Source organism: Wolbachia endosymbiont (group A) of Cydia strobilella, from assembly GCF_964026745.1.
Lineage (GTDB): Bacteria > Pseudomonadota > Alphaproteobacteria > Rickettsiales > Anaplasmataceae > Wolbachia > Wolbachia pipientis.
On sequence record NZ_OZ034694.1, the window covers coordinates 346,029 to 807,401 of the forward strand.

Genomic DNA, 461,373 nt, shown 5'->3' on the forward strand with positions numbered 1-461,373 from the left:
ACTGCCCCTCTTATTGCTATTTACATAAGCTAAGTCTGCAGAAGTGCCATTAGAGCTCATCCCTAGTCAGCTCCCCAACCGCTTCTACAGTGCAGTCATGGACAAACGTCTTTTCACAATAAGGGCAGGCTATTTCCTCTTCTTCTCCCATATCTAAATATATTAATGGATGGCCGGAACCCTCATCATTCTCATCACCATGACAACAAACTTTTCTATTATTAACCCTCACTTTTGACATGCTGCTCCTTTAGCTTATAACATTTTATATATTGAATATACCCATTCAGAAATAAAAAACAACAAGCACTATTCTCCATTTTTTATCCTATTCAGGTTAATCAATTCGTTTTGAACACCTTTTGATACAAATTTGCTAACATCTTCTCCTAATCTTGCTATTTCCTTTACAAAGCTTGATGAGATAAATTGAGTATCTTCAGAAGCAGGAAGAAATATGGTTTCGATTTCAGGAAGAAGTTTATAATTTACCCAGCTCATTTGAAACTCGTAATCAAAATCCGATACTGCTCTTAATCCCCTAATAATAACAGAAGCATTCTGCTCTTTGGCAAACTTCACTAGCAACCCATTAAAAGATATAACATCTGCATCAATTCCTAGCCCTTTGATTTCATTTTCAGCCATGCTTGTGCGTAGCTTTGTGTCAAAGGCAGTATGCTTATTAACGTTTTCTGCAACTCCTATTATTAATTTATCGACTAGTTTACACGCTCTTTTGATTATGTCAAGATGCCCAAAAGTTATAGGGTCAAATGTGCCAGGGTAGATTCCTATTTTGTCATTAATGTTCATCCTTTATTTTTATAAACTACTTTAAAAACTTTTGATAGACATAATAACATTTTTTATCTAAAAATAAAAGTATACAGTTGGCCTGATAGCTCAGTTGGTAGAGCAAAGGACTGAAAATCCTTGTGTCGCTGGTTCGATTCCTGCTCAGGCCACCTTCTCTTTCTTGGCAAACTTGCCTTTTTGTTATAAAATACTCTATATCGTAATATAAATATTAGGGAGGCAAGTCATAGTATATAAATATTATAATAAACTATTTAATATCTTATTAATTATAGTTCTATTATTAAGCAATATTACTTATGCTGGCGTTAGTGAAAAGCCGGCATCTCAACATGTAACCAGAAAAGAAGAACCAGCGTCAACTGTCTTGACGGCAGAAAATACAGTAAATAATGACATAGTTGTTGGTTTGTTGAAAACGGAAGAAGCACATGAGCTTGGGCTATCTCAAAATATCTACGAGATGTTTAATAACTTTGGAGTTAAAACCGTACTCATTGACTACAATAAAATAATTAACTTAAAAGAAATCCAAGAAAAGTCGCTTATCTTTGCAAAACAAGATGAAACATTGGCAAAGAAGCTAACATTAGACCGAATAAAAGTTGAAGTTGCAAAGTTTGTTAAAGAGCACAAAATAAATAGAATATTTATTCCGGATAATTTACACTCAGCACCCACTCCTTGTCGCCAGCTTGTTACTGAAGCAATTGTAAAAATAGTGGATGATAACCCTGCAATTCATTTACTTGGCATATGTGAAGGCATAATGAATGCAAAGGGAATTGAAGTAGTGAGTGTTGTGAGTGATGAAGAGAAACGAAGATCTCATTTAAAATCAGCACCTAATCCACAGAAAGAGGATGTACCTCTCCAGCAGATAAAGATCGTTCCAAATAGTCGTTTAGCAGAAGTAGTAGCCAAATTCCTAATACCTAATGAAAATGGCTGGTTTTCAACATATTTTCCAGATGCTCATTCAGGAGCAGTAAGTAATACACCAGAAAATAGAAGAAAATTGGAGTCACTTGGATATAAAGTTGCAGCATTTTCCAGTGAGGGGGTAATAGAGGCTATTGAAGATAAGCATGGTAATGTTCACTTTCAAAGTCATCCAGAAGCCCTTGTTGTGAAGTCAGATAAAAACCTCTATTTATCAAATCACAAGGAACGTCAAGTGTCTACACTAGTTGCTATAGCGATTATGAATGATTTTCTTTATCGTGCTTAATGGCTATAGCTTTAGGCTTACCGACGATTTGATAAACGATAGATTTGTCATGTATCCGTTCAGGCAATGGCGTCAACTTAAGGAAAAATATCAGCGATAGTGTATAAAATTTCTCTCCAAATTTTTTATCATTAAATTATCCAAAGAGTGCAAGGGACAGCACTTTTGTTTCTATTTTATTGCAACAAAAAAGTTTAAAATGTGTCTTTTTTAGGTGAGGCATGCAAAAAGGAAAAGATCTTATCTTACAAATTAAAAATGCAATATACTCGAAAACTTTTCAGAAAATCCATTGTGTTGAGTTTTACACGAACAAGAAAACTTCCTTTTTCGACAGTATTTTCTATGATTTTAAAGTTAGTTAAAAAAAGTTTGGGAATAGAATGTGAACTTATGGAGCCATTGACATGTACCCTCAAAGCAAGCTTTTTCTAAAGCAAGGTATAAGATTTGCCATACAGGCTTTCAAGAATTTAAGCATCCAAACAGCCTATCAGGATGAACCTGAGTTGGAGAGGCTATAGACTTATTGCAGCAGATGGTTCTGGTATGAGATTACCCAGCTCTGGGGAAATTGTATCCGAGTTTGAACCAAATGGAAACTGACCTTACCCAGAAAAAGTGGAGAGAAAGTTTGGAATGTTTTTCACAAAGAGAATGATGAATCAAAATGCTCAGGAATGCAATAGTTAATAGTGACGTTGTTTGTTATAAAAAATTTCTATGTATTCAAATATTGCAGTTCTAGTTTGTTGAGCAGAGTGTTGTGAAGTATCAATAAGTATTTCTCTTTTCAATGAGCTAAAGAAGCTTTCCACAACAGAATTGTCGTAACAACAACCTTTATGACTCATCTATGTTTTTTATGGATAAGAGATATTGATAACCTTGCGAAGTATATTGTGAACCTTGATCACTATGTAATAGTAGATTTTTGGCAGGTTTACGCTTGTTAACGGCCATTAATAAAGAGTCCATAACCAATTGTTTATTTATTGAACTGCTCATTAACTACCATGCGTGAATATAGATCGATTATTGTTGCCAAATATAGCCATCCTTCTTTGGTTTTTATATAAGTAATCCCATACTTTATTTGGTTGATCGACAATAAAGTTTTGGTCTAATATATTGGGAGCTACTGTCCGTTTGTTGTTTCTTAATTTTAAATTTTCTTCTCAATATAGCCTGAATACCATTTTTCTGCATAATACTTTGCACTGTTTTTAAGTTGCAACTTTTACCCAAAGCCTTTAATTCAGCATGAATTTTAGGAGCTCCATATCTACATTTAGAAGCTTGATATATTTTTTGAATATCTGCTAATAACTCTTTATTTGCTGATTCTCTACTGCTTATTTTCCTTGTAGTCCACTTATAGTAGCCACTAGCAGAAAACCCTACATAATTCCTGCACTTTATAGTGTTTACTATGCTCTTTTATGAAAAAATATTTTACTCTTTTTGACTGGCCAGGGCTTTTTTTAAAATGTCTCTTTCTCTTGTTACTTTTGCTAACTCTTTCTGTAAATCAAATCTCTCTTTGTCATAAGGTGCTACATCTGGAAATGCATTTGCCGCTGACTTTTTTCGTTATATTTCTTCATCCATTTTCCTAATACACTATCCCTTATTCCTAGATCTCTTGCTACTTTTGCAACTGGTTGACCTACCTTTCTTTGTTCATTTGTCAGCTTAACAGCTTCCAATTTGAATTCTGCCGTATATTCTCTTGCCATTTCTAATCCTCCAAAATTTTATTTTACCCGAAAAAACTCCTTTCTTTCTCTCCACTTTTTCTGGGTAAGGTCAGTATGGGAAAAGGTGAAAGATGTACTAAAAAACCCAGAGATGATAAAAAAGGAATACCAACGTAGAGTATTAGAAAATAAAAATGATGAATCATCAGAGAAAAAGTTTGCAAGAAGAGAAAATCAAATAAAAGAAGGTATCGAAAAATTAATGGAAGATTATTATAGTCAAGAAAATGCAGGAGAGAAAGGATATATAAGCGAGGAAGAATTTAAACAGACAATGAGAAAAATGAAAGAACGCTTACAAGGGATAGAAGAAGAGAAAAAAAAGGTAGTTGATCAGAAGGCAGTAGAAAAAGGAATAAGTCTTATTATAAATAGCATAAAGAATTTTTATTCTAGTGTAAAATCGAACCTGGAACAGCTAGATTGGCAAACTAAGCGCGGCATTATTAAAGCATTAATAGGACAAATTAACATTGGTTGTGATCAGGTAGAAGTAGGATTTCAGATCGAAGAACCAGCACAGGATGGGGGAATTCTTAATTTGTATCATTGTACTACACATCATAATAAGGGGGTTGGCAAAATGTGTCAAGCAAGTTTTTTCGTTTCTATAAATCTGGATTTCAGCGTTATGCGCTGGAATGACAACGTGAGGTAAATTTTTCAACATCCCAAAATTACAGAATTCAGTCTGTTTAATTAAGTGTGAACTGTTACACGAAAATTTTGTAAACAGATTAATATACCCTGTTTTTGCTATTCATCTAAAAATGGAACCATAGAGTACGTTGAGGAGCGTAAGCAAATTTTAATGCAAAAATTACTATCAAAAAATAGATTATGCAAGAGGTCTAATTATTCTGCCGCAATTTTGCTCTATCACACTTGCCACATTTAATATTCCAGCTTCATCATAATAATTTCCAATCACTTGCAAGGCAAGTGGTAAACCCTCATTGGAGAGCCCAACAGGAACAGAAATAGCAGGCAATCCTGCCAGACTTGCCGGCACAGTAAACACATCATTGATGCACATAATTAGCGGATCTGGCTTTTCATTTAAGCCAAAAGCTTCTGTTGGAGCAGATGGCACAAGTATGTAATCTATTTTTTCAAACGCTTTTATAAAATCATTTCTGATTAATGCCCTGATACACTGTGCTTTTTCGTAATATTCATTGTAATGACCTGAGGAAAGCGCATAAGCGCCAATTAAAATTCTTCTTTTCACCTCTTTACCGAAACCTTCTGCTCTTGTTAGTGAATACATTTCTTCAAGGGTATCAGCATCAACCCTGAACCCATAACGCACACCGTCATAACGAGCAAGATTGGATGAAGTTTCAGCAGAACAAATTAAATAATAGACTGGTATTGCATATTTAGTATGTGGCAGAGTAACGTCAACAACTTCAGCGCCATTTTCTTTTAAATAGGAAGCAACTTTCTCCCAATTATGGACTATTTCCTCTGAAATTCCATCCATCCTATATTCTTTTGGTATACCAATACGCTTACCCTTGACATCACCATTTATAAAGCTAGAAAATTTAGGCACTGGCTTTTCGCTTGATATTGAATCTTTTGTATCATAGCCACAGATTGCTTCCAGCATTAATGCTGAATCAGAGACAGAACGAGTAATGACTCCTGCTTGATCTAGAGAACTCGCAAATGCAATCATACCAAAACGCGAGCATCTTCCATAAGTTGGCTTTATTCCAACCACTCCACAATAAGCTGCTGGTTGGCGCACAGATCCACCGGTGTCACTCCCTAGTGCTCCAGCGCATAAAAATCCAGCCACCGATGCTGCAGATCCACCAGATGATCCACCAGGAACAACTTTTTCCCCATCGCTTTTTCTAATCCACACATTTTCAACAGGGCCAAAATAGCTATTTGTGTTCGCAGAACCCATAGCAAATTCATCCATATTAAGCTTACCGAGCATGGCTGCTCCACTTTTTAAAAGCAAGTCAGACACCGTAGATTCGTAAGTCGGAACGAAATTTTCCAGCATTTTTGAGCATGCTGTTGTTTTTATTCCTTTTGTACAGAATAGATCTTTGATGCCAACTGGTACACCCATGAGCGGCGAGATTAAATCATCCTTTTGCCTAGAGAAATGTTCATCTGCAGCTTTAGCAGCTTTCATTGCTATCTCTGGGGTTTTTGTTATAAATGCATTTAATTTCTCATTTTCAACCGCACTGATGTGCGCCTCTACGAGTTCAACGGCAGAAAAACTCTTTTTTTTGAGCCCGTCATGCATTTGTGTAATACTTAACTTTCTTAGTTCATTCATCAATATTTAATTTTTAGCAAGACGTTAATTATAACATGGCACGATAAAAAATCCATACATTTATAGTTACAGCTAGAAATGTAGCTAAGGTAACTTAGATTCACCGACAATCGTCATCCCGCTACTTGTTAGCGGCTAAGAGATACCACAGCGGTATGACGTAGAAGCTATACTTTTATACTCACCAACTCAGTATCCAATCCGGATTGTATCTTAAAAAGGTCAAAAGACTATAATAAGCAAAGGAGTGATACTGTGTCTGAGTGAAAATCGTTGAGATCCCAGTGTCTGCTGCTTGCATAGCATTTATTTACAAAAAAATAGTCATGCAAGAGACTTTGCTTGGATATTTGATATAATTTAGGTCTATTAAAGCAAAAAATACTAACATGAATGAAGTGATAACATTTGGTTGTCGTCTAAATTTTTACGAGAGCGAGTTAATCAAAGAAGCATTAAAAAAAGCAAAGAGAGAAAATGTTGTTGTGGTGCATAGCTGTGCAGTGACAAACGAAGCAGAACGTCAGGTAAAGCAAAAGATACGTAAGATTTACAAAAATGATCCAAATAAAGAAATTATCGTAGTTGGTTGTGCTGTTCAGTTGGATCCAGAAGTTTACAGTAGCATTCCTGGTGTAAGTAAAGTGCTCGGTAATCAAGATAAGCTAAAAGCTGAAAATTACTTACTAAATGACGATAAAATCTTGGTCAGTGATAACCAAGTAGAACCTGTTCTAATTAATGGATTTGAAGATAAGTCAAGGGCATTTATTGAAATTCAAAATGGTTGTAATCATAGCTGCACATTTTGTTCAATTACTGAGGCAAGAGGGAATAATCGATCTGTGCCAATAAACAGTATTATAGAGCAAATCAGGATCTTTGTAGAAAATGGATATCAAGAAGTAGTGTTTACAGGGGTTGATATTACTGACTTTGGTACAGATTTGTTGGGTAAGCCATCACTTGGTTCAATGATTAGGAGAGTTTTAAAGGATATACCAGAGTTGAAGAGGCTAAGACTTTCCTCTATCGATGTTGCTGAAGTTGACGACGAATTAATGGATTTAATAGCTAATGAGTCAAGACTTATGCCTCATTTACATTTGAGTCTACAATCTGGTAATAATTTAATACTAAAGAGAATGAAGCGTCGTCACAACAGAGAACAAGTGATAGAATTTTGTCATAAAATGAAGAGCTTGAGGCCTAATATAGCATTTGGCGCTGATATTATTGCTGGATTTCCAACAGAAACTGATGAAATGTTTCAGGATACAGTTGATTTACTGAAAAAAACAAATATAGTTTACCTACATGCTTTTCCATATTCAGAGCGGAAAAATACACCTGCTGCACGAATGCCACAAGTACCAGAGAATGTGCGTAAAGAACGAGTAAAAAATTTAAGAGAAGTAAATAAAGAAATTATGAGCAGTTTTTGTCAATCCTTGATCAACACTAAGCAAAGTGTTCTGGTTGAGCAAAATAATGTCGGTAGAGCAGAAAATTTTGCATTAATAAAGCTTGAATCAAAAGCTCAAGCCAAGAGTATTGTGGAAGTTAATGTTAAAGGAGTGGAAAATAATTATCTAATTGGAAATATTTTTTCTTAATTTTTGTACATTGAAGAAATATACGATATAGTAATTATACTGTAAATGATAATTGTGAATTCATTTATGATAACTAGAATATCTATTACTTTATTTTTGATTTTCATTTCATGTGTCTATTTTTTTATTACTTATATTAGTAATGATACACACATTGAGCAAGTACAACCCTTAAAATTAGAAACAGACAATAATAAAAGTGTGATACGTTCTGAGGAGGTTACTGCAAAAGAAATACCAATAAAATATCAAGAACTTGAAAGTAGTCCACCTTCTGTTTTCCAAGTAGCTGATCAGAAAAATATGTGGTCACGTATTGCAGATCAAGCTGAGCCTACAAAAGAAAAATCAAAAAAACTTGATTTTTATGTTAGCGCTAACGGTGGTAAGGTATACCATGATAATTCAGAAATATTTGTAAAGGGTATAAAGGCAATAGGGGAGAGAGTCCTAACTTTAGTTGAAAGTCATTATGGTTTTATAATAAAAAATATAGTGGCAGATGAAATTAAAAGTATACAGCAATTTGATGGTAAAATTGATTTCCAGTGGTTTAGCAGCATGTCTTTAGGTTACTATGCTGGAGAAAATGGTAAAATTGATTTTGAAGCCGCGTATTCTATAGCCAATATTGAAGATAGTAATTCTCCTCCGGTATTTGATAAATCAGCAAGTATATTTGCGTTTTTGTTAAACTTCTATTATAATCCCAGCGTTCAGGATACACAATTTGCTCCGTACATCGGTCTTGGTATAGGACCAACAGTTTTTAGATTAAAAAGGATTAATGGGTCACCCCAAAATTCAATGCCACTGAATGTTCCTTGGTTTGCTTATCAAATAAAACTTGGTGTTGATTATTCAATAATCCCAGAAATCAAAACCTTTCTCGGCTATCGTTACTTTAGCGTTCCGGTACCTGTTGCAGATGACATATCTACTCACAATATTGAAGTTGGTTTGATATTTAATTTTTAGTGATAATTTAATATATATATAAATTCTTATCTTTTCTATCTAACAAACCAAATGTTGGTACGATTGTTGCTTTTAAAAAAATGACAGTTTCTACTGTTCTAATATTATTCGCTAGCCTTTTTGATTTCTGATGCAATAAGCTTTGCTTATCTTCTCTATGTTCTATAAGCCCGCCGATTACCATAATTTCACCGCTCTTAATTTTTAACATAGAGTTCATTTCTCTGATTTCAACAATTGGAATGTCGCTATTTAATTTCATTTTACTCTGCTGTGCGACGTACTCTATATCTGGATCTTTAGTGTAGCCGTTAATTCTTGATAAAGTTGGATGTATATCCATGAATATTTCACTAGTATCAATGTTAATGCTTGGGTGGATTATTAGCACAACACCTATTGGGACGCTATTCATCTTGGTAATTAAGGTCTGATTAGAGTTTCTAGTATCTTTTTGTATATCGGAGGTAAAATAAATATGGTTTTTAGTAAATGAAATCATCGCTTGCTGATTATTTATAGCATGTACTCTGGGGCTTGAAATTACAGTTGAAGTGCCAAATTTGTCTAAATTTTTTACTAAATCTCCTAGATCATTTGCACCAAAATTCATTGCTAGGTTAATAATGGAGTTATCTTGATTTATTATAGACTTAGTTCCATCTTGTAAGTCATTTAAGTTCATACCAGAAAGGTATTTGTCATCTAGCACAACTTCAACTATTTTTGCCTCTATCATTACTTGAGAAGACGCTAACTTCTTAACCTTATTAATATATTCTTCAACAGCTTTGTGGATATCTTTTCTAGCATTCAAAATAATAACACCAGCTTCTCTGTTGGATGAAAGGAATTCGCCATCATCCACCCCGTTAACATCCATTATTGCATTCAAGCCTTTTTCTAATGAATTCCATAAGTCACTACTGTATTGAGACTTCATAACATTGTTATAGTCCCTATCAACGTTACTTCCATCACTGTTAGTAATATTGTTATTAATGACGAAACTGCTTTGAGCAGAATGTTGAATATTGATGAAGTCTACGTAATAATTTTGTGCGTATGGCAAGTCCTGCTCAATTCTAATTACACCATTACTTGTTGAGTAACGCAGTTTAGCGCTATTTGCTATACTCTGAATTACTTCGTTTATATCCTTATCTTTTAGCTTTAAAATAATATTACCTGATATTTTTGGGTCCATATCCAAGTTAACGTCAGAAAGTTTTCCTATCTCAATCAGCACATCCTTTACTGATACTTCTTCACTAACATTAATAGAAATAAGCTGATTACTGATTGTGAGATCGGGAAACTCTATTGGTAAAGGCATAATTTCTGGTATTGCCGGTTCATTAATCTCCAAAGAGGTGTTATATTGTTGCAACGGATAATCGTGCTTATAATTGTCTATGTTAATAGGATATTGCTTGGTAGGTAGATGTGTGCAAGAAATAATGAAGAGGAGTATTAAGCATTTAAAAATAGCCATTAGAACAGCATACAAAATCTATACTAATAGATTTCTATAAAAATATTAAAAATGTATTTAATCTCATTTTCATCGAGCAGATAATTGTCGTGTATTAGCTTTGGCTATGTATTTTTTGTATACTCTTCTTGTACTTAAATGTAGACCAGCATAGCCCTAATTTTTTTATATATTGTACTTCTTTCTCTGTATTTAATAATAGGCTTGAAAATAAATGGTAAGCCTATAATTGTTAAGCTTAGAGCTAGGGTTGAAAGTATACAACAGGCTTTGTGTTTACTATGTAGCTCTTTCAGATAAAGCATCAAAAATCTACAAAATTTTTTGTAATTTTCTTCGATGTTTTTTTTGCTATGAGCCTTGCTAATGAACATATCTATTGCGGTATGACCGTTATTGCACTTAATGTTAAGGTCTGCACCTTTTTCTGTTAACAACTGAGCTATATCAAAATAATCCTTTTGAACAGCAAGATGTAGAGGTGCAAAACCTTGTTGCTCACAAATGTTCATATTGGCTCTAACTTCCAATAACATTTTCACAATTTGTGTATGGCCTTTTTTAACTGCGAGTAGCAAGGGAGTTCTGTTACATTTAGTAACAGCATTAACGTTTACCTTAAGCTTCAATAAGAGCTTAACTGTTTTAGTGTTACCATTATGGCTAGCTTTATGCAGCCTAGCGTTACCATTAAAATCTTGATCGTTTGCTTCTATTCCCTTTGAAACAAGAAATGTTACCATTTTTCTATTATTATGCTCAATAGCGCAATCTAACGCATCAAAACCATGGTTGTTTTTTGTGCAAAAAAACTCTTTAAGTTTAATTTTATCGTTACTTGCTTGCTGTTTTTTTGCAATAAGTTTTACTATTTGCATTTTGTTGTTATACGCTGCTAGGAAAAGCGTAGTGTTATTTTCTGCATCTTTGGCTTCTATATTTGCACCTTTCTTTATCAGATATTCTATAATTTCTGCTCTGCTGTCATAATGTGCGGTGCATTGATAAATGGTTAAAAACAAAGGAGTACGAAAATTGTTATCTTCACATTCGAGATTTGCTCCGCTATCAATTAAAATTTGGACGCTTTTTTTAGAACCGTATAGTGAAGCTATATGAAGAGGAGTATAGCCCTCTTTGGCATCTTTTTCATTAATTTTTGCGCCTTTTGTTATCAAAAAATCTATTAATTCCGTGTCATCTTGTAGTGCAGCAAGGTGCAGTGGAGTGAATCCATTTTTATCCTTGGAATTAATTGTCAGTTGGTTAACAAAAAGTTTAGCAACTTTCTTGTGTCCATGCATAATGGCGTAATGCAGAGGGTTTCTATTTTCGTTGTCTACGACATTGAAATCAGCTTCGTGCTCTAGTAATGACTTTACTCCAACTAAATCGCCTTCTTTTGTGAACTTATGCAAGAGAGTGATTCCACTTGCATCTTTTGAGTTAATATCAAATCCATTTTCTACTAATTGGTTTATATCTTCCTCACGCGCCATATCACTTAAATCTCTAATTAAACTCTTTTCGCGTTAATAATACTCCTACTTGATTAAGTTTAAATGAATCTGTGAGAAATGGCTAGTGCATTCTTGCATAACAAACTTTTGGCAGCGCATTGGATGAAACGAAAAACTTACTTGACAAACTCCGCCAGCCCTCCTATCATGAAACTGAAGCTATTTATTTATCTTCGCAATCTCTGCAGTGGATTAATGACAAAAAACTTAATGTATTTGGCGTAAATCATGCTTAATTTTTTGCACTATGTGCACCTCATGTCTTTATAAAACTTTTAGGTTTCTACCTATACAAGCCGAAACGCGCTTATAAAGTGTTTAAGACAGTAAAAGACGTCAAATAGACAAGGGAGAATTTGAATACTAGCTACCCTAGGGTTTCTTTGCCTTTTTTTTTATTTGGTAAATTTCTTAACATTTATAGCTAAACGACAACTGTCATTCCTGTAAAGGTCAAGTATCCCGCTACTTGTTAGCGGGATCTAGAGATACCGTGACGGTATGACGTAGGATTGCTGTCATTCTGCTACTTGTTAGCGGCTGAGATACCGCGAATGAATCGCGGTATGACGGTTCGCGGTGGCATGACGATAAGCTCGTCATCCCGCTACTTGTTAGCGGCTGAGATACCGCGAATAAATCGCGGTATGACGGTTAGCGGTGGCGTGACGATAAGCTCGTCATTCCGCTACGTGTTAGCGGCTAAGAGATATCGCGGTGGTATAGCTATAAATTGTTGATATCTTTTTTATATCACATTTTTAACTTACAATAGTTAGCCAGCGTTCCTTACATTAACCAAATCTTTCAAATTCTGCACTCACCACTACCTATAACTCACTTTCACGCAATATTGATCGTTCTTAAAAAGCAATCTAACATTTTTTATTCCTTGATTGCGAAGCTTTGATGCAGCTGATTTAGCAGCCTGAGCACTTTTAAAAAATGCAACATATCCCTTACTTTCTGCACTGTCTTGTTTCGGGTGACGTTTCTGCATTTCTTTTTCATATTGCTTTCTGTAATGAGGAGTATTTTGTATCAATTGTTCTGACATCTTTCTTAGGTATTGAACTTTTACTTTTGCAAGCCCAGATTTATGAAATCCTAAGACTTGAGCTGCTTTTTCTGATAAGTCTATTATTCTGCCTTCAATAAAAGGCCCTCTATCGTTAACCCTTGTAACAAGCTTTCTTCCATTTTCTAAATTAGTGACAAGAACAAAGCAGGGTAAGGGCAAAGTCTTATGCGCTGCAGAGATCAAGTGACGGTTAAACGCTTCACCATTTGCTGTAAGTGTGCCATGATCTTCTATTCCATACCACGATGCTATCCCTATCTCTTCATAGTGTTTACAGTTTTTTGGGTGATAAGTTATACCATTTATTGTGTAGCTGCTGCCAATTTTATAATGACCTGCAGTGCAGTTAAACCTGTTGCTAAAACTGCAGCTACTTATCAAAACAAATATTAGACATAGAAAGGTTAGGTTTTTTATCATTGTATTCGGTAAGAGGGTTCGATACTATGAGGATTTTAAATTATACTATAATAAATTTAGTAATGAGTAAACATCTACTGCTAAATATTAACAAAACTCAAAAAGGAATAATACATATTATTGGTATAGGTGGAATCGGAATGAGTGCCATTGCTGAAATTCTTCACAATTCCAATTGCAAAGTTCAAGGCAGTGATGCACAATCAAACGACAATATAAATAAGTTACAAAAGCTAGGTATAGAGGTTTTTATTGGTCACAATGCTAATAATATAAGCCAAGCTCAAATAGTTGTACATTCTTCTGCAATAGAATCTGATAATGTGGAGTTAATTGCGGCAAAAAATAACAATAAAACCGTTTTGCATAGATCAGACATACTTGCTGAAATTATGAAAGGTAAATATGTGATAGCGGTTTCAGGTTCAAGCGGAAAGACAACAACAACCGCTATGATTGCTTCCATTTTTGATCATTCTGGCATTGATGCGACTGTAACTGTAGGAGGGATATTAAATTCCTATAAGAGCAACTTCAAACTTGGAGGGAGTGACACTTTTCTGATCGAGGCTGATGAGTCTGATGGAACTATGCTAAAAATCCCTGCAAAGATTGCTGTCATAACAAGTATCAACAATGACCACATAGATTATTACGGCACATTTGATAATATCAAAAATGCATTTTCCCAATTCGTGAATAATGCAGGTTCTGCAGTTTTACCTGATTCTGTAGACATCGATTATGATGCGGGTAATTCTATAACGTTTGGGTTTGAGAATGGTAGCATAAGAGCCAGCAACATTAAACAGCATGCTAACAGCATAGAATTTGATGTGTTGAACAACTGGATTCCAGCATTACGTGCTGGAATGACAAAAGGAAAGTGTACAGAGATGTCATCCCAGTGCGTGACACTGGGATCCAGCCCTTTAAAAAACATAGTACTATCAAATGCAATTGGAATTCACAAAGTAAGCAACGCCCTAGCTGCAATATCAGTTGCGATAAAGCTCGGAATTAGCGATGCAGATATTAAAAAAGGCCTTTTGGAATTTCAAGGAGTAGCAAGAAGATTCTCTTTGATTGCCGATATTAAAGGTGTTAAGTTAATTGAGGATTATGCCCATCATCCAAATGAAATATATGCAACTTTAACGGCTGCACGTTCGATTACTAAAGGAAAAGTAATAGGAATTATCGAACCACTTCGTTTTGCCCGCATTCGTAATTTTTTTGATGAATTCATACGAATTTTCATGATGTTTGATTATGTCATCCTCACTCCTGTTCATCCCCCAGAAGACAAGCCTATTCCTGGTTGTGGGATTGATGATATACAAAAAGCTTTAATCAGTAATGGATTTAATAACACAAAAATTATGAATGATGCTTTGCTCATTTCACATTTTATTAGTGATTCGACAAGTCCAAGTGATATAGTATTATTTATTGGTGCTGGTAGTAATATAGCTAAATTGGCAAAGGAAACTGCAGCACTTATTGCGGAAGTTAAGGTTTAATGTAATGAATAAGATAATCAATAACGTATTTGCAAGAGAAATTTTAGATAGCAGGGGTTACCCCACTATTGAGGTAGAAATTGAGCTCTGTGATGGTGCAATAGGCAGGGCATCTGTACCTTCTGGAGCTTCAACCGGTAAATTAGAAGCCTTGGAACTCAGGGACCAAGATGAGAAAAGGTATTGTGGTAAGGGAGTGCTGAAAGCTGTTCAAGCTGTAAATGGGATAATAGCAGATGAAATCATTGGAATGAATGCAGCGGACCAAAATGCAATTGATAAAGCATTAATTGAACTGGATGGAACAAAAAACAAATCAAAACTTGGAGCAAATGCAACTTTGGGTGTGTCTCTTGCAGTTGCAAAAGCAGCAGCAAACAGTTTCAAAATGCCGCTATATAGATATTTGGGAGGAAAGCAGACGAGTGTTATGCCGGTTCCACTCATTAACATAATTAATGGTGGAGTACATGCAGACAATAAGCTCGATTTCCAAGAATTCATGATTCTTCCGGTCGGTGCTGAGACTTTCAGCGAAGCGATTAGAATATCTGCGGAGGTATTCCACAACTTACGTAGCATTCTTAAGAAAAAAGGTTATAGCACAAATGTAGGGGATGAAGGTGGTTTTGCACCAAATATTGAAAGTACTGAAGAAGCACTTGATTTGATCATATACGCTATAGAATCAGCAGGTTATTCAGCGCAAAGTGATTTTGCACTAGGCCTTGATGTTGCTTCATCTACTTTTTATGAAGATGGAATTTACAAATTTGAACACAGAGATCTTACTTCAGAAGAGTTGACTGAATATTATTGTAATCTTGTGGAAAGATATCCAATAATTTCTATAGAAGATGCAATGAGTGAAGACGACTATGAAGGTTGGAAATTACTTACTGCAAAATTGGGGAGTAAAATTCAATTGGTTGGGGATGATTTGTTTGTTACAAATTGTGAACTGATATGCAAAGGAATAGAGGAAAAAATGGCAAATGCTGTACTGATCAAGCCAAATCAAATAGGGACGTTAACAGAAACTTTTGCTGCTATTGAAATGGCAAAATCAAATGGCTATAAAGCTGTTGTTTCTCATCGCTCAGGTGAAACAGAAGACACAACAATATCTCATATAGCAGTTGCGTCAAATTGCGGGCAAATAAAAACCGGGTCGCTATCGCGTTCTGATAGACTCGCGAAGTATAACGAGCTAATCAGAATAGAAAGCGCATTAGGAAAGGATGCTAAATATTATCGTGGGTTAGCATGGGTTTTATAGACGAAGTAAAATTGTGTTTAAAAGCTGGTGACGGTGGTGATGGCTGTGCAAGTTTTCGTCGAGAAAAGTTCGTTGAATTTGGTGGTCCAAATGGTGGTAATGGAGGAAAGGGTGGAAACATAGTTTTCATCAGCGACGCTAATCTCAACACTTTGCTTCATTTTCGTTATAGAAGACACATTAAAGCAGATAGTGGAAAAAATGGTGCAGGCAGGGATAGATCTGGCACAGCAGGGAAAGACGTTATACTTAAAGTTCCAGTCGGTGCACAAATAATTGATGAAGAAAGTGAAGAGATAATAGTAGACCTTGACAAGCCTGGTATGGAATTTCAAGTAGCACAGGGTGGAAAAGGTGGACTTGGAAATACTAATTTTAAATCTTCTACTAATAAGGCACCAAGACATTTTACTTACGGTCAGCCTGGCGAAGAAAAACATGTATTATTAAAACTAAAAGTTTTATCAGATGTTGGAATTATTGGCATGCCAAACGCAGGTAAATCAAAATTTTTGACTCGCTGCTCAAATTCCGATACAAAAGTAGGCGATTATCCATTTACCACCGTAAGACCTCATTTAGGCATGGTAAAAGTGGATGATAGCGAAGTTGTAATAGCAGATATTCCTGGAATAATTACTGATGCTCACCTTGGAGTTGGGCTCGGGCATAAATTTTTAAAGCACATAGAAAGGTGTCAAATTTTACTTCATTTAATCGATGTAACTCACGATGACGTTGTTTCGGCTTATAGTTGTATCCATAATGAATTGGAACTTTACAATAGTGATCTTGTTGAAAAAGAAGAGATTGTAGTATTAAACAAATGCGACTTATTGAGGGAAGCAGAAATTCTGGAAAAGAAGAATCACCTAGCTAATTATCTCAATAAAGAAGTGCTGTGCTTATCAATTAATGGTGATTTACAGCCTATTTTAAGATTATTAAGTGAAAAATTGAAAAAGAGTAATTCTAAGGAAATCGATGTATATGATCCTTTTAAAGCGTAAATTTTCTATTTATGGATGTACAAGAATGGTAGCGTGCAACCAGAACTAAGCGTACAGCTGTGCAAACATCGTGATTTGAGTCCACCAGAAGGGTGTCATCCCAGTGCCCAGACACTGGGATCCAGGAATTTTATTAAGTTGGTAAGCATAAAAGTAGCCGTTTTATGTTAAAATACAACGTTTTGATGATTATGAAAAGGCTGGATTCCAGACTGGAATGACACCATCATAAAGTGAATCAGTGTCAGCTACTTGCATCTACCATGCAAGTTAACTGAAAATTGCAATGTTCGTACACTTGACTACTTGGATCTAGTATGATTTAATTAACCAAGAAGTAGGCATGAAAAAATTATGTAGTGAACCAGTTTGCATAACACCAGGAGGAAAATATGGATAGAAAGACGAGAATAGAATCAGACAGCTTAGGGGAAGTAAAAGTACCAAGTGAACATTACTGGGGAGCACAGACTCAGCGTTCTTTAGAAAATTTTAAGATTGGCACAGAAAAAATGCCAGAGCCTCTGATTAAAGCATTAGCAATAGTAAAACTTGCAGCAGCGCGTGTTAATATGAAACATGGTGTTATAGATGATAGGGTAGGGGACGCAATTTGCACAGCCGCGAGGGAAGTAATAGATGGCAAATTTAATAATGAATTTCCGCTTGTTGTTTGGCAAACCGGATCCGGAACGCAGACTAATATGAATATGAATGAAGTGATCAGCAATCGTGCAATAGAGATTTTAGGTGGTAATTTGGGTAGTAAATCTCCAATACATCCAAATGATCATGTGAATTATGGTCAGTCGTCAAATGACACCTTTCCAACAGCAATGCATATAGCAGCAGCAGAGCAAATAAACTGCTTGCTTATTCCAAATCTTGAAAAATTGCATAAGGTGCTGGATAATAAGGTTCAGGAATTTAAAGATATAATAAAAGTAGGACGTACTCATCTGCAAGATGCAACGCCCCTAACACTAGGACAGGAGTTCTCTGGCTATGCAGTCCAGATTAAAAAGGGGATAGAGAGAGTAAAATCAACTTTAAGTGGTATATACGAGCTTGCACAAGGTGGCACTGCGGTTGGCACGGGACTCAATACTAAAAAGGGTTTTGCTGAAGATTTTGCAAAGCAAGTTGCAGGAATTACTAACCTTCCATTTACTTCAGCAGGCAATAAATTTGAAGCGCTAGCAGCAAATGATGCTTTAGTTGAGCTCAGTGGAACACTCAATACAGTAGCAGTCAGTTTAATGAAAATTGCAAATGATATAAGGTTGCTTGGTTCTGGTCCAAGATGCGGAATTGGGGAAATAATGTTACCGGAAAATGAGCCTGGTTCTTCAATTATGCCAGGTAAAGTGAATCCAACTCAGTGTGAAGCGGTGACTATGGTATGCACTCAAGTTATGGGAAATCATGTTGCTGTAACCATTAGTGGTTCAAACGGTCATTTTGAATTGAATGTGTTTAAGCCAGTGATAATTTACAATGTTTTGCAGTCTATAAGACTTTTAGCTGATGCAAGTTTAAATTTTACAGAAAAATGTGTAATTGGTATTAAAGCAAATGAAGAGAGGATAAAAGATTTACTGAATCAGTCGTTGATGTTGGTCACTATATTAAATACGCATATAGGGTACGACAATGCAGCAAAAATAGCGAAGCTTGCTTATAAAGAAAATATCACTCTAAAAGAAGCAGCAGCAAAACTTCAACTGCTCACTGAGGAAGAGTTTGAAAGGATAGTGAAACCAGAAGAAATGGTAAATTATTTGTAAACGCTCACACTTAATTCTTCAATCTCACTAATAGAAAGGCCAGTAAACTTGACAATAGTGTTAACATCAACATTATTATCTTGCTTTGTCTACCTTATTTTGCCGCTCCCCTGAACGGATACGGTTTAAGACATAAGATCCTTTTTCATAGCTATACTACGTTATCCAGCGTCTGGGCACTGGTTTCTTGGTACTTATTCCGCAATAATTTTTTTTTCCTTCAATAAACTTTGCAGTTCGCCTTTTTCGTACATCTCGCGAGTGATGTCGCAACCACCAATAAACTCTTCCTTTATATATAATTGTGGAATTGTTGGCCAATCAGAAAACTTTTTTATAGATTCACGTATTTCATCATTCTCCAACACGTTAATATACTTAAACTTCACGTTCAATTTTTTTAGGATTGACACGACGAGTCCAGAGAATCCGCATTGAGGAAAATCAGAAGTGCCTTTCATATACAATACCACATCATTTTCTGTTATATCTTTTTTTATTTGTTCAAAATTGCTCATAAATTCACCTTATTTTTAAGTATTAGTTTCCAGTTGCAAGGCGTGTATAGACTGACCTTCCAGAGCTTTATATACCATTTTATGCTGTTCTATTTTTGTCTTTCCAAGAAAACACTTGGAGTTTATTTTTAAATGATAATGGTCATCATCTCCAGCAAGATCATGAATCTTTATATCAGCGTCGGGGAACGATTGTTTGATGATCCTCTCTAATTCGTGAATTGCAATAGTCATTGATTTGCTTTAAATTACAATACTTTCATTATAAATCTAAAACGATTGAGCGCAATAAAAAGTTGCTATCATAAAAAATAGAAGCATACTATAATAATGGAATGACAAATTATGCAGGGAGGCTTTGTGGTGGGCGAAAGATTTAAATTCACATATCTATTGGTTTTGCTAACTTTTTCATTTAGGTGCTTATCTTACGATGATAAAATAAATAACTTAGAGAATGTTTACATCAAAGCTAACTATTTTGGAGCATTCTTCAATGCAATAGGTTCTCTAGAAGGAAAAGAAGATGCAGGTGACAATATAACAGAGGGGGTTTTTAGTTTTAATAAGAAGGAGCGAATTGAAGCTGGATACAGTCCTAAATATGTTCCAGGGTTTGCCGGTAGTGCTGCAATAGGGTATTTATTCAAAAATATGAGAGTTGAGTTTGAAGGCTTATATTCTCAGACTAACTTATATGATGAAGATTATTCAGATAAGAAAAAAGCAAGATATATTGAACTTCGTCGTCACAATGATGCGTCTACTGGAGCGGAATGCAATTCACCTTGGAGAAGTGGAAAGGTTGATATTCACATTCAAGAAAATTGTAGTGTTGAAGCAGAGTTCAGAGCTGCATTTAAGATGAAAAATGAAGGTTTTAATAACTTAGCTGGAATGGTCAATGTATATCGTGATTTTAATATAGCAAAAATGCCATTCACCCCATATGTTGGTATTGGTGCAGGTGTAACTAGGGTTAAATTTCTAGGAAAAACCAGATATGCCTTGGCTTACCAAGCAAAACTTGGTATCAATCACCAACTTACAGCACAAACTCAAGCATTTGCTGGTTTACGCTATTTTGGTATCCTTGATAACCAATTTAAAGATATTGTACCAGGAATAAAGATACTAGCTGGTGAAGGATATATTCCTGCCGGTGGAGGAAGTAAAGTTGATGAAACTGCACGTGTTGAATCAACAACTGCAACCATTACCAATAGGTTTGGCATATATGGCTTAGAGTTTGGGTTGGTTTATCACTTTTAACTTTATCCAATAAATTACATATGTGAAGATAGTAAATTCAGCGTGCTGAGAACATTAGAAAGACGAGATTTTAATTGATTTTCATATTTACTCCAATCTTGTATTGCCTTTCTTGCAACACCTGAATCAACTGCGGCTTTTGCAACAGCAGGAGCTACTATAGAAATTAATCTTGGGTCAAATGGAGTAGGTATTATATATTCACGTCCATAGCCCATTTTACGACCGCCATAGACTGCAGATATCTCACCTGGTACTGGCTCACGGGCAAGCTTTGCTATTGCATCTGCAGCTGCAATTTTCATTTCATCATTTATTGTTGTTGCATGTACATCAAGTGCCCCTCTAAATATATAAGGAAAACCCATTACGTTGTTGACTTGGTTGTTGTAATCTGACCTACCAGTTGCAATTATTGCATCTGGCCTCACAGATTTTGCAAACTCAGGCCTTACTTCTGGATCGGGATTGGCAAGAGCAAAAATAATCGGGTCTTTGCCCATACTCTTTAACATCTCTTCATTTAACACATCTTTTGCAGATAGTCCGATGAATACATCAGCGCCTTTTATTGTATCAAGTAGAGAACGTTCGGAAGTATCAATTGCATACTTTTCCTTCCACTCATTCATATCCTCGTTTCTACCTTTGTATATTACTCCTTGCTTATCACACAGCACTATATTTTTAGCGCCCATGGACTTTAGTATTTCTAAACATGCAATACCGGCTGCTCCAGCACCATTCATAATGATCTTAACGTCCTCTAATTTCTTTTCAACAATATCAAGAGCATTTTCTATGCCAGCTGCAACAACCACCGCAGTTCCATGCTGGTCATCATGGAACACTGGAATATCCATCAGTTCATTCAGGCGTTTCTCTATTATAAAACAATCGGGAGATCTTATATCTTCTAAATTTATCCCCCCCCAACTTGGCCCAAGATACCTTACTGCATTGATGAAATCTTCTATATTTTCTGTACCAACTTCTATATCAACTGCATCAATATCAGCAAAACGCTTAAATAAAACAGCTTTGCCTTCCATGACAGGTTTTGCAGCAAGAGGACCGATATTACCAAGTCCAAGCACTGCAGTGCCATTTGAAATGACAGCAACACAGTTGCTTTTTGCTGTATAATCATAAACAACCTCAGGATTTTTAGCTATTTCAAGGCACGGAGCTGCAACACCAGGGGAATAAGCAAGTGACAAATCATACTGGGTAGATAAAGGTTTTGTTGGCATGATTGAAATTTTACCAGGGTTACCACCTCTGCTGTGATACTTAAGCGCTTCTTGTTTTGTGGTACTATCTAAATCATCGTTCATCATTACATCCTTATATTTTAAGCTTGTATTTTTTAAGTATATGGAGTTTTTATAAATGTTCAATTGTAAATTATTAACTTGTGAACTCTGTTGTACTTCTGTATAAGTTTACCTATTACGTAAGATGATATTACATGCTTAAAAAAAACGTGCCTAATTTGCTTACAATTTCTCGTGCACTTGCAATACCAGCAATAATATTAAGTTTTTATATAGAAAATAAATATGCAGGCCTGATAACAATATCAATCTTTGTGTTTGCGTGCATTACGGATTTTTTTGATGGTTACCTGGCGCGTGCGTGGAAAGTCCAATCAAAGTTTGGCAAGCTATTTGATCCAATTGCTGACAAATTAATAGTGGTTTCAACGATAATTATGCTAGTTTATAAGCATAAGATAAATGATTTTACAATAGTACCATCGATTATCATCATCTGTCGGGAGATATTAGTCTCGGGTTTACGGGAGTTTCTGATAGCTACAAATGTTAGTCTACCTGTAAGCAAAGCTGGAAAAATTAAAACATTTTTGCAGATGGTTGCTGTAGTAGCGCTAATAATGAACGATTATTATATGATTCAATATACAGGTGCGATTTGTTTATGGGTTGCAGCTATTATAACTATGTGGTCAGGCTATAATTATATCCTAGCCGGCATCAAATAGATTGATTAAATCTCCTAGGAAATAGTTAATAGACAAGAGTAGTTAATATCTTAGTGATATTGACTCAGAAAGCAAAAAGGTGTATAATTATATTAACTTACAACTAATTAGGTTAATATTATGAAAATACCTAGTGGCAAATTTTCTTCTACTAAAAAGGTTCCAGGAAAGAATAAGAAAAAAAGAGATTTTGAACCATTAGAAGAGTTTTTTTGGGATTTTTGGCCAACAGTTGATAAAGAAGTCAAAAGAGAAAGGCTAGAACAAGAACTATTAGCACTAAAAAAAAGAGAGCTATATAGAAAATGTGCATCATTGGCAACAATGGTCCCATTTACATTGCTGATGGCGATTGAACTGGAAAAAACATATAGCGATCAGGTATTACTTGGCGTGATAAGTGGCGCGCTAAGCCACACTATATTACCTTTTACAGTCTTATCTCTTATTTGTACGCTATATTTAATTTACAATAATAGGAAGATAGCACAAAAAGAACGAGAGTTGGAGATTATTGAAAATGGAGAGGAAGTAAAGGAAAAAGAGCACAATATTTCTGATATAGGTCAGTGTTTGATCTATATTGAGGCTATAACAACTGCACTGGTTATTGTAGGTATGATAATGGGTGAAACATCTTCACTTGAAGCAGCAGAGGATGCAATTTTATTTCTTGCCAATGCAATTGCTTTTCTTGCAACTCTTGTTTCTTATATTGATAAGCATGAAAAAAATAAGAAAAAGGAAACAGAAAAGTCTGATCTTGATGAGAAATCTAGCAAGAAAACTAGCAATATATCTGTAGCCGGATTGGCGCTTGCTGGTTCTTCTGTATTTTTAATAAGAAGGATAATGTTAATAGCATTAGCATCGTCCTTAAATCCTGCTGTTGGACCTACTTTAGGCTTGGTAGGTATTGCAATTTTTATGGCTGTACAGGTCTTAACTATACATTCCTACAGTAAGACGCTGAAAGATCCAAAAGTGGAAGGACGAGGTGAATCAAGAAATGCAGGTAGTTCTGACCGTAGTTATAAAGAAGAAGGACCGGCTGTTGCCTAAGAAATTTATTTATTTAAGTAATATTTAGGTCTATACTTTATTTTGATCGAAAAAAATCTTATGTATAAGACTTTAATCACGTGCTTTATTTTCCTAATTTGCTCCTTTACACAATCGTATGCGGATGATCTTGAAAAAACTGAAACTGAACTATATGAAGAAGCAGTTGAACTTTTTGACCAGAAAAAATATAAACAAGCTATTAGGGCATTTCATAAGATAGAGGATTTGTATCCTTTTTCTTATTGGGCAATGAAAGCAAAATTATTATCTGGGGTCTCTCACTATAATATGGGTAACTATAGCAGTGCTGCAAGTGATATGGATGATTATATATATGTTTATTCAAATGGTGAAGATTTACCATATGTATACTACTTAAGAGTATTATCTTATTACATGCAAATTAATAAAGTGCAACTTGGACAGCAAACTGCATATAAAACTTTAGAGCTAGCCACTGAGTACATTAATCTCTTTCCAGGCAGCGAATATGTAGACGAGATAAAGGAAAGAGCAAAATTAATCACAGAACATATATCAACAAAAGAGTATTCTATCGGTAAATTTTACCTGAGGCGTGGTGAATATTTAGCAGCAATTAAGCGTTTCCAGAATATGGCAAGCTATAAGGATTCTAAATATTTTTCTAAGTCTATTAACCATTTAATAGCAGCCCATTCAGCTCTTGGCCTTGACTTAGAAGCTGAGCAGTATGAAAGTATGTTATTAGCAGAAAACCTGCAAGATGCCAAGCCAGAGGCTTGAAAATTTGCTTTAGCTTTTTCTATGCTTTGATATATAATTAGGTTTTTAACTATTTGAATATGGCTGGTCATTCACAATTTTCAAATATAAAACATCGGAAAGGCGCTCAGGATGCAAAGCGCTCTCAAAAATTTACGAAGATGATTAGAGAAATAACAGTTGCTGCAAAGCAAGGGCTGCCCGAACTCAACCCGCGCCTTCGCTCTGCTATATTTGCTGCACGCAAGGAAAATCTACCAAAAGATAAAATAGAAACAGCAATAAAAAATGCAACTGGTAACATTGCTGGAGAAAATTACGAGGAAATACAATATGAAGGTCATGGGCCTTCTGGTACTGCACTCATTGTCCATGCCTTGACTAATAACCGCAACCGTACTGCTTCTGAGGTACGTTATATATTTTCTCGCAAGGGTGGAAACTTGGGAGAAACAGGAAGTGTTAGTTACCTTTTTGATCATGTAGGTTTAATTGTCTATAAAGCAGAGGGTGTGAATTTTGATGATTTATTCAGTCATGGAATCGAATTAGAAGTATTGAATATTGAGGAAAATGACAAAGAAGGATTACACGTTATAACTTGTGAAATAAAAGATTTTGGTAAAGTACGCGATGCCTTTTATGCAAAATTCGGAGAACCAGAACTTGCTCGTCTTTCATGGCAGCCAAAAGATCTGATTGAAATTAGCGATAAAGAGTTGATTGATAAATTATCTGCATTGGTTGAAGAATTAGAAGATAATGATGATGTACAGTATGTGGAAGGTAATTTTACTTTTGTTGATGCTGTTTAAATGATGAAGCTGATTGTATTTATGCTGCTCTTTATCTTACCGTTATATACCGCTGAAACATCAACAGATCTTGCACAGCCATTCCAGCATGGAATCAGAAAAAAAAAAGCTACTTTGACGACAGAAAGTGATAGAAAGTTGTTATTCATATCCAGTACCATAAAATCTTCCTTTTTTGCCACGGAAGGGTTGGCGCCAAATACAGTGGTGAAATTGATCAACATATATAAAGATTTCGGTGTTGATTTTAAAAAAGACATTGTGCCGAAGAGTAAATTGGAGGTTCTTTTTGAGAGATTGCCTAATAATCAGAAGACTGAAGAAAAAATTTTATATGCTTCACTGACAATAAACAAGAAAGCTATTAGTTTATATCATTATAAATCGCAAGACGGCAAAGAAAGGTATTTTAATAAAGAAGGAATAAGCTTAAAAAATGGCGAAATTTTTGCAAATCCTTTAAATGGAGATTATCGCATATCCTCAAAATTTGGCAATAGAAAGCATCCTGTTCGCGGTAAAATTGCTTTTCACAAAGGAGTGGATTATGCAGCTAAACTTGGCACTCCCATATACGCTGCTGCAGAGGGTGTGATAGAATATATAGGAAAGAATGGTGGCTATGGAAATTACATCAAAATAAAACACAAAAATGAATATTCAACCTGTTACGCGCATATAAGTAGATTTAGTGGCGATATAAAGTTAGGCTCTAAAGTAAAGCAGGGGCAGGTCATCGCCTATGTTGGTAGCACTGGTGTTGCAACAGGCCCTCATTTACATTACGAAGTTATATATAACGGCAAACACATCGATCCGCTTACGATAGCGCATAAAACTGAAGTAAAATTGCCTGATCATGAATTAAGAGAGTTTAAACTATTTGTAAATAAGATAAATAAAACGATCAACAGAGAGAGTTCAAGTGAAAAAGAAGTTTAAAGACAATATGGATAAGAATACGATAAACGATAGAAATTTGAGTCAAATTCGGGCTTTTCCTGTACTAATAGCGCTAGGATTAATTTTATCGCTGCTTTTTTTGGCATATGACAGCACAATTGCACTTGGAGTTGCTGCCGTTTCAATTTTGACTTTTCTTCAAGGATTTTTTATTAATGACCCTAATGAAGCAAGAGTGATAGAATTTTTTGGTCATTATATTGGAACTTATTTTAAGTCTGGAATATGTGTAACGCTTCCCTTTTCAAGCAAATATATAGTTTCCCTAAAATTTCAGAATATTAACACAGAAAAAATAAAAGTTAATGATGCAAATGGAAGTCCAATAGAGATTTCTGCAGTAATTGTTTGGAGAGTGAGCAGTCCTGCAAAGGCGTATTATAATGTTAACAACTATCACGAATTTGTTTTTGTACAAAGTGACTCGGTAATTAGAGAATTGGCGAGCAATTATCCGTATGACAGCGAGAGCAATGAGGAATCTTTACGTAAAAATTCTGATAAAATTTCAGATGAATTGCGGTCAATGTTACAACAAAGATTAGATATTGCAGGAATTGAGATTACAGAAGCAAGAATATCGCATTTGGCGTATTCGTCCGAGATTGCACAAGCAATGTTAAGGCGTCAACAAGCACATGCTATCACTTCGGCAAGAAGGCATATAGTGCAAAATGCAATAGGAATTGTCGAGGAAGTAATAGCTCATTTTGAAAAAAACAAAAGCTTACAATTAGATGGCAAGCAAAAGGTTCAATTGATAAATAATTTGTTGGTTGCCCTAATCTCTGAGCAAGATGCACAACCGACGATTAGTTTAGATAATAATTAGCATAGAAGCCGATTGGGTTTCATAAATGCAAGTCACTATTAATTTCTTGATTAATAGACTAAATGATGTTATAAATTACACGCATTAGGGGTGCTCTAGAAAAGCTGAGAGTACATAAAGTACAACCCTTTGAACCTGATATTGTTAAAGCAAGCGTAGGAAAATGTATGTATATAAATATTGAAGAATGCTTCGGCTTCATTGCGTTAATTGCATCTCTAATTGGATTATCACCTCAAGTATATAAAGCATATATCACTAAAGTTACTCGTGATGTATCGATGTTAATGTTAGTAAACTATCTTATTTGTTCATTGTCTTGGATTGGCTATGGTCTTTACCAGAGCTCAATTTTTGTGGTGCTTAGCAATATTGCTGGATTAGTGATTAGCATAATATCAATTATTCAAAAATGTTACTACGATGCAAAACCTGCACCATGATCATGTGCTGCACTGCAGTACACAACAACAATATCGTTCTATTGTAGTGCTAAATGGAAAAATACCGAGCTCATCGTTTTTTAAACGAGATATACCTATTATTGCTGTAGATGGAGGAGCAAACAAGCTTCTATCAATTGGCGTAAAACCTGATCTTGTAGTAGGAGATTTGGATAGCGTAAATCTGGATTTACGTGCTAATTTGAATACGATATATCTACCTGATCAAGATTATTGCGACTTTTCTAAAGCAATGGCTCACTTAAAAACAGTAAAGTTATTGCCATCAATAGTAACGGGTATTACTGGAGGAGCAATTGATCACATACTACAGAATATTAACATTTTTCTAAGTATGGGCAGTATCTTTTACACACCTTCACCTCCCATGGTAGGTTACACTTTACAAAAAGGTATTACCCATTTTTTTTCTTTGCCAAAAAATACTAAAATATCTTTACTTGGTATACCGAGAGCTCAAATATCAACTAAAGGATTAAAATGGGAACTGCACCTTAGTAATCTTGCTTTTCCGGGAAAAAATTCTTGCTTTAATCGAAGTTTAGGCAATAAGGTATCCGTAGAAGTACACAGTGGTATATGTCTAGCAATGATTTATTTAGAGACAGTAGATGATGCTGCAAGACATCATGTGCGTCAAGTTAAGAAGTAAATAGACTTCTTGCATAACCCAAACTAAGTAGAAAAAAGGTATCATCCAAGTAGCTGACACTGGTTCCTTTATGACGTGTCATTCCAGTTTCAGCTACTTGAATGACAGCAGTCCTACGTCATACCGCCGCGGTATCTCTTAGCCGCTAACAAGCAGCGGGATGACGAATTGCTTAACCGTCATACCGCCACGAACCGTCATACCGCCGCAGACCGTCATACCGCGATTCATTCGCGGTATCTCTTAGCTGCTAACACGTAGTGGGATACTTGATCTTTACAGGGATGACGGTTGTCAGGCTAGCCTGTCATCCCAGTGCCCAGACACTGGGATCCAGGAATTTTATTAAGTTGGTAAGCATAAAAGTGTTATGTAAAATACAACGTTCTTGATGGGATTGCGTGAAAGGCTGGATCCCAGTGTCAAGCACTGGAATGACATCATAGGAGCACTGGGATGACACCCTACTTAACCGTCATACCGCGATTTATTCGCGGTATCTCAAAGCATAGATCCCGCTAACACGTAGCGGGATGACGATTGTCGTTTAGCTATAAACATTAAGAAATTTACTAAATGAAAAAAAAGGCAAAAGAAGCCCTGAGGTTATTATCCGCTTTAAAATATTGGCGTTTTTTATGTTTTAAACGCTTGACAAGCGAGATTCAGCCGCTTTTAATTGCAACTAACCTACGCTGCAAATGTTTAAGAAATTTACTAAGCAGAAAAAAAGACAAAGAATCCCCGAGTTAGCTAGTCTTTTACTATCTCTGTCGAGTATTGGCATTTTTTGATGTCTTGTAACGCTTTATAAGCGCGTTCAGCTTATTTAGATAAAAATCTAGATGTAGATGAAGTTTTGTAAAGACATACAGTATCTATATACTGCAAAAAATTGAACATAAGACGCCGATACATTAAGTAATCCTTACCTTTTAATCTGCAGATTGGCGAAAGCAAATACAATAGCTTCAGTTTCATGATAAGTGGGCTGGCGGAGTTTGTCAAGCAAGTTTTTTCGTTTCTACTGAATGACAGTTGTGGCTTGGGAGGTAGTGCAAGAAGTCTATTGTATTACTGAATTATTAATAATTCAGTAATAGTGCCTGCTATGTAGCTAAAAATTTCCTTTAACTTAAGCTATATGTAGCTAAAATAACTTGGGTTTACCGACAACCGTCATCCCGCTGCTTGTTAGCGGGATAACGCGGCGGTATGACCCTGACTTGCATTAGCTATGTATAATAAAGGGAATCTATGACAAAAGAATCATTGGTAAAAACTGATATAGTGAAAGTTGAAGACAAAAAGGCGGTAAGAAGCTTTTTTAAAATACTAGGTGGAGTGGCAGATGCTGTAAGATCGTGGATTGGTAACATCAGTCCTGATTTAAGCAACAGTCGCGATATCGATAGTTTAGTCTTGAAGATGAACGAGTGCTTAAATCCAAAGGGAGGGGAGGTTTCAGCACGTAAAAACGCTGTATCTCTTGGTAACTTGTACTTAAGCTTATCAGAGAAAGGTAAAATAAAATTTCTACAAACCCTGGCAGAAAAATTTAATCCGAATAAAGCGGAAATAGATGAGAAAATTAGAGAGTATAAGAAAAACCAAGATCCCGAGTTAAACTATAAATTTGAACAGGATTTAATAAAAATTCTTGAATCACCGCGTTCTAAAATATTGAAGCAATTTATTTCTTTACCAGAAGGCCTTAAGTTTATTGTTGATATGCGTTCTGACGTGCTTAAGCTAAAGAACCAATATAGAAGCTTGAATCCACTAGAAAGCGAATTAAAAAATATACTCTATACTTGGGTTGATGTTGATCTACTTGATCTTCGTCAAATCACCTGGGATTCACCTGCATCATTGCTAGAAAAACTTATAAAATATGAAGCTGTGCATAAAATTTCCTCTTGGGATGACTTAAAAAACAGGCTGGGTCTCTGTTTTGCTTTTTTTCATTACAAGATACCAAACGAACCTCTAATTTTTGTAGAGGTTGCATTGGTGGATAAGATTGCAGATAGCATTCAACACCTTTTAGATGAGTCAGTACCTTCAAATGATCCGAGTAATGCAAGCACTGCTATATTCTATTCAATATCAAACACTCAAGCAGGGTTATCTGGAATCAGCCTTGGTAATTTTTTGATCAAAAGGGTTGTAGAAAAGCTATCACAGGAGTTTAAAAGTATAAAAACATATGCAACTCTTTCTCCAATACCTGGCTTTACGAAATGGCTAAAAAACAATCTAAACCAAGATGTCACTTTATTGGGCAAACTAAATATAAAACAATCTAGTGCAGAAATTTTAGAAAGTGCAGAGCAATTAAAAACTAATGTTGAATGTATAAATGAAACTAAACAATGCATGCTTAAACTATGTGCATATTATTTACTAAAAGTGAATAATAGTAATGGAAATGCTTATGATCCGGTGGCGCATTTTCATTTAAGCAATGGTGCATCGATAAAACAATTAAACTGGATGGCGGATACTTCTGAAAAAGGTATTAGTCAGTCGGCTGGAATGATGGTAAATTATCTGTATGAGTTGCCTAAAATAGATAATAATCATGAAAACTATATGGTTAATAAAGTGATTTCCTGCTCGAAAAAAGTGTCGTCTATGTTGAAGGAGTAAATAGTCTCTTAATAAAGGATTGCCCTCACAACACTTAAAATGTAAAATGGTTCTACTTAAGTAAAATAGCCATAAATGAACAACATAAGAAATTTTGCAATAATAGCGCATATAGACCACGGTAAGTCAACGCTTGCTGACCGTTTAATAGAGGAATGTAACGGCCTTGAAGCAAGAGAAATGATCAATCAAATACTCGATTCAATGGATATAGAGCGTGAACGTGGCATTACAATTAAAGCACAGACGGTAAAACTTAATTATACGGCAAACGACGGTAATCAATATTGCCTAAATCTCATGGACACCCCAGGTCACGTTGACTTTTCTTACGAGGTAAGCCGAAGCTTAGCCGCATGTGAAGGTTCACTTTTAGTGGTAGATAGTAGCCAGGGCGTTGAAGCACAAACCCTTGCAAATGTATATAAAGCTATTGACAACAACCATGAAATAATAGTTGTGCTCAATAAAGTTGATCTTCCTGCTGCAGATCCAGAAAAGGTAAAACTCCAGGTTGAGGAAGTAATTGGCATTGACGCAAGTGAGTCAGTTTTAATATCAGCAAAAACTGGACTTGGAATAAAAGATGTACTGGAAGCAATAGTAGCAAAACTTCCAGCTCCTCAAGGTGATGTAAATGCTCCACTGCAAGCAATTTTGGTTGATAGTTGGTATGACACTTACTTAGGAGTAGTAATTTTAGTGCGAGTTAAAAATGGAGTGCTAAAAAAAGGCATGAGAATTGTTATGATGTCTAATAATGCTACATACCAGATAGATAATATCGGTATTTTCACCCCTAAAAAAGTGATGACGGGTGAACTTTCAGCGGGTGAAGTTGGTTTTATAACTGCTTCAATGAAGGAAGTAGCAGACTGCAAGGTAGGGGACACTATCACTGAGGAAAAGAGACCTTGTAGTGAAGCACTTCCTGGATTTAAAGAAGTGCATCCTGTGGTATTTTGTAGCATTTTTCCTCATAAAACGGATGATTTTAAATATTTAAGGGAAGCTCTAGAAAAGTTACATTTAAATGATGCAAGTTTTACCTTCGAGGCTGAAACTTCAAATGCACTAGGCTATGGATTTCGTTGTGGTTTTTTGGGAATGTTGCATCTTGAAGTTATTCAAGAAAGACTCGAGAGAGAGTTTGATTTAGACCTAACAGCAACTGCACCGAGTGTTATATATAGGGTTACAACACGAAGTGGTGAAATTTTGAATATTCATAACCCAAGTGATATGCCAGATCCAACGAAAATTGAAATTGTGGAAGAACCATGGATTACTGCAACCATAATGGTCCCTGACCAATACTTGGGAGAGATTCTATCTCTATGTGAAGAAAGGAGGGGAGAACAGGAGGATTTATCTTACATTGGTAACACAACAACAGCATTGTTAAGATATAAATTACCACTGTCTGAAGTTGTTTTTGACTTTTATGATCGATTAAAATCAATTTCCAAAGGATATGCAAGCTTAGATTGGGAAATTTCCAGCTATCTGGTAAGCCAAATAGATAAATTAAGCTTTTTAATTAATGGAGAGCCCGTAGATGCATTAGCCTGTATTGTTCACAAAAGTAGGGCAGAAAAAAGGGGGCGTGAAATATGTGCACGCTTGAAGGATTTAATACCACGTCAGCAATATAAAATCGCGATTCAAGCGGCAGTGGGCGGAAAAATTATTGCCAGAGAAACGATTAACCCATACAGAAAAGATGTAACAGCTAAACTCTATGGTGGAGATGTAACGCGAAGAATGAAACTACTTGAAAAGCAAAAGAAAGGTAAAAAAAGGTTGCATTCTATAGGGAACGTAAATATTCCACAGAATGCTTTTATTCAAGCTTTGAAGATAAGTGATTGATCTTAAAAGACTTCTTGTATAGTTTTTGGCAACAACCGTTAGAAACGAAAAAACTTACTTGACAAACTCCGCCAACCCCCTTATCATGAAACTGAAGCTATTTATTTATCTTCTCTGTACAGATTAAATGACAAAAAAACTCACGTATCTGGCGTCTCATGTTTAATTTTTTGCACTATGTGCACCTTATGTCTTTATCAAACTTCTACCTACATAAGCTGAAACGCGCTTATAAAGCGTTTAAAACATAAAAAAACGCCAACTTAAAAAATGGATAGTGAATAACTAGCTACCCTAGGGTTTCTTTTGCCTTTTTTTCTGTTTAGTAAATTTCTTAATGTTTCTAATTTAGATTAGTTGCGGTTTAAAAGCAACTGAATCGCGGTTATTAAGCATTTAGAATAAAAAAACGCCATACTTGAAAGTATAATGTAAGTAATTAGCCAACCACGGGGCTTCTTTTGCCTTTTTTTTCATTTGGTAAATTTCTTAATGTTTATGGCTAAACGACAACCGTCATCCCGCTACTTGTTAGCGGCTGAGATACCGCGGCGGTATGACGTAGGACTGCTGTCATCCCAGTGCTTGACACTGGGATCCAGTTGAGCTATTTCAACAAAAATACTGCATTTGAGATGAACGTTCCAGACTTATTTATAAATATAACAATTAAAGTCTGGATTCCAGCGTCAAGCACTGGAATAATATCGTTTACTATGTCTATATTACAATATTTGTGCAGTTGTGTGTCAACTACTTTTGTGGCACCGTTTGTTATTCAATCTTTATGCTAGTTTTACTAAAAATTATAGTATTTTAGGTATAATTGCAATATCTAAATTTAAGGTATAGAGATGAACCCTAGGAAAGTTTTTAATATTCTTTTTATAGTATTATTTATTTCTTTTTCTCATGTTGGGAGTGCTGCCGCTGACACTAATACTGATACAACTGCTCAAGTAATATGTAACATTATTGGCTACGTTTGGGGAATAGGCGGACCGCTTATGACCGTAGTGATAATAGGTGCAGCTTTGCTTGCGATATTTGGTAGAATGCCATGGCCAGCTCTTTTTGCACTCGGTATATTTTGTGCTGTATTTTTCGGTGCTAAAACTATCGTCATAAAAGTAATGGGTGGTATAGGCGGCACTGGAAATACTTCTTTGATGGACCAATGCGGAACAGGAAACACAAAAAAGAACTATTTTTTTCTAAAACAGACCTGATGCACGGCTTCAACTATATCTTCCACTTGCGGTAATGCTTTTTTTTCTAGATTTGCAGCGTAAGGTAAGGGGATGTCCTTGCCAGTTACACGTACAACTGGAGCATCAAGGTAGTCAAATCCTTGTTCCATAACAACGGCTGACAGCTCTGCTCCTATTCCTGCAAATGGCCATCCTTCTTCTACACTAACTAACCTATTAGTCTTCTGAATAGAGTTAATAACAGTTTGAGTGTCAAGTGGTCTTAAGGTTCTGAGGTCAATAACTTCAGCTTCTATACCTTTACTCGAAAGTAAATCTGCTGCATTTAAGGCATCCATTAATTTTAATGAAAAAGCAGTGATAGTTACATCCTTTCCTTCCCGTATAACAGCAGCTTTGCCTATCTCAAGTAGATAATCTTTGTTTGATAGCTCAGAGTCAGAAACTTCATGCTCATGTCCATAAGCTATTTCGTTTTCTAGAAATATTACCGGATTAGGGTCACGAATTGCAGCTTTAAGCAGACCTCTGCAATCTGAGGCAAAATAGGGTGCTATTACTTTTAACCCCGGTATATGCGAATACCAAGCTGCAAAGCATTGAGAATGTTGTGCAGCAACTCTTGCTGCAGCGCCATTTGGTCCACGAAATACTATAGGGCATCCAAGTTGTCCGCCTGACATATAATTTGTTTTTGCTGCGGAATTCACAATTTGGTCAATAGCTTGCATAGAAAAATTAAAAGTCATAAACTCGACTATTGGCTTTAATCCAGCAAATGCCGCTCCAACAGCAAGGCCAGCAAATCCATGTTCGGTAATAGGCGTATCAACTACTCTGTTTTCTCCAAACTCTTTCAGTAATCCTTTCGTTACTTTATAAGCACCATCATACTCTGCAACTTCTTCACCCATGATAAGCACATCAGAGTCGTTTTGCATTTCTTCTCTAATTGCTGTGCATAAAGCTTCTCTTACACTTAAGGTTGCCATTTATAAACTTTTATAGACTTTAACTAAAGTAACTATATCGGAATTACTGGGGGTAAGTAAAGTGTACAAATTAAGTTTTACAAACATCATGACCAACTCATTCCAAAAAAAAAATCTTCTCACGCTTGCTGGTTTTGGTTGCTAAAAATGATTGTATTGCTTGTGTTTTTAATAATATATACTGCTAAGTTAATAATAATTCACTTGGGAATAACAGAAAAATTCATGATAATTTTATATTTCAAATAGAATAAAATCCTTTTTATTGATACTGTCTTTTTTTGTAAAAAACATTCCTAACTTTTCCACCACTTTTTCTGGCTAAGGTCAGTATGACTTTTGCTTGAAATAACTGTTTATATGGTGCAATTTACAGCTTTTAGTTGCTAAAATTATAACTCTTAATTTAATAATTTTAATCCAGTAAGCTTTCAGGTTAATAAAATTAAATTATTTGAGTAAATGCAATACCATGTCTTTATTTGTGGGTAATAATAAGAATAACGAAGGTTGGCTCAACTACACTTCTATAATTTCAATTTTTATGTTAATGCTGTATAAAAGAAGTTTCTTTTGTCTGTGTCCACTTGTTTGAACCCAACCTTCTTTCTTGTTCGGGACTTAACACGTGAAGCGCGTAACTGAAATCTTCCTCACTCACTATAAGCCGTCTTTGCGCACCAGCGCTAATTTTTGCTTCATTCACTAATTGCTCTAACTCAGCCCCAGAATAGCCTTCAGTCTTGTCTGCAATGTCTTGGAGGCTTAGCTTTTCATCAGTTTTTGTACCTCGCATATAAAGTGCCAATATCTTTTGTCTCACCTCTATGTTTGGATTAGGGACATAAACCTTCTGACCTAAACGTCCAGGTCTAATAAGTGCTGGATCTATACCACCGATAAGGTTAGTTGCACCAATTACTATTATATCTTTTCTGCTCTTAAATCCATCTATTTCAGTTAACAACTGTGTTAAACTCTCTCGACAATGGTAAGCTGAGTTATTAGCGGTACTTCTTTTTTGTGCAACTGCATCTATTTCATCTATAAAGACTATACAAGGAGAATATTTTTTTGCTATTTTAAAAAGCTCGCGTACAGCATGTGCACCATGACCAATATATACTCCAATAAGTTCAGGACCTGAGATGCTTATGAAATTCATATTTGATTCACCTGCAATTGCACGAGCGATAAGTGTTTTACCATTTCCAGGAGGGCCATATAATATGTAACCTCTTAGTGAATTAATACTTTTATTTCCAAACAGCTTGCGCATTTCTTCTGTCATTTGGTCACAGCAAATCATCTGCAACCGTTGTTTTAAGGAGTCATCAATTATAGCATCAGCAAATGTTATTCTTTTATCATCTGAATTAGCTAATTCTATCGATATAGGCAGCTCTACTTCCTTTAGTTTGCTGAATACTTGATCATATACAAACCAAACAATAAAAAGGAGAACGACAAGTAACACACAAGGCATAGCTTCACTAACATAATGTGCAGCTAACTCATACCCTTTACTAAGCAACATTGTATGCATATAGGCAAACAAAAAAGCGATAGAGACAATAGTTGCCACGCATAGTAAACAGATTGAAATTCTTTTTAGTAATTCTGAAATTTCAATTTTTTTCATCTTAATACCTTATACCAATTTTAAACTAAGAATAATTTTATCTAGCTTACCTATTTTAGCTTGATTAGAGCGTTCAGAAAAATTATCAAGTACGTACTTTATTAAATACTAAAAACAATATATCACCATATTGTCACATACATCTTTAAAGTTTACCAAATTCATTTTCAAAAAACAAGATTTTATTATTAACCCGAATTCTGGATTAGATTTTAGGTAAATTATTGAAAGTCTTGAATTTTACTAAATTAGTAACTAGTCTTAAAATGCTTACTGCTTTATCGTAAATGCTAAAACAATAAGCTATTGATATTCTTGTTTTTTTTAATCTCCAATCCAGAATTCGGGTTAAAAACGCTAACTTGTATCTTCAAGAAGTAAGACATAATAGCTCTAAAATGTCTTGCAAGGAAAGGTAAAGCTGAACGCTAACTTATGCCAGAAAAATACCGTCTTGTTTGCCTTTTTGAGTAGTATCATCTTATTTTTCCTGTAAATTTTGTTTATAACGCCTAAGATTTACGATATTTTAATCCCGGTAGAATATCTTATAAAATCAGATTATATGTTATACCTATGGAAATAGATAACTTTCAGCAATATTACAACCAAGAAGAAATGAAGACAGTAACATTAGCTCAAATTTATAAAGACTTGGTAATAAAGATATTCGATATAGCCACAAGCAAAATGTAAGCTACTATTAATGGTATTATGGAAATAGCACCAACGATACCACCTACTATACCTACTACCAGAGGTGACGGAGTAGTAAGGCTTAATATAATAAGTGGGAGAGATATAACTGATAGTATTATAGAAATTACACCTACTGTTTTCAGAAGAGATAGAAATCCTTTTGAATCTAAGTGTTCTTTTTCCCTTAAATAATATAAAGAAAATGCTTATACACATTATAGCACAAAGTATTACTGCTGCTATTTTTATTATAGCTGCTGCTATAAGTGCTGCTAAATAAGCTATATTCATTGCAATTATCACACACCATAATAAAAAAGTCAACTCCATATGTTTAGGTTGTAAAATCCCAAAAAGCAGCCAGAATAGAATAAGCAAACATTTACGAATTGAATTTAGTGCAAACAAGGGTGTTGATATCAACCATACTCTGCAGAATCGCAATATGGTATGACTACATGCTTTTTATTGATTTGATTAACATAATCAGCAGAGAGTTTTGTTTTGCAAAAGATGTCTACAGTAACATACTGCAATTATTTGGAATTGTAGGGCTAGGTGCAATTGTAAGGCCACTTGGTGCATTCATATTTGGTCACGTTGGTGACAGGTATGGAAGGAGGATAGCATTAATAATTACTATCTTGCTAATATCGATACCATCAAGTCTCATTGCATTTATTCCAAGTCACAATCAAGTAGGTATAATTTCTACTATATTGCTTCTTGCAATCCATATAACACAAGGAATTGCACTTGGTGGTGAACAAGGAAGTTCTGTTTATCTTATAGAGCATTTATCCAGTAGGAAAGAGAACTTAGGGATGTATTTTGGAATGATGGGTTTTGGTCGCTCCATTGGCGTCTTGCTTTCTGCGGTGATAGTGATTATCTGCAAAAAAACTACTGATTTTTGTACCTGGGGTTGGAGATTGCCATTTATTTTCTCAGCTATTTTAGGATTAATTAGCGCGTATAGCATATACACATTGGGAGAAACTCCAGCATATGAAAAAAATCGAAAACAAAGAAATTTACCTGATTTGCCAATAATAGAGCTTATAAAACGCCACAAGAGAGCTCTTATACTTGCTATTTTAATATCTGTACCTGTTAATGTTGCTGTTGGATTTACCATATTTCTTCGAACTCTCGCAAAGGAAATAGCATCAGTGGATGTTTATGTAACAACATATATCAACGAAATTGTATTGATTATAACCAGTGTATTAATGCCGATATCTTCAATAGCGTTTGGAATGTTGGCTGATAAAGTTGGAAAAGAGCGCACTGCAATCTTATTTATAGCAATTACAATGGCACTGTGTTGTCCTGCGTTATCTATTGCATATTACTATAAAAATTATCTTGTGATTGCGTTGAGCGTAATGGTTCTCTCTATAATAGAAAGGGGTATAGTTCCCATAGGAATAGTTGCATCTGAACTCTTTCCTACCAATGTTAGATTTAGTGGTGTGAGCTTATCACGCAATATCTCTTATGCGTTACATGGAGGATTTACTCCTATGGTTTGTATTTGGTTGACTGTAACATTTCCTCAAACAAACCTTGCTGCTGGGCTTTATATAGTCTTCTGCTTGTTGATCAGTGTGGTAGCAATATTGCAAATAAAACCGCAAGATAAGAAATTTGATTGGTCTTAGTTTTCTCTTAAGTGTGTATTCTCCTAAGTTGAAAAAAGGTGTGAAAAATGCGCTAATCTCGCTAAATGAGAAAATTTTATTGCGGAAAAATTAGAACGATCAAAAACACATGCCATGATAAACTTTTTTATGCGTAACACTAATTTCTTATTCTATTCGTCTAAAAAAACAGTATTTCCAACTGTAAATTTAAGTCTTTACAAGCGTCACAAATATAGTATGATATAAGTTAGGCTTTATAGAAGGTATATGGCAACAAATACAGAAAATAATAATAGAATTAATATAGTACGTGAACAAGCAGGAAATGCTGTTCATTCAGATATTGCTTACTCAGAAAGAATACAAAAATCAGTAGAAAATGAAGCATTGTGTGATGCGTGGTCTGATTTTGAGTACTTTGAAGATGTGTTGAGAATAAAAAACAGCACCGATAGGGAAAACAGAATTAAGCAGCTTATCAAGGAAGATTTAGATATAAATGCTACAAAAAATGGCAAAACTATTCTAGACGTTGCTATAGAAAAAAAATGCTCATCAAAAGTTATAAGTTCATTAATAAGCAATGGCAGTAGGATTGATACTATAGATGCTAGCGATCGTACTGTACTGCATAGATCTGTTAGGAATGAAAATAGAAAAGTTGTTGAGTTGTTTTTAGAAGCTAATGAAAAAGAAGTGTCTCAGTACCTGGTAGCAAGGTTTTTGCCATTGTCTATGTTATGTCAAAAAATAGAAGTAAATGCTAAGGATAATGATGGTTGTACTGCTTTGGATTATGCTCAATATGGCAGTGAAATGTATAGCTTGCTGCAAAAATATGGAGCACAACATAGTGAAAAGTTTTTATACTCACGCAACCTTAATATAGGGGAATTAGATTTAAATAAACTTGTTTCTGACCATAACTACTGCTTTGATGTGCTTACAAAAGCATTAGAGATTGAGGACAGATGCGAAAAGGAAGAGGTTATAGATTGGTTGCTAAAAAATGGTGCTAACATTAATGTTAATAAAGGTGATCAAGCCCTACTGAGTGTTGCAGCTGAAAAAGGTGATGTTGAAAATGCTGTGCTATTGCTTGAAAGGGGAGCACATGAAGGAGTAAATTCTCAAGATGCTGAAGGAAGAACGTTATTACTAAATGCAATTATTCAAGATAAGTTGGGCCATGCAAAATATCTCATAAAACAAAGAGTTAACGTTAATATACCAGATAATAATGGAAATAGCTCACTACACTACGCTGTTGTCAATTTTATTAAGCAGCGCTTAATTGAATGTGATGAAACCTATACAGCTGACGCTACTTTTTATGATTTTCTTAAGAATGGTGCAGATCTCTATATCAAAAATCATGATAACCTTACAGCATTTGAATATGCTTTTCACGCAAGAATAGCTCCTAGGGAAGCTGTTTATTTATTCAAGCTATATATAGAAAGAGGTGATCAGAGTGAAAACATGCAGTTAGTAAAAAATTTCAAATTGCCTTCTGGTGAAACACTATTGGAGTATTTTTTCAACAATAAATTATTTGATAGTGCTCAATCTTGTATAGATCTAGGAGCAAATGTTTCGCATAATGGGTCATCTTTACTGATACAAGCTCTTCAGAATCGAGATATAAAAGGTATCGGGTTTCTTTTACGAAACAGAGCAGACATTCCAAATAACGCAAACATTTCAAATAATAAGAAAAACTGTAAGTTGTATTTCCAAGTAGCGGTTGGATGTGTAGCGATGTTTTCGCTTGGTATGGGAGCTGCAGCCACGTTTACTCTAATTAAAATGTCTCCGCTAGTGTTAGTAATAGTAGCTGTGACCTTCTTTTTGACTGCAATAGCATCTATGTCTCTGTTTGTATTATATAAAAAAGTAAAAGGGGAACGCAAACACGAGGTAATTGTTAATAATGCTGTATTTAACATAAGTCTAGAAGAAGCAGCTAATGATTTGTTTAGCGGGTTATCAACTATAGCAGAAAGAGGAGCAGAAGCAGGTGCACTATACCTGGAAGTAAAGGAAAAGACTGAAAGTGTAGCTAAAAAAATGACATCCAAAAAGGAATTAATTGAAGCAAGATTTCAAAATATACAAGAAAATTTCATTAATAAGTTAAGTAATTTTGAAGAACTTCAAGGTGCTAGAGATTCTAGTACTTTAAAGAAATTCTATGCTGCTGTTAAAGATGTTCTAAAGATACGCTCCAGCATTCCTATTTCCAATTTACATCTATTATCGCTTGTTTACCATTTATCATTGGAAGTATCATATGCTATTTTTCAGGCAATAACTGATCCAACTCTTGGAAGTACAATTTTAACTGCCATAAGTGAAAGAAAATTGCCTGAAGGTAAGCAGTGGGCTAAGGTATTAAAAAATACAGTACCAAACTTAATAAGAAATCAAGAAGTTGTGCGGAATGTTATAGTACCAACTCTTACTGATATTTTAAAGAGCCTATCAGAATCAAGAGAAGAAAGAAAATTTATAATCTATACTCTGGTCTGCCTGAAAGAAGTGATTGATGAAGTTTATACGACATCGGTACAAGAGTCATTGTATAGGATATTAGGAGTAGAACTTGCAAATAGTCTAAATGGTATGGTACAGGCAATAAGTAACCTATTAGGCTGCTATGGACACGAAGAAGTAGAACGTGCAAGAACCGCAAATGAGTTAGATTACAGAGTAGGTAAACTTACACCTGAAGAAACGCAGCAATTCGTTATAAACTTAGGAGAGAGAGTAGGATCTCTCAGGGAGTTTGAGGGTCGAGTTACAAATAAACAGTCAATTAGTAAATTGATAGATTATTGTTTGGACCCAAAACTGAATGATAGGGAAGCAGCCGCAACACTATTAAATTATATACTCACATGTACTGAAGATGGTCGTTATTTGGCCGCTGAAGCTGGTACTAATAATAATTTATCTAGCAACTCTAATGTTGTACTTATTACGCACGTGTCAGCAAATCGATCTGCACAGTTAGACTAGAGGCGGCTATATGGAAAAAAGTGAAGATAGTTTCAGAGATAAGCAAGCAAATGACAATTGATAGACTTAAACTATGTTCTCAATTTCTCAAAAAAATCCTTTAACAAAAAAGAGCATTCTGTTTCTAATATTCCACCATAAACTTCAGGTATATGGCTGCAAAATTGAAATATCTTAGCACCATTTTCAATTCCTCCACCTTTTGGATTATAAGCTCCAAAGTACAATCGTTTAATTCTGGCAAAGGAAATAGCTTGAGCACACATCGGACATGGTTCTAATGTTACGTACATATCAGCATCACAAAGCGTGGAAGTTGAAAATGCTTGTCTGATCGCTAACATCTCTGCATGCGCAGTTGGATCGCTGGATATATTGTGTGCAGAAGAAATGATATTGTCTCCACTCACTATTACAGCACCTATGGGCACCTCATCATTTTTTTGAGCGAGTTTGGCTTGCTCTATGGCAAGCTCCATATATTGATACTTAAACACTAGGCACTTATTTCTTATCAATTGCTGCTTTAACGAACGACACGAAAAGAGAATGAGGAGAAAACGGCTTTGATTGAAATTCTGGATGAAACTGCACACCAATAAACCACGGATGACTCTCTAACTCCACTGCCTCTATGCACGTTCCATCTTCTGATATGCCACTGCATAGCAGCCCATTTTTTTCCAAATCATCTTTATAATCTGAATTGATTATGTATCTATGCCTGTGTCTTTCTGAAATAGTAGTGTTACTATATGCATCCATCATTTTAGAGTTTGCATTTATATTACATTTGTATGCCCCAAGTCTCATGGTTCCACCAAGATCGTCATCTTGATCGCCAGCTAACTTAACGATTGGATGTTTACAGTTACGAAATTCTTCAGAGTGTGCATCTTCAAGCTTAACAACATTACGAGCAAATTCAATAATTGCAAGCTGCATACCAAGGCAAATTCCGAAAAATGGGATATTATTTGTACGGGCATAATTTATTGCTAATATTTTACCCTCTACTCCGTCATCACCAAACCCCCCTGGAACAAGGATTGCATGAGAATTCTGTAATTTCTCTCCTATAAGTTTTTCATTTATAGGTTTTTCTTCCTTCTCTCTTGAGTTAACCCAATTTATCTTTACTTTGACTTTATTACTAATCGCACCATGATTTAATGCTTCAACTAGTGATTTATATGCATCAGGGAATTCGGTATATTTTCCCACTATAGATACAGTAACTTCTTGTGTTGGGTGCCTTATAGAATGCACTATTTGATCCCATTCAATCAAGCTTGGTTTTGGCTTACTTAAATGAAAGTGCTCCAAAATTTGCGTATCAAGCCCACATTGGCTATACAACACCGGTAACTCATATATATGACTCACATCAGGAGCAGGTATCACATTGGATAAAGAAACATTGCAAAGCTTAGCTATTTTCTCTCTTTGATTATCGAAAATTTCTTTCTCACTGCGGCATAATATAATATCTGGTTGTAACCCCGCGGAATTTAACTCTCGAACTGAATGCTGCGTTGGTTTTGTCTTTAATTCTTGCGCTGCAGTAAGATATGGTATTAAAGTTAAGTGAATAAGGATAACTCTTTGTTTTCCTAATGTGTAGTTAACTTGACGTATAGCCTCCAAAAATGGTTGGCTTTCAATGTCACCTACAGTTCCGCCTATTTCACATATTACAAAATCTAAACCTTCCGTACCATTAAAAATGAACGATTTGATCAAATCTGTCACATGAGGAATGACTTGCACAGTTTTGCCCAGATAATCACCACGCCTCTCTTTCTTCAATAACTCATGATATATCTTACCAGTTGTTATATTGTCATCTTTTGTTGCTTTAATTCCAGTAAAACGCTCATAATGCCCAAGATCCAAATCAGTTTCAGCACCATCCTCGGTCACAAATACCTCTCCGTGCTGAGTTGGGTTCATTGTCCCAGGATCAATGTTGAGATACGGGTCAAGTTTTCTGATACGGATCTTAAAACCGTGAGCTTGAAGAAGCGCACCAACGCTTGAAGCAACTAAGCCTTTACCAAGCGACGATACAACTCCACCTGTAACAAAGATAAATTTAGCTTCCTTCATTAATTTTCAAATGGAACAGAAGTAGGTTCACTTTCTTGCTTTTTTTCTAATATAATTTTCTCTGCGATCGATTTTTTATGTACGTCTTTTGAACATAATCCTGACAATAGCAATGTATTTATAATAAACAATCCAGCAACAATAGCCGTTACTCTGCTGAGCGGGTTTTCAGAAGATTTCACTGGAATCATCGAGTTGACCCCCTGTTGTGTATTACTAAAACCACTTAACGAACTACTCCCAGGTGGCTGCAAGAGCACTAAAATTACTAACACAACAACCAATATTATTTGAAATATACTTAATACCGCTACTGACATTATAGATAGGGCTGAAAATAAAAATCTTAGCAGTACAAAGCACGTAAGTCAAGAACATCTGTCATCCAAGTAGTTTGAAATCTAAGTATGTATTTACTGCTTACCTTATTTTGATTAACATATGCATAAGACTTTGGGCTTAATATGTATCACATTTTAAAATACAAAGATTATGAACCAAAAATAGACGAAAGTGCTTTCATCGCAGGTGGTTCGCATATCATAGGCAAGGTTGAAATAGGAAGAGATGCAAGCATCTGGTTTAATTGTGTAATCAGAGGGGACGTTGGATCAATAAAAATAGGTAATGGAACAAATATTCAAGATGGAACGGTAATTCATGTGGATAGAAACCCAGGTGGTGACACAATTATTGGCAGTATGGTAACAGTGGGACATTTTTGTATGTTGCATGCATGCACGGTGCATGATAAAGCGTTTATTGGTATGGGCTCTACCGTGATGGACCATGCAGTTGTGGAGCCTGAAGCTATGGTAGCTGCTGGCTCACTGGTAACACACGGAAAAGTGATAAAAAGTGGGGAAATATGGGCTGGCAGGCCAGCAAAGTTCTTCAAAAAGATGTCGAATGAAGAAATTAAACATATTACACAATCAGCACAAAATTATATTATGCTAATGAAGGAATATAAAAACTGAAGTTCGCGTCAAGTGTTTTACTTGACACGTACATTTCGGCTTAACCCTTGTTACTTCTTTTTCCCATTCTCATTTACTTCTTGTGCTTTTGCCCCATCTACTTGAGTACTAGGTAATACTGCATATGTAATACCACCGGCTACGAGTGCAGATGCTACTGCTATACCAATCATTACTAACATCTCTAACTTAACTGTACGTTCAAGTGCAGTAAATGCTATCAGTCCAGCAGCAAGACCCATACCAACAGTAGCAGTGTACCGTGCTCCATTGCCTTGTTTTGGTTGCTCAGTTGTTTTGCTTTTATCTTCTAGTTTTCTATTTTTCTCCTCAGCTTCAGTCAATCGATTTTGTAAGTCTTTTGTTTCATCCTTTTTGGCTTTTAACTGAGCAGCAGTATCATTTGGTGCTGCTTGCAACTGCTGAACTTGATCTTTTAATGCTATTATTTCATTCTCTTTGGCTTTTAACTGAGCAGCATTTGGTTGGTTGTTTAACTGTGCTTCTAAATCTTTTATTTTATTTGTTAGTGTTGTTTTTTCACCCTCTAACTTCGTAACAGCAGCATCTGGTTGAGCTTTTAATGCTGTCATTTCATTCTCTTTCTCTGTTAACTTTTGCTGTAACGCCACAGCATCTAATGCTTCCAATTCTGTTATTTTAGCATTTTTCTCTTCTAACTGCTGCTGCAACGCTGTAGAATCTATTGCCTTTAGTTTTTCCACTTCAGCTTCTAAGTCTTGTTTTTCCTGCTGAGCTGTGTCCAATTGATCTTGTAATTCTTGTGTTTTAATTCTCAATTCCTCCTCAGCTTTCTTCTTTGCAGCTTCTAATTCTTCATTTTTCCCCTTTAACTGCTCTTCTGCAGCTTCCAATTCTGTTGTTTTAACATTTTTCTCTTCTAACAATTGTACTGTGGGATGGCAAGATAGGGCTTTTACCATAATCTCCTCTTTCCCATCGTTAAAGCCTAACAGATTTTTCATTTCTTTTAGGCGACTAAAATATTTGCCACCCTTTTTCCCAACGGATTTTACATTCATGATTGTATTATCTCCTAGTTCTTCTTGAGGATAAGAACCAGTAATATATAGTTGTTGATCATTTAGCGTACAGCCCACATAAAACTTGTCATCAATTATAGCACCACTCTTATCTACGTTTTTATACTTTTTAAATTCTTCATAATCATCTTTTTTTATAACAAGCACTATTTTATCATCGGCAACCTGTATTGTACCATTCTTTAAGCTTAGCATAACGAACCTCAATTATAATTTAACATTACATAATACCCTTAGAACCTAAGGTCAAGTAATATTTTTATCATAGCATAGAAAATTTATGTTCGTAAACAAAAAATTTTGGCGTAAAATTGCCGTATTTACTTAATTGTGCTATAGCTAAAGTAATTTAGGTTTACCGACCATCGTCATTCCGCTGCTTGTTAGCGGGATCTAGAGATACCGCGGCGGTATGACGTTGCTAGCTTAAGGTTTAAAATTGAGAAATATTTATGTTAAAAGAAAAATACGGCTTTAAAGAAGTTGAAGACAAATGCAACATATTATGGGAAGGTAGTAAAGTTTACAGGTGGAATGGTGAAAAGGATAACACTTTCACTATAGACACACCTCCACCGACAATATCGGGTAAATTGCATATTGGCCATATATTTAGCTATTGCCACACGGACTTTATTGCAAGGTTTCAGCGCATGCTGGGAAAAGATGTGTTTTACCCAATTGGGTTTGATGATAATGGGCTTCCCACTGAAAGATTGGTTGAGCAAACCTATAAAACCCGCGCAAAAGAAGTTGGCAGGGAAAAATTTATAGAGATGTGCCATGAGGTTATTGAAAAATCAAAGCAAGAATTCAAGGAACTATTTAAATCGGTCGGCATTAGTTATGACTGGGATTTGGAATATCACACGATCAGCAAGGAAACTGTGACGCTTTCACAGATGTCGTTTATTGATCTATATAATAAAGGGTATGCATATAGAAAAATGCAGCCCATCCTTTGGGACCCGGTTGATAAAACAGCAATTGCGCAAGCAGAAATAGAAGATAAAGTTTTTGAGTCATCCTTAAACACGATAGTTTTCTCTACTCAAGAAAATGAGCAAATCAATATTGCAACTACGCGACCTGAACTACTTCCAGCATGCGTTGCAGTTTTTTGTCATCCAGAGGATACGCGCTACACTCATCTGATCGGAAAAACAGCGGTAGTGCCAATAACAAAGGAAAAAGTACTAATCATTGCTGACGATAAGGTCAAAATAGATAAAGGCACTGGGCTTGTTATGTGCTGTACGTTTGGTGATGAGCTCGACATATATTGGCAGCAAAAGCATAATCTACCGATGAAAATTATCATCGATCAGGATGGAAGGATGGACCTAGATGATGTCATTCCAGTGCTTGACACTGGAATCCAGGAAAAAGAGCCAATGCCAGCGATGACAGAGGAAGATATCATGTCAGCGTATGGTCAGAAAAAAGAAGAATGGATCCCAGTGTCAGCTACTCGGATGACAGACGATATACTAAATGAAATAAATGGATTGAAAGTTACAGCAGCAAGAAAGAGGATGATCGAAATCCTAACTAAAAAAGGACTTTTGGTAGAAAGCACTAACATTTCTCATTCTGTTAAGTGTGCAGAAAGATCTGGTGCACCACTTGAGATATTGCCTACTTATCAATGGTTTATCAAGACTTTAGAGCAAAAAGCTCAAGTATTAGATAAAGTAAAAGAATGCAATTGGTATCCAAGCAATATGCGTAAACGCATGGAAGTGTGGATAGAAGGGCTAAATTGGGACTGGTGCATCTCAAGGCAGCGCTATTTTGGTGTGCCATTTCCAGCGTGGTATTCCAAGCGTAAAGGAGAAGAGGGCAAAATCATCCTAGCTGAAATAAAGGCCCTACCTATAGATCCATCGAAAGATTTACCAAAAGGGTATAGCAAAGAAGAGATTATCCCAGATCAAGATGTAATGGATACTTGGGCCACAAGTTCAATTACTCCTCAACTAAGTGCACTGGCAGTAAACAGTGAGTTTAGCTTACCAAATCATCGCTATGATACGATATTTCCTGCAGATCTGCGCAGTCAGAGCCATGAGATAATAAGAACTTGGGCTTTTTATACTATTTTAAAGGCACATTATCATGCAAATTCTTTACCTTGGAAAAACATTATGATCAGCGGTTGGTGTTTAGCAGATGATAAGAAAAAGATGAGTAAATCAAAGGGTAACATCATCACTCCTCATGTAATACTTGAAACTTATGGAGCTGATGTAGTGCGCTATTGGGCAGCGAACTCAAGGCTTGGAGTTGATACAGTCTACTCTGAAAATACATTCAAAATTGGCAAGCGCCTCGTTACAAAACTTTGGAACGCTAGCAAGTTCGTTTCCATGTTCATGGAAAAGCATCAAGTGATGAGCATAAATTCTGCTCACGAGACAATGGATAAGTGGATATTGTCTAAGTTATACAAAGTTATAGAAAGAGCAACAAATAACCTATTACAGTTTGAATACTGCGAAGCTTTGGGCGTAATAGAGGAATTTTTTTGGAAGGATTTTTGTGATAACTACTTGGAACTAGCAAAAAAGCGCGCATATGGAGATAAAGTAGACAGCGAAACAAACTTAAGTGCAAAACAAAGCTTGGCGTATGTACTGAATATTATTTTGCGGTTATTTGCACCTTTCTTGCCTTACATTACAGAAGAGATATACCACCAGTTGTATAGTTATAATTCTGTACACAATCAAAGTAATTGGCCGAGCAAAGAAGAACTTATCTACGATAAATATTCAGAGGAAATGGGAGATAATGTTATTCAGATATTAAATATTATCAGAAAGATAAAGGCAGATAATAATGTATCAGTTAAGCATCTGATAAAAAAGTTGATGATAAAAGCAGATCTACGAGAGGATAAGTTGGATCAATCCGCACAGGATGATTTGCAGGCAGTGTGCAATGCGGAAACGATAGAGTGGATGCAGTCTGAGCTTGAAACTGAAGACGGGAAATACATAGTGAATATAGACTTATACTGATTTTTATAGCTTCACTTCCTTTGATATCTATGCTATCATAGTCATTATTGATTGTGAGAGAATAATAATAGGGGATTTATATAATAAAGCCAATGCACCATATCTTATAGCTGGTGCTCTTGCTACTTTGGTATTGCTTGCGTCTGGGACACTTGCTGTTGCCCCTTATGTTAAGTTCTTGTCTTCAGTTGCAGCCTTTAATGTAGCTCTTCCTGTTGCTTTGAGTTTGTCTATACTTTCTATTTTGGTGCTTGCACTTTCATGTAAAATAATTAGTAATAATGAGAACAAAGATTTACGTGATAAAAATGTAGAATTGGAAGCAAAAGTAAAAGGTCAGTTAGAACATAAGGAGGAGATGCTTTCTCTTGAACACCAAGAGTTACGTGATGAAAATGTAAGATTGAATGAAAGAGTGGATTCTTTAATGGAGGAATTATCTCAACCTCAAAAAGAAATAGATTCCTTAAAAAGGCAGTTAGATGAATTAAAATATGAAGAAATTTTAGCTCTTTTATTAAAAGAAAGAATAACAGAATTGGAAACATGTTTAGAGGAGAAAAGGAAAAAAGTAGGAAAATTAGTAGTGCAGTTAAGAAAAAAAGGCGAAACTTCTTCTCTACAACCTGAATTAAAGAGTGCAAAGGAAAAGGAAGAAGAAATACTACTGATAAAAGAATTAAGTGAACTAACAAGAAAAATGCACCAACTAACTGCATATTTAGAACAAAAAGAAAAACGATGCAAGGAATTAGAAGAGGAAGAAACTAAAAATCTTGATAGGATAGGAGAGTTAAAAAAACTTAATGAAAAGTTGCGCAATAATAACAGTCAGTTGAAAAGTAGCAAAAAAGAGTTGGGTGACGAATACAATGAATTAAGAATATATAATTCTGATTTGGAAAGAAAAGTTAAACGTCTGCAAGCAGTAATTGGGCAGGAAGACAAGCAAAGTCATTCCATTTCTTCAGATATAAGCAGTGAACATTTATCAGAACTTGAAGGAATAGGTGAAAATGAGTCTGTTAATAAACAGTTCCCGAAACCAAAACCACCTTATATATCCACTCCAATAAGACCGCCATATAAAAAGCTGAATGATGCTTCATGTGATTCTGGATATACCAGTAGATGTTCTACCCCGATCAATAGCTAACTAGACATTATAAGTACAATGGTACACTCGATACACAAGGTCTAAGTCATTTTTTAGCTAGCAGGCTGAAAAAGGAAAGTTTGTTGTAGGTGCAGCACTATAATTCCTCCACAGATAAGAGAATTTTAATAAATATATACAAGACTGCTGAACGTGGGGGGGAGGGGAGTAATGAGCAATTTGCTTAGTGAGGCTAATGCATTTTATTTTGTAGCTAGTTCCTTAGCTACTCTTACGTTACTTACATCTTTAGCGCTTATTGTAACTTCTAATGTGCCTCTTCCTCTAATTCTTGCTTTAGCTACATTATCTATTTTGGTGCTTGCACTTTCATGTAAAATAATTAGTAATAATGAGAACAAAGATTTACGTGATAAAAATGTAGAATTGGAAGCAAAAGTAAAAGGTCAGTTAGAACATAAGGAGGAGATGCTTTCTCTTGAACACCAAGAGTTACGTGATGAAAATACAAGATTGAATGAAAGAGTAGATTCTTTAATGGAGGAATTGTGTCAATGCAAATTAGAAAGTGAAAAGAATAAGTTATGTTTAAAGTCAGAATATGAAGATGAGTTACGCTTAAGATTGGAATATGAAGATGAATTAAACTTGGAATTAGAACATAAAAGTAGGGAAGCTTCTTCTCTGCGTACTCAATTAACTATGTTAAGAAAAAAAGTAGAAGTAGAAGAAGTAAAACAATTAAAAACTTTAGAATCGGAAGAACAACATGAGAGCTCAGAAAGCGACATAGAAGAATTAGAGAAGAAGTTATGCCAGTCGGAAAAGGAAAAGAAAGAATTAGAAGGTAAAGTTAGTGATGAACGTCAAAAGCGCACTGATCTTGAAAGTAAAGTTGATAAATTGTGTACAAAGGAGAAAGAGTACTTATCTAAAATTAAGGAGCTGGAAAAGGAGTCATTATCTTTACAAAAAGAAGAGAAAGAATCTGATAACACATTAACAACAGTGAATGATGATCGCGATAATAAGGTGAAAGAATTAAACAGTTCACTTTTGAAGCAATCCTCTCAAATAGAACAACTTCAAAAAGCTTTATTGGAAAAGAAAAAAGAAGAAGTGCTTTTTTTGCAACGGATGATAGAATATGTAACAGATGAGGTAGAAAAATTAGTAAGGGAAAATGAAGTGATCAGAGATGATGATAAAAAAGTAATATTACAAGTGATTCAAGCAACAAAGTCTGTGTTAGTAGAAGAAGCTGCACAATATTTGCCAGGCGAAACGTCTGTTCCTTCATTTGTGGAAGATCCTGGATATACCAGTGGATGTTCTACCCCGACCAACAGCTGCCACACATTTTGAGTACAGTTGTACACTGGATACATAAAACCTTAGCTATTTTTAGCTAGCAGGCTGAAAAAGGAAAGTTTGTTGTAGGTGCAGCACTATAATTCCTCCACAGATAAGAGAATTTTAATAAATATATACAAGACTGCTGAACGTGGGGGGAGGAGGGGAGTAATGAGCAATTTGCTTAGTGAGGCTAACACATTTTATTTTATAGCTAGTTCCTTAGCTACTCTTACGTTACTTACATCTTTAGCGCTTATTGTAACTTCTAATGTGCCTCTTCCTCTAATTCTTGCTTTAGCTACATTATCTGTTTTGGTGCTTGCACTTTCGTATAAAATAATTCGTAATAATAAGAAAATAGAGATTGAGAGAAATAAATTCGCTCAGAAAGAGCAAGAGTTGGAAAATAAAATAACTCTAGGAAAGGAAGCTGAAGAAGCTGCAAACAAAGAAGTGAAGAATCAATTACATGAATTAACTAGAGAGAAGCAAAATTTAGACAAGAGAGCAAAAAGATTGGATCAGAAAGTAAATGAGTCAGAAGTTGAGAGAGAATCTCTTCTTGAAGAAAAAAAATCTTTAGAGAAAAAATTAGAAACAGCAAAGAATCGTACGTTTGAAATAGACAATGAATTGGACAAAACAAGAAAGGAAATAGGTAAGCTTAATGAGCAGGAAGAGAAATTAAAACTTGAAATCTCATGTTTAAAGAAACAGTTGGAAGAAAGAAGTAGATTTATTGCAAAGCTGAAGATGGAAGTGGATGATAATAAACATTTAGAGCTAGAGAATAAGGGGTTAAATGATAGAATAGAAACGTTACGTGAAGTACAAAAGGCACTACGTGAGAAAAAACATGAACTTAGTGAAAAAGTAGAGGCATTGAATAAGGAAGAAAATAAACTTTCTAAAGAAGTAGAGGAATTACGTGAAGAACAAGAAAGGCTGCATGCAAACTTAGATAAGCTACAATGTAAAATTAAAGAGGTCAACAAAGAAAAGAAAAATTTATCTAAAGAATTAAAAGAGAAATTTGAAGAGTTAGATGAAGCAAATGGTTTAATTAAAAATCAATCTTTTGAGTTAGATGGGATAAGAAAAGATTGTAATAATGAAGTAAAAAGTTTAAGAAATTCACTTTTAGAACGAGACAGTCAAATAGAAGATTTTTTGAAAGAGAAAGAAAAACAAGTGAATTTTGCGCAACTGTTGATAAGATGCGTAACAGACAATATAGAAGAACCAATAAGAAATAATGATGGAAAAGCAATATTAGATACGATTCAAATATTAAAGTCTGCGTTACAAGGAGAAATTGCACGGCTTTTGCCAGACGAAACGCCTTCTTCTTCGCTGGAAGATCTTGGATATGAATCATTATTTGTCAGTCGCTCATCCACCCAGACCAAGTTGCCAAATTCACTATTGACAGAATCTTATGAACGCAGTCAGTTCAATCAGAGTGAAAGTATTTGCAAAACACAACAATGAGTCTTATTATAAGATAAATCATGCAAGATAATGAACCCAATAATATGCGCACTGGATACACAAGACTTAAATAAGGCTATTTCTCTAGCTAATGCTCTGCGTGGTAAAGTTGGCATGGTAAAGCTGGGATTAGAATTTTTTGCTGCTCAAGGTCTTTCTGGAGTGCAAGAAGTTGCAAAATGCAATGTACCAATTTTTTTAGATCTGAAATTGCATGACATTCCAAACACTGTAGCCAAAACAGTTGAAGTAATAAAAGTTCTGAACATTGAAATGTTAACTCTGCACATCAGCGGTGGAACAAAAATGCTTGAAGAAGTGCTAAGTGTAGTGCAAGGCACAAAAATAAAGCTGATTGGAGTGACAGTGCTAACTAGTATGAGCAATGAGGATTTAAACGAGCTTGGAGTAGCAAGAGAGGCAAAATCACAGGTAATTTTGCTTGCAAAGCTTGCAAAAAAGATTGGACTCCATGGAGTAGTCTGTTCTGCACTAGAAGCTCAAGAAGTGCGCCGAGAGTGCGGTGAAGACTTTAAAATTATTACTCCAGGAATTCGTATAGATCCAGGTCATGACGACCAAAAAAGAACAGCAACACCAAAAGAAGCAATAAATTCAGGAGCTGATTATATCGTCATTGGCAGACCCATTACAAAAACTACAAGTAGTGCGGAGCTAATATTGAAATCCATGAAAGAATTTTAATATAATAACTTAATTTATAAAAATACTAACATATTAATTAGGAATAAGCATGAGTAATATCAATAGAATAATACGCGAAGTAATCAAGGAATTCCGCTCAAAATTACCAGATAAGAAAATAGAGGAATATTCTGGCAAATTGAATAAGCTACATATCTACCAGTGCAATAAGCATATAATAGAAAATAAGAAGCTATATCATTATACAATAAATGGGAAAACCCATGCTATGGGTCAGCATGGGCATAATTTTGTCAAGAGTTTAGAAGTTATCTTGAGGAATAAGCCACAAATTTCCTTAGAAGAGGTAATTGATTTTATGGAAAAAATAATTAATTTTGGTATTGATAGTTGTTATGGAGCATTTGAGATGATATTTGAATCTCGCTCTGGTGTTACAATAGATGATGCAGTTAATTTTGTAAAAGATAGCTTATCTAGTAAATTTTATGGATTCCATGGCAGTGGGATTTTCAAAGTAATATTAGAACTTAATCCAGAGAGCTCTCTTGAAGAGATAGAGAAACAATTTAGCAAAGTAGTAGATCCTTACTTTCTTAATGCTTGGAGTCGAGAAAGTGAAAGGGCTTTTGCTAAGATATGTAGGTTATGTAGAGAAGGACATGTGGAGAATATGCAGAAATTTGATTTTAGCAATTTTAATTTAGATCAAGATAGTGCTGGAGCATTAAGAGCACTGTTACAGTATTGTGTTGACGTTTCTAATCAAAAAGCTTTAGGTGATTCACATGAATTGCATAGAGAAGAGATGGAGGGGATATATAAATTTGATGATAATTACGATTTAAATTTAGATAGTGATCATAATGATAGTATCTGGCATTGAAATTATACTACAATAATAAAATAACTGGATAAAAATTATCACCAAAAAAATTCAAAAAAGTGCTTGACATAAAAGAACGAACATTATATAGTGTCATTATCTTTTATTTTACCTCGCTTAATTTAATTACTGGATTAAGCTTACAGTACTAAGCGTGGCACAAAGTGCCACGCTATTTTTCGGTTTACATTTTCAACAGATAAAAAATGATGCCATTTCAGTGCCAAGCACATAACTGTACGAACATTCATTTTTAAAGGTAAATTGCACAACAGATGATGTCATTCCAGTGCTTGACACTGGAATCCAGAAATTTTGCTTATAACTGAGCTGATGAGCTAAAGGTAGTTGTCTTACGCTAAAACAAACGTTTTTAATTAAGTTGCATAGAAGCTGGATCCCAGTGTCAAGCACTGGGATGACAAGAAAGGGAGCACTGGAATGACATCGTTTACTATGTACCATATTGCAATATTCGTACAACTGTGGGAAACATCTATGGATGCCATTCCTATTACCTTATTTCCATTTTTATTTCATTTTCAAAGGAGGCTATTATGTCACTTACCGATATCGCTCACCGTATCAATGAACTCGCTTCATCATGGGAGCAATTTAAATTAATAAATGATCGCAAACTAAAAGAAATTGAAAGCAAAGGGCGTGCTGATTCTGCAACAATTGAGCAGCTATGCAAGGTAAATAATGCCATTGATAGTTGCAAAGAGCGTTTAGACTTGATCGAAACTGCAGCTCAACGCCCAGAAGTAAATACAAATTTTAGCACAAGCGATAAATATTTTTCTGATTATATCCGCAAGGGAATGGAAAGCGGTTTATCACACAAAACCCTCAGTGGAGATGACAGTGATATCGTGGGGTATCTAGTTACTCCGCATATTGTAAAACGCATAAACAAGCGCGTAACTGATTCGTCCCCAATGCGACAAATATGCTCCAGTCAAAGAATCTCTACTGAAACATTGGATTACATTATAGAAGATTTTGACCGCGCCGGTGCAGGTTGGAGCAGTGAAACAGTAGATGATGAGGACGGTGGCAATAAGTCTAAGTATGATTTTGCAAAAGATACGGACACGCCCAAAATCCAAAAGATTTCCGTCACAACTTACGAGTTATATGCTCAACCACAAATATCACAAAAGTTACTCGATGATGCGTTTGTCGATGTTGAGAGTTGGCTGGTGGAAAAGATTGCCGAGACTTTTAGTAAGGAAGAAAGCGAAGCCTTCATTAAGGGTGAGGGCACTTTTCAACCAAAAGGAATTTTAGCTTATGAAAATGGAAACAGTTATAATAAAATAGAGCAAGTTAAAACTGAAAAATTAGATAGTGATTCAATAATGATGTTGTATTACTCTCTGGACGAATATTATTCCAAAAATGCGTCATTTTTGATGAACAGGAGTACGTTGCAGGATATCAGGCTGCTAAAATCTCAAACAGGTCAGTATCTCTGGCAGCCAAGTCTGTCGCTTGAAGCTCCAGATACTTTAATGGGAATACCAGTATATCAATCTGCCGATATGCCACCAGCGCCAAACAATCAGCTACCAGTAATTGCGATGGCAGATTTCAAACAAGCTTATAAGATTGTAGATAACAGAGGAATGAGAATATTAAGAGACCCTTATACGAATAAACCTTATGTGAGGTTTTTTGTCACTAAGCGTGTCGGCGGAGAGGTTGTAAACACCAGTGCTATTAAATTGTTGAAAGTTGCGAGCAAGTACTAAAAACTTCCGCAGCATCATCTTTATAGCTGATCAAGGCAACACGTCATACCGCGATTCATTCCATAACTGTACGAACATTGTGATTTTGGCCCATCAGGAGGGTGTCATCCCAGTGCTTGACACATATAGCTAAACTGACTTAGATTTACCGACAGTTTGAAAAACAAAAATTCGTCATTCCGCTACTTGTTAGCGGAATCTATGCTGAGATATCGCGGCGGTATGACGTAGGAAAACCTTTCTTGGGTTAGCTATAGTTTGCTATATTATGTGATTTTATTTTTAGCATTGCTTCTTACATTATGTAATTTTGTTTTCCATAATGTATATTATGTAATTTTCGATGCTAAAATCTGTTATAGCTCTCAGTATGATATGAGTGATTCTCTTTTAATAATTATTTTTTAAATAGTTTGTTGGTTCATCAATTTCTTTAGGATTGATATCTACAATTATTTTTCCGTTTTTTAACAGAATAATCCGATCTGATATTTTTGTTAAAAAATCCAAATTGTGAGAAGCGATAATCATAGTAATACCCATATCTCTAACTGATTGTAATAGTTCCACAACGTCGACTATTGTTGCTACGTCTAAACCAGACGTTGGCTCATCGCATAATAGAATCCTTGGATTCATCATTAAGCTTCTGGCAAGCGCAACCCGCTGTTTTTGCCCACCGGATAGATTACTAGGGTAATCATTTTTTTTAGAGGCAATACCCAAAGACTCAAGTAGTGAATCACTTTGATCCTGAGTTTTGTTTTTAAGTTTGGGAGCATATGTAAGATTTTCCCAGACAGTCATATGTGAGAAAAGTTGAAAATCCTGAAATACAAAACCAGTACTATCATTGCATTCAATGCTACCAGAATCTAAAACTTCGAGTTTTTGTATACAACGTAACAATGTTGATTTACCACTACCAGAAGGACCAGCAAGACCAACTATAGATTGTTCTATAATCAGGTTAATATTATTAAGTACTGGAACATTATTAAATAATTTACAAACATTATGCATTTTTATCATATATACCTTTCTGTTCAATCTTTTTGCCTATATATTCAATTAGTAATACAAGAGCGTAATAATAAGCCCCAGCAAGACAAAGTGGTATAAAATAAGTAAATTGTTCTGCTGCAAGCATTTGCGCAGAGCGCATAATATCAACACCACCAATAGTAGAGATTAATGCCGTTTCTTTAAGGAGTGCAATGATCTCATTTATCATTGCAGGAAGAATATTTTTAATAACTTGTGGTAATATAATATCTCTCCACATATAGAAACTAGGTATTTGTAAAGTTTTAGCTGCTTCAAACTGGTTTTTTGATATAGTTTCAATACCAGCTCGTAAAATCTCAGCAATATAAGCACAGCTATTTAGACCAAATGCTATAATGCCAGCACTAAATATGTTTAATTTAATTCCTGCAATGGTTGGAGTCATAAAATAAACAACACTTAACTGTAATATAAGGGGGGTGCCACGTATTACAGATATAATTCCATTAATTAATGGAATACAGATCTTATTATATCTGAGTACTGAAAATAACCCTCCTAGACTCATACCTAAAAGCAGTCCTCCAATCAATAATTTTAAAGTAAAGGCAAGGCCTGTTCCAACAAACAAGAAATTAGAAATTAATTCTTGCATCAGTTATCTCCTAGCCATTTTTCTGCTATCTTTTGTATTACACCTTTACTTTCTAAACTTTTTAACGCCTCGTTTATTTTATCCTTTAAATCAGATCCTTTATTCACAGCAATAGAATAACCATTATCTGACTTAGCGATGGCTGACCATGATAGACCAGGATTTTTTTTGCTAAATACTTTACCTTGGAATTCATCAATTAGGACGCTATCAACATGACCAGACTTTAATGTTTCTACAGCTTGATTATTATTGTCTATAGCAATAATTTGAGCTGTTGTAGGAACATGCTCTTTTAGCCAAATTTCCATGACAGTTCCTAGTTGAACGGCTATCTTCTTGTGAGTTAAGTTGTTTATACCGGCTATGGGTTTATTTTTGTGATATAGAATACCAAATTCCCCTGTATAATAACTATTTGAAAAATCAAAATTTTTTTCACGCTCTTCTGTGCTACCAATAGTAGATATAGCAGCATCTACAGAATTACTTTGCAATGCTGCAAATATAGTACTAAACTGCATATCTTTAAATATCGCTTCTTTACCTAACTCTTTTGCTACTAATTGAGCAAGCTCAATGTCAAAGCCAGTAAATTTACCATTTTCATAATATTCAAAAGGTGGATAATCTGCAGAAATTGCAAATCTAATGATATTATCGTGTTTATCTTCCTTGCATCCTGTTAATAGAATACTTATCGCTATAATAGCATTTAAAATGTATTTTTTCATATTACTAATTTATATTCATATTTTATTCATCTTGTGAATATAGACATTAAAAATTGAATAGTCAAGAAATAATGAATATAATTTCAAATATACTTATTACATATTCAATATGAGGAAAATGCATAATGCATGACAACACACTAGGTGAACATATTTTAAATATTATTCAAAATCATGAAATTTTAGAACAGAGCGATTTACAGACCTTACTCAAAAAAAGAGGGTATAACATTTCTCAGGCTACTTTATCAAGAAAATTGAAAGAACTTAAAATTGCCAAAGTTGCTGGTATGTATAAAGTAATTGACATCAACCAATATCGATTACCATTAATACTTAATATGCAAATTTCGGATTTTGGTTTAATAGTACTACACACTCAACCAGGACAAGCTAGCAGCCTAGCTTACTTTCTAGATCAGAAGTATGTTATTTATTCATTAAATAATAGCAAAAACATAGGAATTATAGGAACTATAGCAGGTGATGATACAGTATTATTGATCATCAAAAGTAAGGCTGAACTTAACAAAGTATTACAATCAATTTATGAAACATTTCCATATTTAAGTCCTGAATAAGAATGTTGTAAGTTAAAAATGTGATATAAAGGAGATGAGAGGGATTCCTGTGTTTAAATCTTTGTCTTCTTTTTTTCAATATACCTACATATCAGAATGGACAATTCATATAGAATCAGCATAGGTATTGCAAGCCCTACTTGGCTTAATACATCAGGTGGAGTTAAGATTGCAGCAATAATAAAAATTACCACTATTGCGATTCTACGTTTATTTGACAAACTTTGTGTAGTCAGTAGCCCAACTCTCACCATTAATGTGAGTATTACTGGAATTTGAAATGCAGTGCCAAAAGCAAACATAAATTGGAGAACGAGGTCTAAATATTCGCTAACTGATGGCATAAACTCTATTGGTATACCGAAAGATTTCCCACTATGTTCAAAAGTGATGAAAAACTTCCAGGCTAAAGGAAATATATAGTAATAGACTACAGTAGCTCCCGTTACAAATAAAACCGGTGTTGCAATTAAGTATGGCAACAACACTGCCCTTTCACTTTTATATAACCCAGGTGCTAAGAACATATAGAATTGCCATGCAAACACAGGAAAAGAGAGCAAAAGTGCACTCATCATTGCAACTCTAAGATACACAAAAAATGCCTCCGTTAAGTCTGTGTAAATTAAAGAAAAACCTTTGCTATCTTTTGTTGCTTCTATTAAAGGTGCGAGTAAAAAACGGTATATATTTTCCTTAAAGTAATAACAAAAACCAAAAGCAACGCAAAAAAATAGAAAGCAAAAGATAACTCTTTTTCTGAGTTCCGCAAAGTGCTCATAAAATGAGGCGTATTTGCTTGAGTTCCAGTTCATACTTTACTATAGCTCAATAATGCTATGTCTAACATTCTCAGCGAAAAAGCCCACTCATTGTCATACCACGCTGCAACCCTGCATATATCACCTGTAACATATGTACCAGTTAAATCCACAATTGCACTATAAGGGTTATGCACAAAATCTATTGAGACTAAAGGTTCCTCGCATATAGAAAGTACATTTGACATTGGATAACCCTCTGTCATCCTAGTACCCTCTGATGTCATCCGAGTAGCTGACACTGGGATCCAGAAATTAGATTCCAGCGTCACGCGCTGGAATGACGTAGAGGAGAGAGCTGCATCCTTAAACATTTCATTGATTTCTTTAACGGTCGCTTTCTTATCAGTCGTAAATGTAAAATCAACCATAGAAACATTGCTAACCGGAACTCTGACGGCAGTGCCATCTAGCTTGCCCTTTAATTCAGGAATTATAGAACCAATTGTTTTTGCTGCCCCGGTTGTAGTTGGCACCATAGATAATCCGCAAGCCCTTGCTCTACGCAAATCTTTATGATTACCATCAAGAACATTTTGATCATTCGTGTAGGCATGTATAGTAGTCATAAAACCGCTTTTTATACCTAAACTGGAGTGTAGGACTTTCACAATCGGAGCAAGGCAATTTGTAGTGCAAGAACCTGCTGATATCACTTTATGCTCTTTTTCGAGCATATCGTCATTCACACCATAAACTATAGTGACATCAGCATCCGGAACTGGAGCAGAGACAATTACTTTCTCTGCATTGTGCCTTATTGCTTCTTCACGTTTATTGAATGCACCAGTACATTCAAGTATTACATCAACATTCCAAGGAATATTTTCAGGATTCCGTTCTCTATATAAAGAAAACTTTTTGCCATTTATAGAAATCCAATTTTGAGACTCATTAAAATCAATATCACCACTGAATTTGCCATGAACAGAATCATATTTAATCAAATGTGCATGCTGCTTTGCACTGAGCGATCCATTGACAGCTACAACTTCTATTTGTTTGCTATATTCTTCTATTTCGAAAATAGCACGCAATACGCCTCTGCCTATTCTACCCAGACCATTAATTCCTACACGAATCGTCATCTCTTCATTCAAAAAATTTAATTATAGAGGATATCACTTGATATTTCATTTTATTCTTTTGCTTTTCTATCGATATGAACATTATAGCAAGGAGACAGGGTTAAAAACTTGCTTGACAAACTCCGCCAGCCCCCTTATCATGGAACTGAAGCTATTGTATTTGCTTTCGCCAATCTGCAGATTAAAAGGTAAGGATTACTTAATGTATCGGCGTCTTATGTTTAATTTTTTGCAGTATATAGATACTGTATGTCTTTACAAAACTTCATCTACATCTAGATTTTTATCTAAATAAGCTGAACGCGCTTATAAAGCGTTACAAGACATCAAAAAATGCCAATACTTGACAGAGATAGTAAAAGACTAGCTAACTCGGGGATTCTTTGTCTTTTTTTCTGCTTGGTAAATTTCTTAAACATTTGCAGCGTAGGTTAGTTGCAATTAAAAGCAGCTAAATCTTGCTTGTCAAACGTTTAAAACATAAAAAACGCCAATATTTTAAAGCAGATAATAACCCCAGGGCTTCTTTTGCCTTTTTTTTCATTTGGTAAATTTCTTAATGTTTATAGCTAAAAGAGCCCAAGAGAGGTCAATGCCCCTGTGATGTCATTCCAGTGCTTGACACTGGAATCCAGCCTTTATTATGCAGCCACTTGGTTGAAATTAAGTCTTCTGGATCCCAGTGTCAAGCACTGGGATGACAAAAAAAGGAGGCTACTCGGATGACAGGAGAAGGTACTGCCGTCATAAAGGAACCAGTTTCAGCTACTTTCATGACATCGTTGTAACATTGTACCATATTACAATTTAGCGTTTTTAGTAACTAAGAAAAGTGCTTCCCCCTTTTAGAGCACTGCATATAATAGAATTATATCGCAGTGCATTGCGAAACAAAATTCCCAATACTACAGGAGGCTTTATGAATAAGAAATTTCTCTATTCACCATTGTCAATAAAAAGCATAGGAGAAAACGGTGTATTTTCTGGTTATGCTAGCGTTTTTAATATAGTTGATAAACAAAATGATCTGATATTGCCTGGAGCATTTAAGGAAAATTTAAACAGAAATAAAATAAAACTCCTTTGGCAGCATAATCCTGACGAACCTATAGGTAGTATCATAGATATTTACGAAAATGATGTTGGTCTATATATAATTGCACATTTACTTTTGGGTATTCAGAAAGCAGAAGAAGTGTATTTGATGCTCAAAACTGGGGCAATTAACGGACTTTCCATCGGCTATATACCTATAGAGTATGATGTTGATCATAAAAGTGGAGCTAGAGTGTTAAAACAAGTGGAATTATGGGAAGTCAGTTTGGTCACTTTTCCTGCAAACTTGGCTGCTCAGGTAATCAATGTGAAAAATCAGAACAATGAACAGGAAGTGTTAGCAAGAGCGATAGAAAAAGCAAATGCTGTACTTGCAGACATGTACATTTCTGCTTAAAGTGTATTAGGCGGGCAAAGACTTTACCATAATTTGACACCTGTGTTAGTATTTGTTTAACATTTATACTAATATATATAATTTTATTACTATTAAAATTTTCTGTAAATTAAAGTTAAAAAATAAGGTAATTTTATGCTAAATATTAATAATAAGGTTAATTATGAAATTAATATTAAGCGAAAGGAAAAAAAATACAGCTGGTCTACTGTATTTGCTTGGTTATATCTAAAAACGATTGGACGAATATTGCCCAAGAGATGGAATAGATGGGCAGAAAATATTTTGTACTACGATAAAACTACTGCAAACAATGAAGTTCAAACTGATGCTTTTAAGACAATAGATGGAAGTGTTCAAGTTGACTTAAAACCTGAAGTTGTAGAGAAAGAGAGCCAAAGTGTAGTGATAAACAAAGATGGAGGGGTTCAGACTGATGGAGTAGCATTGATAACAGAGGAAGATGATGAAGCATTAGAAGAACAGCTGGAGGGCATAAATCAGGAATTAGAACTTGAACGTTTACAAAATGCTTCCTTAAAAGAAGAAAATAGAGAATTACGATCTGCAATTGAAGGACTTGAAAAGAATTATAAGGGACTTACAGAAGATGCAGGCGAACGAGAAGAGGAACTAACCAAACATGATAATAAGAGAGCAAGGAGAAGAAATTGAAGCTACTAGGAAAGATAATGAAAGTCTGCAAGCACAAATAATAGAACTTAAGAGTAGGTTAAAGGACAAGGAGGATAAATTAATTGAATTGAATCAACAATGGCAAGCTAGCAAATTAGTGGCTTTACTTAAATCACAGACTGATAAATTGTGTCAGGCTAAAGACAAAAATACTGAATTAGAAAATAAAGTCAGTGACTTAGGTCATGAAAACAAAGCTCTACGATTAAGTGTGAATACATTGACTGCTCAATTGGGTGAAATGGAGAACTTGGGAAAGCAATTACAAAGTGTTCAAGAATCTAAACAACAATTGGAGATTGATTTAGAAGGTCAATTGAAAGCTGACACTAAGAAACTACAGGAAGCAAAAGAAGGTCAATTGGCTAAAAAGGCAGGTGCAGTGAGTACAGTATCTACTGCAAAATCAACTCTTTCAAAATTACGAAACTTGCCCAATAAGCTTTCTAGGGATAAGGGTCTCAATAACTTTTTATCTGGGAAAAACGAGGAGTTAAAAAAAGGTTTTCCTGAATTTAAAGAGAAACATTTTTGCCATAACGTGCTTAATGAAACTATAAAGTCTCTATCAAATCAAGATGATGGCAAATTTGAAAGCAGTAAGCTGCTTGAATTATTAGAAAGTAATTTGAAACAATCCGCAAGGGAGATCATAGAAGCTAAGGTTAAAGAAGTTGTCAACGAACATTGTAACATTGGAAAAAATATGGGTAAAGAACTACGAGATGACACGTTAAAAGCCAAGTTGTCACCTTCTGTTAGAAAATGCGTAAAAAAATTAGAATTTAACAAACAAGAAGGGGTAAATAAGATTGTAGACTCTATCTTGCACAGCTTTAATAGCAAGAATAATAATAATAACGACTCAGGAGAATTGCTTAAAGAAATTGTTACAGGAAAATTAACAGAGGCTAAAATGAAATGTTTTTCAAATAAGATTCAAGAGTTACAACTGGCATTAAGCATAAGAGATAAATTTTTATCTCCAGATCAGGGAATGTGTAATCAAACTCAAGGAGGAGTAAACGAATATCAATTAACAGAAAAAGCTAAAAAAGAACATATACCTAATTCCTCTATGAGTTCCCCTAATATTGCAAGCATACATTCATTGAACAGTCAGAAAGCAGTTAGAATAGGTTCTTAGCATAAAGCACCAGCTCCTCTTTTGTTAAAGTGTAGGAGCTATCTTCCCAATGTTGTTTTAGCAATTCCAAGTTTCTACCTAAACTTTTTCCTGGCTGGTGACCTATACTTATTAAATCATCGCCAGATAAAGGAAATTTTGGAATATTGAATGTGTTAGCAAATGAAATGTATTCATCAACATTTTCTCCAGACTCAACACCACAAATTTTCACTAAATCACAATATAATTCTCTACCAAATAAAGATATGTATTTTTTTTGCTCTTTTTCTGAGAGTTCTGTTTTGATATCGTTGGATAGTAAAAATAGCAGCTTTTTCTTTTGCTTGTTCGAAAGACGTAAAAATTTGCTTACATATTCTCCAAGACTTAACCTGTCATTTTTTTTAGTAGCCCTAAGGAGTAACGCTAATTTTACTAGTGCATCAGTGCCCAAAAGAAGTGGCGAAGACAGAATTTCGCATTTTACTTCTTTTGGGATAATCTTTTGCAAAACATCAGATTCTTGCATGCTCTTAAGTGTTGGAAAAGGATCATTGCACTCCAGCAATTTAAGTATTTCATCTCTTATTCTCTCTCCAGAGAGGTTTTGGATCATATGCGAATGCTTTTTGCATACGCTTAGTATTTCATCACTCAAATCTCCGACACATATTTTTGCATGAAAACGAAAAGCTCTTAGAATACGTAGATAGTCTTCTTTAATTCTATCTTCAGCGTTGCCTATAAAGTTTAACCTTCGCGCTTTTAAGTCCTCTATACCACCAAAGTAGTCATATATATGGCCATGCTTATCTGCATACAGAGCATTAAATGTAAAGTCGCGCCTTGAAGCATCCGCTTGCCAATTATTGGTAAATTCTACTTTTGCATGCCTACCATCACATTTCACATCATGCCTTAGTGTTGTGATCTCAAAAGATCTTTGATTTAGAACTGCAGTGATAGTTCCATGTTTTAAGCCAGTTGGAATAGTTTTTATATTACGGAGTTTTAGCGCTTTAATCGTTTGATTGGGAAGCAAATTAGTAGCTAAATCGATGTCGTGAACATCACGCTGCAAAATTGAGTCTCTCACACATCCGCCGACAAGCCTAGCCTCACCACCAAATTCCTCTATGGCATCAATAATTAAACTAGTCTCATGGTCAACTTGCATTTAGGTTAGTACGTACTGCAAGTTCATATTATATGAAATGCTTGCAAAAGCCCTATATAAAAATATACAGAGCTATGAAGATTTATTTTACACTTCCAATTGTGATATTTGTTGTTGATGAAATGTTTTTTCTGTTCTTGATTCCTCCATACTACATCTTGGTGAGCTTGAAGGGTTTTGCTTCTCAGAGCGCTCTATGCGCTGCTTTATATCACTAACGCACTGCCCTACAACATCACCAATTTTTCCATCAGCATTTTCTGCCAATAACTTATCAAATCCCTTTTCAACCTCTGCTCTCTCAGAGATATCCTTTGAAAGGTTACAATATTCTAAGATCTCGTCTAGCTGCAGTTTTTTTGCTAATAGGAAATCTTCTTGTTCTTGCTCTTGTTTAAGTTTGGTTTCCTCTTGCAGTTGTTTTGCTAAACTTTTATTTCTATCAAGCAATGGTTCGAAATGCAATCCGCCTTTGTTTATTATATGCACAATACTACTATCATCATAATCAACTTTATTGTATTCACCTGCACTTTTTGAACCTGAATTGTCTATTAATTCATGCAAAGACAGATCTTGGTTATCAACAGTCTGGTTCTCTATAACATGTAGCTTTACCTTATACTTTTCACAAAGTATTCTGCCTTCAACGTCAGGATCACCCCACCTATCGTTACGCATAATGTTTGCTGTATAATCATCTACAGTTTCACTACGGTGCTGGCCATTGTTATCATGACTATTGACAATTGCATTTGTAAACCACTTTGGTGGATTCTTTTGCGCAAATTCCCTACAATCATTTCTTAATTTTTCGGCAGTAACTTGCTCTCCTGTCTGTTGTTCTAGACTTTGCCTGAACGAGTCAAAAAAACAGCTTCCATTACCAATTGCTTGTCCTACATAGAAATTGTCAGGGTAAGGGTTACTATTTAAAAGAGTTATTTCTTGCCCTGAGATCCTGGGCCTTTTTATTCCAACCTCAACATCATGAAAGTCACTTGGTAGTTTCCGTTTCTTAGCTGTAGTCATAGTTTTACCTTAATTTAAGCTATATATTACTATACTAACAAAATTGTCAATAAGCGACTAATTACGTATAGCAGAAATTTTTAAATTATGCAATAGTTATAATTTTACATAGCAAATATGAGTTTTAACTGCGGTATAGTTGGGTTACCAAACATAGGAAAATCAACCTTATTTAATGCGCTTACAGAGTCAAGTGCAGCCGAAGCTGCAAATTATCCTTTTTGCACAATCGAGCCAAATATAGGCAAGATTTCGATAAAAGATCAACGTTTGAAACAAATCGCAGCAATTGCAGGCTCAGAGAAGGTAATCTACAACCAATTAGAAGTTGTAGATATTGCAGGTCTGGTAAAGGGTGCGAGCAAAGGCGAAGGGCTTGGCAATAAATTTTTAAGCCATATCAGAGAAGTTGATGCCATCGTTCATCTGCTCAGGTGCTTTACGGATGACGATATCAGCCATATACACAGTAAAATAGATCCAATATCAGATGCTGAAGTGGTAGAAATGGAATTAATCCTAGCTGATATTGATAGCATAGAAAAAAGGCTTCCTCAATTGGAAAAGAAAGCAAAGCAAGGTGATAAAGAGCTAAAGAGACAACTTGAATTAATGCAAGAGGTTTTAGCTACTTTAAAATCAGGTAAACCTGCAAGAAGTTTGGAGAATATCGATGGAGATGAGATGAAGTCGCTTCAATTGCTGACAACAAAGCCCGTTATGTACGTTTGCAATGTTGAAGATACAAATGTTATAACTGGCAATGAATTATCTAAAAAGGTAGAGAGAATGGCAGAGGAAAATAAAAACAAATTTTATTGCATTTCAGCAAAACTCGAAGCAGATATTGCAAATCTTGATAGTGAAGAGGAAAAACAGAGTTTTTTATCAGAATTTGGCTTACAAGAATCAGGCCTTGATGGAGTAGCGCGTATTATGTATGAAGTGCTGAGTATGATAACTTTCTTTACTGTGGGCCCCAAAGAAGCACGGGCATGGCCAGTAAAAATAGGGTCAACAGCCGATAAAGCAGCAGGTGTAATCCACACTGATTTTGAGAAAGGCTTTATAAAAGCAGAGACAATAAGCTTTGCAGACTACATAAAGTATGGAAGTGAATCAGCTTGCAAAGACGCAGGAAAAATTCGCTTTGAAGGCAGAGATTACATCGTGCAAGATGGTGATATAATGCACTTTAGGTTTAATGTGTAGTTTATTATGCAGCCACTTATTTAAAGTTAAGTTTTCTGGATCCCAGTGTCTGGGCACTGGGATGACATCCTCCCTAGCGGAGATTGCTCTCAAATCACAATGTTCGTACAGTAAGCACTGACCACTTTGCTTCAATATTTGCGATGCCCCTGAACAGATACAAAAAATCTATTGTTTTTTTATAAATTAAATCCTAAGGCATTTTTTACTGTAGATTAATCATTTGATTATAGTATCATTTTAATTAAGCTTATGCTTGGGATATTTATGAAGAATATTTTATATTTTATATTATTAGCTGTCGTATTCGGATCACCCATCCTGTTTGCCGTAGAGCAGCTTGAAGAAAAGAAAATTGAATCAGTTCATAAAAACGAAAATGTAGGTGTAAGGAAGCAAGATAGCACAAATCAAAAAGATGAGTTAAAAAGCAACGTCGATGCTAAACAAACACAAGAGGCTGAGAGCAAAAGATTAGACGGCACTACCGATAAAGAGAAACTGCAACACAACGAGAACAAAGCTTTCGTGGTTGAAAAAACTATAAGTGAAGGTGAAAGGATTGATAAAGATTTGCCAAATGACCAGCTAGAAGGAAGCACAGACAAATTTGCTCAAAATTTACCAAATGTGGCCAATAAAGAAGTGAATAAAGATTTGAAACCAGAGCCTTTGCCTTTAAGTGCTGATTTAAATGAGAATACAGCTAACCCGCAAAAAAATCTACAAGCTGATCAGAGGATTGATATAAAAGATAATGAACTTTCAAAAAGTGATGCGAGTCAATTATTAGAGGGAAAAAAAGAAAAAGTAGAGAATCAGTCTGAAGAAAAAAAAGTGAAAGAAACAAACAGTAATTCCAAGGACCGCAATAGAGTAAAACCTATAACTAAAAAAGATGAAGAAGAGCAAAGTGAAAAGAAAAGTTTACAAAAATGGACAAAGCTAAACAGAGAACCAATAAAAGAATGGGGTCATAAAGACATACAAAGCAAGTCAATATATAAACGACAATATGATAGCCTTAATGAGCATCTTCCTACAACTGTGTTTATTGATGATTACAGTAAGCAATTTTTTTACTGCATTAAGAAGAACAACTTAACTTGCTTAAGAGGAGTAATAAGTAAGCTAGAAAAAATTGGATTAACAATTCAAGAGATACTAAGGTTTAGAAATAAATTGGGTGATACTCCTCTCATTTATTCAGTTAAACAAGGTGAGGTAGACATAGTGCGCTTTCTCTTATTACAAGGTGCTGATCTTAGAGTAGTTAACAATAATTTTCAATCCCCAATTGATATAGCAATCGAAAAAAAGCAGATCAATATAATAAATGCGATTGCCGAAATGATGCCACATCTTTTGGAGGATAGAAAAATAGACAATAAAGAAAGCTCAGCAATGTACGATTGGGCTGTGAAAACGAAAGAAATACAGTGCGATAAGCAAGATGATTAGATTTTTGATATTAATTTTAGTTGGTCATTTATGTTATGGAAACGAAACAAATGATGAAAAAAATCAGATTAGTGATTTTTTAAACGCTTTGCGTGATGCAAAATACGTATCTTACAGTAAAAAAGACTTTGCTGAATTTTTGGTGCAGTGCCACAAAGAGGGCGTGCCAGAAGATTTTAAGAAAGGTTTTGGTTCTAACTTAAATGGAGCTAATTTTAACCAACTGTACCTAAGTAAATCTGTTTTTGATGGAGTAAGTCTGATTGGTGCCGATTTTTCTAACACCGATTTATCCGATGTGTCTTTCATTGATGTTGATTTACGTGGTGCTAATTTTTCCAATGCTAATTTACATGGCATTAAAATAAAAGGTACAAATTTGAGTTTTACAAAATTTGTTTCTGCAAACTTAACAGATATCGTATTTGATCAGTCTAATGTTAGTTATGCTGATTTTATCAGTTCCGATCTCAAAAAAGTAAGTATGCACAACGTAATTGGTTTGCATACTAATTTCTCGAATGTGAAAATGAATTTCTCCAACTTATCAAACTCGAATGTTAGCCACGTAAATTTTAGTGATAGTGAAATAAACGATACTGTTATGCAGAAAAACAACCTTGATAATGCAAGTTTCTTTGGAGTGGATGCATATAAATTAAAGATACAATTTTCTTCATTAAAAAATGCTAACATATATGGTGCAGAGTTAAAAGAATCAGACTTTACAGGTAGCAATCTTTCCGATGCTTGCCTTAATTCTTCTATCATAATTAACAGTAACTTCGACGAAACTGATTTAAGCAACACACAAATTTCCTATGTGAATGACGATAATTCAAGTTTTGTTCAATCTATACTAAATGGTTCCAAGATAAAACATGCATATGTTTCTGAAGCAAATCTTCATGATGCTGATTTATCCAATATTGATTTTAGTTTTAGTGAACTGCATCAAGTTAATGTCTCTAATGCTGACATTCGTCACGGAAAGTTTCATAATACTAAAGTTGCAAATTCTAACATGAATGGCTCATTTTTTGACCATTCACTATTCACCTATGTGAAGATAGAAGATTCAGACCTTTCTACAACTTCAATGTATAAGATAAAAATCCAAGACTCTCAAGTTTATAACAGTACACTTTCTCGCCATAATATTGATTCTAGTGAAATAGAAAATTCAACATTCTTTAATTTATTAGCTGATAATTCGAGTTGGTCCAATTTAAAAGTAACTAATTCAAATTTTATTGAAAGCGATTTCAGATCTTCTTTGCTTCACGCTAATGCCTTTAGGAAAACTAGTTTTTTTCTTAGCAATTTGAGTAATTCAACAATTAGTGATATGTCTTTTCACTCTTCAAGCATATATAAAAGTTCAGTTGCTGATGTTCATTTAACAGATTGCAAGTTTGATAATTCGATTTTGATTGACAATCAAGGACAGAAAAAACTTGCAGGGTTAGAAAATGCTATAACTTCAATTGGAGATTTGCAAGAGAAAATATCACAGGGTGAAAAATTTAATGTAAATTATTCTTACTTTGAATTTAAGAATATGAATTTAGAAAATGCCGATTTTTCTAATTCAACATTGAGTAGAGCAAAGTTTGTAAACGTTAATTTGAATAAGGCAAATTTTGAAAAGACCGATTTGCGCTATACTGTCTTTGATAACTCTTCTCTCATTGGCACCAACTTATCAAATTCTAATTTAGAAGGTTCTAGCTTTTTAAACTCTGATCCAAAAAGCACCATGTTAAAAAATGCAAAGAAAAATGACCGTAAAAAGTGAGGGCGTATTATTGGTTCTATCCTCCCCTTCTGGAGCTGGAAAAACTACTATATCAGCAAAATTACTTGAGCAATCAACTAATTTAGTTAGGTCTGTTTCTATGACTACACGCAAGCCTCGCCCCGGCGAAATAAATGGAAAAGACTATTTTTTCGTTACCGAAGAAAAATTTCACGAGTTATGCAAAGCTGGCCAAATGCTTGAATACGCCAAAGTTTTTGAGAATTTTTATGGTATACCAAGAAATTTTATAGCGCAAAACCTGAGCAGTGGAATAAGCGTTTTACTCAGCATAGACTGGCAAGGAGCATTTCACTTATTCAAGCTCATGAGAAAAAAAGTTGTGAGTGTTTTTATACTTCCCCCTTCAATGGAAGAGCTTAGGTTGCGTTTGCAAAAGCGTAATAGTGATGATGCAAGCGAAATAGAGCGCAGATTAGCCGAAGCTCAAAAAGAGATAAGCAAACGTGATAAATATGATTATGTAATAATCAATGATGATATTGATAAAAGTGTAGAAGAGATAAGCTCCATACTAAATAAAGAAAGACTTAAAAAACTAAAAGAAAAACCAAGTCTGGAAGACTGATAAAAACATCAATTTGGATATTTGCAGCTATAGTTTCTTATCCTATTTTAGCCAATAGCACATTTCACAGTTTAGCTATATTTATTATTTTTTAAGATTAAATGGTTAAAATAGTAGCAACTGTTCAAGTGAGGTTTAACTATGACGGCAAATTTTCTCACAGAAATTAATTTTCTGCCTTTCCACCTATATTTTGATCACATATACAACGTTTAGCTCAATTTAAAAGTCAAACTTCTTGGTTGTTAGTTTAGTGCTGACAACTTAAATAGCTTTTAATATTGAGGTTTTAGTATGGGTATAGATATAACTGCACTAACTACTAATGCAGATAAATTAGGTGAATGCATAGATAAAAATAAAAAGCAAGAGCAGGATAGAAAAGACGAGCAATTGTATGGCATTATAGAGAGAAAGGTAAAAAAAGAAGAACACAAGCATGAAAAACCAAGAGGTCAAGATGGAACCCTCAAGAAGTGTAAAAGGTTATTTGAAAAAGATGCTAGTCCTGAAGTATTAACTAAATTAGAAGAATCACTTAGAGAACAAGAAAAATATTATAGGTATTATGTCCAATGCTTCCTTCCAGTGCTAGATAAAGCAATAGAACGATCGAAAAAAATATCAAATGAAACAAAAGAGCGAGTAAAGCAAGCAATTTCAGAAATTACTTATAATAGCAGATATTGTTTTACCCACAACCGTAGGGACAGCGAAACAGAAAGTGGCTACGGCAGTGATGTTGAAGATGATCATGAAGTAGAAATAAGCAACGAAATAACAAATAACAATGCTCTACTACTAAAAGCGATCAAAAATGGAAATAACAGGGAATTTAGAAAATATCTAAAAGATTGTACGGATATTAGCAGCATAAAAGATGAGAAAGGAAATAATATTTTACACCTAATAGTTACACAATTAGAGAAAAAACAAAAGTTTGATTTTTTAAATACAGTACTAAATGTGAGTAAGAAGGAAGAACTTAAAGCACAACTTGAAAAAGCTGTAAACGATAAAAATGGCAACGGTCAAACACCACTGCAAGCATTGTTACTTAGTAAAGTAACAAAAGAAAAACATAGTTTTGAGACTACACCTAGAAAAATTTTAACACCTTTAAAAAAACTTATACCACACTACGATAATACAATAGTATCTGCTATACAATTGCTCAAATTAGGAGCAAATATTGATGATTTGCAGTTGTCTAAAGAAGAATTACAAGACTTAAAAGAAGAGCAAAAGACATACTATCGTAATTTCTTAGAAAAATTAGCAGAGTCAGTAAAGAAGTCTAAGTTAGACCAAAAGACAGAAAACTCGGTAGTAATTAAAATCGCGAAAATTACCGACGGTGGTTACCCATTACATAAAGCAGTTTCAGATAAAAATATAGATAGATTTAATGATTTGCTACAGAGAGGTGATGATATGACTACTAAAAATGCAGATGGTGATACGGTCTTACACTGTGCTGTGACATTAAAGAAAGAAGCAAAGTGTAACTTTACTCAGCTTATACTAGAAAAAAACAAAGAACTGGTAAATACTCGAAACAAACAGCAAACACCTCTTCACCGATTACTTCAGTATATAGAAAAAAAGAGCGGGAAACAATCATGTACAGGTAAAAATTTTGAAAAAACTAAAAGGTATGAAACCCTAGAACTATTGCTAAAAAATGGTGCAGATATTACTGTGCAAGATAAAGATGAAAAAAATGCTCTGCACTATATTGCTTCATTCAAAGGAGAACAAAAAGTTGCATGTTTGAAGTTGACTTTAGGTAAGGATGAATTTAGTAAGGCTATAAATGCTGTTAACGGGAAAGAGCAAACACCTCTTCATCAGTTGCTTCAGCATATAAAAGAAAAGAATGAGGATCGATCATGTACAGATAGAAAATTTGAAAAAACAAATAGATATAAAGCCTTAGAGTTATTTTTACAAAACGGTGCAGATATTACTGTGCAAGATAAAGATGGAAAAAATGCTCTGCACTATATTGCTTCATTCAAAGGAGAACAAAAAGTTACATGTTTGGAATTGATTTTAGGTTTAGTAAAAAATGGAACAATATCTAAAGATAAATTAGGTAAAGCTATAAATGCTAAGAATGGAGAAGGGAACACACCCCTAGAATTGGCATTAAAGAAAAAAGCAGAAAAAAGAAGTATCGAACACCTATCGCAAGAAACAATTTTTGATTTAGCAACTAATTATGATAATACAACAAAGTTTTGTGCAGCATTATTACAAAACGGTGATTCTGGTTCTTTGTGGTTAAAAGATCCAGAATTCCATACTAAAAAGTACTATTTAACTTTACGAGATCTAAAAGATTATTCAGGGACTCCACAGAAAGCACAGGAGAAAGCTAAAGAACTAAAAGAGAAGCTTGAAGAAAAATACCACTGTAAAACTGCTTCAAAAAAATGCAAGTCTGGCATTAAAGAAGCAGGTTCTGGTATAAAAAAAGGAGTATCTGCTGTAGCAGGATTCATAGATCCAGCAAAAAGGACCCGCGAACTGTTAGCAATCACGATAACGATTACTGTTATTGCAATGGTAACATTTGCTTTCTTTCAGGGTCAAATGGCAATTGGAGCAGCCATTCCTATCATAGCTACTGCTGGAGTTATATGTCTTACTTTAACTTTAGGATTTAGTGGTATTAAGAAACTTTTTGAAAAATCAACCAACAAAGCACAGGACACATTTAACGACAAAAACCGCTCTAATTCAACAACAGAGCAGAATCAAGCTTCGAAGAACCTTGTTAATAATGATCAACAGAATTTAAGGAATGAGACTAAAAATCAAGCAGTACAAGAGTCACCAAATCAATCAGAGCATACTGAGAGTCCTCCAGACACTAAAATGAGTGCCATATCAATATATGAACTCGTTGAAAAATTGTGTAGGGATAGTGTAACTAGTAAACCCTCTTCTCTGGCGCTATGAAATCAATCTCACCGCTCAGAGTTTTTTCAGCCACTTTTTTATAATCAATTTTTACGTTAATTTGCCCTTTCTTTTCTTCAAGCCACGCTATAGTGTGCTTCATCCAGTTTTTGTCATCACGTTCAGGAAAGTCTTCACGAGCATGGGCACCTCTGCTTTCCTCGCGATTAGCTGCGCATTCCATGGTAATAACCGCTTGTGGGATCATGTTAGCAAGCTCCAGTGCTTCAACTAAATCACTATTCCACATCATACTGCGATCCTCAAGTGAAATATCAGGCATCATTTTTGCTACCTTTTTTATAGCTTTTTTGCCTTCTTCTAAAACTTCAGCAACACGGAACACTGATGCGTACTTTTGCATAGTGTTCTGCATTTCACTGCGTATTTTTGCTACTTTTAGCCCACCGGAGGCAAATCGCGTTTTATTAAATCTATCTACTATCCAGTCTGTGCAGTCTGAATGCAATTTTTTATGTGGTGTACCGGATTTTAGTTTCTCTCTTGCTCTGAGCGCTGCAGCTCTACCAAAAACCACAAGATCAAGAAGCGAGTTAGAACCAAGTCGATTTGCACCGTGCACAGAAACACATGCAGCTTCTCCAATTGCAAATAGTCCATCTACCACTTCTTCCTTACCTTGCTTCAGCGTGATCACTTCTCCATAATAATTGGTTGGAATGCCACCCATGTTATAGTGAACAGTCGGAATGACCGGTATTGGATCTTTAGTGACATCAACTCCAGCAAAAGTTCTTGCGGTTTCGCTGATGCCCGGCAATCTGAGTTTTATTACTTCCGGATCAAGATGCGCTATAGTTAAATACATATGATCTTTTTTTGGTCCAACCCCCCTTCCCTCTCTAATTTCAATTGTTATTGCGCGACTTACCACATCACGGGAAGCTAAATCTCTTGCTTTTGGTGCGTAACGTTCCATAAACTTCTCGCCCTGAGAATTAACGAGGTACCCCCCTTCACCACGGCATCCTTCTGTCATCAGGCACCCTGAGCCATATATTCCTGTTGGATGAAATTGTACAAATTCCATATCTTCAAGTGGTAATCCAGCCCTTACTACCATGCCATTACCATCACCTGTGCAGGTATGCGCACTTGTTGCAGAGAAATAAACACGTCCATATCCACCTGTTGCTAACACCACTCTATGCGCACGAAATCTATGTAATGTGCCGTCGCATAGCGACCAAGCAAGAACTCCGCAGCATGTTTCGCTATCCATAATTAAATCAATCACAAAGTATTCAACAAAAAATTCAGCGTTGAATTTAAGACACTGCTGATATAGAGTGTGAAGGATTGCGTGCCCAGTCTTATCTGCTGCCGCACAAGTGCGCTGCGCTGATTTTCCTTTACCAAAGTGAGTTGTCATTCCACCAAAGGAACGCTGGTATATTTTGCCATCTTCTGTACGAGAAAAAGGTACGCCAAAATTTTCAAGTTCAATAACAGCTTTAGCAGCGTTTTTACACATATATTCTATTGCATCTTGATCACCAAGCCAGTCTGAACCTTTTATTGTGTCATATGCATGCCAGCGCCAATCGTCTTCACCGATATTACCTAAAGCTGCACTAATTCCGCCTTGTGCTGCAACTGTATGACTTCGTGTAGGGAAAATTTTAGAAATGCAGGCAACTGAAAAATTAGTTGCAGCCATCCCAAGCGTTGCTCTGAGCCCTGCTCCACCTGCACCTACTACTACCACGTCATACTCATGTTCTATGATCTCATACGCTGACTTATCCATATTTACTTATTTTATCATTACAGGCTTATGATATCACAGAAGTAGAAAAAATCTATACAAGTTTTCTATAGTTAAGACGTCATGCCGCCGCGGCGCTAACAAGTAGCGGGATGACAGCAATCCTACGTCATACCGCCGCAGTATCTCAGCCACTAACACGTAGCGGGATGACGAGCTTATTGTCATGCCGCCGCGAACCGTCATACCGCCACGAACCGTCATACCGCGATTCATTCGCGGTATCTCTAGATCCCGCTAACAAGCAGCGGGATGACGATTGTCGTTTAGCTATAAATATTAAGAAATTTACCAAACGAAAAAAAAGGCAAAAGAAGCCCCGTGGTTATTATCCGCTTTAAAATATTGGCGTTTTTTATGTTTTAAACGCTTGACAAGCGAAATTCAGCTGCTTTTAATTGCAACTAACCTACGCTGCAAATGTTTAAGAAATTTACCAAGCAGAAAAAAAGACAAAGAATCCCCGAGTTAGCTAGTCTTTTACTATCTCTGTCGAGTATTGGCATTTTTTGATGTCTTGTAACGCTTTATAAGCGCGTTCAGCTTATTTAGATAAAAATCTAGATGTAGATGAAGTTTTGTAAAGACATACAGTATCTATATACTGCAAAAAATTGAACATAAGACGCCGATACATTAAGTAATCCTTACCTTTTAATCTGCAGATTGGCGAAAGCAAATACAATAGCTTCAGTTTCATGATAAGGGGGCTGGCGAAGGATGTCAAGTAATTTTCTTATTTCATTTAAATTGCTTGTAACCTTCTTATACACTCATCTTTACCAAGAATCACCATGATATCAATGATTCCAGGTGCATCCATTACTCCAGTTATAGGGGCGCGTAATGAGTGGTATACATCGCTTATTTTCATATCGTGCAATTTTGCACATTCCTTGATCTGAGAAGATAAAAAACCCTTATTCCAATTTTCATCACCGATCTTTGACAGAAATGACGCGAGTAACTTGATTATATCGAGGTTAGATTTGACAATTTGCTCAGCCTCTTCACTTAAATCAAGTGGCGGATCTTGAATATAAAATTTTGCTAAATCCAATAATTCGGTCAGGTAGTTTGCTCTTTTTTTTAGCTCTGTCAGTCCCTGCAGTAAATAGCCCTTTTTTTTGTCAGTTAGAGTATTTTCTCTAAGCATTAGAGTCAGAATATCTTCATTGCTCATATTACTAATATAGTGGTTATTCAAATGCTCCAGTTTTTTGAAATCGAGCCGTGCAGGTGAACGACCAATACTTTCTAAATTAAACCACTCTATTGCTTGCTCATCGCTAATAATCTCATCGTTGCCGTGACTCCAGCCAAGTCTCAGCAAGTAATTACGCATCGCTTTTGGCAATATTCCCATCTTTTCATAATCGCAAACGCTTGTGGCACCATGCCTTTTGGATAGCTTATTCCCATCTTCCCCATGGATAAGCGGCACATGTGCAAAGCGTGGAATGTCAAAATCAAGAGCCTGGTATATTAGCAGATGTTTAAAGGTATTAGTGAGATGGTCAGAACCGCGTATTATATCAGTTATTCCAGCATCATGATCGTCAATTACGACAGCAAAAATATATGTTGGAGTGTTGTCAGAGCGTAAGATCACTATATCATCAAGCTGGTTGCTATTTACTTTGATTTGGCCGTATATTTTATCATCAATAACGATCTCTTGTGAGTCTGGCACTTTGAAACGGATAACTGACCTCACACCGGATGTCATTCCAGCGCGTGACCACATATTTTCTTCTGGATCCCAGTGTCGGCTACTTGGATGACAAGAAGGAGGTTTTGTAGTACATTTATGCTTGTATATCTTGCCCTCTTCTCTTGCTTTTATTTTCTTTTCTGCAACTTCATCTTCAGGGCAATAACAGTGATACGCCCTACCCCTCTCAACTAAAAGGTTTGCTACTTCAATGTGCCGCTCTATTCTTTTTGACTGATATACTATTTCCCCATCATAGCTCATACCGAGCCATCTTAGCCCTTCTATAATTGCATCAATTGCTTCTTGTGTTGAACGTTTTCTGTCGGTGTCCTCAATTCTTAGCAAAAACCTGCCACCATGATGCTTTGCATAGAGCCAATTAAATAACGCAGTACGAGCTCCTCCAATGTGCAAAAATCCTGTTGGTGATGGAGCAAATCTCGTGACTATACCTGGCATATTTGTCTGTTACAGTAATGTAAATGATGATAGCTAAAATTTATGTTTGTAACAATTTAGAATTTATTTGTTCTGAGAGATAAAATTTACTTGTTTTTCATAAATTGTGTTGTATAACTTAGTATTGGTTGAGTATAGCGAGGTGAGTTATGGATGGACTTGTAGATATAGCAAAATTGCTTTCAGATAATGAAGCTAATATCAATTGGCGTTACACCGGCCCTTTTGATAAAACAAAACAAAGAGTACAGGCAGGTAATCTCCTGCATTTAGCTGCAAGAATACAAAACAAAGGTAAATTTGTAGACATTTGTAAGAAGAACATTGCTTCTGTAACTGCGCATAATGAATATGGAGATAATCCATTTCATGAAGCAGCAAGAAGTGGAATTTTGCTGCCTGCAGTACAAGAGATTGTGAATGACTTAGAGAAGGAAGCTAATAACAAAATTACGAAAGCAGAAGAAGCTGGAGATCGGAAAGAAGTAAGCAGATTGAAAGAGGAACTCAAATGTAATAAAAAATATATTAAAGATGCGCTCTGCAGTAAAGGCTATGCTTTTAATAAGAAGAGGGAAACTCCTCTTTATTACTTAAATGCTGCACAACAGAAAGAAATTAAGCAAATCGCAGGCATAAAAGACAGCTTTATATGTAACCAGAAGTTTCACCTGTGCTTATATATAATAGGAGCGATAGCATGTATCGCTGCTTTATGTTTGTCTTTATACTTTTTATTTTTAGTTTCTCAATCTTTTGCACTAAGCTCGATGGTTGCAATAGCTTCTGGCGGAGTCACATACCTGTCAGTTAAAGCATGTAGCAAGATACATGCCTTGCATAACGAAAGCACTTTAGTGGAAAATGCTAATGTACAACTTGCAGGAGAAAGTTTAGGTGTTTGATGAAGCTAGAAATTACTTGCAGGCAATGATATAGAAATTTACTTTCTTAACTTCAGAAAGTATACTCATACGATGATAGAAAAGAAGTACAGTAAGATTTTAATAGCAAACAGAGGAGAGATTGCCTGCAGGATTATCAGAACTGCCCATAAGATGGGTATATCTTGTGTGTGCATATACTCGGATGCAGATGTAAATTCTGTGCATGTAAGACAAGCAGATGAGTCAAGATATATCGGCCCTTCGCCATCTTGCCTCAGTTATTTAAACATTGAAAAAATATGTGAAGTAGCAGTTGAAACAGGTGCGCAGGCAGTTCATCCTGGCTATGGTTTTTTAGCAGAGAATCCAGATTTTCCACGTGCTCTTCAAAAACATAATATAGACTTCATCGGCCCCAGTGCAGAAACAATAGAAGTTACAGCCAACAAAATAACAGCAAAAGAAGCGGCAAGAAAAGCTGGAGTGAATGTAGTGCCAGGATATATGGGTAAGATCAGCGATGCTGCCCACGCAGCTCAAGTTGCTAAAGAGGTCGGTTTTCCCGTTATGCTCAAAGCTGCATCAGGCGGTGGTGGCAAAGGAATGCGAATTGTAAACTCCAAAAAAGAAATTGAACTAGCATTTACATCAGCCACAAATGAAGCAGAGAAAAGTTTTAAGGATGGCAGTATCTTTATAGAGAAATATATAGAGTTGCCAAGACATATTGAAATACAAATCATAGCAGATAAATATGGCAATATAGTTTGTCTTGGAGAAAGAGAATGCTCGATACAAAGGAATAATCAGAAAATAATAGAAGAAACGCCAAGTCCATTCATTAGTGAAGAAGTAAGACAAAAAATGTATGTTCAATGTGTTTCTCTGGCAAAGCAAGTTGGCTATTTTTCAGCAGGCACTGTTGAGTTTGTTGTAGATAAAGACCAAAACTTCTATTTTCTTGAGGTAAATACGAGATTGCAAGTTGAGCATCCAGTAACAGAATTTATAACTGGAATAGACATAGTAGAAGAAATGATTAGAACTTCCTGTGGAGAGAAATTGAGATTCAATCAGGATGATATTAAACTTACTGGTTCTGCAATAGAAAGTAGAATTTGCGCTGAAGACCCATCGAAGAAATTTTTCCCTTCCAGCGGAAGAATAAAATATTACGATAAACCGGGTGAAAATGATTATGTAAGAATAGATGATGGAGTTGCTGCAGGTTCAGAAATTAGCATGTTCTATGATTCGATGATTGCCAAAGTGATAACATATGGAAAAGATAGAGTAGAAGCGATCAGCAGAATGCAAAAAGCATTGTCTGAATGCTATATAGAAGGAGTAACAAATAATATAGAATTTCTAGAATCCATCTTCCATCACCCAAATTTTATCGCAGCAAAGCTCCATACGAGATTCATTCCAGATCATTACCCTAGTGGGTTTCACGGCGATTTTGTTACAGAAGAGTATATTAAAATATTTATTTTCACTGCGTTATGTATTCATTTAGAAAATGAAGAAAGGTATTATCATAAGGCAGTGAATGAAACGCTTGTAGTTGTAATAAATGACAATGAGTACTCTGTAAACGTAAAGTACCAAGATAATATATTAACAACAGTATATAACCACAATACATATTCTGTAGTAGGCAAGTGGAAATCAAGTCATAAATTACTATATATTACAATTAATGATGATGCTGATATAACATTTAAAGTAGAAAAACAAGGCAGTAAATACTTCATAAGACATGCAGGCATGAAAGCTGAGTGTTGTATATTTAAGCCTCATGTAGCTGAATTAAGTAGGTTAATGCTAAATAATGAAACAGAAGGGATTTCAGCAGATGCTGTAAAATCCCCAATATCTGGCTTATTAGTTAAATTACACGTAAATGTAGGAGATCAGGTAGAAATAGGACAACCTTTATTTGTTGTGGAAGCGATGAAAATGGAAAATATTATATGTGCTGAAGCAGCAATGGTGATAAAAAATATTCCCGTTCAAGAAGGAAAAAATGTGCAGATTGGTGATGTAGTCTGCTTTCTTAAATAACACAAGAAGTATAAACTTGACCCAAACAAGATAAATGAAAACACTTGATGAGCTATGGCAATGGCTATTGGTATGTGCAATAATAGAGTAATTACACCTAAAATGATCTGAATGATAACGGAGAGCAGCATAATATATACCGGTTTTAAACTGGCATTTTTTATTGTGAGTATTGCTGTCAGAACTAATATTAGCAATGCCAGTGCTCGATGTATAAATTGCACTGTTGCTCTGTTCTCAAAGATATTTAACCATGTAGGCTGTAAGAAAAATAAATCTTCTGGAACGATTTGTCCGTCCATTAGTGGAAAGGTATTGTAAATTAGACCAGCATTTAATCCTGCAACAAATGCGCCGAAAATTATTTGTATCATGATCAGAACTAAAATAATTCCTACGTAGTACTTGGTGTTACAACTAATCTTAAGTTTAGTTTGCTTTGGCCTGATTTGGTAATCAAAAAATTGATATGAAAATAATGCAAAGATAATTAATGCTAATAATAAGTGAAGTGCGAGCCTATAGTGGCTAACATGAGGCTTGGCTACCAAGCCGCTTTTTACCATATACCAACCAGCAAAAGCTTGTAAAGCTCCAAATAATAATGCCACAAATAGCTTTATTACTACCTTTTTAGATATTTTTCTTCTTAATGTAAAATATATAAATGGCAGGACAAAAACTAAACCTGTTAGTCTTGCAACCAATCTGTGTACATATTCTATTAAGTATATAGCGCGAAACTCCTCCATACTCATACCATAGTTAAGTGCTTTATATTCAGGTGTAGCTTCGTATTTTAATTTTTCTTGTAGCCAGTCTTGTTCACTCAGTGGTGGTAATGTTCCAGTAATGGGTTTCCACTCCGTGATTGACAATCCTGCTTTTGAAAGTCTGGTAAATCCACCAATCCCCACCATGAGAATTACCATAATACAGCAAAGAAAAAGCCAAATAGCTACAGGTTTTGCTTCCATAAACCATGTTTAGTTTTGTTCCATCGCTCAGGGTAAAAAATAAATTCCCACAAGGCAAGAAAAGCTGCAATGCTATGTAGCAGACTATAGATCGGAAAAAATATCGATACTATATAAAAATAAAAAGGCATCTTTTGCTGTTTGACAGCTATTACCAAAAGAATCAGGTTAGTAATGTATACCACTACAAAGTAGTACAAAAATAATTCATTTAAAACTTTAGTTAATATCAATGAAAGCAGTAAAAATGGAGTAGTAAAAAATATAAAAGCTGCAGAGCCAACAAAAAGATTCAATAGCAAAATTCCCTTAAATCCAGTGTGTTTATAAAGTGACTTTATATTTTTTAAATGAACAATATAAGTTTGCATATAGCCTTTGATCCAGCGCGCTCTTTGCTTAATCCAAGCAAATACAGCAATTGGTGACTCTTCCAATGTTTCTGAGTCAATCATCCTGGTTTTATATCCCATTTGCGCAAGTCTCAAACCGAGGTCAGCATCTTCGGTAACACTGTAAGCATCCCAGAAAAACACTTTTTTTAGAATTTTTACTGAAAAATGATTACTGCTACCACCCAAAGGCATTGGCATGTTCATTTTTTGGAATCCAGGCAATAAGTATTGAAACCAGTTCATATACTCCAGAGAAAAGGATTTTGTGAGAAAATTATAATCACAATTATAGTAATTTAATTTTGCCTGTACACAGGCTAACTTATCGTCGCCCTTATTAAATTCAATCAGTGCTTTTTTTAACTGCAATGGGTCTGGTTTATCGTCCGCATCATATATTACTGCATACTTTCCTCTAGCAAAGCTCATAGCATAATTGCATGACTTGGCTTTTGTTCTAGGCAAAGAATGAGGCACTTTTATTACTTCAAAATACTGCGGTAAAGTGTACTTTTCTATAGCTGCTAGCGTTTCTTGGTCATCACTTTCTACCTGAAGCTTCACATCTAATTTTGATTTTGGATAATCCAAACTTTCAATGCTTTCGATCAATTGCTCTATCACTGCACTTTCTTTAAAAGCAGACAATAAAATAGTATATATAGGAAAATCTTCTTCACTCAGCTTACTATAATCCACTTTTTGGTTGGAGGTTTCACATAAGTTAAAAATTGTAGCTATAAACTTGAATAAATAGCTAGAACATCCGATTATAAATATCAACATCAAAGCAAAATATGTATATTTCTCTGTTAGTGTTAAAATTGAAGTTACAATAAAGAAAGAAGCAAAAAATATTGAGCTTAGTTTAATGCTTTTGGCTGAAAAATTAGGATTCTTGTAATATAAGTAGTTGCTTGCAAATTCTGAAATACCAAAGTGCGAGTTAAGAAGATTTAAAATCTGTTCGCTATCCACTTTTATTAATACATAGTCAATACCGTAATGAGCTTCGACCCAACGGTTGATATCTCGGCTTGTGTCTTCAACCATAAAAAAAGTAGTATTATTTAATTTTTGCCAAGGAATTATATTAAATTTATAGTAAAAAAGTTTCTCTGGCTCTTTGCACAAACTAGAATCAAACTTAATTTTTTCTACATTATCAGCTTGAAGTATAGGCAATTGTTGCATTGAACCTAATGCAATTTTTTATTTAAGTCACGTGAAAATGAAGATATGACCTCGCTACTACGCTTATCATCTTTACGTTCATGCATTATTTTTTTTACAGCATCAGCAGCTATATTCGCTGTGTTAGCCTGTAAATCTCCAAGAGCTTTTTCAACTTGGTCAGTGACTTTCTTCAAGTTAGAATGGGCATTGTCATCTAATGTCTGATCTAGCTGCTGTCTATTGTGCTTAATGATACTATTAGCTTTATCAAGTGCTTCATTCATCATTTTATTAACTTCTGCATCTAATTCTTTGTATTTTTTAGAAGATTTTTTGTAATACTCCAACATATCTTTCCTGAATTTTTCAGTTTCTTCACTTGAAAATTTGCTTTTGTTACGCTTATTGTTAAGCGCATTTTTTATCACTTTCTTTAGCAATTTATACGAAAGGACAAAACTTACCAAGAAGGCAAGACCGATAATCAGTGATGTAGACATAAAAACCCCTAAAATTCTTTGGACACCAAGTCAGCAATAAATTCCTCTTCAATTTCAGAATTAGTCAATTTAGTATAATAAATTAAAGCAATACTAGTAGCCATTTGTTTTAACTGATCAGTATATTCAGATTTAAATTCTGCCACTTTTTTTTCAATAAGCTTGCTCTTTTTTTTATCTTCCTCTTCTAATATATTCTTAACATTAGCTCTCATTTCTTCTACCTGAGCAAGTGCATCATCTATGATTTTTTTTGCCTGTATTCTAGCTTGGGTTAAAGCTGCGTTATACTTGGTAATCTGATCTTCCGTAAGTCTTAAAAGATGAACAGAACTATTAAAAGAACCCAATACTTCTTTACTTCTAGTGCTTATTATTTCATCTAACTTTGGCAAAAATAAACAACTTACTACGAAAAAAAGTGAAGAGAAAAAAATTAAAAACCAAAAAACTTGAGAAAAGAAGGTTGAAACATCAAGCTGTGGCATCTGTTAAGCAGCAAATATTAATAACATTGCAAGTACAAACGCAAGCAATCCCATGATTTCAACCATGGCAGCACCAATATAAACATAACTTTTCATTTTACCTTCTGATTCAGGGTTTCTCGCAATCCCATTTAACACAGCAGAGAAGATATTAGCTATACCTAAACCAGCGCCGAGCATTCCAAACACAGCTAAACCAATTGCTATAAATTTTAAAGCTACTAAATCCATATATTACCTTTAATTATTTCTTTATAATATAATCGTAAAATATTCTACAAGGAAGTCAATTACTTTACTGCATCTGACAAATATACACATGTTAATATAGTAAATATATAAGCTTGTAAAATTGCAACAAATACTTCAAATCCTATCAATGCAATTATGAACAAAAACGGCGCAGGAGTGAAAAATATGTTCATATTTACAATAAACCCTGCTATCACTTTGATGATTGTATGACCAGCAATCATATTTGCTGCAAGCCTTATTGATAGGCTAACCGGCCTTACTAAATAAGCAAACAACTTAATAATAATTATTATAAGTGCAAGCCACGAAGGAGTTCCTTTTGGTAGCAATATGCGTAAAAATTCTACTCCCCTTTCTTTAAATCCAACAATCGTTATATAAATAAAAACCACCATCGATAAAGCGAAGGTGACTATCACATGACTTGTGACCGTGAAACTATAAGGAAGAACACCAACTAAATTACACGATAAAATGAAAATAAACACTGTAAATATCAATGGAATGTGCTGCAAGCCTTTGCTTCCAGTGTTATTTTCTATTATTGAAATAACAAAATCATATACATACTCAACTGCAGCTTGCAAATATCCTGGTATTACTGCCCCCTTCTTTATTCCAAAAAGTAAAAAGAGTATCACCAATATCACCGAAATCATCGTGAAAAGAGATGAATTGGTAAAGCTTACGTCATACCCAAATAACCTAGGTAACTCTATTACCGTATATACTTTAAACTGTTCCAGCGGATTTAATGCCATTTTAATCTGAATTATAAACAGTAAATAAAGTATGAATTTTATAGGACAAAGTCAAGAATTAAGATAAGGCTCTGTATTATTATAACATTAACATATTAACAAAATATGTAATTAGAATGTTAATTACAGTCAGCTCTGTATTTTAAAATTTACTAATCTTGTTAAATTATTCAATATCTTGACTTAATATCTTATTTTGATTATAATTTAATTTTTAGTGAGGTATATAATGAACGAAATAGATTTTATTAACACTAATCATCCTTTAAATTTGGAGCAGGAATTTGGTAACGGATACATCGAATCAGTAGATTGTTTCCTTGACGAAGATACTCGCGATTATTACATAGGACTCAACAATGCAATAATACACTTCTTTTTTGATGGTAACATTGATGAGGATGCCTGGGATTATGAAAGTCTTAAATTCTTTCTGGAGATAGATTTAAAAGGTGATATAGAAAAAATTCTTTCTCTTCGCAAGAAGATATAAAGTTACAAAAGCTTCTACATCATAAACAATGATGTAGAAGTATTCCACTACAACAAGCTTTAAAAGCACTACATTTTATATTACAATAACTTTTTTGTTTCTTGTTAGATCGATGAAATTCACGTTATCTTGGTTACTGGAGTATTTAGAAACCAATGCTAGTTTAGAAGAAATTACCGATAAATTAACTCACATAGGGTTAGAAGTAGAAGATGTGATCGACAATACCAAATTAGCTGGTTTTATTGTTGCAGAAGTATTAGAGGTGATACAGCATCCAAATGCTGATAAATTAAAATTATGTAAAGTAGATGACGGAAGTAAAATTCTACAAATAGTTTGCGGAGCAAACAATGTTAGAGAAGGTATGAAAACTGTGCTTGCATCTCTTGGTAGCACATTGCCAGAAAGTGATTTCACAATCAAGCCTACAAAAATACGAGGAGTGCTAAGTGAAGGGATGCTCTGCTCTGCTTCTGAACTTGCGTTGGTTCAAGAGGAAAGTGAAGGAATAATCGAGCTTTCCGATGATTATAAAGTAGGGGATAAATTTTTCAATTGTGACCCTGTAATTGATATAAATGTTACTCCAAACCGTGGAGATTGCTTAGGCATTTATGGAATAGCTCGCGACCTTGCTGCAACTGGAATTGGAACATTAAAGACTTTAAGCATTCCACAACTTACCAGCTCCATAAATTCACCAATCGATGTTGAAGTTACTGACGGAGAAAGTTTTATTAGTGGAATATACATCGCCAATGTAAAAAATCAAGAAAGCCCAAAGTGGCTAAAAGATAAATTGGAATCGATAGGAATGCGCTCCATTTCTACAATAGTTGATATCACGAACTATATTATGATATCTTTCAGCCGCCCAATGCACGCGTATGATGCAAAAAAAATAGAAGGAGAGCTCACAGTACGCAAAGCAAACGACGGAGAAAAATTTGCTGGTTTAAATGGTAAAGAATACTTATTAAACAAAGACATGAGCGTTATTGCAGGTGATAAAAATATTCATGGAGTTGCTGGAATTATAGGTGGAAAGTGCAGTGGATGTACACTTGAAACTACTGATATCTTTTTAGAGTCTGCTTGGTTTGACCCTATATCTATCGCTAAATCTGCAAGGCAAATAAACATCTCCACAGACGCTAGTTACAGATTTGCACGTTCTGTTGATCCCGAATTTACTTTTGATGGACTCAACCTTGCAGCTAAAATGATTCTGGATTTATGTGGTGGAGAAGCCTCAAGCGTAGTGTCTGCTGGCAGCTTAGATAGGGCTGACACCAAGGTGAGCTTTGATTACCAAGATGTAAACAAGTTTGGAAGTGTATCTGTATTGCCTGATGAAGTGTTCGATATCTTGACGAAACTAGGGTTTAATATTGATAAAAAAACCGAAGGCAATTGGAATGTACAAGTACCAAGCTGGAGACCGGACGTGACAATACCGGTTGACCTAATTGAAGAAGTAACAAGGATATACGGCTATGACAAAATAAAAGAAGAACCACTACCAAATAATGTTGAAGAAGTAGATAGTACATACGACAATTTGCGTATTTTGATGACAAACAGAGGGTTTCATGAAGTGCTAACCTGGTCGTTTATGAGTGAATCAACAGCTGAAAAATTTGGTTACTCGAATAAGTTATTTATCATCGATAATCCGTTTAACAATAACTTTAATATAATGAGACCAAGTATTATGCCAAATTTATTGCAAGTTACTGCTGATAATATTGCCCATGGAATATCTGATCTTGCAATCTTCGAAATCGGGCCGATTTACGATGGTGAAGCTCAGTCTAAACATGTTTTAAGTGGAATAAGAACAGGAAATAATTTACCGCGAAACCATTATAATACTAATAGGAAAGTAGATGTTTTTGACGCAAAGGCTGATTGCATAGCAGCTTTGGAGTTTTTTAACGTCAATTGCGATAATTTAACGATAGAGAGAGCAGAAAAAGAACATTACCACCCAGGAAAGTCAGGCACTCTCTCTTTTAAGAATAAAGTAGCAGGTTATTTTGGAGAGTTGCATCCTAATATATTAGATCTTTTTGACATCAAGCAAAAAGTTGTAGGTTTTGAGGTGATATTAGAAAATATTGAAAATTTACCTGTAAGTAGAAAGAAATTTATCGATTATAAATACCAAAGTGTAAAACGTGATTTTGCATTTATTGTAAATAAGGATGTGAAAGTAGGTAACATAATCAATGTGGTAAAAAAAAGCTCAGAGCTCATCACAGAAGTTTTAGTATTTGACGTATACCATGGAAATAATATAGAATCGAATAAGATGTCTATAGCATTGTCAGTTACTTTCTGCTCTCCAACTCACACTTTAACTGAAAAAGAGATCCAAAAAGAATCAAGTGCTATAGTTAATTTAGTATGTGAAAATACCGGAGGAACTTTGAGAACTTATCGTTGAGTCACAATCATAGTTTCCTGCCGTTGCTGTGTCACACTTACTTCATCCAATTTATTTCCAATATTGAATTCAATATCCTTGAAAAATCTATCCCACATTCCATGCAAATGCTCTTCTATTTTAGGCCACACATCATTTTTAAATGTTACCCCATCATCAGAAAATAAATTACCTAAAAAGGCTCCAACACCTTCATAATTTGACTGAAAACATTGAAGAAATGTCTCTCCTTCTTTATAAGTATTATGTGCCACATTTAACGCTTTTCTCTCTGTAGTCTCTTTATAAGCATTTGATGCTCCAATCTTTATTGCACCAAACATAACTTTACTCCAGTTCTTAACTTTCTGTATACAACCTTCACTATTTCCTGGTATATTATTTATTATATCTTTTGTCAAATTATCTATCAAAGGAGACAATAAACCTTGATAAAAGTGCTTGATATTATTTTTTGTTTTTATCACAGGACTTTTTATGCATTTTTCTGCCAAATAGTATTCAAGTTCCGCTTCCTCTAACAACTTCTTAACTGCTTCTTCGTTAAAAGTTTCACGCTCGAACTCCTTCAGTAAATCATCCTCTATTATTGCAAACTTTATTTTTTCGCGAGATTCTAGTTCTTCTATATAATCATTTTTTGTTTCTTCATTTATCAACAATCCTTTTTCTTCTAATTCTAACTGTTTTAATGCTTTGAGAATTTCTTGGTTATTTTTCAAATGCTTCTCTATTAATTTTGTACTTGGATGCTGTTCTCCTTTCCTATTTCGCTCACCTTCTAAATATTTGTTTAAATCCTCATTTTCTTCTATTACTTTCCTTAACGATATAGGTTGCTCTAAGCATTCTGCAATTTCCGCTCGGTGCGCATTAATCCTCTGTACTAAATCCGGCTCCTTTTCCTCTAACAGCTTACATGAATCCTCTATACCCTTTGCTTGGCCTTTGAGTACATTTTGTATTTTGCATTTCGTTATTTCTAAATATATCTTTGCTACAAAAGCATTTACTTTATCTGAAGCTTCTTTTAAATTCTCACTCAAAGAACCTTTTATCTCCTTTTCTAAATCCCGAAACTGGTCTATTAAGCTGAGCATGCCTAATAGGCCTAACTCACCCTTGGCTTTTTTCATTACTGATTTTACTAGCCTTTGCTCAACTTCTTGATCATCATACTCGAACTTAAAAAGACCTTCTAACCTTCTTCTTAAAACATCACCTGCTAAATTATTCTTTTTTACATCTCCATATATTTCTTTCAATTTTTCATGTATCCTAATATATCTTTTTTGTCCTTCTTTTTTTAAAAGATTAATCTCTTCTTTAGCATTACCTAGAGCTGTCTCTGTTTCTCTACTATGTATATATTTATAAACATCAATAATTGTTCTCTTAGCTATCTTCCCTTCTTCTTTAAGCCGCTTCCATTCTGCTTTAAATATAGGAAGCTCACTATCATCTAAAACATCCGGTACTTTTGCTCCTGCTTTTTTCAGATCTCTTATTATCACTTCTTTCTCACCTGGTAATTCCTTACCTTGACTCTCTAATTCCTGTCTCACTAAAGAATTTTTTATCTCATCTTCCAGTGAAAAACCTTCTTTCCGTCTATCCAGCTGAAACCTAACTGCTTGTATAAAGGCAACTTGATAGGCGTTGTATATTAAGTGAGTTGTCAACTTAAAATCTATGCTACTTACCACTTTTAACCTGAATTCGTCCAACAATTCCTTCAATTTATCATATGTAATCTCTTTCTTTTCTAGCTTTATCAGTTCTTCCATAGTCTTCGCAAATTCTTGAATAGAAGTTGCAAGCACATTCTTGATCTCATTACGTAAAGGCTTAAGACCATTTTTTAAGTGGATATTAGCTGATAATTTCAGTATGGTATTATGTTCTGAATCACGTGCAACATTAAACCAACTACCATCTTTATCTTCGTATAAATCTCTAAGTAGTTGTTTAAATTGCGGTGGAAACTTAACTTCCATATTCCACTTAATGTCTGCTTCAATAGCCTCTATCTCATGAAAAGACACCTCAATATTTTGGTGTTCATTTTGACATAACCCATTACTTATTTTAATAGCAGCAATCAAAAAATGAGATAATTTTTTATTTAAAAGATAAAAAGTAGCCAAAGCGAGTGTTGCAGGAATAAGTAATGCTGCAAGCACAGCGATATTAACAAGAATCACTATTGCAGCAAGAACACCATATGCCAATCTTTTTGCTGTACTTTCACTTACTTCACTTTTTTTTGTTTTATTCTCCTCTGAACTGATTTGTGTCTTATCATTTGTTTTTAATTTATTATATACGGCTAATCCTAACGCAGTGAAAACTATATAAGGAAACATTAAAACTGATAGAGCTAAATTTAATACTTTCTTCTCCGGGCAAGCTCGATTTACCTCTTTAAATATTCTACTTGATATATTATACCAAGAAGTAAAAAAATCAGAGTTATAATCTTTATAATGAAATATACTGAGTGGAACGTTAAAATTAGCTAACGGCTCTTGTTCTTCCACAGCATCAAAAAATTCTTCTTCCTCTTCTGAAGTAGCAAGACCTAAATCATTCCCTTCTTCTACATTAGAAACAGCTTCCATAGCATCAAAAGACTCTTCCTCTTCCAAAGTAACATTGGAAATAGATTCTACTTTACCTAAATCATCACTATTGTTATTTAAGTCAACAACTTTCTTACAATCTACAACAGCATGCATACCATAACCTTACCTCAAGTAACCTAAGTATAGCATAAACAATGACAACTTTCAACTACTAATAATTTAACCTAATACCAACTATCAAATTTTGGTACTCCTTAAAATAAAAGTTAGTTCCAATTTCTGTATTAATGTCCAAAGATAAGGTAAGGGTCTGCTCTTTTATATATTCAATCCACGTATTTATTGCTTCCTTAATTTTCTCATCTTCTGTTTTGATTATTACTCTGATTCTATCGGACATATGAAAATCAGCTTGTTTCCTGGTTTCCTGAATGAGCCTCACGACATCTCTTGCAAGCCCTTCTAGAATTAATTCATCATTTAGTTCAGTATTTAGAATGACAATCCCTTTATTGTTATCAAATACAGAGGAATATTCACTGTTTGCTTTTAACAATAGTTCATATTCGCCTTTTTCTATGATGCAATTTTCTGACTCATTACCTAAAAAAACTTGCTCATTTTCAACTTGCTTCCATTTTCCCTCTTTGACATATTGAACTAGTTTCTTAATTTTATCTGGTATTCTCTTTCCAAGCAGGGGAAAACTTAGCTTTAACTCTAGTGATGCAATATCTTCAAGTCTGTTTACTAACTCCAGTTTTTTTACATTTACCTCATCTTTTATCATCTCTTGATATTCATTCATGCTTGGTGTCATTCCAGCACTTTTTTCTTTCTGGATCCCAGTGTCAGCTACTCGGATGACAGGAGAGAACTCTGGGATGACGGGAGAGAGCTCTGGGATGACAGAAAACGGCTCACCTTCAAGAAAACTACAGGAAGACTGATGATAAATGATCATACTGCCAAGTGGCTGTCTGATACGTATGTTAAAAGTGTTTCTAATAGAGAGTGCAGAGTTGCATATCTCTCTCACCAAATCCATCTTGGCAATGAGCTGACTATCAAACTTCTCTAATTGTGGAAAATTAGCCAAATGAACAGATGTTTCTTCATACTTAAGCCCTTGCCATATATTCTCTGTTATAAGTGGCAACAAAGGAGCTGCAGCTCTTAGTATGTAATAAAAAACCGTATATAGAACATTATAAGCATCAGTTTTATCCTGATCCAAATCACTTTTCCAAAAACGCTCGCGACTGCGACGAATATACCAATTATTTAGCACTTCAAAAAAGTTCATTAAAATTTTGCAAGCCTCTTGGGAGTTATAGTTGTTCATAGAAGCTTGGATACCTTCTACAGCTTCAAAACACTTGGAAATTATGTAACGATCAATAGTGCTTTGATAATCCTTACAAACTTCAGCTTTAATTCCATCTGCATTTGCATACATAGTAAAAAAGTGATAACTGTTCCAAATAGGTTTTATTACGTTTTTCAGAACATCTCGTATTGAGTTTCCTTCTTTATCGAGTAGCAAATTACCACCACAAACAATAGATCCAGAAAGCATAAGAAAACGCAGTGCATCAGAACCGTATCTATCAAAAACCTCCATTGGATCTGCATAGTTATTCAAACGTTTGGACAATTTTTGCCCTTTTACATCCAAAACAACACCGTGGCATATGCAGTTCTTAAATGGTTCCCTATTAAACAAAGCAGTGGACAATACAAAGAGCGTATAAAACCACCCCCTGGTTTGCGCTATGTATTCAGTGATAAAATCCGCAGATTCAAACCACTCCTTATTTTCAAACGGATAGTGGATTTGCGCAAATGGCATCGAGCCAGATTCAAACCAGCAGTCAAACACGTCAGGTACACGGCGCATAACTGATTTTCCTGTTGGATCATCAGGATTTAGTCTTGTTAAAGTATCGATAAATGGTCTGTGCAAGTCGTCTATTTTAACATTAAAATCTCTCTCCAGTTCTTCTATTGAACCATATACATCTACTCTTGGATATCTCGCATCATCTGATTTCCATACAGGGATTGGCGTACCCCAGAATCGATTGCGTGAAATTGACCAGTCGTGTGCCCCTTCAAGCCATTTTCCAAATTGACCATCTCTAATGTGGTTTGGTATCCAATTAACTCTCTTATTTAGCTCTACCATTCTGCTTTTGAATTTTGTAACAGCAACATACCAAGAAGGCATAGTTCGATAGATCAAAGGAGTGTCAGTTCTCCAGCAGTGTGGATAATTGTGAATATATTGCTCAGTCTTAAACCAACTTCCCTGCCCTTTCAATTTTTTTATTACTGTATCATTGGCATCAAAAACATGAACCCCTGCCAAATCTGAAACTTCAGCAGTAAATTTTCCACTGTTATCAATTGGACAAATAACTGGAATATCATGGCTTTGGCAAAGGTAAAAATCTTCCTCACCAAATCCAGGAGCAGTATGCACAACGCCAGTACCGTCTTCTTCCGTCACATAATCAGCAATAAAAACGCGAAATGCATTTTTTGTGTCTTTAAAATAGTCAAACAGTGGTTTGTAAGAAAGACCTGCAAGATCATTCGCTTTAAGTTTTATATTGCAGTTTTCATATGGAATATTGTTTTGTTCAGAGTGGCTGATAAATTTCTCTAAGTAGCTTTCAGCAAAAATGTATATTTCACCATTCATTGAACTTCCTTCACTACTCCCTGTCATCCCAGTGCCCAGACACTGGGATCCAGAAATAGATTCCAGCGTCACGCGCTGGAATGACATCAAAGGGTGGACTGACACTGCACAATACTTAATATCTTTTCCTATTGCTAAAGCCAAGTTGCTCGGCAACGTCCAAGGAGTTGTAGTCCAAGCAAGTAATTTACACTTTCGTTTAACACTTTTAAATTGCTGTGGGTTTTCTAAAAGCTCAAATGCAACAGTTACAGCTTTGCTAACTTTTTCTCTATACGCGTTATCAAGCCTTGTTTCGAAATTAGATAATGGAGTTTCGCATGCCCAGCTATATGGTACAACGCGCACTGATTCATACACCAGACCCTTATCATAAAGCTGCTTGAATGCCCACATGACCGACTCCATGAATGATTTATCCATAGTCTTATAGTCATTGTGAAAGTCTACCCACCTTGCTTGCCTATTTACATACTTCTCCCACTCTGATGAAAATTTCATCACAGAAGTACGGCAATGATCGTTAAATTTATCTATACCAAACTTCTCTATCTCAGTTCTACCAGATATTCCAAGTTCTTTTTCTGCACCCATCTCAGCCGGCAATCCATGGCAATCCCAGCCAAATCTACGTTCAACCCTTTTTTGAAGCATAGTTTGATATCTTGCAAATGCGTCTTTGATGAAACCAGTGAGTAAATGTCCATAATGCGGAAGTCCATTTGCAAACGGAGGCCCATCGTAAAAGACAAAACAATTATCCTTGGAACGTTCTTCAACTGACCGCTCAAAAACTTTGTTTTCCTGCCAAAATTTTATGATTTCCTTTTCTAACGATAAAAAATCAGGACTACTTACTGTATCAGGATAATGCTTTGACTTCATGTTCGCTATGTAAAACTAAAGAATATAGGGCTTTCTGAAAAATTACAAATTCAAAAATATTTCCGTAGCTCACACCCCAACAAACTATTCTGCCGAGCTTCCAATACCTTTTTTTAAGTTTTACTTGCAGTTTTTATTGTTTTACTTAACATTAACCCAAGCTTTAGGGGTATTTTATGGATCAGAAGACAGATAAGTTTCCACAATTTTTAAAAATGTTGTGCTTTGTTGAAATGTGGGAACGTTTCTCTTACTATGGAATGAGGGCACTTTTGGTCCTATTTTTGACTTCTCACTTAGGTTTCACTGATGAGAGGGCCCTTACTATTTACTCATTATTTGCTGCAACAGGTTATGCTATACCAATACTTGGAGGTTTTTTAGCTGATAAGTTGATGGGATTCCGCAACATGGTGTTGCTTGGAGGGATAGTGATGATAGCAGGTCATGCTTGCATGTCATTGGTTAAGTTTGAACCAGGTTTATTATATTTAGGTTTATCTCTAATAGCCATAGGTACTGGTATGTTTAAAGGGAACGTAACTAACTTACTTAGTTCATGCTATGGCAAAGACGATCCTGAACGTAGCAGAGGCTTTACTTTATTTTACGTAGGTGTGAATATTGGAGCAATATTGGCTTCTATTTCATGTGGTTATGTAGCCCACTTGTTTGGCTGGCACTACGGCTTTGGTTTAGCTGGTATTGGGATGTCTATAGGGCTAATCTTTTTTCTCAAATTTCAGAATCTTTTAGGAGATAGCGGCCTTTCTCCTTATCCAGAGCTTATGAATAAGCGCATATTAGGGATTAAAATTTTTGGTATAGTATTGATAGGAAGCTTTCTGTCATCATCAATAATTGCTAAAATGCTTATACATAGTGAATTTTTTACTAATATGCTCATATTTATTGGAATAACAGCTCTGGGCATATTTATTTATATAATATCTAAATTATCAGCAGAACAAAGACGAAAATTAGTGGCATTATCTATTCTTGTGGTATTTTTCTTGTGTTTTTTTGCTTTAGAAATGCAGCTTGGCTCTTTGGTTAACTTATTCACCGAAAGAAACGTTATTAACAATGTATTAGGTATAACAATCCCAGCTTCAGTTTCTCAAGCCATAAATCCTTTGTCAATTATAATATTTGGCTTTCTTTTTGGAACATACATGAAGTTTAAGCAAAAATATGCAACTTCCATGTTTACCCTTGGCCTTCTGACAATGGCTATGTGTTTTTTCACACTGTACATAGGATGTTTAAACTCTAACATTGAAGGTAAAGTAGAATACTTATATTTAATAATTGCTATCTCCTTTATGGGACTGGGAGAATTATGTATTGCTCCATTAGTCCAAGAACAAGCAACTACACTAGCCCCCAAAAACCTTAGAGGAGTAGTGATGGGTATAGTAATGCTGTCATTAGCGTTTTCTAACCTAGCCGGAGTTGCAATATCAAAATTTATGTCAGTTCCTTCAGTAAATGGTAAAATAAATTATTTAGAATCTTTAGAAATATATAAAGAGGGTTTTTTAAAGGTGGGAATATTTAATTTAATGCTCGTTATTGTATTTTTATTCTTCTTCAATTTTATACATAAAGTTGTTACTAACTCATCTTGTACAAAAAATTGATATAGGTAAGCTCAAATTTGTAGGTTTAAGGTACCCGTTCAGCAGAGGTAGCAATTAAACTTTGTAACTTTTGAAAAAGATTATGATTGCATTTTTTCAATACTCTTTGCTTAAGATTTATATTTAACGCTGCTTAAAATCAGTGAAATGCACACCCCAGCAAACTACTCTGCCGAGCTTCCAACACTTTCACATTTACTATTTTGTCCCTGTATTTATCTTCAGAATCATCAATGCACACTGATTGCATATATGGGCTTTTACCAATAATTTGGTTTTGGTGTTTACCTTTTTTATCGCTAAATAGAACAGGTATAGTTTTACCTACCATACTCTGGTTAAACTCAAGTTGTTGCTTACTAATTAATTTCTGTAAACGAAGAAGGCGCTCTGTTTTAACCTCTTCTGGTACTTGATCTTTTCTTTCCGCTCCCGGTGTGCCTGGTCTTGGGCTGTATTTAAAACTATAAGCCTGAGCATATCTAACTTTTTCTACTAATTTCATAGTTTCTTCAAAATCTTTTTCGGTTTCTCCAGGAAAACCAACAATAAAATCAGAAGAAAATTCGATTTCAGGTTTCAATTTGCGAAATCTGTCTATTATTTCCAAATACTCCTCTGCAGTGTGTTTCCTGTTCATCGCGTGCAATATTTTATTCGAACCAGACTGCACAGGCAGGTGAACAAACGGCATGAGCTTTGGCTCTTCCGCATGTGCCAAGTAGAGAGATTCATGCATATCTCTTGGATGAGAAGTTGTATAACGAATCCTCTCTAGCTTTTCAATTTTAGCAATATGACTAATTAATTTTCCTAAATCCCACACTTCCCCTTCGCACTCCCCATGGTAAGCATTGACGTTCTGACCAAGCAAATTGATCTCATTTGCCCCATTTGCAACTAATTTCAATGCTTCACGAAATATTTCATTCACTGGCCGTGAATACTCAGCTCCACGAGTATAGGGCACTACACAAAACGTACAAAATTTATCACAACCCTCTTGTATGGCAAGAAACGCAGAAGACCCCTGGCTATTGCCATAGCATTCATCTGGCAATTTATCAAACTTTGCAACTTCAGGAAAATCAGTGTTTATTACATGACCTTTACTTCTGCTTGCTTTGACTATCAGCTCCGGTAAGGTAGCGATACTCTGCGGACCAACAACAATATCAACAAAAGGAGCCCTTCTGAACACTTCTTCTCCCTCTGCTTGCGCTACACACCCAGCCACCACTATAGTCATTTCTTTTCGTAACGAATGAATCTTCCCAAGCTCTGAGTAAAGTTTTTCTGCTGCCTTCTCTCTAATGTGACAAGTATTCAGTATCACTAAATCGGCTTTCCCTGCATCACTAACAACGTTGAACCCCAAAGGTTTAATTACATTTTCCATTAAAACGGAGTCATAAACGTTCATCTGACAGCCGTAAGTTTTAATATATAGGCCTTTCATATTTGGTATGTCTTTTTCAAAATTTCTTCACCCTACACGTAAATGTCTAACAGACCAGCGCGTGACGCTAGTGAACTTGCTAGCACAATAGATTTTGACAAAATTATACGAAAAACTGGATCCCAGTGTCAAGCACTGGGATGACAAGTTCTCGGCAACCCCTACGTCATACCATCACGGTATCTCTAGATCCCGCTAACAAGTAGCGGGATGACGGTTGTCAGGGTGTCATGAAAGTAGCTAACACTGGCTTCCATCCAAGAGGGCAGTGCCCTCTTCTTGTCATCCCAGTGCTTGACACTGGGATGGCTTTGTTGCATCGCTACTTATGAAAGGCTAACTATAGTTAGGATTATAAGCAACCTATTGAAAATCTTGTTTTTTTGCAATCAATCTGATCAAATTTAAGAATAGTAATTTATTATTTATATTAATAAATTTAATTCTATTGAAAATAGCTAAAGCATTGAAATTCTTGAATTTTAGCCGGATTAGTGAGTGGTAGTGAAATTTCTTTTACTCAAATTTAGGTATTCACTGACCGTTCTTGTTATAAATACCAGAATAATAAGCTACTGATATTCTCTACCTTTTTTATCTTTATCCATCATAGCTAGCGATGCAACAAAGCCCACTGGGATCCAGGAAAAAGAATGGTGTCATCCGAGTAGCTTGACACTGGCATCCAGGAAACTTAATTGCAAGTAATGCATTGAGTTTGGTGAGTATGGGTTTTGCGTTATAGAATGAAGCACTTTTGGTGAATTTGTAAAGAAAGCTGGATCCCAGTGGGCTTTGTTGCATAGCAACTGAAAAAATCTGGTGGCTACTGACAAAATTCATTATAAAATAGCCATTTAACCTTGAAAGAAAAAATATGCCACAAAAAATGAGGGTCAGTAACCATAGCGAATATAACAAATTTCTAGAAAAAAGAGGAAATATTTTTCATTATATCAACGAAGCCATAGAAAAGTGGTACGAGAATGGTCCAAAAATACCAGGTGGCAACAATATTTATAGCGATAAAGTTGTAATTTTGGTGCACATAATAACTTGTTTATTTAGAATAGGCCTGAGGCAAACAGTTGGGTTTATAGCAGGATACCTTGAGCAAATTGGGAAAAATTTGCAAGTTATCAGCTATTCACAATCATCAAGAAGGTTTAAGAAACTCAATATTAAGATCAATGATTGCAGAATTGATAAAAATAATATGGAAGATATCGAAATTGCTATAGACAGTACAGGAATTAGTATATACAACAACACTCCTGGTCATAGCAAAGAAAATAGCGAAGATAGAAAGTATCGCAGCTATGAACAGACAAGAAAATTGCATGTAATGTTGAATACAAACAGCAAAAAAGCCATAGCTGTAAAATACAGTAACGGTGTCTACTCTGATCACTATGGAGCTTGTGATTTGCTAAAAGAAGTCGATTTTCAGTATGTCATAAAAGTACTATATGCAGATAGGGCATATGACAGAGAAAAGCTCTATAAGCTGTGTAATCAATATGGTATAAAAACGAAAATTCCTCCGAAAAACAACGCAGCAGAGCATCCAAAGTTAGACTATATGGCTGAGAGAAATTCTGCAGTCAAGCTCATAAAGTCATATGATGAAGATAGTATAAAGAAGTGGAAAAAAGAGATGAGTTATGGAAAAAGATCTTATATAGAAAGTTTTTTCTCGCGACTGAAACAAACATTCGGGTTTAGTTTTAGGAATAAATCTGAGACAAATAGAGAGAAGGAACTACTTGTTAAATGCTATTTGCTCAATAAGTTCACTGATATTGGTATGGCTAAATTTGAGATAGCTTCATAAATTTATTGTGCGTTACCTACTATCCGAAGAGCGATGCAACAAAGCCATCCCAGTGTCAAGCACTGGGATGACAAGAAAGGGAGCACTGGAATTTTTATTTCAGTATTGTACATTAGCCATGCATCTGAACAGATACGAGCTTTCTGCTTTTTTTGGGTAAGGTCAGTCAAAAAGGTTTTACAACAACCATAATAACTATAACTATTATCAATACTGTAACTGCTTCATTTAAAACGCGAAAATAAATATGTGACTTCTTATTCGAACCCATTGCAAAATTTTTCCTATATTTTGCAAGTAGCATATGAATAATTAACATCAAAAGTATTGCAAATGCTTTTACATGAAACCATCCTTCACGATATGCTTCCCTAATAACCATTAGTGTAATTCCAAGACCAAGTGAGAAAAGCATTGCAGGGTTTATGATATATCTAAGTAGCCTCTTTTCCATTGTTTGAAGCAAGCTATCATTTTCCGATCCCGGTTTTACAGTTGCATGGTAGACATAAAGCCTGGGTAAATAAAGCATACCTGCCATCCACATGATAACAGAGATAACGTGAAAAGCCTCAAGCCAGTGGTAATAGTTCATTAGCAAAAATTTAAAATTCCTGGTATTGTGTTAGTTTAATGAAAAAGAAATCGATATGAAAGCAGAAAATTTCACTAAAGAACAGATAATTGGATTCTACAGGAAAATGCTACTCATACGCAGATTTGAGGAAAAAGCAGGACAATTATATGGGATGGGATTAATAGGCGGGTTCTGTCACCTATCAATAGGACAAGAAGCAGTTGCAGTTGGAACTCAAGCTGCATCAAAATTAGGTGACGCTTTTATCACAAGTTATAGAGACCATGGCTTAATGCTCGCATGTGATTCTGATCCAAATGTTGTAATGGCAGAGCTTACCGGCAAAGAAACAGGATGCTCGAAAGGTAAAGGTGGTTCGATGCACGTATTTGACGTTGAAAAAAAATTCTTCGGCGGGCATGGAATAGTGGGAGCACAAGTTCCAATTGGCACAGGAATAGCATTTGCTAATAAATATAAGAAAAAAGATAATGTGGTATTTACATATTTTGGCGACGGTGCTGCAAATCAAGGACAAGTATATGAATCGTTTAATATGGCATCTTTGTGGGAGTTGCCTGTGGTTTACATCATAGAAAATAATGAATACGCAATGGGAACCTCCGTGCAAAGGTCAACTTTAGTAACAGAGTTATATAAAAGAGGAGAAAGTTTTGGTATTCCTGGAAAACAAGTTGATGGAATGGATTTTTTCTCTGTTTATGAGGCTACAAGCGAAGCAGCGGAACACACACGCAGCGGAAAAGGGCCTATCCTGCTTGAAATGAAGACATATCGATATCGCGGTCACTCAATGTCAGATCCTGCTACTTATCGCTTAAAAGAAGAAGTTGAAGATATGAAGCAAAATCATGACCCTATAAGCACTTTAAAGAAATACATGACAGATAATAAAATGGCTTCAGAAGAAGAGTGCAAAGTAATTGATAAGGAAATACGTGATTTAGTAAAAAAGTCGGAAGATTTTGCCAAAAATAGTAAAGAACCAAGCGTTGATGAGCTGTATACTGATGTTTATAAATTTGTTAGCTAATTTTTTTATCCAGAACTGTACAAACATTGTATAGTAAACGATGTCATCCAAATAGCTCCTTCTCCCGTCATCCAAGTGCCCTCCTTTTTTTGTTATCCCAGTGCTCTGACTACTTGGATCCAGCTGAGTTGGTGAGTATAAAAGTATAGCTAACGCAAGCTCTACGTCATGCCGCCGCGAACCTTCATACCGCGATTCATTCGCGGTATCTCTAGATCCCGCTAACAAGCAGCGGGATGACGGTTGTCAGGCTAGCTGTCATCTCAGTAGTCTCCTTCTCCTGTCATCCGAGTAGCTGACACTGGTTCCTTTATGACGGCAGTAGCCCCTTCGGTGTCATTCCAGTGCTTGACACTGGAATGACACCAATAATTGACATTTCACTAGATATTCATTATAAATAATGGAATGCTACAAAGTATAAAAACCATATTAATAGAAGACGATAACGTTAGGCTGGATAGGTACATCAGAAGAATCTTTCCTGATCTAAAGCAATCTGTAATTGAAAAATCTTTAAGGAAAGGATTAATCAAAGTTGATGATTGCAAAGCAAAGTCCAGTGATAGAGTAAATTCTGGGCAAACTATAACGCTGAAGCACTTGAATTATATTGAAAACGCTAATTCTGATCGCAAATATAATGAAAAGTTAGTGAATCTACTAAGAGAGAACATATTATATGAAGACGAATATATACTAGCTATAAACAAACCCGCAGGGGTCATCGTTCAAGGTGGCGTAAAAGTAAAGATTAGCATGAGTGATTTGCTTGACCAAATAAGAGAGGGAGAAACATTTAAAATTGTCCATAGGCTAGATAGAGATACGAGTGGAGTGATAATATTCGCACGCAACGCTAATGTTGCCAGATACCTTATGGAAGAATTTAAAGGACGAAGAGTAAAAAAAACTTATTTAGCATTAACTTCTGGCATACCGAGCAAGGATAGTGGAACAATAGACTATCCATTGGTGAAAAAATATGTTTCAGGTCAAGAAAAAGTGGTCGTTGATGAAAATTCACCTCAGAATGCCACTACGCATTTTTCAATTATAGCAAAATCCAAACACAATGTTGCTTATTTAAAATTACAACCAATTACCGGCAGAACCCATCAGTTACGTGCACATTTAGCTCATATAAATTGCCCTATTCTTGGTGACGGTAAATATGGTGGTAAAAAAGCTTTTATTGATGGGATAGCAAATAAAATTCACCTTCATTCGCATTCTTTATCTTTAAAACTGCCAAACAATAAAGAAATCACTATCACCGCTCCTATCACTAAACACATCGAAAAATCCATTGAAGCGCTATTTTTCGACTGAAACGATTTCACCAATCAACTTTTCTGTCTTTGGCTTTAATTTGAAGCACAGATATTAGGCTAATTAATGCGCAGGCAGTAAGATAAATGCCTGCTGCAAGTTTTGTTTCGGTTTTTTCTATAAGCCACATGCATATGTATGGAGAAAGGCCACCAAAAATTCCTGCAGATATATTATTTGCTAAGCTTACGCCAGTGCATCTTACTTTTGTTGGAAACAGTTCACAAATAACAGAACCATATATTCCAAAAGATGCACCTACTGGTATAGTAATCAATAAGTAAGTTATTATTACGACATAGTGGTTAACGGAAGATAATAATGGTAATACACATGTACCAATCAGAGATAGCATAATCAGTACAGGAATCATTACGCGTTTTCTTCCAACTTTATCAGATAAAATTGCAAAAAGTACCGCAGATGCTGCAAATACAACCTGTATTACTATCCTCATTAAATCTTTAACACTAATAGATAAAATAACTAGCTCTTTTATTGATATATTATAAAACATTATTGCTGCGTAGACAATTGCATTCTGAGCAATTCCCAGATTGATTGAAATAATAAGCGGTCTTTTATAGTTTCTTACTAGTTCTAACAATGGTGAATGTGCTAAATTATTAGCGTACTTATTAGTTTTATATGCTAAGCTTTCTTTTAATATGTACCTAGTTAAAAAACCTATTGTCCCCCAAAAAAAGCAAAAATAAAAAAGCAACTTCCATCCCCATATTTCATAGTTCTCACCTGTAACTCTTTTGCAGATAAATATCATTGTTATGCATAAGAGCGTTCCAAGGGCTCCGCTAAAGGGCTTCATACTTCCTAAGAAACCTAGATTTTTTTTATCTTTTGAATGCTCTATCGTAAATGCTGTATTAATGCTTGTTTCACCTCCTGCAGTTATTCCTTGCACTATTCTACAAAACACAAGCAATACAGGTGAAAGCAACCCTATTTCTTTATACCCAGGTATAATTCCCATAATTGTGGATGATATTGAAATTAATATTACTGAAGTAAGTAAAGTCTTTCTTCTGCCATACTTATCTCCCATATAACCAAAAATTACTGCACCAATTGGTCTAAACGCAAAACCAATTGCAAAAACACCAAGGAATTTGAGTGTACTCAAATAATGATCTTCTGATGGGAAAAAAACGTTGATGATTGTATCTGTTAATACTCCAAAAAGAGTGAGTTCATACCACACAATCATGTTACAGATCATGCCCGATAGTATTGCTTTTTGGATATTATTCATGGTCTTTCAATTTAACATAACCTAATATATCATTAACCGGTGCTCCTTGCTATAAAATTTTTCATTCAATAACCTTCAAGGATAATTCACGTAAATGCTTATCCTCCACCTTGGAAGGAGCACCCATTAGAACATCTTCACCTTGCTGGTTCATAGGAAAACAGATTACTTCACGAATATTTGGCTCATCAGCAAGCAGCATAACTATTCTATCAACTCCTGGTGCTATTCCACCATGAGGAGGAACACCAAATCTGAATGCACGTACAAGTGCACCGAATCTTGTATCAACTTCTCCCCGGCTATAACCTGCAATGGCAAAAGCTTTATACATGATATCCAGTTTGTTATTACGAATCGCCCCACTTGACAGTTCTATTCCATTGCAAACAAGATCATATTGGTAAGCAAGGATATCCAGTGGATTTTTGTCCTCTAAATCTTTCAGACCACCGTGTGGCATGGAGAATGGGTTATGAAAGAAATCTATTTTTTTACTTTTATCGTCATATACAAAATATGGAAAATCAATGATCCAACAAAACTTGAAGATATTATCATCTATAAGACTGAGTTCTGACCCTAAAAGAGTGCGTACTTTTCCTGCAATGTTTGCCGCCTCATTCTCTTTGTCAGAAGCAAAAAATACACTATCTCCTGGCTCTATGTTTGTTGCTTCTCTTATGTGGTTTAGCCTATTTTCATCAAGAAATTTAGCAATTGGGCCTTTCGCAGTTCCATCTTTATCAAACGTTATATATCCGAGACCCTTAGCACCGAATTCTTTTTGCGCATGTTCTATCTTTTTATCAAAGAAGCTGCGTGGTTCCTCTGCTGTTTTAGGTGCAGGGATGGCTCTCACTACCATACCACGCTCAATATTGCTTTTGAAAATATTGAACCCTGAATCACGAAAAATTTCTGTAACATCGCTGATTAATAGTGGATTACGCAAATCTGGCTTGTCAGAACCATACTTAAGCATTGCCTCTTTGTATGTAATGCGTGGAAAATCTTTATCGACAGACTTGCGAGAAAATTTAGCAAACACTCTATATAAGGTAGACTCAATAATCTGAAAGATGTCTTCTTGAGTTACAAAAGACATTTCAAGATCTAGCTGATAAAACTCTCCCGGAGAACGGTCAGCCCTTGCGTCTTCATCACGAAAACACGGTGCAATTTGGAAATATTTATCAAACCCTGAAACCATGAGCAACTGTTTGAAAATCTGCGGAGCTTGTGGCAATGCATAGAACTTGCCAGGATTTAGCCTGCTTGGCACTAGGTAGTCGCGTGCTCCTTCAGGAGAGGAAGCAGTGAGTATTGGAGTTTGAATCTCTAAAAATCCTCGCTCTATCATGAGCTTGCGGAGCTCTGCAATAATTTGTGAGCGCAAAATAATATTGTTGCGGACTTTTTCACGTCTTAAGTCAAGAAATCGATATTTAAATCTCATGTTTTCTGGGTATTCTTGCTCGCCGGTAATGCTTGCCAATATACTTCTTTCTTCTTTTGCTATTTCTTCATCAAAGTGGAACTCAACTTCCGACTCAACGCGCAAATTGTTAACTATCACCTCGATTTCTCCGGTAGAAATAGAGCTGTTTACCGTATCTTCAGTTCTAGCTTCAACTATTCCTGTAACAGTAATTACACTCTCCAATTTTAAATTTGATATCTCATCAAAAAAGTCTTTGTCATTATTAAATACTAGCTGAGTGATTCCGTAGAAGTCTCTTAAATCAACAAAAATTAGGTTACCATGGTCGCGCTTACGATATAACCATCCAGAAAGGGTAACTTCCTTTTCTACGTCGTTCTTCCTCAGTTCATTGCACGTATGAGTTTTATAGCAGTTCATATTTGTTTTACTTCTAAATTCTTTAAGAAGTATAGAAATAAACCTTATTACATACAAGCCCGTTCGTCAGATATTTGCGCAATTTTCGAAATAGAGCAGTACTGCTTTTATATTGTCTTTACCCGCAAAAAAATTGCACAATTTCTATAATTATGGTATAATAGTAGGGGTATTTTTAATGAATTAGATACAGGAAATGCCACTTACACAGATCATATTATATAGCGTAACATTACTTGCTGTAGCTGCAGTATTTCTCTTTTTGAGAAAAATATACAAAAATCGCATTAGAAAAATCATATTTCCTAGAAAAGTTTTTAAAGAAGAGTGGGAAGAAGACAGAAAATTCAATGAATTATATCAAAAAAATAAGCAAAAAGAGTTGATGAAACAACAAGAAACGCTACGCGAGAAACAAAAAGATGTGCAAGTTTATAAAGAAGATCCAGAAATAGTTGACATAGCAAAACCGGTAGGTAAATGGACAAAGATGGTTATGATGGGTAATGGTTTAATGCAGCGTTTTGCACAATTGATACATAGAGAAGGCGGACAGAAAGGATTTTGGGAGCTGTTTGTAAAAGCTCAGGCTTCAACTCAAGGTAAACATAAGGGAAAGGGCAGATAATCCATGCTTGAATGTGAAAATTTATCCTGCACTCGTAATAATAAGGTACTATTTAAGAATCTCAGTTTTAAAGCTGAGCTAAAATCAAAGATTCTAATCACTGGTCCAAATGGTAGTGGTAAAACCAGCTTAATTAGAAGTTTATCTGGACTTTTACCGCCGGTATCAGGCAATATAAGGCACTGCGGAAAAGATATATATGATGATCCAAAATCCTATATATCTTCTATGGTCTATATAGGCCATAAGAATGCCTGTAAAGATAGCTTAACTGTTGCTCAAAACGTAGAATTCTGGGCAGGAATACGAAATACTAGAGAATTGATTGTGGCAGCTATTTGTTGCTTGCAGTTGCAACCTGTACTTAATATTAGATATGGCGAACTTTCTGCAGGCTGGAAAAGGAGAGTTGCGCTTGCTCGCCTCTTGATTTCTAATGCAAACGTTTGGCTGATAGATGAACCATTTTGTAATCTTGATAGTGCAACGTGTGAATTAGTGCTGAACCTAATCTCAATACGCTCTGAGCAAAATGGTATAGTAATTATTACAGGGCATAGCTCTACAGAGCAATTGTGTGATTTTACAACGATTGATATACGTAATTTCAATAGACTTCTTGTATAGTTTTTGGCAACAACCGCTAGAAATAAAAAACTTGCTTGACAAACTCCGCCAGCCCCCTTATCATAAACACTGAAGCTATTTATTTATCTTCTCTGTACAGATTAAATGACAAAAAAACTCACGTATCTGGCGTCTCATGTTTAATTTTTTGCACTATGTGCACCTTATGTCTTTATCAAACTTCTACCTACATAAGCTGAAACGCGCTTATAAAGCGTTTAAAACATAAAAAAACGCCATACTTGAAAGTATAATGTAAGTAATTAGCCAACTATGGGGCTTCTTTTGCCTTTTTTTCTGTTTAGTAAATTTCTTAAATATTTATAGCTAAACGACAACCGTCATCCCGCTGCTTGTTAGCGGGATCTAGAGATACCGCGAATGAATCGCGGTATGACGGTTAATTATTCTGCGGCGGTATGACGTAGAGCTCGCGTTAGCTATACTTTTATACTCACCAACTCAGTATCCAATCTGGATCCAAGTAGTCAGCTACTTGGATGACAACCTGTTGAGGCTGCGCTTACACATTCCACTTTCTATGCTCACCAAACAAATTTGCTTACTCGCAGCAAAATTTTCTGGATCCAAGTAGTCAGCTACTCGGATGACATCTTTGTGTTTGAGGCAAAACCAGCTATAACATTTCTTCGCAAACAAATGTTCGTACAGTTGTGCGCGTGATGCTGGAATCTAGACAACAATTAGATCCTATTGTCAAGCAATAAGCTACATGTGCTATTTATTTAGTAGATTAAATATGAAGTTTAAAACTCTGCTATTGACTTCCTGTAGAACTAGTGAAAACCAAACTTGCTTAAAACCACTTAATTAGTTATAGTTATAAGTTTAGGTACAGTAAAATGACAGCTTTTGTCCCCTTGATTATTTTTTTAATCTTGTATCTTGGAAGTGGTGCTTATTTTTCTTTTATCGGAACTGATAATCCACTTCATCAGGTTTCACCAGTAATCTGCTTATTACCAGCACTATTTTTTGCTGTCTCACGTGGTACAAATAAAATTCAGCATAACATCGATACTGTTATCAAGGGCATGGGTGACAAAAACACCCTTACTATGTGTTTAATTTTTTTATTTTCTGGAGCATTTTCTGCGGTGACTCAATCAATCGGTAGCGCAGACACTGTTGCTAATTTAATTCTTAATTTCCTTCCAGCAAGATTACTGCTGCCTGGAGTATTTTTGGCTTCTGCTTTTATTTCAACTGCAATTGGCACATCTATGGGAGTTGTTGCGCTGATGGTACCTATAGCTGTTAATCTGGCAAAAAGTGGAGCTTTTGGTCTCGAAATAGGAACTGCAACTGTAGTAGGTGGTGCCGTGTTTGGCGATAACCTTTCGATGATATCTGATACCACCATTGCATCTGTTTCTTCACAGGAAGCTTCAGCAAAAGATAAACTTAAAATGAACTCTAAAGTTGCACTTATTGCCAGCATTATAACACTCATCTACCTAGCAGTTGCCTCAAATAGTACAAAAATTATTTCTATATCAAATTTAGATTATTATTCTATAATAAAAATTATTCCTTACATTTCTTTAATAATCATGGGGCTGCTTGAAGTCGCCACTTTAGTAACAATAACTATAAACATAATTATTGCTGGTGTGCTAGGAATAACTTTTTTTGACTATGCTATCATTCAATTTCCTCATGACGTGTATAACGGTTTCAAAAAAGTAAACGAAATAGTGATATTTGCTCTATTTATCGGTGGATTGAGCCATATAATGTACAAGCAAGGTCAAAAAGCGTTGCATAAACTCATCGATGAAAGCAATATCACAAAAACTAAAGCTGAATTTGTGATAGCAGGAATTGCGTCTATGTTTACTACCTTAGTTGCCAATAATACCATTGCTATTTTACTAAGTGGTGGCATTGCAAAAAGGCTTGCACAAAAACACAGTATTGCGCCACATCGCAGCGCATACTTATTAGATGTTTTTGCTTGTGCTACAAAAGGTATCTTACCTTATGGTTCCCAACTATTGCTAGCAGGTAGCATCGCCTCTGTATCACCTATTTCTTTATTAACACAGGTATATTATTGCTTTATTCTAGCGGCAGTTACAATAGGCGAAATAATCATCAACAGCAGAAAAGAGAAACATTGTGCGGCTGCAACTTAGAGTTTCTCTTTTTTTACCCATAAGGAACGGAATTACTTGACACCCTTCGCCAACCCCCTTATCATGAAACTGAAGCTATTTATTTATCTTCGCAATCTGTGCAGGTTAATGACAAAAAACTTAGGGTATTTGGCGTCTCATGTTTAATTTTTCGCACTACGTGCATCGCATGTCTTTAAAAATTTCTGGGTTTTTACCTATATAAGCCGAAACGCGCTTACAAAGCGTTTAAGACAGCAAAAAACGTCAAATTGACAAGGGAGAATTTGAATGCTAGCTACTACGGGGTTTCTTTGCCTTTTTTCCTGCTTAGTAAATTTCTTAAACACTTGCGGTGTAGGTTAGTTGCAAGTTAAAAGCAGCTAAATCGCTCTTAATCAAGCGTTTTAGAATAAAAAAAACGCCGATATTTTAGTACATAGTAAATAGCCAACCACCATGGGGCTTTTTTTGCCTTTTTTTTCATTTGGTAAATTTCTTAAACATTTATAGTTGCAATTTAAGAGCCCGTAAAGGGTGTCATTCCAGTGCCCCTGTGATGTATTCCAGTGCTTGACACTGGAATACAGTTTTCCATATAATCTCATCGAAAATGTTGTAACCACTTTCCATGCTAGTTTGCTTGTTCACAAGCAAACTTTTCTGGATCCCAGTGTCTGGGCACTGGGATGACAAGAGAAGGTACTAGCCTGACACCCTGACAACCGTCATCCCGCTGCTTGTTAGCGGGATCTATGCTAATGCCCTTTTATTCTTTCAATTATGTTATTTCCATTTAAATCTGTCTGTTCCGCAACTTCAGTGAATACAGTTGAATACTCCCTAAAACTGATCGTCATAACTTTACCCTACTTTGAATAATATTTTGATCATTACATATTGTAACAAAAAAAATCAACTCATTTCTTCTAACGGCTCTATATTAAAGATAGAAAGTCCAGAAGCAATGACGTGTGCTAAGGCTTGGACAAGTTGCAGCGGTGAGATCTTTCTTATATTTTTAATTGTGTAATCTTCTGTGTTTGTAAATGTTTTTTCTATACCCCACTGCAGTAATAAGTACTTTACGTTCTGAATGATTTATGATGTAAATTATACGGTAGTTGCTAACCCTTATCCTATATTGCCCTCTAAAGCTATGACATAAAGGCTTTCCTAGATTAAAAGGATCAACTGTAAGGCGTTTCTTTATGGCCTCCTGAACCATTAATTTAATCTTTGCCGGAAGAGCTGGAATTTCTTTTTCAATAACATTTTTTAAGAATTTTATAGTGTAAGTTTTATTTCCAGATGTTTTCATCATCCTCTACTTCTTCTTCACCTTCAGAGAGGCGATCGTCAGCTATTTTGGATAGCTCTACATCTTCTTCGAACTCTTCTTCCACTAAATCTACTAAAACTTCAGGAATAGTTTTATTTTGAGTCTCTGCCATTTCTGTAAGATACTGAGCCAATTTACTGTCAAAACTTACATTAACATTGAGCTTTTTTTGACTGTGAGCCATATATTAACCAGAAAATACTACTATAAACTATAACATTTTTACTTAATTTTGTCAACTTCTCTATTCGTTGAAAAAACAATCTTGCATAAAAAAATCAACTCATCTCTTCCAAAGGCTCTATATTGAAGATAGAAAGTCCAGAAGCGATGACGTGTGCTAAGGCCTGCACGAGAAACATTCTTGCAGCGGTGAGGTTTAAGTTGTCTTCCAGTATGAAACGCATGTTTAAATCACTCTTGCCATACCCCCATAAAACGTGAAACGCTTCTGCAACTTCAAGTAAGTAGAAAGTAATTCTGTGTGGCTCACAAAGCCTTGCTGCAATTTCTACCACATCTGGCCACTTTGCTAAGGTTTTTATGAGGAAGAGCTCTCCACCTGTCCTTAAAAGTGAAGGATCTGCTGTTGGGAGCTCTTTTGGAGCATTACGCATTAACGAATGAGCACGAGCATGCGCATATTGCACGTAAAAAATAGGGTTGTCTTTTGACTGTTCTTTAACTTTAGCAAAATCAAAGTCCAAGACCATATCATTCTTGCGTGTTAGCATTATAAAACGAGTTATGTCCCTGCCAACTTCTTCCACTACATCTCTTGCTGTTAGGAAGTTTCCTGATCTTTTGGACATCTTAACAGGTTTGCCGTTCTCGAAAAAATTCACAATATTATGCAGTTTTACCTCTATTTTTGCTTGATCATCACTGAGCGCAGAGACGACTGCTTTGAGTCTTTTGACATAACCGCCGTGGTCACTACCAAGCTCTACGATCATATTGTTAAAACCACGCGATATCTTATCAAAATGGTAAGCGATATCCGAGGCAAAATAAGTCCAACTGCCGTCCTCTTTCTTCAATGCACGGTCAACGTCATCACCAAATTTTGTAGAGCGAAATAGCATCTCTTTTCTGGAAGTCCAATTTTCGCTTTCTTTGCCTTTTGGTTTCTCCAGGTACCCTTCATACACTAGACCCTTGTCAGACAATATCTTTATACTCTCTTCAATTTTGCCACTTTTTTGTAGCTCATACTCTGAAGTAAAAACATCATGATTTACTCCAAGTAAGTTCATGTCTTCCTTTATGATTTCTAAGATAGAACTTAAAGTATAGTCTCTAATCACTTGATTATCTTGCTTTTCTAGAAGCTCTGCGCCATATTTTTTGGCCAGCCCAGTCCCTATTGGTTTTAAATATTCACCTGGGTATAAACCTTTTTCGATGCTGATTTTTTCTCCCAGAGCTTCCTTATACCGCAAATATACTGACCGAATTAGCGTATCTATCTGCGCTCCAGCATCATTAATATAGTATTCCTTAGTAACTTTATAACCAACTTTTTTCAATAAATTTGCCAGAACGTCACCAAATACTGCCCCTCTTGCATGACCAATATGCAGTGGACCAGTTGGATTTGCAGATACAAATTCAACATTAATGGCCTGATTGTTCCCTATATCTAGGGTGCCAAACTCTGTTTTTAGCTCATTTATTTGTTTTAAAATTCCATGCCACACTTCTATTTTTAAGTGCATGTTGATGAAACCAGAGCCTGCTATTTCCACTTTTGCAACTTCATCAAAAAGTTCAAATTCTTTGGCTAAAACCTCTGCAATTTCAATGGGATTCTTCTTTTCATGCTTTGCAAGCACCATAGCAACATTTGTGTAAATGTCTCCATGGACTCTATTGCTTGGAGGCTCTATGATAAAGTTTGCTGCACTTGTGCTTATAACACCCCTTTGTTTCAACTCATTCAATTTACTAAAGATTAGAGAAGAAATCTGCTTAAAAATGTTCATTCACTATATTGCTATAAAATCTATAGCAGTATAGTGAATAAGTGGAACTAGTTGAAGGTTTATCTTAACTATTTTATCTTCCTGGATCAGAGTTTATATTAAGTCGTTGCCGTAACCATGGTAAGAGAAAGCCATACCTTCGCTGTAACCATCATTACCAGCATCAGGCTCTTCAACATCATCAGTTACTACCTGATCTTCAGTTGTGATTTTATCCTTGATCGTCTCGTCTACACCCTCATCACTATAAGAAAATTTGTTAGTATATGAATAGCGATTATTGATTTTATCACTATAGTTATGTTTTAACATAGAGACCTCCTATACAGTCAAAATTGGAATTACATTAAGATAGAACAAGCTATGAATATAACGTGAATGAAAGAAACTACAGATCACGAAATTTCCGGATAACTATGGAACCATTATAAAATAATAAAATTAAAAATTTAATAATTTTAATTATAAATCTAGCATATCAACTAACGGTATGATTTAAATTTTCTTTCAATTCCACTGTATCTTCGCCAGTTTTGCATACAGCCCGTCTTTACTCATTAGAAAGTCATGAGTTCCTACTTCTTCTACTTTTCCATGATTAATTACTATAATCTTGTCAGTCTTGAGTGCGGTTGATAGTCTGTGTGTAATTACGATTGTTGTTCTGTTTTGCATTAACTTGCTCAATGCTTTTTGCACGAGGTTCTCACTTTTGTAATCAAGGGCAGAGGTTGCTTCATCCAGTATTAAAACCTGAGGATTGTTGAGTATGGCCCTTGCTATTACAATACGTTGTTTTTGTCCTTCAGAAAGTTTTAATCCTCTTTTTCCTACAAATGTATCAAATTTATCAGGCAGCTTATCAATAAATTCCATCGCATAAGCGCTGATGGCTGCTTGCTTCACTTCCTCATATTCGGCACCTGGTTTGCCATATAGTATATTTTCCATTATTGAGCAAGAAAATATCATGTGATCTTGTGGCACTAAGCCAAACAACGATCTGAGGTCATTTAGCGCAATTGACTTAATATTGTGCCCATCGATAGTAATGCTACCTTTGTTTGGATCATGAAAACGGAGCAGAAGCTTTAAAATGGTGCTTTTACCACTGCCAGATGGTCCAACAATTGATACTGCTTGACCTGCCTCTATAGAAAACGATACATTGTTTAACGCTGGCTTATCAAGCTGAGATTCATAAAAAAATGTTACACCATTAAATGAAATTCCTTTTTGAACACTATAAATTTTTATAGGATCATCGGCATCTACTATAGAGCTTTTCATATTTTTAAATTCAAATAAACGCTCTACTATTCCAAGACCTCGTTGTAAATCACTGATATTATCGCTCAAATTATTTATAGCTCCTGCCGCAAGCGCTGAATAAAACACAAATGAGGAGAGTTCTCCAATAGTTATATTATTGCTTAAGACTTCTTTAATACCAAAAAAGAGCAAAACAACTAGTGAACCTATCACACACGTGATAACTAGAGTTACTAGAATAGCACGCAAGAGTACTAATTTTACGTATGATTTTGATACTGAGTTTAAATGTTCCTTAAAACGGATTTTTTCGTTTTCCTCGAGTACAAACGATTTGATAGTCACTATAGATCTAAAATTTTCCTCACTAAATGACGCAAGCTCACTTAATTTATCCTGGGCAAAGCGTGCATAGCTACGCACTTTTTTTCCAAGTGAGGTCATGATAATGAGTAGTATAGGTATTATTGCGGCTGCATACGCAGTTAGTTGTATATTTGTATATAATAACATAGCAACACTGCCAATCAGAATCACAAAATTTCGTAATATGGTTAGTAAGCTGCTGTTTATTATTGATTGCAGCACAGAGGTATCAGTAATTAACGCTGAGATAACATCTTGTACGCCTGTGTTCTCAAAGAAACTTGGTTGCAAGTTAGTGATACTGCTATATAAGTCATATCTGATTCTTGCGATAACTTTCTCGCTGCCAATGCCAATGAAATATAACCGAGTAAATGCAGTGAGAGAAATGGCTAAAACTATAAGTATTGCAACTAATAGTTTGGTAGTAAAATCGTGCTCTGTGCCAGAATCAATTATATTGCTTAAGCCTCTGCCAAAGAGGAGGATCGTTAAGGCTGAAAATAAAACTGCAATAAAAGCTATGACAAAATAGGATAGATTAGGCTTTATATAGTAAAATAACTGCCTAATATTAGATCGCATCTTATTTTAAAGTTTCTAAAGTTAAGTATATAGATTTTAGTTTCAGGGGAAAGGGGAAAGGTGTAGTATGAAGCAATTTAGGTTCTGCAGCTGTTGTGATTTTAGTCCACCAAGAAAGGGTAGTAGCTCGCAGAAACAAAAAACTTACTTGACAAACTCCGCCAGCCCCCTTATCATGAAACTGAAGCTATTGTATTTGCTTTCGCCAATCTGCAGATTAAAAGGTAAGGATTACTTAATGTATCGGCGTCTTATGTTCAATTTTTTGCAGTATATAGATACTGTATGTCTTTACAAAACTTCATCTACATCTAGATTTTTATCTAAATAAGCTGAACGCGCTTATAAAGCGTTACAAGACATCAAAAAATGCCAATACTCGACAGAGATAGTAAAAGACTAGCTAACTCGGGGATTCTTTGTCTTTTTTTCTGCTTAGTAAATTTCTTAAACATTTGCAGCGTAGGTTAGTTGCAATTAAAAGCAGCTAAATCTTGCTTGTCAAGCGTTTAAAACATAAAAAACGCCAATATTTTAAAGCAGATAATAACCCTAGGGCTTCTTTTGCCTTTTTTTTCGTTTGGTAAATTTCTTAATATTTATGGCTAAACGACAACCGTCATCCCGCTACGTGTTAGCGGGATCTATGTTAAGGTATGACGGTTAAGTAAGGGATCTATGTTAAGAGATACCGCGGCGGTATGACGGTTCGTGGCGGCGTGACGATAAGCTCGTCATCCCGCTACGTGTTAGCGGGATCTCTTGTTAGCGCCGCGGCGGTATGACGGTTCGTGGCGGCGTGACGATAAGCTCGTCACGCCGCTACGTGTTAGCGCCGCGGCGGTATAGCTATACTTAAAAATATGGTTGAATAGTTGTTAATAATAGTGTATAATTATTAATCTTTTCTCAGTATTTTTACTATGGCTCTTTCTAAATTTCTCGATCCAAAGTTAGATTTAACATTTAAGAAAATCTTTGGCACTGAAAAAAATAAGAATATTCTTATCCATTTTTTAAACGATATTTTAGGATGTACTGAAGTCAACACTATACAAGAAGTAGAATTCTTAAGCACCATTATGGACCCTGAAATTGCTTCTGATAAACAAAGCATTGTTGATGTTCTTTGCAGGGATTCTAGTGGGAACAGGTATATAATTGAGATGCAGCTCACTCGTGATAAAGGCTTTGAAAAACGCGCACAACTTTATGCTGCTAAGGCTTACTCAAGACAAGCTGATAAATCTGGTAAATACGTTGATTTAAAGAAGATTTTCTTTATCGCGATTTCAAATTGTACCTTATTCCCTGATAAGCTTGACTATATATCTAGCCATACCATAAGAGATGAAAAAACCAATGAGCATGACTTAAAAGATTTTCAATTTATCTTCATAGAGCTGCCAAAATTTCCTAAGAGTAGAGAAGAACAACTAGAAAGTGTAGTAGACCGTTGGCTATTTTTTTTCAAATATGCAGATGAAACAACGGACGAAGATCTCAGAAAAATTGCGGAAAAATCACCAATAATAAAGCTAGCATATGATGAATTAGATAAGTTTCACTGGAATGAAAAAGATCTAGTAGCTTATGAAGAAAGAATAATGGATCTGCGCAAAGAAGAAGCCATTCTTGAATACAGACTTGATCTTGCTAAAGAGGAAGGTAGAAAAGAGAGGGAAATTGAAGTCGCAAAGAATCTACTTAAAGCAGGTGTTTCTTTTAATATTATAGCTCAAACTACTGGTCTTTCTATGAGTGAGATCAAAGAATTGCAGAATTAAGTGTGAATGGTTACGAAAAATATAAGTTTTTGCGATAAACGACATAGTGATGTATTTGTTGTTCAGCATGTCAGTGGAATATTTTCTGGTATCTGTTCAGATGCATGGCTAATGCTGAAACAAAAATTCCAGTGCTCCTTTTTTTGTCATCCCAGTCTGGGATCCAGATTGGGCACTAAGTTGGTAAACACGAAAGCGCTTTACAACGTTTTTGATGGAACTGTGCAAAAGGACTGGATACCAGTGTCAGCTACTTGCATGACACCCATTTGTTCCTATAGTTGCTTTTCTCGTCTACCTTATTTTGCCACTCATCTGAACAGATACCCATTTTGGAGGGATACCAATAATAGTTGTGAGCGGTACAAGTTTAGTCCATATACCTTCCAAGCATAACACGCTCACGAAACTTTAATGCGATAGCTTGGTTTCTACTGAAAGACAGCATTATGCCAAGTGCGATGCTCGAAGATAAAAGAGAAGAACCACCATAGCTAAGTAACGGCAGGGTTATGCCGGTGGTAGGAAAAACACTCAATGTTACCCCTATGTTTATTATGAATTGTGTGATGAATTGCATTGAGATACCGAGAATCACTAACAGATTAAATAATTCATTTTCCCTATATGCAACGTAAAGCAAGCGGGCGGAAATGATACCAAATAACATCAATGTGGCTAAGCACGCAATCAAACCAAATTCTTCTGCTAAAACAGAAAACACAAAATCTGTATGACAATCAGGAAGAGAGGCTTTTACGCTACCTTCACCAGGTCCAACTCCAGTTAATTGACCTCTTTTGAATGCTTCTAATGATTTTGTGACTTGAAAGTTATCGCGTTGCGTAAAAAAGACAAAATTGTAAATCCTTTGCTTTATATGTGGGAGGCATAAGTAAGCTATTGTAGTTCCAGTTGTGGCCATTCCTATTATGCATAGAAAGTATAAAAGTGGTATACATGCAATAAACATTTGACCAATAAAAGAATATGTTAAAAGCATAGACATACTGAAATCAGGTTGCAAAAGTAACAACACAAAAACTAACAGAAATATTATGATTGATATGTGTATTTTAAACTTCATTTCGCTGGCCAAGATACTAGCTATAACAACAGAAAAAAATGGCCTTACGAACTCAGATGGTTGAACTGAAATTTTGACAATATGTAACCATCGTTTCGCACCTTTTACCTCTATACCAAGTATTATCGCAGTTGCTACTAGAATAGTAAATAAAGCGAAACCTGCGAATGAGAGGTTAAGTATAGTTCTTGTGTTGAGAAAAGAAAATGTTACCAAGGTAATTAGTGACAGGACTATATAAATTGTGTGACGCCGTATAAAATAATCTTGTGGTAAAGAAAGACGCTGCGCAATTACAGGGCTTGCTGAATAAACAAGAATGAAGCTTATAGTGAGCAAAAAAAACACTGGAAGGATGAGATAATAATCCAGCGTTCTATACCAGAGTTTAATATTCATTTTGTTCCAATGTGTAATGCCACTATTCCATAGCTCATATTATGAAACTCAACATTCTTAAAGCCTACCTCTTCAATTTCCATTTTAAAATCAGCCTGAGTTGGAAATTCTCTGATGCTCTTCACTAAATATTCATAAGAACTCTTGTCTTTAGCAACTATGCTGCCAATTTTAGGAATTACTTTAAATGAATATAAGTCATAAAGTTTGGTAAATATCTCATTTTGATAGTGCATAGGGGCAAATTCTAAGCAGATAAATTTCCCATGTGGTTTTAATACCCTGTGCGCCTCATTTAAAGCCTTCTTGCGGTCAGAAACATTTCGAATGCCAAAAGCTATTGTGCAATAATCAAATTCGGAGTCTTCAAATGGTAAACTTTCTGCACTTGCACATACCCAATCAAAATTAATTTGGTTTGAATTTATAGCTTTATCACGTCCTCTGTTTAGCATGTTTTGATTTATATCGCATACTGTAACCTTAGCACTTGGCTCTTTTCTTACTACTCTTATTGCTATATCTCCAGTTCCTCCAGCAACATCTAAAACCTTAGAGTTTTTTGTAAAATGCACACTATTTACCATCTTATCCTTCCATAATCTGTGCATTCCGAGGCTCATTATATCATTCATGGTGTCGTAGCGACTTGCCACGGAATCGAATACCTCTTTAACTAATTGCGATTTCTTCTTGATTTTTATAGTAGACATTACGTAAAGTCGCTCAACTCCTTTATAATTAGTAAAAATTAATTTGAATTAACGCAAATGTCAACGACAAGCCTTGAGCCTGTTAAAATCTTCTTCAGCGTGGTATGATGACCGAGTTAGTGGGCTTGATGCAACCACTAGGAACCCTTTGGAGTAAGCGATATATTTATAATGCTCAAATTCCTCTGGGGTAACATACCTATCAAGTTTTGCATGTTTTGGAGTTGGTTGTAGATATTGACCAATTGTAATAAAATCAACCTCAGCACTGCGCAAATCGTCCATAACCTGCAGTATTTCCTCTTTTGTTTCTCCAAGACCAACCATAAGCCCTGACTTTGTGAAAACTTTAGGATTAATCTGCTTTACCATCTTCAGTAAATATAGTGAATGAAAATAGCGAGCTCGTGGTCTTATTTTTGCATACAATCTCGGCACTGTTTCAATATTGTGGTTATAGACATCAGGTGATGCAACAGCGATTGCTTCAAATGCTCCTTTCTTATTTAAAAAATCAGGAGTTAAAATCTCTATTGTTGTTTCTGAAGTTATCTTTCTAATTTCTTCTATGCACTGTATAAACTGATTTGCGCCACCATCTGGTAAATCATCACGATCAACAGAAGTAATGACAACATGTTTTAAGTTTAACTTTTTTATTGCTTTTGCTAAATTTTCTGGTTCATGAGGGTCTAGTTTATCAGGAATGCCAGTTGCAACGTTGCAAAATGCACAAGCACGAGTGCAAACAGAACCGAGAATCATCACAGTAGCATGACGTTTATTCCAACATTCGCCAATATTTGGACATGCAGCCTCTTCGCACACTGTATGCAAGTTATGCAGTTTAACGATGTTTAAGGTTTCATTGAATACTTCACCGGTCGGAGCTTTTGCTCTGAGCCATTGAGGTTTGCTATGCATCTGAAACTGCTAACTCTACCTCTTGCTTTACTAAAACTTTTTTCAACCTTCTTTTTATCTTCTGCGCTTTCTCACTTAGTTTAATCGTTCTTGTGTTGAGCAAAAAAGCATCTAAATCACCTTTGTAATCTATAGTTCTCAAAGTTCTTGTTGCCACACGAAATCTAAACTTTTTATTCAATATATCACTTGTCAACGTAACCTTATGTAAATTTAAAAGAAAGGTACGCTTTGTTTTACGATTTGAATGTGATACCTTATTACCAAAAGATTTTTTTCTATTTGTTAATTCACAAACTCTACTCACTTCAATATACCAAATTATTCTATGTACTTAGATTACCTTATATAGTCAAATAGTCAATACTCTCTTGCTTAATTTTTATACCATATACTGCTTTATAGCCAAAAAATATCGTAATTTTTTCTATTATAAGAGAAATCATATGCTGAATTTCCAATGCTTTGCTGCCATTTGTTACTACCAGATGCAACACACCCGAATTTATATTCTGTGCATATGAGATCTTTTTCGGTTTTGTACACTCTGCTATTTCTTTCCCTACTATATTTCGCCAGTTTAAAATAAGACGTATTTCATTTTTGCTAATTTTATTTTTCATGCATTTTAATGCATAGTTTTCAATTATAGACTTTAATTTTTTTGGACCGCTACGTTTGAGCATTTTTCTGTTTTTTTAGTAGGTAGATAATATAAAAGTATACATATAACTTGAGATTTTGTCATTACTGCTACATGTTTGTGAGATACCGTGACGGTATGACCATAATCGTCACTCCGGAACGCATATTGCATAGTCGTCATTCCGCGGCGTGTTCGCGGAATCTAGCTCTGGTCACGCTACTTAGATGACAACCTTCTAACTGCTTTACAAAGGCTCTACCCTCTGGCCTCACACCGTAAAAGCAGTATTTTTATGCAAAACTTATCTCAACGTAGCACTTGTCAAGATCGTTCCATTCAAAAATTTTTGTTTTGCCTCATAATTAACCTTATAGCTGTTTTAATTGCAATTGGTTAAATTATTATTAACTTGCCAGGCTAGATCCAAAAAATAGCATAATCAATATGCAAATTGTAATAGAAATCACGTTTGCGTATGGTTTATTGCTATGCGGTTAATCTTTCCTCAATCCAAGCTGCTTGAATAGCTTCGAGTATTTTTTCGTTACAGCGTTTTTCATCATCATCAAATTCCTCTAAACTCAAGACCTTTTTTTTAAGCTCAGTGAATCTGATACTAATTATATTCTCATTTGGAAATTTTTCCTCCAGAGCTTCCACAATATCTTCTATATCAAGCCATTTCATACTTTTTTGTATTTATCTGCTAAGTTAAATTGGTGCCCATGGGGAGACTTGAACTCCCAAGGTCGCAAAACCCACGGATTTTAAGTCCGCTGCGTCTACCGATTCCGCCACACGGGCTTTTTTTATCTATCTAGAGTAAAACTCTACTACTAAATTGACTTCCATGTCTGCTGAATAAGGAACCTCAGAATATTGAGGTGACCTCAAATACTTCACTGAATGCTCTTTATTATCTGCTTCTAAATAATCCGGAGCCTTGCGCTCTTGTTTTTGTTCAGCCTCTACTACTACAGGGATTTTTGCTGCCCTTTCTCTTATTTTTATTATATCACCTGGCTTCACTCGATAACTCGATATGTTAACCACCTTATCATTAACTGTAACGTGCTTGTGAGATATGAGCTGCTTTGCTGAGTAAATTGTTGGAACAAGACCAGAGTGGTATAAAACAGAACTTAATCTCGATTCTAAGATACCGATAAAATTATCAGCCGTATAACCCTTTCTGTTATAAGCATCTAAAAATGTACGTCTGAGCTGCTTACTTGAAATCGCGTAGTAAAACTTAAATTTCTTATGCGCAGCAAACTGCTTACCAAAGTCGGATAACTTCTTGAATCCAAGAATACCATGTTGACCTGGAGGGTATTTCCTTTTGTTTACTGGGTCTTTAGCTCTACCCCATAAATTTACACCAAGTCTACGGCTAATCCTATACTTTCTAGTGATAACAGTTGTCATATAAAAACTCTCACGATTCAACTCTAGATTATTAAGGATTTTAGCACTCAGTGTCAACTTGTTTTTGCTGGTATAATCTTTTATACTTTATTTTTAAGTTTTTCTATGAATCATCTACCTTTGGAATCTATGGCAAACGCCATCCGTTTTTTATCAATTAATGCAGTACAAAAAGCAAACTCTGGACACCCAGGTATGCCACTTGGCATGGCAGATGTTGCAACTGTTTTGTTTGCTAAATATCTGAATCATAATCCTGATGATTCTAAATGGTTCAATAGAGATCGCTTTGTTTTATCAAACGGTCATGGGTCAATGTTACTATACTCAATATTATATTTGACAGGTTATATTAGCATAGATGAGCTAAAAAACTTCAGACAAATGGGATCCAAGACCCCAGGTCATCCAGAGTTCGGCTTGACTTCCGGGGTAGAGGCAACAACAGGCCCGCTCGGTCAGGGGTTTGCCGCTGCTGTTGGCATGGCACTTGCTGAATCGATACTTGAAAAGCAGTTTAGAATCAATCACTACACTTATGTGATGCTAGGGGATGGCTGTCTTATGGAAGGAATAAGCCATGAAGCAGCATCACTTGCTGGGCATCTTAAATTGAATAAGCTTATAGCTCTTTTTGATGATAATGATATTTCTATAGATGGCGCTACTTGCCTTTCCTGTTCTGACGATGTAGAGAAACGCTTCTTAGCGTATGGATGGAATGTTGACAAAATTGATGGCCATGATTTTGATGCCATATCCCTTGCAATAGAGCAAGCAAAAAAGTCTGATAAACCTACAATGATCTGCTGCAAAACTATTATCGGAAAATTTTCAAGCCGTGCTGGCACATCCTCTGCTCACAGTGGTGCTTTTTCGGAGGAAGACATAAAACAGATGAGAGAGAAATTAAACTGGAATTATGAACCATTCCATGTACCAGAAGATGTGAAAAATGCCTGGAAGAAAACTGTTGAGAGAGCAAAACAAAACTACACGATGTCATTCCAGCGCGTGACCAGGAAAGAAGAAAAAGAATGGATCCCAGTGTCAAGCACTGGGATGACAAGAGAGAGTACTGGGATGACAAAAGAGAATGCTGGGATGACAGGGTATCATGCAGAACTTCAAAGACGGTTAGATAAACATCTACCAGATAATATCGCTGGTGTTTTAGCTGACCTGAAGAAACAAATATGTGAGCTAATGCCAAACGAAGCTACTCGATCTTCTTTCGGCAGAGTAATGGAACTTTTAACTGAGTCTATGCCGGAATTAATCGGCGGTTCTGCTGATCTTACCGGGTCAAATTGCACTAAATATGAGCACATGCAGGTAATAAATAGCAATAATTATAGTGGCTCTTATGTCCACTATGGAGTGAGAGAGCACGCTATGGCAGCATGTATGAATGGTATGGCACTTCACGGCGCGATTCTTCCTTATGGCGGCACTTTTTTGGTATTTTCCGACTATTGTCGTCCTGCTATACGTCTTTCAGCTCTGATGAAGCAGCAGGTTATGTATGTCATGACTCACGACTCAATTGGAGTGGGAGAAGATGGCCCAACTCATCAGCCAATAGAGCATTTAGCCTCTTTGCGTGCTATACCAAATCTATATGTTTTTAGGCCAGCCGATGCAGTTGAAACTCTGGAGTGTGTTAGCATTGCACTCGAAAAGAAAGAATCTCCAGCACTGTTTGCGCTCTCAAGGCAAAACGTAAGTTACATGCGCAAGTTCTACTCTGATATCGATCAATCTGCTAATTTATCGAAGTTTGGTGCATATATTTTGTGTGAATGTTCAAAAGAATTAAAAGTGACGATATTTGCTACGGGGTCCGAGGTTGAAATTGCAGTTGAAGCAAGGGAGAAATTGCAGGAAAAGGGTATAGGTACAAGGATTGTTTCTATGCCATGCTGGAGGCTTTTTGACGAGCAAAGCGATGAATATAAAGCGGCAATATTAAATAATGACAGCATTAAAGTTGCAATTGAAGCCGGAAGTGAAATGGGTTGGCATAAATACATAGGTTCAAACGGTATATTTATTGGCATGAAAAGCTTCGGAGAATCAGCACCTTATAAAACACTTTATGAGCATTTTAATATCAACGCTGATCATGTGGTAAAATGTGTGTGTGAGAAGTTAGGTTGCATTTAGTAAACCTCTTGCATAACCATATGAAAGCCCACTCTTCTTTGTCATTCCAGCGCGTGACGTTATTTCCATCCAAGATGGTGTCATTCCAGTGCTCCTTTTTTTGTCATCCCAGTGCGTGACACTGGGATCTAGCCTTTATTATTTGGTTGAAATTAAGTCTTCTGGATCCCAATGTCAGCTACTTTCATGACATCATCATAAAGTAAAATGAGATCCCAGTGTCACGCACTGGGATAACAGGAGAAGGAGGCTACTTAGAGAGGATGTCATTCCAGCACTTGACACTGGAATCCAGTTTTCCATCCAAGACGGTGTCATCCCAGTGCTTGACACTGGGATGGCTTTGTTGCATCGCTCTTCGGATAGTAGGTAACGCACAATAAATTTATGAAGCTATCTCAAATTTAGCCATACCAATATCAGTGAACTTATTGAGCAAATAGCATTTAACAAGTAGTTCCTTCTCTCTATTTGTCTCAGATTTATTCCTAAAACTAAACCCGAATGTTTGTTTCAGTCGCGAGAAAAAACTTTCTATATAAGATCTTTTTCCATAACTCATCTCTTTTTTCCACTTCTTTATACTATCTTCATCATATGACTTTATGAGCTTGACTGCAGAATTTCTCTCAGCCATATAGTCTAACTTTGGATGCTCTGCTGCGTTGTTTTTCGGAGGAATTTTCGTTTTTATACCATATTGATTACACAGCTTATAGAGCTTTTCTCTGTCATATGCCCTATCTGCATATAGTACTTTTATGACATACTGAAAATCGACTTCTTTTAGCAAATCACAAGCTCCATAGTGATCAGAGTAGACACCGTTACTGTATTTTACAGCTATGGCTTTTTTGCTGTTTGTATTCAACATTACATGCAATTTTCTTGTCTGTTCATAGCTGCGATACTTTCTATCTTCGCTATTTTCTTTGCTATGACCAGGAGTGTTGTTGTATATACTAATTCCTGTACTGTCTATAGCAATTTCGATATCTTCCATATTATTTTTATCAATTCTGCAATCATTGATCTTAATATTGAGTTTCTTAAACCTTCTTGATGATTGTGAATAGCTGATAACTTGCAAATTTTTCCCAATTTGCTCAAGGTATCCTGCTATAAACCCAACTGTTTGCCTCAGGCCTATTCTAAATAAACAAGTTATTATGTGCACCAAAATTACAACTTTATCGCTATAAATATTGTTGCCACCTGGTATTTTTGGACCATTCTCGTACCACTTTTCTATGGCTTCGTTGATATAATGAAAAATATTTCCTCTTTTTTCTAGAAATTTGTTATATTCGCTATGGTTACTGACCCTCATTTTTTGTGGCATATTTTTTCTTTCAAGGTTAAATGGCTATTTTATAATGAATTTTGTCAGTAGCCACCAGATTTTTTCAGTTGCTATGCAACAAAGCCCACTGGAATCCAGGAAACTTAACTTTACACCAGGTAATAAGAACTGGATCCCAGTGGGCTTTGTTGCATCGCTACTTATGAAAGGCTAACTATAGTTAGGATTATAAGCAACCTATTGAAAATCTTGTTTTTTTGCAATCAATCTGATCAAATTTAAGAATAGTAATTTGTTATTTATATTAATAAATTTAATTCTATTGAAAATAGCTAAAGCATTGAAATTCTTGAATTTTAGCCGGATTGGTAAATGGTAGTGAAATTTCTTTTACTCAAATTTAGGTATTCATTGACCGTTCTTGTTATAAATACCAGAATAATAAGCTACTGATATTCCCTATCTTTTTTATCTTTAATCCATCATAGCTAGCGATGCAACAAAGCCATCCCAGTGTCAAGCACTGGGATGACACCTTTTCCGGTAGAAGATCACTATCAAATCACATTGCTCTGGTCATTATGATCACCATTATTTTGTTCAACTGATTGATCGACCCCAGGTGAAGAAGAATCATCATAAGGTTGTGTGTCAGACTTTTCTTCGTCAGACCCAAACAACCATGAAAAAAAACCACCAAAAAATGATGCAATTAATGAAAAAGGCTTCAGAGGTTGTCCGGAAACTAGTAAATTCAAGCATATTCCCTCTTTAACATAACCCTACTCATAGCTAGGTATATGAAATTCTCAGTGGATGTTGTGAGTAAATCATACTCCTTCGATAGCCTTCTATTCCTATTAACCCAAGCAAAAGTCCTTTCTACAACCCATCTTCTTGGCTGTACTTTAAACCCTTGTTCTCTTGTTGGTAGTAGCTCAGGTGGCGTATCTTTGTGCACCCAAAATCTACATGGAGGCCTTTTAACAATTTCAATATCTATGTCATATTCTTCCTTTATGTGATTCTTTAAATTTCTTCCTTGGTATCCCATGTCAGCCCACATTTTTTTAACTTTAGTATATTTTGTTCTCATATTGTTTAACGCTATTTTAATACCATCTCTATCATTTTCGTTAGCAGCACCTACGTAACAACCTAGTATAAAACCCTGAGTGTCTGTAATTATATGCCTTTTTCTACTCTTTACTTTTTTACTTCCATCATAGCCTTTGATCCCCCCTTTTCTGTAGTCTTTACAGATTGACTATCTACTATACAGGCACTCGGCTGCTCATTCCTTCCTATTTTTCTTCTACTATATTTTGTAATTTCATAATTCATTTTCTCAAAAATTCCCTGCTTCTTCCATTGCCTGAACTGCTCATACACAGTCTTCCATAGCGGAAAATCATTTGGTAAATACCGCCATTGACACCCTGTACGCAATACATAGAAAATTGCTTCTAATATTTCTCTTTTGCTATACTTTGGCGGCCTTCCTCCTTTCTTGTATGATACTCTGAAGTGTTTTTCTATTCTTGCCCATTCCCTTTCGCTTAGATCTGTTGGATACTTTTTTCTCATCTTTACCCCGTACTAAAATTTCAGATATTATAGCCTTTTACTTGTTTCCGGACAACCTCTAATAGATAAAAAGGGGTTGACGCCATTATTTCTTGCTGCCGAAAATGGTCATAAAGAAGCAGTATGTGCTTTAATGGAAAAGGGAGTAGATTTTTTATTGGGAAATAAAAATAGAATCCTAAAGTACTTAGAAAAACTAACCAAAAGTGATAATTTAAAACAGTTTCGAAAAGAGCAAAGGGATGATGAATATGAATCACTTAAATACTCATTGCTATGTCGTGATGATCATTCTTTAGTTGATATTGTTGGAGGAGATATATTCAATAGCTTAATGCATATACGGCTTGCTGGCATATCTGGTCTAACACCAAGTCAAAGAGAATTAAATAAAGAATTATTCAGTATCCTCCAAGCATACCTTTCTTTTAGTGATGAAGGTGATTATAATGAACATGGTTATATTGTGAGACTTAGAAATTTTTTACAAGACAATGGAGATAATCAAGATCTAGAAAAAGTCCTTAATCTTAGAAGAGGAGAATCTAAATTAACAGTATTACACATAATATCAAGTATAGCTGGGGTAGAAAAAGAATATGACGATTCTGTAGCTTTACTTTTGAAGGCAGGAGCTAACCCTAATGTAAAGGATGATAGAGGAAAGACACCCTTGCATTATGCTACTGGACCTAATAGTATAGCTTCTCTTATGGAAAAAGGAACTAATCTTAATGAGCAGGATAATGAAGGAAAAACACCCTTACATTGTATTGCAAGCACTGATTACAATGATCTCATCTCTTCACTTCTGGATAGTGGAGCTAGATCTGATATATGTGATAAACAAGGAAAGACCCCACTAGACATAGCAATTGATAATTGTAACTACTATGCTGAAGGTTATCTTTTAACTGAGGATCACAAAAGGTTGCAGCAAGAATTAGACTGTATTCTTGGTGGTGTTGACAAAGATAACCCTTCTTCTCTAAGTAAAGGTCTTACTGTATTAGAAAAGTTTTTGAATGAACGCAAGGGTACTCAAGACTTAAAGAGAGTTTTAAGCCTTCATAACAATAAAGGGAAGTTACGAATCTTTCAATATATCAGAGATGTTTTTCATAATGATGAAACTTGTTGTAAAGAAGCAGAAAGATTGTTGCTGGCAGCAGGAATAAAAGATTTCAAAGGGTTAGATAGTGAAAAGCATCTGCTTAAATCTAGGACTCTATGGGATAATTTAATACTAGACCAGCAGGCAAAGTTAGAAGTGTTTTTAGATGAAGTAGGTAAAGCGCAAGACATGAATCAATTAGAACAAGTTGTAAACGAAGCTATAAAGTCTGGAATAAGGTTTAATTTTCCTCATCAAGGAAAGATGTATGAAGATAAGTATAACTTTATGGATTGTGTGATGAAAAGAATAAAAGAGATTAGTGAATTAGAAAAGAACTCCAAGGTTGCTAGTGATATAATATGTAAATTAGTATCAAAAGGAGCGGTGTGGTATGTTGTAGATAGTATGTATGTGCTCAATACACTGGAATTAGAATTTGAAGATCATGAAACTAATATGATAAAAGCTCATGGAAGTTGTGCAAATCTTACTCTCAAGTTTATGGAAGTTGTTAGAGGTGCAACTAATGGTAAGTTAAAAGATGCAAAAATGGACAACTCTACTTTCTACTTAGAGTATTCAGAGGATAGCATAATAGATGTCGCAAAGATAACAGATGGGGCAAGGAGCTTAGGGTTAACTCAAGGAAAAATAGAATACGGAAGAGATATAGTAAAGATCGGTAAAAGTGAGGTAGAAATTATAACGGAAAATGGCATAAGGCATTACACTAATCTTGCAGACAATAGTAATATAGTGTTAACTTTCTCTACTAGTTTAGGAGAATTAGAAGTTAATTTGTACCCTGACAAGCAAGATAAAATAATAGTAGAAGTTAGTAACAAAAAGGAAATACTGGAAAAGTTCAAAAATTGTAAAGAAGAAATAGGAAAGAATTGTTTGCTTGGTGGGCGCTTAGTTTACGATGCTATTAAACAGGGATATTTTGAAAGGTCTGGAAAACTTTGTCAATCCCTTGAAACAATTAGTCTATCTAAAAAAGTTTCAGAAGGAGTCAAAGCAGCGGTAAAAGGTTTAAAGTGTGGTGATATAGTGAGCTCTCCATCCAGTAATATATTTCCTCCAAAAGCGGTTACGCAGGAAGGTAAAACAAGAGCATGAACTCAAAGTTGCTTGGGGTCAAGTTTTGAGTATTTTACTAAAATAGCTTTAACATTTTTTTTGGGAATGTTTTAAATCCTATGGTGATGTTAAGTTAACAGCTTAAGGAGTTTTCTAAGTCAATTATCTTATTAAAAAAAATTACTTGACACTTATGGTTTTTTGGACATAGTCTTTTATATTAGATTCAAAGAAGACTGAATAGGTTGCTCCACACTTTCTACTTTCTCGAGCTTGGTGTTGGGCTTAAAGGTATTGACCTTACCCAGAAAAAGTGGAGAGAAAGTTTGGAATGTTTTTCACAAAGAGAATGATGAATCAAAATGCTCAGGAATGCAATAGTTAATAGTGACGTTGTTTGTTATAAAAAATTTCTATGTATTCAAATATTGCAGTTCTAGTTTGTTGAGCAGAGTGTTGTGAAGTATCAATAAGTATTTCTCTTTTCAATGAGCTAAAGAAGCTTTCCACAACAGAATTGTCGTAACAACAACCTTTATGACTCATCTATGTTTTTTATGGATAAGAGATATTGATAACCTTGCGAAGTATATTGTGAACCTTGATCACTATGTAATAGTAGATTTTTGGCAGGTTTACGCTTGTTAACGGCCATTAATAAAGAGTCCATAACCAATTGTTTATTTATTGAACTGCTCATTAACTACCATGCGTGAATATAGATCGATTATTGTTGCCAAATATAGCCATCCTTCTTTGGTTTTTATATAAGTAATCCCATACTTTATTTGGTTGATCGACAATAAAGTTTTGGTCTAATATATTGGGAGCTACTGTCCGTTTGTTGTTTCTTAATTTTAAATTTTCTTCTCAATATAGCCTGAATACCATTTTTCTGCATAATACTTTGCACTGTTTTTAAGTTGCAACTTTTACCCAAAGCCTTCAATTCAGCATGAATTTTAGGAGCTCCATATCTACATTTAGAAACTTGATATATTTTTTGAATAGCTGCGAGTAGCTCTTTATTTGCTGATTCTCTACTGCTTATTTTTCTTGTGGTCCACTTATAGTAGCCACTAGCAGAAAATCCTACATAATTCCTGTACTTTATAGCAGTTACTATATAAAAAAATATTTTACTCTTTTTGACTGGCCAGGGCTTTTTTTTAAATGTCTCTTTCCCTTGTTACTCTTGCTAACTCTCTTTGTAAATCAAACCTCTCTTTGTCGTAAGGAGCCATGTTACCTCTACCTGGAAATGCATCTGCTGCCGACTTTTTTTCGTTGTGTTTCTTTATCCATTTTCCTAATAAACCACCCTTTATTCCTAAATCCTTTGCTATTTTTGTAATTGTTTGACCTGCCTTTCTTTGTTCATTTGCCAGCTTAACAGCTTCCAATTTGAATTCTGCCGTATATTCTCTTGCCATTTCTAATCCTCCAAAATTTTATTTTACCCGAAAAAACTCCTTTCTTTCTCTCCACTTTTTCTGGGTAAGGTCAAGAAGCCTATTGTCTAATTATGTACCTAAATTTTATTACGGCACTTTCACTACTACTTTAACGAGTGAGCTACCTTTCTATAAAAGACCTATCGACTGTTGCAATTATAGGCGTAAACAAGAATGATAAAAGAGTACGAGATTGAGTAACTATGTACACTTCTGCTGGCATACCAGGGTATAGGTATACGTTTTTAAACTGAGCAAGCTCTGGTTTTGGTATCACTACACGTACTGAATAATAACGCCCTAGCCTTGGATCATCAAGGGCATCGGGAGAAATATTGCTTACTATACCATTAATTAAACTTAAACGACGTGCACTGTAAGCACTTAAACGAACTTTAACCTTTAGCCCTTCTAGCCCATCAATAGAGACTATGTTGCTATCTTTCTTTTGTGCTGACAGTATCTCTTCTATGTTTCTGGTCTGAATTTTAGCATCTATTATTAGGTCATCATCCGATGGCACTACGCTCATGATCGGAACTCCAGATTGTATAACACCACCTTCAGTATGGTATCTTATATCTGTGACTATCCCATCTTGAGGCGATTTAATTATTGTACGTGCTAATGAATCTTCAGCAACCATCAGTCTCTCTTTCAAGTCTGCAATAGACGTACTAACTTCCTTAAGTTCAGCGTTTGCTCTTTCTTGAGAATCATTTCTCACGTTTATAATTTCTAATTCGTTCTCTCCAATTTTTTGCTGCACTTGAGATATTGCAGAACGGTAATGTCCAACTCTGCCTTCAATTTCAGCAAACTGCTTTTCTAAAGCTAAAATGTGTGGTTTGCTTATATGGCCACTATCAAGTAATTGTCTTTTTGTTTCCAACTCCTCAGTTATCAAGTCATATTGCTTATGAGCTGCATTTAGTTGAAAGTTTAGCCCCGCTAATTCATCATTTAACTGCTTTATACGTTGTTGCAGTATGTCTGTTTTTCCCAATATGCTCTTTCTCTGAGAGTTGAACAACTTTACTTGATTCTTTATCGCTTTATTTACAAGTTCATCGTGAGATAATTTTTTAACCTCATCAGGAAACTCGAGCGTGTCCAAATCTACTCTGATTGCAAGAAGCCTTGCTTCTGTTGCTAAAAATGATAAGAGCTTCTCTTTGATGATACTTAAATTCGCCTTCTCGTTAACATCACTCAACAAAACTAGAGGCTCATCTTTTTTAACTGCTTGACCCTCTTTTACTAAAATTTTGCTTATTATTCCTCCGCCCAAGTGTTGAACTATTTTTCTATTTGAAGATACAATAACTTCTCCACTTGCATGCACCGCACCGTCAATTGGAGCTATAGCCGACCAAATACCACCTATCCCAAAAAAGATGAGTATTACTACCAGACCAAAAAATAGTGGTCCCCATGTTACTTTCAGGACTTCATTTACGTTATTACTTTCGCGTTTTAAAATAAAATTTATCACTGCATCAATCAATGCAAACGTCTTATCCAAAAATTTTGGGTACTTCTTCTTTTTATTTTTTGCTCCTTGCATATTTATATTATCACCATGGCCAATCAAGCCTGTCAAAGAAAATCCAGCGCTAAGCTTTTTTAACTTACTTATCATAATACTACTGTGAATTTGTGTTAACTCAAGATAACACACAAAAACAAAGAATCTATAATTTAAGCATTCCATTTAGACTGTAGAGCACCAGAATAAACTATTTAGTAACAATTCCTGCATCAACTATGTTTTTAAAATTTTTTGACGTTTAACTTTATTATAACTTTTTCTTTATTTTGTGAATATCTGAGTTACTTATATTATGTAAGAAATCTATTGCCAACTAGTCAATATTCTGTTAGGAATTAAGATAATATAAAGTTATTATGCTTAAATTGGAAAGCAGAAAGTTCCTGATTACTGGCGCATCAGGCGGAATAGGGCAAGCAATTGTAAAAATTATGCACAAAGCCGGAGCAACTTTATGTATTTCTGGCACAAAAAAAGAAGTGCTCGAAGAAGTTGCTAAACAATATGAAAAAAACATGCATGTACTCCCTTGTGATTTATCAAATGCTGAGGAAGTAAATCAACTAATAAATAGAGCAAGTGAGCTGATGGAAGGCTTTGACGGGCTCGTATGCAATGCGGGTATTACGCGAGACAGTTTATTATTGAGAATGACAGATGAAGCATGGCAAAAAGTAATTGATATTAACTTGAGCTCTACATTTAAGCTGAGTAGAGAAGCATGCAGAAAACTAATTAAGAATAATTGGGGAAGAATTATAAATATTTCCTCAATAATAGGGCTGACAGGAAACGCCGGGCAAGCAAATTATGCGGCGTCTAAAGCTGGAATAATAGCTATGAGCAAATCCATAGCAAAAGAAGTTGCAAGTCGTAATATAACAGTAAATTGTATTGCTCCTGGGTTTATAGATACTAAAATGACTGAAGTTTTAAATGAAGGACAAAAGGGAAAAATATTAGATAATATTCCAATGAAAAGAATGGGAACAGGGGAAGAAATAGCAGCAGGGGTCTTGTTTTTAGCAAGTGATGAAGCAAAATATATAACAGGGCATGTGCTCAATATTAATGGTGGGTTATTTATGTAGCAACACTTATGTATGGACAAATTATAATTTTTACTTTAAAATAAAAAATGTGTAGGTTTAGGTTTAGGTTAATTTATTACTTAGAGGCAAAAAAATGAGCTCTATAATGGAATTTTTTAGTGTTTTTTGCGTAGTATTGCTTTTCTCTTTCTCAGGTTATGCAGCTGACCCTGATATGGATGACACAACTAAAGTAATATGCAATATTATTGGTTATGTTTGGGGGATAGGCGGTCCACTTATGACGGTAGTAATAATTGGTGCAGCTTTGCTTGCAATATTTGGCAGGATGCCGTGGCCAGCCCTCTTTGCTCTTGGCATGTTCTGTGGTGTATTTTTTGGCGCTAAAACTATCATAACGAAAATTATGCCCAACGTAAGCGATGAAGCAAAAACTATGTTGGAAAAGTGTGGACAAAAATAATCCAAAAAGTGCAGAAATGCTTTTTTGTTATCCATTAAACCGCTTCATATCTTCAACTTGCAACAAATAAGGGCTATCTTTTGGTAAAGTTTTAACAGCTAGCTCAGCATATTTTGTAAATTGCTTTAAATCACCTTCAATACAAGCCTTTTTTGTCAAGGCAAAATAATGCATTGCCGTATCAGCTTCACATTTATATGCAATGCTTAAATACTTCCAGACAAAAGCGTTATCTGGTTCTACATTCAAAATCTGCTCCAGGTAAAAAATCGCCTTTTTTGCATCACCGTGTAATAATAAAGTATGAGATAATGCAAGTTTCACTAAATAACTGTTTTTCTCAGATAAATACCTAAGCGATTCCTCATACATTTTTATTGCTTCACTTAAATTTCCGGCCTTGTATAGCATTTCTGCTTTTAATTCATATAGGTATGGGTCATTGCGTGACTCTTGAATCAATGAATTAACTTTAGCAATAGCCTCTTCTATCTTTCCTTGCCTATAGCAAACTATAGCATTTACATACTCAGAATTATTTTCATATTTATTAGATAACACATGAATAGGAGCAAAGAAAGAGTCTAGCTTGGCAACCACACGCTCAAACTTTAGTAACTTATCCGCAAAAATTGGTTTTACGTTGTTTTTAACCTTATAATTTTGTACAGCAAATATACGTTTCTCACTAAGCGGGTGAGTGCGGAAATATTCCTCGGTGTTCTCATGCTCAATACTTTTAAAATAATCAAAAATCTCTTTCATACCTGAATTATCATAGCCAGATTCATCAAGATACCTTAAAGCATAGCTATCTGCTACACTTTCTTGCTCTTGAGAATAGTTAAAAAATAGCCTTGAACTAAACGCTACACCACTAAGCAAAATTGCACCAGCAACCTGAGGGTTAATGATAATACTAGAAACTAATCCTACCATATAACTAATCATTGCTATCGATTGAAAATAACCCATAGCACTACTCATTTGCAATATATGACCAGCAGATATGTGAGCAATCTCATGTGCTAATATACCAAGCAGGACATAAGGTTTAGCCGAATATTGTAAAAGTCCTAAATGAATGAAAATACTGTTATTGTTAATTACAAAAGCATTAATCGAATTGTCATTAATTATAAAAACTTTTATTTGCTCATGATCAATATCCGCAGCAGAAAATAAAGGTTGCGCTAGCTCTTTCACTATTGCTTCCACTTCACTATCTCTAATAATGTTAATAGAGTAAGCATTATTACAATATGCAAAAAAGAACAATAAGGTCAAAAACTTAGCAACTCTAAACATGAAAATTCTGTGCTTGTATAATTTATAGAAATTCTATATTTTAACACTTAAATTATACAAATTTATAAACGCTAGTTTAAATTTTTAACGTAACTGATAAGTTTGTCGATGGTAGTTAACTTAATTTTATGTTGTTCAGCAAATTTAAGTAACTGAGGTAAGCGCATCATAGAGCCATCATCATTCACTAATTCACAAATAACTGCTGAATGATCAAACCCTACTAACTTCGCCATTTCAACACTCGCTTCAGTATGACCAGCACGTTGTGCCACCCCACCTTTATGTGCAATTACAGGAAAAACATGACCTGGAGTTATGATGTCATCCTGAGTACCATCCTTGTTGATAGCAGCATGTATAGTTTTCGTTCTATCCTCTGCTGAAACACCGGTTGTAATGCCATAACGTGCATCAATTGATGTAGTAAATGCGGTATGATTTTCACCAATATTTTTCTTTTCCATGAAATTAAGGCCCAACCTTTTCATGTGAAATTTAGTCATTGCTAAGCAAACAACCCCTGTACCGTACCTAACCATAAAAGCCATATGTTCCGGCTTTATTTTCTCAGCTAAGACAATCAAATCGCCTTCATTTTCTCTATTTTCATCATCAACTAAAATGAATAATTTACCGGAACGAGCATCCTCTAATACATCTTCCACAGAAGAAATACCTGGTAGACTCATTGAAGCATAAGTGGCCTGTACCATAATAATTTACTTAAATTCAATCTTAACTATTTTATACAATTTCTCTCCATTTGGCACTGTCACTTCCACATATTCACCGACTTTTTTGCCGATTAAGGCACTCCCAAGTGGTGAACTAGTAGATATTAACTGCTTTGAAACATCAGCTTCATATTCGCCTACAACCTTATAAACATATTCCACTTCACCGTTATTATCACTTAACATGCTTAATGTCACAGTTGCACCAAACATTACTGAATCACCAGACAAATTTTTTACTTCTATTACTTCCGCATGTGAGAGCTTACTTTCTATCTCCATTATACGGCCTTCAATAAAACCTAACCTTTCCCGTGCTGCATGATACTCTGCGTTTTCAGACAAATCACCTTGATCACGAGCATCAGAAATAGCCTGTATCACAGAAGGTTTTTCTTCCTTTAATTTTTCAAGTTCGGCTTGCATATTCTCAAAACCTTCCCTCGTCATAGGAAATTTATTAATAATGGATGAAGCCATAATCACCACCTAAACGCAATTAAATTGAGTAACGAAATTACTCACAATGTTAAAAATATCACCTTTTATATCATCACTCATGTCATTTGACAACTTTTTTAAAACCCCAGGGTGTACAGTATGAAAATAATTAATAAGATCATGTTCAAATTTATTAATGTAACTTATTTGTATTTTACTTAACTGATTATATAGGTTAGAAAAAATATACATCAGCACTACTTGCTCTTCTATTGACATAGGTAAATGTTGTTTTTGCTTTAATAACTCGACAAGATATTTACCCTTATTCAAGGATAATTGAACACTAGCATCAAGATCAGAACCAAATTTTGCGAAATCTTCTAATTCTCTATACTGAGCTAAGCTTAGCTTTATAGAACCAGCAACTTTCTTCACAGACTTTAGTTGTGCAGCAGAACCAACCCGTGAAACTGACAAACCTATATTTACTGCAGGTCGAAATCCTTTATAAAATAATTCAGACTCAAGAAAGATCTGCCCATCGGTAATTGAAATAACATTTGTTGGCACATATGCAGATACATCACCAGCTTGAGTTTCGACAATTGGCAAAGCAGTTAAAGAACCCTGCCCTTTTTTATCAGACATTTTAGCAGCTCTTTCAAGCAAGCGAGAATGTACATAGAATATATCTCCAGGGTAAGCTTCACGACCAGGAGGACGTCTGAGCAATAAAGACATCTGCCTATATGCCACAGCATGCTTAGATAAATCATCATATATAATCAAACAATGCATTCCATTGTCACGGAAAAATTCCCCAATAGTGCAACCAGCATAAGGTGCTAAAAATTGCATAGGCGCGCAGTCAGATGCACTAGCCACAACTACAGTTGTATACTCTAATGCTCCGCTTTCTTTCAGCTTATTTACCACTTTTGCTACTGTTGAAATTTTTTGCCCAATAGCAACATAAACACAGTAAACTTTTTGATTTTCGTTTACCTCATCGTTAATCTTCTTCTGATTGATAATAGTATCAAGCGCAATAGTAGTTTTACCAATTTGTCTATCACCAATAATTAATTCACGCTGCCCTCTACCTATTGGAATTAGCAAATCTATAATTTTAATTCCTGTTTGCAGTGGCTCATGCACAGACTTACGATCAATAATGCCTGGCGCTTTAGATTCTATATCCATTCTGTTTTTGGCTCTAATTTCCCCACCGTCGTCCATAGGATGGCCCAACGCATTTACAACTCTCCCTAATAATTCATGCCCTACAGGCACCTGCACAACATCACCACTACATTTTACAACGTCCCCTTCTTTCACATCACGGTCATTACCAAGCACAACTATTCCAGCCGTATTATGATCTAAATCGAGAACTATTCCTTCTACACCACTTGCAAAAAATACCTTTTCACCGAATTTTGCTTTTTCCAGCCCATAAACCAATGCGATACCATCTGTTACTGAAATTACTTCACCTATATTTTCCCGCTTTATAGGATTATCAAACGTCTCAACCTTTTCTCTTATTATACTTGCTATCTCAGAAACATTCATACTGTTCTTCATACAAAATTCCTTACTTTTAATATTTCCATTTTACTTAAGTCAACTAACCTATCCAAGTAACTTTTTAGCGAAGCATCGATCAAATTAAAACCATACCTAACTACGAAGCCACCTAGTATAGAAGGGTCAACCACATTGCTTACTTTTATTATTTTACCAAGAAAGCTCAAAGATTCAGTAATTATTTTTATATCAGATTCCTTTAAAGTTTCTGCTGACTTTATAGTAATTTCGAATTCATTTTCATTTTCTCTTGCAAGACTTAAGAATTTTTCTAATATAAGGATCAATAAACTAGAGCGTTTATTTGCAAATATAACCATAATAAATTTTACTAAATTCTCACTCAAGTGCTCATTTATAGAAAGCATCACTTCTTTTTTGTGTGCAAAAGAAATCATAGGATGAGATAGGTACACAAAAACATCACGTTGATCCTTAAAAAAAGCCAACAAAAATTCTACTTCTTTCCTTATAATACCTAACCTGCTTCCTGAGACATGAAATAGCACTCTAGCGTAAGATGAAACTAAATTATTGTATTGGGTCTTTTTCATATTAAATCCAGTAAATCTAAATTAATTCAGCTACAAATCTTTCATTCTTCAATCCAAGCATTTTTTATATAAACAGGTCTTCTCTTTAAGGAAAGAAAATATAAATCATATCTGACTGAATAATCTAAAAAACTAAGGTTTTTACTTAAGAAATACTTAGAAGAATTTATAATAGACTGACATTGAAGATGAGATATCGGTATTTCTTTTCCAAGTAAACTTGTTTTAACTTCTATAAAAATCAGCTCCTTTTTTTTAGATACAATTAAGTCAATTTCACCGAACTTACAACGGTAACGGCGTTTTATAACATTATACCATTTCAGTTTTAAATATACTAAAACTAATAACTCGCCAAAGTAACCTACAAAGTAGCGTAACCTACTTACCACAAGAAGAACAATTATGATAACAATTAACTTTGTGTAACTACTTTGCCTCCTTCTTTATTTTTACTATAAACCTTACCTCTTGCTGCAATATCCCTATCAACCAGTTCTATCACTGCCATTGAAGCGCAATCACCCTTTCGAGTGCTAAATTTTATTATTCTAGAATACCCACCTTTACGATCTTGATAACGGCTGGCTAAGACGTTTAATAACTTATCAACTGCTAACTTACTATTATGAAGGCGTGAAAGCAAAAGTCTTCTACCATGTAAAGTATTCTTATTCTTAGCAATTGTAATAAACTTTTCGACATATGGACGAAGTTCCTTAGCTTTTGGTAAAGTAGTTACAATCTGCTCATGGTTAATTAATGAGATAGATAGATTCTTTAACGTCGATAATCTATGTTCAGTACAACGAGATAGTTTACGTTTTTTTATTCCATGTTTCATATATCACCTAATCTTCATCAGTATGTTGTTTAGCCAACTCATCTATATCCTTAGGTGGCCAGTTTAGCACATTCATACCCAAAGACAAGCCAAAATTAGTCAAAACTGCCTTAATCTCATTCAAAGACTTTCTGCCAAAATTAGCAGTTCTTAACATTTCACCTTCTGTCTTTTGTACAAGATCACCTATATAAGTGATGTTTTCGTTTTTCAGACAGTTATGAGACCTGACAGATAATTCCATTTCATCTACCTTACGCAATAAGACAGGGTCATAACCCAAATCTTTAGCACCACTAGACGAAGAAACCTGCGATTTTTTATAACTTACATCAGAACTAATAAAGGGCTGAAGTTGCTCCTGTAATATTCTTGCAGCAGAGTCAACAGCTTGACTCGGAGAAATTGTACCATCAGTTTCAATTGACAATATCAGCTTATCCTTATCAGTCACTTGGCCAACACGACTGTTCTCTACCCTGTACGAAACCCTGTTGACAGGGCTATACAAAGCATTAACTGGAATAAAACCAATTAAATCCTGTTCACTCATAAGCTTCAAAAGTTCATTTTCTTTATATTTAGTTACAGGAAGATAACCTTTTCCGCTAGCCACATATATGGTCATGTTAAGCTCCACATTTTGCCCCAGCGTACATATTAACAAATCTTTATTAACAATAGAGCATTGATCATCAGTTTCTATCATCCCAGCTAATACCTGGCAAGGCCCTTTAGCGTTTAAATTTAAGCATTTATTAGAAGCACCATTTAATTTACACCTCAACATACCCATATTTAATACTATATCAGTTACGTCTTCTCTCACCCCTTGAATTGAAGTGAACTCATGAGTTACACCTTCAATTTTTATTCCATAAACAGCACTACCTTTAAGAGAAGATAACATTACACGTCTTAATGCATTGCCTAATGTTAAAGCAAAACCACTTTCCAACGGTTCTAGCACTATATCACTTTTTTCACTTGAATCATCTGATATTACCTTAACTGAACTAGGTTTAATCAATTTATCTAAATTGCTACAGAGAGAAACATCATTATTATAATACATAAAACAACCTTTTCAAATATCCTATACTCTTCTTTTTTTTCTTAACCTGCACCCATTATGAGGAATTGCGGTTTTATCTGCAATTGAAGTCACAGTCAACCCACAGCTCTGAAGTGCTTTAACCGCAGCTTCGGTACCAAAGCCAGGGCCGCGAATTATTACAGAGACAACCTTCATACCAAATCTCTCCATTGCGTTCTTCGCAGCAGACTCCGCAGCCTTACCTGCAGCATAAGGTGTGGATTTTCTCGAACCTGAAAAACCACATGCACCCACAGAAGTTTGACATAGCGTATTACCATGAACATCAGTTACATTTACAAAAGTATTATTAAAAGTTGCACGAATATGGACAACACCAGTAATAAACTCCTTCTTACTCTTACTAACCGTTTTGACTTTTTTCATTAAAACTCACAATAATAATAAATTTTATTTTTTCCCAGCAATAGGCAACCGAGATCTACCTTTACGAGTCTTAGCATTAGTATGAGTCCTTTGCCCTCTCACAGGTAAACCTTTTCTATGTCTCACCCCTCTATAGCATCCCATTTCCACTAAAGATTTTATGTTCATAGCCACTTCTTTTCTGAGCTCACCTTCTATAACATAATTTTGTCTAATGAAACCGCTGATCTTTTCTATATCTTCATCTCGTAATTCTGAAACACGTTTGCGCTTATCAACTTCGCAAGCGTGACAAATTACATTCGCAGTAGCAATACCTATACCATATATATAAGTTAATGCAAAAGGAACACATTTCCTCACTGGAATATTTATGCCTGCAATACGTGCCACTGGTACCTCGATACTTTATTAATAACAACTCTTAATTTATACCATAAAACAACTCAGAGTCAAACCAAATTACAAGAAATTTTACTTTCAATCTCTTGCGTTACCTCATCAACACTCAAATTAGCGTCAATTGTTAATAATTTGCCTTTATAATACTCGCGTAAACCTTTCATTTGAAGGTGATATTCACTTATTCTCTTATTAATTGCAGACATATCAGCATCATCAATTCTTTTCTCTAACCTCGTACTTTTACATTTAGCACAAGTAGTACTCTTAAAAGAAGATACACTATATATGCTTTTACAGTCCAAACACGCGAGACGATTTTTTAACCTATCGATTGCAATATTATCGTCAAGCTGCAGCTCAATCACAATATCAACATCCCTATTATATTTTTCTTGCAAAACTTGAGTCAAAAAATGAGCTTGGTTTAAATTTCTCGGAAACCCGTCTAACAAGCAATTACCATCCATTGATGCAAGCTGGTCACGTAATAATCCACATATAATTTCATCTTGAATTAAATTACCAGATTCCACGGTACCCTTTATTTTTTTACCTAACTCACTACTGCTAGATATAATATTCCTTAATAAATCCCCTACTGAAATTAATTTTAAATTATATTTTGCTATTAACAAGCTTGACTGAGTACCTTTACCAGAACCTGGAGGACCAAAAATCGTAATGATCATCTTACTTTCCTCGTTTTAGACTCATATTTCTTTATCCAGTTGTCGTACCTATTTGAAAAAATATAAGATTGTATTTGCATAATAGTATCAGTAATAACGTTCACTATAATCAGTAAGCTCGTCCCACCAAAAATAAATGGTATATCATAATAATATCTCATAACTTCAGGTACAGTACATATGACTACCAAATACGCAGAGCCAATGAATGTCAACTTAAAAACTATATCTTGAAGGTAATCAGAAGTATGTTTCCCAGGCCTTCTACCAGGTATAAAACCACCATTTTTTTTAAGAAAATCTGCGTTTTCCTCTGGATTAAATATAAAATTGGTATAGAAAAAATTAAAAAATACTATCAGCACCAAATAGGCTACAATATATACTACTTTATTTGCCATAAAGTAATTCAAAATAAAATCAGAAAAAGCGTGCCCCTTATAGAAATTTGCAATTGAAATAGGTGTCAATAAAATTGCATTAGCAAAAATGGTTGGTACTACACCAGATAAATTAATCTTCAATGGAATATAAGTAAAATCGTCATTATGCAATCTTTTAAATTGCTTTTTAGGATGTTGAACAATAACCTTTCTATAAGAAGACTCTACAAAAATGACTAAGAGTAGCAGCAAAAAAAACAATACCAAAACAAAAAGGATAATAAATAACGATACGCTACCGTTTTTATTTAACGTTAACAAAGATGACAAAGCGCTGTGTAACTCTGATATTATACCCGTGAAAATGATTAATGAGATACCATTGCCTATACCGCTAGCGCTGATTCGTTCACCAAGCCATATTAAAAGCATAGTTCCACCTAAAAGGCTGAAAACACCTATTGTACGAAACATAACACCAGGTTCGATTACAACCAATACCCCTTCCCTATTCATCCCTTCCAATCCAACCAAAATTGGAATTGATTGAAATACACAAATTACTATGGTCAGATAGCGTATATAAGAATTCATCTTTCTACGGCCTGACTCTCCATCATTCTTAACTTCCTTCATTCCTTTAATCGCAGAAGAAAGTAACTGAATAATGATAGAAGCCATTATATATGGCATAACGTTCAATGCTAGAATTGTCATTCTAGCCAATGCACCACCAGAAAATAAATTAAATACTCCAAAAACGCCTGAGCCATCTTTGGGAAATATATCATTAATTACATCAAGATTAATTCCAGGAATAGGCACATAAGTACCCAAGCGATAGCAAATTAAAGCTATTAGCGTAAAAAATATACGCTTTAATAAATCGCCTTTATATAACAACGTAGGATCCGAGCTATTAAATGCTGATTTATTGCCCATGACTTACGATAGTATTTCCACACTACCACCAACTGAAGCTACAGATTTTTTTGCAGCTTCTGACGCAAAATCAACATGAAACACAAATTTTTCGCTCAACTTACCTTTATTAAGAAGTTTAATTTTATCCTTAATAGACTTTATAAAACCTAATTTATACAGCCTCTCCTTATCTATAACAGAGTCTTTCACTATTTTTTTAGCTTCCATTAAGCGCTGTATATCGCCAACATTAATTATAGAGTATATGCTCCTACGTATAGGCTTAAAACCTCTTTTAGGCAAACGAGTATATATAGACTGTTGTCCACCCTCAAAACCATTTATAGAAACTCCACTTCTAGCCTTCTGCCCTTTATGCCCTCTACCGGATGTTTTACCTTTACCACAACCGATACCTCTACCCAGCAACTTAGGCTTCTTTTTCTTAGATAATTTAGTAAATATAGAGTTTAATTTTACAGCATTATTCATACTTTACCTGTTTCCAACTATCTCGCTAATCTTTTTGCCTCTTTTGCTTGCTACCTGACGAGGAGATAACATACTATCAAAAGCCTTAAACACCGCACATATAACGTTATGAGGATTATTTGATCTAGTGGATTTAGCTACCACATCCTTTATACCTAACACCTCAAAAACTGATCTAATCGCTCCACCAGCAATAATACCTGTTCCGGCTCTTGCGGTTCTTAAAACTATCTCACCAGAACAAAATTTAGCTTTAATATCATGATGCAAAGTTCTACCTTCACGCAAGTACACTCTAATCATTGATTTCTTTGCAGCATTTACAGCTTTGACTCTTGCTTCAGCAACTTCTGCGTGCTTACCTATTCCACACCCTACCCTACCCTTCTCATCGCCAACAACAACCAAAATTGAAAATGAAAATCTTCTACCACCTTTGGTAACCGTTGTCACTCTTCGTACCGAAACTAAAAGCTCTGATAAATCATTATTATTTTGTAAATTCTTTATAGCCATATTCAAAACCTTCTAAAATTCAAATCCAGAACTTCTTAAAGCCTCAGCAAATTGAGAAACTAATCCTGTGTATTTATACGCTCCACGATCAAACGTAAGCTGCTGCTCTAATTTCATGCCAGACAGACGCTCAACCATTAAAGAAGAAACCTGTTTTATAGTTTCAGCGTTGACTTTCCCTTTACATACATCCTTAATTTTAGCATCCAAAGTAGAAGCTGAAGTGAGAGTTATTCCTTTTACATCATTAATTAACTGGACATAAAAATGCCTATTAGATTTAAATATGGATATACGTAAACGTTCAGCGCTCTTGTCAAGCTTCGCTCTATTACGTAACTTCCTTTTTTCAGAATTACTTAAAAAATTATACGATCTTTTCATTTTTATTACTTCTTTTTACTTACAACCTTACGCAGCATAAATTTGCCTTTTATTACAACACCCTTACCTTTATAAGGATCATATTTTCTAATTTTGCATATATCAGACGCCACCATATAGACCTTCTGCTTATCCATACCACTAACTACTAAGTGAGTTGGCTTTATGCACTTAATCTCAACATCTTTAGGCACTTTATATTTAACATTATGGCTATAACCAAGATATAAAGTCAAATACTTACCATCACACTCTGCCTTATATCCCACACCGTTAATCTCAAGATTAACAGAAAAACCATCAACCATGCCGTTAATGATATTATTAATATTACTCCTATAAGTGCCCCACATAGGCTTTATTTTATCATAATTATCTTTATCTTGATCAACAGAAAGCAATAGCTGATTATCAATAATCTGACACACAACATCCCTGATCAAGCTAACTTCCTTTTCAGCCTTAGCACTCTTTATTAACATACTACCATTATTATATTCAACTGAAACACCAGCAGGAATATTGATAGGAGCAGCACCTATACGAGACATGAATTTCTCCTATTATTTAAAACACACGACACAAAACTTCTCCACCAACCTTTAACTTATGTGCATTATAATCAGTCATCACTCCTTTGGGTGTCGATATAATAAAAATACCAAGACCATTATATGCTTTAGAAATGTCCTTATACTTATAATAACGACGACAACCAGGCTTTGACACCCTAACTATGTCACTAATTACAGGTGACTTCTCATAATACTTCAATTTTACAATGAAAGAAGGTAAATTATCTACAACTTGCTTTTCATAATCAAGGATATACCCTTCCTCTTTTAAAATCTCCAATATAGAAGAATTCATCTTAGAAAATAGTACCCTTGTTGCCCTATGCATTGCCAATTGAGCATTACGTATCCTTGTTAAAAAATCACCAATACTATCAGATAACGCCACAATATACTCCTTATATTATATTTACCAACTAGACTTTGTAACTCCTGGAATTTGCCCAAAAGAACATAAATCACGCAAAACAATTCTACATAAACCAAATTTTCTATATACTCCTCTTGGTCTCCCAGTTAAAGCACACCTATTTCTAATTTTGGTTTTAGAAGAATTTCTAGGCAATTTTTTAATTAATTTATTTTGAGCTGTAAACCTTTCTACAATAGACAAATTCTTATTATTTATTATAGATTTCAATTTTTCTCTTTTTTCTTTATATTGATCGCACAACTTTATTCTGCGAAGATTTCTTTCTATCATAGATTTTTTTGCCATATATTTCTCCTCTCAATTAATCAAAAAAAGGAAATTTAAGAGCCAGTAATAATTCCTTTGCTTCCTTATCACTAACTGCACTTGTTATAATATTAATATCCATACCTCTAATTTTACTTATTTTATCATAGTCTATTTCTAAAAACGAGATATGTTCCTTTATACCAAAGGAAAAATTACCATTACCGTCAAATTGCTTCACACTAAATCCTCTAAAATCTTTTTCCCTTGGCAAAGCAATATATATCAATCTTTCTAAAAACTCATACATTTTATCTCTACGCAAAGTTACTTTGCAACCTACTGTAGCACCTTTTCTGATCTTGAAGCCAGAAATAGATTTTTTTGCAAAAGTTGATAAAGGCTTCTGCCCAGCAATCAAATATAGGCTATCAAGTGGTTCATTTATTGCTTTACTATCTGTAGCAGCATCTCCAACGCCCATATTGATACACACCTTGACAAGTTTAGGCACTTGCATTATATTGCCGTAATTAAACTTATCCTTCAAGGACTTTACTATGCTATCTTTATACAATTCTTTAAACATATCAACCTAATCTATCACTTCTCCAGAAACTTTTGCAAAACGCACTTTTCTACCGTCTATAACCTTAAACCCCACTCTAGTTGGAGTTTTATATTTAGGGTCCAATGTTGCAACGTTGGATATATCAATAGCTAACTCTTTATTTAATATACCACCACTACTACCAGCTTTTGGTTTAGTATGTCTCTTATGCACATTCACTCCAGAAACAATTACTTTCTTTTTAGCATCACGTGCTATAACTTTGATTACCTTACCAATTTTTCCCTTATCTTTACCAGTTAAAACTATAACGTCGTCACCACTTTTTATTTTAGCACTCATTATAAAACCTCAACAGCTAATGACATTATCTTCATAAAAGAACCAGATGATAACTTTTTTACCGGACCAAACACCCGAGTGCCAAGTGGTTCACCTTGATCGTTAATCAAAACTACAGCATTGCTAGAAAAACGAATTACAGAACCATCAGATTTCCTAATAGGGCTTTTCACCCTCACCACAACTGCTCTATATACTTTTCCCTTCTCAACTTTCCCTCTTGGAGTAATAGATTTAGTAGATACAATAACTGTGTCACCTATAGATGCAGACTTTCTACCACCCAATAAACCAATACAAAGCACTGCACGCGCGCCAGAATTATCAGCTACTTCCAACAATGTATTTTTTTGAATCATATAAATATCCTATTCAATGTGAGCTATTAACAATAACCCATTTTTTAGTAGTAGAAATAGGCTTGTGCTCTTGTATTAAAACCTTGTCCCCTTCTTTACAACTATTATTCTCATCATGTGCTGTATACTTCTTGTATTTTTTTATAACCTTTTTATACAGCTCATCCTTATACACTTGTAATACCGAAACCTTTACAGTCTTATCACACTTAGCCTTAGTTACAGTACCACAAAAAACCTTTTTAGGCATTCTTTTCCTCTCTTCTTCTTTTATTTAATGTAGTTAAAATACGAGCTATGCTCTTTCTTATTAAGCTAAAACGCGAAATATTGTTGCACTGGCCCAGCTTCTTTTGAAAAACCAAATTAACAAACTCTTTTCTCAAATTCACAAGAATTTCATGCAATTCTTGCGAGGACCTCGATTCAATGTCAGCTATATCCATTGCAACTCCATTTAATTATGATTAGATACAAATTTACACTTCATAGGAAGCTTAGCAGTTGCCTTTTCAAGCGCCAATCTTGCTAAATGCATGGGAACATCACTGCTAATTTCAAACAACATTCTACCGGGCTTAGCTTTAAATACCCAAAACTCAACACTACCTTTCCCTTTACCCATACGCACATCCGCCGGCTTTTTACTAACAGGGGTATCAGGAAAAATTCTTATCCACACTTTACCAGAGCGTTTTAATGTTCTAGATATTACACGCCTTGCAGTTTCAATATGCTTAGATTGAATCCTACCTGCTTCCATAGCCTTTAGACCATAATCTCCAAAAGATAATGTGCTACCACCTTTCGTGTTACCCTTAATTCGTCCTTTAAATACTTTTTTATATTTACTTTTTTTAGGAATAAACATTTCAATATACCTAATTAGTTACCAATATAAACCCAGACCTTAACTCCTATGATGCCATATATAGTTTTTGCTTCAGCAAAAGCATAATCTATATTAGCACGTAAAGTATGCAAAGGCAAACGGCCTTCTTTATACCACTCAGTACGAGCTATCTCAGCTCCGCCAAGGCGCCCAGAACAACTTACTTTAATACCTCTAGCACCCATCCTCAAACAACTTTGAATAGCTTTTTTCATCGCTCTTCTAAATGAAACCCTTTTTTCTAACTGCTGTGCAATGCTGTTTGATATTAAAACTGCATCTATTTCAGACCTTTTAACCCCTACTACATTCACTTCCACATTATTTTTTACTTTTTCAGCTATCTTTTGCTTTATCTTCTCAATATCCGAGCCTTTCTTACCTATTATCACTCCAGGTCTAGAAGAATGTATTATTACAGATACCAAATCGATCGTACGCTCTATAATTACTTTAGAAACACCAGCATGCTTAAAAGATTCATTTATATAACTGCGAATAGATAAATCTTGATGCAACCCTTGTTTATAACCCTTCTCAGCATACCAAATAGATGACCAAGTATTAATTATTTTTAACCTAAATCCTTTAGGATTAACGTTTCCCATATTTTTGCACTTTCCTTATTAATTTTCTATTTTTATGAATCATATAATTTCCCCCAATTTTACAGTTATATTACTATAACGTTTACTAACTCTATTAGCTCTACCCATAGCTTTTGGACATACCCTACGCAAAGTAAGAGACTTACCTATTAAAATTTCTTTTATATATAAATTATCGATATCCAATCCATAATTTTGAGCATTAGCAATCGCAGAATTTAATACCTTCCTTATAAGACCTGCAGCTTTCTTTTCACAAAATCTTAATTGCACAGTGGCAAAAGAAACTTTTTTATTACGTACTAAACCAGCAACCAAATTCAATTTACGAGGAGTTGATTTTAAAACCCTAGAACCAGCTTTAACTATTACATCTCTGTTTTTCATATCAATTACCTTCTTGTCGCCTTTTTATCACCACTATGCCCAGTAAATTTACGAGTGGGTGAAAACTCACCAAACTTATGACCTATCATATTCTGATCATTAACATTCACAGGAATGTAATCCTTACCATTATAAACAGCAAACTTTAAACCTAAACAATTAGGAAGAATTACAGAAGCCCTGGAATGAACTTTTATAGCCATGTTAACAAACCCCTTGTTTAAAGCATTATTCACCGACTTTAATATAGAAGGATGACAAAAAGGAGGCTTCCATGCAGATCTACTCATAAACTAACCTTTCAATTGTTTTATATACTTATCACTAGATTTATTTCTCCTTCGAGTTTTCTTTCCTTTTGTTGCAACACCCCAAGGAGTAACAGGATGACGACCACCAGAGGTTTTTCCTTCCCCGCCTCCATGAGGATGGTCAACTGGATTCATTGCAACTCCACGTACAGTAGGTCTAATCCCAAGCCACCTACTTCTCCCAGCTTTACCCAACTTTCTATTCTTATGGTCAGGGTTAGATACTACACCAATAGTAGCCTTGCAAGAAGATAAAATCAACCTAATTTGACCAGACCTGAGTCGTAATAAAACATATTGGCCATCACGACCAACGATTTGTGCATAACAACCAGCAGCTCTAGCAATCGCAGCACCATTACCTGGCTTCAGCTCAACATTATGAACGAAAGAACCAACAGGTATATGCTTGAGTAGTAAACAATTCCCTGGCAAAATATCAGCATCATTCCCAGCTGTAACAACATCACCTGGCTTCATACCTTGAGGAGCTAATATATAAGACTTAATATCATCTTCCTTATATGATATTAACGCCAAAAACCCACTTCTATTTGGGTCATACTCTATTTTTTCAACTATACCTTGACCACTTCTATTACGCTTAAAATCTATCACTCTATACTTCTTTTTGTGACCACCACCCCTATGACGAGTTGTAATTCTACCATGATTATTTCTTCCACCACTGGACTTTTTACCGGATGTAAGAGACTTTTCTGGCTCATCTTTTGATAAACCAACTTTACTTACTAACACAGTCCCACGAGAAGACGGAGTAACAGGATTAAAAAATTTCATACCCATACTAAACGCTCATTATATCTAATTTTTGACCATCCATCAAAGAAAAATAAACTTTCTTTTTCTGTTTTTCACAACCAACCACACCCCTAAAACGCCTATATTTAGGCTTAATTCTAACAACATTTATAGAAGAAATTTTAACATCAAATAGAGACTCTATTGCCAACTTTATTTGACGCTTATTTACATTTACAAAAACATACAAAGAATATTTATTAAACTTCTCCCTCAAAAAAGAGGCCTTTTCTGTAATTATAGGAGATTTTATTATATTATTATATTTGATCATAACAATCTACCTTCAAGATGCTTTAAAGTATCCTTTGTCAACATCACGCATTCGTGATTCAATATATCAAAAACATTTAACCCAATAGGTTTGATTAAGTCTACATAGTGCAAGTTTTTAGCCGCACGCAACAAATCATCTCCATAATCACCAACTATCAAAAAGGAAGAAAATTTAAAATTTTTAATACATTTACACATTTCAGACGTTTTCTTCACATCAATATTTAAATTATCCAGAATAATTACTTGATTATTTAAATACTTTAGAGATAAAGCAATTTTTAAACCAAATTTGCGTACCTTCTTATTAAGAGAATAAGTATGACTCCTCACAACAGGGCCGAAAATAATCCCACCACCTCTAAATTGAGGAGATCGCAAGCTCCCTTGTCTTGCCCTACCGGTACGTTTTTGACCATAAGGTTTAGCTGTTGTACCAGAGACATCACTAATACCTTTTGTTTTATGAGTACCAGCTCTTCTCTTCGCTAATTGCCATCTCACTATATCATGCAAAATACTCAATTTTTGCTTAGCAGAAAATATCAAAGGATTGAGCTGAGCAGTACCTACATTATCATTAGATAGATTAACTAAATTACATTCCATAACTAACTTACCAAATTACTAGCATCATCATTTACATCTAACAGTAAACCTACCGGAAAAGGAACATCTTTATGTAAAGATTTTTTAACTGCATCTCTTACAAAAACATAGGAATTTTTAAACCCAGGAACATTATTACCCTTCACAGCAATTATACTATTTTCATGATCAATGGATAATATCTTCATATTTTGTGCAGTTATCCTGCTGTTACCTAAATGACCAGCCATTTTCTTTCCTTTGAATACTCTACCAGGATCCTGACATTGGCCAGTGGAACCTTGTGATCTGTGAGCAATAGAAACACCATGAGATGCCCTAAGCCCACTGAAATTATGCCGCTTCATCACACCAGCAAATCCTTTACCTATAGAATAACCCGTAATATCAAGATATTGACCAACCACAAAATGATTGATTCCCACTTTTTTACCACATTCTATTCCCGACAGGTCATTTAATCTACTTTCGTATAACTTACATTTATTATTTATACCCTTTTTCTTTAAATATTCCAACTGAGGTTTTGCTATATTTTTAAAATCTCCTGTGCCTAAAATGACTGAATTATAGCCACATTTATCTTGTCCTTTTATATCAATAATATGAGTTTCGCTGAGATGCAATAAAGTTACAGCCATGCGACTATTGTCAGAATACATAGCAGTATGACCAATATTCATCATTAGTAAACCAATTCTCCTCAGCGAATTTATTCTCTTCATTTCCTTCTCCTAAACCTTAACTTCCTTGACTTTTAAATCCACTTCTACGCCAGCAGAAAAAGATAAACCTGTAAGCATCTGCATCATAGTAGGAGTAAGATCATGTAAAACAATCAAACGCCTAGAAGTTCTCATTTCAAACTGTTCACGAGATTTTTTATCAACGTGAGGAGATCTATTAACAATAAATTTAGAATCTTTCCTTGGCAACGCAATCGGACCAGATAATTTTGCACTGGACCGCTTTAATTCATCAACAAATTTTCGAACACACTCCTCCAATAAAGAACAATCGAAAGCCTTAATGTTAATATATATATCTTGCTTCATCTTAGTTACTACACTCACTCCAAAATTTCAGAAACAACACCAGAACCAACAGTTCTACCGCCTTCTCTTATCGCAAAACGCAATCCCTTATCCATTGCTATCGGTACTTGCAATTCTACTTCTACACTCACATTATCTCCTGGCATTACCATCTCCTTCCCATCTAGCAATTTTATGCTCCCAGTTACATCCGTTGTCCTTAAATAAAACTGTGGCTGGTAATTCGCAAAAAATGGTGTATGCCTTCCTCCTTCCTCTTTCTTTAATATATAAACCTCCGCCTTAAACTTTCTATGCGGTGTTATCGTCCCCGGTTTCGCTAATACTTGCCCTCTCTCCACTTCTTCTCTTTTTGTTCCTCTTAACAATATTCCTACATTGAGTCCTGCACTTCCCTTATCCAGCAACTTCTTAAACATCTCAACACCTGTGCATATCGTCTTTTGCGTCGCTTTCAGACCTATTATCTCTATCTCTTCTCCCGTCTTTATCTCTCCCTTCTCTATTCTTCCTGTTACCACTGTTCCTCGCCCCGATATCGAAAATACATCTTCGATTGGCAATAAAAATGGTAAATCCACAGGCCTTGGTGGAACCGCTACATATTCATCTAACTTTTCCATCAATTTGTCTATTGATTTCTTTCCATATTCGCTGCTGTCATCCTCCAGCGCCTTGAGCGCTGAACCAACCACCACAGGCACTTCATCCCCTGGAAATCCGTATTTACTCAGTAATTCCCTCACTTCCATTTCTACTAAATCTATCATATCAGCATCAGCAACATCAGCTTTATTTATATACACCACGATATATCCAACACCTACCTGCTTCGCCAGCAATATATGCTCTCTCGTTTGTGGCATTGGCCCATCAACCCCCGACACTACCAATATCGCCGCATCCATCTGTGCTGCACCTACTATCATGTTCTTTACATAGTCAGCGTGTCCAGGACAATCAACGTGTGCATAATGCCTTTTTTCCGTCTGATACTCAACATGCGCTGTTGCTATCGTTATCCCCCTCTTCCTTTCTTCTGGCGCTTTATCTATCTGATCGTACGCTACAAAATTTCCATAATGCTTCGTTATCGCCGCTGTTAACGTCGTCTTCCCATGATCCACATGTCCTATTGTTCCCACATTTACATGCGGCTTTCCAAATGCTTCCACTATTGCTGTCATAATTTAAACTTTTCTACCTAAAATACAAATACATCAATAAATAATATGTTGATTTTATAAAAATACAACAAAAAAAAGAGCGGATAGTGGGAATCGAACCCACGTCACTAGCTTGGAAGGCTAGAGCTCTACCATTGAGCTATACCCGCACAATGGAGGAGGTAGGATTCGAACCTACGTACGCTCACGCGGACAGATTTACAGTCTGTTACCTTTAACCACTCGGTCACTCCTCCGCAAAAATTTGTTAAGAGAATACTATTTTAGCATCTTAACTTAAGCTCTTATTGTATTTAATACTAAACGCCTAAAATTAAAAAATCAAGCAATAAAACCTACCCTGATTAAAATCATGCAGATTTCATTTTATATAACACAATATTGCCAATAAAACGCCTAAACAAATAATGCGAATCATGCGTACCTGGCGCTTCTTCTGGATGATATTGCACAGAAAAGACTAGGTAATCCTTCATCATTATTCCCTCTACACTATTATCAAATAGAGAAATGTGAGTAATTTCAACATTACTTGGAAGAGAAGCTGAATCAACAACAAAACCATGATTTTGGCTAGTGATCTCAACTTTTCCACTAATTACATCATAAACTGGATGGTTACTCCCTCGGTGACCTATATCCATCTTGATGGTCTTTGCCCCCAAAGTAATCGCAAGTAATTGATGGCCCATGCATATGCCAAAAATTGGTATTTTAGATTTTATAATAATGTCTATTTCTGAAACTACACTTTCTCCTATTTCTTGCGGATCACCAGGACCATTTGAAAGCACTATACCATCTGGATTCATACTCAACACTTTTTGAGCAAAACCTGTGCTTGGTCTGATTAATTCAACTGTACAACCAAGTTCTATTAAGCGTGAAACTATACTGATTTTTACGCCAAAATCAACGATTACAATCCTATATTTTGCATTAAGGTCAATAGCTCTATCTGATGTCATTCCAGTGCGTGACACTGGAATCCATATATTTTTTGCTGGATCCGAGTAGTCAGCTACTTGGATGACAAAGTGCTCCGCTAGTCTATTATTTTCAAAACTGTTATTTAAACTAACCTTATTAGTTATTTCTATCCCATTTACAGGTTTGTATTCCTTCAATTTGTCTAATGCATGCGCCTTACTCGATGAGCATATCATTCCATTTTGAGATCCATGTTCTCTCAAATGTCTCGTTAAAGCTCTAGTATCAACTCCTGATATCCCAATCACGTTATTTTTCTCTAACCAATCATTTAAACTGATATATGAAGAAGGGTGGGACATAGAAGAAAGTTCACGCATAACCACACCACTTGCAAAAATTTTCTTTCCTTCATTATCCTTATGGTTTATTCCAACGTTACCAATATGAGGAAAAGTGAACGTTATAATTTGATCGGCAAAAGAAGGATCAGTTATAGTATGCTGATAACCGGTCATACCAGTGGTAAAACAGACCTCACCTATGCATTTGCCTTTTTTACCTACTGATTTTCCCCAAAAGCACTTGCCATCTTGTAAAATTAAAACTGCGTCCTGCACTTCATTATCTATTTAACTGATTCAAAACAGTATACAAGAATTTCAAATAATACGTAACTCTTTCTAAAATTCCAAATTTAACCACGAAGCAGCAAAAAATAACATGAAAAACTTTTAATACAATCTTTCATATAAAATATATAGTTGACTACCTTCATATTTCGTATTAGATATAGGTAAATCATAAGTAAAGTGGAGGGTAATAATGAACACTGGTACAAATCAATCAAAAAAAATAAATGAGAAGTGGTTAGCTGGAGGAATTGGCGCGCTATTATTTGTAATGATGCTACCGTCGATTCTTCTTTTAGCAAAAATAGCTATAGGGCTAATTATGGTTTCAGTTGCAGCAATAGCGATAAAAGTTGCCTTAAAAACAATATCGAATGCTTTAGAGGATAAACAGGCAGATCAAAGCCAAGCGACGCAACAAACAACACAAAGTAAAATTATAAACCTGGCTATTGGATTAACATCTATATTCGTAGGAGGATTATCACTATTCATTATAGCACAAACTGGCTTAATTGCAGCATGTGCAGCTATAACTGCTTTAGCTCTACACGAATATGTTAAAAATCAAGAAATAGGAAAAGAGATAAATGATAAATTCGATAAGGCAGCTGACGATACAATCAATTTTATTGTTAGCAGTGTTGAAAAACTTATTCCAACAAAGCCGCCAGGCATAACAGCCTAAACTGTCTCCGTTCAGGGCATAAGTGTTACAAGTAGCATTATATAAAGCGATTAATGGCATCCTCCTGATAATAGAATAATTGTATCTGTTCAGGGGCATCGCAAATATTGAAGCAAAAGTGGTCAGTGCTTACTATACGAATATTGTGATTTGAATCCACTAGGGAGGATGTCATCCCAGTGCCCAGACACTGGGACCCAGGAATTTTGATTAGAGATTAAATTGGTGAGTATAAAAGTAGCTAATCCTACGTTAAAATACAACGTTTTTAATGGGACTGCGTAAAAGGGCTGGATTCCAGTGTCAAGCACTGGAATGACACCTTTGTGTTTGAGGCAAAACCTGCTATAACATTTCTTCGCAAACAAACGTTCGTACAGTTATGTATCAGCTACTTTCATGGCACCATTTGTTGTAAACTCACATTTCTCTATGATTATCTTTATTTGCCGCTTTCCCGAACGGATGCTCTACAGTTATTTCCTCATTAATAGAGCGAGGTGCACCGGAACCAGGTACAACGATATTCTCGTGCGATTGCATATCCTTCTTTTCCTCACATGGTGTTTGCTTAATGAAATGTGCTGCTAAAACTTCATGTAAAGCTTTACCTTTTATAAGCACAGCCTCGTTTTGCTTAGCTAACTCTAAAATTTTCTTTGGTTCAACATCTTTACCGTCAATAGTTGATTTTTTAATACTAACTTGACCTAAATTTATATTTAGAACAACAGTACAGTTAAGGTCTTTTCCAGATTCATCTTTTGCACCCCAACTAATTTCGATGTCACATATTGCAAATTCTGTAAAGGAGTAGTTCCTCTGTTGTTTCTCATTCTTCTCAATTGTTACTATTCTTTCACCATTGCTGTATATTTTTGCTCTTTTTACCTCGCTTTTCTCTTCTTCCATTCTTTTAGTTTTTTCAGTGAAAAGACGACTGGTTTCTAAACTTTGTTCAGGTTTAGTAATGTTGATATTAAGATGGTCATAATGATTAAGAAGACGGTTTGCATATGGACATGGCACATAACACCCATCAAAGAAAGCAATTGCACTACCAGTTTTTAGAAATTCTTGTCCATCGCTCATTCCTTCACCAATTCGAATAAGATATCTACCCAACCTCTTTTTAAAATTTTCTTTTAACTCCTCCTGATCTTTAGAAGTAAGCTTCTTATCCAATATACCCATTATTTCTTTTCGCTTACTCAATACCACATAATTGAAAAGGGAAATATCATCCTCTCGATAATAATTTGCTATCTTGTCAAATGGATCTGCCGGCCAACCGTTATTATAATTTACGGAATCAGAAGAATCTTCACACTTATTATCCTTAAAATCAAAATTCAATCTTTCAAAATCTGATAATACTTTTTCTGCCCTATCTTCAAAAGACCGAAGTCCATCTTGAAGTTCTTTTCCATAACTCATTCCTTTGTCAATTTGAAGAACATATTGACCATATTTCTTTCTAAACTCCTCCTGTTCTTCGAGGAGAGGAAGATTCCTATCTAATATATCGATTATTTCTTTCCGCTTATTCAATATTACATAGTTAAAAAGGTCACTCTCCCCCTTCTTTTCATAATCGTCTGCTATTTTGTCAAAACACTTATTATCCTTAAACTCCAATTCCTCAAAATCTGAGAGCACACTTTGTACCTGAGTCTCATCGAATTGAAGATTTGCTTGAGGAGATAGAAGAGTCAACTTTTCTTCACTTCCCTTGGTACTCGAATTTTTGTACAAACCATTAAATAGATTTATAATACTAGAAAACATTTCACACCTCTATTGTTATAAGTAAACTTGATTATATCTTAATGCTAAATGTTGTAAAGCTAAAATTAGAAACTAAAAAAGCTAACATAAGTTCTGCATTGTTTGCAGCTTTATCAGCCTATTAGGCAGAATTATTAAAGAATTAGTTGAATAGGTATTATGATTCAATTTAACTCCATCCACAAGTTCTCCGCTTGTTACTCCAGTTGCAATGAACACTGATTCACCTCTTGCCATATCTTTTACGGCGTAGACTTTTTCTGGGTCATCAATATTTAAATTTTTTGCTCTTTCTCTTAACTGATCCGTATCAAGTACTAATCTTCCCTCCATCTGTCCGTCGATAGAGCTTAGCGCTGCAGCCGCAAGCACTCCCTCTGGTGCTCCTCCTATACCGATATACATATCATGATTGCCATTTACTAGTGAAACTATGGCCGCAACATCACCATCATCTATTAGTTTAATTTTTGATCCTAATTTCCTGATTTTCTCTATTAATTCACCATGCCTTTCACGTTTAAGTACAGTTACCACGAGATCATTCACTTTGCATTTTTTTGCCTTGGCTAAATTGTCTAGATTCTTTTCAATGCTATTTTTTAGTGAGACTACACCCTCTGGAAGATTTTTTCCCACTGCTATTTTTTCCATATAAACATCAGGTGCGTGTAAAAAATTACCTTTTTTCGTTGCAGCAAGAACAGACATTGCCCCTGATTTGTAATGAGCACAAATCGTAGTGCCCTCAAGTGGGTCAACAGCGATGTCGATTTCAGGACCATTTCCAGTGCCAACCTGCTCGCCAATATATAGCATCGGCGCTTCATCTCTCTCACCTTCACCAATTACGATAGTACCATTTATTTCCATTGAATTTAATACTGTACGCATTGCATCAACTGCAACCTGATCAGCCTTTTTTTCATCGCCGAAGCCTGCTAGTTTATATGCAGCAAGCGCCGCAGCTTCGGTCACTTTAACTAATTTATAGGCTAAATCTTCCATCATTTGCTTTAAGAACTATATTCAATATGTATCATGATATATCATGCTGCTTGAAACTGCAATATGTCTTGACTGATTATTAGGGAGTTGATATAATATAAGCATTATAGTAGTGGGATTATAGTGATGATGATGTTAGAAATTTCTATCTAGATATAGATAGAATTACAGGACGTGATAACACAGTTACTAGTTTGGAAGAACTAAAAAAGAGGTTAAGGAAAGAAGTTAATTTTCAAGATGAATGTGAAGGAGGCAATTCATTAGGGAACCTACTTCTAAAACATGCAACCGAAAATAACAACCCACGCGTTAAGGATTTTCTCCTCCAAAATGGGTGTGAACCCCTTCAACAAGAGCAAATAACCGCAGCAATAAACAAGGAAGAAGAGGCACCTAATGTGGAAGAGAATAGAGCAGACAGTAATGAAGTAGATTCTAGTAACTTCATAAACCCTGGTATGACTGCTGAAGTACTTTACGAGCAACTAATACAAGGGAAAGAAACAAATCTGGCAATTTTTGACTCGTTTGCAAATGCTGTAAGAGAGTCCAATATTACCGGCGATCGTGGCATATTTCTAGATGTTGTAAAATTGTTTACAGATTTAGATGCTGTAATCCATCTTACAGATACTGCTTCCAGAACTATATTGGGCATAGCTACAATAACAAAACAAGCTGACGTTGTTAAGGTACTTTTGGATAGTGGCAAATTTTATGAAGAAGAAAAATTTAACGCTCTATGTCTTGCTATTACTCAGGATAATGCCCAAGAAGCTGAGCTAATTTTAGGTTACGTGAGTCCTGCAAACAGGAAAGAGGCTTTACAAGTGGCCATACAGGTAGGTAAAACTGAAATTGTTAATGCGTTCTTGAATAGAGGTAAGCTTAATGAAGAAAATAGAGCAGAACCCAGCAGCAGTAATGGAAACATTGGTAGTAGACCTGTAGCAACAGTGCCTCCAGTTAGTACTAATGGTGATAATCGCAATCACGACAATGAAATACCTGTAGTAACAGAGACTAACCAAACTACCACGCCAAATAGTGATAATGTTAATGGCCAATCAAATCATAATAACAAAAATAAAACGCCTGTAATACCAGAGGCTAAGCAAACTGCCACACCAAATAATGATAATAAAGCTAACGGCTTTGTAGATGCTCAATTTTCTGTGCCAAATGAAAAAGAAGCTAAATATAAAAAAAGCAAGGAAAATTTTTACACCTCATTAACAAAAGATGTTGTTGGAGTTGTTATTACAGGATTATTCATTACTGCTGCTGTGATGGTTCCATTTGTAACTGGTGCAGTGATTTGTGGTGTTATAGCTGCTTTGGTTGCAATAGCTACCGGGTTGCATGTAAAAAATTCTACATTACCAAGTTATAGGGAGATGAGAGAGAATGAAGTTGAACGTGTAACAGGATGTCATCCCAGTGCCCAGACACTGGGATCCAGAAGGTCATAATAAAAACTAGATTCCAGCGTCACGCGCTGGAATGACACCCTCTGGTGGGCTCAAACCATATGAGTAGCCAACACTGCCACTATACTTACCTAGCAAATTTAGATCTAACACTAAACTGTGCTGCCACTAACTTTGCAATCGGTACTCTATAGGGTGAGCATGAAACATAATCTACCCCTGATTCGATGAGAAACTCTATAGATTTTGGATCTGCTCCATGCTCTCCACATATACCCAGTTTTATTTCTTTTCGGGTTTTTTTGCCTCTTTCAATGGCTATCTTGATTAACTCCCCTACCCCTTCGATGTCCAGCACTTCAAATGGGTCGTTTTCGAATATGTTGCTTTCCTTATAAGAATCAAGGAAATTAACTGAATCATCTCTTGAAAGTCCCATGGTTGTTTGCGTTAAATCATTAGTGCCAAAACTAAAAAACTCTGCATGTTTTGCTAATTTATCAGCAATCAGTGCTGCTCTTGGTAGTTCTATCATCGTTCCAATTGAATAAGCCTTGTCTGATGTCATTCCAGCGCGTGACGCTGGAATCTGCGTCTGGATCCCAGCTGAGATAACAGAGGATTCTTTCTTTGCTAGCTCGCATATCAGAATAAATTCTTTCTCGCTCATGATAAAAGGAATCATGATTTCAGGCTCCACTTCTATCTTCTTTTCTTTCTTTAATTCACTTGCAGCACTAAGTATTGCCCTAATCTGCATGCTATATATTTCAGGATGAGAAATAGCAAGTCTACAACCTCGATGGCCAAGCATTGGGTTCTTTTCTGATAACTGTGCTATTTTATTTTTTACTGACTCAACTGACTTACTAAGTGATTTGGCAATTTTTTCTATAGTAGACTGATCATTGGGTAAAAATTCATGCAAAGGTGGATCAAGCAACCGTATAGTGACTTCCCTGCCCTCCATAATAGAAAATATTTCTTTGAAATCAGACTTTTGCATTTCTTCTAGTTTAATGAGCGCATTTGCCCTTTCATTTTCATCGTCAGCTATTATCAACTTTTGAATGAATTCGATTCTATCACTAGCGAAAAACATATGTTCTGTGCGACATAAGCCTATACCTTCTGCACCGAATTCTTTTGCAATTTTTGCGTCTTTTGGAGTATCAGCGTTCGCTCTCACTTTGACCGTTTTGATTTCATCTATCCAGTTGATTACCGTTTTGAATTCTTGCGATAATTCAGGTGAAATTGTAGGGAGAATGCCAAGCATAACCTCCCCTGTTCCTCCGTTGATGGTAATTGGTTCACCTTTATTTACTTTTGTATCCCCTACAGAAAAGAAAGTTCCATCTTTATCGATATAAAGTCCACTCACACTGCAAATGCATGGCTTACCCATTCCACGGGTTACAACAGCAGCATGCGAGGTCATCCCTCCCCGTGCTGTTACTATGCCACTTGCAGCATTCATTCCATTAATATCTTCAGGACTCGTTTCTGACCTTACTAAAATCACTTTTTTGCCCTGCTCTGCAGCTTTTTCAGCATCACTTGCACTAAACACTACATATCCAGAAGCAACCCCTGGAGAAGCCGGCAGCCCCTTCCCTATTACTTTTTGGTCACTCTTAACGTCAAGAACTGGATGCAATAAATTGTCAAAGGTTTTTGGATCAATTCTCAATATTCCTTCTTCTTTTGTAATCGTTCCTTCGTTTACCATATCAACTATTATGCGAATAGCAGCTTCAGCCGTGCGCTTGCCAGACCTAGTCTGCAAAATCCATAATTTACCGTCCTGTACAGTAAATTCGATATCCTGCATGTCTTTATAATGCCTTTCAAGTTTTTCACATACCACACATAATTCTCGGTAGACACTTGGCAGCAACTTCTCCATGGTGTTTTTTTGCTCTCCGTCAATTGGCATAGGAGTATAAACACCAGAAACCACATCCTCACCCTGAGCATTAATCAGAAATTCACCAAAGTATTTTTTTTCTCCAGTTGAAGGATTTCGTGTAAATATCACACCAGTTGCAGAATTATCATTTAAATTACCAAAAACCATTGCTTGCACGTTGACCGCTGTTCCAAGGTTTTCAGGAATATTATGTATTCTTCTATAGGAAACAGCCCTATCATTTTTCCAAGAGGCAAATACTGCATTAACTGAGTTTAACAATTGCTCTTCAACGTTCTGCGGAAAATGTTTTCCTGTTTTTTCATGTACTATCCTTTTGAAATTGTTAACAATTTCTTTTAAAACATCAACATCAAGATCAGCTAAGCTTTTTGCTCCACTCTTTTGCTGCTTATTATCAACAACATCTTGAAATAGGTGATGATCAAGCTGTAGTACAACATTGGAGTACATCATGATGAAACGGCAGTAGCTATCGTAAGCAAAACGTTCGCCACTTTTTTTTGCAAGCCCAACAACGGTTTCATCATTTAGACCAACATTTAAAATAGTATCAAGCATGCCCGGCATTGAACTAACACTACCAGAGCGTATGGAAACTAATAAGGGATTATTTAAATCCCCAAATTTACAACCGATGTCATTTTCGAGCATCGCCATGTAGTTTTTGATTCCACTACATATGTCATTCCAGTGCGTGACCACATTTTTTTCTGGATCCGAGTAGTCAGCTACTTGGATAACAGAAGATCTATTGTCTTGATAATAGACTTTGCAAGCAGAGGTGGAAATTGTGAAACCAGGTGGAACAGGAATGCCAACATTGCACATTTCTGCTAAATTTGCCCCCTTTCCTCCCAGCAGATTTTTCATTTCTGCATTGCCTTCGCATTTACCCTGGCTAAAGTAATGTATTAACTTTTCCCCCATCATTTTCTCCGGATTTTCACTGATAAACACATTGTACATATAGCTCCAATAAACCTGTGAGAACTTGAAACCTTAGGATAATAAATTTTACAAAATTTTGCAACAACGTTCCTTACAACAACATCAGTAAAGTTAACAAAAAAGACGACAAATTATTGAATTATTATTAATAAGAATATATAATATAAAGATACATTTAAAAATTTTTTTATGGCTCTTTCTAAATTTCTCGACCCCAAGAATGATGTTGCGTTCCGGCGTATTTTTGGTACTGAAAAAAATAAAGACATCCTCATTCACTTTCTCAATGATATTTTGGGGTTCACTGGCAAAGATGAAATAAAAGAAATAGAATTCCTCAGCACTATTCAAGATGCTGAAATTGCCTCTAAAAAACAAAGTATCGTTGATGTTCTTTGCAGGGATGAAAATGGGGTGCAAGTAATAGTCGAAATGCAAGTTGCCAAAACTAAAGGCTTTGAAAAACGCGCTCAATATTACGCTGCTAAAGCTTATTCAAGGCAAGCTGATAAAGGTGATCAATATCAGGGTCTTAAAGAAATCATTTTTATAGCTATTGCTGATTGTATTCTCTTTCCTAATAAATCTGAGTATAAGTCAGATCATGTAATGTTAGATAAAGATAGCTATGAACATGATTTAAAAGATTTTTATTTTACATTTATTGAGTTACCAAAATTTCCTAAAACTAAAGAAGACCAATTGGAGAGTATAGTTGAAAAATGGATCTATTATTTTAAATATGCAGATGAAACTAGCGAAGAAGAATTGGAAAAGATAATAGGTAGTGATGTAATAATTAAAAAGGCATATGAAGAACTAAATAGATTCAACTGGTCAGAGAAAGAATTTATTGCCTACGAACAGGAAATAAAACGTATTCGTGATGAACGGGCTGTTCTTGAACAAAAACTTGATGATGCTAAAAAGGAAGGAAAAATTGAAGTTGCAAAAACAATGCTGGCTAATAATGTTGATGTCACCACTATTGTTAAGTTTACTGGCCTCTCCATGAGTGAGATCAAAGAATTGCAGAATTAAGTGGACCCGCAAACGGTTACACGAAATAATGCTGCAGCCTGACCAGGTGATAAGTACATTTAGCCTATTTATCTTTATACTTTCATGTCAATTTTATAAATCAAATTTATTTCTGTGAGTAGCTACAATTTAAAGACCTTGCTTCATCAATGTAATGGAACAAAACCTTTTTAGTAAGTTCAAAACCCTCTAAAGTCTCTCCTTCGCATCTTGCTGTAATGCAGTTTTGCGTATTTGATACCCTAAGAAGCCACCAACCTTTATTATCGGTTACCTTAACACCATCAAGATCTGAAAATACAATATTTTGCTGCTCCAGTGTTTTCTTTATTGACTCAATTATTTGAAACTTTTTCTCATCTTTCACTACAATCTTCACTTCATGAGTGATATATAACTTCGGTAAATCCTCAATCACCTGAGATAGGCTTTGGTTTTTCTTAAGCAAAATGTCAACTGCTTTAACAGCAGAATATAGCCCATCATCAAAACTTAGCTCAGAAAAGAAGAAGTGCCCGCTTAATTCACCAGCAAACTTTGCCTCTTCCTCTACCATCTTCTTCTTAACTAGTGAATGTCCAGTAGCACAGGTGATAACTTGCCCTCCTAACTTGCTAACAAAATCATGCACTTTCATACTCATTTTTACGTTAGCAATAACTTTGCTTTCTGGATATTCCTCCAACACTTCACGTGCAAAAATTATAAATAAATGGTCATTGGAAACAACGTTGCCTTTATTATCAATTAAGCGCACCCTATCGCTATCGCCATCTAGCGCAATGCCAAGATCACATCCATATTCCTTCACAATGTCAATTAATTGAGCAAGATTTTTTTCCTCTATGGGATCTGGATCATGCAGTGGAAATGCCCCATCTATAGAGTTATTGGTTACGATGTGCGTATGACCAGGCAAGATCTTTTCAATATACCTTATAATTCCACTTGCTGGACTATTTCCACAATCCCAGGCTATTTTTAATTTCTGTGTAGTATTATTCTTCACTGCACTTTTCAATATGCTAATGTACTCACTATATATATTTATGTTAATTAAGCTTCCAATTCTTGTGCTGTTTTTAATTGGACTGCTTATAATTTCCTTCATTTCTTGATCTGAGAAGACTTTTTTATTACTAAAAAATTTAAAGCCATTATATTCGCTGGGGTTATGAGAGGCAGTTATTATGATACCAAGATCCGCCTGTGTGATTTGTGTTGCAGCGTAAAGCATAGGTGAAGAGCATAGTCCAACGCGTATAACATTTGCACCGGATAAAGTTAAGCCCCTAATTAATTCTCTTTCTATACCTGGTGAATCTATTCTGCTGTCGTAGCCGACACAAACACTAGCTACGGTTTGGCCAAACTTTCTACCTATCTCGTACCCATCATTAATCTGCAAATCTTTGCCTACTATACCTCTAATATCGTATTTTCTTATAATGGTATTGTCCATACTGTACTTCTTGAAGTGACTACTATATAACATTTTGGCCAAATGCTCAAGTTTATTTATCCAACAATTAGTTGATTTTTTAAAGAAATCTGTTAATATTATAGTATATTTTTTAAAATGTAAAATTATGCCACAGGAAAACGAAAATGTATTTATAGCTGAAAGTCAAAGTTTAGATGTAGATGAACAAAAGAAAAATGATACTTTAAATGTCATTGAATCTTGCAACGATCTTCAGGATTTTATCAAAAGACTGGAGGAAGAAAATTTAATCTGGTACTTCATTGGTCCTTTACGCAAAGATGAGAACATTACAGGACAGATAAATTTAAAGTGGGAAAAGGAGTTCCAAAAATTTGAGCAATCAATAGACGCAACGCATAAAGAACTTAAGTCGTCTCTGCCTGGTCAAAATTTCTTAGTGTATCCAACAAAGGATAATGACTTCAAAATTAGATTTGAAAATGAAGAAAAATCAATAGAAATTAGCAATATTTTAAGAGCTAGCAGTGAAGGTAAGGTTTATAACATATCTTTAGGGAAAGATAGTCAAATAACTGCAACCAAAAAAGGCAGCGAAAGGCACTATGATTTTACTGGTTCAAGCTCATGTGAAATGACCATTAATTGGCAGGCTAAGGATTCTGAAGGTAACAGCATAGACTGTAGCATGACCGTAAAATTGGATTCTGGTGGTATACAGAGTGTTATTGGTGAGCCAAAATTTGGAGGAATAACGAGTTCAGAAGAAGTATTAAAGTTAGTTGGACAAAATAAAGAAGTTTTTATCAACAGAAAAACTCTGTATCAAGCTTTTACTGATATAGGTCAAGATATGGACAGTCTCGAGCCCACACAAGATCTATCATCGCAATTGCCTACACCAAGCAGCAGTGGGTATTCCTCTCCTAGCACACCTTCTTCACGTAGAAGTTCTATATCCACCAGCAGTGAATTTAGTGATGAAGATGAAATATTTGAGGATGATATGTCTGGTGATGAAGAAGAGTATGAGCAAGAAGGATTAAAAGATAAAGTAGATGAAATTATAAACGAAATTGAGGAATTAAAGGAAGGAAAAGAAACATTTGCTCAACATTTTGCAGCGCAGGCAAAGCAGCTTGAGGATCTAAGATTAGAACGTGACTCCTTGAGAGATAAAGTCAATGAACAACAGCGAGCGATATTTGAAAGAGGTCAAAGAATAAAGGAACAAGAGGAAGAACTACAGGATAAAAATGATGTAATAAAGAACTTAAATGATCAGTTGAAAGATAAGGAAGGTGAAACAAATGAGGCAAATAAAGAATTACAGAGAAAATTGAAGCAAAGTGAAACTAATTTAACTGTACTAAAGGAAAAGAATGCAAATTTGGAGAATGACCTGAAGAAAATAGTGGAAGGTTTAAACGATGATCATAAAAAGCAGTTGGCAGAACAGTTAATGGAAACAAAAAAGGAAAACAATACATTGGCTGAAACGGCGAACCAATTGTCTAAAGAATTAAATGGATTACAGAGAGAAAAGGAAGACTTAGAGAGGAAAATTCGACAACTTGAACCTGGAAGATCACTTGCAGATGAGCTAAGCGAAGAAAATACGAAGAGGGAAATAGAAAAACTTCAATATCAACTTAAGGAAAAGGAAGGGATGTTAACGTGTACACAGGAAGAGCTGGCATCTGTCAAAGAGAGTCTAGAGCAACTGCAGAACATATTACAGCAGGAAAAAGGTCAGGCAGCTACATCAACTCAAACTGAAGTTGAATATGAAAGTAGAGGAACAAGCATGCAGCAGCAAGACCAAGGTATACAAGCTGTAAACAACAACTCAAGCAGAACAGCTAGTGGGTTAAGACAAGAAAACAAAAAATTGACTAGAGACAAACTAACTATATCTGAACAATTAAAACAAAAAATAAGAGAGATTGACGAGTTAAAGAAAAATTTAAAGCAACTGCAAGAAGAAAATAAACAACTAAAACAAGAAGTTACCAAAAATGCAGGAGTTGATGCATCATCTTCAACAGGTCAAAAAGAAGCTAAAGAAGCAGAAGTTATACCGCAAAACATTATGGATTGGCCTGTTCCAATTCCAGATGATAAACCGGAAGAGCAGAAAACTCCATTAGAGCCAATCAAGGTAAATACAGAATTATCAGATCCAAAATCAATCTCCGCTGAGGGTCCGGAAAAATCTCCTCCTCTTTCAAAATGATGAGTTTTGCTTCTATAGCTGACCCAAGCAACACGTCATCCCGCGATTTATTCGCGTTATCTCAGCCGCTAACACGTAGCGGGATACTTAACCGTCATACCGTGATTTATTCACAGTATCTCTTAGCCACTAACAAGCAGCGGGATGACAGCAATCCTACGTCATGCCGCCGCGGTACCTCTAGATCCCGCTAACTAGTAGCGGAATGACGAATTTTTGTTTTTCAAATTATAGCTAAACATACTGTAATTGCTATTGAATGATGGAGAGACATACTCCATTATTTTAGCACGAAGTAACAAATTCAATGAATTGGTTCTTCAAAAATAATTTAAACTTTTACAGTAGGTCATGAAATATTATAGCGATCTCATTAAAAGAAACTTTTATAAGTATCGTTGATGAGAAAGGAAAAGTTGTTAAGGAAGAAGTTGTTGCAAGCGAAAGTAAGGCAATAGCAGATTAGCCAAGGCAAAAAATACGAACCCATAGGAATAGAAAGTGGATAGTTGTCAATATCAATGTGCAAAGAGTTAAGGAGTTTTGGATTACCAGTAATTTGTGTAGATGCAAGGCATATGGCAGCAGCGTTGTCTGCAAGAATCAATAAGAATGATAAAAACGATGCGAGGGGTATAGCGCAGATGATGAGAAGTGTTAGTAAAATCAGTTGTCAAATTAAAATAGCGCTTGGAAGCAGAAGACAGCTAATGTGTAGCAAACAGCAGGTTATTGGAACAATAAGAGGGTTGTTGAAGATACATGGTCGGTAAAGGATCAAAATTTGAAACTTTCGCTTTAAGAATACAAGAGGCAATAAATAATTTGGATGAAATCAGTAGGAGTGCAATTGAAGCGTTAGTTTGTAGTTTGGAAGCAATAGAAAAGTCATTAAGAAAGCTTGACAAAATGCTTTCAGAACAAGGTGAAAAAGACGATGATTGTAAATTGTTAACTACTGTTCCAGGAGTGGGGATTATAGTAGCAATGACGTATAAAGCTGCAATTGATAACCCACATAGGTTTGAGAAATCTGATACAGTTGGAGCATATATAGGGTTGACACCAAGGCAATATTCTTCTGGAGAAGTTGATCGGCATGGCAGCATATCAAAGATGGGACCAGCGGAATGTAGAAGTATGTTATATGAAGCTGCACAAACAATGCTTACAGTTACCAAGAGGACATTTAAATTAAAAAACTGTGGTTGCGAAGAAAAAAGGAATGAAAAAAGCAATTGTAGCAGTAGCAAGAAAATTAGCTGTAATTATGCATAGGATGTTGGTTGATAAAACAGAATTTTATTATCAATAAACATCAAAAGAGCATAGGACAATAATTTTATTGAAAATAAAGATAGCAATGCCGATGGAAGGGACAAGCAAGAACTTAGTTAGACTTCGTGGTAAATATGTTGCCGTCCACTTCCGCCTAACAAGTATAATGCGGCTTGACAAATTTATTGTCATCTCAGACCGCGGAGAGAACCATATGCTACTTTTAACTTATGTAAAATTACCAAGGATTATGGAGAAGATATGCTGTTTTGATTTGTGTGAAAATTATTGTTGACTTATGTGCAATTAGAGAACCTAAGTCACTTTAGCTATAATTCAGAATTGAGAGCTTTTAATAACTCTCTAACTCCCACTTAGGTCTTGGTGCAAAATTGAGAGAATCTATATAGCTTTTCTGTAACATTTCAATTCCTGCCCATCCAACCATTATTGCATTATCTGTACATAGGTTGTTGGGAGGAAAAAATATGTTTAAGTTTATGTGTTGCTTTAATTTTTCTCTCAAGAAATTATTTGCTGCAACTCCGCCGGTAATCACAAAGTCATTGATTTTGATATTTAAAGATTCGGCTATAATAATCGCATTACTAACCCTGTCCAGCAGTATGTCACTAATACACTCTTGAAACGAAGCACATACATCACACACATCTTGCTCGCTCATTTTCAGTTCTTGCACTAAGTTTTTTACTGCTGTTTTAATTCCAGAAAACGAAAAGTTACATCCAGAACGTTTTATCATTGCCCTTGGCAGTTTGAATCTTGTGCCATTGCCTTTTTTAGCCAACTTTTCAATTAATGGGCCTCCTGGGTAGCTTAAACCCAGCATCTTAGCAACTTTATCGAACGCTTCACCCAGCGAGTCATCAAGCGTTTCTCCAAGTTTAACGTATTTGCCTACATCCTGTGCAATTAAAAATTGACAGTGACCACCTGATATTAATAGGACTAAAAATGGAAATTTTACCTCATGCAGTAACCTAATAACCAATGCATGCGCTTCTAAGTGATTCACTGCAATGAACGGTTTTTGTGCTACATGCGCAATTGCTTTAGCCATCATTGTACCAACTATTAATCCACCTATGAGTCCTGGTCCTGATGTTGCTGCAATTGCATTGAGGTCACAAAAGTTAAGGTTAGATTTTTTTACAGCGCTTTTTATCAGGCCACTTAAATGTTCCATATGAGCACGTGAAGCTATCTCAGGAATCACCCCACCGCGTTTTTTGTGTTCTACTTGAGAAAGAATCTTGTGAGCAAGGACTTGCTTGTCACTATTTACAATCGCTACTGCAGTTTCGTCGCAGCTTGTTTCAACAGCTAAAATGGTTTTCATGTATATTTAGTTACTGTATTACCAAAACTATACTTTGAAACGCTGTAGAAGTTAACTGCAAAGTTAACTTCTATAGCTAAAAGATTTACCGACAACCATCATTCCGCTACGTGTTAGCTGATGAGATACCGCGCACAACTGTACGAACATTCATTCTTAAAGGTAAACTGCACAGCAAATGGTGTCATTCCAGTGCTTGACACTGGAATCCAGCCTTGCCGTAATCTCATCAAGAACGTTGTGTTTTAACATAAGATCAGCCACTTTTATGCTCACCAACTTAGTGCCCAATCCAAATTCCTGGATTCCAGTGTCAAGCACTGGAATGACACCATCTACTACTCAAATTACCTGCAAATTGCAATGTTCGTACACCAAAAGAATGAATCGCGGTATGACGGTTCGCGGCGGCATGACGTAGGAAAACCTGCACTATAAGCTAATCATCATCTCCAAATATAGAGCTAATTTTTTTGCCCCCAGGAGAAAATTTATTAGTCCAACTGCTTTGCACTTTGGTTACATCTTTAAAGACAGTTTTATTGCTGTATTCCTTGATTTCTTTATCTACTCTCTCCATTATTTGTGGATCCAGGTAGCTCTTTTTCCATTGGTCAGTAGCAAGGAACACTTTGTTTAAGTCTTGAGTGCGGATTAAGTATTCTTTATCTTTAGGGTAAACCTCCTGCGCCCAAGCAAATAGCTCAAAATAGCGTGCAAATAATTCAGATGCGCGTGATTTTGCAGTTTGATAAGCCTGTATCTCCTTAAATATAACTTGGCCGATAATTTTCTGCACAAGAATATTTGCTTGCTTTAGGTTCTGCTCAATATCCTGGTAAACTTTATGGAGAAATTCCTGTTCCAAACTTAAGTTCAGTTCATTTTCAACCATGTGTGAAAGTTCATGCACTATAATGTATGGGTTTGACTTCCTCAGTACAATAACATATCTATTTACACTGGAAGACCTGATTGTCTTACACACTCCCTCTTCCATATCCACTAATCCCTCTTGGTATATTTCAAATGAGAGCCTGTTTTGCTTTATTAGTGATAAAGTGAGGTTTAATGTGTTTCTAAACTTCTCAAATTGATAGAGATATTCGACATACCGTATTGCATTTTCACTGCTTCCTACTTGAGTTGCTTGTTTTATTAAATTCCTGATTAGCATACCTTATTATTAAAGGAATTCTTTTTATACTCAAGAATTGATTGGCTACAAAGTGTTTTTAGGAAGCCTGATTGCATAGCTAAAGTAATTCATGTTTACTGATAACCGTCATACCGCTGCTTGTCAGCGGGATCTATGGTGAGATACCGCGAATGAATCCATAGCTGTACGAACATTCATTTTTGAAGGTAAATTGCACAGCAAATGGTGTCATTCCAGTGCTCTTTTTTTGTCATCCCAGTCTGGGATCTATTTTGCATGTAACTCCAATTGTGTTTTGGCATAAAACGCGACACGTATTAGACTTATTTGCAAGCAAAGCTTGCTAGATCCAAGTAGTCAGGACACTGGAATGACACCATAGGGGCACTGCCGTCATAAAGGAACCAGTGTCAGCTACTTGGATGACAGCTAGCCTAACAACCGTCATCCCGCTGCTTGTTAGCGGGATCTAGAGATACCACGGGGTTGTAAAGTAATTTTTTACATCTAATGCTCGGCCAGTGCCTGCATGATACCACGTATTATCTATACCAAGGTGTTCTGCTTGTAGATATTATACCAACAATCCACTATTTTTTTTATGTCTTGTGGTTTAGTTTCTGGACCTATACTGATTCTAATTGAACACTCTGCTTGCTCTTTTGTTGCCCCCATTGCAAGCAAAACATGGGAAGGCTCAACTTTTCCAGAAGAACATGCGGAGCCATTACTAACTGCAATATGATTCAAGTCAAAATGCATAAGCTGCACATCACTCTTTACTCCTGGCATATAAATAAAACTTGTGTTTGGCAGCCTCTTAGAGTTTTTACCGAAGATTCTTATGTCACTGGCAAGATTTAATAATTCACACTCTAATTGATCACGTAGCTCCTTTACTTCATCCATTTTTGATAGAAGGTCTGGAATATTTTGCAGTGCAGCAGAAAGGCCTGCAATCGCAACAATATTTTCCGTACCACCACGAAATCCCTTCTCTTGTCCACCACCTATTATAATAGGTTCTATCGCAAGTTCTTTATTGAATATTAAAACTCCACTGCCTGCTACACCGCCAAATTTATGGGCGGATAAAGTGAGTAAATCCACTCCTAAATCTTCCATATTAACTTTAATTTTCCCAACACTTTGAGCAGTGTCAGTGTGGCAAATTGCTCCAAACTTGTGTACTATTTTAGCCATTTCCTCAATAGGTTGAATAACTCCGGTTTCGTTATTTGCCATCATAACTGAAACTATTGCTTTGTTTCCTTTAAGTTCGCTTAGAATTTTTTCTAGCTCTAAAAAGTCAACAATGCCCTCCTGATTAACAGGTATTATATATGGATTACATGCAGAATTAAGAATTGAAGGATGCTCTATAGCTGAAATTATATGCAGGTAGCCTGCTATTCCTCTCATAACAAGGTTATTCGCTTCAGTTGCACCAGACGTAAAAACTATTTCTTTATCACTTGAAACGCCAATAGCACCACGTACGTTATCTCTTGCATCCTGAAGAATCTTCCTCGCTTCTTGTCCTCTTTTATGTAGTGATGATGGATTGAGCGTTTGTTTTAACAAGACCTCAAATATACTTTTTTTTACATTTTCACTAATTGGAGCAGTTGCATTGTAATCAGCATATACGTAACCACTATTTTCTAAAGAGAATGGACTCATCTGTCACTTAAATAAGTTTACCATCAACTATAGCCATAACTATGTACGTTAGCTTTAACACGATAAAAAATTTATTGCAAAAACAGCGAAATTAATACATAATTAATAACTCACGTCATTAATACCTGTCAAGCGGGTTCTTATTAGGGGTTACCATGGTTGAAGTTTTTTTGAATAATGCAACAAGAAAGATAGAAGGTGAATACCACCAAAGCAAAGATGCCAACGCGCCGGTTGTGCTGGTTTTACATCATCATCCTCAATATGGTGGTAATATGGATAGTAAAATTGTACATAGTACATATACGTCTTTTATCGATAACAATTTTTCTGCATTGAAAATTAACTTTCGTGGTGTGGGAAAATCTACCGGAACTTTTGATAAGGGTATAGGAGAATTAACCAACGCTGCGGTAGCCATTGATTGGCTTCAGGAACATAATCCTAGCAATGTTCCAATTTGGATCGCTGGTTTTTCTTTTGGAGCATGGGTGGCTATGCAGCTAACAATGCGCCGCCCTGAGATAGTGGGTTTTATTGCTCTTTCTCTTCCGGTAACTAAGTACGATTTTTCTTTTCTTTCTCCCTGTCCAGTTTCTGGGCTTATAATACAAAGCAGTAATGATACAATCTCAGAAGAAAGCGATGTAACAGAATTAGCAAAAAGGTTGATAAATTCAGTAAGAAGTGATCACATGAAATACTATATAATAGATGATACTAATCACTTTCTAAAGGATAAAGAAGAGGAAGTGACTCAAATCGTGGACAATTATATAAAACTGCGCTTGAATAGTGCAACTATTTCTTCTCAAAAGGTCAAAAAAGAGGTAAGGGTAAAAGAATATGCCTAATCTTTACAAACAAGAGAAATGAGTGTAGTAATATAAATGAAAAGGTTTTGTTATGTTTAAAAAGCTATTATTTTTTGTTTTAGCTGTGTTTATGTTATCGGGGTGTTCCCTAAGTAAACAGCGTAAGTTAAAAAGTCCGTGTATAAAAAGCAATGAAAGCATTTCATGCGAGTTGTACTCTGTTAATGATCATTGGTTAGATAAGTATAGGGCATAGAAATTGTGCTATTTTTCCTATTCACAACTTCACTAATGATCGATCTCTCAATTGGAAAATGCAGTCTGCCTTTTCTGCAAGGAGATGATTGTGTGTTACTATAAGCATAGAGCTGTTATTTTCCTTTACGTATGAATGTAGCAGTAAAAACACCTTAAAAGAATTTGTTGGATCTAAATTTCCTGTTGGCTCATCTGCAAGTAAAAGCTTTGGAGAATTTACAATGCTTCTTGCAATTGCAACTCTCTGCCTTTCCCCACCCGAAACTTCAGATACCATGCTACTTGCTTTGTTTTCCAGACCAAATTTTTCCAACATTGCTTGCGAATTTTTTTTTGCTTCAGCTTTGCTTTTTCCTGCAATGAGTTGAGGAAGCATAATATTTTCCAACACCGATAACTCTTGTAACAAATAGTGAAATTGATAAACAAAACTAAGAAAATTTCTTCTTACATGAGTTTTATGCTTATTACTGGCTTGTGTGCAATTTATTCCATCTATCGTAACTATACCTGAAGTTGGCTTGTCCAACAAGCCTGCGATTTGCAATATAGTTGTTTTCCCTGCACCTGAATCGCCAATCAGCGCTACTACTTGCCCTCTTGTGACACTTAAGTTGATATCCTTTACAACAGCAGAATTGTTCTTGAAGCTTTTATCTACGGAAGTTAGTTCTAGTGCTACATTACCACCCATGTTTAAAAGATCCAGAAGGTATCTAAGTTTTAGTAATAATTAAACCGAAAAACTGTTACCACAACCACATTGAGACTTAGCAAAGGCATTCTTTATTTGAAAACCAGAACCACTGAGATCCTCAGTATAATCTATAACTGAGTTATTTAAAAATTTTGCTGAACAATTATCAACCATTAATACAGGGTTTCCATTTTCATCATTAATTACTATATCTTTACCTTTTTCGCTAAAACTGGAGTGGCTTCTATAGTCCTCACTTTCTTCATAGTCATCATCTTCGTCTTCGTCATCAAACTCATCATCGTAATCATCGTCTTCATCATCCAAAGATAGATTTTTATTCATTTGATCCATAAGAAAATTGTATTTGAAGCCAGAACATCCACCACCTGAAACTGCAACCCGTAAAATGGAACTCTTATCCCCTTCCTGCTCTGCAAGAGAGTGGATTTTTTTTAGTGCATTATCAGTTAAGTTGATGTTGTAATTTGTTGACATAGTAACCACCGTTTATTATTGATAACTTATTATAGTAGAAATTTTACATGTCAAACAATAATTTTCTATTAAATTATGCATGTTTTCCAAGCAAAACAAAAGGGAGATACTTCAAAGAGCCAGAAGATGAGAATCGCAGCTGCTTTCAGCGTGATAGGGACCGTATCATTCACTCTAATGCGTTTAGAAAATTGGAGTACAAAACACAAGTTTTTATCAATTATGAGCACGACTACTATCGCACTCGGCTTACTCATAGCCTTGAAGTTGCACAAATTGCAAGGTCCATTGCGCGTAGACTTGGCTTAAATGAGGATATCACTGAATGCATAGCGCTCGCACATGATCTTGGTCATCCTCCATTTGGTCATGCAGGTGAAGATGCTCTAAAGAAATCAGTTCAAGATTTGAATCTTGATAACGAGAAGTATGAGTTTGATCATAATGTTCAAGCTATAAGGATTTTAACTTACCTCGAACAAAAACATGCTGATTTTGATGGTATGAATCTAAGTTGGGAGGTGATTGAAGGAGTTGCAAAACATAACGGTCCCTTGCTTGGTCAAAACGCGGAGTCTTCTACAAATAATCAGCTGTTATTAGAATACAACAAAAAATATGATCTAAAGCTTGAAGAATTTTCAAGCATTGAAGCGCAAGTTGCTTCAATTGCCGATGATATTGCTTACAGTGTTCACGATCTTGATGATGCACTCAGGGCGAATTTAGTAACCATCGAAGATTTGCTGAATGTTCCTTTAATTGAAAAAATGTTTAAAGACATAAGGAGCAGATATTCAGAATTGCCTCAGAGCAAACTCATACATGAATCACTGAGTGGAACTATAGGAACTATGATAAGTGATGTTGTTTCTCAGACTGAAAGAAATATTGAAGATCACAAAATAAAAAGCGTAGAAGACGTAAGAAGTCTAAATAAAATGCTAGTCACATTTTCACCAGAAGTTGCGAATGCTACAAAAGAAATGAAAAGATTCAACATGGAGAAAATATACAGAAGCTATAAACTGAGTAGAACGATGAACAAAGCAAAACGCATAATACAGGAACTCTTTCAATGTTTTTATGAAAACCCAGGATTACTTCCCACAGAGTGGAGCAAACTCGCTTGTGAATCTCAGCGTTCAGTAATAATATGTGACTATATCTCAGGTATGACAGATAGATTTGCTATACACGAGCACAGAAGAATTTTTGATACCTCATACGAAATGACTTCTTTCTAATGACTGATGATCATTTCATGTCAATTGCATTAAGGCTTGCAGAAAAAAATCTTGGAAATGTTGCACCAAATCCTGCTGTCGGGTGTGTTATTGTAAAGGATGGTACAATTGTTAGTGAGGGATACACAGGGATTGGTGGGCGTCCGCATGCGGAGGTAGTCGCTTTGCAAAACGCTAAAGATTCAACTCATGGCGCAACTATATATATCACTCTTGAGCCATGTTGTCATCACGGAGTCACGGGGCCTTGCACTGCAAAAATCATAAAAGCTAGCATAAAAAGAGTAGTAATTGCAACTATTGACCCAGATAGTAGAGTTTCAGGCAGAGGCATGAAAGCTCTGAAAGAAGCAGGAATTGAAGTTGAGCAAGGTATTATGCAAAAAGAGGCAAAAGAACTGAATGTCGGTTTTTTCACCACTAAAGAATTACATAGACCATTTATAGCTTGCAAAGTCGCAACAACTCTTGACGGAAAAATCGCAACATTTACAGGCGATAGCAAATGGATAACAAGTGAAAATACGAGAAACTGGGTGCATGAGCTCAGAACGAAATATGATGCAATTATGATTGGCAGCAATACTCTTATTAATGATGATCCACTCTTAACTTGCAGATTACCAGGACTCGGAAGTAGATCGCCAATAAGGCTAATTATAGATAATCAAGGGAGATTAAAGGAAGAGCATAACATTGCAAAGACTGCAGACAAAGTAATAACTTGGGTCATCACAAATAAAGAAGTAGAGAAAAAAATAAAAAACATTAACTACTTAGTAGTTAATTCAAGCAACGCAGGTAAGGTTTGCCTAAAGGACATGGCATTAAAACTTGTTTCAGAAATTGGTATAACAAGATTATTAGTTGAAGGTGGAGGAGTGTTAATCACAGAACTATTAAAGTGTAATTTAATCGACAGGTTGATAATATGCCGCAGTGGTAAAATTTTAGGCAATGATGCCACTCCTTTTGTAGGAGATTTAGGGATTCAATTCATTAACAACTGTTATCAGTTTAAAAAAACAAAGATAATAGAGTTTAGTGAGGATATAGTTGAGGTTTGGGATAGGTCGTCATAATCCTTACATACTCAAACAGTAAAAAAAAGGTATCCGTTCAGCGGAGCGGTAAAATAAAAAGTAGACAAGGAGTGCTAAAAACATAATATCACAAGTAGTATGTGTGGTAAATATGTCTGATCTACTAGCTAGTCTTCTCAAGCTCTGTGAAAGCTTTAAAATAGAGATAGAGCAACTAAAAGCAGAGATAAAGAGGTTAGAGATAGAAAACGAAAATTTTAGATCTGAGAATAAGGCGCTAAGAATCGAAAATGCTGAATTGAAAGAAAGACTAGGTCTGAATTCACAAAATTCATCGATACCGAGCTCAAAAGAGTTATACAAGCTAAAGAAGAAAAAGAAAAAAAGTGACAGGAAAATAGGGGCACAGATTGGGCATGAAGGAAAGTATCGCCCTAAAATGGAAGCAGATGAAGTGGTGAAAATAGAGTTCTTGCGAGTGCGGAGGAGAAATTGCGATATCGAAAGAGCCATACATTCATCAAAAAGTTGATTTGCCAGCTTATGTTGTGGAATACCAATGGCCGCTGTTGCAAGTGTGGAAAAAGAAAAAGTAGCAGGCTACCAGAAGGTGTTACTGCGGATACATTTGGTCCAAAAGTTAAGTCAACAATTGCGGCGCTGAGCGGATTTTACAAGAACTCGAAAAGAGAAGTAGCAAATATTATAAAAAATATTTTCAACCTGGACATCAGTGTTGGTAGCGTGTCAAATAGCGAGGCTAGAGTTGCAGAAAAATGCCAAGAAGCATATGAGCAAATCGAGCAAGAAGTAAGTAAAAGTGAAGTTCTGCATATCGATGAAACGAGCCATTATAACAAAGGTAAACTTGGTTGGTGCTGGATGTTTGCCAGTAATACAGCAAGTTTTATAAAATTGACAGAGTCAAGAGGAATGAAGGTTTTACAAAATAGTAAGTTCTGCAATCGCAATAGCTTACGACAGGTACGCAGCATACAACTACTTTGCCGATAAGAACAGGCAAATCTGTTGGGCACATTTATCAAGAGATTTTGAAAGGTTAGCGCATAGTTGAAGTTAAAGTTCTGGGCTGTTACTTAAGAAACGTAGCCACTGAATTATTTGCACTAAAAAAGGCCTTGCTAAAAAATGAGATAGATGTTTTTAGATTTACCAGACGTGCCAGAAAGTTGCAAAAACGTACAAGGTATTACTTGAAGCCGTTTACCTGAAGCAATTGGAGCTTCTCGAGTTGCAAAGAATATTTTGAAATCTGAAAGAATGATGTGGAAATTTTTAGATGACCCAGAAAACATTCCGCTGACAAACAACCATGCTGAACAGCAGATACGGCATTATGTCGTTTATCGCAAAAATTCATATTTTACCCAATCGAAGCGGGGAACTTGAACGGATAATTTCATTATACTTGACATGGAAACAAATGGGCTTTCCAAAACCTCTTATCTATCATCTCTCACACCGCTTAGCTGAACGGATACAACCCAAGAAAGGTTTTTCTACGTCATACCGCCGCGGTATCTCAGCATAGATTCCGCTAACGAGTAGCGGAATGACGAATTTGTTGTTTTTCAAATTGTAGGTAAACCTAAGCCACTTTAGCTATATAGGGTCACAACAATAGATTTTTAAGATCGTTTACGGCCTTCTTAATATCTTCAGCCTTGAATATCGCCGATCCCGCAACTAAAATATCAGCACCTGCTTTTATTATATCAGCTGCGTTAGAAAAGTTAATTCCACCATCTACTGAAATTTGTGTTTTAAGATTACGCTCCTGTATCATTTTTTTTATAGTAGATATCTTGTTCAACTGTGAATGAATGAATTCCTGCCCTCCAAAGCCAGGGTTGACTGTCATAATCAGCACAATATCTAGCTCATGTATTATATATTCAAGCACACTTGGGGAAGTTGAAGGAACAATTGAGACTCCAGCTTGAATCGGTTTTTTTGCATCGTTTACATTTTTGTATGACTTTATCTTTCTTATCAACCTCTCAAGGTGTATCTCTGCTTCTGCATGTACAGTGATAATATCAGCACCAGCATTTATAAAGCTTTCAATGTGGTTACCAGGAGATTTGACCATTAAATGCACATCAAAAGGAAGATTGCTATATTTACGTATTGCAGAAACAACGCTAGGACCAATTGTAATATTTGGAACGAAATTCCCATCCATAACGTCTATGTGTATGTAATCCACACCTAAATCGCTAATTTTTCTTACTTCTTCCCCTAATTTTGCAAAATCTGCTGAAAGTATAGAAGGTGCAATTTTAATACTCATGAGCTGCCTTTTTTGCTAAAAAATAACTTATTTTTAAAACTCTGTCACCCTAAGCACCATCTGAGTAGCTAGAGACCGATATCGGTATGCCTATTTAACTAGATCTTAAATTAGATAAAAAAAGGTAGTCTTGATAAAACTTATTTACAGCAAGTTTTTTTACATTTGGACTTTCTGTTTGTTCTTTTTTGTACCCTAATTTATAGCTTATTGAATCCTTGTATAAACTGATCGTTTTGTATGCTTTGTTCATCTCTCTAGGAAAGATGCCATTAGCAATTACGACGCATAACCCCGTAGCTGTTGCAAAAGCTAGAGTGGTAAATGCTAGATTTTGTAAAAAATTTCTTCCACTAACTTTTTTTTCCTGTATATTAGCAGAGTGCTGTTTGTTTGACACTTCTTCTAGATATTCATGCCATATGTGATTGCAGTTCGTACATTTTACCTTTCTTCCAGACGCGCCAATTTGCTTAGGAGATACTAAGTAAGTTTTAGTACAACTATTACATTGTATTTTCATAGCACTTACATATAAAGTAGTAACAAGCTCAAATGATACAGAGCTACAAATTTAATATCAATATATATATAACAAATGGAAGGTTTGCAACTAAAAAAAACACAGAGTGAGATAGAAAATATTTGGAAAAATAGAGAAAAATTTAATGACTGTAATCTAAAGAAAACAGCAAGAATAGCAATTAAAGAGGCAATTGAGCTCCTTGATAGTGGCAAAATTAGAGTAGCAGAAAAGCTATCAAGTGGAGAATGGGTAGTACATAAGTGGATAAAGCAGGCAATATTATTACATTTTCTCACTGAAGAAAACAAAATAATAGACAATACCAATTGCTGGTTTGACAAGATCGGTAACAAATTTAGTGAATGGAATGAGGAGAAATTTCGCCAGTTAAAAATTAGAGCAGTTCCTGGGTGTTTTGTCCGCCGATCTGCTTATATAGGTACAAATGTTGTTCTAATGCCAAGTTTTATCAACGTTGGTGCATATGTTGATTCAGGAACAATGATAGATACCTGGTCAACGATTGGTAGCTGTGCGCAAATAGGAAAAAACTGTCATATTTCCGGTGGAGTGGGAATAGGTGGAGTTCTTGAGCCTATTCAAGCTTCACCTGTCATTATAGAAGATAATTGCTTTATTGGAGCACGTAGCGAAGTGGCCGAGGGTGTGGTAGTGAGAGAAGGATCAGTCCTTGGCATGGGTGTGTTTATTGGGGCATCAACAAAAATTATTGATAGAGAAACTGGCAAGGTATTTTATGGCAAAGTGCCGCCTTATTCTGTAGTGATACCAGGATCTATTCCATCTAAAAATAATATTTCAACCTATTGTGCAGTCATAGTAAAAAAAGTGGATGAAAAGACGAGATCGAAAATCTCTATAAATGAAATATTGAGGGATTAAACTATCTTACTCCTTGTCGTCACTTTTTTTATCATTATTACTAACCACAGTAATGGCATACGCACATAACTCTGAGAAAGAGACTCCATTTTCTTGAGATAGTTTATATAATTTTTGTAGACTTTCTTTTACTTTATTAGGAATATTCCCTCCACGTTCTTTTACAAGCCAGGAATCTTGATGATGAATTGGATGAGCATCACTTTTTGGATTTCCTATGTATATTGCAAAAGGTGAACTTTGCCCTTTGAAGTCACATTGTACAGTAAATTTTTTTATAGATTCAGCCATCTAAAGACCTCTACTTTTCTTTTTGGTCGATTTTATAGCAGGTGGAAGAGGTGGTTTCTTTATAAAATCTTGTCTATTGACAACACTTTCTCTACCTTCCAAAGCTCGGCGAACATCAGCTCTGCTTAATTGCGACTCTTTTGCTACCTTCATTCCATGCTTTGCCATAATATTAGCACATGCTAGTACTTTTTTTACCAATTCTAGATCACCATTTAGCATTTGAACTAGCACTTGAAACACTTCCGCTAAAGTTAGCCCATCAGCATTTATAACCTTGTTTTCTATAAAATTGACAGCTTCTTCAAATTTGTATTCAATACTATCATCTTGAGGTATAAGGGCAACATAATCGGTGTTTTTGTCGTCCATAACTGAAGCACTATTACTCACAAACTTAAGTTTATACTATATATATAAATACTCTACTATTTTATATTATGGCACGCTATAGTTAAACATTTATTAATAACATGCTCACTTATATACACGAATTAATTGACAAAAGTCAAGGATCAATATCCATCAGTGATTTCATGAATGCCGTTTTGTACCATGAAAAATACGGCTATTATACAAGTAAATTACCGCTTGGTAAGGATGGTGATTTTACTACCGCACCTGAGATCAGCCAATTATTTGGTGAAGTAATTGCAGTTTGGATAATGCATACATGGGAAAAATTAGGAAAGCCATCAAAATTTTCTCTAGTTGAACTTGGGCCAGGCAAAGGAACACTCATTCACGATATAATAAGAGTCACTAAAAAATACAGCAGCTTTTTTAATTCAATGTTGATCCACTTAGTTGAAATAAGCCCTACTTTACGGAAGATACAAAAGGAAAAATTAAAAAGCTTAGATGTTAATTGGCACAAAAATATTGACAACCTACCAGAACAACCAACCATTTTTTTAGCAAATGAGTTCTTTGACGCTCTTCCGATAGATCAGTTTGTATATCATGATGAGGGGTGGTATGAAAATATGGTGACAAAACAAGATGATGGCAGTCTCTTGGTGTCATGCCAGTGCGTGACACTGGAATCCAGAAAAAAAGAATCATGGATTCCAGTGTCAGCTACTCAGATGACAAATGGAAAATTTTTTAATGGTGCAGTGGTGGAAATATGTTCAGTTGGGGTTGAAATATTAAAAAAACTTGAGAAGAAGATATATAATAATAAAGGAGCTGCTTTGATTGTAGATTACGGTTATGTATACCCCGCATATAAGAGCACTTTGCAATCGATAAAACAACATAAGTATGCTAATTTTCTTGAGAATGTTGGTAATAGTGATATTACCGCACTTGTGAACTTTCAAGCGTTAAGAGATCCATTAAAGCATGTAGATTGTGAGATTTTAACTCAAAGGGAATTTTTATATCTTTTTGGCATAAAAGAAAGAACCCAGGCTTTAATGAAAAGCGCAAGTGATGAACAAAAGAATAGGATCTTTAGTGAATTCTTAAGGTTGACTGAAAATATGGGCACTCTTTTTAAAGCAATGCTATTGATATAGCTAACCCAAGAAAGGTTTCCCTACATCATACCGCCGCGATATCTCAGCATAGATTCCGCTAACGAGTAGCGGAATGACGAGCTTATTGTCATGCCGCCGCGAACCGTCATACCGCTGCGGTATCTCAGCCGCTAATAAGTAGCGGGATGACGGTTGTCTCCTAGCTGTCATCCCAGTACTGGTAGACTCAAATCACAATGCTCGTATAGCTGCAACCCTGGAGGTACTGTTTCTCACCCACTGCAAATATTGCACGGTACTGTCCACTTGGTCGTCGTGGCGCGTTTCAGGAAACATTAAAATCTCATACTCAAAATCGTTCAGCCATACTGCTTGATGTGGCAGAAAAACCTTGCCAGACTCTATAATCGGAACAATTTGATGAAATCGAGTGAGCTTGTCATCATGTGGCACTATTTCAATAATCGGTAAATCACTGTTTGTCTTTAGCTCTTGCACCAATTGTTGACCACTTGTTTTTGCTTCGATTAAAATTGCGTGTGGCGTCCATCTTGCAGCTAGTGACAAAACCTGTTCTTTAAGCTTTGGATACTCAAGCTTTGCGCGATATACGTCGAGTAAATAGAATTTATTATCTATTTTTGCCCAGGTGGTGCAGACACTAAAGTTGCTCATGTTACTTGTTGAAACCGCAGTATCCCAACTTTGTGTTACATGCGAGAGATTATCAGGAACATTTTTATAGCGCTTTAGAGGTTGTCCGGAAACAAGTAAAAGGCTATAATATCTGAAATTTTAGTACGGGGTAAAGATGAGAAAAAAGTATCCAACAGATCTAAGCGAAAGGGAATGGGCAAGAATAGAAAAACACTTCAGAGTATCATACAAGAAAGGAGGAAGGCCGCCAAAGTATAGCAAAAGAGAAATATTAGAAGCAATTTTCTATGTATTGCGTACAGGGTGTCAATGGCGGTATTTACCAAATGATTTTCCGCTATGGAAGACTGTGTATGAGCAGTTCAGGCAATGGAAGAAGCAGGGAATTTTTGAGAAAATGAATTATGAAATTACAAAATATAGTAGAAGAAAAATAGGAAGGAATGAGCAGCCGAGTGCCTGTATAGTAGATAGTCAATCTGTAAAGACTACAGAAAAGGGGGGATCAAAGGCTATGATGGAAGTAAAAAAGTAAAGAGTAGAAAAAGGCATATAATTACAGACACTCAGGGTTTTATACTAGGTTGTTACGTAGGCGCTGCTAACGAAAATGATAGAGATGGTATTAAAATAGCATTAAACAATATGAGAACAAAATATACTAAAGTTAAAAAAATGTGGGCTGACATGGGATACCAAGGAAGAAATTTAAAGAATCACATAAAGGAAGAATATGACATAGATATTGAAATTGTTAAAAGGCCTCCATGTAGATTTTGGGTGCACAAAGATACGCCACCTGAGCTACTACCAACAAGAGAACAAGGGTTTAAAGTACAGCCAAGAAGATGGGTTGTAGAAAGGACTTTTGCTTGGGTTAATAGGAATAGAAGGCTATCGAAGGAGTATGATTTACTCACAACATCCACTGAGAATTTCATATACCTAGCTATGAGTAGGGTTATGTTAAAGAGGGAATATGCTTGAATTTACTAGTTTCCGGACAACCTCTAATATGGAAGATATCGAAATTGCTATAGACAGTACAGGAATTAGTATATACAACAACACACAGCAAGGAAAATAGCACTGACAGAAAATATCGTGGCTATGAGCAAACGAGAAAATTGCACGTAATGTTGAATATAAACAACAAAAAAGCCATAGCTGTAAAATACAGTAACGGTGTCTACTCTGATCACTATGGAGCTTGTGATTTGCTAAAAGAAGTTGATTTTCAGCATGCCATAAAAGCACTATATGCAGATAGAGCATGTGATAGGCACAAGTTTTATAAGTTGTGTAACGAATATGATATAAAGACAAAAATTCCACCAATAAACAATGCGGCAGAACATCCAGAAATAGATTATATGTCTGACAGGAATGCTGCTATTAGGTTAATAAAATTATACGGTGAAGATGGCATGAAAGAATGGAAAAAAGAAGTAAATTATGGGAAAAGATCTTATATTGAAGGGTTTTTCTCAAGATTAAAGCAAATATTCGGATTTAGTTTTAGGAATAAATCTGAGATAAATCGAGAAAAAGAACTAAATGCTATTTGCTTAATAAATTCACTGATATTGGTATGGCTAAATTTGAGATAGTTACATGAATTTACCATAAATCACCATCTCATAAAGTGTGATGCAACAAAGCCATCCCAGTGTCTGGGCACTGGGATGACACCCTTTTGGATGGAAACCAGTGTCAGGTACTCGGATGACACCATTTACAACCACTCCCCTACCCTTTCTAGCTGTTTATAGCTGTTAAATCTCAGGAATTTATCGAAATATGGAGAGGCAATAAAGGGTGTGGAATTACTTAAATAGTTAGATAAAAAACCAGGCAGATCATTTTTTAATTCTTGCATTTTGTATCTATAATTTTGTATAGAAATAACTTTTATTTTATCATAATCAAGTTTCCAATAAGCAAGTTCTGAGACTTCTCTTTTTGTTATATGTTCTACCGCTAAGGCTTGTAAAATTAATTGCGGAAAAAATCCCGACATTACTTCTTCATTGGAAGGTGGTGTACCAAGCTTATAGTCTATAATTGCCACTTGCCCACTTGGTAGATACTCAACTCTATCACATCTTGCTATCAGTGAAATTTCTTGTGGCTTATTTGTCATCCAAGCAGTTTCATACTGATCACAAGAACCAGTGTCACGCGCTGGAATATGAAATATCGGACAGGAAAAGTTCTTTTCCAACTCAACATAATTGCTTCGAGTTTCATCAAATTCGACAAAAGATTGAATTATCTTTTGTAGTCTTACCCACCACATATTTGAAAAATTAAACTGACTAGTCGAGAATGCTTCTCGTGCAATGCTCATTGGAGATTTTTTGTTGCGTAAATATCTTGCAAGAATGTTGTGTACCATAGTGCCAAATTCCAATATCGATGGCTTGAAATTCAAGTCTCTTAATTGTTTAAGGCCCAGTATATATTCAACGTAAAATGAATAAGGATTACGAATTAGCTTTTCTATTGCACTGCAAGACATCACCTGCATTTTTTCTTTTCTAACTTCGGTTTGAGGTTTTGGCATAGGCTGAGTACATGGAACAGTACATTCAGGCGTATTTAATATCCTTAGCCAATCACGATACGGCTGCTTCCCCTCCTTGAGTAGAATTTCCAAACGCTGCAATAGAATTGGCTTTCTATGGCTTAGCGATCTTGTAATATAAACCTTACTTGCACAAAACAAATTGTGTAAAGTATAAAAAAAATACCCCTGCTCTTCTTGCGCAGAAGGAAGATTAAATTTTTCTCTCGTAAGTGCATTCAAAAGCGGACTTTGAAAGCTTGGCGCTTCATTAAATCCAGCAAGTATTACAACTTTGTTGTGATATAAGCTGAATTTATTCAAGTCACTTGCTACAAAGAAAAACTCTTTCTCTAAAAATAAGGTCAGAATTTGGCTATATAACTCTAAGGAGCATTTAATTCCTACACCCTCACATGCATTTGAGAAATTACAGGTAAAATTACCTATTTCACTATTTAGCTCTGAAAAATTTATACCAGATAATATATTAATACACTGCAAATGAGTTGCTACCACATCGAAAATAGAGCAATTTATAGAACGAAGTAAAGGATTAAATATAACCTCTAACTTACTGATAATAAGTAATATATCTTCTTTATGTTTTAGCTTTTTATGGGCATTGATAGCATTTATAATATCGCTCAGGCCATTTGTATTAAAGTTGCGTAATACCTCTATTTCAAATTCAGATAAAATCCGAGTGTACTCTTCTTGAGTGTAACCAAAAGTCACTAGCCTATGTTTAAGGAGCGAAAGTAATGACACACTGCTCCAATTTGAGGTCAAAACTTCGATACTATAAAGTAGGAGCGTTATATAAGGATAATTTTCCGGTATGGCACTGTGTTGCCTTGATAAACATGCTATACGAGTTGCAAGTAATTTATCAAAGACGACCAAAGAAACGTTTTCATAACCTTCATTCTCTATAATTAATGATGTCACTTGTGCTTCTTCCTCTCTGGAATCACAAGTGATGACTTCAATATTGCCAACATGTCCACTACTAACTTTGCTTAGATCGGCAGTTGTATCAAAGACATAGTCAGTTATTTCATTCTCTATAGTGTTCAAGCAGCTAACATCCCTTCTATCCACATTTAAATAATCGAGCAGATCTTTCAAACAATATTGATAGTGTTTTTTATCAAGCGATTTCCAGTCTTTCTCTTTAATTTTCAAATTCAAGTTAGGCAAAATTATTTTTCCAAATGGCAGATCATATATAGCCCTAATTAACGACTTATCCTTTCCAATTCCAACAAAGATTATATATTGGTCTTTTTGTAAAGAGATTATCATATTGTTTATGTAATCACTCTTATGTTTTAATATATCTACTACTTCTAAATCTTTTAAAGTTTTACTCCAAGTCTCAGTGAGTAAGCTTATGAAATTCTCTATTTTTTTTGAATGTTCATCAAATTGATAACAATCCGTTGTTTGGGTAGATTGAATTTTATCAAGCAGTGATGGCAGGCTATAAGCTAAATCAATTGGAAAATTATCATTATTTTTTCTATTCCACTCTAATATGAATTGAATGAGTAGCAGTGTCCTTTTTGTTGGCTTGATAACTTTAACCCTATCAAGATTTAATATTAAATCTTCCTCATCAATATTCTCTAGCGAAACTATCTCTGGCAAAATTATGCATTTTTTAGCATTATGATTCTTGAATGCACTCAGCAACGCTATCACATCCCTCTTGCAAGGAAGTATAATTTTTACTTCAGGAATTTTTTCTCTTTCATATTCAGAAAATATGTGCTGAACCAGCACATCAAAAAGAGATTCATCCACATTAACGGTAAAAACTCTTCCCACTAACAGTAACAATTAATACAATATTTTATTGTATAGAAATTATTCAAAATATAAACGTGCTTGTATGCTATTATATATTAAAATTTTTTATAACATTACATGGCAAACATTAGAATAGAAGTTTTAAATAAATGCGAGCAAATTGGCCGCAGATGGTTAGTCAACGTTTACTCGATTTACATACGCAAAGGATTACCATCCAAATTATATGAAGAAATTTGCGGGCTATTTTATAATAAAGTCATACAAGACTGCCGTTATTATTCCTACAATGAAAACCTTGAAGAAGTTCCGTATGATTTCATAGAACCACAAGCAAAGTGGGGCTTGGAAATAAGCTTCCTACCTGGCATGACCGATAATGTAGGCAACACAGTGAAACAAATTGTTAGAGAGTATTTAATAAGCAAAGGCTATATCGACCAGCCTGTCATCCCAGTGCTTGACACTGGGATCCAGAAAGAGAAAACGCAGATTCCAGCGTCACGCGCTGGAATGACACCAATTGAGATCAAAGCAAGAAGTTCAAAATTGATTCTAAGTCAAGGAGATTTACCAACCGAAGATGATATAAAACAAGAGTTCAACCCCATCACTGAGTATTGCACACTTATCTGTAAAGAAAATAATAACTATAGCTGGAAATATTATGGTAAATATAAGTCATTAAATACCCACTCCGGTGTCATTCCAGCGCGTGACCAGGAAAAAAAAGAATGGATCCCAGTGTCAAGCACTGGGATGACAGAAAAAAAGGCTGGGATGACAAAAGAGAGCACTGGAGTGATATCAAGTAGTAATGGGGCTAAATCTGTTGATTTAAATGTAAGTGACCAAGAACTTGAGAAAATCAGCAGAGATGGAATCGATGGTAATGGCACTTTAGGGCTCTCGCTGGCAGCAATGAAAGCTATAAAGGATTACTTTAAAAAACTTGGTAGAAATCCATATGATATTGAACTTGAGTCTCTGGCACAGACTTGGTCTGAACATTGTAAACACAATATTTTTTGCTCCCCTATTGATGAAATAAAAGACGGTCTATATGCTCATTATATTAAGCGTGCAACGCGTGAGATAAATTCTGACATATGCGTGTCAGTTTTCTCCGACAACGCAGGAGGAATAATTTTTGATGACGATTACTTGATTGTAGATAAAGTTGAAACTCACAATAGCCCTTCAGCTCTTGATCCATTTGGTGGAGCAATGACCGGAGTGCTTGGAGTTAATCGCGATATAGTGGGTTTCGGGAAAGGCGCAGAGCCTATAATGAATACCTATTACTTTTGCTTTGCCAAAGAAGCAAAAGGCAAGTTTTATAGGGACAAAGAGCGCACTGATGAGATCTTACCGCCAAAATATATAATGAAAGAAGTGATCCACGGTGTTAATGTTGCTGGTAATTGCTCTGGTATTCCAACGCAACTTGGATCGGTATATTTTGACGATAGATTTTGTGGCAAGCCGTTAGTTTTTGTTGGCAGTGTCGGAATTATTCCGCGCAACATAAATAACGCACCTTCACACATCAAAGGGCCTAAAAACAGCGATAAAATCGTAATTATTGGCGGAAGAGTTGGAAGAGACGGAATTCACGGTGCAACGTTTTCTTCAGAGGCTTTGTCGGGAAACAGCCCTTCAACGATTGTGCAAATTGGTGACCCTATAACACAAAAAAAACTATCCAATGCCGTCATAAAAGCAAGAGATCTTGGTCTTTATAATGCAATAACGGACAATGGAGCAGGTGGGCTGTCGTCGTCTATTGGTGAAATGGGAAAAGACGGATTTGAAGTTGATTTGAGCAAGGTTCTCCTTAAAAACGATGGTATGGCTCCGTGGGAAATATGGATATCAGAATCACAAGAGAGAATGACCTTAGCAGTGCCAGAAGAAAATCTCCCTATGTTTAAGCAAATCATGAAAAAACATGATGTGGAGGTTTGTGTGATTGGAGAGTTTAATGAGAGTGGTAAAGCCGTTGTTAAATGTCCTAAAGGGACAGTAATAATGGATATCGGAACTGAATTTCTGCATGATGGTAATCCTAAAATGCATTTACAGACAAAGCCGTGGTCTAAGGGGCTTCCAGCGCCACGCGCTGGAATGACAACAAGTTCGCCTTCTTTAGAAATTGAATTAAAAGAAATGTTAAGCAGACCAAACATTTGCAGTAAAGAGTTCATAGTGGTGCAATATGATCATGAGGTTCAAGGATCGTCAGTGTTAAAACCACTGCAAGGCAAGGGAAGAATGTGCAGCGAAGCTATTGTCTCAAGGCCTGTTCTTTCTTCAAATAAAGGTGTTGTAAAATCGCAAGGATTTGGCTCAAGTTATGGAGAAATTGACACCTACCACATGGCAGCATGTGCAATTGACACCGCGATACGCAACTATGTAGCCGCAGGAGGAAATATAAATCATCTAGCGTTGCTCGACAATTTTTGCTGGTGTGATGCTTATAATCCAGAAAGGTTGTGGCAACTAAAGAAAGCTGCAGAGGCTTGTTACGACTTCGCAACTGCATTTAAAACACCATTCATATCCGGAAAAGACAGTATGTTCAATGACTTCAAGGGATATGATGAAAATGGCGAGAAAGTGATAATCTCTGCACCACCTTCATTACTCATCTCAGCAATTGGAATTATAGAAAATATTGAAAATGCGGTATCGCTTGATGTAAAAATGCCAGGGGACTTGATATATGTGCTTGGAGAAACACTTGATGAACTTGGTAGATCTGAATATCAGTTATATAGTGGAATAGGTAATAACAACGTACCAAAAGTTGATGCAAAGAGCGCTAGGAAGTTGTATGAGCGTTACAACCAGGCAATAAAAGATGGCATAATTGCCTCTGCAATTGCACCAAACTTAGGCGGATTAGTTATTGCTCTGGCAAAATCGCTAATTGCAGGAGACCTTGGTGCTGAAATCGATCTTTCACTAGTGCCAATAGGAAAAATACAAAATACAGACATAATAAACAAGATAATAATGTTTTCTGAATCGCAAAGTAGAATTTTGGTTACTATTGCACCACAAAATCAGAAGAGGTTTGAAGAATTGTTTGAAGGTGCAGTTTATTCATGTATTGGCAAAGTAACAGAGAAAAAGGTGCTAAACATAAAGGATGTTTTAAAAGTAGATCTGAAAGATGTGGCATGCTAATATAAAATATTTTTCTTATTATGCTAAATAACTCTTTTACTATATGTAATGTTTATTTAGAATGAATGTATGTTATTAATTTTGGGTAGGTAATTATGTCTATTTTATCGATACTCCTGTTTATCAGTCTTTCTTTACTCAACACTTCAAATAAATTGATGATATGTGCTGCCTTATTTGTGGGAGCTGCTTTAGTTGTAAATTCAATGGTTGAATTTTATGGCAGAAGCAAAGCTACGTACAACTTAATAGTGTGTACAGCGCTATGTTGTGTTTTTAAATGGCAAAGTTTTAATTTGATGATATTGATTTCATATACTGCAATTTTAGTATCTCTTCTCTCAAGCATAATTATTTTTGAAAAATTGAAGTCCAAGTTGAATTTTCATATGGCAAATTTCATTACTTTAATTATAGCATCAGTGGTTGATAGTGCCGTTGTATGTGTTGGATTACTATACAAATTTTCTGCAGGTAAATGCTTATCAATATACATTAGAGATTTAATTTTTAAGTTTTCTTATGTGTCAGTATTGAGCATCTGCTTGTTTGTAGGAATGTATTTATTTTGCTTGGCGAACAAGAAGTATTTTAAGATTTCCACATAACCTGTTTTCTGATATAGCTAAACTGACTTTGGGTCCTGGGGGTGTATTTGGTGGTCCTAATACGTAACAACAGTTTAGAATTTATAGGTAGCCTAAACCCACAACTGTACAAACACTATGATTTTAGCCTATCAGGGGGGTGTCATTCCAGTGCCCAGACACTGGAATCCAGAAAAAAGAATGGTGTCATCCCAGTGCTTGACACATAGCTGTACGAACATTCATTTTTGAAGGTAAATTGCACAGCAAATGGTGTCATTCCAGTCTGGAATCCAGAAATTTTGCTTATAACTGAGCTGATGAGCTAAAGGTAGTTGTCTTACGCTAAAACAAACGTTTTTAATTAAGTTGCATAGAACCAGTGTCTGGGCACTGGCCCACTGGTGGGAATTGCTCCTAAACTACAACGTTCGTACAGCTATGTGCTTGACACTGGGATGACATCATAGGGGCACTGGCCTACTTAACCGTCATACCGTCGCGGTATCTCAGCCGCTAACAAGTAGCGGAATGACGATTTATCAAACGCTGCTTAATTTTCCGTAAGAGGTTGTCCGGAAACTAGTAAATTCAAGCATATTCCCTCTTTAACATAACCCTACTCATAGCTAGGTATATGAAATTCTCAGTGGATGTTGTGAGTAAATCATACTCCTTCGATAGCCTTCTATTCCTATTAACCCAAGCAAAAGTCCTTTCTACAACCCATCTTCTTGGCTGTACTTTAAACCCTTGTTCTCTTGTTGGTAGTAGCTCAGGTGGCGTATCTTTGTGCACCCAAAATCTACATGGAGGCCTTTTAACAATTTCAATATCTATGTCATATTCTTCCTTTATGTGATTCTTTAAATTTCTTCCTTGGTATCCCATGTCAGCCCACATTTTTTTAACTTTAGTATATTTTGTTCTCATATTGTTTAATGCTATTTTAATACCATCTCTATCATTTTCGTTAGCAGCACCTACGTAACAACCTAGTATAAAACCCTGAGTGTCTGTAATTATATGCCTTTTTCTACTCTTTACTTTTTTACTTCCATCATAGCCTTTGATCCCCCCTTTTCTGTAGTCTTTACAGATTGACTATCTACTATACAGGCACTCGGCTGCTCATTCCTTCCTATTTTTCTTCTACTATATTTTGTAATTTCATAATTCATTTTCTCAAAAATTCCCTGCTTCTTCCATTGCCTGAACTGCTCATACACAGTCTTCCATAGCGGAAAATCATTTGGTAAATACCGCCATTGACACCCTGTACGCAATACATAGAAAATTGCTTCTAATATTTCTCTTTTGCTATACTTTGGCGGCCTTCCTCCTTTCTTGTATGATACTCTGAAGTGTTTTTCTATTCTTGCCCATTCCCTTTCGCTTAGATCTGTTGGATACTTTTTTCTCATCTTTACCCCGTACTAAAATTTCAGATATTATAGCCTTTTACTTGTTTCCGGACAACCTCTAACAGTTGAAAAAATCAATAGAAAATCAATATATCACTATAAATTCACGTATTTTGAGGCTATAATGGTTAATACGCTATATGGTATAATATGGACGATTTTATCAGAGTTAAGGGCGCAAGGGAACATAATCTGCAAGGTGTAGACGTCAATATACCGAAAAATAAGCTAGTTGTTATAACTGGGCTAAGTGGTTCTGGCAAGTCTAGCCTTGCATTTGATACGATTTATGCAGAAGGCCAACGCCGGTACGTTGAAAGCCTGTCAGCTTACGCGCGTCAATTTCTCAACATTCAGGATAAACCAGATGTTGAGTCGATTACAGGTCTCTCTCCTGCAATATCTATCAACCAGAAATCGATCTCAAAAAATCCAAGGTCAACAGTTGGAACTGTTACCGAAATTTACGATTACTTGCGCTTAGTATATGCACGAATAGGAGTTCCTTATTCACCTGCAACTGGATTACCAATAACAAAACAAACGGTGTCTCAAATTGTAGATACTATAATTGCGTTACCTTTAGAAACTAAGATATATATACTTGCCCCTGTTGTGCGTGGTAGAAAGGGAGAACATCTTAAAGAGATATTGGAAATTAAAAGACAAGGTTACGTAAGGTTCAAAATAGATGGTGAAGTGTACAATGTAGATGACTTGCCTAAACTCGATAAGAACAAGAAACACGACATTTTTGTGGTTGCAGATAGAATATCAATATTGGGCGATATAGGAAATCGACTGCCAAGTAGTATAGAATCCGCACTAAAACTTGGTAATGGTCTAATGTATGTAGAAATAGTAAACCTACCTGACAACCATAATTCCGAGTATAAAAATGGTCAAATTCTGACTTTTTCAGAGAATTTTGCATGCCCCGAGTCTGGTTTCACTCTTGAGGAAATAGAACCAAGATTATTTTCTTTTAACAGCCCTTACGGTGCATGTGGTTCGTGTAATGGGCTTGGTAAAAAGCTGGCTATTGATGTGAAGCTGATAGTGCCAGATGAAACTCTTTCAATATCTGAAGGCGCTTTAAAGCCAGTGGGATCAATGTTCCGTCAAGTGCACACAGGTTATGGATTTTTAAAAAGTGCAATTCTATCACTGGCTGAAAATTGTAAATTTAGCCTTGATGTTCCGTGGAAGAACATAGATCAAGAAGTAAAAGATATGATACTCTTTGGCTTCGGTAAATTTCAAGGTTTGGTCAGTATCTTAGAAAACCAGATGGATTATGATGAAACGCTTGTTGAGCGATATTGCTCTGTTACTCACTGCAGAGAATGCACTGGCTATAGATTGAGAAAAGAAGCGCTTACAGTAAAAATTGATAGCAAACATATAGGTGAAATATCAGGGCTTAGTATCGATGAATCCCTTAAGTGGTTTGAAAATTTGCCAGACAAGCTCACAGAACAACAGAAGCAAATCTCAAATAAAATACTAAGTGAAATAATCAAGAGGCTAACATTTTTAAAGAATGTAGGGTTGAATTACCTAACGCTTGATCGAGAATCTAGCACTCTCTCTGGCGGCGAGAGTCAGAGGATCAGACTTGCTTCGCAAATTGGCTCAGGATTAACGGGGGTTTTATATGTTCTTGATGAACCCTCGATTGGCCTTCATCAATGTGATAATGATCGGTTAATTGCCACACTAAAAAACTTAAGAGACATGGGTAACACTGTAATCGTTGTTGAGCATGATGAAGATACAATAATGGCTGCTGATTATGCGATTGATATTGGTCCTGGAGCTGGCGTAAATGGTGGAAAAGTTGTTGCAGAAGGAACACCAGACCAGGTGCAAAGAAATTCGGGGAGCATAACAGGGCAATATTTGAGTGGAGAGAAAAAAATTTTAATTCCAAGGAGAAGAAAGCAAGCAACTCAGTTCATAAAAGTAATAAATGCATGTGAAAATAACTTAAAAAATGTGAACGTTAAATTTCCTATAGGGAATCTTATTTGTGTTACTGGAATATCAGGAGGGGGAAAATCAAGTTTAGTCATAGAAACGTTATATAAATATTCAGCACATAAGATACATCATTCGTCTGCAAGGTATGGTCAGTGTGATAGAATAGAAGGCCTTGAATATATAGATAAAGTTATAGAAGTTGATCAGTCGCCAATTGGTAGAACTCCTGCGTCAAATCCAGCAACATATGTTGGTATGTTCACTCATATAAGAAATTGGTTTGCAGGTCTTTCGGAGTCAAAAGCAAGGGGATATAATATAGGCCGGTTTTCATTTAATACCAGAGGGGGAAGGTGTGAGGCTTGTAAAGGTGATGGGCACTTAAAGATAGAGATGCATTTTCTACCGGACGTTTATGTGAAGTGTGAGCAATGTAAAGGGCGAAGGTATAATCGGGAAACATTGGAAGTTACTTATAAAGAAAAATCAATCTCTGATGTCCTTGATATGACGATAGATCAAGCTTGTGATTTTTTTGAAAACCTTCCAATGGTAAAAGAAAAGTTGATTTCTTTGCAGGAAGTGGGGCTTGGCTATATAAAACTCGGACAGTCGTCAACAACGTTGTCTGGGGGTGAAGCACAACGAATAAAGCTGTCCAAAGAGCTATCAAAACGATTTACCGGAAGAACATTGTATATTCTTGATGAGCCAACAACTGGATTACACTTTGAAGATATAAATAACTTACTAAAAATACTCCATAGATTAGTCAATCTGGGAAACACTGTTATAGTTATCGAGCACAATTTGCACGTTATAAAAACTGCAGATTATATAATAGACATCGGACCAGAGGGAGGAATAAAAGGCGGAGAAGTGATTGCTACTGGAACTCCAGAAGAAGTGGCAAAAATTCCAGAAAGTGTTACAGGCAGGCATCTTAAAACATATTTATTATAAACTATTTCTTAATTATATTAGGCTAGGTTGCATATTTATGATTTGGAGATAAGAATATCGATACTTTAGAAGGTACGTTGAATATGGAGTTGTACCTGCTAAGAAAGCAGAAGATAACACACTAGTTCCAGAAAATAGTTTCTATAAATCTGTACGTTACGTTGATAATGTGCTAGGACCTGTGAAAGATGTAATTTGTGGAGTTGAGAGTAAAGATGATTATAACAAGTATTATAAAAACAATGATAATTGTGAATACGTGGGTTACAGAGCAGAGAAAGTGTATTCATTGTGTGCACTGAGTGCTATTTTAGCAGCCAGCATAATATTGCAGCCTTTATGTTTAGTACTGGCATATTCGTCATACTTGCCAATTAAGTTATTATCAAAAATAACAGGGGACTATTGTTTAAAAGCAAGTACAAAGTCATTAGTTGATCATTCAAATGCATTTTTAAGTGCTGGGCAAGATTGTGCTAATGCAGTAGCTAGAGTATTTAACAAGATTGTAAGTTATGCTTGCGCTGCTATCGTTTGGGCTGCCGCGTCAATCATAACGCCACTTGTGTGGGCTTGTGACAAAGTGCAAAGTAAGTTGAGTGAAATACAGGAACCAGAAAAATATCAGCGTTTATCTACTGAGTTATAAGTTCTGCTTTTTCAGCAGTGGCTTAGTTTGAACTATATTGAGATGAAATAAAAAGTGAAAGAGTGTAAGCACAAGTTACTTTAGCTATACTATATAAATTTTATAATATATTTAATGAATTGTGAACCTTCTCTTACTAAACAAAGCTACAAATCTCATATTTCCAAACGTATGCGTAAGTTGCGAGTGTATCATTGATGAAAATCTTAATCTGTGTAGTGAATGTAACAAAAAAATCAATTTTCTAACTAAGCATTACTGCAATGTTTGTGGCGTAGTAATCTTAGACAATATTTATACGTGTGGTAAGTGCATCATCAATCCTCCACCGTTTAAAGTATTAAGATCAGTTTTTGCTTATGATCAACATAGTAGAAACATGAGAGGTTGTCCGGAAACTAGTAAATTCAAGCATATTCCCTCTTTAACATAACCCTACTCATAGCTAGGTATATGAAATTCTCAGTGGATGTTGTGAGTAAATCATACTCCTTCGATAGCCTTCTATTCCTATTAACCCAAGCAAAAGTCCTTTCTACAACCCATCTTCTTGGCTGTACTTTAAACCCTTGTTCTCTTGTTGGTAGTAGCTCAGGTGGCGTATCTTTGTGCACCCAAAATCTACATGGAGGCCTTTTAACAATTTCAATATCTATGTCATATTCTTCCTTTATGTGATTCTTTAAATTTCTTCCTTGGTATCCCATGTCAGCCCACATTTTTTTAACTTTAGTATATTTTGTTCTCATATTGTTTAATGCTATTTTAATACCATCTCTATCATTTTCGTTAGCAGCGCCTACGTAACAACCTAGTATAAAACCCTGAGTGTCTGTAATTATATGCCTTTTTCTACTCTTTACTTTTTTACTTCCATCATAGCCTTTGATCCCCCCTTTTCTGTAGTCTTTACAGATTGACTATCTACTATACAGGCACTCGGCTGCTCATTCCTTCCTATTTTTCTTCTACTATATTTTGTAATTTCATAATTCATTTTCTCAAAAATTCCCTGCTTCTTCCATTGCCTGAACTGCTCATACACAGTCTTCCATAGCGGAAAATCATTTGGTAAATACCGCCATTGACACCCTGTACGCAATACATAGAAAATTGCTTCTAATATTTCTCTTTTGCTATACTTTGGCGGCCTTCCTCCTTTCTTGTATGATACTCTGAAGTGTTTTTCTATTCTTGCCCATTCCCTTTCGCTTAGATCTGTTGGATACTTTTTTCTCATCTTTACCCCGTACTAAAATTTCAGATATTATAGCCTTTTACTTGTTTCCGGACAACCTCTGATTATAAATTTCAAATTTTTTGATAATTTGAATTACGTAAAAATCTATGCAAAGTGGATACACCAAGCTAATCAGGATACATTTCAGAACGCAGAGATCATAATCCCTATACCGTTACATAAAATGCGCTTGTTTAAACGTAAATATAATCAAGCAGCACTGCTTGCAAAAGAATTGAGTAAGTTGTCCAATTTATCCTATACGCCATTTGCAATAAAACGCCTTCGCCATACTGCGCCTCAAGCTGGTCTTTCACTTAAACAGCGTGAAAAAAATTTAAAGAAGGCTTTTAAAACAAGCAACAAGAAAATTATCGAAAATAAAATCGTGATATTAGTTGATGATGTGGTAACAACCGGAGCAACTGTAAGATCTTGCTCTCAGGAAATTTTAAACTCCGGTGCAAAAGAAGTGAGAGTGCTATCACTTGCAAGAACGGTGAATGATTGGACCTCTTGCATAAAAAATTAGCAGTCAGTATCATCCAAGTAGCTTGACTACTTGGATCTATTTTTTTCTAGATTCCAGCGCCAGCGTCACGCACATAGCTGTACGAACATTGTTTGCCAAGGAGGGTGTCATCCCAGTGCTTGACACTGGGATGGCTTTGTTGCATCGCTCTTCGGATAGTAGGTAACGCACAATAAATTTATGAAGCTATCTCAAATTTAGCCATACCAATATCAGTGAACTTATTGAGCAAATAGCATTTAACAAGTAGTTCCTTCTCTCTATTTGTCTCAGATTTATTCCTAAAACTAAACCCGAATGTTTGTTTCAGTCGCGAGAAAAAACTTTCTATATAAGATCTTTTTCCATAACTCATCTCTTTTTTCCACTTCTTTATACTATCTTCATCATATGACTTTATGAGCTTGACTGCAGAATTTCTCTCAGCCATATAGTCTAACTTTGGATGCTCTGCTGCGTTGTTTTTCGGAGGAATTTTCGTTTTTATACCATATTGATTACACAGCTTATAGAGCTTTTCTCTGTCATATGCCCTATCTGCATATAGTACTTTTATGACATACTGAAAATCGACTTCTTTTAGCAAATCACAAGCTCCATAGTGATCAGAGTAGACACCGTTACTGTATTTTACAGCTATGGCTTTTTTGCTGTTTGTATTCAACATTACATGCAATTTTCTTGTCTGTTCATAGCTGCGATACTTTCTATCTTCGCTATTTTCTTTGCTATGACCAGGAGTGTTGTTGTATATACTAATTCCTGTACTGTCTATAGCAATTTCGATATCTTCCATATTATTTTTATCAATTCTGCAATCATTGATCTTAATATTGAGTTTCTTAAACCTTCTTGATGATTGTGAATAGCTGATAACTTGCAAATTTTTCCCAATTTGCTCAAGGTATCCTGCTATAAACCCAACTGTTTGCCTCAGGCCTATTCTAAATAAACAAGTTATTATGTGCACCAAAATTACAACTTTATCGCTATAAATATTGTTGCCACCTGGTATTTTTGGACCATTCTCGTACCACTTTTCTATGGCTTCGTTGATATAATGAAAAATATTTCCTCTTTTTTCTAGAAATTTGTTATATTCGCTATGGTTACTGACCCTCATTTTTTGTGGCATATTTTTTCTTTCAAGGTTAAATGGCTATTTTATAATGAATTTTGTCAGTAGCCACCAGATTTTTTCAGTTGCTATGCAACAAAGCCCACTGGAATCCAGGAAACTTAACTTTACACCAGGTAATAAGAACTGGATCCCAGTGGGCTTTGTTGCATCGCTACTTATGAAAGGCTAACTATAGTTAGGATTATAAGCAACCTATTGAAAATCTTGTTTTTTTGCAATCAATCTGATCAAATTTAAGAATAGTAATTTGTTATTTATATTAATAAATTTAATTCTATTGAAAATAGCTAAAGCATTGAAATTCTTGAATTTTAGCCGGATTGGTAAATGGTAGTGAAATTTCTTTTACTCAAATTTAGGTATTCATTGACCGTTCTTGTTATAAATACCAGAATAATAAGCTACTGATATTCCCTATCTTTTTTATCTTTAATCCATCATAGCTAGCGATGCAACAAAGCCATCCCAGTGTCAAGCACTGGAATGACAGCAATCCTACGTCATACCGCGATTCATTCCATAGCTGTACGAACATTGTCTAGCAGGAGGGTGTCATCCCAGCGCCCCTATGATGTCATCCCAGTGCTTGACACTGGGATCTAGAAAAATTGATTGTGCACTATGCAACATTTTCGATCAAAAGCTGGATTCCAGTGTCAGCTACTTTCATCTGCCACGCGAATTGCCTGCAAATTGCAATGTTCATACAGTTATGAGCTAGTGTACATAATTGCACATGGGTTTTTACAAATTTGAAAATTAGTGTTAAATAAAAATATAAATGCAAAAGGAAAAGAAATGATTGAACTTAAAGGCCCAGAAATTTGTGCAGGCGGAAATAAGAAAAATTTGATTATTTTTTTACATGGTTGGGGCTCAAGTGGCGATAATTTCATTCACCTTGCTAAAGTTATGAGCAAGTTTTTACTGGGTTCATATTTTGCAGTACCCAATGCTCCGTTTGAAAGAGAAATAGGTGATGGTTATCAGTGGTTCAGCTTGGAAGATCGTAGTGAGGAAGCGCTATATAATGGAGTAAAAAATGCTACATCAATTGTAAATCATTTCATTGATACAAAATTAAAGGAGCTTAATTTAAAAGATACGCAACTTTCTTTAGTTGGATTTTCTCAAGGAGCAATGCTTGCAATACATACAGCTCTCACCCGCTCTCAATCCTGTGCATCAGTTGTTGCATACTCTGGTAGATTTCTTTCACCTTCAAAAACTGCACCAGAGATCAAGTCAAAACCTAACATATGTGTTATCCATGGTGATGCTGACGACGTGGTACCTTTTTCGTCCCTCGACTTAGCGGTTAAAGCTCTGAAAGAAAATGGAGTAAATGTTGAAGGACACCCAATTCATGCATTAGGGCATATTATTAATGAAGAGGGAATAAAATTAGGAGTAGAATTTATCAAGAAGAATTTTAAAAATTAATTTTCATGCACTTGTTTTGCTTTGGTTATGGATATGTAGCTAAATTTTTATCGAAAAAATTACTGAACTTAGGTTGGAAAGTCAGTGGCACATCAAGAAGTAAAGATATACAAAATGTAATCCTCTTTAATTATGAGAAGGTTAGCCAAGATCTGCTTAAAAGCGCAACGCACGTTTTAATTTCTATTCCTCCAGATGGTGATGATGTTGTGGAGAGATACGGTGATTGCCTGCAAAATGTTAAATGGTTTGGTTATTTGTCTGCAACTAGCGTCTATGGTGATCACTCTGGTAATTGGGTGAATGAGGAATCTGAAACAAAACCTATAGAAATCAGAGGAGAAAAGCGCCTTAGATCTGAAAGGAAGTGGCTGAATAGCAGATTGCCTGTACATATTTTTCGTTTAGCTGGAATATACGGTCCTGGTAGGAACGTGTTAATTGACTTGCAGCTTAGCAAAGCAAGAAATGTGAAAAAAGAAGGGCATTTTTTTTCTCGTATTCACGTTGAAGATATATCGAATATTTTATTTTCTTCCATGCAAAACATAAAACCTGGTGAAATATACAATTGTGCAGACGATTTACCCACTACACAATCTGAAGTGATAATGTATGCAGCCAAACTTCTCAATGTTAGCCCTCCAGAGCCAATTGAGTTACCAGATTATGCACAGAGTTTTTATTTAGGATCAAAAAGAGTAAGTAATGTTAAAATTAAAAAAGATCTTAATGTCTCTCTAATTTATCCTAACTACAAGGTGGGATTAGAGAGTTTGCATGTAAAAAAAACTGAAATCACATCAGAATGATAGATAGGCTTATTGTCACTGCCATTAAGTTAAGGAAAGAATGGTTAAAAACTGAACTAAAAAGTCAGAAATAATTAAGGATTTATGACAAATGCTGAAACAGAATAGAGTAAACTTTAAAGCAGATAAACTCTGAAGTGTAAATTACTTAAGAAATAGTGACCTTACCCAGAAAAAGTGGAGAGAAAGAAAAGAGTTTTTTTGGGTAAAATAAAATTTTGGAGGATTAGAAATGGTAAGAGAATATACAGCAGAATTCAAATTGGAAGCTGTTAAACTGGCAAATGAACAAAGAAAGGCAGGTCAAACAATTACAAAAATAGCAAGAGATTTAGGAATAAAGGGTGGTTTATTAGGAAAATGGATGAAGAAATATAACGAAAAAAAGTCAGCGGCAATGCATTTCCAGGTAGAGGTAACATGGCTCCTTACGACAAAGAGAGGTTTGATTTACAAAGCAAGAGTAACAAGGGAAAGAGACATTTAAAAAAAAGCCCTGGCCAGTCAAAAAGAGTAAAATATTTTTTTATATAGTAACTGCTATAAAGTACAGGAATTATGTAGGATTTTCTGCTAGTGGCTACTATAAGTGGACCACAAGAAAAATAAGCAGTAGAGAATCAGCAAATAAAGAGCTACTCGAAGCTATTCAAAAAATATATCAAGTTTCTAAATGTAGATATGGAGCTCCTAAAATTCATGCTGAATTGAAGGCTTTGGGTAAAAGTTGCAATTTGAAAACGGTGCAAAGTATTATGCAGAAAAATGACATCAGGGCTATACTGAGAAGAAAGTTTAAAATTAAAAAACAACAAACAGATAATAGAGCTGTAGCTCCCAATATACTAGATCAAAACTTTATTGTTGATCAACCAAATAAAGTATGGGATTACTTACATCAAAACCAAGGAGGGATGGCTATATTTGGCAGCAATAATTCTCACGTATGGTAGTTAATGAGTAGTGCAATAAATAAACAATTGGTTATGAACTCTTTATTAATGGCCATTAATAGGCGTAAACCTGTTAAAAATCTACTGCTGCACAGTGACCAAGGTTCACAATATACTGCGCAAGGGTATCAATATCTCTTAGCTGTAAAGAATATAGATGAGTAATAAAGGCTGTTGTTACGACAATTCTGTTGCAGAAAGCTTCTTTAGCTCATTGAAAAGAGAAATACTTATTGATACTTCACAACACTCTGCTCAACAAACTAGAACTGCAATATTTGAATACATAGAAATTTTTTATAACAAACAACGTCACTATTAACTATTGCATTCCAGAACAATTTGATGCATCATTCTTTTTGTAAAAAACATTCCACACTTTCTCTCCACTTTTTCTGGGTAAGGTCATTTTTGCCTTGACCAAGAAAAAATTCAGCTATTGCCTTACTTTCTCTTGCAACAACTTCTTCCTTAACAATTTTTCCTTTCTCATCAACGATACTTATAAAAGTTTCTTTTAGTGAGATCGCTATAATATTCCATGAGACTGCTCCTACTAATAAAAGTTTAAATTATTTTTGAAGAACTTATTCTACTGAATTCGTTACTTCGTGCTAAAATAATGGACTCCATCATTCAACAGCAATTACAGTATGTTTACCCTTTTTCTTGTTATTTTTCTAATCTATAGCTAGCGTTCAAAACCATATTCGAAAATACGTTTTCGGATTTTTTTTAATGCTGTTTATTTCATCCTCAACATCGTCTCTACCTTTATGAACTAAGTAGCAGCATTAAAAATTATAACGTACCCCTATCTCTAGAGTTGCATCTGGTATTTGTTTTGCTTTTATACCACTTAGTTGCCCACCCATGGTCATACCAACTGCACCAATTATCTGCGGAGTAATTTCATAATCAACACCTAACTTTAGTTTATAGGAAATAGAACTCAGTATTTTATCTACTACAGATGAACCAGCAGCTTCACCACCTGATTCTGGAGCACCTTGTGTTTCTTCTTCCTTTTCTTTTTCTTCTTGTGAACTATTGCCATCACCATCAACTGTATCACTAACACCAAAGCCAAAAGGTGTTATTTGGAGATATCCTCCTAAACCTCCGCTGACATATAGTTTAACGGGATCAATATCAAGGTCAGGATAGAAGCGGTAGTTTGCCAATAAGCTAGCTCCTATGCTCTTTAATGACTTAATATTACTGAGAACCTCAAGTTCAAATTTAGAGTTTTGGTCATAATGGTAACCAAGAACAACACCAGGTTTCATTTTAAAGCCACCACCCCAACCAGCACCAAAGTTTAAACCTGCATAGTACTTATCTTCTGACTTACTTGCACTATTACTAGCTGCACCTGCTAGAGATGAAGTAAGCAACACAGCCAAAACGCACAATCTCTTTATTTTCATATAACTCCTCATACAAAAAAATATATAATGCATAAGTATATATCCTTTATATTAAAAAAGATATAACTACATGTCAAAAAAAGTATAGCCATAAAATCAGATTATATAAAACGTACTACTCAGGTCTTTTATATAACTATATTTACTATCTTATTTGGTACAGCATATACAGTGCGAACTTTGCTTTGATCGATCTTACTGGACACAGAGTCTATCGCTATTTTCTTCAATTCTTCTTGAGGTAAGTTAATTGCCACCTTGATTGTTGTACGTAATTTTCCATTGATTTGCACTGCTATAGTTACCGTATCGTCAACTAATAATGATTCATCAGCTTTTGGCCAAGGTTGACCTCCTATTTCTTGCCATAGGCTTTCAGCTAGATGTGGTATGAATGGTTCGATTACTCTGATTAATATACATATACCTTCATCAATAAGAGATTTTCCAGTTTTTACGTCTATTTCAGCTATTAAATTCGTCATCTCACGAAATTTTGCCACTACACAGTTTAATCTGCAGTTTTCCAAGTCATCTGTAAGTCCGTGTAAGAGTTTATGAATTTTTTTTCTGTACTCTAGAAGTCCACCCATAACATTTTCATTATCATAGTGTATATTTACAGGTCTTAGCTGCATGACCATACGCCACAATTTATTTACATAACGAGAACAACCTTCCACGCCATCATCGGACCATTCCATATCTTTCTCCGGAGGAGTGTCGGACAACACAAACAAGCGAGCAGTATCAGCACCATACTTTTCTATGATAAAGTTTGGGTCAACTGTATTCTTTTTCGATTTGCTCATTTTTTCAACTTTGCCCACTTGAACTTTTGCACCTCGCGCTATTAATTCTTTTGCTTCTGCGGGAAATAGCCACTTACCATTTTCGTCTTTATAAGTTGCATGGCAGACCATTCCTTGAGTGATTAAAGTAGAGAAAGGCTCTTTAATATCAAAATAGCCACATTTGGTTAAAGCACGGCAGAAAAATCTTGAATAAAGCAAATGCAGAATTGCATGTTCTATCCCACCTATATAATAATCAACAGGCATAAAACGATTACATGCATCTTTGTCTATTGATTTATCTTCACTACAGAATGCAGCAAAATACCAGGAAGATTCAAAAAAGGTGTCGAATGTATCAGTTTCACGCTCTGCTTGCTTTCCGCACTTTGGACAATCAACAAATTTCCAAGTTGGGTGCTTATCCAGCGGATTGCCACCACTTGTAAATTCTACATCTATTGGTAGAACTACAGGAAGGTCTTTTTCTGGCACTGGAACAGTTCCGCAATCTTTGCAATATATGATAGGTATAGGGCATCCCCAATAACGCTGCCTTGAAACTCCCCAATCGTGCAAACGATAGTTTATTGTTTTTTTGCCTATTTTTTTTTCTTCAAATTTTTTAACTATGGCTTCCTTTGCTTCACTAACCATTAATCCGTTTAAGAATTCGGAGTTAAACATTGTCCCGTCTCCAGTATACGCCTCCTTTGTCATCTGAGTAGCTTGACACTGGGATCCATTGTAAGAATTCTGGTCACGCGCTGGAATGACACCTAAGTGGGCTGAAGAAATAACGGGAATTATCGGCAAATTATATTTCTGTGCAAATTCAAAGTCACGCTGATCATGTGCAGGGCAACCAAAAATCGCGCCTTCCCCATATTCCATCAACACAAAATTCGCTATGTAAAGCGGCAATTCCTTATCAAGAAATGGATGTTTGACGTTTAATCCGGTGTAAACTCCTATTTTTTCATCGTTCTCTCTTTTTGATTTTATTTCCTGGATCCCAGTGTCAAGCACTGGGATGACAACAGAAGAACCATTCTTTAAATCCTGCACAATAGGATGCTCTGCTGCCACTGCACAAAAAGAAGCCCCAAACAAAGTATGAGGATAAGTTGTAAAAACTTTTAATTTCTTATTCAGGCCAACTACTTCAAACTCTATAGTTGCTCCTTCAGATTTTCCTATCCAACGCTCCTGCATTGTTTTGACTTTTTCTGGCCAATTTTTCAAACTTTGCAGGCACTTGAGTAAATCTTCAGCGAAATCAGTAATCTTTAAAAACCATTGGGACAACTTACGTTTTTCAACAACTGCACCTGATCGCCATCCTTTTCCATCAACCACCTGTTCATTTGCAAGCACTGTTTGGTCCACTGGATCCCAGTTAACCCATGATTCTTTTCGATAGGCAAGCCCATGCTTTAAAAAATCCAGGAAAAATTTTTGTTCGTGTTTGTAATAATCAGGCTCACATGTGGAGAGTTCACGCTCCCAATTATAAGAAAGACCTATAGATTTCAACTGTGTACGCATATTATCTATATTCTCTTTTGTCCATGTTTCGGGGCTAATATTGTTATCCCTTGCTGCATTCTCAGCTGGTAATCCAAACGCATCCCAGCCAATTGGATGCAAAACCTCAAATCCATTAGCTCTCTTGTAACGCGCTATCACATCCCCTATTGCATAGTTACGTAAGTGTCCCATATGAATTTTACCAGATGGATATGGAAACATTTCCAACACGTAACACTTTTCTTGTTTACCACTCTTGCTTACAGAAAAATCCCATTTATCTTGATAAAATTTTTCAACACTTTTAAAATCATATTTCATATAAATCCAAATTCAATTACAGTTCATATGCATCAAAGGATCAACCGCTTGGCCATTATGTCGTATTGTGAAACACATCTGTGGATCTTTATCTTGTGTGCTTGATTTACCTGCAGATCCAATTACTTGACCTTGCTTTACTTTATCGCCAATTTCAACATGTATGTTTTTTAAATAGGAGTACACAGTCATGTAATTATCTTTGTGTTCCACTATAATTAAATTCCCATACCATCTCAGCCCTTTGCCTACATATATCACTTTGCCTGGTGCAGAGGAAACTACGTTCGTTCCATTTTGAGCAGCAATTTTTATGCCATCCTTACACATTTCATCAGAAGAGGTAGCTGAACCTTTAACTGGCATTACAAATTTACAATTTACCCCCACATTTTGTGTATTATTGTTATCTTTGTATATCCTATTTATGATGGCTTTTCTACTTTCTTTTTGCACTGAAGGCTCCCTAATTAAATGGTACTCTCTTGTATATTCCAGATCTCTTTTTCCGTAAAATTCTTCGCCTTTAAGCAGCACAGGTGCAGGTTTTTGCAGGCCACAGCCTATTAATATTGCTAATAACATAAGAAATGAGGCTATATGCCACATTTTAAACTCTCACAAAACTCCAAAATTTTAGCGAGACGTAGTGTTTCACGCCTGCTTGTTACTTTCCTCGTTATTTATTTTACTAGTTAAATAGTCCCTCAAATCGGTGAGTTCTTGCAACAAATTCTTTGTGACTTTTATATCATTACCAAATTCTTTTTGCACTCCTTTTATTGTATATCCTTTATCATATAGCATGTATTTTACTTTCTTTATGGCCTCTATACACTTGCGATCATATAGCCTTCTTCCTTTACGCTTTGTAGGCTTAATTTGATGAAATTGACCTTCCCAAAATCTCAAAACATGCTGTTCCAAATGTAGCTCTTCAGCTACTTCCCCAATCGTATAAAATAATTTTTCCTTGTTCATTAATTATTGATTGATTTTTTTATAATTTTTGAAGGCCTAAAAGAAACTGAATTTCTTGCCTGAATCATCACTTTCTCCGATGTATTTGGTATATTTCCTGGTCTTTCCTTCTTTTTCTTAACCAAGAATGTTCCAAATGACGATATTTTTACTATTCCATCCTTTACCAAGCTTGTCTTTATTTCGTCCAATATATCATCTATTATCGAAACAGAGTCTTCCTTTGATAATCCTATTTCTTGGTTTATATCTCCAGCTATCGTTGCCTTAGTTACTGTTGTGTCTTTTGTTGTAACGTGATCCATTATTGATAAATATTACAATACGTAAATATAATATAGCAATCGACTCGAGATTCAGCTACTTTATTTTTTAGAGTATGTCTCTTTTGTTGCATAATTTAAAATACCGGCAACTATCAATATCGCAAATATTGCAAAAAGTGCCATTTTATGATCTGTAAAAAGTGCTAACATTGACACTATAACTCCACTGCCAATAAACATAAATCCATTGATAATGGATGATGATGTGCTGATGTATTTTCGTTTCACAATCTCGCTGCCGACAGTAAAATTAAGCATATGTCCTCCCGCAAAAAACCCGAACATTAACATACAAAAGTACACAACGTGGACTGTTAAATGGCTGTATAGTAAAATAATAATTGAGACGCCTTGCAATAAAGCAAAAGCAGAAATTACATGTTTCCTATTTTTAAATAAGTTTGAGATTCGATCTGCAATTGGAGCACCAACTGCAAGACCAAGCCATAGTATTGCAGTTGCTATACCTGACTCCATTGCATTGAGTTCTGAGTTGCCCAGTAACCTTGGAGCCCACAAGGTATTAAGTGCTAAAAATGTTCCAAAAGTAATAGCACCCACCACTGAAGTTATCCAGATATCTCTTAATTTTAGCACTGTTAATATAGAGCACATTACTGTCTTCATAGAGCTTTTTATTGTGCGCTTTTCTGAGCTGCTTTCTGGAAGTGTGTTTGGACAAAAAAGCGTAAGTACAAATATCAACACACCAAATAGTATTATGCATACAATCAGATTTTTCCAATATGCATCTTCGGCAAGCAAGTTAGAGAACAGTATTTGAATTACCAAAGCAGAAAGGCTTGAAATTGTCTGCACTAGTGAAAACATTAGTCCAAATTGGACAGCGGAAAAACATATGCTACTTGTGTGAGCAGCACCAATAAAACCAAATGATGCTCCAGTTGCAATCAACACTTGAGACAAAATCAAATGGGAGAAATTGTCACTATTAATAAGGACAAAAAACCCCAAGATCATAGTTGATAACGAGAAAAAATAAATTTTCTTACTGGAAAAAACATTAAACGTTGCTCCACTAAAAAATTGTAAGATGGCGAAAGTCCAAGTATATGCTGAATTAGCCAGTGCAACTTGCGCGATTGTAAGTCCAAGTTCCTTTTCGAGATTTACACTTATAAAGGTATAAATTATCTGCATGTTGCTGAATATAACAACCAAGTTACTAATCAGCCAAATGAACCAAGCCTTAGCTCTGCTTTCCATAAGATTTATTTTTATAAGTAATCTATTAGAAATTTAACACTAAGTCTCTTTTTAAGCTATTGTTTCCTGACTACTGTTATAGCTAACCCAAAAAACGGTTTCCCTACGTCATGCCGCCGCGGTATCTCTTAGCCGCTAACAAGCAGCGGGATGACGATTGTCAGGGTGTCATCCCAGCGCCCCTATGATGTCATCCGAGTAGCCAACACTGGTTTCCATCCAAGACGGTGTCATTCCAGTGCTTGACACTGGAATCCAGACTTTAATTGTTATACTTGTAAATAATCTGGTGAAAATAAACGTTCATCTCAAAATGCAGTATTTTTGTTGAAATAGCTCAACTGGATCCCAGTGTCTGGGCACTGGGATGACACCATAGGAGGCTACTTGGATGACAAAAAAAGGAGCACTGGGATGACAGCAGTCCTACGTCATACCGCCGCGGTATCTCTAGATCCCGCTAACAAGCAGCGGGATGACGAGCTTATCGTCACGCCGCCACGAACCGTCATACCGCGATTTATTCGCGGTATCTCAGCCGCTAACAAGTAGCGGGATGACGGTTGTCAGGGTGTCATGAAAGTAGCTGACACTGGAATCCAGAAAAAAAGAAATATGTATCAGCTACTTTCATTTGCTGCGCCTCGAAAATAAACGTTCATGTAGCTAAGCCATAAATCCAGTATAAAGACCTTTAATCATTGGCTTCGTAGTACTTCTCAACCAACTTATTAAGTAACCTTACACCAAAACCTACTGCTCCTCTTGGACAAATGTCAGTACCTTTCTCGTGCCAAGCAGTGCCTGCGATATCTAAATGTGCCCAGCAAGTTTCATTCACAAAACGCTGTAAAAACTGTGCAGCCATTATGCTATCTCCACCAGAGCCTGCAGGAGCGATGTTTTGAACATCAGCAATCGGTGAATCAATAATTTTGTCATAAGTTTCATTCATAGGAAAACGCCATAACTTCTCATTTACTTCATTTCCTGCATCAATCAGACGGTTTGCTAATTCATCATTATTTGAAAAAAGACCAGCATATTCGTTATTTCCAAGTGCAACCACTATAGCACCAGTTAAAGTTGCAAGATCAATCATAAATTTTGGTGAGAATCTATCTTGCGTATACCATAAAGCATCTGCAAGTATGAGCCTTCCTTCTGCATCGGTGTTCAACACTTCTATTGTTTGTCCAGACATTGAAGTTACTACATCACTTGGTCTTTGAGCATTACCACCCACTGCATTTTCTGCAAGTGCGACCACACCGATCGCATTTACTTTTGCTTTTCGTCCTGCTAAAGCATGCATCACCCCAACCACAGTAGCAGAGCCTGCCATGTCATATTTCATTGACTCCATACCACGTGAAGGTTTGAGTGATACTCCACCAGTGTCAAACGTTATACCTTTACCAACAAAAGCTATAGGCTTTTGTTCTTTAGAAGCTCCATTCCATTTTATCACTACTAATTTTGGTTCTTTACTACTTCCTTGTGCAACTCCAAGCAAGGCTCCCATTTTTTTCTCTTCCATCTGCTTTTTATCAAGCACCTCGATTTCAAGGCCAAGCTTAGTAAGTTCTTTTTTTATATGATCAGCATAGGATTCTGGATATAGAATGTTAGGAGGCTCTGTTATAAAAGAGCGCGCAAGGAATATACTCTCACCTTCTTGCCTTAAGTGCTCAAATGATCTTTCAGCATTACTTAATTGTTCATCTTTTACTAATACGGTAATCTCCTCTACCTCTGTAATTTTCTCATCCTTTTTAGTTTTATACTTATCAAACTTAAAACTACGCAGAAACGCACCATATGCAACATTTGCTGCACTACCTTCGATTAAAACCGCTGCTTTTTTAATTTTTAATCTGCTTAGCTCACAATATATTTTACCACCAATATTTAATTCTTTATTTTCATTCCATTCATCCTTCTTACCCAGTCCAACAACTATAACATTTTTTTCTTCTGGCAAAGCAGTAGAGAAAAATTCACCAAAACTTCCATTGAAATCGCTAAATTGCTTTATATTATCTATGACCTGTTTCCCTTGCAAAACTCCGCCATCATTTACGGTTTCGTTGTCTTCAAATAAACCCATTACTATTGTTTTAAAATCGGGCGAAATTTTAGAAATTGTTATTTTCATTGCTGGTATCTCCGTTGCAAATAATTGTAAACTGTACATAAAACATAGCAAAAACATCAGTAAGATATTTTTCATATACATCCTAAGTACAATAACACTTAAGTTTACTATGGACTCCCTTACATGCAAGGTTTTTTATCTTTTATTAGAGAACTTATTATATCCGCCCAAGGTAATGTTAAACGTATAGGTTTTTATGACCTGATCACTGTAAGTAAATGGTGTTATGAGAAGGCTTGCAAGCCCATTACTAACAAAATCTTCAAGAACAGGATCAGCGCAATTATCGCAATTATGGTCAGCAAAAAACATTTGCGTTGTGAATTCTGGAAAATCCGGATGTTGAACTAGAAAGTTGATATGTGGAGCTCTATCACCAATTTTACCAGGTACTATCGTAATAAAATTATAATAGCCAAGATTATTCACTACAAACCTTCCTGATCCAGCAAAATTCAGATCATCCTCTATATTCTTATCGTAATGGTTCACGCCGCGTGAATTCGCGTGCCATATAGAAACTACAGCATTTTGTATTGGTAAGCAGTTTATATCAGTAATTCTACCCACTATGTGTATTAATTCCCCTATTGCACTATTTGGAGAACCAGGTTTCCTTCTTAAATTGTTTGAAGAGCTAAAATTTTTTGGCCTTGCATCAAGGTCATATATTTCCGGAGTTTTAATGCAGTTGAGCAAAACAGGATCAGCTGCAAATAGCGGCAAACTGAATATCATTTGTACTAAAAGTGCTAACAAGATATTTTTCACATTCATTTCATTTATAATAGACTTCTTGCATAACCATATAACAAACTTTTATTGGAAATAGAAACGAAAAAACTTGCTTGACACCCTTCGCCAGCCCCCTTATCATGAAACTGAAGGTATTCAGTTATCTTCATCTGTGCAGATTAAACAGCAAGAAAACAACGTAGTTGGCGTCTTATTTTTAATTTTTTGCACTATGTGCACCTTATGTCTTCACAATATTTCTAGGTTTTTACCTACACAAGCTGAAACGCGCTATTTAAAACATTAAAAAACGCCAACTTAAAAAATGGATAGTGAATAACTAGCTACCCTAGGGTTTCTTTTGCCTTTTTTTCTGTTTAGTAAATTGTATCCGTTCAGCGGAGTGGTAGAATAAGGTAGACAAAGCAAGATAATAAAGATAATCATAGAGCAAAAGTGAGGTAATGTGGTAAACCTTTTAGAACTTTGCAAAAATTTACAGCAAAAAATAGGAAAACTGAAAGCAGAGATAGAAAACTTAAAAGCAGAAAATAAAGCTTTAAAGATAGAGAACGCTGAATTAAAGGAAAGGCTTGGTTTAAACTCGAAAAATTCATCTCTACCGAGCTCTAAAGAATTGTACAAAACAAAAAAGGACAAGCCAAAAAGCGAAAGGAATGTTGGCGATCAGGTTGGGCATAAAGGAAATTTTCATGCCACAATGGAAGCGGATAAAGTAGTAAAAATAGAGTTGCCTAATATTTGCGAATGCGGAGGAGAGCTTGTAATATGCGAAAAACCTTATGTTCACCAAAAAGTTGATCTTCCGGAAATTAGGCCTTATGTAGTAATTGGAACATGGTCGTTGTTGGAGATGCAGAAAAAGAAAAAGTAGCAAGTTACCAGAAGGTGTTACGCCAGATACATTTGGTCCAAGGGTTAAGTCTATAATTGCAGCACTCAGCGGATTTTACAAAAACTCAAAGCGTGAAGTGGCTAGTATCATAAATGACATTTTTAATTTGAACATAAGTGTTGGCAGCATATCAAATCTTACTATTACCCACAAATATAAATGTACTTATAAATAAAGTATTACAATATTAAAGTTTGCAAATATTGAGGGTATAAAAATGGCAAACGAGAGTAATGAATGGGCTAAAAATGAATTTGGAGATGCTGTACTTGGAGATAAAAGATTAACTGACCGATTAGTAAAGATTGCTGATAGTTTGATAAGTTTACCTGAAAGCTCAATTAATGAGGCATGCGGAAGTTGGTCAGAAGCAAAAGCAGCATAACGTTTTTTTCAAAATGAGAACGTAAAAGAAGTCGATATTCTAGCTTCACACATTGATAAAACAGTTGAAAGAACAAAAGCTCATAAAAGAATTCTTGTGATTCAAGATACAACTTATATTTCATACTCAAGCCATAAGCGGATTGGGAACTATTGCTGGAAAAGGAGCAGTAATGCATACAGCCCTTGCTGTTAGTACGGAAGCTGGGAATACTGGATCAAAAGATTTACTCGAGGCAACTCATTTCTGAAGAAGAAAAAAGACTAAAGAGCCATCGTAACAACGTTCATATTGAGGATAAAGAAAGTATGAAATGGCTAGAAAGTTTAAAGAAAACAAATAATATTATAGATCTGGCCCAAACCGAAGCTATAACTGTATGTGGCAGAGAAGCAGATATGCATGATTTTTTTGAACTTGCACATAATCTTAACTCAGCAATTTTAGTAAGAGCTCGCCACAACAGAAATGTAAATAAAAAATTCATGCATACCAGGAACAAGCAAAAATTATGGTCATTTATCCAAGGCCTCCCTTGCGCTGGAAAAGTAGAAGTTGAAATCCCTGCTAGAGATAACAAGCAAAAAAGGACAGCGTTTTTAGAAATTAGATTCGGAAAATTTATCACATGAAGGCCATATAAAATGTAAAGAAGGTCACATAAAATATAAACCGACAGAGTCTACAACTTCACGCAATTCATGTTGTTGAAAAAAACTCTCCTCCCGAAGCAAGTCCTCTAGAGTGGATGCTTTTTTCCGGTCAGTACTTTTGAAGAAGCTGTTGAAAAAGTTAGTTGGTATTGTTTGAGATGGAAAATAGAGATATTGCATAAGATTTTAAAATCTGGTCTCAAAGTTGAGGAATGTAGACTTGGAACAGCAGAAAGATTAATGAGGTATTTAACAGTCATGAGCATTATTGCTTGGAGAATTTTCTTTATTACATCAATTGCAAGAACTAACCCAACATTACTATGTACTGCCTTATTAGCTGAGGAAGAATGGAAAGTTTTATATGTTAAAATACACAGGAAACCATGTCCAAATATAGCCCCTACTATAAAAGAAGCCGTTTCGTGAACTTGGAGGTCATTTAGCAAGAAAAAGCGACCCAAAACCAGGACCAATTACTCTTTGGAAAGGGTGGAGACGTCTCTTTGATCTAGCAGAAGGATGGAGACTTGCTCATGAACCTCATATTTGTGGGTAATAGTAAGGTTTCTAAGGGAGGGAGTAGTAGTAATACTGCTTCCTTACCTGACCAGTTTGCTCGTGATAAAGGTTTTGAGAAACGAGCTCAACTATATGCTGCTAAGGCTTACTCAAGGCAAGCTGATAAATCTGGTAAGTACATTGATTTAAAGAAGGTTTTCTTTATTGCTATCTCTAATTGTAATTTATTTCCTGATAAGCTTGATTATATATCCAGCCACACTATAAGAGATGAGAAAACCAATGAGCATGACTTAAAAGATTTTCAATTTGTATTTATTGAACTACCTAAATTTCCTAAGAATAAGGAAGAACAGCTAGAAAGCATAGTGGATCGTTGGTTATTTTTCTTCAGTGCGACCCGGAAAGCCGTGGTTTTGTGATGGTTAAATTCCATCTTCCCTAGACATCGGGGATAATGTATGTCTCACATTTCAAAGGATGGCAACCTTTGGGATGCAAGCATGAGATAAAAGCAGGTAACACTAAACCTCATGGTGAATCCCTGCAAACAGAGTTAGATATGATTACGAGAGGAACCTATGTTTGAATTGTCGTCAAAGCATAGTATGCGAAAAGAGGTTGAACTACGCATAGACCAAAATGGTACGAAGCAAAAGGGGAACTAAAGATTGAAGACTTTAGTTATTGATGTTCCCAACTTCCGGCAAATAGTAGGAATCTAAGTTTAACGTGAAACGAAGCTATGGAACGGAGTAACCACATAAAAGCTCTTATATTCATTAAATATAAGTAGGTAGCCAACCACAAGCTGCTATGTGGAAGGATTGTTTAAGAAGCTAATGCCCAAAGTAATATCTGGGATATGCAGACGTAAACACTTTAATTTGGAAGGTAAAGTGGTGAATAGTAGTGAATATGTTATGGACCAGCAAAAAGCTAGGTATGAATGGAATGGAATTCCTTGGCGAAAGCTGAAGAAATCTTCATTTAAGCTACAAAAACGAATTTACCAAGCCTCTAAATGTAATGATATCAAAAAGATGCATAATCTTCAAAAATTATTGCTCAAATCAACAAGTGCAAAAACACTCGCTGTTAGGAAAGTAACACAGGACAATAGGGGGAAGAAGACTGCAGGTATTGATGGAAAGGCTAATCTTAATCAAAAAGAAAGATTACAACTATCATATTCTTTAGATATAAAAGAAAAAGCAAAGCCATCAAGACGCGTCTGAATCCCAAAACCTGGTAAGCCATCGGAGCATCGCCCGCTTGGTATACCTACTATATCACAAACACTTGTAAAAATGGCTTTAGAACCAGAATGGGAGGCAAAACTTGAGCCAAACACTTATGGTTTTAGACCTGGTAGATCATGTCATGATGCAATTGAAGCCATATTTGATGTGCTAAAACAGAAAACAGCATATGTATTAGATGCTGATATTTCTGGATGTTTGACAATATTAACCATAATAAACTGCTTGAAAACCACACCAACGTTAAAGAAAATCATAAGAAGATGGTTAAGGGCAGGCGTTATGGAAGATGGAAAGTTTCAATCCACAAAACGTGGTACAATTCAAGGAGGCACCGTTGCTAGCTTGTGTTGCATTACACGGATTAGAGCAACATGTCAAAAAAGCATTAACAAACGAACTCTTTCAATGCATGAAAAGAAAATATGGTAGGATATCGCATAAAAACGCGCAAAAGTCTATTAGTGTAATTTTCTACTGTGATGATTTTGTCATCATACATGAAAACGAAGAGATTATTCTTAAAGCAAAAATTTTAGTTGAAGAATGGTTAGAAACCATTGGACTAAAATTAAAGCCCTCTAAAACAAGAATTTCTCATACATTAAGAACCATTGACGAAACAAAACCAGGATTTGATTTTCTTGGATTTTCAATAAGACAATATCCAACAAAAGAAAGTAAAAAAGGTTACACATTATTAATAAAACCAAGTCGTAATTCTATAAAGCAGCATACATTTGCTATTAAACATAAACTTAGAGAAATGCGTGGGGCACCACAGGAAGTAATAATAAGGAATCTCAATCCAATAAACAGAGGATGGAGTCAATATTACTCTTCGGTAGTTTCATGTAAAATCTTTAGCTCATTGGATAATACTATACATAGAAAGCTCTGGAAGTGGGCAGTCTTTAGGCACCCAAACAAAGGGAAATGCTGGATAAAAAGAAAATACTTTAAAAAGTATAATAACGATAACTGGCGTTTTATGACAAGTAACAAGATACATCTTATTATACACAGCGATCATGTTATTAAACGACATATCAAAGTGCAAAAAACCAGATCTCCATATGATGGTGATTGGGTATATTGGGGTAATCGTCTTAGAGAAATACCAGATAAGCCATCGAGAGTAATAAAACTATTGAAGTTACAACAAAGTAAATGCGGTAATTGTAGACTATGGTTTGAAAGTGATGATATAATAGAAATACATCATAAAGACCGGAATAGACGAAACAATATGATCAAAAATTTATCTTTGTTACATGGGCATTGTCACGATGAATTACACAGGAGGTGTGCATGACAAGCACCAAATTAGAGAGAAGCCGTATGAGGCGCAAAGTCTCACGTACGGTTTTGAAGTCGAGTGAGGAGGGGCGACCTTCTTCACTTAGACAACAGTATGCAGATGAAACTACAGATGAAGACCTAAGGAATATAGCAGAAAAATCACCAATAATAAAGTTAGCCTACGATGAATTAGACAGGTTTAGCTGGAATGAAAAAGATTTAGTAGCATATGAAGAAAGAATAATGGATCTGCGGAAAGAAGAAGCCATTCTTGAATACAAACTTGAGGAAGGTATAGAGAAAGGAAAAATCGAAGTTGCAAAAAATTTACTTAAAGCTGGTGTATCTGTTAATTTAATAGCTGAATCCACTGGCCTTTCTCAAGCTGAAATTGTACAGCTTAAGCAAGAAGTGGCCTAAGTATCACGTTTTTCAGGGCTTTTTTAGCTCGGCAGTGGTCTGAAAAGTCCATTTTTCACTTTATAAAATGTTTATATTTTACCACCTACTTTATTTGAATAAGTTCTTCTGCCACACTCTGAACGGATACTTGAATCAGGCTCAAGTTGACAAGTAGATGTTATCTTGTTATAATAAATATTTATTAATTTAATCTTAACTTAAGAGGGTATTTATGGTAGCAAGTGATAGTGTTTTAAAAAGGTATGCGTTAGCCTATATAAAGAAATTAGGTAATAATAATAATATTGAAGGGTTTCTACAGTATTGTAATAATACACCGAATTTAACTTGGAGCAAGGAGAATTTTAAAAATGTGTATGAAGAATTTACACATCCAAATTCAAGCAATAGGCACGATACAGGAAGCAGAAATGATCAATATAACGCAGGGAATAACGCACAACCTACAGGCTCTCAGATTACACATATACATGTACACAATAGAGGTTTAGACTTTTGGGATTATTTGCTATTACAATGCTGGATGGATTCTTCATTCGGTGAACGTGGTCACACTACGGTTAATAATATAACGAATATTAACAAAGAATCAGAAGACAGTAGAAAGCTATTAGCTTTGGGTATAGTAGCTGCAGTTGTGTGTGTTGCTTTCCATGCTGGTATGTGTTTTTGGTATAACAGCAGCAGAAAAGTGGCTAGAAAAGAAGAAAAAATAGATTACCTGGATAGTAAATTTAAAACGTTCAGAAATATAGAATTTGCGGTTGGCGTTGTTTCTTTGGCAGCTTTGGTAGCTTGTGCTGTTTACCCAGTCTTACCAGTGTGGGGTTTAGCTATCCTTGGCGTTAATTCTCTCGTATGTTTTGCTGGTGGTTTAGCTTTTCATATGAAGCATGAGGAAGAATCAGAAAATATCGAGAAAGCTAAAGGAGCGGTAGATAGCTGTCTTAGACAAGGGCATGGTTATGGAGATTCTTCTCGTTATGATGCACCACCTCCTTACTTTTCTCAAGATCCTAATACTACTCCAACTGCTCCTCCTTGTAGTGAATTTGATAATTCTAATGCGAAACGGCAGTTTGAGAATTGTGAGGGGTTCACGTATGATAGAAATCAATAGTTTTATTTTTAGCCAAATTAATTGAATCAAGCCACAAAATCTGCTAAAGTTAACTTTATGAAAGCACCCTTAGCTCAGTTGGATTAGAGCATTTGACTACGGATCAAAAGGTCGGGCGTTCAAGTCGCTCAGGGTGCACCACATTTTATAGGAAGCAGAAGTCACACTTGAAATTAATATATGCAATACCTATCTTTAAAGGTTAAGCACTAAACTATTATATATGAGCAAAAAAGACTACTATGATCTGCTGGAAGTAGGCAGAAATGCCAGTATTGATGAGATAAAAAAAGCGTATAAAAAATTAGCATTAAAATATCATCCTGATAGAAATCCTGGCAATCAAGAAGCAGAGGAAAAATTTAAAGAAGTAACAGCTGCATATGAAGTTCTGTCTGACTCTGAGAAAAGGGCAGGCTATGACCGTTATGGCCACGAAGGTGCTTCTGGTGGATTTCAAGGCTTTAGCTCTGCAGGAGATTTTAGCGACATATTCAATGACTTCTTTGGTGGAGGATTCGGTGGTGGTGCAAGTAGATCGAGAGCAAAAAGAAGTACAACAGGAGTATCTGGAGCAGACCTACGTTATGATCTTGAAATTACCTTAGAAGATGCATTTAAAGGAATACAAGCGCCTATACATTATGTGACAAATGTAAAATGTGATACATGCCAAGGCACAGGTGGCGAAGGAGCAATTAAACCAGTTCAGTGCCACACATGCCAGGGAAGCGGTAGGATTAGAACTCAACAAGGCTTTTTTACCATCGAAAGAACATGTACTACATGCTATGGGGAAGGAGAAATAATACAAAACAAATGTAAGAAATGTGGTGGAAGTGGACGTAGAAGAGATGAAGTAAATATATCCGTTTCAATTCCAAAAGGCATAGAAGAAGGAGCTAAGGTAAGGATAAGTGGTAAAGGAGAAGCTGGAACAAAAGGTGGAAAAAGTGGAGATTTATACGTATACGTGAAAATAATTTTCCATAAAATCTTTACTAGAAATAAAGCAGATTTACACTGTAAAGTGCCTATAAGAATGACACTAGCAGTGCTTGGTGGTGAAATCGATATTCAATCAATTGATGGAGCTAAAATAAAAGTAAAGGTCCCTGAAGGCACTCAAACTGGTACCAAACTACGTTGTAGGGAAAAGGGTATGCCATATATGAACTCACATGCTCGTGGTGATTTATACGTACAGGTAATAGTTGAGACTTTAAATCCAAAAAATTTAACTAAAAAGCAAATTGAACTATTAAAAGCGCTTGAAGAAGAGGAAAATGCAAGTGTACAACAGCAATCTGAAGGGTTTTTTAGTAAAGTAAAAAAAAAATAAGAAATCTGCTAAATGACATAAAGGGGTAACTGTTTACGGGTTTTCATTTAATCCTGCAATTCTTTGACCTTATTAATGGAAAACTTAACAATAGTGTTATTATTAGCCAACAGAAACTTCTTAGTTCCTTAAAACTATGTAAAAGCAATAAATTTCTTTATTTAAGGTCGAAGTTTTGCTATTCTCAGGTTTTAATAATTTAAATTTAATGAATATAAACAAAAATGAGTTTTTATTTCTTCCGCTTGGGGGAGTAGGAAGAATCGGGATGAATGTTAGCCTATATCATTACCAAGGTAAGTGGATTATGATCGACCTTGGTGTTGGTTTTGCAGATGAAACTATGCCAGGTGTTGAGCTGCTCATTGCTGATATAGATTTTATTGCTCAAAGAAAAAAAGATTTACTTGGAATAATAATTACACATGCACATGAGGACCACTGCGGTGCAGTGCCCCACTTGTGGGAAGAGTTGCAGTGCTCCATATATACAACAAAGTTTACGGTTAATTTTCTTAAAGAGAAACTAAAAGAATTTCGATTGGAAGGTATAGTGCCTGTGAAAGAGGTAGACATAAATGGCAGCATAAATTTGGGTCCTTTTACCGTCGAGTTTATAAATGTAACTCATTCAATTCCTGAGGCAAATTCAATATTAATTAGCACTGAAATGGGTAGTGCACTCCATACCGGAGACTGGAAATTTGATCCAAAACCTGTTGTTGGATTAACTTCTAATATGGAGCGTCTAAAAGAAATTGGCGATAAAGGTGACCTGCTTGCAGCAATTTGCGATTCAACCAATATATTAAGCAAGCATCACCCTGAGTCAGAAGGTGAAATTTATAATAATATTTATAACATAATAAAGCGGTCTAAAAAATTAGTTGCTGTTTCGCTATTCGCTTCAAATGTGGCACGAATTGAAACGATAAGCCAAGCTGCAAAAGCACTAAATAGAAAAGTAGTTTTACTTGGTAGATCTTTATGGAGAATAGTGAAAGTTGCGCAAGATAGTGGTTATTTAACTGATTCTCCTCAGTTTCTTGAAGCAAAGGAAGCAGTAAATTTTCCAAGGGAAGAACTGGTGCTACTTTGCACAGGTTGTCAAGGTGAGCCACTGGCAGCTACCGCAAGACTTGCTGCTAAGAGTCATCAAGCATTTAAAATGCAGCAAGGTGATACCATGATCTTTTCGTCAAAAATCATTCCTGGAAATGAAACTCGTGCGCACAACATGCTCAATGCCTTTATTGAGATGGGGGTAGAAGTTATTACTGAAAAAACAGAGCATGTTCATGCTTCTGGGCATCCAACAAGAGAAGAGCTAAAGGAAATGTATTCTTTAATAAAACCGAAGATGTCTATTCCAGTTCACGGCGAATATATTCACACGCATGCACATGTAAAATTTGCTAAAGAGTGCGGTGTGGCAAAAGCAATAATGATTGCACCAGGTGATATTGTTAATTTGGAGAACGGAGAAAAGGTTGATTCAATTGATGTTGACTACTTTGGTATTGATGGTATGTTGCTACGTCATCCGGAGAGCAGTGTTATAAAAATGCGTAAAAGAATGAGAGATGCCGGAGTTATTGTGGTAACAGCAGTTGTAAACAAGAAAAATAAATTGCTTGCTAAACCAAAAGTATTTGTACCTGGTGTTTTTGAAGTGCTAGAAGATGCAGCTACCATACAGAAAATTGTCAAGAAAGTTGAGTCGTTGTTTAGTTTGCAGCCAACAAAAAAAATTAAAAATAAGATTGAAAGTTCAATATTGAGTATCTTAAAGGAATATTTACTAAAAAGGCCTATAATTGAGGTTCAGATAGAACAGGTATGAAATGAATGAAGCTATTCGTTCATCTGGTGTTATTTATTTCGTTATTTATTCCTTATTTTACAAAAGCTGCTTTATATGTTGATATAAAAAAAAGCAGTGTTGGTAACATTGGTCTTGTTGTATCTAAATGTACATGTAAAACAGCGTTGGAAAGCGAATTAAGCGAAAATATTGCAAAGGTAATAGGAACAAATTTATCTAATTGTGGCTTATTTAATGTAAAACGTGGCGCGGAAGCTGAATCTAAATCTTGGAAAAGCGATACTGTAGTCACAGTAAGTTTAAGCGAAATATCTGGTAGTGCATTAGAGCTATCATTTCGTTTATTTGACGCTTTTACAAAAAGAGAATTACTTACTCAGTCAGTTGTTTTTCCAGCAAAAGACTGGAGAAAAATTGGTCACCTCGTTTCGGATGTGATACATGATAGATTAATTGGTGAGAAAGGGCACTTCAACACAAAAATCACGTATATCGCTGAAGAAAAAGATAGCAACTACAAATCTGTGCGTAAAATTGCTGTGATGAATCAAGATGGAAGTAATATAAAATACTTAACAAATGGCGATAGATTTGTGTCAACACCGAGATTCTCACCAAATGGAAAGGGCATTGTTTATATCTCGTACGCAAATGGTAAAAGTTATATAATATTAAAAAATTTAAAAGATAACACTGAATCAATAATCAGCGCATTTGAAGGAGTTGTTTCTGCACCAAGATTTTCTCCCGATGGTAAATCTCTTTTAATTTCCCACTCATTGGGTGGTGAAACGAATATATTATCTTTGGATTTAAGTAGTAAACGAACAAAAAAAATTACTAAAGGTTCAGCTATAAGCACTTCTCCCTCTTTTTCTCCAGATCAAAAGTATATGGCTTTTAGTTCTGATATAAGTGGGAGTCAGCAACTGTACGTTATCGATTTTACTAACAAAAGTAAAAAACCTAAAAGAATTAGTTTTGGAAGTGGAAGATATGCTACGCCTGTTTGGTCGCCAAAAGGAGATCTGATAGCTTTTACAAAGATTCAGTCAGGAAAATTTTACATAGGAGTTATGAAGCCAGATGGCAAAGAAGAACGTCTGCTTTCAGAGGGGCATAAAATTGAATCCCCGGCATGGTTACCAAATGGTAGAGAAATCATTTTTACAAGAACAGAATCACCAAGCAACTCTAAACTATATTTAGTAGACTTAGTAAAGAAAAATCAAAAAATGGTTTCCACTCCCACAAATGCTTCTTTACCGGATTGGTCTTATTTTTGAAAGTAGATCTATTATAGATTTGATATGAGCCTTATTTTACTTTAATTGCTTATAACCTTTGGCACTACGAAATACCCATGCTCAGGTTTTGTATTGGACAATATCTCTTTTTTAATGTTTTGAGAATTTATAACATCATCGCGTACATGAATGTCCTTGTCTATGCTGCCATAACGCATAGGAGAAACACCTTCAGTATTAACTTGCAATAAAGTATCATGTATCCAATCCAGCATTGTCAGTTCTTTGGAGTAGTGATCAATCTCGTCATTTGATAACTTAATCCTTACAAGCTGTGCAATTTTAAGCATTTCTTCTTTGGTAATTGTTATTTTTCTCTTATTTGCAAATTCTATTAGTGAAGTAATAACGTCTTCTGTTGACTTAGCTGGCATCTTTACCTCCTTGGATAAAGTGAGTTAAAATATCTACGACCGAAACAACTTCTATTTTACCAGTTTTTTCAAGTTTGTGAAGTATGGTATCCGTAATCACTAATTTATCTAAAGAAGAGGAAGAGATTTTCTCAACTGCACTTCCTGAAAGCACACCGTGTGTGATGCATGAAGTTACGGACTTTGCTCCGTAACTTTTTAAAGCAAGAGCTGCATTACACAATGTTCCACCAGAGTCAACTATATCATCAACAATGACACAATTTTTGTTTGCAACTTCTCCTATTATGTTCATTACTTGAGATGTGCCTGCTTTCTCCCTATATTTATCTACTACAATAATCTTATCACTTAACCCTATCTTGTACTTTTCCTCTAAAGTCTTTGCAAAAGCACGTGCTCTACCAATTGCTCCAACATCAGGTGCAACAATTGCCAAATTTTCCGTGTGTATAGAGTCAACAAATGCTTCAAAGCAGTTCAAATTAGTTATCGGTACATCAAAGAATCCTTCAATTTGACTTGAGTGCAAATCAATAACTGCAACACTACTTGCACCTGCAGTTTGAATAAGATTTGCAACTAATTTGGCACTTAAAGCAGACTGCACATTATTGTTCTTGATAATTCTATCTTGCCTGCTATATCCATAATAAGGAATAATTACTACTATCCTTTTGGCTCCTAATCTATTTACTGCATCAATTATGAGCAGAAGCTCCATAAGGTTATCATTCACAGGGGGAGAAAGAGATTGTATTATATATACTTCTTGATTATATAGATCATTTGCTACTTCTACATTTACCTCGCCATCGGTAAACTTTGATATCCAAGCAGAGGATGGTTGAACATCTAGCCGGTTAACTACTGATTCCCCTAATTCCTTACTAGCATTACCTATTATTATCTTCATAACGCACTAATTGAGTTTTTAAGATTATACAGAAATTGTGAAATAATTGAAATGTAAGTGTCTTTATCTAGCATTCTTGTCGGTGAATTAGGTACCTCTTGTACAATGACCTGTCATTTTCACGCGTTGTTTCAATATACAGACCCAAATTGAAACAACTATACAAAATCCTGCTTATGTTTCAAGATAAATGACTTTAATGAAATATAATTTATCTAGTCATTTGTATCTGCTAACATACTACACTTCCCATTGTAGAGCCTCTGCAACTTACTGAAATTTATAATCGCTTTATAAAAAGCTTTATACTCTTTGCTTAATTGGAGGCGCTACCTCTGCACTTTCTGCTCTGTCTAGGGTACTACTTGGTTTTTCTGCAGTAATTTTTTGAATGCTACCATCTACCTTATTCTTGATATCTGCTCCATATGATCTTAATACTTCAATAGCTTTCTCGTTTCCACTATTCAGCGCAATATCCAAAGCATCCATTCCATCATTATTTTTGTGGTTGATAAAATTCTCTAACTCAAAGATTTTTATATATTGCTCAATGATGAATTCTACCACTTTTCCAGGGCAATTATTAGCGGCAGGAAAGAGTACTGCATTGTTATTATTGTCTTTCTTTGTTACATCTGCTTTGAGCTTGTCTATCAAATACTTGATAATTTCTATTCTGCTATCATCTTCTGCTTCAGTGCACTGCCTAGCAGCTAAAAACAGAGCTGTTCGCCCATTATTGTCCACATCTTCAATATCTTGTCCCTTATCAATTAAGGCTTGTATTATATTTTTGTTCCCATATAAAGCAGCAAAGTGAAGAGGAGTATACCCTTCGGTACTTTCTCTTTCATTAATCAATGCACCATGGCTAGCTAGTAATTCTATAAATTCTGGCGTATTTGCAAAAACTGCAAAGTGCATTGGTGTTAGATCATCTTTACCATGATTTTGAGTTTTTGCATTAACGTTTGCTCCATTTTTTATCAGCAATTTTGCTATTTCTAATTGTTTGCGTCCGATGGCAATATGCAGTGGCGTACGATTGCGTTCATAATGATCATTGACGTTTGTGCCACATTTTATTAGTAGTTCTGCAGCTTCAATATTACCTTCCTGAATTGCAACGTATAAGGAAGCATATCCATCTTTTGTTTCCTCTGTCATACGAAATTGCGAACATGTTAGTTCATATATTATTAAGGATTATTATTAAGTTTTTATTAATACAATATTAATGTAGCGGGATGACGAGCTTATCGTCATCCCGCCGCGAACCGTCATACCACTGCGAACCGTCATACCGCCGCGGTATCTCTAGATCCCGCTAACAAGCAGCGGGATGACGGTTTTTCAAATTATCGTAAGTCAGTTTAGCTATAGCTACAAGTTTCATTCTTCCCTTACAAATAACTTTACTGCGTCCTTTTTTCGGATTCAGAATTAGCAAGAAACGTTCTTGTAAGGTGGTCTACTAAAATTTTGCTTTATAAAACAATGTCTGAACTATGCAATTAATACATTATCAACACAACTGATTCATAAAAGCAAATATTATAACCACGAAGAGAGAAAATGTTATGCTTAGTTTAATAAGAAAGACCTTGAGAAAAAAAATGACTCATCAGGTAAACGATTCGAAATTGAAAGAGAAAGATGAAAAAAGTATTTTAAAATTAGCATCAAAAATAGAAGGCAAAGAAAGTAGCATTGCTGAAGAACTAGAAAAAATATCTGAAAAGGAAAAACAAAGAATTCTTACTACGGAAGTAAGCAAACATCGGGGTAAAGAACCAACTATTATATCACTTGCTTATGCTATACTACGTAAAGATAGTATAGCTGTTGAGAAAATGTTAAGAGTAGCTAAAGAAAACGGTATTCTGAAAGACATTCTTGACGCAACAACAACTATAAAATATCCAGGTGGTCAGGAAGAAACTTGCACACCACTTACTTATGCCATATTATGTAAAAATAGCAAAACTATTGAAGAAACTTTAAAAGTCTCTAAAGAAAACGGTATTCTGAAAGATATTCTTAACGCAACAACAACTATAAAATATCCAGATGGTCGGAGAGCAACTGTTACACCACTTGCTTATGCTATACTATATGAAGATAGTATAGCTATTGAAGAAATTTTAAAAGTCTCTAAGGAGAACGGTATTCTGAAAGATATTCTTAACACAACAGCAACTATAAGATATCCAGATAACAAGGAAGTGACTTACGCGCCACTTGCTTATGCTATGTTCTGGAAGGATAGCAAAGCTATTAAAGAAATTCTAGTAGCAGCTGAAGAGAACAGTATTCTGAAAGATATTCTTAACACAACAACAACCATGAAATATCTAGACCGGGAAGTGACTTACACACCACTTGCTCATGCTATGTTCTGGGAGGATGGCAAAATTATTAAAGAAATTCTAGTAGCAGCTGAAGAGAACAGTATTCTGAAAGATATTCTTGACGCAACAACAACTATAAAATATCTAGATGGTCAAGAAGAAATTTACACACCGCTTACTTACGCCATATCATGTAAAAATAGCAAAACTATTGAAGAAATTTTAAAAGTCTCTAAAGAAAACGATATTCTGAAAGACATTCTTGACGCAACAACAACTATAAAATATCTAGATGGTCAGAAAGAAATTTACACACCGCTTACTTACGCTATATCATGTAAAAATAGCAAAACTATTGAAGAAATTTTAAAAATCTCTAAAGAAAACGGTATTCTGAAAGATATTCTTGATGCAACAACAACTATAAAATGTCCAGATGGTCATGAAGAAACTTGCGCACCGCTTACTTATGCTATACTACGTAAAGATAGTATAGCTGTTGAGAAAATGTTAAGAGTAGCTAAAGAAAACGATATTCTGAAAGACATTCTTGACGCAACAACAACTATAAAACATTCAGATAGCCGGGAAGTAACTTACACACTACTTGCTTATGCTATACTGCGTGAAAATAGTATAGCTATTGAAGAAATTTTAAAAATCTCTAAGGAGAACAGTATTCTGAAAGATATTCTTAACGCAACAATAACTATAAAATGTCCAGATGGTCGGAGAGTAACTGTTACACCACTTGCTTATGCTATACTACGTAAAGATAGTATGGCTGTTGAGAAAATGTTAAGAGTAGCTAAAGAAAACGGTATTCTGAAAGACATTCTTGACGCAACAACAACTATAAAATATCCAGATGGTCAGGAAGAAACTTGCACACCACTTGCTTATGCTATACTACGTAAAGATAGTATAGCTGTTGAGAAAATGTTAAGAGTAGCTAAAGAAAACGGTATTCTGAAAGACATTCTTAACACAACAATAACCATAAAACATAAAAATAATCAAAAAGTAACTGATAAGTTACTTGCCGCATTACATGATCGCAAAGTTATTCAAGAAATTTTAGACATAGCTAGAGAAAACGATATTCTGAAAGACATTCTTAATGCAACAATAACTATAAAATATCCAGATAGTGAAGAAAAAATCTACACACCACTTACTTATACAATATCATGTAAAAGCAACGAAGCTTTTAATACAACAAGAGCTATAAATCAAGATGGTCAGGAAAAAACTCACATCCCATTTCCTACCGTTTCCGTACTTGATGAAAGAGAAACTGAATTAAAATTAAAAGAAAAAAGACAAAGTAGAAGAGATGAGGGATTAAATTTTAACAATGGTAGTAGTGACAAAAATGTTGAAATAAAAGTTAATGGGGATATCTTGTTGCAGCATAGTAGTGGAACTAAAAATGAAATAAATCATACTGCTGTACGTAATGATGTAGGGGGGGTAAAGCTTCCTATAGAAAGTAGAACAAATGTTAAAGTACGGAATATAAGTGGATGCAAAGTAATGACTGTAGCTTCTATGGTGATTGAGTTGGTAGATAGTAAAGCGACATGTGTACTGTTAAAACCCACCACTAAATTGGAAGAAGTAGCTATAACATATTTTCAAGGTTTAACACTATATTTATGAAACTTAATTTATATGTGCTAAACAAGATGCTGATTAGTTTTATAGCTAACCCAAGAAAGGTTTCCCTACGTCATACCGCCGCGGTATCTCTAGATCCCGCTGCGGGATGACGATTGTCGTTTAGCCATAAATATTTAAGAAATTTACCAAATGAAAAAAAAGGCAAAAGAAGCCCTGGGGTTATTATCTGCTTTAAAATATTGGCGTTTTTTATGTTTTAAACGCTTGACAAGCAAGATTTAGCTGCTTTTAATTGCAACTAACCTATGCTGCAAATGTTTAAGAAATTTACCAAGCAGAAAAAAAGACAAAGAATCCCCGAGTTAGCTAGTCTTTTACTATCTCTGTCGAGTATTGGCATTTTTTGATGTCTTGTAACGCTTTATAAGCGCGTTCAGCTTATTTAGATAAAAATCTAGATGTAGATGAAGTTTTGTAAAGACATACAGTATCTATATACTGCAAAAAATTGAACATAAGACGCCGATACATTAAGTAATCCTTACCTTTTAATCTGCAGATTGGCGAAAGCAAATACAATAGCTTCAGTTTCATGATAAGGGGGCTGGCGGAGTTTGTCAAGGAAGTTTTTCGTTTCTGTGAACCACCTGCTAACCGACAGCTAACATTAACTACCGATATCGTATCTGAAGAAGCCCCCTGGCCATTCTAAAAAATTTAATGCTGAGTACACCTTACTTTTGGCTTCCTCTATAGTGCTCCCTTCTGCTACTATATTTAGCACTCTTCCGCCATCGGAAACTAAGTTACCACTTTCATCGAATTTAGTACCAGCATGAAACACCAACACACCAGGAATGCTTTCAATCTTATCTAATCCTTTAATTACTTCTCCCTTTTGATAATCACCCGGATAGCCTTTACTTGCAACAACTACACAAACTGTAGATTTGTTGTTAAGTTCCACCATTTTGACATTTAACTTTCCTTCTGCAACTGACAACATCAATTTTAACAAATCGCAATTTGAATCAAATCTAGGTAATATAGATTGCGTTTCTGGATCACCGAATCTAACGTTATACTCGAGAAGTTTTGGGCTATCTTTGCAAATCATTAAACCAGCAAAGAGTACTCCTTTATAAGACGTACCCATGTTAACCAATGCTTGAGCTGTAGGGTATATTATTTTTTGGATAATTTTTTGCTCCATGTCCTTACTTATAATTGAAGGTGATGAGTACGACCCCATACCTCCAGTATTTTGGCTTTCATTACTTTCATCAACTCTCTTATAATCTTTTGCACACCCAAGAGTTACTACTTTCAACCCATCAATAAGAGCAAAAAAACTTACTTCTTCTCCAACTAAAAACTCTTCTATGATTATTTCTTCACCTGATTCACCAAATTTTTTCTCCACTAGCATTGAATTTATTGCTGAAAAAGCTTCGCTTTCTGTATTACATATAACCACCCCTTTTCCTGCTGCAATTCCATTTGCTTTCACTACAAGTGGAAACTTTATTTTATTGCTACGTACAAAATCTTTAGCTAACCCTTCATCAACAAAACACTCGTACTTGGCAGTTGGTATACCATATCGTTTACATAGTCCCTTGGTGAAAGACTTCGATCCCTCAAGTTTTGCAGTTGCTTGACTTGGAGCAAAAACATTTATTCCCTCTGCAACTAAATCATCAGCAAGCCCATCAATTATTGGTTGTTCTGGACCAATAACAACCAACTCTATATTTTCTCTCTTGCAAAATTGTGTAACATCCACTGAATTTTGAATATTTACATCCACAAGAGCCCCAAGATCTTTCATAGCTTGGCGACCAGGAGTTACATATAACTCAGTCAAGATAGGAGATTTTTTTAGAGCCCAAAGTAGAGCGTGCTCACGCCCACCAGAACCTATAACCAGAACCTTCATCTTTATTTCCTCGCTTTTCTATATGTCAAAATTATTATTTGCTTATAACAGTATCATTACTCATGTATTTTTGCAACACGTTTGGTATTGCAATCGACCCGTCAGAATTTTGATAATTCTCCATTATGGCAATAATCGTTCTTCCTATAGCTAAAGCTGAGCCGTTTAAAGTGTGAATATATTTTTTCATCTTTTTATCAGTTTCTGAAGAGTATTTAGCGTTCATCCTTCTTGCTTGAAATGCACCACAATTTGAGCAGCTTGATATTTCTCTATATTTATTTTGCCCAGGTAACCATACCTCTATGTCATAAGTCCTTTGTGCAGCAAAACCCATATCGCCACTGCAAAGCAGCATTACTCTGTATGGCAATTCTAATTTTTTTAATATCTCTTCAGCAACACTCGTCATACGCTCAAGCTCATCATTTGATTGGTCTTCAGTTGTGATGCTTACCAACTCCACTTTACCAAATTGGTGTTGCCTTATCATGCCCCTGGTATCGCGACCTGCACTACCTGCTTCTTTACGAAAGCACTCCGAATATGCAGTAAAGCGAATAGGCAGTTCTTTTTCTTCCATTATTTTGTCAGCAACTAAATTTGTTAAAAACACTTCACTTGTGGGAATCAACCTCAATTCGTCGGTAGTTAAATACGAATCGTCAGAAAATTTCGGTAGCTGACCAACATTATACATAGCTTCGTTTTTCACCAAAGCCGGGTGGTACACCTCAGTATAGCCAAATTCATTAACATGCATTTCAAGCATACAATTTATTAGCGCTCGTCCAAGCTTAGCTAACTGTCCTTTTAATATCGTAAATCTTGATCCGGAAATTCTCGCCGCTTGTTCGAAGTCCATTAAACCTAATTTTTCTCCGAGTTCATAATGAGATTCTGGTACAAAATCAAACTGTCTTTTTCCTCCATATCTTCTCACCTCTAAATTAGAGTTCTCATCTGCGCCTATTGGCACATCTTGCGCAGGAATATTCGGCAAGTTAGATAAAACATTCACTAACTTATCCTTTTCTGCTTGTTCTTTTAAGCTGATTGCCTCTATCTCATTTGTGATGCTTTTTGACAACTCTATTTGCTCTTCACAGGGGCTCTTGCTCATTTTAAGCTTTTTTATTTCCTCTGTGATTTCATTGCGCTGCCTATTCAAATCCTGCAGTTTAGTGGTTAATGATCTTTTCTCGTGATCGATTTCTAATATCTCTTCCGCAGTAGATTCTCTAATTCCCCTGCTTTTCATTGCCTTTTCAAATCCTTCAGGGTTTTTGCGTATATATTCTATATCGTGCATATATTGTGCTATTACTAACATTGTTACTGTACTCCAAAAGCTCTTAATATTCAATATATTCTCATACTACTAAAATTATTATGGTTGATTTTTTTGTTAGAATTTGTTAAAATTTAATTAACTTAGCGTTCATAGGGTGTAGTATGTTGGGTATTACAAAAAATAATCAGAAAGAGAGCACTGACTTTGCTGGTGAGGAATTCGTTATCTACGCTACTTGTGTATGCCTAGCAGCCACATTCGCTGCTGGCTGTTTAGGGGCGGTAATAGGATCCCCTCTATTGACCTTTCCACTTGCTATGCTCATCTCTAACCCCGTAGTTTGGGTTTTAATGGGAATAATTCTTACAGTAGCATACAAAATGGTTGTTGAACCTTTATTTTACTTAGCGAAGAACTATATTAATGGAAAAAGAGCAAGTCAAGGTGAGCAAAAAACTCAAGATGGAGATAGTGGTATTGTACCAGGAAGTGAACCCAATTCAAGGAACAGTAGTCGTAGAAGCTCTTTGGATAGTGGTTTGGGTGGTAAAGAGTTTCACGAAGATTTGGACACTCTTGTGCATCAGACAAACAGAAAAAACTATAGTTACTGGTTAGATGATAATGACATTACACATATTGCAAGAGTTGTATATGGGTACTCACAAAGTGAACATAGTAATAATAATGTCTATTTTCTTGCCCCTAGCTATTCTAATGGTTGGGACGAACTCACAAAAGAATTTCTTCAGAATTATAGAGGTGAATTCAAACAAAATTCTAAATTGATATTTACTTCGGTTCTTCATATTAACAATAATCATTGGGTAACTTTGGTTATTAAACCTGATGCAGGTGATAAAAAATTTAGAGCTTATTACTGTGACTCATTTGGTAATCAATTGCCAGATAATGTGCTAAATATTGTTAAAAGAGAACTGCAAAAAGAGGAATGGGTATTAGACATAAGAATTTCCCCAACTAAGCAGCAAAGTGACGGGTATAACTGTGGAATATTTGCGTTAGAAAATGCTCATAAAATTACACAAATGCTTAACGAAGACAAATCATTTGACGAAATTGACAAAAAGTTATCAGAATATAAATTTGATTTGAATGAGAAAAGAGAAGAATTTACAAGAGCGCTTATGGAAGATGAGAAATGTAAGGAAGATCTAAGAAATCGTAAGCGTCCGCCAAGGACGAAAACATCTCAGTCTTCTATTTCAAGGGAGAATGCAAGTTTGTGTTGCATTATGTAATCAATGAAAAATTACCATTGACCTTATGCCCCTCCAAATAGGAAATTTGACAATTGATTCTCCAGTTATTTTAGCTCCAATGTCTGGAGTGACTGATTATCCGTTTAGAAGTATTGTGAAGAAACTTGGTGCAAGTTTGTTAGTTTCAGAGATGATTGCAAGCAGAGCTATGATTATGCAAACTCGCCAGAGTTTGCAAAAAGCAAAAGTCGATGCATTAACTGCTGTTCAGCTTGCTGGATGCGAACCGAATGTTATGGCAGAAGCTGCAAAATTGAATGAGGATATGGGAGCTAAAATTATAGATATAAATTTTGGTTGCCCTGTTAAGAAAGTTGTAAACGGTTATGCAGGATCAGCACTAATGCGTGATGAAAAAAAGGCTGCTGAAATAATTGAAGCTGTAGTCAAGGCAGTGAATGTGCCAGTTACAGTAAAAATGCGCACTGGATGGAACGATGAAAATCGCAATGCCCCGAGACTTGCGAAAATTGCCGAAGACTTAGGAGCAAAAATGATCACTGTGCATGGAAGAACAAGAGCGCAGCTTTATAATGGTCAAGCAGATTGGAAATTCGTTAGAAATGTTAAAGAGCAAGTGAAAATTCCAGTTATAGTAAATGGCGATATTAAAAATTTAAATGATATTCAGAATGCTCTCAAAGAATCTGGAGCAGACGGAGTGATGATAGGTCGTGGTGCCTACGGTAAACCTTGGCTGATTAATCAAGCAATGAACTTTCTCAGTGGAAGTGAAACTTCTGAGCCAACAGCTTCAGAGAGATTAAGCATCATACTCGAGCATTACGACAATATTCTTGAGTACTATGGAAATGACACAGGAATAAAGATGGCCCGCAAACACATAGGTTGGTACAGTAGCGGGCTTCAAGGCTCATCTGAATTTCGTGTGAGAGTAAATAACATGACAGATAGCACAGAAGTGAAAGAAAATATTATTGGCTTTTTTGGTCAAGAGACACACTAGCTGTACTCAATTCGACTGATCGTATGCCACTACGCTCTCTTCCTCACCAGAGTGTAAATGACAACCATTATCCATCAACCATTCCTCGTCATAAGTTTCAATATCAAAATATTTTTCATATTTATCCACATTATCACAAAGTGAAAGTGCTCTGATCTTATTCATAATCAAACCTGTACCAGCAGGAATTAATCTTCCTACTATAACATTTTCTTTTAATCCACTTAAAGGATCACTCTTCCCGCAGAATGCTGCTTCTGTAAGTACTTTTGTTGTCTCTTGGAAAGAGGCAGCAGAAATAAAGGAGCTAGTTTCAAGACTTGCCCTAGTAATCCCCTGCAGAATAGGAAGATAATGAGTAGGCCGTTTGCCAGAGTTACTCATAGCATCATTTTCCCTATCAACTTCCAGCTTGTCAATGCTTTCGCCAACCAAGTACATAGTATCACCAGGATCAGTAATTTCCACTTTTTGTAGCATTTGTTTTAAGATCACCTCTAAATGCTTATTGTCTATACGAACACCCTGCAATCTATAAACTTGCTGTATTTCAGAAATCATATAGTGCGCTAAAGCTTCTAACCCAAGCACACGTAAAATATCATGGAGATCAGGGTCACCATCCATCAATAGATCACCTTTACGTACAAAATCACCTTCATTGACTATTACATGCTTACTTCTTGATACCAAATATTCAACTGGAGAAATTTGTTCATCTACAGGTTTAATTAATATACTGCGTTTTCCTCTACGGCCTTTTTCAGAAAACGCTACATAGCCATCTATCTCACTAACAATAGCATGCTCTTTAGGACGACGTGCTTCAAATAACTCTATAACCCTCGGTAAACCACCAGTAATATCACGAGTTTTAACTGACTCTCTTGGTGTTCTTGTAATAACATCACCTGCATGAACCTTCTGGCCATCTTGTACATTGAGCACTGCACCGATTGGTATAAAATAACATGCTTCAACGCCACTTGCGAGTGTCATTACTTTACCATTATCGTCAAGCAGCACAATACGAGGACGTAAATTAGCTCCACCAGAATGCAATTTCCAGTCTTTTACTACTTTGCTTGATATTCCTGTAGATTCATCCATCACTTCAGTGATCGAAATTCCATCTTTTAAGTCCTGATAAGACACTGTACCAGTCTTCTCCGTGATAATAGGCAATGTATAAGGATCCCATTCCGCAACTTTATCGCCAATTTTTACTGACCCACTCTCATCTACATAAAGCTTAGCGCCGTAAGGTACACTGTGCTTCAACTTCTCACTACCAAGGCTATCAATCAACACGACTTCACAGGAACGGCTTATCACAATTTTATTTCCGTTTCTATCTATAATTATATTACTATTGTTTAACTTTATTTTAGCATTAATAGAAGCTATAATATTCGAGGATTCAACGCCTCTAGTCATTACTCCACCTATATGAAAAGTACGCATCGTTAACTGAGTACCTGGCTCTCCAACAGATTGAGCAGCTATAACACCAACTGCTTCACCTATTGAAACAATTTTACCAGTTGCAAGGTCTCTTCCATAACATAAAGAACATACACCAGGACTTATTTCACAAGTTAAAGGCGATCTAATTTTTACAACATCAAGACCTGCAATGCTGATTTGCTTTACCTTATCCTCATCAATCAATTCCCCTGCTTTTACTAATAATTCTTTTGTCACTGGGTTATATATATCATTTGCAGCTGTTCTACCCAGCACAACACTCTCTAGAGATGCAACTATAGTACTTCCTTCAACTGTAGCTCTCACAACAAGACCATTTTTTGTTTTACAGTCATGCTTTGTAACTATGCAATTTTGAGATACATCAACTAAACGACGAGTTAAGTATCCAGAGTTTGCAGTTTTAAGTGCAGTGTCAGCTAAACCTTTACGCGCACCGTGAGTAGAATTAAAGTATTCAAATACGTTCAATCCTTCACGGAAATTAGAAATTATAGGTGTTTCTATAATCTCACCAGAAGGTTTGGTCATGAGCCCTCGCATTCCTGCTAGCTGTTTCATCTGTGAAGTAGAACCCCTTGCACCAGAGTTAACCATCATATACACTGAGTTGTACTTACTATTTCCATCATATATAGATATTGCTTTTAACATATCATTAGCTATCATATCCGTACACTTAGACCATTCATCTATAACCTTGTTATACCTCTCACTTCTAGTTATTAGCCCATCTTGATATTGCATAGAGAATTTCTTAATTTCACCCCTCGCGTGATCAACATGTGTAGCTTTAGTTTCAGGTATAACCATATCACAACGACCAAAAGAGACACCAGAAAATGTGGCATACTCAAAGCCAAGTACCATTAATTTATCAGAAAATGCCACTGTAGCACTTTGACCACAGTTACGATATACCAAATCAACTATACCAGTTATTTCCTTGACTGTTAATATCTGATTTATTAGATCGAAGCCTAGATTCTCATGCTTAGGAAAAATTTGCCATAATATTAAACGGCCAGGAGTTGTACAAACAGTTTTATAGTGAGTTTCACCGCTGCTATTAATATACTCCATCCTATACTTTATACTAGAATGAATATGTAAAGTACCATCACTCAAGGAATGCTCAACTTCACAAAAAGCACCAAAAGATGGTAAATTATCTTCCTTAGGTTCTTGTAAAGTCAGATAATATATACCAAGTACTATATCTTTACTAGGAACTATAATCGGTCTGCCATTAGAAGGACTTAAAACGTTATTAGTGGACATCATCAACACCCTAGCTTCAAGCTGAGCTTCCAATGAAATTGGCACATGCACTGCCATTTGATCACCATCAAAATCAGCATTAAACGCCGTACAGACAAGCGGATGAAGCTGTATTGCTTTGCCTTCAATAAGGATTGGCTCAAAAGCCTGAATACCAAGTCTATGTAGCGTAGGCGCTCTATTCAACAAAACAGGATGCTCTTTTATTACCTCTTCAAGCATATCCCAAACTTCTGGTTTTTCTGCTCTTATCAACTTACTAGCAAACTTAATAGTTGGAGCCATACCATACATCTTAAGCTTTGAGTAAACAAAAGGTTTGAATAGTTCAAGAGCCATTCTTTTTGGTAATCCACACTGATTTAGTTTCAAAGTTGGACCAACAACTATTACAGAACGTCCAGAGTAGTCTACCCTTTTTCCTAAGAGGTTCTGGCGAAAACGACCCTGTTTTCCTTTTAACATATCACTAATGGACTTTTTATATCCAACAGCACCAGCTTTATTTACCAAAGTATTACGACGACTATTATCAAAAAGAGAATCAACTGCTTCTTGTAACATCCTTTTTTCATTACGAATCATAATCTCAGGAGGATTTAAGCTCAACAATTTCCTCAACCTGTTATTTCTATTAATAATAGTCCTATAATGATGATTCAGATCAGAAACTGCAGGACGACCACTCTCAAGCGATACCAAAGGACGCAAATCAGGTGGTAAAATAGGTATAGTTGTAAGTATCATCCACTCAGGCCTATTTCCAGATTTAATGAAGTTTTCAACAATACGCAATCTCTTTATAATTTTCTTTCTTCTTATCTCAGAAGCAACAGATTCTAATTCTAGTCTTAAATCCTTCCTAATTTCATGTAAATCAAGGCGCGTTAGCAACTCTCTTATAGCTTCAACACCTTGCATAGCTACAAAACTATCGATCCCATAGCTATCTTTAGCTTCATTATAAGCTTTTTCACTAATAATCTCACCTTTTTCAAAAGGCGAAACAAGAGGATCTATTACGATATAATTATCGCTATATAAAATATTCTCAATATCTCTGAGAGACATATCCAATAATGCTCCAATTCTTGAAGGAAGCGATTTCAAAAACCATATATGAGCAACAGGAGATGCAAGCTCTATATGACCCATCCTTTCTCTTCTTACTTTAGAAGATGTAACTTCTACTCCGCATTTTTCGCATATGCGACCTCTGTGTCTTCTTTTTTTGTATTTTCCACATAAACATTCATCGTCATTGACAGGGCCAAAAACCTTAGGGCAAAATAATCCACCTTTCTCAACTTTGAACGTACGATAATTTGCAGTTGAAACATCTTCTATCTCACCACAAGATATACGCTTAATACTTTCAGGGCTAGCAATCGATATGCTAACCTCATTAAAAGGTTGTGCAATGTTAGTGTGAGATATATCTTCAATCACTACATCATTTTGCTTTAAATCTACATTTAAACATAAAGAACGTAGTTCTTTTATCATCACATTAAAGGATTCAGGAATTCCACATTCAAAATTACTGTCACCTTTTATTATCGATTCATAAATCTTAACTCTACCATTAATATCATCAGACTTCACAGTTAACATTTCCTGCAAAGTATAAGCAGCACCATAGGCTTGTAATGCCCAACATTCCATTTCACCAAAACGCTGACCACCAAAATGAGATTTTCCTCCAAGAGGTTGTTGAGTAACCAAACTATAAGGCCCTACTGAACGCGCATGAATTTTACCATCAACCAAGTGGTGCAACTTAAGCATGTACATGTAACCAACTGTAACCTTGCGGTCGAATTTTTCACCACTGCAACCGTCATATAATACAGCTTGTCCAGAGTTATCTAAACCAGCAAGTTCAAATAATTTTGCTATTTGTTCATCTTTTGGACCCTCAAATACAGGTGCAGCAACAGGAACGCCATCACGTAATTTGCGTGCAAATTCAATGAGATTATTATCACTAATATTACGAATATCATTACAGATAGATACGTTACTGCCATAGCTATAAACCTCAATCAGGAAGTTACGTAAATTGCTGTATGAACTTTTACAAGAGTTCAAATAGTTCTCTACTAACTCATTCAACTCGTCATTTAGTGCATTCTTATTAGGTGTATTTAAAACAGAAGCCGTTATTTCATCATCATCAATATTTTCAATTTTTTTATTATCAAGGTATGCTACTGCAAATTGTGTAAAATTATCATCGTTAAGGGACCTAATTCCCTTGCAAAAAGCACTTTTGATCTTATTGATCTCATCGAGAATATTACTTACCTTTTCCCCTAATTTTCTACAAGCCCAACCTACATGCGTTTCCAGTATTTGCCCTACATTCATTCGTGAAGGAACACCAAGAGGGTTAAGAATAATATCAACAGGAGTACCATCTTCCAAATAAGGCATATCTTCCACTGGCACAACTCGAGAAATCACACCTTTATTTCCATGTCTACCAGCCATTTTATCCCCTGGTTGCAGACTATGTTTCACAGCAATGAAAACTTTTACTGACATCGACACACCTTGAGGCAGGTCATAACCTTCATGTAATTTTTCTACTTTTCGCTTAAACTGTGCTATTGCATGTGATACTTTTTCATCAAAATCTTTTTTTAAGCTCTTAACTTGCTCAGAAATGGATTGGTTTTTTAATCCTATACCCCACCATTGCTCACGTTCAATAGAGTCAAATTTTTCTCGATCTTGAGAACCAGAATTAATAAGAAGTTTCTTCAGTTCATCATAGAAATATTCACTAGTAACATTGATTATATAATCTCGCTCTTCCTCAAAGTCATTTATCTCTTTTTGTTTGATGAGTAATGCCCTTTCATTTTCTTCAACCCCCCTGCGTGTAAAGACTTGTACATCAATTACTGTCCCTTCAACATCTGGAGATGTATATAAAGAGGAATCCGTACAATCGAATGACTTTTCACCAAAAATTGTCATTAATAACTTCGTTTCAGGAGGCAATGAAAGAGAAGGTTTAGGTGTAACTTTACCTACCAGAATACAGCCTGGACCAACTCTTGTACCAATTTTCACTATACCACTATCATCCAAGTGATATAGATTTTCTTCATTAACACCAGGTATAGCACGAGTTATTTTTTCTGATCCTAAAGGGGTATCATGTACAACACAGTCAAATTCTTCTATATGAATAGAAGTAAAGAGATCTTTTTTAACAACTTCACTAGAAATAATAATAGAGTCTTCAAAATTATAACCTTGCCAAGACATAAAAGCGACTAGCAAATTTTTACCAAGCGCCAACTCACCACTGTTAATTGCAGGACCATCAGCTATTACATCACCCTTTTTAACATAATCACCTACGCACACTAGCGGTCTTTGATTAATACAAGTATTATGGTTAGAACGCTGAAATTTCCTTAGATGATAAATATCTACGTCCAAGTAGTTAACCCTTTCTTTATCAAAAGCACGTATAACTATAGAGTTACTATCAGAACTATCAACTATGCCATCGCGTTTTGCTAAAACTACAGCACCAGAGCCAGAAGCTACAAAAGACTCCATACCAGTAGCAACCAGAGGAGCGGTAGGCTTCAATAAAGGTACGGCCTGACGTTGCATATTTGAGCCCATTAATGCTCTATTAGCATCATCATTTTCTAAAAATGGAATCAAGGAAGCTGCAACTGATATTACCTGCTTAGGAGATACGTCAATGTAACTAACTTGGTCGCTACTTACCATGACGAAGCTACCAGCATATCTACAGTATAGCATGTCATCAACAAAGCAATTATTTTCATCAAGCTTTACGCTAGTGTCAGCTATATGATGTGAGCCTTCGTCTATAGCAGAAAGATACTCAATTTGATCAGTAACAACCCTATTGACTACTTTTCTATAAGGGCTTTCAATGAAACCATATTTATTAATACGCGCGTATATAGCTAAGCTGTTGATTAACCCTATATTTTGCCCTTCAGGAGTCTCAATAGGGCAAATTCTTCCATAATGAGTTGGATGAACATCACGCACCTCAAATCCTGCCCGTTCTCTTGTTAAACCGCCAGGACCTAACGCGGATAACCTTCTTTTATGTGTTATTTCAGATAACGGATTAGTCTGATCCATAAATTGAGATAATTGAGAAGAATTGAAGAAATCTCTTAAGACATTAGTTAACACTTTTGGATTAATAAAATCAGATGGAGAAACTTTATCTAAACTAGAAGTGGACATAGAATCAACTATTGCGCGTTCCAATTTCAACAACCCAGTTCTAAATTGATTTTCTATAAACTCTCCAACTGATCTTACTCTTCTGTTTCCTAAATGATCAATATCATCTACAGATCCTTGACCGTCACGTAACAATACTATTTTTTTCACAATTTCAATAATATCTTCATGCGTTAAAACAGTTAAATCCTCATCATAATTTAATCCAAGGTAAGAGTTAAGCTTCAACCTACCAATGTTAGACAAATCATAATATTCCGGACTGAAGAAAAGATTACGGAAAAACTCTTCTACTATCTCTAAAACAGGAACTTCACCAGGACGCAAAACTCTATATATTTCATATAGTGCATCCTGATAAGACATGTTTTCATCTAAGAAAAGCGTATTTAATATATAAGGTCCAACAAACAAATTATCTATGTTCAACACTGATATTTCATCTACAGATAATAACTCAAGCTTCTTTATGTCTTCCAGCTTTATAGATTCACCAGCAGATAAAATTTTCGTAGAGCTAGCACTATCCATTAAATCTTCTGCGAGGAATAAACCACATATAGAATTAAAAGGAACCAGATACTCTTTCAATTCATTATCATATAGCTTTTTAGCTAGTCTTGAGGTAATACGAACGTTAGCTTTAAGCAGCACATTACCTTCAATATCCATTAAGTCGAAAGGCAGCCTCACTCCTTTAAATTTATCAGGAACAAAAGGCACTTTCCAACCATCTTTATGTTTTACATACTTTATTTTCTCATAAAATCTATCGAGTATATCATTATTTGATAGACCCAACGCCTTTAATAAAACTGAAATTGGCAATTTTCTTTTTCTATCAACACGAAAATACAAATGGTCTTTAACATCAAATTCAATATCAAGCCAAGAACCCCTATAAGGAATAATTCTAGCAGAATAGATCAATTTACCAGAATTGTAAGTTTTTCCCTTATCGCTATCAAAAAATACACCAGGAGACCTATGCATTTGTGAGACGATAACTTTTTCCACACCATTAATGATGAAAGTGCCCTTATCAGTCATCATAGGCAACCCACAAAAGTGGACTTTCTGCTCTTCTATAGATTTTACAACGGTTGCAAGTTTAGAATGATCTCCACTCTCTTTAATCGATTTATATTCATCAAGAGAAATACCATCCTGCATAACAACAAGACGTATAGAAGCAATAACCTGAGCAGAAAAAGTTACACCACGCTTTATACACTCAGATTCATCATACTTAGGATCATCTACCCTACAACTTATAAACTCAATAGTAGCCCTACGCAAAGGATCATTTATTGGAAAGATTGTATGAAAGATAACTTCAAGTCTTTCATTACCCTTATTCTTAGGAGTAAAAGAATCATATGATTCTTTTTGAACCTTAACCAAATCCAATAAAGAATCTTTTAAATCAATCGACCTAGAATAAGAAACTCTAGGAACAAAAGCACCAGAAGCGTACATATAAGAAGAATCAACCATTAAAATACCCCAAACTAATTAAAAGAGCTATATCAATATAAAATTAATACATTAAATATTATTCAAGCTCCACTTTAGTTGCTCCTGCTTCAATAAGTTTTTGCTTGATTTTTTCTGCTTCGTCTTTAGGAACATTAGCAGTCAAATCTTTAGGTAAAGATTCAACCAACTCTTTTGCTTCTTTTAAACCCAATGTAGAATTAACCTCTCTCACAGCTTTAATAACTCCTATTTTTTTACTCGCATCAATTTCTTTAATCACAACTTTATACTCAGCTTTTTCTTGAGCAGCAGGAGCAGCAGCATTATCACCAATAGGCGCCCCAGCACCAACAGCTCCACCAAGAAAAGAACCAGCAGGCAACCCTATTTTCTCTTCTAAAACTTTTACAAGTTCAGAAGCCTCTAATAGGTTTAAAGATAATATTTTATCAACCAAATCACTTGTTACATTACTCATAATTACCACCTTACTTAACAACAAATTTATTTTTTAGAACTATAATAATCCAAAACTCTCATAAGCCTCATAGAAGATGAATTAATAGACAACGCTAACCGAGCAGGAATATCATAAGATATTAAACGCATAATTTTAACACGCAATTCATCCAGAGAAGGCAACTTAGCCAGTTTATTAACATCTTCCACTGTTAACAATTCATTTAAATGAGCTGCGCAAATCACAGACATTTTTTCTTTGTTAGCATTAGTAAAATCAACTATTAATTTTGCAGCTTCTACTATGCCACTAGAGTATATAATAGCAACAGGACCGGAAAATTTGCCTGATAAATAAGAGAATTTACCAGTCCTTTCCAAAGCCAAGCGCGCTAGAGTGTTTTTAACTACTAATACCCCACCTGCTATAGACTTCAGACTATTCCTCAGAGTTAATGAATCATTAGCATTTATAGATTTAAAATTTACTAATATCAAGAAATCATTATTTACAAATACGTTTATTGTGCTCTGTATAAATTCATCCTTATCTTTACGCTTCACGGTATCACTCCCTTAAATTATATCTTCCACTTTGCCTATCTTATAAGCTTTACCCATAGTTGAATTTAAAAAAACACCCTTAAAGTAAATTCCTTTCGCAGAAATAGGTTTATTATCTTTAATTACTTTAAGAAAGGCTTTTAAATTTTCTAGCAAGTCATCAATATCAAATTTAATATTTCCTAATTTACCATGAATAACACCATTTTTATCTGTTCTAAATTTTACCTGACCAGACTTAATGGTTTTAATAGCTTCTGCAATGTTAGAAGTCACAGTACCAAATTTAGGGTTAGGCATCAGCCCTTTAGCACCCAATACTTTTGCAATAGGAGTGATTTTTGCCATAAAATCAGGAGTAGTAATGCACCAATCAACATCTAACTTTCTACCTTTTTTTATTTCTTCAACTAAATCCTCTCCTCCTGCAATATCAGCACCAGCTTTTTCAGCTTCTAATAAATGTTTATCTTGAGCGAAAACAGCTACTTTAATATTCTTCCCGATACCTTTAGGCAAAACTACTGTACCACGCACCTGCTCTTCAGATTTACGTGAATCTACGCCTAAATTGACCGCAATATCAACTGATTCATTAAATTTTGCTGAAGCAGACTCAACAATCTTCTTCAAACACTGCTTAGGATTATCATTATATGTATTCATTTACCTAACCTTCCACAACTTCTATACCCATAGATTTTGCAGTGCCTACAACCATTTTCACTGCTGAATCTTCATTATCCACTTTCATATCAACCATCTTGCACTTTGCTACTTTAATTATAGCAGACATAGGTAATTTAGCCACTAATTCTTTACCAGGATTACCAGAACTTTTACTTAATTTAGCCTCCTGCTTAAGTAAATAAGCCACAGGCGGACCGCTGACAGTAAAATCATGAGAGCGATCATCCTTTATGGAAATTCGCACTGTTACTAAATCGCCTACTTTATAATTAGCGTTAGCAGCACTAGTAACTTTATTAAAAGCTTCACAAAACTTAGGAACAGGTATACCACGTGGACCAAGTACTGAAGCAATTTTCGGTCCTGGAACTGCTTTCCCAGCTTCCATAAGTAAGTTAATCTTAGCAACTATAACACTCATAATTAATCCTCTATTTTCTCTACTTGAGCCAGATCAAGCTCTATTATTGTCGGCTTACCTAAAATCGATACTTCCACATTAATAATTTTTTTCTCATCGTTTACCATATTTACCTTACCAGTAAAATTTTGAAAAAGACCATCATTAATTTTCACTTTTTCACCTTTTTCATAACCATAACCTAACTTCTTTGTCTCTTGAGCATTATAAAGTGCATTACACATTGAGTGAATCTCATCATCCAAAATCACCTTCGGAATATTACCGTTTTTCAAAAATCCATAAACCTTAAGAGATTTTGGTATATTATTGATAAAATTCAATACTTCATCGCATAAATTCACGTATAAAAAGACATAACCAGGAAAGCATTTCCTTCGTGTAGCAATTTTCTTAGATTTCAACTCTACTTCACTTAGCTCTTCATATGGAATAAAAACTTCCTTAAAGTAATCATTAACACCCAATCTCATAGAATTTTCCAATATATGTTGGCGCACTTTCTCTTCACAATTGGAAGCAACTCTCAAGATATACCATTTATATCTATTAAATTCTTTACACTTTAAACTTATCTCATCATCTGAAATCATCTCAAAATCACCAGATTCGCCACTGCAGAATCCAGGCGTTTGATTCAAAATATTTTTGCTTTCATCACACAGATGCATATATACATACACTTCACATAATTCTTTTATATCAGACTTTGAATTACATACCGTTTGATAAGGAATAAACACTTCCTTAAAATAAACAGCATTACTTACCAATTCGCGTATGTTTTGCTCATATCCATAATCAACTTTAATGATATACCATTTATATTCACATTCCATAAATAATTCCAAATAAAGCCTTAATTACGTAAAGAGACATAAAATCCACAAAACAGAAGAAAATCGAAAAGCATAATATAACAATCATTACAACAAATAGAGATGACAACACCTCCTGTTTCTTTACCCAAGCAATTCTTCGTATTTCTTGCTTTATATCACAGAAAAAACCACACAAACTTTTTAACATTTCCACCACAACATTAATGCAGGAGCGATAGGAATTGAACCTACAACCTCTGGTTTTGGAGACCAGCGCTCTACCAATTGAGCTACACTCCTATAACTCAAACTCTCACTCCAAAATTTCAGAAACAACACCAGAACCAACAGTTCTACCGCCTTCTCTTATCGCAAAACGCAATCCCTTATCCATTGCTATCGGTACTTGCAATTCTACTTCTACACTCACATTATCTCCTGGCATTACCATCTCCTTCCCATCTAGCAATTTTATGCTCCCAGTTACATCCGTTGTCCTTAAATAAAACTGTGGCTGGTAATTCGCAAAAAATGGTGTATGCCTTCCTCCTTCCTCTTTCTTTAATATATAAACCTCCGCCTTAAACTTTCTATGCGGTGTTATCGTCCCCGGTTTCGCTAATACTTGCCCTCTCTCCACTTCTTCTCTTTTTGTTCCTCTTAACAATATTCCTACATTGAGTCCTGCACTTCCCTTATCCAGCAACTTCTTAAACATCTCAACACCTGTGCATATCGTCTTTTGCGTCGCTTTCAGACCTATTATCTCTATCTCTTCTCCCGTCTTTATCTCTCCCTTCTCTATTCTTCCTGTTACCACTGTTCCTCGCCCCGATATCGAAAATACATCTTCGATTGGCAATAAAAATGGTAAATCCACAGGCCTTGGTGGAACCGCTACATATTCATCTAACTTTTCCATCAATTTGTCTATTGATTTCTTTCCATATTCGCTGCTGTCATCCTCCAGCGCCTTGAGCGCTGAACCAACCACCACAGGCACTTCATCCCCTGGAAATCCGTATTTACTCAGTAATTCCCTCACTTCCATTTCTACTAAATCTATCATATCAGCATCAGCAACATCAGCTTTATTTATATACACCACGATATATCCAACACCTACCTGCTTCGCCAGCAATATATGCTCTCTCGTTTGTGGCATTGGCCCATCAACCCCCGACACTACCAATATCGCCGCATCCATCTGTGCTGCACCTACTATCATGTTCTTTACATAGTCAGCGTGTCCAGGACAATCAACGTGTGCATAATGCCTTTTTTCCGTCTGATACTCAACATGCGCTGTTGCTATCGTTATCCCCCTCTTCCTTTCTTCTGGCGCTTTATCTATCTGATCGTACGCTACAAAATTTCCATAATGCTTCGTTATCGCCGCTGTTAACGTCGTCTTCCCATGATCCACATGTCCTATTGTTCCCACATTTACATGCGGCTTTCCAAATGCTTCCACTACTGCTGTCATAATTATTACCCTTAATTATACTCTAACTTTAACTCATCAACCACATATTGTGGCACTTGCTCATAACAAGAAAAATGCATACTATACTGCGCCCTTCCCTGAGACATAGAACGCAAAACGTTGATATAACCAAACATATTTGCAAGAGGTACCGAAGCAGTAATTATTTTACTATTATTACCTAAATCGAGCATATCAGCAACATTTCCTCTTCTACTATTTATATCACCCATAACATCACCCATATATTCTTCAGGAGTAATGATTTCAACTTTCATTATAGGCTCCAGCATTTTTGGACCAGCTTTATTTGCCATCTCTTTAAAAGCACCTTTAGCAGCAAGTTCAAAAGCTAAAGGACTAGAATCAACCTCATGAAAAGCACCATCAAGAAGGGTAGCCTTAAAATCAATCAACGGAAATCCCGAAATTATACCACCTTCTTTTATCAACTCCAAGCCATTTTCTACCCCAGGAATATACTCTTTTGGAATAGCACCACCTACAATTTTACTTTCAAATTGAAACCCAGAACCAGGCTCAAGAGGTTCAAATTTTATTTTAACCTTAGCAAACTGACCAGCTCCACCAGATTGTTTTTTATGAGTGTAATCAATTTCAACAGATTTAGTGATAGTTTCACGATATGCAACCTGAGGAGCACCGACGTTAGCCTCAACGTTAAATTCGCGCTTCATTCTATCAACAATAATCTCAAGATGGAGCTCACCCATGCCTTTCAATATAGTCTGGCCACTTTCCGCATTTACTGACATTCTCAAAGAAGGATCTTCTGCAACCAACCTATTTAGAGCAATACCTAATTTTTCCTGATCTGAAGTGGTTTTAGGTTCTACAGCAATTTCAATAACAGGCTCAGGAAATTCCATACGCTCCAATAATATAGGAAAATCAACAGAACATAAAGTATCTCCGGTAGTTGTTTTCTTTAGCCCAACTAAAGCAACTATATCTCCAGCCCTAGCCTCAGTTATATCTTCTCGGTTATTTGCATGCATAAGTAACATTCTGCCAATCCCTTCAGTTTCGTTTTTTAACGCATTTGAAACGGTAGATTTAGACTTTAATTTACCAGAATAAATACGGATAAACGTCAAGCTGCCTACAAATTTATCCGTCATCACTTTAAATGCAAGAGCAACAAATTTCTCTTTTTCTGAAGGTTTGACCTCAATTTTCTTTTCTGAATCTTTAGGATCAATTCCAACAATTACATCAACATCAATAGGAGAAGGTAAAAAGTCAACCACACCATCTAAAAGTGGTTGTACGCCTTTATTTTTAAAAGCTGATCCACATAACACAGGAACAAATTTTCCTTTAATGGTCCCATTTCTCACGCATTTTTTCAGTAAATCTACTGGCAGATCATTAGACTCAAAGTAAGTATTCATCGCTTCATCATCCATCTCAGCTGCAGCATCTAATAAAAGATTTCGATATTCTTGAGCCTTATCAAGCAAATCAGAAGGAATATCTTCATAAGAAAATTTAGCGCCCAACGTTTCTTCTTGCCATATAATGGCTTTCATAGAAATAAGGTCAATTATACCTTTGAAATCTTTCTCACTCCCTATTGGTAAATGAATAACTAAAGGTGCTGCACCAAGCTTAGTCTTTATCATATCAACACATCGATAAAAATTTGCCCCTATTCTATCCATCTTATTAACAAAGCAGATACGAGGAACGCTATATTTATCAGCTTGACGCCACACTGTCTCAGATTGAGGTTCAACTCCAGCAACTCCATCAAATACAGCAACTGCACCATCCAAAACCCTTAAAGATCTCTCAACTTCAATAGTGAAATCAACGTGACCAGGAGTGTCTATTATATTGACCCTATGATCATTCCAAAAACATGTTGTTGCAGCAGATGTGATTGTAATACCACGCTCTTTTTCCTGCTCCATCCAATCCATAGAAGCTGCACCATCGTGCACTTCACCAATTCTATTTTGCTTACCAGTATAAAATAAAATACGCTCTGTTGTGGTAGTCTTACCAGCATCTATGTGAGCCATTATCCCTATATTTCTGTATTTAGATATTCCAATTTCCATATCACAATTAATTAGCTAACATTAAAAACGAAGATGAGAAAATGCCTTATTAGCTTCAGCCATTTTATATTTTTCTTCGCACATCTTAAACGCACCACCGCGTTTATTATAAGCATCCAGTATTTCAGATTGCAAACAATCAACAGTGGTTTTTCCACTCTTTTTTCGAGCAGCAGAAGTTGCTTTAGCAATCCACCTTAACGCTAAAGAAACCGCTCTATCTTGTCGAACTTCAACAGGTACTTGATAAGTTGCACCACCAATGCGTCGAGAACGCACTTCTATAGAAGGAGTAACATTTCCTACTGCTGTCTCAAAAATTGATAACCCACCTTCGCCTATTTTCTTTTCAGCTAAAGACAAAGCGTCATAGATAATCTTTTCTGCAGTAGATTTTTTACCACATTTCATGATTGTATTAATGAAACGCATCAGCAAAACACTGCCGTAACGCGAATCAGGACTTATTTCTCTTTTTTTTGCTTTATTCCGACGAGCCATAAACTTTAACCAGATTTCTTTACACCATATTTTGAACGAGCTTTCTTTCGATTTTGCACACCACGCAGATCAAGGGCACCTCTTATTATGTGATAACGCACACCTGGCAAATCTTTAACCCGCCCACCACGTATCAAAACAACAGAGTGTTCTTGTAAATTATGACCTTCACCAGGTATATAAGCCGTCACTTCACCATACCCACTAATTTTTACTCTGGCTACTTTACGGAGTGCTGAGTTAGGCTTTCTAGGAGTTGTAGTATACACCTTAGTGCAAACACCTCTCCTTTGAGGGTTGCTTTCTCCCAAAGCTGGTACCTTTTTCTTATGGGTCAATCCTAATCTACCCTTACGTATTAATTGATTTATCGTAGGCATATGTTATAAACTCAAGCTCATTAAAATAACTAAGTTTTTAGTTATAAAATAATAAACCTCAATAGTCAATATAAAAATAAACATTACTACTCTAATAATTAAGCTCAACTGCCTTGAAAGCCATCAGTAGACTTCTTGCACTACCTCCCAAGCCACAACTGTCATTCAGTAGAAACGAAAAAACTTACTTGACACCCTTCGCCAGCCCTCTTATCATGAAACTGAAGCTATTTATTTATCTTCTCTGTACAGATTAAATGACAAAAAAACTCAACGTATCTAGCGTCTCATGTTTAATTTTTTGCACTATGTGCACCTTATGTCTTTATCAAATTTCTAGGTTTTTACCTACACAAGCTGAAATATGCTTATAAAGCATTTAAAACATTAAAAAACGCCAACTTAAAAAATGGATAGTGAATAATTAGCTACCCTAGGGTTTCTTTTGCCTTTTTTTCTGTTTAGTAAATTTCTTAAACATTTATGACTAAAGGTTAGTTGCATTAAAAAGCAGCTAAATCGCGGTTATTAAGCGTTTAGAATAAAAAAACGCCATACTTGAAAGTATAACGTAAGTAATTAGCCAACCATGGGGCTTCTTTTGCCTTTTTTTTATTTGGTAAATTTCTTAAACATTTATAGCTAAACGACAATCGTCATCCCGCTGCTTGTTAGCGGGATCTCTTGTTAGCGCCGCGGCGGCATGACGTAGAAGCTATACTTTTATGCTCACCAACTTAGCTGGATCCAAGTAGTCAAGCTACTTGGATCTGCAAATTGCAATGTTCGTACAGCTGCGTGCTTGACACTGGGATTTAGTGCAGCTACCCTAAACTGGAAGCTCATCTTGCTATTTTTGGCTGAAAGAAACATATTTTTAGAATAATGAAAACAATCAGCACTTTAATTCAAGAAGGATCGGAGTTATTATCGTCACATAAAGTTGAATCACCACATTTAGATTGTGAAATCATCATGCAGCACGTACTTGGAGTGGAAAGATCATTTATAATTGTGAACCATGCTGATCAAGTGCCGATGGAGAAAGAACTTTTATTTTGGAAATTAACAAAAAAAAGAGCGGAAAGATATCCAATATCGCAAATAATAGGTAATCGTGAATTCTGGAGTAAAAATTTTATAGTTAACCAGCATGTTTTAGATCCAAGGCCAGATAGTGAAACAATAATCCTAGCAGTGTTAAAATATTACCCAAACAAAAAACAGAAACTAAAAATTGCAGATTTTGGTACAGGCACAGGTTGTTTATTGATATCCGTACTTAGTGAGTATGAATATGCTGTTGGCGTCGGTTTTGAAAAAAGCTTGGAAGCATATAAAGTTGCCTATCAGAACACAAAAAAACATGATCTTCTCAGCAGAGCCAAAATATTTCCAAGTTCGTGGACAGAGTGCAGAGGTTCATTCGATCTTATAATCAGTAATCCTCCATATATTAAAAGAAGCAAATTGAAAGACTTGCAAGCTGAAGTGCAAAAGGAACCAAGAATTGCCCTTGATGGTGGTATTGATGGTTTGAGCTGTTACTTGAGCATTTTTCCAATATTGAGAAAGTGCCTTAAAAAAAATGGGTTTGCGATATTGGAGATAGGTGAAGATCAAAGCAATATTGACAAAATAATCCCCTCATACGAATTAGCTTTTCAGGAATATGTATATGACTTAGCGGGAATGAAGAGATGCATTGTTGTGAAAAGAACATAGCTAATGTTTTTTTGCCTTCATCCCATATTATCCTATATCATCCCAGTACCCTCTACCTAGTCATCCAAGTAGCGTGACTACTTGGATCTATATTTAACTAGATCCTATGGTCAAGCCATAGGACGACAGGAACGGTTTTATGCATTTTTTAAAGGGCAACATGTTTAAGCTTTGCTGGCAAAATGGAAAGTAAGACCAGCCTCTATACCGTGTGTGTGAAATAGTTGATTACCTATATTTATTTCCTCAGTTACTTTGCTACCTGAGCTAGGATTAAGCTTCTTTTTTTTATCATTATTAGGGTCGTCTACCACTTGTCCTAACCTTTTTGCTGTAAGCTTAATATCGCTACCAATAGCACCAAAACCTCTATATCCGATATGCATATTTACATCTTCGTTTATGCGATAGTCAAAGCCAGCTTTTAATTGACCTGCGGGTCTTATTGACGGTTTTTCAAACATCGTCATTCTTGTTGCACCGATCCCAATACCAACGTAAGGAGAAAAAGAGAAACGGTCACTTTTCCAATGATGATAAACATTTGCCATTACAGATATGTTCTCAATTTGGTCATGACTAACTGCAGCACTATAGAGATAAGTTTCTTTATCAGGATCCTCACCAGTCTCCTTTAGGTATGAAACAGTTATTTGGCTACTTGTTAAACCAATATTATCCACTTTTACAGAAGAATACATCCCTTCCAATTCAGCCCTATAGCTGTTGTTACCCAATTCTCCTGTGTAACCAAATGCCACATTTGCAGCAAAAGGTGGATTATAATCTCCTTTATACTCACTTAGTGACTGACCTTCTGTGTTCTGAGCACCCCTGTCATTTATAGACAAATTTTTGATACCTGTAGTGCTTGTTTTTAGTACGCTTGTGTTATTTAAATATTGACCGTAATACCCACTACCAAAGTAAAACCCTTCTGTTTCACTTGCAAAAGATTGTTGTGACAACAATAAAGCAAATGCTGTAACCGCTAATGTTTTTTTACTAATCATTATTACTCCCCTAGTTAAAATAGCTAATCTAATACTAATTAATTAAAAATGGCTTAATATGAAAAACCTAATTATTTGCATAACTTGCACTTTTCTGAGCTAAAAATAGGCAAAGTTAACCTTACTTCTCGTCATTTTTTAATTTATCCTCATCTTCAAATTCATCCTCCTCTTCTTCGTCATCAAACCCATCATCGCTCCTATCCTCATCTTCCTCGTCATCATCTTCAAACTTATCGTCGATATCTTCGTCTGCAAATTCATCTGATTCATCATATACTGCATCTTCGGTTTTAGTTTCAGCAGGATAATCAACTGAATTAGGTCCCTCAAGAACATTATTCCCCTCGTTATTAACCTTATCTTTGCTCGCAGCGGCAGAAAGAACTTTGTTTGGGTCATATGGTTCTTGTGTAGGCACACGAGTTTGTTTGAGCAGCCTTCTTGTGAAGGTGGTATCACTGTAGTACAAAATTTTCTTTGATTTAATTGGGTAAGTCGACTCTATTAAAATTATCTGATCGTCACGTGGCAACATAATAACTTCTTGAGGCAATAGCAATGCTCTCTGTATTTCAGAGATATGTAATGACCTTGAAGCAGGATTTAAATCTAAAAATTTAGGCTTATTCAACGATTCTTGTTGTACAGTTTTGTTTCCTATAAGTTGCGATATTAAATTAGCTGTTTCAATATTATTGGCTGCAAAAGTTATTCTGTAAGTCGAGTTTGACAAAAAGGAGTTCATCCCTGCCTCTTCGTATATTCCTTTGAGCTGCTCAGTATCTTGAACAATTAAGAATAACCTAACTCGATAACCACGAAAATATGCAATACCTGTTTGAAATTGCTCCATTTTTCCAAGTGTAGGAAACTCATCCATTAAAAACAATACGCCATAAGGCTCGTCATCCGATGGCAATTTTCTACATAAAAACTCAGTTGCCTGTTGGTAAAAAACCTGCATTAAAGGCCTGAGCCTAGTCAAGTTGTCAGGAGTTAAACCAACATAAACTGTAGTTTTCTTCTTTTTAAAATCTAAAATATTAAAATCACTTGACGCAGTTGCAGTATCAATCAATGGGTTTGCCCACAATTCAAGTGATGAGTTCATGGTTGATACAACACCCGACCTTTCTTTATCAGCTTTTTGTAAAAAAGCTGCAATGTTCATATATGCTACAGGGTGTAGTATTTTACCCATTGTATCAAGAGCAACAGCAAGATTATAGACTACATCATCACTACGCATCGTACGCACAACTTCACCAAAAGATTTGACTTTCTCTGGTGCAGCAAGTAAGTATAATACCACTCCAACAAATAAACTTCTTGCTTCATTTTGCCAAAAGTCTTGTTCAGGCATAATTAGGTTGGCTATTTTCTGCACATCGTCAACCATCTGTCCAGGTTTTTCACTAATCCATTGTAATGGATTGTAACAGTGACTTATTCCATCTGGCTGCGCTGGATTCCATACGTATACTTTTTGTCCTTGTCGTTCTCGCCAACCACTTGTTATTTCATAGTTTTCTAACTTTATGTCGTGTACAATTACCGAGTCAGTCCAAAATAATAAATTAGGAATTACAAAACCAACACCTTTACCAGAACCTGTAGGTGCAAATAATAATGCATGCTGAAACCCATCAGCAATAAAGTAGCCTCTTTTATCTTTACCAAGCAGTAATCCCTTTTTGCTTCTTAATCCTGCTTTTCGTATGTCTTTCTCTGATGCCCACTGCGAATCTCCATGCAGTGATTCTTTCTTTTTAAATGGTCGCCACTCAATTATCCTTTCTCTTAAATTCCATAAGATAATCATTAAAACAATGATAGGCAGTGCAGAAGATATAATTAATGTGATTTTGAGCTCAAGGCTATATAACTCTGGATGATGCCAACAATATTGTATATGATCAAAAATCGTTGGCCAAAGAGCTTGAGGGAAAGGCGTCAAACTAGGATTAATTGCCTTAAAATCCACAGCATCCGGACCATCAGCAAACAGAACAAACAATATACCAGATAGATAGAAGCAAAACTCAAGTACGCTAAAAGCTACTACACCTCCTATGAGAATATTACGTAGGTGATTTCCATTACTCATAAACTACTCTTCCTTAACTTATGTATAAATTTAAGCATTTTCGCTCGCAGATCTAGTAAATAATATCTCAGAAATGCTTCTTTTGCCCCCACCGGTTCTTTTTAGCTGAATAACAATATCAATCACATTTCTAATGTATGGTATAATTTGGTCTGGAGGAATGCCAAGATTTGCCTGCATAACCATCAATTTTATTTGCTCAAGGGCCATTGTTGGACTATCTGCATGAAGGGTTGATATTGATCCAGGGTGACCAGTATTTATCGCCCTGAGAAAACTAAAAGCTTCCGCTCCACGGAGCTCACCAACTATTATTCTGTCTGGCCTTAAACGTAAGCACGCTTCTATCAAATCTTGAGTGGTTACTTTTGCTCTGCCCTGCCCTCCTTTAGAGGCAATTAGATGGACTTTATTGGGATGATCGTTCAAAACGATTTCCCTTGCATCCTCAACAGTAATAATTCTTTCCTCAGCTGGAATAGCACGCAAAGTAGCATTAGTAAAAGTAGTCTTACCAGTGGAAGTTCCACCACTAATTATAATATTTTTCTTACTTATTACAGCGTATTCTAAAAACTCTTTTATTTTTTTTTGCCTTAACAATAAATCCAAATGACGGTCAACTGGATTATCAGTTGCTTCTGTAACAGTTTCAGAAAAAGCCCCCATTTTTTCGTAATCATCGAGTGCTAACTGCATGCTAGAAGGCTTACGAATCGACATGACTACTTTATCAGGTTCACATGCTGGCGGAAATACTATCTGTATACGATAACCATTTGGTAATGTTGCCGAAAGTAACGGCGCTTCTTCGCTAAGTTTTTGTTCTGTAGCTTGAGCAATCAGTCTGCCAAGAGATTTCAAATGGTTAAGATCGAATACTTCTAATTTTTCACACCTTATTTCACCGCGATTTTCAATCCATACTTCCTTTGGCTTATTTATTGATATTTCATTTACGCCTTCTTCTTGAAATATGCCTTGTAATGGCTCCAAATATGTATCAAGTGCAGCATAGTTCATTTCATTGATTTAATATTGCCTGTGGAGGAAATACTATATCTTGGTTAACAAATACTTTCAATGCAGTGCCTTGATCAACATAAATAGTTGGTTTTTTATCTGTATATCTGCCCACTACATCCCGCATATCTTTAGAAAAATCCTCGATTGATTTCCCGATTGCTTCATCATAAACAGACTTGCTTTTTCTTTGAATTTGTTCTAACAGTTGATTTACAATTTCCAGGCTTATATTTACCTCGTCTTCTTCAATTCCTAGTGCTTTTGCTATTTCCTCTTTCATTATTTTTAGTAAATCTTGTCTGCTTTTGGCACTCCGAATTCTTCCGATAGCCCCAAGGCCTAATTTCCATTTGTCACTAGATATCTTCTTTTCTGGGTCAATAATGAGTTGGAGAGAAGAAAAATCTATTTCGGTTGCAGTGATAGACTTTACTGCATCTCTGATAGTTAGCGTATCAACAAGATTAGAAGCCTTTTGCCCTATAACAGCAGAACCAATCGAAACACCAGCAAGTGTCACTGAAGAGAATAACGCACTTACTATTTTGTTATCAACTATTCCTGCTATTCCTGCTCTACCAAGCTCGTCAGTACTAAGTGATGAGATTGCAATATCTATTCCATGTGGCAGAATCACTCTATTCCAGTTTATATTTACACGAGATTTAGCAACATTCGAGTCAAATGAATAACTGCCTATCAATCTTGAGCCTTTAGGTATTAAAACTGTATCACCAGTTTCTGCATAAACATCTCTACTCACCATAGCACGCAGCATTCCTTGCAGATCAGAGTTTATTGCAGTTTCAAGAACAGCATCAATAATTTTACCTTGAGTAATCATTAAACCAAGCTTTCCTACTCTGGTAGCTTTGCTCGATTGTGCTGAAGTGTCGGATAAAATAGCATCAGCAGCCTTGTTCTCTCCACTACCACCTGAAATTGTCAACATCTGTGCACTACGTCTGTCTCTAGGATAACCGCCACCCCCTATTGTAGGAAACGAGGTAGGTAAATTGCCCATAACATTACTAGAAGGAAAGTTTTGCTTTGGCAAAATAGGTATATTTGACACAGGAGTTTCTTTTGGTTTCTCTTCTTCTTTTTTCATCACTTCTTCTTTTCTAATTTGTTTTACTTCTGGTATGATTAGTGGTGTAGGAAGAGGAGGTAAGGGTGGTAAGGGATCAGTTATTATTCTTTCAGGAACCATTACATTATCTGGAACTTGTTCCAACTTTCCTTTCAATTCTTGAACGTTTTGCTTTGTTTCCTCTTTTTTAATAACTTCTGAACCCTCTTTAGGAGAAGGACTAAAATAGAGATAATACACTCCACCAGCCAGAAGCACTAAAATAATGACCATCAATGCCCTATGACCTTGATTAGAGCCAACTGTTACTACCTTATTCTCTATTTCTGATTCATCTTCTGAATTGTTACGCCTTTCTTTATTCATATTGCATGTACCACAGCTAAAGTGACCTATTTATAATTTCAACTTCACCATCTTCATAACGCATAAATAGCTTTTTATGTACTCCTTTTATTATAACATAATCATCAAATAACAGCCTTTTACAAGGTTTATCCTCCCCTTCTACAAAAACCTGAGGTATTTTATTATTATTTCTAAATTTTAAATAGGTTAAATAACCATCATCAAATAACTCGATCGGAACTATATCCGCATTACCACCTTCATCAATATATGTATAATTGTACTTCGTATCATTTTCTTGTATTATTTTTTCTAGCTTGTCTGTAGTATATTGCATTTGAGTAGGTAAAGAAACCTCATCTAAATCAACATCAAATTCACCTTCTTCTTGAGGATAATAAAAACGTACTACGTAAGATATATCCTTTTCAGCAGAATAATCGTGATCCACTTTCTTAGCATCAGTATCCGGGTATTTATCGTAGTTTGGCCTTGAGATTAAATCAAAAATGTAATTTCTTTTTTTAGTTGTCGTAATAATCATGTTAGTGCGACTACTAACTTCAAATGGCATGATAAGCAATTTATTGTCATAAGGATTAATTTTCCAACTTGATGCATCACCAACAGCGATATTTTTAACTTTTTCTCCTTCCGCAAATTCAATATAAGAATAGTAACCCTGACTAAAAACCACCGTAAATACTTCATTAGGGCTATACACAAAAGTCTTTATTCTACTATCTATAGAAATAGGCTCATTATAATTAATGGATGCGTTTAAATTGCCACTTACAAGTAAAGCTAAAACTAATAATATCCTATACATATTCATCATCTACTCTATATGAAATAACTTGAAATCCTAATGGGTTAATATATCTTTGCTGATCATCCATTTCAAGCGATGCATATCTATATGACATAATAACTATCTTATTTTTTCTCGTAGAACTTCCATCTTTCCGTGTAAATTCCACAAAAAATCTCACCTGAAGAGCATCGTTACCCAACTTTTGAATTGAGCGAATTTTAAATTCACTTTTGGTATCTGAATATAAATTAAAAAGATCATCCATATTCTGCGATCCTACATAATTTCTAAATTCATTATACACATTAGGTGAGGAAAACAACCTCACCTTTGTATAATAGTTATAATTATAATGATATGGATCAAAAACCTCCCTTGCTTTTATATACTCTGAAATAAAATAATCGTTTAGCGCTTCATCTGCAGAATACTGTTTTACTGTGACAGGATCAACCAATTGCACTATTCCTGATTTCTTGTCAATTTCTATAACAAATGGCTCAATAGTGCTACTTGTGCTAATTTTAAATATGACTAATATGCTGATAGAGATCGTTGCTAATAATATTAATGCAAATAAAAGTAGAATATTCCTTTGAGCAATAACTGTGCTGTAGCGGTTTGAATTCCAATTTATATCCTTATCTAAGGATTCAGTATTTTTTTCTCGCTTAAAAAATCTTAGCATTTTAGTATTCCTAAAAATCTTAACTTATGTTAATAAACATAGCAAATTAACAAAGTAGTTACAGCAAAAAAGCTAAAAAACTCTTAATCTATGGCCTAATTTACCAAACTTTGTCTCCATATATGAATCGTTATATTTATTACGTTCCACAATAAGTGGTAGACACTTTGTAACTCCTATACCACTACTTTCCAATTCTGACAATTTCCTATCATTGTTTGTAAGTAATTGGATTTTGTTAATGTTCAATTTCTTAAGCATTTTAGCTGCAACAGCAAAACTCCTTTCATCATCTTCAAAACCCAATATTCTATTTGCATCAACAGTATCAAGATTATGTCCTCTTTGCATACTGTACGCTCTTAACTTATTAGTTAAACCAATGCCTCTTCCATCTTGCATCAAATACAATATAATACCACTTCCAGAGTCAGCTATCATTTGAATTGCTTGATGTAACTGACTTCTGCAATCGCATGACAAGCTATCTAACAAGTCACCCGTATAGCACGAAGAATGAATTCTCACTAATGGTTCGTCATCTTTATCTGGATTGCCAATGATAATTGCATGATGTTCTCTTCCACCACTTTCGGTTCTATAAGATATGATATTTACTTCTTGAGTCTGTTTTAAAAATAATGATGTTTTGCACACTTCATATACATCCTGATTTTCTTGAAAATTATTTATGAATGACGTGTCCAGTGCAATAAGGTCATTTTTCTCGCACCAATTTCGCATTTCATGGTTATTCTCAAAAGTCATATCAGCCACTAACGCGTATGGCAATAATTCTGAGAACTTAAGCAAGGCAATAGCACATTCATCTATTGTCTTTGAGCATTGCAACTCTTTTATGCAATCTTCCTTTGAACAGTTTATTAAATAGAGCAGTTCATCAAAATTATTCACCAACAGACGTTTGCTGTTATGTTCTTTATTCTGAGATATGTATTTTACCTTACTTGAAGTTAAAGTAACATATACATTACTTGATGTAAGCTTGTATTGATTAAATAAATCTCTTTCTAAAGCCTCAGCAGCAGCAAACAATAGGTAATTACTTTCATCATATATTACAATTGGCCGACCGCGCCTGATTTCGCTGATAGCTCTTTCTACCTTATTGCTACTCTGATTTCCTATAAACATTTTTACCCATATTAAACAGCGATAAAAACTGGTGCGGCCGAGAAGACTTGAACTTCCAAGGCCTTATGAGCCACAGCGACCTCAACGCTGCGTGTCTACCAATTCCACCACGGCCGCACTATATTCTAGTTTTTATATAATTATTTTAAATTACTTAATCATTTTAGAATTTTTCATCTAGAGTGTCAATCTGATACTAGAATAATTTAGAAATTGTTTGTATAATTTGATTATGAATTTTGTGATTATAAATTTTAATCATTTAAGATAACCTTACTACTAATTTTTAACTTAGGTTTTTATACAAATGAATATAGCTAATATCTTTATTTTTTTAGCTCTCTCTCTTATAACTAGCTTTCATTTCGTCCATGCACAAATATTATACACATGGTCTCAAGTTATCCCAGAAAATAAACTAAGCATACGCGCAATTACGGACAATGACATGTGTCCCATTGTTTATGTTGATGGCGAGGAAACAGAAATGCTGAATCGCAGCTCAATTAACAATGGTGATCATAACGAAACAGTTTGTGAACTGACAGTACAAACAAGTGCCAAAAACATTAGTATTGAGGATCTACGGGTTCCTATATTACCAAAAAAGGTTAATAAAATTGCTTTCATTGGTGACACGGGCTGTAGAATAAATATGTTATTTCAGCAGGAATGTAATTCGGTAGATAGCTGGCCTTTAAAAAAAAATTTAGATTCAATCGCCCTTCATAAACCAGATTTAATTATCCATGTTGGTGATTATCATTATAGACAAACAAAATGTAGAAATACAAAAAAGTGTGGCGATATTTATGGATATAATAAAGAAGTTTGGTACGCTGATTGGTTTGAGCCTGCAAAGGATATTTTATCACAATCCCCTTTCCTTTTTGTTCGTGGAAACCATGAGAGTTGTGATAGAGCTTATGAAGGATGGTTCAGGTATCTAGATTCATACCCCTTTTCGTCTGAAAAATGTGGAAACTTCGTTTCTAGTTGGTCCTTAGATGCTGGACCGATGAAATTTTTTATCTTCGACTCTTCATCCGGTGAGGATATTTTTACAACCCAAAGCACAATTGATGCTTTTGAGAGGCAATTTGATAAATTGATACAAAATAGTTCTGACAAGCCCATGTGGTTTTTAACTCATAAACCGCTTTGGAGATCTCCAAAAAAAGAATTTTTGACATTAAAAAGCCATGGTAATCTTACACAAATCGAAGCTTTTGGAGATAAATTTCCAAGCAATGTTACTACCATAGTTTCTGGCCACATTCATATAGCCCAGATTTTATTAATGGATAATGTTCCAGACCAAATTATAGTTGGAAACGGTGGTGCATCATTACACGCTCAAGATCAAGAATCTGTTTATCAAAATGTAGAATTTGACTATTTAAATGGTAAAAACTACTTAGCACACGAGGTTAGAAACTTTTTTGGCTTTGGCTTTGCAATACTAAATTTAGATGATCACGAATTTACCTTCTATAATCAACACAATAAGGAAATGTATTCTGCGAAGCTAACAGAAGATTTTAAACTTAAACGGATTAAAACTATAGTCGATTCATTTTAGGATTTGTTATTAGCTATTTTAAAAACGCTACTTAAACATTTTTTTTAATCGATTGATTTCATCAGCAAATTTTGAGTCGGTCTTTATAAAATTTTCTACTTGTTTTACTGCATGTATAACAGTAGCATGGTCTCTGCCACCAAAGTTTCTCCCAATATCTGGTAGGCTTTTTTGCGTAAATTTTTTGGCAAAATACATAGCTATTTGTCTTGGCCTTGCAAGACTGCGAAGCCTTCTATTGGATTGCATATCTGCAACCTTTATATTGAAAAATTCAGCTACTTTCTTTTGTATTTCTTCTATTGTGACTGACCTATGATTTGACCTAAGAAGATCGATTAGGGTTTCACTAGCTGATTCTACCGTCATACTTCTTCCAATTAATGAGGTATGGGTAACCTTATTTAATGCTCCTTCTAATTCTCTTATATTAGATTTTATGTTCCTTGCTAAAAACTCTAGGACATCTTTCGGAACATACATATTCATCTGCTCCACTTTTGCCTGCAATATACCAAGCCTCAATTCAAAAGTTGTTTCATTAATATCTGCCACCAACCCCCAACCGAGTCGTGATTTTATTCTTTCTTCCACTCCATCAAGATCACTAGGAGACCTATCAGCTGATATAACCAATTGTTTATTTTGGTCTATCAATGCATTGAAAGTGTGAAAAAATTCTTCTTGTGTACTATCTTTACCACTGATAAATTGCACATCATCTACCATCAATACATCTACTGATCTAAATTGCTCTTTAAATAACATAATATCTTTGCTTCGCAGCGCTGTAATATATTGGTACATGAATTTCTCTGCTGATAAATACACCACTTTTCTTTTTGCTGATGGGGAATTGACTATGTGCCAAGCTATAGCATGCATTAGATGTGTTTTACCAAGTCCCACTCCACCATATAGAAACAAAGGATTGCTGCCTAATATTGGATCTATAGATTCTGCCACACGCTTTGCCGCCGTAAATGCTAATTCATTTGGCTTTCCCACTACAAAATTATCAAAGGTGAACCTTGGATCCAGCGGCGAACCAAGATTATGATTACTTTCCTCTCTGTTTTTTAGTATAACATTAAAATTTGAATTCCTCTCCTCAATTACTTGAATATCAATAGAACGTATACTTTTATCTTCGCTTTGCCATAATGATAATATTTTTTTCATGTAATGAACTGTAATCCACTCTTTTATAAACCTTGTTGACACGGATAAAAGAACTTCCCCATTTCTGCTACTGACAAATTTTAGTGAACTCAGCCAGCTATTATATGTTGCTTCTCCATAAAGATTATAAAGACAATTTTGGATTTTTTCCCAAGTAACATTGTGATCCGTTACTGTAATGATCTGATCAAAAAACATAGTAGAAACCTTAGGGCTAGTTAAGTTCATATACCACACCAAGAAAAAAGCAATAATTAGAAAAATACAAGATAATCAATAGCTTACTGCAAAATGAAAAGCTAATACTACTTAATACATACTAAAAATTATGGTGATTTTTTGATGGGTTGTAAAGGGTATAAAAACATTAAAATTGATCATTTTTATTTCAAAAAAATGAAAAATTTGTAAATGTCGCTTGTATCGAGGATTAGAAGCATGCTATTAAAAACAGTAATACATTATGTATAAATAAGATGTTAAATTTACTGGCAAATAAGTAAAGTATTCATATAAATATAGCTAACCTAATATAGATTGACTGAAGCAAATTTATGATTATATTAAGTAATTTGAGTTGTTATGCTGTATTCGGTATTGAACTAGAGTTTTACATTGAAGGAATAGAAAAAGAATACTTATTTCTGAATAGCATCAAAAATAAAATAGCATCTCTTGAATTTTCTTGCGAGAAGGAGAATTCTACACATCAGTATGAGATAAAAAGTGGTTGTTATACGAACTCCGACAATTTAATTAAGCATTTTGAGTTAGCAAAACAATCACTTACTGAAACAGCACAAAAACTAGGTGGGAATATATCTTTTAAAGCAAAGCCCTATTTGGATAGAGCAGGCAGTGCATTAAATGTGCATGTTAATCTCGTGAATTCAAATAACGATAACTTATTTTATATCAATGAGCAAAAGTACAGTGACTATCTGATTCATAGTATTGGTGGATTATGTGCAATGATGAAAAAACATATGTTGTTTTTTGCTCCAAATGATGATTCATATTTAAGATTTCAGTATCCGGATATTCACACTCCAACTACGATTAGTTGGGGAGTAAATAACAGAACTGCTGCGATAAGAATTCCCTATTTTGGCAACGATTCCAAAAGATGCCGCCTAGAGCACCGTGTTCCTGGAACAGATTGTAACCTTGAAAAAGTACTCACAGCAATAATTGAAGGTATAGTTTTTGGTATAGAGAACAAAATTGCTCCGCCAAATAGAGTGTATGGCATTGCATCTGATCCTCAATATAAGATGGAGAGTTTGATATAGCAACTACCTGTTAAACCCTAACCCATTAAACTCCTTTGAGGTAATTGGCCATTCTAGCACTTTCCTCACATCATTATTTACATTCCCATACTGTAATAGCAAGTCTGCAGCAGATAGTTTTTGCGTGCTTTTAGACTTAAGCCCTACATTGGTAAGGTCGCTCGATGGCTGCTTAGGAAGTGGATTACCAAGCGCATCCATGTGTTTAGGTAAAGGTTCCATAACAATATTTGTAGCACTAGAAACGGAATGACTATCTTTAGTATCAGCGCTTTTAGAAAGTGAATTACCTTTGAAATCCATATGTTTAGGTAGTCCATTTTTCATTTCTTCTTCTGCTCTTTTATTTTTTAATTCTTCTTCTAGCTCAGTTTCAGTTCTTTTTGGTTCTTTTACGGTATCTTTTTCTTCACCTTCATCTTCTGAAACTTTATCTCCTGAAACACGAGTAATTTCAGCTTTAGTTCTTATTTTATGAATCAGCGAAAGTAATAAGTAAGTAACTGCAGCAGCAGAAACGATAATGGCTATCTTTGCGGCAATGTGGATTGCTGTTAAAAATATTAAAGCTGATAAAGCTCCAGCTAATCCAGACACAATAACTTTATTTTTGCCTTTTGTTATATTTAGAATTGCCACCATAATAACCTCTCAAATACTGTTCTAGAATTATTATACAGGAATTTTCTTATACTTGCAATTTTGCGAAAATTTTAATTATTTGCATAAAGTTTTAAAGCTACACAAGGATTAATTAATATGCAATGTATCTCGACTATAATATTGTACAAACACACATATTCAGCTAACATTCAACATGCAGAGCTTACTCATAGAGCGAAACAGGGCGGTGGTATTATTACTTATAGTAATTTTTATCTTCGGTTCATACGTTTATGTAAAAATGCCAAGGGAAAGCAATCCTGATATACAGATTCCTATAATCAGCGTGTTTGTTGGACTTCCTGGGATTTCTGCTCAAGATAGTGAAAAGCTATTAGTGCTTCCTATAGAAAATGAACTAAGATCCATCGAAGGTGTAAGAGAATTGAGAGCTTTTGCAACTAATGATGGTGCTCACATGATACTCGAATTTGGAACAGAGTATGATAATAAAGAAGTGCTCGATAATGTCCGTTCAAAGCTTTCAAACATAAAATCGAAGTTACCTGTTGAAGCGGAATCTCCAATAATAAATGAAATAAACTTGAGTCTATTTCCCATATTAAATGTTGGCTTAATTGGTAATCTGCCAGAAAGAGCCTTAACTGAAATAGCACGCAAGTTAAAGAAAGAAATAGAATCTCTGCCAAATGTTCTCAAAGTTGAAGTGGCAGGTATTCGTAAAGAAACAGTGGAAGTGATAGTTGAGCCCACAGTTCTAACAAAATATAACATTCAATCAAACGAAATATTCCAAGCTATATCAAGCAATAATAGACTAGTGGGAGCTGGGTCACTGGCCGGTAAATATTCGATTAAAATATCAGGGTTATTAAAAGATATAGAAGATATTATGAATATTCCTATTAGATCTCAAGGCGATGCAGTTTTGAGAATCAAAGATATAGCAAAAGTATACCCTAGGTTTGAGGATCACCAAGGATTTGCTCGCATTAATGGATTACCTAGTGTCATGCTAGAAATTTCAAAACGTAACGGAAAAAACATAATAGACACAGTAAATCAAGTAAAATACTTAATGGATAAGGCAAAAGATCAATTACCTGAAAATTTAAAAGTGGTGTACTTAAACGACCAGTCAAAAAACGTCCGCGATGTGCTTGATGACTTGGAAAACGGCATAATATTTGCTGTGTTGTTAATATTGATCATAATGATGCTTTCTATGGGAACAAGGATTGCTATTCTTGTGGCACTCTCGATACCCGGTTCCTTTCTCATTGGGATAATAGCTCTTTACTTTATGGGTATGACCTTAAATATCGTTGTGCTCTTCAGTTTAATTATGGCTGTTGGCATGCTGGTTGATGATGCAATTGTGATCAGCGAATATGCCGATAGAAAGATGATCTGCGGAATGGATAAAGTAGAAGCTTTTTACACTTCAGTTCGTGATATGTTTTATCCGGTTCTATCATCAACGTTAACTAAATTAGCAGTGTTTTTTCCTCTATTATTCTGGCCTGATACTGTTGGTAAATTCATGCAGTACATACCAATTACAATAATTCTAACTTTGACTGGATCGCTCATTATGGCTTTGGTTTTTATACCAACACTTGGTGCAATATTTGGTAAGCCTTCGATAACTTCAAAAAAAGAAATAAAAAAAATGAGTGCTATAGAAAGTGGTGAAATAAAAAATGCTGGGCCTATAATAAGAGCTTACGTACGCATGCTAGAGAAGGTTTTGGATCATCCTAAAAAATTCGTATGTGCTACTGTATTCGTTTTGTTTTCATTTAGTGTGCTGTACTTTACTTTTGGTCCTGGAGTAAAGTTTTTTCCGAAAGTGGATTCAGATAATATTTTAATCAGTGTTAAAGCAAAAGAAAGCTTATCAGCCAAAGAACGAGATCTGATACTCAAAGAAGTGGAAGAACGCATTTTGAGCATTGAAAAAGAAATTCATGTTTCTTATGCTAGATCAGGAGCATTTTCAGACAACGTTATCGCCAGAATACAACTAGAACTTATGGATTGGCGCTTCAGGCGCAAAGCTAAGCACATACTAAATGATATAAGGAGCAGTGTGCAAGACATGAAAGGAATAATAATTAATGTTCAAGAGGAAAAGCCAGGACCGTCGGCTGACAAGCCAATACAAATTAACCTCAGCGGGAGTGTATCCAGTTTGAATTTAGCAGCAGAGAAAATTCTAGAAATTATGAACCAACCTTCATCCGGGTTTATAAATATTCAAGATAGCAGATCAGCACCTGAAATAGAGTGGAATATGAGTGTTGATAAGAGTAAGGCTACAAGCTCTGAAGTAAGTGTTGCAACCATTGGCGATTTTATAAAGATGGTTACAAATGGAGTGTTGATTGGAAAATATAGACCAAATAACACGGATGAAGAAATCGATATTGTACTCCGTTTCCCTGGAAAGGATCGCAACATGAAGACTATAGACAATCTTTTTATCAATACAGTTAATGGCCCGTATCCTATGAGCAATATAGTAAAATATGCTCCCGAAAAAAAGGTAAACAAACTAAACAGGATTGATGGATTACGCATAGTGACAATCTCTGCTGACGTTGATACTGGCTATCTTGTTGATGAAAGAGTAAAGTTCATTCAGAATTCTATTGCCCAGGATTGGGACAAGGGAGTAAAAATTGATTTTAAAGGCGACAAAGAAGATCAACAAAAATCAGGAGCATTTTTGTTAAAGGCTTTTATATTAGCGATTACACTAATGATATTGGTATTAGTGACACAGTTTAATAATCTATACCATACATTTATCGTAATGACAGCAGTGTTTTTATCCACAACATGTGTGTTTTTTGTTTTCTTTCTTATCCAACAAGTTTTCGTAGTTGTTATGTGTGGAGTGGGGATAATTGCTTTGGCGGGAATTATAGTGAATAATAACATACTATTACTTGATGCCTTTCATCACCAAATTAAGGTACACAAAAATGACATCAAGCGATGTGTAATAAACGCTGCAATTTCTCGCGTTAGGCCAATATTGCTTACCGTTGCAACCACAGTTCTTGGTTTAATACCGATGATTACCAGGTTAAATATCAATTTTTTTACGCTACAAATCACATATGATGCTCCATCAAGCCAGTGGTGGGTTGACATTTCAACAACCATAGCAAGTGGAATATTGGTTGCAACGGTTTTAACTTTATTCTTTACTCCTGCGTTGCTTGTTATACAAAGACATGAAAAAACTTGACTTAAATTAGCAATCATTTAACATTTAAGATAGTGTTCTTTGCCCGTTGGAGCTATAATTATAACTAATTACATTGGATTTATTTATTATGATTGCTAATCGTAAAAGCAGTGTTAAGCAGAAAAGTAACAAGAATAACATAGTTGGAAGCCTTGATGTAATAAAAACAGCAGGAGAGCTTTCACTTCAAAAAGGTTTAGATTTTGATGTTGTAATAAAGGCACTAGAAAGTGCTATAGAAGCAGTGGCTTATCAAAAATATGGTAGCAAAAGTAAAATTGTAGTTAATATAGATAGAAACACAGGCAAAGTTACTTCATACAGAAAACTAAAAGTTATTGATGACGAATCAAATAGAGAAGAGAATACTGAGTATGAATCAATTACGCTGACACAAGCTAAATTAATAAAAGAAGATGCAAAAATTGGAGATACTGTTAGTGAATTACTCTCTCTTAACACTGATCTTGCTTCAGCAAGAATTGCCCAGCAAAAAATTGCTCAAATAATTAAAGATGAAGAGTCAAAAAAGCAATATGAGGAATTTAAAGATAAGGTGGGAGAAATAAGGTATGGTATTGTTAAACAAGTAGAATATTCAGATCTTATTATAGACATAAATGGCACTAAGGCATATCTTCCATTACGAAATTTAACCGGTGGTGAATCATTTCGTGAAGGCGATAAGGTTAAAACTTATATACAGACTGTTAAGCGCTCTGATGATGGACGTCAAATTATTCTTTCTAGGACTCATGAAGGCTTTTTAGAGGCATTATTAAATCAAGAAATACCAGAAATTGCTGACGAATTAGTGACAATTAAAGGTATAGCTAGAGATGCTGGTTCAAGGTCTAAGGTTGCCGTTTTCTCTCCCGACAAGAACATTGATCCAGTAGGTGCTTGTGTTGGAGTTAAGGGAGATAGAATAAAAACTATTATACACGAATTAAATGGTGAAAAAATTGACGTTATAAATTACTCCTCAGATTTGGGTCAATTTGTTATTAAAGCCATTACTCCTGCAGAAGTATCGAAGGTTATTATTGATGAAAATGAAAATTGCATAGAGTTAATAGTTGCTGAAGATCAATTGAGTTTAGCGATAGGAAAAAAGGGCCAGAATGTAAGATTAGCTTCAGAGCTTGTTGGATGGAAAATTGAGATATTAAGCACTCAGCAAGAATCAGAAAGGCGAAGTAAAGAACTTAGTCAATGTTCAGCTTTATTTGCTGAAGCTTTAAACTTAGAAGAGATTATGGGTCAGCTATTGGTAACAGAAGGTTTTTCAAGTGTAGAAGACATATCTAGCGCTTCAATTAAAGAGCTTGCTTCAATAGAGGGCTTTAATGAAGATATTGCAAACGAACTTCACAATAGAGCAAATAAGTACCTGAAAGCAGAAAATGATAGAAAAATAGAAGAGCTAAAAAGTTTAGGTATGGAGGATGATGTAATCAATTTAACTTTATCAATAGACAATAAAATTGCTCTTAGTAAGCATGATATTAAGACTTTAGAGGACATAGCAGATTTATCAAGTTATGAGTTTTGCAGCATACTCTCTTCCTCATCCGATAGCAAAGAAGATCTAAAAGATACAGTAGATTCAATAATCATAGAAGCACGTAAAAAGCTTGGATTAATATAATAAAATAATATGAATAATGAAGATATCAGTGATAAAAAATTAACGCTCCAAGGTTTAAGCAAGCTTAAATTAGACCTCAATTTAAACTCTTCAGCTAGCCCAAGTACTGGAGCTACAGTAGTAAAAAAAAGAAGAAAAAAATCTCATGATGCAGAAGAACATAATTTATTTGACGAGAGTAAATTATGTTCTTTAACAGAGAAAGAACAAATTTTTCGCATTAATGCTGTGCAGAATGCTGCTTTGCTGAAAGAAAGAAACCAGAGAGAAGAAAAAGAGAAAACAGCAAAAGAAGACAGCAATAAAGAGATTGACGAGAAAAATGAAGCGGACGCTTTATCTAAGGAAATAAATAAGCAAGTTTTAAGTAATACCCACTTAGTTGAACCAAAAGAAGATAGTATTGACCATGAGGACAACGATAAAAAGTCTTTTAAAGTCAACAAAGATATATATTCTAAGCATTCTAAACTGGTAATTGCACAGGCAATAGATGAAAAAACTGAACAACCCCCTGTATTTAAGCAAAGATTTGGTATAAGAAGTAGAAAGTCAAAGTTTACCAAGGGTAAAAATATATCAAGAGAAGTTATTATACCAGACAAAATAACTATCAGGGAGTTATCTATTCGCATGGCAGAAGATAGCAAGAGTGTGCTAAAAATGTTCAAAGAAGAAGTCGGTGAGAGTTATAGAGTAGATGATCTGGTGGATCCAGATATAGCATGTGAAATAGTGGAAAAATTTAATCATATGGCTAAACGAGTGAGCGATACCAACAGAGAAAAAGATTTATTTTTTATAGAAGGCAGAGAAAGCCTGCCTAAAAAACCTAAACCACCAATCGTCACTTTTATGGGACACGTCGATCATGGTAAAACCTCATTGCTCGATGCATTTCGTGAATCTAATGTTGCAGAAAGAGAGTCAGGTGGCATAACTCAACACATAGGTGCTTATCAAATAACGACAAAAGATAAGCAAAAAATTACCTTTATTGATACACCAGGACATGAAGCGTTCACTGCGATGCGTGCACGTGGTGCCAATATTACTAATATAGTTGTAATAGTAGTTGCAGCTGACGATGGAATCATGAAACAAACAGTTGAAGCAATAAATCATGCAAAAGCAGCAAATGTTTCTATTATAGTTGCTATTAATAAAATTGATAAATCTGAGCCTGGTGATGTGGAGAAAGTAATGAGTAGCTTACCTCAATATGATCTCATTCCTGAAGAGCTTGGTGGTGATGTTATGATTGTGCCAGTATCAGCAAAAAAGAAAACTAATTTAGATAAACTAGAAGAGACGATTTTGTTAGTCGCTGAATTAATGAAGCTAGAAGCAATAGAAGATTGTCGAGCACTTGGATGGGTAATAGAATCCAAAATAGATAAAGCGAAAGGAATATCAGCTACATTGATAGTTGAGGAAGGAACGTTAAAGGTTGGTGATATATTGGTAGTTGGTACAACATACAGTAAAGTACGTAGTATGGTTAATCACCTTGGTCAAAGAGAAAAAGCAGCACTACCCTCTGCTCCAATTGAAATTACTGGTCTAAATGGTGTACCAAATGCTGGAGATAAATTTGTTGTTGTAAATTCTGAAAAGCAGGCGCGTGAAATTGTTGAATACAGGCTAGAGTTAATCAAGAAAAAGAAAGAAGATTTGGGCGACAATAATTTAGATATATTCAGTCGTAATAACAGCGAAACAGAAGAACTATCTGTAGTTTTAAAGTGCGATGTAACTGGTTCTATTGAAGCAATATCAAGTTCAATTGATAAACTCGGTAAAGACCAAGTGAAATTAAATATCCTACACAAAGCAGTAGGAGGGATAACAGATTCAGATGTGCTGCTTGCAGAAGCATCAAGTGCAGTAATTTTAGCTTTTAATGTAAAAGTGGACTCAAAAATAAGGGACTTGGCAAAACAAAAAGGTATAGAAATACATACTTATAACATAATATACGAGCTCATTGACGACATGAGAATGTATTTAACTAAAATGTTAAAGCCTGTTACACGAGAGGTTCGTGTTGGCTTTGCATCTGTGAGGCAAATATTTAACGTATCTAAAGCTGGTAATATCATTGGATGTTACGTAAGTGATGGAGTCATAAGAAAAGATTCTTTAATTAAGGTAATGCGTGGTGGCAAATTGGTGCATGAAGGAAAGTTAAAAGCACTACGTAGATTTAAAGATGATGTTAAAGAAGTAGGTGTAAACTTTGAATGCGGAGTATCACTAGAGGGTAATGTCGATATTAAAGTTGGAGATATTTTGGAAGCTTATCAATTAGTGCAAGAAGAAAGGGTGTTATAGTAGCTGGATATGAAAAAGGAAATTAGAAACCTAAAGATAGCATCGGTATTGCATAGAGCAATATCAAGAGTTCTAATGGAAGGTAAGGTGTTCAATAAAAATGTAGCGGTATCTGACGTAAAATTAAGTAAAGATTTGAAAAAAGCAGATGTATATATTGTGTTATCTTCATTGAATATTCAAGTAGCTGACTACTTAGATCCAGAAAAAAGACGCACTGGAGATCCTTCTGAGAATAATTGTGATATTAATACTGTTGTTAATGAAATGAACCAATCTGCATGGTCAATACGTAAATCTATATTGTGTTATGTTGATTTGCGATTTATACCTGAACTAGTTTTCAAGCCTGACTTAGCGTTCGATAATTTTGTTAATGTAAGCAAAATATTACATAATCACACTTAATTAATGCATTTCAATCGTTACTTTTCATTAATGAGGTTGCACAGTTTAACAGGTTTGTGGCTTGTGCTATTTCCCAGTTTGAGCGGTATTCTTTTAGCCTCAACTTCTCTATCATATCAGGCTCTTTTTCTCCTTGTTTTGTTTACTATAGGTGCATTTTTAATGAGACCCGCAGGGTGCATAATCAATGATATCTTCGATAGAAAAATAGATGCGCACGTTGAACGAACAAAATATAGGCCACTTGCAAGTGGTGCATTAAACATAAAGCAGGCTTTGGCTTTACTTTCACTGTTACTGTCTATTGCCCTGGTAATCTTATTATTAACTAATAAAACTACACTTATACTTGGAATAATCTCAATGTGTATGATAGCTACTTACCCTTTATTAAAGCGGTATGTTTGGTGGCCACAATTGTTCTTAGGGTTTACCTTCAATATGGGATCGCTCATGGGCTCAGCAGCAATAACAAACCAGATCAGTATAGAATCCTTGCTGTTTTATATAGGATGCGTCTTTTGGACACTTAGCTATGACACCATATACGCCCATCAAGATAAAAAAGATGATGAAAAACTCGGGATGAAATCTACCGCATTATATTTTGGTGATACAACAAAATCTTGGTTGAAAAGATTTTATTTAATATCTCTTATGACGTGGCTATATGCTGGTATCTTATCATCATTAAATAACATTTTTTATATTGCTCTACTTGCTGTAGGGTTCATATTTCACCGCCAATACAAAAATTTCAATCCTGACGATCCCAGTCAATGCATGTCCATATTTAAAAATAATTCCTACGTAGGGTTGCTGCTCTTTTTCGGCATTCTTTTAGATAGAATTATCACCTAGGTCTCAAGAGTTTCGGCTCTAATGAAATCAATAGACTCAGGTAGCCCGCAGAAACAAAAAAACTTGCTTGACAAACTCCGCCAGCCCTCTTATCATGAAACTGAAGCTATTGTATTTGCTTTCGCCAATCTGCAGATTAAAAGGTAAGGATTACTTAATGTATCGGCGTCTTATGTTCAATTTTTTGCAGTATATAGATACTGTATGTCTTTACAAAACTTCATCTACATCTAGATTTTTATCTAAATAAGCTGAACGCGCTTATAAAGCGTTACAAGACATCAAAAAATGCCAATACTCGACAGAGATAGTAAAAGACTAGCTAACTCGGGGGTTCTTTGTCTTTTTTTCTGCTTAGTAAATTTCTTAAACATTTGCAGCGTAAGTTAGTTGCAATTAAAAGCGGCTGAATCTCGCTTGTCAAGCGTTTAAAACATAAAAAACGCCAATATTTTAAAGCGGATAATAACCCCAGGGCTTCTTTTGCCTTTTTTTTCATTTGGTAAATTTCTTAATATTTACAGCTAAACAACAACCGTCATCCCTAAGTATCCCGCTGCTTGTTAGCGGCTGAGATACCGCGAATGAATCGCGGTATGACGGTTCGCGGCAGGATGACGATAAGCTCGTCATCCCACTACTTGTTAGCGGCTAAGAGATACCGCGGCGGTATAGCTATAGGATGACAAAAAAAAGGGCACTGTGACGGACTTAAATCACAATTATCAGTTAATGCCAATCGCGGCATTATAAAAAACGCCAAACTTTTTTCTGCTTTTATGCAAGAAGTCTAGTCCATATATTCCTCCCACTTCTCCGCGACTTTCCTTACTATTTCCTCACTCATCTCAATTTTCTTTCCCCACTCTCGTTTGGTTTCAGGCGGGATTTTATTTGTCGCATCAAATCCCATTTTACCTCCAAGTCCACTTTCAGGGGAAGCAAAGTCTAAATAATCAATAGGTGTATTTTCTATCATGATTGTATCACGCACAGGGTCCATCCTCGTTGACATTGCCCACATTACTTCCTTCCAATCACGTACATTTATATCATTATCAACAACGATAATAAACTTCGTGTATAAAAACTGCTTTAAAAAAGAAAGTATGCCCATAACAATTCTTTTTGCCTGCCCTGGATAGGATTTTTTTATCGACACTATCGCTATTCTATATGAGCAACCTTCCGGTGGCAGATAAAAGTCCACTATCTCTGGAAATTGATTGATAAGAATGGGCACAAAAATTTCATTGAGTGCTTCACCAAGAATCGATGGTTCATCAGGTGGCTTGCCAGTGAAAGTGCTAAGATATATCGGGTTTTTACGCATAGTAATTGCAGTAATATTAAATTCTGGAAATTGCTCAACAGAATTATAGTAGCCAGTGTGGTCTCCATATGGTCCCTCATCTTGATATCTATCCAAACTCACATAGCCTTCCAGAACGATTTCCGCGTGAGCTGGCACTTGAAGTGGAATAGTCTTACAATTTACAAGTTCAAGCGGCTTCTTTCGCAGCAGTCCAGCAAATTGGTATTCTGACAATGTTTCTGGCACTGGAGTTACCGCAGCAATAATCGTTGCAGGATCACTACCGATCACAGCAGCAGCAGGAAATTTCATATTTCTGCCTTCTTCCTTCCAACGCTTATGGTGAGTTGCGCCACCCCTGTGTGCAAGCCAACGCATTAGTGTTGTTTTTTTATCTATAACCTGCATACGATATATTCCAAGATTAAAATTATCTTGCTTTTCTTTCGTGGGTCCTTTCGTTACCACAATTGGCCAGGTGATAAGTGGTGCAGGTTCATTTGGCCAGCATGTTTGAATGGGCAGTAGACTTAGGTCCACTTCATCTCCGGTTAGCACTACCTCTTGACATGGAGCCTTGCTCACGACTTTACTTCGCATCGATAACACGACTTTCAACAAAGGAAACATTTTTATAGCATCCTTAAAGTTTTTTGGCGGCTCAGGTGATTGCAAAAATGCTAAAAGTTTACCAAGATCTCTTAGTTCATCAGGGTTTATGTTCAACCCCAATGCAATCCTCTTAATAGTACCAAATAAATTCACCAAAACTGGAATCGAATTTTTGCCATTTTCTGTGATAACATTTTCAAAAATGATCGCTGGCCCTTTGCTTGACAAAACTCTGCGATGAATTTCTGTCATTTCAAGAACTGTTGAAACTTCCTCCTTAATCCTAATCAGATCTTTTTTTTCTTCTAAGGCTTTGATGAAGTCACGTAAGTTGTTGTACATATTCCAGTTTTTAAAATTTTAAGTTTACATTTAGTTTTCAAGCACTTTATTGAAATTTGACCTATGCACTACTTTCCTGCCTAGCGAGCTTTCAGTTAATTTGAGATCAAATCCTCATATTGCTTACTAAGTTTGTATTTCCTTCCTCTATTGGAAAAATCTACAATCTTGATAAACCCCATTTCCACCCACTTTTTACAAAGTTGCGCACTGGTACGAGGCTTAAAATTAAATAGTTCGCCAACCTGACTAGCTGTAATAGCGGAAAACTCCTGGAAGAGCTCAAGAGCTTTGCGTTGTTTAGGATCAAGCTTACGTATAAGATCAGTCTGATCAGCGTGGTATTCTTCTTTATTTATACGTTGTAAAACGTTCTCAAATGAATTTGCCATACCTTCTACGAAATACTCCACCCACTTAGTAATATCTGCTTCAGCTCGTCCCATGTAATAGTTGTGCGATGGACCTATACTGATTGCTTCATAATACGCTCCTAGATTCTTAGCATAATATTCTTCCAATGAATAAAGTCCTTTTAGGTCATACCCACCAAGGTGTAAAATTAATGTAGTCAACAATCTTGCAGTACGACCATTACCGTCATAGTAAGGGTGAATTGTTACAAATTGATAATGCGCAATACCTGCAATAATTGGGCAAGGCACTTGCTCACTGTTACGAATCCAATCAATCATACTGCTCATGAGCTTTGGTACATCCTTTGCTTCAGGTGGCATATAAATTATTGCACGTGTAAGACTATCGCGGATAACATTTTGACCATCACGATAAGGTGTTGATTTTATTTTAGATTTTCCACTTGCTATTACTAGAGCATGTAGTGTTTGAACAGCTTTCTCAGTAATGGGTATTCTCCTTGCTGCCCATTGTTCAACTTGAGTTAAAGCTGCATAATATCCTTTAACCTCATTTTCATCTCTCCTATATTTTGGAAAGTGGCTTTTACCACTTAAAACCTCTTTAATCTGTTTAGGTTCAAGTCGATTTCCTTCAATCATAGTAGAATAGTGTGTGGTATAAAGCCGTGCAGTTTCACGAAGGGACGAGAGCATCGATACAGTGAGTGGCAAATGTAACACTTTTTCTTTTGCTGCTTCAATCTTCATAAGGCAATTAGCAATTTTAGAAGTAATCGTATAATTTGGCATCGGCATAATATCTGCATTACATTACTTCTATATTATGCTGATAAAATGCAGATAATACAACATTTACACGACGCCGACCATAAACAGCAATAAATTCGGCTGATTGAGAAAGAAGTTTGTCTTGTAGAATAGCTATTTCTTTTTCTCTGCCAATTATTGGTTCACTCATATGTTTATTCCGCGGAAAATTATACACAGCGGAAACAACTTAAATCTATGCTCCGTGCGCTTTTGCTGTTTGCATCTTAAACTTTCTGATTAGTTTTGCGCTTAGTTTTTATTGTTAAAGTTTGCATTTGAAGCAAAACTGGTTATAAAATACACTTGATACAAATGTTTTCATACATTAATATTAGATGCTTCTTTTAATATACAGATAAATGTGTACTAAAAGTTTTATGTTGTAGGTTTTTAAATAAATTGTATGTCTAGAATATCGTTTTTATTGATCCTTATACTGGCAGTAGCAAGTTTACCAGTAATAAACAATTGGCTTTCAAATCGCAGCCAAATGCTAAACGATGATTATATAGGTGAGAAATTAGATAATTATATAAGTAGAAATTTTGATAAGATCGTAAAAACTCTCAAAGAGGAGTCGATTAAAAGTAGTTACGCTGCTCGAGATAACGCGACCAAAGGTAAAATTTTACAGTACAAAAATGAAATATTCGACTCCGCTTATCCTTACTCAGGAAATGAAAATAGTAGTGTTATAGCTGTAGGCTTCCTTGACTATTCTTGTGGACATTGCAAAGCTATAAAGAATGATATAAAGCAGTTAATTAACGACGGCAAAATTAAGTATATCTTTAGGGATGCTCCAATACTTGGTAACGCTTCTTTAAAGGCAGCAAAAAGTGCTTTAGCTGTCTATTTTCTCGATAAAGAAAAATATTTCGATTTTCACCATGCTGCTTTAAGTCACAAAGGAGAATTTTCAGACGAAAGCATATTGGATATAGTGAAAAACATAGGGATTGATGAGGACGATTTTAATGATTCCATAAAAGATAACGCGGACAAAATTGAGCAAATGATAAACAACAGTAGGCTTCTAGTAAGAGATTTGGGAGTAGGTGGTACACCTTTTTTAATAATTGGAGATAGCCTGTTTGTAGGAGCAACTGATTTGAATGTATTACGCAAAAAAGTAGATGAATTAAGTCACAAGCAAGGCTAGTTACAGTTTGCCATAAAATTTTATTTTTTTGCTTGACAACTCAAATGAACCTGAGTATAGTAACTGTGGGTGTGACAGCAGTTTAACTCAGTAGTCTCATCCACTTTCCATAGCGTCATTTACTATGTGAAACGCTTTCAAATTACAACATTTTCTTCAACCAAACTATTTTACTTTCACAGGAGGGTATATGTCATTCACAGAAATTAGATTTCCAGAAAATATATCTTATGGTTCCACTGGAGGACCGGAATTTTCCACTGACGTTGTAACAACTCACAATGGTTGTGAACAGCGCAACATCAATTGGTCTCATGCACGCACTAGATACAACATAGCTTACGGGGTCAGATCAAACGAGCAACTACTAGAACTAATAACATTTTTTCATGCACGAAAAGGTAAAGCAATAGGGTTTCGTTTTAAGGATTGGTCGGATTTTATAGCCATTAATCAAGAGATTGGTATAGGAGATAACAAAAAAACGACTTTTCAGCTAATCAAAACTTATGTAAGTGGGGAAGATAAGCATATACGTATGATCAAAAAGCCAGTACATGGGACAGTAAAGATTTATTTAAATGGTAAAGAAGAGAGTGAATATTCAGTAAATTATTCAACTGGAGAAATAACATTTATGAAGCCACCAGTAAAAGATGTGATAATCACTGCGAGCTTTGAATTTGATGTGCCCGTGCGCTTTGATACAGATTACTTAAACGCTTCTATTGATGACTATGGAAGCAATAGCTGGAATAATATCCCCTTGGTGGAAGTGAAATTTTAGTTATAAGCGAGCATAGATCCACATCATAGTAGGGCTACTAGTCTACCATAAATTGAAAAATTAAGCACCACTGAGGCTCTATACCTAAATGAGCCTCAGTATATGCAATTATTTTAAACTTTATCACCAGCTATATACTACAATGTTGCTGAGCTTTGCTAACATTTACACTTGAAGCTTGGGGAGATTCTAACTCAGTGCTTTTTTCTTCCTGCAAAATAGAAAGCTTCAACAACTCCTTTAGAGTTGATTTTGCAAGTGTTGTATCATCTTTGTTTAAGATGTAGTCTAGCATGCCGTTTTTCTGTAAGAGATTAACAAAATATCTATCTCCCTCATTAAGAACCTCTATCTTGTTAAGAGGTTGTCCGGAAACAAGTAAAAGGCTATAAGAGGTTGTCCGGAAACAAGTAAAAGGCTATAATATCTGAAATTTTAGTACGGGGTAAAGATGAGAAAAAAGTATCCAACAGATCTAAGCGAAAGGGAATGGGCAAGAATAGAAAAACACTTCAGAGTATCATACAAGAAAGGAGGAAGGCCGCCAAAGTATAGCAAAAGAGAAATATTAGAAGCAATTTTCTATGTATTGCGTACAGGGTGTCAATGGCGGTATTTACCAAATGATTTTCCGCTATGGAAGACTGTGTATGAGCAGTTCAGGCAATGGAAGAAGCAGGGAATTTTTGAGAAAATGAATTATGAAATTACAAAATATAGTAGAAGAAAAATAGGAAGGAATGAGCAGCCGAGTGCCTGTATAGTAGATAGTCAATCTGTAAAGACTACAGAAAAGGGGGGATCAAAGGCTATGATGGAAGTAAAAAAGTAAAGAGTAGAAAAAGGCATATAATTACAGACACTCAGGGTTTTATACTAGGTTGTTACGTAGGCGCTGCTAACGAAAATGATAGAGATGGTATTAAAATAGCATTAAACAATATGAGAACAAAATATACTAAAGTTAAAAAAATGTGGGCTGACATGGGATACCAAGGAAGAAATTTAAAGAATCACATAAAGGAAGAATATGACATAGATATTGAAATTGTTAAAAGGCCTCCATGTAGATTTTGGGTGCACAAAGATACGCCACCTGAGCTACTACCAACAAGAGAACAAGGGTTTAAAGTACAGCCAAGAAGATGGGTTGTAGAAAGGACTTTTGCTTGGGTTAATAGGAATAGAAGGCTATCGAAGGAGTATGATTTACTCACAACATCCACTGAGAATTTCATATACCTAGCTATGAGTAGGGTTATGTTAAAGAGGGAATATGCTTGAATTTACTAGTTTCCGGACAACCTCTAAAGGTTTCCATATAGTCTGCTTAGTTTTAGTAAGCTCCTGACTATCTTTTAGCAATGAAGAATTATTGGATATCATCATTTCTTTGCCTCACTTGTTAACGATAATTTAATAATAACCCAATTAATAATTTCTGTCAATAATTAATTATGAAAAACAAAGTTGCAATTTGAATAGATAAGCTATAAGTAATATACGACCAGCAATAGCCATACAATAGACTTCTTGTATAACCCACACTAAGTAGAAAAAAGGTGTCATCCAAGTAGCTGACACTGCTCTCCTTTGTCATTCCAGTGCTTGACACTGGAATGACACCGAAGGGGCTACTGCCGTCTTGGATGGAAACCAGTGTCAGAACTAGTTAACCATGGGGCTTCTTTTGCCTTTTTTTCCATTTGGTAAATTTCTTAAATATTTATGGCTAACATGAAGCTAAGTACGAACTTTGTTAAACATAACAAATGGTGCCATTCCAGTGCTCCTTTTTTTGTCATCCCAGTGCTTGACACTGGGATCCAGTTTTCCATATAATCTCATCGAAAATGTTGTAACCACTTTCTGTGCTAGTTTGCTTGCTTACAAGCAAACTTTCCTGGATCCCAGTGTCAAGCACTGGGATGACATCATAGGGACACTGGGATTACACCCTGACAATCGTCATCCAGCTACTTGTTAGCGGCTAAGAGATACCGCGAATGAATCGCGGTATGACGGTTCGTGGCGGCATGACGATAACCTCGTCTCACTGCCATTAAGTTAAGGAAAAAAGATAGATTTTATGGGATAATGATGTATACCAATAAGTTTAAAGGTAGTATGAGTAAAAAAGGCAGTAATAAAATTTATTCAAAATGAATTGGCAAGTCTAGAATTTATAGAATCCCATAAATCATCTTCAAAAGATTTTATGAGAAAGAGGAAGTTATCTTTTATTGACATATTTATCTTAATTTTAAGAAAAAGTGTAAAGTCGCTGCAAGTAATACTAAACGAATTTATTTTATATAGGAAAAAAGACTATACCGTTACTGCTAGTGCTTTTAGTCAAGCAAGAAAAAAAATGAAACACAGTGCATTTTCAGAAATTAACGAAGGTGTGGTTTCCTTGTACTACCAAGACCAAAAATTTAAAACTTGTTTTGGCTTTAGAGTGTTAGCTCTTGATGCCTCCAAAATCATTTTACCAACAAGCGTTGAAATAAAAAATGAATTTGGCTCAAGAAAAATACGTAACCAAAAACCAAAAGATTTAGGTGATTATGCAAGTGCAACCTTTGCGGTTTGTTAAGATGTGCTAAATAATGTTGCCATAAGGTCAGTGTTAGATAGAGGTAACACTCATGAAATTAACTTAGCAGATGAAATGCTTAAAGTTGTAAATACTAATGACTTACTGATTTGTATATTTATCTTATAAATTTCTTTCTAGCCTTACAAAAAGAAAAATTGCTTATGTCATTCGATGTCCCAGATCATCTTTTAATGAAGTGAATGCTATGTTTGAAGAAAAAAGCCCATCTAGTGTTGAGGTTACCATATGTGCTCAGCGTAAGATAAAACAAGAAAATAGTGGAATAACGCTTCAAAGTGGTACTGCCATCTGGTGAAATTGAAGTGTTAGCTACATCATTAATGGATGAACAAAAGTTTCAAACTGGAGGATTTAAGGAGTTATATTTTTTACGCTGGGGAGTTGAGACATTTTTTGCAAAACTCAAAGGAAGACTAAGTCTAGAAAATTTTACAGGAAAAAGTGTTGAGTCTGTTAAACAGGATTTTTGGTCAGCTATCTTTATTAGCAACCTAGAAAGTGTTATGACAGAAGATGTAGAAGAAGCGTTGAATATGGACTTAACCGATGATAAGCTTAAGAGGAGCATTAACAAATCTGTCTCATTTAACGCGATCAAAAACTTGGCTTTCGACATTTTTGCTACGGAATCAGATACTTACTGCATTATGGATCAATTATCAAAGCTATTTTTGATGAACACTTTGGCGGTAAGAAAGGGAAGGAAAGTTGATCATCATAAGGTACCTTATCTTCGTTCGTTCAATTACCAAAAAAGGGTTAGAAAACACATATTTTGACTAGAGGTAGTATTCATATCTTCTGATAATAACTGGGTAGCTTATTGCCATAGCTTCTGTAAAATGACTTCTAAACAAACTATTTCTTAAGTAATTTACACTTCAGAGTTTATCTGCTTTAAAGTTTACTCTATTCTGTTTCAGTATTTGTCATAAATCCTTAATTATTTCTGACTTTTTAGTTCAGTTTTTAACCATTCTTTCCTTAACTTAATGGCAGTGAACCTCGTCATCCCGCTACTTGTTAGCGGGATCTCTTGTTAGCGGCTGAGATACCGCGAATGAATCGCGGTATGACGGTTCGCGGCGGTATGGACGTAGGAAAACCTTTCTTGGGTCAGCTATAGAGACTCTCATCTTTAGCGAGCTTCAAGGTAATTGGTTGCTATTTGCGAAAATATTCGCATAATTTAAGTAACATTACTTAATAAAAATTAACTATGGAGCTTAATAAGATTGCAGCATCGATTTTACTTTCTGGGCTAATCATTATGATAGTTAGTAATGTAGTTGATATGCTTTACAGTCCAGAAGAATATAAGATTGAACACCAAACGATAGTAGCTGCTGGCAGCAATGAGTTCCAGCAAAAAATCGAGCAAGTGGCGCTTGATATTGGAGCGCTCATGCAGAATGCTAGCTTTGAGAAAGGTAAATCAGCAGCAAAAAAATGTATAGCCTGCCATAGTTTTGAGAAAGGTGGAATGAATAAAGTAGGACCAAACTTATGGAACATAGTTGGAAATAAAAAGGCCCATCTTGGTAACTCATTCAATTACTCAAAAGCAGTGCTTGAAAGAGGTGGAAAATGGGGGTATGAGGAGCTATTTGCCTTTTTAAAGAACCCAAAAGCCTATATAAAAGGTACACGTATGGCATTTGCAGGTATTTCCAATCCACAAGAAATTGCAGATCTAGTTAGTTATTTGCATCAATTGAGTGATAGCCCGGTTGCTTTGCCAAAGTAGTATGGATTATTGTAAATTGTTTGATGGAAATAATGGTCACATAGCATATCGAAAGCTACAAGGAAAGAAAGCTTCTGTAGTTTTTTTCGGTGGATTTGCATCCAATATGGATGGAACTAAAGCAACTGCTATTTACAAATTTTGCCAAGAAAATGACGTAGCACTTGTGCTATTTGATTATTTTGGTCACGGTCATTCAAGTGGTAATTTTATTGATTACACGATAAGTGATTGGCAAAAAAATTGTGCTAAAGTAATGAGTGAATTAACTAGCGATAAACAAATAATTATAGGTTCAAGTATGGGAGGATGGCTGATGTTGCTCACTGCCCTTCAATTTCCAGAAAAAATTGCAGCACTAATTGGTATATCGTCTGCTCCCGATTTTACTGAAGATTTGATATTCAAGCAATTGTCAGGCAAGCAAAAAGAAGAACTAGATTCTAAAGGTGTAATAGATTTTACTTCAGAGCATTGTACATACAAAATAACTAAAAATTTGATCGAAGATGGCAGAAAGAACCTTCTTTTAAACAAAAAGACAATAGATATAAACTGTCCTGTGCGCTTGCTGCATAGCATTAATGATAAAGATGTTCCTTATCAAACTTCATTGAATTTAGCTGAAAAAATTAAGTCAACCGATGTTGAAGTACACTTAATAAAATCAGCAGAGCACAATATGTCTGACAATCATTCACTGGAAGTTTTATTTAAGACCATTAGAGAATTTTGTAACCAGACTGCATTCTGTGATTTTTAGCAAAACACGATTTTTCATTTGAGCTTTCTTCAACTTAAAATAAATACAGAAAATTGCTGCCTATAGCTAAACTGACTTAGATTTACCGACAATTTGAAAAACCGTCATCCCGCTACGTGTTAGCGGCTGAGATACCGCGGCGGTATGACGGTTCGCACCATCACACTTTGGAACCTTACAGATATTGAGCAAATCCAATAATATCCTTGATTTCTTTTATATTATGGGTTGCAATTTCTGCTGCTTTCTTTGTGCCTTTTTTTAATATTTCATGTAAATGGAATTGGTCTTTTAAAAGATCATTCATTTTCTCACGTATGGGTGATATAACACTGATAATTAAATCAGCTAACTCTTTTTTGAAGTGCTTCATGTCATGTTTGTTCACTTCTTCACATACTTTTTCTGCATTTACATTACTAAGCACTGAATAAATGTTTATCAAATTGCTTATTTCTGGTCGGCACTTTAAAGTAGCAAAGCCTAGAATTGAATCTGTTTTTGCTTTTTCTATTTTTTTGACAATTAAGTCATCCGTATCATCAAGGTTAATGCACGAATGTTCTGAAGGATCAGATTTACTCATCTTGCTTGTGCCATCCCTTAAGCTCATTATCCTTGATGTGCAATCCAAAGTTAAGATTTCAGGTACGATGAAATAATCCAGCTTATAATGATTGTTAAAAGCTGATGCAATATCACGTGCAAGCTCCAAATGCTGTTTTTGATCATCACCAACAGGAACGTATTTAGTTTGATACAACAATATATCTGCAGCCATAAGTACTGGATAACTATATAATCCAAGAGAGGCTTTTTGTTTATCGCTGCCAGCTTTATCTTTAAATTGAGTCATGCGATTAAGCCAACCAATTGGTGTATAGCATCCAAGCAGCCAGCCCAGTTCTGCATGACCACTAACTGTGGACTGACTAAAAATAATGGACTTTTCTGTATCTATTCCGCATGCAATATAAGCTGCTGCTGTTTTGAAAATATTACTTTTTAATTCACTTGCGGGAAGCTTATTTGCTGTGATTGCGTGTAGGTCGACAATACAAAAAAGAGATTTGTATTTATCCTGTAAGTCTATCCACTGTTTGATTGCACCAAGATAATTACCTAAATGTAGTACGCCACTTGGCTGGATACCTGAAAAGACAATACTTGTCATTATACATTTACCTCATGCTAATCGCTTCCACAATCAGCAGATTTCTTAGAAAGAATAACCATTGCAGGACGGAGCAACCTATTTTTGATAGTATAGCCAGTTTGTAGTACTTCTACAATGGTGCCAGGCTTTTTTTCATTGTCTTCTCTTTCCACAACAGCTTGGTGTAAATTACTATCAAAAAGCTCACCAAGTGGATCTACTTCCTCTATTCCATGTTTTTTTAGATCATTTATAATTTTTTGATAAGCTACTTTAATCCCCTCATGAACAGGATCACCGTCTTTCAAAATTTCCATTACTCTTTTTAAATTGTCGCACGAGTCGATCATATCACGTGCAAGTTTTGTGACTGCGTAGTCACTTGCATCGCTAATTTGCTTTTGCATTATACGTTTGACGTTTTCATTATCTGCAACAGCACGGCGTAAATGATCTTCAAGCTGAACTGCACGTTCTTTTAATGTATTGAGATCTTCATTTAAATCATCAGTTTGCTTATGGTTATCACTTTGTTGGTCGTCACCTTTCTGCCTACTTACCATATCAGCAAACTTCTTCTTTTTCTCCTTACTGCTATCTGACATATCATTACCCTTAAGAATCTAATAAATATATAACAATTAATCTGAAAATATCAAGCGCCAGCTACATTCGTCTTTCTATGCTCGCATTTAAAAAGTTAATTAAAGTAGTTTTATAAAAAGAATCAGAAAAAGTACTAATATCATTTTGTGCCATATTAATGTAGTGTCTAGCTTTTTCCATAGAAAGCTGAATGGCATTATGGTGATTAATATAGTGTAATGCTTGGTCAAAATTGTGTCTAGCTGAAGAAAAGCATTTTTCCCAGAATTTTTGCTCTGCTGGACTGCCCTTTTCGTATGCTATAATAGCAGGTAAGGTGACTTTACCTTCGAAAAAGTCTTTTCCGACTTGCTTTCCAGAAGTGCCTTGATTAGCAGTATAATCGAGCATATCATCAACTATTTGAAATGCCATACCAAAATTAAAACCAAAATTCTTTAGCCTCTCTGTTTCGTCATTTGTTGCACCAGATACTGTTGATGCAGCTTCACAGCATGCAGAAAATAAAGATGCTGTCTTTTCTCCAATGATATCAAAATAATTTTCCCTGACTGTGTGGGGGTCAAAGCGTGCTGTCATCTGCTTTATTTCACCCTTCACAAGTAAATGCGATGCTTTAGATAAAATAGAGAGAATATTTAAATTTCCACACTCTATAAGCCATCTAAATGCTAGAGTCAACAATAGATCACCAACTAAAATGCTTGATTTATTTCCCCAAATCTTATTCGCTGTTTTAACTCCATGGCGTGCTTCACTTTCATCGAGCACATCATCATGAAGTAAAGTAGCATTGTGTATAAACTCTACCGATGCAGCAACGTTGATCCTATTCTCCCCAGAATAGTTTAGCATTTTACATATAATAAAAACTAGTTTAGGCCTTATTTTTTTTCCACCTGACCTAACAAGATGAGATATAATATCAGTAGCAAGCTTAGCATCTTCATCATTGACATTTTTGAAGACAAAGTCATTCATAGCTGACAAATCAGAAGATACAATATCGTCTAATTTATCGCTGTTTGTTAAATCAGTATTTAGCATTTTAAGAGACTTATGCCTCTTGCCCTTGTGCTTTCTCGTTCTCTACTTTCTTCTTTTCTGTTTTCTTTGGTTCTGTTTCTAAAGTTACTATGCCTTTTTTGATAAACCACAGTACTCTTTCAGTTGCCTGCGCGCCTACACTTAGCCAATGTTTTAATCTATCAGCTTTCACCACAACACGATTTTTATTGTCTTTTGGTAACATTGGATCATATTGTCCTATTTTCTCAATAAAACGCCCATCTCTTGGTGCTCGTGAATCAGCTACAACTATCCTATAAAAAGGGCGTTTCTTTGCGCCAAACCTCGCCAACCTTATTTTAACTGCCATGTTAACCTTTATTCATATATTAGCCACAATTTTATACAATGAGCCGTTTTAAGTCAAATGAATTATACAACTTTTGCACCTTATAATATAATTACCAATAATGTAGGGCAGTGCCGGGCGCACAGCTATACGAACATTCATTTTTGAAGGTAAATTGCACAGCAAATGGTGTCATTCCAGTGCTTGACACTGGAATCCAGCCTTTTTTTAATCATTAAAACGTTGTATTTTAACATAAAACGGCTACTTTTATGCTTACCAACTTAATAAAATTCCTGGATCCCAGTGTCTGGGCACTGGGATGACATCCTTTCTAGTGAAGATTGCTCTCAAATCGCAATGTTCGTACAGTTGTGTGTCTGGGCACTGGATGCGTTTGAAGCAACTTATAAGATTTTTGACTATATATTATCAAGTATAGCGTGATTAATTTCGATTTTATACTTTGATTCCAGATAGCTAATTAATTGCTCTTTTAGCGATATCATCACACGTTTTCCGGTGTCAAGCGTGTTTAATTTGCCATTTGATGAATGCATTTCTTTTAGAACACCTATTATAATTTCATTATTGTATTGAATAGGATCTGTCACTGAACCAGTTGTTTTCATATTGAAAATCTCTTCTACAAAAGAAAAGGGGTAGTTTTGTTGATCCACTTTATTGCGGTGCATCTGCTGACCTTTAACTAATTCCACACCTTGAATTTCTTCCAAATCTGTTTTTTCTCTTAGTTGAACTGCAACCTCTTGCCCGAATTTAAACATTCTTTCTTTTATAAACTCACTACGCCAAAGCTCTACCGCTAATGCCTTGCCTTCTTCAAAACTTTGCAATTTGGGTGGAAAGATATCGACGATTTTTACACTAACAACGGCGTCCCCAACGCCCTTAAAATAACCTTTCTGATCCTTTTCTCGCGAAAAAATGAAAGAAATCAAATCACCAGAATCTCCTACGTTATTACCGCTTTGATCTTTTCCACTCGCATCTACTGGACCAATAGTTTGTATAGGTAAATTATATTCACTCAATATTTCTTCAATTTCTGAACCATTGTATATCTTATAGTTCACTTGGTTTATGAAATCATTGACTCTTTCAAAAGACTTTTGGTTAGTTAGAACTGACTTTATGTCTTTTTTTAAATCAACTAAGTCTTCATCAGAGATTTGATGCGCACTTTCCACTTTTACTATGTGCCAACCAAAACTGCTTGCTAAAACTTCACTTACTTCACCTACTTTAAGAGCAAATACCTTCTCTCTCACGTCTTCTGGTAAAAAATCCTTAGTTATATTATTTACTCTAGTTTCCTCAAGTTTTGCTTTGCCAAACTCTTCTACTATCTGTTCAAAGCTTGTTTTACCCTCCTCAAATGCTCTTCTTGCTGTCTCAGCTTCTTCTTTGGTAGAAAATATTGCATTGAATATATCTCTTTGATTTTTAAGTTCTTGTTGTTCTATTATACCATCAACTTCTTCATCTGAGATCTTGATTTGATCTTCAAAATACTTTTGGCCTAGGGAAATATATTGCGCAGTTCGATACTCAGGATAATAAAAATGGGATTTATTTCTTTCGTACAAATCAAGTAAGGCTTGATCATCTGGTTCAGGAATGTTTGTAACTGCATCTTCAGTTATTTTAACAATATCAACTACTCTAGTTTGGTAGCGACTTTTGTATATCTGCTCATCAATTTTCTCGCCAAAAGTTACTGGATAATTATCTTTAAATAATGAAGTCATGAACATCATTGCAGGCAGGACTTTCTCTAGCTTTGCTATATACTCTTTCTCTGTCATATGCAGGTCATTTAGCGTTTCATAGAATTTATTTTTGTCAAATTCACCTTTATCATTTTGAAAGTATTTGGTGTTTTTAATATGGTTTTTTATAGATTCTTCTCCAACTGTCAACCCCAGCTCACTAGTTAGGTTAAACAATAGTTTTTGCTCTATAAGTGCGTTAAGCAAATCATATTTCAGCTTTTTTACTTGTTCTCTACTCGCATCAGATCCAGAAATTTGTTTTCCATAATTTTGATATAGCGACTTATACTCATCTGACGTTATAACTTCTTTTCCAACCCTAGCTACCTCTTCTTTTTCATCATCACCTGATAAAAGGTTGCCAATTCCCATGAAGATTAACAAGCAAGCTAAAAGGACAACGGTTACTTTAGTGAAAAAATTTTTAACATTCATTTTAAACCCAGTTAATTAATGATTAATTATAGAATAGTGATAATTTAATGCTTGTAAACCTGTTGCTTTATTAGCTAATATATATAATATTACAATATATTAACTTAAAATTTAACTCTCTAATCTTAAATAGGAACATATGTTTAACTGAGTTATACTATACCTTAGGAAGGGGAAATATTTTGTTTGAAATATGCTTAAAGGTAAGCGCATTTAATTAACTTAAGAGGTGGGAAGTGACAAACAAAAAGTTATTGAATGACAAAATTAATGCTTTTTTAGTTTTAATAGTTTATATTTTAGCTCTGTATAACAGTAAGGGATACTTTAAATGGGAGATGCTTTTTTGATGTCAATGGAATCTTCTAAGGGCAATAACGATAGAAATAAACAGTTTCTAGTGCAAATAGCTGCTTGGTTAGTAGACAACACTGGTTTAACTTTTAATCAAATAGCACAATGTTGCAGATTGGCCCTTGAAGAAGTACAAGACATAGCTGATGAGGAAATAGAAGTAGAAAAATATAACCCTATTATTTCTGGAATAATTACTGAAAAAGAAATCGATGATTGCAAAAAAAATCCAAATCGTGTACCAAATTTGATTATAAAAAATATAAAAAAAAGGAGTAAAGCGATTGGTAGCATTCTTGGCTTTGCCTCTACGGCAAGACGTAGAGATAAACCTGATGCGATTTATTATTTAGTAAAAAAATTTCCTATCTTGGACAATAACGTTATAGCTAAATTAATTAGTACAACAAATTACACAGTTGAGCAGGTAAGAGATGGATCTCATCATAACATGCAAAATATAAAACCCCAAGATCCTGTACTACTCGGCTTATGTAGTCAAGAAAATTTAGAAGCAGAAGTGGAAAAAGCAAAAGTAGAAGAGGAGAAGCAAGAAAGGTTAAAAAAATATAAAGAATAGCTATTGAAAATCCTCAAATTTTTGTGTTTTGTTAACATTAAATTAACTTGACTTGCTAGTGTTTATTAGTATAATGTAAGTAAAGTACGGGGTTTAATGATAATTAAGCTTAATACGCACTGAAACTAACTCAGCCTAATTTATTATCTTATAGTCACATTTTAGGTTAGTAAGCATCAATTAAAATTTTTGGAGGATTATGACAACAATCAATGAAGATGTTTTGGCAAAAGGAAAGGTTACAGCTCAACCTGAAAAAAGTGAGCAAATTTACAATAACGATACAGTAAAACAGATGGTCAATGAAGGTACTGAGAAAAACAGAAAAACATTAGATCTGAGCGAATTAAAAGAGAAAACAGCAGAAGAATTGTTAGAGTTAGCTGAAGAAAGAAAAATTTCAACTAACGGTAAAAGCAATGGTAGAATGCTAAAGCAGGAAATAATATTCAGCTTAATGAAAAAAATGAGTGAAGAAGGAGGCATAACCACAGGGAGTGGAATAGTGGAAATATTGCCTGATGGTTTTGGTTTCTTACGTTCAGCAAGTGCAAATTATGCCCCAAGTACCGATGATGTTTATATTTCTAACGGGCAAATAAAGAAGTTTAATTTACGTACAGGAGATATGGCATATGGAGAAATAAGGCCACCTGGTGATAAAGAGAGATATTTTACTTTAACTAAGGTTCAAAGTATAAACTCTACTGAAGTAAGTGAATTAAGAAAGTACGTCCATTTTGATAATTTGCTTCCTCTTTATCCTGAGGAAAGCATAGTACTTGAGTGTAATAATGGTGATGATAAAAAAGGCTTAAGCATGCGTGCTATAGATATAGTAGCTCCTCTTGGAAAAGGGCAAAGAGCGTTAGTAGTTGCTCCACCTCGCACAGGAAAAACTGTATTGCTTCAGCAAATGGCTAACTCTATAGCTATAAATCACCCTGAAGTAGAATTAATAGTGTTACTTATAGATGAAAGACCTGAAGAAGTAACAGATATGATACGTTCTGTAAAAGGTGAGGTAGTAAGTTCTACATTCGATGAGCCTGCTTACCGTCACGTACAGCTTGCTGAAATAGTAATAGAAAAAGCTAAAAGAATGGTTGAGCATAAAAAAGATGTGGTAATTCTACTTGACAATATTACTAGACTTGCACGTGCTTATAATGCGGTTATTCCTTCGTCTGGGAAAGTTCTAACTGGTGGTGTAGATTCAAACGCACTGCAGAGACCAAAACGCTTTTTTGGAGCAGCTCGTAATATTGAGAATGGGGGTTCTTTAACTATAATCGCCACAGCTCTTATAGAGACTGGTTCAAAAATGGATGAAGTTATTTTTGAAGAGTTTAAAGGTACAGGAAATGCTGAGATCATACTTGATAGAAAACTTTCTGATAAACGTATATTTCCAGCTATTGATATTACAAAATCCGGAACAAGGAAGGAAGAGCTATTAGTTGATAAGGCTATACTAAATAAAATATGGGTGGTGCGTAGGATACTCAATCCTATGGGACCCGTTGAAGCAATGGAATTTTTACGTGACAAACTACTTTTAACAAAGAGCAATGCTGACTTTTTTAACTCCATGAATCACTAAAAGTAAGCCAGTTATGATGGATATGCTGAGCAAAAAGTAAAACGCTCTTATAGCTAAAATAATTTGGATTTACCAAAATATATTTATAGTTAAGTTGGCAATTTACCTTAAGTTAGCGCGTGACACTGGAATGACACCCTTGGTGGCAGACAGCTAAAGGAAAATATCAACTAGGTTTATAATCTATCACTACCGTGTTTGCAATTTTGTCGTGAAAAGCTTGTTTATGTTCATCACCTACTGCACATACTAAAACTAAGATTAGTATAGCTAAGAATAAAATGGGATTACAAAGTGATATGCAATAAATTATAAAAAGAGCTATAGTCCTTTTCATTGCTTGCATTGTAGTGATTGACTCAAATGTATCTTTGTCTTTTACACGCATGCTAAATAACAAGTGTCCTGGAGTGCCGCCAAATTTTACTAGCATGAATATATGAAATATACATGGTATCATTAAAAATAAAGAAAATACAATCGTGGTGATTACAATTATTGCACCCATGATCCCTTGTATTGCGTGTGTAAGTGAGAAACCCACCGCCATTAAACCAAATGGTATTGCGATAAATAAAATACAATCAACTATAAATGCTAGAGTACGTCTTGTCATCGTTGAGTAGTTTACTTTTTTATCCATGTACTACCTATAAAGAAAAATATCAACTAGATTTATAGTCTATCACTACTGTTTTTGCAATTTTATCGTAAAAAGTCTGTTTGCGTTGATCAAATACTGCAAACAAAAATAAAATTAGCACAATTAAAAGATATAGAAAAGTATAACCATGATAATGCAGATGAAGCAAAAAGCGAAAAATAATCCAGATGCTTCCCTTAGAAATACATCTTATTGTTGCTTGCATAAGGGTAACATTTGTAAATGTATTAGCATCTTTAATATGCATACCACACAATAGTTTTCCTGGGGTACCACCAAGTTTTGTTACCATTAATATTTTGGATATTGTTAGTACTAATGTTGCGACCACTGTAGAAACTATAAATGGTATTTCTGTTGCTAGTTGTGCAAGTTCCTGAAAAGAGTCTTTATCTTTATCTTGATCTTGTAATGATACGATGAATACACCATAGATAAAACCGAAGATAAAATGAGGGGAAAATATGATGAGGTCAAGTATTTCTGCTACAATACGCCTTGTAAATCCTACATAATTTACTTTAACATTTATTTCAGTATTCATAACCCCACCTATATTTCATAATATCATCATATGATATAAAAATACGTTATTAAATAACCGTAAATATACTAACTTGGGTAATATTAGCTACTTGTGCCACTCTATTATTTAAATTAATATTAAATCATTTATAACTAGGGAAGTTATGTCAACACTAATCACAGTTGCATATGGCGACGGTATCGGACCAGAAATCATGGAAGCGGTGCTGTCGATATTGCGCGAAGCAGAAGCGGAAATCTCAATAGATATTATTGAAATAGGGGAGCGTGTTTACAGTAAAGAATGGTCTCACGGAATTTCTCCAAGTGGTTGGGAATCAATTGAAAGGACAAAAATATTATTAAAATCTCCGACAACAACTCCTCAAGGTAAAGGGCACAAAAGCTTAAACGTTGCACTCAGAAAAAATCTAGGGTTGTATGCAAATATCAGACCATGCATTTCATATCATCCTGTTATAGAAAATAAATTCGATAAGTTTGATATCGTAGTGATACGTGAAAATGAAGAGGACGTTTACACCGGAATAGAGCATAGGCTCACTGGTGACTCTTACCAATGCACTAAAATTATTACTAGATCTGGCTCAGAGAAGATATGCAGGTACGCTTTTGAATATGCAAAAAAACACAACAGAAAAAAAGTAACTTGCCTGACTAAAGATAACATCATGAAAATGACTGACGGAACTTTCCATGCCGCGTTTGATCGCATTGCAAAGGAATACCCAGATATAAAGGCAGAACATTATATAGTTGATATTGGAATGGCGCGTGTTGCAACAGAACCGGAGAATTTTGATGTTATAGTAACCGAGAACTTATATGGCGACATATTATCAGATATAGTCGCACAAACCTCTGGATCTGTGGGGCTTGCCGGAAGTAGCAACATCGGGAATGAATACGCAATGTTTGAAGCAGTGCACGGTTCTGCCCCTGATATTGCAGGAAAAAACATAGCCAATCCTTCTGGTCTTTTAAATGCTGCAGTGCATATGCTAATTTACATAGGTCAAGTGGGTACTGCAAAACTAATCTACGATGCATGGCTCAAGACTTTGGAGGATGGAATACACACTGCCGATTTATATAAGGAGAAAAGAAGTAAACAGAAAGTTGGTACAAAAGAATTTGCAGAAGCTGTTATAGACAATCTAGGAAAAAAACCGAAAACATTATCTGAGCTTATAATTGGCAGTGATCCAAATAGTAAAGTGGATAAAATACAGGATAATTATGAACAGGATTATAAGATTAAAAAACTAGTGGGTAGCGATATAACGCTTGCCTGGAGTAAGCCGGCTGACTTTGACCAAATAGTGAAGTTGTTTGAAACAAGTAATCCGCAGATTATAGCAATATATTCAAAAGGCCTTGCGATTTGGCCAGGAAGTTCAAAGTCTTCAAGTGACCAAATAACCTGCAGGTTCATTGCAAATAATGAAATTACAAATAGTGATGTGAATAACTTGCTAATCAAATTTGAGGAACATAATTTTGATGTGGTGAGAATGGATAAGTTGTATTTGTATGATGGGAAAGAGGGTTTCTTCTCTTAGTGGTTGCTTGATATTTTTATGCTTGTGTGAAACATTAAATATATTATACTAATAGTATCGTGTATTTATGTGAGGTGTAGTAATGAGTCAACATTTTAAGTTAACTGGTCAGGAGTTTTATGATAATAATGATCTGTTTAACGTACTAGAGATAAAAGCTGAACAAATTGTAGGTAAGGATTATCAAGCTCTTAGCAAGTTTCTGAAAAAACAATATAATAAATTGATACTTGTAAACCATCCTGACAAAGGTGGAGACAAAAATAGATTTGATCAGATTTATAAAGCTTATCAAGAGCTAAAAGAGTACATTGAACCTTTAGAGTCAGGAAATCCTTGTGTTAAAGTCAGTGTTGGTGCTGAAAGTAATGGACGTTTAACAGCACGTGAATTTCATTATAGAAAGAAGCTGTTCGATACACTAGGGATTGGTGAAGAAGCTATAGGTAAAGATTTTGATGAATTGACTTCTATATTAAAAAAGAATGATAGTGCGTTTGAAGAGGATGTGGAATACTGTTTTTCAGGAGATATTTATGGCAGTTTTTTTAGGCCGTCAGACCCTGGCGAGCTTAATAAACGCTTATCAAAACCTAGTATACGGCTATTTCTTTATATTTCTCCTCTAAAGGAAAAAAAGAACCTAGTAGATGAGGATAAAAAAGAATTAGCGTTAAGATTTATAGAACGTAAAAATGCCTTACTATTTATTCGGACTCTTAGTGTTCTACCCTTAGGCCTGTTAACTACAGTTACTATAGGTTGCTATTTTTCATGGTGGATCATAGCATTTAACATCGCTATTAGTAGAGCCTTTGGTTTATTAGTGAATTATTATATGGAAAAGTATAAAAATTCAGAAATTTCCACTGATGAATTCATAAGTAAAATGAACTATATCGCGCTAGGCAGTAAGCTTCTTATCAACTATCCTTTAGCTGCTTTTTCTGTTTATCTACTTACAACAAATTTCATTGCTAATAGATTAACTGTTGGTGGAACCATACTTGGTTCACTATTGTTATTGGCAGTATTAATTGAAATGTTAGCTCCTGTTTTCTCAAAAGGCTGTGAAATATATGCTGAAAAGCACACAAAAGATTTACTAGAAGAGGATCCAAGAGATAGGGTACAAGAGGAAACTGACCTGTTAGGATGGTATGATCCACGAAAACTGTTAATGCCAATTGTTATGCCTCTTATTAAAAAGTGTTTTGCGGAAGTGGCAAGCGAATTTGCTGAGAGGAATTTTGATGAGGTAAAAACTGATATGTCTGATGTTAATGCTGAAGGACTATCTAAGCCTAAAGGAATTGAATTTGCACAGCAACCAGTGTAGTATAAGCTTTTAGCTCTATGCATGGACTCAAAAAAAGTAGAACTGATATTTGAAAAATTCAAGCAATCAAATCCTGCACCAAAAATAGAGCTGAATTATACCAATGATTTTACGTTATTAGTTGCGATAGTTCTATCAGCGCGAACAACTGATATAAGCGTTAATAAAATTACAAAGGAGCTATTTAGTATCACTGATACGCCAGAAAAAATGCTGAGTTTTGGGCAGAGTGAGCTAAGAAAATGCATAAGCAGTATTGGTTTATATAATTCCAAAGCAAAAAACATAATCGGGCTCAGCAAAATATTGATTGAGAGGTACAATAGCAAAGTGCCTACTGATTTCGATGATTTGGTGTCTTTGCCGGGAGTGGGAAGAAAGAGCGCTAATGTGTTCTTAAATTCGGGGCTTGGCATTCCAACATTGGCAGTTGATACTCACGTTTTTAGAGTGAGCAATAGAATCGGGCTTGTGAAAGAAAAAGATGTGTTTAAAACAGAACAATCTCTTTTAAATGTGGTTCCCAAAAAATACCTGCTTTATGCTCATCATTGGCTAGTTTTGCATGGTAGATATGTTTGCAAAGCACAGAAACCTTCGTGTGAAACGTGCATAATTCATGATTTATGTGAATTTGAGTGCAAAAGGTATAAAGTCTAGTATTTCTTTTTTTGTCATCCAAGTAGCTATAGAAACGAAAAAACTTACTTGACACATTTTGCTGGAATGATACAAGTTATTATTCAAACAACAGTTATGCAAGAGATCTGATTACATCTAAGCTAACAATGGACCACTAGATATATTACTAACTACGTTGACCTGATTCAATATTTTATTAGTGGGATTGAAATAATTTTCTATAAATTCCTTATATATAGCTGTTAACTTGTGTATATCGTTTACTGATACGCATTCGTTTATCTGATGTGCAGTTTTGTTGATTATACCAAATTCAATCACTGGACAAACATCTTTGATAAACGCAGCGTCAGATGTGCCACCACTTGTGCTAAGTATAGCATCAATGTTGGTAACCTTACTTATTGCATCAAGCATAATATCAGTATTTCTATCGGGAGTAGAGAGGAAAACGTCCCTGCTGCTATGCATAGAAAGTTTATAATCGTTAGTTACACTGGAGCATATTTCATCAATCAACTTATATAAGCCACCCGGTGTTTGTTCATTGTTATATCGAATGTTAAAACGTGTAGTTGCTGAGCCAGGTATTAGATTGCTAGTATTATTTCCAACATCGATAGTAGTAACTTCGCAATGTGAAGGCTGAAAATATTTATTACCATGATCAAAAGTAGTATTTTTTACCTTACTCAATATCGATATTACCTTATATATTGGATTGTCTGCTAGGTCTGGGTAGGCAACGTGCCCTTGTTTTCCATGGCAAATTAATTCAAATGTTACAGAACCTCTTCTGCCTATTTTTATGGTATCACCTAATTTCTCACTACTGGTTGGTTCGCCAACCACACAAAAATCTATCTTTTTCTGCTTATTTTTCATCCATTCCAAAACTGCCTTTGTTCCATATTCTTCCATGCTTTCTTCAGCACTGGTAATCAATGCACTTATTGAACCATTGAACTGAAACTTCTCTGCAATCAAATTTACCATAGCAGCAATAAATGCAGCTACTCCGCTTTTCATATCAGCGGCCCCTCTTCCATATAGCATTCCATCCCTCACTTCTGGTTTAAATGGACCAAATGCCCAATCTTTTAACTGACCCGGTGGTACAACATCAACGTGCCCAGCAAAGCACAAATTTGGTACTCCATTTATATATTTCGCATAAAGATTTTTAACTTTATCACCAAATTCTAAAATCTCACAATCAAAGCCGCTCTTTTTGAAGATTGTTGCTATATACTCTATTGCCCCGCTGTCTTCTGGTGTTATACTCTCAAAAGAGATCAATTTCCTAGTTAGCTCTACAGGGTCAATTTTCATGTCAATCTTAAAATACTTATACTGCTATATTGTAAACACTCTATGCACTATTTAAAACAAATATTACATCAAACCGAACAAACTTTTCTAAGGGAAGTAATAACAGATTACTACCTTGCTGATGATATCTATGAAATATGCACACGACACGGAAATGACGTCTTTCTAGTTGCAGATAAAAATACAGCAAAACTTTTAAACAAAAACGTACTTAATAAAATTCCTAACTTAATTATTCCAGCTCCACCTGCCATTCCAGTGTCACGCGCTGGGATGACATCAGGTAGAGAAATGACACCAAGCAGAGCTGCCTCTCTTGAAACCGTAAATCTAGTTAGAAACAAAGCAAAAGACAGTGACTTAATAGTTGCATTTGGTAGCGGCACTGTTAACGATATCTGCAAATATGCAAGCTACCTCGAGAAAAAAGATTATATATCGTTCCCAACAGCCGCTTCTATGAATGGATATACCTCTGCAAATGCTTCAATATTAGTAAATGGATATAAAAAATCGTTCAAAGCACATCTTCCAAGAGCAGTATATATAGATATAGACATACTTGCCAATGCACCACTGCGTCTCACATTAAGCGGATTTGCAGATTTCATTTGTCGTTCAACAGTTCAGGCTGACTGGCTACTATCTCATTTGTTGCTTGGCACAGAATACAATGAATTACCTTTTACACTTGTTCGCGATTTGGAGCAAATTTTGCTAAGAGAGTATACGGCGCTTACTAAAAGAAGTAGAAAAGTGGTCCTATTACTTATGGAAGTTCTACTAATTTCAGGACTTGGAATGGTAATATCAAAAGGCAGCTATTCTGCAAGCCAAGGAGAGCATATGATAGCTCACGCAATGGAAATGGTAACAAGAGATCATTCCTTACTACATGGCGAAAAAATTGCTGTTACGACGATTACCATGGCTAATTTGCAGGAAAAGATATTATCAATACAAAACCCGATTATCAAACCGACCACTTTAGATGTAAAACATATAACTCAGTGCTTTGATAATATCGAATTTGTAAGAACTTTTGAACAGAAGCAAATTATGCAGCAAAAAATCCAAGAGATTATTTGTAAAGAATGGCATAATATTTCCAGTTTAATTAAGCAAAATTTACTACCTGCAAAACACCTGCAAAAAATATTTGAAGATCTATCAATTCCACACTTACCAGAGCACCTCAGTTGGAATAAAGAACAATATTGTAAAGTGGTCGATCTTGCGTTTACAACAAGAGATAGATTCACCTTTCTTGACTTAGCTAACTGCATAGAAGAAAGTTAAGTTTTGTAGTGAAATTCTGTCATTTAAAGAGATCATAGGCCAAAAGCTAAACCCTTTTCACAATCTCTTATCCATTGTCTCCTCACCTGAGTGGATATACAACTCATTCCAAGTAACTGACACTGGGTTTCACCAATAGCACTGCTTTGCTAAACATAGTTTAGTTCGAGTGGCTGAGGAGGGACTTGAACCCCCGACCAAGAGATTATGATCCTCCTGCTCTACCAACTGAGCTACTCAGCCTAATTAAAAACCTTATTATACACACGATCTATATGTTTCGTATAATACTTCAAATCAAACAAAGATTCAAGTTTTTCCGAGTTAATAACCTTAAGTAAGGGTTTATCTTGTTTCAATTCGGCCAGAAAATCACTGTTGTTTTGTTTCACTTTCATTGCATTGCTCTGAACAATTTTATACGCCTCTTCCCTCGCCAAACCACTATTTACTAACTCAAGCAATACACGCTGTGAGAAAACTAAACCTTTTGAAGAATTTAAGTTCTTTTCAATGTTTTCCTTATTGATCACCAATTTATCTATCAAATCTGTTAATCGCACTAAAGCAAAATCCATTGTTATACAAGCATCAGGAGCAATGCATCTTTCCACAGACGAGTGTGATATATCACGTTCGTGCCACAATGCAACATTTTCTAACGCAGGAAAAACATAACTGCGTATTAAACGTGAGAGTCCAGTCAGATTTTCACTTAAAATAGGATTACATTTGTGTGGCATAGCAGAGCTTCCCTTCTGCCCAGTGGAAAAATGCTCAGAAATTTCGCCGATTTCAGTTCTTTGCAAATGACGAATTTCAACAGCAACATTTTCTATTGAACTTGCAATTACTCCCAAAACTGAAAAGAACATGGCATGTCTATCACGAGGAATGATTTGAGATGATATGGTTTCAGGTATGAGTCCCATTTCTTTCGCTACATATTCTTCAACAAACGGATCAACATTTGCAAAATTGCCTACTGCACCTGATATTTTACAAATTGAGATCTCTTTTTGCGCGCTAATTAATCTCTGATAATTGCGTTTAAATTCAGCATAAAATCTGGCAAATTTTATTCCAAGAGTTGTTGGTTCTGCATGCATTCCGTGACTGCGTCCAACACAAACAATATCTTTATAGTCCTCAGCTTTTTTTTTCAATGCTGCAAGTAAATTTTTTAGATTCTCGAGCAAAATATCACAGGACTCTTTCAGTTGCACCGCAAGGCATGTATCCAAAACATCAGAACTTGTCATTCCATAATGAAGATAACGAACATCAACTCCCGCTTTTTTAGCAATATATGTCAGAAAAGCTATAACATCATGTTTTACAATGGATTCAATTTCGTTGATACATTCAACATCAAATTCAATAGCACCAGAGAGGTTCTCAGCAATATTATTCGGAATCACTCCTAACTTTGCTTGAGCTTCACACGCTAATTTTTCTATTTTAAGCCATATATTAAATTTATTATTTTCCTCCCAAATGGAAGACATTTCTTTTCTGCTATAGCGGGGAATCATTTTTGATTTATTCCAATAATGGTGTCATTCCAGTGCGTGACACTGGAATCCAGATATAAAAGTATTTGCAAATTATTCAATGGACAACGGATTCTAGAAGCATAAAATAATGTCCATGATGAAATAAACTGGATCCCAGTGTCACGCACTGGGATGACATGAGGGAAGCACTGGGATGACACCAGCTTAGCCATGGCAGACATTTCTTTACGGCTATAGCGTGGGATCATTTTTGATTTACTCCAATAATGGTGTCATTCCAGTGCGTGACACTGGAATCCAGGTATAAAAGTATTTGCAAATTATTCAATGGACAACGGATTCTAGAAGCATAAAATAATGTCCATGATGAAATAAACTGGATCCCAGTGTCACGCACTGGGATGACATGAGGGAAGCACTGGGATGACACCAGCTTAGCCATGGCAGACATTTCTTTACGACTATAACAAGGGATCATCTTTGATCAGCTATCATCACCATCAGTAGCTTCTTTATTCGCATCTTGCTCTGCCTCTTGTTGCTCAGACTTCTGATTTTGCAATTTTACTTGCCTTAGCTCATTTGCATCTGTTTCGGATTTCACGACGTATATAGTAATTGGTACTACTACTTCACTATGTAATTCTACGTTTACTTGGTATTCACCCAAGTTTTTGATGCTTACTCCACCAAAAGATAAACTACGGTGATCTATCACATGTCCTTCTTGTAGTAAAATTTTCGCAATTTCACGTGTTGTTACAGAACCAAAAATTTTACCATCCTCTGAAGCTTGCTTTATTAATACCACAAACTTATCATGTAGTGACAACGCAAGCTCTTTTGCTACATTTAATCTTTTTATATTCTCTTCTTCCAGTAATAAACGTTGCTCCTCTAGCTTTGTTAAATTTTCCTTGGTAGCTTTCACCGCTTTTCTTTGTGGAAAAAGAAAATTACGTGCATAACCTGGTTTAACTTTGACAACTTCACCAAGCTTACCTAAAGTCCTTATATTTTCCTTTAAAATTATCAACATAAATTACCTAAACTTTTTTAGTACAGTAAGGAATAAGAGCTAAAAAACGTGCCCTTATGATCGCTAAGCGTAACTTCCTTTGTTTTTTTGCACATACGCCTGTTAATCTTCTAGGTAATATCCTACCATAGTCAGAGGTAAACTTGGATAATAAATCTATATTCTTATAATCTATGTCTTCATCTTTAGACGCAGCAAGAGGGCAAACTTTAGAACGCCTAAAGCCAGTCCTATTATTTACAGATACGTAAGAATTATTAAAACTATTTCGTCTTTTCATCATTATGCGCTTTGCTCCTCAATTTGTTTATTCATCATATGAGATTTACCTTCAAAAATTTTATCAACCTGCACAGGAAAGTGGCGAATAACGTTCTCATTAAGTTTCATTCTACGCATAAATTCATCCAGAATGCTTGCAGTAGAACTTATGCACATTATACAATAATGACCGCTCTTCATTTTATTTTTGTGATATGCAAAATCCAAAAGACCCCAATGTTCATACTTGATTAATCCTGATGCTTCAATGTTTTTCAAAAGCATTTCCAACGCTTTGCTCGATTGAGTTGGACCGTTTATTCTAAAATCTTTCAAAATATCTTGAAAAATCTTTATTAGATGTTCTGAAATATTTCTCTTCAAAGCATTTACTGCGTTATGGATAAACGCACTTTTAGTACTGCCTCCTAGAAATTTTGTAAAATCTTGCGTTATTCCTAAATCTTTTAGGTCATCTTTCAACTCTTTATCGATTTTTGACTTCACTTCTTTCAAATTTGAAAGATCTTCTTCTAATTCAACCCATAAAATTTTTGTAAGATCTTCCAAGAAATCAGAGTAAGCAACTAGACTTTCTTTAATGTCCTCAGCACGCACTTCTAACTCTTGTTTTGTAAGCTTGTCATTTCCTTTTTTCAGAATATCCCTGATTTGCTGGAACATAATATCTGCTTTAATATTTTTCAATGAAACAGCTAGCTCTTGGACCATCTCCTCTACTTCTTGCTGTAACAATCCTTGTTGTGCTATAAAAGTAAATTCATAAAGATTCACTATATCTTCCTTTAATACCGATTAAATATTTCATTATATAAAGCTTTTTTATATAAGCAAGTTATTTGTATTAATTTCTACGCCTTTAATCCAGCTTAAATTAGATATTTCATAAATTACTTGAGGAGCAATTGAGTATGCACCTGGTAATAAGATGCTCACTTTATGTTTTTCGAGAAGAAGTTTTAGCATTATTTTGGTTCTGCCTTCATCTTTCAATATTGTGTTTAATTCCATAGCGGCTTTTTGCGAATCCGTGCACTCAGTGGTGAGAACTAATTCTTTTATTGTAGAAGTGACTCTTTTTGTAAACTCAGATATATCCTTGCCTGCTAATCTTGTTGTATTTTCCGAAGCTTCAAGATCAATTATCACAAATGTTCCTGGTGAAAATAAATCTCTTTTTTCTTCTATTATTTCATTATTATAGAATGCTATTTCAGAAACGTTATGGGGATCAGAAAGTGTGAGGATAACAAACCTTCCACGCTCTGAAGTTCTCATACGTGCATTTAATATTACCCCAGCAGTTTTTGCTGTTCTATTTTCTCCGATAAACCCAATATTTAACTTTTCCAGAAGAGTTCTAAATTTTTCAAGCGGATGATTAGTTAAATAAAATCCTAGTGAAAATAACTCATGTTCTAATTTTTCCTCTTCATCAAAATCTTCCACATTCTCAAGTTTCGGTTTGAGGACATCAAGACTACCAAACAAAGCAGCTTGACTTGATTCTCTATCCTGTTTGTTTTTATTTGCAAAGTAAATCAGCGTGTCCATTGACTCATATAGCTGCTTTCTGTTCTTATGCACGCTATCGAATGCTCCGGATTTAATCAGGCTTTCTAGCGCTCTCTTATTTATTATATGACCTGAATTTTGAATGAATTCCCATATGTCCTTACAAGCGCTTGAACGTACGTTCACTATTCCTTCCGCTATAGAAAAACCAACATTCCTCAAGGCAGCAATACCATAACGTATGCGTTCATCCTCTATTGAGAATTCAGCTTGAGACTTGTTTATATCAGGTGAAAGAACGGTAACGCCACTAAACTTTGCTGCATGATAAAATAAATTCAGTTTATCTCTATCATCAATATTCAGATTCATTAGTGCTGTAAAAAATTCTAATGGATAATTAGCTTTAAGGTAAGCCGTTTGATAAGATATAACCGCATATGCTGCAGCATGAGATTTATTGAACCCATAACCAGCAAATTTTGCAACAAGGTCAAAGATATAACTTGCCCTGTCATAATCAACGCCATTTTTTGTTGCCCCTTGGATGAAAAGTTCACGTTGTTTATCCATCTCTTCCTTAATTTTCTTACCCATGGCACGTCTTAGCAAATCTGCTTCTGCGAGACTATATCCAGAGAGAATACGCGCTATTTCCATCACTTGTTCTTGGTAAATTATTACCCCAAATGTCTCTTTTAATACTTCCTCAAGTAACGGATGAATATAATCTGGCTTTTCAAGGCCATGCTTTCTTGCAACGTAAGTTGGAATGTTATCCATAGGTCCTGGACGATAAAGGGAAATTAAAGCGATAATATCTTCAATGCAGTCCGGTTTTAGTTTAATTAAAGCTTCTCTCATTCCCGAACTTTCAAGCTGAAACACTCCAATTGAATCACCGCTTGAGAGTATCTCATAGGTTTTTTGGTCATTTAAAGGAACTGAAGAAATATCAATCTTTTTTCCATCACGATTAATTAAACGACATACATGATCTATTAGCGTTAGCGTACCAAGCCCAAGAAAATCAAATTTTATTAGCCCAGCTTTCTCCACATATTTCATGCTGTATTGAGTGATTGGCAAAGCTGAATTTGGATCATAATACACAGGAACAAAATTTTCCAACTTTTGATCACATATTACAATTCCAGCAGCATGGGTTGAAACGTGACGATATATTCCTTCAAGCTTAAGAGATATATCAAGAAGCTTTGCAATTACCTCATCACTATCTCGTTCTTTCTGCAGGTTTTGATCAAACTCTATCGCTTGTGATAAAGTTACAGGATTTACTGGATTAAATGGAACCATTTTAGATATTTTATCCACTTGAGAGTAAGGCATTTGCAATACTCTACCAACATCACGCAATACTGCCCTTGCCTGCAATTTACCAAAAGTGATTATTTGAGCAACATAACCGTACTTTTTCTGAACATAATCAATAACCAGGTCCCTTTTCTCTTGGCAGAAATCGATATCAAAGTCAGGCATCGATACACGATCAGGATTCAAAAATCTTTCAAATATTAGGCCAAACTTTATTGGATCAAGGTCTGTAATCTGCAAGCCCCAAGCAACAATTGATCCAGCACCAGAGCCTCTTCCTGGACCAACTGGAATGCCATTTGCTTTGCTCCAACGAATGAAATCAGAAACTATCAAAAAGTAGCCAGCGTAGTTCATCGAAGTTATCACACTCAGTTCGTAATTCAGCCGATCGTAGTATTGTTTAAGGTCTATGTCTGTCTCATTCGCAATACGGAATTCTAATCCTGCAACTGCCTGCTCCCTCAGTTCTTCATTCTCAGTTTTATTTTCTCTACAAGGAAATTTAGGCAAAATAGGCTGCCTGCTTCTTGGCATGTAAGAGCACCGCTTAGCTATCACTAAAGTGTTATGAATTGCTTCGGGAATGTCGCTGAACAGCTCCTCCATTTCTGCCACAGACTTGAAGTAATGCTCGGTAGTTAACTTCTTTCTGTTATTCTCCAGGGCATAACTCCCCTCCGATATACACGTTAATATATCATAAGCCTCATAGTCAGACCTATTTGGAAAAAACACATCGTTCGTTGCAACTAGTGGTATATTGCGCTGATAAGCAAAGTCTATCAAAGCTTCTTCAAGCTCTAGCTCTTTATTCAACCCATGACGCTGCAATTCAACATATAAATGACCATTGAATGCTGAAAGCAGTTTTTCAACCGTTTCTTTATCTTGCCTCAACAATAGTTGAGCCAAACATCCACCGGTTAAAGCGATCAGACCCGTACTTAAATTCAATAGCTCATCAAAATCAACGTAAGGAATATCGCTGTTATTCTTGCGCTTTCTAAAAGACTCACTCACCAAAGTGACTAAATTAGTGTACCCTTGCTCATTTTTTGCAAGCAATAATATAGGTAAATTTTGTTCTGAATGTTTAACTATAATATTGCATCCTATTATTAGCTGTATTCCCCTACTTGCCGCATATTCTGCAAACTCAAGTGAACCAAATAAATTACCTGAATCAGTAATTGCAACCGCTGGCATTTTATTTCGCAAACAAAGGCCGATCAGCTCCTCAATTTTAACCGAGCTTTCAAGCAGCGAATAAACACTATGAACACGTAAGTGTATGAACATAAGAAACTTTAGATCAACAAAAAAGGATAACATTAATTTACTCATGAGAACATAATTTTCATGAGAACAAAAGCCTATAAAATTCTAAAATTAAAATACAAAAACTTACTTGACAAACTCCGCCAGCTCCCTTATCATGATAGTGGAGCTATTGTATTTGCTTTCGCCAATCTGCAGATTAAAAGGTAAGGATTACTTAATGTATCGGCGTCTTATGTTCAATTTTTTGCAGTATATAGATACTGTATGTCTTTACAAAACTTCATCTACATCTAGATTTTTATCTAAATAAGCTGAACGCGCTTATAAAGCGTTACAAGACATCAAAAAATGCCAATACTCGACAGAGATAGTAAAAGACTAGCTAACTCGGGGATTCTTTGTCTTTTTTTCTGCTTAGTAAATTTCTTAAACATTTGCAGCGTAAGTTAGTTGCAATTAAAAGCGGCTGAATCTCGCTTGTCAAGCGTTTAAAACATAAAAAACGCCAATATTTTAAAGCGGATAATAACCACGGGGCTTCTTTTGCCTTTTTTTTCATTTGGTAAATTTCTTAATGTTTATGGCTAAACGACAACCGTCATCCCGCTACTTGTTAGCGGGATCTCTTGTTAGCGGCTAAGGGATACCGCGAATGAATCGCGGTATGACGTAGGGATTGCATTAGCTATAATTCTTTAGTTTTCACTTTTCTTTTAACCTTGCAATGATATTTTCTTTGCCGATAAAAATTAATAGTTTAGCGAGCTCTGGTCCTGTTTCTGTTCCTGTTAAAGCTAAGCGCAACTGCATAAATAGGTCTTTTGCCTTTATATCTACTGTGTGCCGAATAGTTGTGACCCACTCTGATAATGTGTTTTCATTATAATCGTCTTGAGGCAATGTATTGAGCGCGATTTTTATAAGCTCCTTATCAAGAATCACAGGCTCTATATCGGATTTGCATATTTTCCACCACTTGGCCACCTCAGAAAACCTTTCTATATTGTTCTTTATAAAATACCAAAACTCTGAGGAGTCCACTCCAATTTGATTTAAACGTTCTTGTATAATTTCAAATGGCATTTGTTGCAGCACTTTGCTATTTAGCTTGTATGCTTCACTCAAGCTAAATTGCGTACATGCTGAGCTAAATTTTTTAATGTCAAATGAATCAATCAAAGATTGCATACAGGCGCAAGCTTCAATTGGATTGGATGTTCCAAGCTTCACTAAATAACTAACTAGTGCCATCGGTTCAATTTCATCTTCTTTTATAGATTTAATGTCCAGCACGCCGGTTCGCTTGGATATTTTGCTATCATCAAAATGTAGCAGAGAAAGGTGAGCAAATGTAGGGATTTTCGCTTTTAATGCTTTAATCATTTGGATTTGCACTGCGGTATTAGTTACATGATCTTCCCCGCGTACAATATGAGTTACATTAAAGTCAACATCATCAGTAACAGAAGGTAACATGTATGTGTAAATTCCATCTTCTCTTTTTACCACAGGATCGCTGATGTGACTTGTTGCAATATTTATTTCACCTTTAACTTCATCATTCCATTTAACAACTTCATTTCTATCCAACTTAAATCTAAAATGTGGTCTTCTTCCTTCTTGCTCATAACTAATTTTCTCTTGCTCAGTTAGAAGTAACGCGCTTCTGTCATATACAGGGGGAAGTCCTTGTTTTAACTGCAATTTTCGTTTAATGTCTAACTCTTCTCTTGTTTCATAGCATGCATAAATATGCCCTTCTTTTATTAACTGCAAAAACACCTCATTGTAACGCTCAAAGCGCTCTGATTGCTTGAAACTTGCATCCCAATTGATACCAATCCATTTCAAATCTTGTATGATATCATTTATATATTTGACATCTGAACGCTGAAGGTCAGTATCATCAAAACGGAGTAAAAATTTTCCATTTTGATTGCGTGTGTACATCCAACAAACCAAGGCAGTTCGTACGTTTCCTACGTGGAGGTAGCCAGTTGGGCTTGGAGCGAATCTTGTTAGCATTTAAATAGCAATATTGTTTACTCTAATTTATTTTAATTTTATATAAATATATGGCTAGAGCAAGCGAGATCTGCTAATACAATTGAGCAAGAGAAGAATAAGTATGGCTATAGCGTTGTGGCACCTTTGATATTTGATGGATTAAGACCATATGATAAATTCAAGAAAATTCACAGCTTGACGGCAAAGGCTAATGTAGCATTATATTGGTATCATGACTAACTTAGAAAAGATGAGAGAAAAACTGCAAGATCAAATAAATTATCATAATGTTTTGTATCACCAAAAAAATAAGCCAGAAATAAGTGATGCTGAATATGATGAACTGAAGAAAAAGTTAGCTGAAATAGAGCCAGAAATTTATGCGACACAAGATAGTGTTGGTGCTCCACCTGATGAGAGGTTTTCTAAGGTGGAACATCAAGAACCTATGCTTTCCCTTGAGAATGCTTATGATGAACAAGGTGTAGAGAAATTTTTGTCTAAAATAAAGAGGTTTTTAATTGAGGACAAAATAGAGATATTATGTGAACCAAAAATTGATGGGTTGTCGTTTTCTGCAATTTATGAGGATGGAAGATTTGTTAAAGCTGCAACTCGAGGTGATGGTTTTGTAGGGGAAGATGTCACTCACAATGTTGCAACAATAAAAGGCTTTCCTAAGTTTTTGCAAGGTGTGCAAGGAAGACTAGAAGTAAGAGGTGAAATATACATCAGTAACAGCGACTTTTTAAAGTTAAATGAAAACGATGAATTTGCCAATCCTCGAAATGCAGCCGCTGGTTCTCTAAAGCAATTGGATGCAAACATTACAGCAAGCAGACCTCTTAGATATTTTGCTTATTCTTTGATTGGTGGAGCAGAGAAAAGTCAAAGTGAGGTACTAAATAAGCTTGAGGCACTTGGTTTTTGCGTAAATGAGCATCAGTCCTTAACGAGTAGTTTAGATGGAATGCTGAAGTTCTATAATGAAGTCTATAACTGTCGCTATAACTTGGATTATGATATTGATGGAATAGTCTATAAAGTAAATGATTTGGTACTACAAAATCGTCTAGGGAATACTCACAAAGCACCGCGCTCAGCACTTGCATACAAGTTTTCTGCGGTTTATGCAAAAACAAAGTTAAACAAGATATTTATACAGGTGGGCAGAACAGGGGTTTTAACTCCAGTTGCAGATTTAGTGCCAGTTAATATTGGTGGGGTGCTAGTTAGTAGAGCAAGTCTGCATAACCAAGATGAGATAAAACGTAAAGACATAAGAGAGGGAGATATTGTAACAATCAAAAGGGCAGGGGATGTAATTCCCCAGATCGTTGAAGTAAGCAGAGATTCTCGTCTTCCAAATACACCTGAATTTGTGTTTCCTGAAGTATGCCCTGAATGTGGTAGTAAAGTACGTCAGGTTGAGGGAGAGGCTGCAGTAAGATGTCCTGAGGAATTTGCCTGTAAAGCTCAAATAATAGAAAAACTAAAGCATTTTGTATCGAAAGATGCATTTGACATTGTTGGCCTTGGTGATAAGCAGATAGAGTTTTTTTACGACCTTGGTCTGATAAAACAAATTCCCGATATTTTTACTTTAGAAGAAAGATTGGATGAATTTAATCTGGAAGAACAGTCTGGTTGGGGCGAGAAATCTATAGCTAATTTGTTAAATTCTATACAAAGCAGAAGGGTAATAACTCTAGATAGGTTTATATTTTCTTTAGGTATTAGATTTATTGGCCAAGTTGCAGCAGAATTGCTTGCAGATTATTATGTTTCTTATAATAACTGGTATAATTCGATGATTGAACTGTCATTAGATAATACTGAGCTAGTAGGTATAGATGGCATAGGAAAAAAAGGGGCTGAATCTTTGGAATCATTTTTTTCTAAGGAACATAACATCAAAATGTTAAATGATCTTACTGCTTGTCTTCAAATTCTTCCTGTGAGCTCCAACTCTAGTGACTCTGTTTTAAATAATAAAATTATAGTGTTTACTGGTAAGCTACTTGCTATGAGTAGAGGAGAGGCAAAAGTAAGAGCCAAAACTCTGGGAGCAAAGGTCAGCTCACATCTTTCTGCTAAAACTGACTACCTAATTGCAGGAGAAAAACCAGGATCCAAATATAAAAAGGCAGTGGAATTAGGTGTAGAAATTTTAGATGAAGACCAGTGGCATAAAGTGATAAGTTTGGGAGTGTTCAAATGAAACTTGGATTGTATATTAAATCAAAGTTGCAAGACTATTTAGAGAGTAGCCAATTCTTTCCATCCAAGAATCATTTTATTGACTTGCCTCAATTTTTCAACAGAAGGCAAGTCTTCTGTGCTGAGCGGTAGGCGGACAGTTTGATGTTCTATAAGACCAATATCATGCAAAAGTGCTTTAGTAGGTATTGGGTTGCTGGCAGTAAATAACGCTTCGCAAGCCTGTTGCCAGATATCTGCCTGAGGGTTCCTGCCATTGAGGCACTTCTTAACATATTCATGTGCTACATATGGCCAAACATTGGAAGCAACGGAAACCAGGCCAGCCGCACCATAAGCGGCCATATCGGATATCATATTATCATCTCCACAAAAGACCTCAATATTTGGTGCAACTTTCTTATACTGAGCTAAAGTATCAACAGTGCCACTTGAATCTTTGATAGCCCAAAATTTTTCGTGGCTGGATAAGTTGCGTACAGTTTCAGCGTGAAGATTTATTCCTGCTCTTGATGGAATATTGTAAAACATAACCGGCACATGTGCTTTCTCAAGCAGCTTTTCAAACCATAAAGTCTGCCCCATAATTCCGGGCTTTGCATAAATGGGAGTTGTCATTAGATAGCCATGAATAGGCATACCCTTGCAAAAATCAAGCCATTCAAGAGTCTGATATAGATTCACTCCTGGTACGCCAATTATAATTTTCGTATTTAATTTTAGCTTACATACGAATTCAACTAATGTACGCTTTTCAGAATCAGTAAGCGATAGGCTCTCACCTGTGCTACCCAGCAACACTACGCCATTTTCAGCTTTAACTTGCATTGTCAGTAAACGCTGCAAACTGCTATAATCTATACTATCTCCATTGCAATTAAAAGGAGTAACACAAGCAGTCCATAAAAATGTAGATTTCAATTTAAATTGTTAAAATGGTATTTCATCGTCGAGTAGTTCATCTTTTATATCGTTGTCAAAACTTTCGTGTTTATCTTTTTGTTCTGTTTCACCTTGTTTGTACTCACTTGGCTTGTAATCAGAATTTGGCGCACTATTTCGTGAATCCAAGAGAGTAAGAGCGCTATTAAAATTATATAGAACCACCTCTGTTGTGTATCTTTCACCACCGTTTTGGTCAGTCCATTTTCTAGTTCTCAAAGAACCTTCAACATAAACTTTACTGCCTTTACGTGCAAAATCTTTGACGATTTTTACTAATCCTTCACTAAAAATTACGATATTATGCCACTCTGTCTTTTCAGAGCGCATACCGGAAAGTTTGTCAGTCCAACTTTCAGACGTGGCTATTGAAAAACTTGCCATTTCTTTTCCATTTTGTGTAGTCCTAATTTCAGGATCTTTTCCTAAATTACCAACTAGTATGACTTTGTTTATGGTACCACCAGACATAATTATGCTCTAAATAAATCCTTTTATTATCTTATGTGAAAATACTATTGTCAAATTTAATTAAAAGTGCGCTTGGAGGGATTCGAACCCACGGCCTTTGCCTCCGGAGGGCAACGCTCTATCCAACTGAGCTACAAGCGCATATATATTTAAGTTATTTAATAGATAAGCCATCCAAGTCAAATTTTTGTTTTGGATAAAGCGTAAACATAATACTCCCATATCCAAAATATACATTTTGAGAATCATTCGCATGCTTTTTTATTGCTTTTTGATCTACGGTCCATACAAAAGTTACATAATTTTCAGTGACTGAGTGCACTTTTAAATCCTTAGTATTTATAAACAGTTTTCCATTTACCCATATTTTCCATGTATCGGGAGAAAGATATAAAATTGAGTCTAAACTCACTACCTTACAGTTGAAATTATCTGATACCTCCTCTTTTACAGCTCTTGAAGATCGTAAATTGAACTTTTCCATTTCATTGACCATTCTATTAACTGGCTCTTCATCAAAAAAAATGCTTTTTACGTTACTATATTGTGACAAAACGTCAAAGTCACTTTCCACTGCTTCTCTTATTATATCGTCCCGATCTGTATAGCTTAGTTTTTGATTGTTGATAAAGAAACACTCTTTTGCACGCAAATTTGCTATATCAATAAAATCGTCGATTTCTTGATTGCCAACTTTAAGAATACTTTCAAAATATCTTTTTTCTATCATCATTCCATACTGAGAATGATGACAAACCATTTCATCATTACCTTGTTTTTCTATATATACGCATAAATTTCCACTATTTAATCCTAATATTTTATGCTCAATAAAATCTTCATTGCCAATATATTGTCGGCAAGAATACTCCTTACAAATTTCTATGCTTTCTATGATATCTTCACAACTGCAATATGCATTAACATTGGAAATGAGTAGCGTAAAAATAAAAAACAGCTTTATGTTCATCACCTTATCTACTTAATATAGTATACCAATCAAAGACTATATTAGCTCTCACTATCTCTATCATATTACCATTCAAAATCTGATTCATAGTTGCAGCATCAATATTTCTCTGCTTATTTAAAATGAGAGATTTGATCATAACATAACCGGGCAGATTTGGAATAGACTGTAGAAATAAAAAAATATGCTTATCGCTGATTGAGCTTAAATTTAGGACCACTTCACTTTTTATTACTTTTGTGCGTTCACTTTTGTTGTGGAGCTCAACTTCTTCGGGTATAGAAATTGATATTTCAGGTTCTAATATATAGTACTTTTTATATAACTTGCTAAGCTCGAAATTTAAATTTGCAATGTATCTGCTACTATGTAAATTTGAAGAAGAAATTTTTTTCCATAAATCTAGGTTTTTATTTAGAACAACTTCCTTTTTTTGAATTCCAGTAATCTGTAAATTAATAGAACGTATTTTATCAATCGCAATTTGGTTTTTATTATAAATCTTTTCGTTATAGATAACAACATATGTTAATAACCCTATTAATCCAACAGATAATAACAAATACGATATAAACTGAATTGTAGCTTTTCTTTTTAATTGAGAGATAGTCATTAATCTACATTGCCTCTCCTATTTCAACATCAATAGATAGATTTTGCTCTTTAGCAGCAGGTAAGCTAGAAATATTAATGTCATAGGTACGAAAATTATCGTTTAAATTTTTTCGTAGTTTCTCGTATTGATGAGAAATATTTTTACCGGATTGAAAATTAAACTTTAAAGTTGTGGTAATATAACTTTTTGCCTCATTATAATTCCATTCAAATGATCGAAGCTCTATACCTGGTATTTTTAACTTTTCTACATACTTAACTTGTGTAAGAGGAGAGTATTCTATTTTTGATAAAATATTATTGATATTAATAAAATCATAAATTTCATCTATTTTTTTTACATTATAGCTTTGGCTAAGTTTTGTTAATTGGTTATTTAAGGTGTTCTGCTTTGCTGATAAATTATCAGCGACATTGAAATTTGAATACAAATTTAGCAAACAAAGGGTGTTTGTTATAACTAAAACCAGGGCGAAGTATAGAAAAATTCGAGGAGAGTTTAAATAAAGGTAATTGAATAGATAAAATTCTTTAGTTTCCTTTGTATTAAAAATAGCTGCTAATTTATTCTTAAAGCTATGAAACAAAATTATGGTATCGCAAAAGTTATCTTTTTCACTTATAGCTAGTTCTGCTCCTAATAGTTTGCCTAACTCATATGGAGTTAATATGTTCACACTGTTCTCTGAAAAATTTATGACTGATAAACTAGCTTTGATATCTTCTGACACTATGATACAAAGGTCGATAGGGTTATTTTTTTCAAACCCAAACTTAGTTAAGGATCGAATAGTATCTTGCACTTCCTGATATATTCCACCAGCGATAATTCCTGGTAAATTATCATTAGTAAATGATGTTAAGCGCGTAAATACCATTTTATTCTCTTTAAGAACCACTTGTCTATAGCCTCCCGTTTTAGTTGCAGCAACTATAATTTTCCAATTATTAGGATCTTTATGTAGAATCTTTTTTGTTATATTACTTATTTCTATAGGAAACATTAATATTCCCTTAAAGTTGGAGCCTATCTCAATAAACACATTCAACCAATATTCTACTAAATGCTTTGCTTTTGATGAAACAAGAAGATAGCACCAGTTTTGATTGAATTTGTTTGGCTTCTCAACCAAAAAAACTGAACTTATGTCATTATTACGAGAAAAATGCTCCATCTTTGTTTTTGCTGATAGATAGGCACTAATCTTGTTTGCCCTTGTAATAAACTGTAGCGAGTAATTTTGATCTGCATGATTAAGCACCAGGTATAAAGGTGCTTTTTTATCTGACGAAAGACATGAAATTAAATCGGAAACTGCTTTATCGTTTTTGCCCTTAACAAAATACCTTTTATTTAAAGTATTATTTTTAAAATATAGTAACATTATGCCTTCTTCTCCAATAGAAAGCATAAACTTACTTTTGGATTTTGAACTAAACATATTAACAAAGCATATACTTATCTAGAATTAAAAAGGCAATTTATTGAAATTCATTAAACGTTAGAGGGAAATATTGTTATAAATTTTCGCAGCAACATTATTTATATTATAATTTTTTTTATAAAATTACCACTAATATTAAGTTATTTAGATAACAAGTTAAGAAAATTCATTAAGACGAATTTGTTGTTTTTCAAATTGTAGGTAAACCTAAGCCACTTTAGCTATATCTGCCGATTGACTTTAATTAATAAGAGTTATTAATCTATTTACTATTCTTGTAATATTATTTCTAATGGTAAAGAAATATATATTTTTCTGGAACAGTTGTTATTTCAGATACAGAATTTATTGTAAGTAAACTAACCATTTGCTGAAGAGCGCTCATCTTCTGTGGTACTTGATGATGGAGCAACTAATTTGCTCAAAATCTCATCTTTTGGTCCCATAGCGTAAATGACACCATCTGACATGAGGATCACCTTATCAACTACGGACAATAACGGTAGCTTGTGAGTGATGATAACAGTAGTAGTATTTTGTTTTCTTGCAATGCCAATTGCATTAATTAAGCATGCCTCTCCATTGCTATCTAAGTTAGCGTTTGGTTCATCAAGTACTAAAAGTTTTGTGTGACCATAAAAAGCTCTGGCAAGTCCAAGAAGCTGTTTTTGGCCGCCAGAGAGCGTTACTCCTCCAGGACCTCCTATTGTTGTATCATATCCATTTGGTAAGCTTAGTATTAGTTCATGTATTCCTGCAATTTTTGCTGCTTTGATTATTTCTTCAGGATTTGGATCTGGCCTCATGCGAGCAATATTAGCTTTGACACTAGTGTTAAATAACTCAATATCCTGAGGTAAGTAGCCAACATAATTACCAAAATTTTCTCGATTCCAAGTATATACATCAGCGCCATCTAGTCTGACTACACCAGATATTGGCTTCCATACACCAACAGTTAATTTTGCGATAGTGGATTTACCAGAAGCACTTGCACCAATAACACCAACTACATCTCCAGGATCTATAATGAATGATATTCCTTTTACTGTCGGCTTATTGCTTCCATAAGGAGTAAAAAATACTCTATCAAATTCCAATTTTCCTTCAGGTTCTGGTAGAGCCATCGTTTGCTCTCTTTTTGGCGATGTTAATATAAGTCTTTGTAGCCTTCCATATGACATTCTAGCCTGATTTAAAAACTTCCAAGTATGAACCGCAGCGTCAAATGGTGCTAATACTCTACCCATTAAAATTGAAGCAGCGATGATGCTACCGGCAGTCTTATGAGCTGTGATTGCAAGTAATGCACCTGTTCCAATTACTGATATTTGCAGAGTTGAGCGCAAAAATTTAGTGATTCCAGTAATTACATTAGAGCGATTTTGTGCTTTAATTTGCATTGCTCGGTTCTGATCATTTCGTTTACACCAATCAGAGACTATGAATTCTGACATGCCCATAGCTTCAACCACTTCTGCATTTCTTGTTGCAACATCTATAGCATTGATATTCCGTATAGTTTCTTCGTTGGTTTCTTGTAATATTCGTTTAGTGGCAAGTTCATTCCATATTGCCATAGAGACTAATATAATAATTCCAGTAATAGCTATAAACCCCGTGGAGGTATGTATCATGAAAATCACAACAAGGTAAATTAACGACCATGGAGTATCAAACAGTGAGAATATACCATTTCCTGTAATGAAATTTTTTATCACTCCGAGATCTCGTATTGCTTCACCACTTGAAGTTGAGCTCTGCACTGACGTTAGCCTGATTGACCTTACTATCAGATCTGGTGTTGCAGTTTTATCGATCCAATCACCTATTTTTGCCATGGCTAAATATCGACAAGTTTCAAGCATTGCAGAACATGCAAATGCAGATAAAGTGATAATTGTCAGCATAGTTAGTGTTGATACACTTTCGCTCGATATCACCCGATCAAGCACTTGAGAGGTATAAAGTGGTAGGAATAACATTAATAAATTGATTCCCGCACTAAACCAAAAGATAAACCAAAATGCACTTTTGCATTTTTCTAGGCAAACATATAGAGTACTTTGCTTCAATTCTTTTTTTATTGATGGCGTAATTTCCACAATCTTCCTCTTAATTTGATTACATGCACCATATACAATTTTTATTACAAAAATATTAATAACGGTAGTTAGCTTACTTTAAGTGAGTAAAATATTAATATATGTGAATAGGAAATATAAACAATGGTAAAAAGAAGTATAGTTAATATTTCCTTCATTGCCTATAGCGAAGCTACGTCATACCGCGATTCATTCCATAGCTGTACGAACATTCATTTTTGAAGGTAAACTGCACAGCAAATGGTGTCATGAAAGTAGCTGACACTGGGATGGCTTTGTTGCATCGCTACTTATGAAAGGCTAACTATAATTAGGATTATAAGCAACTTATTGAAAATCTTGTTTTTTTGCAATCAATCTGATCAAATTTAAGAATAGTAATTTGTTATTTATATTAATAAATTTAATTCTATTGAAAATAGCTAAAGCATTGAAATTCTTGAATTTTAGCCAGATTAGTGAGTGGTAGTGAAATTTCTTTTACTCAAATTTAGGTATTCACTGACCGTTCTTGTTATAAATACCAGAATAATAAGCTACTGATATTCTCCACCTTTTTTATCTTTAATCCATCATAGCTAGCGATGCAACAAAGCCCACCGATTCATTCTACTGCAACGCAGAAAATTCGTACAATTGTGCATAATGTGGGGCTTCTGGCTACATTTTTCTATTGAACTCACCTTTTCTCTATGTGACAGATTTCGTATTAAATTTTAAATTTAATGCGCCTAGATATACAAGCATTCCTAGCAAAACCATAGGTATAGAAAGCAACTGCCCCATAGTTAAATCAAGCCACAAATAGCCAATTTGATAGTCTGGTTCGCGAAAAAACTCAACGAAAAAACGTGCTATTCCATACCACATAACTGCAATACCAGTTAACGCACCGTGATACAGTCTTATTCTAGTTAAGAAAAACAGTGAATTTGCAACTGCAAAAAGTAGCAGTCCTTCAAAAAGTGCCTCATAAAGCTGGCTTGGATGATGCAGCAAATTATCACCACTCTCTGGAAATACCATACCCCATGGCATAGTTGTAACTCTGCCAAATAACTCTCCGTTTATAAAATTGCCTATGCGACCTAAAAATAAACCTATGGGAACTCCGCAAGAAACTAGGTCCAGTGCATAAAATGTAGGGATATTATGTCTTTTACACGAAATTATTACTGCAAGCAAAACTCCTATAGCACCACCATGAAATGACATCCCTCCTTCCCAGGTCTTCAATATCTCAATAGGGTTGCTTATATAAAGAACTGGATCATATATCAATACGTAGCCAAGTCTACCTCCAAGGATAATACCTACAATAGTGGCTGTTAATAACGAATCGTAAAAATTCTTAGTAAATATTTTTTGGTCATCTAGCTTATGTAAATACCAATATGCAAACACTATACCCAAAACGTAGGCTAAGGAATACCAATATATAGAAACAGGACCGATGCTGAAAATTACTGGATTTAAAGACATATTTTGCTATAAATTATTCTTAGACAATCTACTTTTTTCACGATCCCACTCTCTCTGTTTTATGGTTGCTCTCTTATCGTAGAGTTTTTTTCCTTTTACAATGGCAATTTTAGTTTTTGCAAATCCTTTATCGTTAAAATAGACCGAAAGCGGCACAACAGTTATCCCAGCAGTCTTGATTTGACCAATTAGTTTATTTATCTCCTTTTTATGCAAGAGTAATTTACGTTCCCTTTTTGGTTTATGATTTTTTCGGTTCGCAGCTTTATATTCTGCAATATGCATATTGTGCAGCCATACTTCGCTATTCTTTTCAACAACGTAGGCGTCGGAAATATTTACTTTTCTTTCTCTTAGCGATTTAACTTCACTGCTTAATAAGACCATACCCGCTTCAAATTCTTCTAAGATGAAATATTCAAACCTTGCTTTCCTATTTTCTGCAATAACTTCCATATCTAAAGATATCTTTAAGCTTCAATATATTACAGAGTTTTTGACTTAATTCATAATAAAACAGTTATCCCAATAAATATAAGGTGCCAGGCTAGTCTGATAGCAACAGGATAACAAAAATCAAGTAAGTACTTCTTTTGCCTTTCCAGATACAAGTTCCTGCTTTACTCCTTTCATTTCAGTTTTAGGCTTTGACATTATATATTGACCAGCACCAACTATGAGCGCAGATCCTGCAGCTAGTCCAATTATTGCTGGTACAGATAGGGCAGTAGCAAATGCAAGTGCAACACCAACTATCACTGCAGTTACAAAACACACAACAACACCTTTTACAATTGCATTTTTTGCAGACTGTTCTTTTTCTTTCATAATTGCATTTTTTCCAATTTGTTTTTCTTCCTTTTTCTCTGGAAGCTGCATTACATCTTTATTTTCAGTAAGATCCTTTGGCGTTTTTTTATTCTCATTTTTTAACGTTTGCTTTTTTTCCGCTTCCTCTAAAAGCTGAATTATACCTTGATCTTTAGTGAGGTCTCTTGGCGTTTTTCCATCAACATCTTTTAATGAAGGGTCTGCTTCAGTGTGTAGCAGAACTTTTACTATACCTTCGTGGCCATTTTTAGCAGCAAGATGTAAAGGAGTACGTCTATCACCATTTTTTGCCTTAACCTTTGCTCCTTTTGCGATTAGAGTTTTTACTATATCTTCGTGGCCATTTTCAGCAGCAACATGCAAAGGAGTCCATTTATCAGCATCCTTTATATTAACATCTGCTTTCTCAACTAGAATTTTTACTACCTCTATGTGGTTATTTTCAGCAGCAAGATGTAAAGCAGTACATCTATCATCATTTTCTGCATTAACCTTTGCTCCTTTTTTGATTAGAATGTCTACTACATCTTTATGGCCCTCTCTGGCAGCAAGATGTAAAGGAGTACATCCATCATCATCTTTTGCATTAACGTTTACTCCTTTATTTAATAGGTTTTTCACCTCCTCCTCATTATTATGTTTAACAGCTGAATGCAAAGCTTTGATGTTCTCTTGTGCCTTTAATAGAGCTCCTTTTACCACTTCATGGCCTTTTTGAGAAGCAAATGTTAAAGGAGTCCATTTATAATGATCTTTCGCATTAACATCTGCTCCTTTTTCAATTAGAGTTTCTACTATATCTTCGCGGCCATTTGCAGCAGCAAGATGTAAAGGAGTCCACCCATCACTATTTTTTGCATCAACGTTGATTCCTTCTGCTTTTGATAGAACTTGTACTATCTCTTTGTGGCCATTTGTAATAGCAAGATGTAAAGGAGCCCATCCTTTATCATTTTCTGCATTAACATTTGCTCCTTTTCCAATTAGAGTGTTTACTACATTTTCGTGGTTCTTTTCAACAGCAAAATGTAAAGAAGTCCATCCATCACCATTTTTTGCATCAACAATTGCTCCTTTTTCAGTTAGAATGGTTACTACATCTTTGTGGCCATAGTGAGCAGCAATATGTAAAGGAGTAATTTTATTATCATGTTCTGCATTAATATCTGCCCCGTTTTCAATCAGAGCTTTTGCTACATTTGCATAGTTCCAATAAGAAGCAAGATGTAACAATTTGACTTTCTTAGAATTTTGACCACAAGATATAGTAAATATGTAATTTATGCCAGATCCACTATCGTTGTCAGGTTTACTCTTTTCCCACTCTTGACATAAATCTGGATCTTCTTCTTGTAACTTAGCTTTTATTTTTTCAACTATATTGTCCTTGCTCAAATCTGAAAGGTCATTTATTTTTTTTAATATTTCCATAAATTTGTCATATTTCATAACTTCCTCACTTAAAAAACATAACTTAGTTGTTATATCTTTCAACATAGAAGTCAAGAACCTAAATATTCGTTATTATCTTTCCTTAAAGAGTCATTTAAGTTATATTACAGACTATGAAAAACCTCAACTTTAGGAAGGAAATCAAGTTTTTTTCTCTGTCATTTATAATTTTATTTGTTCTATGGACTGTATTGTCTGGTTATTTTGAGCCGTTTTTTATTTTTTGTGGAGTGTTTTCCTCTATATTCACATCGTTTATCTTTAGAAGGTTGATAAACGCTGAAAGAGCTCTTAGCCAGATTTTAAATAGTACGAGTAGACTGTCGTTTTATAAGTTAGTAAGTTATATACCATGGTTAATGTACCAAATCATTTTATCAAGTGTTTATGTAACAAAAAAGGTGCTACAACTCAAATCTAAGCTTGAGCCAATCATTATTCTAAGAAAATGCAAAGGGCATAATGATGAAAGCATTGCGTTATTTGCCAATTCAGTCACAATCACTCCCGGAACTTTAACTATCAATGTTGAAAGTAAGCAGAAAACATATTTCTCTACCATGTATTTGATAGATAAAGATCTTGAAAGCGGCATTTCTGAAATAGAAAATAAAATCTTAAAAATACTACGTTCAGTTAAGTAATTGCTTTAAATAAGTTAACAGCATCCTTATATTCCCTTACAAGACTTTCAAGCATTTCTTTTGGAAGGCTATTGTTAACAATAGAACATAAATAATTATACAAATCTTCTAACCTTAATACGTTATTTCTCTTCTTGCTGTTGAATTTATACGGAAAAATACCTTCCATAACTTCAATAGTAGTAGCCTTGTTTAAAAATACATTTTCACTTGTCACGCTTATTCTTGCTAAAACAGTGTTAATTTCAGGTTCGTCACTCGTATAAAAATCTGATAGCTGAGTTATTCTAATAACGTACAAAGTTACTATTTTTGACAAGCAATTATCAGCATATTCACAATTTTTTATTACCTCCCACTGAGTAACCTGAGATTTACCTATTTTTGCATTGTTCGGTAATTTACTCATTGAACTTTCTCCATTTAATCCAGTGTAATAAATTATACTAATACTTTGTTAAATAAATAATAACGCGATTACAAAAATATATACTTATAGTAGTATATTATACAAAAATAGCACAATATCTAAGCATTAAAGCTAGTTTTAGCTGGGTACATGGGGCTATTCGTTATTTTGTGTTGTCCAGTGAGGTCCAAAATTAGAGGTCCACTCATATAAAGAGTTTAGTCTGCCTTCTTTGCTATAAAATAAGTTTTCCTTTTGAGCTGTTTTGTTAGTATTAACTAAATTCTAAACTAACTGTGCTATAATGAAAAAGATAAAACTCGGAATACTAATTTCAGGTAGGGGGTCGAATATGCAGGCCTTAATAGAAGCATGTCAAGATCAGAATTTTTCCGCAGAAGTTGCATGTGTTATCACAAATAATAGCGAAGCTGCTGGTCTGAAAATAGCAGAGCAAGCAGGAATCTCAGCGTTTATTGTTAAAGATAAACCGCTTGATGCTGGTAAAATTCACGAAATACTTGTTCAACATAAGGTTGATTTAATTTGCCTTGCAGGGTTTATGAGAATTCTCAAAGCTGATTTTCTGAGTAAATGGCATAACAAGGTGATAAATATTCATCCCTCTTTACTTCCGTCTTTTAAAGGCCTAAACGCTCAAGAGCAAGCTCTAAAAGCAGGTGTAAAAATTACAGGTTGTACTGTACATTATGTCACTCCTGAAGTTGATGCTGGAGCCATAATTGCTCAAGTTGTTGTACCAGTGTTACCAGCTGATGATATTCAAAGCCTCTCAGAACGCATTCTAGCTGAGGAGCATAAGTGTTATGTAGAAGCAGTAAGGTCAATAGCAGAAGATATATGACTGTAATAATTATTGACCTTGAGCGTTTTTTCCAACTTCAACAAAAAATAAATTTTCAGGTTCCAGTAAAGAACTTGCCAGTTCGTTTACTTCCTCTAATTTAACATCATTAATGATATTCGCATAATTATTTATACGGTTAACATCACGATCATTTATCTGCATATTATCTAGCAGCGTTGCTGTATTTGTGTTATTGGACAGGAAAAGGACAAGATTATTTACCAAGCCAATTTTTGCATCCTTGAACAATTGTTCGTCAATTCCTTGCTTTTTTATTCTGCTAAATGTATCTTTTACTGCTGATATAGCTTTGCCAGCAGTAGAACTATCAGTACTTATAAATCCAGATATAATATTTCCATGTTTATTGGAAATAATACTTGCATAAACACCATAAGTAATACCCAAGTTTTGCCTCAGTTCTGTCATTAATATTGAATTCAGCCTCATGCCACCAAGTGCATCAATTAAGACACCAGCGTTATAATAATTAGGATCTTCATAAGCTATACCTTTTTGAGCAAAAAGTATCACACTCTGTGGTATATCCATAAAAATATTCTTACTTTCTGCAGAACCAAAATTATTTTTTACAGGTATTTTTCTAACTTTTGATCTTTTTGACGGCAATTTAGATAAATATTTATCTAATAGCGTAATAATTTCTTCTTTTTTTGCACAACCAGCAACACTGATAACTATGTTATCTTTAGCAAAATTACGCTTTATGTATGTTAAAACATCGTCTCTAGTAATGCTCATTATAGTATCAAGAGTACCGTACACACTTTTTGAGTAAGGATGTTTTTTAAACAATAACGTATCTAATTCTTTTCCAGCAACAAAATAAGGATTTTTTTCAAGATTATTAAAATCAACTTTGGCTTTCTCGAAAACTCTATTCAACCCTTCAGGGTCAACTTTAGGACGCATTATAGTATCGCTCAGTAATGAAATTGCTTCCTCTAGATTGTCAGACAAAGTATTTAATGAAACCCTAAATGCTTCTAAATCAGCAATAAAATTTAAACTAATCCCTTTATCTTCAAGCTTTTTCGCAAAATCTTTGGCATCATTTTTTCCTGCCCCTTCTTGAATTATAAGAGAAGTAAACCAGGTAAGTCCCTGTTTTTCTGCATTCTCATACACATAACCTGCATCCTTGAATGATATATTTAGTGAAACTTTTGGCAAATCATGATTTTCTACAAATAAAAACTTAAATCCTTTACGGGTAGTGACCTCCTCTATATTTAGGTTACCACTTGCTTGTAAATTAAAGCCTAGACAGAAAAAAAATAGAAATATAATTTTACTTATTCTCATTATTATCTCCTTTTGGTAATAAACGACCAATTAACTTATTAGCAGAAAAAATAGCACGGATTTTATTATTTACATCCTCTAGATTGACATCATTAATCTTGCTATATGAAATATCTATTTCATCAAGTGGAATGCCAAGTGCTAGGTGCGGCACATAAAACATTGCTATATGAGTTAAGTCAGATAGATTATCAAACTGTGCTGCTTTGTATCTATATTTTGAGCTTTGTAATCCCTCGCTCGTCACCCCTTTAGATACGAAGCCATTAATAGTATTATCTAACTCTCTTTCAACAATATCTAAATTAGCGCCACTTTTTGGAATTATCATAATATCAATGTAGCCATCACTAAAAGCTAGGCTATTATAATAAGCAAACACTGATACTGCAACATCTTTATCTAAAACCAAATCTTTATACAGTTTGCTGGATTTGCCGCCACCTAAAATGTCAACCGCTAAATGAGCAGCAGAGGCTTCATTTATGTGATCAAATAAGGGAACACGATAACGAAAATATAAAACTGATTCTTTTACTTCAGTGCTCTCTAAGGTCACCGATAGACCTGCGTTATGTACTGGTTCCTGATTAGGGTAATGCCTAATTATAGGCTTAGCTTTAATTTCGCCATATTTTTCTTCTGCTAATTTCACTACTTCATCAAGTTCCACATCACCCACAATCAGTAATATTGCATTGCCGGAGTGATAATAGTTATCATGAAACCTCGTTATGTCATCCAAATTGTAAGTTTTGATATCGCTCTCCCAGCCGATAACAGACCTACCATAGCCAGTACGGTAAAATGCACTATCCATTTCTTCCCATAACAAGTTATGAGGTTGGTTATCAAATCTCATTTTTCTTTCTTCCAGTACAATGTTTTTTTCTCTATCTATTTTGTCTTGAGTAACATTAAAGTTTCCCATTCTATCTGCTTCAACTTCCATTGCCAGTGGTAAATCTTTTTTGGGGACCAACTCATAATAACAGGTATATTCTTTAGTGGTAAACGCGTTAAATTTAGCCCCAATGCTACTCATAGTGGCTTCTATGTCTTTAAACTTTCCTGTAGTTTTAAACATTAAGTGTTCAAAGTAGTGAGCCAATCCTGCTTTGCCGATTGGATCATCCATTCCCCCAACTTTGTATATTACTGCATGTAAAACGGCTGGAATCCGATGATTAGAAACAACATAAACATCTAGTCCGTTACTGAGTTTAGTATATTTTATGTTGTGCTCTATGTTTAAAGCATTCGAAGAAATTGGGTAAGTAAAAAAAAGTACAGGTAGTATAAGAAAACTAAAAAACTTATGAAGCATTATTTCGACCTAATATAAAAACAATTATTTTATTCCTCATTTTGTTTAGAAATAAGCATATCGTATATATACCACTTATATAACAATGTAAACATTCCACAAACTATAGATAAATCTGCTAAATTAAAGGCTGGCCAATACCAATCATCAATATGAAAATATATGAAATCATATACAGCTCCCCAATAGATCCTATCAACTACGTTTCCGATTGCTCCACCAATCATCAGAGAAAAACCAAGGTAAGTTGACTGATCGTCAGACTTGTATATCAAATATGCAAGTATACCAATTATTAGTATTGAAAATGCTGAAAAAAAGAAACCGCCATGTGGTAAAGCGCTACACATTCCAAAACTAATACCTGAATTCCAAACTTCAACTAGTTTTATAAAACTAGCGATCTCAATTGATTCTCCTTCATCAATCAATGAGTTTATGTACAATTTGCTCGTTTGGTCAATCAATACTATAATTAATATAACAACTAAGCATAACTTTTTCATAAATTTGCCTTTAACCTATAAACTTTAAGTATATCATAATTTATCTGTTTTGTTAACTCCTCAATACTATGGAATTTTTTTTCTGACCTTATGAATTTTAAAAGTTGTATATTGACTTTATGACTATATACGTCTTCATCAAAATCGAATATGTGCATTTCTATTATAGGCTTTTTCAGATCCTTAAAAGTAGGTCTCATACCAATATTGACTACTCCATATAACCAATTTGGATTACTATCAGGAAAAGTCACTCTAGCGTAATATGTGCCAAACTTAGGTTTTATCATGCAATCTTCTATAGGAATATTTATGGTTGGAAATCCTATTTCTCTACCTCTACATGCACCTTTTGTCACAACACCAGAAACTTGATAAGGCCTGCCGAGCAATTTATTAGCAATTTCTATTTCGCCCCTTTGTACATACTCCCTTATTGAAGAAGAGCAAATTTTGCCGTCAATTGTTAATGGCTCTAATTTAGTCAAAGAGTATCCATATATTTCAGAATATTTCTCTAGAGTTAATATATTACCCAATCGTTTATGACCAAAAGTGCAATTTTCTCCGACAATTATGTGTTTAGCGCCATATTTATCTATTAAAATCTCACTGATAAAGTCATCGCAGCTAACCTCAGAAAAACCTCTATTAAAATTAATAATATATAAGTAATCTATACCATAGCTGCTGATTAGTTCCTTTTTTTGTTCTTGGTCTATTAACCTAAAATTGTTTCTACCAAATAAAACAGTTGATGGGTGAGGCTCAAAAGTTAAAACTGCAGAGGGTAATCCTCTTTCTTGTGCTACCTTCTTTAGAGTAGAAATTGCAAACTCGTGTCCTAAATGAATGCCATCGAAATTTCCGAAGGTTAGTGCTATATTATTTTCTATTCCTTGCTCACAATTATAAATAATTTTCATACAATTTGATGTTTTTACATGTTTCTTATATATAATAACTATATTTTAGTAAGCTACGGAGATAAATTGTGAAAAATGTTGTGATATATGTAAAGAAGGGCTGTCCATACTGCATAAGGGCAAAGGATTTACTAGATAAAAAAGGTGTGAAGTATGAAGAAATTGATGTGCTCAAAAACTCAGATCTATTTAACGACATAAAATCAAAGTATAACGTTAGAACAGTTCCACAGATTTTTATCAACGATAAGCACATTGGGGGGTGTGACAAATTGATGGATCTTGAAAAAGAAGGAAAGTTGGATGATATGCTAAATAATAATGACAATCACACTGATGTCACAACCTACACAAACAGCAATGATGAATGTGGAGAGTGTGTTATACCACATGATGATTTTATGTAACTTTTTATCTTGTTTTGTCGTGTAATACGTAAATGAAAACTAGTATGCTCACTTTAAACAATTCTTAATGAATTAAAAATACAATTCATTCAGTGAGTTTTTTTAGTGGGAAAAAATGACAAAAAATATTTCAATTATTAGCAGAAACTTAATTAGTATCGAATTAGTTAACAAACAAGATTTAGAGAATTTCATCAAGATTTTCACAGTGCTTGATAAACATATAGCAGCTAAAACACTTTTTACAGAAGAAGTGAAAATAGAGTACAAGCAGCACAACGGCAAAGAAGTTGTTGAATTGCTAAAAGATACAGGCTTTACATATCATGATATTGAAAATGTATTGAATCACCTGAGTAAACACGGAATGGAAGTGCCCAGCAGTGTTATAGCACACACCCTTTTTGCTGCATACAATCATGCACTTGAATTTAAGGATGTAGCATTTTCCTTTTCTGAAGGCTCTCCACAATTTAACATCAGAGTGAGTAAGAACACCTTCATAATAACTCCTATGAGTGAGGAGAATTTGGAATTGAATTCACAAAGTAGCAAGAAATTAATAGAGTCACTAAAGAGCGAAAAAAGTATTTATGATTGTATAACAGAAGAAAATACCATTAAAGTTATAGTGCATTCTGAAATGCATCAAGCTATAAATTTGATTATAAAATCACTGATAAAGTCTCGCCTTTTAGCAAAAGAGGAAGAAGGAAAATTCAAAGAGAAATTGAGACAACTTGCTTTTAAGGATCAAGCTTTTGTTGAGTATTCTAGCATCAGAACCATCAATAGGTATCCACATAATCATCCTCTGAGGAAGCATGAAAGTGTTACTAAGGATATAGAAAATATTTTATGTGATTTCATAACAAATGAGAACAGCGAGTTTGCTATAGAGCGACTAAATAGGCTGAGCTCAGCAGTTTCTCCGGATACTCCAAGAATCATCACTAAAACTATAGATAAACTTGTTAAGTTTCACTAAGGTATACGAGAGCCAATAGACTTCTTATATTACCTTCTGTCATCCAAGTAGCTTGGCTACTTGGTTCTTTTTTTGGGTTCCAGCTATGTACATAGCTGTATGAACATTGTAGCCGTTATTCAAGTAGCCCGCAGAAGCGAAAAACTTACTTGACAAACTCCGCCAACTCCCTTATCATGAAACTGAAGCTATTTATTTATCTTCTCTGTACAGATTAAATGACAAAAAAACTCACGTATCTGGCGTCTCATGTTTAATTTTTTGCACTATGTGCACCTTATGTCTTTATAAAACTTCTAGGTTTTTACCTAATATAAGCTAAAATGCGCTTATAAAGCATTTAAAACATAAAAAAACGCCAACTTAAAAAATGGATAGTGAATAACTAGCTACCCTAGGGTTTCTTTTGCCTTTTTTTTCGTTTGGTAAATTTTTTAACATTTATAGCTAAACGACAACCGTCATCCCGCTACTTGTTAGCGGGATCTAGAGATACCGCGAATGAATCGCGGTATGACGGTTCGTGGCGGTATGACGGTTCGCGGTGGCATGACGTAGAATTTTATATTCACCAACTCAGTATTCCAACCTGGATTGTATCTTATCGGTAAAAAAGAAGAGCTATTTTAGGAAGTTTTTATAGGACTAAAACCAAAGAAAACTTGCATATAAGTTTATCAAGATGTAAAATTGAAGTTATTTTAAAAGAATAGGTTAGTTATGAATCTTGTAACAAAATCTGCTATCGATTTTACTGCTTCATCTGTTCTCTCTGACGGAGAAATTGTTGATGATTTCTGTCTGAGTAAGCGCATAAAAAATAAGTATGCTGTCCTTTTTTTCTATCCACTTGATTTTACTTTTGTTTGCCCAACTGAATTGATATCGCTCAATAATAGAATAAATGAGTTTGCAAAGCGTGGTGTTGAAGTGATAGGAATAAGTGTAGATTCAAAATTTTCACATTATAAATGGCGAAACACTCCAGTTAATGATGGTGGTATTGGAGAGATTAGCTACACTTTAGTGTCTGATATCAAAAAGTCTATATCAAGAGACTATGGGGTCTTATATGATGACTCAATTGCGCTGAGAGCAACTTTCGTTATTGATGATAAATTTATTGTACGTCATCAATCGATAAATGATTTGCCTTTAGGGCGTAATATCGATGAATTCGTTAGAATCGTTGATGCAATTAAACATAATGAGGAGCATGGTGAAGTATGTCCAGCAGGGTGGAAGAAAGGTAAGCCAGCAATGCAGGCAAGCGATGAAGGAGTAGCTGATTATCTAAACTCATACAGTGAAGAATTATAAATTTAGTACAAAAGTTCTTATTATTGGATCTGGGGCAGCGGGTTATGCTGCCGCTATATATGCAGCACGTGCAAACTTAGAGCCAATTGTAGTAACGGGAATGCAGCCTGGTGGTCAGCTTACAATTACTACAGATGTTGAAAACTATCCTGGTTTTGTTTCAATACAGGGTCCAGAACTAATGGAGCAAATGAGGTTGCATGCAGAAAAGGTTGGAGCAAAAATAATAGATGATGAGATAAAAAGCGTTGAACAACTTGAGGACTTTAATGAGTATAGATTTAGATCTTCTGGTAATATCAATGACTACTATTCAGATGCAATTATCATTGCATCTGGTGCGCAAGCGAAGTGGCTTGGTTTAGAAAGTGAAAAGAAATTTCAGGGTTATGGGGTTTCAGCTTGTGCGACTTGCGATGGTGCATTTTTTAGGAATAAAGTTGTAGCTGTGATTGGTGGTGGAAACACTGCTGTTGAAGAAGCAATATTTTTAACTCGATTTGCCAAAGAAGTGATATTAATACACAGGCGTGATAAATTAAGAGCGGAAAAAGTAATGCAAGGTAGGCTCTTTAAAAATGATAAAATAAAAGTAATGTGGAACCATACCGTAGAGCAGATTCTTGGAGAAGAAAATCCAAAAAGGGTTGCTGGTATTGCGATTAAATCAGCAGAGATCGATAAAACCCAAGAATTAAAAGTGGATGGAGTGTTCATTGCAATCGGGCATGCACCAAATACGGGTATTTTTAAAGGCTTTGTTGAAATGGATGAGCAGGGTTACATCATTACAAAACCTGGAACAACTTTAACTAGTAGGGCAGGAGTGTTTGCTGCAGGTGATGTTCAAGATAAGGTATATCGTCAAGCAGTAGTTGCAGCAGGAACAGGATGCATGGCTGCGCTTGATGCAGAAAAGTTTTTGGAGTCGTAGTTAATTCTAGGATTTTAGATAAATTGCTTGCAATTTTCCTTTTCTTTTACATAATTATATTAGTAAATCATTAATAAAGAGGGTTTAGTATGCCTTATAGAAACGGTGTAGCATATTATGGAGCTTATGGAGGTGGTGATAACACGGCATCGCAAGCTCGAAATCCGACAACTTCAAGACAGCTAAGTGAATCAACAAAACAGCTATTTAAGGCTATTGATGATGGAAACCTAGAAGATTTTAAAGAAGCTCTGGCAGAGGGTGCGGATGTTAATGCGTTTGATAAAGAAGGCATGACACCTTTGATGTCCATAGTTACTAATTTGTCTGCAGGCTCTGAAACAGAAAAAGAATATCAGAATATGATTAGGTTGCTCCTACTGCACCGGAGCATAGATGTTAATATTTCTGAACAAAATAATAACAATACAGTTTTGCATCTAGCAATGTGCTTTCAACAAAAGAAAACTTTACAACTCTTACTAAGTCATCCAAACATAAACACTTATCTAACCAATAAAAACCATCAAAATCCTGAGGGATGTGCTAGACAAAATCGTGCTGGGCATTTGATAATAGAAATACAAAAAGCACAGAAAGGAAAAGAATTATTAGCTGCTCTTTCTAGAGGAAATATTTGCCAAGCGAAAACACTATTGAATCAAGAGCTTCATCCTAATTGCTGGAGAAGAACCCAAGATGGAAGAATAAAAACACCACTTAGCTTAATTATTCGATTATGTTTACGAACGATAACAGAAGATGAAAAAGAAGTATTGACAAAACTTTTAAAACATAAAGACCTAGATTTTAGTTACGAGCAGTATGCACAATTAAAGCAAACAATTGAACAAGCTATTCAGAGCCGATTAACTGATACTATTAATAGAAAAGATTTAGATGATGTGAAAAAATTAGTAGAAGATAATTGTTTTATAAATCGTGCAGTTGTTACTGCTGCATTGGGGGGTGTTGATAATCCAGTTAACTCTATTAAAGATTATTTAAATGAAAAATTTCCTGCAAATACGAATAATATACCAGAAGATTTTGAGAAGTTTTTACAAGGGCTTGAAAGAACAAAAGCTCAACTTGTAGAGAAAGAGCAAGAGCTAACGAATAAAACTGGCAAAATTTCACAATTAGAAAAAGATTTAGTACAAGTAAGGCAGGAAAAATCGGCTCAACAAAGTGAATTGATTGAATTTAAAAGAATTGTGTGTGGAAGAGCAAGCGACACTGTCGAAATTTCACGATTAAAAAGAGATTTGGAACAAGTAAGGGAAGAAAGAGATAGGCTTTCATCAGAAAATAGACTGCTCCGTAGTAATAAAAACGAAAAATCCTCGCAAGCAATTTCTTCTGGTAGAAAACTAAGCAACTACGCTTCTGCATGTTTTATATTGCTTGGAGTATATACTGTTGTTGCATGTTTAGTAATAGAAGATTATCCAGGGATAATAAGTGCTTTCTTTACAGCAGTTGCACTGGCTTTTTTTTTATTAGGATGTTGTAGTTTATATAAAGCAAACACAATACTTAGTGATGTTGAAAGCACTCAGCTTGGTGGTTTAGAACGAAGTTAAAGTTTTGATTTCTTCTCCAGGCCCTGCTGAAAATTTTTGTACATGTTAAAAACATCTTGATAATTGAGGTGAGTGTAAATTTGAGTAGTTTCCAGGCTTGAGTGACCAAGCAGTTGTTGTATTGATCTTATGTCAATATCTTCCTGAAGCAAATGAGTAGCAAAACTATGGCGAAATGCATGTGGAGATAAAATTTCTGGTAAATTTAACATTCTCCTTATTTTTTGCAAACGATTGGCCACATAAGTTCTTCCCAATTTTTTTCCTCTTACTCCCACAAAAAGATGTTGTGCTTCATCAAGGTAAGGACAGGCTTTTACATATTCTTGTATACATTTTTTTACTACTGGGAGAATGAATACCTGCCTTTGTTTATCTCCCTTACCTGTTACTATTAAACTTTCATTGTTAATATCACTAACCCTAAGGTTCAACGCTTCACTGATTCTTAAGCCTGTACTATATAGCAGGACGATAATCGCAATTTCTCTTTTTACCACCCAAGATTCGCCCAGATCGGATAGTTTCATTTCTTCCAATAAAGTTTTTATATCAGGTATTGATAATGCTTTGGGCAAAGTTCTTCTCTGAATTGGCCTTGATAAGGAAAATACAGCTTCATTGTCTATATTGTGGTTATTTTTTATGTACTTGAAGAAATTTCTGATTACTGAGAGTGCTCGAGTGTTGGATCTTGCGTTTACACCTCTTGCGTAACGAGAGGTAAGCCAACTTCTTAACTCAGGTACGCTCAATTTTTCCAAAGTGCCGACATTTACTTCTCCACCAATGTGAGTATTTAGGAAACTTATAAGATCCTTCAAGTCCCTCATGTATGACTCTAAAGTGTTTGGTGAATAAGATCTGTTGCACCTCAGCCACTCATACCATTTTTCAATGATTGAACCGAGGTCCACAATTATTTTTTAAAGAAAGCATCGATGCACGCATCTCGAAAGGCTTCATTTATATCAGGATGAGAGTGACAAATTCTGTATATATCCTCTGCTGCTGCGCCATATGCCATTGCAACTGCTGCTTCGTTGATTAGCGTATCAGCGTATGCTCCTATGATATGCACACCTAGTATTGTATCTGCTCTGCTACAAGTCAGCACTTTCACGAATCCTTCAGCATCATCAGTGATTTTTGCTCTGCCGTTTGCAGCAAATTGACATTTACCAACTTTGTACTTACGGCCAGCATTTTTGAGTTCCTCTTCGGTTTTACCAATCGAAGAAACCGCAGGGTGAGTGTAAATGACAGATGGTATGATTCCATAATCAACGTGAGGTGACTGTCCTGCTATTATCTCTGCAACTGCCACTCCTTCTTCCTCTGCTTTATGAGCAAGCATTGCTCCACCAATCACATCACCAATAGCAAATATTCCTTTCACATTAGTTTCATATCTGTTGTTAACTTGAACGAAACCGCGATTATCTTTTTCTATTTTTTCATCAATACCAAGATTCTCAGTGCATGGTTTGCGTCCTGCTGCCACCAATACCTTATCCGCCTCTATAGTGTTTGTTTGATTATCTTTTACAGAGCAAACTTTCATACTCAAAGAATTACTACTTTGTTTTATCTCCTCAACTTTAGTGCTAAGTAAAAATTTTATTCCTTGTTTTTGTAGACTAGAAAGTAGAGACTTACTTAATTCTCCATCCATTGCTGCAGCGATTCTGTCAAAAAATTCTACTACAGTGACTTCAGACCCTAGCCTCCTCCATACAGAAGACATTTCAAGCCCTATTGCCCCAGCTCCGATTACGACAAGTTTTTTTGGTACTTCAGTTAAAGATAATGCACCAGTTGATGAAATAATACTTTTCTCATCGATATTAATTCCTGGCAAAGAAATAACATCAGAACCGGTTGCAATTACTATATTTTTTGTCTTCAGCACCTTACCTTCAACTGAAACTTCAAGATTACCTTGGTCAAAAGAAGTAATTTTCCCAAGCCCATTGATTTTAGTGATTTTGTGAAGGTTAAACAGATATTCTATACCTTTTCCAAGTTCCTGAACTCTGGCGTCCTTATAGCCTAGCATTTCTTTTAAATCGAAACTTGCGTCCTTAATTTTTATGCCAAGCTTCGACAGATCATTTTTCGTGTGAGCATACTGATAGGAAGAATGGAGCAATGCTTTGGAGGGTATGCACCCAACCCGCAGGCACGTACCACCAAAAATGCTATTTTTATCTATGCAGGCAACTTTCAATCCAAGTTTTGCAGCAGCGATAGCACACTTATAGCCTCCTGGGCCACCACCTATAACAATTAAATCATAATCAGTCATAAAAAACAAACCTATTTTCTAAAGAATAAACACCTTTTCCCTCAGTTGTTACATATATCTTATTGCGAGTAAACACTGGAGTGTGAAACACATTACCAGGTACTTTGACTACCTTTCCTGCACTTTCAGATCCCGGAAAAGCAAACATTGAACCTTTATTGCTTGTCACCCACAGTGTATGGGCATGCATAATTGGAGCAAACAATTGCGTATTTTCTATTAAATCAGATGCCCAGACTGTTTCTCCATTTTTTATATCCAGGCCAATTATTTTATCGTCTTTAGTAACTATAAAAATTCTTCCGCCTTCTTTTTGTTTCTCTGCAGGAATAAGAGGACTATAATATGACTCAATGTCTGATACACTTTTTACTTGCAGTGACTTTGACCATAAAATATTTCCTGATTTCACGTCAATGCTATAAATATAAGAATTATTTGTAGCTATTAAAGTATCGCCAAGCACTCTCGGTGTAGTAGTTACATCTGTGAGCTGTGTATCCAAAAGGTTTGTAGCCAATTTTTGGCTCCACAATTTTTTACCGTCTTCATTAAAAGCTATTAACTCACCATTTGAAAATGGTGCTATTATTTTATCATTAGAAATTGCTGGCGATATGGAATACAAACCTCGAACCTCATTGATGCCGTTTTGATAAGTCCAAACGAAGCTGCCATCTTTTATATCAAACACGTACAGATAATTATCAATAGTCAATACTACCAATTTATTGTTTATTACTGCTGCTTTCCCTCTTACTGGAGCTCTCAATTCTTTTTCCCACTGAATCTCGCCGGTTTTTGCATCTATTGTGTGTAGAACGTTATCCACTATAAAGAAAACGTTTCCTCTGTGACGCAATAGGCTCATGTTACTAATTTTTTTTCTGTGTGAGAGGTGTAATTTCCAATTCATAGCCTTTGAGTTATCAATATCAAAGGAATATAAAGCGCCGTGCTTGTCTGATAAAATAACGCTATTTTCTGTAAGCACTGGAGCTACATATCCTTGAGATAGTTTTTTATCCACTAGACTTATTCTCTCGCTTGCCATTGTGTAACTGCTACACAATAACATTATCATGACAATTATTACTTTCATTATTTATTGAAAACAAGATTCATTAATATACATCTTAAGAACCTTAATTACAACGGAAATGTTCTTGCTGCATGTTAAAAACGTTGATTTATGAACGAAATATTATATTATTATGTGAGATAATGTATACTCTTAGAGGTAGTACACCTCATCCACTATGCGGCAACGTGCATAGCTGTACGAACATTGAGATATAAAAGTAATTTATACCAAGAAGAAAGATGTTATCCAAATAGCCTCTTTTCCTGTCATCCCAGTGCTTGACACTGGGATGGCTCTGTTGCATCGCAACTGAAAAAATCTGGTGGCTACTGACAAAATTCATTATAAAATAGCCATTTAACCGCTTAAGGAAAAATATGCCACAAAAAATGAGAGTTAGTAACTGCCATGAATATAACAAATTTCTAGAAAAAAGAGGAAATATTTTTCGTTACATCGATAAAGCTATCGAAAATTGGTATGAAAATAGTCCAAAAATGCAGGGCGGCAACTATATTTATAGTGATAAAGTTGTGATTTTAGTGCATATAATCGTTAATCTTTTTAGAATTGGCTTAAGACAAACAGTCGGGTTTATAAAAGGATATTTGCAACAAATAGGAAGAGATTTGGCAGTTATCAGCTATTCGCAAGCTTCAAAAAAAACTTAATATTAAGATCAATGATTGCAGAATTGATAAAAATAATATGGAAGATATCGAAATTGCCATAGATAGCACAAGCATCAGCATTTATAACAACACACAGCAAGGAAAATAGCGCTGACAGAAAATATCGTGGTTATGAACAGACAAGAAAATTGCATGTAATGTTGAATATAAACAGCAAAAAAGCCATAGCTGCAAAATACAGTAACGGTCTGATCACTATGGAGCTTGCGATTTACTTAAAGGAGTTAATTTTCAGCATGCCATAAAAGCACTATATGCAGACAGAGCATATGAAAGACATAAACTCTATAAATTGTGTGATGAATGCGGCATAAAGACAAAAATTCCTCCAAAAAAACAATGCAGCAGAGCATCCAAAGTATGGCAGAGAGAAATGCTGCAATTAGACTAATAAAGTCATACAGCGAAGATGGAATGAAGAGGTGGAAAAGGCAAACAAACTACGGAAAAAGATCTTATGTAGAAAGTTTTTTCTCGCGACTGAAACAAACATTCGGGTTTAATTTTCGGAACAAATCTGAAATTAATCGTGGGAAGGAACTGCTACTCAAGTGTTATTTGCTTAATCAATTTACTGACATTGGTATGGCTAAATTTGAAATGGCTACATGAATTTATCGTAAATTACCACCGCATAGTTGTAACATTGTACCATATTACAATGTTCGTACAGTTGTGTGCGCGACCGGGGGTTTTATACTATTCTAGAAGTAACATACGGAAAAGGGGGGATTCGAACCCCCGACATATTTTCATATGTGCACGCTTTCCAAGCGTGTGCTTTAGACCACTCAGCCACCTTTCCATGCTTATTCATAATATTGAAAATTGTACTGCTAAACAATATAAAAACCTGGTATATAGGGTTCACCACGAAAATTCACAGTATTGTTAAACTTGCTTCTGCAAGTTGGAAATGTTTTATCGCAACCTGCGAGTATTGAATATTTATCTCCAGCAAAAATTTGGTATGGAGGCGAAGTAAACAACGTAACTACTTTATTTTTATATTCTTTTACTACACCTTCAAACGCTATTGAGCCAAAGAATTTTACTACTCCGTGCTTATAATATTCATCACTCTCAGTTAAATTCGTGTCTTCAAATCTTCTTTCGTCTATTACTTTAGTGATTGTACTTATTTTACTAAATTTTTTAGTATCGGCTTTACATTTATCATCGCAAAATTGTGCTCTGCATGCAGGAGAGTATAATTCTGCTATGCTTCTCTCAAGCTTTGCTGAAAGCCCTCTAATTTCAACAATAAATCTTCCACTACTTAATGTCACTTTACCAAAAATTCCTGAATGTAGATTCATTGTTCCCTGGGTCAAGTTTTTATAATTCACAAGAAATATTTCAATATTTGCAAAGTCGTACTTTCCTGATAAAACATCTTCTTCTTTAATATCAGCACTATTTAATATCCCTTCAATTTCTAGATTATCAGTTTTTAAATCGCTGTTTAATATTATACTACTGGCTGTAAATCCACTTGAAGATTTATAGAGTATATTATCAATATTTAAATCTTCATCATAGTCAGTGAATCCCATTACTTCTCCACCTGCGAGCTTTAATTTCCAGCACGTAGCGGTGGTAAGTAATTCTCCAGCTAAATGATTTTTTAGTGTGGTTTGCATAGGGGCCTCCTGCTTAATTGATTAAATTTGAAAGTAGCTATACGGCCAGTAGAATAAGGGCAGTGTGTTCTTTTCTCATCATCTAAGTAGCCATAAAGCGTCATTCCGGTGACCATAGGGTGTCATTCCAGTGCTTGACACTGGAATCCAGGAAATTTTGCTTGTAAGTAAGCAAACTGATTTGGTGAGCATAAAAAGTGGCTGATCTTATGCTGAATAAACGCTTTTGATGAAGTTGCATGGAAAGCTGGATCCCAGTGTCTGGGCACTGGGATGACATCCTTCTTGGTGGAGTGTCCTCAAATCACAATGTTCGTACAGTTGTGTGTCACGCACTGGGATGACAGGAGAGAGGACACCATATGTTTATTTGATCGACAAATAAACACTAACAGACAAGAATACACCACAGTTAACTGTGGTGTGTACTGGCTGGTTAGAAAGAAAACTTCACACCAGTAAGAAGGAGAATTCCTTGGTTAGAAGGTACATCAGCATCAGACTCATCTTTCAGCTTACCTGTTTCGTTAGTCATAAAATAATGGAGAGCTGCGTAAGGAACAAATTTGCTCTTACTGCATGCAGGAGACAGATCATATTGAACGCCAAGTGCACCATCATGAAGCATATCTTTGTCATTCATTCTGCTGCCAAAATACGTCAAACTTGTGTAGATATTCTCATGTTGATACCCAGCTCCTACAGTCCAATACATGGTATCTATACTATCTTTACCAAATTGAGCTTTCAGCCCTTCCACTCTTTTGCCATCAGTAGCATCTTTACTATCAATTTCCGTATAGGTATCACCAATTAATTTTTTAATACCCTTCGGTTGACCAGATTTGCCCAAGTATGCAAAAGAGGCAGCAAACTTTACGCCTTGATCTTCATTAATCTTATAATCAGCGCTTACACCAAAATTAACACCCATCAGGTCATTATACTCCACAAATTCCTTATAAAGATGCTTATCTTTACTTGGTTGCTTTGGAAAGCCATATTCACCAACTGCAGAAGTTTTAACTTTTATGTTATGTTTATCAAAGTCATATTCATATGATGCACCAGCACTTACTATGTGCTCATAGTCTGGGCCGACATGCTTTATCGTTTCCTTATGTTCTATCTTACCGCCTTTATCTTCTGAAACTGTTTCTTTTACAGTAAACAAACCACTATCATAACGAGGTGAGTAGCTGATACCAAATCTTGCGCCCATATAATTTGGTGAGTAGTAAGCAACTCTAAATGGCAGTGTAGTCATAACGCCTTTGTTATATTTCCCTGCCATGCGGAAAGAGAATTTTTCACTTTCACTCGAAAAACTTTCAGTGTAAAGACGTGGTGTTACATAAAATGGAAAGCTAGCAGCGCTTCCTTCTAAGTTCACTTTTCTGAACCAGTCACTATCTGCAGCTCCGTCAACAGTCGCAATTCTTGTTGCATCAAGCCTCATCAGAGCCTCAGGACCAAATTGGTAACCAAGCTTCACGTCACCATATTTTGAGTTAACAAACACATGCGCACTTCTGCCTTTTGCAGCATAAACACCCTGTGAAGCTCCCTTACCTTCGGTCACTGGAACATGAAACTGCACGTCAGCACCATAAAGAAGACCTAAATCTTCATTCTTATTTTCTGCTCTGAGGTGCAATATCGCGTCAGCAATCATACCCATATCGTTGCTGTAATCACCAATATTTCCTATTCCTTCATAGAATATTGGATTTGCTCCTCTTGTTATATCTGGAGTGGCATTATAATACTCTGTAGATCTGTTTGGCATAACGTTATAACGTTTATAATCTGCGCCACTTGGTCCAGCTTTGCCATAACCTTGAGCATCAACAACACCACCAAAAGTTATTCTTAAATTACTTTGCCCTTGATTGGTATCGATAATATCAACTCCACCAACTGAAACAACAGGACTTGCCTTACCTTTTTCCTCTGTATTTTTGTTAACAACTTTTATATCCTTCTTTACATCTTTAGCTTCAACTTTAGCATTCTTAGTTTTAGAACGCTTAGTTTTTGAAACTTTACCTTTTTCTATATTAGAATTCTTAGCGTTTAGAGCTTTCGCTTTTGAATCCTCTATAAGCTTTGCTTTTTTCTCATTTGCTAGCCTGATCTCCTCTTTTTTCTTAAGCTCTTCAGCTTTTTTTCTTGGATCAGCATTACATATTCTGTCCATCTTTTCTTTCAGTTTTTTATTTGATGTTTTCATAACTTCCACTTTTCCAGAAGTTTTTGTGCTCTCTTGCTTTTTTATTTCCTTCATACTCTCATCAGGAAAGTCAGCTGCAAAACTGCTGAAAGAACATAAAGTTAATAAAGAAACTAGAGCAGTTCTAGTATACATAGACTTTTTCATGAAGTGCCCCCAAAAAATTTCGAAATCATATCTTAAATGTAAATAGTATAAAAATGTTGAAAATTCAACTTAAAGCAACCTTATAACGAAAATAAAAGTAAAATGCAATACCTTAAAAGCAACTTTCTTAATATGCTCAACGTGTATATTAACCAAAATTTAGTACAGAGGTTCGCTTGTTAGTGCATTATAACTCGACTATTTATTCTATGGAAGTAAAATTTTTCCACCACAAGTTATTTGCCATTCTTCTTTAAATTTCTTTAGGTATTCTTTTTTTTCGCACTCTAAAAGCAGCTCTTCCACACTTTTGTTGTAGCTTTCAGTAGTAATCCTTCCCTGATGATGCATGAACCTTAAGTAAATCAAATAAGTGTTAATTACATCTGTTTCACAATAATCTCGAATCTCTTGTATCTTGCCGCTATCGTATAAGTCCATAACTTGTGACCCATCAACTCCAATCTTACCAGGAAGATTAAATGCTGCACAAACTTCGTTCATTTTTACTCTCGCAGAAGCTCCAAAATCAGAGAGGGATTCAAGCAAATCACAATGCCAATCACTGCTATATCTCTGATTGTAACTATTCCACTTATCGCCAGCTTTATGAAAATATTCTGCTTGAATGCCATGGACCATAGCACGATACTTCAGCACTGGTATATCAAAAGTGCGTCCGTTGAACGAAACTAATCTTGGCTTTTTCTCTGATATGTAGTTAAAAAATCCTTTCACTAGCTCCTTTTCACTGGAATTTAGTGTGCCTCCAGATCTTATTTCTTGCAGTGTGAACACCTCATAACCACTCTGGTAGCTTATATTGCAAAGTAAAAAACTAATAACTACAACAAGGTGAAAAGGCTGACGCAGAAAAGAGTTTTGCCCGTTTGTTATTTCAAGATGATATTTTGTTAATGCATCCCTCTTCTCTTCTACACTACTATCATCACTAATATTGAGTAAATTTTTGCAGGAATTTACATCTGGTATAGTTTCAATATCAAATACCAATAAAGAATTAAGCATTGCCTATATACTCCTCCGGACGGTCGATCCAAGGTCGCACTTTCACAAATAAAAAGAGGTGTACCTTGCACTCAAATAATTTTTCTAGTTCAGCACGCGCTTCGATATTAATTTTTTTAATATTACTGCCATCTTTTCCTAGTACTATTTTTTTATGACTATCTTTCAACACAAATATGATCTGTTTGATGACTAAACTCTTATCTTTTTTTTCCTCAAATTGTTCAGTTATAACAGCTGTAGAGTATGGCAATTCTTCACGCAAGTTCAAGAATAATTTTTCTCTCGTAATTTCTGCTGATAAAAAATTTGTCGAGGAATCGGTTATTTGATCTTCTTCATAAAACCAGGGGCTCACCGATGCAACTTCAGACAAGTAATTCATCAAATCAGAAAGTCCATCATTCTTTAATGCTGATATCATAAAAACCTTTTCAAATTTATAAAGCAAATTCAGATGCTCATGCGCCATCTTTAATTCAGGCCTTTTTACCAAATCAGTTTTATTGATAACCAAAATGCATCTGCCTTTTGTGCGCTGCAGCCGCATAAATATAGTCTTAATTCTTTCTATATTTTTCAAATAATTGCTTACATCAACAAGCAACAAAGTGATGTCACTATCCTTAACTGCCGACCATGCAGATTTGACTAAAGCTTTTTCAAGTTTTGTTTCTGCTGAGAAAATTCCTGGGGAGTCAGTAAAGACAATTTGTGTGTTGTTGCATGTTGCAACACCCCTTATTTGCGTCCTTGTTGTTTGCACTTTAGGGGTGACAATTGCAATTTTCTTGCCTATGATGCTGTTAATTAATGTAGACTTCCCAGCATTTGGTAAGCCAGCTATGGTTACAAATAAGCATTTTTGTTCTTTCACAAAGAAAATTATAAAGAAAACTGAATGCCCGCGTCAAGCTACTTATATGACAAGAAGGATGACAGAACCCTTTTTGGTTAGCATGCAAAAAGGAAAAAAACTTATTCTACAAATTAAAAATACAATATACTCAAAAACTTTTCAGAAAATCCATAGGAGGGTTTGCTAATGAAGGCTCTTGAGTTGACGCCATTGCCTGAACGACTGCTTGATTTAAGGGTAACGTTTTAACCATAAGGTCACTAACTCCTTAATATGTGTGTTCATAATTTGATTTTCCACGAAAGACATAATAGCAATAACCAGTGTAAGTTAAAATGATTGGTAAAAGCGGTATTATAACAATGAGCATTAAAGATAAACTTGGCCCAGAAGCAGCTGCATCCAGAATGGTATATTGAAAAGGTATAATCCATGGGTAGATACTAATTCCTAAACCTAAATATCCCATAAAAAAAATAGCAATACTGAGAAAGAATGGACGGTACTCCCGTTCAGTATTCTGAAGATCAAACCACAGCATGAAAAATAGCCAAGATGTGAGTAATGGAATAGAAAATAAATAATAAAAATTTGGCATGCTAAACCAAAAGTTTTTAATACGTTCATTTGAAAATGGTGTCACTACACTCACTAGTCCCATGAAAATACCTACAAAACCAAGCGTATAAGAAGCAACCTTGCGTGCCCATTCTTGTGTTATATTTTCTGTCTTCATTATGAGCCATGTAGAACCTAAAAGTGCATATCCAAATATCACAGCAATACCTGTCATTACACTAAAAGCACTTGCCCAATCAAATTGGCCACCAGAAAAGTTGCGTCCGTTTACTTCTACACCATGTATAAATGCACCTAAAATCATGCCTTGGCAAAATGCAGCACCAAGTGACCCAAAATGAAAGGCATAATCCCATAATCGCCTGTATTTTCCTTCTGCCTTAAAACGAAACTCAAAGGATACTCCGCGCACTATAAGGCCAAGCAGCATAATAATGATTGGAATATAAAAAGCAGGCATTAATATTGAATATGCAAGAGGAAAAGCAGCAAACAACCCTCCACCACCCAATACCAACCATGTTTCGTTTCCATCCCAAAATGGTGCAATTGAGCTTATCATGTGATCACGGCATTTATCTGACGGTGCAAAAGGAAGTAAAATACCAATACCTAAATCAAACCCATCCATTAAAATATACAGTAAAACAGCTATGGCAATTAGTAATCCCCAGATTAGGGGTAAATTAATTAAGGAAGAAAAATCAAACATGATTGTTGTCCTTTCCAGATGTACCAGCATCAATCACTGAAGCTCCAATACCGTGTTTATAAAATTGCTCTTCTTCTTTAATGACAGGAATTCCTTTGTATATAAGTTTCAGAATATAGTAACTACCTGCTCCAAATATAAGGGTATACATAACGATAAATGCAATCAAAGACCATGCAACCTGAGGACCGGTAATCGCAGATGAAAATGATTCAATTGTGCGCATAATTCCATATACAGTGTAAGGTTGACGGCCAATTTCAGTAGTAAACCAACCTGCAAGTAACGCTATGAACCCAGACGGCATCATTGATATCCACCATCCATGTAAGAAACAACTTTGGAATAATTTGCCACGAAGATACTGTATAACACTTACTGACCCAATTATGATCATTAAAATTCCAACTCCAACCATTATACGGAAGGACCAGAATACCCATACTACAGGTGGTCTATCTTCTTTTTTCCATTCCTTTAATCCTTTTACTTCTCCTAAAAAATCATGTGTTAAGATCAAGCTGGCAAGATTAGGAATTTTTATCTCGTAGTGATTAATTTCATTTTGCTGATCCGGATAAGCAAATAAAAGTAAGCCAGCCCCTTTTTCGGTTTCCCATATACCTTCCATTGCAGCAATCTTAGCAGGTTGATGCTTTAGTGTATTTAATCCATGCCTATCTCCCATGAACAGCTGAAATGGTGCAGCTAAAGCTACCATAATGGTTGCCATACCAAGCATAATTCTTGCTTGAGGAGCATGTCGTTTTCTCCAAAGATAAAATGCTCCTACACCACCAACCACAAAAGCTGTTGTAAGATAGGCTGCTGTTACCATATGAATAAAGCGATAAGGGAAAGAAGGATTAAAAATAATCTCTAACCAATTGGTTGGATATAGGAGACCATTCTCACCAATCGTGAATCCAGCGGGTGTTTGCATCCAACTGTTGGCCGCAATAATCCAAAAAGCTGAAATAAGCGTTCCCACTGCAACAATACAAGTAGAAGCAAAGTGCATACGAGAACTTACTCTATTCCATCCAAATAGCATAATACTCAAAAAAGATGCCTCCAGAAAAAAGGCTGTTAAAACCTCAAAGGAAAATAGAGGGCCGAGAACATTGGCTATGCGGTCAGAAAAAATCGACCAATTGGTACCAAGTTGATATGACATTACAACTCCAGATACCACTCCCATGCCAAAAGCAACGGCAAAAATCTTGATCCAGAATTTATAAACATCACGGAAACGTGTATCACCAGTCTTAAGCCAACACCATTCCAAAAAGGCTAGAAAACTTGCAAGCCCGATCGTGAAAGCAGGAAATATAATGTGAAAGCCTATTGTGAAGGCAAACTGAATTCGAGCTAATAATAAAGGGTCAAATTTAAACATTTTACCTAATACCCATGTATTACAAATAATAGCCAAATCTGCCTATAATTCAATCCATTTTTTCACAAAATTGACCTTACCCAGAAAAAGTAGAGAGAAAGTTAAGACGTTTTTGTCATGAGAATAAATTGTGCAGGAATACAACTGTTCTCCCTTGTCATACCGTCACGGTATCTCTAGATCCCGCTAACACGTAGCGGAATGACGAATTACTTAACCATCATTACACCGTCATACCGCGATTCATTCGCGGTATCTCAAAGCATAGATCCCGCTAACACGTAGCGGGATGACGGTTGTTGTTTAGCTATAAATATTAAGAAATTTACCAAATGAAAAAAAAGGCAAAAGAAGCCCTGGGGTTATTATCCGCTTTAAAATATTGGCGTTTTTTATGTTTTAAACGCTTGACAAGCGAGATTCAGCCGCTTTTAATTGCAACTAACTTACGCTGCAAATGTTTAAGAAATTTACTAAGCAGAAAAAAAGACAAAGAATCCCCGAGTTAGCTAGTCTTTTACTATCTCTGTCGAGTATTGGCATTTTTTGATGTCTTGTAACGCTTTATAAGCGCGTTCAGCTTATTTAGATAAAAACCTAGATGTAGATGAAGTTTTGTAAAGACATACAGTATCTATATACTGCAAAAAATTGAACATAAGACGCCGATACATTAAGTAATCCTTACCTTTTAATCTGCAGATTGGCGAAAGCAAATACAATAGCTTCAGTTTCATGATAAGGGGGTTGGCGAAGGGTGTCAAGTAACTTTTGCATTTAATCCATTTCTATGGCTTATATAATAATCGTTATTGTAGTATAATTTAGAATAATGCAATAGATACCTAAATGTTTTAGCTATTAATTATATGTTGCATAAAAGCATATATTGCCCTACCATCCAAGTAGGTTAGAAATAAAGAGGTTTTTATGAGTTTTACTTTACCTGAATTACCATACGATAAAACAGCTTTGGAGCCTTATATATCTGCAAAAACCTTAGATTTTCATTATGATAAGCACCATAAAGGATATTTAAATAAACTCAACGAGCTAGTTGAAAATACGGATTATCAACATGTAAAAATTGAGGAATTAATAACAAAAGTGCATGGTAATAGCGGCAACTTGCCTATATTTAATAATGCAGCACAAGTTTGGAACCATACTTTTTATTGGAATTCAATGAAAAAAAATGGTGGTGGTAAGCCTAAAGATGGTAGTCTTCTAGCAAAAAAAATTCAAGACGATATCGGTGGCTTTGATAAATTTTATGAAGAATTTTCGAGTCATGGAGTAAGCCAGTTTGGCAGTGGATGGGTATGGTTAGTGCTCGAAAAAGGTAGGTTAGGAAAGCTCAAAATCACCAAGACTCCAAATGCAGATTTGCCAATAATTTATGGCCAAGTGCCACTACTCACTATGGATGTGTGGGAGCACGCCTATTATTTAGATTGTCAAAACCGTAGAATTGACTACATAAAAGTTTTCCTTGATCATTTGATTAATTGGGATTTTGCAGAAGAGAACTTAGAAGAATATATGAGATGAATATACCCCGGGTAACAAAATTAGATAATGGTCTGCGCATAATAACTGAGCAGGTGCGTGATATTGATTCCGTAGCTTTAAGCATACGAGTTGGTGTTGGCAGTAGAGCAGAAAGTGCAAAGCAAAATGGAATATCCCATTTTTTAGAACACATGGCTTTCAAAGGGACGAAGACAAGAACTGCCTTTGAAATTGCAAAAGCTTTTGATGACATAGGTGGAGTTTTCAACGCTAGCACCGGTAGGGAAAGCACCACCTATTATGCAAAAGTCCTCAAGAAAGACATAAAAACTGGTATTGATATATTAATAGATATATTGATGAATTCCACGTTTCCAGAAGATGAATTGGAACGTGAGAAGGGTGTTGTAATACAAGAGATTTTTCAAACTAATGATTCACCAAGTGACATTATTTTCGACAAATATTTTGAGGCAGCTTATAAAGACCAACCATTTGGTAGGTCAATCTTAGGCACGCAAAATACTGTAAAATCTTTTACTCGAGGAGATCTAGATAATTACATAAATGAGCATTACTTTGGTGAGAATATGCTATTTGCCGTTGCAGGAAATGTTGAACATGAAGAAGTTGTTGCATTAACCAAAGATTTTCTCTCAAAGATTCATTCTAAAAAGCTGAAAAAAAGCCAAAATGCGAGCTGTACTGGTGGTGAGTATTTAGAACATCGTAAATTAGATCAGGTACACTTGCTAATTGGTCTACCTAGTGTTTCTCGCCATGACGATAAATATCACACGTTTCAAGTGCTTGATTCTATATTAGGGAGCGGAATGTCATCACGTTTATTCCAGGAAGTAAGGGAAAAGCAGGGATTAGCTTACTCTGTTTATTCATTTAATTCCAGCTATACTAATACAGGAATGTTTTCCATTTTTGCTGGTACAGACAGTAGTAACTTAGATAAGCTTTTAAAATCTATAACGACAGAGTTGAAGAAGTTGTCTACAGATGATCTGAAGGAAGAAGAAGTAAATAGAGTGAAAGAGCGAGTAAAATCCCAAATTTTAATGTCACGCGAAAGTGTTAGCTCACGTGCTGAAACATTGGGACACTACTACGGTAACTATAATAGGTACATCAGTAAAAATGAATTAATAGAAAAAATTAGTGCAGTTACCACTGCTAACGTAAAAAAAGCAGCAGAAGAATTGTTATCTCAGCATGAAAAAACCACTCTAGCTGCAATTGGAGAAATTGAATCATTGCCAAGTTACGATAAAGTGGTTTCTATGCTTAAAGCTTAGTGTACTTTAATTATGTTGCTTAAGCTCACTAAAAAGTTCAATGAACGGTTGCAAAATCCTTTCTATAAAAAGTTTGCTTTCTGGTTCATCGCGTATATTACTTATCAGTTTATTCAAAGTTTTCTCGCTGTTTCGTAAAAATAAATAGCTTTCTACTGCTTGCACACCAGACAAGACAGTCAAAATTCCTCCTATCACTAGACAAGCAGCTATAGCAGGTACGGTACCCACTGCAATTGCAGTTGCGATTAATGATAACCCAGCTAAGAATGTAACGGCTGAAACGCAAAACGCTATTTGATGTTTTTCTTTATTGTTAACCATAAATACCTCACAAAAACTATATTTTTAACATACCAGTGTTGTCATGTATTGTCAAGTTTTTAAAGAAGATTAAAAAATGCAACGCACATGTGCAAAAGACGCTAACTATGGATTAGCCAAGGAAGAAAGAGTAGGAAGAGGAAGGCTTTTTCTGTTTTAGGGAATATAAAATAAGCGTAGAAAAATATGAACTAGGTGTATAATTCACAGTGTAGTGGTGTCTCACTAATCCAATTATTTTTCTCCCGATCTAGCCTATCATCTAATATAGCCTGCCTTATTGATGCCATTAACTTATTCATAAAGAAAATATTATGAATGGTAACGAGCGTGTAAGCCAGGAGCTCTTTAGCTTTCAGTAAATGGTGTATATAAGCTCTTGAATGTTTTCTGCAGGTAAAGCATAAACAGTCACTTTCAATTGGGTTGTTGTCCAGCTCAAATCGTTGATTCCGCAAATTAATATGCTCTTTGCACTTTGAAGAAATAGAATTTCTGTTTTTTACTTTAACAAGTGCGCCACCATGCCTTGCTAAGCGGGTTGGATGCACGCAATCAAACGTGTCAATTCCAAGCTCTACTCCGCGAAAGATGTCCACAATTCCACCAATACCAAGCAAATGAGTAGGCCTGTCTTTTTTCAGGTGGTCCATAGTGAAAGAAACTACATCATGCATCTGCTCTTTACTTTGACCAAGTGATCCACCTATTGCTTGACCAAAAAATGGCAAATCGTTGATAAAATCACAACTTTCTCTACGTAAATCTTGATACACTCCGCCTTGACTAATTCCATACAGTGCCTGCTTGCCATTATTGTTTTTTTCAAATTCATTTAAAGAACGTTCAGCCCATCTGTGGCTCATGAGCATTGATTTTGCTGTGTATTCTTTGCTTACGTGAAATGGAGTGCATTCATCTAAAACTAGGATTAAATCTGCACCTAATTTCTGTTGAATTTGTACAGATTTTTCAGGAGTTAAGCAATAAATTTTACCATTAATGTAAGAACGAAAAATTGCCCCATCCTCATTAATTTTGATCAAAGTTTTTTGTTTTTTTCTTATTCCTTTTATCTCTTCCGAAACTGATCCGTGGCCTAAGCTAAATATCTGATATCCACCTGAGTCAGTTAGCATTGGCCCATTCCATCCTATCATCTTGCGCAAACCACCAAGTTTTGCAACAGTATTCTCTCCTGGTTGAAGCATTAGGTGATAGGTGTTGGAAAGTATGATTTGGGTACCAGCTTCACTTATTCTTTCAATATCTGCAGCTTTAATTGCAGCTTTTGTTGCGCAGAATATAAAAGCGGGGGTTTCTACGCTTCCATTTGGAGTTTTAATTGTTCCAACTCTTGCAGAACCTGATTGCTTGATTCTCTTGAATGAAAATTCTTCTTTCATCTATTTGCCTGAAAGTTCTGTTATGATGTTTTCTACTTTCTCAGGAGTAAGATTTTCATAGAAGTCATTATTGATCTGCACAACGGGAGCATTAACGCATGCACCTAGGCATTCAACTTCTTTTAAAGTGAACAAATTATCTTTAGTAGTCTCACCGATATTGATTCCAAGTTTTTTTTTAAAGGTATTTAAAACTTCTTCACTATTGCACAACCAGCAAGGAGTTGTTCTACAAATTTGTATTAGATATTTGCCTACTGGTTTTAAATTATACATGGTGTAAAAATTTGCCACTTCATATACACGAATATGTGGAATATGCAGCATATCAGCAACATAACGCATAGCAGATTCAGAAACCCATCCGCATTGCTCTTGAACCAGATATAGTAAAGGCATAACAGCACTACCTTCTCTACCTTTGGGATACATCTCTATAAACTTTCCCGCTTTCTTGAGGTTTTCTGATGTAAAACTAAACTGCTCTTCTTTTTCTATCATTCATGAGACTCGTGTAAACTTTAACAGATTATACCTGTAGAACCAATGATTGCAATTGTTGGTTTTTTGAGAAATAGCATAAAGCTTCTTAGCCCTCTTCAAGCTTATATTTACCTTTTAGTATAAAATATTATATTAATTTTTTAATTTTAGTTAAAATTTTCATTGACATTAACACACAGGAGTAATCATAATAGCATTTTATTAATATTTTAAATAAAATTATGTCTATATTAAGAAGATTGCTCGGATCAACTCAAATACACCGGAAATTAAAGAAGCGATAGGTTTTAATCCAACAAACGTAGAATTAATTGAGGGGAATGGAGTTGCTTACGGACTCAGCTATCAAGATAATGGTAATGGGAGCAGTAAAGTAAAATTACTTATTAGTCCATTATATCAATCAAAAACATACGAATGTGGTACAAATATCAGCGTAGCAAATGAATTCAAAGATCAATTATCTCTCACATTAATAGAAGATTCAGCTGAAATAGATAAAGTTGGAGTTATCTTTCCTGAAGAAGGAATTAGCGAAGAAGGAGAAAAATGCGTTAAAGGCTTATCTTTTAACACTTACGGAATTAAACAATCAGTTAATACTCCTTCAGTTGAACATTTAGATAAAAGAAAATTACAAAAGAATATTGATAATAATAGTCTTGCAAATGTGGGCAATAGTTACTTTCAACCAAGAGCAGTGAAAGTTGGTAATGGTGACGTAATTGTAATCGCCCATAACTTAAAGGATCAAACTTTAGTTTCTTGGTACTTAAAGTCAAGCGAGAGCGGAAAATTTAAGGTATTGACTGGAGAAAAAGGTGTTACAGAAAGAAAATTGTTCAATTTTGATAATCAGGGGCAATTGGCATTAAATGGAAACACGATGCTTTATTCGCAAGTGAGCAAAAGGATTACTAAGGAAAATCAAGAGGTGAGAAAAACACGTATTTTTAAATTTGATATGGCTAAAGTGATTCAGGGTCTGAAGGATGGAGTTAATGGCTTTTTACTTGGTAATCGAAAAGGTCAAATAGATAATAAAGCACTATCTCTTTCTAGAGAACATGAAATAAGCTTTTTGCAGTATGTTGAACAAACGGAAGGAAATGATCTAGTTGCTTTTCTTGAAAATGACCAATCAGCTAATGAGCAGAGGTTACATATAGCAACTCTACTTAAAAATGGATCAGTGTCAGATTTTCCTATCTATCAATTTACAGATCCTATAGAGCAATTATATATTAAAGGCAACGGTCAGGGTGGTTTTATCGTAACTGCGGTAAGTGGAGAAAATATTGTAACTTTTAATCAAAACGGCTCTGGAAAATCTTCTGAAGCAACAATAATACCGGCAAATAGCATCAAAACTCTCAGTGATTTTGTTAATATCATTAACGGTCGATTAACGCCAGATATTATTTCTAGTAGTACCGTGGCTCCTATAACTGTTGCAGAAACGGTTGTGACTTCTAAGAAGACGCCGACTGCTGCAATTACTAGCACAGCAGAAACCGACGCTGTGAAGACTACTAAATTGACAACGGAAGCCGTTGCACCTACTTCTACAATAAGTAAACCTTCAACGGAGTCAACGACAGTAGCAAAAACAACTACTACTTCACAAGCGACCACGGTTGCTACAACGTCAACTAGTGTGCCGATAGTAACTTCAGGGACTGAGACAAGTACTGTAAAACCTACAGCAGCGACTGGTGCGTCGACTTCTACGATGAGTAAACCTTCAACAGAGTCAACGACTCAAACAAGTACAGTAACAGTGAAGCCAACAACAGAAGCCGTTGCACCTACTTCTACAACGAATAAACCTTCAACAGAGTCAACGACTCAAACAAGCACAGTAACAGTGGAACCAACTGCGCCAACAACAAGCTCAGAGAAAACTACACAAACAGTATTTAGTATACCAAGTACTAGAACAAAAGAGTCAACAACTCCTATATTCACCACGACTTTACTTCCTCAGTCTACTTCTTCACCACAACCTACTCAACTTGCTATAGGGTCTAATAAGGCAGGAATGATAGGGGGATCTTTGGTTGGAGCAATAGGTATTGTTGGAATTATAGGATTCATAGCATATAGATATGTTAAGGGTCGTAATGCTGCTCCTGTATTAGAACTAACTGATTTGGGTTATAGAAGGCGATCATCTTCAAGTAGCGATGAAGAAATTTTTACCACTGGTAACAGAATGCGAACTATATATCAATCTGAAACAGTGCTAAATAGTATATCAGTAGAAAGTAGTAGTCGATCAAGAAGTAGCTCATCGTCTTCAAGCGGTGGACCAGGCTCTTGACTAACTGAAGCGGAGTCTAAAAGTGAAAAAAGCTTATCTTGGGATAGTGATGATGTGCCGGAATATCACCTTTAGCTATTTGTCTAAATGTTTTTAATATGTAGACTGTTAGGAAATTGTCTTTTGCTTTTGTGATTTTCATGTTAAAGTATAATTCCTAGGTGAAATAAGTAGCTGCTGTTGTGTGATAAACATAGCAGAGGAAAGTCCGGGCTCCAAGGAAAAATAGTGACGGGTAATGCCCGCCGGAGGTAACTCCAGTTATAGGGCTACAGAAAATTACCGCCTAAAATATTTTTAGGTAAGGGTGAAAAGGTGTGGTAAGAGCACACCATGGCAATGGCAACATTGGTAGTCGAGTAACCAACACTAGGAGCAAGATTAAATAGAAGTAGATTTTATGTTTTCCTCATATCTACTCGGGTAAATCGCATGCGGTAAATGGTAACATTTACTCCAGATAAATAGCTACATAAACAGAACTCGGCTTATATTTCACCTAGGCGTTCACATGATACGTGCGATATAAGCCATGCTATATTTAAATGTGTAGGCATTTCATGCGTTGTCCTTCACTTGTTCTGCTTGATAGCCATCACTACTTTCGCCTACATTAACATTAGAATATTCATCATCATCAATATACTCTTTCAGAACATACCCTCTGCCCCAAACGGTTTCTATGTGGCTTTTTCCATCATTTGCACTTTCAAGTTTCTTACGTAATTTGCACATAAAAACATCAACTATCTTGTTATCTGAAGGTTCATCCAAGCCATTGTAAAGATGATTTAAGAACATTTCTTTTGTTAGTACTGTTCCTTTACGCAGTGCTAGCAATTCTATCATAGAATACTCTTTATTAGTAAGGTGAACCGTTTTACCTTTCACCTCAACAACCCTGTGATCAAAATTGATATTTATATTACCAATCTTTATCACCGATTCAGGATGGCCTTTAGTACGACGCACTATGGCCTTAATTCGAGCTAATAACTCGCTTTTATGAAATGGCTTGGTTAAGTAATCATCGGCACCATACCCGAGTCCTTTAGCTTTGTGATTGACAGCGGATATGCATGAAAGTATTAAGACAGGAACTTTGATTTTTGCACTTCTTAGTCTTAACAATATATCATATCCGTCAATATCACCAGGTAAGTGTATATCTAAAATAACTAGGTCATAGTAATCTCCGTTTGAGGAAACCATATTATTGTTATAATCTTGTGCAGAAGTAACAACGTCACAGAAGTGTCCATCAGAAGTTAAGGCGTTAACTACAGTCTTTGCACTTACTTGATCATCTTCAATTAATAATATACGCATATTTTACACCCCATAAATAATTTATAATTTTAGTAATATATATAACTAAGGAAAGTAATAAATCAAATTTTTATTAACAAATGATCAAAATTACACTTATTAATTAATAGTAAATATATTGTTCCAAAGTTATATAAATAGATCTAAAATATAATAGACATACCATGATAGTAATAATATTTTTAGTAAATATTGAATTAAAGTTACTATTATTAAAAGAATACTTCGGTTAATAAATATTTAACTATTCTATATGTCTGTGTTATATTTTTAATTTACTTATCCTACTATTTTAAAGTATAAGTAATATTTTCAGGAATATTGTGTGGCAATATCAATTTTAGGTGCTGGTGCATGGGGTACAGCAATCGCAATTTCATTAGGTAGTAAGAAAGATGTGATTTTGTGGACTCACAATGAAACTACATTTGAATCAATCAACGGGAAAAGAGAAAGTGACAAGCTACCCGGTTGTCGAATTTCTGATAATGTGTCAGTAAAATTGGCTATTGAAGACATAATTAATGCTTCAGTAACAATCCTCGCTGTTCCCACTCAGTCTCTGAGGAAGGTATGTCAGCAATTGCATAATTGTAATCTGAAAAAAGATGTAGCAATAATTTTAGCTTGTAAGGGAATAGAAAAGTCTACATTAAAATTACCTAGTGAAATAGTAAATGAAATTTTACCTAACAATCCTATTGCTATTTTTTCAGGTCCTAGCTTTGCTGTAGAAGTTGCAAGAAAATTACCCTATTCAATGGTTCTTGCATGCCAAAATAACACATTAGGTTCAAAGCTAGTATCAGAGCTGCAACAAGAAAATGTTAAATTGGAGTTTAGTAACGACATTATAGGAGTACAGATTTGTGCAGCGTTAAAGAACGTTTTTGCTATAGCGTGTGGGATTGTTCTAGGTAGTAAACTTGGGTTTAATGCTCATGCAGCATTGATTACGAAAAGTATGAGCGAAATTAAGGCTTTATACTCAGCAAAAATTGGTGACGGTAGTGTGGATATAAATACACTACTTGGGCCAGCATGTCTGGGTGACCTAATTATGACATGCACATCCTTGAATTCAAGAAACTTATCTTTTGGGTTTAAAATAGGTAATAGTGACAATGGCTTTAATGTTCAGCAGATTTTGTCAGAAGGCAAGTCAGTGATTGAAGGTTTTAGCACTGCTGAGTCCATATTTAATTTAGCAGGAAAGCTAAAGATAAAAATGCCTATATGTGAAGCGGTCTATAGATTATTGTATGAAAGCGCCTCTATAGAGGATACTCTTTCTGTTCTTATAAGTTAATTTTGTATTTGGATATATTGTGAAATTTTTATATAAATTAATATCAACGTGGTGGCTGTCTGGAACAGTAAAAAAAATGCCAGGTACTGTGGGTAGTTTGGCTTCTTTTCCGCTTGTTCCTGTAATCCTGAGCAACAAAATTTTAGGTGCAGCAATTATTTCTTTTTTATTCTTAATTGGATTATGGTCTACAGGTAATTATATAAAACATTACAAGACTTCATGTGATCCAAAAGAGGTAGTAATTGACGAAGTGGTTGGTCAATTGCTGACGATACTTTTAGTTTCGATATTGTTAAGCCAAGAGATGAATTGTTCTTCATTGTTGTTGTGCTTTTTTTCTTTTAGGTTTTTTGATATAATAAAAACGTGGCCTATAAATTTAATCGATAAAAATACCAAAGGTCCTTTAGGTATTATGCTAGATGACGTTATAGCTGCAATTTTAGCCTGTGTTCTTATAGGAGCCTTTTATTGTTTATTGTTGGTGTATGCAGGATAAAAAAATTTATTATTCAAGCTTAATTGTTCAAAATCTAAAGGATTATATACTGTACACAGCGAATTTATCTGAGTGGGAAGTACACGATGAATTTGATAACATCATATTTACAATAAATGGTACCAGGGAGTCATTATTTAATTTTGTGTTCTGTGGAGATCAATGTACCGAGCTTTCTATACAAAAAACTCTAGATTATCTCAGAACAAGAGATATAGAAGCAACATGGGTAATAAATTCACATATGAAAATAAGAGATATTTTAGAAAAGTGTGAAATAAAACACGTTAGCACACCAAAAAAAGCTTTACTTAATATGAAAAATTACTTTTTACCTGCTGATGTTATTCCAAACTTGAGGTTAAATGCTGTGAATGGTAGCAACCTCTTAGAACAGTTAGATCTACACACTTCTAAAATTTTTTATCATGGCGTTGGAATTGTCAGCACATTTTTTCGCGGATTATCAAATTATGATGATAAGAACTCAAGATTAAGATTTTTTCTTGTAACACTAAATAATGAAATTATTGGGACATGCGGTCTTTATGTTCAAGATAGCGTAGCTGGTTTTTATAGTGATGGAGTTTTACCAATTTACAGGAATCGTGGAATAGGTACCCAAATGGTTTTAGAAAGAATAAAGATAGCTAAACAGCTTGAATGCAAATATATAGTAGCACATTGTATGAAATCTTCTGTGAACCTTTATAAGAGATTGGGCTTTCAAATGTTAGGCAATCTTTACTTATATACCTCTTCAGCATAATTCTGAGCGGTTACAAATTTTTACATTTGTTTTAAAAGTGCTATGTTTTTTTTGTATGAAGTGGTTTTAATATTGATTCTAATATTATTCTTTCTCTCTTATTCTAAATTAAAAATTAGTAATAAGATTAAGAACTTACAGCATCAAAATGTTATCATAAATAATTTAATTGATACTGTGAATGATGGGTTTTATATTTGGGATGCAAAAAAACGTATAGAAAAGTTCTCTCCCAATTTACTAATTTTGCTTAATACTGTTTTTTACTCATTTAATGAGTTTGTGAATTTTTTTGAGCAATCAGAAAGCTTAATCAAAAATTTTGTTGAGGCAAAGGAAATAAATAAATCTTTTACTCTAGATTTAAAGTCAAAAGACAGTGAGGTTTATTGCATATGTTACGGTAGAAGCATAATAGATGATTCTAACAATGTGATAGGTGTGCTGTTATGGATAAGGAATGTCTCAGACTGTAAGATAAAGGCTAACGGACTTGAGTTAGAAAATAGTAAGCTTACACAGGAAGTGGAGAGCTATAAAAACGTTTTCAACTCTTTACCATTTCCAATACTAAGATATAACAAGAGTAGAAAGGTGGAATTTTATAACTTGTTTTATGATAAATATGTAGATGGTTCTAAGAAATTTGCTATTACCGGTAGCGCTCATAGCACAAAACCAGGAAGACATGTCATAACTTATAAGAACGAACCTAAGGTTTTCGATTTTGTTAAAATTCCAATACAAGGTTCTGGTAGCATAGTAATGTATGGGAAAGATGTTAGTGATGCAGAGAAATTATATACTGAATTAAACAGTTATTTAGCTACACAGAAAAATTTGCTTGAGAGGTTACCGGTTGCTATAGTAATATATAGTAAGAATCAAAAGCTAAAATTTTATAATAATGCTTTTATAAAAACCTTTCAATTTGACCCAAAATTTTTGGCATCTTACCCAACTTATCACGAAGTTATGCTTTACCTCTTCGAATCTAAAAAGCTTTTAGAAAAAGAGGATTTTCAAACTATTAGTAACCAAAGACATGAGTTGTTCAAAAAATTATTTGAATCGTACGATGATACGATGCACTTCACAAACGGAAAAGCGTTCAGGGTATTAACAATACCCTACGCTTCGGAAGGTTTGCTGTTCTCTTACGAAGAATGCAAAAGATAATACTTAAACTCCTTCTCTCTCTACCATGAGCTGTTTTACTTTCGCTATTGCTCTTGCTGGATTAAGTCCTTTAGGACAAGTTTTTGTGCAATTCATTATTGTATGACAACGATACAACTTGAATGGGTCGTTTAAAACATCAAGTCTTTCACCTGTCTTATTATCACGGCTGTCAGCAATCCATCTGTAAGCTTGTAATAGTATTGCTGGTCCTAAAAATTTATCACTATTCCACCAGTAGCTTGGGCAACCAGTCGAACAGCAAGCACATAATATACAGTCGGACAAGCCATCTAATTTTTTTCTATCTTCAGAAGATTGAGAGTATTCTTTATTTGGTAGGGCAGGCTTATCTGCTTGTAACCAAGGTTTAATTGATTTGTATTGCTCATAAAATTGGCTCAAATCCGAGACTAGGTCCTTTATTACATACATGTGAGGTAATGGATATATTTTTACGTCACCTTTTATATCATGTATAGATCTAGTACATGCAAGAGTATTGGTTCCGTCAATATTCATGGCACAAGATCCACATATGCCTTCTCTACAAGAACGTCTGAAAGTTAAAGTCGAATCTATTTCATCCTTTATTTTTATTAATGCATCAAGTACCATAGGGCCACAACTATCCATATCAATAAAAAATGTGTCTATTCTAGGGTTTTTCTCGTCATCAGCAGACCAACGGTAAATTTGAAATCTTCTGATGTTTTTTGCTCTAGCAGGAATAGGATAAATTTTGCCCTTTTGATTAATTTTAGAATTCTTTGGCAAAGAAAACTGAACCATATCACTTACCTTTTATTGTTTATAGCTAAAACCCTTTGTAGATAACATATTTTATTATCATCTACTATATTTTTATTAAATTCCTTTTAAATCGCACACATATTGTAGCCAAGCGAAGCTAAAATCTCTCTTTCTAGATTTTTCATTATAATTTCTTCATCTTTTTTTTGGTGATCATAACCAAGTAAATGCAGTAATCCATGCACTAACATGTGTGCAATGTGAGCAAGAATGGGTATATAATACTCATGCGATTCTCTTTTTATTGTGTCTATTGAAATTGCTATGTCTCCTAAATCGCACTCATTAGACAATTGTTCATACGGAAATGATAGTACGTTAGTTGGCTTATCCATTTCTCTAAATTTTAAATTAAGTTGATGTAGCAAGTCATCATCAGCCAGAGCTATTGATATATTTGGTTTATAGTGGTCTATTTTTAATTCTTTTAGAGAAGCATTGATGACACCTAATACAAAATTTTTAGGATTTTCTATAATGCTGCACCATTTCTTGTCAAGAATATTTACTTCTAACATGAGTGACACATCAGTAAGGGTGTCATGCAAATAGCTGACACTGGAATCCAAAAAAGAAGAGTTATAGACCCTTGTGTCATGTACACAACTGTACGAATATTGTACACTAGAAGGATGTCATCCCAGTGTCTAGGCACTGGGATCCAGGAATTTTGATTAGACATCAAGTTAGTGAATATAAAAGTAGCTAATCTTATATTAAAACACAACGGCTTTAATGTGGTTGCATTAAGGCTGGATTCCAGTGTCAAGCACTGGAATGACACCTTTGTGTTTGATGCAAAATCGGCTATAACGTTTAATGCACTGCCTTCGAGACAAATATTCATACAGCTGTGCGTTGTGTGCTGAGATGACATCATTTAGGAACTGAAATGACAGGTATTACACATCACTCATCCTTATTATTTCATTCCATTCAATTTCCGAAACTGGGGCAATTGATAAACGTGGTTGTTTTAATATAGTCATATTTTTCAAAAGTGGGTTTTGTTTTATATTATTTAACGTTACTTGGTTATTTAAAGGTTTCAAAAACTTTACATTCACTAATCCGAACTTGGGATCATTAACATGATAATACTCTTTAAATACTTCAACGATTCCAAGTATTGCTTTCTCTTTACCTGTATGATAAAAAAACGCAAGATCGCTTGCTTTCATAATTTTCATGTAATTTTGAGCTTGATAATTGCGCACACCATCCCACTCAACTACCTGCTCCTTTTCCATTTTTTGCCATGAGTATTCACTTGGCTCTGACTTAAGTAGCCAAAATTGCATTATTTTTTTCTTCTTAAGTAAGCTGGTATATCATAGATATTGCTGCCCCACTTAGCTCCTTCGCTTACCTGTTCAGCTGGTTTTGTTTCCAGTGTTTTGTCTTGTGTACTTTCACTTTGACTATATGGCCACTTAAATTTCTCTTTCTCTGAGTCTTCGCTCTGACTTATAGGTGAAGTTTCTGATTTATTATTGCGACCATCAATGCCAGTTGCAAGAACAGAAACTCTAACTCTTCCCTCCATCGCTTGATCAAAAGTAGCACCAAATATTATATTTGCATTTTCATCTACTTCTTCACGCACTCTATTGGCTGCAGCATCAACTTCAAACAGAGTCATATCTCCGCCACCAGTAATGTTAATTAATATTCCTTGCGCACCTTTCATTGATACATTATCAAGCAATGGATTAGATATTGCAGCCTCTGCAGCACTAATTGCTCTATCTTCTCCTTCTGCCTCTCCGGTGCCGATCATCGCTTTGCCCATCTCGCTCATTACTGTTTCTATATCAGCGAAGTCAAGATTGATAAGCCCTGGCATGACCATCAAGTCAGTTACTCCTCTGATGCCAATGTGCAGAACATTATCAGCAAGTTTAAATGCATCAGAAAATGTAGTTTTTTCATTTGCAATTCTAAATAAATTCTGATTTGGAATGACAATAAGTGTATCCACGTATTTTTGCAGTTCTTCAAGTCCAAGCTCTGCAATGCGCATACGGCGCACACCTTCAAAACCGAACGGTTTAGTTACAACTCCAACAGTCAATATCTTTTTTTCTTTTGGCGCTCTATCCTTAACTGCGGCTCTTGCTTCTCTGGCTGCTTTTGCAATTACCGGTGCTGCACCGGTTCCAGTACCACCGCCCATTCCTGCTGTGATGAAAAGCATATGACTATCTTTTATATGCTCCATAATCTCATCAATTGACTCTTCTGCTGCACCTTTGCCAACATCAGGCAAAGCACCAGCACCAAGCCCCTTAGTTAAATTAATGCCAAGCTGAATTTTTTTATCACATAACGACTTTTCTAGTGCTTGAGCATCGGTATTTGCGACAACAAAATTCACTCCTTGCAAATTAGATTGGATCATGTTATTCACAGCATTTCCACCAGCACCACCCACTCCCACAACGGTAATCCTTGGGTGTAATATAGGCAACTCCGGCAGACTAAGATCAATAGACATTTAAATTACTCAAATTTAGCGAATTCACTTGATAATAAGTTACCGCTTTTTTAATAATATGCAAATACTTTTCACTTCTATAGGCGTAAATAGTAAACGGGATTTACTTATTCTTAACATTTATACTAATAAGTGCCGTTAATTATAATAACTAGATTCTTAGATGACATCACTTAACCGATGCAAAAAATAGAAAACGTTTATAAAAAGGGACAGAAACCTATCCCTTTTTATTTTGTTGAAGATTATTATATTGTCTGATCTTTCCCTTTCAATGCTTCAACTGCAACATCTTTTAATTTTGAGGCAACTTGATATGTTCCATAAACAGCAGCAACTGCAGCAATTGCCATTATGGCACCCGCAACTATCTGATCAGCAACACCTGTTCCGATAAATCCAGGTAATGAAGCAGCTATTGCTTGATTTGTTCCAACAAAGTAACTGGCAGTCTTAGCAAGAAACCCAGAAGCTTCTGCTGCACTAACAAAGCCTGCTTTCATATGCATTGCTGTAAAGACAACACTTGCAACTGCAAGCGGAAATAATGCTGTTCTCCCTTTATTATGCATAGCGTACTGACCAGCTCCACCAGCAGCACCAGGAATTCCCCAGTATTTTTCAGCTTGTATATATCCTTCTGAAATAGCATGAAAAATGCCATCCTCTTTTCTATACTCATAATTTGTTAATGCCATAACTCTACTCCTTAAATAGAATGTTAAAATTTCATTAAGGAAGCATATAGTAAAAAAAATTGCCTGTCAAGTAAACTAATTTTTTAATATACCTTTATTCTGTAATTGAGCGCTTCAGCAATGTGTGCTCTTTTTACTTCTTCACTTTTTGCAAGATCTGCAATAGTTCTTGCAACTTTTAATACGCGTGTGTAGCCTCGATTGGAAATGTAATTTTCTTTCAGTACGTATTTTAGCAATTCTAACCCTGCCTGATCTGGTTCAGTAAATTTATTAAATGCTTCACCGCTTACTTCTGAATTGCAACGAATATTTAATTCACTATAGCGCTCAGTTTGAACTTTTCTTGCTGCTATCACTCTTTCTCTTATAATTTTAGTACTTTCTCCCTCCACAGAGATTTCAGGAGAGAGTATGCTAACGTTTGGCATTTCAATGCATATGTCTATTCTATCAAGCAATGGGCCTGATATTTTGTTTTTGTAATCTGTGCCACACTTTGGAGCTTTGTTGCACGATCTGCTTGCATCACCTAAATAACCGCACCTGCAAGGGTTCATTGCAGCTATCAGTTGAAAATTGGCAGGGTAGGTTATGTGAGCATTTGCCCTTGCAACGGTAACTTTTCTATCTTCAAGTGGTTGGCGCAGAGAATCAAGCACGAGTCTTGGAAATTCAGGTAGCTCATCAAGAAATAACACGCCATTGTGAGCCATGGTAATTTCTCCGGGTTTTGCATTCTTTCCTCCTCCTATCATTGCTGGCATGGAACATGAGTGATGAGGTTCACGAAAGGGGCGAGTTACTTTGAATATTTCATTACCAGTTTTTGTTATGCTGGAAATAATATTAACATCAATCATCTCCTGTTCGGTTAAATCAGGCAGCAATCCTATAAAGCGCTTAGCAAGCATTGATTTTCCAGTACCAGGAGGGCCAACAAGAAGCATATTATGCCCACCTGCTGCTGCAATTTCAGCTGCTCTTTTTGCAACAACTTGGCCTTTAATATCCTTCATATCGGGAACCAATCTTTTTTCTTTGGGTGCATCACTATATTTAAAAATTACTGGCTGAATTAATTGCTCACCCTTAAAGTGTCTGATAATATCAGTTAATTTCTCTATAGCTAGAATTGAAACATTCTTTACCCATGAAGCCTCTACTCCATTTCCCCTTGGGCAAATTACCCCTTTATTTGCCTGTTTTGCATTGATCGCTGTTGGCAGCACTCCTGAAACTGGAATAACTCTGCCATCAAGGGCAAGCTCACCCATAATGATATAAGACTGAACTTTTTCAACTGGTATCACATTCATTACAACAAGTAGTCCAATAGCAATAGCCAAGTCATAATGACTACCTTCTTTCAGTAAATCCGCAGGGGAGAGATTAACTGTAATTCTTTTTGGAGGTAGTAGTAGATTGATTGAATTTAACGCTGCTCTGATGCGTTCTTTGGATTCCGCAACAGTTTTATCTGGCAATCCAACAATATTAAAAGCTGGAATACCATTTGCCATATGAATTTGTGCATTGACATTTACTGTGCTAATTCCCTGAAGCGCAACGGTATTTATATTTGCAATCATAATATATTATATAAAATTGTTAATACAATATATTAAAGAAGCGATGAAGTAAAGGCTACAGCAATTAAAGATGGCTTAACTTAGCAAAAAAGTGTAGTATTCTATCACTTTGCTGATTACAAATGTTTATAAGGATAATCACTTTTTTCTTACTATATTCAAGTACGGCTTTTTGTAGTGATTGTAATTTTAATTTACCATACTGTGGGCTCAGTTGTAATCTAGATCTATCATATAGAAATTTAAGTAATATAAAAAAATTATTGAATAACGACGATAAGTTTGTTGCGCTTACGTTTGATGATGGACCTTCCAACAATAGAATAAACGATATTATTAATGTTCTGGAAAGCTATGAAGCAAAAGCAACATTTTTTGTGCTTGGTGAACGTATAAATGAAAAAACGTCTGAAATAGTAAAGAAAATTCATGAATCAGGTCATGAGTTAGGCAATCACTCTTGGTCGCATAGGAAGTTGACATCACTTTCAAGTGAGGAACAATTGCAAGAATTGGAAAAGACAAATACAGCAATTAAAAATGCAATAAAACAAGATGTAAAATGGTTTCGTCCGCCATATGGATGTTATGACGATAATCTGATTGAAAATACTGATCAATTAAATATGTATTCAATATTATGGACAGTTGATTCGCTAGATTGGCAAGGTGATAAGCCAGAAACTTTAGTTGAAAGAGTTTTAAGTAATGTACATAATGGAGCAGTTATACTGTTTCATGATCACAATAACAGGTCAAACACAATTGAAGCTTTACCTCATATTATTAAAATACTAAAAAAATCAGGTTATAAGTTTGTGACCTTAAGTGAGTGGGAAAAAAGGGTTTGTAATACGGTAAAAGCCAGAAGTGTAACAATAAAAGAGGGGAAAAAAGTGCGTTTTGAAGGAATGTTATGTGGACAAAAAACAAAGTCTTTAACCGCAGAGCATTCATATTAGGTGGTATTCAGCTTACCATTTCTGCGGTTTTTAGTTGCAGGTTATATAATTTACAAATACGAAACAGACAAAAGTACGAAGCACTATCTAATAGTAATAGAATAAGAGTTGCTACTATTATGCCTAAGCGGGGCAAAATTTTAGATAGGAATAGCATTGAACTTGCGATGAACAAAATTTCGTATGTTGTTTTGTTTGATGGTTCTGGTAAGGAAGTTGATTTGCAGACATTATCAGAAGTCGAGTCTAAAATAGCAAAATCGTCAGAAAAAATAACTGCTCTTTATAAACGTTATTACCCGTTTGGTTCAATGTGTTCTCATGTAATCGGATATACAAAAAGACAGCAAGGCATAAGCGAAGTAGGAATCAGCGGTATTGAATATACATATGATCATATATTGAAAGGCAAGTCAGGAAAATCTGAGCAGGAAATAAATTCTAAAAAACGCGTCATAAAAGAATTATCAAGCATACCACAACAAGACGGACAAGATGTACAACTGACAATTGATATTAATCTGCAAGAGAAAACCGCAGAGGTATTTAAAGATCACCAAGGCTCCGCAGTGGTAATTGATGTAAATAATGGAGAAATTTTAGCATTATATAATTCACCTTCTTACGATAATAATCTTTTTGCTAGCAGGCTATCAAATGAGACTTGGGAGAGCTTGAATGCTCCTTCATTGCCGCTCGTGAATCGTGCGTTATCATATCAAATTCCACCTGGTTCAATATTTAAAGTAATAGTTGCGCTTGCGGGTTTAAAAGACGGGATAATAACACCAGAAGAGAAATTCTCGTGCAAGGGCTATATGAAAATAGGTGAGCGGAAATTTCGTTGTCTGAAAAGCAAAGTCCATGGGTATGTATCTTTAAATGAGGCAATGGCATTATCATGCAACACTTACTTTTATAATATAGGGAAAAAAATAAGTGTAGACTCTCTAGTAGAAATGGCCAGAAAATTTGGTATTGGAAGTGGGCCACTGATTGGAACGTTTAAAGAAGAAGCTCCAGGGTTGTTGCCAGATAGAGATTGGCGTACACGAAAGCTATATTCGCAGTGGTATTTAGGTGACACTATCAACTTAGTTATAGGACAAGGGTATATGCTTACAACACCACTACAGCTTGCAGTTCTTGCAGCGAGGATTGCAACAGGAAAAGAGGTAATTCCCCGCATTAAGATGAATGAAACGATACAAGATTTTCCCGATATTGATGTGGATTGTGAGCATCTTAGCATAGTTCGAAAAGCTATGTTTGATGTGGTGAATTCTAAAACTGGAACCTATAAGAAAGGGCTAAGCGGTATACAAATTGCTGGCAAAACCGGTACACCAGAAATAAACTCTAAGGGTGAAAGTCATAAGTTATTTATCGCTTATGGCCCTTACCATAACCCGCGCTATGCAATCTCTGTGTTTATAGAACACGGCAAAGCCCCACGCCAAGATGTTGCTATAGCTAATGAAATATTTCAGTATATGCTTGAAACTATGAGTATTAAACTTCTTGCATAACCATATAACAAACTTTTATTGGGAATAGAAACGAAAAAACTTACTTGACACCCTTCGCCAGCGCCCTTATCATGATAGTGAAGCTATTGTATTTGCTTTCGCCAATCTGCAGATTAAAAGGTAAGGATTACTTAATGTATCGGCGTCTTATGTTCAATTTTTTGCAGTATATAGATACTGTATGTCTTTACAAAACTTCATCTACATCTAGATTTTTATCTAAATAAGCTGAACGCGCTTATAAAGCGTTACAAGACATCAAAAAATGCCAATACTCGACAGAGATAGTAAAAGACTAGCTAACTCGGGGATTCTTTGTCTTTTTTTCTGCTTAGTAAATTTCTTAAACATTTGCAGCGTAAGTTAGTTGCAATTAAAAGCGGCTGCATCTCGCTTGTCAAGCGTTTAAAACATAAAAAACGCCAATATTTTAAAGCGGATAATAACCCTAGGGCTTCTTTTGCCTTTTTTTTTATTTGGTAAATTTCTTAATATTTATAGCTAAACAACAACCGTCATCCCGCTACGTGTTAGCGGGATCTATGTTAAGAGATACCGCGAATGAATCGCGGTATGACGGTTAAGTAGGGTGTCATTCCAGTGCTCCTTTTTTTGTCATCCCAGCGTCACGCGTTGGTTTCAACATTATATCATGAACTTTCTAAAATTCATTGAACTGTGCTTTCAAACGGTAGTGCCGGGGTGTGAGTATAACGATTATCAGTATATAAAAGTCATAGCAGACAGGCTGGAAGCAGCGAGCGCTGGTGAAGTGAAACGAATAATATTCAATATGCCTCCGCGCTCGATGAAGTCCATGTGCATAAGCGTTGCGTGGCCCGCATGGATACTGGGAAACCAACCAACTGCGAGAATAATAGTTGCAAGTTATTCTCAGCGGCTCAGCGAAAAGCACTCGCTCGACACCAGGTGCGTGATGCAGTCTAGTTGGTATAGAGCGCTATTTCCAGAGATAGAACTATCCAAAGACCAGAATACCAAATATAAATTTCAAACAGTGCAGAGAGGATACAGAATCGCAACATCAGTTGGTGGAACACTAACTGGTGAAGGTGGTGATTTTATCATTGTGGACGATCCGCTCAGTTCTGCTCAAGCTTTGAGTGAAACGCTTAGAAAGCGTGCCACAAACTGGTTTGATCAGACTTTAGTAACCAGGCTGAACGATAGAAAAAAAGGAGTCATCGTTCTTGTAATGCACAGGCTACACCAGGAGGACTTAACTGGATACCTTCTCTCCAAGCCAAAAAACATATGGCATCATATTTGTTTGCCAATGATTTCTGAAAATAAGCAGGTTATTTATTCAATCAAAAAGCCAATGCCTCCTGTTCCTGTCATCCGAGTAGCTCAGCACTGTGCGACCAGGCGATTATATAATAAACCAGCGTCACCTGTAAGGATATTATATTCAAGAGAAGAGGGTCAGTTGCTATATCCCCTCGATGGAGGAAAAGAAGAAGTTGAGACGATAAAAGTTGAACTGGGGAGTTATGCTTTTGCTGCGCAATATCAACAAAACCCTCTGCCGCTTTCAAGTGGTATAGTCAAACGAGAGTGGCTAAGAGGTTGTCCGGAAACTAGTAAATTCAAGCATATTCCCTCTTTAACATAACCCTACTCATAGCTAGGTATATGAAATTCTCAGTGGATGTTGTGAGTAAATCATACTCCTTCGATAGCCTTCTATTCCTATTAACCCAAGCAAAAGTCCTTTCTACAACCCATCTTCTTGGCTGTACTTTAAACCCTTGTTCTCTTGTTGGTAGTAGCTCAGGTGGCGTATCTTTGTGCACCCAAAATCTACATGGAGGCCTTTTAACAATTTCAATATCTATGTCATATTCTTCCTTTATGTGATTCTTTAAATTTCTTCCTTGGTATCCCATGTCAGCCCACATTTTTTTAACTTTAGTATATTTTGTTCTCATATTGTTTAATGCTATTTTAATACCATCTCTATCATTTTCGTTAGCAGCACCTACGTAACAACCTAGTATAAAACCCTGAGTGTCTGTAATTATATGCCTTTTTCTACTCTTTACTTTTTTACTTCCATCATAGCCTTTGATCCCCCCTTTTCTGTAGTCTTTACAGATTGACTATCTACTATACAGGCACTCGGCTGCTCATTCCTTCCTATTTTTCTTCTACTATATTTTGTAATTTCATAATTCATTTTCTCAAAAATTCCCTGCTTCTTCCATTGCCTGAACTGCTCATACACAGTCTTCCATAGCGGAAAATCATTTGGTAAATACCGCCATTGACACCCTGTACGCAATACATAGAAAATTGCTTCTAATATTTCTCTTTTGCTATACTTTGGCGGCCTTCCTCCTTTCTTGTATGATACTCTGAAGTGTTTTTCTATTCTTGCCCATTCCCTTTCGCTTAGATCTGTTGGATACTTTTTTCTCATCTTTACCCCGTACTAAAATTTCAGATATTATAGCCTTTTACTTGTTTCCGGACAACCTCTAAACATTAATACTAACTGAATGATAGCATTATTGTGATGAAAATGCAATATTATGAATATTTTAATACAATTTATATTGACAGTTACAATTCTGAATGTTTTATTGCAGCGTTAGCTGATTAGCATTTTTAAGATGAGGTCAACTCTCATAGAGAGAGGATTTTTTTACTTTCTCATTCTTCTCATTTTCTTCTCTAACAATTTTTTTTCCGTTTAGTATATCCTTTATTTCATCTCCTGTTAAAGTTTCAAACTCCAGTAGATTTTCAGCAATAAGCTCTAAGCCTTTCTTATGCTTGGTCAAAATGTCTTTTGCTTTTTCATAGCAAGAAGATATGATTTTTTTCACTTCTTCATCTATGAGCTTTAGCGTATCTTCAGATGTCATATGAGGATGTTGTGGATCTTGCTGCTCACGATTGTGATACACTAGCCCTATCTCATCATTCATTCCACATTTTTTTACCATAGCACGTGCTATGTTAGATGCTTGTCGTATATCAGAAGACGCGCCACTTGTAACTTTATCGTAGCCAAAAATTAACTCTTCTGCTGCCCTGCCACCCATGGCAACAGTTATATCTGCTATCAGCTTTTCTCTTGTGTGGGACACTCTATCTGTTTCCGGTAGTCTCATAACTAAACCTAAGGCCATACCTCTTGGAATGATTGTTGCCTTGTGTATAGGATCAGAAGCAGGCATATTAACCGCAATTATCGCATGACCAGCTTCATGGTATGCAGTCAGTCTCTTTTCCTCTTCTGTCATAATTAGGGATCGTCTTTCTACGCCCATCATTACTTTATCACGTGCATATTCAAAATCATCCATGGTAACAATTTTCTTGTTTCTTCTTGCAGCGATAAGTGCAGATTCATTCACCAAATTTGCTAGATCAGCCCCTGAAAAACCTGGTGTTCCTCTTGCAACTGTTTTCACGTTTACATCTGGTGCTATTGATATTTTCTTTATATGAGTATTTAATATCTTTTCACGCCCATTTATATCGGGTAAAGAAATAGTAATCTGTCGGTCAAAACGACCAGGTCTAAGCAGTGCTGGATCTAAGACATCCGGACGGTTAGTCGCAGCAATTATTATTACACCTTCATTAGACTCAAAGCCATCCATCTCAACTAATAACTGATTTAATGTTTGTTCTCTTTCATCATTGCCGCCACCAAGACCAATGCCACGATGTCTACCCACCGCATCTATCTCATCTATAAAAATTATACAAGGAGCATTTTTCTTGCCTTGATCAAACATATCACGAACACGGCTCGCACCAACACCAACAAACATTTCAACAAAATCAGATCCAGAAATGCTAAAGAATGGCACATTAGCTTCTCCTGCAATTGCACGAGCAAGTAAAGTTTTACCAGTTCCAGGAGAGCCAATTAAAAGGCACCCTTTTGGTATTTTTCCACCTAATATTTGAAATTTTTGCCTTTGTTTAAGGAAATCAACGATCTCTACTAGCTCTTCTTTTGCTTCATCAATTCCAGCAACATCATCAAATGTTACTTTTTTTCCACTAGTCATGAGTCTAGCCCTTGACTTGCCAAAGCTTATAGTTCTGTTGCCTCCCGCTTGTGTTTGTTTAAGAAAGAATAGCAAAAAGCCAATAAAGATAAATGTTGGGACCCATGAGATAAGTAATCCACCAATTACGTTCATGGCAGAATCTCCAGTTGAAAAGGAGAATCTCACTTTTCTATCATGTAAATTTTTTATTAGGTCGCTATATATGACACCGCTTGAATTGAAACTTGAACCGTCCCTGAACTTGCCTTCAATGCTCTGGTTTTTTATGACAATATTTTCTACATCATTGTCTTCTAGTCTAGTTAAAAATTCCGAAAAAGGTATAATTGTTTTACTTTTACCTACATTTCCGCTGAATTGAATATAAGCAACTGAAATAAGAACAATAATTACTAACCAGATCAATAAGCCTTCTAAAAATTTTTTCATTTCTATTTCTAACTAAATACTAATCAAGCTTACCAAATTTTGTTTTATCGTGCTATTAATAATGCATTGAACCTTATCGTCATTGGTATTTTTTCCGTTATAATTTACATCAGGATAAGCAAGCACCTTGCTATCTTTTTGTACTGTAGGCAAAGAGTAGAAAACTTCAGGGCAGCAGTTGTAATCCTTCAGAAATTCAGGAACTTTTTGTGTTTTTTTTAATGGAGCGATGATAACTGAACACCCTTGATTTCCGAGTATTGTGCAGCTAAATCTGTTATCCCATTGGGTAGGTTCATTTAAAGGTAGGTTTACGGTAATTTCTTGTATCCTTGACGATTCTCTAATTATTAAGATATTTTCTCCATACTTTCTTATTTTACACCCAGAAAGTGTACAGTTAACATTACTATCCTTTTGCAATATTCTATTAAATATTGCAATGAGGCTGCTGTACCTTGGTTTATAATGTTTACTGGCAATTGCCATTATAGAGTAAAGAAGAAGCCTCAAGGCTATTTCCTCTGGCAATTGATAAAATTCACTTAGTTTAATTTCAATATAACCAAGATCATGCACATTAACGCAGTCATTAAACGCAAGGCGTGTGTAGTGCATCAACGCTTTTGCAGCTCTTTTCATATGAAGGGCTGTGAGGCATATTCGCTCTGTTAAAATCTCTTGATTATCACTTGCTTTAAGTAAGTTACGGTATAAAGTTCGTCTGTATTTTAAGTCATGATTGCTTCTATCTTCGATCCATTTTAACCGATGAAGCTTAGCGTACTTTTCTATTTCACTACGACTAAAATTTAACAATGGCCTAAATATATAAATACCATTTAGGAAAGACTTGTAGTCCATTGATGATAATCCATCTACGCCACTACCTCGCTCTAATCTTAACAAGAACGTTTCTGCTTGATCATCTTTGTGATGAGCAACAAGTAAATATTTAACATTATTATTTTTACACCACTCTGCTAGTAACTTATACCGTGCTTTTCGTGCCTGTAACTGAATATTGCCTTTAATATTTTGCTTCTCCCAATTTAATATGAACGATTCCTTTGCTCCAAGTTCCTTTGCATAACTTACAACAAAATCAGCTTCTTTTTGAGACTCTGGACGTAATCCATGATTTACTGTTAATGCTATAGGAAGTGAAAGCTTGTTTTTTTTTGCCCAGTTAGTCATTAAGTGCAGTAAGACTATACTATCTACACCACCTGATACTGCAACTGCAACTTGATTGTTATAGAAAGCAAAACTATTAACCACATTTTGAAATAATAACTCTAATTCCATTATGTCTCTTGATGGCCAGACAGGTCAGATCTCTTACGTCATACCGCGACTTATTTGTGGTATATATAGATCCCGCTAACAAGCAACGAAATATGACAAGTTTGTCCTTTTTTGTCTACCCCAGTGCCCTTTCTTTATGTCATCCCAGTGTTTGACACTGGGATCCAGGTTTTAATGCAAGAAACTATTTCTTTATTCCAGAAAATGAAAATTCCACTCTACGATTTTTAGCATGCTCTTTTTCATATTTAGAATTTCTAGAATCATCTTTTACATTAACCAAAGGCTCAGTTTCACCTTTAGAAGCAGTTTTTATTCTGTTTTCTATGTAGGGTGTACAACTAACCATAAATTTTTTAGCTGCATCAGCCCTTCTAGCGCCTAGCGCAAGATTATATTCATGAGAACCACGGTTGTCAGTGTGACCAGTTAAAGTAACCTTCGCGTCAGGGTTATCTTGTAACACCTCCATTACGTCAAGTAATGCATCTGCACTTACTTCAGCAATACTAGATTCATCATAACCAAAGAAAACTCTTTTATCACCTATCTGCTTAACAACAGAATTTATTTTATTTGTTGTATTTGCTCCTTTTTTTGGGCAAGAACTTACACCAGTAAGTAATAAACAAAAACAGCACATTATAACCAGTCTACTCCACATTACTAAACCTCCATAAATTTTAAATAGTGCGTAACTTTAATTTCAGTAGCTAATATCTCTCCATATTGTAATATAGTCAAGAGAAATAAAATACTAAATACTTTTTCTACAACCTTACAATTAATTTTCCTATAATATGCTGGACTCTGAATAGAAAAATCCAATAAAAGAATAAAAAGTACAATTTTTTATTGTACTTTAAGCAAATATACTTTTAACTTTATTATTAATCTATTACAGTATTAAACAGATGTTTTCTAAAATAATGAACAAATATGCAATCTTATAAGTTTTTAGAGGAAGTATTATATAGGGTAAAGAATATCGAAAATACGCTAAAAGTACTAAACCAAAGCCAATTGAATATAGAGGACAAAGTTGAACAAATGAGTCTTCTAGAAGAAATCAGACATGAAATTATCTCTCATGACGCAATAAAGGAATCATTAGCAGATGCTCTTGGTAACAAAAAAAGTGCAAATACTCAGCAGCTAAAGTTAATAGAGAGAATACATAAAAGCAACAGTGCTGTTCCTATTGATTTAGTAAAGTCTTTATCCAAAGCTAAGGTTGAATGCCAAAATTTATGGAAGCTATCTCATTCTGAAACCAGTAACTTAGAAAAACTAAAAGAACGTTTTACTGATTTAATCACACTCATTCGCGAAGTAGCTTCTATAAAATCGCAGCAATTAAAATGCTCAAAATACGACTCACTGCTTGCTGACTATGACTCTGATATCACAGAAAAGAATATAAGGGAAGTATTCCCCAAGGTAGGCAAATTTTTTAGCGAAAATGTAGATAAAATAATTGAAAAGCAGAAAAAGGATAAGGATAAGGTTACTAATATACAAAAAGTTGCTACTCAGAAACAGATTGAACTTGGCTCATTATGTTTACAGCAAATGGGTATTGCACTAAATGAGATTCGTACTTCTTATTACTACCCTATAGATTATGATGAATCTGATTTTTGTTATGGTTTATTTTCACTTTTACGGCATAGTGGTTATGCAATTTATCAAAAATGTTTAGCGCAAAATTCTATAAGTAGTCCAATTACGAGACATGTTATGTATGAAACTCAAGGGTTATTCATGGAAAGGATGATTGGAACATCCAGAGAATTTATTGAGTTTATTCAACCACACATAAAAGAGAAATTTGCTATAAAAGGCAAAACTAACGAGAAAGTTAGCAGTGTTGAAAATTTGTACTTGATTTTCAATGAAATAAACCTTTCTTCTTTTTTAAAAAATGCAGATGAATTTAGTCTGTTAGCTCATATTATGTTGAGAACTAGGTTAGAACAAGATATAATAAATGGTACATTGGAAGTCAAAGACCTGCATGATGCGTGGCTGGAAGGTATGAAGCACTATAAAATTCCAGTAAAAGCTGAAAATGAGCTAAACACTTATTTTCAAGATGAATATTGGGCAAGCGGTGTTATGGGCTACTTTCCTATAAAAATTATTGCTTTAATTGCTGCTGTGCAGATTTTCTCTTGCGTTAAAAAGAATCATTACGAATCATTAAGTGCTATAATAAAAGGAGATTTTAGTTTACTTATCAGTTGGTTATCTCAAAATATATACAGTGCAAAGTGTGGCCTGGAACTGCTAAAAAAAGTAACAGGTAAGGGTTTAGACGTTGAGTGTGTTACTTACTACTTATCTGAAAAGTATAATTTGTCTTAATAAATGGTTTTCTTGAGTTATGTATGAATTTTGTTCGAAAATTAACCGGAAAGTTTTATAGCCTTTTTACTTTCAAAGGTTTGTTTGCTAGCGATATTGCTATAGACCTTGGTACTGCAAACACTTTAGTTTATCAGAAAAATCAGGGAATAGTGCTTGATGAGCCTTCAGTTGTAGCAAGAATAAAAGAAAAAGGAAGTTACGTTCCTTATGCTTTTGGTAAAAAAGCTAAAATGATGCTTGGGAAAACGCCTGGAGAAATAGAGGCGATAAGGCCCTTAAAGGATGGAGTTATTGCTGATTTTAAAAGTGCGGAAGAAATGCTAAAATATTTCATACGCAGTGCAAACACAAAATTCACTGTTAATAAACCTAATATTATCATATGCGTTCCATCTGGATCCACGCCAGTTGAAAGGCGTGCTATACAAGATGCAGCAGAAAGTGCTGGTGCAAATGAAGTATTTTTAATTGAAGAACCAATGGCTGCAGCAATCGGAGCTGGGCTCCCGGTTACTGAACCTGAGGGTTCTATGATTGTTGATATAGGAGGCGGTACAACTGAAGTTGCAATTATTTCTTTAGGCGGAATTGTTTATTCACGTTCTGCCAGAGTAGGTGGCGATATTATGGATGAAGCAATAAAATCATATATTCGTGAAAATCATAAGTTATTAATCGGTGAAACAACCGCTGAGAAAATTAAGAAAAGCATAGGTTCAGCCAGTCTGCCAGGTGAAAATAACAAAGAGGGAATGATAATTAAAGGCAGGGATTTAGTGAGTGGCATGCCAAAAGAAATGCTTTTATCAGAATACCAAGTTGCAGAGAGTTTAATAGAGCCTGTACATCAGATAATTTCTGCTATTAGGACTGCACTGGAGAGCACTCCACCTGAACTTTCTTCTGATATAGTCGATAAAGGAATAATTTTATCCGGTGGCGGCGGATTATTGCGTAACTTGGGCAAAGTTATCAGTGAAACAACAAAACTACCAGTTCGTGTTGCAGATGACCCACTTTGTTGTGTTGCTCTGGGTAGCGGAAAAGTGCTTGAAAACATGGATTATTTTGGCCATGTTTTATTTAAGCAGGATTAAATTATTTTTAAAGGTAGTTCATCGAATTTTATAGCAAATTTTACCTCAAGCATAAAGATGTCATCCAAGTAGCCAACACTGGGATCCAGAAAAATTGACTATAAACAAGTATGCTGTTTCGATGAAATTGTGTAATAGAAACTAGATTCCAGTGTCAGCTACTTGCATGACACCAAGTTTGTGTTTATAAATTAAGGCGATTATGCTAAAAGAATTTGAAATAGAACCTCTGCTAAAAGATAAAGCTCCGCACCAGACCAAGGCTGTTGTTGCAATGTCCGGGGGAGTTGATAGCTCCGTTGCTGCAGCACTGCTACATAACCTTGGGTACAAAGTGGTAGGTGTGACTCTTCAACTCTATGGCACCGACGGTAATGCTAACGCAAGAAAGGGCGCATGCTGCGCTGGACAGGATATTTATGACGCTAAGCGTGTAGCTGAAAGTGTTGGCTTTCCTCACTATATTTTAAACTATGAGGAAATATTCAAAAAGGAAGTAATAGAGGATTTTGCGAGTACCTATATGCGTGGGGAAACTCCCATACCATGCGTGAGATGTAACCAAACGGTAAAATTTCGTGATCTATTGCAAGTTACAAAAAATCTTGGTGCGGATGTGCTCGTAACAGGACATTACGTGAGAAGGTTAGAAAAAAATGGTGAGGTAAAGTTGTGCAGAAGCATTGATAAAAGTAAAGATCAAAGTTATTTTTTGTTTGCTACAACTCAAGAGCAATTGAAGCTTTTGCGATTTCCACTAGGTGGGTTCTATAAAAGTGATATAAGAAAATTAGCAAAGTATTTCAGCTTACAAATTTCTGAAAAGCCGGACAGTCAAGATATATGCTTTGTTTCCGAAAGCTATAGTAAAACAATAGCTAAATTAGCTCCACAATCTGTACAGAAAGGTAAAATAGTGGATGTTAATGGAAAAGTGCTAGGCGAGCACAGTGGCATAGTAAATTTTACAGTGGGGCAAAGAAAGGGCTTGGGTATCGCACACAATGAACCTCTTTATGTGATAAAAATTAATACAGAAAATAATGAGGTTATAGTAGGTCCGATCAACGTATTAATGCAAAAAAAAATATTGATCAAGGAGTTAAATTGGTTAGAACAACCAAAGGAAGGTATGGAAGTAACTGTGAAGCTGAGATCATCACATGTGGGAAGTTTAGCAACAATACATTCAACTGACGAAAAAAATAAAGCCTGTGTCATTTTAAACGACGATTACTTTGGCATCAGTCCAGGTCAAGCCTGTGTAGCGTATAAAGATGAGCAAGTTATCGGCGGTGGATGGATATGCTCTTAACTAAAGGCTTTAATGCAGAGTGTAAACGTACAATAGACTTCTTGCATAACCATATAACATTGGGAATAGAAACAAAAAACTTACTTGACAAACTCCGCCAGCCCCCTTATCATGAAACTGAAGCTATTTATTTATCTTCTCTGTACAGATTAAATGACAAAAAAACTCACGTATCTGGCGTCTCATGTTTAATTTTTTGCACTATGTGCACCTTATGTCTTTATAAAATTTCTAGGTTTTGACCTAACATAAGCTGAAACGCGCTTATAAAGCGTTTAAAACATAAAAAAACGCCAACTTAAAAAATGGATAGTGAATAACTAGCTACCCTAGGGTTTCTTTTGCCTTTTTTTCTGTTTAGTAAATTTCTTAACGTTTATAATTTAGATTAGTTGCGGCTTAAAAGCAGCTAAATCGCGGTTATTAAGTGTTTAGAATAAAAAAACGCCATACTTGAAAGTATAATGTAAGTAATTAGCCAACCACGGGGCTTCTTTTGCCTTTTTTTTCGTTTGGTAAATTTCTTAATGTTTGTAGCTAAACGACAACCGTCATACCAGCGGGATCTAGAGATACCGCGGCGGTATGACGGTTCGCGGCGGCATAAAGATAAGTCTCGTCATCCCGCTGCGTGTTAGCGGAATCTCTTGTTAGCGCTGCGGCGGTATGACGGTTCGCGGTGGCATGACGATAAGCCTTGTCATCCCGCTACGTGTTAGCGGGATCTATGTTGAGAGATACCGCGAATGAATCGCGGTATGACGGTGTAGATAGTATCCCGCTGCGTGTTAGCGGGATCTCTTGTTAGTGGCTGAGATACCGCGGCGGTATAGCTATACCTTTTTCTACTTAGTTTGGGTTATGCAAGAAGTCTAATAACATTTATTGCTATTTTGCCATGTATCCCTTATACTATAAAGTAGAACATTATAGGTTTCAGCAATGATAAAAGAAATTGAAGAACTAATAAAAATTGTTGGTAAGGGTAATTTATTAGAGACGTTATTTATTTTTTTAGGTAGCTTTCAACATGCTGACTTAGGTCGTTTTATGGATCACAGAAATCATTTTGGTTTGTCTGAATTCATACAGAAGCAAGATGAACAATTAGATTACTATTTTAACTTAAAATTTAGTCTACAAGGGTTGTTTTTAATTTATGCTCTAGCTTATCGAATTCTAAGTGAAAACAATAACCTGAATACTAAAGATGTCATAGATAAAATATATGAAGTTATTAAAGGATCTGAGTTAAATGAATATATAAATGAAGTAGTAGATGGAAGAAAATTAGATTTACTTAACATTTTAGCAAATCCAAAGAGAGAACCAATATTTAAAACAGAAAAAGATTTTGAAAGTAAAGTACTCATTGGTGTTAGAAAGTTGCTAGATGAAGAAACTACATTAAATAAATACGATAGAGAATTTGCATTAAATAAGTGCGTTATCAGCAGCTATTATTCTATTCATCAAGACATAAAAGTAGACAAGGATGTAGTGTTGTTATTTTCTATACTTGTCGACTATCATAAGCTTTCTGAACATCACAAAGAGTCGATAAAAAAAGAAAATTTACCAATAATAGATAACGTGGTCTTTCTCACATATATAACGAATTTAGCTGGATTACTGCAAAGTATTAATCTGAAAGATCAAAATAGAGCCACTAAATATACGCTGAATCGCGAAAAGATAGGTAGCCTAAACAGAACATTTAATATGTTGGCAGATCAAAATAATCAAAATTTTCCAACCTTTAAAAGCATTGGACCAACCTTGAAGCAATTGCTAAAAAACCAGAATAGTGATGAATTTGAACAATTAGTAACAAACCCTAAAAATATATACTACTCAGTGCCACAAAAAGAGAATAAATGTAGGTCAAATTTCATTGTCAGCAAGAAAAAAGAAAAGAACCATAAAAATACAGCCTGTAAACTTATTTTGGGTATGTTTGTATTATCTGTTGGGTTATCTGTTGCTGATTATTTCCTTATGGAGCAAAAATTGCTCAACTCAATAAAAAATGTTTTGCCACAAGACAACCTTACTAACCTGATAGTTGGTGCGGTGCTTACTATTGTAATAGTATATGCCTTATTTCAATTATTGGAACCACCACAGGAACCACCACTTTCAACAGTCGATGATGTGCAGAATAAAAAATTAGACTGCTCCATGCAAAACAAGCTTAGAACTACATAAATGTAGCAACTTAAAAGTACATATTGTATAATGCTTATTCTTAAGTTAAGAGGTAATTTATGGATTTAAGTAAAATAACAGCAGGACCAAATGCGGTGAATGTGGTAATTGAAATAAGTGCAAATGCTGAGCCTGTAAAGTATGAATTTAATAAAGAGCTTGGGTTGTTACAAGTTGACAGATTTTTATCTACCTCAATGACTTATCCTTGCAATTATGGATTTATACCAAATACCTGCGCAGGTGATGGTGACCCTGTGGATGTTTTGGTGCTAACTCAATTTCCCTTAGCATCTAGTGTTTTAATATCGGTGCGTCCAATAGGCGCATTACTCACTAAAGATGAAAAAGGAGAAGATGAGAAAATATTAGCAGTGCCTGTTTCCAGTGTTGATAGCTATTATGACAATATAAAGGACTATTCTGACTTATCTAAAAGCCTACTAGATAAAATTACTCATTTCTTTTCTCATTATAAAGATCTGGAAAAGGGAAAAACGGTAGCAGTTGGAGAATGGGTTGGTGTGGAAGAAGCAAAGAAAATCATTGAAAAAAGCAGAAATTAGTTTTTATTGATTTATAGCTAAAGTGGCTTAGGTTTGCCCACAATTTGAAAAACAACAAATTCGTCATTCCGCTACTTGTTAGCGGAATCTATACCGCGCACAACTGTACGAACATTGCAATATGGCACATAGTAAACGATGTCATTCCAGTGCGTGGCACTGGGATCCAGACTTTCCGTAAAAACGTTATATTTTAACATAACACTTATATGCTCACCAACTTAGTGCTAATCAAAATCCTGGATCCCAGTGTCTGGGCACTGGGATGACAAGAAAGGGAGCACTGGAATTTTTGTTTCAGCATTAGCCATGCATCTGAACAGATACAAATATTGCAATTAAAAGCATTAGACAGGCGGTAGAGGTCTTGGTATTATATAACCTTTAGGTTCTAAATTTGGAAGGGTGGCCGAGCGGCTGAAGGCGGCGGTTTGCTAAACCGTTATACGACCCAAAAGTCGTATCGAGGGTTCGAATCCCTCTCCTTCCGTATACTGTTTTGAGCACGGTCTAAATTCGCTATATTAGCATGTTTTTAGCCTATTTACCAGCGTACCTGATTTTGTTGCAATGGTTTTTATTTCCATTGTCACTGAGATCACTATTAAAAAGTTGGCTAGCATTGACTCAGTATTTATTATAGAATTGGTTATTAACTAAACAACTTTACTTGTATGTATAAAATACTAATCTTACTGTTGATAGTGTTGCCACTTAGGTTGCTTGCAACCGAGATTGAAATTGTTGCAGATGTAAATGGTGAACCAATTTCAAATTTAGATATCGAAAAACGCATCAACTTTATAAATTCATTGTTTGGCACTCAAAGTGTTAATCAAAAAGAAGCAAAGCCTCAAGTGCTTAGGGAGCTAATAGACGAAATTATCATTATCAATGAAGCACAGAGGCTGAATATAAAATTGAGCAACGAGGAGTTAGATAATGCTATTATGTTATTTTTAACCCAAAGTTTTAAACTTAAGGCTAATGAAGTTGATCAATACATAGAGAAGCATAATATAGATCTTGGTATTTTAAGAAAACAAATAAAATGTCAGTTACTGTGGAGCAAAATTATTGAAGTAAGAATTGTGCCATTTATTAATATAAGCGATAAAGAAGTAGATGATGTAAAAAGGCAAACAGAAAAGCCGGATTATCTTATCACGTTCCAAGAGTTTATAATTCCTGATCAAAAAGACAAGGACGTTTATGGTATAGCTGAAGATTTAGTAAAAAAATTACGCAACAGTAATAACCCAGAATCTCCAATAAAGATGCGTAAAGCAACAGTTAATTTAAGTCAGCTAAAAGGAAAACTCAAGAGCGTTTTAGAAGGATTAGAAACCAGCGACATAGCAGGTCCATTCAGTTTCAGTGAAGGTTACTCCGTTATAAAAGTAATAGATAAAGTACAACTTAATCATGCACTGCTGGAAAGCACTTTAAAATTAAAACAGATTGTGGTTGAAGGTTCAGAAAGTTTATTGAATAATTTTAAAGAGCAAAAGGTCAGTTGTTTAAATTTTGATAAATTGGCAGATAATTTTAAGCTGCCAAACGCAAAAGAATTTGAAATAAAAATGCGAGATTTAAATCCTGATTTACAGATTTTATTTAGTAAAACAAGTGTGAATGAAATAGTAGAATTGAGAGAAAATGGCACTGCAAAGTTGATGATGTTGTGTGATATCAAGAGTAATGTAGCGGGTATAGAAGCAATCAAACAGAAAATGTACCAACAAAAGATTATGATACAAAGCAACTTGTTATTAGATGATATGCGTAAAAATGCAGCTATCAGTTATCGGTATAGTTGAAGTCAGAGAGTGTCCTTGTCTTTGTGTATAGAACTATATAAATTACTTTGTTCTATAAAATTTCAAAAAATTTGAACAAATGCAGTTAAAATAGCACATGAAGAATATAATGCTAATTGGTGGTGGAGTTGGAAATGCAGTGTTATTTTCGATAGGGAAGGCATGTCTTGAAAATAATAACAAGGTTTTGTACTTTGCTGGCTATAAGAAGTTAAGTGATGTATTTAAACGAGCACTGATAGAGCGTGCATCAAATGCAGTAGTTTGGGCATGTGAAGAAGGATTGATAGAAACAAGCAGAGATCAAGATAAATCCTTTCATGGTAATATAGTTGATGCAATAGTCTCTTATCAACAAGGAAGATTAGGTATTAATTTGAACGTTATAGATAAAATTATCACTATTGGTTCTGACAAAATGATGAAAGCTGTGAATGAAGCTAGAAAAACAATTTTAAAGCCATATCTGAAATCAGGCCACATAGCGATATCATCAGTTAATTCTCCTATGCAGTGTATGATGAAAGAAATCTGCGCTCAGTGTGTGCAGCAACATATAAATGCGAAAACAGGAGAAAGGAGTTTTGTTTATAGTTGCAGTAATCAAGACCAGGATATGGGGTGTGTTGACTTTGACTTTTTAAGTGAGCGCTTGAAGCAAAATAGTTTACAAGAAAAACTTACTGCAAAATGGATAGATCATGTTCAAAGATATTAAACAGCACAAAAAGGAAATAAGAGAGCAATATAGAGCTATAAGAAAAGATATTGATGAAAGTTATTCCAGTTATGCGGCAAATTCCCTTATTAATCTCTTTAATCAGAACTTAAGCTACGTTAAAGGCAAAACAATAGCAGCTTACATTCCAATGGATGAGGAAATAGATGTTGTGCCTTTGATGCATAGTTTACTCGATTTAGATTATAAAGTAGCAATTCCTAATAAAAATAAGTTACTAAAATTTGAGGAATGGAACGAAACAAATGAAGATGTAATTCCCGACACAATCATTACTCCTGTTATTGCTTTTGATGATCATTTTAATAGATTGGGTTTTGGCGGTGGTTGGTATGATATAATGATAGAAAAACTGCGGCCACTTGGAAAAATATTTATAGGTGTAGCCTATGAGAAACAATATTGTAAAGATTTACCTGTAGAAAAACATGATCAAAAATTGGATATTATAATCACTGAGATGTGTGTTAGATGTGGAAGTGGATTGCTCAAAAAAGTGGATAAAAAAGAATAGATCTCTACCTTTTCCATTCCCTCCCTCTCCAAGCCATCAGAGGGTTTTGGTTTCTCCTGTACTCGCTTGTTCAGAACTTGGACTATCTAATTGAGGAACTGGTGACTTCATTTGGTTAACTTTATCATTAACCATTTTTTCTACCTCCTCTATTTTACCCTCACCAATGGCCATAATTTTAGATTGAAATTTCTCCATAAGTTCCTCAAGTGCTTCCTTATCACTTTCATAAGTACTAGTACCTTTTTCTTTAAGCTTTTTCATATCATCTTCTGAAAAATTTTGAATAGTTCCATTCTTTACTAACTCTTGTATAGCAGATCGCTGCCCTTCATTTTGAAGCATGCCTATGACCTTTGCTTTACTCTGGGCGTTTTTTATTTTTTCACCTTCTTCGGACATATTATAGCCTATAATCTCTTGAGCCAAACTGTTGTATAATTTACTAAAGTTATCTTTTTTTGGCCCAACCTCAGGCAATTTATCCCCTAAATTTTTAGATAAACTTTTCACTGCTTTTCCTGCATCAATCGCACCTTCTTTTATTTTTTCCCCTGCCTTTACTATACCTATTCCTGCATAACGTGCTCCAATACCTACAAGTGCTATTAATGTAGCAAGCACAATAAGTGGAGAAAATGCTGCTCCTAATACCATTACGGCAGAAGCTATTCCAATTTTTTTATTTGCAGATGCTGATTTAAAATAATTGACTAGATTGTCCAGTGGACCTTTATTATTATTTATAACATTACTTATTGCTTGCTGATTAACAGATTTTAACGCCTCTTCTATTATTTTTGAGTCAACATTTTCAGAAGTTAAACCTTCAAGCGCTTCTTCAATGAATTTTATAAATAATTCTTTGTTGACCTCCTTTTGCAAGCCTTGGTCATTAATCGCTAAACCTAAATCTTTGAGGTTCATCCCTTTAACTTGTTCTGATAGGGTTGTAAATAACTCTTTTTTCCCCTCTTGTGAGGATTGTGCAATACTTTCTATTATATCTGAAATAGCTTTTCTTAGTTCTGGATAGTCAGTGTCAAAAAACATACTATTGCTAGATTCCATATTCAGCTTCGTTGATTATAAATATGCCTAATTATACATACTAATCATTAATTATATTATAATTGATATAACATACCCCTTTCCAAATATAGAATTTGTATTAAAATATCTAGATTATATGAAATCAAGGTACTTTATGGGTGAAAAAAAATTAAAAGCTGCTGTGGTCTTATCAGGGTGTGGTCACCTTGACGGTGCAGAGGTAAGAGAAGCGGTTTTAAGTTTGCTTGTGCTTGATCAGCAGGAAGTGGATGTTAAATGCTTTGCACCTGATATCAATATCACACAAGTTATGAATCATAGAACAAAAGAGGCAACAAAAGAAAAAAGGAATGTACTTGTGGAAGCAGCAAGAATCGCAAGAGGCGAAATATATGACTTAAAAGAAGCCAAAGCTGAAAATTTTGACATGCTAGTTGTACCTGGTGGATACGGGGTTGCGAAAAATTTATCTGACTTAGCTGAAAGTAAAGACATGGTGACAGTAATGCCTGAATTTGAAAGATTAGTTTTAGAATTTTTTGTTACAAAAAAGCCAATAGGAGCGATATGCATATCTCCAGCCATCATTGTTTCAATTTTAAGTAGCAAGATAGGTAAAGAAGAAAGTAAGGTTAAGGTAACTATAGGAGATGACAAAGAACAGTTGATAGAAAAGCTTGGCGGCGAACACATAAAGTGCGATACAGAGTTATCAATAGAAGACGAAGAACATAATGTATTTTCCTGTTCTGCTTATATGCGTAGCGACGAAAGTACATACTCTGTATATCAAGGGATAAAGCATATGATTGACAGCATGGTAAAAAAGATTAACAAAAAAACTAAACAGCCATTCCTATAAGGTGTACTAAATAAGACTTCTCTATTAATCACACAATTAACTGTTGAATTTTACATTTCTAGCTGTATTATGGCTACGTAACTAAAGTAACTTAGGTTTATCGACGCTTTACTACTTGTTAGCGGTGTGGTGTAGTGGCCATATATGTTTAGTTCTTTTTTTTAAGGTATTTTGTATGTCAGATCTTTTCTATATTGAAACTACGTGTTGTGTGGACGGTCAGTGTGATGTCTATACAGGGGAAGTGAGTTTTAATGATGTCGTGTTAGGCAAGTTCAGTCTAAATTCGTGCAGCGGGAAAGAAGCTATGATAAATCTAGACATTATTACATTCGATATTAATATCGCTGTTGATGGTCAAAATGGAAAGACAATAAAAAAAGACCTTAAAGGTCTTGAATTTGTAACTAAAGATGATGGTTCTTGGTATATTAATAAGGATTTTGGTGATGATAAATTTGAAGTTGTAGTAAAGCAATCATAATTTTACATCTCAGGTGTAACATTTAGTATAGGCGCTATTCTATTTATAATGTTCTTTACTATAGGCGCAGCAATTATTCCCCCGGTATGGTGCATCCCTTGAGGCTCATCAATAGCAATTAGCACTATGTACCTTGGGTCAAGCATAGTTAGCACTCCTATAAATGATGCTATGTTTGCATCTTTGCTATATTTACCATCTACAACTTTTTCCGCCGATCCAGTTTTTCCTCCTATTGAATATGCCTTTATTTTTGCTTTTCTGCCAGTGCCATCTGTTACTGCTGCACGTAATAATTTTCTCATTTCCCTGGAAGTTCTTCTTGAGATAATTTGCTCTCCTATACTTCTTTTATTCAACATCAAGGTTGCGTTATGAAATATCCCATTGTTGATTAATGCTGCTGCAGTTTGTGCAAGATGTATAGGAGTTACAGCTATGCCATAACCATAAGATGCTGTTATTAAAGTGTTTTCACTCCATTTATCCGGGATTATCGGTGTGGATTTTTCTGGTATTTCTATTTTCAAAGGAGAAAATAGCTTCATAGCTTTAAAGTATTCTACCTGTTTTTCAATACCTAGTTTGACTGCAATTTTTGCTGCACCAATGTTGGATGATTTTACAAATATATCTTGCACAGTAATTTTTGGAATTTTAGATTTATGAAAATCCTGAATTTTATACTTTCCAATGGTGATTGGTGTTGATACGTCATATAAATCGCTAGTTTTTGTAGCGTTCGCATCAAGCGCTGCGGCTATTGTAAAGTATTTTAATACCGACCCCATCTCATATACCCCAAGACTGGCGCGATTAAACTTTTGTACGTCTTCTGCCTTATTCTGTGAGTTGGGATTAAAATCAGGTAGGCTGACCATCGAGATAACTTCACTATTTCTCACATTTAAAACAATTCCTACTCCGCCAAGTGCCTGATATCTGCTTACAGCTTTAGTTAGCTCTTCATGCACTATGCTTTGCACTCGTGTATCTAAGGATAGTATTATGGGCTTTTCTTGCTCATTATTTTTACTTATATATGCCTCAACTCCTGCAATACCGTTGCCATCTATGTCAGTGTAACCAAGCACGTGTGAAAATAAATTACTGTGAGGATATATACGCTTTATGTCGTCATAAAAATTTACTCCTGGTACACCAGCGTTTTTGATCGCTAGTAATTCTTTTGGAGTCAAGTGCCGCTTTATCCAAGCAAATTTCTTTTCTGAAGTAAGTACTCTATATAAGTTCTTGTATTCGAGGTCATGCAAAGTAGAACACAGTTGTGCTGCTATACTTTCCGGATTCTTTACTTTGGTTGCATCTATATATAGTGATGTTGTGGGCACATTTGTTGCTATTACCACTCCATTTCTATCTAAAATATCAGGTTGTTTATGTACTATATTATCTTTTCTAAAATTTTCTGAAGTAGTAAGTTGATCAAATGTTAAAGAGAATATGCGAAAAATAATTATTATATAAAATATAAATAATGGTACTATAAAACACAGTGAGCGGAGCTTATTTTTAAGTAATGCTTGCATATTTACTTGATTTGACAAAAATGGAAATCATCTTAGCTGAACCACGAGGTTTTTGTGCCGGGGTAAAAAGAGCTGTGGACATATTAGCTATTACTTTAGAAAAATACAAAAACGAGCGCCAAGTTTATGTGCTACACGAAATTGTTCACAATAAATATATAGTAGAGGACTTTAAGAAACAAGGAGTGGTTTTTGTAAGCAGTATCGAGGAAATTGAAGATAATGAAGGAATACTGATCTTCAGCGCGCACGGAGTATCAAAAAATATAGAAGATGAGGCAAAAAGAAAGGGTATTCAAGTGATTGATGCAACATGTCCTTTAGTCAACAAAGTGCATAAAGAAGCAAAAAGGTATGAAAACAGTGGTAAAGAATTAATTCTCATTGGGCATGAAAACCATCCAGAAGTTAAGGGAATTAGGGGAAGAGTAAACAATCCTATCATTTTAGTGCAAACTTTGCAGGATGTATATGATTTAAAGGTTAAAGATCCAGATAATTTGTCTTATGTTACACAAACTACGTTAAGCATCGACGATACTCGCGACATTATTGCTGCCATGAAATTAAGGTTTCCAGGCATAACAGGTCCATATTTAAAGGACATATGCTATGCAACACAAAACAGACAAAATGCTGTTAAAAAGCTGGCTGAAATTGTAGACATGGTGTTAGTTATAGGAAGTAAAAATAGCTCAAATTCAAACCGCTTATTAGATCTGTGCACTGCCAGAGGAAAAAAAGCCTACTTGATTGATAATTACAGCTGTGTGAATAAAAGCTGGTTTCAGGGTGTAGAAAAGATAGGAATCACTGCAGGTGCTTCCGCTCCTGACATATTGGTTGATGAATTAATGGACTACCTAAAAGTAAACCTGAGTGTAAAAATTTCAGTTATGCCAGGTGGTATTATTGAAAATGTTCAGTTTAAAATACCGAATCTGGTTTAAAACACAACTTATCTACTAAACTTCTCTTGAAATCACACAAACCAGCATCTATAGCTAAGACGTCATACCGCGATTCATTAGACTTCTTGCATAACCATATAACAAACTTTTATTGGGAATAGAAACGAAAAAACTTGCTTGACAAACTCCGCCAGCCCTCTTATCATGAAACTGAAGCTATTGTATTTGCTTTCGCCAATCTGCAGATTAAAAGGTAAGGATTACTTAATGTATCGGCGTCTTATGTTCAATTTTTTGCAGTATATAGATACTGTATGTCTTTACAAAACTTCATCTACATCTAGATTTTTATCTAAATAAGCTGAACGCGCTTATAAAGCGTTACAAGACATCAAAAAATGCCAATACTCGACAGAGATAGTAAAAGACTAGCTAACTCGGGGATTCTTTGTCTTTTTTTCTGCTTAGTAAATTTCTTAAACATTTGCAGCGTAAGTTAGTTGCAATTAAAAGCGGCTGAATCTCGCTTGTCAAGCGTTTAAAACATAAAAAACGCCAATATTTTAAAGCGGATAATAACCCCAGGGCTTCTTTTGCCTTTTTTTTCGTTTGGTAAATTTCTTAAATATTTACGGCTAATATGAAGCTAAGTACGAACTTTGTTAAATACAACAAATGGTGTCATTCCAGTCTGGAATCCAGGAAAAAGAATGGTGTCATCCCAGTGCCAAGCACTGACCATTTCTGGTCTCTTAAATTGCAACTAATCTAAGTATTAAAAAATTTACCAAGCGAAAAAAAAGGCAAAAAAAGCCCGATGGTTGGCTAGTTACTTACATTATACTTTCAAGTATGGCGTTTTTTTATTCTAAACGCTTAATAACCGTGACTCAGCCGCTTTTAAGCCGCAACTAATCTAAATTATAAACGTTAAGAAATTTACTAAACAGAAAAAAAGGCAAAGAAACCCTAGGGTAGCTAATTATTCACTATCCATTTTTTAAGTTGGCGTTTTTTGATGTTTTAAATAGCGTATTTCAGCTTGTGTAGCTAGAAATTTGATAAAGACATGAGGTGCACATAGTGCAAAAAATTAAGCATGATTTACGCCAAATACATTAAGTTTTTTTGTCATTAATCCACTGCAGAGATTGCGAAGATAAATAAATAGCTTCAGTTTCATGATAAGGGGGCTGGCGAAGGGTGTCAAGGAAGTTTTTCGTTTCATCCAATGCGCTGCCAAAAGTTTGTTATGCAAGAGATCCCATAAATTGGGTGTCATAATAACTACACCCACATTAATTTTGGTGTACGTGACCTTGAAAGATCGTGATTCAATACTTAAATTATTAGGGTAGCAGGCAAATAATCGAGCTCAAAATGCATAATGTACAAGAAACTGAAAATTTAAAATTTGACGCTGAGGTAGGGAAAGTACTGAATATAGTGATTCATTCACTTTACACCAATAAAGACATTTTTCTGCGTGAATTAATATCAAATGCATCAGATGCATGTGATAAGTTGCGCTATGAATCTCAACTAAACCCTAATTTGCTAGATTTGAGTGACGAATTAAAAATCACTATCAGCTCCAATAAAGATAAGAACGAGCTATATATCACTGATAATGGCATTGGAATGAATAGACAGGATTTAATAGACAATCTTGGTACAATTGCAAGCTCTGGTACGCAAAAGTTCTTGGATGCGATTAAGAATAGCAAGGATTCAAGCCAAACTGTGGAGCTGATTGGGAAGTTTGGTGTTGGTTTTTACTCAAGCTTTATGGTTGCATCAGAAGTAATAGTAGAATCGAGAAAAGCTGGAGAAGAGGAGTCTTGGATCTGGCAATCCAAAGGAGATGGGGAATATTCAATCAGCAAGTCAGATAATCAAGTCCCTCGCGGAACCAAAATTACGCTCATTATGCATCCTGAAGAAAACGAGTTTTTAGATAAATTTCGTGTTGAAAATATTGTCACTACTTACTCTGATCACATAAATTTTCCTGTTGAATTTATAGACGAAGAAGGAAAAAGTGAAAAGTTAAACAGTAAGGCTGCAATTTGGACTAAGCCAAAAAATGACGTTACTCAAGAGGAGCACAACGATTTTTTCCGCAGCGTTGCTCACGTTGGCGGGGAGCCCTGGATGATATTGCATAATAAAAATGAAGGTGCAATAGAATATACAAATTTGCTTTATGTTCCTTCTATAAAACCTTTTGATTTATTCCATCCAGATAGACGTTGCTCTGTGAAGTTATATGTAAATAAAGTATTTATCACTGAAGATAACGTACAGATTATACCACAATACTTGCGTTTTCTGAAAGGCGTGGTTGATTCACCGGACTTGCCTCTTAATATCAGCAGAGAAACGCTGCAGAATAATCGTGTTGTTGAGCAGATCAGAAAATCTCTCACTAAGCGTGTGATATCAGAGCTCGGTAAAAAAGCAAAAGAGAATTTAGAGGAATATACAAAATTCTGGACCAATTTTGGTGCAGTTTTAAAGGAAGGTCTTTGTGAAGCTATGCCAACTGATGAGAGAGAAGCACTACTCTCAATTTGCAGATTTCATAGTACTGGTGATGAGAAATTAGTCAGCATTGATGACTATATAAGCAGAATGAAGCCTGAGCAGGAACATATCTATTATCTCACCGGAAATAGCCTCGATTCAGTGAAAAACAGTCCGCAACTTGAGGGGTTCGTCAGTAAAGGGCTGGAGGTTCTTCTGTTCGTTGATCCAGTGGATGATTTCTGGACTAGTGTAATTCATGAATATAAAGATCAAAAGTTTAAGTCTGTGACTCGCGCTGATGTTGATTTGGAAAAATTCTCTTCAGAAGAAGATAAGAAAAATGAAGAAAACAAATCGAATGAAGAAAAAACTGAGGAAACTATATTGCAATATTTTACCACAGTGCTTGGAGATTCAGTAAAAAGCGTAAAAATTTCCAAAAAATTGACTGATAGTCCCGTATGCCTAGCGGTTGATGAAGGTGCTATGGATCTTCGCATGGAGCGTTTTTTGCGTGAACAAAAGCAGCTAAATTACCGCACGCCAAAGGTGCTTGAAATTAACACTAAGCATCCTGTAATAAAGAGTATAATGAAATCTTATGCTGAAAGTGGTGAAAACCCAACATTGGAGGACATGGTTCACTTATTGTTTTACCAAGCTTGCATTGTGGAAGGCGAAGAGATGGATGACGCGAGCAGCTTTGCTAAGAGACTGAATAATTTGCTTGGCAAGATTTCTGTTTAATGCTATACTTAGCTTAGCTGCTAGTTAGGAGGTAAAACATGTTTGGTTCCAATTTTAGAGACTTTGTATCACAGGATACAACTTCACATGGCCAATCAAATCCTGAAAGATTAATCAAAAGTTGGCATGGTTTTGAAAAACCAGATTCTGAAGATTCAGGTATTGAAGGAGAGTTTGAAGTTTTAGATAGCGAAAGTCAAGAGATACCAGCTACTCCATGCAGTACATTCCCTGAAGATCTAAGTTTAGAGAATGCAATACTTGCAAACTTTCCTGATGGTTGTGATAGGTCGTTTACTGTAGAGTTAAAAGATGAAGATTCATATGGTATCATTCCTAAAAACTTAACTTTTGCTGAGATTATAAATATCTTAAATCAAGCTATACAAGAAGATAATTGTGAAGAATTAGACAAGGTTGTACAAAATATTGAAGATTATGAAGGCAGGTCTATTACGCTGGATAATGAAAATCTCAAAGATTTCTGTTCAAATCAACTTAATTTGGAGTTACAAAACGGAAGCAACCATCAACATATATATTCAAATGTACTATCACAATATAAATTTGATCAAGAGGGTTTCAAGTATGATTATTCAGTAAAAGAATTGGTACTATTGGCAATTGCAGCTAATGACAAGCTAGTAGAGCAATATCAGGATTTTCTTTTTGCTGAAGGAAATTTAAGTCTTTTACCTCTCCTTGTTGGTGGTCAAAAATATATTGAAGCTTTTATAGAAAAATTCCATGGTACCGATGGAGTTTATGGAAGATTAAAAGATCAAACTATACAACTTGTCGAACCTAATAAGATTGGTTTTTTCTCAGTTATAGCATTAAGAAAAGAGCAAGAATTATTAAATGCAGTTTTTGTCGAATACGTTTTAAGAGATTTTGGACAGGTGTTAAAAACAAGTAATCCTGATTCTTTGTATGGTGTGCTTGAAACAGCGTCTCTGATCAAAAATGAAGAATTCATCACGATAGTGCTGGGTGCATTTGAAAGATATATTAATAAGCTAACTAAAAAAGCCTCAACAGAAGAGTTATTAAAAAAGAGTTTTGTTACTTTATTAGAAACTGCGATAAGCCAGGAACACACATCTGTCATTGAATACCTGTGCAAACGATACACTAATAGTGCAGATCATGCCATTTACGATGTATATGAACAAGCATTTGCGGATGATAAAGTTATTACAATACTAGGGCAACAAATCCTGAAAAACATAGGAGCTCGTGGCAGAAAAGAAATTTATGATTTAATTCTGAAAACTGCATTGGATGCTGGTAATATTGCATTTATCGAGCACTTGTGTGAAAAATGTGCTAAATGCAGCAATGATGTTATTAATTATCTTGATCATAAATCTAAAAACAACGAGTTTGATGAAATATATGAATCAATTCTGATTGCATTGTCTAATACTGAAAGTCAAGACATTATAGTCAGTGTTCTAGCTCATGTTCAAATTTATCAAAGCATACTCAATAATAAACAGCAAGTAGTCAGGCAAACCATACAAAATATACTGAGAAATGCAATAAAAGAAGCTAGTTATGGAGTTGTTGTACTCTTATGTCAGCATGTTGACCTAAAATTCGCAGCTCTTCAGGCAATATGCAAGGAAGAATTTGAGAAAGTTTTACCAGTAGTTGCAGAACAGCTTGAAAAAATAAGTATGGAACTTTCTCCAAGTATGACTCGTAATGAGTATCAAAAAAATAGAGATACTTTGAGTCATCTATATCTAATTAGAAATTTGTTAGAAAGTAGTAAATTAATCAATACTTCCAGTAAAGCAAATATACATACACAAGCGAATACACAAGTTAATAAAAGAAGCAGCAGTGATAATGCAGTATCACCTGTTATAAAAGGCGATACGGCTGTAGTAAATGAAGAGAATAACAATCAACCAAGCAGTCAAAGAAACCCAAAATCCAAAAGTGCTGGCAGTCAACAGACAGAAAAAAATGTTCTTGCAGGGGAGGAAGAAAATGCTATCTTAAATAACACAGGGGTTTCAACGCAGGAGCCTTTAATTAATAATTTTGAGGAGGGTGAAATCAAAAAAGGCAGCGGAAAAAAAGGTGTTAAGCAACTTGCCAGTCCTGTTAAGAAAAAGATTGATGGACTTATAAGCAAAACCAGTACTAACTCAAGAGAAGAACTCGAAAATATTCTAAAAAGTAACTCTCCTACTCTTGTACTACAATATGTAAAAAATAAAGACGGTCCCTTTAAGGGTAAAGTAGAAGAAATTAAAAAAGAAATTAAAAACCATAATACAAAACAAGGTAATGTTAATATTTCACTGAACAACGATTTGCCAAATTCAGGAGACCAATCTACAAGTTCTAATAATACCGGAAGCAATAGTACACTTACCACAACTCCAGAAATTACGGGTTGTGAAAAGAAGTTGGGGGTAAGTGAAGTTTCTTCGAATGCTGACAATGTGTCTACAATTGGAGGTGTTATTAACAGTAAGGAAAAGCCTGCAGCAGTAGAAAAAACTAGTGCTATAAACAATCAATCAACCTCTATTACTGCAACACAAAATACGCAAAAGAGTAAGTGGCCTACCATAGCTACATGGACGTTAGCAGTAGCTGGAGTTGTTTCAGGAGTAGCTATTGCAGTTTATTTGGAAATGCTAGCTGCAGGAATAGCAGTTGGAGCTTGTTGTCTGGTTGCCGCTGCAATTATATACTACTGTACACCTAAAAGCCAAGTTGAAAACAACGAGGTTGAAAAATCTTTCAACACGGGGAAAGTACCTACTGCCGTACATGTATAATAAATATAGTAGTTTACCATTTAATAATTTATTATAATTATGTTAATTATCGGTAAATAAGGACTTGGTAAACTACGAAGAAATATTCTTGAATAAAATAAAAGATATAAAAGATGAGGGGCGCTACCGTGAATTTACGCACTTTGCGTCATTACCAGGTAGGCTCCCCCACATTATGGACTATGAAAGAAATAGGGAAGTAATAGTCTGGTGCAGTAATAACTATTTGGGAATGTCACAAAATGAGAGTGTAATTGCCGCTATCCAAAATTCATCTGTTGGTGCTGGAGGAACAAGAAATATATCTGGTACAACAAAAGAGGTTGTTGAACTTGAAAAATCCTTAGCTTGTTTGCATAAAAAAGAGGCTGCTTTAACTTTTGCTTGTGGCTACCTCGCTAACCAGACAACACTTAGCACTTTATCGTCTGTTATTCCGGGCGTAGTAATTTTTTCAGACGAGAAGAACCATTCTTCGATGATAGAAGGCATAAAATCAGGAAAAAGGCCAAAACATATATTTAAACACAATGATGTTAATCATCTAGAGCAGCTACTTAAGTCTATAGACAAAAAGACACCAAAAATCATAGTACTTGAATCCGTATATTCAATGGATGGCGATATAGCGCCGCTTGAAGCGATATGTGATCTTGCAGATCAACATAATGCAATTACCTATTTGGATGAGGTGCACGCAGTTGGCATGTATGGTTCACATGGTGGCGGAATTGCAGAAAGAGAAGGTCTGATGGATAGAATAACCGTTATTCAAGGTACACTATCAAAGGCTTTTGGAGTGATGGGTGGGTATATAGCGTCTTCAAAGAGCTTGGTAGATGTAATAAGAAGTTCCGCTCCAGGATTTATTTTTACCACTGCTATGTCGCCTGTTTTAGCAGCGGCAGCAAAGGCAAGCGTTGAGCACCTAAAATCGAGCAACATTGAAAGGGAAAAGCAAAAGCAAGTCGTTGAAAAAGTAAAAAACTCACTGAGAAATGCAGGAATTAACTTCATTCCAACAGAAACTCATATAATTCCAATAATAATTGGCAACTCAGAGTTATCCAAAAAAGCATCAAAATTATTATTTGATGAGTATGGAATATATGTTCAACATATAAATTACCCGACAGTTCCAAGAGGAACTGAGCGTTTCCGTATTACCCCTACACCTTATCATACCGATGAAATGATAGAGCATTTAACAGAATCTCTTGTAAAAGTTTTCGAAAAGTTGTCTATCTCTGTAGCCTGTTTATGCTATAGCTAGTACAGCCCTACGTCATACCGCGATTTATTCGCGGTATCTCAGCATGGATTCCGCTAACAAGTAGCGGAATGACGAGTTTTACGCTTATCAAATTGTAGGTAAACATAAATTACTTTAGCTATAGTTTTATATCTCCAGCAATGATTAGCCCGTTGTCTTCCGTTAGCCTTCCACCGCTTTCTTGCAGAAAAAGTCTACCGAGCAAGGCTTTATATTTGTTAACTCCAGAGTAAATTATTCCACTGTGCCTTCCTGCCGCAAGGTATGCAAAGCCTAAAATTGTTGAACCTATGGAGCGTACATTACTATTGCCAGGCAGCAATTTATTTAACAAATTACCACTTACATCTATTAGACCCCCTTCACGGCTTTTCACTCGCATTTTTACATGACGAGATCTAAAATCCTCAAGAAAAGCACCTTTCTTTTCTTCTGCCCAAAAAGTTTCTCTAAGAGCCGGAGCATCAATTACAGCTGCCACAACTTTATTTTTATGAATGAGACAGACTGATACTGCAAAATAAACCATGCAACTAGAAAAGTTCTCCCTGCCCTCTATAGGCATAATAAACCAGGTATAAGTGTTATCTTTTACTTCTTGATCAGTATCATCTTCAAAAATAAAACCATAGTCTCGTTTGTAGTCGTGCAAGCAATCGTATATGGTTTGCTTGGATTTTGAATAAGTTTTATTAATAAAGTCTGCTGATTTAACATTAGAAATTTGCAATTCATTAAAATCGCGCATAAGCTGCTTGGAAGCATTACGCACAGAATCAAGCATCACATTAATTCGTGGTGATGAGAGGGACATTCTTCCTTTTACTCTTTCACTCTTTCATAATAGCTGTCACCTGGAGTATATACTACAATTTTATCCTCTTCTTTTATAAATTGAGGCACGTTAACGCGCATTCCGTTTTCCAAAATTGCAGGCTTATAAGAAGCAGTAGCAGTTTGTCCTTTAATAACAGACTCTGTTTCTTTCACAGCAAGTGTAACATAATCAGGCACATGCGCAGAAATTATTTTGTCTTGATAAGCTACAACTTTAATTTTCATGTTATCCTGTAAATAAATTTTTTTTTCTCCCAATAAGTCCAAATTTATAGTGATTTGCTCGTAATTACTTGGATGCATAAGATTTACAATGTTTCCTTCAGTGAAAAGGTAAACATATTCCTCTTCATCTAAAATTGCCCTTCTGATTGTTGCATCAGAACGAAATCTTTCATAGTGTTTTGCTCCGGTTTTGATGTTTTTCATTTCGGCTTGTATGTATGCACCACCTTTACCAGGTTGAGTATGCATAATACCTACAACCAAAAATAATCCGCCGTTATGTTCCAACACCTGACCTGGTCTGATATCGTTAGCTCTTTCTGCCATAATTACATTTTCAATTTGATCTTATAATTATAAATAGCTTTATATAAATATCAAAGTCTTTATTAGTCAATAAATTCTGGTATATTTAATACTATATACCTCCCCTTTATATTTATATGTGGAAATATCTCTTTAGTGAAAGACAGCATAATACGTTTTTTTGTGCTGATAACTAAAATTTCTAATATATCCCCTGAGCCGAAATTATACACAGATTTTACATAGCCATATAATTCATTACTTTTCAGCCTTACTTCCATATCTACAAGGTCACTTTGGTAAAATTCATCCTCATCATTTAGCTCTGGTAACTTGCTTCTTTCTATATATAGCTTCTTATTCCTTAAAAGCTCTGCTTCATTACGGGAATTTACTCCGCTTATTGTAGCTATTACTAAATTATCACCTATGACGGATACTGAGTCTATTTTATAATTCTCATCACCACTTATTAGCTTACCATATAAGGAGATATTTTCAGGCTTTTCAGTAAAGGTTTTTACTTTAACAGCTCCTTTAATTCCGTGAGGAGAGGTAATAATTCCTAAGCATACCAGATTGTCGTTCATATTAATGCAAGTATCTAATCAGAAGATTTCTCAGATAAATATTGAGTCAAAATCTCGATGCCTTCATCAATCTCTTTTTCAGTGATAATGAGTGGAGGTAAAATTCTCACAACGTTATCTGATGTTACCCCAACAGTAAGCAAGCCGCGATGACTTAACTCTTCTGCAAACTTTTGATTGTCTGCTTTCACTTTTATTCCAAGCATTAACCCTTTCCCTCTTACTTCCTCTATTATTGGAAATTTACTTGCTAAGTCTTCTAGTTTATTTTTTAAGTATTTACCTCTAATTTCAACATTTTTCAAAAAGCCGGGGCTGAGCAATTCTTCGAGCACAGCATTACCTACTGAGGTTGCAAGCGGATTGCCACCAAAAGTGGAACCGTGCATACCGACCGCCATATATTTAGCAGCATTTTCAGTCGCAAGACAAGCCCCTAGCGGAAACCCGCCGCCTATTCCCTTTGCAAGAGCACATATATCAGGTTCCACTCCTATATGTTCGTATGCAAATAATTTTCCTGTCCTGCCAGCACCGCATTGCACGCAATCAAAAAATAACAATATGTCATTTTCATCACACAGCTTTCTTAGTTCTTTCATAAAGACTTCATTCATTACTTTGATACCACCTTGCCCTTGTATTGGTTCTATTAATATAACGCCTATACCACTTGAAATTGCTTTCTTTATGCTCTCAATATTGGGCTCGATGTTATCACACCAATCAATGTAGGGATTTAGTAATTCAGAAAATTTCTGTTTATCGTTTGTAGCACAAGTTAAAAAGGTTCTTCCATGAAATGCACCATGGAATGTTAAAATTCTGTGACGATTTTTATTGCCTTTTCCATTTTGATAGATCCTAGCAATCTTAAGCCCACATTCTACTGCCTCTGATCCAGAATTTGAGAAAAATACAGTGTCAGCGAAACTGTTGTTTATTAATTTTTCTGCAAAATTATTGGCAGCAGGTATATTATAGGTATTTGATATATGCCATAATTTTTCTCCTTGCAATTTAAGAGCACTAATTAATCGCGAATTAGTGTGACCTAAGCTACTAACGGCTATTCCGGAGTGAAAATCTACGTAGCGCTCACCATCAACATCATATAGGTAGATACCTTTGCCATGAGAAAAATTTATATTAACAGGAGAATAAACTGGCAAAATAGGAGAAATTGTCATAAAATATTATATGCTAAATTTTATTATTAATAACATAAAAACCGTTGTTTCACAATAAGAAGGATATGTATAAGCTAGGTAAATTGATGTTTTCTGCGTTGAAGAAAAACAAATACACAAAAGTTATTGTATTACTCTCATCGATCTTTATGATTTTATTCAGTGTGATATATTGTAATCATTTACTAAGGAGTAATTTCCTTTCTTCTTACCGTGATTCAAGTGTAAACTTAAAAAGCGTACTGGAAAATGGCATAATAAAAAAATACCATTATTTACTAATAGAAAAGCATCACATTAAATACAAAAATTTTGACTACATAAACCAACTAGTAAAACTACGTGCTGAATTATTACAATCAGTGAGCAAAGTAAAGGATTTCAGCTTAATACTGTATGATCAAAACGGCAGAATAATATTCAGTAATTTTAACACTCAAGATTATGATTATGAACAGTTACTTACAAACGATGAAATTGATAAACTATTAAGTAACCAAGAAATATTTTATACTACAGGAAATACATTAACTTCTATTTTCCCTATATTCCATGAAAATAGCGTTAAACCGTCGTTTTTTTTGAAGATTCTTCGAAACTACAATAATTCTTATGTTATAGCATATGGCCTGTTTTTAACATTTTTGGGCCTATTATTAATAATCTTAATATTAATAATGTTCTATTTGCACTTTTCTAATACCCAAATGCTAGCCAAGCAACATAAAACTAACATTGAATTACAGCAGATAAAAGAGACATTAGAGCAAGAAAATGCAAACAAGCTAAAGTTTTTTGCAAGCGTTACACATGAATTACGCACACCTCTTAATGCTATTATTGGATTTGCGGAGTTGATCAAAAATAAAACTTTAGGTTCAATGGATAATTCTCAATACAAGGAGTATGCAGACGATATATATAATGCAGGAACACACTTACTTACCTTAATTAATGATGTGCTCGATTTTTCTAAAGCTGAATCAAGTAGTTTAACAGTAGAAAAAGTGAAGTTTAACCTGAACAAAATAATGGATTCATGCGTAAATATGCTATTACCTAAATTAAAAGAAGCCGGGATTAATTTAAAAAAAGAGATGACTAATAAACAATTATTAGTCATTGCAGATCCCAAGAGAATGAAACAAGTTATAATAAATTTATTATCAAACTCAATCAAGTTTACTCCCAAAGATGGTTTAATAAGAATGGTGATAAAAGAAAATATAGAAAAAAACTTATTAACTATTGAGTTTCATGACAATGGAATAGGAATAATGCAGCAGGACATATATAAAGTTATGTCTGTTTTTGGCCAAGCAGATTCGGGGTATAGAAACGAAGGTACGGGCATCGGATTGCCGCTAAGCAAGAAATTAGTAGAGTTAATGGGTGGAACTTTTGACATTAAAAGTGAAGCAAAACTTGGTACTACGATAACATTGAACTTCTTTTATGAAGAACAAACATGTGAAGATTCGATTGATTTTTAATAGGATCTATTTGATATGGCCTTACATCAGACGAAAACCACACTTTATCAAAAGCGGCAAGCCGAGAAGGTAGGCAGAAATTCATCAATAAGCCCCCATCAAGAATCTTATCTGTTAGCTATATATAAAATTTGATACTCTGACTACAATATACTACTATAGATGGAAGTGTTATTAATGGAGCAAGGTATGGAATTAGCAGTAGGAAATAATGCACCCGATTTTAGCTTGCCAGCAGATTCTGGTGAAAATTTATCACTGAGTGAATTTTTTGATAAAAAAAATGTAGTTCTTTATTTTTATCCTAAAGACGATACTCCGGGTTGTACAATGGAGGCAAAAGGCTTTAGAGATAAAATAGATGATTTTTCTTTCCTTGACACAGTGATAATTGGTGTATCAAAAGATAGTGTTAAGTGTCACACTAACTTCAAAGCAAAATATTCTCTGCCGTTTTCTTTAGTTTCTGATGAGAATGCTGAAATGTTGGGAAAATATGGTGTTTGGGTAGAGAAAAGTATGTTTGGCAAAAAGTATATGGGAATAGAACGCACTACTTTTTTAATAGATAAAAAAGGTAAAATAGTGAAGATCTGGAAAAATGTAAAAGTTAGTGGACATGTTGATGAGGTTCTGGAAGAAGTAAAGAGAATATAAACTAAAGAATAGGTTAATGGCTACCCATTGCTACATAAAAAAGCTGAAATTACATAATTTTCGTAGCCACTCAAACTTTGAACTGGATTCAGATGATAGCTCAGTTGTAATAACTGGCAAAAACGGTATTGGTAAAACTAATATACTTGAAGCAATCTCGTTGCTTGCTAAAAGCAATGGAATGAAAAAAGCAAAAGCCAGTGAGATACAAAATAGATTCAGTAATGAAGATTGGGTAGTGCACTATGATTTTTTTAATGGAATGGATTTTAATTCAATTGGTATCGCAAAGAGTTTTGATAAGAAACTAATACAAATTGATGGAAAAACGCAATCGAGTTATTCATCTTTGTATAAGATATCCAATGTAATATGGCTGATTCCACAAATGGACTATGTTCTTCTCAATTCTCCAAGTGACAGATTAAAATTTTTAGACCGTATAGTCTCACTGTTTGAGGAAAATTACACTTGCTGCTACATGAAACACAGAAAAGCTAAACGTGAGCGAAGTAAACTGTTGAGAGAGAACACCTTGGACGAAAATTGGCTCTCTAGTCTTGAAAACATAATGGCCGTTAATGCAGTTAGTATTTTACGTATGCGATCGTCTGTTTTAAAGACACTACAAGACACAATTGATAACCATTCCAGTGAGTTTTTTCCGAAGGCAAGTTTGAAATTCAGCAGCCAGCTAACTTTGGACGATACTGCAGAATATTTTCAGAATCGTCTAAAGGAAAACAGAGAAAAAGATTCATTGACTGGTAGAGTAACCTTTGGTGTGCATAACGATAATTTTCGGGTTTTTTGTCAAAAAAGAAACGTACCAATAAATCTGTGCTCCACTGGAGAACAAAAGTTATTACTGCTTTCTATTATTTTATCCAGTGTAAAAGCAAGGTGTATTCATTACAATAAGGCACCACTTCTTCTACTTGATGATATAATGTCTCATCTGGATAAACATTACAGAAAGGCGTTAATGGAGGAAGTGTTAAGTATTCAATGTCAAACTTGGATAACTGATGTAAATCAAGATAATTTCAATAGCTATCTTTATTCTTTCAAGTTTTTTGAATTATCAAATGAATTAAATGCAAAACTTCCTTGACAAACCTCGCCAGCCCCCTTATCATGATGCTGAAGGTATTCAGTTATCTTCATCTGTGCAGATTAAACAGCAAGAAAACAACGTAGTTGGCGTCTTATTTTTAATTTTTTACACTATGTGCACCTTATGTCTTCACAACATTTCTGGGTTTTTACCTATATAAGCTGAAACGCGCTTATAAGTCGTTTAAGACAGTATAGTACGCCGATTTTGCAGGATTAGAGAGTGACAACTAGCTAACACGGGGTTTCTTTTGCCTTTTTTTCTGCTTAGTAAATTTCTTAAACATTCAAACTAAGGTGAGTTGCATTCAAAAGCAGCTAAATTGCAGTGTTTAAGACTTAAAAAACGCCAATACTGAAAATAGACAATGACCAGGGCTTCTTTTGCCTTTTTTTTCGTTTGGTAAATTTCTTAAATATTTATGGCTAAACGACAACCGTCATCCCGCTACTTGTTAGCGGGATCTCTTGTTAGCGGCTGAGATACCGCGAATGAATCGCGGTATGACGGTTCGCGGTGACATGACGATAAGCCTTGTCATTCCAGCGCGTGACGCTGGAATCCAGACTTTAACTGATATGATTACAGAAAAAGAATTTATTAGGTAATCATAGACACTGAAAGTGGTCAGCTTGACCACTTTCAAGTGAAAACATAAAGAGAACTTCAGTACAGGTTTATGGAAGGGTACATTCTTTCTTAGTTGGATCCCAAGTTCCTCCATTAGCGGCAGAGGTACATCCTGCTTGGGTGCAAGTCGTCTCTTTTCCTGTTATTGCCTTTACAACTGCAGGAGCGCCAAAAAATACAGCAGTAAATGCACCGAGTGCAAAAAGCGCTGGCCATGGCATCCTGCCAAATATTGCAAGCAAAGCTGCACCTATTATTACTATTGTGATCATCGGTCCGCCTAGACCATGAGTATAGCTTACTATTTTGCATATTACTCCTGATGTTGCATCAGCATGTGCATCAAATGCGAAGGAGAGAATTAAAGCTACAAGTAGAAGAAAATTTTTCATTACGCCTTCTATAATTTTTACTTTATGCTACTTCACTTTGATTAAATTTAAGTAAATGATACAAGAAGCATCATTTACCTAATACTTTTTAACCACACTTATAAATTCCTGATCCCGCAGGATCCTCTTTTAATGTTTGATTACCAGTACATGTCTCGCACCTACTTGCTGTGCCTGGTGCTATTTTTGAAACGATGGCAGGAGCACCAAAAAACACAGCAGTAAATGCACCGAGTGCAAAAAGTGCTGGCCACGGCATTCTGCCAAATATTGCAAGTAAAGCTGCACCTATTATCACTATTGTGATCATCGGCCCACCTATACCGTGAGTATAACCCATTATTTTGCATATCACTGCTGATGTTGCATCTAGATCAGCACGCGCATCAAACGCAAAGGAGAGAATTAAAGCTACAAGTAGAAGAAAATTTTTCATTACGCCTCCGATAATTTCTATTTAACGCTGTATTGTCTATCGCATTGATTAAATTTAAGTAAATGATACAAGAAGTATCATTTACTTAAAATTTCTTTGAGGCTGTGATACCTATTATGTACATTTACCATTAGTCAACGTTTTACCAGTAGGGCAAGCAATCGCACCATTCTGACAAGACGTACCATCTGGTGTTATTTTTGAAACAACTGCAGGAGCACCAAAGAACACGGCAGTAAATGCACCGAGTGCAAAAAGCGCTGGCCACGGCATTCTCCCAAATATCGCAAGCAATGCTGCACCTATTATCACTATCGTGATCATCGGCCCGCCTATACCTTGGGTATATTGTACTATTTTGCATATCACTGTTGACGTTTCATCAGCACGCGCATCAAATGCGAAGGAGAGAATTATAGCCACAAGTAGAAGAAATTTTTTCATTATGCCTCCGATAATTTCTATTTAACGCTGGATTATCTATCATTTTGATTAAATTTGAGTAAATGATGCAGTAAGTACCATTTACTCAATGCTTTTTACTGACAAGTATATTTTCCATCTGCATCAGGTTTCAATGTTTTCCCAGCATCACACGTCTCGCACTTACTTGCTGTAGTTGGTGCTATTTTTGAAACAACGGCAGGAGCACCAAAAAACACAGCAGTAAATGCACCGGGTGCAAAAAGTGCTGGCCACGGCATTCTACCGAATATCGCAAGCAAAGCTGCACCTATTATCACTATCGTAATCATCGGTCCACCTATGCCGTGAGTATAGCTCATTATTTTGCATATCACTGCTGACGTTGCATCTAGCTCATTAGTATTTGCATCAAACGCAAAGGAGAGAATTAAAGCCACAAGTAGAAGAAATTTTTTCATTACGCCTCCTATAATTCCTGTTCTATGTTAAATTATCTATCCCTTTGATTAAATTTAAGTAAATGGTGAGGATTTTTTGCTTAAAAGTATCCTTTATTTCATTTAGAATACTTTTCTTGGTTCGTTTATATTACATGCTACAGAAATTTTACGGTATTGTTTATTGTCTTTATCGTGCTTTGATTGACACAATTTATAATGATGGAGTGGAGCATGCAGGGTATTTATCATTTTTAATTCTGTTATCAATATTTCCTTTTCTCATCGTTTTAATGGCTGTGGCATCAACATTCGCAAATTTCTTAGACCAGTATAACATTGGCTGGGTATTTATCATTGATAACATGCCACAGGATATTTTGGCATCTTTGATGCCGCGTATCAGAGAGATAATATCAGGCCCGCCGCAAAGCTTACTAACTTTAGCAATTGTAGGTGCTGTTTGGACCGCTTCATCGACAATTGAAGGGCTTAGAACAATACTCAATAAGGCCTATAAAGTTCCGGTTTCGCCGCCTTATATATTAAGAAGAGTACTAAGTATATTACAATTTTTAGTAATCACGCTTATTATAACTCTAACTATAGTGTTTTCTACACTAGTACCAATGCTAATTGATTTTTCCTATCAGGGACTAAGTTACACTAAATACCTACTCATTGAATTTGTACTTTTCACAGTAGTCTCTTGGCTATATTTTATGTTGCCAAACATAAAACAAAATTTATCAGACGTATTTCCTGGATCTTGTGTAGCTGTTATTCTTTGGACGATTTCTGCTTCAGCTTTTAAGCAATACTTAAAAGCTTCCTTTGACCAACTGGATTTGATATATGGAAGTTTAGGTGGTGTGGTAGTGTCATTACTATTTTTTTATATGCTAAGTTTGATTTTTATATATGGAGCAAAATTCAATTTTCAGCTAAAATATTTCAATGAATCTCGCTAAGGAGAAAGAAATGGGTAAGTTAGAAGGTAAAGTAGCTTTAATCACCGGAGCTTCAGGTGGAGTAGGCTCTGCTGTTGCAAAAAGGTTTATAAGAGAAGGTGCATGTGTGATTCTGATTTCAAGATCTCTTGATAATCTCAAGCCACTATATAATGAAATTGAAGAGCTTGAAGAATTTAAAGAAGGCTCTGTGAAACTAATTCAGCTTGATCTTTTAGACTTTGAGAATGTAAAGATACTGACAAACATGATAGAAAGCCTGAAATTATCAGAATCTGGAGCACTTGATATATTAGTTGCGTGTGCTGGAATTTTAGGCAAACTGAACCCCATTCATGACTGTGAGATTGAAGAGCTACAGAACGTAATGAATACAAATTTTACTGCCAATTGGTACTTACTAAAAAACTTAGATCCAATGCTAAAAAAGTCTAATGCTGGAAGAGCGATATTCATGACCTCAGAAGTGACACTTTCTCCTTCCTCTTATCCATATTGGATGCCGTATGCTGCAAGTAAAGTTGCACTAGAAATAATGGTGCAGATATATGCATCTGAGACAAAACATACAAAATTATGTGTAAATGCTGTATACACGGAAGGACCTGTGGGTAGTGAGCAGGCATTTCCTGGATCTGAATTGGTGTCACCTGATAAACTAACAGATAAATTTGTGGAATTAGCTTCTGAAGACTGCAGCATATCAGGAAAAATCTTACCGCTCAGCAAATCTCCCGAATAAATTACCATAGTATCTGCAAAGATACCGTTAAGCCCACAATTGTATGAACATTGTGATTTGAGAGTAATCTCCACTAGGAAGGATGTCATCCCAGTGCCTCTATGGTGTCATTCCAGTCTGGAATCTAGTCTTTATTATGCAGCCACTTATTTAAAGTTAAGTTTTCTGGATCCCAGACTGGGATGACACCTCTGGGCACTGCCGTCATAAAGGAACCAGTGTCAGCTACTTGAATGACATCATTTGCTGTGCAATTTACCTTCAAGAATGAATGTTTGTACAGCTGTGTGTCAAGCACTGGAATCTGCCACGCAAATTGCAATGTTCGTACAGTTATGCGTCAAGCCTAAAAGTAATTAGCTAATAGGTTTAATAAAAATTCACATATACAGGAAAGATTGGTAACATTACTTGAATAGAGACCGTTATTGTAATTATGCCGAAACGCACAGATATAGAATCTATATTAGTAATAGGAGCAGGCCCAATAGTTATAGGTCAGGCATGCGAGTTTGATTATTCCGGAACGCAAAGCTGTAAAGTATTAAAAAGCGAAGGTTATAAAGTCATTTTGGTTAACTCCAACCCCGCAACTATAATGACAGATCCTGAGTTTTCTGATGCGACGTATATTGAGCCGGTACTGCCTGAAATCATAGAGAAAATTATAATTAAGGAGAGGCCAGACGCAATATTGCCAACAATGGGCGGGCAAACAGCGCTCAATTGTGCAATAAAACTTGCAGATGATGGAGTGTTAGACAAATACAACGTAGAATTAATAGGGGTAAATAGAGAAGCAATAAAAAAAGCAGAGGATAGAGAGTTATTCCGTCAGTCCATGGATAAAATAGGGCTAAAATACCCCAAAAGTATCATTATAAAAAATCAAGAACAAATAAGAAAGGCTTTGGATTACATTGGATTACCAGCAATCATCCGCTCGTCATTCACCCTTGGTGGTGCAGGTAGCGGCATAGCATATAATAAAGAGGAGTTTTTCAATATCGCAGAAAGTGCTCTCAAAATTTCGCCAATAAATGAAGTTCAGATAGATGAATCAATTATCGGCTGGAAAGAATATGAAATGGAAGTTATCCGCGATTGTAAAGATAACTGCATAATAGTCTGTTCGATAGAAAATGTTGATCCGATGGGAGTGCACACTGGGGATAGCATAACTGTTGCTCCTGCTTTGACTCTGCGTGACGTAGAATACCAACAGATGAGAAATGCATCTATAGCAGTGCTGAGAGAAATTGATGTTAGTGCCGGTGGTGCAAATGTTCAATTTGCAGTGAATCCTAAAGAAGATGGAAGCCTCGTTGTGATTGAGATGAATCCAAGGGTTTCTCGCTCTTCTGCACTTGCTTCGAAAGCAACAGGCTATCCTATTGCAAAAGTTGTAACTAAACTTGCTATTGGCTATTCGCTCGACGAAATACGTAATGACTGTGCTCCAATAATACCAGCAGCATTCGAACCAGTGATTGATTATATCGTCACTAAAATTCCTCGATTTGAGTTTGAGAAATTTAAGGGGACGAATTGTGAATTATCAACCTCCATGAAATCAGTGGGAGAAGTGATGTCTATAGGCCGCACTTTTAATGAGTCACTACAGAAAGCTTTCCGTTCACTTGAAACTGATTTTACAGGACTTGATGAAGTATTTCCTGAGAACATTGATATTGATCACATAAAATCTCAATTAGCAAAATTGCTACCAAACAGATTACTGATTGCTGCTGACGCAATGCGCCACGGAATTAGCATAGAAGAAATAAATTCGATTACAGGATATGACTTATGGTTTCTGCAAAATATACAGCAAATTATATTAACTGAACAAAAAATCAAGGAAAATGGATTTCCTGGAACTGCGTACGAAATGTTAGAGCTGAAAAAAATGGGATTTTCAGATGCAAGATTAGCAAAGTTAAGTAATAGACCTACCTCTGTCATTCCAGTACCCTCTAATGTCATCCCAGTGCGTGACACTGGGATCCAGCCAGCGTTACACGCTGGAGATCGAGTAAAACAAATCGAAGAAATAAGAAAAAAATTTGGCATTAAACAAGTTTATAAACGCGTAGACACCTGTGCAGCTGAATTTGAATCGAGCACTGCTTATATGTATGGCTGCTATGAGGGTGATGTTGAAAATAAAACGGAATGTGAGGCGAATATTTCTGACCGAGAAAAGGTTGTCATTTTAGGAAATGGTCCAAATCGCATTGGTCAAGGTATTGAGTTTGATTATGCATGCGTACATGCAGCTTCTGCCGCCAAAGAAATGGGGTATGAAACAATAATGATCAACTGTAATCCCGAAACTGTCTCAACTGACTACGATACCGCTGATCGTTTATATTTTGCACCACTCATTGCAGAGGATGTGCTTGAAATACTAAGTAAAGAGCAAGAAAATGGCACACTGGTTGGTGTAATAGTTCAAATAGGCGGTCAAACACCTTTAAAGTTAGCCAAAGTGCTTAACGAGAGAGGTTTCAAAATTCTGGGAACTTCGTTTGATTCTATTGACCTTGCAGAAGATCGCATGAGGTTTAAAAACCTTGCTTTGCAACTTAATTTAAAACAACCTGAAAATTCTATCTGCCATTCAGTAGAAGAAGCGTTAACCAACGCAGAAAAGGTGGGGTTTCCACTAGTAGTCAGGCCATCATATGTCCTCGGCGGTCAGTCTATGTCGATTAGACACGATACTCAGAGCTTTAAAGAGTACGTCTTAGATCAAACTAAAATCTTTGAGCATGGTTCGCTGCTTCTTGATAAATTTTTAGTCAATGCAGTTGAGGTTGACGTTGATGCTGTATGTGATGGGGAAAAAGTTTTCATTGCAGCGGTCATGGAGCATATTGAAGAAGCTGGTATCCACTCTGGTGATTCAACATGCTCAATACCGACAAATACATTGAGTGACGAAGTAATAAAAGAGATCGAGCTCCAAACTGAGAGAATAGCATTAGCATTAAAAGTGAAAGGTCTGATAAACATTCAGTTTGCTGTTCAAGAGAATAGACCTCTTGCAGAACCTGTTTGTGATGAGAAATCTTTAGGAAAAGTGCAGATGAGCACCACAGAATACTCGAATGTATTTGAGGAGCGCAGACAAGCTTTGACGACAAAATTGCCTTCAGAAATCGAGTTATGCAAGAGGTCTAGTGATGTATACATACTTGAAGTGAATTTAAGGGCTAGTCGAACCGTTCCTTTTATTTCCAAGGTAATCAATATTCCTATTGCAAAGCTTGCCACTCAGGTTATTTTGGGTAAAAAATTGAATCAGGAAAACAAGCCTTTCAATCATTTTGCAGTTAAAGCTGCTGTTTTTCCATTTACCCGCTTTGCAGGAGTTGATACTTTACTTGGTCCTGAAATGAAATCAACAGGAGAAGTGATGGGAATTGACTCATCATTTGAAGCTGCACTTGCAAAAACGCACATGGCTGCAGGATACAAGTTACCAACAGAAGGAACAGCTCTGGTTTCAGTAAAAGATGATGATAAAAAGTATATATTGCCAGTTGCACGAATGTTGAAAGAACTGAGTTTTGAAATATATGCCACCAAAGGCACAGCTTCGTATCTGAACAATAACGGCATTGCTGCACAAGCTGTAAATAAAGTAAGAGAAGGCAGACCCCACATAGTTGATATGCTCAAAGATGGAAAAATAAATCTAGTGATTAATACTTCAAAAGGTGTAAAGTCAGTCTCAGACAGCAAAGATATCAGGAGAACTGCTATTTTGCAAAATATAGCTTACAGCACCACAGCTTCCGGAAGTAAAGCGTTAGTGCTTGCAATTCAATATGTAAAGAATAGCAAACTGGAAGTGAAATCATTACAGCAGATACAAAACGTTTAAATATCAAAACTAGAATAATTCACTCTCAAAATGCTAAAGAGAACATAATAAAAAGATGGAAATTTTGAAGGAAATAGTATACCTAAAGAATCAACTAGCGTAATTGAACAGCCAAATGCTGCAACGAATGCTCCACAATCTCACCTAGAGGACACTTCCCTTATATGTTAAGAACAAGTCTTTATAAATATCAAAGTAGTGAGATTAAAGACACACAGAGAAGAGGAATCGTCACGCCCCTTGATTATAAGAATCGTTGTTCAGCAAGGTTCTCTTCTCTGGTTTATTATACTGAAAGTTCCGAACAACTGATTGAGCTTTTAGGCTCGTATATAAGGCTGGAAAATGCAGTATATGTTATTATTACGGAGGAATTATGAATTCATCAAACATTATTGCTGGCATTGATGTTAGCAAAAGTAAATTAGATCTCCACATTCACCCACTTGAGCATTATAAAATATTTGAAAACAATGTACAATCCATTGATGAAATGCTGGACTTTTTACGTTTGCATAATGTAACCAAAATTGGTCTTGAGGCAACTGGTGGATACGAAAAATTATGTGCCTATACTTTACTAAGCAATGGTTTTGAGGTGTACGTCATTCAACCAAGGTGGGAGAGACTATGCTAAAAGCCTTGGTATTACTACAAAAACTGATAAAATAGACTGCAGTATCATCTCACGTTATATTAATAATACAGATGTGCGTGTTACTCCTTTAACAGTTAGTAATGGTAATATTGATTGCTTGAAACAAAAATTATCTCGTAGAAACCAACTTGTAGAAATAGCAAAAATACAAAAAACCCAAATCCAACAGGTAACTGATACATCTATAATCAAACAAATAGATGAACTTCTTGCAATTTTACGTAATCAAATTAAAACTTTAGAAGATGAAATGATTACATTTATCGATCAAAACCAAGAGCTTAAAAGAAAATATATATCAATAACTATATAGTAGCGGGATGACGGTTTTTCAAATTATCGGTAAATCTAAGTCAGTTTAGCTATAGGCAGCAATTTTCTGTATTTATTTTAAATTGAAGAAAGCTCAAATGAAAGATCGTGTTTTGCTAAAAATCACAGAATGCAGTCTGGTTACTATTTAAAAGGATATGTTCAAAAAACTGTGTCAAATCAACTCATACACTTCATTACCAACTTCATGATGAAGTTCCGCAGTTGGATGGAAATAATCAAAAAAGAAATAATCCTTTAGTGTTTCTTTGCTACACCCAGGGTTATAGTGAACGTCAAGTTCCCCTTTAAATATCAACTTTAAGAGTATTTTTATATTTTCTTTAAATCTCCCAACTTGGTCTGCAATGTTCGATGTGCATGCATCTTGACAATTTAAACCTTTGCTCTTGTATTCGCTAAACATACTTCTCATTTTAGAGTTAAGATCAAATGCTTTTATTTCAAGATTTGTACTTTTCTTCATATAATCTAAGCCTTTAGCCAGTTTTGCATTGAAACTCTCCGTGAGCTTTGTAGCTAGTTCCCTTGCTTCTTCATCTCTATTAAAAGCTGGTATTGAGCCAACTTCAGGTGCATTTGCAACAACTACATGCTTAACACCATGTTCATTTAGAACCTTAAGTGCATTACATATTTCACTCACTGCTTGTTCCAACACTTCTTCCGCTTTAGTATCGTCATAAGCAGTGGCAACCATAACATCATTTCCGCCGATTATGATGCAAAATAAATCTTCTTTACCTATATCTGGATGATGTTTAATTACCGCATCTAGCTGGTTAGCTAAACGAAATTTATTGAAGAAATAAGAAAAAATAGGGTCAAAAATTTCAGATGCTGTTGCATATGAAACTGCGTAATTCTGACCTTGCTGTTCGTGGCATCTCCCAAAAAATGAATAACTCCACCCAGGTTTAAATTCATCTAAATCTAAATATTTTGCTATATATTCAACAGCAGTAGGGCCATTGCTAAAAGATCTTCCTTGATAAAAAGGATCATCAAATTTTACGCTTTTTGCAAAGGATAAATTATTTAAAATTCCAATGATTGCGCCATTATCGGATAAGCTATCACCCAGAACATAAAAATTTCTATACTTTGAATTAGAATTGTCATTTTTGTTTGTCATAATATTTACCGTAGATTAGCATGTTGTTTCATTAGATTCATAGAAAAAGAAAAATAGCGGTGAAATTATACAACTTTGGCCTAACTTGCTCTCCACTTTTTCCGGGCAAAATCAGCTTCTTCTTAACTTGACACGTATACTTAAAAGAACCCTCTAAGTTTTCTAGCACGGCTTGGATGTTTCAACTTGCGCAGTGCTTTTGCCTCTATTTGCCTAATTCTCTCACGTGTTACATTAAAAATTTTTCCTACTTCTTCTAAGGTATGTTCCTTCCCATCTTTACCAAGGCCAAAACGCATTCTTAAAATTCTTTCTTCCTTTGGTGTTAAAGTTGCAAGAACATTGGTTGTAATGCCACGCAAGTCAGCAAGTATTGCAGCATCCTCTGGCCTGGAGACTCGCTTGTCTTCTATACAATCACCAAAGGTACTACTATCATCTTTTCCTGTTGGAGCTTCAAGACTTACTGGATCCCTTGCTATTTTCATAACTTTGCGTATTCTTTCCAGTGGCATTGTCAGTTCTACACTCAATTCCTCTAACGTCGGCTCTCTTCCCATCTCATGAGTCATCTTTCTTAATGCTCTGTTGATTTTACTGATAATTTCCACCATATGAACTGGTATTCTAACTACTTTAGACTGCTCAGGTATTGCTCTAGTGATTGATTGTCTTACCCACCAAGTGCCATAAGTTGAAAATTTATATCCACGTTTGTAATCAAACTTATCCACGGCCTTCATAAGACCAATATTGCCTTCTTGTATCAAATCAAGCAGATCAAGGCCTCTTTTTGAATACTTCTTAGCAATGGAAACTACTAGCCTTAAGTTAGCCTTAATCATTTCTTGCTTTGCTTCAGAGACTTCTCGTTCGTGTTTTTGTATTCTCTTGATTAGCTCCTTAAATTCTTGTACGTTATCTTCCTGTATATGCTGCTTAATACCGTTCAAGGTACTAGCTATATGTTCAGAGTTATCGTCTATAAACCTTAAAAATTTGTTTTTTAATTCACCTGTAAAAGAGGACTGATTTTCATTGATCTTTAAAAGACTTATCTTTTTCAATTCGTGCTTTAAAAGCACGTCATCATAAACTTTATAGAAACTTTCTCTATCGATATCGTATTTTCTAGCCTCAGCAATAAGATTAGCCTCTTCAAGCGTAATGGATCTATTTATCTTATAAAGTTCTTGTGTAATTCTGGCAACAGCAGCATCACTTAACTTAATTTGTAATGCTATAGACCATATTTGATTATACAAATTTTCTAGCTCATTAGAGAAATTTTTAGAATTTTTTCTTAATATCAACGCTTCATTTGTTAAAGTAATTATCTCATCCAATGCAACTATGACCTTTGGCAATAAGTCACTTTCCATTTCAAGAATAGAAACATTTAAATTGACTGAACTTATATCTTCATTATTACCGTCTTTCTCATCATCACTTTTTTTACTATCTTTCTCATCATCACTACAGTACTCAGCATCTTCAGAAACATCCTCAGAATCCTCAACATCTTCAGCACTTTCTTCACTCTCTTCACTTTCTTCTTTGGGTACCACATTAAAATCAGAGTTATAAATTGCATCCAGATCTATAATTTCTCTCAGTAAGAGAGCTCCATTACTTAAATCATCACGCCATACTTTTATCACCTTTAATGTTACTGATGTTTCAATTATTGCACGTAACATGTTATGCTTTTCAGATTCAATTTTTTTTGCTATCTCGATTTCATCTGCCCTTGATAAAAGCTTTACGGAGCTCATGTCTTGTAAATAAATCCTCACTGGATCATCATTTTGTACTAAAGTTGCAGTAACATTTGGCGATGTGTCATCATCATCAAGTTTACTATCATCACTGTTGGAAGGAATATCTTCTTCATCTTCGCTACTTTCAAGCACATTAATTCCGGAATCCTGCAATAAAGATATAGCATCATCTATAAAGTCAGACGAAAAATTTTCATCTGATAATTTATCATTTATATCATCAAAGGTGATAAAACCACCCTTTTTTATACTCTTAGTTACCAGATCTTTGATAATGTTTTTCTTATCTTCTGCATCATTAATAGTTGACATCATTACCTTTATAGTTTATAATTTTATTTCTTATTAACAAACAAACTTACAACGAGCAAGTCTATAATTTTACTTTTAACTTGTGGCTATTTGTTACTTCATATAGTTTAAGATACTGTTAATTTATGTACACTTGTCTTAATCGATTGTTCCATACTTTTCTTCCATTTTTACTGCTATGGATAATCCAACTGAAAATGTTGCAATTCCAACCACTATAACAGTAAGCATTAAAACATGGGGTATAGGATTGCTATATGAATAAAAATTTGAAACCAATATAGGAGGCAAGGAACTTTTTATATATCCTAGAGATATGTAAAATAACAAAACAGATGCTTGGAAGACGCTTACCCCTATCATTTTCTTGATTAAATTTTTATCGTTTATAATAATATATAAACCTAGCACCATTAATACAATAATAATCGTATAATTATATAAAGTCATTGTTTTTTCCTACGAGCAAAATTTATATATATAATTAACATAGAGGAGCAGACAGTAAATGCTACACCTAATTCCACCAAAAAAATACCTAATTTTTGACCGGTTCTATTATTGGTTAACAAGATATCATAAGATAAAAAATTTTGGCCAAGTAAAGTTGTTGCAACGCCCGTTCCTCCATAAATTAAAATACCTAACACGTTAGTCAATCTAATCACAGAATAAGGTATTGCTTTTAGAGTTGTAGATACACCAAATAGCATTGAATATAATATTATCCCGGAGGCAATAATTATTCCTGCTTGAAAACCTCCACCCGGAGTGTAATCACCGTGAAATTGTATGTATAAACCAAATAAAATGATAAAAGGTATCATCAAAAATGTTACTGCATTTAATATCGGATCTTTAATCATTTTCTTTTTCTTCTTTTAATATCAACGTTATACAAAGCGCAGCAGTAAAAACTACTATAGTTTCTCCAAACGTGTCATAACCACGAAAGCTTGCCAAAATAGCTGTCACTATATTAGGAATACCGGTAGCTTTTTCGGTATTTTCCACATAATAAGGAGCAACATGCAAGTGGATCGGAGCATTGTGGCTGCCAAAATCTGGCAATTGAATCATAAAATATGACAAACATACAGCCAGAAATAACATAAAAAAAAGCGTTATAGGGTTATGAGATAGATTTACTTTATGATTCTTTATCAAGGAGAGTGCTGCAAACGTAAAAACTGTACTGAGCCCCGCACCAACAGAAGCTTCAGTAATTGCAACATCAGGTGCATTCATAATTAAGTATATAAGCGCAATCAGTGAACTAAATACACACATTAGAACAGCACTTACGACTAAATGTCGCGAGAAAACTATAAAAACCGTAACTGTTAGTAACAACAAAAGTAACACTACATTTAATATTTCTAACACCTTAGCCTTCTTTAACAGTTTTTTTCTTAACTTTATAATGAGTGCGCGCTAAAATATAGCTATTAGTTGAGTTAGCTACCCATATTATAAAAATTAATAATACTATTTTAACAGTATTGATTGAAAATCCATTCTGCAAAGCAAAACCAATTAACAATAACGTTGCACCGCTAGAATCTGTAATACCTGCTGCATGTAACCTAGTATAGAAATCAGGAAATCTGATCACCCCTATATTTGAAATAATTATCAAACAAATACCTAAAAATATGAAAATGGATCCTATCATAAATTATCAAAACAACATTAATCTCATTAGTGCTATAGTTGATATAAAGCTAACGCTAGCATACAACAATGCTATATCAATTAAAAAAAAATTATTCAGAATGATTGATATTGCTGTTATAAGTACAACTACTTGCGTTGAGAAATTATTGAACGCTAAAACCTTATTGTACACATCATTTGACTTAGACACTATGCAACACAACATTACACTCATACAGAACAACAGTGTATAGATAGCAATGCAAATCATTTAAAGACTATGTAACTTCAGTAGATTTCTAAACGGATACTTCTTCATCGCCATCTTGATCATTTATTTCACCATCCACTTCATAATCTTGGCTTTCTTGACTTACATCAAGATCTGTGTTATCAGAAAAATTTAATAAATTCGCTAGCTTACTTGTATTACTGCTGTAAACATTATTCATATTTCCTTTCATGTATTCCTTGCATCTACCTACCAAAAGGCTAAACAGCTCATGAGTATCCACCTGTTTTCCTGCTATTTCATGTAAGGAAACTATGGTATTTTTATGACCTTTAAACTTAGCTGCTTGAATTGGATTACTTGCCCCTGTATTTAAATCATGTGTTCTTTGACTTGCCAACAGAACCAATTTGAAACGGTTACTTACCCGTTCTATACACTTTTCTACAATAGACTCAGCCATAAGATACTACCTTAATAAATTTTATACTATATCACAAAAAACAAGTTGTCAACTTTGTATCTATTGCGATTCAACTTCATGTTTTACTTTTTCTGCCTCAGATTTTATTTCTTGGCTTTCTGTCATCGTGATTGTTATCTCATGATCAAGTTTTTTTAGAAATCCTAACAATCGCTCTAAAGAAAAACCATCTATTTTACCATTTTTAATTTGCGATACCTTTGGCTGATCAATACCAAGTTTCTCAGCTGCAAAAGCCTGAGTCCAAGCATTTTTTTCTATAATTTTATTTATTATATAAAGCAACTTTGTTTTTATTCCTGCACTGTCTAAGTTATTTAACGATATTATTTCCATAATTCTTACACTCACATATCAATTAACTTTATTAAATATTATAACATAATATTTAATATACCAAGATATTAATATCATGTAACTTGTCAATAATTATATGATATCAATATTTAAAACTTTAAGTTGATTATATATTAATATTTTTATCAAATTTCTAGTAATTTTAAATTACCATTTTACCATCAGTCTATCTGAAAAAACCATTTATAGAAAGAACAAGCTAAGATTACAAAGCTTGAAATACAAAAATAATTATTTTATAAATTTATCTTACATAAGAAGTTTATATCTCTATATCTTAACATAGATATTTATTTAAATTTTTAAAATTTCTATTTTAACAAGAATTCTATATATTATATTTATAATATAACTTAAATATTTGTTGCTTTTTAGCTGGAACATTATTTAGTTAGTAAGTAAAATTGTGTTGAATATGACAAAAATAAAAAAAGATGTTGCTGTTATTATGGGAAGTGAGTCAGATTACACCACTATGGTCCATACTGTTGATATGTTAAAAGCATTAGAAGTTTCACATGATATATTCATAATATCTGCACATAGAACACCAGAAAGGCTCTTCAATTTTGCTAAATCTGCACAAGAAGAAGGTTTTAAGGTTATTATAGCTGGTGCAGGAGGTGCAGCTCATTTACCTGGTATGGTTGCGTCACTAACTTGTTTACCAGTTATCGGCGTTCCTGTGCATAGTAAACAATTAAATGGGCTGGATAGTCTACTCTCTATAGTTCAAATGCCAAAGGGTGTTCCAGTTGCAACCATGTCTATAGGAGAAAATGGAGCATATAATGCTGCCATTACTGCCGTATCTATATTGTCAATTTCCAACAGTGAAATTGCAGGTAGGTTAAAAAAGTGGAGAGAGAAACAGACCAAAGAAGTAAAAGAAAAACCAGTTTCATAATAAATCTATGGCAATAACTCTTTTAGACACAAAAACCATAAACCGTATAGCAGCGGGGGAGGTGATAGAAAGGCCAGCAAGTGTAGTAAAGGAATTAGTGGAAAATGCAATAGATGCTGGAAGTTTAGAAATAGAGATCAAAATAGAAAGTGGTGGGCGTAACCTTATTATTGTGACAGATGATGGTAACGGAGTAGAAAAAAACGATTTAGAACTTGCGTTTATGCGCCATGCTACTTCAAAATTGAGCGATAGTGAATTAATAGAAATCAAGCATCTTGGCTTTAGAGGAGAAGCTCTGCCTTCAATAGCAGCAGTAAGTAGGATAAAATTATCGTCTAAGGCAAGAGAAGCAAATGAAGCATGGTCTATAAGTTATGAGGGTGGAGAGAAAATAGGGGAGCTAACTCCTTACCCTTTATCACAAGGGACACATATTGAAGTACGAGATTTGTTTTTCGCTACCCCAAATAGACTAAAATTTCTAAAAACCGAAAGAGCAGAAACTCAAAGCATTGTTGATATTGTAAACAACCTAGCAATGATTAACTATCATATAGGGTTTACTCTCACTTCAGGTAATAAAAAGCTCTTAAAATACGCTAAGCAGACTTCGTTATTTCATAGATTGTGTGAAGTAGAAGAAGAATTTCAGGGCAATTCTTTGGAGGTCAATGAAGAAGAAGACGGCATCAAACTTACGGGACACATCTGTAAGCCGACCGTCAATCGTGGTAAGTCCACTCAGATCTATACGTTTGTTAATGGAAGGCCAATTAAAGATAATTTACTTATTGGCGCAGTTAGGTATGCATATCATGATTTTATTCCAAGCGATAGGTATCCTTTTGCAGCGTTACATTTAGAGATACCTTATGATCAAGTAGATGTAAATGTGCATCCAAATAAGTCAGAAGTAAGGTTTCAGCATAAGAAGCTCATATATGAGATAGTGACAAGAGGATTAATTAAAGCGTTGTCAAGAAGGATAGGCACCTTTCCAGCGCATGACCAGAAAATGGATTCAACATTGCCAGATCCTTTTGATAAACCTAATGTTCAAAATGAAAGAAGGCCAAGTCCTTTTGAAAATCAACTAATAAAAGAATTTGCTTCTCCAAATAAAAAAGCAAAAGGCTTATCAGAACAGTCAAAATCGTTTGATTATACCGGCATACAGAAATTTCCATCACAAGCGGAGACTATGGTTCTGGAAAAAAAGGTGTTAGAGCAAGTTGATTTGATAGAGAGCCACCCGCTCGGGTTTGCACGCTGTCAGGTCTATAATACTTACATTATTGCCGAGGTAAGAGACAAATTGATTATAGTCGACCAGCATGCAGCCCACGAAAGGCTAGTATATGAATGCCTAAAACAAAAATCAAGTATAAAAAGACAAAAACTACTTCTTCCTGAAACGGTTGAAATCAAAAATCAAGCCGGAATGGAGATGATTGAAGTTTATAAAGATAAGTTATTTGAAATGGGTTTTGATATTGAGATCAAATCAGAAAATAAAGTGATAGTAAAAGAAATCCCTGCAATTTTGGGAGCAATAGATGTGAAAGAGATGCTAATTAATATAGTCGATAGATTAACGGAAATAGAAGATACATTGCCAGTAGAAGATAAAGTGAACAAAATATTGGCCACTATCGCTTGTCATGGATCAATTAGAGCGGGTAGAAAAATGAGGTTAGATGAAATGAATGAGCTGCTGAGACAAATGGAAAAAACCCCATATTCCGGGCAATGCAACCACGGAAGACCAACTTATATAGAAATGAAACTCAGTGATATTGAAAAACTTTTTGAGCGTAGGTAATGAGGTTGCCATAAATATGTAAGTGCTCCTTTCTCGTCATCCAAGTAGCTCATAGAAACGAAAAAACTTACTTGACAAACTCCGCCAGCCCCCTTATCATGAAACTGAAGCTATTTATTTATCTTCTCTGTACAGATTAAATGACAAAAAAACTCACGTATCTGGCGTCTCATGTTTAATTTTTTGCACTATGTGCACCTTATGTCTTTATAAAATTTCTAGGTTTTGACCTAACATAAGCTAAAATGCGCTTATAAAGCATTTAAAACATAAAAAAACGCCAACTTAAAAAATGGATAGTGAATAATTAGCTACCCTAGGGTTTCTTTTGTCTTTTTTTCTGTTTAGTAAATTTCTTAAACATTTATGACTAAAGGTTAGTTGCATTAAAAAGCAGCTAAATCGCGGTTATTAAGCGTTTAGAATAAAAAAACGCCATACTTGAAAGTATAATGTAAGTAATTAGCCAACCACGGGGCTTCTTTTGCCTTTTTTTTCGCTTAGTAAATTTCTTAATGTTTATAGCTAAACGACAACCGTCATCCCGCTACGTGTTAGCGGGATCTATGTTAAGGTATGACAGTTAAGTAGGGGATCTATGTTAAGAGATACCGCGAATGAATCGCGGTATGACGGTTCGCGGCGGCATAGTAATTCGTCATCCCGCTACGTGTTAGCGGGATCTCTTGTTAGCGCCGCGGCGGTATGACGTCTTGCTTGCAACCTATAGCTTTGTCATTCCAGTGCTCCTTTTTTTGTCATCCCAGTGCCTTGACTATTTGGATCCAGGAAACTTAGCTTCGAGTCAAGTAGGCTGCAAATAAAAACTGGATTCCAGCGTCACGGGCTGGAATGACACCCTGACAATTGTCATCCCGCTACGTGTTAGCGGGATCTATGTTAAGAGATACCGCGGCGGTATGACGTATAGAAACTAAAAAAGTTCTTTTTTAAAAAACTTAAGTTATACTTATAAGTATTTGATACTTTTTATAGTGATTATGTCGAGTTTAAGCTGCCTTTATGGTGATAATGCAGAATTTGTGGAAGAAATGTATAGCCGTTATTTGCAGGGTGATAAATCAATCGGGGAGGATTGGTATAGAATTTTTTCAAGCAATTTAGAAGTTAATAAAGCGGAGACCTGCGGTGCACAACATGTAACTAAGGTGGATGATTCAGTTTCTAGTTCAGCAAATTTTTTCAGATCTTACGGTCATTTTTTTGCGGATCTTAATCCGTTATCACCCAATGTGAATAAGGAAGTAGATTATCAAAAATACTCGAATCTATCTCCGGCAAGTGACGCTGGAATCTATAGAGATATTTACTGCAAGAACATCGGTTTTGAATTTATGCATATCTCCTCTTATGAGGAGAGGATGTGGCTGCAGGAAAAGATCGAAAATCAAACCTATACGCTGAGTTCACAAGATAAAAAGGAAATACTGAGGCACTTGATCGAATCTGAGATGTTCGAGCAATTTCTCCATATGAAATTTCCTGGATATAAACGTTTTTCTATCGAAGGTGGGGAATCAGCTATCGTTGCAATTGAGAGAATCATTAGTGATTCTGCAGCTTTTAGTATTGAAGAAATAGTTCTTGGCATGGCTCACCGCGGACGACTCAATATTCTAACCAAAGTTATGGGCAAAGAATATGCGGCAATGCTATCTGAATTTCAAGGCAATCTTGCATATCCAGGTGGTCTTGAGGTGTCCGGTGATGTTAAATATCACCTTGGTTACTCTTCTGATCAAACACTTGCCGGTGGTAAGAAAATACATTTAAGTTTATGCCCTAATCCATCTCACCTTGAAGCGGTAAATCCGGTTTTGGCTGGAAGAATAAGAGCAAAACAGAATATAAAATCTGTGCTTGGCATATCAATTCATGGTGATGCGGCTTTCATCGGCCAAGGAGTGGTTGCTGAAACTCTAACCTTAAGCAATATTGAAGGTTATAAGGTAGATGGCATTGTGCACATTGTTATTAATAACCAAGTTGGTTTTACTGCTAATCCGTGTTGTGCGCGATCCTCTTTTTACTGTACTGATATAGCAAAATCAATAGAAGCTCCAGTGTTTCACGTCAATGGAGATAACCCGGAAGCTGTGAGTTTTGCTACAAGTCTGGCGATGGAATATAGGCAGAAATTTAAAAAGGACGTAGTAATTGACATAATGTGCTACCGCAAATATGGCCATAATGAAGGTGATGAACCGAATTTCACTCAGCCACTTATGTATAAGGCGATATCAAAGCATAAAACTCCTGGAACATTGTATGAAGAAAAATTGACTGCAGAGAAAGTATTAGATGGCGATGAAGTAAATAAATTGTGCAGTGAATTCAGGGCAAAATTAGATAAAAGTCTTGCTGAATCAGCGGCTTACACTCCAAAAAAAGCTGACTGGTTCGGTGGAGTGTGGTCAAAATTAAGAAGAGCAAAGCTGAACGATTTGAGCGAATACTACACGGATTCTGGTGTTCCGCCAGATGAGCTGAAAAAATTAGGTGTGCGTATAAATAGCAATATCCCAAGTAACTTTAACATTAACAATAAGGTTAGAAAAATACTCGATGGCAGAATAGACAGCATAAATTTTGGTAGTAATATAGACTGGGCAACTGCCGAAAGTCTTGCGTTTGCGTCACTGCTCACAGAAGGAATAGGAGTGCGCTTATCAGGCCAAGACTCTGGTCGTGGCACTTTTTCGCACCGTCATTCAAGGCTTGTTGATCAGGTAACAGAAGAAGCATTTATTCCGCTAAACAATATAAATGAAAAGCAAGCTCACTTTGAGGTCATAGATAGCGCTTTATCAGAGTATGCTGTAATGGGCTTTGAATATGGATATAGCCTTGATTCCCCATATTCACTGGTGCTCTGGGAAGGACAATTTGGTGATTTTGCAAATGGTGCACAAATTATGATCGACCAGTTTATTGCATCTGCAGAAACAAAGTGGTTGCGATCAAGCGGTCTAGTTTTGTTGCTGCCTCATGGTTATGAAGGACAGGGACCTGAGCATAGCTCCGCACGTATAGAGAGATTTTTGCAACTCTGCGCAGAGGATAATATGCAGGTAGTTAATTGTTCCACTCCGGCGAATTACTTCCATGTCTTACGCAGACAAATGCATAGAGACTTTCGCAAGCCTTTAGTAGTGTTTACACCTAAATCACTACTGCGTCATAAAAGAGCAGTTTCTAACCTATCCGATTTTGAAGGAAAATTCCTCACGGTAATCCCAGAATATAGAACAGATTTGGTTTTAAATGATAAAATACGTAAAGTTGTAATATGCAGTGGTAAAGTTTACTACGACATAATTGAAGTATGTGAAGCACAAAAAATAAACGATATAGCAGTAATACGTTTGGAGCAATTCTATCCGTTTCCGGCCGATAAACTAAGCAGTGAACTTGAGAAATACGAGAACGCTGAAATTATATGGTGTCAAGAAGAACCAAAAAATATGGGAGGATGGTTTTTTGTCAACCCATTGATAGAAGAAGTGTTATCCAATCTCAATATTCAAGCAAAAAGACCTAAGTGTATCGCAAGACCTGCTGCTGCATCTCCTGCATGTGGTTATGTTAGTGTTCACACTCAGCAACAAGAGGAGATTTTAAGACAGATCGCTTAGTATTTACAGTTATTGAAGCAGAAGTGGTGCTATAAAAGTAGCTGACACTTGAATCCGGTTGCATCACGCGCTGCGGCCAGGCGCAATAGAAAACGCATTACACCAATAAAGCCCTTTTGGTACTCAAGCAAATATAAAAGATTTTTATTCTATTAAAAAAAATATAATTTTTATTAAAATTTTCATTTATTTTTATTTAAAAAGTAAACATTATTAATATTTACTTTAACTAATATAGGATATATATGAATACAAAAATATTTGAGATGTTAATAAGGAGAACTGGTCTACGCAGAGATAGCAAAGCTGAGATCATACAGTTAAATAGAAATGAAAAAGCTTTCATAGATGAGGATAAAGAATCTATCGAATTAGCTGAGGCCATTTTTGAAGAGAATAATATGTTTCATTTCCGCAAACCAGGTCCTGCTATGGATTACATTTTGCACAAATTAATAAATGATAGGAAGCTTTTCGAGGAAATGAAAGATAGAGGTACAAGTATAATACGTCTTTTTTCTTTGTTATCAATGTATCATAGTCTTCCCAAGTGCTGTGTTGTGAGAAGAAGAGGGCGTATTACTGAGTGTGGAATATTTGCTTATGCTGACAACTGTTTAGAACTAGTACCTTTAGAGGACTTTATACTTATTGAGCCTTCCTCGTACCTCGAGTACATTGTGTTTGACAATGAGAATATCAGAAATAGGTTAGCTGAAGACTTAACTGAAGATAAAACAAAATTAGATATCTTTTTGAATGGAATTTTAGCAACAAAGAATTCGGATTTAGTATTATCTTGTATTAGAGGTTGTCCGGAAACTAGTAAATTCAAGCATATTCCCTCTTTAACATAACCCTACTCATAGCTAGGTATATGAAATTCTCAGTGGATGTTGTGAGTAAATCATACTCCTTCGATAGCCTTCTATTCCTATTAACCCAAGCAAAAGTCCTTTCTACAACCCATCTTCTTGGCTGTACTTTAAACCCTTGTTCTCTTGTTGGTAGTAGCTCAGGTGGCGTATCTTTGTGCACCCAAAATCTACATGGAGGCCTTTTAACAATTTCAATATCTATGTCATATTCTTCCTTTATGTGATTCTTTAAATTTCTTCCTTGGTATCCCATGTCAGCCCACATTTTTTTAACTTTAGTATATTTTGTTCTCATATTGTTTAATGCTATTTTAATACCATCTCTATCATTTTCGTTAGCAGCACCTACGTAACAACCTAGTATAAAACCCTGAGTGTCTGTAATTATATGCCTTTTTCTACTCTTTACTTTTTTACTTCCATCATAGCCTTTGATCCCCCCTTTTCTGTAGTCTTTACAGATTGACTATCTACTATACAGGCACTCGGCTGCTCATTCCTTCCTATTTTTCTTCTACTATATTTTGTAATTTCATAATTCATTTTCTCAAAAATTCCCTGCTTCTTCCATTGCCTGAACTGCTCATACACAGTCTTCCATAGCGGAAAATCATTTGGTAAATACCGCCATTGACACCCTGTACGCAATACATAGAAAATTGCTTCTAATATTTCTCTTTTGCTATACTTTGGCGGCCTTCCTCCTTTCTTGTATGATACTCTGAAGTGTTTTTCTATTCTTGCCCATTCCCTTTCGCTTAGATCTGTTGGATACTTTTTTCTCATCTTTACCCCGTACTAAAATTTCAGATATTATAGCCTTTTACTTGTTTCCGGACAACCTCTAATGGTAATTTCTACACTTTGTGGAATTTTATAATATATAATAAACACAATTAAAACTATTACAACTTGAACACTTATGATCCCATTGTTCTAGTTCCCTGTTACAATTTTTACATTTCCAGCCTGGATCAGGCAAAGCTTCTGAGCCCATCTTGTTTAGCCAATAAATTACCTTGTCGTGTTCTTGCAATGTAACCTTGAGTTGTATTACAATAAAGTAGATTGACATGTAATTAGCTTTTTTCATAGCAGTGTCTAAATATTGACTTGCAAGATCATATTTACCTGAACTCATTGAGGACAAAGCAAGTAAACAGTAACTAAAATAATAATCAGGGCGTAAGTTGTATAGTCTTTCAGCACCTTTACTATTTAAATTGATGTACATTTTAGCTGACTGAGGAGTAGGATTTACTGTATACTCTGCCTCTAGCACTGCAGAAGCTTTTCTGATTTTTCCAAGTTTAATATATAATTCTGCCTTTAAATAATTGATGGGCTGAAAAATTGCACTATAACGTTGTGCTCTAAATAAAGACTTTATAGCCTCCTTAAAATTTCCTTTACTTTCATATTGCTTTGCTAAAGCGCAATAAAACACTGCAAACATTTCTTTATGATCAAAGGGGAGAAAAATATTGGACTTAACTGCTTCCTTCAACCTCAAAATTGCATTAATCCAATCTTCTTTCAATATGCAATGCTCTATTTGAAAGGGAATAGATAGCATTTTATCGTTAATTGAACTAGAGCAATATTCTATAAATTTTTGAAAGACTACTTTTTCTTGTTTGAGGTGGACAATCAGCTTATTGGCTAGAAGTAGAGCTAAGTTACGATTTTTATTTGCAATATTTGTTAAACCGTTACTGAAAAAGCTGTAATTTCCCGTCTTACCTGAGTTAAAGAGCTTTATTAAAGACAACCTATCGCTCTCCTCACTCAGACTTTTAACTAGCTTTTGGGCATTCTCTATATTGTCTAAGTCTATGCTAAAGAAAGCTTCAAAGAGAAGCAATTCTTCCCTATCCCTTCTTCTATTTCTTATGTTGGCAAATGTTGATGAAATGGAGGAAAAAAAGCGTACAAGTGTAATTAATAAAAATAATAAAACTACACAAGTAAAAATAATGAAATATAGATCAATACTTATAGTGTAATTGCCTAATTCCAATTTTATTACTTCACCACTTACCTTGACCCATATACCAAATAAAAACGAAAAAGCGAAAATTATAAAATAAATCATGAGATATATTGTAATAAGTGATGATATATTGTTGAAATATTCTTAGAAGCTACAATAAAACCATTCAATTTATTCAGCCATGGCTTGAATTCTGAATGCGTTAAATTGCTTACTGTAACAGTTATATTTTGCCAATCATTATCATTTATTGACTCCTCAATTTCTGCGAATTTTACTCTTAATGGATCATTTCGGTCGTCTACCTTTATCCAGTTTGAAATGATTTTTTTAGACAATGTACTTTTGTTGTAATCGATAGTATCAATAGTTTTTTCAAAAGATAACTTCAATTCGTGTAAGGTATTTATCTCTTTCAAATTTTCTAATTCATCTACTGCATTTTCTATCTCTGGATCGTCAAGCTCTGATATCAAAGGCTTTATTGAATTTATATGGTTATCAAATTTTGCTTCTCGCAATAACGAATTCTTCATTTTAACCACAAGTAATAGCAATTTTGCAAGGTTCTTACATCTTGAGTTATTATCACCTTGCTCACATTGAGTATGCTGACTTCTCTTGAGGTCAAATATCTTTTTTTCTATTCTAGATTGATTAACTTCAAGCAACATTCTAAATTCATCCATGTTTTCCGTTAAAGCTTTCACATTGTTTTCACTCTCTTGCTGATTTATTTTTAAAAAGATTATGTTATTTATTGTGATGTAACCGGTAAATAACAATACAATTAAGAACCAACCTATGTACTTTTGCTGAGTATCATTCATAACGTAGTATCTCCGCAGGGTCTTGTGCAGCTGCCTGCAACGCAGGAGCAATTGTCGCTAAAAATGATAAGAGTAACGCAAGTGCAGAAATATTTACTACGTCTTGGGGTACTAATATCACTGGCAAACTTGAAAAAAAGTATATCATAGGATCAAACAGCTTGACGTTAGTAATGTTTTCTAAAAACACTCTAATGCTTTCGATATTGAGAGAAAAAACGACACCTATAATACAGCCAAGACAAGTTCCCGTAAAACCGATTAATAGACCACAAGCGCAAAATATACGCATAATGCTTCCACTTGTTGCACCAAATGTACGCATAATTGCAATCGCGGATTTCTTTTCTTGCACTATCATCATTAAATTTGAGATAATATTAAACGCTGCTACAACTATAATCAAAGTGAGAATTAAAAACATCACATTTCTTTCAGTTTTTAAAGCACTAAAATAATGGCTTTGCTGTGATTGCCAACTTTCAGCTTCCATTCCTATTTCTTTTTCTATAGCATCTGCCAGCTTATCAGCTCTAGTAACGTCGTCTACAAGTACTTCTATATTTTTTATGCTATTTTTATAATTAAAAAAGGCTTGTGCTGATTTTAGAGGCATATATATCAAGGTATTATCATACTCAAACATACCCATATCAAATATTGCTATAACTTTATATTTTTTCATTCGCGGCATTTCACCAAGTAATGCATCAAATTCTTCAGATGATATAAACGTAATTTCGTCGCCATAGTCAATGTTCAAAACTTCTGCTAAGCGTGCTCCTATTATTATCCCTTCATCAAATTTTTTTACATCACCTATAATTACATTATTTGTAACGGCAGTACTATCAAGCAAATCTTTAGTTGACACACCTCGCACTACGCTACCTGCAATTTTACCATTTGCTACAATAATAACTTGATCATTGGTCATAGGAGTAGCTTTTAATATACCAGGAATTCTCTCAATAGATTTTGAAACTGCGTAGTAATCTGAATTTATGTTCCTATCAAAATAAACGTTAATATGGCCATCAATGCCAAGTATTGAGTCAAGCAACTTTGCTCTGAATCCGTTCATCACAGACATCACCACTATTAGTGTTGCAACTCCAAGGGCAATGCCGATAATAGAGAACAAAGTCATTATAGAGCAAAATCTGGCATTTCTTGCTCGCAAATAGCAAGCAGCCATAGTAATTTCAAAGGCAATGGACATTACAAAATATTTTGAGGTTAGACATTATATTTTTGAAACTTCGTATAATTGTAGACTTTTCTTTATTTAAAAACTAGAGATTTTTGCTTCCTTAAATTTAGCAGACTTATAGAGTATCTTTAACATTAGAATTTCAAAATCTTCCATATACATCATCCAACCTCACTATATCATTATCAGATAAATGCTCTCCTATCTGAAATTCAACTATTTCAAGTGGAGAGCTTGTGCTTTTATAACATAGAAAAAATCAAGAATATTATTGGGTTTATTCAATAAGTTATAATTCTTTCCTTCCATAATTTTCAAATTGTACAACTAGTTGCTTTACATTTACATCTGTGAGAAGAGCATTTTTGCTAACATGAGGTCTCGGATCAGATTTTGCTGATAAGGGATTCATCTGAGATATTTCATCCCTCATTGGAAATAAGCGAGATTGGGAAGCAACTTTTGGTGATGGCCTAGTTTTTTTCTCCACATCTATATTCACTTGTGCAACAGGAGGGGTCCTGCTTTCAATAGTTTGCGCATTAGGACTTTCTTTTGCTTGATTTTGTTTGAATTTTTTTCTTATCTCTTGTACTTTAATATCGATATTATAATTAATTTCTTTTTCCATAGAAGATACTACCATTTCTAGCTTTGTGCTTGATTTTTGATCAGTATGACCTAACTTTTTAAGTTTTAGTGGTAATTCAGGTTTATCTTTAGTTGATTTAGGAACAGTTCCTACTACTTTTGGTTTTTGTCTAACTTCTTGACCAGCAGTAAACATTTTTTTTGGCAATGGGGGTGCTATTGATGGTTTTGGCAATATTGGAGGTTTAGATTGTTGTTTTTGTTTAAGTTCTCTTTTTGCTTCCATATGTTCTTTAGGAACTGTTACATAAATTAGCTCTTCTCTAGGCGATTTTGAACTTTGTGAATTTTCTGTTAAAATTTTACTCTTCTTCTCTTGATAATTTGATATCTCTTTGTATCCAGGCTTTTCATCTAATGAATTTCCATGGCCTGAATCATTATAATTAACTTCTACTTGTCTATCTTCTTTTAGAAAACTGCGTTCTGGCTTTTCTGGAGCTATTGCAATATTTCCTCTTTCAACTTGCTCCAAACCTGAAATTTTACGATAAGCCTCTAGATATTCAAAGATTGTCATTGAAGTAGGAGGAGGTAATTTATCAATAAAACTACTTATATTCTTAACTGGAACATTTCTTCCCGAGATTCTATTCAATATTTCCTTTAATATCTTAAGACCTGATGGCTTTCCATTCATCGATTTTACATAATCAATTGAGTCACTACGTATAACAAACTTAGCTACATCTTCTGCCTTATCTGTAAAACGCTTTAATGCCTGAGATAAATCCCTTACCGTTTTATTATAATGTCTAATAGTTACTAACTCATCTCTTGCTTTTATAGCTTCTTTAAGGAAACCGAGATTTTCTCTATAATTGTCACTTTTAAATGGATCCTTCATATTAATTACAACTCATTATTTATTAAAATATGGGTATAGGTTTAAAATATTAAGATTTAGTAAATATTATTTTTTACATAAAGCAGCTATACCCATATTATAAATTGCCAACAAATGCATTTATGGCGTTACCATATTCTTCCATATACATCATCCAATCTCACTATATCATTATCAGATAAATGCTCTCCTATCTGAAATTCAACTATTTCAAGTGGAAAGCTTGTGCTTCTATTTTCAATCCTATGGGAAACTTCCCTTGGGATTTCTATCATATGGTCCTTTGCTATAGCATATTCTTTGTCTTCTAAACTAACATATCCAACTCCTGATAGCACTATATGGTATTCATCTCTATAGTGATGGAATTGCTTAGAAGTGCAGCTTAATGGATTGATAAAAAGATATTTTATAAGAAAATTTTCGCTCATTAAAATTATACTATAAAATCCCTATGGTTTAACTTCTTTCCTTATCACCTTTACTTTCTTAACTTTATGAATAAATGAAATTAGACTTTTGTTTGGTTGCTTACAAGCTCCACTCAATAAATTTTTATTACTTTCTGTCGTTGAAACTGGTTCTTTTTCTCTAATCACATGCTGAAATGATGCCGGTTCTTTACTAAACTTCTCACTCAATTCTAAAACTGAATTCCAAGTTCCAACATCCAACCAATCGAAATTAGCTTCTATCATTGCAACGTTTTTTGCTTTCTCCATCACCAAGTAATCAATGGATATGCCTTCAATTCCTGCAAAATCTCGTTGTTTTAAATACAGAAATCTCTCTTGCGGTGTGAAATATTTAAAACATAAATTGTAAAGATTCGGGGCAGATTTTTTAATCTCATCTATGTAGCGTTTTGCTTTAAACACAAATATTCCAGAGTTCCAATAATGATCGTTACTTAACTTACGCTCGGGCTTTTCTGTAAAATCTTTCACTATATGACATTTTTCTTTCTGATCATATACTGCATTTATATAGCCGTATTCAGAATTGAATTCATGAGGCTTAACCCCAAAAGTGACTATAGAGTTAGTTTCAGAGGCTAACTTAGACGCTTTTTGAGTAGAAGCATAAAAACTATTCAAATCACCTATAAAATGGTCTGAAGGCAGAATTAACATTGTCTCGTTTTCATTGCAGAGAAGTGCAGCAATTAATATTGCCGCTGCTGTTCCAATTTTCACTGGTTCGAAAATCACTTTATATTCTTGCAGTGCATGCAATTCCTCCATCACTAATGACTCGTACTGTATATTTGTAGCAATTATGGGCGGCATATAATCGCTTTTTAGCCTCAACAAAGTGTTGTGAAACATAGTGTTCTGACTAAATATTTTCTGAAATTGCTTTGGCTTAGATAAAGGCCAAAGTCTGCTACCACTACCACCACACAATATTACAGGGCGCATTTAGTTAAGATATTAATTAAATAATTAATATCTTATACTGAGGGCAAAATACATGCAAGTTTTTGTTGTGGAATAGTTAATAAAGAAAGTAAATGTTGATTTAAAGTAATTGCTAATGAGAGTGATCATGTGTAGCGCCTTGCCCTTGCTGTGAATTTCTTCTATTTTGTAATTCCTCAACATGACCTTTTCTTTTATCACTTAATATTTCATTACCCTTATTTTGTTCTTCCTCAGGACTCTTTAGTATTTCATTACTCTTGCTAACTTCTTTATCATCCCCTTGTTTCTTTGGCCTTCTAGCGTTAAGCTCATCCCATGTGCCCACTAGTGAATCACGATTCCCATGATCCGGCTTTAGCCTTTCTTCACCTTTAATAACATTAAAGTCACTTTTTGCTTCTTCCAAACATCCTTTCAGTTGGTGTTTCCACATGGTGTAGTAAGCATCACCATATTTTTTCTCATTTGCTACAAACAATAAAATTGGAGCCTTAAGTATGGTAGCTCCCATATCCACTAAATTTTTTACTGCCATTGCAGGAGTAAATAAAAGATAACCAAAAGACTTTGCAATTGGGTTTTGTTCGCTTATTAAATGCTCCCCTAACTTTATAGAAAGAGAAGTCAACAATTTAGTACAAACTTTAGCTAAACTTGTAGCAAAAACGATAGGAACAGATATAAGACTTTTATCTAGCTCTAGATTACCATTCTGATCTCTAATTTCTGAAAAATGGGTGCTTAGCTTCTTGTAATCACTAGTGTATAATAATTCTCCATTTCTTCCTTTTTCATCAACAACTTCCTGAACTTTACCTTCTTTATTTTTTACCTCTTTAGTTAGCACAGAAGAATTAGTTAATTCAAATGGATATTGAGGATCCTTAGTTTTTTCAGCTTCAAAAATTGGCACGTGTTTTTTCAAATCCATTCTCGAAAAGCCTAATGGCTCAAAATATGACTTATGCAACTCATTTATCGGAATTTGCTTACCCTGATTGTCTATATAATTGATAGTAAAATAAGATCTATCATTATCTTTATCTTTGGTAACTAAAGATAATCTGAAACTTGGTTGTTCTCCATTCTCATCTTTTTGACCATACAAAAGTTTATAGGTTGGATTTTTATCTTTATCTAGTATAGCATTTCCATGCATATCCCTGTTTTCTATGATTTTAGCAGACTGTACAATTTGATCATAATTTTTTGGATACTGGCATTTCCTTCCATCATACATCATTACCTTTCTAAGGTCTTCGACGTAAACTTGAGATTCAGGTGAAGTAAGCAGACCTTTTGCTTTAAGTGTAAGATCTATTGCTCCCTTTTTTAATGCTTCAAACATATTGTCAAACCAAAATCGCTATAATGCTATAGTTCAATAATAAAACTAGTACACTAATAATATATTAACACAGCACCGGTGATTTTACAAGAAAATATGCCTGTAGAAGATAAAGATTGTAAAAGCGAGGGTTATATAAGTAATGCTTGATAAGTACTTTATGCATGTAATTGTAAAAATCCTCAAAGGTACGCTGTGTATATAATCTTCGCATACTACCTGCATTCCAAGAACTGCGTGCCAAAAAATGCAAAACAACAATACAACAAAAAATAAAAGCTCTAGAGGGTGATTAATAAATTTTTCACTAAAAGACAAAGAGCTATCAGTATAAAATGTGCAAGAAAATGAATAGATAAACCAAGGAAACAGGAACAGTAAAATTACCGCAGAAACACGCTGAACCCACCAATGATGTACTGAATTTCCAGACTGACTCATATAAACATAAATAAAAAAGCCATAGTAGAAAGAAGTAGCGTTACTGTCAGCAGTATAGCACTCCTTGAAACGCCAGTAATTTCTAAATTAAGCCCAACATCCCACAATAAATGACGAATACCATTAAGAAAATGATATACAAAACTTATAAAACATAAGACATAAGCTAATTTAGCAACAGGAGTGAATAATAATGCATTTAAGTACCTTACTATAAGTAACTCAGGAAAGTAAACATGTAATATGAAATACCAAGAAAGTATCATTAATAAAAGGAATAGCAAGATACCAGTCAATCTATGCATAATAGAGAAAAAACTAGTAACTTGTACTTTATATATTTGTAAATGTGGAGAAAGAGGTCTATCACTCATAAAATTCCGTTATCGGGAAATTAAAATAAAGTAGAAGTAAAGACAGCAGTATAGCACATAACAACACCATCATTAAAAATGGTAAATTATGTGCAAAGCCTAAGGAGGTAATCCAGCTGCAGATTCCCCTACTGCTACCTTGTTACGACTTCACCCCAGTCACCGATCCCACTTTAAATAACTCCCTCCTTGCGGTTAGGTCGTTAGCTTCGAGTGAAACCAATTCCCATGGCGTGACGGGCAGTGTGTACAAGACCCGAGAACGTATTCACCGTGGCGTGCTGATCCACGATTACTAGCGATTCCAACTTCATGCACTCGAGTTGCAGAGTACAATCCGAACTGAGATGGCTTTTAAGGGATTAGCTTAGCCTCGCGACTTTGCAGCCCATTGTAGCCACCATTGTAGCACGTGTGTAGCCCACTCCATAAGGGCCATGATGACTTGACATCATCCCCACCTTCCTCCAGTTTATCACTGGCAGTTTCCTTAAAGTCCCCAGCATTACCTGATGGTAACTAAGGATGAGGGTTGCGCTCGTTGCGGGACTTAACCCAACATCTCACGACACGAGCTGACGACAGCCATGCAACACCTGTGTGAAACCCGGCCGAACCGACCCTATCCCTTCGAATAGGTATAATTTCCATGTCAAGGAGTGGTAAGGTTTTTCGCGTTGCATCGAATTAAACCACATGCTCCACCGCTTGTGCGGGTCCCCGTCAATTCCTTTGAGTTTTAATCTTGCGACCGTAGTCCCCAGGCGGAATGTTTAACGCGTTAGCTGTAATACAGAAAGTAAAACTTCCCATATTTAACATTCATCGTTTACAGCGTGGACTACCAGGGTATCTAATCCTGTTTGCTCCCCACGCCTTCGCGCCTCAGCGTCAGATTTGAACCAGATAGACGCCTTCGCCACTGGTGTTCCTCCTAATATTTACGAATTTCACCTCTACACTAGGAATTCCTCTATCCTCTTTCAATCTCTAGATTAGCAGTTTTAAAAGCAATTCCAAGGTTGAGCCTTGGGATTTCACTTTTAACTTACTAATCCGCCTACGCGCCCTTTACGCCCAATAATTCCGAATAACGCTAGCCCTCTCCGTATTACCGCGGCTGCTGGCACGGAGTTAGCCAGGACTTCTTCTGTGAGTACCGTCATTATCTTCCTCACTAAAAGAGCTTTACAACCCAAAGGCCTTCTTCACTCATGCGGCATGGCTGGATCAGGCTTTCGCCCATTGTCCAATATTCCCCACTGCTGCCTCCCGTAGGAGTCTGGACCGTATCTCAGTTCCAGTGTGGCTGATCATCCTCTCAGATCAGCTATAGATCATTGCCTTGGTAGGCTATTACTCCACCAACTAGCTAATCTAATATAGGCTCATCTAATAGCAATAAATTTTTCCCCCGTAGGGCGTATACGGTATTAGTTGCCGTTTCCAACAATTATTCCGTACTACTAGGTAGATTCCTATACATTACTCACCCGTCTGCCACTAAGTTATACCATAGCAAGCTACAATATAACTCCGTTCGACTTGCATGTGTTAGGCCTGCCGCCAGCGTTCATTCTGAGCCAGGATCAAACTCTCAAATTTAGACTTCAACCTATAAAAGGTTGAGGGTACATCGGATAAATCCGACAAAAAATAATTTAGCTTAATACTGCTGTCTTTATTTCTACTTTAGAAATATTTTAATCTCCAACTATTCAAACAACTTTAAGAATATTATTATGTGATATAATCACTATGTCAATATGTTTTTGCAAATCAAAAGCATTAATGTATAAATATATAACTATTTGGAATATTACCATGAAAAAATACATCTTTCTGCTTGCACTCGCGCCAATGTTAGTTGGCATCACATTATACTTATTGCGCAACATTGATAACACAAAACAATCTATAACTGCAGGTGACAAGTTTTACGAAGTATTATTCTTAAAAAAAGATAATAAGCCGCTGCTAGAAGAAATAGATTCAAATTGGGAGTATTTAGCAAATTTTGAACGCGCATTCAATCATATCTCAGATTCAATGCCAACAGACACAGCATCTATTTATAATGATTTGGCAGATGATAAAGATGCTCCTAATGTTTTGCGTGAGTTAGCACAATATTTAGAAGTAATGAGCTTACTTCACTCCAACGGTGAAAAAATAAATAAAGATAAAATTGATAATTTAGAATCAAGTGCAGTGTATCCTTATTCAAGCCAAGAAGCTATCGCTGTAGTAAAGATACACAATAACGACATTAAAGGTGCAACTGAAGTATTGCGTTCCCTATTAAATGACAGAAAATGCCCTACTCTAATAAAGGCTAATGCACAAGAACTACTCCGGATATATGGGAGTTAACTCATTGGACTTTTTGCATAGCTTTTGGCAGCGCATTGGATGAAACGAAAAACTTCCTTGACAAGCCTCGCCAGCTCCCTTATCATAAAACTGAAGCTATTTATTTATCTTCGCAATCTGTGCAGGTTAATGACAAAAAACTTAGGGTATTTGGCGTCTCATGTTTAATTTTTCGCACTACGTGCATCGCATGTCTTTAAAAATTTCTGGGTTTTTACCTATATAAGCCGAAACGCGCTTACAAAGCGTTTAAGACAGCAAAAAACGTCAAATTGACAAGGGAGAATTTGAATGCTAGCTACTACGGGGTTTCTTTGCCTTTTTTCCTGCTTAGTAAATTTCTTAAACACTTGCGGTGTAGGTTAGTTGCAAGTTAAAAGCAGCTAAATCGCTCTTAATCAAGCGTTTTAGAATAAAAAAAACGCCGATATTTTAGTACATGGTAAATAGCCAACCACCACGGGGTTTCTTTTGCCTTTTTTTTCATTTGGTAAATTTTTTAAATATTTATGGCTAAAGATTGCACGAATGTTGCAATTACAAAAACGATTTCTACTAGGGTATCACGCACTGGGATGACACCATTCTTTTTCCTGGATCCAAGTAGTCAGGGCGCTGGGATGACAGCTACCCTGACAATCGTCACCCCGCTGCTTGTTAGCGGATACCGCGGCGGTATGACGTAGAAGTTATACTTTTATGCTTACCAACTTAATAAAATTCCTGGATTCCAGTGTCAGCTACTTTCATGACACCAACAGTTGATATTGGTTTGTTGCTTTGCTAGCCAACTACTAGCTATGCCTCAAGTTTCCTATTCAAAATTTTCAATATCAAATCCAATTCATTTGGATTATCATACCGTATCATAACTTTACCCTTAGAATTGTTGTCATTAATTTTGATCTTTAAACCAAGTTGAGAAGATATAGCGCCTTCTATTACTGTCATATCTTGATTTCTAGTATATCTCTGCTCTTTTTGATTGTTGTTTTGATGTAGGTCCTTTATCAGTTTTTCAGTTTGTCTAACGCTTAAGCCCTGAGAAACTATTTTTTCTGCAATACTTTCCGCATTTTCAACATTAATCAACGCTCTTGCATGACCCATAGACAATTTTTTCTCATTGATCATTGTTTTCACCCTATCAGGGAGCAACAACATCCGAATCATATTGGTTATGTGGCTGCGGCTTTTGCCTATAGCTGAAGCTAATTCCTCATGTGTATAGAAAAACTCATCTATCAGTTTTCTGTAAGCTTCACCTTCCTCTATTGGATTAATATCTTGCCTTTGTATGTTTTCAATAATGGATACTTCCAAGCATTCCTTGTCGCTCAGATCTTTTATGATAACCGGTGCACTATCAAGATTTGCAATCTTGCTTGCTCGCCAACGACGTTCTCCAGCTATTATTTCATAACCATCATCATTTGAATCTTTGCGTACCACGATAGGCTGTATAATGCCACTTTTCTTTATCGAATTTGCAAGTTCTCTTAATGACTCCTCGTCAAAATGTTTCCTCGGTTGAAATTTGCTTGGGTGCAGTAATGAAATAGGCAAATGCTCTTGTCGATCTTCTTTATTATCATAATTATCGCCTATGAGGCCGGCAAGACCTCTGCCGAGGCGTCTATCATCCTTCATACTACGCCCTCGCTTACTAGTTTCTTCTCCTTACAACTGCTCGCGTGCTTTTTTAAAATTTCCCTTGCCAAACTTATATATGCTTGTGCACCAGGACACTTAAGATCATACACAATAGCGGGTTTTCCATGAGAAGGCGCTTCTGATAACCGTACGTTACGTGGAATAACAGTCTCATACAATGGGATGATAGTTTTGTATACTTTATCATTTAAATACTGACAAATATCGTTTTTAATCTGCTCACTAAGTTTGTTGCGCCTGTCATACATTGTTAACACTATCCCTTCTATTGCCAAAAAAGGGTTTAGGTTATTCCTTTTTATTAGCTCCACAGTTTTAACTAAATGGCTTAATCCTTCCAGAGCAAAAAATTCACACTGAAGAGGAACAATAATAGAATTAGCAGCAGTCAAAGCATTTATGGTCAGAAGCCCAAGTGATGGAGGGCAATCGATGATTATATACTCATAATTATCGCGTATCTTCTCCAATGCGCTTTTTAGTACGAATTTTCCTCGCTCAAGTTGCGATAATTCAATTTCTGCAGCTGACAAATCAACTACTGACGAAATTAGCGATAAATTCGGAATTTCCTTTATATTGAAAATTGCCGATTCTATCAATTTATTTTCGCTGCTTAGTAGTATTTTGTATATGTTTTTTTCTTCCCTACTACGGTAAGAAATCCCGAGTCCGGTGCTAGCATTTCCTTGAGGATCAAGATCTACCAATAAAGTGCTTTTTCCCACAGCAGCAAAGGCTGTCGATAAATTTATACTAGTTGTGGTTTTGCCAACTCCACCCTTTTGATTTACTATTGCAATAATCTTGCTCACGCCTTTTATCTTATGTATAAAATAATTCTATTGTATATATGCAAGAAACTTTTGCATTAGAAAATTTTTTTGTTGTTAACCACACTAAAATTAGACTGTCTTTTTTGCTTTGTGTAACACACTTTGAACCTTGTTTCCTAATTCATTCAGAGTGAATGGTTTTGGCAAAAAGTGAAAATCTTCTATATTGATGTCATCACTCTTTAAAAAAGCATCTTCTGCATACCCAGAAATAAAAATAACGTTGATATTTGGCCTATAGATCAATGCTTCTTTAACTATTTCTGGGCCGCTCACCTCTGGCATGATTACATCAGTGATTATAAGATCTATGTGTTGACTTTTTTTACTGATTATTTCTAGCGCCTCGCCGCCTATGCTTGCTTCTATTACATCAAATCCTTTTCTTTTGAGTGCTTTAGAGATGAATTCCCTTACTGAATCTTCATCTTCGATTAATAAAATTATACCATTACCTTTAATTTCACTTACTACCGGTTTTTCTGTTTCTTCACTATCTTCCTCTCTATCATTTTCATCTGATATGTAAACCATGGGCAAAAATATGCTAAATTTAGTTCCATGATTTACTTTGCTAGCAACATAGATGTATCCTTCAGTTTGTTTAATAATGCCATATACAGTAGAGAGGCCAAGACCTGTACCAGAGGTAATATCTTTGGTAGAAAAAAATGGATCAAAGATCTTTTCAGTTGTATCACTCGTCATTCCACATCCAGTATCAATTACTTCAATCACAACATAATTTCCATGTTCAATCGCTTCCTTGTCTGGAGAAAACATATCCTGAGGTGTAGAATTTAATGAGTCAATCTTTTGATTAAAGGTTCGTATAGTTAATTCTCCGCCCTTTTCCATAGCAGCACTAGCATTGACTGCTAAGTTAAGTATAACTTGCTCTAATTGCCCTTGATCAGCCCTAACAGCACCCAAGTCTCTACCATAATAAACATTAAATTTTATATTTTCACCTATTAATCTTTTTATCATTTCATAAAGATTAGCTATAGTATTATTTACATCAATAATTTTTGGCTGCAAGGTCTGTCTTCTTGAGAAAGCAAGCAATTGTCTTACTAAATTTGATCCACGCTTTGCATTTTGCTGTATCTGTATTATATCTCCAAAAGATGGGTCACCAGCTGAGTGTTGGAGTAAAAGCAAATCGCAAAATCCTATTATCCCAGTCAATATATTGTTGAAATCATGCGCAATACCACCTGCTAACTGCCCTATAGCTTGCATCTTTTGATAATGCTCAAGCTTTATCTCTAGGTTTTTGTGTTCAGTATTGTCAATAAAATAACAAAGTATGAAGATCATTTTATTATGAAGAAACTTATTGAAATATATTTTTATGTTATTACCGCCGTTGAGCTGTACATCAAAAGACGCATTATTTATTCTATTACTCGAAAAATATTCACGTATTTTCACATGATAACTATCCAATATCAACGTAAAGATTGAATTATTATCTGACCCTGCAAGCTTTATTAGTGCCGTATTTTTCTTTACAAAGTTGCCGTTTATGTCACATTGTGCAATAGCAATTGATGAATTTGCAAAACAAGGGTGTAATTGATAATCAACAATATTTGATTCGGTTGGTGTTATAAAGCCATATATATAGCTATGGTTGTATTTATCACAAAATATAGCAGTGCTCATATAAGCCTTGAATGGAATACCACTTATAGTAAAAAACAAAATTTCATTATCGGTTGTTGTATTGTTATATTTAGATTGAGATATAAAATCACTGATTGAGCTACCTTTTTCCAGTTTTTTTAGTTCAAATATGTCTAAAAATCTTTTATTTACAGATAAAATCACCCCTTTGGCATTTGCAATGTAAGTTCCTATGCTGTGTTTTTCTATTAACTCTTCATATATCTGCTCCTTGTTTATCTGTGTTGCTTTTAATACAAAATACCCATCTGGCCTTGCTATTGGCACTAATGATAAATTTAAAATCTTATTACTATTTATAGCAATTTGGGGATTATCTGGTATCGGCTCAAAGAGCAAAAGAAAGTTAGATACTCTATTCTTCTTGTTTAAGGAAATGCATACCTGTACAGAAGAGTTATTTTTTAGTGCATGATAGAGTACTTTTTTGTCTGCTTCTGAAACATCTCCTATTTCAAGAATCTTGCCTAACGTAATGTCATCATCTATATGATCTTTAAACCTTTCGTAGAACCTTGCATCAGCATAAATAATACCTTCATCTTTATGTAAAATAAGGCAAAATTCTGTATTATGATTTAGTGCATTTGCAAATATTGCATTTTGAAATTCTATAGTATTAAGTAGGTATCTGTAGCGTTTTACATTATACATCATAAAGAGAGTTGTTAGAATGCTAACTAATAAATTAATCTCTATATTAATATGCTGACTATATATATCAAAAAAGTAGAGTATCGATATTGCTACTGGAGGTAAGAGCATAATAACTGCCATCACAACAATTGACATTCCATAATTTCTTAGTATGAAGTCAATCCTGTTCTCTTTTTTGTTATCTATGTATCTTTTATTCATTATTGTTACTTGGCATTGTTGTACATACGAAAATGTTCTATTATATTGATTTAATTATTATAGATTTATTAACGTCTTTGATAGATAATTATCATCCAAATCTAATTAAGTTCCTTAAATATCAGATATAACAATGTTAATAAGCTAGCAAGAGGATATTATGGAAAAACAAAAAACACAAGCATTTAAATGGTTCTGTGCACTAAGAGATAAGATTATAGAATCTTTCTTATTAATTGAAAAACAATCATCCGCAGAGCCAAAAATCGAAAAGAGAAAGTGGGATCGCCCAGGTGGTGGAGGTGGTGAATCTACAATTATTTTTGGTAATGTTTTTGAAAAAGTTGGAGTAAACGTTTCAAAAGTACACGGAAAATTTGCAGATTCAGCCATTAATGAAATTCCTGGTGCAAGTGAAAGTAACGGAGAGTTCTGGGCAAGCGGTATATCTTTAGTGTCTCATATGCAATCGCCCCTTATCCCTGCAGCACATATGAACACAAGGCTGATATATACTTCAAAACAATGGTTTGGTGGAGGAATGGATTTTACGCCAATATATAGAAATGAAGAAGATTGCAAGTATATTCATGAATCAATCAAAATGACATGTGATAGATTTGACACCGGATATTATCCAAAATTTAAAGAGCAATGTGACAACTATTTTTTCTTACAACACAGAAAAGAGCCGCGTGGTATTGGTGGCATTTTCTATGATAATCTGAGTTCTAGCAACTGGGAAAACGATTTTGAGTTCACAAAAGCAGTAGGTGAAGCCTTTTTGGAAATTTATTTGCACATCATACGTAAACATATACAAAAATCTTGGACAAAAGAACAACGAGAAAATCAATTAATAAAACGTGGCAGATATGTAGAATTCAATCTGTTATACGATCGTGGCACAAGGTTTGGTTTAATGACTGACGGCAATCCAGATGCAATTATGATGTCAATGCCACCACTTGTTAAGTGGTTATAGAGAGCTGCTATTAGTAGAAAATAAATCATCATAGTTTAAAATTGTACCATGGTAGTGAGCTTTTATATAGGGGGTATAATCATGGGCATAATAGATAATTTTTTAATTAAATCTGTCAAAAACAATGACATAAAAGGTGTTAAACTGACTCTAATTCTCTATGATGCATTAAATAATTTTAGAAAATTCTTTTCAAAGACTATGTCTCTCAAGAATACAGGATCATTTGATATAAATAATAATCAAGCTTTAAATCAGGCTTTAGGACATGCTACAGATCACAAAATAATGGAATTGCTGATTAATCGTGGAGCTGATATCCACTCAATAGATGAGAATGGAAAGAATGTTATAATTCGTGTTATTGAGAGTTTAGCAGAATCAAAAAATCTAAAATTGGATAGTGAGAAAAACTTACCAGCAGAGATAATTCTTCACCCCACAGTTTCCTTTTTACTAGGAAAAGGCGCAGAGTATTATTCTACAGATGATTTGAATGTTGAAGCTATACAACAAAAACCTCCTAGAACCTCTGAATATGAGCCAATAACTATGTACGCTGAGGTGAACAACAATGTAATACCACCTCAAAAACCTTCTAGAACTTTTGAGTATAAGCCAAAGAGCACTAATTATGATGCTTTGCCTTCAAAAGAGCCAATTTACGCTGAGGTGTATGATGCTAAGGTTAGTAACTCATTAGGGGAGAATGGTTATTTGAGTGTATCAGAAGAATCTATTTATGCTGAAATATATGATTCACATAAAAAATCCACTGAAAATTTATCATTGGAAGATAGTGGTTATTTGAGTATATCAGAAGAACCTATTTATTGCACTATAGATGATCTTTCAGAACAAAAAAAGCCTACTAGCCTAAAACAGAAAGAGCCAGAACAGTCGTCAGAACCTATTTATGCTAGGGTAGATTTGTCCAAGAAAAGAGCAGAAAGAAAAGCAAAAGACATAAAAGCTAATTCTGGAACTTGCCATGGGTTAGTGCAAGATAAAGTGAATGATTGGCAAGTGAAGCTAAATGAGCTAAGTGCTAATAAGTCGATAAGTCAGCAACAGACTAATGATCAAAAAATTAAGACCAAGGCTGGCTTTAGTGTAGAAGAAATAAGGCAGAAATATGAGCGTAGAGATTCTGGCTATGATTCCGATACAAAAGTTGAACAACAATTAGAATTAGCTCCTAAATCTGAGATAGGTTCAGTGAGTATTGAGCATGGAGTAATAGGAGGCTGTCGATATAAGATTACTGATATATCCCTCTAACTATGTGATTCAAAATAATTGAATTGACTTTATATATGTAATCGATATAACCTAGTTAGATTCAAGTTGACTCTTTCGTCTAGTGGTTAGGACACCACCCTTTCACGGTGGTAACACGGGTTCAAATCCCGTAAGAGTCACTCAAGTAGAATATAATTAAAGTTTTGAATGGGAAAAATTAGGCTCTATGTTGAAGAAGCTTTATCACAAGGCGTGAGTTTAGCACTTAATCCACAACAAAGTCACTATATTTGCAATGTAATGCGGCTTAAGAAGTATGATAATCTCTCTCTTTTTAATGGAAAAGATGGAGAATGGTTAGGAGAAGTAGTTAATATATCGCGTAAATTGACAGAAGTTACACCCAAAGAATGCACTAAACAACAGCAATATGAGGAAAATTTATACCTGTATTGTGCCATGGTAAAAAGTGCTGCTTTGAACAACATAGTAAGACAGGCAACTGAAATGGGAGTAATCTGCATTCAATTTATTTCAACGGAACGTACAGTGGTAAAAAATATTAACCTAAGTAGAGCAAAATTACAAGCAATCGAAGCAGCGGAACAATCAGGTAGGATAAGTATACCAGAGATTTTGCCTCCTATTAACTTTTGTGAGTTACCTGATTCCCAGAGTAAAAATTTTGTTTTGTGTGATGAAACAGGTAAAGCTGACAAAGTGCTGGAAGGCAAAAAAAATGTTGCTATTATTGTTGGCCCTGAAGGTGGTTTTTCATCTTATGAACTTGATCTTGCCGATAAGTTTTGTCAAAAATTGAGTCTAGGAAAAAGAATTTTAAGGGTCGATACTGCTGTAGTTGCTGCACTCACTTTCACCAATTGGTGTAGCTAGATTTTTAAATATGACTAAGATAAAGAAATCTGGTTCAGTGTTGCGCGCACAAAAACCCTGTAGACTTTCTACGAAGCAGTCTGTTGTTAAAGAGGAGCTAATAAAAAACATATTCTAAGATAATATTAAATCTCATATTATATTTTTTCTAAAGTAAACAAATGAATCTTGCATTTTGCCTGAGTTATTGATACTCTGAGTAAAGAAGTCGGGGCGTAGCGCAGCCTGGTAGCGCATTTGGTTTGGGACCAAAGGGTCGGGAGTTCAAATCTCTCCGCCCCGATGTTAGTATAATTGTAAGAACGCTGTAACATAAGAGCAATCTCCATCAGTAAGCAAGTAGCTGACACTGGAATGACATTATTTACCATGTAAATTATGGCATATTACATTTTAACGCTCAAGTTTATAAAATAATTGACAATGTTAATTTTCTAATTTATAAATAGATTTTGAAATGATTACCGAAGGAGGTATAGAGTTTGATAGAAGTATCAGTCCATTATGGTGATGTAGACAGAGCTCTTCCAGTATTGAAAAAAACAATTCAAAAGGAAGGAAGAGGGTTGAAAATGAAAAAACAATATCATGAAAAAAAATCAGAAAAAAGAGCTAAAAAGAAAGCTGAAGCTAAAAAAAAGAGGTACCAACAAGAGTGCAGAAGGCAACGTTATGGTTGGTAGTTTGTACTCAAGTTAATAGTTTATCATTGGTTATTTTATGAATATTCACGAATATCAAGCGAAAGAAGTTTTGCATAAATTTAATGTCCCAGTGCCAAAAGGTTTTGTTGCTACATCTGCAGAAGAAGTAAAGACTCAAGTAAGTCAATTAAAATCTGACGTGTTTGTAGTTAAAGCTCAAATTCATGCAGGTGGTAGGGGTAAAGCCGGTGGCGTAAAGCTAGCAAAGTCAGTTGAAGAAGCTCAACAGTTTGTAAAGGACATGATTGGTATGACTTTAGTTACTCATCAAACAGGGCCAAGCGGGCAGCAAGTAAGAAAAGTGTACGTTGAAGAAGGCTCAAGCATTAAGAAAGAGTATTATTTAAGCCTGGTAATCGACCCGAAGCTCAGTAGGCCAATATTCATATTTTCCTCAGAAGGTGGAATGGACATCGAAGAAGTGGCAAAAAATTCTCCTGCAAAAATTGTGAAATTTGATATTGATCCTGCTACAAGTTTTGATAGCAGCAAGTTAAGCAGCAGTTTTCATTTGAGTCCAGAACAAATAGAAAAGATATCGAACATTGCAAAAAAAATATATGATGCGTTTATTGCAACTGATGCGAGCCAAATTGAAATTAATCCACTGGTTGAAACAAATTCTGGAGATTTTATTGCGCTCGATGCAAAAATTAATTTCGATGATAATGCTTTATATCGTCACCCAGAAATTATGGAACTTCGTGATTATGATGAGGAAGTGAAAGAAGAGATAGAGGCTTCAAAGTATGGGCTCAGTTACATCAAAATGGATGGCAGTATTGGTTGCATGGTAAATGGTGCAGGTCTTGCTATGGCAACAATGGATATAATAAAATACTACGGAGCAGAGCCTGCTAACTTTTTGGATGTTGGTGGTGGAGCGAGTAAAGAAACTGTAACTGAAGCATTTAAAATCATATTGTCTGATAGCAACGTAAAAGGAATTCTGGTTAACATATTTGGTGGTATAATGCGTTGCGATATTATCGCAAGTGGAATTGTTGCGGCTGCAAAAGAAATGAGCATTAAAGTTCCTCTAGTGGTTAGATTATCAGGTACTAATTTTGAAGAAGGAAAAAAAATTTTAGAAGAGTCAGGATTAAATATTATTGCTGCAGATGAGCTAGATGAAGCTGCGCAAAAGATAGTAAAAGAGGTAAAATAAAGCATGTCCGTTTTAGTAAACAAAGATACAAGATTAATATGCCAGGGTTTTACTGGTGCACAAGGCACATTTCATTCAGAGCAAGCAATTGATTACGGAACGAAAATGGTGGGAGGTGTAACTCCTGGAAAGGGTGGGAGCACTCACCTTAATTTACCGGTTTTTAATACTGTAGCAGAAGCCAAAGAAAAAACCGGTGCAAATGCTACAGTTATATATGTACCTGCTAAATTTGCTGCTGCTGCAATACTTGAAGCAATAGATGCAAAAATAGAATTGATAATTTGTATTACAGAGGGCATTCCTATACTTGATATGGTGAAAGTTAAGCGTGCGCTTATCGGCTCAAAAAGTCGATTGATTGGTCCCAACTGCCCGGGAATTATTACCCCTGAAGAATGCAAAATAGGAATTATGCCTGGCCATATCCATAAGCGTGGACACATAGGAATTATGTCTCGCTCCGGAACTTTAACTTACGAGGCAGTAGCACAAACAACCGCTGTTGGTCTTGGTCAATCCACGTGTATCGGAATTGGGGGGGATCCAGTTCATGGTATAACATTTGTCGACTGTATGGAGCTCTTTTTAAAAGATAACGATACTCATGGTATTGTAGTTATTGGTGAAATAGGTGGAAACGAAGAAGAAGATGTATCACATTTTGTGAAAACAGAAAAAACTAAAAAGCCAATCGTTGGTTTTGTAGCAGGCCAAACGGCACCTCCAGGAAGACGTATGGGACACGCTGGAGCAATCATCTCTTCCAGCGGTGGAAGTGCTGGTGCAAAACTAGAAGTTATGCGGAGCGCTGGAATTGCAATTGCTGAAACCCCTGCAGTAATTGGTAAGAAGGTATTGGAAGTAATGCATCACTAGAATTAGGGTCACAAAAACCCTATATCACCGGTCATGAATACGTTATTTGCCCATTCGATTAATAACTTGCCTCCTGGTAAATTTACTGAAGTCTGTTGGGCAACCAGATATCCACGTAGTGTGGATGCAACAAGTGCTGCACAGGCTGCACTACCGCATGATGCAGTAATGCCTGTACCTCTTTCCCAAACTCTTAAAGCTATTTCTCCAGACTTTTCAACTTGTGCAATACTAACATTAATTTTCCGAGGAAATAATGCGTGATTTTCTAGCTTTGGTCCTAAATTTCGCAATGGTATTTCACTTATGTTATCAACAAAAAAAACTATGTGAGGATTGCCAATATTTACTGCAACAGGATCTTTTAGCATTTCAAGCTCTATAGGTAAGTGAAGAGTGTCACACTCAGTAGACAAGGGAATTTCATGCCATTTTAGCAAAGGTTTACCCATGTTAACCTTTATGGATTTATCACCCACTTTAAAACACTCTAAAATGCGTTTGCTTGTTAGCTCAATAATGGAGTATTCAGCACCTTTTTCTGACATTATCAAATATCCAACACAGCGTGCTGCGTTTCCGCACATTTCAGCTCGACTGCCATCAGCATTATAGATATGCATAAAACAGTCTGCAGCATTAGACATTGTTATAATTATCACTTGATCACAACTGCTTTGATCAGCAATTTGTCTATGGTTCCAGTCTAAATTGTTTGTTGAACGTGAGTCTATGATAACGAAGTTGTTACCAGTGCCGTGCATTTTGATAAAATTTTCAGGACCTTGGCCACTCATCATAAAAAAATATTTCTTCTATTGGTCTCCTTTTTTTCTTACTTGTTTCAGCGCCCTCTTCTTCGTAACCAACCGCTATCACTGACATTACGTTAAAGTCATTGGGTATATTGAACTCTTTCACTATTTTATCTCTATCAAATCCACCCATTTGATGGGCCATTAAGTTCATAACTGCAGCTTGTAACATAAGTCCATAATTCGCTGCACCAGTATCGTGATTAGCCCAAAAATTTTCACCTTTATCAGATTTGCGGAAATTCTTAGCGCTTAAAGATATGATTAACACTTGTGCATCTTTTGCCCACTTTTGATTAGATTCATCAAGGCAATTTAGCAGCTTTTCCCATGCGCTTTGATTGTTCTGTTTGTTGCATATTACGTATCTCCAGGGTTCATCACCAAAACATGAGGGAGTCAGCCTTACAGCTTCCATTAAAATATCCATGTCTTCCTGAGATATTGCTCTTGTAGGATCGTATGAACGTCCGCTGTGTCTTGCTTTCATCAACGATAATAGATCTTGTTTACTCATCATTTTTAATTTAATAGTGCATAAATAATTCATTGTAGCACAATATAAGCAAAATTTAAATTGCAAAACCTCTCATACACATATATTACATTTAATAAGTTATTTTTATTGGGAAGGTATGTTTATAACACAATCTAGCAGCAGATCAACACTGGCTGAAATATTGTCTTGCGTTTTACTTTTATTCTTGATGGCTCAAATAAGTATACCATTGCAGCCTGTGCCTATCACATTGCAAACTTTAGGAGTAATGCTTATTGGGCTTAAATTTAACCGCAGAACAGCATTCTATTCTGTGCTTACATATCTATCACTTGGTGCAGCAGGATTGCCTGTTCTTGCAAATTTTTCTGGTGGTTATCACGCTCTCCTTGGACCAACCGGTGGATATTTAATTGGCTGTTTAGCTGCTGTTATGGTAATGAGCAAAGTAAATGAATTACTGAACTCTAAATATAAATCATTTGTGTGTAATTCTTTAAGTTGTCTGGCTGGTACAGTTGTAATCTTTATTTGTGGTGTTAGTTGGCTTGCTGTTTACTTGGGTCTGGAACAAGCAATAATGGTGGGTGTTTTACCATTTATCCTTCCTGGTTTGATAAAAATTTTTCTACTTGTAGCAGCTTTGCAATATTTGAAAAAATGATAAAATTTCGCCCTCATCATTTTATGTGCACCCTCGCGTTTCGGGGATATGGGTATTCTCAGGGTTTTGTAGAAAATTATAAAAGGATAGCAAGCAAAGTAATTAGTACTCAAATCGAAGTAGTTGGTAACCTTGATAATATCTGTAGTGCTTGTCCAAATCAGACTAAACAAGGTAAATGCACCACACAAGCTAAAGTTTTAGAGCTAGATAGAAGGCATATGGAAATTTTAGGAATTAAAATTGGCGAGACTTTGACCTGGAGTGAAGCGGTAGAAAAGATTAGGGAGAAAATGTCTTTAGAGAAATTCGAGTACGCATGTGAGGGGTGCAACTGGCAGCCATACGGAATATGTAAAAATGCCCTTTTAAATTGTCATTCCTATAAAGGTAGTTGACAAAATGTTAAGATAAATCAAAGCATTTTTGTGGAAATAAAGCGAAATATGGAAGACAAAAGATAAATGCATTCTGAAAAGCTACACAGCATCGCTAATTAATAATATCTTTATTGTTGTATGAGATAGGTTTAGCATTTATGAATTTGTAATGTGTTGCACATAGCTCAAAAAAATAAGGTTTACTGGTTACACGCTGCAGCCAATGCCACAACACTAGGACCTATGTTTATCTGCATGTTAATTTGTGTTGTGATTTTATGGAGGTCTTCAGTTACCTATGCTAGTGAAAATTTGGAGATACAGAAGGCCTTTGATAGTGTTGTCAAGCATATAAAAGCTGATAAAAAATATAAAGATCTTGATGTTATTGAGAGAAAAAGTGATAAATTTAATATCAAAATTGCGCAGAATTCTGGCAAGAGTTTTGACATATACTCTACTTTAAAAAAAGCAAAAGATTCCTTTGAGTTAGGAGATAATGAAACAGCTATTTCTCTCCTTAATCAGATTATCGCAAAGTTTCCTTACCATAAAAATGCTTTGATTGGATTGGGAAATATTTATTACGCTAATAAAGAATACAAAAAAGCTGTAGAGATTTACACAAGACTGTTAAAAGAACACCCTAGTAACCCTTACATATTAAAAAATTTTCTGACGATAATCTCACAATATGATCCTGATCTGGCGTTGAGTGAAATGTTAAAATTGTATGATATACATAAAAATTATGCTCCTTTATTAGCAAATTTAGGTCTGATCTATATGAAAAAGGAGGATTATGTAAAAGGTAAAGAGTATATGATAACTGCTATTTCCCTCGATGAAAACAATATTTTTTATACTTATAATTTAGCTGTTATTCTAGATAAACTTTCAGATTTTCAAAATGCTACAATATTCTACTTAAAGTTGTTAAACATGGCTACAACTTCGAAAGATGTGAGTGAAAAAATACCTTTATATAAAGTGACAGCAAGACTAAAATTTATAAAACTCCACAGCACGCACCTAAAGATTTCATAAAAGCTTATAGCTTACCTAAATCTAATTTATCGCTATTTTTGTTTACAATAACAATATTGAGCTATAGAATTAGATCTAAAGGGGCAATTAGCTCAGCTGGTAGAGCATCTCGTTTACACCGAGGAGGTCGGCAGTTCAAGTCTGTCATTGCCCATTTGCTTAACTGAATGTTAGTATTATTAATTACTTCAATTAAAGTATAGAAAATGCAGGATAATATAGTACCAATCTCAATAGTAAAAGAGCTGGAAGATTCTTATCTTTCCTACGCAATGAGCGTTATTATAAGCCGGGCTATACCTGACGTGCGAGATGGATTTAAACCTGTTCACAGGCGCATATTATATGCAATGTCAAGAGCCGGATTTGATGCCGGTAAGCCATATAAAAAGGCAGCTCGTATAGTTGGGGATGTGATGGGGAAATATCACCCACATGGTGATGCAGCTATTTACGATTCCTTGGTCAGGATGGCTCAAGATTTTTCTCTTCTTTTACCACTTGTTGATGGGCAAGGTAACTTTGGTTCGATAGACGGAGATCCACCAGCTTCAATGCGATATACAGAAGCAAGACTTCAAAAAGTGTCGCACTTTTTACTGAATGATATTGATGAAGATACAGTTGATTTTAGGCCAAACTACGATGGAAATGAAACAGAGCCTGTTGTGCTGCCTGCAGAGTTTCCGAATCTATTGGTAAACGGTGCAAGTGGTGTTGCAGTTGGTATGGCAACCAATATTCCTTCTCACAACCTTGGAGAAATAATAGATGCTTGTATGTTATATGTAGATAATCCTGAAGTTACTTTGGATGAGTTACTTGAAGTGATGCCAGGGCCGGATTTTCCAACTGGGGGAACAATTCTTGGAAGGTCTGGAATAAGATCAGCATTTGCAACTGGTCGTGGATCAATTGTTGTGCAAGGCAAGACTCATATAGAAGATCTGCCACAAGATAGGCAAGCAATAGTGATTGATGAAATACCTTACCAGGTAAATAAAGTAAAATTAATTGAGAAGATAGGTGAGCTTGTAAAAGAAAAAAGAATTGATGGTATAACAGAAATTAGGGATGAGTCCGATAAGTCTGGTATTAGAGTAGTAATTGACCTCAAAAGAAATGCTGAAGCAAGTTTTATACTTAATCAAATATTGGGGCTAACTCCACTAAGAAGTAGTTTTAGTGTTAACACTTTAGTGCTCAATAACAACAGGCCTGCTTTGATGTCATTGAAAGAAATCATAACTGCTTTTGTTGATTTTAGAAAAGAAGTATTAATCAGGAGAACAGAATTTCGTCTAAGAAAAACGAGGGAAAAAGCTCATATATATATAGGGCTCTACATTGCGGTCCTCAGCATAGATGAAGTGATAAAAATCATCCGCGGTGCAAAAGATCCTGCGGAAGCAAGTAGAGAACTTTTAAATAAAGAATGGAAAACTTCGAATGAAATCAATACTATTATCGAGTTGATTTCAGATAGCGCAAGCTTTTTGAAAGATGGAGTGTATAGATTAACTGAACTACAAATTAAAGCTATCCTTGATATGAAACTGCAGCGTTTAACAGGCCTTGAAAAAGACAAATTAGAAGCTGAGCTAAGTTCAATGATCAACCTGATAAAAGAATATATCGCTTTTCTTGGCTCAGGAGAGAAGTTGATGAAAGAAATAAAAAACAATCTACAAGAAATAAAGAACAGATTTGCTGTGCCGCGAAAAACTTCAATAGAAGAGTCAGACGCGGACATTGAAGCTGAAGATCTAATTCCACAAGAGGATATGGTGATAACCGTAACTATGAATGGTTATATCAAGCGTGTAAAACTTTCTCACTACAGAACTCAGCGTCGTGGTGGAAAAGGAAAGCTAGGACAGGGATTAAAAGAAGAGGATGTAATCACAGAATTATTTGTTGGAAATACCCATACTAGCTTTTTATTCTTTTCTAACATTGGTCGAGTTTATAGATTAAAAGTTTATAAGTTACCTCTTGCAGAGCCAACCGCACGTGGAAGAGCACTTGTTAACATATTTCCGCTTAGCGATGGTGAAACTATAACTAATATAATGCCGTTGCCAAGTGAAAATGACGAAAATCAAAACATAGTTTTTGCTACTGCCTATGGAAACATAAGGCGTAACTCTTTAGCGGATTTTCACTATATTCCAAGCAATGGAAAAATAGCAATAAAGCTCGATGAAGGAGACAAATTAATATTGGTTAAAGTATGCAATGCAATTGATCATGTTTTTCTTTCAACAAGATTCGGCAAAAGTATCAGATTTGTTGTAAGTGATGTGCGTCAATTTAAAAGTCGCAATTCAGATGGCGTAAGAGGTATCAAACTTGCAAAGAATGACAGCGTGATATCCATGACCATATTAAATGGGATAGGTGTAGCAACAGAAACAAAAGAACTTTACTTAAAAGTTCCACTTGCAAAAAGACTGGGGACTGCAATTAATAACTCCATTGATTCTAAATTGGAAAAGACTTTGAATGATTTAGGAATAGATAACGAATTATTCTTAAAACTTGCAGTGAATGAGGAGTTTATATTAACTATTACTGAAAATGGCTTTGGTAAAAGAACTTCTGCGTATGAGTATAGAGTAACTAACAGGGGTGGTGTTGGTATCACCAATATTCTTACTACTAGCAGAAACGGTAATGTTGTTGCTAGTTTTCCAGTTGAGCAGGGTGATAATATAATGCTTATTACAGATAAAGGAAAGTTAATTCGCATTTCGGTCAATGAGATTAGAATTGCAGGACGCAGCACTCAAGGAGTCACTCTGTTTAAAACAGAAAGTAGAGAAAAAGTGGTGTCAGTAGCGAAAATTGAAGATCCTGATTCCACTGAAGATAGTATTTTTGAAGTTGAAAACTCTATCGCTTCTTAACCGTAGTATAGGTTAAACAAAAAGCGCAAGTTTTTGTTGATTAATACGCAGTATTTAAATTAAAATATATACTTATGGCTAAGTAAAGATCAATGGACAAAAAATTAACTAAAAATAAAAAACCACTGGCAGACAAAGAGGATAAAAAAACACCTCCTGTTAAAGATCTTACTAAAAATAAGAGTAGGAGAGATTTTATAACATTAACTACATGCGCTATGGCAGGTATAGGAGCTGCAAGCGGACTTTGGCCACTGGTTAAATCTATGAATCCTTCTGCTGAAGTTCTAGCAACTTCCACAGTGGAGGTGAATTTGTCTGGAATTCAGGAAGGACACGGAGTAAAAGTAAAGTGGCAAGGTAAACCAGTATTCATTCGTAGACGCACAAAGCAAGAAATTGAGGCTGCAAGAGCTGTGAATGTGAAGAGCTTGAGGGATCCTCAATTAGATGAGCAGAGAGTATACGAAGGAAAAGACGAATGGTTAATTATGCTTGGAATATGTACACATCTTGGGTGTGTACCGGTTGACCACGCTACAAGAGATGGTAATGGTTGGTTCTGTCCTTGCCACGGTTCATATTATGATACATCAGGTCGAGTAATTGGGGGTCCTGCACCGAAAAATATGGCTGTACCTGATTATTTTTTTCCCAGTGAGAATGTTGTGGTAATTGGCAAGAAGGCTTAACGAATATAAATAAACTCGTTAAAAAAAACTCACAGGATCAACATCTATTATCACTGCAATACTCGAATTCAAGTTACAATTTTTAATCCAATATTTCAGCTTTTTTTGTATGGATAGACTATGCTTATTGTGTATTTTTAATAATACCCTATACCGATACTTATTATTTAAAAAATTTATCGCTGCTGGTGATGGGCCAAGAATTTCAAATTCCTTTTTGTCTACACCTACATTTTTTTCCTGGATACAAATAGTTGAGCTACTTGAATGACAGAGAAGAGATTTTACTATTTCATTCGCTGCTTTTTGTGTTGCAATCTGATTCTTACCACAGATTATAAGCGCTATTAATCTGCTAAATGGTGGCATTTTGGCTTCGCGTCTTGACTTAAGTTCGATTTCATAAAATGAGTCTCTTTTTTGATGCAGCAATGCTTTTATTATTGAACTTTCAGGATTATTGGTTTGCACTATTACCATTCCTTTTTCATTAAACCTTCCTGATCTGCCTGCAACTTGGTGCAATAATTGATACGTCTTTTCCGCTGCTCTCAAATCAGAATTTTCGAGACTCAAATCTGCATTCATTACTCCAACCAAAGTTAATTTGGGAAAATTGTGCCCTTTAGCAATTATTTGTGTGCCGATTATAATGTTCACCTCTTCTTTCAATATCAAGTCAATTACGTTACTAACCGACTTCTGATCGCTGCTTATCATCGCAGTTTTTGCGTTTGGTATTAATTTCACCATTTCTTCAAGCAACCTTTCAATTCCTATGCCGTAGAGGGACAATGGCTGTTCACTTTGGCAATTAGAGCATTTTTCTGGAAGTTTCAATTGATAAGAGCAGTGGTGGCACAAAAGAGCATTTTTTTTCTTGTGATATGTAAGCCAAACAGCACAATTTAAGCAGGAAATTTTATATCCACACTTTTTACAAATTGCCAGTTGTGCATACCCTCTGCGGTTTAGAAAAAGCATAACCTGCTGTTTTTTCTCTATGGTTTGTTTGATGCTTTCAAAAAGCTCAGAGGAGATCCATTGCTTGTTGTTCCTCATATCTACTACTTTAATGAGTGGCAATTCTGCACCACCAAATCGTTTAGTTAGCTTTACATGATTGTAATTCCCGTTTTTAACATGATGAATCGTTTCAAGCAGTGGAGTAGCTGATGATAAAATAATCGGAATATTTTCAAATTTGGCTAAGATTATCGCCATATCTCGAGCATTATATATAATTCCCTGTTCTTGTTTAAAAGATGAGTCGTGCTCTTCATCAACGATAATCAATTTTAGGTTTTTATAAGGCAAAAAAAGCGCTGACCGTGCACCAATAATTATCTGCGCATTTCCATTTGCTATATTGAGCCAATTATTCCGGCGAGTTTTTGGAGTGAGCCCTGAGTGCCATTCAACTAAGTTTTTTGATATCTGACCGCGAACACGATTTACCAATTGTGAAGTTAAAACAATTTCAGGTAGGAGGATTAAAATTTGTGTATTACCTTCTCCTGATGTCATTTCAACATATTCTGGTGTCATACTAGTACGTGGCAAAGACGGTATGCTAAATGTTACAGTGGGTTTTGCCTTGAGTATAAAGGTGTCATTCCAGTGCTTGACACTGGAATCCAGGAATTTTGATTGTAAATTAGGTATTGGTTTTAAGTTAAAATAAACATTTGTAATGAGGTTATATGAAAAACTGGATCCCAGTGTCAGGCTACTCGGATGACACCCTCTTGGTAGACCCAAATCACAATGTTCGTACAGTTGTGTCTCTGGGCACTGGGATGGTAAAGTCTGAGCAGCATTTGGAACGGCAGTGTAATTCTTAATCAATTGTGCAATCACAGAGAGATAAACTTCCGTTTTTCCAGATCCTGTCTCACCGTCAAGCAAAGTCACTGAATACTCGTTCAAATTGCTGATTATTTTATCACTAGCTATCTGCTGTTCAGGGCTTAATTGGCAACTTATTTCACTTGTTTCCTGCTTTTGTTCAACACAAACCAATTTATCTATGTGATTTACTTTTAACACTCCTCCCATTATCACTTTGGCAAGCATACCAATAGGTATTAAATTGTATTGTGCAACCCACTCTGCAAATGCAATCAATTTTGGTCTAATATTTGGTAAATCGATTTTTTGCTCAATAAATTTTAATTCTCGGTTACTTTTATCACTGTATTTCCAAACTATTCCGATTAAGCGTTTTTTGCCAAATGGCACCACTACGTAATCTCCAAGTAAAATCTCAGTATTTTCCTCAATTGCATATGAAAATAACTGATCAATTGGAAGTGGTAGTAATACGTCAACTGTTTTTGCCATAGTGATTGAGTTTAACATTGTTTTAAAGAGCTTGTAACTTTATTAAGCTTGGCAATATAGATGAATCGGTACAGAGAAAATCTTAACGTTTAACACATTTTTCATAGTACAGACCGTATGATTGATAAATAAAATGATTTATAGAATTTGTGGAGGCTACCAATGGTCAACGACAAGATTACTTTGAACTTTGAAATAGAAAAAGGCGAACCTATAGATCGATACTACTTTTCTGCACATATAAAGCTTACAGATGAAAGCAAAAATCTTTTGCGCGAGAAGCTTGGCAGTACAATTCAATTCGATAATCTAGATGATCACTTCAATCTTAACCATGAGAATTTTTATATCTACTACAACAAATATAGTGAGCACAATGGTAGAAGTGAGCTACACGTTAGGGATGATAACGGTAAATATTTAACCTCCAATCTTCCACTTAATTACTATGGATTCTCAATGGAACTATCACCTGACGGAGCGTCAATTGCAGATTATGGTTTTTATCCTCTGTATGCAATCTATAACCCAAATCACTATGATAAAGCAAAGGAAAAAGTATTTGATGATCACGGTGAATTGTCACCAATTGCATCAAATGTGTTAGATAATTTTTTAAGCAACACAAATAGCTTAACCACACAAGATATATTACAAAATGTATTCTCACAACTGCAGAAGAAAGCTGATGAAGAAGCAGAAAGATTGGCAAGAGAGAGAGAAGCAGAAAGACAAAGGGAGGAAGAGTTAAATGAAAAGAACGAGGAGTTAAAAGAACTTGTAGAAAAGGATGAGATTAAAATATTCAAAGTGGTAAAAGGTAATGATTTAGGTAATGGGCATTCAGCAGTAGTTTTACAACTTGATGGGGAAGAAGGTGACAAGATACCTCTCGACTCTAGTAAATACTACATAGCAGAGTATAGACACCACCCAGAATGGGAAGGCGATGAATATTTAAATTTTGTTAGCCCTGATAGTGATATGCTGGTTAATTATGAAAACTTATTTTTTGTGCTCAATCAAAGCTCCTACTCAGACTTTGAAAGTGGGTTTTATTCAGAAAACAGAACCGATCCCCATAATTATGCTAAATATTCAAAGGAACCATATTTGAGTGGTGACCAGCTATCTGAAAAATTATCTAATGAATTGGAGGAAGATAGCAATCAGATAGGTACTGAATTTACAATTGATGATGAGCAAGTAGACGAAGAAGTTGTGGTAGAGAGTGAAGCCAAGTCTGGGGAGAAAGGAACGGTTGGTGAGGATAACGCAAAAAATACTATACAGGAAGAAGAATCTAACTATATAGATCAAATGCAAGCGGATGATAGCAGCAGTTATAAACCAGCTTTGCAAAGCAATCGTGATGATTATGCTGATACGAAAAAAGCTCTGCAGGAAAAATTGCATGGAGATGAAACACACAAGCAAAGTAATGAGAAAGCTCAAAAAGATATAGAAGTAAAAAAAGTAACTGTGGAAACTGACAGTAGCAGTAATAAGACTGAAAAACAAACAAAACCAACAGAAGATGAACAAGAAACTGTTATGGCAAGTGTGATAGAAAATATGGATAAAAATTCTGATATTGAAGCAGAAACTTCTAACAGTGTTGCAAATTCACAACATCCCTTAAAAATAAAGACAGGAAGTCCTCTTGAAGTGGGAAAGTATAAGGTGGAGCTGCAAGTGACATATGATGATGTAAAGAATTTTTATGATACCGTACGTGGTAAATATCATGCTGGCGATGGATATAACTACGAACAAGTAATGGTTTTATATAATGAAATTGTTAGGCCCGCTCACAATCATCATTACGAGCTGTTTACTCTTGATGAAGCACATGTTGCTAATGATCACCTGTTTATCAAGGGTCAGGATTTTGGAACTCTAAATGATTTTAATGAGATGTTCTATAAAAGTGATGAGTTAATGTGATGTAAAAAGCAAGATTCAATCTGGTGAACGAGAGTTAACTGACAGAGGAGATTGACACGTATGCCTTTATCTTTAAGATTGTTTATCAAGTATAGACATCAGCTCGCCCCATTCTCTTTTACCAATATTACTTTCTTCTCTAGTAACGTTTTCCCCTTTAATTAATTTGCGAATTATTTCTAGACCAGTTCTTGAAATACAGGCTGATTCTAGGCAATATTCAACAAAGGCATTGTAGGCCAGTGGAACCCATTTTTTTATTATATCCAGCATAACTTCTGCATAAACTCTGATTTCATATTGGGCATGCTTATCAGCTCTAAGCTTCAAAAAATGAAGGAGATTATGCAGATCTATTTTCCAATAAAATTGCGTGTAGTAATTAAGCATTAGGTTAGTTCTGGCAATTTCTCTTGCAAGCCCCTGCTCAATAAATTTTTCATAATGAGAATATACTAAATTAGAGTCATTTATTAGAGAATCTATTATTTCCTTTGAGGTATCTGGATCAAAAGCTTCCCCGCTACCTTGTTTATTATTGTCAGATTGTTTTGCAACTTGTTCTGGTTTAGGTGTATAAAATTCATTATCAAGTATTGAATACCTTGCTGAATATTCATTCACATTTGCAGTTCTATGCCTTATCCATTGCCTTGCAACAAAAATTGGAAGTTTCACGTGAAACTTAATTTCACACATTTCAAATGGAGTTGTATGATGATGTCTCATTAAATACTTTATAAGTGCTTCATCCTGACTTATCTGTTTTGTTCCCTTGCCATAAGAAACACGAGCAGCTTGAACTATAGCGCTATCAGAGCCCATATAATCCACTACTCGAATAAATCCATGGTCTAATACCTTATGTTCTTCATATAAGATTGCATCTATTTCTTTTACTATAGTTCGTTTGGTTGCTTCATTCATAAAATATCCTCAAGACGAAATGGAGATATCAGCTCCACATGAATTGAGTTTTTCATGCATTGCTTCATATCCTCTCCATAAATGATGTGAATTGTTTATTATAGTTTCTCCACCGGCTACCAAAGAAGCAAGCACCAAAGCTGCTGTTGATCTTAAGTCAGTAGCATATAGATTAGCTCCAGATAAGCTTTTTATTCCACTTATAGTAGCTTTGCTTTTCTCGATGCTGATATTAGCACCTAACTTTCTCAATTCATCTGCATGTGTAAATCTGTTTTCAAAAATGTTCTCTTCAATTACTGATATCCCATCAGCGATGCACATTGCAGACATCAGTTGTGGTTGCATATCACTGGGAAAATTGGGATATGGATCTGTCGCAACGTTAGCAGACTTAATAGAGCCATTTTTTCTGGAAATAACAATGCCTCCATCATACAGTTCAACCATAGCTCCTATAGTCTCCAACTCATTTGTAATACACCTTATATCAGATAGATTTATTCCTTCCAACTCCAACTTACCACCGGTTATTATAGCAGCTAGTGCATAGGTGCCTGCTTCTATGCGATCTGGTATTATTTTATGAACACATCCATTTAGTGCTTCAACTCCTGTTATTATGACCTTTGTATTATCAATTTCAATATCAGCACCCATTTTCTTCAGAAAATCTATTAAATCAAGAACTTCCGGCTCAGTTGCAGCATTGTTTATTGTTGTCACTCCTTCTGCAAATGTTGCTGCCATTATTACATTTTCTGTTGCGCCAACACTTATTTTCTCAAATGTGATTTCTTTTCCTTGTAGCTTTCCTTTCACTGTTGCAATTATATTATAGCCGTCAATTTCAATTTTAGCTCCCATTTCTTCTAATGCTTTAATATGCATATCAACGGGACGCTTTCCAATGTTGCATCCACCAGGAAATGCTGTTCTCGCTTTGCCAAATCTGCTAAGCATTGGACCCAATATTAGAAAAGAAGTTCTTAGCTTACTTGCGGTTTTATATGGCATCACGTGATTGTTGATATTGCTGCAGTCAATTTTCAAAGTATGGTTCGCTTTATAATTTTTATTGTGCATAAAGTTCACTTCTGCTCCAAGACTTTCAAGCAACTTAGACATTAGATGCACATCAATTAAATCAGGTACATTATGCAAAATTACCGGGGAGCTACTTAATAGACTTGCTGCCATTATTGGTAAAACAGCATTTTTTGAGCCATTAATCTTGATTTTTCCGACCAAAGGTTTGTAGTTATTTCTTATTAATATCTTGTGCATTTAATTAGATATAAAGTATAATTCATTAGTTTATTGAAGTCTTACTAAGTATAATAGATTGACCGTAAAAGGCAAAATTTGCTTTTTCTTCCTCATCATCCCAGTGTCATGCTACCTGCATGACACCTGATGCGAATTGCCCCCGAAATTTTATACTATGAATTACTCAAATGACGCTCTCGAGCTTTATCAAACCAAATAACACCAATTGCAACAATGAAATAACCAGCTGCTCCTAATGTAAGGCGAATTACTGCATCGAAAGTTGACAGAGGAGGAGACGGCATTAGAATGCTCAAAACACTATACACAAGATTATTTGTTGCATGAGCAATAGTTACTGGCCAAATCGAGTTGTCTTTTTCAAACAACCAGGTAAACATTATAGACATTGCACAAATATAAAGGGTATAAGCACAAATAGTCGGGAATGTAAAGCCATCCTTCCACAAAGCTGAGCCAGCAACCACATAAGTTGGTATGTGCCATACTGACCAAATAATACCGACAATAATTGCTCTGATATAAAAATTTGATATTTTGCTTTTAAGATTTTTCAAAAGATAGCCACGCCAACCGATCTCTTCACCAAGAGACATAATGATCCACATCACAAAGGTTGATAATAAAACAAATAACATCACTAATGGACTCAAAACTGCACTCAAATCCTTTACACGGTCTAACGTAAAAGACTCTCGGAAAAATGAAAAACCGCAATAAATTGACAAAAGACCATTGGAAATTAGCATACTTACCAGAATAAGTATAAACCCTAATAGACAGTTTTTTGGCGAACTAAGTTTAAAAAGATCCCTTACCTTCTGTTTATTATAAATGGTTAGCAAAATTGCAACTGAAGCCGGAACAAATGTTGTTAATAATGTTATGTCTTTGAAAGGTAAGCACCAAGCTATAATGCACGTCAAAAAATATGTAATTACAACAAATAATGTACAATTAATAGTGGTTAAATTCATGCATACGTCCATCAATTCCTTTTCTGCATTATTGATCTTTATTCATAAATTGTCAATAAAATACTTCTTCAGGGATGAATAGAATATTTTTTCTTTTTGAATTGCTATTGATAGTTTAATTTTTATATGTATTCCCTTTCACAACCGTTTGTCATCCCAGTGTCACGTGCTGGGATGACAGTAGGAGAGCTGCTTGCATGACAAGAGGAGGGTACTGGAATGACAAGAGGAAGACACTGGGGTGACATCAACTAAACTTGTCCAAATATGAGCGATGCATTAGTGCCACCAAAACCAAACGAATTAGAAAGTGCATATTGAATTTTATGCTCCTGAGCTTTAAACGGTACAAAATTTAAATCACATCCTTCTGAAGGCTTGTGTAAATTTAAGGTTGGCGGAATAATTCCATTATTTAACGCAAGAATACTGAATATTGCTTCAACGCTCCCTGCAGCACCAAGTAAATGTCCTATAGAAGATTTAGTTGAAGAAACAGGTATTTTATAAACGTAGTCACCGAATAACTGTTTCATTGCTATTACTTCAATTTTATCTCCAAGTGGCGTTGAAGTTCCATGTGCATTGATATACCCTACTTGATTGGGATTAATTTGTGCGCTCTTTAAAGCAAGCTGCATTGCCTTAAATGCGCCTCTTCCTTCTGGATGTGGTGCTGTAATGTGGTGCGCATCTCCTGTGAGTCCGTACCCAACCAGTTCAGCATGTATTTTTGCCCCCCTTTTTTTCGCATGTTCGTATTCCTCCAGCACCAATATACCTGCTCCTTCACCCATAACAAAACCATCGCGTTCTTCATCCCATGGCCTTGAAGCTTCTTCCGGTTTATCGTTAAATTTAGTTGATAACGCCTTCATAGATGCAAAACCTGCAATTCCAACTCTACACAGTGCACTTTCTGCTCCACCTGCAATCATAACATCCGCTTCACCAAGTTTTATAGTTCTTGCTGAGTTTATGATTGCATGCGCACCTGTTGCACATGCGGTTACTGCTGAATCGTTTGGACCTGTAAATTCGTATTTAATAGAAATATGGCCAGATATCAAATTTATTAGACTTGCAGGGACAAAAAATGGACTGACACGTCTGGGCCCTTTTTCCTGCATGGTAATAACATTTTCCTGAATTGACGGAAGACCACCTATACCAGAGCCAATAGTCACACCAACACGTTCCCGATTGATATTTTGGCTTTCCAAAATTAATGAATCATCTACTGCCTGAATAGCTGCTGCAATACCGTAATGGATAAAACGATCTGTCCTTTTTGAGTCTTTCTCAGAAATATAATCTAGTGGATTGAAATGGTGCTCAATGTTGTCTGATTGCAACGGCACCTGCCCTGCAATTTTGCAAGCAAGATCAGAAGAGTCAAATCTATCCGTATTGATTGCTTTTATGCCAGACTCACTTTTTATTAGCCTTGACCAAGTGTTGTCAACATCTGCCGCTAGTGGAGTGATTAAACCAACACCAGTGACTACTACTCTTCTGCTCATTTAACACTAACTATTAGCCTTTTTTATTATTAATGTACTCAACTATTTGCTCCATAGTTTCCATTTTTTGTGCGTCTTCATCTGGAATTTCTATTCCAAACTCTTCTTCTGCTGCCATGATGATTTCAACTGCATCTAAGCTGTCTGTACCATGCTCCGAAAGCTTTGAAGAGCTGTTGAATTTCTCTACATCCTTACTAATATGCTCTAGTATAATCTTTTTCACTTTTTCTTCTATGTCTTCTCTAGTGCTCTTTGCTAGTTCGCTATTCACATTTCTTACCAAAAAAATAACCTATTCTTTGATGTTATAAAAAATTTTTATGTTTGCAATATCTTTTATAACTGGTAAACTACAGTAAAGTTTTCTACTGCCCTAGCTGGCTAGCGTTACGTGCTAAACAATTAACAATTCAAAAATGCTAGACGAAACAACAAAAAATTTGCTTATTGTAGA

Annotated in this window: 435 protein-coding genes, 14 tRNA genes, 1 rRNA gene, 1 other RNA gene, 11 pseudogenes and 1 riboswitch (2 of these 463 running past the window's edge); of the genes and pseudogenes, 198 read left to right on the forward strand and 264 right to left on the reverse strand. The window is 35.3% G+C overall.

What is annotated here, in order from left to right; all coding sequences use genetic code 11:
* On the forward strand, positions 1-33 hold the end of the coding sequence (locus AAGD76_RS01675; RefSeq protein WP_010082212.1) for a phosphatidate cytidylyltransferase. 594 nt of this gene lie to the left of the window's left edge; 33 of the gene's 627 nt are visible here — the last part of the coding sequence; its start codon lies beyond the left edge, outside the window; it ends in the stop codon at positions 31-33.
* Between the two features lie 16 nt (positions 34-49).
* On the opposite strand, the gene AAGD76_RS01680 is transcribed toward AAGD76_RS01675, so the two are convergent.
* The gene (locus AAGD76_RS01680; protein WP_006279326.1) at positions 50-241 is read right to left on the reverse strand and encodes a zinc-finger domain-containing protein; all 192 of its coding nucleotides are present in this window, start codon (positions 239-241) and stop codon (positions 50-52) included.
* Positions 242-309: 68 nt separating this feature from the next.
* Positions 310-816, reverse strand: a complete 507-nt coding sequence (gene coaD, locus AAGD76_RS01685; RefSeq protein WP_006279325.1) for a pantetheine-phosphate adenylyltransferase — start codon at positions 814-816, stop codon at positions 310-312.
* Positions 817-895: 79 nt separating this feature from the next.
* Between coaD and AAGD76_RS01690 the strand changes: the two genes are divergently transcribed.
* From AAGD76_RS01690 to AAGD76_RS01700, 3 genes and pseudogenes are all read left to right on the forward strand, one after another.
* A tRNA-Phe gene (locus AAGD76_RS01690) sits at positions 896-968 on the forward strand.
* Between the two features lie 218 nt (positions 969-1,186).
* Positions 1,187-2,050 (forward strand): gamma-glutamyl-gamma-aminobutyrate hydrolase family protein, encoded by an 864-nt coding sequence (locus tag AAGD76_RS01695; protein WP_341820272.1) that lies wholly within the window; start codon positions 1,187-1,189, stop codon positions 2,048-2,050.
* A 221-nt stretch (positions 2,051-2,271) separates the two neighbouring features.
* Positions 2,272-2,650 (forward strand): annotated as a pseudogene (locus tag AAGD76_RS01700) (IS4 family transposase); the annotation flags it as partial.
* An 89-nt stretch (positions 2,651-2,739) separates the two neighbouring features.
* Here AAGD76_RS01700 and AAGD76_RS01705 read toward each other — a convergent pair.
* From AAGD76_RS01705 to AAGD76_RS01715, 4 genes are all read right to left on the reverse strand, one after another.
* Entirely contained in the window at positions 2,740-2,904 is a 165-nt protein-coding gene (locus tag AAGD76_RS01705; protein WP_080717614.1) for an IS3 family transposase, read from the reverse strand.
* Positions 2,894-3,058 (reverse strand): DDE-type integrase/transposase/recombinase, encoded by a 165-nt coding sequence (locus AAGD76_RS01710; protein ID WP_156768661.1) that lies wholly within the window; start codon positions 3,056-3,058, stop codon positions 2,894-2,896. The genes AAGD76_RS01705 and AAGD76_RS01710 overlap by 11 nt, the downstream gene beginning before the upstream one ends.
* 84 nt (positions 3,059-3,142) lie before the next feature.
* Positions 3,143-3,484: an IS3 family transposase gene (locus AAGD76_RS06415; RefSeq protein WP_095866567.1), complete on the reverse strand. Its 342-nt coding sequence runs from the start codon at positions 3,482-3,484 to the stop codon at positions 3,143-3,145.
* Between the two features lie 122 nt (positions 3,485-3,606).
* Positions 3,607-3,789 carry a transposase gene (locus tag AAGD76_RS01715; protein ID WP_265031869.1) on the reverse strand — a complete coding sequence of 61 codons (183 nt, stop codon included), beginning with the start codon at positions 3,787-3,789 and terminating at the stop codon, positions 3,607-3,609.
* A gap of 85 nt (positions 3,790-3,874) precedes the next feature.
* Between AAGD76_RS01715 and AAGD76_RS01720 the strand changes: the two genes are divergently transcribed.
* The gene (locus tag AAGD76_RS01720) at positions 3,875-4,468 is read left to right on the forward strand and encodes a hypothetical protein (protein ID WP_244226866.1); all 594 of its coding nucleotides are present in this window, start codon (positions 3,875-3,877) and stop codon (positions 4,466-4,468) included.
* 180 nt (positions 4,469-4,648) lie between these two features.
* Here the strand turns inward: AAGD76_RS01720 and gatA are convergent, their stop codons facing one another.
* Positions 4,649-6,118, reverse strand: a complete 1,470-nt coding sequence (gatA, locus tag AAGD76_RS01725) for an Asp-tRNA(Asn)/Glu-tRNA(Gln) amidotransferase subunit GatA (protein ID WP_010962643.1) — start codon at positions 6,116-6,118, stop codon at positions 4,649-4,651.
* Between the two features lie 389 nt (positions 6,119-6,507).
* Here gatA and mtaB point away from each other — a divergent pair, with 389 nt between their 5' ends.
* Together mtaB and AAGD76_RS01735 are read left to right on the forward strand one after the other, a co-directional pair.
* Positions 6,508-7,734 (forward strand): tRNA (N(6)-L-threonylcarbamoyladenosine(37)-C(2))-methylthiotransferase MtaB, encoded by a 1,227-nt coding sequence (mtaB, locus tag AAGD76_RS01730; RefSeq protein ID WP_341820273.1) that lies wholly within the window; start codon positions 6,508-6,510, stop codon positions 7,732-7,734.
* A 66-nt stretch (positions 7,735-7,800) separates the two neighbouring features.
* On the forward strand, positions 7,801-8,712 hold the full coding sequence (locus tag AAGD76_RS01735; RefSeq protein ID WP_341820274.1) for a P44/Msp2 family outer membrane protein: 912 nt from the start codon (positions 7,801-7,803) through the stop codon (positions 8,710-8,712).
* Between the two features lie 7 nt (positions 8,713-8,719).
* Here the strand turns inward: AAGD76_RS01735 and AAGD76_RS01740 are convergent, their stop codons facing one another.
* From AAGD76_RS01740 to AAGD76_RS01750, 3 genes are all read right to left on the reverse strand, one after another.
* Positions 8,720-10,207, reverse strand: coding sequence for a secretion system protein (locus tag AAGD76_RS01740; RefSeq protein ID WP_341820275.1), 1,488 nt, complete (start codon positions 10,205-10,207; stop codon positions 8,720-8,722).
* A 134-nt stretch (positions 10,208-10,341) separates the two neighbouring features.
* A complete protein-coding gene (locus AAGD76_RS01745; protein ID WP_012673105.1) occupies positions 10,342-11,706 on the reverse strand; it encodes an ankyrin repeat domain-containing protein in 1,365 nt (454 codons plus the stop codon).
* 847 nt (positions 11,707-12,553) lie between these two features.
* Positions 12,554-13,228: a septal ring lytic transglycosylase RlpA family protein gene (locus tag AAGD76_RS01750; protein ID WP_209472799.1), complete on the reverse strand. Its 675-nt coding sequence runs from the start codon at positions 13,226-13,228 to the stop codon at positions 12,554-12,556.
* Between the two features lie 26 nt (positions 13,229-13,254).
* Between AAGD76_RS01750 and murC the strand changes: the two genes are divergently transcribed.
* The 5 genes from murC to fumC all read left to right on the forward strand — a co-directional run bounded on the left by murC (position 13,255) and on the right by fumC (position 18,827).
* On the forward strand, positions 13,255-14,751 hold the full coding sequence (gene murC, locus AAGD76_RS01755) for a UDP-N-acetylmuramate--L-alanine ligase (RefSeq protein ID WP_038250394.1): 1,497 nt from the start codon (positions 13,255-13,257) through the stop codon (positions 14,749-14,751).
* 4 nt (positions 14,752-14,755) lie between these two features.
* On the forward strand, positions 14,756-16,030 hold the full coding sequence (gene eno, locus AAGD76_RS01760; RefSeq protein WP_010082238.1) for a phosphopyruvate hydratase: 1,275 nt from the start codon (positions 14,756-14,758) through the stop codon (positions 16,028-16,030).
* Complete coding sequence (gene cgtA, locus AAGD76_RS01765; RefSeq protein ID WP_006280016.1) at positions 16,018-17,040, forward strand: Obg family GTPase CgtA; 1,023 nt, start codon at positions 16,018-16,020, stop codon at positions 17,038-17,040. The genes eno and cgtA overlap by 13 nt, the downstream gene beginning before the upstream one ends.
* Before the next feature lie 15 nt (positions 17,041-17,055).
* Entirely contained in the window at positions 17,056-17,211 is a 156-nt protein-coding gene (locus AAGD76_RS01770; RefSeq protein ID WP_179943761.1) for a hypothetical protein, read from the forward strand.
* 221 nt (positions 17,212-17,432) lie between these two features.
* Positions 17,433-18,827 carry a class II fumarate hydratase gene (gene fumC / locus AAGD76_RS01775; protein ID WP_264706075.1) on the forward strand — a complete coding sequence of 465 codons (1,395 nt, stop codon included), beginning with the start codon at positions 17,433-17,435 and terminating at the stop codon, positions 18,825-18,827.
* A 194-nt stretch (positions 18,828-19,021) separates the two neighbouring features.
* On the opposite strand, the gene grxD is transcribed toward fumC, so the two are convergent.
* Together grxD and AAGD76_RS01785 are read right to left on the reverse strand one after the other, a co-directional pair.
* On the reverse strand, positions 19,022-19,345 hold the full coding sequence (gene grxD / locus AAGD76_RS01780) for a Grx4 family monothiol glutaredoxin (RefSeq protein WP_006280013.1): 324 nt from the start codon (positions 19,343-19,345) through the stop codon (positions 19,022-19,024).
* A gap of 15 nt (positions 19,346-19,360) precedes the next feature.
* Positions 19,361-19,579, reverse strand: a complete 219-nt coding sequence (locus AAGD76_RS01785) for a BolA/IbaG family iron-sulfur metabolism protein (protein WP_006280012.1) — start codon at positions 19,577-19,579, stop codon at positions 19,361-19,363.
* Between the two features lie 129 nt (positions 19,580-19,708).
* Here AAGD76_RS01785 and AAGD76_RS01790 point away from each other — a divergent pair, with 129 nt between their 5' ends.
* Positions 19,709-20,617 (forward strand): P44/Msp2 family outer membrane protein, encoded by a 909-nt coding sequence (locus AAGD76_RS01790; protein ID WP_233417545.1) that lies wholly within the window; start codon positions 19,709-19,711, stop codon positions 20,615-20,617.
* A 14-nt stretch (positions 20,618-20,631) separates the two neighbouring features.
* Here AAGD76_RS01790 and AAGD76_RS01795 read toward each other — a convergent pair whose 3' ends face one another.
* Entirely contained in the window at positions 20,632-21,954 is a 1,323-nt protein-coding gene (locus AAGD76_RS01795) for a malic enzyme-like NAD(P)-binding protein (protein WP_077188090.1), read from the reverse strand.
* Between the two features lie 134 nt (positions 21,955-22,088).
* On the opposite strand from AAGD76_RS01795, the gene pgsA reads away from it, so the two are divergent.
* The 8 genes from pgsA to AAGD76_RS01835 all read left to right on the forward strand — a co-directional run bounded on the left by pgsA (position 22,089) and on the right by AAGD76_RS01835 (position 28,157).
* Positions 22,089-22,622 (forward strand): CDP-diacylglycerol--glycerol-3-phosphate 3-phosphatidyltransferase, encoded by a 534-nt coding sequence (gene pgsA, locus AAGD76_RS01800; protein WP_010962629.1) that lies wholly within the window; start codon positions 22,089-22,091, stop codon positions 22,620-22,622.
* 120 nt (positions 22,623-22,742) lie between these two features.
* A complete protein-coding gene (locus tag AAGD76_RS01805) occupies positions 22,743-23,684 on the forward strand; it encodes a hypothetical protein (protein ID WP_209472809.1) in 942 nt (313 codons plus the stop codon).
* A 60-nt stretch (positions 23,685-23,744) separates the two neighbouring features.
* Positions 23,745-24,452 (forward strand): outer membrane protein assembly factor BamD, encoded by a 708-nt coding sequence (locus AAGD76_RS01810; protein ID WP_213862790.1) that lies wholly within the window; start codon positions 23,745-23,747, stop codon positions 24,450-24,452.
* A gap of 59 nt (positions 24,453-24,511) precedes the next feature.
* Positions 24,512-25,246, forward strand: coding sequence for a YebC/PmpR family DNA-binding transcriptional regulator (locus AAGD76_RS01815; RefSeq protein ID WP_264373829.1), 735 nt, complete (start codon positions 24,512-24,514; stop codon positions 25,244-25,246).
* Positions 25,247-25,249: 3 nt separating this feature from the next.
* Positions 25,250-26,188, forward strand: coding sequence for a M23 family metallopeptidase (locus tag AAGD76_RS01820; protein WP_264374048.1), 939 nt, complete (start codon positions 25,250-25,252; stop codon positions 26,186-26,188).
* A gap of 7 nt (positions 26,189-26,195) precedes the next feature.
* Complete coding sequence (locus AAGD76_RS01825; protein ID WP_010962624.1) at positions 26,196-27,041, forward strand: SPFH domain-containing protein; 846 nt, start codon at positions 26,196-26,198, stop codon at positions 27,039-27,041.
* A 76-nt stretch (positions 27,042-27,117) separates the two neighbouring features.
* Positions 27,118-27,220, forward strand: a riboswitch (TPP riboswitch).
* Complete coding sequence (locus AAGD76_RS01830) at positions 27,209-27,484, forward strand: SemiSWEET family sugar transporter (protein ID WP_006280002.1); 276 nt, start codon at positions 27,209-27,211, stop codon at positions 27,482-27,484. It overlaps the preceding riboswitch by 12 nt.
* The gene (locus AAGD76_RS01835) at positions 27,465-28,157 is read left to right on the forward strand and encodes a thiamine diphosphokinase (RefSeq protein WP_341820276.1); all 693 of its coding nucleotides are present in this window, start codon (positions 27,465-27,467) and stop codon (positions 28,155-28,157) included. Before AAGD76_RS01830 ends, AAGD76_RS01835 begins: the two co-directional genes overlap by 20 nt.
* A 307-nt stretch (positions 28,158-28,464) precedes the next feature.
* On the opposite strand, the gene AAGD76_RS01840 is transcribed toward AAGD76_RS01835, so the two are convergent.
* Positions 28,465-28,620: a hypothetical protein gene (locus AAGD76_RS01840; RefSeq protein WP_264373828.1), complete on the reverse strand. Its 156-nt coding sequence runs from the start codon at positions 28,618-28,620 to the stop codon at positions 28,465-28,467.
* 794 nt (positions 28,621-29,414) lie between these two features.
* Here AAGD76_RS01840 and AAGD76_RS01845 point away from each other — a divergent pair.
* The 4 genes from AAGD76_RS01845 to AAGD76_RS01860 all read left to right on the forward strand — a co-directional run bounded on the left by AAGD76_RS01845 (position 29,415) and on the right by AAGD76_RS01860 (position 33,910).
* Positions 29,415-30,809 carry a malonyl-CoA decarboxylase gene (locus tag AAGD76_RS01845; protein WP_341820277.1) on the forward strand — a complete coding sequence of 465 codons (1,395 nt, stop codon included), beginning with the start codon at positions 29,415-29,417 and terminating at the stop codon, positions 30,807-30,809.
* Positions 30,810-30,884: 75 nt separating this feature from the next.
* Positions 30,885-32,681, forward strand: a complete 1,797-nt coding sequence (gene lepA, locus AAGD76_RS01850; protein WP_264373826.1) for a translation elongation factor 4 — start codon at positions 30,885-30,887, stop codon at positions 32,679-32,681.
* A 581-nt stretch (positions 32,682-33,262) separates the two neighbouring features.
* Positions 33,263-33,475, forward strand: a complete 213-nt coding sequence (locus AAGD76_RS01855; protein WP_167513691.1) for a hypothetical protein — start codon at positions 33,263-33,265, stop codon at positions 33,473-33,475.
* A 60-nt stretch (positions 33,476-33,535) separates the two neighbouring features.
* Complete coding sequence (locus AAGD76_RS01860) at positions 33,536-33,910, forward strand: TrbC/VirB2 family protein (RefSeq protein WP_341820278.1); 375 nt, start codon at positions 33,536-33,538, stop codon at positions 33,908-33,910.
* On the opposite strand, the gene AAGD76_RS01865 is transcribed toward AAGD76_RS01860, so the two are convergent.
* Positions 33,886-34,884: a pyruvate dehydrogenase complex E1 component subunit beta gene (locus AAGD76_RS01865; RefSeq protein WP_010082654.1), complete on the reverse strand. Its 999-nt coding sequence runs from the start codon at positions 34,882-34,884 to the stop codon at positions 33,886-33,888. The genes AAGD76_RS01860 and AAGD76_RS01865 overlap by 25 nt on opposite strands.
* A 547-nt stretch (positions 34,885-35,431) precedes the next feature.
* Entirely contained in the window at positions 35,432-36,526 is a 1,095-nt protein-coding gene (locus AAGD76_RS01870) for an ATP-binding protein (protein ID WP_341820279.1), read from the reverse strand.
* A 714-nt stretch (positions 36,527-37,240) separates the two neighbouring features.
* Here AAGD76_RS01870 and AAGD76_RS01875 point away from each other — a divergent pair.
* The 3 genes from AAGD76_RS01875 to AAGD76_RS01885 all read left to right on the forward strand — a co-directional run bounded on the left by AAGD76_RS01875 (position 37,241) and on the right by AAGD76_RS01885 (position 41,892).
* On the forward strand, positions 37,241-37,417 hold the full coding sequence (locus AAGD76_RS01875; RefSeq protein WP_341820280.1) for a hypothetical protein: 177 nt from the start codon (positions 37,241-37,243) through the stop codon (positions 37,415-37,417).
* A 206-nt stretch (positions 37,418-37,623) separates the two neighbouring features.
* Complete coding sequence (locus AAGD76_RS01880) at positions 37,624-38,889, forward strand: MFS transporter (protein WP_264373821.1); 1,266 nt, start codon at positions 37,624-37,626, stop codon at positions 38,887-38,889.
* A 249-nt stretch (positions 38,890-39,138) separates the two neighbouring features.
* Positions 39,139-41,892 carry an ankyrin repeat domain-containing protein gene (locus tag AAGD76_RS01885; protein ID WP_341820281.1) on the forward strand — a complete coding sequence of 918 codons (2,754 nt, stop codon included), beginning with the start codon at positions 39,139-39,141 and terminating at the stop codon, positions 41,890-41,892.
* Between the two features lie 71 nt (positions 41,893-41,963).
* Here the strand turns inward: AAGD76_RS01885 and AAGD76_RS01890 are convergent, their stop codons facing one another.
* Genes AAGD76_RS01890 through secG form a run of 3 tightly spaced genes read right to left on the reverse strand, consistent with a single transcriptional unit; the run spans position 41,964 to position 44,321 of the window.
* Complete coding sequence (locus AAGD76_RS01890) at positions 41,964-42,371, reverse strand: nucleoside deaminase (protein ID WP_264719318.1); 408 nt, start codon at positions 42,369-42,371, stop codon at positions 41,964-41,966.
* A gap of 25 nt (positions 42,372-42,396) precedes the next feature.
* Positions 42,397-44,001, reverse strand: coding sequence for a CTP synthase (locus AAGD76_RS01895; RefSeq protein WP_341820282.1), 1,605 nt, complete (start codon positions 43,999-44,001; stop codon positions 42,397-42,399).
* Positions 44,001-44,321: a preprotein translocase subunit SecG gene (gene secG / locus AAGD76_RS01900; RefSeq protein WP_264373820.1), complete on the reverse strand. Its 321-nt coding sequence runs from the start codon at positions 44,319-44,321 to the stop codon at positions 44,001-44,003. Before secG ends, AAGD76_RS01895 begins: the two co-directional genes overlap by 1 nt.
* Positions 44,322-44,465: 144 nt before the next feature.
* Between secG and AAGD76_RS01905 the strand changes: the two genes are divergently transcribed.
* The gene (locus AAGD76_RS01905; protein WP_264373819.1) at positions 44,466-44,981 is read left to right on the forward strand and encodes a gamma carbonic anhydrase family protein; all 516 of its coding nucleotides are present in this window, start codon (positions 44,466-44,468) and stop codon (positions 44,979-44,981) included.
* 50 nt (positions 44,982-45,031) lie between these two features.
* Here the strand turns inward: AAGD76_RS01905 and AAGD76_RS01910 are convergent, their stop codons facing one another.
* Positions 45,032-46,240, reverse strand: a complete 1,209-nt coding sequence (locus AAGD76_RS01910; protein WP_341820283.1) for a hypothetical protein — start codon at positions 46,238-46,240, stop codon at positions 45,032-45,034.
* Between the two features lie 257 nt (positions 46,241-46,497).
* Between AAGD76_RS01910 and AAGD76_RS01915 the strand changes: the two genes are divergently transcribed.
* From AAGD76_RS01915 to AAGD76_RS01940, 6 genes are all read left to right on the forward strand, one after another.
* On the forward strand, positions 46,498-49,068 hold the full coding sequence (locus AAGD76_RS01915; protein ID WP_341820284.1) for a valine--tRNA ligase: 2,571 nt from the start codon (positions 46,498-46,500) through the stop codon (positions 49,066-49,068).
* A gap of 127 nt (positions 49,069-49,195) precedes the next feature.
* On the forward strand, positions 49,196-50,224 hold the full coding sequence (locus tag AAGD76_RS01920; RefSeq protein WP_341820285.1) for a hypothetical protein: 1,029 nt from the start codon (positions 49,196-49,198) through the stop codon (positions 50,222-50,224).
* Between the two features lie 171 nt (positions 50,225-50,395).
* Positions 50,396-51,550: a hypothetical protein gene (locus AAGD76_RS01925; RefSeq protein ID WP_341820286.1), complete on the forward strand. Its 1,155-nt coding sequence runs from the start codon at positions 50,396-50,398 to the stop codon at positions 51,548-51,550.
* Positions 51,551-51,709: 159 nt separating this feature from the next.
* On the forward strand, positions 51,710-53,032 hold the full coding sequence (locus tag AAGD76_RS01930; RefSeq protein WP_341820287.1) for a hypothetical protein: 1,323 nt from the start codon (positions 51,710-51,712) through the stop codon (positions 53,030-53,032).
* A 30-nt stretch (positions 53,033-53,062) separates the two neighbouring features.
* Positions 53,063-53,737, forward strand: coding sequence for an orotidine-5'-phosphate decarboxylase (gene pyrF, locus AAGD76_RS01935; protein WP_341820288.1), 675 nt, complete (start codon positions 53,063-53,065; stop codon positions 53,735-53,737).
* Positions 53,738-53,786: 49 nt separating this feature from the next.
* Positions 53,787-54,584 carry a hypothetical protein gene (locus tag AAGD76_RS01940; RefSeq protein ID WP_341820289.1) on the forward strand — a complete coding sequence of 266 codons (798 nt, stop codon included), beginning with the start codon at positions 53,787-53,789 and terminating at the stop codon, positions 54,582-54,584.
* Positions 54,585-54,776: 192 nt separating this feature from the next.
* Here AAGD76_RS01940 and AAGD76_RS01945 read toward each other — a convergent pair whose 3' ends face one another.
* A complete protein-coding gene (locus tag AAGD76_RS01945; RefSeq protein WP_156518015.1) occupies positions 54,777-55,049 on the reverse strand; it encodes a hypothetical protein in 273 nt (90 codons plus the stop codon).
* Between the two features lie 92 nt (positions 55,050-55,141).
* Between AAGD76_RS01945 and AAGD76_RS01950 the strand changes: the two genes are divergently transcribed.
* A complete protein-coding gene (locus AAGD76_RS01950; RefSeq protein ID WP_341820290.1) occupies positions 55,142-56,341 on the forward strand; it encodes a phage major capsid protein in 1,200 nt (399 codons plus the stop codon).
* Positions 56,342-56,731: 390 nt separating this feature from the next.
* Here the strand turns inward: AAGD76_RS01950 and AAGD76_RS01955 are convergent, their stop codons facing one another.
* The 3 genes from AAGD76_RS01955 to AAGD76_RS01965 are packed head-to-tail and all read right to left on the reverse strand — an operon-like array spanning position 56,732 to position 58,738.
* Entirely contained in the window at positions 56,732-57,373 is a 642-nt protein-coding gene (locus AAGD76_RS01955; RefSeq protein ID WP_010962606.1) for an amino acid ABC transporter ATP-binding protein, read from the reverse strand.
* Complete coding sequence (locus AAGD76_RS01960; protein WP_007548901.1) at positions 57,357-58,004, reverse strand: amino acid ABC transporter permease; 648 nt, start codon at positions 58,002-58,004, stop codon at positions 57,357-57,359. The genes AAGD76_RS01955 and AAGD76_RS01960 overlap by 17 nt, the downstream gene beginning before the upstream one ends.
* A complete protein-coding gene (locus tag AAGD76_RS01965) occupies positions 58,004-58,738 on the reverse strand; it encodes a substrate-binding periplasmic protein (protein WP_077188142.1) in 735 nt (244 codons plus the stop codon). Before AAGD76_RS01965 ends, AAGD76_RS01960 begins: the two co-directional genes overlap by 1 nt.
* Positions 58,739-58,863: 125 nt before the next feature.
* Between AAGD76_RS01965 and AAGD76_RS01970 the strand changes: the two genes are divergently transcribed.
* Positions 58,864-59,319, forward strand: coding sequence for an arginine repressor (locus AAGD76_RS01970; protein ID WP_064125001.1), 456 nt, complete (start codon positions 58,864-58,866; stop codon positions 59,317-59,319).
* A gap of 53 nt (positions 59,320-59,372) precedes the next feature.
* Here AAGD76_RS01970 and tatC read toward each other — a convergent pair whose 3' ends face one another.
* The gene (gene tatC, locus AAGD76_RS01975) at positions 59,373-60,134 is read right to left on the reverse strand and encodes a twin-arginine translocase subunit TatC (protein WP_341820291.1); all 762 of its coding nucleotides are present in this window, start codon (positions 60,132-60,134) and stop codon (positions 59,373-59,375) included.
* Complete coding sequence (locus tag AAGD76_RS01980; RefSeq protein WP_010962604.1) at positions 60,131-61,228, reverse strand: type I glyceraldehyde-3-phosphate dehydrogenase; 1,098 nt, start codon at positions 61,226-61,228, stop codon at positions 60,131-60,133. Before AAGD76_RS01980 ends, tatC begins: the two co-directional genes overlap by 4 nt.
* A 919-nt stretch (positions 61,229-62,147) precedes the next feature.
* Here AAGD76_RS01980 and AAGD76_RS01990 point away from each other — a divergent pair.
* From AAGD76_RS01990 to AAGD76_RS02000, 3 genes are all read left to right on the forward strand, one after another.
* Positions 62,148-62,681: an HK97 family phage prohead protease gene (locus AAGD76_RS01990; protein WP_174515881.1), complete on the forward strand. Its 534-nt coding sequence runs from the start codon at positions 62,148-62,150 to the stop codon at positions 62,679-62,681.
* A 135-nt stretch (positions 62,682-62,816) separates the two neighbouring features.
* Positions 62,817-63,356 carry a hypothetical protein gene (locus AAGD76_RS01995; protein ID WP_341820292.1) on the forward strand — a complete coding sequence of 180 codons (540 nt, stop codon included), beginning with the start codon at positions 62,817-62,819 and terminating at the stop codon, positions 63,354-63,356.
* On the forward strand, positions 63,325-64,524 hold the full coding sequence (locus tag AAGD76_RS02000; protein WP_341820293.1) for a hypothetical protein: 1,200 nt from the start codon (positions 63,325-63,327) through the stop codon (positions 64,522-64,524). Before AAGD76_RS01995 ends, AAGD76_RS02000 begins: the two co-directional genes overlap by 32 nt.
* Here AAGD76_RS02000 and AAGD76_RS02005 read toward each other — a convergent pair.
* Complete coding sequence (locus tag AAGD76_RS02005) at positions 64,508-65,683, reverse strand: CCA tRNA nucleotidyltransferase (protein WP_010962599.1); 1,176 nt, start codon at positions 65,681-65,683, stop codon at positions 64,508-64,510. The genes AAGD76_RS02000 and AAGD76_RS02005 overlap by 17 nt on opposite strands.
* 87 nt (positions 65,684-65,770) lie before the next feature.
* A complete protein-coding gene (locus AAGD76_RS02010) occupies positions 65,771-66,715 on the reverse strand; it encodes a hypothetical protein (protein WP_341820294.1) in 945 nt (314 codons plus the stop codon).
* A 117-nt stretch (positions 66,716-66,832) separates the two neighbouring features.
* Between AAGD76_RS02010 and ychF the strand changes: the two genes are divergently transcribed.
* From ychF to AAGD76_RS02035, 6 genes are all read left to right on the forward strand, one after another.
* Positions 66,833-67,927: a redox-regulated ATPase YchF gene (gene ychF, locus AAGD76_RS02015; RefSeq protein WP_341820295.1), complete on the forward strand. Its 1,095-nt coding sequence runs from the start codon at positions 66,833-66,835 to the stop codon at positions 67,925-67,927.
* Entirely contained in the window at positions 67,920-68,048 is a 129-nt protein-coding gene (locus AAGD76_RS06420; RefSeq protein WP_410529689.1) for a hypothetical protein, read from the forward strand. Before ychF ends, AAGD76_RS06420 begins: the two co-directional genes overlap by 8 nt.
* Positions 68,049-68,194: 146 nt before the next feature.
* A complete protein-coding gene (locus AAGD76_RS02020; protein ID WP_264329703.1) occupies positions 68,195-69,388 on the forward strand; it encodes an ankyrin repeat domain-containing protein in 1,194 nt (397 codons plus the stop codon).
* Entirely contained in the window at positions 69,381-71,186 is a 1,806-nt protein-coding gene (locus tag AAGD76_RS02025; protein WP_070356815.1) for a pentapeptide repeat-containing protein, read from the forward strand. Before AAGD76_RS02020 ends, AAGD76_RS02025 begins: the two co-directional genes overlap by 8 nt.
* The gene (gmk, locus tag AAGD76_RS02030) at positions 71,170-71,775 is read left to right on the forward strand and encodes a guanylate kinase (protein ID WP_341820555.1); all 606 of its coding nucleotides are present in this window, start codon (positions 71,170-71,172) and stop codon (positions 71,773-71,775) included. Before AAGD76_RS02025 ends, gmk begins: the two co-directional genes overlap by 17 nt.
* A gap of 294 nt (positions 71,776-72,069) precedes the next feature.
* Positions 72,070-74,742, forward strand: coding sequence for an ankyrin repeat domain-containing protein (locus tag AAGD76_RS02035; protein WP_341820296.1), 2,673 nt, complete (start codon positions 72,070-72,072; stop codon positions 74,740-74,742).
* On the opposite strand, the gene sdhA is transcribed toward AAGD76_RS02035, so the two are convergent.
* Both sdhA and gltX (AAGD76_RS02045) read right to left on the reverse strand, forming a co-directional pair.
* On the reverse strand, positions 74,714-76,513 hold the full coding sequence (sdhA, locus tag AAGD76_RS02040) for a succinate dehydrogenase flavoprotein subunit (RefSeq protein WP_341820297.1): 1,800 nt from the start codon (positions 76,511-76,513) through the stop codon (positions 74,714-74,716). The genes AAGD76_RS02035 and sdhA overlap by 29 nt on opposite strands.
* A gap of 763 nt (positions 76,514-77,276) precedes the next feature.
* A complete protein-coding gene (gltX, locus tag AAGD76_RS02045; RefSeq protein ID WP_341820298.1) occupies positions 77,277-78,707 on the reverse strand; it encodes a glutamate--tRNA ligase in 1,431 nt (476 codons plus the stop codon).
* A gap of 149 nt (positions 78,708-78,856) precedes the next feature.
* Here gltX (AAGD76_RS02045) and AAGD76_RS02050 point away from each other — a divergent pair, with 149 nt between their 5' ends.
* Entirely contained in the window at positions 78,857-79,612 is a 756-nt protein-coding gene (locus tag AAGD76_RS02050) for an ankyrin repeat domain-containing protein (protein WP_341820299.1), read from the forward strand.
* Between the two features lie 72 nt (positions 79,613-79,684).
* Positions 79,685-81,661 carry an acetyl-CoA carboxylase biotin carboxylase subunit gene (locus AAGD76_RS02055; protein ID WP_341820300.1) on the forward strand — a complete coding sequence of 659 codons (1,977 nt, stop codon included), beginning with the start codon at positions 79,685-79,687 and terminating at the stop codon, positions 81,659-81,661.
* Here the strand turns inward: AAGD76_RS02055 and AAGD76_RS02060 are convergent.
* Genes AAGD76_RS02060 through AAGD76_RS02085 form a run of 6 tightly spaced genes read right to left on the reverse strand, consistent with a single transcriptional unit; the run spans position 81,610 to position 86,213 of the window.
* The gene (locus tag AAGD76_RS02060) at positions 81,610-82,638 is read right to left on the reverse strand and encodes a COX15/CtaA family protein (protein ID WP_341820301.1); all 1,029 of its coding nucleotides are present in this window, start codon (positions 82,636-82,638) and stop codon (positions 81,610-81,612) included. The two genes, AAGD76_RS02055 and AAGD76_RS02060, sit on opposite strands and share 52 nt — an antisense overlap.
* On the reverse strand, positions 82,620-84,218 hold the full coding sequence (locus AAGD76_RS02065; RefSeq protein WP_341820556.1) for a glycosyltransferase family 2 protein: 1,599 nt from the start codon (positions 84,216-84,218) through the stop codon (positions 82,620-82,622). The genes AAGD76_RS02060 and AAGD76_RS02065 overlap by 19 nt, the downstream gene beginning before the upstream one ends.
* Positions 84,219-84,232: 14 nt before the next feature.
* Positions 84,233-84,709: a hypothetical protein gene (locus tag AAGD76_RS02070; RefSeq protein WP_065094793.1), complete on the reverse strand. Its 477-nt coding sequence runs from the start codon at positions 84,707-84,709 to the stop codon at positions 84,233-84,235.
* Positions 84,710-84,717: 8 nt separating this feature from the next.
* Entirely contained in the window at positions 84,718-85,197 is a 480-nt protein-coding gene (locus AAGD76_RS02075; protein WP_010962584.1) for an ATP synthase F0 subunit B, read from the reverse strand.
* A gap of 3 nt (positions 85,198-85,200) precedes the next feature.
* A complete protein-coding gene (locus AAGD76_RS02080) occupies positions 85,201-85,428 on the reverse strand; it encodes a F0F1 ATP synthase subunit C (protein WP_015587919.1) in 228 nt (75 codons plus the stop codon).
* Between the two features lie 59 nt (positions 85,429-85,487).
* The gene (locus AAGD76_RS02085; RefSeq protein WP_341820302.1) at positions 85,488-86,213 is read right to left on the reverse strand and encodes a F0F1 ATP synthase subunit A; all 726 of its coding nucleotides are present in this window, start codon (positions 86,211-86,213) and stop codon (positions 85,488-85,490) included.
* A 229-nt stretch (positions 86,214-86,442) separates the two neighbouring features.
* On the opposite strand from AAGD76_RS02085, the gene AAGD76_RS02090 reads away from it, so the two are divergent.
* The gene (locus tag AAGD76_RS02090; protein WP_010962582.1) at positions 86,443-86,706 is read left to right on the forward strand and encodes a hypothetical protein; all 264 of its coding nucleotides are present in this window, start codon (positions 86,443-86,445) and stop codon (positions 86,704-86,706) included.
* A 112-nt stretch (positions 86,707-86,818) separates the two neighbouring features.
* Complete coding sequence (gene pheT, locus AAGD76_RS02095; RefSeq protein ID WP_209472911.1) at positions 86,819-89,158, forward strand: phenylalanine--tRNA ligase subunit beta; 2,340 nt, start codon at positions 86,819-86,821, stop codon at positions 89,156-89,158.
* On the opposite strand, the gene AAGD76_RS02100 is transcribed toward pheT, so the two are convergent.
* Together AAGD76_RS02100 and AAGD76_RS02105 are read right to left on the reverse strand one after the other, a co-directional pair.
* Positions 89,149-91,896, reverse strand: a complete 2,748-nt coding sequence (locus tag AAGD76_RS02100) for a hypothetical protein (RefSeq protein WP_209472909.1) — start codon at positions 91,894-91,896, stop codon at positions 89,149-89,151. The two genes, pheT and AAGD76_RS02100, sit on opposite strands and share 10 nt — an antisense overlap.
* 58 nt (positions 91,897-91,954) lie before the next feature.
* Positions 91,955-95,335, reverse strand: coding sequence for a class I tRNA ligase family protein (locus AAGD76_RS02105; RefSeq protein WP_341820303.1), 3,381 nt, complete (start codon positions 95,333-95,335; stop codon positions 91,955-91,957).
* 176 nt (positions 95,336-95,511) lie between these two features.
* On the opposite strand from AAGD76_RS02105, the gene AAGD76_RS02110 reads away from it, so the two are divergent.
* Positions 95,512-96,978, forward strand: a complete 1,467-nt coding sequence (locus AAGD76_RS02110) for an oligopeptide:H+ symporter (protein WP_341820304.1) — start codon at positions 95,512-95,514, stop codon at positions 96,976-96,978.
* A 139-nt stretch (positions 96,979-97,117) separates the two neighbouring features.
* On the opposite strand, the gene miaB is transcribed toward AAGD76_RS02110, so the two are convergent.
* Both miaB and AAGD76_RS02120 read right to left on the reverse strand, forming a co-directional pair.
* Positions 97,118-98,437, reverse strand: a complete 1,320-nt coding sequence (gene miaB / locus AAGD76_RS02115; protein ID WP_010962578.1) for a tRNA (N6-isopentenyl adenosine(37)-C2)-methylthiotransferase MiaB — start codon at positions 98,435-98,437, stop codon at positions 97,118-97,120.
* Between the two features lie 600 nt (positions 98,438-99,037).
* Positions 99,038-99,241 (reverse strand): hypothetical protein, encoded by a 204-nt coding sequence (locus AAGD76_RS02120; RefSeq protein WP_341820305.1) that lies wholly within the window; start codon positions 99,239-99,241, stop codon positions 99,038-99,040.
* A gap of 73 nt (positions 99,242-99,314) precedes the next feature.
* Between AAGD76_RS02120 and AAGD76_RS02125 the strand changes: the two genes are divergently transcribed.
* Both AAGD76_RS02125 and AAGD76_RS02130 read left to right on the forward strand, forming a co-directional pair.
* Positions 99,315-100,271, forward strand: a complete 957-nt coding sequence (locus AAGD76_RS02125; protein ID WP_209472359.1) for an IS5 family transposase — start codon at positions 99,315-99,317, stop codon at positions 100,269-100,271.
* A 7-nt stretch (positions 100,272-100,278) separates the two neighbouring features.
* Positions 100,279-100,431, forward strand: a complete 153-nt coding sequence (locus AAGD76_RS02130) for a hypothetical protein (protein WP_264339374.1) — start codon at positions 100,279-100,281, stop codon at positions 100,429-100,431.
* A gap of 6 nt (positions 100,432-100,437) precedes the next feature.
* Here the strand turns inward: AAGD76_RS02130 and hemJ are convergent, their stop codons facing one another.
* Positions 100,438-100,866, reverse strand: a complete 429-nt coding sequence (hemJ, locus tag AAGD76_RS02135) for a protoporphyrinogen oxidase HemJ (RefSeq protein WP_010082641.1) — start codon at positions 100,864-100,866, stop codon at positions 100,438-100,440.
* Positions 100,867-100,921: 55 nt separating this feature from the next.
* Between hemJ and pdhA the strand changes: the two genes are divergently transcribed.
* Both pdhA and AAGD76_RS02145 read left to right on the forward strand, forming a co-directional pair.
* Positions 100,922-101,902 carry a pyruvate dehydrogenase (acetyl-transferring) E1 component subunit alpha gene (pdhA, locus tag AAGD76_RS02140; RefSeq protein ID WP_006279887.1) on the forward strand — a complete coding sequence of 327 codons (981 nt, stop codon included), beginning with the start codon at positions 100,922-100,924 and terminating at the stop codon, positions 101,900-101,902.
* 408 nt (positions 101,903-102,310) lie between these two features.
* Positions 102,311-103,234 (forward strand): RluA family pseudouridine synthase, encoded by a 924-nt coding sequence (locus tag AAGD76_RS02145; protein ID WP_006279888.1) that lies wholly within the window; start codon positions 102,311-102,313, stop codon positions 103,232-103,234.
* A gap of 7 nt (positions 103,235-103,241) precedes the next feature.
* Here AAGD76_RS02145 and AAGD76_RS02150 read toward each other — a convergent pair whose 3' ends face one another.
* Both AAGD76_RS02150 and aspS read right to left on the reverse strand, forming a co-directional pair.
* On the reverse strand, positions 103,242-104,504 hold the full coding sequence (locus AAGD76_RS02150) for an MFS transporter (RefSeq protein ID WP_038198717.1): 1,263 nt from the start codon (positions 104,502-104,504) through the stop codon (positions 103,242-103,244).
* Between the two features lie 61 nt (positions 104,505-104,565).
* A complete protein-coding gene (gene aspS / locus AAGD76_RS02155; protein WP_007548818.1) occupies positions 104,566-106,368 on the reverse strand; it encodes an aspartate--tRNA ligase in 1,803 nt (600 codons plus the stop codon).
* 196 nt (positions 106,369-106,564) lie between these two features.
* Between aspS and AAGD76_RS02160 the strand changes: the two genes are divergently transcribed.
* On the forward strand, positions 106,565-106,996 hold the full coding sequence (locus AAGD76_RS02160; RefSeq protein ID WP_174515653.1) for a hypothetical protein: 432 nt from the start codon (positions 106,565-106,567) through the stop codon (positions 106,994-106,996).
* Positions 106,997-106,999: 3 nt separating this feature from the next.
* Positions 107,000-107,623, forward strand: a complete 624-nt coding sequence (gene ccmA, locus AAGD76_RS02165) for a heme ABC exporter ATP-binding protein CcmA (protein WP_007548816.1) — start codon at positions 107,000-107,002, stop codon at positions 107,621-107,623.
* A 492-nt stretch (positions 107,624-108,115) separates the two neighbouring features.
* Here ccmA and AAGD76_RS02170 read toward each other — a convergent pair whose 3' ends face one another.
* The gene (locus AAGD76_RS02170) at positions 108,116-108,283 is read right to left on the reverse strand and encodes a hypothetical protein (protein WP_155975180.1); all 168 of its coding nucleotides are present in this window, start codon (positions 108,281-108,283) and stop codon (positions 108,116-108,118) included.
* Positions 108,284-108,486: 203 nt separating this feature from the next.
* Between AAGD76_RS02170 and AAGD76_RS02175 the strand changes: the two genes are divergently transcribed.
* Complete coding sequence (locus AAGD76_RS02175) at positions 108,487-109,782, forward strand: Na+/H+ antiporter NhaC family protein (RefSeq protein WP_341820306.1); 1,296 nt, start codon at positions 108,487-108,489, stop codon at positions 109,780-109,782.
* Positions 109,783-110,301: 519 nt separating this feature from the next.
* On the opposite strand, the gene AAGD76_RS02180 is transcribed toward AAGD76_RS02175, so the two are convergent.
* The 6 genes from AAGD76_RS02180 to AAGD76_RS02205 all read right to left on the reverse strand — a co-directional run bounded on the left by AAGD76_RS02180 (position 110,302) and on the right by AAGD76_RS02205 (position 115,311).
* A complete protein-coding gene (locus tag AAGD76_RS02180; protein ID WP_167513690.1) occupies positions 110,302-110,457 on the reverse strand; it encodes a hypothetical protein in 156 nt (51 codons plus the stop codon).
* A gap of 325 nt (positions 110,458-110,782) precedes the next feature.
* Positions 110,783-111,082, reverse strand: a complete 300-nt coding sequence (locus AAGD76_RS02185) for a type II toxin-antitoxin system RelE family toxin (RefSeq protein ID WP_010962566.1) — start codon at positions 111,080-111,082, stop codon at positions 110,783-110,785.
* A complete protein-coding gene (locus tag AAGD76_RS02190) occupies positions 111,063-111,287 on the reverse strand; it encodes a hypothetical protein (RefSeq protein WP_010962565.1) in 225 nt (74 codons plus the stop codon). Before AAGD76_RS02190 ends, AAGD76_RS02185 begins: the two co-directional genes overlap by 20 nt.
* A 94-nt stretch (positions 111,288-111,381) precedes the next feature.
* A complete protein-coding gene (gene argS, locus AAGD76_RS02195; protein ID WP_010962564.1) occupies positions 111,382-113,088 on the reverse strand; it encodes an arginine--tRNA ligase in 1,707 nt (568 codons plus the stop codon).
* A 93-nt stretch (positions 113,089-113,181) separates the two neighbouring features.
* Complete coding sequence (locus AAGD76_RS02200) at positions 113,182-113,400, reverse strand: hypothetical protein (RefSeq protein WP_010962563.1); 219 nt, start codon at positions 113,398-113,400, stop codon at positions 113,182-113,184.
* 195 nt (positions 113,401-113,595) lie between these two features.
* Positions 113,596-115,311, reverse strand: a complete 1,716-nt coding sequence (locus AAGD76_RS02205; RefSeq protein ID WP_341820307.1) for an ABC transporter ATP-binding protein — start codon at positions 115,309-115,311, stop codon at positions 113,596-113,598.
* Positions 115,312-116,234: 923 nt separating this feature from the next.
* Here AAGD76_RS02205 and AAGD76_RS02210 point away from each other — a divergent pair.
* Positions 116,235-117,098: an Rpn family recombination-promoting nuclease/putative transposase gene (locus AAGD76_RS02210; protein ID WP_182320143.1), complete on the forward strand. Its 864-nt coding sequence runs from the start codon at positions 116,235-116,237 to the stop codon at positions 117,096-117,098.
* 370 nt (positions 117,099-117,468) lie between these two features.
* Here AAGD76_RS02210 and AAGD76_RS02215 read toward each other — a convergent pair whose 3' ends face one another.
* From AAGD76_RS02215 to rpsD, 8 genes are all read right to left on the reverse strand, one after another.
* Positions 117,469-118,584: an FtsW/RodA/SpoVE family cell cycle protein gene (locus AAGD76_RS02215; RefSeq protein ID WP_341820308.1), complete on the reverse strand. Its 1,116-nt coding sequence runs from the start codon at positions 118,582-118,584 to the stop codon at positions 117,469-117,471.
* On the reverse strand, positions 118,581-119,297 hold the full coding sequence (ubiE, locus tag AAGD76_RS02220) for a bifunctional demethylmenaquinone methyltransferase/2-methoxy-6-polyprenyl-1,4-benzoquinol methylase UbiE (RefSeq protein ID WP_174515751.1): 717 nt from the start codon (positions 119,295-119,297) through the stop codon (positions 118,581-118,583). Before ubiE ends, AAGD76_RS02215 begins: the two co-directional genes overlap by 4 nt.
* A gap of 60 nt (positions 119,298-119,357) precedes the next feature.
* Positions 119,358-120,221: a lipoyl synthase gene (gene lipA, locus AAGD76_RS02225; RefSeq protein WP_010082514.1), complete on the reverse strand. Its 864-nt coding sequence runs from the start codon at positions 120,219-120,221 to the stop codon at positions 119,358-119,360.
* Positions 120,214-120,528: a 50S ribosomal protein L28 gene (gene rpmB, locus AAGD76_RS02230; RefSeq protein ID WP_006279619.1), complete on the reverse strand. Its 315-nt coding sequence runs from the start codon at positions 120,526-120,528 to the stop codon at positions 120,214-120,216. Before rpmB ends, lipA begins: the two co-directional genes overlap by 8 nt.
* A 37-nt stretch (positions 120,529-120,565) precedes the next feature.
* Positions 120,566-120,907, reverse strand: coding sequence for a DUF721 domain-containing protein (locus tag AAGD76_RS02235; protein ID WP_010082513.1), 342 nt, complete (start codon positions 120,905-120,907; stop codon positions 120,566-120,568).
* 446 nt (positions 120,908-121,353) lie between these two features.
* Complete coding sequence (gene iscX / locus AAGD76_RS02240; RefSeq protein WP_007552114.1) at positions 121,354-121,554, reverse strand: Fe-S cluster assembly protein IscX; 201 nt, start codon at positions 121,552-121,554, stop codon at positions 121,354-121,356.
* Between the two features lie 30 nt (positions 121,555-121,584).
* A tRNA-Leu gene (locus AAGD76_RS02245) sits at positions 121,585-121,671 on the reverse strand.
* A gap of 9 nt (positions 121,672-121,680) precedes the next feature.
* Positions 121,681-122,295, reverse strand: a complete 615-nt coding sequence (rpsD, locus tag AAGD76_RS02250; RefSeq protein ID WP_341820309.1) for a 30S ribosomal protein S4 — start codon at positions 122,293-122,295, stop codon at positions 121,681-121,683.
* A 105-nt stretch (positions 122,296-122,400) separates the two neighbouring features.
* Between rpsD and tkt the strand changes: the two genes are divergently transcribed.
* On the forward strand, positions 122,401-124,461 hold the full coding sequence (gene tkt, locus AAGD76_RS02255; RefSeq protein ID WP_341820310.1) for a transketolase: 2,061 nt from the start codon (positions 122,401-122,403) through the stop codon (positions 124,459-124,461).
* A 195-nt stretch (positions 124,462-124,656) separates the two neighbouring features.
* Here the strand turns inward: tkt and AAGD76_RS02260 are convergent, their stop codons facing one another.
* The 4 genes from AAGD76_RS02260 to AAGD76_RS02275 form a co-directional block, all read right to left on the reverse strand.
* Positions 124,657-124,839, reverse strand: coding sequence for a hypothetical protein (locus AAGD76_RS02260; protein ID WP_341820311.1), 183 nt, complete (start codon positions 124,837-124,839; stop codon positions 124,657-124,659).
* A gap of 7 nt (positions 124,840-124,846) precedes the next feature.
* Positions 124,847-125,803: an IS5 family transposase gene (locus tag AAGD76_RS02265; RefSeq protein ID WP_209472359.1), complete on the reverse strand. Its 957-nt coding sequence runs from the start codon at positions 125,801-125,803 to the stop codon at positions 124,847-124,849.
* A 518-nt stretch (positions 125,804-126,321) separates the two neighbouring features.
* Positions 126,322-126,522 carry a hypothetical protein gene (locus AAGD76_RS02270; protein WP_341820312.1) on the reverse strand — a complete coding sequence of 67 codons (201 nt, stop codon included), beginning with the start codon at positions 126,520-126,522 and terminating at the stop codon, positions 126,322-126,324.
* Positions 126,519-127,351 (reverse strand): IS5-like element ISWpi1 family transposase gene (locus tag AAGD76_RS02275; RefSeq protein WP_341820157.1). Its coding sequence is split into 2 segments (ribosomal slippage): positions 126,519-126,982 and positions 126,982-127,351, totalling 834 coding nucleotides; the frame shifts between segments, so codons are not numbered across the junction. Before AAGD76_RS02275 ends, AAGD76_RS02270 begins: the two co-directional genes overlap by 4 nt.
* 76 nt (positions 127,352-127,427) lie before the next feature.
* On the opposite strand from AAGD76_RS02275, the gene AAGD76_RS02280 reads away from it, so the two are divergent.
* Positions 127,428-129,590, forward strand: coding sequence for an ankyrin repeat domain-containing protein (locus tag AAGD76_RS02280; protein ID WP_341820313.1), 2,163 nt, complete (start codon positions 127,428-127,430; stop codon positions 129,588-129,590).
* A 342-nt stretch (positions 129,591-129,932) separates the two neighbouring features.
* On the opposite strand, the gene AAGD76_RS02285 is transcribed toward AAGD76_RS02280, so the two are convergent.
* The 5 genes from AAGD76_RS02285 to AAGD76_RS02300 all read right to left on the reverse strand — a co-directional run bounded on the left by AAGD76_RS02285 (position 129,933) and on the right by AAGD76_RS02300 (position 132,647).
* Entirely contained in the window at positions 129,933-130,097 is a 165-nt protein-coding gene (locus tag AAGD76_RS02285) for an IS3 family transposase (protein ID WP_080717614.1), read from the reverse strand.
* Complete coding sequence (locus AAGD76_RS02290; RefSeq protein ID WP_156768661.1) at positions 130,087-130,251, reverse strand: DDE-type integrase/transposase/recombinase; 165 nt, start codon at positions 130,249-130,251, stop codon at positions 130,087-130,089. The genes AAGD76_RS02285 and AAGD76_RS02290 overlap by 11 nt, the downstream gene beginning before the upstream one ends.
* An 84-nt stretch (positions 130,252-130,335) precedes the next feature.
* Positions 130,336-130,689, reverse strand: a complete 354-nt coding sequence (locus AAGD76_RS06425; protein WP_080717636.1) for an IS3 family transposase — start codon at positions 130,687-130,689, stop codon at positions 130,336-130,338.
* A gap of 31 nt (positions 130,690-130,720) precedes the next feature.
* The gene (locus AAGD76_RS02295) at positions 130,721-130,984 is read right to left on the reverse strand and encodes a transposase (protein ID WP_010082386.1); all 264 of its coding nucleotides are present in this window, start codon (positions 130,982-130,984) and stop codon (positions 130,721-130,723) included.
* Between the two features lie 142 nt (positions 130,985-131,126).
* Positions 131,127-132,647, reverse strand: a complete 1,521-nt coding sequence (locus tag AAGD76_RS02300) for an HlyD family type I secretion periplasmic adaptor subunit (protein WP_174516815.1) — start codon at positions 132,645-132,647, stop codon at positions 131,127-131,129.
* Between the two features lie 266 nt (positions 132,648-132,913).
* On the opposite strand from AAGD76_RS02300, the gene fabG reads away from it, so the two are divergent.
* Together fabG and AAGD76_RS02310 are read left to right on the forward strand one after the other, a co-directional pair.
* Positions 132,914-133,648, forward strand: a complete 735-nt coding sequence (fabG, locus tag AAGD76_RS02305; RefSeq protein ID WP_015589136.1) for a 3-oxoacyl-[acyl-carrier-protein] reductase — start codon at positions 132,914-132,916, stop codon at positions 133,646-133,648.
* Between the two features lie 94 nt (positions 133,649-133,742).
* A complete protein-coding gene (locus AAGD76_RS02310; protein ID WP_155968336.1) occupies positions 133,743-134,072 on the forward strand; it encodes a TrbC/VirB2 family protein in 330 nt (109 codons plus the stop codon).
* 27 nt (positions 134,073-134,099) lie between these two features.
* Here AAGD76_RS02310 and AAGD76_RS02315 read toward each other — a convergent pair whose 3' ends face one another.
* The 36 genes from AAGD76_RS02315 to carA all read right to left on the reverse strand — a co-directional run bounded on the left by AAGD76_RS02315 (position 134,100) and on the right by carA (position 155,048).
* Positions 134,100-135,380, reverse strand: a complete 1,281-nt coding sequence (locus AAGD76_RS02315) for a M48 family metalloprotease (RefSeq protein ID WP_174515763.1) — start codon at positions 135,378-135,380, stop codon at positions 134,100-134,102.
* 71 nt (positions 135,381-135,451) lie between these two features.
* On the reverse strand, positions 135,452-136,096 hold the full coding sequence (gene ribB / locus AAGD76_RS02320; protein ID WP_007549343.1) for a 3,4-dihydroxy-2-butanone-4-phosphate synthase: 645 nt from the start codon (positions 136,094-136,096) through the stop codon (positions 135,452-135,454).
* A gap of 6 nt (positions 136,097-136,102) precedes the next feature.
* A complete protein-coding gene (greA, locus tag AAGD76_RS02325) occupies positions 136,103-136,597 on the reverse strand; it encodes a transcription elongation factor GreA (RefSeq protein ID WP_007549342.1) in 495 nt (164 codons plus the stop codon).
* Between the two features lie 9 nt (positions 136,598-136,606).
* A complete protein-coding gene (gene atpA, locus AAGD76_RS02330) occupies positions 136,607-138,148 on the reverse strand; it encodes a F0F1 ATP synthase subunit alpha (protein ID WP_182320407.1) in 1,542 nt (513 codons plus the stop codon).
* Positions 138,145-138,705, reverse strand: a complete 561-nt coding sequence (atpH, locus tag AAGD76_RS02335) for an ATP synthase F1 subunit delta (RefSeq protein WP_010962742.1) — start codon at positions 138,703-138,705, stop codon at positions 138,145-138,147. Before atpH ends, atpA begins: the two co-directional genes overlap by 4 nt.
* A gap of 41 nt (positions 138,706-138,746) precedes the next feature.
* The gene (locus AAGD76_RS02340) at positions 138,747-139,097 is read right to left on the reverse strand and encodes a YraN family protein (RefSeq protein WP_012673177.1); all 351 of its coding nucleotides are present in this window, start codon (positions 139,095-139,097) and stop codon (positions 138,747-138,749) included.
* A 23-nt stretch (positions 139,098-139,120) separates the two neighbouring features.
* Positions 139,121-139,549 carry a 50S ribosomal protein L17 gene (rplQ, locus tag AAGD76_RS02345; RefSeq protein WP_007550873.1) on the reverse strand — a complete coding sequence of 143 codons (429 nt, stop codon included), beginning with the start codon at positions 139,547-139,549 and terminating at the stop codon, positions 139,121-139,123.
* Positions 139,550-139,556: 7 nt separating this feature from the next.
* Positions 139,557-140,624 (reverse strand): DNA-directed RNA polymerase subunit alpha, encoded by a 1,068-nt coding sequence (locus AAGD76_RS02350; protein ID WP_012673178.1) that lies wholly within the window; start codon positions 140,622-140,624, stop codon positions 139,557-139,559.
* Between the two features lie 21 nt (positions 140,625-140,645).
* A complete protein-coding gene (gene rpsK, locus AAGD76_RS02355; RefSeq protein WP_015589137.1) occupies positions 140,646-141,032 on the reverse strand; it encodes a 30S ribosomal protein S11 in 387 nt (128 codons plus the stop codon).
* A 24-nt stretch (positions 141,033-141,056) separates the two neighbouring features.
* Complete coding sequence (gene rpsM / locus AAGD76_RS02360) at positions 141,057-141,425, reverse strand: 30S ribosomal protein S13 (RefSeq protein WP_010962745.1); 369 nt, start codon at positions 141,423-141,425, stop codon at positions 141,057-141,059.
* A 59-nt stretch (positions 141,426-141,484) separates the two neighbouring features.
* Positions 141,485-142,126, reverse strand: coding sequence for a nucleoside monophosphate kinase (locus AAGD76_RS02365; RefSeq protein ID WP_341820314.1), 642 nt, complete (start codon positions 142,124-142,126; stop codon positions 141,485-141,487).
* Complete coding sequence (gene secY, locus AAGD76_RS02370; protein WP_341820315.1) at positions 142,123-143,451, reverse strand: preprotein translocase subunit SecY; 1,329 nt, start codon at positions 143,449-143,451, stop codon at positions 142,123-142,125. The genes AAGD76_RS02365 and secY overlap by 4 nt, the downstream gene beginning before the upstream one ends.
* A gap of 3 nt (positions 143,452-143,454) precedes the next feature.
* Complete coding sequence (gene rplO / locus AAGD76_RS02375) at positions 143,455-143,925, reverse strand: 50S ribosomal protein L15 (RefSeq protein WP_006279863.1); 471 nt, start codon at positions 143,923-143,925, stop codon at positions 143,455-143,457.
* Between the two features lie 3 nt (positions 143,926-143,928).
* A complete protein-coding gene (rpsE, locus tag AAGD76_RS02380) occupies positions 143,929-144,441 on the reverse strand; it encodes a 30S ribosomal protein S5 (RefSeq protein ID WP_010962748.1) in 513 nt (170 codons plus the stop codon).
* A 12-nt stretch (positions 144,442-144,453) separates the two neighbouring features.
* Complete coding sequence (rplR, locus tag AAGD76_RS02385; RefSeq protein WP_006279867.1) at positions 144,454-144,825, reverse strand: 50S ribosomal protein L18; 372 nt, start codon at positions 144,823-144,825, stop codon at positions 144,454-144,456.
* A gap of 5 nt (positions 144,826-144,830) precedes the next feature.
* Positions 144,831-145,376 carry a 50S ribosomal protein L6 gene (rplF, locus tag AAGD76_RS02390; protein ID WP_007551152.1) on the reverse strand — a complete coding sequence of 182 codons (546 nt, stop codon included), beginning with the start codon at positions 145,374-145,376 and terminating at the stop codon, positions 144,831-144,833.
* A gap of 16 nt (positions 145,377-145,392) precedes the next feature.
* Entirely contained in the window at positions 145,393-145,788 is a 396-nt protein-coding gene (gene rpsH / locus AAGD76_RS02395) for a 30S ribosomal protein S8 (RefSeq protein WP_341820316.1), read from the reverse strand.
* Between the two features lie 21 nt (positions 145,789-145,809).
* Positions 145,810-146,118, reverse strand: coding sequence for a 30S ribosomal protein S14 (rpsN, locus tag AAGD76_RS02400; RefSeq protein WP_006279345.1), 309 nt, complete (start codon positions 146,116-146,118; stop codon positions 145,810-145,812).
* Between the two features lie 16 nt (positions 146,119-146,134).
* A complete protein-coding gene (gene rplE / locus AAGD76_RS02405; RefSeq protein ID WP_010962750.1) occupies positions 146,135-146,668 on the reverse strand; it encodes a 50S ribosomal protein L5 in 534 nt (177 codons plus the stop codon).
* A gap of 6 nt (positions 146,669-146,674) precedes the next feature.
* The gene (gene rplX / locus AAGD76_RS02410; RefSeq protein ID WP_006279347.1) at positions 146,675-146,992 is read right to left on the reverse strand and encodes a 50S ribosomal protein L24; all 318 of its coding nucleotides are present in this window, start codon (positions 146,990-146,992) and stop codon (positions 146,675-146,677) included.
* Positions 146,992-147,351, reverse strand: coding sequence for a 50S ribosomal protein L14 (rplN, locus tag AAGD76_RS02415; RefSeq protein ID WP_006279348.1), 360 nt, complete (start codon positions 147,349-147,351; stop codon positions 146,992-146,994). Before rplN ends, rplX begins: the two co-directional genes overlap by 1 nt.
* Before the next feature lie 13 nt (positions 147,352-147,364).
* Complete coding sequence (gene rpsQ, locus AAGD76_RS02420) at positions 147,365-147,601, reverse strand: 30S ribosomal protein S17 (RefSeq protein ID WP_007549925.1); 237 nt, start codon at positions 147,599-147,601, stop codon at positions 147,365-147,367.
* Positions 147,594-147,797 carry a 50S ribosomal protein L29 gene (gene rpmC, locus AAGD76_RS02425; protein ID WP_006279350.1) on the reverse strand — a complete coding sequence of 68 codons (204 nt, stop codon included), beginning with the start codon at positions 147,795-147,797 and terminating at the stop codon, positions 147,594-147,596. Before rpmC ends, rpsQ begins: the two co-directional genes overlap by 8 nt.
* 11 nt (positions 147,798-147,808) lie before the next feature.
* Positions 147,809-148,222 carry a 50S ribosomal protein L16 gene (rplP, locus tag AAGD76_RS02430; RefSeq protein WP_010962752.1) on the reverse strand — a complete coding sequence of 138 codons (414 nt, stop codon included), beginning with the start codon at positions 148,220-148,222 and terminating at the stop codon, positions 147,809-147,811.
* A 14-nt stretch (positions 148,223-148,236) separates the two neighbouring features.
* Positions 148,237-148,851, reverse strand: coding sequence for a 30S ribosomal protein S3 (rpsC, locus tag AAGD76_RS02435; RefSeq protein WP_010962753.1), 615 nt, complete (start codon positions 148,849-148,851; stop codon positions 148,237-148,239).
* 39 nt (positions 148,852-148,890) lie between these two features.
* The gene (rplV, locus tag AAGD76_RS02440) at positions 148,891-149,238 is read right to left on the reverse strand and encodes a 50S ribosomal protein L22 (RefSeq protein ID WP_007549821.1); all 348 of its coding nucleotides are present in this window, start codon (positions 149,236-149,238) and stop codon (positions 148,891-148,893) included.
* 5 nt (positions 149,239-149,243) lie between these two features.
* A complete protein-coding gene (gene rpsS / locus AAGD76_RS02445; RefSeq protein WP_006279181.1) occupies positions 149,244-149,528 on the reverse strand; it encodes a 30S ribosomal protein S19 in 285 nt (94 codons plus the stop codon).
* A 3-nt stretch (positions 149,529-149,531) separates the two neighbouring features.
* Positions 149,532-150,356 (reverse strand): 50S ribosomal protein L2, encoded by an 825-nt coding sequence (gene rplB / locus AAGD76_RS02450; RefSeq protein ID WP_015589143.1) that lies wholly within the window; start codon positions 150,354-150,356, stop codon positions 149,532-149,534.
* 1 nt (position 150,357) lies between these two features.
* Positions 150,358-150,645 carry a 50S ribosomal protein L23 gene (locus tag AAGD76_RS02455; RefSeq protein ID WP_209473095.1) on the reverse strand — a complete coding sequence of 96 codons (288 nt, stop codon included), beginning with the start codon at positions 150,643-150,645 and terminating at the stop codon, positions 150,358-150,360.
* Positions 150,642-151,256 carry a 50S ribosomal protein L4 gene (gene rplD, locus AAGD76_RS02460; protein WP_012673183.1) on the reverse strand — a complete coding sequence of 205 codons (615 nt, stop codon included), beginning with the start codon at positions 151,254-151,256 and terminating at the stop codon, positions 150,642-150,644. The genes AAGD76_RS02455 and rplD overlap by 4 nt, the downstream gene beginning before the upstream one ends.
* 2 nt (positions 151,257-151,258) lie before the next feature.
* The gene (rplC, locus tag AAGD76_RS02465; RefSeq protein ID WP_010962757.1) at positions 151,259-151,981 is read right to left on the reverse strand and encodes a 50S ribosomal protein L3; all 723 of its coding nucleotides are present in this window, start codon (positions 151,979-151,981) and stop codon (positions 151,259-151,261) included.
* 9 nt (positions 151,982-151,990) lie between these two features.
* Positions 151,991-152,311: a 30S ribosomal protein S10 gene (gene rpsJ / locus AAGD76_RS02470; RefSeq protein WP_012673184.1), complete on the reverse strand. Its 321-nt coding sequence runs from the start codon at positions 152,309-152,311 to the stop codon at positions 151,991-151,993.
* 14 nt (positions 152,312-152,325) lie between these two features.
* Positions 152,326-153,498 (reverse strand): elongation factor Tu, encoded by a 1,173-nt coding sequence (gene tuf, locus AAGD76_RS02475; RefSeq protein ID WP_010962759.1) that lies wholly within the window; start codon positions 153,496-153,498, stop codon positions 152,326-152,328.
* A 78-nt stretch (positions 153,499-153,576) separates the two neighbouring features.
* Positions 153,577-153,647, reverse strand: a tRNA-Gly gene (locus AAGD76_RS02480).
* 4 nt (positions 153,648-153,651) lie between these two features.
* A tRNA-Tyr gene (locus AAGD76_RS02485) sits at positions 153,652-153,734 on the reverse strand.
* Positions 153,735-153,848: 114 nt separating this feature from the next.
* Positions 153,849-155,048 (reverse strand): glutamine-hydrolyzing carbamoyl-phosphate synthase small subunit, encoded by a 1,200-nt coding sequence (gene carA, locus AAGD76_RS02490; RefSeq protein ID WP_264373989.1) that lies wholly within the window; start codon positions 155,046-155,048, stop codon positions 153,849-153,851.
* A gap of 205 nt (positions 155,049-155,253) precedes the next feature.
* Between carA and AAGD76_RS02495 the strand changes: the two genes are divergently transcribed.
* Entirely contained in the window at positions 155,254-155,748 is a 495-nt protein-coding gene (locus AAGD76_RS02495; RefSeq protein WP_341820317.1) for a hypothetical protein, read from the forward strand.
* A 420-nt stretch (positions 155,749-156,168) separates the two neighbouring features.
* Here the strand turns inward: AAGD76_RS02495 and AAGD76_RS02500 are convergent, their stop codons facing one another.
* Both AAGD76_RS02500 and glpX read right to left on the reverse strand, forming a co-directional pair.
* On the reverse strand, positions 156,169-157,536 hold the full coding sequence (locus AAGD76_RS02500; protein ID WP_341820318.1) for a hypothetical protein: 1,368 nt from the start codon (positions 157,534-157,536) through the stop codon (positions 156,169-156,171).
* 81 nt (positions 157,537-157,617) lie between these two features.
* Positions 157,618-158,544 (reverse strand): class II fructose-bisphosphatase, encoded by a 927-nt coding sequence (gene glpX / locus AAGD76_RS02505; RefSeq protein WP_264374058.1) that lies wholly within the window; start codon positions 158,542-158,544, stop codon positions 157,618-157,620.
* Positions 158,545-158,738: 194 nt separating this feature from the next.
* Between glpX and AAGD76_RS02510 the strand changes: the two genes are divergently transcribed.
* Positions 158,739-160,019 carry an ankyrin repeat domain-containing protein gene (locus tag AAGD76_RS02510; RefSeq protein ID WP_341820319.1) on the forward strand — a complete coding sequence of 427 codons (1,281 nt, stop codon included), beginning with the start codon at positions 158,739-158,741 and terminating at the stop codon, positions 160,017-160,019.
* Between the two features lie 85 nt (positions 160,020-160,104).
* On the opposite strand, the gene ppdK is transcribed toward AAGD76_RS02510, so the two are convergent.
* Positions 160,105-162,840: a pyruvate, phosphate dikinase gene (ppdK, locus tag AAGD76_RS02515; protein WP_341820557.1), complete on the reverse strand. Its 2,736-nt coding sequence runs from the start codon at positions 162,838-162,840 to the stop codon at positions 160,105-160,107.
* Between the two features lie 210 nt (positions 162,841-163,050).
* Between ppdK and AAGD76_RS02520 the strand changes: the two genes are divergently transcribed.
* On the forward strand, positions 163,051-163,902 hold the full coding sequence (locus tag AAGD76_RS02520; protein WP_015589151.1) for an Rpn family recombination-promoting nuclease/putative transposase: 852 nt from the start codon (positions 163,051-163,053) through the stop codon (positions 163,900-163,902).
* Between the two features lie 106 nt (positions 163,903-164,008).
* Here the strand turns inward: AAGD76_RS02520 and AAGD76_RS02525 are convergent, their stop codons facing one another.
* Complete coding sequence (locus tag AAGD76_RS02525; RefSeq protein WP_227738550.1) at positions 164,009-165,364, reverse strand: phosphomannomutase/phosphoglucomutase; 1,356 nt, start codon at positions 165,362-165,364, stop codon at positions 164,009-164,011.
* A 127-nt stretch (positions 165,365-165,491) separates the two neighbouring features.
* Here AAGD76_RS02525 and AAGD76_RS02530 point away from each other — a divergent pair, with 127 nt between their 5' ends.
* The 3 genes from AAGD76_RS02530 to AAGD76_RS02540 all read left to right on the forward strand — a co-directional run bounded on the left by AAGD76_RS02530 (position 165,492) and on the right by AAGD76_RS02540 (position 168,860).
* Positions 165,492-167,582, forward strand: a complete 2,091-nt coding sequence (locus AAGD76_RS02530; RefSeq protein ID WP_341820320.1) for a hypothetical protein — start codon at positions 165,492-165,494, stop codon at positions 167,580-167,582.
* A 509-nt stretch (positions 167,583-168,091) separates the two neighbouring features.
* The gene (locus tag AAGD76_RS02535; RefSeq protein ID WP_007552904.1) at positions 168,092-168,355 is read left to right on the forward strand and encodes a hypothetical protein; all 264 of its coding nucleotides are present in this window, start codon (positions 168,092-168,094) and stop codon (positions 168,353-168,355) included.
* Positions 168,345-168,860, forward strand: coding sequence for a transposase (locus tag AAGD76_RS02540; protein ID WP_341820321.1), 516 nt, complete (start codon positions 168,345-168,347; stop codon positions 168,858-168,860). Before AAGD76_RS02535 ends, AAGD76_RS02540 begins: the two co-directional genes overlap by 11 nt.
* A gap of 352 nt (positions 168,861-169,212) precedes the next feature.
* On the opposite strand, the gene tsaD is transcribed toward AAGD76_RS02540, so the two are convergent.
* Positions 169,213-170,220: a tRNA (adenosine(37)-N6)-threonylcarbamoyltransferase complex transferase subunit TsaD gene (gene tsaD, locus AAGD76_RS02545; RefSeq protein WP_209473117.1), complete on the reverse strand. Its 1,008-nt coding sequence runs from the start codon at positions 170,218-170,220 to the stop codon at positions 169,213-169,215.
* 283 nt (positions 170,221-170,503) lie between these two features.
* Between tsaD and AAGD76_RS02550 the strand changes: the two genes are divergently transcribed.
* Complete coding sequence (locus tag AAGD76_RS02550) at positions 170,504-170,641, forward strand: hypothetical protein (RefSeq protein ID WP_341820322.1); 138 nt, start codon at positions 170,504-170,506, stop codon at positions 170,639-170,641.
* An 18-nt stretch (positions 170,642-170,659) separates the two neighbouring features.
* On the opposite strand, the gene AAGD76_RS02555 is transcribed toward AAGD76_RS02550, so the two are convergent.
* Both AAGD76_RS02555 and AAGD76_RS02560 read right to left on the reverse strand, forming a co-directional pair.
* A complete protein-coding gene (locus AAGD76_RS02555) occupies positions 170,660-171,397 on the reverse strand; it encodes a hypothetical protein (RefSeq protein ID WP_209473121.1) in 738 nt (245 codons plus the stop codon).
* Positions 171,398-171,925: 528 nt separating this feature from the next.
* The gene (locus AAGD76_RS02560) at positions 171,926-173,062 is read right to left on the reverse strand and encodes a cysteine desulfurase family protein (RefSeq protein ID WP_209473123.1); all 1,137 of its coding nucleotides are present in this window, start codon (positions 173,060-173,062) and stop codon (positions 171,926-171,928) included.
* Positions 173,063-173,217: 155 nt separating this feature from the next.
* Between AAGD76_RS02560 and AAGD76_RS02565 the strand changes: the two genes are divergently transcribed.
* Positions 173,218-173,916: an alpha/beta hydrolase gene (locus AAGD76_RS02565; RefSeq protein ID WP_341820323.1), complete on the forward strand. Its 699-nt coding sequence runs from the start codon at positions 173,218-173,220 to the stop codon at positions 173,914-173,916.
* 238 nt (positions 173,917-174,154) lie between these two features.
* Here AAGD76_RS02565 and AAGD76_RS02575 read toward each other — a convergent pair whose 3' ends face one another.
* Entirely contained in the window at positions 174,155-174,829 is a 675-nt protein-coding gene (locus AAGD76_RS02575) for an ABC transporter ATP-binding protein (protein ID WP_007549198.1), read from the reverse strand.
* Positions 174,830-174,868: 39 nt separating this feature from the next.
* Positions 174,869-175,330, reverse strand: a complete 462-nt coding sequence (locus AAGD76_RS02580) for a HesB/IscA family protein (protein ID WP_010081891.1) — start codon at positions 175,328-175,330, stop codon at positions 174,869-174,871.
* Positions 175,331-175,377: 47 nt separating this feature from the next.
* Here AAGD76_RS02580 and AAGD76_RS02585 point away from each other — a divergent pair, with 47 nt between their 5' ends.
* From AAGD76_RS02585 to tnpC, 3 genes and pseudogenes are all read left to right on the forward strand, one after another.
* Positions 175,378-176,577 carry a deoxyguanosinetriphosphate triphosphohydrolase gene (locus tag AAGD76_RS02585; RefSeq protein ID WP_070356885.1) on the forward strand — a complete coding sequence of 400 codons (1,200 nt, stop codon included), beginning with the start codon at positions 175,378-175,380 and terminating at the stop codon, positions 176,575-176,577.
* Positions 176,577-177,659, forward strand: coding sequence for a bifunctional diaminohydroxyphosphoribosylaminopyrimidine deaminase/5-amino-6-(5-phosphoribosylamino)uracil reductase RibD (gene ribD, locus AAGD76_RS02590; protein WP_341820324.1), 1,083 nt, complete (start codon positions 176,577-176,579; stop codon positions 177,657-177,659). The genes AAGD76_RS02585 and ribD overlap by 1 nt, the downstream gene beginning before the upstream one ends.
* 112 nt (positions 177,660-177,771) lie before the next feature.
* A pseudogene (gene tnpC / locus AAGD76_RS02595) lies at positions 177,772-179,110 on the forward strand (IS66 family transposase).
* A gap of 143 nt (positions 179,111-179,253) precedes the next feature.
* Here the strand turns inward: tnpC and rpe are convergent.
* Positions 179,254-179,934: a ribulose-phosphate 3-epimerase gene (gene rpe / locus AAGD76_RS02600; RefSeq protein WP_155968294.1), complete on the reverse strand. Its 681-nt coding sequence runs from the start codon at positions 179,932-179,934 to the stop codon at positions 179,254-179,256.
* A gap of 94 nt (positions 179,935-180,028) precedes the next feature.
* On the reverse strand, positions 180,029-180,457 hold the full coding sequence (locus AAGD76_RS02605) for a zinc-ribbon domain-containing protein (RefSeq protein ID WP_182366253.1): 429 nt from the start codon (positions 180,455-180,457) through the stop codon (positions 180,029-180,031).
* Between the two features lie 75 nt (positions 180,458-180,532).
* Here AAGD76_RS02605 and dapD point away from each other — a divergent pair, with 75 nt between their 5' ends.
* On the forward strand, positions 180,533-181,363 hold the full coding sequence (dapD, locus tag AAGD76_RS02610; RefSeq protein WP_341820325.1) for a 2,3,4,5-tetrahydropyridine-2,6-dicarboxylate N-succinyltransferase: 831 nt from the start codon (positions 180,533-180,535) through the stop codon (positions 181,361-181,363).
* Positions 181,364-181,369: 6 nt separating this feature from the next.
* On the opposite strand, the gene AAGD76_RS02615 is transcribed toward dapD, so the two are convergent.
* Together AAGD76_RS02615 and AAGD76_RS02620 are read right to left on the reverse strand one after the other, a co-directional pair.
* Positions 181,370-181,654: a DUF2610 domain-containing protein gene (locus AAGD76_RS02615; protein ID WP_010962783.1), complete on the reverse strand. Its 285-nt coding sequence runs from the start codon at positions 181,652-181,654 to the stop codon at positions 181,370-181,372.
* On the reverse strand, positions 181,655-182,026 hold the full coding sequence (locus AAGD76_RS02620; protein WP_022626336.1) for a hypothetical protein: 372 nt from the start codon (positions 182,024-182,026) through the stop codon (positions 181,655-181,657).
* A gap of 101 nt (positions 182,027-182,127) precedes the next feature.
* On the opposite strand from AAGD76_RS02620, the gene AAGD76_RS02625 reads away from it, so the two are divergent.
* Complete coding sequence (locus AAGD76_RS02625; protein ID WP_010962785.1) at positions 182,128-183,177, forward strand: class I SAM-dependent methyltransferase; 1,050 nt, start codon at positions 182,128-182,130, stop codon at positions 183,175-183,177.
* A 192-nt stretch (positions 183,178-183,369) separates the two neighbouring features.
* Here the strand turns inward: AAGD76_RS02625 and terL are convergent.
* Positions 183,370-183,894, reverse strand: a pseudogene (terL, locus tag AAGD76_RS02630) (phage terminase large subunit); the annotation flags it as partial.
* Positions 183,895-183,949: 55 nt separating this feature from the next.
* Between terL and AAGD76_RS02635 the strand changes: the two are divergent.
* Together AAGD76_RS02635 and AAGD76_RS02640 are read left to right on the forward strand one after the other, a co-directional pair.
* Positions 183,950-184,782, forward strand: a protein-coding gene (locus tag AAGD76_RS02635) for an IS5-like element ISWpi1 family transposase (RefSeq protein ID WP_341820157.1) whose coding sequence is annotated in 2 segments (ribosomal slippage) — positions 183,950-184,319 and positions 184,319-184,782 — 834 coding nt in all. Because the reading frame shifts where the segments join, the coding sequence is not laid out codon by codon here.
* 149 nt (positions 184,783-184,931) lie between these two features.
* A complete protein-coding gene (locus tag AAGD76_RS02640) occupies positions 184,932-185,405 on the forward strand; it encodes a transposase (RefSeq protein ID WP_250296353.1) in 474 nt (157 codons plus the stop codon).
* On the opposite strand, the gene AAGD76_RS02645 is transcribed toward AAGD76_RS02640, so the two are convergent.
* Both AAGD76_RS02645 and AAGD76_RS02650 read right to left on the reverse strand, forming a co-directional pair.
* Complete coding sequence (locus tag AAGD76_RS02645; RefSeq protein ID WP_256437677.1) at positions 185,406-185,540, reverse strand: hypothetical protein; 135 nt, start codon at positions 185,538-185,540, stop codon at positions 185,406-185,408. It lies immediately after the preceding gene.
* Positions 185,531-188,194: a PD-(D/E)XK nuclease family protein gene (locus AAGD76_RS02650; RefSeq protein ID WP_341820326.1), complete on the reverse strand. Its 2,664-nt coding sequence runs from the start codon at positions 188,192-188,194 to the stop codon at positions 185,531-185,533. The genes AAGD76_RS02645 and AAGD76_RS02650 overlap by 10 nt, the downstream gene beginning before the upstream one ends.
* 99 nt (positions 188,195-188,293) lie before the next feature.
* Here AAGD76_RS02650 and AAGD76_RS02655 point away from each other — a divergent pair, with 99 nt between their 5' ends.
* From AAGD76_RS02655 to AAGD76_RS02665, 3 genes are all read left to right on the forward strand, one after another.
* Entirely contained in the window at positions 188,294-191,371 is a 3,078-nt protein-coding gene (locus tag AAGD76_RS02655; RefSeq protein ID WP_341820327.1) for a phosphoribosylformylglycinamidine synthase subunit PurL, read from the forward strand.
* Between the two features lie 95 nt (positions 191,372-191,466).
* Positions 191,467-191,979 (forward strand): hypothetical protein, encoded by a 513-nt coding sequence (locus tag AAGD76_RS02660; protein WP_006279733.1) that lies wholly within the window; start codon positions 191,467-191,469, stop codon positions 191,977-191,979.
* Positions 191,980-192,029: 50 nt separating this feature from the next.
* Positions 192,030-192,188 (forward strand): hypothetical protein, encoded by a 159-nt coding sequence (locus AAGD76_RS02665; protein ID WP_264951724.1) that lies wholly within the window; start codon positions 192,030-192,032, stop codon positions 192,186-192,188.
* A 361-nt stretch (positions 192,189-192,549) separates the two neighbouring features.
* Here AAGD76_RS02665 and AAGD76_RS02670 read toward each other — a convergent pair.
* A protein-coding gene (locus AAGD76_RS02670; RefSeq protein WP_341820157.1) for an IS5-like element ISWpi1 family transposase occupies positions 192,550-193,382 on the reverse strand; the annotation gives its coding sequence in 2 pieces (ribosomal slippage) (positions 192,550-193,013 and positions 193,013-193,382; 834 coding nt in all).
* 150 nt (positions 193,383-193,532) lie between these two features.
* On the opposite strand from AAGD76_RS02670, the gene uvrA reads away from it, so the two are divergent.
* The 3 genes and pseudogenes from uvrA to AAGD76_RS02685 form a co-directional block, all read left to right on the forward strand.
* Positions 193,533-196,328, forward strand: coding sequence for an excinuclease ABC subunit UvrA (gene uvrA, locus AAGD76_RS02675; RefSeq protein ID WP_341820328.1), 2,796 nt, complete (start codon positions 193,533-193,535; stop codon positions 196,326-196,328).
* A gap of 181 nt (positions 196,329-196,509) precedes the next feature.
* Positions 196,510-196,977 (forward strand): hypothetical protein, encoded by a 468-nt coding sequence (locus tag AAGD76_RS02680; protein WP_341820329.1) that lies wholly within the window; start codon positions 196,510-196,512, stop codon positions 196,975-196,977.
* 121 nt (positions 196,978-197,098) lie between these two features.
* A pseudogene (locus tag AAGD76_RS02685) lies at positions 197,099-197,359 on the forward strand (double zinc ribbon domain-containing protein); the annotation flags it as partial.
* 25 nt (positions 197,360-197,384) lie between these two features.
* Here AAGD76_RS02685 and AAGD76_RS02690 read toward each other — a convergent pair.
* Positions 197,385-198,217, reverse strand: a protein-coding gene (locus AAGD76_RS02690) for an IS5-like element ISWpi1 family transposase (protein ID WP_341820157.1) whose coding sequence is annotated in 2 segments (ribosomal slippage) — positions 197,385-197,848 and positions 197,848-198,217 — 834 coding nt in all. Because the reading frame shifts where the segments join, the coding sequence is not laid out codon by codon here.
* A gap of 58 nt (positions 198,218-198,275) precedes the next feature.
* Here AAGD76_RS02690 and AAGD76_RS02695 point away from each other — a divergent pair.
* A pseudogene (locus AAGD76_RS02695) lies at positions 198,276-198,749 on the forward strand (ComF family protein); the annotation flags it as partial.
* Between the two features lie 36 nt (positions 198,750-198,785).
* Here AAGD76_RS02695 and AAGD76_RS02700 read toward each other — a convergent pair.
* Together AAGD76_RS02700 and AAGD76_RS02705 are read right to left on the reverse strand one after the other, a co-directional pair.
* Entirely contained in the window at positions 198,786-198,920 is a 135-nt protein-coding gene (locus tag AAGD76_RS02700; RefSeq protein ID WP_256437791.1) for a hypothetical protein, read from the reverse strand.
* 7 nt (positions 198,921-198,927) lie between these two features.
* Positions 198,928-199,884, reverse strand: a complete 957-nt coding sequence (locus tag AAGD76_RS02705; protein WP_209472359.1) for an IS5 family transposase — start codon at positions 199,882-199,884, stop codon at positions 198,928-198,930.
* A 474-nt stretch (positions 199,885-200,358) separates the two neighbouring features.
* On the opposite strand from AAGD76_RS02705, the gene AAGD76_RS02710 reads away from it, so the two are divergent.
* From AAGD76_RS02710 to AAGD76_RS02740, 7 genes are all read left to right on the forward strand, one after another.
* Complete coding sequence (locus AAGD76_RS02710; RefSeq protein WP_341820330.1) at positions 200,359-200,493, forward strand: hypothetical protein; 135 nt, start codon at positions 200,359-200,361, stop codon at positions 200,491-200,493.
* A gap of 195 nt (positions 200,494-200,688) precedes the next feature.
* On the forward strand, positions 200,689-201,333 hold the full coding sequence (locus tag AAGD76_RS02715; protein WP_015589325.1) for an alpha/beta hydrolase: 645 nt from the start codon (positions 200,689-200,691) through the stop codon (positions 201,331-201,333).
* 5 nt (positions 201,334-201,338) lie between these two features.
* Complete coding sequence (locus AAGD76_RS02720) at positions 201,339-202,145, forward strand: SDR family oxidoreductase (protein ID WP_209472450.1); 807 nt, start codon at positions 201,339-201,341, stop codon at positions 202,143-202,145.
* A gap of 232 nt (positions 202,146-202,377) precedes the next feature.
* Positions 202,378-202,632: a transposase gene (locus tag AAGD76_RS02725; protein ID WP_341820331.1), complete on the forward strand. Its 255-nt coding sequence runs from the start codon at positions 202,378-202,380 to the stop codon at positions 202,630-202,632.
* Between the two features lie 118 nt (positions 202,633-202,750).
* Entirely contained in the window at positions 202,751-203,098 is a 348-nt protein-coding gene (locus AAGD76_RS02730; RefSeq protein WP_082246251.1) for an IS3 family transposase, read from the forward strand.
* A 3-nt stretch (positions 203,099-203,101) separates the two neighbouring features.
* Complete coding sequence (locus tag AAGD76_RS02735) at positions 203,102-203,263, forward strand: DDE-type integrase/transposase/recombinase (protein WP_010082071.1); 162 nt, start codon at positions 203,102-203,104, stop codon at positions 203,261-203,263.
* Positions 203,256-203,420: an IS3 family transposase gene (locus AAGD76_RS02740; RefSeq protein ID WP_010082072.1), complete on the forward strand. Its 165-nt coding sequence runs from the start codon at positions 203,256-203,258 to the stop codon at positions 203,418-203,420. The genes AAGD76_RS02735 and AAGD76_RS02740 overlap by 8 nt, the downstream gene beginning before the upstream one ends.
* A 472-nt stretch (positions 203,421-203,892) precedes the next feature.
* On the opposite strand, the gene AAGD76_RS02745 is transcribed toward AAGD76_RS02740, so the two are convergent.
* The 9 genes from AAGD76_RS02745 to AAGD76_RS02785 all read right to left on the reverse strand — a co-directional run bounded on the left by AAGD76_RS02745 (position 203,893) and on the right by AAGD76_RS02785 (position 212,770).
* A complete protein-coding gene (locus tag AAGD76_RS02745) occupies positions 203,893-204,528 on the reverse strand; it encodes a membrane protein (RefSeq protein WP_010962341.1) in 636 nt (211 codons plus the stop codon).
* A 128-nt stretch (positions 204,529-204,656) separates the two neighbouring features.
* Positions 204,657-207,173 (reverse strand): leucine--tRNA ligase, encoded by a 2,517-nt coding sequence (leuS, locus tag AAGD76_RS02750; protein WP_341820332.1) that lies wholly within the window; start codon positions 207,171-207,173, stop codon positions 204,657-204,659.
* 12 nt (positions 207,174-207,185) lie between these two features.
* Positions 207,186-207,782: a murein hydrolase activator EnvC family protein gene (locus tag AAGD76_RS02755; protein WP_006279879.1), complete on the reverse strand. Its 597-nt coding sequence runs from the start codon at positions 207,780-207,782 to the stop codon at positions 207,186-207,188.
* A gap of 45 nt (positions 207,783-207,827) precedes the next feature.
* The gene (locus AAGD76_RS02760) at positions 207,828-208,154 is read right to left on the reverse strand and encodes a MerR family transcriptional regulator (RefSeq protein WP_006279880.1); all 327 of its coding nucleotides are present in this window, start codon (positions 208,152-208,154) and stop codon (positions 207,828-207,830) included.
* Positions 208,154-208,459, reverse strand: a complete 306-nt coding sequence (locus tag AAGD76_RS02765) for an integration host factor subunit alpha (RefSeq protein ID WP_006279881.1) — start codon at positions 208,457-208,459, stop codon at positions 208,154-208,156. The genes AAGD76_RS02760 and AAGD76_RS02765 overlap by 1 nt, the downstream gene beginning before the upstream one ends.
* Before the next feature lie 60 nt (positions 208,460-208,519).
* On the reverse strand, positions 208,520-209,707 hold the full coding sequence (locus tag AAGD76_RS02770; RefSeq protein WP_341820333.1) for an MFS transporter: 1,188 nt from the start codon (positions 209,705-209,707) through the stop codon (positions 208,520-208,522).
* A gap of 694 nt (positions 209,708-210,401) precedes the next feature.
* Positions 210,402-211,904, reverse strand: a complete 1,503-nt coding sequence (locus AAGD76_RS02775; protein ID WP_010962337.1) for a leucyl aminopeptidase — start codon at positions 211,902-211,904, stop codon at positions 210,402-210,404.
* A 96-nt stretch (positions 211,905-212,000) separates the two neighbouring features.
* Complete coding sequence (locus AAGD76_RS02780; protein ID WP_341820334.1) at positions 212,001-212,642, reverse strand: protocatechuate 3,4-dioxygenase; 642 nt, start codon at positions 212,640-212,642, stop codon at positions 212,001-212,003.
* Positions 212,643-212,647: 5 nt separating this feature from the next.
* On the reverse strand, positions 212,648-212,770 hold the full coding sequence (locus AAGD76_RS02785) for a hypothetical protein (protein ID WP_255322264.1): 123 nt from the start codon (positions 212,768-212,770) through the stop codon (positions 212,648-212,650).
* Positions 212,771-213,066: 296 nt separating this feature from the next.
* Here AAGD76_RS02785 and AAGD76_RS02790 point away from each other — a divergent pair.
* The 12 genes and pseudogenes from AAGD76_RS02790 to AAGD76_RS02845 all read left to right on the forward strand — a co-directional run.
* Positions 213,067-213,679: pseudogene (locus AAGD76_RS02790) on the forward strand (DUF6444 domain-containing protein); the annotation flags it as partial.
* A gap of 54 nt (positions 213,680-213,733) precedes the next feature.
* Positions 213,734-215,113, forward strand: a pseudogene (locus AAGD76_RS02795) (IS4 family transposase).
* Between the two features lie 7 nt (positions 215,114-215,120).
* Positions 215,121-215,498: pseudogene (locus tag AAGD76_RS02800) on the forward strand (PD-(D/E)XK nuclease family transposase); the annotation flags it as partial.
* Positions 215,499-215,918: 420 nt separating this feature from the next.
* Positions 215,919-216,314, forward strand: coding sequence for a reverse transcriptase N-terminal domain-containing protein (locus tag AAGD76_RS02805; RefSeq protein WP_264329422.1), 396 nt, complete (start codon positions 215,919-215,921; stop codon positions 216,312-216,314).
* A gap of 51 nt (positions 216,315-216,365) precedes the next feature.
* Positions 216,366-216,936, forward strand: a pseudogene (locus tag AAGD76_RS02810) (reverse transcriptase/maturase family protein); the annotation flags it as partial.
* Positions 216,937-217,083: 147 nt separating this feature from the next.
* On the forward strand, positions 217,084-217,653 hold the full coding sequence (locus AAGD76_RS02815; protein WP_341820558.1) for a group II intron maturase-specific domain-containing protein: 570 nt from the start codon (positions 217,084-217,086) through the stop codon (positions 217,651-217,653).
* Positions 217,650-218,060, forward strand: coding sequence for an Rpn family recombination-promoting nuclease/putative transposase (locus tag AAGD76_RS02820; RefSeq protein WP_095742612.1), 411 nt, complete (start codon positions 217,650-217,652; stop codon positions 218,058-218,060). Before AAGD76_RS02815 ends, AAGD76_RS02820 begins: the two co-directional genes overlap by 4 nt.
* Before the next feature lie 214 nt (positions 218,061-218,274).
* Complete coding sequence (locus AAGD76_RS02825; protein ID WP_341820335.1) at positions 218,275-219,183, forward strand: hypothetical protein; 909 nt, start codon at positions 218,275-218,277, stop codon at positions 219,181-219,183.
* A gap of 63 nt (positions 219,184-219,246) precedes the next feature.
* A tRNA-Arg gene (locus AAGD76_RS02830) sits at positions 219,247-219,324 on the forward strand.
* 82 nt (positions 219,325-219,406) lie between these two features.
* Entirely contained in the window at positions 219,407-220,525 is a 1,119-nt protein-coding gene (gene dnaJ, locus AAGD76_RS02835) for a molecular chaperone DnaJ (protein WP_341820336.1), read from the forward strand.
* A gap of 208 nt (positions 220,526-220,733) precedes the next feature.
* Complete coding sequence (locus AAGD76_RS02840) at positions 220,734-222,368, forward strand: ribonuclease J (protein ID WP_012673044.1); 1,635 nt, start codon at positions 220,734-220,736, stop codon at positions 222,366-222,368.
* Between the two features lie 5 nt (positions 222,369-222,373).
* Positions 222,374-223,636, forward strand: a complete 1,263-nt coding sequence (locus tag AAGD76_RS02845) for a Tol-Pal system protein TolB (protein WP_006279726.1) — start codon at positions 222,374-222,376, stop codon at positions 223,634-223,636.
* A 41-nt stretch (positions 223,637-223,677) separates the two neighbouring features.
* On the opposite strand, the gene gatC is transcribed toward AAGD76_RS02845, so the two are convergent.
* From gatC to AAGD76_RS02860, 3 genes are all read right to left on the reverse strand, one after another.
* Positions 223,678-224,031, reverse strand: a complete 354-nt coding sequence (gene gatC / locus AAGD76_RS02850; protein ID WP_010962323.1) for an Asp-tRNA(Asn)/Glu-tRNA(Gln) amidotransferase subunit GatC — start codon at positions 224,029-224,031, stop codon at positions 223,678-223,680.
* Positions 224,021-224,947: a ribose-phosphate diphosphokinase gene (locus AAGD76_RS02855; RefSeq protein ID WP_341820337.1), complete on the reverse strand. Its 927-nt coding sequence runs from the start codon at positions 224,945-224,947 to the stop codon at positions 224,021-224,023. Before AAGD76_RS02855 ends, gatC begins: the two co-directional genes overlap by 11 nt.
* Positions 224,948-225,250: 303 nt before the next feature.
* Positions 225,251-226,117: an ankyrin repeat domain-containing protein gene (locus AAGD76_RS02860; RefSeq protein WP_006280296.1), complete on the reverse strand. Its 867-nt coding sequence runs from the start codon at positions 226,115-226,117 to the stop codon at positions 225,251-225,253.
* A 413-nt stretch (positions 226,118-226,530) separates the two neighbouring features.
* Here AAGD76_RS02860 and AAGD76_RS02865 point away from each other — a divergent pair, with 413 nt between their 5' ends.
* Complete coding sequence (locus AAGD76_RS02865; RefSeq protein WP_341820338.1) at positions 226,531-228,963, forward strand: hypothetical protein; 2,433 nt, start codon at positions 226,531-226,533, stop codon at positions 228,961-228,963.
* 628 nt (positions 228,964-229,591) lie between these two features.
* On the opposite strand, the gene purD is transcribed toward AAGD76_RS02865, so the two are convergent.
* Together purD and serS are read right to left on the reverse strand one after the other, a co-directional pair.
* Entirely contained in the window at positions 229,592-230,863 is a 1,272-nt protein-coding gene (gene purD, locus AAGD76_RS02870; protein WP_138264878.1) for a phosphoribosylamine--glycine ligase, read from the reverse strand.
* Between the two features lie 34 nt (positions 230,864-230,897).
* A complete protein-coding gene (gene serS, locus AAGD76_RS02875; RefSeq protein WP_038198549.1) occupies positions 230,898-232,175 on the reverse strand; it encodes a serine--tRNA ligase in 1,278 nt (425 codons plus the stop codon).
* 143 nt (positions 232,176-232,318) lie between these two features.
* On the opposite strand from serS, the gene AAGD76_RS02880 reads away from it, so the two are divergent.
* Together AAGD76_RS02880 and dusB are read left to right on the forward strand one after the other, a co-directional pair.
* Positions 232,319-233,419, forward strand: a complete 1,101-nt coding sequence (locus tag AAGD76_RS02880) for a Ulp1 family isopeptidase (RefSeq protein ID WP_341820339.1) — start codon at positions 232,319-232,321, stop codon at positions 233,417-233,419.
* A 25-nt stretch (positions 233,420-233,444) separates the two neighbouring features.
* Positions 233,445-234,407, forward strand: a complete 963-nt coding sequence (gene dusB / locus AAGD76_RS02885; protein ID WP_213862743.1) for a tRNA dihydrouridine synthase DusB — start codon at positions 233,445-233,447, stop codon at positions 234,405-234,407.
* Positions 234,408-234,413: 6 nt separating this feature from the next.
* Here dusB and AAGD76_RS02890 read toward each other — a convergent pair whose 3' ends face one another.
* The 12 genes from AAGD76_RS02890 to rpsL all read right to left on the reverse strand — a co-directional run bounded on the left by AAGD76_RS02890 (position 234,414) and on the right by rpsL (position 250,318).
* Positions 234,414-242,927 carry a DNA-directed RNA polymerase subunit beta/beta' gene (locus AAGD76_RS02890; protein WP_341820340.1) on the reverse strand — a complete coding sequence of 2,838 codons (8,514 nt, stop codon included), beginning with the start codon at positions 242,925-242,927 and terminating at the stop codon, positions 234,414-234,416.
* 58 nt (positions 242,928-242,985) lie between these two features.
* Positions 242,986-243,387: a 50S ribosomal protein L7/L12 gene (gene rplL, locus AAGD76_RS02895; RefSeq protein WP_007551887.1), complete on the reverse strand. Its 402-nt coding sequence runs from the start codon at positions 243,385-243,387 to the stop codon at positions 242,986-242,988.
* Positions 243,388-243,413: 26 nt separating this feature from the next.
* Positions 243,414-243,932 (reverse strand): 50S ribosomal protein L10, encoded by a 519-nt coding sequence (rplJ, locus tag AAGD76_RS02900; RefSeq protein ID WP_006279539.1) that lies wholly within the window; start codon positions 243,930-243,932, stop codon positions 243,414-243,416.
* Positions 243,933-243,944: 12 nt separating this feature from the next.
* On the reverse strand, positions 243,945-244,598 hold the full coding sequence (gene rplA / locus AAGD76_RS02905) for a 50S ribosomal protein L1 (RefSeq protein WP_065094732.1): 654 nt from the start codon (positions 244,596-244,598) through the stop codon (positions 243,945-243,947).
* A gap of 4 nt (positions 244,599-244,602) precedes the next feature.
* Positions 244,603-245,043, reverse strand: coding sequence for a 50S ribosomal protein L11 (locus AAGD76_RS02910; RefSeq protein ID WP_006279541.1), 441 nt, complete (start codon positions 245,041-245,043; stop codon positions 244,603-244,605).
* 2 nt (positions 245,044-245,045) lie between these two features.
* Complete coding sequence (gene nusG, locus AAGD76_RS02915; protein ID WP_070356705.1) at positions 245,046-245,882, reverse strand: transcription termination/antitermination protein NusG; 837 nt, start codon at positions 245,880-245,882, stop codon at positions 245,046-245,048.
* Complete coding sequence (gene secE / locus AAGD76_RS02920) at positions 245,872-246,081, reverse strand: preprotein translocase subunit SecE (protein WP_006279543.1); 210 nt, start codon at positions 246,079-246,081, stop codon at positions 245,872-245,874. The genes nusG and secE overlap by 11 nt, the downstream gene beginning before the upstream one ends.
* 10 nt (positions 246,082-246,091) lie before the next feature.
* Positions 246,092-246,164, reverse strand: a tRNA-Trp gene (locus tag AAGD76_RS02925).
* Between the two features lie 13 nt (positions 246,165-246,177).
* Positions 246,178-247,350 carry an elongation factor Tu gene (gene tuf / locus AAGD76_RS02930; RefSeq protein ID WP_010962309.1) on the reverse strand — a complete coding sequence of 391 codons (1,173 nt, stop codon included), beginning with the start codon at positions 247,348-247,350 and terminating at the stop codon, positions 246,178-246,180.
* Positions 247,351-247,361: 11 nt separating this feature from the next.
* Positions 247,362-249,437: an elongation factor G gene (fusA, locus tag AAGD76_RS02935; protein ID WP_010962308.1), complete on the reverse strand. Its 2,076-nt coding sequence runs from the start codon at positions 249,435-249,437 to the stop codon at positions 247,362-247,364.
* 21 nt (positions 249,438-249,458) lie between these two features.
* Positions 249,459-249,938, reverse strand: coding sequence for a 30S ribosomal protein S7 (gene rpsG / locus AAGD76_RS02940; RefSeq protein WP_007549313.1), 480 nt, complete (start codon positions 249,936-249,938; stop codon positions 249,459-249,461).
* 5 nt (positions 249,939-249,943) lie between these two features.
* Positions 249,944-250,318 carry a 30S ribosomal protein S12 gene (rpsL, locus tag AAGD76_RS02945; protein ID WP_006279787.1) on the reverse strand — a complete coding sequence of 125 codons (375 nt, stop codon included), beginning with the start codon at positions 250,316-250,318 and terminating at the stop codon, positions 249,944-249,946.
* 885 nt (positions 250,319-251,203) lie between these two features.
* Here rpsL and prmC point away from each other — a divergent pair.
* Positions 251,204-252,043 carry a peptide chain release factor N(5)-glutamine methyltransferase gene (gene prmC, locus AAGD76_RS02950; protein ID WP_010962305.1) on the forward strand — a complete coding sequence of 280 codons (840 nt, stop codon included), beginning with the start codon at positions 251,204-251,206 and terminating at the stop codon, positions 252,041-252,043.
* 164 nt (positions 252,044-252,207) lie between these two features.
* Here prmC and AAGD76_RS02955 read toward each other — a convergent pair whose 3' ends face one another.
* The 8 genes from AAGD76_RS02955 to AAGD76_RS02990 form a co-directional block, all read right to left on the reverse strand.
* Positions 252,208-253,056, reverse strand: a complete 849-nt coding sequence (locus AAGD76_RS02955; RefSeq protein WP_010962304.1) for a P44/Msp2 family outer membrane protein — start codon at positions 253,054-253,056, stop codon at positions 252,208-252,210.
* A gap of 121 nt (positions 253,057-253,177) precedes the next feature.
* Positions 253,178-255,166: a type IV secretory system conjugative DNA transfer family protein gene (locus AAGD76_RS02960; protein WP_341820341.1), complete on the reverse strand. Its 1,989-nt coding sequence runs from the start codon at positions 255,164-255,166 to the stop codon at positions 253,178-253,180.
* A gap of 30 nt (positions 255,167-255,196) precedes the next feature.
* Positions 255,197-256,189, reverse strand: coding sequence for a P-type DNA transfer ATPase VirB11 (virB11, locus tag AAGD76_RS02965; RefSeq protein ID WP_065094644.1), 993 nt, complete (start codon positions 256,187-256,189; stop codon positions 255,197-255,199).
* Between the two features lies 1 nt (position 256,190).
* Positions 256,191-257,651 carry a TrbI/VirB10 family protein gene (locus AAGD76_RS02970; protein WP_341820342.1) on the reverse strand — a complete coding sequence of 487 codons (1,461 nt, stop codon included), beginning with the start codon at positions 257,649-257,651 and terminating at the stop codon, positions 256,191-256,193.
* A gap of 16 nt (positions 257,652-257,667) precedes the next feature.
* Positions 257,668-258,468 carry a P-type conjugative transfer protein VirB9 gene (gene virB9, locus AAGD76_RS02975; RefSeq protein WP_174515708.1) on the reverse strand — a complete coding sequence of 267 codons (801 nt, stop codon included), beginning with the start codon at positions 258,466-258,468 and terminating at the stop codon, positions 257,668-257,670.
* On the reverse strand, positions 258,455-259,135 hold the full coding sequence (locus AAGD76_RS02980; protein ID WP_151807683.1) for a virB8 family protein: 681 nt from the start codon (positions 259,133-259,135) through the stop codon (positions 258,455-258,457). Before AAGD76_RS02980 ends, virB9 begins: the two co-directional genes overlap by 14 nt.
* 72 nt (positions 259,136-259,207) lie before the next feature.
* Positions 259,208-260,290, reverse strand: coding sequence for a GTP cyclohydrolase II (locus AAGD76_RS02985; RefSeq protein ID WP_341820343.1), 1,083 nt, complete (start codon positions 260,288-260,290; stop codon positions 259,208-259,210).
* A 29-nt stretch (positions 260,291-260,319) separates the two neighbouring features.
* Positions 260,320-260,407: transfer RNA gene (locus AAGD76_RS02990), tRNA-Leu, on the reverse strand.
* Between the two features lie 190 nt (positions 260,408-260,597).
* Here AAGD76_RS02990 and AAGD76_RS02995 point away from each other — a divergent pair.
* Positions 260,598-261,872 (forward strand): metallophosphoesterase, encoded by a 1,275-nt coding sequence (locus AAGD76_RS02995; protein ID WP_006279778.1) that lies wholly within the window; start codon positions 260,598-260,600, stop codon positions 261,870-261,872.
* A 27-nt stretch (positions 261,873-261,899) separates the two neighbouring features.
* On the opposite strand, the gene dnaA is transcribed toward AAGD76_RS02995, so the two are convergent.
* Positions 261,900-263,282, reverse strand: a complete 1,383-nt coding sequence (gene dnaA / locus AAGD76_RS03000) for a chromosomal replication initiator protein DnaA (RefSeq protein ID WP_010962298.1) — start codon at positions 263,280-263,282, stop codon at positions 261,900-261,902.
* Positions 263,283-263,608: 326 nt separating this feature from the next.
* Here dnaA and AAGD76_RS03005 point away from each other — a divergent pair, with 326 nt between their 5' ends.
* The gene (locus tag AAGD76_RS03005; RefSeq protein ID WP_341820344.1) at positions 263,609-264,346 is read left to right on the forward strand and encodes a glutamine synthetase; all 738 of its coding nucleotides are present in this window, start codon (positions 263,609-263,611) and stop codon (positions 264,344-264,346) included.
* Positions 264,347-264,349: 3 nt separating this feature from the next.
* Here the strand turns inward: AAGD76_RS03005 and AAGD76_RS03010 are convergent, their stop codons facing one another.
* Positions 264,350-264,988: a hypothetical protein gene (locus AAGD76_RS03010; RefSeq protein WP_341820345.1), complete on the reverse strand. Its 639-nt coding sequence runs from the start codon at positions 264,986-264,988 to the stop codon at positions 264,350-264,352.
* A 175-nt stretch (positions 264,989-265,163) separates the two neighbouring features.
* Here AAGD76_RS03010 and AAGD76_RS03015 point away from each other — a divergent pair, with 175 nt between their 5' ends.
* The 5 genes from AAGD76_RS03015 to ubiA all read left to right on the forward strand — a co-directional run bounded on the left by AAGD76_RS03015 (position 265,164) and on the right by ubiA (position 273,483).
* Positions 265,164-268,229 (forward strand): efflux RND transporter permease subunit, encoded by a 3,066-nt coding sequence (locus AAGD76_RS03015; RefSeq protein WP_341820346.1) that lies wholly within the window; start codon positions 265,164-265,166, stop codon positions 268,227-268,229.
* Positions 268,230-268,317: 88 nt separating this feature from the next.
* The gene (gene nusA, locus AAGD76_RS03020) at positions 268,318-269,880 is read left to right on the forward strand and encodes a transcription termination factor NusA (RefSeq protein ID WP_341820347.1); all 1,563 of its coding nucleotides are present in this window, start codon (positions 268,318-268,320) and stop codon (positions 269,878-269,880) included.
* A gap of 9 nt (positions 269,881-269,889) precedes the next feature.
* Positions 269,890-272,214: a translation initiation factor IF-2 gene (gene infB / locus AAGD76_RS03025; RefSeq protein WP_341820348.1), complete on the forward strand. Its 2,325-nt coding sequence runs from the start codon at positions 269,890-269,892 to the stop codon at positions 272,212-272,214.
* 9 nt (positions 272,215-272,223) lie between these two features.
* A complete protein-coding gene (locus AAGD76_RS03030) occupies positions 272,224-272,622 on the forward strand; it encodes a ribosome-binding factor A (RefSeq protein WP_006279769.1) in 399 nt (132 codons plus the stop codon).
* Between the two features lie 3 nt (positions 272,623-272,625).
* Positions 272,626-273,483 carry a 4-hydroxybenzoate octaprenyltransferase gene (ubiA, locus tag AAGD76_RS03035; protein WP_341814981.1) on the forward strand — a complete coding sequence of 286 codons (858 nt, stop codon included), beginning with the start codon at positions 272,626-272,628 and terminating at the stop codon, positions 273,481-273,483.
* A gap of 790 nt (positions 273,484-274,273) precedes the next feature.
* Here the strand turns inward: ubiA and AAGD76_RS03040 are convergent.
* From AAGD76_RS03040 to AAGD76_RS03050, 3 genes are all read right to left on the reverse strand, one after another.
* Positions 274,274-275,752: a UbiD family decarboxylase gene (locus tag AAGD76_RS03040; protein WP_341820349.1), complete on the reverse strand. Its 1,479-nt coding sequence runs from the start codon at positions 275,750-275,752 to the stop codon at positions 274,274-274,276.
* A 95-nt stretch (positions 275,753-275,847) separates the two neighbouring features.
* On the reverse strand, positions 275,848-276,921 hold the full coding sequence (locus tag AAGD76_RS03045) for a Fic family protein (protein ID WP_341820350.1): 1,074 nt from the start codon (positions 276,919-276,921) through the stop codon (positions 275,848-275,850).
* 16 nt (positions 276,922-276,937) lie between these two features.
* Entirely contained in the window at positions 276,938-277,090 is a 153-nt protein-coding gene (locus AAGD76_RS03050; RefSeq protein WP_007548541.1) for a hypothetical protein, read from the reverse strand.
* A 255-nt stretch (positions 277,091-277,345) separates the two neighbouring features.
* Between AAGD76_RS03050 and AAGD76_RS03055 the strand changes: the two genes are divergently transcribed.
* Positions 277,346-278,104, forward strand: a complete 759-nt coding sequence (locus tag AAGD76_RS03055; protein WP_341820351.1) for a DsbA family protein — start codon at positions 277,346-277,348, stop codon at positions 278,102-278,104.
* A 190-nt stretch (positions 278,105-278,294) separates the two neighbouring features.
* Positions 278,295-278,891: a TIGR02217 family protein gene (locus AAGD76_RS03060; RefSeq protein ID WP_264329612.1), complete on the forward strand. Its 597-nt coding sequence runs from the start codon at positions 278,295-278,297 to the stop codon at positions 278,889-278,891.
* 130 nt (positions 278,892-279,021) lie between these two features.
* Here the strand turns inward: AAGD76_RS03060 and AAGD76_RS03065 are convergent, their stop codons facing one another.
* Complete coding sequence (locus tag AAGD76_RS03065) at positions 279,022-279,186, reverse strand: hypothetical protein (RefSeq protein ID WP_223823041.1); 165 nt, start codon at positions 279,184-279,186, stop codon at positions 279,022-279,024.
* Between the two features lie 156 nt (positions 279,187-279,342).
* Here AAGD76_RS03065 and AAGD76_RS03070 point away from each other — a divergent pair.
* Positions 279,343-280,175, forward strand: a protein-coding gene (locus AAGD76_RS03070) for an IS5-like element ISWpi1 family transposase (RefSeq protein ID WP_341820157.1) whose coding sequence is annotated in 2 segments (ribosomal slippage) — positions 279,343-279,712 and positions 279,712-280,175 — 834 coding nt in all. Because the reading frame shifts where the segments join, the coding sequence is not laid out codon by codon here.
* Between the two features lie 160 nt (positions 280,176-280,335).
* Here AAGD76_RS03070 and AAGD76_RS03075 read toward each other — a convergent pair.
* The gene (locus tag AAGD76_RS03075) at positions 280,336-280,506 is read right to left on the reverse strand and encodes a hypothetical protein (RefSeq protein WP_156768664.1); all 171 of its coding nucleotides are present in this window, start codon (positions 280,504-280,506) and stop codon (positions 280,336-280,338) included.
* A 141-nt stretch (positions 280,507-280,647) separates the two neighbouring features.
* Here AAGD76_RS03075 and AAGD76_RS03080 point away from each other — a divergent pair, with 141 nt between their 5' ends.
* The 4 genes and pseudogenes from AAGD76_RS03080 to AAGD76_RS03095 all read left to right on the forward strand — a co-directional run bounded on the left by AAGD76_RS03080 (position 280,648) and on the right by AAGD76_RS03095 (position 284,024).
* Positions 280,648-280,878, forward strand: a complete 231-nt coding sequence (locus AAGD76_RS03080) for a hypothetical protein (RefSeq protein WP_341820352.1) — start codon at positions 280,648-280,650, stop codon at positions 280,876-280,878.
* A 159-nt stretch (positions 280,879-281,037) separates the two neighbouring features.
* Positions 281,038-282,293 (forward strand): annotated as a pseudogene (locus tag AAGD76_RS03085) (IS4 family transposase).
* Positions 282,294-282,733: 440 nt separating this feature from the next.
* A complete protein-coding gene (locus tag AAGD76_RS03090) occupies positions 282,734-283,261 on the forward strand; it encodes a c-type cytochrome (protein ID WP_010082469.1) in 528 nt (175 codons plus the stop codon).
* Between the two features lies 1 nt (position 283,262).
* Complete coding sequence (locus AAGD76_RS03095; RefSeq protein WP_012673268.1) at positions 283,263-284,024, forward strand: alpha/beta hydrolase; 762 nt, start codon at positions 283,263-283,265, stop codon at positions 284,022-284,024.
* A gap of 175 nt (positions 284,025-284,199) precedes the next feature.
* Here AAGD76_RS03095 and trpS read toward each other — a convergent pair whose 3' ends face one another.
* From trpS to AAGD76_RS03120, 5 genes are all read right to left on the reverse strand, one after another.
* Positions 284,200-285,198, reverse strand: coding sequence for a tryptophan--tRNA ligase (trpS, locus tag AAGD76_RS03100; protein ID WP_006280207.1), 999 nt, complete (start codon positions 285,196-285,198; stop codon positions 284,200-284,202).
* 17 nt (positions 285,199-285,215) lie between these two features.
* Entirely contained in the window at positions 285,216-285,785 is a 570-nt protein-coding gene (locus AAGD76_RS03105) for a nucleotide exchange factor GrpE (protein WP_012673267.1), read from the reverse strand.
* A gap of 61 nt (positions 285,786-285,846) precedes the next feature.
* On the reverse strand, positions 285,847-286,833 hold the full coding sequence (locus AAGD76_RS03110; protein WP_010962840.1) for a polyprenyl synthetase family protein: 987 nt from the start codon (positions 286,831-286,833) through the stop codon (positions 285,847-285,849).
* Positions 286,834-286,843: 10 nt separating this feature from the next.
* The gene (rpsP, locus tag AAGD76_RS03115; RefSeq protein ID WP_006279266.1) at positions 286,844-287,164 is read right to left on the reverse strand and encodes a 30S ribosomal protein S16; all 321 of its coding nucleotides are present in this window, start codon (positions 287,162-287,164) and stop codon (positions 286,844-286,846) included.
* A 401-nt stretch (positions 287,165-287,565) separates the two neighbouring features.
* Positions 287,566-289,374: a peptidylprolyl isomerase gene (locus AAGD76_RS03120; protein ID WP_341820353.1), complete on the reverse strand. Its 1,809-nt coding sequence runs from the start codon at positions 289,372-289,374 to the stop codon at positions 287,566-287,568.
* Positions 289,375-289,705: 331 nt separating this feature from the next.
* Here AAGD76_RS03120 and AAGD76_RS03125 point away from each other — a divergent pair, with 331 nt between their 5' ends.
* Together AAGD76_RS03125 and rho are read left to right on the forward strand one after the other, a co-directional pair.
* Positions 289,706-290,308 carry a cell cycle transcriptional regulator TrcR gene (locus tag AAGD76_RS03125; RefSeq protein ID WP_010082495.1) on the forward strand — a complete coding sequence of 201 codons (603 nt, stop codon included), beginning with the start codon at positions 289,706-289,708 and terminating at the stop codon, positions 290,306-290,308.
* Between the two features lie 199 nt (positions 290,309-290,507).
* On the forward strand, positions 290,508-291,911 hold the full coding sequence (gene rho / locus AAGD76_RS03130; protein ID WP_007549497.1) for a transcription termination factor Rho: 1,404 nt from the start codon (positions 290,508-290,510) through the stop codon (positions 291,909-291,911).
* Between the two features lie 166 nt (positions 291,912-292,077).
* On the opposite strand, the gene AAGD76_RS03135 is transcribed toward rho, so the two are convergent.
* Positions 292,078-292,554 (reverse strand): RDD family protein, encoded by a 477-nt coding sequence (locus AAGD76_RS03135; RefSeq protein WP_006279800.1) that lies wholly within the window; start codon positions 292,552-292,554, stop codon positions 292,078-292,080.
* A 22-nt stretch (positions 292,555-292,576) separates the two neighbouring features.
* Positions 292,577-293,119 carry an RDD family protein gene (locus AAGD76_RS03140; RefSeq protein WP_155969099.1) on the reverse strand — a complete coding sequence of 181 codons (543 nt, stop codon included), beginning with the start codon at positions 293,117-293,119 and terminating at the stop codon, positions 292,577-292,579.
* Positions 293,120-293,264: 145 nt separating this feature from the next.
* Here AAGD76_RS03140 and icd point away from each other — a divergent pair, with 145 nt between their 5' ends.
* The 3 genes from icd to nth all read left to right on the forward strand — a co-directional run bounded on the left by icd (position 293,265) and on the right by nth (position 296,682).
* Positions 293,265-294,683 carry an isocitrate dehydrogenase gene (gene icd, locus AAGD76_RS03145; RefSeq protein ID WP_010082497.1) on the forward strand — a complete coding sequence of 473 codons (1,419 nt, stop codon included), beginning with the start codon at positions 293,265-293,267 and terminating at the stop codon, positions 294,681-294,683.
* An 82-nt stretch (positions 294,684-294,765) separates the two neighbouring features.
* The gene (locus AAGD76_RS03150) at positions 294,766-296,022 is read left to right on the forward strand and encodes a molecular chaperone DnaJ (protein ID WP_341820354.1); all 1,257 of its coding nucleotides are present in this window, start codon (positions 294,766-294,768) and stop codon (positions 296,020-296,022) included.
* 21 nt (positions 296,023-296,043) lie between these two features.
* On the forward strand, positions 296,044-296,682 hold the full coding sequence (gene nth / locus AAGD76_RS03155; protein WP_209472633.1) for an endonuclease III: 639 nt from the start codon (positions 296,044-296,046) through the stop codon (positions 296,680-296,682).
* A 117-nt stretch (positions 296,683-296,799) separates the two neighbouring features.
* Here the strand turns inward: nth and dapE are convergent, their stop codons facing one another.
* A complete protein-coding gene (gene dapE / locus AAGD76_RS03160) occupies positions 296,800-297,996 on the reverse strand; it encodes a succinyl-diaminopimelate desuccinylase (protein ID WP_010082500.1) in 1,197 nt (398 codons plus the stop codon).
* A 42-nt stretch (positions 297,997-298,038) separates the two neighbouring features.
* Between dapE and AAGD76_RS03165 the strand changes: the two genes are divergently transcribed.
* Entirely contained in the window at positions 298,039-299,295 is a 1,257-nt protein-coding gene (locus AAGD76_RS03165) for an iron-containing alcohol dehydrogenase (RefSeq protein WP_341814764.1), read from the forward strand.
* A gap of 170 nt (positions 299,296-299,465) precedes the next feature.
* Here the strand turns inward: AAGD76_RS03165 and AAGD76_RS03170 are convergent.
* The 9 genes from AAGD76_RS03170 to gltX (AAGD76_RS03210) all read right to left on the reverse strand — a co-directional run bounded on the left by AAGD76_RS03170 (position 299,466) and on the right by gltX (AAGD76_RS03210) (position 308,292).
* A tRNA-Met gene (locus tag AAGD76_RS03170) sits at positions 299,466-299,538 on the reverse strand.
* On the reverse strand, positions 299,538-300,830 hold the full coding sequence (purB, locus tag AAGD76_RS03175; protein WP_010962833.1) for an adenylosuccinate lyase: 1,293 nt from the start codon (positions 300,828-300,830) through the stop codon (positions 299,538-299,540). Before purB ends, AAGD76_RS03170 begins: the two co-directional genes overlap by 1 nt.
* Positions 300,827-301,060 (reverse strand): hypothetical protein, encoded by a 234-nt coding sequence (locus AAGD76_RS03180; RefSeq protein WP_341820355.1) that lies wholly within the window; start codon positions 301,058-301,060, stop codon positions 300,827-300,829. Before AAGD76_RS03180 ends, purB begins: the two co-directional genes overlap by 4 nt.
* Positions 301,057-301,290, reverse strand: a complete 234-nt coding sequence (locus AAGD76_RS03185) for a hypothetical protein (protein ID WP_182282649.1) — start codon at positions 301,288-301,290, stop codon at positions 301,057-301,059. The genes AAGD76_RS03180 and AAGD76_RS03185 overlap by 4 nt, the downstream gene beginning before the upstream one ends.
* A gap of 6 nt (positions 301,291-301,296) precedes the next feature.
* Positions 301,297-301,851, reverse strand: coding sequence for a 50S ribosomal protein L9 (gene rplI / locus AAGD76_RS03190; RefSeq protein WP_006279792.1), 555 nt, complete (start codon positions 301,849-301,851; stop codon positions 301,297-301,299).
* 7 nt (positions 301,852-301,858) lie between these two features.
* Positions 301,859-302,134: a 30S ribosomal protein S18 gene (gene rpsR / locus AAGD76_RS03195; RefSeq protein WP_007548890.1), complete on the reverse strand. Its 276-nt coding sequence runs from the start codon at positions 302,132-302,134 to the stop codon at positions 301,859-301,861.
* On the reverse strand, positions 302,134-302,907 hold the full coding sequence (locus AAGD76_RS03200) for a 30S ribosomal protein S6 (RefSeq protein WP_010082465.1): 774 nt from the start codon (positions 302,905-302,907) through the stop codon (positions 302,134-302,136). The genes rpsR and AAGD76_RS03200 overlap by 1 nt, the downstream gene beginning before the upstream one ends.
* Before the next feature lie 48 nt (positions 302,908-302,955).
* Positions 302,956-306,285 (reverse strand): DNA polymerase III subunit alpha, encoded by a 3,330-nt coding sequence (gene dnaE, locus AAGD76_RS03205; RefSeq protein WP_341820559.1) that lies wholly within the window; start codon positions 306,283-306,285, stop codon positions 302,956-302,958.
* A 684-nt stretch (positions 306,286-306,969) separates the two neighbouring features.
* Positions 306,970-308,292 carry a glutamate--tRNA ligase gene (gene gltX / locus AAGD76_RS03210; RefSeq protein WP_253303429.1) on the reverse strand — a complete coding sequence of 441 codons (1,323 nt, stop codon included), beginning with the start codon at positions 308,290-308,292 and terminating at the stop codon, positions 306,970-306,972.
* A gap of 214 nt (positions 308,293-308,506) precedes the next feature.
* Between gltX (AAGD76_RS03210) and ligA the strand changes: the two genes are divergently transcribed.
* Positions 308,507-310,495, forward strand: a complete 1,989-nt coding sequence (ligA, locus tag AAGD76_RS03215) for an NAD-dependent DNA ligase LigA (RefSeq protein WP_341820356.1) — start codon at positions 308,507-308,509, stop codon at positions 310,493-310,495.
* Between the two features lie 38 nt (positions 310,496-310,533).
* Here ligA and dapA read toward each other — a convergent pair whose 3' ends face one another.
* From dapA to AAGD76_RS03265, 10 genes are all read right to left on the reverse strand, one after another.
* The gene (gene dapA / locus AAGD76_RS03220; protein ID WP_077188220.1) at positions 310,534-311,415 is read right to left on the reverse strand and encodes a 4-hydroxy-tetrahydrodipicolinate synthase; all 882 of its coding nucleotides are present in this window, start codon (positions 311,413-311,415) and stop codon (positions 310,534-310,536) included.
* A gap of 9 nt (positions 311,416-311,424) precedes the next feature.
* The gene (gene ssb, locus AAGD76_RS03225) at positions 311,425-311,907 is read right to left on the reverse strand and encodes a single-stranded DNA-binding protein (RefSeq protein ID WP_010082448.1); all 483 of its coding nucleotides are present in this window, start codon (positions 311,905-311,907) and stop codon (positions 311,425-311,427) included.
* Between the two features lie 67 nt (positions 311,908-311,974).
* Positions 311,975-312,048, reverse strand: a tRNA-Arg gene (locus AAGD76_RS03230).
* A gap of 13 nt (positions 312,049-312,061) precedes the next feature.
* Positions 312,062-312,877 (reverse strand): hypothetical protein, encoded by an 816-nt coding sequence (locus tag AAGD76_RS03235; protein WP_065094808.1) that lies wholly within the window; start codon positions 312,875-312,877, stop codon positions 312,062-312,064.
* A 4-nt stretch (positions 312,878-312,881) separates the two neighbouring features.
* Entirely contained in the window at positions 312,882-313,490 is a 609-nt protein-coding gene (locus AAGD76_RS03240) for a hypothetical protein (protein WP_065094800.1), read from the reverse strand.
* 4 nt (positions 313,491-313,494) lie between these two features.
* Entirely contained in the window at positions 313,495-314,934 is a 1,440-nt protein-coding gene (locus tag AAGD76_RS03245) for a hypothetical protein (RefSeq protein WP_015589193.1), read from the reverse strand.
* A gap of 362 nt (positions 314,935-315,296) precedes the next feature.
* A complete protein-coding gene (locus tag AAGD76_RS03250) occupies positions 315,297-317,042 on the reverse strand; it encodes a type I secretion system permease/ATPase (protein WP_015589192.1) in 1,746 nt (581 codons plus the stop codon).
* A gap of 690 nt (positions 317,043-317,732) precedes the next feature.
* A complete protein-coding gene (gene lgt / locus AAGD76_RS03255; protein ID WP_010962823.1) occupies positions 317,733-318,524 on the reverse strand; it encodes a prolipoprotein diacylglyceryl transferase in 792 nt (263 codons plus the stop codon).
* Between the two features lie 6 nt (positions 318,525-318,530).
* Positions 318,531-318,980: an SsrA-binding protein SmpB gene (smpB, locus tag AAGD76_RS03260; RefSeq protein ID WP_007548863.1), complete on the reverse strand. Its 450-nt coding sequence runs from the start codon at positions 318,978-318,980 to the stop codon at positions 318,531-318,533.
* A gap of 120 nt (positions 318,981-319,100) precedes the next feature.
* Positions 319,101-320,852, reverse strand: a complete 1,752-nt coding sequence (locus AAGD76_RS03265) for an ankyrin repeat domain-containing protein (RefSeq protein WP_341820357.1) — start codon at positions 320,850-320,852, stop codon at positions 319,101-319,103.
* Between the two features lie 68 nt (positions 320,853-320,920).
* Between AAGD76_RS03265 and AAGD76_RS03270 the strand changes: the two genes are divergently transcribed.
* A complete protein-coding gene (locus AAGD76_RS03270; protein WP_010962821.1) occupies positions 320,921-321,451 on the forward strand; it encodes a Na+/H+ antiporter subunit E in 531 nt (176 codons plus the stop codon).
* Here the strand turns inward: AAGD76_RS03270 and AAGD76_RS03275 are convergent.
* Positions 321,444-321,860 (reverse strand): hypothetical protein, encoded by a 417-nt coding sequence (locus tag AAGD76_RS03275; protein WP_010082489.1) that lies wholly within the window; start codon positions 321,858-321,860, stop codon positions 321,444-321,446. The two genes, AAGD76_RS03270 and AAGD76_RS03275, sit on opposite strands and share 8 nt — an antisense overlap.
* Positions 321,861-322,164: 304 nt before the next feature.
* Between AAGD76_RS03275 and purN the strand changes: the two genes are divergently transcribed.
* Complete coding sequence (gene purN, locus AAGD76_RS03280) at positions 322,165-322,725, forward strand: phosphoribosylglycinamide formyltransferase (protein WP_010082490.1); 561 nt, start codon at positions 322,165-322,167, stop codon at positions 322,723-322,725.
* A gap of 9 nt (positions 322,726-322,734) precedes the next feature.
* On the opposite strand, the gene AAGD76_RS03285 is transcribed toward purN, so the two are convergent.
* The 4 genes from AAGD76_RS03285 to ribF are packed head-to-tail and all read right to left on the reverse strand — an operon-like array spanning position 322,735 to position 326,813.
* Positions 322,735-324,054 (reverse strand): pitrilysin family protein, encoded by a 1,320-nt coding sequence (locus AAGD76_RS03285; protein ID WP_341820358.1) that lies wholly within the window; start codon positions 324,052-324,054, stop codon positions 322,735-322,737.
* On the reverse strand, positions 324,041-325,381 hold the full coding sequence (locus AAGD76_RS03290) for a pitrilysin family protein (protein ID WP_341820359.1): 1,341 nt from the start codon (positions 325,379-325,381) through the stop codon (positions 324,041-324,043). The genes AAGD76_RS03285 and AAGD76_RS03290 overlap by 14 nt, the downstream gene beginning before the upstream one ends.
* A 29-nt stretch (positions 325,382-325,410) precedes the next feature.
* Positions 325,411-325,887: a signal peptidase II gene (gene lspA, locus AAGD76_RS03295; RefSeq protein ID WP_006279329.1), complete on the reverse strand. Its 477-nt coding sequence runs from the start codon at positions 325,885-325,887 to the stop codon at positions 325,411-325,413.
* Positions 325,884-326,813 carry a riboflavin biosynthesis protein RibF gene (gene ribF / locus AAGD76_RS03300; protein WP_151807603.1) on the reverse strand — a complete coding sequence of 310 codons (930 nt, stop codon included), beginning with the start codon at positions 326,811-326,813 and terminating at the stop codon, positions 325,884-325,886. The genes lspA and ribF overlap by 4 nt, the downstream gene beginning before the upstream one ends.
* Before the next feature lie 68 nt (positions 326,814-326,881).
* Here ribF and grxC point away from each other — a divergent pair, with 68 nt between their 5' ends.
* The 5 genes from grxC (at position 326,882) to AAGD76_RS03325 (ending at position 332,048) form a co-directional block, all read left to right on the forward strand.
* Complete coding sequence (grxC, locus tag AAGD76_RS03305; protein WP_007550037.1) at positions 326,882-327,220, forward strand: glutaredoxin 3; 339 nt, start codon at positions 326,882-326,884, stop codon at positions 327,218-327,220.
* Positions 327,221-327,335: 115 nt separating this feature from the next.
* Positions 327,336-328,208 carry a hypothetical protein gene (locus AAGD76_RS03310; RefSeq protein ID WP_341820360.1) on the forward strand — a complete coding sequence of 291 codons (873 nt, stop codon included), beginning with the start codon at positions 327,336-327,338 and terminating at the stop codon, positions 328,206-328,208.
* Between the two features lie 720 nt (positions 328,209-328,928).
* Positions 328,929-329,528 (forward strand): peroxiredoxin, encoded by a 600-nt coding sequence (locus tag AAGD76_RS03315; protein WP_012673206.1) that lies wholly within the window; start codon positions 328,929-328,931, stop codon positions 329,526-329,528.
* Positions 329,515-330,462, forward strand: a complete 948-nt coding sequence (gene trxB, locus AAGD76_RS03320; protein ID WP_341820361.1) for a thioredoxin-disulfide reductase — start codon at positions 329,515-329,517, stop codon at positions 330,460-330,462. Before AAGD76_RS03315 ends, trxB begins: the two co-directional genes overlap by 14 nt.
* 89 nt (positions 330,463-330,551) lie before the next feature.
* Positions 330,552-332,048, forward strand: coding sequence for an ankyrin repeat domain-containing protein (locus AAGD76_RS03325; RefSeq protein WP_341820362.1), 1,497 nt, complete (start codon positions 330,552-330,554; stop codon positions 332,046-332,048).
* Here the strand turns inward: AAGD76_RS03325 and AAGD76_RS03330 are convergent.
* The 3 genes from AAGD76_RS03330 to AAGD76_RS03340 are packed head-to-tail and all read right to left on the reverse strand — an operon-like array spanning position 332,045 to position 335,458.
* Positions 332,045-332,965, reverse strand: a complete 921-nt coding sequence (locus AAGD76_RS03330; protein WP_341820363.1) for a tyrosine recombinase XerC — start codon at positions 332,963-332,965, stop codon at positions 332,045-332,047. The genes AAGD76_RS03325 and AAGD76_RS03330 overlap by 4 nt on opposite strands.
* 2 nt (positions 332,966-332,967) lie before the next feature.
* A complete protein-coding gene (gene lpdA / locus AAGD76_RS03335) occupies positions 332,968-334,356 on the reverse strand; it encodes a dihydrolipoyl dehydrogenase (RefSeq protein ID WP_209472660.1) in 1,389 nt (462 codons plus the stop codon).
* Complete coding sequence (locus AAGD76_RS03340) at positions 334,349-335,458, reverse strand: PQQ-binding-like beta-propeller repeat protein (RefSeq protein ID WP_341820364.1); 1,110 nt, start codon at positions 335,456-335,458, stop codon at positions 334,349-334,351. Before AAGD76_RS03340 ends, lpdA begins: the two co-directional genes overlap by 8 nt.
* Positions 335,459-335,817: 359 nt before the next feature.
* Between AAGD76_RS03340 and AAGD76_RS03345 the strand changes: the two genes are divergently transcribed.
* A complete protein-coding gene (locus AAGD76_RS03345; RefSeq protein WP_080717625.1) occupies positions 335,818-336,111 on the forward strand; it encodes a transposase in 294 nt (97 codons plus the stop codon).
* 381 nt (positions 336,112-336,492) lie between these two features.
* Positions 336,493-336,744: a hypothetical protein gene (locus AAGD76_RS03350; protein ID WP_022626339.1), complete on the forward strand. Its 252-nt coding sequence runs from the start codon at positions 336,493-336,495 to the stop codon at positions 336,742-336,744.
* A gap of 106 nt (positions 336,745-336,850) precedes the next feature.
* On the opposite strand, the gene AAGD76_RS03355 is transcribed toward AAGD76_RS03350, so the two are convergent.
* From AAGD76_RS03355 to AAGD76_RS03385, 7 genes are all read right to left on the reverse strand, one after another.
* Positions 336,851-336,937 (reverse strand) — tRNA-Ser (locus tag AAGD76_RS03355).
* Positions 336,938-336,968: 31 nt separating this feature from the next.
* On the reverse strand, positions 336,969-337,775 hold the full coding sequence (locus AAGD76_RS03360) for a DUF2163 domain-containing protein (protein ID WP_341820365.1): 807 nt from the start codon (positions 337,773-337,775) through the stop codon (positions 336,969-336,971).
* A 436-nt stretch (positions 337,776-338,211) separates the two neighbouring features.
* A complete protein-coding gene (locus AAGD76_RS03365; protein ID WP_341820366.1) occupies positions 338,212-340,155 on the reverse strand; it encodes a porin in 1,944 nt (647 codons plus the stop codon).
* 207 nt (positions 340,156-340,362) lie between these two features.
* Positions 340,363-341,184: a 3'-5' exonuclease gene (locus AAGD76_RS03370; protein ID WP_006279435.1), complete on the reverse strand. Its 822-nt coding sequence runs from the start codon at positions 341,182-341,184 to the stop codon at positions 340,363-340,365.
* Positions 341,177-342,061: a GTPase Era gene (gene era, locus AAGD76_RS03375; protein ID WP_010082484.1), complete on the reverse strand. Its 885-nt coding sequence runs from the start codon at positions 342,059-342,061 to the stop codon at positions 341,177-341,179. Before era ends, AAGD76_RS03370 begins: the two co-directional genes overlap by 8 nt.
* A 250-nt stretch (positions 342,062-342,311) precedes the next feature.
* The gene (gene cydB / locus AAGD76_RS03380) at positions 342,312-343,334 is read right to left on the reverse strand and encodes a cytochrome d ubiquinol oxidase subunit II (RefSeq protein WP_341820367.1); all 1,023 of its coding nucleotides are present in this window, start codon (positions 343,332-343,334) and stop codon (positions 342,312-342,314) included.
* Positions 343,327-344,733 (reverse strand): cytochrome ubiquinol oxidase subunit I, encoded by a 1,407-nt coding sequence (locus AAGD76_RS03385; protein WP_006280502.1) that lies wholly within the window; start codon positions 344,731-344,733, stop codon positions 343,327-343,329. Before AAGD76_RS03385 ends, cydB begins: the two co-directional genes overlap by 8 nt.
* Positions 344,734-345,663: 930 nt before the next feature.
* Here AAGD76_RS03385 and AAGD76_RS03390 point away from each other — a divergent pair.
* Positions 345,664-346,284, forward strand: a complete 621-nt coding sequence (locus tag AAGD76_RS03390) for a superoxide dismutase (protein ID WP_010082437.1) — start codon at positions 345,664-345,666, stop codon at positions 346,282-346,284.
* Positions 346,281-347,552: a M16 family metallopeptidase gene (locus AAGD76_RS03395; RefSeq protein WP_010962800.1), complete on the forward strand. Its 1,272-nt coding sequence runs from the start codon at positions 346,281-346,283 to the stop codon at positions 347,550-347,552. The genes AAGD76_RS03390 and AAGD76_RS03395 overlap by 4 nt, the downstream gene beginning before the upstream one ends.
* Before the next feature lie 6 nt (positions 347,553-347,558).
* Here the strand turns inward: AAGD76_RS03395 and AAGD76_RS03400 are convergent, their stop codons facing one another.
* The 3 genes from AAGD76_RS03400 to nuoE all read right to left on the reverse strand — a co-directional run bounded on the left by AAGD76_RS03400 (position 347,559) and on the right by nuoE (position 349,783).
* Positions 347,559-347,876, reverse strand: a complete 318-nt coding sequence (locus AAGD76_RS03400) for a hypothetical protein (RefSeq protein WP_010082444.1) — start codon at positions 347,874-347,876, stop codon at positions 347,559-347,561.
* 191 nt (positions 347,877-348,067) lie between these two features.
* Complete coding sequence (gene tgt / locus AAGD76_RS03405; protein ID WP_010082445.1) at positions 348,068-349,282, reverse strand: tRNA guanosine(34) transglycosylase Tgt; 1,215 nt, start codon at positions 349,280-349,282, stop codon at positions 348,068-348,070.
* On the reverse strand, positions 349,283-349,783 hold the full coding sequence (gene nuoE, locus AAGD76_RS03410) for an NADH-quinone oxidoreductase subunit NuoE (protein WP_010962799.1): 501 nt from the start codon (positions 349,781-349,783) through the stop codon (positions 349,283-349,285).
* A 673-nt stretch (positions 349,784-350,456) separates the two neighbouring features.
* Between nuoE and AAGD76_RS03415 the strand changes: the two genes are divergently transcribed.
* Together AAGD76_RS03415 and rnpB are read left to right on the forward strand one after the other, a co-directional pair.
* Entirely contained in the window at positions 350,457-352,109 is a 1,653-nt protein-coding gene (locus AAGD76_RS03415; protein ID WP_246165608.1) for a hypothetical protein, read from the forward strand.
* Positions 352,110-352,266: 157 nt separating this feature from the next.
* Positions 352,267-352,616, forward strand: an RNA gene (rnpB, locus tag AAGD76_RS03420) — RNase P RNA component class A.
* Between the two features lie 51 nt (positions 352,617-352,667).
* Here the strand turns inward: rnpB and AAGD76_RS03425 are convergent.
* Positions 352,668-353,438 (reverse strand): response regulator transcription factor, encoded by a 771-nt coding sequence (locus AAGD76_RS03425; protein WP_010962797.1) that lies wholly within the window; start codon positions 353,436-353,438, stop codon positions 352,668-352,670.
* A gap of 325 nt (positions 353,439-353,763) precedes the next feature.
* Between AAGD76_RS03425 and AAGD76_RS03430 the strand changes: the two genes are divergently transcribed.
* The 4 genes from AAGD76_RS03430 to AAGD76_RS03445 are packed head-to-tail and all read left to right on the forward strand — an operon-like array spanning position 353,764 to position 357,197.
* Positions 353,764-354,747 (forward strand): NAD(P)H-dependent glycerol-3-phosphate dehydrogenase, encoded by a 984-nt coding sequence (locus AAGD76_RS03430; protein ID WP_010962796.1) that lies wholly within the window; start codon positions 353,764-353,766, stop codon positions 354,745-354,747.
* A 19-nt stretch (positions 354,748-354,766) separates the two neighbouring features.
* Complete coding sequence (locus tag AAGD76_RS03435; RefSeq protein WP_006279290.1) at positions 354,767-355,249, forward strand: phosphatidylglycerophosphatase A; 483 nt, start codon at positions 354,767-354,769, stop codon at positions 355,247-355,249.
* The gene (locus tag AAGD76_RS03440) at positions 355,239-356,018 is read left to right on the forward strand and encodes a GNAT family N-acetyltransferase (protein WP_006280097.1); all 780 of its coding nucleotides are present in this window, start codon (positions 355,239-355,241) and stop codon (positions 356,016-356,018) included. The genes AAGD76_RS03435 and AAGD76_RS03440 overlap by 11 nt, the downstream gene beginning before the upstream one ends.
* A gap of 42 nt (positions 356,019-356,060) precedes the next feature.
* Positions 356,061-357,197, forward strand: coding sequence for a hypothetical protein (locus AAGD76_RS03445; RefSeq protein ID WP_010962793.1), 1,137 nt, complete (start codon positions 356,061-356,063; stop codon positions 357,195-357,197).
* 3 nt (positions 357,198-357,200) lie between these two features.
* Here AAGD76_RS03445 and AAGD76_RS03450 read toward each other — a convergent pair whose 3' ends face one another.
* From AAGD76_RS03450 to AAGD76_RS03480, 7 genes are all read right to left on the reverse strand, one after another.
* Complete coding sequence (locus AAGD76_RS03450) at positions 357,201-357,989, reverse strand: succinate dehydrogenase iron-sulfur subunit (RefSeq protein WP_010082472.1); 789 nt, start codon at positions 357,987-357,989, stop codon at positions 357,201-357,203.
* A gap of 86 nt (positions 357,990-358,075) precedes the next feature.
* Positions 358,076-358,528 (reverse strand): rRNA maturation RNase YbeY, encoded by a 453-nt coding sequence (ybeY, locus tag AAGD76_RS03455; protein ID WP_010082473.1) that lies wholly within the window; start codon positions 358,526-358,528, stop codon positions 358,076-358,078.
* Positions 358,522-358,857 (reverse strand): WPE palindromic element domain-containing protein, encoded by a 336-nt coding sequence (locus tag AAGD76_RS03460; protein WP_173862870.1) that lies wholly within the window; start codon positions 358,855-358,857, stop codon positions 358,522-358,524. The genes ybeY and AAGD76_RS03460 overlap by 7 nt, the downstream gene beginning before the upstream one ends.
* 55 nt (positions 358,858-358,912) lie before the next feature.
* Positions 358,913-359,311, reverse strand: coding sequence for an EVE domain-containing protein (locus tag AAGD76_RS03465; protein WP_007549395.1), 399 nt, complete (start codon positions 359,309-359,311; stop codon positions 358,913-358,915).
* Positions 359,311-360,507, reverse strand: coding sequence for a cell division protein FtsZ (gene ftsZ / locus AAGD76_RS03470; RefSeq protein WP_010962790.1), 1,197 nt, complete (start codon positions 360,505-360,507; stop codon positions 359,311-359,313). Before ftsZ ends, AAGD76_RS03465 begins: the two co-directional genes overlap by 1 nt.
* Before the next feature lie 248 nt (positions 360,508-360,755).
* Positions 360,756-361,205, reverse strand: coding sequence for a hypothetical protein (locus AAGD76_RS03475; RefSeq protein WP_341820368.1), 450 nt, complete (start codon positions 361,203-361,205; stop codon positions 360,756-360,758).
* An 83-nt stretch (positions 361,206-361,288) separates the two neighbouring features.
* The gene (locus AAGD76_RS03480) at positions 361,289-362,797 is read right to left on the reverse strand and encodes a YifB family Mg chelatase-like AAA ATPase (protein ID WP_095742738.1); all 1,509 of its coding nucleotides are present in this window, start codon (positions 362,795-362,797) and stop codon (positions 361,289-361,291) included.
* A 122-nt stretch (positions 362,798-362,919) separates the two neighbouring features.
* Between AAGD76_RS03480 and AAGD76_RS03485 the strand changes: the two genes are divergently transcribed.
* From AAGD76_RS03485 to AAGD76_RS03495, 3 genes and pseudogenes are all read left to right on the forward strand, one after another.
* On the forward strand, positions 362,920-363,759 hold the full coding sequence (locus AAGD76_RS03485; RefSeq protein WP_182366999.1) for a polysaccharide deacetylase family protein: 840 nt from the start codon (positions 362,920-362,922) through the stop codon (positions 363,757-363,759).
* On the forward strand, positions 363,714-365,288 hold the full coding sequence (locus tag AAGD76_RS03490) for a penicillin-binding transpeptidase domain-containing protein (protein WP_209472678.1): 1,575 nt from the start codon (positions 363,714-363,716) through the stop codon (positions 365,286-365,288). The genes AAGD76_RS03485 and AAGD76_RS03490 overlap by 46 nt, the downstream gene beginning before the upstream one ends.
* A gap of 652 nt (positions 365,289-365,940) precedes the next feature.
* Positions 365,941-366,876: pseudogene (locus AAGD76_RS03495) on the forward strand (terminase); the annotation flags it as partial.
* Positions 366,877-366,898: 22 nt separating this feature from the next.
* Here the strand turns inward: AAGD76_RS03495 and AAGD76_RS03500 are convergent.
* The 4 genes from AAGD76_RS03500 to AAGD76_RS03515 form a co-directional block, all read right to left on the reverse strand.
* Positions 366,899-367,731 (reverse strand): IS5-like element ISWpi1 family transposase gene (locus AAGD76_RS03500; protein ID WP_341820157.1). Its coding sequence is split into 2 segments (ribosomal slippage): positions 366,899-367,362 and positions 367,362-367,731, totalling 834 coding nucleotides; the frame shifts between segments, so codons are not numbered across the junction.
* 199 nt (positions 367,732-367,930) lie between these two features.
* Positions 367,931-369,772, reverse strand: a complete 1,842-nt coding sequence (ftsH, locus tag AAGD76_RS03505) for an ATP-dependent zinc metalloprotease FtsH (protein ID WP_209473305.1) — start codon at positions 369,770-369,772, stop codon at positions 367,931-367,933.
* A gap of 12 nt (positions 369,773-369,784) precedes the next feature.
* Positions 369,785-371,080, reverse strand: coding sequence for a tRNA lysidine(34) synthetase TilS (gene tilS, locus AAGD76_RS03510; RefSeq protein ID WP_208571594.1), 1,296 nt, complete (start codon positions 371,078-371,080; stop codon positions 369,785-369,787).
* A 184-nt stretch (positions 371,081-371,264) separates the two neighbouring features.
* Positions 371,265-371,744, reverse strand: coding sequence for an OmpA family protein (locus AAGD76_RS03515; RefSeq protein ID WP_010081889.1), 480 nt, complete (start codon positions 371,742-371,744; stop codon positions 371,265-371,267).
* 275 nt (positions 371,745-372,019) lie between these two features.
* Between AAGD76_RS03515 and AAGD76_RS03520 the strand changes: the two genes are divergently transcribed.
* The 10 genes from AAGD76_RS03520 (at position 372,020) to AAGD76_RS03565 (ending at position 381,709) form a co-directional block, all read left to right on the forward strand.
* Positions 372,020-373,447, forward strand: a complete 1,428-nt coding sequence (locus AAGD76_RS03520) for a carboxypeptidase (protein ID WP_264339690.1) — start codon at positions 372,020-372,022, stop codon at positions 373,445-373,447.
* A gap of 23 nt (positions 373,448-373,470) precedes the next feature.
* Positions 373,471-374,547 (forward strand): rod shape-determining protein, encoded by a 1,077-nt coding sequence (locus AAGD76_RS03525; RefSeq protein WP_209473299.1) that lies wholly within the window; start codon positions 373,471-373,473, stop codon positions 374,545-374,547.
* Positions 374,548-374,749: 202 nt separating this feature from the next.
* On the forward strand, positions 374,750-375,862 hold the full coding sequence (mnmA, locus tag AAGD76_RS03530; protein WP_341820369.1) for a tRNA 2-thiouridine(34) synthase MnmA: 1,113 nt from the start codon (positions 374,750-374,752) through the stop codon (positions 375,860-375,862).
* Positions 375,863-376,804: 942 nt separating this feature from the next.
* Positions 376,805-378,070, forward strand: coding sequence for a hypothetical protein (locus tag AAGD76_RS03535; RefSeq protein WP_341820370.1), 1,266 nt, complete (start codon positions 376,805-376,807; stop codon positions 378,068-378,070).
* 59 nt (positions 378,071-378,129) lie between these two features.
* The gene (gene ppa, locus AAGD76_RS03540; RefSeq protein WP_151807542.1) at positions 378,130-378,636 is read left to right on the forward strand and encodes an inorganic diphosphatase; all 507 of its coding nucleotides are present in this window, start codon (positions 378,130-378,132) and stop codon (positions 378,634-378,636) included.
* Positions 378,637-378,680: 44 nt separating this feature from the next.
* Positions 378,681-378,833, forward strand: coding sequence for a hypothetical protein (locus AAGD76_RS03545; protein ID WP_264373636.1), 153 nt, complete (start codon positions 378,681-378,683; stop codon positions 378,831-378,833).
* 202 nt (positions 378,834-379,035) lie between these two features.
* A tRNA-Ser gene (locus AAGD76_RS03550) sits at positions 379,036-379,126 on the forward strand.
* Between the two features lie 184 nt (positions 379,127-379,310).
* Positions 379,311-380,456, forward strand: a complete 1,146-nt coding sequence (locus tag AAGD76_RS03555) for a SurA N-terminal domain-containing protein (protein WP_264373637.1) — start codon at positions 379,311-379,313, stop codon at positions 380,454-380,456.
* A 97-nt stretch (positions 380,457-380,553) separates the two neighbouring features.
* On the forward strand, positions 380,554-381,174 hold the full coding sequence (locus AAGD76_RS03560; RefSeq protein ID WP_006279429.1) for a hypothetical protein: 621 nt from the start codon (positions 380,554-380,556) through the stop codon (positions 381,172-381,174).
* Complete coding sequence (locus AAGD76_RS03565; protein WP_341820371.1) at positions 381,158-381,709, forward strand: 5-formyltetrahydrofolate cyclo-ligase; 552 nt, start codon at positions 381,158-381,160, stop codon at positions 381,707-381,709. Before AAGD76_RS03560 ends, AAGD76_RS03565 begins: the two co-directional genes overlap by 17 nt.
* A 36-nt stretch (positions 381,710-381,745) precedes the next feature.
* On the opposite strand, the gene AAGD76_RS03570 is transcribed toward AAGD76_RS03565, so the two are convergent.
* A complete protein-coding gene (locus tag AAGD76_RS03570) occupies positions 381,746-382,780 on the reverse strand; it encodes a hypothetical protein (RefSeq protein ID WP_341820372.1) in 1,035 nt (344 codons plus the stop codon).
* A gap of 136 nt (positions 382,781-382,916) precedes the next feature.
* Here AAGD76_RS03570 and elbB point away from each other — a divergent pair, with 136 nt between their 5' ends.
* Together elbB and AAGD76_RS03580 are read left to right on the forward strand one after the other, a co-directional pair.
* Positions 382,917-383,624 carry an isoprenoid biosynthesis glyoxalase ElbB gene (elbB, locus tag AAGD76_RS03575; protein ID WP_341820373.1) on the forward strand — a complete coding sequence of 236 codons (708 nt, stop codon included), beginning with the start codon at positions 382,917-382,919 and terminating at the stop codon, positions 383,622-383,624.
* 175 nt (positions 383,625-383,799) lie between these two features.
* A complete protein-coding gene (locus tag AAGD76_RS03580) occupies positions 383,800-384,108 on the forward strand; it encodes a hypothetical protein (protein ID WP_341820374.1) in 309 nt (102 codons plus the stop codon).
* A 2-nt stretch (positions 384,109-384,110) separates the two neighbouring features.
* On the opposite strand, the gene AAGD76_RS03585 is transcribed toward AAGD76_RS03580, so the two are convergent.
* On the reverse strand, positions 384,111-385,658 hold the full coding sequence (locus AAGD76_RS03585) for a penicillin-binding protein 2 (protein ID WP_341820375.1): 1,548 nt from the start codon (positions 385,656-385,658) through the stop codon (positions 384,111-384,113).
* A 20-nt stretch (positions 385,659-385,678) separates the two neighbouring features.
* Between AAGD76_RS03585 and ispH the strand changes: the two genes are divergently transcribed.
* The 5 genes from ispH (at position 385,679) to hemA (ending at position 393,922) form a co-directional block, all read left to right on the forward strand.
* On the forward strand, positions 385,679-386,608 hold the full coding sequence (gene ispH / locus AAGD76_RS03590; protein ID WP_341820560.1) for a 4-hydroxy-3-methylbut-2-enyl diphosphate reductase: 930 nt from the start codon (positions 385,679-385,681) through the stop codon (positions 386,606-386,608).
* A 601-nt stretch (positions 386,609-387,209) separates the two neighbouring features.
* Positions 387,210-387,341 (forward strand): hypothetical protein, encoded by a 132-nt coding sequence (locus AAGD76_RS03595; protein WP_341820376.1) that lies wholly within the window; start codon positions 387,210-387,212, stop codon positions 387,339-387,341.
* Positions 387,342-387,949: 608 nt separating this feature from the next.
* Entirely contained in the window at positions 387,950-389,845 is a 1,896-nt protein-coding gene (gene htpG, locus AAGD76_RS03600; protein WP_182309722.1) for a molecular chaperone HtpG, read from the forward strand.
* A 38-nt stretch (positions 389,846-389,883) separates the two neighbouring features.
* On the forward strand, positions 389,884-392,649 hold the full coding sequence (locus AAGD76_RS03605) for a hypothetical protein (protein WP_341820377.1): 2,766 nt from the start codon (positions 389,884-389,886) through the stop codon (positions 392,647-392,649).
* 64 nt (positions 392,650-392,713) lie between these two features.
* Positions 392,714-393,922, forward strand: coding sequence for a 5-aminolevulinate synthase (gene hemA / locus AAGD76_RS03610; RefSeq protein ID WP_341820378.1), 1,209 nt, complete (start codon positions 392,714-392,716; stop codon positions 393,920-393,922).
* Positions 393,923-394,040: 118 nt separating this feature from the next.
* Here the strand turns inward: hemA and AAGD76_RS03615 are convergent, their stop codons facing one another.
* From AAGD76_RS03615 to AAGD76_RS03630, 4 genes are all read right to left on the reverse strand, one after another.
* The gene (locus AAGD76_RS03615; protein ID WP_006279720.1) at positions 394,041-394,736 is read right to left on the reverse strand and encodes an inositol monophosphatase family protein; all 696 of its coding nucleotides are present in this window, start codon (positions 394,734-394,736) and stop codon (positions 394,041-394,043) included.
* 8 nt (positions 394,737-394,744) lie between these two features.
* Complete coding sequence (gene efp, locus AAGD76_RS03620; protein ID WP_006279719.1) at positions 394,745-395,311, reverse strand: elongation factor P; 567 nt, start codon at positions 395,309-395,311, stop codon at positions 394,745-394,747.
* A gap of 62 nt (positions 395,312-395,373) precedes the next feature.
* Positions 395,374-395,880 (reverse strand): ribosome maturation factor RimM, encoded by a 507-nt coding sequence (gene rimM, locus AAGD76_RS03625; protein ID WP_006279718.1) that lies wholly within the window; start codon positions 395,878-395,880, stop codon positions 395,374-395,376.
* 14 nt (positions 395,881-395,894) lie between these two features.
* A complete protein-coding gene (locus tag AAGD76_RS03630) occupies positions 395,895-397,070 on the reverse strand; it encodes an aspartate aminotransferase family protein (RefSeq protein ID WP_341820379.1) in 1,176 nt (391 codons plus the stop codon).
* A gap of 65 nt (positions 397,071-397,135) precedes the next feature.
* Here AAGD76_RS03630 and AAGD76_RS03635 point away from each other — a divergent pair, with 65 nt between their 5' ends.
* The 3 genes from AAGD76_RS03635 (at position 397,136) to recF (ending at position 400,334) form a co-directional block, all read left to right on the forward strand.
* Positions 397,136-398,563, forward strand: coding sequence for a sensor histidine kinase (locus AAGD76_RS03635; RefSeq protein ID WP_209473279.1), 1,428 nt, complete (start codon positions 397,136-397,138; stop codon positions 398,561-398,563).
* A 189-nt stretch (positions 398,564-398,752) separates the two neighbouring features.
* A complete protein-coding gene (gene bcp, locus AAGD76_RS03640) occupies positions 398,753-399,220 on the forward strand; it encodes a thioredoxin-dependent thiol peroxidase (protein ID WP_010963157.1) in 468 nt (155 codons plus the stop codon).
* Positions 399,221-399,236: 16 nt separating this feature from the next.
* Entirely contained in the window at positions 399,237-400,334 is a 1,098-nt protein-coding gene (recF, locus tag AAGD76_RS03645) for a DNA replication/repair protein RecF (protein WP_138264925.1), read from the forward strand.
* Positions 400,335-401,014: 680 nt separating this feature from the next.
* On the opposite strand, the gene AAGD76_RS03650 is transcribed toward recF, so the two are convergent.
* From AAGD76_RS03650 to AAGD76_RS03665, 4 genes are all read right to left on the reverse strand, one after another.
* Positions 401,015-401,359, reverse strand: coding sequence for a TrbC/VirB2 family protein (locus AAGD76_RS03650; protein WP_264329606.1), 345 nt, complete (start codon positions 401,357-401,359; stop codon positions 401,015-401,017).
* 88 nt (positions 401,360-401,447) lie between these two features.
* Entirely contained in the window at positions 401,448-401,795 is a 348-nt protein-coding gene (locus tag AAGD76_RS03655; RefSeq protein ID WP_341820380.1) for a TrbC/VirB2 family protein, read from the reverse strand.
* 114 nt (positions 401,796-401,909) lie between these two features.
* Positions 401,910-402,239 carry a TrbC/VirB2 family protein gene (locus AAGD76_RS03660; protein ID WP_341820381.1) on the reverse strand — a complete coding sequence of 110 codons (330 nt, stop codon included), beginning with the start codon at positions 402,237-402,239 and terminating at the stop codon, positions 401,910-401,912.
* Between the two features lie 95 nt (positions 402,240-402,334).
* Positions 402,335-402,679: a TrbC/VirB2 family protein gene (locus tag AAGD76_RS03665; protein ID WP_341820382.1), complete on the reverse strand. Its 345-nt coding sequence runs from the start codon at positions 402,677-402,679 to the stop codon at positions 402,335-402,337.
* A 134-nt stretch (positions 402,680-402,813) separates the two neighbouring features.
* On the opposite strand from AAGD76_RS03665, the gene AAGD76_RS03670 reads away from it, so the two are divergent.
* Positions 402,814-403,629: a YihY/virulence factor BrkB family protein gene (locus AAGD76_RS03670; RefSeq protein WP_264373644.1), complete on the forward strand. Its 816-nt coding sequence runs from the start codon at positions 402,814-402,816 to the stop codon at positions 403,627-403,629.
* Positions 403,616-404,371, forward strand: a complete 756-nt coding sequence (locus tag AAGD76_RS03675) for an SDR family oxidoreductase (RefSeq protein WP_022626173.1) — start codon at positions 403,616-403,618, stop codon at positions 404,369-404,371. The genes AAGD76_RS03670 and AAGD76_RS03675 overlap by 14 nt, the downstream gene beginning before the upstream one ends.
* A 124-nt stretch (positions 404,372-404,495) precedes the next feature.
* Here AAGD76_RS03675 and AAGD76_RS03680 read toward each other — a convergent pair whose 3' ends face one another.
* Entirely contained in the window at positions 404,496-404,669 is a 174-nt protein-coding gene (locus AAGD76_RS03680; protein WP_167471214.1) for a hypothetical protein, read from the reverse strand.
* A gap of 138 nt (positions 404,670-404,807) precedes the next feature.
* Between AAGD76_RS03680 and carB the strand changes: the two genes are divergently transcribed.
* The 4 genes from carB to AAGD76_RS03700 all read left to right on the forward strand — a co-directional run bounded on the left by carB (position 404,808) and on the right by AAGD76_RS03700 (position 409,234).
* Positions 404,808-408,263, forward strand: a complete 3,456-nt coding sequence (carB, locus tag AAGD76_RS03685; protein WP_341820383.1) for a carbamoyl-phosphate synthase large subunit — start codon at positions 404,808-404,810, stop codon at positions 408,261-408,263.
* Between the two features lie 164 nt (positions 408,264-408,427).
* Positions 408,428-408,643, forward strand: coding sequence for a hypothetical protein (locus AAGD76_RS03690; protein WP_080717592.1), 216 nt, complete (start codon positions 408,428-408,430; stop codon positions 408,641-408,643).
* On the forward strand, positions 408,640-408,900 hold the full coding sequence (locus AAGD76_RS03695) for an IS110 family transposase (protein ID WP_010082049.1): 261 nt from the start codon (positions 408,640-408,642) through the stop codon (positions 408,898-408,900). The genes AAGD76_RS03690 and AAGD76_RS03695 overlap by 4 nt, the downstream gene beginning before the upstream one ends.
* The gene (locus tag AAGD76_RS03700; RefSeq protein ID WP_341820384.1) at positions 408,851-409,234 is read left to right on the forward strand and encodes a hypothetical protein; all 384 of its coding nucleotides are present in this window, start codon (positions 408,851-408,853) and stop codon (positions 409,232-409,234) included. The genes AAGD76_RS03695 and AAGD76_RS03700 overlap by 50 nt, the downstream gene beginning before the upstream one ends.
* Before the next feature lie 174 nt (positions 409,235-409,408).
* Here AAGD76_RS03700 and AAGD76_RS03705 read toward each other — a convergent pair whose 3' ends face one another.
* From AAGD76_RS03705 to AAGD76_RS03745, 9 genes are all read right to left on the reverse strand, one after another.
* Positions 409,409-410,389, reverse strand: coding sequence for an SGNH/GDSL hydrolase family protein (locus AAGD76_RS03705; protein WP_010082050.1), 981 nt, complete (start codon positions 410,387-410,389; stop codon positions 409,409-409,411).
* Between the two features lie 140 nt (positions 410,390-410,529).
* On the reverse strand, positions 410,530-412,482 hold the full coding sequence (gene rpoD / locus AAGD76_RS03710) for an RNA polymerase sigma factor RpoD (RefSeq protein ID WP_341820385.1): 1,953 nt from the start codon (positions 412,480-412,482) through the stop codon (positions 410,530-410,532).
* 138 nt (positions 412,483-412,620) lie between these two features.
* Complete coding sequence (locus AAGD76_RS03715; RefSeq protein WP_341820386.1) at positions 412,621-412,932, reverse strand: cation:proton antiporter subunit C; 312 nt, start codon at positions 412,930-412,932, stop codon at positions 412,621-412,623.
* On the reverse strand, positions 412,929-413,348 hold the full coding sequence (locus AAGD76_RS03720) for a Na(+)/H(+) antiporter subunit B (protein ID WP_006279705.1): 420 nt from the start codon (positions 413,346-413,348) through the stop codon (positions 412,929-412,931). Before AAGD76_RS03720 ends, AAGD76_RS03715 begins: the two co-directional genes overlap by 4 nt.
* Positions 413,341-413,868 carry a DUF4040 domain-containing protein gene (locus AAGD76_RS03725; RefSeq protein WP_015589497.1) on the reverse strand — a complete coding sequence of 176 codons (528 nt, stop codon included), beginning with the start codon at positions 413,866-413,868 and terminating at the stop codon, positions 413,341-413,343. Before AAGD76_RS03725 ends, AAGD76_RS03720 begins: the two co-directional genes overlap by 8 nt.
* A gap of 1 nt (position 413,869) precedes the next feature.
* Complete coding sequence (gene mnhG / locus AAGD76_RS03730) at positions 413,870-414,157, reverse strand: monovalent cation/H(+) antiporter subunit G (RefSeq protein ID WP_006279703.1); 288 nt, start codon at positions 414,155-414,157, stop codon at positions 413,870-413,872.
* A 6-nt stretch (positions 414,158-414,163) separates the two neighbouring features.
* Entirely contained in the window at positions 414,164-414,409 is a 246-nt protein-coding gene (locus AAGD76_RS03735) for a monovalent cation/H+ antiporter complex subunit F (protein ID WP_007548527.1), read from the reverse strand.
* 28 nt (positions 414,410-414,437) lie between these two features.
* Positions 414,438-414,833, reverse strand: a complete 396-nt coding sequence (gene rpoZ / locus AAGD76_RS03740; protein WP_341820387.1) for a DNA-directed RNA polymerase subunit omega — start codon at positions 414,831-414,833, stop codon at positions 414,438-414,440.
* Positions 414,834-414,893: 60 nt separating this feature from the next.
* Positions 414,894-415,190, reverse strand: coding sequence for a helix-turn-helix domain-containing protein (locus tag AAGD76_RS03745; RefSeq protein WP_010081926.1), 297 nt, complete (start codon positions 415,188-415,190; stop codon positions 414,894-414,896).
* A gap of 436 nt (positions 415,191-415,626) precedes the next feature.
* Between AAGD76_RS03745 and purE the strand changes: the two genes are divergently transcribed.
* From purE to AAGD76_RS03765, 4 genes are all read left to right on the forward strand, one after another.
* The gene (gene purE / locus AAGD76_RS03750; RefSeq protein ID WP_006280351.1) at positions 415,627-416,118 is read left to right on the forward strand and encodes a 5-(carboxyamino)imidazole ribonucleotide mutase; all 492 of its coding nucleotides are present in this window, start codon (positions 415,627-415,629) and stop codon (positions 416,116-416,118) included.
* A 7-nt stretch (positions 416,119-416,125) separates the two neighbouring features.
* Positions 416,126-417,943: a DNA mismatch repair endonuclease MutL gene (gene mutL, locus AAGD76_RS03755; protein WP_341820388.1), complete on the forward strand. Its 1,818-nt coding sequence runs from the start codon at positions 416,126-416,128 to the stop codon at positions 417,941-417,943.
* A 1,001-nt stretch (positions 417,944-418,944) separates the two neighbouring features.
* The gene (locus tag AAGD76_RS03760; RefSeq protein WP_341820389.1) at positions 418,945-421,599 is read left to right on the forward strand and encodes a 2-oxoglutarate dehydrogenase E1 component; all 2,655 of its coding nucleotides are present in this window, start codon (positions 418,945-418,947) and stop codon (positions 421,597-421,599) included.
* A 245-nt stretch (positions 421,600-421,844) separates the two neighbouring features.
* On the forward strand, positions 421,845-422,456 hold the full coding sequence (locus AAGD76_RS03765; RefSeq protein ID WP_341820390.1) for a hypothetical protein: 612 nt from the start codon (positions 421,845-421,847) through the stop codon (positions 422,454-422,456).
* Here AAGD76_RS03765 and AAGD76_RS03770 read toward each other — a convergent pair.
* From AAGD76_RS03770 to AAGD76_RS03820, 11 genes are all read right to left on the reverse strand, one after another.
* Positions 422,431-423,263, reverse strand: a protein-coding gene (locus tag AAGD76_RS03770; protein WP_341820157.1) for an IS5-like element ISWpi1 family transposase whose coding sequence is annotated in 2 segments (ribosomal slippage) — positions 422,431-422,894 and positions 422,894-423,263 — 834 coding nt in all. Because the reading frame shifts where the segments join, the coding sequence is not laid out codon by codon here. The genes AAGD76_RS03765 and AAGD76_RS03770 overlap by 26 nt on opposite strands.
* A gap of 88 nt (positions 423,264-423,351) precedes the next feature.
* The gene (locus AAGD76_RS03775) at positions 423,352-424,572 is read right to left on the reverse strand and encodes a hypothetical protein (protein ID WP_007548692.1); all 1,221 of its coding nucleotides are present in this window, start codon (positions 424,570-424,572) and stop codon (positions 423,352-423,354) included.
* Entirely contained in the window at positions 424,569-425,300 is a 732-nt protein-coding gene (locus AAGD76_RS03780; RefSeq protein ID WP_038250643.1) for a hypothetical protein, read from the reverse strand. The genes AAGD76_RS03775 and AAGD76_RS03780 overlap by 4 nt, the downstream gene beginning before the upstream one ends.
* Complete coding sequence (locus AAGD76_RS03785) at positions 425,293-426,522, reverse strand: lipoprotein-releasing ABC transporter permease subunit (RefSeq protein WP_070357005.1); 1,230 nt, start codon at positions 426,520-426,522, stop codon at positions 425,293-425,295. Before AAGD76_RS03785 ends, AAGD76_RS03780 begins: the two co-directional genes overlap by 8 nt.
* Positions 426,523-426,802: 280 nt before the next feature.
* Positions 426,803-428,011: a hypothetical protein gene (locus AAGD76_RS03790; RefSeq protein ID WP_070357004.1), complete on the reverse strand. Its 1,209-nt coding sequence runs from the start codon at positions 428,009-428,011 to the stop codon at positions 426,803-426,805.
* Positions 428,012-428,139: 128 nt separating this feature from the next.
* Positions 428,140-428,451: a phosphomannose isomerase type II C-terminal cupin domain gene (locus AAGD76_RS03795; RefSeq protein WP_341820561.1), complete on the reverse strand. Its 312-nt coding sequence runs from the start codon at positions 428,449-428,451 to the stop codon at positions 428,140-428,142.
* A gap of 12 nt (positions 428,452-428,463) precedes the next feature.
* A complete protein-coding gene (locus AAGD76_RS03800; RefSeq protein ID WP_341820391.1) occupies positions 428,464-429,432 on the reverse strand; it encodes a mannose-1-phosphate guanylyltransferase in 969 nt (322 codons plus the stop codon).
* Between the two features lie 112 nt (positions 429,433-429,544).
* A complete protein-coding gene (locus AAGD76_RS03805) occupies positions 429,545-430,783 on the reverse strand; it encodes a hypothetical protein (protein ID WP_341820392.1) in 1,239 nt (412 codons plus the stop codon).
* Between the two features lie 84 nt (positions 430,784-430,867).
* Positions 430,868-431,224, reverse strand: coding sequence for a succinate dehydrogenase, hydrophobic membrane anchor protein (gene sdhD, locus AAGD76_RS03810; RefSeq protein WP_010963113.1), 357 nt, complete (start codon positions 431,222-431,224; stop codon positions 430,868-430,870).
* Entirely contained in the window at positions 431,221-431,598 is a 378-nt protein-coding gene (gene sdhC, locus AAGD76_RS03815) for a succinate dehydrogenase, cytochrome b556 subunit (RefSeq protein WP_010963112.1), read from the reverse strand. The genes sdhD and sdhC overlap by 4 nt, the downstream gene beginning before the upstream one ends.
* A gap of 100 nt (positions 431,599-431,698) precedes the next feature.
* Positions 431,699-433,203: ribosomal RNA gene (locus AAGD76_RS03820) — 16S ribosomal RNA — on the reverse strand.
* 153 nt (positions 433,204-433,356) lie between these two features.
* Between AAGD76_RS03820 and AAGD76_RS03825 the strand changes: the two genes are divergently transcribed.
* Together AAGD76_RS03825 and AAGD76_RS03830 are read left to right on the forward strand one after the other, a co-directional pair.
* Positions 433,357-433,971: a hypothetical protein gene (locus AAGD76_RS03825; RefSeq protein WP_264705839.1), complete on the forward strand. Its 615-nt coding sequence runs from the start codon at positions 433,357-433,359 to the stop codon at positions 433,969-433,971.
* Between the two features lie 509 nt (positions 433,972-434,480).
* Positions 434,481-434,657, forward strand: coding sequence for a hypothetical protein (locus AAGD76_RS03830; RefSeq protein WP_341820393.1), 177 nt, complete (start codon positions 434,481-434,483; stop codon positions 434,655-434,657).
* 112 nt (positions 434,658-434,769) lie between these two features.
* On the opposite strand, the gene AAGD76_RS03835 is transcribed toward AAGD76_RS03830, so the two are convergent.
* From AAGD76_RS03835 to AAGD76_RS03845, 3 genes are all read right to left on the reverse strand, one after another.
* On the reverse strand, positions 434,770-435,621 hold the full coding sequence (locus tag AAGD76_RS03835) for a ParB/RepB/Spo0J family partition protein (RefSeq protein ID WP_006279814.1): 852 nt from the start codon (positions 435,619-435,621) through the stop codon (positions 434,770-434,772).
* The gene (locus AAGD76_RS03840) at positions 435,618-436,460 is read right to left on the reverse strand and encodes a ParA family protein (protein ID WP_006280226.1); all 843 of its coding nucleotides are present in this window, start codon (positions 436,458-436,460) and stop codon (positions 435,618-435,620) included. Before AAGD76_RS03840 ends, AAGD76_RS03835 begins: the two co-directional genes overlap by 4 nt.
* A gap of 90 nt (positions 436,461-436,550) precedes the next feature.
* On the reverse strand, positions 436,551-439,031 hold the full coding sequence (locus AAGD76_RS03845; RefSeq protein WP_341820394.1) for an ATP-binding protein: 2,481 nt from the start codon (positions 439,029-439,031) through the stop codon (positions 436,551-436,553).
* A gap of 160 nt (positions 439,032-439,191) precedes the next feature.
* Here AAGD76_RS03845 and hemF point away from each other — a divergent pair, with 160 nt between their 5' ends.
* The 8 genes from hemF (at position 439,192) to sucD (ending at position 444,903) form a co-directional block, all read left to right on the forward strand.
* Positions 439,192-440,016: an oxygen-dependent coproporphyrinogen oxidase gene (hemF, locus tag AAGD76_RS03850; RefSeq protein ID WP_341820395.1), complete on the forward strand. Its 825-nt coding sequence runs from the start codon at positions 439,192-439,194 to the stop codon at positions 440,014-440,016.
* Between the two features lie 81 nt (positions 440,017-440,097).
* Positions 440,098-441,297 carry a hypothetical protein gene (locus AAGD76_RS03855; protein WP_341820396.1) on the forward strand — a complete coding sequence of 400 codons (1,200 nt, stop codon included), beginning with the start codon at positions 440,098-440,100 and terminating at the stop codon, positions 441,295-441,297.
* Between the two features lie 68 nt (positions 441,298-441,365).
* A tRNA-Glu gene (locus tag AAGD76_RS03860) sits at positions 441,366-441,437 on the forward strand.
* Between the two features lie 28 nt (positions 441,438-441,465).
* A complete protein-coding gene (locus AAGD76_RS03865) occupies positions 441,466-442,152 on the forward strand; it encodes a 16S rRNA (uracil(1498)-N(3))-methyltransferase (RefSeq protein ID WP_341820397.1) in 687 nt (228 codons plus the stop codon).
* Positions 442,153-442,361: 209 nt separating this feature from the next.
* Positions 442,362-442,435, forward strand: a tRNA-Pro gene (locus AAGD76_RS03870).
* A gap of 199 nt (positions 442,436-442,634) precedes the next feature.
* Entirely contained in the window at positions 442,635-442,835 is a 201-nt protein-coding gene (rpsU, locus tag AAGD76_RS03875; RefSeq protein WP_006279819.1) for a 30S ribosomal protein S21, read from the forward strand.
* Positions 442,836-442,872: 37 nt separating this feature from the next.
* A complete protein-coding gene (gene sucC / locus AAGD76_RS03880) occupies positions 442,873-444,024 on the forward strand; it encodes an ADP-forming succinate--CoA ligase subunit beta (protein ID WP_006279820.1) in 1,152 nt (383 codons plus the stop codon).
* A 3-nt stretch (positions 444,025-444,027) separates the two neighbouring features.
* Positions 444,028-444,903, forward strand: coding sequence for a succinate--CoA ligase subunit alpha (gene sucD, locus AAGD76_RS03885; RefSeq protein ID WP_010963102.1), 876 nt, complete (start codon positions 444,028-444,030; stop codon positions 444,901-444,903).
* Between the two features lie 8 nt (positions 444,904-444,911).
* Here the strand turns inward: sucD and dapF are convergent, their stop codons facing one another.
* Together dapF and AAGD76_RS03895 are read right to left on the reverse strand one after the other, a co-directional pair.
* Positions 444,912-445,700, reverse strand: a complete 789-nt coding sequence (dapF, locus tag AAGD76_RS03890; RefSeq protein WP_341820562.1) for a diaminopimelate epimerase — start codon at positions 445,698-445,700, stop codon at positions 444,912-444,914.
* Positions 445,681-446,268, reverse strand: coding sequence for a nitroreductase family protein (locus AAGD76_RS03895; RefSeq protein ID WP_341820398.1), 588 nt, complete (start codon positions 446,266-446,268; stop codon positions 445,681-445,683). The genes dapF and AAGD76_RS03895 overlap by 20 nt, the downstream gene beginning before the upstream one ends.
* 85 nt (positions 446,269-446,353) lie before the next feature.
* On the opposite strand from AAGD76_RS03895, the gene AAGD76_RS03900 reads away from it, so the two are divergent.
* The 6 genes from AAGD76_RS03900 to petA all read left to right on the forward strand — a co-directional run bounded on the left by AAGD76_RS03900 (position 446,354) and on the right by petA (position 451,909).
* A complete protein-coding gene (locus tag AAGD76_RS03900; protein WP_151807512.1) occupies positions 446,354-446,881 on the forward strand; it encodes a biotin transporter BioY in 528 nt (175 codons plus the stop codon).
* A complete protein-coding gene (locus tag AAGD76_RS03905; RefSeq protein WP_174515668.1) occupies positions 446,878-447,279 on the forward strand; it encodes a DUF1284 domain-containing protein in 402 nt (133 codons plus the stop codon). Before AAGD76_RS03900 ends, AAGD76_RS03905 begins: the two co-directional genes overlap by 4 nt.
* A gap of 153 nt (positions 447,280-447,432) precedes the next feature.
* Entirely contained in the window at positions 447,433-448,308 is an 876-nt protein-coding gene (locus AAGD76_RS03910) for a tetratricopeptide repeat protein (protein ID WP_341820399.1), read from the forward strand.
* A gap of 81 nt (positions 448,309-448,389) precedes the next feature.
* Positions 448,390-448,462 (forward strand) — tRNA-Val (locus AAGD76_RS03915).
* A 52-nt stretch (positions 448,463-448,514) separates the two neighbouring features.
* Entirely contained in the window at positions 448,515-451,217 is a 2,703-nt protein-coding gene (gene gyrA, locus AAGD76_RS03920; RefSeq protein ID WP_341820400.1) for a DNA gyrase subunit A, read from the forward strand.
* 92 nt (positions 451,218-451,309) lie between these two features.
* Entirely contained in the window at positions 451,310-451,909 is a 600-nt protein-coding gene (gene petA / locus AAGD76_RS03925) for a ubiquinol-cytochrome c reductase iron-sulfur subunit (protein WP_010963095.1), read from the forward strand.
* 18 nt (positions 451,910-451,927) lie between these two features.
* On the opposite strand, the gene priA is transcribed toward petA, so the two are convergent.
* Positions 451,928-454,270 (reverse strand): primosomal protein N', encoded by a 2,343-nt coding sequence (gene priA, locus AAGD76_RS03930; protein ID WP_209472365.1) that lies wholly within the window; start codon positions 454,268-454,270, stop codon positions 451,928-451,930.
* Between the two features lie 144 nt (positions 454,271-454,414).
* Here priA and AAGD76_RS03935 point away from each other — a divergent pair, with 144 nt between their 5' ends.
* The gene (locus AAGD76_RS03935) at positions 454,415-456,199 is read left to right on the forward strand and encodes a hypothetical protein (RefSeq protein WP_341820401.1); all 1,785 of its coding nucleotides are present in this window, start codon (positions 454,415-454,417) and stop codon (positions 456,197-456,199) included.
* 72 nt (positions 456,200-456,271) lie between these two features.
* Here the strand turns inward: AAGD76_RS03935 and thyX are convergent, their stop codons facing one another.
* The 3 genes from thyX to AAGD76_RS03950 form a co-directional block, all read right to left on the reverse strand.
* On the reverse strand, positions 456,272-457,126 hold the full coding sequence (gene thyX, locus AAGD76_RS03940; RefSeq protein WP_010082033.1) for an FAD-dependent thymidylate synthase: 855 nt from the start codon (positions 457,124-457,126) through the stop codon (positions 456,272-456,274).
* Positions 457,127-457,135: 9 nt separating this feature from the next.
* Positions 457,136-458,413, reverse strand: a complete 1,278-nt coding sequence (gene murA, locus AAGD76_RS03945) for a UDP-N-acetylglucosamine 1-carboxyvinyltransferase (protein ID WP_006279833.1) — start codon at positions 458,411-458,413, stop codon at positions 457,136-457,138.
* A gap of 155 nt (positions 458,414-458,568) precedes the next feature.
* Positions 458,569-459,165 (reverse strand): CPBP family intramembrane glutamic endopeptidase, encoded by a 597-nt coding sequence (locus AAGD76_RS03950; protein WP_010082032.1) that lies wholly within the window; start codon positions 459,163-459,165, stop codon positions 458,569-458,571.
* A gap of 85 nt (positions 459,166-459,250) precedes the next feature.
* Here AAGD76_RS03950 and AAGD76_RS03955 point away from each other — a divergent pair, with 85 nt between their 5' ends.
* Positions 459,251-459,475, forward strand: coding sequence for a hypothetical protein (locus AAGD76_RS03955; protein ID WP_341820402.1), 225 nt, complete (start codon positions 459,251-459,253; stop codon positions 459,473-459,475).
* Between the two features lie 40 nt (positions 459,476-459,515).
* Here AAGD76_RS03955 and AAGD76_RS03960 read toward each other — a convergent pair whose 3' ends face one another.
* From AAGD76_RS03960 to acpP, 3 genes are read right to left on the reverse strand one after another with little or no spacing between them, the layout of a single operon-like run.
* Positions 459,516-459,641 carry a hypothetical protein gene (locus AAGD76_RS03960; protein ID WP_255322260.1) on the reverse strand — a complete coding sequence of 42 codons (126 nt, stop codon included), beginning with the start codon at positions 459,639-459,641 and terminating at the stop codon, positions 459,516-459,518.
* 3 nt (positions 459,642-459,644) lie between these two features.
* Positions 459,645-460,916, reverse strand: a complete 1,272-nt coding sequence (gene fabF / locus AAGD76_RS03965; RefSeq protein WP_010082030.1) for a beta-ketoacyl-ACP synthase II — start codon at positions 460,914-460,916, stop codon at positions 459,645-459,647.
* 13 nt (positions 460,917-460,929) lie between these two features.
* Positions 460,930-461,190, reverse strand: coding sequence for an acyl carrier protein (acpP, locus tag AAGD76_RS03970; protein ID WP_006279836.1), 261 nt, complete (start codon positions 461,188-461,190; stop codon positions 460,930-460,932).
* A 145-nt stretch (positions 461,191-461,335) separates the two neighbouring features.
* On the opposite strand from acpP, the gene AAGD76_RS03975 reads away from it, so the two are divergent.
* Positions 461,336-461,373, forward strand: partial view of a polyprenyl synthetase family protein gene (locus tag AAGD76_RS03975; RefSeq protein WP_010082029.1) — the 5' portion only. Its footprint extends 970 nt past the window's final position; 38 of the gene's 1,008 nt are visible here — the first part of the coding sequence; it begins with the start codon at positions 461,336-461,338; the stop codon falls past the right edge of the window.

Excerpts from the sequence above, each read along its gene's own strand:
- AAGD76_RS01680 (WP_006279326.1), bottom strand. The coding sequence starts at position 241 with ATGTCAAAAGTGAGGGTTAATAATAGAAAAGTTTGTTGTCATGGTGAT.
- coaD (WP_006279325.1), bottom strand. The coding sequence starts at position 816 with ATGAACATTAATGACAAAATAGGAATCTACCCTGGCACATTTGACCCT.
- AAGD76_RS01705 (WP_080717614.1), bottom strand. The coding sequence starts at position 2,904 with ATGAGTCATAAAGGTTGTTGTTACGACAATTCTGTTGTGGAAAGCTTC.
- AAGD76_RS01710 (WP_156768661.1), bottom strand. The coding sequence starts at position 3,058 with ATGAGCAGTTCAATAAATAAACAATTGGTTATGGACTCTTTATTAATG.
- AAGD76_RS01715 (WP_265031869.1), bottom strand. The coding sequence starts at position 3,789 with ATGGCAAGAGAATATACGGCAGAATTCAAATTGGAAGCTGTTAAGCTG.
- gatA (WP_010962643.1), bottom strand. The coding sequence starts at position 6,118 with ATGAATGAACTAAGAAAGTTAAGTATTACACAAATGCATGACGGGCTC.
- mtaB (WP_341820273.1), top strand. The coding sequence starts at position 6,508 with ATGAATGAAGTGATAACATTTGGTTGTCGTCTAAATTTTTACGAGAGC.
- AAGD76_RS01735 (WP_341820274.1), top strand. The coding sequence starts at position 7,801 with ATGATAACTAGAATATCTATTACTTTATTTTTGATTTTCATTTCATGT.
- AAGD76_RS01740 (WP_341820275.1), bottom strand. The coding sequence starts at position 10,207 with ATGGCTATTTTTAAATGCTTAATACTCCTCTTCATTATTTCTTGCACA.
- AAGD76_RS01745 (WP_012673105.1), bottom strand. The coding sequence starts at position 11,706 with ATGGCGCGTGAGGAAGATATAAACCAATTAGTAGAAAATGGATTTGAT.
- AAGD76_RS01750 (WP_209472799.1), bottom strand. The coding sequence starts at position 13,228 with ATGATAAAAAACCTAACCTTTCTATGTCTAATATTTGTTTTGATAAGT.
- murC (WP_038250394.1), top strand. The coding sequence starts at position 13,255 with ATGAGGATTTTAAATTATACTATAATAAATTTAGTAATGAGTAAACAT.
- eno (WP_010082238.1), top strand. The coding sequence starts at position 14,756 with ATGAATAAGATAATCAATAACGTATTTGCAAGAGAAATTTTAGATAGC.
- cgtA (WP_006280016.1), top strand. The coding sequence starts at position 16,018 with ATGGGTTTTATAGACGAAGTAAAATTGTGTTTAAAAGCTGGTGACGGT.
- AAGD76_RS01770 (WP_179943761.1), top strand. The coding sequence starts at position 17,056 with ATGTACAAGAATGGTAGCGTGCAACCAGAACTAAGCGTACAGCTGTGC.
- fumC (WP_264706075.1), top strand. The coding sequence starts at position 17,433 with ATGGATAGAAAGACGAGAATAGAATCAGACAGCTTAGGGGAAGTAAAA.
- grxD (WP_006280013.1), bottom strand. The coding sequence starts at position 19,345 with ATGAGCAATTTTGAACAAATAAAAAAAGATATAACAGAAAATGATGTG.
- AAGD76_RS01785 (WP_006280012.1), bottom strand. The coding sequence starts at position 19,579 with ATGACTATTGCAATTCACGAATTAGAGAGGATCATCAAACAATCGTTC.
- AAGD76_RS01795 (WP_077188090.1), bottom strand. The coding sequence starts at position 21,954 with ATGAACGATGATTTAGATAGTACCACAAAACAAGAAGCGCTTAAGTAT.
- pgsA (WP_010962629.1), top strand. The coding sequence starts at position 22,089 with ATGCTTAAAAAAAACGTGCCTAATTTGCTTACAATTTCTCGTGCACTT.
- AAGD76_RS01805 (WP_209472809.1), top strand. The coding sequence starts at position 22,743 with ATGAAAATACCTAGTGGCAAATTTTCTTCTACTAAAAAGGTTCCAGGA.
- AAGD76_RS01810 (WP_213862790.1), top strand. The coding sequence starts at position 23,745 with ATGTATAAGACTTTAATCACGTGCTTTATTTTCCTAATTTGCTCCTTT.
- AAGD76_RS01815 (WP_264373829.1), top strand. The coding sequence starts at position 24,512 with ATGGCTGGTCATTCACAATTTTCAAATATAAAACATCGGAAAGGCGCT.
- AAGD76_RS01820 (WP_264374048.1), top strand. The coding sequence starts at position 25,250 with ATGAAGCTGATTGTATTTATGCTGCTCTTTATCTTACCGTTATATACC.
- AAGD76_RS01825 (WP_010962624.1), top strand. The coding sequence starts at position 26,196 with ATGGATAAGAATACGATAAACGATAGAAATTTGAGTCAAATTCGGGCT.
- AAGD76_RS01830 (WP_006280002.1), top strand. The coding sequence starts at position 27,209 with ATGTATATAAATATTGAAGAATGCTTCGGCTTCATTGCGTTAATTGCA.
- AAGD76_RS01835 (WP_341820276.1), top strand. The coding sequence starts at position 27,465 with ATGCAAAACCTGCACCATGATCATGTGCTGCACTGCAGTACACAACAA.
- AAGD76_RS01845 (WP_341820277.1), top strand. The coding sequence starts at position 29,415 with ATGACAAAAGAATCATTGGTAAAAACTGATATAGTGAAAGTTGAAGAC.
- lepA (WP_264373826.1), top strand. The coding sequence starts at position 30,885 with ATGAACAACATAAGAAATTTTGCAATAATAGCGCATATAGACCACGGT.
- AAGD76_RS01860 (WP_341820278.1), top strand. The coding sequence starts at position 33,536 with ATGAACCCTAGGAAAGTTTTTAATATTCTTTTTATAGTATTATTTATT.
- AAGD76_RS01865 (WP_010082654.1), bottom strand. The coding sequence starts at position 34,884 with ATGGCAACCTTAAGTGTAAGAGAAGCTTTATGCACAGCAATTAGAGAA.
- AAGD76_RS01870 (WP_341820279.1), bottom strand. The coding sequence starts at position 36,526 with ATGAAAAAAATTGAAATTTCAGAATTACTAAAAAGAATTTCAATCTGT.
- AAGD76_RS01875 (WP_341820280.1), top strand. The coding sequence starts at position 37,241 with ATGGAAATAGCACCAACGATACCACCTACTATACCTACTACCAGAGGT.
- AAGD76_RS01885 (WP_341820281.1), top strand. The coding sequence starts at position 39,139 with ATGGCAACAAATACAGAAAATAATAATAGAATTAATATAGTACGTGAA.
- AAGD76_RS01890 (WP_264719318.1), bottom strand. The coding sequence starts at position 42,371 with ATGGAGCTTGCCATAGAGCAAGCCAAACTCGCTCAAAAAAATGATGAG.
- AAGD76_RS01895 (WP_341820282.1), bottom strand. The coding sequence starts at position 44,001 with ATGAAGGAAGCTAAATTTATCTTTGTTACAGGTGGAGTTGTATCGTCG.
- secG (WP_264373820.1), bottom strand. The coding sequence starts at position 44,321 with ATGTCAGTAGCGGTATTAAGTATATTTCAAATAATATTGGTTGTTGTG.
- AAGD76_RS01905 (WP_264373819.1), top strand. The coding sequence starts at position 44,466 with ATGTATCACATTTTAAAATACAAAGATTATGAACCAAAAATAGACGAA.
- AAGD76_RS01910 (WP_341820283.1), bottom strand. The coding sequence starts at position 46,240 with ATGCTAAGCTTAAAGAATGGTACAATACAGGTTGCCGATGATAAAATA.
- AAGD76_RS01915 (WP_341820284.1), top strand. The coding sequence starts at position 46,498 with ATGTTAAAAGAAAAATACGGCTTTAAAGAAGTTGAAGACAAATGCAAC.
- AAGD76_RS01925 (WP_341820286.1), top strand. The coding sequence starts at position 50,396 with ATGAGCAATTTGCTTAGTGAGGCTAATGCATTTTATTTTGTAGCTAGT.
- AAGD76_RS01930 (WP_341820287.1), top strand. The coding sequence starts at position 51,710 with ATGAGCAATTTGCTTAGTGAGGCTAACACATTTTATTTTATAGCTAGT.
- pyrF (WP_341820288.1), top strand. The coding sequence starts at position 53,063 with ATGAACCCAATAATATGCGCACTGGATACACAAGACTTAAATAAGGCT.
- AAGD76_RS01940 (WP_341820289.1), top strand. The coding sequence starts at position 53,787 with ATGAGTAATATCAATAGAATAATACGCGAAGTAATCAAGGAATTCCGC.
- AAGD76_RS01945 (WP_156518015.1), bottom strand. The coding sequence starts at position 55,049 with ATGGTACATAGTAAACGATGTCATTCCAGTGCTCCCTTTCTTGTCATC.
- AAGD76_RS01950 (WP_341820290.1), top strand. The coding sequence starts at position 55,142 with ATGTCACTTACCGATATCGCTCACCGTATCAATGAACTCGCTTCATCA.
- AAGD76_RS01955 (WP_010962606.1), bottom strand. The coding sequence starts at position 57,373 with ATGATAAAAATGCATAATGTTTGTAAATTATTTAATAATGTTCCAGTA.
- AAGD76_RS01960 (WP_007548901.1), bottom strand. The coding sequence starts at position 58,004 with ATGCAAGAATTAATTTCTAATTTCTTGTTTGTTGGAACAGGCCTTGCC.
- AAGD76_RS01965 (WP_077188142.1), bottom strand. The coding sequence starts at position 58,738 with ATGAAAAAATACATTTTAAATGCTATTATAGCGATAAGTATTCTATTA.
- AAGD76_RS01970 (WP_064125001.1), top strand. The coding sequence starts at position 58,864 with ATGCATGACAACACACTAGGTGAACATATTTTAAATATTATTCAAAAT.
- tatC (WP_341820291.1), bottom strand. The coding sequence starts at position 60,134 with ATGAACTGGAACTCAAGCAAATACGCCTCATTTTATGAGCACTTTGCG.
- AAGD76_RS01980 (WP_010962604.1), bottom strand. The coding sequence starts at position 61,228 with ATGACGATTCGTGTAGGAATTAATGGTCTGGGTAGAATAGGCAGAGGC.
- AAGD76_RS01990 (WP_174515881.1), top strand. The coding sequence starts at position 62,148 with ATGAATAAGAAATTTCTCTATTCACCATTGTCAATAAAAAGCATAGGA.
- AAGD76_RS01995 (WP_341820292.1), top strand. The coding sequence starts at position 62,817 with ATGCTAAATATTAATAATAAGGTTAATTATGAAATTAATATTAAGCGA.
- AAGD76_RS02000 (WP_341820293.1), top strand. The coding sequence starts at position 63,325 with ATGATAATAAGAGAGCAAGGAGAAGAAATTGAAGCTACTAGGAAAGAT.
- AAGD76_RS02005 (WP_010962599.1), bottom strand. The coding sequence starts at position 65,683 with ATGCAAGTTGACCATGAGACTAGTTTAATTATTGATGCCATAGAGGAA.
- AAGD76_RS02010 (WP_341820294.1), bottom strand. The coding sequence starts at position 66,715 with ATGACTACAGCTAAGAAACGGAAACTACCAAGTGACTTTCATGATGTT.
- ychF (WP_341820295.1), top strand. The coding sequence starts at position 66,833 with ATGAGTTTTAACTGCGGTATAGTTGGGTTACCAAACATAGGAAAATCA.
- AAGD76_RS06420 (WP_410529689.1), top strand. The coding sequence starts at position 67,920 with ATGTGTAGTTTATTATGCAGCCACTTATTTAAAGTTAAGTTTTCTGGA.
- AAGD76_RS02020 (WP_264329703.1), top strand. The coding sequence starts at position 68,195 with ATGAAGAATATTTTATATTTTATATTATTAGCTGTCGTATTCGGATCA.
- AAGD76_RS02025 (WP_070356815.1), top strand. The coding sequence starts at position 69,381 with ATGATTAGATTTTTGATATTAATTTTAGTTGGTCATTTATGTTATGGA.
- gmk (WP_341820555.1), top strand. The coding sequence starts at position 71,170 with ATGACCGTAAAAAGTGAGGGCGTATTATTGGTTCTATCCTCCCCTTCT.
- AAGD76_RS02035 (WP_341820296.1), top strand. The coding sequence starts at position 72,070 with ATGGGTATAGATATAACTGCACTAACTACTAATGCAGATAAATTAGGT.
- sdhA (WP_341820297.1), bottom strand. The coding sequence starts at position 76,513 with ATGGATAAGTCAGCGTATGAGATCATAGAACATGAGTATGACGTGGTA.
- gltX (WP_341820298.1), bottom strand. The coding sequence starts at position 78,707 with ATGCCAGGTATAGTCACGAGATTTGCTCCATCACCAACAGGATTTTTG.
- AAGD76_RS02050 (WP_341820299.1), top strand. The coding sequence starts at position 78,857 with ATGGATGGACTTGTAGATATAGCAAAATTGCTTTCAGATAATGAAGCT.
- AAGD76_RS02055 (WP_341820300.1), top strand. The coding sequence starts at position 79,685 with ATGATAGAAAAGAAGTACAGTAAGATTTTAATAGCAAACAGAGGAGAG.
- AAGD76_RS02060 (WP_341820301.1), bottom strand. The coding sequence starts at position 82,638 with ATGGAAGCAAAACCTGTAGCTATTTGGCTTTTTCTTTGCTGTATTATG.
- AAGD76_RS02070 (WP_065094793.1), bottom strand. The coding sequence starts at position 84,709 with ATGTCTACATCACTGATTATCGGTCTTGCCTTCTTGGTAAGTTTTGTC.
- AAGD76_RS02075 (WP_010962584.1), bottom strand. The coding sequence starts at position 85,197 with ATGCCACAGCTTGATGTTTCAACCTTCTTTTCTCAAGTTTTTTGGTTT.
- AAGD76_RS02080 (WP_015587919.1), bottom strand. The coding sequence starts at position 85,428 with ATGGATTTAGTAGCTTTAAAATTTATAGCAATTGGTTTAGCTGTGTTT.
- AAGD76_RS02085 (WP_341820302.1), bottom strand. The coding sequence starts at position 86,213 with ATGGCATTAAATCCGCTGGAACAGTTTAAAGTATATACGGTAATAGAG.
- AAGD76_RS02090 (WP_010962582.1), top strand. The coding sequence starts at position 86,443 with ATGAACGAAATAGATTTTATTAACACTAATCATCCTTTAAATTTGGAG.
- pheT (WP_209472911.1), top strand. The coding sequence starts at position 86,819 with ATGAAATTCACGTTATCTTGGTTACTGGAGTATTTAGAAACCAATGCT.
- AAGD76_RS02100 (WP_209472909.1), bottom strand. The coding sequence starts at position 91,896 with ATGCATGCTGTTGTAGATTGTAAGAAAGTTGTTGACTTAAATAACAAT.
- AAGD76_RS02105 (WP_341820303.1), bottom strand. The coding sequence starts at position 95,335 with ATGAAGTCAAAGCATTATCCTGATACAGTAAGTAGTCCTGATTTTTTA.
- AAGD76_RS02110 (WP_341820304.1), top strand. The coding sequence starts at position 95,512 with ATGGATCAGAAGACAGATAAGTTTCCACAATTTTTAAAAATGTTGTGC.
- miaB (WP_010962578.1), bottom strand. The coding sequence starts at position 98,437 with ATGAAAGGCCTATATATTAAAACTTACGGCTGTCAGATGAACGTTTAT.
- AAGD76_RS02120 (WP_341820305.1), bottom strand. The coding sequence starts at position 99,241 with ATGCAACAAAGCCCACTGGGATCCAGCTTTCTTTACAAATTCACCAAA.
- AAGD76_RS02125 (WP_209472359.1), top strand. The coding sequence starts at position 99,315 with ATGCCACAAAAAATGAGGGTCAGTAACCATAGCGAATATAACAAATTT.
- hemJ (WP_010082641.1), bottom strand. The coding sequence starts at position 100,866 with ATGAACTATTACCACTGGCTTGAGGCTTTTCACGTTATCTCTGTTATC.
- pdhA (WP_006279887.1), top strand. The coding sequence starts at position 100,922 with ATGAAAGCAGAAAATTTCACTAAAGAACAGATAATTGGATTCTACAGG.
- AAGD76_RS02145 (WP_006279888.1), top strand. The coding sequence starts at position 102,311 with ATGCTACAAAGTATAAAAACCATATTAATAGAAGACGATAACGTTAGG.
- AAGD76_RS02150 (WP_038198717.1), bottom strand. The coding sequence starts at position 104,504 with ATGAATAATATCCAAAAAGCAATACTATCGGGCATGATCTGTAACATG.
- aspS (WP_007548818.1), bottom strand. The coding sequence starts at position 106,368 with ATGAACTGCTATAAAACTCATACGTGCAATGAACTGAGGAAGAACGAC.
- AAGD76_RS02160 (WP_174515653.1), top strand. The coding sequence starts at position 106,565 with ATGCCACTTACACAGATCATATTATATAGCGTAACATTACTTGCTGTA.
- ccmA (WP_007548816.1), top strand. The coding sequence starts at position 107,000 with ATGCTTGAATGTGAAAATTTATCCTGCACTCGTAATAATAAGGTACTA.
- AAGD76_RS02175 (WP_341820306.1), top strand. The coding sequence starts at position 108,487 with ATGACAGCTTTTGTCCCCTTGATTATTTTTTTAATCTTGTATCTTGGA.
- AAGD76_RS02185 (WP_010962566.1), bottom strand. The coding sequence starts at position 111,082 with ATGAAAACATCTGGAAATAAAACTTACACTATAAAATTCTTAAAAAAT.
- AAGD76_RS02190 (WP_010962565.1), bottom strand. The coding sequence starts at position 111,287 with ATGGCTCACAGTCAAAAAAAGCTCAATGTTAATGTAAGTTTTGACAGT.
- argS (WP_010962564.1), bottom strand. The coding sequence starts at position 113,088 with ATGAACATTTTTAAGCAGATTTCTTCTCTAATCTTTAGTAAATTGAAT.
- AAGD76_RS02200 (WP_010962563.1), bottom strand. The coding sequence starts at position 113,400 with ATGTTAAAACATAACTATAGTGATAAAATCAATAATCGCTATTCATAT.
- AAGD76_RS02205 (WP_341820307.1), bottom strand. The coding sequence starts at position 115,311 with ATGCGATCTAATATTAGGCAGTTATTTTACTATATAAAGCCTAATCTA.
- AAGD76_RS02210 (WP_182320143.1), top strand. The coding sequence starts at position 116,235 with ATGGCTCTTTCTAAATTTCTCGATCCAAAGTTAGATTTAACATTTAAG.
- AAGD76_RS02215 (WP_341820308.1), bottom strand. The coding sequence starts at position 118,584 with ATGAATATTAAACTCTGGTATAGAACGCTGGATTATTATCTCATCCTT.
- ubiE (WP_174515751.1), bottom strand. The coding sequence starts at position 119,297 with ATGTCTACTATAAAAATCAAGAAGAAATCGCAATTAGTTAAAGAGGTA.
- lipA (WP_010082514.1), bottom strand. The coding sequence starts at position 120,221 with ATGCATAGCAAACCTCAATGGCTCAGAGCAAAAGCTCCGACCGGTGAA.
- AAGD76_RS02235 (WP_010082513.1), bottom strand. The coding sequence starts at position 120,907 with ATGCTCAAACGTAGCGGTCCAAAAAAATTAAAGTCTATAATTGAAAAC.
- iscX (WP_007552114.1), bottom strand. The coding sequence starts at position 121,554 with ATGAAATGGCTTGATATAGAAGATATTGTGGAAGCTCTGGAGGAAAAA.
- rpsD (WP_341820309.1), bottom strand. The coding sequence starts at position 122,295 with ATGACAACTGTTATCACTAGAAAGTATAGGATTAGCCGTAGACTTGGT.
- tkt (WP_341820310.1), top strand. The coding sequence starts at position 122,401 with ATGAATCATCTACCTTTGGAATCTATGGCAAACGCCATCCGTTTTTTA.
- AAGD76_RS02265 (WP_209472359.1), bottom strand. The coding sequence starts at position 125,803 with ATGCCACAAAAAATGAGGGTCAGTAACCATAGCGAATATAACAAATTT.
- AAGD76_RS02285 (WP_080717614.1), bottom strand. The coding sequence starts at position 130,097 with ATGAGTCATAAAGGTTGTTGTTACGACAATTCTGTTGTGGAAAGCTTC.
- AAGD76_RS02290 (WP_156768661.1), bottom strand. The coding sequence starts at position 130,251 with ATGAGCAGTTCAATAAATAAACAATTGGTTATGGACTCTTTATTAATG.
- AAGD76_RS02295 (WP_010082386.1), bottom strand. The coding sequence starts at position 130,984 with ATGGCAAGAGAATATACGGCAGAATTCAAATTGGAAGCTGTTAAGCTG.
- AAGD76_RS02300 (WP_174516815.1), bottom strand. The coding sequence starts at position 132,647 with ATGATAAGTAAGTTAAAAAAGCTTAGCGCTGGATTTTCTTTGACAGGC.
- fabG (WP_015589136.1), top strand. The coding sequence starts at position 132,914 with ATGCTTAAATTGGAAAGCAGAAAGTTCCTGATTACTGGCGCATCAGGC.
- AAGD76_RS02310 (WP_155968336.1), top strand. The coding sequence starts at position 133,743 with ATGAGCTCTATAATGGAATTTTTTAGTGTTTTTTGCGTAGTATTGCTT.
- AAGD76_RS02315 (WP_174515763.1), bottom strand. The coding sequence starts at position 135,380 with ATGTTTAGAGTTGCTAAGTTTTTGACCTTATTGTTCTTTTTTGCATAT.
- ribB (WP_007549343.1), bottom strand. The coding sequence starts at position 136,096 with ATGGTACAGGCCACTTATGCTTCAATGAGTCTACCAGGTATTTCTTCT.
- greA (WP_007549342.1), bottom strand. The coding sequence starts at position 136,597 with ATGGCTTCATCCATTATTAATAAATTTCCTATGACGAGGGAAGGTTTT.
- atpA (WP_182320407.1), bottom strand. The coding sequence starts at position 138,148 with ATGAAGAACAGTATGAATGTTTCTGAGATAGCAAGTATAATAAGAGAA.
- atpH (WP_010962742.1), bottom strand. The coding sequence starts at position 138,705 with ATGAAAAAGACCCAATACAATAATTTAGTTTCATCTTACGCTAGAGTG.
- rplQ (WP_007550873.1), bottom strand. The coding sequence starts at position 139,549 with ATGAAACATGGAATAAAAAAACGTAAACTATCTCGTTGTACTGAACAT.
- AAGD76_RS02350 (WP_012673178.1), bottom strand. The coding sequence starts at position 140,624 with ATGTATTATAATAATGATGTTTCTCTCTGTAGCAATTTAGATAAATTG.
- rpsK (WP_015589137.1), bottom strand. The coding sequence starts at position 141,032 with ATGAAAAAAGTCAAAACGGTTAGTAAGAGTAAGAAGGAGTTTATTACT.
- AAGD76_RS02365 (WP_341820314.1), bottom strand. The coding sequence starts at position 142,126 with ATGATCATTACGATTTTTGGTCCTCCAGGTTCTGGTAAAGGTACTCAG.
- secY (WP_341820315.1), bottom strand. The coding sequence starts at position 143,451 with ATGGGCAATAAATCAGCATTTAATAGCTCGGATCCTACGTTGTTATAT.
- rplO (WP_006279863.1), bottom strand. The coding sequence starts at position 143,925 with ATGAATAATGCTGTAAAATTAAACTCTATATTTACTAAATTATCTAAG.
- rpsE (WP_010962748.1), bottom strand. The coding sequence starts at position 144,441 with ATGGCTATAAAGAATTTACAAAATAATAATGATTTATCAGAGCTTTTA.
- rplR (WP_006279867.1), bottom strand. The coding sequence starts at position 144,825 with ATGAAAAGATCGTATAATTTTTTAAGTAATTCTGAAAAAAGGAAGTTA.
- rplF (WP_007551152.1), bottom strand. The coding sequence starts at position 145,376 with ATGTCTCGTATAGGTGCTGCTCCTATCAATATTCCTGCTGGTGTTTCA.
- rpsN (WP_006279345.1), bottom strand. The coding sequence starts at position 146,118 with ATGGCAAAAAAATCTATGATAGAAAGAAATCTTCGCAGAATAAAGTTG.
- rplE (WP_010962750.1), bottom strand. The coding sequence starts at position 146,668 with ATGTTTAAAGAATTGTATAAAGATAGCATAGTAAAGTCCTTGAAGGAT.
- rplX (WP_006279347.1), bottom strand. The coding sequence starts at position 146,992 with ATGAGTGCTAAAATAAAAAGTGGTGACGACGTTATAGTTTTAACTGGT.
- rplN (WP_006279348.1), bottom strand. The coding sequence starts at position 147,351 with ATGATTCAAAAAAATACATTGTTGGAAGTAGCTGATAATTCTGGCGCG.
- rpsQ (WP_007549925.1), bottom strand. The coding sequence starts at position 147,601 with ATGCCTAAAAAGGTTTTTTGTGGTACTGTAACTAAGGCTAAGTGTGAT.
- rpmC (WP_006279350.1), bottom strand. The coding sequence starts at position 147,797 with ATGGATATAGCTGACATTGAATCGAGGTCCTCGCAAGAATTGCATGAA.
- rplP (WP_010962752.1), bottom strand. The coding sequence starts at position 148,222 with ATGTTTATTCCTAAAAAAAGTAAATATAAAAAAGTATTTAAAGGACGA.
- rpsC (WP_010962753.1), bottom strand. The coding sequence starts at position 148,851 with ATGGGAAACGTTAATCCTAAAGGATTTAGGTTAAAAATAATTAATACT.
- rplV (WP_007549821.1), bottom strand. The coding sequence starts at position 149,238 with ATGAAAAACAGAGATGTAATAGTTAAAGCTGGTTCTAGGGTTTTAAAA.
- rpsS (WP_006279181.1), bottom strand. The coding sequence starts at position 149,528 with ATGAGTAGATCTGCATGGAAGCCTCCTTTTTGTCATCCTTCTATATTA.
- rplB (WP_015589143.1), bottom strand. The coding sequence starts at position 150,356 with ATGGGTATGAAATTTTTTAATCCTGTTACTCCGTCTTCTCGTGGGACT.
- AAGD76_RS02455 (WP_209473095.1), bottom strand. The coding sequence starts at position 150,645 with ATGATCAAATATAATAATATAATAAAATCTCCTATAATTACAGAAAAG.
- rplD (WP_012673183.1), bottom strand. The coding sequence starts at position 151,256 with ATGGAATGTAATTTAGTTAATCTATCTAATGATAATGTAGGTACTGCT.
- rplC (WP_010962757.1), bottom strand. The coding sequence starts at position 151,981 with ATGAAGAGAATAAATTCGCTGAGGAGAATTGGTTTACTAATGATGAAT.
- rpsJ (WP_012673184.1), bottom strand. The coding sequence starts at position 152,311 with ATGAAGCAAGATATATATATTAACATTAAGGCTTTCGATTGTTCTTTA.
- tuf (WP_010962759.1), bottom strand. The coding sequence starts at position 153,498 with ATGACAGCAATAGTGGAAGCATTTGGAAAGCCGCATGTAAATGTGGGA.
- AAGD76_RS02495 (WP_341820317.1), top strand. The coding sequence starts at position 155,254 with ATGAACACTGGTACAAATCAATCAAAAAAAATAAATGAGAAGTGGTTA.
- AAGD76_RS02500 (WP_341820318.1), bottom strand. The coding sequence starts at position 157,536 with ATGTTTTCTAGTATTATAAATCTATTTAATGGTTTGTACAAAAATTCG.
- glpX (WP_264374058.1), bottom strand. The coding sequence starts at position 158,544 with ATGGAAGATTTAGCCTATAAATTAGTTAAAGTGACCGAAGCTGCGGCG.
- ppdK (WP_341820557.1), bottom strand. The coding sequence starts at position 162,840 with ATGGGGGAAAAGTTAATACATTACTTTAGCCAGGGTAAATGCGAAGGC.
- AAGD76_RS02520 (WP_015589151.1), top strand. The coding sequence starts at position 163,051 with ATGGCTCTTTCTAAATTTCTCGACCCCAAGAATGATGTTGCGTTCCGG.
- AAGD76_RS02525 (WP_227738550.1), bottom strand. The coding sequence starts at position 165,364 with ATGGACAATACCATTATAAGAAAATACGATATTAGAGGTATAGTAGGC.
- AAGD76_RS02530 (WP_341820320.1), top strand. The coding sequence starts at position 165,492 with ATGCCACAGGAAAACGAAAATGTATTTATAGCTGAAAGTCAAAGTTTA.
- AAGD76_RS02540 (WP_341820321.1), top strand. The coding sequence starts at position 168,345 with ATGGTCGGTAAAGGATCAAAATTTGAAACTTTCGCTTTAAGAATACAA.
- tsaD (WP_209473117.1), bottom strand. The coding sequence starts at position 170,220 with ATGAAAACCATTTTAGCTGTTGAAACAAGCTGCGACGAAACTGCAGTA.
- AAGD76_RS02555 (WP_209473121.1), bottom strand. The coding sequence starts at position 171,397 with ATGCTAATCAGGAATTTAATAAAACAAGCAACTCAAGTAGGAAGCAGT.
- AAGD76_RS02560 (WP_209473123.1), bottom strand. The coding sequence starts at position 173,062 with ATGAGTCCATTCTCTTTAGAAAATAGTGGTTACGTATATGCTGATTAC.
- AAGD76_RS02565 (WP_341820323.1), top strand. The coding sequence starts at position 173,218 with ATGGTTGAAGTTTTTTTGAATAATGCAACAAGAAAGATAGAAGGTGAA.
- AAGD76_RS02575 (WP_007549198.1), bottom strand. The coding sequence starts at position 174,829 with ATGGGTGGTAATGTAGCACTAGAACTAACTTCCGTAGATAAAAGCTTC.
- AAGD76_RS02580 (WP_010081891.1), bottom strand. The coding sequence starts at position 175,330 with ATGTCAACAAATTACAACATCAACTTAACTGATAATGCACTAAAAAAA.
- AAGD76_RS02585 (WP_070356885.1), top strand. The coding sequence starts at position 175,378 with ATGTCAAACAATAATTTTCTATTAAATTATGCATGTTTTCCAAGCAAA.
- ribD (WP_341820324.1), top strand. The coding sequence starts at position 176,577 with ATGACTGATGATCATTTCATGTCAATTGCATTAAGGCTTGCAGAAAAA.
- rpe (WP_155968294.1), bottom strand. The coding sequence starts at position 179,934 with ATGAGTATTAAAATTGCACCTTCTATACTTTCAGCAGATTTTGCAAAA.
- AAGD76_RS02605 (WP_182366253.1), bottom strand. The coding sequence starts at position 180,457 with ATGAAAATACAATGTAATAGTTGTACTAAAACTTACTTAGTATCTCCT.
- dapD (WP_341820325.1), top strand. The coding sequence starts at position 180,533 with ATGGAAGGTTTGCAACTAAAAAAAACACAGAGTGAGATAGAAAATATT.
- AAGD76_RS02615 (WP_010962783.1), bottom strand. The coding sequence starts at position 181,654 with ATGGCTGAATCTATAAAAAAATTTACTGTACAATGTGACTTCAAAGGG.
- AAGD76_RS02620 (WP_022626336.1), bottom strand. The coding sequence starts at position 182,026 with ATGGACGACAAAAACACCGATTATGTTGCCCTTATACCTCAAGATGAT.
- AAGD76_RS02625 (WP_010962785.1), top strand. The coding sequence starts at position 182,128 with ATGCTCACTTATATACACGAATTAATTGACAAAAGTCAAGGATCAATA.
- AAGD76_RS02640 (WP_250296353.1), top strand. The coding sequence starts at position 184,932 with ATGTTGAATATAAACAACAAAAAAGCCATAGCTGTAAAATACAGTAAC.
- AAGD76_RS02655 (WP_341820327.1), top strand. The coding sequence starts at position 188,294 with ATGGCAAACATTAGAATAGAAGTTTTAAATAAATGCGAGCAAATTGGC.
- AAGD76_RS02660 (WP_006279733.1), top strand. The coding sequence starts at position 191,467 with ATGTCTATTTTATCGATACTCCTGTTTATCAGTCTTTCTTTACTCAAC.
- uvrA (WP_341820328.1), top strand. The coding sequence starts at position 193,533 with ATGGACGATTTTATCAGAGTTAAGGGCGCAAGGGAACATAATCTGCAA.
- AAGD76_RS02705 (WP_209472359.1), bottom strand. The coding sequence starts at position 199,884 with ATGCCACAAAAAATGAGGGTCAGTAACCATAGCGAATATAACAAATTT.
- AAGD76_RS02715 (WP_015589325.1), top strand. The coding sequence starts at position 200,689 with ATGATTGAACTTAAAGGCCCAGAAATTTGTGCAGGCGGAAATAAGAAA.
- AAGD76_RS02720 (WP_209472450.1), top strand. The coding sequence starts at position 201,339 with ATGCACTTGTTTTGCTTTGGTTATGGATATGTAGCTAAATTTTTATCG.
- AAGD76_RS02725 (WP_341820331.1), top strand. The coding sequence starts at position 202,378 with ATGGTAAGAGAATATACAGCAGAATTCAAATTGGAAGCTGTTAAACTG.
- AAGD76_RS02735 (WP_010082071.1), top strand. The coding sequence starts at position 203,102 with ATGAGTAGTGCAATAAATAAACAATTGGTTATGAACTCTTTATTAATG.
- AAGD76_RS02740 (WP_010082072.1), top strand. The coding sequence starts at position 203,256 with ATGAGTAATAAAGGCTGTTGTTACGACAATTCTGTTGCAGAAAGCTTC.
- AAGD76_RS02745 (WP_010962341.1), bottom strand. The coding sequence starts at position 204,528 with ATGAAAATAAAGAGATTGTGCGTTTTGGCTGTGTTGCTTACTTCATCT.
- leuS (WP_341820332.1), bottom strand. The coding sequence starts at position 207,173 with ATGAAATATGATTTTAAAAGTGTTGAAAAATTTTATCAAGATAAATGG.
- AAGD76_RS02755 (WP_006279879.1), bottom strand. The coding sequence starts at position 207,782 with ATGTGGCATATAGCCTCATTTCTTATGTTATTAGCAATATTAATAGGC.
- AAGD76_RS02760 (WP_006279880.1), bottom strand. The coding sequence starts at position 208,154 with ATGAACAAGGAAAAATTATTTTATACGATTGGGGAAGTAGCTGAAGAG.
- AAGD76_RS02765 (WP_006279881.1), bottom strand. The coding sequence starts at position 208,459 with ATGGATCACGTTACAACAAAAGACACAACAGTAACTAAGGCAACGATA.
- AAGD76_RS02770 (WP_341820333.1), bottom strand. The coding sequence starts at position 209,707 with ATGGAAAGCAGAGCTAAGGCTTGGTTCATTTGGCTGATTAGTAACTTG.
- AAGD76_RS02775 (WP_010962337.1), bottom strand. The coding sequence starts at position 211,904 with ATGTACAGTTTACAATTATTTGCAACGGAGATACCAGCAATGAAAATA.
- AAGD76_RS02780 (WP_341820334.1), bottom strand. The coding sequence starts at position 212,642 with ATGAATGTGAAAAATATCTTGTTAGCACTTTTAGTACAAATGATATTC.
- AAGD76_RS02785 (WP_255322264.1), bottom strand. The coding sequence starts at position 212,770 with ATGAAGATAACTGAATACCTTCAGTTTCATGATAAGGGGGCTGGCGAA.
- AAGD76_RS02805 (WP_264329422.1), top strand. The coding sequence starts at position 215,919 with ATGCCCAAAGTAATATCTGGGATATGCAGACGTAAACACTTTAATTTG.
- AAGD76_RS02820 (WP_095742612.1), top strand. The coding sequence starts at position 217,650 with ATGACAAGCACCAAATTAGAGAGAAGCCGTATGAGGCGCAAAGTCTCA.
- AAGD76_RS02825 (WP_341820335.1), top strand. The coding sequence starts at position 218,275 with ATGGTAGCAAGTGATAGTGTTTTAAAAAGGTATGCGTTAGCCTATATA.
- dnaJ (WP_341820336.1), top strand. The coding sequence starts at position 219,407 with ATGAGCAAAAAAGACTACTATGATCTGCTGGAAGTAGGCAGAAATGCC.
- AAGD76_RS02840 (WP_012673044.1), top strand. The coding sequence starts at position 220,734 with ATGAATATAAACAAAAATGAGTTTTTATTTCTTCCGCTTGGGGGAGTA.
- AAGD76_RS02845 (WP_006279726.1), top strand. The coding sequence starts at position 222,374 with ATGAAGCTATTCGTTCATCTGGTGTTATTTATTTCGTTATTTATTCCT.
- gatC (WP_010962323.1), bottom strand. The coding sequence starts at position 224,031 with ATGCCAGCTAAGTCAACAGAAGACGTTATTACTTCACTAATAGAATTT.
- AAGD76_RS02855 (WP_341820337.1), bottom strand. The coding sequence starts at position 224,947 with ATGAAGATAATAATAGGTAATGCTAGTAAGGAATTAGGGGAATCAGTA.
- AAGD76_RS02860 (WP_006280296.1), bottom strand. The coding sequence starts at position 226,117 with ATGACAGAGGAAACAAAAGATGGATATGCTTCCTTATACGTTGCAATT.
- AAGD76_RS02865 (WP_341820338.1), top strand. The coding sequence starts at position 226,531 with ATGCTTAGTTTAATAAGAAAGACCTTGAGAAAAAAAATGACTCATCAG.
- purD (WP_138264878.1), bottom strand. The coding sequence starts at position 230,863 with ATGAAGGTTCTGGTTATAGGTTCTGGTGGGCGTGAGCACGCTCTACTT.
- serS (WP_038198549.1), bottom strand. The coding sequence starts at position 232,175 with ATGCACGATATAGAATATATACGCAAAAACCCTGAAGGATTTGAAAAG.
- AAGD76_RS02880 (WP_341820339.1), top strand. The coding sequence starts at position 232,319 with ATGTTGGGTATTACAAAAAATAATCAGAAAGAGAGCACTGACTTTGCT.
- dusB (WP_213862743.1), top strand. The coding sequence starts at position 233,445 with ATGCCCCTCCAAATAGGAAATTTGACAATTGATTCTCCAGTTATTTTA.
- AAGD76_RS02890 (WP_341820340.1), bottom strand. The coding sequence starts at position 242,927 with ATGGTTGATTCTTCTTATATGTACGCTTCTGGTGCTTTTGTTCCTAGA.
- rplL (WP_007551887.1), bottom strand. The coding sequence starts at position 243,387 with ATGAGTAATGTAACAAGTGATTTGGTTGATAAAATATTATCTTTAAAC.
- rplA (WP_065094732.1), bottom strand. The coding sequence starts at position 244,598 with ATGAATACATATAATGATAATCCTAAGCAGTGTTTGAAGAAGATTGTT.
- AAGD76_RS02910 (WP_006279541.1), bottom strand. The coding sequence starts at position 245,043 with ATGAGTGTTATAGTTGCTAAGATTAACTTACTTATGGAAGCTGGGAAA.
- nusG (WP_070356705.1), bottom strand. The coding sequence starts at position 245,882 with ATGGAATGTGAATATAAATGGTATATCATTAAAGTTGATTATGGATAT.
- tuf (WP_010962309.1), bottom strand. The coding sequence starts at position 247,350 with ATGACAGCAGTAGTGGAAGCATTTGGAAAGCCGCATGTAAATGTGGGA.
- fusA (WP_010962308.1), bottom strand. The coding sequence starts at position 249,437 with ATGGAAATTGGAATATCTAAATACAGAAATATAGGGATAATGGCTCAC.
- rpsG (WP_007549313.1), bottom strand. The coding sequence starts at position 249,938 with ATGGCTCGTCGGAATAAAGCAAAAAAAAGAGAAATAAGTCCTGATTCG.
- rpsL (WP_006279787.1), bottom strand. The coding sequence starts at position 250,318 with ATGCCTACGATAAATCAATTAATACGTAAGGGTAGATTAGGATTGACC.
- prmC (WP_010962305.1), top strand. The coding sequence starts at position 251,204 with ATGAAAACAATCAGCACTTTAATTCAAGAAGGATCGGAGTTATTATCG.
- AAGD76_RS02955 (WP_010962304.1), bottom strand. The coding sequence starts at position 253,056 with ATGATTAGTAAAAAAACATTAGCGGTTACAGCATTTGCTTTATTGTTG.
- AAGD76_RS02960 (WP_341820341.1), bottom strand. The coding sequence starts at position 255,166 with ATGAGTAATGGAAATCACCTACGTAATATTCTCATAGGAGGTGTAGTA.
- virB11 (WP_065094644.1), bottom strand. The coding sequence starts at position 256,189 with ATGAACTATGCTGCACTTGATACATATTTGGAGCCATTACAAGGCATA.
- AAGD76_RS02970 (WP_341820342.1), bottom strand. The coding sequence starts at position 257,651 with ATGAATAAAGAAAGGCGTAACAATTCAGAAGATGAATCAGAAATAGAG.
- virB9 (WP_174515708.1), bottom strand. The coding sequence starts at position 258,468 with ATGAATATGTATAGGATATTATTAGTTTTAGCTTTACTTGTAAGTGGC.
- AAGD76_RS02980 (WP_151807683.1), bottom strand. The coding sequence starts at position 259,135 with ATGCTAAGATTTTTTAAGCGAGAAAAAAATACTGAATCCTTAGATAAG.
- AAGD76_RS02985 (WP_341820343.1), bottom strand. The coding sequence starts at position 260,290 with ATGTTTATAGGAAATCAGAGTAGCAATAAGGTAGAAAGAGCTATCAGC.
- AAGD76_RS02995 (WP_006279778.1), top strand. The coding sequence starts at position 260,598 with ATGAATATAGCTAATATCTTTATTTTTTTAGCTCTCTCTCTTATAACT.
- dnaA (WP_010962298.1), bottom strand. The coding sequence starts at position 263,282 with ATGAACTTAACTAGCCCTAAGGTTTCTACTATGTTTTTTGATCAGATC.
- AAGD76_RS03005 (WP_341820344.1), top strand. The coding sequence starts at position 263,609 with ATGATTATATTAAGTAATTTGAGTTGTTATGCTGTATTCGGTATTGAA.
- AAGD76_RS03010 (WP_341820345.1), bottom strand. The coding sequence starts at position 264,988 with ATGGTGGCAATTCTAAATATAACAAAAGGCAAAAATAAAGTTATTGTG.
- AAGD76_RS03015 (WP_341820346.1), top strand. The coding sequence starts at position 265,164 with ATGCAGAGCTTACTCATAGAGCGAAACAGGGCGGTGGTATTATTACTT.
- nusA (WP_341820347.1), top strand. The coding sequence starts at position 268,318 with ATGATTGCTAATCGTAAAAGCAGTGTTAAGCAGAAAAGTAACAAGAAT.
- infB (WP_341820348.1), top strand. The coding sequence starts at position 269,890 with ATGAATAATGAAGATATCAGTGATAAAAAATTAACGCTCCAAGGTTTA.
- AAGD76_RS03030 (WP_006279769.1), top strand. The coding sequence starts at position 272,224 with ATGAAAAAGGAAATTAGAAACCTAAAGATAGCATCGGTATTGCATAGA.
- ubiA (WP_341814981.1), top strand. The coding sequence starts at position 272,626 with ATGCATTTCAATCGTTACTTTTCATTAATGAGGTTGCACAGTTTAACA.
- AAGD76_RS03040 (WP_341820349.1), bottom strand. The coding sequence starts at position 275,752 with ATGTACAACAACTTACGTGACTTCATCAAAGCCTTAGAAGAAAAAAAA.
- AAGD76_RS03045 (WP_341820350.1), bottom strand. The coding sequence starts at position 276,921 with ATGCCAAATTATACGATTACTTCTAAAATTGCTAATTGCCTTATGAAG.
- AAGD76_RS03050 (WP_007548541.1), bottom strand. The coding sequence starts at position 277,090 with ATGAGTGAACCAATAATTGGCAGAGAAAAAGAAATAGCTATTCTACAA.
- AAGD76_RS03055 (WP_341820351.1), top strand. The coding sequence starts at position 277,346 with ATGTCTAGAATATCGTTTTTATTGATCCTTATACTGGCAGTAGCAAGT.
- AAGD76_RS03060 (WP_264329612.1), top strand. The coding sequence starts at position 278,295 with ATGTCATTCACAGAAATTAGATTTCCAGAAAATATATCTTATGGTTCC.
- AAGD76_RS03065 (WP_223823041.1), bottom strand. The coding sequence starts at position 279,186 with ATGCTAGACTACATCTTAAACAAAGATGATACAACACTTGCAAAATCA.
- AAGD76_RS03090 (WP_010082469.1), top strand. The coding sequence starts at position 282,734 with ATGGAGCTTAATAAGATTGCAGCATCGATTTTACTTTCTGGGCTAATC.
- AAGD76_RS03095 (WP_012673268.1), top strand. The coding sequence starts at position 283,263 with ATGGATTATTGTAAATTGTTTGATGGAAATAATGGTCACATAGCATAT.
- trpS (WP_006280207.1), bottom strand. The coding sequence starts at position 285,198 with ATGACAAGTATTGTCTTTTCAGGTATCCAGCCAAGTGGCGTACTACAT.
- AAGD76_RS03105 (WP_012673267.1), bottom strand. The coding sequence starts at position 285,785 with ATGTCAGATAGCAGTAAGGAGAAAAAGAAGAAGTTTGCTGATATGGTA.
- AAGD76_RS03110 (WP_010962840.1), bottom strand. The coding sequence starts at position 286,833 with ATGCTAAATACTGATTTAACAAACAGCGATAAATTAGACGATATTGTA.
- rpsP (WP_006279266.1), bottom strand. The coding sequence starts at position 287,164 with ATGGCAGTTAAAATAAGGTTGGCGAGGTTTGGCGCAAAGAAACGCCCT.
- AAGD76_RS03120 (WP_341820353.1), bottom strand. The coding sequence starts at position 289,374 with ATGAATGTTAAAAATTTTTTCACTAAAGTAACCGTTGTCCTTTTAGCT.
- AAGD76_RS03125 (WP_010082495.1), top strand. The coding sequence starts at position 289,706 with ATGGGAGATGCTTTTTTGATGTCAATGGAATCTTCTAAGGGCAATAAC.
- rho (WP_007549497.1), top strand. The coding sequence starts at position 290,508 with ATGACAACAATCAATGAAGATGTTTTGGCAAAAGGAAAGGTTACAGCT.
- AAGD76_RS03135 (WP_006279800.1), bottom strand. The coding sequence starts at position 292,554 with ATGGATAAAAAAGTAAACTACTCAACGATGACAAGACGTACTCTAGCA.
- AAGD76_RS03140 (WP_155969099.1), bottom strand. The coding sequence starts at position 293,119 with ATGAATACTGAAATAAATGTTAAAGTAAATTATGTAGGATTTACAAGG.
- icd (WP_010082497.1), top strand. The coding sequence starts at position 293,265 with ATGTCAACACTAATCACAGTTGCATATGGCGACGGTATCGGACCAGAA.
- AAGD76_RS03150 (WP_341820354.1), top strand. The coding sequence starts at position 294,766 with ATGAGTCAACATTTTAAGTTAACTGGTCAGGAGTTTTATGATAATAAT.
- nth (WP_209472633.1), top strand. The coding sequence starts at position 296,044 with ATGGACTCAAAAAAAGTAGAACTGATATTTGAAAAATTCAAGCAATCA.
- dapE (WP_010082500.1), bottom strand. The coding sequence starts at position 297,996 with ATGAAAATTGACCCTGTAGAGCTAACTAGGAAATTGATCTCTTTTGAG.
- AAGD76_RS03165 (WP_341814764.1), top strand. The coding sequence starts at position 298,039 with ATGCACTATTTAAAACAAATATTACATCAAACCGAACAAACTTTTCTA.
- purB (WP_010962833.1), bottom strand. The coding sequence starts at position 300,830 with ATGATTCCCCGCTATAGCAGAAAAGAAATGTCTTCCATTTGGGAGGAA.
- AAGD76_RS03180 (WP_341820355.1), bottom strand. The coding sequence starts at position 301,060 with ATGATCCCACGCTATAGCCGTAAAGAAATGTCTGCCATGGCTAAGCTG.
- AAGD76_RS03185 (WP_182282649.1), bottom strand. The coding sequence starts at position 301,290 with ATGATCCCTTGTTATAGTCGTAAAGAAATGTCTGCCATGGCTAAGCTG.
- rplI (WP_006279792.1), bottom strand. The coding sequence starts at position 301,851 with ATGTTGATAATTTTAAAGGAAAATATAAGGACTTTAGGTAAGCTTGGT.
- rpsR (WP_007548890.1), bottom strand. The coding sequence starts at position 302,134 with ATGATGAAAAGACGAAATAGTTTTAATAATTCTTACGTATCTGTAAAT.
- dnaE (WP_341820559.1), bottom strand. The coding sequence starts at position 306,285 with ATGTTCATACACTTACGTGTTCATAGTGTTTATTCGCTGCTTGAAAGC.
- gltX (WP_253303429.1), bottom strand. The coding sequence starts at position 308,292 with ATGCTAACAAGATTCGCTCCAAGCCCAACTGGCTACCTCCACGTAGGA.
- ligA (WP_341820356.1), top strand. The coding sequence starts at position 308,507 with ATGACTAACTTAGAAAAGATGAGAGAAAAACTGCAAGATCAAATAAAT.
- ssb (WP_010082448.1), bottom strand. The coding sequence starts at position 311,907 with ATGTCTGGTGGTACCATAAACAAAGTCATACTAGTTGGTAATTTAGGA.
- AAGD76_RS03235 (WP_065094808.1), bottom strand. The coding sequence starts at position 312,877 with ATGAACATAAAGCTGTTTTTTATTTTTACGCTACTCATTTCCAATGTT.
- AAGD76_RS03240 (WP_065094800.1), bottom strand. The coding sequence starts at position 313,490 with ATGACTATCTCTCAATTAAAAAGAAAAGCTACAATTCAGTTTATATCG.
- AAGD76_RS03245 (WP_015589193.1), bottom strand. The coding sequence starts at position 314,934 with ATGTTTAGTTCAAAATCCAAAAGTAAGTTTATGCTTTCTATTGGAGAA.
- lgt (WP_010962823.1), bottom strand. The coding sequence starts at position 318,524 with ATGTCTTTAAATCCAGTAATTTTCAGCATCGGTCCTGTTTCTATATAT.
- smpB (WP_007548863.1), bottom strand. The coding sequence starts at position 318,980 with ATGGAAGTTATTGCAGAAAATAGGAAAGCAAGGTTTGAATATTTCATC.
- AAGD76_RS03265 (WP_341820357.1), bottom strand. The coding sequence starts at position 320,852 with ATGTTGAAAGATATAACAACTAAGTTATGTTTTTTAAGTGAGGAAGTT.
- AAGD76_RS03270 (WP_010962821.1), top strand. The coding sequence starts at position 320,921 with ATGAAAAACCTCAACTTTAGGAAGGAAATCAAGTTTTTTTCTCTGTCA.
- AAGD76_RS03275 (WP_010082489.1), bottom strand. The coding sequence starts at position 321,860 with ATGAGTAAATTACCGAACAATGCAAAAATAGGTAAATCTCAGGTTACT.
- purN (WP_010082490.1), top strand. The coding sequence starts at position 322,165 with ATGAAAAAGATAAAACTCGGAATACTAATTTCAGGTAGGGGGTCGAAT.
- AAGD76_RS03285 (WP_341820358.1), bottom strand. The coding sequence starts at position 324,054 with ATGAGAATAAGTAAAATTATATTTCTATTTTTTTTCTGTCTAGGCTTT.
- AAGD76_RS03290 (WP_341820359.1), bottom strand. The coding sequence starts at position 325,381 with ATGCTTCATAAGTTTTTTAGTTTTCTTATACTACCTGTACTTTTTTTT.
- lspA (WP_006279329.1), bottom strand. The coding sequence starts at position 325,887 with ATGAAAAAGTTATGCTTAGTTGTTATATTAATTATAGTATTGATTGAC.
- ribF (WP_151807603.1), bottom strand. The coding sequence starts at position 326,813 with ATGAAAATTATTTATAATTGTGAGCAAGGAATAGAAAATAATATAGCA.
- AAGD76_RS03310 (WP_341820360.1), top strand. The coding sequence starts at position 327,336 with ATGACAAAAAATATTTCAATTATTAGCAGAAACTTAATTAGTATCGAA.
- AAGD76_RS03315 (WP_012673206.1), top strand. The coding sequence starts at position 328,929 with ATGAATCTTGTAACAAAATCTGCTATCGATTTTACTGCTTCATCTGTT.
- AAGD76_RS03325 (WP_341820362.1), top strand. The coding sequence starts at position 330,552 with ATGCCTTATAGAAACGGTGTAGCATATTATGGAGCTTATGGAGGTGGT.
- lpdA (WP_209472660.1), bottom strand. The coding sequence starts at position 334,356 with ATGACTGATTATGATTTAATTGTTATAGGTGGTGGCCCAGGAGGCTAT.
- AAGD76_RS03340 (WP_341820364.1), bottom strand. The coding sequence starts at position 335,458 with ATGAAAGTAATAATTGTCATGATAATGTTATTGTGTAGCAGTTACACA.
- AAGD76_RS03345 (WP_080717625.1), top strand. The coding sequence starts at position 335,818 with ATGCCACAAAAAATGAGAGTTAGTAACTGCCATGAATATAACAAATTT.
- AAGD76_RS03350 (WP_022626339.1), top strand. The coding sequence starts at position 336,493 with ATGGCAGAGAGAAATGCTGCAATTAGACTAATAAAGTCATACAGCGAA.
- AAGD76_RS03360 (WP_341820365.1), bottom strand. The coding sequence starts at position 337,775 with ATGCAAACCACACTAAAAAATCATTTAGCTGGAGAATTACTTACCACC.
- AAGD76_RS03365 (WP_341820366.1), bottom strand. The coding sequence starts at position 340,155 with ATGAAAAAGTCTATGTATACTAGAACTGCTCTAGTTTCTTTATTAACT.
- AAGD76_RS03370 (WP_006279435.1), bottom strand. The coding sequence starts at position 341,184 with ATGCTTAATTCTTTATTGGTATTTGATATTGAAACTATACCAGATGTA.
- cydB (WP_341820367.1), bottom strand. The coding sequence starts at position 343,334 with ATGTTTGATTTTTCTTCCTTAATTAATTTACCCCTAATCTGGGGATTA.
- AAGD76_RS03385 (WP_006280502.1), bottom strand. The coding sequence starts at position 344,733 with ATGTTTAAATTTGACCCTTTATTATTAGCTCGAATTCAGTTTGCCTTC.
- AAGD76_RS03390 (WP_010082437.1), top strand. The coding sequence starts at position 345,664 with ATGAGTTTTACTTTACCTGAATTACCATACGATAAAACAGCTTTGGAG.
- AAGD76_RS03395 (WP_010962800.1), top strand. The coding sequence starts at position 346,281 with ATGAATATACCCCGGGTAACAAAATTAGATAATGGTCTGCGCATAATA.
- AAGD76_RS03400 (WP_010082444.1), bottom strand. The coding sequence starts at position 347,876 with ATGGTTAACAATAAAGAAAAACATCAAATAGCGTTTTGCGTTTCAGCC.
- tgt (WP_010082445.1), bottom strand. The coding sequence starts at position 349,282 with ATGAAAGAAGAATTTTCATTCAAGAGAATCAAGCAATCAGGTTCTGCA.
- nuoE (WP_010962799.1), bottom strand. The coding sequence starts at position 349,783 with ATGATAGAAAAAGAAGAGCAGTTTAGTTTTACATCAGAAAACCTCAAG.
- AAGD76_RS03425 (WP_010962797.1), bottom strand. The coding sequence starts at position 353,438 with ATGCGTATATTATTAATTGAAGATGATCAAGTAAGTGCAAAGACTGTA.
- AAGD76_RS03440 (WP_006280097.1), top strand. The coding sequence starts at position 355,239 with ATGCAGGATAAAAAAATTTATTATTCAAGCTTAATTGTTCAAAATCTA.
- AAGD76_RS03445 (WP_010962793.1), top strand. The coding sequence starts at position 356,061 with ATGTTTTTTTTGTATGAAGTGGTTTTAATATTGATTCTAATATTATTC.
- AAGD76_RS03450 (WP_010082472.1), bottom strand. The coding sequence starts at position 357,989 with ATGGTTCAGTTTTCTTTGCCAAAGAATTCTAAAATTAATCAAAAGGGC.
- ybeY (WP_010082473.1), bottom strand. The coding sequence starts at position 358,528 with ATGTTAGAAGTAAATATTCTTGACAAGAAATGGTGCAGCATTATAGAA.
- AAGD76_RS03460 (WP_173862870.1), bottom strand. The coding sequence starts at position 358,857 with ATGAATATTTGTCTCGAAGGCAGTGCATTAAACGTTATAGCCGATTTT.
- AAGD76_RS03465 (WP_007549395.1), bottom strand. The coding sequence starts at position 359,311 with ATGCAATTTTGGCTACTTAAGTCAGAGCCAAGTGAATACTCATGGCAA.
- ftsZ (WP_010962790.1), bottom strand. The coding sequence starts at position 360,507 with ATGTCTATTGATCTTAGTCTGCCGGAGTTGCCTATATTACACCCAAGG.
- AAGD76_RS03475 (WP_341820368.1), bottom strand. The coding sequence starts at position 361,205 with ATGGCATTAACAAATTATGAGTATAGAAAAGAGGATGGCATTTTTCAT.
- AAGD76_RS03480 (WP_095742738.1), bottom strand. The coding sequence starts at position 362,797 with ATGATTGCAAATATAAATACCGTTGCGCTTCAGGGAATTAGCACAGTA.
- AAGD76_RS03485 (WP_182366999.1), top strand. The coding sequence starts at position 362,920 with ATGTTTATAAGGATAATCACTTTTTTCTTACTATATTCAAGTACGGCT.
- AAGD76_RS03490 (WP_209472678.1), top strand. The coding sequence starts at position 363,714 with ATGTGGACAAAAAACAAAGTCTTTAACCGCAGAGCATTCATATTAGGT.
- ftsH (WP_209473305.1), bottom strand. The coding sequence starts at position 369,772 with ATGAAAAAATTTTTAGAAGGCTTATTGATCTGGTTAGTAATTATTGTT.
- tilS (WP_208571594.1), bottom strand. The coding sequence starts at position 371,080 with ATGGAATTAGAGTTATTATTTCAAAATGTGGTTAATAGTTTTGCTTTC.
- AAGD76_RS03515 (WP_010081889.1), bottom strand. The coding sequence starts at position 371,744 with ATGTGGAGTAGACTGGTTATAATGTGCTGTTTTTGTTTATTACTTACT.
- AAGD76_RS03520 (WP_264339690.1), top strand. The coding sequence starts at position 372,020 with ATGCAATCTTATAAGTTTTTAGAGGAAGTATTATATAGGGTAAAGAAT.
- AAGD76_RS03525 (WP_209473299.1), top strand. The coding sequence starts at position 373,471 with ATGAATTTTGTTCGAAAATTAACCGGAAAGTTTTATAGCCTTTTTACT.
- mnmA (WP_341820369.1), top strand. The coding sequence starts at position 374,750 with ATGCTAAAAGAATTTGAAATAGAACCTCTGCTAAAAGATAAAGCTCCG.
- AAGD76_RS03535 (WP_341820370.1), top strand. The coding sequence starts at position 376,805 with ATGATAAAAGAAATTGAAGAACTAATAAAAATTGTTGGTAAGGGTAAT.
- ppa (WP_151807542.1), top strand. The coding sequence starts at position 378,130 with ATGGATTTAAGTAAAATAACAGCAGGACCAAATGCGGTGAATGTGGTA.
- AAGD76_RS03555 (WP_264373637.1), top strand. The coding sequence starts at position 379,311 with ATGTATAAAATACTAATCTTACTGTTGATAGTGTTGCCACTTAGGTTG.
- AAGD76_RS03560 (WP_006279429.1), top strand. The coding sequence starts at position 380,554 with ATGAAGAATATAATGCTAATTGGTGGTGGAGTTGGAAATGCAGTGTTA.
- AAGD76_RS03565 (WP_341820371.1), top strand. The coding sequence starts at position 381,158 with ATGTTCAAAGATATTAAACAGCACAAAAAGGAAATAAGAGAGCAATAT.
- AAGD76_RS03570 (WP_341820372.1), bottom strand. The coding sequence starts at position 382,780 with ATGGAATCTAGCAATAGTATGTTTTTTGACACTGACTATCCAGAACTA.
- elbB (WP_341820373.1), top strand. The coding sequence starts at position 382,917 with ATGGGTGAAAAAAAATTAAAAGCTGCTGTGGTCTTATCAGGGTGTGGT.
- AAGD76_RS03580 (WP_341820374.1), top strand. The coding sequence starts at position 383,800 with ATGTCAGATCTTTTCTATATTGAAACTACGTGTTGTGTGGACGGTCAG.
- AAGD76_RS03585 (WP_341820375.1), bottom strand. The coding sequence starts at position 385,658 with ATGCAAGCATTACTTAAAAATAAGCTCCGCTCACTGTGTTTTATAGTA.
- ispH (WP_341820560.1), top strand. The coding sequence starts at position 385,679 with ATGGAAATCATCTTAGCTGAACCACGAGGTTTTTGTGCCGGGGTAAAA.
- AAGD76_RS03595 (WP_341820376.1), top strand. The coding sequence starts at position 387,210 with ATGAAGCTAAGTACGAACTTTGTTAAATACAACAAATGGTGTCATTCC.
- htpG (WP_182309722.1), top strand. The coding sequence starts at position 387,950 with ATGCATAATGTACAAGAAACTGAAAATTTAAAATTTGACGCTGAGGTA.
- AAGD76_RS03605 (WP_341820377.1), top strand. The coding sequence starts at position 389,884 with ATGTTTGGTTCCAATTTTAGAGACTTTGTATCACAGGATACAACTTCA.
- AAGD76_RS03615 (WP_006279720.1), bottom strand. The coding sequence starts at position 394,736 with ATGTCCCTCTCATCACCACGAATTAATGTGATGCTTGATTCTGTGCGT.
- efp (WP_006279719.1), bottom strand. The coding sequence starts at position 395,311 with ATGGCAGAAAGAGCTAACGATATCAGACCAGGTCAGGTGTTGGAACAT.
- rimM (WP_006279718.1), bottom strand. The coding sequence starts at position 395,880 with ATGAACGACAATCTGGTATGCTTAGGAATTATTACCTCTCCTCACGGA.
- AAGD76_RS03630 (WP_341820379.1), bottom strand. The coding sequence starts at position 397,070 with ATGACAATTTCTCCTATTTTGCCAGTTTATTCTCCTGTTAATATAAAT.
- AAGD76_RS03635 (WP_209473279.1), top strand. The coding sequence starts at position 397,136 with ATGTATAAGCTAGGTAAATTGATGTTTTCTGCGTTGAAGAAAAACAAA.
- bcp (WP_010963157.1), top strand. The coding sequence starts at position 398,753 with ATGGAATTAGCAGTAGGAAATAATGCACCCGATTTTAGCTTGCCAGCA.
- recF (WP_138264925.1), top strand. The coding sequence starts at position 399,237 with ATGGCTACCCATTGCTACATAAAAAAGCTGAAATTACATAATTTTCGT.
- AAGD76_RS03650 (WP_264329606.1), bottom strand. The coding sequence starts at position 401,359 with ATGAAAAATTTTCTTCTACTTGTAGCTTTAATTCTCTCCTTCGCATTT.
- AAGD76_RS03655 (WP_341820380.1), bottom strand. The coding sequence starts at position 401,795 with ATGAAAAATTTTCTTCTACTTGTAGCTTTAATTCTCTCCTTTGCGTTT.
- AAGD76_RS03660 (WP_341820381.1), bottom strand. The coding sequence starts at position 402,239 with ATGAAAAAATTTCTTCTACTTGTGGCTATAATTCTCTCCTTCGCATTT.
- AAGD76_RS03665 (WP_341820382.1), bottom strand. The coding sequence starts at position 402,679 with ATGAAAAAATTTCTTCTACTTGTGGCTTTAATTCTCTCCTTTGCGTTT.
- AAGD76_RS03670 (WP_264373644.1), top strand. The coding sequence starts at position 402,814 with ATGCTACAGAAATTTTACGGTATTGTTTATTGTCTTTATCGTGCTTTG.
- AAGD76_RS03675 (WP_022626173.1), top strand. The coding sequence starts at position 403,616 with ATGAATCTCGCTAAGGAGAAAGAAATGGGTAAGTTAGAAGGTAAAGTA.
- carB (WP_341820383.1), top strand. The coding sequence starts at position 404,808 with ATGCCGAAACGCACAGATATAGAATCTATATTAGTAATAGGAGCAGGC.
- AAGD76_RS03690 (WP_080717592.1), top strand. The coding sequence starts at position 408,428 with ATGTTAAGAACAAGTCTTTATAAATATCAAAGTAGTGAGATTAAAGAC.
- AAGD76_RS03695 (WP_010082049.1), top strand. The coding sequence starts at position 408,640 with ATGAATTCATCAAACATTATTGCTGGCATTGATGTTAGCAAAAGTAAA.
- AAGD76_RS03700 (WP_341820384.1), top strand. The coding sequence starts at position 408,851 with ATGGTTTTGAGGTGTACGTCATTCAACCAAGGTGGGAGAGACTATGCT.
- AAGD76_RS03705 (WP_010082050.1), bottom strand. The coding sequence starts at position 410,389 with ATGACAAACAAAAATGACAATTCTAATTCAAAGTATAGAAATTTTTAT.
- rpoD (WP_341820385.1), bottom strand. The coding sequence starts at position 412,482 with ATGTCAACTATTAATGATGCAGAAGATAAGAAAAACATTATCAAAGAT.
- AAGD76_RS03715 (WP_341820386.1), bottom strand. The coding sequence starts at position 412,932 with ATGACTTTATATAATTATACGATTATTATTGTATTAATGGTGCTAGGT.
- AAGD76_RS03720 (WP_006279705.1), bottom strand. The coding sequence starts at position 413,348 with ATGATTAAAGATCCGATATTAAATGCAGTAACATTTTTGATGATACCT.
- mnhG (WP_006279703.1), bottom strand. The coding sequence starts at position 414,157 with ATGATAGGATCCATTTTCATATTTTTAGGTATTTGTTTGATAATTATT.
- AAGD76_RS03735 (WP_007548527.1), bottom strand. The coding sequence starts at position 414,409 with ATGATTTGCATTGCTATCTATACACTGTTGTTCTGTATGAGTGTAATG.
- rpoZ (WP_341820387.1), bottom strand. The coding sequence starts at position 414,833 with ATGGCTGAGTCTATTGTAGAAAAGTGTATAGAACGGGTAAGTAACCGT.
- AAGD76_RS03745 (WP_010081926.1), bottom strand. The coding sequence starts at position 415,190 with ATGGAAATAATATCGTTAAATAACTTAGACAGTGCAGGAATAAAAACA.
- purE (WP_006280351.1), top strand. The coding sequence starts at position 415,627 with ATGACAAAAATAAAAAAAGATGTTGCTGTTATTATGGGAAGTGAGTCA.
- mutL (WP_341820388.1), top strand. The coding sequence starts at position 416,126 with ATGGCAATAACTCTTTTAGACACAAAAACCATAAACCGTATAGCAGCG.
- AAGD76_RS03760 (WP_341820389.1), top strand. The coding sequence starts at position 418,945 with ATGTCGAGTTTAAGCTGCCTTTATGGTGATAATGCAGAATTTGTGGAA.
- AAGD76_RS03765 (WP_341820390.1), top strand. The coding sequence starts at position 421,845 with ATGAATACAAAAATATTTGAGATGTTAATAAGGAGAACTGGTCTACGC.
- AAGD76_RS03775 (WP_007548692.1), bottom strand. The coding sequence starts at position 424,572 with ATGATTTATTTTATAATTTTCGCTTTTTCGTTTTTATTTGGTATATGG.
- AAGD76_RS03780 (WP_038250643.1), bottom strand. The coding sequence starts at position 425,300 with ATGAATGATACTCAGCAAAAGTACATAGGTTGGTTCTTAATTGTATTG.
- AAGD76_RS03785 (WP_070357005.1), bottom strand. The coding sequence starts at position 426,522 with ATGTCCATTGCCTTTGAAATTACTATGGCTGCTTGCTATTTGCGAGCA.
- AAGD76_RS03790 (WP_070357004.1), bottom strand. The coding sequence starts at position 428,011 with ATGAAGGATCCATTTAAAAGTGACAATTATAGAGAAAATCTCGGTTTC.
- AAGD76_RS03800 (WP_341820391.1), bottom strand. The coding sequence starts at position 429,432 with ATGCGCCCTGTAATATTGTGTGGTGGTAGTGGTAGCAGACTTTGGCCT.
- AAGD76_RS03805 (WP_341820392.1), bottom strand. The coding sequence starts at position 430,783 with ATGTTTGAAGCATTAAAAAAGGGAGCAATAGATCTTACACTTAAAGCA.
- sdhD (WP_010963113.1), bottom strand. The coding sequence starts at position 431,224 with ATGAGTCAGTCTGGAAATTCAGTACATCATTGGTGGGTTCAGCGTGTT.
- sdhC (WP_010963112.1), bottom strand. The coding sequence starts at position 431,598 with ATGAGTGATAGACCTCTTTCTCCACATTTACAAATATATAAAGTACAA.
- AAGD76_RS03825 (WP_264705839.1), top strand. The coding sequence starts at position 433,357 with ATGTCAATATGTTTTTGCAAATCAAAAGCATTAATGTATAAATATATA.
- AAGD76_RS03830 (WP_341820393.1), top strand. The coding sequence starts at position 434,481 with ATGGCTAAAGATTGCACGAATGTTGCAATTACAAAAACGATTTCTACT.
- AAGD76_RS03835 (WP_006279814.1), bottom strand. The coding sequence starts at position 435,621 with ATGAAGGATGATAGACGCCTCGGCAGAGGTCTTGCCGGCCTCATAGGC.
- AAGD76_RS03845 (WP_341820394.1), bottom strand. The coding sequence starts at position 439,031 with ATGAATAAAAGATACATAGATAACAAAAAAGAGAACAGGATTGACTTC.
- hemF (WP_341820395.1), top strand. The coding sequence starts at position 439,192 with ATGGAAAAACAAAAAACACAAGCATTTAAATGGTTCTGTGCACTAAGA.
- AAGD76_RS03855 (WP_341820396.1), top strand. The coding sequence starts at position 440,098 with ATGGGCATAATAGATAATTTTTTAATTAAATCTGTCAAAAACAATGAC.
- AAGD76_RS03865 (WP_341820397.1), top strand. The coding sequence starts at position 441,466 with ATGGGAAAAATTAGGCTCTATGTTGAAGAAGCTTTATCACAAGGCGTG.
- sucC (WP_006279820.1), top strand. The coding sequence starts at position 442,873 with ATGAATATTCACGAATATCAAGCGAAAGAAGTTTTGCATAAATTTAAT.
- sucD (WP_010963102.1), top strand. The coding sequence starts at position 444,028 with ATGTCCGTTTTAGTAAACAAAGATACAAGATTAATATGCCAGGGTTTT.
- dapF (WP_341820562.1), bottom strand. The coding sequence starts at position 445,700 with ATGAGTGGCCAAGGTCCTGAAAATTTTATCAAAATGCACGGCACTGGT.
- AAGD76_RS03895 (WP_341820398.1), bottom strand. The coding sequence starts at position 446,268 with ATGAATTATTTATGCACTATTAAATTAAAAATGATGAGTAAACAAGAT.
- AAGD76_RS03900 (WP_151807512.1), top strand. The coding sequence starts at position 446,354 with ATGTTTATAACACAATCTAGCAGCAGATCAACACTGGCTGAAATATTG.
- AAGD76_RS03905 (WP_174515668.1), top strand. The coding sequence starts at position 446,878 with ATGATAAAATTTCGCCCTCATCATTTTATGTGCACCCTCGCGTTTCGG.
- gyrA (WP_341820400.1), top strand. The coding sequence starts at position 448,515 with ATGCAGGATAATATAGTACCAATCTCAATAGTAAAAGAGCTGGAAGAT.
- petA (WP_010963095.1), top strand. The coding sequence starts at position 451,310 with ATGGACAAAAAATTAACTAAAAATAAAAAACCACTGGCAGACAAAGAG.
- priA (WP_209472365.1), bottom strand. The coding sequence starts at position 454,270 with ATGTTAAACTCAATCACTATGGCAAAAACAGTTGACGTATTACTACCA.
- AAGD76_RS03935 (WP_341820401.1), top strand. The coding sequence starts at position 454,415 with ATGGTCAACGACAAGATTACTTTGAACTTTGAAATAGAAAAAGGCGAA.
- thyX (WP_010082033.1), bottom strand. The coding sequence starts at position 457,126 with ATGAATGAAGCAACCAAACGAACTATAGTAAAAGAAATAGATGCAATC.
- murA (WP_006279833.1), bottom strand. The coding sequence starts at position 458,413 with ATGCACAAGATATTAATAAGAAATAACTACAAACCTTTGGTCGGAAAA.
- AAGD76_RS03950 (WP_010082032.1), bottom strand. The coding sequence starts at position 459,165 with ATGCTAATTTCCAATGGTCTTTTGTCAATTTATTGCGGTTTTTCATTT.
- AAGD76_RS03955 (WP_341820402.1), top strand. The coding sequence starts at position 459,251 with ATGGTTAGCAAAATTGCAACTGAAGCCGGAACAAATGTTGTTAATAAT.
- AAGD76_RS03960 (WP_255322260.1), bottom strand. The coding sequence starts at position 459,641 with ATGTCACCCCAGTGTCTTCCTCTTGTCATTCCAGTACCCTCCTCTTGT.
- fabF (WP_010082030.1), bottom strand. The coding sequence starts at position 460,916 with ATGAGCAGAAGAGTAGTAGTCACTGGTGTTGGTTTAATCACTCCACTA.